At 51.7% G+C, this 461,373-nt stretch carries 411 protein-coding genes and 4 tRNA genes (1 of these 415 running past the window's edge); 219 read left to right on the top strand and 196 right to left on the bottom strand.

The window, feature by feature from the left end; genetic code table 11:
- Positions 1 to 228 precede the first annotated feature (228 nt).
- Positions 229 to 1,389 (bottom strand): IscS subfamily cysteine desulfurase, encoded by a 1,161-nt coding sequence (locus IEY39_RS21620; RefSeq protein WP_188935548.1) that lies wholly within the window; start codon positions 1,387 to 1,389, stop codon positions 229 to 231.
- Between the two features lie 27 nt (positions 1,390 to 1,416).
- Here IEY39_RS21620 and mce point away from each other — a divergent pair, with 27 nt between their 5' ends.
- From mce to IEY39_RS21600, 4 genes are all read left to right on the top strand, one after another.
- On the top strand, positions 1,417 to 1,818 hold the full coding sequence (mce, locus tag IEY39_RS21615; RefSeq protein ID WP_188935546.1) for a methylmalonyl-CoA epimerase: 402 nt from the start codon (positions 1,417 to 1,419) through the stop codon (positions 1,816 to 1,818).
- Positions 1,819 to 1,846: 28 nt separating this feature from the next.
- Positions 1,847 to 3,706, top strand: a complete 1,860-nt coding sequence (locus IEY39_RS21610) for a 7TM diverse intracellular signaling domain-containing protein (protein ID WP_188935544.1) — start codon at positions 1,847 to 1,849, stop codon at positions 3,704 to 3,706.
- 44 nt (positions 3,707 to 3,750) lie between these two features.
- Positions 3,751 to 4,380, top strand: a complete 630-nt coding sequence (locus IEY39_RS21605; protein WP_188935542.1) for a response regulator transcription factor — start codon at positions 3,751 to 3,753, stop codon at positions 4,378 to 4,380.
- A gap of 143 nt (positions 4,381 to 4,523) precedes the next feature.
- Positions 4,524 to 4,691, top strand: coding sequence for a hypothetical protein (locus IEY39_RS21600; RefSeq protein WP_188935540.1), 168 nt, complete (start codon positions 4,524 to 4,526; stop codon positions 4,689 to 4,691).
- A 100-nt stretch (positions 4,692 to 4,791) separates the two neighbouring features.
- Here the strand turns inward: IEY39_RS21600 and IEY39_RS21595 are convergent, their stop codons facing one another.
- The 6 genes from IEY39_RS21595 to IEY39_RS21570 all read right to left on the bottom strand — a co-directional run bounded on the left by IEY39_RS21595 (position 4,792) and on the right by IEY39_RS21570 (position 11,340).
- Positions 4,792 to 6,003, bottom strand: a complete 1,212-nt coding sequence (locus IEY39_RS21595; protein WP_188935538.1) for a T9SS type A sorting domain-containing protein — start codon at positions 6,001 to 6,003, stop codon at positions 4,792 to 4,794.
- Between the two features lie 128 nt (positions 6,004 to 6,131).
- On the bottom strand, positions 6,132 to 7,313 hold the full coding sequence (locus IEY39_RS21590) for a T9SS type A sorting domain-containing protein (protein WP_188935536.1): 1,182 nt from the start codon (positions 7,311 to 7,313) through the stop codon (positions 6,132 to 6,134).
- Positions 7,314 to 7,473: 160 nt separating this feature from the next.
- Positions 7,474 to 8,589, bottom strand: coding sequence for a T9SS type A sorting domain-containing protein (locus tag IEY39_RS21585; protein WP_188935534.1), 1,116 nt, complete (start codon positions 8,587 to 8,589; stop codon positions 7,474 to 7,476).
- 291 nt (positions 8,590 to 8,880) lie between these two features.
- A complete protein-coding gene (gene rnc, locus IEY39_RS21580; protein ID WP_229689019.1) occupies positions 8,881 to 9,621 on the bottom strand; it encodes a ribonuclease III in 741 nt (246 codons plus the stop codon).
- A gap of 96 nt (positions 9,622 to 9,717) precedes the next feature.
- Positions 9,718 to 10,971, bottom strand: a complete 1,254-nt coding sequence (gene fabF, locus IEY39_RS21575) for a beta-ketoacyl-ACP synthase II (RefSeq protein WP_188935532.1) — start codon at positions 10,969 to 10,971, stop codon at positions 9,718 to 9,720.
- A 132-nt stretch (positions 10,972 to 11,103) separates the two neighbouring features.
- Positions 11,104 to 11,340 carry an acyl carrier protein gene (locus tag IEY39_RS21570; RefSeq protein WP_038103191.1) on the bottom strand — a complete coding sequence of 79 codons (237 nt, stop codon included), beginning with the start codon at positions 11,338 to 11,340 and terminating at the stop codon, positions 11,104 to 11,106.
- Positions 11,341 to 11,597: 257 nt separating this feature from the next.
- On the opposite strand from IEY39_RS21570, the gene IEY39_RS21565 reads away from it, so the two are divergent.
- Entirely contained in the window at positions 11,598 to 12,026 is a 429-nt protein-coding gene (locus tag IEY39_RS21565) for a GNAT family N-acetyltransferase (protein WP_188935530.1), read from the top strand.
- A 5-nt stretch (positions 12,027 to 12,031) separates the two neighbouring features.
- Here the strand turns inward: IEY39_RS21565 and IEY39_RS21560 are convergent, their stop codons facing one another.
- From IEY39_RS21560 to IEY39_RS21550, 3 genes are all read right to left on the bottom strand, one after another.
- Positions 12,032 to 12,385, bottom strand: a complete 354-nt coding sequence (locus IEY39_RS21560; protein WP_188935528.1) for a DUF4870 domain-containing protein — start codon at positions 12,383 to 12,385, stop codon at positions 12,032 to 12,034.
- A 71-nt stretch (positions 12,386 to 12,456) separates the two neighbouring features.
- A complete protein-coding gene (gene mfd, locus IEY39_RS21555) occupies positions 12,457 to 15,891 on the bottom strand; it encodes a transcription-repair coupling factor (protein WP_188935526.1) in 3,435 nt (1,144 codons plus the stop codon).
- 85 nt (positions 15,892 to 15,976) lie between these two features.
- Positions 15,977 to 16,414, bottom strand: a complete 438-nt coding sequence (locus IEY39_RS21550) for a peptidase associated/transthyretin-like domain-containing protein (RefSeq protein WP_188935524.1) — start codon at positions 16,412 to 16,414, stop codon at positions 15,977 to 15,979.
- A 36-nt stretch (positions 16,415 to 16,450) separates the two neighbouring features.
- Between IEY39_RS21550 and IEY39_RS21545 the strand changes: the two genes are divergently transcribed.
- Together IEY39_RS21545 and IEY39_RS21540 are read left to right on the top strand one after the other, a co-directional pair.
- Positions 16,451 to 20,311: a S8 family serine peptidase gene (locus IEY39_RS21545; protein WP_188935522.1), complete on the top strand. Its 3,861-nt coding sequence runs from the start codon at positions 16,451 to 16,453 to the stop codon at positions 20,309 to 20,311.
- Positions 20,312 to 20,348: 37 nt separating this feature from the next.
- Positions 20,349 to 21,089, top strand: coding sequence for a ferredoxin--NADP reductase (locus IEY39_RS21540; protein ID WP_188935520.1), 741 nt, complete (start codon positions 20,349 to 20,351; stop codon positions 21,087 to 21,089).
- 2 nt (positions 21,090 to 21,091) lie between these two features.
- On the opposite strand, the gene IEY39_RS21535 is transcribed toward IEY39_RS21540, so the two are convergent.
- From IEY39_RS21535 to IEY39_RS21525, 3 genes are all read right to left on the bottom strand, one after another.
- A complete protein-coding gene (locus tag IEY39_RS21535; protein ID WP_188935518.1) occupies positions 21,092 to 21,388 on the bottom strand; it encodes a hypothetical protein in 297 nt (98 codons plus the stop codon).
- A gap of 86 nt (positions 21,389 to 21,474) precedes the next feature.
- Complete coding sequence (locus tag IEY39_RS21530; protein ID WP_188935516.1) at positions 21,475 to 22,917, bottom strand: glycine--tRNA ligase; 1,443 nt, start codon at positions 22,915 to 22,917, stop codon at positions 21,475 to 21,477.
- A gap of 14 nt (positions 22,918 to 22,931) precedes the next feature.
- Entirely contained in the window at positions 22,932 to 23,294 is a 363-nt protein-coding gene (locus IEY39_RS21525) for a nucleotide pyrophosphohydrolase (RefSeq protein WP_229689018.1), read from the bottom strand.
- A gap of 64 nt (positions 23,295 to 23,358) precedes the next feature.
- Between IEY39_RS21525 and IEY39_RS21520 the strand changes: the two genes are divergently transcribed.
- Both IEY39_RS21520 and IEY39_RS21515 read left to right on the top strand, forming a co-directional pair.
- Positions 23,359 to 23,781, top strand: a complete 423-nt coding sequence (locus IEY39_RS21520; RefSeq protein ID WP_188935513.1) for a DUF5684 domain-containing protein — start codon at positions 23,359 to 23,361, stop codon at positions 23,779 to 23,781.
- A 71-nt stretch (positions 23,782 to 23,852) separates the two neighbouring features.
- On the top strand, positions 23,853 to 24,530 hold the full coding sequence (locus tag IEY39_RS21515) for a response regulator transcription factor (protein WP_188935511.1): 678 nt from the start codon (positions 23,853 to 23,855) through the stop codon (positions 24,528 to 24,530).
- A gap of 36 nt (positions 24,531 to 24,566) precedes the next feature.
- Here the strand turns inward: IEY39_RS21515 and dtd are convergent, their stop codons facing one another.
- Positions 24,567 to 25,028: a D-aminoacyl-tRNA deacylase gene (gene dtd / locus IEY39_RS21510; RefSeq protein WP_188935509.1), complete on the bottom strand. Its 462-nt coding sequence runs from the start codon at positions 25,026 to 25,028 to the stop codon at positions 24,567 to 24,569.
- On the bottom strand, positions 24,974 to 27,544 hold the full coding sequence (locus tag IEY39_RS21505) for a glycosyltransferase family protein (RefSeq protein WP_188935507.1): 2,571 nt from the start codon (positions 27,542 to 27,544) through the stop codon (positions 24,974 to 24,976). The genes dtd and IEY39_RS21505 overlap by 55 nt, the downstream gene beginning before the upstream one ends.
- Before the next feature lie 99 nt (positions 27,545 to 27,643).
- Here IEY39_RS21505 and arfB point away from each other — a divergent pair, with 99 nt between their 5' ends.
- The 6 genes from arfB (at position 27,644) to IEY39_RS21475 (ending at position 32,593) form a co-directional block, all read left to right on the top strand.
- On the top strand, positions 27,644 to 28,045 hold the full coding sequence (gene arfB, locus IEY39_RS21500; protein WP_188935505.1) for an alternative ribosome rescue aminoacyl-tRNA hydrolase ArfB: 402 nt from the start codon (positions 27,644 to 27,646) through the stop codon (positions 28,043 to 28,045).
- Positions 28,046 to 28,377: 332 nt separating this feature from the next.
- Positions 28,378 to 28,938 (top strand): hypothetical protein, encoded by a 561-nt coding sequence (locus tag IEY39_RS21495; protein WP_188935503.1) that lies wholly within the window; start codon positions 28,378 to 28,380, stop codon positions 28,936 to 28,938.
- A gap of 6 nt (positions 28,939 to 28,944) precedes the next feature.
- The gene (locus tag IEY39_RS21490; protein WP_188935501.1) at positions 28,945 to 29,601 is read left to right on the top strand and encodes a hypothetical protein; all 657 of its coding nucleotides are present in this window, start codon (positions 28,945 to 28,947) and stop codon (positions 29,599 to 29,601) included.
- A gap of 28 nt (positions 29,602 to 29,629) precedes the next feature.
- Complete coding sequence (locus IEY39_RS21485) at positions 29,630 to 30,370, top strand: sensor histidine kinase (RefSeq protein ID WP_188935498.1); 741 nt, start codon at positions 29,630 to 29,632, stop codon at positions 30,368 to 30,370.
- Positions 30,371 to 30,404: 34 nt separating this feature from the next.
- Positions 30,405 to 31,073 carry a response regulator transcription factor gene (locus IEY39_RS21480; RefSeq protein ID WP_188935497.1) on the top strand — a complete coding sequence of 223 codons (669 nt, stop codon included), beginning with the start codon at positions 30,405 to 30,407 and terminating at the stop codon, positions 31,071 to 31,073.
- Positions 31,070 to 32,593, top strand: coding sequence for a lipopolysaccharide biosynthesis protein (locus IEY39_RS21475; RefSeq protein ID WP_188935494.1), 1,524 nt, complete (start codon positions 31,070 to 31,072; stop codon positions 32,591 to 32,593). The genes IEY39_RS21480 and IEY39_RS21475 overlap by 4 nt, the downstream gene beginning before the upstream one ends.
- On the opposite strand, the gene IEY39_RS21470 is transcribed toward IEY39_RS21475, so the two are convergent.
- Entirely contained in the window at positions 32,590 to 33,237 is a 648-nt protein-coding gene (locus IEY39_RS21470; RefSeq protein ID WP_188935492.1) for an MBL fold metallo-hydrolase, read from the bottom strand. The two genes, IEY39_RS21475 and IEY39_RS21470, sit on opposite strands and share 4 nt — an antisense overlap.
- 106 nt (positions 33,238 to 33,343) lie before the next feature.
- On the opposite strand from IEY39_RS21470, the gene IEY39_RS21465 reads away from it, so the two are divergent.
- Positions 33,344 to 36,877, top strand: a complete 3,534-nt coding sequence (locus IEY39_RS21465) for a hypothetical protein (RefSeq protein WP_188935490.1) — start codon at positions 33,344 to 33,346, stop codon at positions 36,875 to 36,877.
- Here IEY39_RS21465 and creD read toward each other — a convergent pair.
- From creD to IEY39_RS21430, 7 genes are all read right to left on the bottom strand, one after another.
- A complete protein-coding gene (creD, locus tag IEY39_RS21460) occupies positions 36,849 to 38,177 on the bottom strand; it encodes a cell envelope integrity protein CreD (RefSeq protein WP_188935488.1) in 1,329 nt (442 codons plus the stop codon). The genes IEY39_RS21465 and creD overlap by 29 nt on opposite strands.
- 32 nt (positions 38,178 to 38,209) lie before the next feature.
- Complete coding sequence (locus IEY39_RS21455) at positions 38,210 to 38,899, bottom strand: DUF1361 domain-containing protein (protein ID WP_188935486.1); 690 nt, start codon at positions 38,897 to 38,899, stop codon at positions 38,210 to 38,212.
- Positions 38,896 to 39,267, bottom strand: a complete 372-nt coding sequence (locus tag IEY39_RS21450) for a diacylglycerol kinase family protein (protein ID WP_188935485.1) — start codon at positions 39,265 to 39,267, stop codon at positions 38,896 to 38,898. Before IEY39_RS21450 ends, IEY39_RS21455 begins: the two co-directional genes overlap by 4 nt.
- A 10-nt stretch (positions 39,268 to 39,277) precedes the next feature.
- Positions 39,278 to 39,667 (bottom strand): hypothetical protein, encoded by a 390-nt coding sequence (locus IEY39_RS21445; protein ID WP_188935482.1) that lies wholly within the window; start codon positions 39,665 to 39,667, stop codon positions 39,278 to 39,280.
- Between the two features lie 51 nt (positions 39,668 to 39,718).
- Positions 39,719 to 40,024 (bottom strand): winged helix-turn-helix domain-containing protein, encoded by a 306-nt coding sequence (locus tag IEY39_RS21440; RefSeq protein WP_188935480.1) that lies wholly within the window; start codon positions 40,022 to 40,024, stop codon positions 39,719 to 39,721.
- Positions 40,021 to 40,680, bottom strand: a complete 660-nt coding sequence (locus tag IEY39_RS21435; RefSeq protein WP_188935478.1) for a hypothetical protein — start codon at positions 40,678 to 40,680, stop codon at positions 40,021 to 40,023. Before IEY39_RS21435 ends, IEY39_RS21440 begins: the two co-directional genes overlap by 4 nt.
- Before the next feature lie 163 nt (positions 40,681 to 40,843).
- Positions 40,844 to 41,788 carry a bifunctional helix-turn-helix transcriptional regulator/GNAT family N-acetyltransferase gene (locus tag IEY39_RS21430; protein WP_188935476.1) on the bottom strand — a complete coding sequence of 315 codons (945 nt, stop codon included), beginning with the start codon at positions 41,786 to 41,788 and terminating at the stop codon, positions 40,844 to 40,846.
- A 168-nt stretch (positions 41,789 to 41,956) separates the two neighbouring features.
- Here IEY39_RS21430 and glpK point away from each other — a divergent pair, with 168 nt between their 5' ends.
- From glpK to IEY39_RS21415, 3 genes are read left to right on the top strand one after another with little or no spacing between them, the layout of a single operon-like run.
- A complete protein-coding gene (gene glpK, locus IEY39_RS21425) occupies positions 41,957 to 43,474 on the top strand; it encodes a glycerol kinase GlpK (protein ID WP_188935474.1) in 1,518 nt (505 codons plus the stop codon).
- Between the two features lie 28 nt (positions 43,475 to 43,502).
- Positions 43,503 to 45,098, top strand: a complete 1,596-nt coding sequence (locus IEY39_RS21420; protein ID WP_188935472.1) for a glycerol-3-phosphate dehydrogenase/oxidase — start codon at positions 43,503 to 43,505, stop codon at positions 45,096 to 45,098.
- Between the two features lie 18 nt (positions 45,099 to 45,116).
- Positions 45,117 to 45,824: an MIP/aquaporin family protein gene (locus IEY39_RS21415; protein ID WP_188935470.1), complete on the top strand. Its 708-nt coding sequence runs from the start codon at positions 45,117 to 45,119 to the stop codon at positions 45,822 to 45,824.
- 125 nt (positions 45,825 to 45,949) lie between these two features.
- Here IEY39_RS21415 and IEY39_RS21410 read toward each other — a convergent pair whose 3' ends face one another.
- Positions 45,950 to 46,267, bottom strand: a complete 318-nt coding sequence (locus tag IEY39_RS21410) for a hypothetical protein (protein ID WP_188935468.1) — start codon at positions 46,265 to 46,267, stop codon at positions 45,950 to 45,952.
- Between the two features lie 120 nt (positions 46,268 to 46,387).
- Positions 46,388 to 47,584: an aspartate aminotransferase family protein gene (locus IEY39_RS21405; protein ID WP_188935466.1), complete on the bottom strand. Its 1,197-nt coding sequence runs from the start codon at positions 47,582 to 47,584 to the stop codon at positions 46,388 to 46,390.
- Between the two features lie 39 nt (positions 47,585 to 47,623).
- Here IEY39_RS21405 and IEY39_RS21400 point away from each other — a divergent pair, with 39 nt between their 5' ends.
- The 4 genes from IEY39_RS21400 (at position 47,624) to IEY39_RS21390 (ending at position 50,082) form a co-directional block, all read left to right on the top strand.
- Positions 47,624 to 48,178 carry a gamma carbonic anhydrase family protein gene (locus tag IEY39_RS21400; protein WP_188935463.1) on the top strand — a complete coding sequence of 185 codons (555 nt, stop codon included), beginning with the start codon at positions 47,624 to 47,626 and terminating at the stop codon, positions 48,176 to 48,178.
- Positions 48,179 to 48,282: 104 nt separating this feature from the next.
- A complete protein-coding gene (locus tag IEY39_RS29890; protein WP_229689017.1) occupies positions 48,283 to 48,459 on the top strand; it encodes a hypothetical protein in 177 nt (58 codons plus the stop codon).
- A gap of 55 nt (positions 48,460 to 48,514) precedes the next feature.
- A complete protein-coding gene (locus IEY39_RS21395; RefSeq protein ID WP_188935461.1) occupies positions 48,515 to 48,850 on the top strand; it encodes a DUF3630 family protein in 336 nt (111 codons plus the stop codon).
- A 110-nt stretch (positions 48,851 to 48,960) separates the two neighbouring features.
- Positions 48,961 to 50,082, top strand: a complete 1,122-nt coding sequence (locus IEY39_RS21390; protein WP_188935459.1) for an AI-2E family transporter — start codon at positions 48,961 to 48,963, stop codon at positions 50,080 to 50,082.
- 1 nt (position 50,083) lies between these two features.
- On the opposite strand, the gene rsgA is transcribed toward IEY39_RS21390, so the two are convergent.
- The 5 genes from rsgA to IEY39_RS21365 are packed head-to-tail and all read right to left on the bottom strand — an operon-like array spanning position 50,084 to position 54,989.
- Positions 50,084 to 51,010 (bottom strand): ribosome small subunit-dependent GTPase A, encoded by a 927-nt coding sequence (rsgA, locus tag IEY39_RS21385; protein WP_188935457.1) that lies wholly within the window; start codon positions 51,008 to 51,010, stop codon positions 50,084 to 50,086.
- Positions 51,011 to 51,019: 9 nt separating this feature from the next.
- Positions 51,020 to 52,024, bottom strand: coding sequence for a vWA domain-containing protein (locus tag IEY39_RS21380; protein WP_229689016.1), 1,005 nt, complete (start codon positions 52,022 to 52,024; stop codon positions 51,020 to 51,022).
- 10 nt (positions 52,025 to 52,034) lie between these two features.
- The gene (locus tag IEY39_RS21375) at positions 52,035 to 53,042 is read right to left on the bottom strand and encodes a hypothetical protein (protein ID WP_188935452.1); all 1,008 of its coding nucleotides are present in this window, start codon (positions 53,040 to 53,042) and stop codon (positions 52,035 to 52,037) included.
- Positions 53,043 to 53,045: 3 nt separating this feature from the next.
- Complete coding sequence (locus tag IEY39_RS21370; protein ID WP_188935450.1) at positions 53,046 to 53,981, bottom strand: DUF58 domain-containing protein; 936 nt, start codon at positions 53,979 to 53,981, stop codon at positions 53,046 to 53,048.
- A gap of 6 nt (positions 53,982 to 53,987) precedes the next feature.
- On the bottom strand, positions 53,988 to 54,989 hold the full coding sequence (locus IEY39_RS21365) for an AAA family ATPase (protein WP_188935448.1): 1,002 nt from the start codon (positions 54,987 to 54,989) through the stop codon (positions 53,988 to 53,990).
- Positions 54,990 to 55,151: 162 nt separating this feature from the next.
- Between IEY39_RS21365 and IEY39_RS21360 the strand changes: the two genes are divergently transcribed.
- Complete coding sequence (locus IEY39_RS21360; protein WP_188935446.1) at positions 55,152 to 55,577, top strand: hypothetical protein; 426 nt, start codon at positions 55,152 to 55,154, stop codon at positions 55,575 to 55,577.
- An 87-nt stretch (positions 55,578 to 55,664) separates the two neighbouring features.
- A complete protein-coding gene (locus IEY39_RS21355; protein WP_188935444.1) occupies positions 55,665 to 56,165 on the top strand; it encodes a lipocalin-like domain-containing protein in 501 nt (166 codons plus the stop codon).
- A 13-nt stretch (positions 56,166 to 56,178) separates the two neighbouring features.
- On the opposite strand, the gene IEY39_RS21350 is transcribed toward IEY39_RS21355, so the two are convergent.
- Positions 56,179 to 57,966, bottom strand: a complete 1,788-nt coding sequence (locus IEY39_RS21350; RefSeq protein ID WP_188935442.1) for an NAD+ synthase — start codon at positions 57,964 to 57,966, stop codon at positions 56,179 to 56,181.
- 84 nt (positions 57,967 to 58,050) lie between these two features.
- Here IEY39_RS21350 and IEY39_RS21345 point away from each other — a divergent pair, with 84 nt between their 5' ends.
- The gene (locus tag IEY39_RS21345) at positions 58,051 to 58,404 is read left to right on the top strand and encodes a TfoX/Sxy family protein (protein ID WP_188935440.1); all 354 of its coding nucleotides are present in this window, start codon (positions 58,051 to 58,053) and stop codon (positions 58,402 to 58,404) included.
- On the top strand, positions 58,401 to 59,423 hold the full coding sequence (gene gldB, locus IEY39_RS21340; protein ID WP_188935438.1) for a gliding motility lipoprotein GldB: 1,023 nt from the start codon (positions 58,401 to 58,403) through the stop codon (positions 59,421 to 59,423). Before IEY39_RS21345 ends, gldB begins: the two co-directional genes overlap by 4 nt.
- A 100-nt stretch (positions 59,424 to 59,523) precedes the next feature.
- Here gldB and IEY39_RS21335 read toward each other — a convergent pair whose 3' ends face one another.
- The 3 genes from IEY39_RS21335 to IEY39_RS21325 all read right to left on the bottom strand — a co-directional run bounded on the left by IEY39_RS21335 (position 59,524) and on the right by IEY39_RS21325 (position 64,431).
- A complete protein-coding gene (locus tag IEY39_RS21335) occupies positions 59,524 to 60,000 on the bottom strand; it encodes a YcxB family protein (protein ID WP_188935436.1) in 477 nt (158 codons plus the stop codon).
- A gap of 564 nt (positions 60,001 to 60,564) precedes the next feature.
- Positions 60,565 to 63,981, bottom strand: a complete 3,417-nt coding sequence (locus tag IEY39_RS21330; protein WP_188935434.1) for a vitamin B12-dependent ribonucleotide reductase — start codon at positions 63,979 to 63,981, stop codon at positions 60,565 to 60,567.
- Positions 63,982 to 64,143: 162 nt separating this feature from the next.
- Positions 64,144 to 64,431: a GNAT family N-acetyltransferase gene (locus IEY39_RS21325; RefSeq protein ID WP_188935433.1), complete on the bottom strand. Its 288-nt coding sequence runs from the start codon at positions 64,429 to 64,431 to the stop codon at positions 64,144 to 64,146.
- A 164-nt stretch (positions 64,432 to 64,595) separates the two neighbouring features.
- Between IEY39_RS21325 and IEY39_RS21320 the strand changes: the two genes are divergently transcribed.
- The 13 genes from IEY39_RS21320 (at position 64,596) to IEY39_RS21260 (ending at position 78,117) form a co-directional block, all read left to right on the top strand.
- Positions 64,596 to 65,354: a phosphoglycerol geranylgeranyltransferase gene (locus IEY39_RS21320; RefSeq protein WP_188935431.1), complete on the top strand. Its 759-nt coding sequence runs from the start codon at positions 64,596 to 64,598 to the stop codon at positions 65,352 to 65,354.
- A gap of 444 nt (positions 65,355 to 65,798) precedes the next feature.
- Positions 65,799 to 66,545: a GNAT family N-acetyltransferase gene (locus IEY39_RS21315; protein ID WP_188935429.1), complete on the top strand. Its 747-nt coding sequence runs from the start codon at positions 65,799 to 65,801 to the stop codon at positions 66,543 to 66,545.
- 18 nt (positions 66,546 to 66,563) lie between these two features.
- A complete protein-coding gene (locus IEY39_RS21310) occupies positions 66,564 to 67,760 on the top strand; it encodes an argininosuccinate synthase (protein ID WP_188935427.1) in 1,197 nt (398 codons plus the stop codon).
- Positions 67,757 to 68,104: a cupin domain-containing protein gene (locus IEY39_RS21305; protein ID WP_188935425.1), complete on the top strand. Its 348-nt coding sequence runs from the start codon at positions 67,757 to 67,759 to the stop codon at positions 68,102 to 68,104. The genes IEY39_RS21310 and IEY39_RS21305 overlap by 4 nt, the downstream gene beginning before the upstream one ends.
- Positions 68,101 to 69,066 carry an N-acetyl-gamma-glutamyl-phosphate reductase gene (argC, locus tag IEY39_RS21300; RefSeq protein WP_188935423.1) on the top strand — a complete coding sequence of 322 codons (966 nt, stop codon included), beginning with the start codon at positions 68,101 to 68,103 and terminating at the stop codon, positions 69,064 to 69,066. Before IEY39_RS21305 ends, argC begins: the two co-directional genes overlap by 4 nt.
- A gap of 43 nt (positions 69,067 to 69,109) precedes the next feature.
- The gene (locus IEY39_RS21295) at positions 69,110 to 70,264 is read left to right on the top strand and encodes an aspartate aminotransferase family protein (RefSeq protein WP_188935422.1); all 1,155 of its coding nucleotides are present in this window, start codon (positions 69,110 to 69,112) and stop codon (positions 70,262 to 70,264) included.
- 7 nt (positions 70,265 to 70,271) lie between these two features.
- The gene (locus IEY39_RS21290; protein WP_188935420.1) at positions 70,272 to 71,231 is read left to right on the top strand and encodes an N-acetylornithine carbamoyltransferase; all 960 of its coding nucleotides are present in this window, start codon (positions 70,272 to 70,274) and stop codon (positions 71,229 to 71,231) included.
- Positions 71,232 to 71,235: 4 nt separating this feature from the next.
- Positions 71,236 to 72,018, top strand: coding sequence for an acetylglutamate kinase (gene argB / locus IEY39_RS21285; protein ID WP_188935418.1), 783 nt, complete (start codon positions 71,236 to 71,238; stop codon positions 72,016 to 72,018).
- Positions 72,011 to 73,087 carry a M20 family metallo-hydrolase gene (locus tag IEY39_RS21280; RefSeq protein WP_188935417.1) on the top strand — a complete coding sequence of 359 codons (1,077 nt, stop codon included), beginning with the start codon at positions 72,011 to 72,013 and terminating at the stop codon, positions 73,085 to 73,087. The genes argB and IEY39_RS21280 overlap by 8 nt, the downstream gene beginning before the upstream one ends.
- Positions 73,084 to 74,394 (top strand): argininosuccinate lyase, encoded by a 1,311-nt coding sequence (argH, locus tag IEY39_RS21275; protein WP_188935415.1) that lies wholly within the window; start codon positions 73,084 to 73,086, stop codon positions 74,392 to 74,394. Before IEY39_RS21280 ends, argH begins: the two co-directional genes overlap by 4 nt.
- Before the next feature lie 55 nt (positions 74,395 to 74,449).
- Positions 74,450 to 75,946, top strand: coding sequence for a hypothetical protein (locus tag IEY39_RS21270; protein WP_188935413.1), 1,497 nt, complete (start codon positions 74,450 to 74,452; stop codon positions 75,944 to 75,946).
- Positions 75,947 to 75,989: 43 nt separating this feature from the next.
- Positions 75,990 to 77,423, top strand: a complete 1,434-nt coding sequence (locus IEY39_RS21265; protein WP_188935411.1) for an amidohydrolase — start codon at positions 75,990 to 75,992, stop codon at positions 77,421 to 77,423.
- 16 nt (positions 77,424 to 77,439) lie between these two features.
- The gene (locus tag IEY39_RS21260) at positions 77,440 to 78,117 is read left to right on the top strand and encodes a TMEM175 family protein (RefSeq protein ID WP_188935405.1); all 678 of its coding nucleotides are present in this window, start codon (positions 77,440 to 77,442) and stop codon (positions 78,115 to 78,117) included.
- A 14-nt stretch (positions 78,118 to 78,131) separates the two neighbouring features.
- Here IEY39_RS21260 and IEY39_RS21255 read toward each other — a convergent pair whose 3' ends face one another.
- From IEY39_RS21255 to IEY39_RS21240, 4 genes are read right to left on the bottom strand one after another with little or no spacing between them, the layout of a single operon-like run.
- Positions 78,132 to 79,406 carry a hypothetical protein gene (locus IEY39_RS21255; RefSeq protein ID WP_188935403.1) on the bottom strand — a complete coding sequence of 425 codons (1,275 nt, stop codon included), beginning with the start codon at positions 79,404 to 79,406 and terminating at the stop codon, positions 78,132 to 78,134.
- 20 nt (positions 79,407 to 79,426) lie between these two features.
- Positions 79,427 to 80,716 (bottom strand): M28 family metallopeptidase, encoded by a 1,290-nt coding sequence (locus IEY39_RS21250; protein WP_188935401.1) that lies wholly within the window; start codon positions 80,714 to 80,716, stop codon positions 79,427 to 79,429.
- Between the two features lie 9 nt (positions 80,717 to 80,725).
- Positions 80,726 to 81,460, bottom strand: coding sequence for a LytR/AlgR family response regulator transcription factor (locus tag IEY39_RS21245; RefSeq protein WP_188935399.1), 735 nt, complete (start codon positions 81,458 to 81,460; stop codon positions 80,726 to 80,728).
- A gap of 33 nt (positions 81,461 to 81,493) precedes the next feature.
- Complete coding sequence (locus IEY39_RS21240; RefSeq protein ID WP_188935396.1) at positions 81,494 to 82,543, bottom strand: sensor histidine kinase; 1,050 nt, start codon at positions 82,541 to 82,543, stop codon at positions 81,494 to 81,496.
- A 213-nt stretch (positions 82,544 to 82,756) separates the two neighbouring features.
- Here IEY39_RS21240 and dxs point away from each other — a divergent pair, with 213 nt between their 5' ends.
- Positions 82,757 to 84,703, top strand: a complete 1,947-nt coding sequence (gene dxs, locus IEY39_RS21235) for a 1-deoxy-D-xylulose-5-phosphate synthase (RefSeq protein ID WP_188935394.1) — start codon at positions 82,757 to 82,759, stop codon at positions 84,701 to 84,703.
- Here dxs and IEY39_RS21230 read toward each other — a convergent pair.
- Positions 84,670 to 85,149, bottom strand: coding sequence for a CAP domain-containing protein (locus tag IEY39_RS21230; RefSeq protein WP_188935392.1), 480 nt, complete (start codon positions 85,147 to 85,149; stop codon positions 84,670 to 84,672). The two genes, dxs and IEY39_RS21230, sit on opposite strands and share 34 nt — an antisense overlap.
- A gap of 140 nt (positions 85,150 to 85,289) precedes the next feature.
- On the opposite strand from IEY39_RS21230, the gene IEY39_RS21225 reads away from it, so the two are divergent.
- A complete protein-coding gene (locus IEY39_RS21225; RefSeq protein ID WP_188935390.1) occupies positions 85,290 to 86,027 on the top strand; it encodes a GH12 family glycosyl hydrolase domain-containing protein in 738 nt (245 codons plus the stop codon).
- Between the two features lies 1 nt (position 86,028).
- On the opposite strand, the gene IEY39_RS21220 is transcribed toward IEY39_RS21225, so the two are convergent.
- Positions 86,029 to 88,335 (bottom strand): T9SS type A sorting domain-containing protein, encoded by a 2,307-nt coding sequence (locus IEY39_RS21220; RefSeq protein WP_188935388.1) that lies wholly within the window; start codon positions 88,333 to 88,335, stop codon positions 86,029 to 86,031.
- Between the two features lie 160 nt (positions 88,336 to 88,495).
- Between IEY39_RS21220 and IEY39_RS21215 the strand changes: the two genes are divergently transcribed.
- Positions 88,496 to 89,218, top strand: coding sequence for a hypothetical protein (locus IEY39_RS21215; RefSeq protein ID WP_188935386.1), 723 nt, complete (start codon positions 88,496 to 88,498; stop codon positions 89,216 to 89,218).
- 108 nt (positions 89,219 to 89,326) lie between these two features.
- Positions 89,327 to 89,920 (top strand): murein L,D-transpeptidase catalytic domain-containing protein, encoded by a 594-nt coding sequence (locus tag IEY39_RS21210; RefSeq protein ID WP_188935384.1) that lies wholly within the window; start codon positions 89,327 to 89,329, stop codon positions 89,918 to 89,920.
- Positions 89,921 to 89,951: 31 nt separating this feature from the next.
- Here IEY39_RS21210 and IEY39_RS21205 read toward each other — a convergent pair whose 3' ends face one another.
- The 6 genes from IEY39_RS21205 to IEY39_RS21180 all read right to left on the bottom strand — a co-directional run bounded on the left by IEY39_RS21205 (position 89,952) and on the right by IEY39_RS21180 (position 94,984).
- A complete protein-coding gene (locus IEY39_RS21205) occupies positions 89,952 to 90,686 on the bottom strand; it encodes a pirin family protein (RefSeq protein WP_188935382.1) in 735 nt (244 codons plus the stop codon).
- 5 nt (positions 90,687 to 90,691) lie between these two features.
- Complete coding sequence (locus IEY39_RS21200; protein ID WP_188935380.1) at positions 90,692 to 91,579, bottom strand: segregation and condensation protein A; 888 nt, start codon at positions 91,577 to 91,579, stop codon at positions 90,692 to 90,694.
- Positions 91,580 to 91,713: 134 nt separating this feature from the next.
- Positions 91,714 to 92,733, bottom strand: coding sequence for a DUF3078 domain-containing protein (locus IEY39_RS21195; RefSeq protein ID WP_229689015.1), 1,020 nt, complete (start codon positions 92,731 to 92,733; stop codon positions 91,714 to 91,716).
- 14 nt (positions 92,734 to 92,747) lie between these two features.
- Positions 92,748 to 93,128, bottom strand: coding sequence for a large conductance mechanosensitive channel protein MscL (gene mscL / locus IEY39_RS21190; protein ID WP_188935375.1), 381 nt, complete (start codon positions 93,126 to 93,128; stop codon positions 92,748 to 92,750).
- A gap of 115 nt (positions 93,129 to 93,243) precedes the next feature.
- Entirely contained in the window at positions 93,244 to 93,807 is a 564-nt protein-coding gene (gene frr / locus IEY39_RS21185; RefSeq protein ID WP_188935373.1) for a ribosome recycling factor, read from the bottom strand.
- A 40-nt stretch (positions 93,808 to 93,847) separates the two neighbouring features.
- On the bottom strand, positions 93,848 to 94,984 hold the full coding sequence (locus IEY39_RS21180) for an MraY family glycosyltransferase (RefSeq protein WP_188935371.1): 1,137 nt from the start codon (positions 94,982 to 94,984) through the stop codon (positions 93,848 to 93,850).
- A gap of 235 nt (positions 94,985 to 95,219) precedes the next feature.
- Here IEY39_RS21180 and IEY39_RS21175 point away from each other — a divergent pair, with 235 nt between their 5' ends.
- Complete coding sequence (locus IEY39_RS21175) at positions 95,220 to 96,053, top strand: transketolase (protein WP_188935369.1); 834 nt, start codon at positions 95,220 to 95,222, stop codon at positions 96,051 to 96,053.
- 36 nt (positions 96,054 to 96,089) lie between these two features.
- On the opposite strand, the gene IEY39_RS21170 is transcribed toward IEY39_RS21175, so the two are convergent.
- On the bottom strand, positions 96,090 to 97,301 hold the full coding sequence (locus tag IEY39_RS21170; protein ID WP_188935367.1) for an FtsX-like permease family protein: 1,212 nt from the start codon (positions 97,299 to 97,301) through the stop codon (positions 96,090 to 96,092).
- Entirely contained in the window at positions 97,298 to 97,660 is a 363-nt protein-coding gene (rbfA, locus tag IEY39_RS21165) for a 30S ribosome-binding factor RbfA (RefSeq protein WP_188935364.1), read from the bottom strand. The genes IEY39_RS21170 and rbfA overlap by 4 nt, the downstream gene beginning before the upstream one ends.
- A 160-nt stretch (positions 97,661 to 97,820) precedes the next feature.
- Between rbfA and IEY39_RS21160 the strand changes: the two genes are divergently transcribed.
- Positions 97,821 to 99,635, top strand: a complete 1,815-nt coding sequence (locus tag IEY39_RS21160) for an ABC transporter ATP-binding protein (RefSeq protein WP_188935362.1) — start codon at positions 97,821 to 97,823, stop codon at positions 99,633 to 99,635.
- A gap of 10 nt (positions 99,636 to 99,645) precedes the next feature.
- Positions 99,646 to 100,209 carry a YolD-like family protein gene (locus tag IEY39_RS21155; RefSeq protein ID WP_188935361.1) on the top strand — a complete coding sequence of 188 codons (564 nt, stop codon included), beginning with the start codon at positions 99,646 to 99,648 and terminating at the stop codon, positions 100,207 to 100,209.
- On the opposite strand, the gene IEY39_RS21150 is transcribed toward IEY39_RS21155, so the two are convergent.
- A complete protein-coding gene (locus IEY39_RS21150) occupies positions 100,206 to 102,749 on the bottom strand; it encodes a S9 family peptidase (RefSeq protein ID WP_188935360.1) in 2,544 nt (847 codons plus the stop codon). The genes IEY39_RS21155 and IEY39_RS21150 overlap by 4 nt on opposite strands.
- Before the next feature lie 132 nt (positions 102,750 to 102,881).
- Between IEY39_RS21150 and IEY39_RS21145 the strand changes: the two genes are divergently transcribed.
- Positions 102,882 to 103,652, top strand: coding sequence for a PLDc N-terminal domain-containing protein (locus IEY39_RS21145; protein WP_229689014.1), 771 nt, complete (start codon positions 102,882 to 102,884; stop codon positions 103,650 to 103,652).
- 2 nt (positions 103,653 to 103,654) lie between these two features.
- Here the strand turns inward: IEY39_RS21145 and IEY39_RS21140 are convergent, their stop codons facing one another.
- The 5 genes from IEY39_RS21140 to hemH form a co-directional block, all read right to left on the bottom strand.
- Positions 103,655 to 104,572 (bottom strand): TraR/DksA family transcriptional regulator, encoded by a 918-nt coding sequence (locus IEY39_RS21140; RefSeq protein ID WP_188935359.1) that lies wholly within the window; start codon positions 104,570 to 104,572, stop codon positions 103,655 to 103,657.
- 4 nt (positions 104,573 to 104,576) lie between these two features.
- Complete coding sequence (gene ileS / locus IEY39_RS21135) at positions 104,577 to 108,050, bottom strand: isoleucine--tRNA ligase (protein ID WP_188935357.1); 3,474 nt, start codon at positions 108,048 to 108,050, stop codon at positions 104,577 to 104,579.
- A 734-nt stretch (positions 108,051 to 108,784) separates the two neighbouring features.
- A complete protein-coding gene (locus IEY39_RS21130) occupies positions 108,785 to 110,419 on the bottom strand; it encodes a hypothetical protein (RefSeq protein ID WP_188935355.1) in 1,635 nt (544 codons plus the stop codon).
- A 32-nt stretch (positions 110,420 to 110,451) separates the two neighbouring features.
- Positions 110,452 to 110,979: a CopD family protein gene (locus IEY39_RS21125; RefSeq protein WP_188935353.1), complete on the bottom strand. Its 528-nt coding sequence runs from the start codon at positions 110,977 to 110,979 to the stop codon at positions 110,452 to 110,454.
- Positions 110,980 to 110,991: 12 nt separating this feature from the next.
- Positions 110,992 to 112,017: a ferrochelatase gene (gene hemH / locus IEY39_RS21120; protein WP_188935351.1), complete on the bottom strand. Its 1,026-nt coding sequence runs from the start codon at positions 112,015 to 112,017 to the stop codon at positions 110,992 to 110,994.
- Positions 112,018 to 112,166: 149 nt separating this feature from the next.
- Here hemH and hemA point away from each other — a divergent pair, with 149 nt between their 5' ends.
- Genes hemA through hemL form a run of 7 tightly spaced genes read left to right on the top strand, consistent with a single transcriptional unit; the run spans position 112,167 to position 119,287 of the window.
- The gene (gene hemA, locus IEY39_RS21115; protein ID WP_188935349.1) at positions 112,167 to 113,393 is read left to right on the top strand and encodes a glutamyl-tRNA reductase; all 1,227 of its coding nucleotides are present in this window, start codon (positions 112,167 to 112,169) and stop codon (positions 113,391 to 113,393) included.
- 4 nt (positions 113,394 to 113,397) lie between these two features.
- Entirely contained in the window at positions 113,398 to 114,336 is a 939-nt protein-coding gene (hemC, locus tag IEY39_RS21110; RefSeq protein WP_188935347.1) for a hydroxymethylbilane synthase, read from the top strand.
- A gap of 2 nt (positions 114,337 to 114,338) precedes the next feature.
- The gene (locus IEY39_RS21105; protein WP_188935345.1) at positions 114,339 to 115,019 is read left to right on the top strand and encodes a uroporphyrinogen-III synthase; all 681 of its coding nucleotides are present in this window, start codon (positions 114,339 to 114,341) and stop codon (positions 115,017 to 115,019) included.
- Entirely contained in the window at positions 115,016 to 116,062 is a 1,047-nt protein-coding gene (hemE, locus tag IEY39_RS21100) for a uroporphyrinogen decarboxylase (protein ID WP_188935343.1), read from the top strand. The genes IEY39_RS21105 and hemE overlap by 4 nt, the downstream gene beginning before the upstream one ends.
- Entirely contained in the window at positions 116,049 to 117,005 is a 957-nt protein-coding gene (gene hemF, locus IEY39_RS21095; RefSeq protein WP_188935341.1) for an oxygen-dependent coproporphyrinogen oxidase, read from the top strand. Before hemE ends, hemF begins: the two co-directional genes overlap by 14 nt.
- 13 nt (positions 117,006 to 117,018) lie before the next feature.
- Positions 117,019 to 117,996: a porphobilinogen synthase gene (hemB, locus tag IEY39_RS21090; protein WP_188935339.1), complete on the top strand. Its 978-nt coding sequence runs from the start codon at positions 117,019 to 117,021 to the stop codon at positions 117,994 to 117,996.
- Position 117,997: 1 nt separating this feature from the next.
- Complete coding sequence (gene hemL / locus IEY39_RS21085; RefSeq protein ID WP_188935337.1) at positions 117,998 to 119,287, top strand: glutamate-1-semialdehyde 2,1-aminomutase; 1,290 nt, start codon at positions 117,998 to 118,000, stop codon at positions 119,285 to 119,287.
- Positions 119,288 to 119,290: 3 nt separating this feature from the next.
- On the opposite strand, the gene IEY39_RS21080 is transcribed toward hemL, so the two are convergent.
- The gene (locus IEY39_RS21080; RefSeq protein WP_188935335.1) at positions 119,291 to 120,247 is read right to left on the bottom strand and encodes a helix-turn-helix domain-containing protein; all 957 of its coding nucleotides are present in this window, start codon (positions 120,245 to 120,247) and stop codon (positions 119,291 to 119,293) included.
- 227 nt (positions 120,248 to 120,474) lie between these two features.
- Here IEY39_RS21080 and gyrB point away from each other — a divergent pair, with 227 nt between their 5' ends.
- Both gyrB and IEY39_RS21070 read left to right on the top strand, forming a co-directional pair.
- Entirely contained in the window at positions 120,475 to 122,454 is a 1,980-nt protein-coding gene (gene gyrB / locus IEY39_RS21075; RefSeq protein WP_188935332.1) for a DNA topoisomerase (ATP-hydrolyzing) subunit B, read from the top strand.
- A 69-nt stretch (positions 122,455 to 122,523) separates the two neighbouring features.
- Positions 122,524 to 122,727: a hypothetical protein gene (locus IEY39_RS21070; protein ID WP_188935330.1), complete on the top strand. Its 204-nt coding sequence runs from the start codon at positions 122,524 to 122,526 to the stop codon at positions 122,725 to 122,727.
- A 129-nt stretch (positions 122,728 to 122,856) separates the two neighbouring features.
- On the opposite strand, the gene IEY39_RS21065 is transcribed toward IEY39_RS21070, so the two are convergent.
- Complete coding sequence (locus IEY39_RS21065) at positions 122,857 to 123,525, bottom strand: hypothetical protein (RefSeq protein ID WP_188935328.1); 669 nt, start codon at positions 123,523 to 123,525, stop codon at positions 122,857 to 122,859.
- A 155-nt stretch (positions 123,526 to 123,680) separates the two neighbouring features.
- Entirely contained in the window at positions 123,681 to 124,952 is a 1,272-nt protein-coding gene (gene serS / locus IEY39_RS21060) for a serine--tRNA ligase (RefSeq protein WP_188935326.1), read from the bottom strand.
- A gap of 60 nt (positions 124,953 to 125,012) precedes the next feature.
- Here serS and IEY39_RS21055 point away from each other — a divergent pair, with 60 nt between their 5' ends.
- The 6 genes from IEY39_RS21055 (at position 125,013) to IEY39_RS21030 (ending at position 128,231) form a co-directional block, all read left to right on the top strand.
- On the top strand, positions 125,013 to 125,345 hold the full coding sequence (locus IEY39_RS21055; RefSeq protein WP_188935324.1) for a YbjQ family protein: 333 nt from the start codon (positions 125,013 to 125,015) through the stop codon (positions 125,343 to 125,345).
- A gap of 14 nt (positions 125,346 to 125,359) precedes the next feature.
- On the top strand, positions 125,360 to 125,728 hold the full coding sequence (locus IEY39_RS21050) for a hypothetical protein (protein WP_188935322.1): 369 nt from the start codon (positions 125,360 to 125,362) through the stop codon (positions 125,726 to 125,728).
- 102 nt (positions 125,729 to 125,830) lie between these two features.
- On the top strand, positions 125,831 to 126,211 hold the full coding sequence (gene gcvH / locus IEY39_RS21045; RefSeq protein ID WP_188935320.1) for a glycine cleavage system protein GcvH: 381 nt from the start codon (positions 125,831 to 125,833) through the stop codon (positions 126,209 to 126,211).
- A gap of 89 nt (positions 126,212 to 126,300) precedes the next feature.
- Complete coding sequence (locus tag IEY39_RS21040) at positions 126,301 to 126,849, top strand: RNA polymerase sigma factor (RefSeq protein WP_188935318.1); 549 nt, start codon at positions 126,301 to 126,303, stop codon at positions 126,847 to 126,849.
- Positions 126,850 to 126,893: 44 nt separating this feature from the next.
- Positions 126,894 to 127,670: an anti-sigma factor gene (locus IEY39_RS21035; RefSeq protein WP_229689025.1), complete on the top strand. Its 777-nt coding sequence runs from the start codon at positions 126,894 to 126,896 to the stop codon at positions 127,668 to 127,670.
- Positions 127,671 to 127,814: 144 nt separating this feature from the next.
- Entirely contained in the window at positions 127,815 to 128,231 is a 417-nt protein-coding gene (locus IEY39_RS21030; protein ID WP_188935314.1) for a VanZ family protein, read from the top strand.
- Positions 128,232 to 128,771: 540 nt separating this feature from the next.
- On the opposite strand, the gene prfA is transcribed toward IEY39_RS21030, so the two are convergent.
- Positions 128,772 to 129,836: a peptide chain release factor 1 gene (prfA, locus tag IEY39_RS21025; protein ID WP_188935312.1), complete on the bottom strand. Its 1,065-nt coding sequence runs from the start codon at positions 129,834 to 129,836 to the stop codon at positions 128,772 to 128,774.
- A 32-nt stretch (positions 129,837 to 129,868) separates the two neighbouring features.
- On the opposite strand from prfA, the gene IEY39_RS21020 reads away from it, so the two are divergent.
- Positions 129,869 to 131,020, top strand: coding sequence for an amidohydrolase family protein (locus IEY39_RS21020; protein WP_188935310.1), 1,152 nt, complete (start codon positions 129,869 to 129,871; stop codon positions 131,018 to 131,020).
- Here IEY39_RS21020 and recO read toward each other — a convergent pair.
- On the bottom strand, positions 131,017 to 131,757 hold the full coding sequence (gene recO / locus IEY39_RS21015) for a DNA repair protein RecO (protein ID WP_188935307.1): 741 nt from the start codon (positions 131,755 to 131,757) through the stop codon (positions 131,017 to 131,019). The two genes, IEY39_RS21020 and recO, sit on opposite strands and share 4 nt — an antisense overlap.
- Before the next feature lie 40 nt (positions 131,758 to 131,797).
- Between recO and IEY39_RS21010 the strand changes: the two genes are divergently transcribed.
- Complete coding sequence (locus tag IEY39_RS21010) at positions 131,798 to 134,245, top strand: efflux RND transporter permease subunit (protein ID WP_188935306.1); 2,448 nt, start codon at positions 131,798 to 131,800, stop codon at positions 134,243 to 134,245.
- Here the strand turns inward: IEY39_RS21010 and IEY39_RS21005 are convergent.
- The 4 genes from IEY39_RS21005 to IEY39_RS20990 all read right to left on the bottom strand — a co-directional run bounded on the left by IEY39_RS21005 (position 134,180) and on the right by IEY39_RS20990 (position 136,836).
- Positions 134,180 to 134,839 (bottom strand): response regulator transcription factor, encoded by a 660-nt coding sequence (locus tag IEY39_RS21005; RefSeq protein ID WP_188935305.1) that lies wholly within the window; start codon positions 134,837 to 134,839, stop codon positions 134,180 to 134,182. The genes IEY39_RS21010 and IEY39_RS21005 overlap by 66 nt on opposite strands.
- 12 nt (positions 134,840 to 134,851) lie before the next feature.
- Complete coding sequence (locus IEY39_RS21000) at positions 134,852 to 135,664, bottom strand: sensor histidine kinase (protein ID WP_188935304.1); 813 nt, start codon at positions 135,662 to 135,664, stop codon at positions 134,852 to 134,854.
- Positions 135,631 to 136,278: a hypothetical protein gene (locus tag IEY39_RS20995; protein ID WP_188935303.1), complete on the bottom strand. Its 648-nt coding sequence runs from the start codon at positions 136,276 to 136,278 to the stop codon at positions 135,631 to 135,633. Before IEY39_RS20995 ends, IEY39_RS21000 begins: the two co-directional genes overlap by 34 nt.
- 96 nt (positions 136,279 to 136,374) lie before the next feature.
- Entirely contained in the window at positions 136,375 to 136,836 is a 462-nt protein-coding gene (locus tag IEY39_RS20990) for a hypothetical protein (protein ID WP_188935301.1), read from the bottom strand.
- Between the two features lie 700 nt (positions 136,837 to 137,536).
- Here IEY39_RS20990 and purH point away from each other — a divergent pair.
- Positions 137,537 to 139,057, top strand: a complete 1,521-nt coding sequence (gene purH / locus IEY39_RS20985; RefSeq protein WP_188935299.1) for a bifunctional phosphoribosylaminoimidazolecarboxamide formyltransferase/IMP cyclohydrolase — start codon at positions 137,537 to 137,539, stop codon at positions 139,055 to 139,057.
- 15 nt (positions 139,058 to 139,072) lie between these two features.
- Here the strand turns inward: purH and IEY39_RS20980 are convergent, their stop codons facing one another.
- The 7 genes from IEY39_RS20980 to mutY all read right to left on the bottom strand — a co-directional run bounded on the left by IEY39_RS20980 (position 139,073) and on the right by mutY (position 146,002).
- Positions 139,073 to 140,380, bottom strand: coding sequence for a DUF7033 domain-containing protein (locus IEY39_RS20980; RefSeq protein WP_188935297.1), 1,308 nt, complete (start codon positions 140,378 to 140,380; stop codon positions 139,073 to 139,075).
- Positions 140,381 to 140,382: 2 nt separating this feature from the next.
- On the bottom strand, positions 140,383 to 141,762 hold the full coding sequence (locus IEY39_RS20975; RefSeq protein ID WP_188935295.1) for a LutB/LldF family L-lactate oxidation iron-sulfur protein: 1,380 nt from the start codon (positions 141,760 to 141,762) through the stop codon (positions 140,383 to 140,385).
- Positions 141,759 to 142,352, bottom strand: a complete 594-nt coding sequence (locus tag IEY39_RS20970) for a DUF3109 family protein (RefSeq protein WP_188935293.1) — start codon at positions 142,350 to 142,352, stop codon at positions 141,759 to 141,761. Before IEY39_RS20970 ends, IEY39_RS20975 begins: the two co-directional genes overlap by 4 nt.
- A gap of 39 nt (positions 142,353 to 142,391) precedes the next feature.
- Positions 142,392 to 142,991 (bottom strand): gliding motility lipoprotein GldD, encoded by a 600-nt coding sequence (gldD, locus tag IEY39_RS20965; protein WP_188935291.1) that lies wholly within the window; start codon positions 142,989 to 142,991, stop codon positions 142,392 to 142,394.
- On the bottom strand, positions 142,992 to 144,281 hold the full coding sequence (gldE, locus tag IEY39_RS20960; protein WP_229689013.1) for a gliding motility-associated protein GldE: 1,290 nt from the start codon (positions 144,279 to 144,281) through the stop codon (positions 142,992 to 142,994).
- Between the two features lie 37 nt (positions 144,282 to 144,318).
- Positions 144,319 to 144,756 (bottom strand): single-stranded DNA-binding protein, encoded by a 438-nt coding sequence (locus tag IEY39_RS20955; protein WP_188935289.1) that lies wholly within the window; start codon positions 144,754 to 144,756, stop codon positions 144,319 to 144,321.
- Between the two features lie 154 nt (positions 144,757 to 144,910).
- On the bottom strand, positions 144,911 to 146,002 hold the full coding sequence (gene mutY, locus IEY39_RS20950) for an A/G-specific adenine glycosylase (RefSeq protein ID WP_188935287.1): 1,092 nt from the start codon (positions 146,000 to 146,002) through the stop codon (positions 144,911 to 144,913).
- Between the two features lie 161 nt (positions 146,003 to 146,163).
- On the opposite strand from mutY, the gene IEY39_RS20945 reads away from it, so the two are divergent.
- The 3 genes from IEY39_RS20945 (at position 146,164) to IEY39_RS20935 (ending at position 149,185) form a co-directional block, all read left to right on the top strand.
- On the top strand, positions 146,164 to 146,484 hold the full coding sequence (locus tag IEY39_RS20945; RefSeq protein WP_188935285.1) for an HU family DNA-binding protein: 321 nt from the start codon (positions 146,164 to 146,166) through the stop codon (positions 146,482 to 146,484).
- Positions 146,485 to 146,506: 22 nt separating this feature from the next.
- Positions 146,507 to 147,373 carry a tetratricopeptide repeat protein gene (locus tag IEY39_RS20940; protein ID WP_188935283.1) on the top strand — a complete coding sequence of 289 codons (867 nt, stop codon included), beginning with the start codon at positions 146,507 to 146,509 and terminating at the stop codon, positions 147,371 to 147,373.
- A gap of 252 nt (positions 147,374 to 147,625) precedes the next feature.
- Positions 147,626 to 149,185, top strand: a complete 1,560-nt coding sequence (locus IEY39_RS20935; protein WP_188935281.1) for an Rne/Rng family ribonuclease — start codon at positions 147,626 to 147,628, stop codon at positions 149,183 to 149,185.
- Between the two features lie 35 nt (positions 149,186 to 149,220).
- Here the strand turns inward: IEY39_RS20935 and IEY39_RS20930 are convergent, their stop codons facing one another.
- The 5 genes from IEY39_RS20930 to IEY39_RS20910 all read right to left on the bottom strand — a co-directional run bounded on the left by IEY39_RS20930 (position 149,221) and on the right by IEY39_RS20910 (position 160,192).
- Positions 149,221 to 150,102, bottom strand: a complete 882-nt coding sequence (locus IEY39_RS20930; RefSeq protein ID WP_188935279.1) for a hypothetical protein — start codon at positions 150,100 to 150,102, stop codon at positions 149,221 to 149,223.
- A gap of 11 nt (positions 150,103 to 150,113) precedes the next feature.
- Positions 150,114 to 151,799, bottom strand: coding sequence for a SusD/RagB family nutrient-binding outer membrane lipoprotein (locus IEY39_RS20925; RefSeq protein WP_188935277.1), 1,686 nt, complete (start codon positions 151,797 to 151,799; stop codon positions 150,114 to 150,116).
- A 17-nt stretch (positions 151,800 to 151,816) separates the two neighbouring features.
- The gene (locus tag IEY39_RS20920) at positions 151,817 to 155,008 is read right to left on the bottom strand and encodes a SusC/RagA family TonB-linked outer membrane protein (RefSeq protein ID WP_188935275.1); all 3,192 of its coding nucleotides are present in this window, start codon (positions 155,006 to 155,008) and stop codon (positions 151,817 to 151,819) included.
- A gap of 214 nt (positions 155,009 to 155,222) precedes the next feature.
- Positions 155,223 to 156,899 carry a RagB/SusD family nutrient uptake outer membrane protein gene (locus IEY39_RS20915; protein ID WP_188935270.1) on the bottom strand — a complete coding sequence of 559 codons (1,677 nt, stop codon included), beginning with the start codon at positions 156,897 to 156,899 and terminating at the stop codon, positions 155,223 to 155,225.
- A gap of 26 nt (positions 156,900 to 156,925) precedes the next feature.
- A complete protein-coding gene (locus IEY39_RS20910; protein ID WP_188935262.1) occupies positions 156,926 to 160,192 on the bottom strand; it encodes a SusC/RagA family TonB-linked outer membrane protein in 3,267 nt (1,088 codons plus the stop codon).
- A gap of 823 nt (positions 160,193 to 161,015) precedes the next feature.
- Here IEY39_RS20910 and radA point away from each other — a divergent pair.
- From radA to IEY39_RS20880, 6 genes are all read left to right on the top strand, one after another.
- Positions 161,016 to 162,389 carry a DNA repair protein RadA gene (gene radA / locus IEY39_RS20905; protein WP_188935254.1) on the top strand — a complete coding sequence of 458 codons (1,374 nt, stop codon included), beginning with the start codon at positions 161,016 to 161,018 and terminating at the stop codon, positions 162,387 to 162,389.
- 11 nt (positions 162,390 to 162,400) lie between these two features.
- A complete protein-coding gene (locus IEY39_RS20900) occupies positions 162,401 to 163,798 on the top strand; it encodes a choice-of-anchor Q domain-containing protein (protein ID WP_188935252.1) in 1,398 nt (465 codons plus the stop codon).
- A gap of 172 nt (positions 163,799 to 163,970) precedes the next feature.
- Positions 163,971 to 164,492 carry a glutathione peroxidase gene (locus IEY39_RS20895; protein WP_188935250.1) on the top strand — a complete coding sequence of 174 codons (522 nt, stop codon included), beginning with the start codon at positions 163,971 to 163,973 and terminating at the stop codon, positions 164,490 to 164,492.
- A 73-nt stretch (positions 164,493 to 164,565) separates the two neighbouring features.
- A complete protein-coding gene (locus tag IEY39_RS20890) occupies positions 164,566 to 165,699 on the top strand; it encodes a DNA polymerase III subunit (protein WP_188935248.1) in 1,134 nt (377 codons plus the stop codon).
- A 287-nt stretch (positions 165,700 to 165,986) separates the two neighbouring features.
- Positions 165,987 to 167,315, top strand: a complete 1,329-nt coding sequence (locus tag IEY39_RS20885; protein WP_188935246.1) for a PSP1 domain-containing protein — start codon at positions 165,987 to 165,989, stop codon at positions 167,313 to 167,315.
- Between the two features lie 139 nt (positions 167,316 to 167,454).
- Positions 167,455 to 168,228: a Bax inhibitor-1/YccA family protein gene (locus IEY39_RS20880; RefSeq protein ID WP_188935244.1), complete on the top strand. Its 774-nt coding sequence runs from the start codon at positions 167,455 to 167,457 to the stop codon at positions 168,226 to 168,228.
- 66 nt (positions 168,229 to 168,294) lie between these two features.
- Here the strand turns inward: IEY39_RS20880 and IEY39_RS20875 are convergent, their stop codons facing one another.
- From IEY39_RS20875 to IEY39_RS20860, 4 genes are all read right to left on the bottom strand, one after another.
- The gene (locus tag IEY39_RS20875) at positions 168,295 to 171,873 is read right to left on the bottom strand and encodes an efflux RND transporter permease subunit (protein WP_188935242.1); all 3,579 of its coding nucleotides are present in this window, start codon (positions 171,871 to 171,873) and stop codon (positions 168,295 to 168,297) included.
- A gap of 75 nt (positions 171,874 to 171,948) precedes the next feature.
- The gene (locus IEY39_RS20870; RefSeq protein WP_188935240.1) at positions 171,949 to 173,100 is read right to left on the bottom strand and encodes an efflux RND transporter periplasmic adaptor subunit; all 1,152 of its coding nucleotides are present in this window, start codon (positions 173,098 to 173,100) and stop codon (positions 171,949 to 171,951) included.
- 33 nt (positions 173,101 to 173,133) lie between these two features.
- On the bottom strand, positions 173,134 to 174,507 hold the full coding sequence (locus IEY39_RS20865) for a TolC family protein (protein ID WP_188935237.1): 1,374 nt from the start codon (positions 174,505 to 174,507) through the stop codon (positions 173,134 to 173,136).
- Positions 174,491 to 175,138, bottom strand: coding sequence for a TetR/AcrR family transcriptional regulator (locus IEY39_RS20860; RefSeq protein WP_188935235.1), 648 nt, complete (start codon positions 175,136 to 175,138; stop codon positions 174,491 to 174,493). The genes IEY39_RS20865 and IEY39_RS20860 overlap by 17 nt, the downstream gene beginning before the upstream one ends.
- A 185-nt stretch (positions 175,139 to 175,323) precedes the next feature.
- Here IEY39_RS20860 and IEY39_RS20855 point away from each other — a divergent pair, with 185 nt between their 5' ends.
- The 6 genes from IEY39_RS20855 to IEY39_RS20830 all read left to right on the top strand — a co-directional run bounded on the left by IEY39_RS20855 (position 175,324) and on the right by IEY39_RS20830 (position 182,259).
- Positions 175,324 to 175,947, top strand: a complete 624-nt coding sequence (locus IEY39_RS20855; protein ID WP_188935232.1) for a DUF502 domain-containing protein — start codon at positions 175,324 to 175,326, stop codon at positions 175,945 to 175,947.
- A gap of 7 nt (positions 175,948 to 175,954) precedes the next feature.
- The gene (gene serC / locus IEY39_RS20850; RefSeq protein WP_229689011.1) at positions 175,955 to 177,046 is read left to right on the top strand and encodes a 3-phosphoserine/phosphohydroxythreonine transaminase; all 1,092 of its coding nucleotides are present in this window, start codon (positions 175,955 to 175,957) and stop codon (positions 177,044 to 177,046) included.
- 15 nt (positions 177,047 to 177,061) lie between these two features.
- Complete coding sequence (locus IEY39_RS20845; protein ID WP_188935230.1) at positions 177,062 to 178,288, top strand: DUF1015 domain-containing protein; 1,227 nt, start codon at positions 177,062 to 177,064, stop codon at positions 178,286 to 178,288.
- A 19-nt stretch (positions 178,289 to 178,307) separates the two neighbouring features.
- Positions 178,308 to 179,327, top strand: a complete 1,020-nt coding sequence (locus IEY39_RS20840) for a tetratricopeptide repeat protein (protein ID WP_188935228.1) — start codon at positions 178,308 to 178,310, stop codon at positions 179,325 to 179,327.
- Positions 179,328 to 179,392: 65 nt separating this feature from the next.
- Positions 179,393 to 181,174: an AMP-dependent synthetase/ligase gene (locus tag IEY39_RS20835; RefSeq protein WP_188935226.1), complete on the top strand. Its 1,782-nt coding sequence runs from the start codon at positions 179,393 to 179,395 to the stop codon at positions 181,172 to 181,174.
- Positions 181,171 to 182,259 (top strand): tetratricopeptide repeat protein, encoded by a 1,089-nt coding sequence (locus tag IEY39_RS20830; RefSeq protein WP_188935224.1) that lies wholly within the window; start codon positions 181,171 to 181,173, stop codon positions 182,257 to 182,259. The genes IEY39_RS20835 and IEY39_RS20830 overlap by 4 nt, the downstream gene beginning before the upstream one ends.
- Here IEY39_RS20830 and IEY39_RS20825 read toward each other — a convergent pair.
- Together IEY39_RS20825 and IEY39_RS20820 are read right to left on the bottom strand one after the other, a co-directional pair.
- Positions 182,252 to 182,695, bottom strand: coding sequence for a DoxX family membrane protein (locus tag IEY39_RS20825; RefSeq protein ID WP_188935222.1), 444 nt, complete (start codon positions 182,693 to 182,695; stop codon positions 182,252 to 182,254). The genes IEY39_RS20830 and IEY39_RS20825 overlap by 8 nt on opposite strands.
- Before the next feature lie 89 nt (positions 182,696 to 182,784).
- Positions 182,785 to 184,227 carry an aminotransferase-like domain-containing protein gene (locus IEY39_RS20820; protein ID WP_188935220.1) on the bottom strand — a complete coding sequence of 481 codons (1,443 nt, stop codon included), beginning with the start codon at positions 184,225 to 184,227 and terminating at the stop codon, positions 182,785 to 182,787.
- 87 nt (positions 184,228 to 184,314) lie between these two features.
- Between IEY39_RS20820 and IEY39_RS20815 the strand changes: the two genes are divergently transcribed.
- The 3 genes from IEY39_RS20815 to IEY39_RS20805 are packed head-to-tail and all read left to right on the top strand — an operon-like array spanning position 184,315 to position 188,898.
- A complete protein-coding gene (locus IEY39_RS20815; RefSeq protein WP_229689010.1) occupies positions 184,315 to 185,403 on the top strand; it encodes a branched-chain amino acid aminotransferase in 1,089 nt (362 codons plus the stop codon).
- 39 nt (positions 185,404 to 185,442) lie between these two features.
- Complete coding sequence (locus tag IEY39_RS20810; protein WP_188935218.1) at positions 185,443 to 186,252, top strand: SDR family oxidoreductase; 810 nt, start codon at positions 185,443 to 185,445, stop codon at positions 186,250 to 186,252.
- A gap of 6 nt (positions 186,253 to 186,258) precedes the next feature.
- Positions 186,259 to 188,898: an MGH1-like glycoside hydrolase domain-containing protein gene (locus IEY39_RS20805; protein WP_188935216.1), complete on the top strand. Its 2,640-nt coding sequence runs from the start codon at positions 186,259 to 186,261 to the stop codon at positions 188,896 to 188,898.
- Here the strand turns inward: IEY39_RS20805 and IEY39_RS20800 are convergent.
- The 5 genes from IEY39_RS20800 to IEY39_RS20780 are packed head-to-tail and all read right to left on the bottom strand — an operon-like array spanning position 188,848 to position 194,674.
- A complete protein-coding gene (locus IEY39_RS20800; protein ID WP_188935215.1) occupies positions 188,848 to 189,960 on the bottom strand; it encodes a glycerate kinase in 1,113 nt (370 codons plus the stop codon). The genes IEY39_RS20805 and IEY39_RS20800 overlap by 51 nt on opposite strands.
- Before the next feature lie 16 nt (positions 189,961 to 189,976).
- Positions 189,977 to 190,936, bottom strand: a complete 960-nt coding sequence (locus tag IEY39_RS20795; protein ID WP_188935213.1) for a D-2-hydroxyacid dehydrogenase — start codon at positions 190,934 to 190,936, stop codon at positions 189,977 to 189,979.
- A complete protein-coding gene (locus tag IEY39_RS20790) occupies positions 190,933 to 192,558 on the bottom strand; it encodes an L-lactate permease (protein WP_188935211.1) in 1,626 nt (541 codons plus the stop codon). Before IEY39_RS20790 ends, IEY39_RS20795 begins: the two co-directional genes overlap by 4 nt.
- A gap of 24 nt (positions 192,559 to 192,582) precedes the next feature.
- Complete coding sequence (locus IEY39_RS20785; protein ID WP_188935209.1) at positions 192,583 to 193,947, bottom strand: HAMP domain-containing sensor histidine kinase; 1,365 nt, start codon at positions 193,945 to 193,947, stop codon at positions 192,583 to 192,585.
- 34 nt (positions 193,948 to 193,981) lie between these two features.
- On the bottom strand, positions 193,982 to 194,674 hold the full coding sequence (locus IEY39_RS20780; protein ID WP_188935207.1) for a response regulator transcription factor: 693 nt from the start codon (positions 194,672 to 194,674) through the stop codon (positions 193,982 to 193,984).
- 249 nt (positions 194,675 to 194,923) lie between these two features.
- On the opposite strand from IEY39_RS20780, the gene IEY39_RS20775 reads away from it, so the two are divergent.
- Positions 194,924 to 195,229: an early set domain-containing protein gene (locus tag IEY39_RS20775; protein WP_188935205.1), complete on the top strand. Its 306-nt coding sequence runs from the start codon at positions 194,924 to 194,926 to the stop codon at positions 195,227 to 195,229.
- Positions 195,230 to 195,262: 33 nt separating this feature from the next.
- Here the strand turns inward: IEY39_RS20775 and IEY39_RS20770 are convergent, their stop codons facing one another.
- From IEY39_RS20770 to IEY39_RS20750, 5 genes are read right to left on the bottom strand one after another with little or no spacing between them, the layout of a single operon-like run.
- Positions 195,263 to 195,955 carry an SDR family NAD(P)-dependent oxidoreductase gene (locus tag IEY39_RS20770; protein WP_188935203.1) on the bottom strand — a complete coding sequence of 231 codons (693 nt, stop codon included), beginning with the start codon at positions 195,953 to 195,955 and terminating at the stop codon, positions 195,263 to 195,265.
- Positions 195,956 to 195,984: 29 nt separating this feature from the next.
- Positions 195,985 to 196,665: an SGNH/GDSL hydrolase family protein gene (locus IEY39_RS20765; RefSeq protein ID WP_188935198.1), complete on the bottom strand. Its 681-nt coding sequence runs from the start codon at positions 196,663 to 196,665 to the stop codon at positions 195,985 to 195,987.
- A 26-nt stretch (positions 196,666 to 196,691) separates the two neighbouring features.
- Positions 196,692 to 197,882, bottom strand: coding sequence for an AGE family epimerase/isomerase (locus IEY39_RS20760; protein WP_188935196.1), 1,191 nt, complete (start codon positions 197,880 to 197,882; stop codon positions 196,692 to 196,694).
- The gene (locus tag IEY39_RS20755) at positions 197,879 to 199,057 is read right to left on the bottom strand and encodes a glycoside hydrolase family 130 protein (protein ID WP_308423245.1); all 1,179 of its coding nucleotides are present in this window, start codon (positions 199,055 to 199,057) and stop codon (positions 197,879 to 197,881) included. Before IEY39_RS20755 ends, IEY39_RS20760 begins: the two co-directional genes overlap by 4 nt.
- A 19-nt stretch (positions 199,058 to 199,076) precedes the next feature.
- A complete protein-coding gene (locus IEY39_RS20750; protein WP_188935194.1) occupies positions 199,077 to 200,930 on the bottom strand; it encodes a sodium:solute symporter family protein in 1,854 nt (617 codons plus the stop codon).
- A gap of 129 nt (positions 200,931 to 201,059) precedes the next feature.
- Here IEY39_RS20750 and IEY39_RS20745 point away from each other — a divergent pair, with 129 nt between their 5' ends.
- Positions 201,060 to 201,938, top strand: coding sequence for a helix-turn-helix domain-containing protein (locus tag IEY39_RS20745; protein WP_188935192.1), 879 nt, complete (start codon positions 201,060 to 201,062; stop codon positions 201,936 to 201,938).
- Between the two features lie 16 nt (positions 201,939 to 201,954).
- Here the strand turns inward: IEY39_RS20745 and IEY39_RS20740 are convergent, their stop codons facing one another.
- Complete coding sequence (locus IEY39_RS20740) at positions 201,955 to 203,025, bottom strand: fatty acid desaturase (RefSeq protein ID WP_188935190.1); 1,071 nt, start codon at positions 203,023 to 203,025, stop codon at positions 201,955 to 201,957.
- Between the two features lie 123 nt (positions 203,026 to 203,148).
- Between IEY39_RS20740 and IEY39_RS20735 the strand changes: the two genes are divergently transcribed.
- On the top strand, positions 203,149 to 203,664 hold the full coding sequence (locus IEY39_RS20735) for a hypothetical protein (RefSeq protein WP_188935188.1): 516 nt from the start codon (positions 203,149 to 203,151) through the stop codon (positions 203,662 to 203,664).
- Between the two features lie 207 nt (positions 203,665 to 203,871).
- Here IEY39_RS20735 and IEY39_RS20730 read toward each other — a convergent pair whose 3' ends face one another.
- Positions 203,872 to 204,720: an alpha/beta hydrolase gene (locus IEY39_RS20730; protein WP_188935186.1), complete on the bottom strand. Its 849-nt coding sequence runs from the start codon at positions 204,718 to 204,720 to the stop codon at positions 203,872 to 203,874.
- Positions 204,721 to 205,121: 401 nt separating this feature from the next.
- Here IEY39_RS20730 and IEY39_RS20725 point away from each other — a divergent pair, with 401 nt between their 5' ends.
- From IEY39_RS20725 to IEY39_RS20700, 6 genes are all read left to right on the top strand, one after another.
- Complete coding sequence (locus tag IEY39_RS20725) at positions 205,122 to 205,283, top strand: hypothetical protein (protein WP_188935174.1); 162 nt, start codon at positions 205,122 to 205,124, stop codon at positions 205,281 to 205,283.
- A gap of 130 nt (positions 205,284 to 205,413) precedes the next feature.
- Complete coding sequence (locus IEY39_RS20720) at positions 205,414 to 206,043, top strand: hypothetical protein (protein WP_188935172.1); 630 nt, start codon at positions 205,414 to 205,416, stop codon at positions 206,041 to 206,043.
- 18 nt (positions 206,044 to 206,061) lie between these two features.
- Positions 206,062 to 207,054 carry a hypothetical protein gene (locus IEY39_RS20715; protein ID WP_188935170.1) on the top strand — a complete coding sequence of 331 codons (993 nt, stop codon included), beginning with the start codon at positions 206,062 to 206,064 and terminating at the stop codon, positions 207,052 to 207,054.
- 20 nt (positions 207,055 to 207,074) lie between these two features.
- A complete protein-coding gene (locus tag IEY39_RS20710) occupies positions 207,075 to 208,841 on the top strand; it encodes an OmpA family protein (protein ID WP_188935168.1) in 1,767 nt (588 codons plus the stop codon).
- A 42-nt stretch (positions 208,842 to 208,883) separates the two neighbouring features.
- Complete coding sequence (locus IEY39_RS20705; protein ID WP_188935166.1) at positions 208,884 to 209,639, top strand: ABC transporter permease; 756 nt, start codon at positions 208,884 to 208,886, stop codon at positions 209,637 to 209,639.
- Positions 209,640 to 209,652: 13 nt separating this feature from the next.
- Entirely contained in the window at positions 209,653 to 210,492 is an 840-nt protein-coding gene (locus IEY39_RS20700; protein WP_188935164.1) for an ATP-binding cassette domain-containing protein, read from the top strand.
- Here IEY39_RS20700 and IEY39_RS20695 read toward each other — a convergent pair.
- Positions 210,487 to 211,146, bottom strand: a complete 660-nt coding sequence (locus IEY39_RS20695; protein WP_188935163.1) for a MarC family protein — start codon at positions 211,144 to 211,146, stop codon at positions 210,487 to 210,489. The genes IEY39_RS20700 and IEY39_RS20695 overlap by 6 nt on opposite strands.
- Before the next feature lie 30 nt (positions 211,147 to 211,176).
- Between IEY39_RS20695 and IEY39_RS20690 the strand changes: the two genes are divergently transcribed.
- From IEY39_RS20690 to IEY39_RS20675, 4 genes are all read left to right on the top strand, one after another.
- Positions 211,177 to 211,758, top strand: a complete 582-nt coding sequence (locus tag IEY39_RS20690) for a peptidylprolyl isomerase (protein ID WP_188935162.1) — start codon at positions 211,177 to 211,179, stop codon at positions 211,756 to 211,758.
- An 83-nt stretch (positions 211,759 to 211,841) separates the two neighbouring features.
- The gene (locus IEY39_RS20685) at positions 211,842 to 212,186 is read left to right on the top strand and encodes a YciI family protein (RefSeq protein ID WP_188935159.1); all 345 of its coding nucleotides are present in this window, start codon (positions 211,842 to 211,844) and stop codon (positions 212,184 to 212,186) included.
- A gap of 2 nt (positions 212,187 to 212,188) precedes the next feature.
- Positions 212,189 to 213,460 (top strand): RNA polymerase sigma factor, encoded by a 1,272-nt coding sequence (locus IEY39_RS20680; protein ID WP_188935157.1) that lies wholly within the window; start codon positions 212,189 to 212,191, stop codon positions 213,458 to 213,460.
- 45 nt (positions 213,461 to 213,505) lie between these two features.
- Complete coding sequence (locus IEY39_RS20675) at positions 213,506 to 214,429, top strand: alpha/beta fold hydrolase (protein WP_188935156.1); 924 nt, start codon at positions 213,506 to 213,508, stop codon at positions 214,427 to 214,429.
- Here the strand turns inward: IEY39_RS20675 and IEY39_RS20670 are convergent.
- Positions 214,426 to 215,826: an RtcB family protein gene (locus tag IEY39_RS20670; protein ID WP_188935154.1), complete on the bottom strand. Its 1,401-nt coding sequence runs from the start codon at positions 215,824 to 215,826 to the stop codon at positions 214,426 to 214,428. The genes IEY39_RS20675 and IEY39_RS20670 overlap by 4 nt on opposite strands.
- Positions 215,827 to 215,835: 9 nt before the next feature.
- Positions 215,836 to 216,936, bottom strand: coding sequence for a slipin family protein (locus IEY39_RS20665; protein WP_188935152.1), 1,101 nt, complete (start codon positions 216,934 to 216,936; stop codon positions 215,836 to 215,838).
- Positions 216,937 to 217,504: 568 nt separating this feature from the next.
- Between IEY39_RS20665 and IEY39_RS20660 the strand changes: the two genes are divergently transcribed.
- Entirely contained in the window at positions 217,505 to 218,527 is a 1,023-nt protein-coding gene (locus IEY39_RS20660; RefSeq protein WP_188935150.1) for a helix-turn-helix transcriptional regulator, read from the top strand.
- Here IEY39_RS20660 and IEY39_RS20655 read toward each other — a convergent pair.
- On the bottom strand, positions 218,487 to 219,575 hold the full coding sequence (locus IEY39_RS20655) for an AAA family ATPase (RefSeq protein ID WP_188935148.1): 1,089 nt from the start codon (positions 219,573 to 219,575) through the stop codon (positions 218,487 to 218,489). The two genes, IEY39_RS20660 and IEY39_RS20655, sit on opposite strands and share 41 nt — an antisense overlap.
- A 5-nt stretch (positions 219,576 to 219,580) precedes the next feature.
- The gene (locus IEY39_RS20650; protein WP_188935146.1) at positions 219,581 to 219,766 is read right to left on the bottom strand and encodes a hypothetical protein; all 186 of its coding nucleotides are present in this window, start codon (positions 219,764 to 219,766) and stop codon (positions 219,581 to 219,583) included.
- Between the two features lie 390 nt (positions 219,767 to 220,156).
- Between IEY39_RS20650 and IEY39_RS20645 the strand changes: the two genes are divergently transcribed.
- Together IEY39_RS20645 and IEY39_RS20640 are read left to right on the top strand one after the other, a co-directional pair.
- Complete coding sequence (locus tag IEY39_RS20645) at positions 220,157 to 220,621, top strand: hypothetical protein (RefSeq protein WP_188935144.1); 465 nt, start codon at positions 220,157 to 220,159, stop codon at positions 220,619 to 220,621.
- A 56-nt stretch (positions 220,622 to 220,677) separates the two neighbouring features.
- Positions 220,678 to 221,076: a helix-turn-helix domain-containing protein gene (locus tag IEY39_RS20640; protein WP_188935142.1), complete on the top strand. Its 399-nt coding sequence runs from the start codon at positions 220,678 to 220,680 to the stop codon at positions 221,074 to 221,076.
- On the opposite strand, the gene IEY39_RS20635 is transcribed toward IEY39_RS20640, so the two are convergent.
- The 5 genes from IEY39_RS20635 to IEY39_RS20615 all read right to left on the bottom strand — a co-directional run bounded on the left by IEY39_RS20635 (position 221,030) and on the right by IEY39_RS20615 (position 225,404).
- Positions 221,030 to 222,391: a cytochrome P450 gene (locus IEY39_RS20635; RefSeq protein WP_188935140.1), complete on the bottom strand. Its 1,362-nt coding sequence runs from the start codon at positions 222,389 to 222,391 to the stop codon at positions 221,030 to 221,032. The two genes, IEY39_RS20640 and IEY39_RS20635, sit on opposite strands and share 47 nt — an antisense overlap.
- 39 nt (positions 222,392 to 222,430) lie before the next feature.
- On the bottom strand, positions 222,431 to 223,285 hold the full coding sequence (locus IEY39_RS20630) for a hypothetical protein (RefSeq protein WP_188935138.1): 855 nt from the start codon (positions 223,283 to 223,285) through the stop codon (positions 222,431 to 222,433).
- A 70-nt stretch (positions 223,286 to 223,355) separates the two neighbouring features.
- On the bottom strand, positions 223,356 to 223,889 hold the full coding sequence (locus IEY39_RS20625; RefSeq protein WP_188935136.1) for a hypothetical protein: 534 nt from the start codon (positions 223,887 to 223,889) through the stop codon (positions 223,356 to 223,358).
- 216 nt (positions 223,890 to 224,105) lie between these two features.
- On the bottom strand, positions 224,106 to 224,843 hold the full coding sequence (locus IEY39_RS20620; protein WP_188935134.1) for an anti-sigma factor: 738 nt from the start codon (positions 224,841 to 224,843) through the stop codon (positions 224,106 to 224,108).
- A 3-nt stretch (positions 224,844 to 224,846) separates the two neighbouring features.
- Positions 224,847 to 225,404, bottom strand: coding sequence for an RNA polymerase sigma factor (locus IEY39_RS20615; protein ID WP_188935132.1), 558 nt, complete (start codon positions 225,402 to 225,404; stop codon positions 224,847 to 224,849).
- Between the two features lie 110 nt (positions 225,405 to 225,514).
- Between IEY39_RS20615 and IEY39_RS20610 the strand changes: the two genes are divergently transcribed.
- Both IEY39_RS20610 and IEY39_RS20605 read left to right on the top strand, forming a co-directional pair.
- Positions 225,515 to 227,545 (top strand): DUF7849 domain-containing protein, encoded by a 2,031-nt coding sequence (locus IEY39_RS20610; RefSeq protein WP_188935130.1) that lies wholly within the window; start codon positions 225,515 to 225,517, stop codon positions 227,543 to 227,545.
- Positions 227,546 to 227,563: 18 nt separating this feature from the next.
- The gene (locus IEY39_RS20605) at positions 227,564 to 230,359 is read left to right on the top strand and encodes a CHAT domain-containing protein (protein WP_188935128.1); all 2,796 of its coding nucleotides are present in this window, start codon (positions 227,564 to 227,566) and stop codon (positions 230,357 to 230,359) included.
- Here IEY39_RS20605 and IEY39_RS20600 read toward each other — a convergent pair.
- Complete coding sequence (locus tag IEY39_RS20600; protein ID WP_262892871.1) at positions 230,310 to 231,050, bottom strand: outer membrane beta-barrel protein; 741 nt, start codon at positions 231,048 to 231,050, stop codon at positions 230,310 to 230,312. The two genes, IEY39_RS20605 and IEY39_RS20600, sit on opposite strands and share 50 nt — an antisense overlap.
- A 203-nt stretch (positions 231,051 to 231,253) precedes the next feature.
- Between IEY39_RS20600 and IEY39_RS20595 the strand changes: the two genes are divergently transcribed.
- Together IEY39_RS20595 and IEY39_RS20590 are read left to right on the top strand one after the other, a co-directional pair.
- Positions 231,254 to 232,105 (top strand): glutaminyl-peptide cyclotransferase, encoded by an 852-nt coding sequence (locus tag IEY39_RS20595; RefSeq protein ID WP_188935124.1) that lies wholly within the window; start codon positions 231,254 to 231,256, stop codon positions 232,103 to 232,105.
- 27 nt (positions 232,106 to 232,132) lie between these two features.
- On the top strand, positions 232,133 to 232,630 hold the full coding sequence (locus IEY39_RS20590; protein WP_188935122.1) for a hypothetical protein: 498 nt from the start codon (positions 232,133 to 232,135) through the stop codon (positions 232,628 to 232,630).
- A 51-nt stretch (positions 232,631 to 232,681) separates the two neighbouring features.
- On the opposite strand, the gene IEY39_RS20585 is transcribed toward IEY39_RS20590, so the two are convergent.
- The gene (locus IEY39_RS20585; RefSeq protein WP_188935120.1) at positions 232,682 to 233,455 is read right to left on the bottom strand and encodes a helix-turn-helix domain-containing protein; all 774 of its coding nucleotides are present in this window, start codon (positions 233,453 to 233,455) and stop codon (positions 232,682 to 232,684) included.
- Positions 233,456 to 233,534: 79 nt separating this feature from the next.
- Between IEY39_RS20585 and IEY39_RS20580 the strand changes: the two genes are divergently transcribed.
- Positions 233,535 to 234,716: an aminotransferase class V-fold PLP-dependent enzyme gene (locus IEY39_RS20580; protein WP_188935118.1), complete on the top strand. Its 1,182-nt coding sequence runs from the start codon at positions 233,535 to 233,537 to the stop codon at positions 234,714 to 234,716.
- On the top strand, positions 234,686 to 235,714 hold the full coding sequence (locus tag IEY39_RS20575) for an SMP-30/gluconolactonase/LRE family protein (protein WP_188935115.1): 1,029 nt from the start codon (positions 234,686 to 234,688) through the stop codon (positions 235,712 to 235,714). The genes IEY39_RS20580 and IEY39_RS20575 overlap by 31 nt, the downstream gene beginning before the upstream one ends.
- A gap of 9 nt (positions 235,715 to 235,723) precedes the next feature.
- On the opposite strand, the gene IEY39_RS20570 is transcribed toward IEY39_RS20575, so the two are convergent.
- Positions 235,724 to 236,458, bottom strand: a complete 735-nt coding sequence (locus IEY39_RS20570; RefSeq protein ID WP_188935113.1) for an ankyrin repeat domain-containing protein — start codon at positions 236,456 to 236,458, stop codon at positions 235,724 to 235,726.
- Between the two features lie 78 nt (positions 236,459 to 236,536).
- Between IEY39_RS20570 and fusA2 the strand changes: the two genes are divergently transcribed.
- From fusA2 to IEY39_RS20535, 7 genes are all read left to right on the top strand, one after another.
- A complete protein-coding gene (gene fusA2, locus IEY39_RS20565) occupies positions 236,537 to 238,675 on the top strand; it encodes an elongation factor G2 (RefSeq protein ID WP_188935111.1) in 2,139 nt (712 codons plus the stop codon).
- Between the two features lie 93 nt (positions 238,676 to 238,768).
- Positions 238,769 to 239,338 (top strand): hypothetical protein, encoded by a 570-nt coding sequence (locus tag IEY39_RS20560; protein ID WP_188935109.1) that lies wholly within the window; start codon positions 238,769 to 238,771, stop codon positions 239,336 to 239,338.
- Positions 239,339 to 239,351: 13 nt separating this feature from the next.
- Positions 239,352 to 239,636 (top strand): winged helix-turn-helix domain-containing protein, encoded by a 285-nt coding sequence (locus IEY39_RS20555; protein WP_188935107.1) that lies wholly within the window; start codon positions 239,352 to 239,354, stop codon positions 239,634 to 239,636.
- A 74-nt stretch (positions 239,637 to 239,710) separates the two neighbouring features.
- Entirely contained in the window at positions 239,711 to 241,813 is a 2,103-nt protein-coding gene (locus IEY39_RS20550) for a TonB-dependent receptor (RefSeq protein ID WP_188935105.1), read from the top strand.
- Between the two features lie 18 nt (positions 241,814 to 241,831).
- The gene (locus IEY39_RS20545; protein ID WP_188935103.1) at positions 241,832 to 242,476 is read left to right on the top strand and encodes a hypothetical protein; all 645 of its coding nucleotides are present in this window, start codon (positions 241,832 to 241,834) and stop codon (positions 242,474 to 242,476) included.
- Positions 242,477 to 242,478: 2 nt separating this feature from the next.
- A complete protein-coding gene (locus IEY39_RS20540; protein ID WP_188935101.1) occupies positions 242,479 to 243,087 on the top strand; it encodes a hypothetical protein in 609 nt (202 codons plus the stop codon).
- An 83-nt stretch (positions 243,088 to 243,170) separates the two neighbouring features.
- Positions 243,171 to 243,998, top strand: coding sequence for a DoxX-related protein (locus IEY39_RS20535; RefSeq protein WP_188935099.1), 828 nt, complete (start codon positions 243,171 to 243,173; stop codon positions 243,996 to 243,998).
- Here the strand turns inward: IEY39_RS20535 and IEY39_RS20530 are convergent.
- Positions 243,995 to 244,471, bottom strand: a complete 477-nt coding sequence (locus IEY39_RS20530; RefSeq protein WP_188935097.1) for a hypothetical protein — start codon at positions 244,469 to 244,471, stop codon at positions 243,995 to 243,997. The two genes, IEY39_RS20535 and IEY39_RS20530, sit on opposite strands and share 4 nt — an antisense overlap.
- A 342-nt stretch (positions 244,472 to 244,813) precedes the next feature.
- On the opposite strand from IEY39_RS20530, the gene IEY39_RS20525 reads away from it, so the two are divergent.
- From IEY39_RS20525 to IEY39_RS20500, 6 genes are all read left to right on the top strand, one after another.
- The gene (locus tag IEY39_RS20525) at positions 244,814 to 245,137 is read left to right on the top strand and encodes an ArsR/SmtB family transcription factor (protein WP_188935095.1); all 324 of its coding nucleotides are present in this window, start codon (positions 244,814 to 244,816) and stop codon (positions 245,135 to 245,137) included.
- Between the two features lie 6 nt (positions 245,138 to 245,143).
- Positions 245,144 to 245,611, top strand: a complete 468-nt coding sequence (locus tag IEY39_RS20520) for an SRPBCC family protein (protein WP_188935093.1) — start codon at positions 245,144 to 245,146, stop codon at positions 245,609 to 245,611.
- A 6-nt stretch (positions 245,612 to 245,617) separates the two neighbouring features.
- Entirely contained in the window at positions 245,618 to 246,001 is a 384-nt protein-coding gene (locus tag IEY39_RS20515; protein WP_188935091.1) for a DoxX family protein, read from the top strand.
- 9 nt (positions 246,002 to 246,010) lie between these two features.
- On the top strand, positions 246,011 to 246,601 hold the full coding sequence (locus IEY39_RS20510) for a YdeI/OmpD-associated family protein (RefSeq protein ID WP_188935089.1): 591 nt from the start codon (positions 246,011 to 246,013) through the stop codon (positions 246,599 to 246,601).
- A gap of 424 nt (positions 246,602 to 247,025) precedes the next feature.
- Entirely contained in the window at positions 247,026 to 247,964 is a 939-nt protein-coding gene (locus IEY39_RS20505; RefSeq protein WP_188935087.1) for a helix-turn-helix transcriptional regulator, read from the top strand.
- 75 nt (positions 247,965 to 248,039) lie between these two features.
- A complete protein-coding gene (locus tag IEY39_RS20500; RefSeq protein WP_188935085.1) occupies positions 248,040 to 248,492 on the top strand; it encodes a DUF1569 domain-containing protein in 453 nt (150 codons plus the stop codon).
- A 6-nt stretch (positions 248,493 to 248,498) separates the two neighbouring features.
- Here the strand turns inward: IEY39_RS20500 and IEY39_RS20495 are convergent, their stop codons facing one another.
- On the bottom strand, positions 248,499 to 249,080 hold the full coding sequence (locus IEY39_RS20495; RefSeq protein ID WP_188935083.1) for a TetR/AcrR family transcriptional regulator: 582 nt from the start codon (positions 249,078 to 249,080) through the stop codon (positions 248,499 to 248,501).
- 39 nt (positions 249,081 to 249,119) lie between these two features.
- Positions 249,120 to 249,866 (bottom strand): SDR family oxidoreductase, encoded by a 747-nt coding sequence (locus tag IEY39_RS20490; RefSeq protein ID WP_188935081.1) that lies wholly within the window; start codon positions 249,864 to 249,866, stop codon positions 249,120 to 249,122.
- A gap of 153 nt (positions 249,867 to 250,019) precedes the next feature.
- On the opposite strand from IEY39_RS20490, the gene IEY39_RS20485 reads away from it, so the two are divergent.
- Genes IEY39_RS20485 through IEY39_RS20475 form a run of 3 tightly spaced genes read left to right on the top strand, consistent with a single transcriptional unit; the run spans position 250,020 to position 253,610 of the window.
- Complete coding sequence (locus IEY39_RS20485) at positions 250,020 to 251,243, top strand: enolase C-terminal domain-like protein (protein WP_188935079.1); 1,224 nt, start codon at positions 250,020 to 250,022, stop codon at positions 251,241 to 251,243.
- A complete protein-coding gene (locus tag IEY39_RS20480; protein ID WP_188935077.1) occupies positions 251,240 to 252,886 on the top strand; it encodes a sodium:solute symporter in 1,647 nt (548 codons plus the stop codon). Before IEY39_RS20485 ends, IEY39_RS20480 begins: the two co-directional genes overlap by 4 nt.
- Positions 252,873 to 253,610, top strand: a complete 738-nt coding sequence (locus IEY39_RS20475; protein ID WP_188935075.1) for an SDR family NAD(P)-dependent oxidoreductase — start codon at positions 252,873 to 252,875, stop codon at positions 253,608 to 253,610. The genes IEY39_RS20480 and IEY39_RS20475 overlap by 14 nt, the downstream gene beginning before the upstream one ends.
- Here the strand turns inward: IEY39_RS20475 and IEY39_RS20470 are convergent.
- From IEY39_RS20470 to IEY39_RS20450, 5 genes are read right to left on the bottom strand one after another with little or no spacing between them, the layout of a single operon-like run.
- Positions 253,607 to 254,536, bottom strand: a complete 930-nt coding sequence (locus tag IEY39_RS20470) for a DUF5777 family beta-barrel protein (protein WP_229689008.1) — start codon at positions 254,534 to 254,536, stop codon at positions 253,607 to 253,609. The two genes, IEY39_RS20475 and IEY39_RS20470, sit on opposite strands and share 4 nt — an antisense overlap.
- Complete coding sequence (locus tag IEY39_RS20465; RefSeq protein ID WP_188935073.1) at positions 254,533 to 255,072, bottom strand: YceI family protein; 540 nt, start codon at positions 255,070 to 255,072, stop codon at positions 254,533 to 254,535. Before IEY39_RS20465 ends, IEY39_RS20470 begins: the two co-directional genes overlap by 4 nt.
- Positions 255,073 to 255,076: 4 nt before the next feature.
- Positions 255,077 to 255,466, bottom strand: a complete 390-nt coding sequence (locus IEY39_RS20460) for a c-type cytochrome (protein WP_188935072.1) — start codon at positions 255,464 to 255,466, stop codon at positions 255,077 to 255,079.
- A 22-nt stretch (positions 255,467 to 255,488) separates the two neighbouring features.
- Positions 255,489 to 255,905, bottom strand: coding sequence for an OB-fold protein (locus tag IEY39_RS20455; RefSeq protein ID WP_188935070.1), 417 nt, complete (start codon positions 255,903 to 255,905; stop codon positions 255,489 to 255,491).
- 7 nt (positions 255,906 to 255,912) lie between these two features.
- On the bottom strand, positions 255,913 to 256,854 hold the full coding sequence (locus tag IEY39_RS20450; RefSeq protein ID WP_188935068.1) for a hypothetical protein: 942 nt from the start codon (positions 256,852 to 256,854) through the stop codon (positions 255,913 to 255,915).
- A gap of 143 nt (positions 256,855 to 256,997) precedes the next feature.
- Between IEY39_RS20450 and IEY39_RS20445 the strand changes: the two genes are divergently transcribed.
- From IEY39_RS20445 to IEY39_RS20390, 12 genes are all read left to right on the top strand, one after another.
- On the top strand, positions 256,998 to 257,699 hold the full coding sequence (locus tag IEY39_RS20445) for a response regulator transcription factor (RefSeq protein ID WP_188935066.1): 702 nt from the start codon (positions 256,998 to 257,000) through the stop codon (positions 257,697 to 257,699).
- A gap of 11 nt (positions 257,700 to 257,710) precedes the next feature.
- Positions 257,711 to 259,186: a sensor histidine kinase gene (locus tag IEY39_RS20440; protein ID WP_188935065.1), complete on the top strand. Its 1,476-nt coding sequence runs from the start codon at positions 257,711 to 257,713 to the stop codon at positions 259,184 to 259,186.
- Positions 259,187 to 259,289: 103 nt separating this feature from the next.
- Positions 259,290 to 259,757: a YHS domain-containing (seleno)protein gene (locus IEY39_RS20435; RefSeq protein ID WP_188935063.1), complete on the top strand. Its 468-nt coding sequence runs from the start codon at positions 259,290 to 259,292 to the stop codon at positions 259,755 to 259,757.
- Positions 259,758 to 259,771: 14 nt separating this feature from the next.
- Positions 259,772 to 260,215, top strand: a complete 444-nt coding sequence (locus IEY39_RS20430) for a YHS domain-containing (seleno)protein (RefSeq protein ID WP_188935061.1) — start codon at positions 259,772 to 259,774, stop codon at positions 260,213 to 260,215.
- A gap of 12 nt (positions 260,216 to 260,227) precedes the next feature.
- Complete coding sequence (locus IEY39_RS20425; RefSeq protein WP_188935059.1) at positions 260,228 to 260,638, top strand: DoxX family protein; 411 nt, start codon at positions 260,228 to 260,230, stop codon at positions 260,636 to 260,638.
- A complete protein-coding gene (locus IEY39_RS20420; RefSeq protein WP_188935057.1) occupies positions 260,635 to 261,141 on the top strand; it encodes a DinB family protein in 507 nt (168 codons plus the stop codon). The genes IEY39_RS20425 and IEY39_RS20420 overlap by 4 nt, the downstream gene beginning before the upstream one ends.
- Positions 261,129 to 262,910 (top strand): NRDE family protein, encoded by a 1,782-nt coding sequence (locus IEY39_RS20415; protein WP_188935055.1) that lies wholly within the window; start codon positions 261,129 to 261,131, stop codon positions 262,908 to 262,910. The genes IEY39_RS20420 and IEY39_RS20415 overlap by 13 nt, the downstream gene beginning before the upstream one ends.
- Positions 262,907 to 263,575 carry a LysE family transporter gene (locus IEY39_RS20410; protein WP_188935053.1) on the top strand — a complete coding sequence of 223 codons (669 nt, stop codon included), beginning with the start codon at positions 262,907 to 262,909 and terminating at the stop codon, positions 263,573 to 263,575. Before IEY39_RS20415 ends, IEY39_RS20410 begins: the two co-directional genes overlap by 4 nt.
- Positions 263,565 to 264,257 carry a hypothetical protein gene (locus IEY39_RS20405; RefSeq protein ID WP_188935052.1) on the top strand — a complete coding sequence of 231 codons (693 nt, stop codon included), beginning with the start codon at positions 263,565 to 263,567 and terminating at the stop codon, positions 264,255 to 264,257. The genes IEY39_RS20410 and IEY39_RS20405 overlap by 11 nt, the downstream gene beginning before the upstream one ends.
- A 108-nt stretch (positions 264,258 to 264,365) precedes the next feature.
- Positions 264,366 to 264,836: a hypothetical protein gene (locus IEY39_RS20400; protein ID WP_188935050.1), complete on the top strand. Its 471-nt coding sequence runs from the start codon at positions 264,366 to 264,368 to the stop codon at positions 264,834 to 264,836.
- A 60-nt stretch (positions 264,837 to 264,896) separates the two neighbouring features.
- A complete protein-coding gene (locus IEY39_RS20395) occupies positions 264,897 to 266,711 on the top strand; it encodes a DUF4091 domain-containing protein (RefSeq protein ID WP_188935048.1) in 1,815 nt (604 codons plus the stop codon).
- A gap of 3 nt (positions 266,712 to 266,714) precedes the next feature.
- Positions 266,715 to 268,511 (top strand): DUF5107 domain-containing protein, encoded by a 1,797-nt coding sequence (locus tag IEY39_RS20390; protein ID WP_188935046.1) that lies wholly within the window; start codon positions 266,715 to 266,717, stop codon positions 268,509 to 268,511.
- Between the two features lie 4 nt (positions 268,512 to 268,515).
- Here IEY39_RS20390 and IEY39_RS20385 read toward each other — a convergent pair whose 3' ends face one another.
- Positions 268,516 to 268,842: a YdhR family protein gene (locus IEY39_RS20385; RefSeq protein ID WP_188935044.1), complete on the bottom strand. Its 327-nt coding sequence runs from the start codon at positions 268,840 to 268,842 to the stop codon at positions 268,516 to 268,518.
- A 104-nt stretch (positions 268,843 to 268,946) separates the two neighbouring features.
- Entirely contained in the window at positions 268,947 to 269,666 is a 720-nt protein-coding gene (locus tag IEY39_RS20380) for a hypothetical protein (RefSeq protein ID WP_188935042.1), read from the bottom strand.
- 501 nt (positions 269,667 to 270,167) lie between these two features.
- Here IEY39_RS20380 and IEY39_RS20375 point away from each other — a divergent pair.
- Positions 270,168 to 270,701, top strand: a complete 534-nt coding sequence (locus IEY39_RS20375) for a DUF6036 family nucleotidyltransferase (protein ID WP_188935040.1) — start codon at positions 270,168 to 270,170, stop codon at positions 270,699 to 270,701.
- A 211-nt stretch (positions 270,702 to 270,912) separates the two neighbouring features.
- Here IEY39_RS20375 and IEY39_RS20370 read toward each other — a convergent pair whose 3' ends face one another.
- Positions 270,913 to 271,329 carry a DUF1493 family protein gene (locus IEY39_RS20370; RefSeq protein ID WP_188935038.1) on the bottom strand — a complete coding sequence of 139 codons (417 nt, stop codon included), beginning with the start codon at positions 271,327 to 271,329 and terminating at the stop codon, positions 270,913 to 270,915.
- A gap of 320 nt (positions 271,330 to 271,649) precedes the next feature.
- Positions 271,650 to 271,721 (bottom strand) — tRNA-Arg (locus IEY39_RS20365).
- Between the two features lie 154 nt (positions 271,722 to 271,875).
- Between IEY39_RS20365 and IEY39_RS20360 the strand changes: the two genes are divergently transcribed.
- The gene (locus IEY39_RS20360) at positions 271,876 to 272,415 is read left to right on the top strand and encodes a VOC family protein (RefSeq protein WP_229689007.1); all 540 of its coding nucleotides are present in this window, start codon (positions 271,876 to 271,878) and stop codon (positions 272,413 to 272,415) included.
- A 33-nt stretch (positions 272,416 to 272,448) separates the two neighbouring features.
- Positions 272,449 to 273,099: a tetratricopeptide repeat protein gene (locus IEY39_RS20355; protein ID WP_188935036.1), complete on the top strand. Its 651-nt coding sequence runs from the start codon at positions 272,449 to 272,451 to the stop codon at positions 273,097 to 273,099.
- Positions 273,100 to 273,250: 151 nt separating this feature from the next.
- Here the strand turns inward: IEY39_RS20355 and IEY39_RS20350 are convergent, their stop codons facing one another.
- The 3 genes from IEY39_RS20350 to IEY39_RS20340 all read right to left on the bottom strand — a co-directional run bounded on the left by IEY39_RS20350 (position 273,251) and on the right by IEY39_RS20340 (position 277,515).
- Positions 273,251 to 273,646, bottom strand: a complete 396-nt coding sequence (locus IEY39_RS20350; protein ID WP_188935034.1) for a response regulator — start codon at positions 273,644 to 273,646, stop codon at positions 273,251 to 273,253.
- 143 nt (positions 273,647 to 273,789) lie between these two features.
- Positions 273,790 to 276,147 carry a PAS domain S-box protein gene (locus IEY39_RS20345; protein ID WP_188935032.1) on the bottom strand — a complete coding sequence of 786 codons (2,358 nt, stop codon included), beginning with the start codon at positions 276,145 to 276,147 and terminating at the stop codon, positions 273,790 to 273,792.
- 6 nt (positions 276,148 to 276,153) lie between these two features.
- Complete coding sequence (locus IEY39_RS20340; protein WP_188935030.1) at positions 276,154 to 277,515, bottom strand: sigma-54-dependent transcriptional regulator; 1,362 nt, start codon at positions 277,513 to 277,515, stop codon at positions 276,154 to 276,156.
- Positions 277,516 to 277,656: 141 nt separating this feature from the next.
- On the opposite strand from IEY39_RS20340, the gene IEY39_RS20335 reads away from it, so the two are divergent.
- The 6 genes from IEY39_RS20335 (at position 277,657) to IEY39_RS20315 (ending at position 287,961) form a co-directional block, all read left to right on the top strand.
- Positions 277,657 to 280,857, top strand: coding sequence for an ATP-dependent helicase (locus IEY39_RS20335; RefSeq protein WP_229689006.1), 3,201 nt, complete (start codon positions 277,657 to 277,659; stop codon positions 280,855 to 280,857).
- Between the two features lie 42 nt (positions 280,858 to 280,899).
- Positions 280,900 to 282,348 carry an Ig-like domain-containing domain gene (locus tag IEY39_RS20330; protein ID WP_188935028.1) on the top strand — a complete coding sequence of 483 codons (1,449 nt, stop codon included), beginning with the start codon at positions 280,900 to 280,902 and terminating at the stop codon, positions 282,346 to 282,348.
- Positions 282,349 to 282,373: 25 nt separating this feature from the next.
- Positions 282,374 to 282,994 carry a recombination mediator RecR gene (recR, locus tag IEY39_RS20325; RefSeq protein ID WP_188935026.1) on the top strand — a complete coding sequence of 207 codons (621 nt, stop codon included), beginning with the start codon at positions 282,374 to 282,376 and terminating at the stop codon, positions 282,992 to 282,994.
- Between the two features lie 207 nt (positions 282,995 to 283,201).
- Positions 283,202 to 284,233: a homocysteine S-methyltransferase family protein gene (locus tag IEY39_RS29880; protein ID WP_229689005.1), complete on the top strand. Its 1,032-nt coding sequence runs from the start codon at positions 283,202 to 283,204 to the stop codon at positions 284,231 to 284,233.
- A gap of 18 nt (positions 284,234 to 284,251) precedes the next feature.
- Positions 284,252 to 287,011: a methionine synthase gene (gene metH / locus IEY39_RS20320; RefSeq protein WP_229689004.1), complete on the top strand. Its 2,760-nt coding sequence runs from the start codon at positions 284,252 to 284,254 to the stop codon at positions 287,009 to 287,011.
- A gap of 119 nt (positions 287,012 to 287,130) precedes the next feature.
- A complete protein-coding gene (locus IEY39_RS20315) occupies positions 287,131 to 287,961 on the top strand; it encodes a hypothetical protein (RefSeq protein ID WP_188935024.1) in 831 nt (276 codons plus the stop codon).
- 4 nt (positions 287,962 to 287,965) lie between these two features.
- Here IEY39_RS20315 and IEY39_RS20310 read toward each other — a convergent pair whose 3' ends face one another.
- The gene (locus tag IEY39_RS20310; protein ID WP_188935022.1) at positions 287,966 to 288,727 is read right to left on the bottom strand and encodes an LOG family protein; all 762 of its coding nucleotides are present in this window, start codon (positions 288,725 to 288,727) and stop codon (positions 287,966 to 287,968) included.
- A 135-nt stretch (positions 288,728 to 288,862) separates the two neighbouring features.
- Between IEY39_RS20310 and IEY39_RS20305 the strand changes: the two genes are divergently transcribed.
- The 6 genes from IEY39_RS20305 to IEY39_RS20280 all read left to right on the top strand — a co-directional run bounded on the left by IEY39_RS20305 (position 288,863) and on the right by IEY39_RS20280 (position 294,167).
- Positions 288,863 to 289,654 (top strand): exodeoxyribonuclease III, encoded by a 792-nt coding sequence (locus IEY39_RS20305; RefSeq protein WP_188935020.1) that lies wholly within the window; start codon positions 288,863 to 288,865, stop codon positions 289,652 to 289,654.
- Positions 289,655 to 289,742: 88 nt separating this feature from the next.
- Positions 289,743 to 292,169 carry a DUF2339 domain-containing protein gene (locus IEY39_RS20300; protein WP_188935018.1) on the top strand — a complete coding sequence of 809 codons (2,427 nt, stop codon included), beginning with the start codon at positions 289,743 to 289,745 and terminating at the stop codon, positions 292,167 to 292,169.
- Positions 292,147 to 293,067: a hypothetical protein gene (locus IEY39_RS20295; RefSeq protein WP_188935016.1), complete on the top strand. Its 921-nt coding sequence runs from the start codon at positions 292,147 to 292,149 to the stop codon at positions 293,065 to 293,067. The genes IEY39_RS20300 and IEY39_RS20295 overlap by 23 nt, the downstream gene beginning before the upstream one ends.
- Positions 293,054 to 293,356, top strand: coding sequence for a DUF4286 family protein (locus IEY39_RS20290; RefSeq protein ID WP_188935014.1), 303 nt, complete (start codon positions 293,054 to 293,056; stop codon positions 293,354 to 293,356). Before IEY39_RS20295 ends, IEY39_RS20290 begins: the two co-directional genes overlap by 14 nt.
- Positions 293,357 to 293,613: 257 nt before the next feature.
- The gene (locus IEY39_RS20285; protein WP_188935012.1) at positions 293,614 to 293,883 is read left to right on the top strand and encodes an HU family DNA-binding protein; all 270 of its coding nucleotides are present in this window, start codon (positions 293,614 to 293,616) and stop codon (positions 293,881 to 293,883) included.
- Between the two features lie 170 nt (positions 293,884 to 294,053).
- A complete protein-coding gene (locus IEY39_RS20280; RefSeq protein ID WP_188935010.1) occupies positions 294,054 to 294,167 on the top strand; it encodes a 30S ribosomal protein THX in 114 nt (37 codons plus the stop codon).
- 45 nt (positions 294,168 to 294,212) lie between these two features.
- Here IEY39_RS20280 and pdxH read toward each other — a convergent pair whose 3' ends face one another.
- From pdxH to rplM, 7 genes are all read right to left on the bottom strand, one after another.
- On the bottom strand, positions 294,213 to 294,857 hold the full coding sequence (gene pdxH, locus IEY39_RS20275) for a pyridoxamine 5'-phosphate oxidase (RefSeq protein WP_188935008.1): 645 nt from the start codon (positions 294,855 to 294,857) through the stop codon (positions 294,213 to 294,215).
- Positions 294,858 to 294,920: 63 nt separating this feature from the next.
- Positions 294,921 to 296,033 (bottom strand): coiled-coil domain-containing protein, encoded by a 1,113-nt coding sequence (locus IEY39_RS20270; protein ID WP_188935006.1) that lies wholly within the window; start codon positions 296,031 to 296,033, stop codon positions 294,921 to 294,923.
- 231 nt (positions 296,034 to 296,264) lie between these two features.
- Positions 296,265 to 296,978: a UMP kinase gene (gene pyrH, locus IEY39_RS20265; RefSeq protein WP_188935004.1), complete on the bottom strand. Its 714-nt coding sequence runs from the start codon at positions 296,976 to 296,978 to the stop codon at positions 296,265 to 296,267.
- A gap of 70 nt (positions 296,979 to 297,048) precedes the next feature.
- Positions 297,049 to 297,897: a translation elongation factor Ts gene (tsf, locus tag IEY39_RS20260; protein WP_188935002.1), complete on the bottom strand. Its 849-nt coding sequence runs from the start codon at positions 297,895 to 297,897 to the stop codon at positions 297,049 to 297,051.
- Positions 297,898 to 297,923: 26 nt separating this feature from the next.
- The gene (rpsB, locus tag IEY39_RS20255) at positions 297,924 to 298,811 is read right to left on the bottom strand and encodes a 30S ribosomal protein S2 (RefSeq protein ID WP_188935000.1); all 888 of its coding nucleotides are present in this window, start codon (positions 298,809 to 298,811) and stop codon (positions 297,924 to 297,926) included.
- A gap of 33 nt (positions 298,812 to 298,844) precedes the next feature.
- On the bottom strand, positions 298,845 to 299,234 hold the full coding sequence (gene rpsI, locus IEY39_RS20250) for a 30S ribosomal protein S9 (RefSeq protein WP_188934998.1): 390 nt from the start codon (positions 299,232 to 299,234) through the stop codon (positions 298,845 to 298,847).
- Between the two features lie 12 nt (positions 299,235 to 299,246).
- Positions 299,247 to 299,690: a 50S ribosomal protein L13 gene (gene rplM, locus IEY39_RS20245; protein WP_188934996.1), complete on the bottom strand. Its 444-nt coding sequence runs from the start codon at positions 299,688 to 299,690 to the stop codon at positions 299,247 to 299,249.
- A gap of 348 nt (positions 299,691 to 300,038) precedes the next feature.
- On the opposite strand from rplM, the gene IEY39_RS20240 reads away from it, so the two are divergent.
- Genes IEY39_RS20240 through IEY39_RS20230 form a run of 3 tightly spaced genes read left to right on the top strand, consistent with a single transcriptional unit; the run spans position 300,039 to position 301,351 of the window.
- On the top strand, positions 300,039 to 300,317 hold the full coding sequence (locus IEY39_RS20240; protein ID WP_229689003.1) for a type II toxin-antitoxin system HigB family toxin: 279 nt from the start codon (positions 300,039 to 300,041) through the stop codon (positions 300,315 to 300,317).
- Positions 300,318 to 300,343: 26 nt separating this feature from the next.
- Entirely contained in the window at positions 300,344 to 300,712 is a 369-nt protein-coding gene (locus IEY39_RS20235; RefSeq protein WP_188934991.1) for a helix-turn-helix domain-containing protein, read from the top strand.
- A gap of 27 nt (positions 300,713 to 300,739) precedes the next feature.
- Positions 300,740 to 301,351 carry an HD domain-containing protein gene (locus IEY39_RS20230; protein WP_188934989.1) on the top strand — a complete coding sequence of 204 codons (612 nt, stop codon included), beginning with the start codon at positions 300,740 to 300,742 and terminating at the stop codon, positions 301,349 to 301,351.
- 24 nt (positions 301,352 to 301,375) lie between these two features.
- Here the strand turns inward: IEY39_RS20230 and IEY39_RS20225 are convergent, their stop codons facing one another.
- Complete coding sequence (locus tag IEY39_RS20225) at positions 301,376 to 302,143, bottom strand: NUDIX hydrolase (protein WP_229689002.1); 768 nt, start codon at positions 302,141 to 302,143, stop codon at positions 301,376 to 301,378.
- A 151-nt stretch (positions 302,144 to 302,294) separates the two neighbouring features.
- Between IEY39_RS20225 and ligA the strand changes: the two genes are divergently transcribed.
- The 3 genes from ligA (at position 302,295) to IEY39_RS20210 (ending at position 305,751) form a co-directional block, all read left to right on the top strand.
- Positions 302,295 to 304,394 carry an NAD-dependent DNA ligase LigA gene (gene ligA / locus IEY39_RS20220; protein WP_188934987.1) on the top strand — a complete coding sequence of 700 codons (2,100 nt, stop codon included), beginning with the start codon at positions 302,295 to 302,297 and terminating at the stop codon, positions 304,392 to 304,394.
- Between the two features lie 65 nt (positions 304,395 to 304,459).
- Positions 304,460 to 305,023 carry an NUMOD4 domain-containing protein gene (locus tag IEY39_RS20215; protein WP_188934985.1) on the top strand — a complete coding sequence of 188 codons (564 nt, stop codon included), beginning with the start codon at positions 304,460 to 304,462 and terminating at the stop codon, positions 305,021 to 305,023.
- Positions 305,024 to 305,088: 65 nt separating this feature from the next.
- A complete protein-coding gene (locus IEY39_RS20210; RefSeq protein ID WP_188934983.1) occupies positions 305,089 to 305,751 on the top strand; it encodes a DUF2461 domain-containing protein in 663 nt (220 codons plus the stop codon).
- 87 nt (positions 305,752 to 305,838) lie between these two features.
- Here IEY39_RS20210 and IEY39_RS20205 read toward each other — a convergent pair whose 3' ends face one another.
- A complete protein-coding gene (locus IEY39_RS20205) occupies positions 305,839 to 306,828 on the bottom strand; it encodes an aspartate-semialdehyde dehydrogenase (RefSeq protein ID WP_188934981.1) in 990 nt (329 codons plus the stop codon).
- 182 nt (positions 306,829 to 307,010) lie between these two features.
- Positions 307,011 to 307,934 (bottom strand): PfkB family carbohydrate kinase, encoded by a 924-nt coding sequence (locus IEY39_RS20200; RefSeq protein ID WP_188934979.1) that lies wholly within the window; start codon positions 307,932 to 307,934, stop codon positions 307,011 to 307,013.
- Positions 307,935 to 308,121: 187 nt separating this feature from the next.
- Here IEY39_RS20200 and IEY39_RS20195 point away from each other — a divergent pair, with 187 nt between their 5' ends.
- Positions 308,122 to 308,331: a hypothetical protein gene (locus tag IEY39_RS20195; RefSeq protein WP_188934977.1), complete on the top strand. Its 210-nt coding sequence runs from the start codon at positions 308,122 to 308,124 to the stop codon at positions 308,329 to 308,331.
- Between the two features lie 1,214 nt (positions 308,332 to 309,545).
- On the opposite strand, the gene IEY39_RS20190 is transcribed toward IEY39_RS20195, so the two are convergent.
- Complete coding sequence (locus tag IEY39_RS20190) at positions 309,546 to 310,508, bottom strand: IS1595 family transposase (protein WP_188934975.1); 963 nt, start codon at positions 310,506 to 310,508, stop codon at positions 309,546 to 309,548.
- Positions 310,509 to 310,612: 104 nt separating this feature from the next.
- Here IEY39_RS20190 and IEY39_RS20185 point away from each other — a divergent pair, with 104 nt between their 5' ends.
- The 3 genes from IEY39_RS20185 (at position 310,613) to paaE (ending at position 313,225) form a co-directional block, all read left to right on the top strand.
- A complete protein-coding gene (locus tag IEY39_RS20185) occupies positions 310,613 to 311,458 on the top strand; it encodes a hypothetical protein (RefSeq protein WP_188934973.1) in 846 nt (281 codons plus the stop codon).
- Between the two features lie 85 nt (positions 311,459 to 311,543).
- On the top strand, positions 311,544 to 312,134 hold the full coding sequence (locus IEY39_RS20180; protein ID WP_188934971.1) for a TetR/AcrR family transcriptional regulator: 591 nt from the start codon (positions 311,544 to 311,546) through the stop codon (positions 312,132 to 312,134).
- Positions 312,131 to 313,225 carry a 1,2-phenylacetyl-CoA epoxidase subunit PaaE gene (paaE, locus tag IEY39_RS20175; protein WP_188934969.1) on the top strand — a complete coding sequence of 365 codons (1,095 nt, stop codon included), beginning with the start codon at positions 312,131 to 312,133 and terminating at the stop codon, positions 313,223 to 313,225. Before IEY39_RS20180 ends, paaE begins: the two co-directional genes overlap by 4 nt.
- Here the strand turns inward: paaE and IEY39_RS20170 are convergent.
- From IEY39_RS20170 to IEY39_RS20150, 5 genes are all read right to left on the bottom strand, one after another.
- A complete protein-coding gene (locus tag IEY39_RS20170) occupies positions 313,203 to 313,802 on the bottom strand; it encodes a Yip1 family protein (protein WP_188934967.1) in 600 nt (199 codons plus the stop codon). The two genes, paaE and IEY39_RS20170, sit on opposite strands and share 23 nt — an antisense overlap.
- 85 nt (positions 313,803 to 313,887) lie before the next feature.
- Positions 313,888 to 315,351 (bottom strand): RagB/SusD family nutrient uptake outer membrane protein, encoded by a 1,464-nt coding sequence (locus IEY39_RS20165; RefSeq protein ID WP_188934964.1) that lies wholly within the window; start codon positions 315,349 to 315,351, stop codon positions 313,888 to 313,890.
- Between the two features lie 17 nt (positions 315,352 to 315,368).
- Positions 315,369 to 318,602, bottom strand: a complete 3,234-nt coding sequence (locus IEY39_RS20160) for a TonB-dependent receptor (RefSeq protein WP_188934962.1) — start codon at positions 318,600 to 318,602, stop codon at positions 315,369 to 315,371.
- Between the two features lie 214 nt (positions 318,603 to 318,816).
- Entirely contained in the window at positions 318,817 to 319,914 is a 1,098-nt protein-coding gene (locus IEY39_RS20155) for a FecR family protein (protein ID WP_188934960.1), read from the bottom strand.
- Between the two features lie 86 nt (positions 319,915 to 320,000).
- Entirely contained in the window at positions 320,001 to 320,588 is a 588-nt protein-coding gene (locus tag IEY39_RS20150; protein WP_188934958.1) for an RNA polymerase sigma factor, read from the bottom strand.
- A gap of 142 nt (positions 320,589 to 320,730) precedes the next feature.
- Between IEY39_RS20150 and paaA the strand changes: the two genes are divergently transcribed.
- From paaA to IEY39_RS20105, 9 genes are all read left to right on the top strand, one after another.
- A complete protein-coding gene (gene paaA / locus IEY39_RS20145; protein ID WP_188934956.1) occupies positions 320,731 to 321,672 on the top strand; it encodes a 1,2-phenylacetyl-CoA epoxidase subunit PaaA in 942 nt (313 codons plus the stop codon).
- A complete protein-coding gene (gene paaB / locus IEY39_RS20140) occupies positions 321,656 to 321,946 on the top strand; it encodes a 1,2-phenylacetyl-CoA epoxidase subunit PaaB (RefSeq protein ID WP_188934954.1) in 291 nt (96 codons plus the stop codon). Before paaA ends, paaB begins: the two co-directional genes overlap by 17 nt.
- Entirely contained in the window at positions 321,947 to 322,711 is a 765-nt protein-coding gene (paaC, locus tag IEY39_RS20135) for a 1,2-phenylacetyl-CoA epoxidase subunit PaaC (protein ID WP_188934952.1), read from the top strand.
- The gene (gene paaD, locus IEY39_RS20130; RefSeq protein ID WP_229689001.1) at positions 322,712 to 323,203 is read left to right on the top strand and encodes a 1,2-phenylacetyl-CoA epoxidase subunit PaaD; all 492 of its coding nucleotides are present in this window, start codon (positions 322,712 to 322,714) and stop codon (positions 323,201 to 323,203) included.
- Positions 323,204 to 323,207: 4 nt separating this feature from the next.
- On the top strand, positions 323,208 to 323,984 hold the full coding sequence (locus IEY39_RS20125) for an enoyl-CoA hydratase-related protein (RefSeq protein ID WP_188934950.1): 777 nt from the start codon (positions 323,208 to 323,210) through the stop codon (positions 323,982 to 323,984).
- Between the two features lie 62 nt (positions 323,985 to 324,046).
- Positions 324,047 to 325,270 (top strand): Uma2 family endonuclease, encoded by a 1,224-nt coding sequence (locus IEY39_RS20120; protein WP_188934948.1) that lies wholly within the window; start codon positions 324,047 to 324,049, stop codon positions 325,268 to 325,270.
- A 37-nt stretch (positions 325,271 to 325,307) separates the two neighbouring features.
- Positions 325,308 to 326,321, top strand: a complete 1,014-nt coding sequence (gene obgE, locus IEY39_RS20115) for a GTPase ObgE (RefSeq protein ID WP_188934946.1) — start codon at positions 325,308 to 325,310, stop codon at positions 326,319 to 326,321.
- A 273-nt stretch (positions 326,322 to 326,594) separates the two neighbouring features.
- Positions 326,595 to 327,008: a hypothetical protein gene (locus tag IEY39_RS20110; protein WP_188934944.1), complete on the top strand. Its 414-nt coding sequence runs from the start codon at positions 326,595 to 326,597 to the stop codon at positions 327,006 to 327,008.
- A gap of 42 nt (positions 327,009 to 327,050) precedes the next feature.
- Positions 327,051 to 327,443, top strand: a complete 393-nt coding sequence (locus IEY39_RS20105; protein ID WP_188934942.1) for a hypothetical protein — start codon at positions 327,051 to 327,053, stop codon at positions 327,441 to 327,443.
- A 57-nt stretch (positions 327,444 to 327,500) separates the two neighbouring features.
- On the opposite strand, the gene IEY39_RS20100 is transcribed toward IEY39_RS20105, so the two are convergent.
- Together IEY39_RS20100 and IEY39_RS20095 are read right to left on the bottom strand one after the other, a co-directional pair.
- The gene (locus tag IEY39_RS20100) at positions 327,501 to 328,010 is read right to left on the bottom strand and encodes a hypothetical protein (RefSeq protein WP_188934940.1); all 510 of its coding nucleotides are present in this window, start codon (positions 328,008 to 328,010) and stop codon (positions 327,501 to 327,503) included.
- Between the two features lie 128 nt (positions 328,011 to 328,138).
- On the bottom strand, positions 328,139 to 328,762 hold the full coding sequence (locus IEY39_RS20095; RefSeq protein ID WP_188934938.1) for a DNA-3-methyladenine glycosylase family protein: 624 nt from the start codon (positions 328,760 to 328,762) through the stop codon (positions 328,139 to 328,141).
- Positions 328,763 to 328,801: 39 nt separating this feature from the next.
- Between IEY39_RS20095 and mnmC2 the strand changes: the two genes are divergently transcribed.
- Entirely contained in the window at positions 328,802 to 329,452 is a 651-nt protein-coding gene (gene mnmC2 / locus IEY39_RS20090; protein WP_188934936.1) for a tRNA (5-methylaminomethyl-2-thiouridine)(34)-methyltransferase MnmC2, read from the top strand.
- Here mnmC2 and cysS read toward each other — a convergent pair.
- The 5 genes from cysS to rlmD all read right to left on the bottom strand — a co-directional run bounded on the left by cysS (position 329,449) and on the right by rlmD (position 335,334).
- Positions 329,449 to 330,960 carry a cysteine--tRNA ligase gene (gene cysS, locus IEY39_RS20085; RefSeq protein ID WP_188934934.1) on the bottom strand — a complete coding sequence of 504 codons (1,512 nt, stop codon included), beginning with the start codon at positions 330,958 to 330,960 and terminating at the stop codon, positions 329,449 to 329,451. The genes mnmC2 and cysS overlap by 4 nt on opposite strands.
- Before the next feature lie 62 nt (positions 330,961 to 331,022).
- Entirely contained in the window at positions 331,023 to 332,159 is a 1,137-nt protein-coding gene (locus IEY39_RS20080) for an endonuclease/exonuclease/phosphatase family protein (protein ID WP_188934932.1), read from the bottom strand.
- A 13-nt stretch (positions 332,160 to 332,172) separates the two neighbouring features.
- Positions 332,173 to 333,099: a rhomboid family intramembrane serine protease gene (locus IEY39_RS20075; protein WP_188934930.1), complete on the bottom strand. Its 927-nt coding sequence runs from the start codon at positions 333,097 to 333,099 to the stop codon at positions 332,173 to 332,175.
- A gap of 68 nt (positions 333,100 to 333,167) precedes the next feature.
- On the bottom strand, positions 333,168 to 333,797 hold the full coding sequence (locus IEY39_RS20070; RefSeq protein WP_229689000.1) for a rhomboid family intramembrane serine protease: 630 nt from the start codon (positions 333,795 to 333,797) through the stop codon (positions 333,168 to 333,170).
- A gap of 127 nt (positions 333,798 to 333,924) precedes the next feature.
- The gene (rlmD, locus tag IEY39_RS20065; protein WP_188934926.1) at positions 333,925 to 335,334 is read right to left on the bottom strand and encodes a 23S rRNA (uracil(1939)-C(5))-methyltransferase RlmD; all 1,410 of its coding nucleotides are present in this window, start codon (positions 335,332 to 335,334) and stop codon (positions 333,925 to 333,927) included.
- 31 nt (positions 335,335 to 335,365) lie between these two features.
- On the opposite strand from rlmD, the gene IEY39_RS20060 reads away from it, so the two are divergent.
- Together IEY39_RS20060 and IEY39_RS20055 are read left to right on the top strand one after the other, a co-directional pair.
- Positions 335,366 to 336,811 (top strand): TlpA family protein disulfide reductase, encoded by a 1,446-nt coding sequence (locus tag IEY39_RS20060; protein WP_188934925.1) that lies wholly within the window; start codon positions 335,366 to 335,368, stop codon positions 336,809 to 336,811.
- A 4-nt stretch (positions 336,812 to 336,815) separates the two neighbouring features.
- On the top strand, positions 336,816 to 338,762 hold the full coding sequence (locus tag IEY39_RS20055; protein ID WP_188934923.1) for a peptidylprolyl isomerase: 1,947 nt from the start codon (positions 336,816 to 336,818) through the stop codon (positions 338,760 to 338,762).
- On the opposite strand, the gene IEY39_RS20050 is transcribed toward IEY39_RS20055, so the two are convergent.
- Positions 338,746 to 339,699: a methylenetetrahydrofolate reductase gene (locus IEY39_RS20050; RefSeq protein ID WP_188934921.1), complete on the bottom strand. Its 954-nt coding sequence runs from the start codon at positions 339,697 to 339,699 to the stop codon at positions 338,746 to 338,748. The two genes, IEY39_RS20055 and IEY39_RS20050, sit on opposite strands and share 17 nt — an antisense overlap.
- Positions 339,700 to 339,825: 126 nt before the next feature.
- Between IEY39_RS20050 and lptB the strand changes: the two genes are divergently transcribed.
- Both lptB and IEY39_RS20040 read left to right on the top strand, forming a co-directional pair.
- Positions 339,826 to 340,608, top strand: coding sequence for an LPS export ABC transporter ATP-binding protein (gene lptB / locus IEY39_RS20045; RefSeq protein WP_188934919.1), 783 nt, complete (start codon positions 339,826 to 339,828; stop codon positions 340,606 to 340,608).
- Positions 340,609 to 340,651: 43 nt separating this feature from the next.
- Complete coding sequence (locus IEY39_RS20040; RefSeq protein ID WP_188934917.1) at positions 340,652 to 342,184, top strand: GH3 auxin-responsive promoter family protein; 1,533 nt, start codon at positions 340,652 to 340,654, stop codon at positions 342,182 to 342,184.
- On the opposite strand, the gene IEY39_RS20035 is transcribed toward IEY39_RS20040, so the two are convergent.
- A complete protein-coding gene (locus IEY39_RS20035; RefSeq protein WP_188934915.1) occupies positions 342,147 to 343,391 on the bottom strand; it encodes a hypothetical protein in 1,245 nt (414 codons plus the stop codon). The genes IEY39_RS20040 and IEY39_RS20035 overlap by 38 nt on opposite strands.
- Before the next feature lie 26 nt (positions 343,392 to 343,417).
- Here IEY39_RS20035 and fabG point away from each other — a divergent pair, with 26 nt between their 5' ends.
- Entirely contained in the window at positions 343,418 to 344,167 is a 750-nt protein-coding gene (fabG, locus tag IEY39_RS20030; RefSeq protein WP_188934913.1) for a 3-oxoacyl-[acyl-carrier-protein] reductase, read from the top strand.
- Positions 344,168 to 344,180: 13 nt separating this feature from the next.
- A complete protein-coding gene (gene can / locus IEY39_RS20025) occupies positions 344,181 to 344,816 on the top strand; it encodes a carbonate dehydratase (protein WP_188934911.1) in 636 nt (211 codons plus the stop codon).
- A 49-nt stretch (positions 344,817 to 344,865) separates the two neighbouring features.
- Here the strand turns inward: can and IEY39_RS20020 are convergent, their stop codons facing one another.
- Together IEY39_RS20020 and paaZ are read right to left on the bottom strand one after the other, a co-directional pair.
- Positions 344,866 to 345,636, bottom strand: a complete 771-nt coding sequence (locus IEY39_RS20020; RefSeq protein ID WP_188934909.1) for an enoyl-CoA hydratase/isomerase family protein — start codon at positions 345,634 to 345,636, stop codon at positions 344,866 to 344,868.
- A 49-nt stretch (positions 345,637 to 345,685) separates the two neighbouring features.
- Positions 345,686 to 347,728, bottom strand: coding sequence for a phenylacetic acid degradation bifunctional protein PaaZ (gene paaZ / locus IEY39_RS20015; protein WP_188934907.1), 2,043 nt, complete (start codon positions 347,726 to 347,728; stop codon positions 345,686 to 345,688).
- A 107-nt stretch (positions 347,729 to 347,835) separates the two neighbouring features.
- Between paaZ and IEY39_RS20010 the strand changes: the two genes are divergently transcribed.
- Positions 347,836 to 348,840, top strand: coding sequence for a S1C family serine protease (locus IEY39_RS20010; protein ID WP_188934905.1), 1,005 nt, complete (start codon positions 347,836 to 347,838; stop codon positions 348,838 to 348,840).
- 11 nt (positions 348,841 to 348,851) lie between these two features.
- Here the strand turns inward: IEY39_RS20010 and IEY39_RS20005 are convergent, their stop codons facing one another.
- A complete protein-coding gene (locus tag IEY39_RS20005; protein ID WP_188934903.1) occupies positions 348,852 to 349,433 on the bottom strand; it encodes an adenylate kinase in 582 nt (193 codons plus the stop codon).
- A gap of 145 nt (positions 349,434 to 349,578) precedes the next feature.
- Between IEY39_RS20005 and msrB the strand changes: the two genes are divergently transcribed.
- From msrB to IEY39_RS19990, 3 genes are all read left to right on the top strand, one after another.
- A complete protein-coding gene (gene msrB / locus IEY39_RS20000; protein WP_188934901.1) occupies positions 349,579 to 350,064 on the top strand; it encodes a peptide-methionine (R)-S-oxide reductase MsrB in 486 nt (161 codons plus the stop codon).
- A 62-nt stretch (positions 350,065 to 350,126) separates the two neighbouring features.
- Positions 350,127 to 350,199 (top strand) — tRNA-Thr (locus IEY39_RS19995).
- 4 nt (positions 350,200 to 350,203) lie between these two features.
- Positions 350,204 to 351,460 (top strand): pyridoxal phosphate-dependent aminotransferase, encoded by a 1,257-nt coding sequence (locus IEY39_RS19990; protein WP_188934899.1) that lies wholly within the window; start codon positions 350,204 to 350,206, stop codon positions 351,458 to 351,460.
- Here the strand turns inward: IEY39_RS19990 and IEY39_RS19985 are convergent.
- Complete coding sequence (locus IEY39_RS19985) at positions 351,457 to 351,705, bottom strand: hypothetical protein (protein WP_188934897.1); 249 nt, start codon at positions 351,703 to 351,705, stop codon at positions 351,457 to 351,459. The genes IEY39_RS19990 and IEY39_RS19985 overlap by 4 nt on opposite strands.
- A 395-nt stretch (positions 351,706 to 352,100) precedes the next feature.
- On the opposite strand from IEY39_RS19985, the gene IEY39_RS19980 reads away from it, so the two are divergent.
- Entirely contained in the window at positions 352,101 to 353,054 is a 954-nt protein-coding gene (locus IEY39_RS19980; protein WP_188934895.1) for a glycosyltransferase, read from the top strand.
- Here the strand turns inward: IEY39_RS19980 and IEY39_RS19975 are convergent.
- From IEY39_RS19975 to rimP, 9 genes are all read right to left on the bottom strand, one after another.
- Positions 353,051 to 353,554 (bottom strand): SixA phosphatase family protein, encoded by a 504-nt coding sequence (locus tag IEY39_RS19975; protein ID WP_188934893.1) that lies wholly within the window; start codon positions 353,552 to 353,554, stop codon positions 353,051 to 353,053. The two genes, IEY39_RS19980 and IEY39_RS19975, sit on opposite strands and share 4 nt — an antisense overlap.
- A gap of 24 nt (positions 353,555 to 353,578) precedes the next feature.
- Positions 353,579 to 354,220 carry a response regulator gene (locus tag IEY39_RS19970; RefSeq protein ID WP_188934890.1) on the bottom strand — a complete coding sequence of 214 codons (642 nt, stop codon included), beginning with the start codon at positions 354,218 to 354,220 and terminating at the stop codon, positions 353,579 to 353,581.
- A gap of 170 nt (positions 354,221 to 354,390) precedes the next feature.
- Positions 354,391 to 356,238: an amidophosphoribosyltransferase gene (locus IEY39_RS19965; RefSeq protein WP_188934888.1), complete on the bottom strand. Its 1,848-nt coding sequence runs from the start codon at positions 356,236 to 356,238 to the stop codon at positions 354,391 to 354,393.
- 300 nt (positions 356,239 to 356,538) lie between these two features.
- Positions 356,539 to 357,180 carry a response regulator gene (locus tag IEY39_RS19960; RefSeq protein WP_188934886.1) on the bottom strand — a complete coding sequence of 214 codons (642 nt, stop codon included), beginning with the start codon at positions 357,178 to 357,180 and terminating at the stop codon, positions 356,539 to 356,541.
- A 116-nt stretch (positions 357,181 to 357,296) separates the two neighbouring features.
- Positions 357,297 to 359,555 (bottom strand): sensor histidine kinase, encoded by a 2,259-nt coding sequence (locus IEY39_RS19955; protein ID WP_188934884.1) that lies wholly within the window; start codon positions 359,553 to 359,555, stop codon positions 357,297 to 357,299.
- 157 nt (positions 359,556 to 359,712) lie between these two features.
- Positions 359,713 to 361,092, bottom strand: coding sequence for a peptidylprolyl isomerase (locus IEY39_RS19950; protein WP_188934882.1), 1,380 nt, complete (start codon positions 361,090 to 361,092; stop codon positions 359,713 to 359,715).
- 61 nt (positions 361,093 to 361,153) lie between these two features.
- Positions 361,154 to 364,201, bottom strand: coding sequence for a translation initiation factor IF-2 (gene infB / locus IEY39_RS19945; RefSeq protein ID WP_188934880.1), 3,048 nt, complete (start codon positions 364,199 to 364,201; stop codon positions 361,154 to 361,156).
- Between the two features lie 37 nt (positions 364,202 to 364,238).
- Positions 364,239 to 365,486 (bottom strand): transcription termination factor NusA, encoded by a 1,248-nt coding sequence (gene nusA / locus IEY39_RS19940; RefSeq protein ID WP_188934877.1) that lies wholly within the window; start codon positions 365,484 to 365,486, stop codon positions 364,239 to 364,241.
- A gap of 18 nt (positions 365,487 to 365,504) precedes the next feature.
- A complete protein-coding gene (gene rimP / locus IEY39_RS19935) occupies positions 365,505 to 365,972 on the bottom strand; it encodes a ribosome assembly cofactor RimP (protein WP_188934875.1) in 468 nt (155 codons plus the stop codon).
- Between the two features lie 123 nt (positions 365,973 to 366,095).
- Between rimP and IEY39_RS19930 the strand changes: the two genes are divergently transcribed.
- Complete coding sequence (locus tag IEY39_RS19930) at positions 366,096 to 366,470, top strand: hypothetical protein (RefSeq protein WP_188934873.1); 375 nt, start codon at positions 366,096 to 366,098, stop codon at positions 366,468 to 366,470.
- Positions 366,454 to 366,771 (top strand): hypothetical protein, encoded by a 318-nt coding sequence (locus IEY39_RS19925; RefSeq protein ID WP_188934871.1) that lies wholly within the window; start codon positions 366,454 to 366,456, stop codon positions 366,769 to 366,771. Before IEY39_RS19930 ends, IEY39_RS19925 begins: the two co-directional genes overlap by 17 nt.
- Before the next feature lie 5 nt (positions 366,772 to 366,776).
- On the opposite strand, the gene IEY39_RS19920 is transcribed toward IEY39_RS19925, so the two are convergent.
- Complete coding sequence (locus tag IEY39_RS19920; protein WP_188934869.1) at positions 366,777 to 368,090, bottom strand: BamA/TamA family outer membrane protein; 1,314 nt, start codon at positions 368,088 to 368,090, stop codon at positions 366,777 to 366,779.
- Between the two features lie 128 nt (positions 368,091 to 368,218).
- On the opposite strand from IEY39_RS19920, the gene IEY39_RS19915 reads away from it, so the two are divergent.
- Complete coding sequence (locus IEY39_RS19915) at positions 368,219 to 368,440, top strand: hypothetical protein (RefSeq protein ID WP_188934867.1); 222 nt, start codon at positions 368,219 to 368,221, stop codon at positions 368,438 to 368,440.
- Between the two features lie 8 nt (positions 368,441 to 368,448).
- Here the strand turns inward: IEY39_RS19915 and IEY39_RS19910 are convergent, their stop codons facing one another.
- From IEY39_RS19910 to IEY39_RS19840, 15 genes are all read right to left on the bottom strand, one after another.
- Positions 368,449 to 369,063 (bottom strand): HAD family hydrolase, encoded by a 615-nt coding sequence (locus IEY39_RS19910; RefSeq protein WP_188934865.1) that lies wholly within the window; start codon positions 369,061 to 369,063, stop codon positions 368,449 to 368,451.
- Between the two features lie 15 nt (positions 369,064 to 369,078).
- Complete coding sequence (locus tag IEY39_RS19905; RefSeq protein ID WP_188934863.1) at positions 369,079 to 371,313, bottom strand: glycoside hydrolase family 3 N-terminal domain-containing protein; 2,235 nt, start codon at positions 371,311 to 371,313, stop codon at positions 369,079 to 369,081.
- A gap of 6 nt (positions 371,314 to 371,319) precedes the next feature.
- Positions 371,320 to 373,605: a beta-glucosidase BglX gene (gene bglX / locus IEY39_RS19900; RefSeq protein WP_188934860.1), complete on the bottom strand. Its 2,286-nt coding sequence runs from the start codon at positions 373,603 to 373,605 to the stop codon at positions 371,320 to 371,322.
- A gap of 132 nt (positions 373,606 to 373,737) precedes the next feature.
- Positions 373,738 to 375,462 (bottom strand): family 43 glycosylhydrolase, encoded by a 1,725-nt coding sequence (locus IEY39_RS19895; RefSeq protein ID WP_188934858.1) that lies wholly within the window; start codon positions 375,460 to 375,462, stop codon positions 373,738 to 373,740.
- Positions 375,463 to 375,468: 6 nt separating this feature from the next.
- Complete coding sequence (locus IEY39_RS19890; protein ID WP_188934856.1) at positions 375,469 to 376,296, bottom strand: phytanoyl-CoA dioxygenase family protein; 828 nt, start codon at positions 376,294 to 376,296, stop codon at positions 375,469 to 375,471.
- A 4-nt stretch (positions 376,297 to 376,300) separates the two neighbouring features.
- Complete coding sequence (locus IEY39_RS19885) at positions 376,301 to 377,692, bottom strand: glucoamylase family protein (RefSeq protein ID WP_188934854.1); 1,392 nt, start codon at positions 377,690 to 377,692, stop codon at positions 376,301 to 376,303.
- 5 nt (positions 377,693 to 377,697) lie between these two features.
- On the bottom strand, positions 377,698 to 379,008 hold the full coding sequence (locus IEY39_RS19880) for a glucoamylase family protein (RefSeq protein WP_188934852.1): 1,311 nt from the start codon (positions 379,006 to 379,008) through the stop codon (positions 377,698 to 377,700).
- A 2-nt stretch (positions 379,009 to 379,010) separates the two neighbouring features.
- Positions 379,011 to 380,681 carry a glucoamylase family protein gene (locus IEY39_RS19875; protein ID WP_188934850.1) on the bottom strand — a complete coding sequence of 557 codons (1,671 nt, stop codon included), beginning with the start codon at positions 380,679 to 380,681 and terminating at the stop codon, positions 379,011 to 379,013.
- A gap of 6 nt (positions 380,682 to 380,687) precedes the next feature.
- Positions 380,688 to 383,999, bottom strand: coding sequence for a VCBS repeat-containing protein (locus tag IEY39_RS19870; protein ID WP_262892869.1), 3,312 nt, complete (start codon positions 383,997 to 383,999; stop codon positions 380,688 to 380,690).
- A 7-nt stretch (positions 384,000 to 384,006) separates the two neighbouring features.
- A complete protein-coding gene (locus tag IEY39_RS19865) occupies positions 384,007 to 385,224 on the bottom strand; it encodes a multiheme c-type cytochrome (protein WP_188934846.1) in 1,218 nt (405 codons plus the stop codon).
- 58 nt (positions 385,225 to 385,282) lie between these two features.
- Positions 385,283 to 386,125, bottom strand: coding sequence for a LamG domain-containing protein (locus tag IEY39_RS19860; RefSeq protein ID WP_188934844.1), 843 nt, complete (start codon positions 386,123 to 386,125; stop codon positions 385,283 to 385,285).
- Between the two features lie 18 nt (positions 386,126 to 386,143).
- The gene (locus IEY39_RS19855; protein ID WP_188934842.1) at positions 386,144 to 387,718 is read right to left on the bottom strand and encodes a RagB/SusD family nutrient uptake outer membrane protein; all 1,575 of its coding nucleotides are present in this window, start codon (positions 387,716 to 387,718) and stop codon (positions 386,144 to 386,146) included.
- A gap of 20 nt (positions 387,719 to 387,738) precedes the next feature.
- The gene (locus IEY39_RS19850; protein ID WP_188934840.1) at positions 387,739 to 391,200 is read right to left on the bottom strand and encodes a SusC/RagA family TonB-linked outer membrane protein; all 3,462 of its coding nucleotides are present in this window, start codon (positions 391,198 to 391,200) and stop codon (positions 387,739 to 387,741) included.
- Between the two features lie 233 nt (positions 391,201 to 391,433).
- Positions 391,434 to 392,543 carry a FecR family protein gene (locus tag IEY39_RS19845; protein WP_188934838.1) on the bottom strand — a complete coding sequence of 370 codons (1,110 nt, stop codon included), beginning with the start codon at positions 392,541 to 392,543 and terminating at the stop codon, positions 391,434 to 391,436.
- 124 nt (positions 392,544 to 392,667) lie between these two features.
- The gene (locus tag IEY39_RS19840; protein WP_188934836.1) at positions 392,668 to 393,255 is read right to left on the bottom strand and encodes an RNA polymerase sigma factor; all 588 of its coding nucleotides are present in this window, start codon (positions 393,253 to 393,255) and stop codon (positions 392,668 to 392,670) included.
- 441 nt (positions 393,256 to 393,696) lie between these two features.
- Here IEY39_RS19840 and IEY39_RS19835 point away from each other — a divergent pair, with 441 nt between their 5' ends.
- The 13 genes from IEY39_RS19835 to IEY39_RS19775 all read left to right on the top strand — a co-directional run bounded on the left by IEY39_RS19835 (position 393,697) and on the right by IEY39_RS19775 (position 405,505).
- Positions 393,697 to 393,903, top strand: a complete 207-nt coding sequence (locus IEY39_RS19835) for an HTH domain-containing protein (protein ID WP_188934834.1) — start codon at positions 393,697 to 393,699, stop codon at positions 393,901 to 393,903.
- Positions 393,904 to 394,008: 105 nt separating this feature from the next.
- Positions 394,009 to 395,637: a vitamin K epoxide reductase family protein gene (locus IEY39_RS19830; RefSeq protein WP_188934832.1), complete on the top strand. Its 1,629-nt coding sequence runs from the start codon at positions 394,009 to 394,011 to the stop codon at positions 395,635 to 395,637.
- 28 nt (positions 395,638 to 395,665) lie between these two features.
- Complete coding sequence (locus IEY39_RS19825; RefSeq protein WP_188934830.1) at positions 395,666 to 395,833, top strand: hypothetical protein; 168 nt, start codon at positions 395,666 to 395,668, stop codon at positions 395,831 to 395,833.
- A 91-nt stretch (positions 395,834 to 395,924) separates the two neighbouring features.
- Positions 395,925 to 397,052, top strand: coding sequence for a TlpA family protein disulfide reductase (locus IEY39_RS19820; RefSeq protein ID WP_188934828.1), 1,128 nt, complete (start codon positions 395,925 to 395,927; stop codon positions 397,050 to 397,052).
- Positions 397,053 to 397,054: 2 nt separating this feature from the next.
- Complete coding sequence (locus tag IEY39_RS19815; protein ID WP_188934826.1) at positions 397,055 to 397,885, top strand: DUF6625 family protein; 831 nt, start codon at positions 397,055 to 397,057, stop codon at positions 397,883 to 397,885.
- A gap of 10 nt (positions 397,886 to 397,895) precedes the next feature.
- Complete coding sequence (locus IEY39_RS19810) at positions 397,896 to 398,738, top strand: DUF6625 family protein (protein WP_188934824.1); 843 nt, start codon at positions 397,896 to 397,898, stop codon at positions 398,736 to 398,738.
- Between the two features lie 10 nt (positions 398,739 to 398,748).
- The gene (locus IEY39_RS19805) at positions 398,749 to 399,606 is read left to right on the top strand and encodes a DUF6625 family protein (protein ID WP_188934822.1); all 858 of its coding nucleotides are present in this window, start codon (positions 398,749 to 398,751) and stop codon (positions 399,604 to 399,606) included.
- 3 nt (positions 399,607 to 399,609) lie between these two features.
- On the top strand, positions 399,610 to 400,446 hold the full coding sequence (locus tag IEY39_RS19800) for a DUF6625 family protein (RefSeq protein ID WP_188934820.1): 837 nt from the start codon (positions 399,610 to 399,612) through the stop codon (positions 400,444 to 400,446).
- Between the two features lie 5 nt (positions 400,447 to 400,451).
- A complete protein-coding gene (locus IEY39_RS19795) occupies positions 400,452 to 402,659 on the top strand; it encodes a peptidase domain-containing ABC transporter (protein ID WP_229688999.1) in 2,208 nt (735 codons plus the stop codon).
- Entirely contained in the window at positions 402,649 to 403,983 is a 1,335-nt protein-coding gene (locus IEY39_RS19790) for an HlyD family secretion protein (RefSeq protein WP_188934816.1), read from the top strand. Before IEY39_RS19795 ends, IEY39_RS19790 begins: the two co-directional genes overlap by 11 nt.
- A gap of 81 nt (positions 403,984 to 404,064) precedes the next feature.
- A tRNA-Ile gene (locus tag IEY39_RS19785) sits at positions 404,065 to 404,138 on the top strand.
- Between the two features lie 62 nt (positions 404,139 to 404,200).
- The gene (locus IEY39_RS19780; RefSeq protein ID WP_188934814.1) at positions 404,201 to 404,836 is read left to right on the top strand and encodes an endonuclease III domain-containing protein; all 636 of its coding nucleotides are present in this window, start codon (positions 404,201 to 404,203) and stop codon (positions 404,834 to 404,836) included.
- Positions 404,837 to 404,875: 39 nt separating this feature from the next.
- On the top strand, positions 404,876 to 405,505 hold the full coding sequence (locus IEY39_RS19775; protein ID WP_188934812.1) for a Crp/Fnr family transcriptional regulator: 630 nt from the start codon (positions 404,876 to 404,878) through the stop codon (positions 405,503 to 405,505).
- 18 nt (positions 405,506 to 405,523) lie between these two features.
- On the opposite strand, the gene IEY39_RS19770 is transcribed toward IEY39_RS19775, so the two are convergent.
- From IEY39_RS19770 to IEY39_RS19760, 3 genes are read right to left on the bottom strand one after another with little or no spacing between them, the layout of a single operon-like run.
- Positions 405,524 to 406,873, bottom strand: coding sequence for an FAD-binding oxidoreductase (locus IEY39_RS19770; protein WP_188934810.1), 1,350 nt, complete (start codon positions 406,871 to 406,873; stop codon positions 405,524 to 405,526).
- 49 nt (positions 406,874 to 406,922) lie between these two features.
- Positions 406,923 to 408,458, bottom strand: a complete 1,536-nt coding sequence (locus tag IEY39_RS19765) for a RagB/SusD family nutrient uptake outer membrane protein (protein ID WP_188934808.1) — start codon at positions 408,456 to 408,458, stop codon at positions 406,923 to 406,925.
- A 19-nt stretch (positions 408,459 to 408,477) separates the two neighbouring features.
- Positions 408,478 to 411,582 (bottom strand): SusC/RagA family TonB-linked outer membrane protein, encoded by a 3,105-nt coding sequence (locus tag IEY39_RS19760; protein WP_188934806.1) that lies wholly within the window; start codon positions 411,580 to 411,582, stop codon positions 408,478 to 408,480.
- Between the two features lie 175 nt (positions 411,583 to 411,757).
- Here IEY39_RS19760 and IEY39_RS19755 point away from each other — a divergent pair, with 175 nt between their 5' ends.
- The 5 genes from IEY39_RS19755 (at position 411,758) to IEY39_RS19735 (ending at position 415,935) form a co-directional block, all read left to right on the top strand.
- Positions 411,758 to 413,188, top strand: coding sequence for a hypothetical protein (locus IEY39_RS19755; protein ID WP_188934804.1), 1,431 nt, complete (start codon positions 411,758 to 411,760; stop codon positions 413,186 to 413,188).
- A 117-nt stretch (positions 413,189 to 413,305) separates the two neighbouring features.
- Positions 413,306 to 414,124: an outer membrane beta-barrel protein gene (locus IEY39_RS19750; RefSeq protein WP_188934803.1), complete on the top strand. Its 819-nt coding sequence runs from the start codon at positions 413,306 to 413,308 to the stop codon at positions 414,122 to 414,124.
- A gap of 63 nt (positions 414,125 to 414,187) precedes the next feature.
- Entirely contained in the window at positions 414,188 to 415,378 is a 1,191-nt protein-coding gene (gene hflX, locus IEY39_RS19745; RefSeq protein WP_188934800.1) for a GTPase HflX, read from the top strand.
- Positions 415,378 to 415,734, top strand: coding sequence for a Rieske (2Fe-2S) protein (locus tag IEY39_RS19740; RefSeq protein WP_188934798.1), 357 nt, complete (start codon positions 415,378 to 415,380; stop codon positions 415,732 to 415,734). The genes hflX and IEY39_RS19740 overlap by 1 nt, the downstream gene beginning before the upstream one ends.
- A 127-nt stretch (positions 415,735 to 415,861) precedes the next feature.
- Positions 415,862 to 415,935 (top strand) — tRNA-Asn (locus IEY39_RS19735).
- Between the two features lie 65 nt (positions 415,936 to 416,000).
- On the opposite strand, the gene IEY39_RS19730 is transcribed toward IEY39_RS19735, so the two are convergent.
- The gene (locus tag IEY39_RS19730) at positions 416,001 to 417,056 is read right to left on the bottom strand and encodes a WD40/YVTN/BNR-like repeat-containing protein (protein WP_188934796.1); all 1,056 of its coding nucleotides are present in this window, start codon (positions 417,054 to 417,056) and stop codon (positions 416,001 to 416,003) included.
- Positions 417,057 to 417,239: 183 nt separating this feature from the next.
- Here IEY39_RS19730 and IEY39_RS19725 point away from each other — a divergent pair, with 183 nt between their 5' ends.
- Complete coding sequence (locus IEY39_RS19725) at positions 417,240 to 418,136, top strand: winged helix-turn-helix domain-containing protein (RefSeq protein WP_188934794.1); 897 nt, start codon at positions 417,240 to 417,242, stop codon at positions 418,134 to 418,136.
- A gap of 32 nt (positions 418,137 to 418,168) precedes the next feature.
- Here the strand turns inward: IEY39_RS19725 and IEY39_RS19720 are convergent, their stop codons facing one another.
- Positions 418,169 to 420,547: an ABC transporter permease gene (locus IEY39_RS19720; RefSeq protein WP_188934792.1), complete on the bottom strand. Its 2,379-nt coding sequence runs from the start codon at positions 420,545 to 420,547 to the stop codon at positions 418,169 to 418,171.
- Positions 420,548 to 420,735: 188 nt separating this feature from the next.
- Here IEY39_RS19720 and IEY39_RS19715 point away from each other — a divergent pair, with 188 nt between their 5' ends.
- From IEY39_RS19715 to IEY39_RS19665, 11 genes are all read left to right on the top strand, one after another.
- Positions 420,736 to 421,578: an SDR family NAD(P)-dependent oxidoreductase gene (locus IEY39_RS19715; protein ID WP_229688998.1), complete on the top strand. Its 843-nt coding sequence runs from the start codon at positions 420,736 to 420,738 to the stop codon at positions 421,576 to 421,578.
- Between the two features lie 53 nt (positions 421,579 to 421,631).
- The gene (locus IEY39_RS19710) at positions 421,632 to 421,985 is read left to right on the top strand and encodes a YciI family protein (protein WP_188934790.1); all 354 of its coding nucleotides are present in this window, start codon (positions 421,632 to 421,634) and stop codon (positions 421,983 to 421,985) included.
- Entirely contained in the window at positions 421,975 to 423,225 is a 1,251-nt protein-coding gene (locus IEY39_RS19705; protein ID WP_188934788.1) for an RNA polymerase sigma factor, read from the top strand. The genes IEY39_RS19710 and IEY39_RS19705 overlap by 11 nt, the downstream gene beginning before the upstream one ends.
- A gap of 495 nt (positions 423,226 to 423,720) precedes the next feature.
- Positions 423,721 to 424,044 carry an RNA-binding regulator gene (gene rbp, locus IEY39_RS19700; protein ID WP_188934786.1) on the top strand — a complete coding sequence of 108 codons (324 nt, stop codon included), beginning with the start codon at positions 423,721 to 423,723 and terminating at the stop codon, positions 424,042 to 424,044.
- Positions 424,045 to 424,083: 39 nt separating this feature from the next.
- Complete coding sequence (locus tag IEY39_RS19695) at positions 424,084 to 424,530, top strand: cold-shock protein (protein ID WP_188934784.1); 447 nt, start codon at positions 424,084 to 424,086, stop codon at positions 424,528 to 424,530.
- A gap of 47 nt (positions 424,531 to 424,577) precedes the next feature.
- Positions 424,578 to 425,672, top strand: coding sequence for a fatty acid desaturase (locus IEY39_RS19690; RefSeq protein WP_188934782.1), 1,095 nt, complete (start codon positions 424,578 to 424,580; stop codon positions 425,670 to 425,672).
- 242 nt (positions 425,673 to 425,914) lie between these two features.
- Entirely contained in the window at positions 425,915 to 426,907 is a 993-nt protein-coding gene (locus tag IEY39_RS19685; protein WP_188934779.1) for a G8 domain-containing protein, read from the top strand.
- 92 nt (positions 426,908 to 426,999) lie between these two features.
- Positions 427,000 to 427,509, top strand: a complete 510-nt coding sequence (locus IEY39_RS19680; RefSeq protein ID WP_188934777.1) for an RNA polymerase sigma factor — start codon at positions 427,000 to 427,002, stop codon at positions 427,507 to 427,509.
- The gene (locus IEY39_RS19675) at positions 427,499 to 427,756 is read left to right on the top strand and encodes a hypothetical protein (protein WP_188934775.1); all 258 of its coding nucleotides are present in this window, start codon (positions 427,499 to 427,501) and stop codon (positions 427,754 to 427,756) included. The genes IEY39_RS19680 and IEY39_RS19675 overlap by 11 nt, the downstream gene beginning before the upstream one ends.
- Position 427,757: 1 nt before the next feature.
- Positions 427,758 to 428,423 carry a ClpP family protease gene (locus IEY39_RS19670; RefSeq protein WP_188934774.1) on the top strand — a complete coding sequence of 222 codons (666 nt, stop codon included), beginning with the start codon at positions 427,758 to 427,760 and terminating at the stop codon, positions 428,421 to 428,423.
- A gap of 41 nt (positions 428,424 to 428,464) precedes the next feature.
- Positions 428,465 to 429,280, top strand: coding sequence for a DUF695 domain-containing protein (locus IEY39_RS19665; RefSeq protein WP_188934771.1), 816 nt, complete (start codon positions 428,465 to 428,467; stop codon positions 429,278 to 429,280).
- A 34-nt stretch (positions 429,281 to 429,314) separates the two neighbouring features.
- Here IEY39_RS19665 and IEY39_RS19660 read toward each other — a convergent pair whose 3' ends face one another.
- From IEY39_RS19660 to IEY39_RS19630, 7 genes are all read right to left on the bottom strand, one after another.
- On the bottom strand, positions 429,315 to 431,774 hold the full coding sequence (locus IEY39_RS19660) for an ABC transporter permease (protein WP_188934769.1): 2,460 nt from the start codon (positions 431,772 to 431,774) through the stop codon (positions 429,315 to 429,317).
- A 69-nt stretch (positions 431,775 to 431,843) separates the two neighbouring features.
- Positions 431,844 to 432,719 carry a hypothetical protein gene (locus IEY39_RS19655; RefSeq protein WP_188934767.1) on the bottom strand — a complete coding sequence of 292 codons (876 nt, stop codon included), beginning with the start codon at positions 432,717 to 432,719 and terminating at the stop codon, positions 431,844 to 431,846.
- Positions 432,720 to 432,830: 111 nt separating this feature from the next.
- On the bottom strand, positions 432,831 to 434,663 hold the full coding sequence (locus tag IEY39_RS19650) for a RagB/SusD family nutrient uptake outer membrane protein (protein ID WP_188934765.1): 1,833 nt from the start codon (positions 434,661 to 434,663) through the stop codon (positions 432,831 to 432,833).
- A 25-nt stretch (positions 434,664 to 434,688) separates the two neighbouring features.
- Positions 434,689 to 437,970 (bottom strand): SusC/RagA family TonB-linked outer membrane protein, encoded by a 3,282-nt coding sequence (locus IEY39_RS19645; RefSeq protein ID WP_188934763.1) that lies wholly within the window; start codon positions 437,968 to 437,970, stop codon positions 434,689 to 434,691.
- A 123-nt stretch (positions 437,971 to 438,093) separates the two neighbouring features.
- The gene (locus IEY39_RS19640) at positions 438,094 to 439,257 is read right to left on the bottom strand and encodes a TolB family protein (protein WP_188934761.1); all 1,164 of its coding nucleotides are present in this window, start codon (positions 439,255 to 439,257) and stop codon (positions 438,094 to 438,096) included.
- A gap of 4 nt (positions 439,258 to 439,261) precedes the next feature.
- The gene (locus tag IEY39_RS19635; protein ID WP_188934759.1) at positions 439,262 to 442,063 is read right to left on the bottom strand and encodes a glycoside hydrolase family 2 protein; all 2,802 of its coding nucleotides are present in this window, start codon (positions 442,061 to 442,063) and stop codon (positions 439,262 to 439,264) included.
- Between the two features lie 102 nt (positions 442,064 to 442,165).
- The gene (locus tag IEY39_RS19630) at positions 442,166 to 443,710 is read right to left on the bottom strand and encodes a TolB family protein (RefSeq protein ID WP_188934757.1); all 1,545 of its coding nucleotides are present in this window, start codon (positions 443,708 to 443,710) and stop codon (positions 442,166 to 442,168) included.
- Positions 443,711 to 443,923: 213 nt separating this feature from the next.
- On the opposite strand from IEY39_RS19630, the gene IEY39_RS19625 reads away from it, so the two are divergent.
- Positions 443,924 to 446,827, top strand: a complete 2,904-nt coding sequence (locus tag IEY39_RS19625; protein WP_188934755.1) for a ligand-binding sensor domain-containing protein — start codon at positions 443,924 to 443,926, stop codon at positions 446,825 to 446,827.
- Between the two features lie 29 nt (positions 446,828 to 446,856).
- Here the strand turns inward: IEY39_RS19625 and IEY39_RS19620 are convergent, their stop codons facing one another.
- Positions 446,857 to 447,765: a sugar phosphate isomerase/epimerase family protein gene (locus IEY39_RS19620; protein ID WP_188934753.1), complete on the bottom strand. Its 909-nt coding sequence runs from the start codon at positions 447,763 to 447,765 to the stop codon at positions 446,857 to 446,859.
- A 146-nt stretch (positions 447,766 to 447,911) separates the two neighbouring features.
- On the opposite strand from IEY39_RS19620, the gene IEY39_RS19615 reads away from it, so the two are divergent.
- From IEY39_RS19615 to IEY39_RS19605, 3 genes are all read left to right on the top strand, one after another.
- Positions 447,912 to 449,051, top strand: coding sequence for a redoxin family protein (locus IEY39_RS19615; protein WP_188934751.1), 1,140 nt, complete (start codon positions 447,912 to 447,914; stop codon positions 449,049 to 449,051).
- 54 nt (positions 449,052 to 449,105) lie between these two features.
- Complete coding sequence (locus tag IEY39_RS19610) at positions 449,106 to 450,509, top strand: MATE family efflux transporter (RefSeq protein ID WP_188934749.1); 1,404 nt, start codon at positions 449,106 to 449,108, stop codon at positions 450,507 to 450,509.
- A 229-nt stretch (positions 450,510 to 450,738) separates the two neighbouring features.
- Positions 450,739 to 451,464 (top strand): murein L,D-transpeptidase catalytic domain family protein, encoded by a 726-nt coding sequence (locus IEY39_RS19605; RefSeq protein WP_188934748.1) that lies wholly within the window; start codon positions 450,739 to 450,741, stop codon positions 451,462 to 451,464.
- A gap of 120 nt (positions 451,465 to 451,584) precedes the next feature.
- On the opposite strand, the gene IEY39_RS19600 is transcribed toward IEY39_RS19605, so the two are convergent.
- Both IEY39_RS19600 and rpoN read right to left on the bottom strand, forming a co-directional pair.
- Positions 451,585 to 452,256, bottom strand: coding sequence for a hypothetical protein (locus IEY39_RS19600; RefSeq protein ID WP_188934746.1), 672 nt, complete (start codon positions 452,254 to 452,256; stop codon positions 451,585 to 451,587).
- Positions 452,253 to 453,737 carry an RNA polymerase factor sigma-54 gene (gene rpoN, locus IEY39_RS19595; RefSeq protein WP_188934744.1) on the bottom strand — a complete coding sequence of 495 codons (1,485 nt, stop codon included), beginning with the start codon at positions 453,735 to 453,737 and terminating at the stop codon, positions 452,253 to 452,255. Before rpoN ends, IEY39_RS19600 begins: the two co-directional genes overlap by 4 nt.
- Before the next feature lie 223 nt (positions 453,738 to 453,960).
- Between rpoN and IEY39_RS19590 the strand changes: the two genes are divergently transcribed.
- Positions 453,961 to 454,173 (top strand): hypothetical protein, encoded by a 213-nt coding sequence (locus IEY39_RS19590; protein ID WP_188934742.1) that lies wholly within the window; start codon positions 453,961 to 453,963, stop codon positions 454,171 to 454,173.
- A 19-nt stretch (positions 454,174 to 454,192) separates the two neighbouring features.
- Here the strand turns inward: IEY39_RS19590 and IEY39_RS19585 are convergent, their stop codons facing one another.
- The 5 genes from IEY39_RS19585 to IEY39_RS19565 form a co-directional block, all read right to left on the bottom strand.
- Complete coding sequence (locus IEY39_RS19585; protein ID WP_188934740.1) at positions 454,193 to 455,473, bottom strand: sulfatase-like hydrolase/transferase; 1,281 nt, start codon at positions 455,471 to 455,473, stop codon at positions 454,193 to 454,195.
- A gap of 242 nt (positions 455,474 to 455,715) precedes the next feature.
- Complete coding sequence (locus IEY39_RS19580) at positions 455,716 to 456,936, bottom strand: DegT/DnrJ/EryC1/StrS family aminotransferase (protein ID WP_188934738.1); 1,221 nt, start codon at positions 456,934 to 456,936, stop codon at positions 455,716 to 455,718.
- A gap of 12 nt (positions 456,937 to 456,948) precedes the next feature.
- The gene (locus IEY39_RS19575) at positions 456,949 to 458,979 is read right to left on the bottom strand and encodes a family 10 glycosylhydrolase (RefSeq protein ID WP_188934736.1); all 2,031 of its coding nucleotides are present in this window, start codon (positions 458,977 to 458,979) and stop codon (positions 456,949 to 456,951) included.
- Positions 458,980 to 459,000: 21 nt separating this feature from the next.
- Positions 459,001 to 459,483, bottom strand: a complete 483-nt coding sequence (locus IEY39_RS19570; RefSeq protein WP_188934734.1) for a DinB family protein — start codon at positions 459,481 to 459,483, stop codon at positions 459,001 to 459,003.
- Between the two features lie 105 nt (positions 459,484 to 459,588).
- The gene (locus IEY39_RS19565) at positions 459,589 to 460,620 is read right to left on the bottom strand and encodes a radical SAM/SPASM domain-containing protein (protein ID WP_188934732.1); all 1,032 of its coding nucleotides are present in this window, start codon (positions 460,618 to 460,620) and stop codon (positions 459,589 to 459,591) included.
- Between the two features lie 134 nt (positions 460,621 to 460,754).
- Between IEY39_RS19565 and IEY39_RS19560 the strand changes: the two genes are divergently transcribed.
- Positions 460,755 to 461,373 carry the 5' portion of a glycoside hydrolase family 25 protein gene (locus IEY39_RS19560; protein ID WP_229688996.1) on the top strand. 83 nt of this gene lie beyond the right edge of the window, so the window shows 619 of its 702 coding nt (coding positions 1-619); its start codon is at positions 460,755 to 460,757; its stop codon lies off the right edge, out of view.

The raw sequence follows: 461,373 nt of genomic DNA, 5'->3' as shown, positions 1-461,373 counted from the left end.
AACTGCATGAAAAAATCCGCCCTTAATCAGGCGGGTTTTTTGTTTCAGCCCATTTTCACTTTGCTTTTTTCACCGCATTTTTTTTCAATTTCACCGCGTCTTGAAAAGGATAAATGGATAGTATCCAAGGTTGCCGTCGATTGTCGGGGGATAGGCTTATTAGCCTGCATAATATATTATGAATAATTACAATTATTTCATTATAATATATTCATATGTGTTTTTGGGTCATTGCAGGGCCCTTTCCCGCAGTTTTTCTACCGTTTCTCTTATCCGGCCAATGGCATAATCCACTTCTTCGGCTGTCGTAAACCGGCCCAGCCCCAGTCGCAAAGAGCTATGCGCCAGGTCGTCGGCTACGCCTAATGCCTTCAGTACATAGCTGGGTTCCATCGAAGCCGAAGTACAGGCCGAACCCGAAGACAAGGCAACGTCCTTTCCCAGTCCCGCCAAAAGTGCTTCGCCATCCACGCCGGGAAAGGAGATATTGGTCACCTGGGGCAGCCGGTGTTCGCGGCTTCCGTTGACCCTTGCCCCTTCGATCGCGAGCAGACCTGTTTCCAGCCGGTCGCGAAGTGCCGCTACTTTTGGCGCTTCTGCGGCCATCTCCATTTGGCAGAGTTCGGAGGCTTTCCCCAGGCCAACAATGGCCGGGACGTTGAGGGTGCCGCTGCGCATCCCCCGTTCGTGACCGCCTCCATCCATCTGCGCTGCGAGGCGCACCCGGGGATTGCGCCGTCTGACATAGAGGGCGCCGATGCCTTTGGGACCATATATCTTATGCGCGCTCATCGTCAGCAGATCGATGCCGTCGGCATTGACGTCGACCGGAACCTTACCCACTGCCTGTGTGGCGTCGGTGAAGAACAGGATGCCATGGCGCCGGGCGATGGCGCTTATCGCGCGGATGGGCTGTATCACCCCGATCTCGTTATTGGCATACATGACGGCGACGAGCACCGTCGAAGGCCGGATGGCCGCTTCGAGTCCGGCAAGATCGATCAATCCCTCTGCATCCACGGGCAGGAAGGTGACTTCGCCGCCAAGCCGTTGGATATGATGGCAGCTGTCGAGTACTGCCTTGTGTTCGGTGACGACGGTGATGATATGGTTGCCTTTTGCTGCATAGGATTCAAAGACTCCTTTGAGGGCCAGGTTGTCTCCTTCCGTCGCTCCCGAGGTAAAGACGATCTCCTTTGGCTCCGCGCCGATGAAGCGGGCCACCTGTTCGCGCGCGATCTCCACCGCCTCTTCCCCTTCCCAGCCAAAGGCGTGGCTTCGACTGGCCGCATTGCCAAACTTCTGCGTAAAATAAGGCAGCATGGCCGCCAACACCCGCGGATCGACAGGTGTGGTGGAATTATAGTCGAGGTAGATGGGTAGGTTCATTTGACAAATTTAGGATTATCTTTAAGCATGATGAAAGTCGAGCATATCGGCATCGCCGTAAAGGACCTGGCCGTCAGCATTCCGCTGTTCGAGACCCTCTTACAAAGCCCTTGTTATAAGACTGAACAGGTGGACAGCGAAAAGGTTAACACCGCCTTCTTCCGGCAGGGGGACACGAAGATCGAACTGGTGCAGGGTCTGACGTCTGACAGCGTCATCAACCGCTATATTGAAAAACGCGGTGAAGGCATGCACCACATCGCTTTTGAGGTCGCCGACATTCATGCCGAGATGCGCCGCCTGACGGCGGCGGGCTTTACCCTGCTCAACAGCGAACCAAAGGAAGGCGCCGATGACAAACTGGTGTGCTTTCTGCATCCAAAGGATACCAATGGGGTGCTTATCGAGCTGTGTATGAGCCGGGAGTGACCAATATGAAACGTGAAATGACCCTGATGTGAAACCTGCGTTATTGTTATTACTTGCCTGGCTATCCCTGGCCTCCGCCCGGGGGCAGAAGGCTGTTAATAATCTTGCCGCTGCCGATGGGCTGTCGCTGGACACGTCGATCTGTATGGTCGACTCCGCAATCGTTGCTTTTCCGGATTTGCTCGCGCAACTAGACCGCGCCCCCCGCGCCCATAATTTTTGGATACGTACCCTCCTGCGGAATACCAGCGACTCCACGCTTGTCCTTTCGCTGGGTTATGGCGGGGTGGACTATATAGACATCTGGGTGGATAGCATCCATCTCGCCGGCGGCAATATGCGCCGTACCCCGGCAGGAAGCACTTACCTACAGCGTCAGGCCGGGGTCCTGCCCCTGCGGCTGTCGCCTCATAGCAGTAATACGCTTACGGTCCGCATTCGCCAGCGCACCGACGAATACAACTTCGACGGGCTCACTCTATATGATGGCGCCAGCCTCAATGCTGCTTTTGTGCACAATCTTCCGGCAGACAACTCCTTTGTCATCATCCAGATGCTTTTCCAGGGCTTCATGATCTGCCAGCTGATCTATATGTTCTTGCAATGGCTCATCGTGCGCCGGAAGGAATATCTGTATTATTTTCTCTACATGGTTGTCCTCGCCCTTTACTTCCTCAGCAAACAGGAGCAGCTTTTTGGCGTGGACATCCTTTTCACCCGCTGGCCGCCGCTTAAGGTGTATCTGAGCAAGACGCTTCTGCTGCTGGCGAATTTTCTCTACTTCCGGTTTATCCGGGCCTTTCTCGAAATTCCCCGGGATTATCCCCGGCTCAATCGGTGGATGATCGGCATCGAGCAATTCCTGCTTGTCTATGCGGTGGTCGATCTCATCTTTATCGTGTCTACCTTCAACCGTCCCGTGCAGACGCAACTATATTCTGTTATCTCCGGTATCCTCTTCCTCTTTTCCATCGGATTCATGATCTATATGTACCGGCGTCAGAAAACGCTTGTATTTTATATCATCTCCGGCAGCCTCTTTGTCGCCACCGGTCATATCCTCGGGCTTGTCTTCAGCTACCTCGAGGTGAACCGGCACATCGATCTTGGAGTACCCGACATCTTTGTCTTTCCGCAGGCCGGCATCGTCCTCGAAGTGCTTTTTTTCACGGCGGGGCTTAGCTATAAGAGCCGGTTGACGGAGCAGGAAAAGCTCAGCAGCCAGCAGCGGCTCATCGAACAATTAAAGGCCAACGAGCTGTTGCAGCTCCGCATGCAGCATATCCGCAATAAAATTGCGCAAGACCTTCATGATGACATTGGTTCTACGCTGAGCAGCATCTCCATCCTCAGCGAGCTTGCCTTGCGGGAGAAGAGCAGCAGCCAGACCATGGAGACCATGAATGAGATAAAGGACAGCTCTCTTATGCTCATGGATCGGATGGATGACATCGTCTGGAGCATCAGTCCCCGCAACGATTCGCTGGAGAACCTGCTGATACGAATCCGCCATTTTGCCACCACCCTTTTCGAGGCCAAGGGCATCGACTATACTATCGACATCCAGAAGAACATCCACGAAGTGCAGCTGCCGATGGATCATCGCCAGCATATCTATCTCATCCTGAAGGAGGCCATCAACAATCTCGTGAAGTATTCCGATGCCACGCAGGCGCTTCTGGAGGTGCGGTTCGACCGGGAGCATCTTACGCTTTGTGTCCGGGACAATGGCCGTGGGTTCGATGCCGGCGCCTCTTTCACCGGTAATGGTATCTCCGGGATGCGGCGGCGTGCCGAAGGGATGAATGCAAGGGTAGCCATCGCCTCCGTTCCCGGCCAGGGGACGACCATCCGGCTCGAGGTAGATATCGGCGCAAAAATCCGCTAAACATCCGATTGGAATCTTCCAAAATAGGTTGCATATTTGGGGCGATGATCAAGATCGCCATCGTAGAAGACAACAATACGTTGCGCAGCAGCCTGGAAAGCCTTTTCAACCGCACGGAAGGCATGCGGTGTGTGGCCTCCCTCAACAACCTCCTGAATGTCGTCAGCGAGGTGGGGACGGCCCTCCCCGATATTATCCTCATGGATATCGGGCTACCCAACATCTCCGGCATCGAGGGGGTGCGAACGGTGAAGACCCATTTTCCTACGATCCAGGTGCTGATGTTCACCGTCTTCGACGACGACGAAAATATTTTCGACGCCATTCGCGCCGGCGCCAGTGGCTACATCCTCAAAAAAACGCCGCCCGACGAGATCGTCCAGGCCGTTCAGGACCTCTACCATGGCGGCGCTCCCATGACCGCGAGCATCGCCCGCCGGGTCCTCCAGTCCTTCCAGGGCGCGCCCGCCACCCTTGTCGAAGATTATCGCCTGACCGCCCGCGAGAGCGAGATCCTGTATTCCCTTGTCGATGGGCTCAGCTATAAGAAGATCGCCGACAAATACTGTGTCAGCATCAGCACCATCCGCACGCATATCTGCAACATTTACAACAAACTGCACGTCAATTCCAAGGCTGAAGCCGTCGCCCGCGTGCTGGGGCAAAAGCGCTGACCGGGCCGGACCCACCGACGAAGTTCGGCTGCTGCCCCATCGATATTCGACCGCTGGCCCTATGACCCCGCCCCCCAAAAATCATATCTTTATCCGATTGACCGGTGTCGGCATTTGTTGTCTATTTGTTCAAACAGACAGCTATGAAAAAATGCCTCGCCATCTGCTTTCTGCTCCTGTTGCTATGCGTCAAATCCGCCTTTGTCCGGGCGTCAGCAACTCCTGGCTCACCTCAAAGGGCTTTGGCGACCCAAAAACCCCTCGCAGACAGAACATTCCCCGAAGGCGGGGACAATTATCGCTGTTTGTAGGTTGTGAAAATGTTGAAGAAGATGCGTCATGTACCGCCGCATCCGGAGACAGGCCCGGAGCGGCGGTTTTTTATTCGCGTTCGGCGCCACCGTCGGCCAGTCACCGGATCACAAACGACCCTGTATATTGCTCGCCTGTTGCCGGATTCACCGCCCGCACAAAATAGGCGCCGCCGGAAAGACTCCGCCCGAAGCCGACGTGCAACGCATTCGTCCCATTCACCATCGTGCGCTGCACCAGGCTGCCATCCGCGGCGAGGATGTCTACCTGCCAGGGTTGCGGGTTATTCCCGGGGATGTTGAGTTCTATATGGTCAGTGGGCGGATTGGGATAGATGTAAAATCTATTTCCTGCCGGAGATGCTTTGTCGAGATCGATGATGCGGACGATGGAATAATGATCTGGCCCCAGCTGATCGATGATGCGCAGCCGGAAATACAATTTTCCCCTGGCCGCTGGTTCGATCGGATAGGCGTAGGAATAACTTTCGCTGGTGTTCACCGGGTCGGAGGCGACGGCTGTGTAGCCGGAAAAGCTGGTACCATCGGTGCTCACCTCGATGTCGTATCGCCTGCCGGCGTGTTCATTGGCCGTGCTCCAGCCAAGCAGCACGGTGCCGTTATCCTGCTTCACCGCGGTGAAGGAAAGGAGGTCGGTCGCCAACACCCCGGGATTGCAATAGTAATAAGTGACACTGAAATGCATCTGATCGGCAAAGCTGCTGGCCGATGTATCCACCGTCGACGTACTGGGAACAAGCAACAAGTCACTGCTGGCGGTGTAGGTAAAGCTGATCTTCCCTGAACCCGAATAATTCGATGGAAGAAACGATCCGTCACCGGTGTAGACGGAGTCGACGATAATGGAATTGTTATGGATGACATTCGCTGGCGTAAAGGTCTTCGATGCCCCCGCGGCAAGGCCGTTGGCGATGAATTTGGTGGAAAGGACGGAGTTATTGAAATCTCCTGACGGGGTGCTATTGATATCATCGGTGCGGTACCACTGGGCGCTGGCATTCTCCGAACTGGAATAGATATTTGTCAGGGTCATGCCTGAGTTGACCGTCACTATCGAGCGGATGGTAACTGCATATAATGTAAGGGAATTGACGGGAAATTTCGGAACGCTGTAGTTGAAGCTCGTATTGCCGTTGTTGCTGGTGAACACCGTATCATAGGTTGTCGAGGCCAGCGTGCCCGTACAGCCTTGGGCCGGAAGGTAGCAAGGTACCAATGTTGACACACCCGAGATCAGTACTATCCACAGGGCTACGGTGACCCCGGATAGTTGGATTCTGCACAGTCTCATAGGGAACACATTTCTTTAGGGTTCCTAATATAACTGCCGGCTTAGTAAAATTATTACACCAGACATGGCAATCCTACGATGCATTCGTCGAAAAAAAACGACGTTCGTCGTAAAAGTCCTATAATCATTTAATTGCCGCCCCTGACGACAAAAGACAATGTCCGGGTCGTCTGCCCATGGAGGTCCGTCAACCGGAGAAAATAAGTGCCGGCGGCCAACCGGGTTGAAAAAGGCACATGGAGCGTGCTGGCCTGCAGGAAGCTACCGCGTTGCACCAGGGCTCCGCTGGCGGATATGATATCCACCTGCCAGTCGCTGTTGGCGCCACCGGTGGCGATGTTGATGTAGTCTGTTGCGGGATTGGGGTAGATGTGCAGGCCCTGTTCTGAAGCGGCGATGTTTAATTCGCGCACCTGGCTATAAGAAGTCTTCCCCTGGTCGTGCATCTGCAGCCGGTAGTACAGGTTGCCGATTGTGCCGTCAGGCAGATGGTCGATATAGCTGTAGTCGGCTGCGCCGCCATTGGCTATGGCGCCGTTTGTTGTGGCCGGCAGCGTTGCTATTGTTGTAAAATTGCGCCCATCGCTGCTGCGCTGGATATCATATTCCCGTACGGCCGTCTCGTTCACAGCAGACCAGTCAAGCTGTACCGTGAGCGGCGCGGAGAGCCGGGCAGACCAACGGGTAAGGTTAGCCGCTAATGTTCCCGGGTTCCGCTTAAATAGATATTGAATGGAAAAAACCGCCGAGGTATTCACCGTATTTCCATAGTAATAAGAGGCATTGTTGTAGGCGATGAGATTGGTATAGGTGAAGGACATGTAGTTGATGTGCACACTTCCGTTGCCCATAAATGGCGTCACATTATTCGTGATGCTGTCGCTCGAAACATGATTGGAAAGAAAAACAAAGGGTGGAGTGACCTGCGATTGCCCCGGCGTCAGGTTATAAGTCCCGACGTTTTGGGGGGTCAGGTTCATATAGGGGACGCCATAGGAGCCGCTGATCTGGTCTTCCTGGCCGATGCTCAGCTGGTAGGTAGCGGCCGAGGAATTGACATTGGTCAGCGTGAACCCATAATTAGCCGAGACGCTGGTGGATATCTTGACGGAAACGAGCACGCCCGAGTCGGGGTTAAATTTCGGGAAACTGAGGTTGTACATGGCAAACCCGTTGTTGTTCAAAGCGGTATCAAACATTTGGGTCGCCGTGTCGGTGTTGTTTTGGGCGAAGCACATGCCATGGAAGATCATTCCTGTGCACAGGCTAAGGGTTAGTTTTTTCCATAAGGAGAGAACATACCGGTTCATGGGGCGTGGATATTGGATTTCCCTTCAATAACTCCGAATACACATTATTTATTTTGCCTACCCTGCTGCGGACTACAACATTTAATGGTTTCCCCCAAAACAAAGCCGCCTTCCTGTGGAAGGCGGCTTTTGCGTTATATTGTTATAAGAGTGTAGGTTACTACTTGGAGATCAATAGTTTCGACGCTTGTTTGGACCCATCTGCACTGGTGACTTCGATGAGATAGTTGCCCTGCGGATAGCCGCTCACCGAGAGGGCTACTGTTGTTCCACCGCCATTGACAACGCTTCTTTCCTGCAACAGCTGGCCGGTCTGGTTGAAGAGGCGAACTACCAGGGTCTCGGTCGCGCTGCCTGCGAGGGTTACGTTGACATAGTTCTGTGCGGGGTTGGGGAACACGCGGGCTGCACCAACAAGGAGGCGTACCGTCCTGACGGGCGAATAGGTGAACTTACCATCCTTATCCACCATCTTCAAGCGGTATTCGTCGGTTCCGGGTGCGGGTTTGGTGTCGGTGAAGGTATAATTCGTCGGGGTGTGAGAGGTTCCTTGTGCGGTTACAGTCCCGATGGTGCGCCAGTGGGAGCCGGCGTCTGCGCTGGACTCGATGGCGATGTGATCGGAATTCTCTTCGAGGGAGGTCTGCCAGGCCAGATCGACAGAGCCGTCATTCAGCGTCGCAGTGAAAGAAGCCAGGATGATGGGCAGGCTGCCGAAGCCGGAGAGCGACCCGGGGCCGGAGAAGGTAGTTCCAAAAGCGGCGCCGTTGCCCTGGGTGATGACCGTATTATTGTCAAATACCAGGGGAGCTATCCCGAATGCTTTTGTCAGCGTAAAATCCGTAGGGCTGTTCTCGAAAGAGGTGAGGACGCCGTCATAAGGACCGGCATTCGCCGCATTGAGGACTGCCCCCTGGCCAAAGTTGATAAAGTTGTTCAGCTGGTTGGTCAGGAAGATGTCATACGCACCCGTGAAAGAATTGGTTGCGCCGGAGTTGTTGATCTGGAGGGTAACGCCGGGGGCGATCACCAGATTAGAGCCGCCGGTGAAGGAGATCTGGGCATTCAACGTTATGACCGAACCGCTCGGTGCATTCAGTTGTACAAGGCAGTTGTTACAAAGCTGTGGGGGTTCCGCTCCAGACCAGATGGGAGTAGGTGCGTTGTTATGCCAAGCGCCGGCCATCACCGCCGTATAGGTGCCACCGGTATATTGGGCTTGGGAAGAGAGACAGAAAAGAATAACGGCACAGATAAGAGTGTAGATCTTTTTCATTTTCACTAGTGGTTAAGTAATTAATTGAATGTGGTTGATACGCACGAGGTAAACCATAGTCAATAGTGGATTTCTCTCCCATAGTAAATAATGGATTAAATGCTATCGCAGGGTCGCGAAATCGTGGTCTTTAAATGGCGGAGGATGATTGGGTACTACGCGTTTAGGAATTGCGTGTATCTTTTGTGGAAAGTAGGTAAGTGGAGCTAAAAGTAGAACAAAATCCAGGACCGTGCAAGCAAAATGTGCGAAAAATTTTCAGGAGAAGCGGACCTAACGGCCGAAGTTCGCTTAGGCAGCGTCGTCGCCGGTATCTAACTTGCTGAGGCCCAGTTTATCGAGCGCTAACTGGGCAGCTATCTGACTGGCATCCTTTTTATTGTAGGCCTTTCCCTGGGAGAGTAGTTCCCCATCGACCACGGCGCCAACGGTGAAGAGTCTGCGACCGCCTTCCACCCGCTCGTCCAGGGTCTCGAACTCAAGATTCTTCCCGTTCTTATTCGCCCAACCATAGAGTTTGTTCTTGTGGTTGATCTCGAGATTCTCCAGATCGTCGAGGAAGAGGTAGGGTTGTATAACGCGTTCAACCACCCATTGCCGGGTCTTCAGGAATCCTTTGTCGAGGTAGATGGCCCCTACGATGGCTTCCAGGGTGTTGCCGAAGATCTGGCTCATCTTCAGGCTGCTGTCGAACTTATTATAATTGCTTATTTTCTTGAGCCCCATCTTGATGGCAATCTCGTTGAGCTGATTGCGGTTGACCATCTTACTGCGCATTTCCGTCAAAAAACCTTCTTCTTTATACGGGTATTTTTTAAAAAGGAAATCCGCGATGATGGCGCTGAGGATGGCGTCGCCGAGATATTCCAGCCGTTCGTTGTTTTCGTCGGCGCCGTCCTTTACACTCCGGTGGGTGAGGGCTGTTCTATAAAGGACTGCCTTGCCCGGGGTGAACCCGAGCACATTTCGAAGCTGCCTTTTGAACGAAGCGACGGTAGCGTCGCCCTTTATGATACGGTCGAGAATTCCCACTATAACAAGCTACAATTTTTTCGCCCAATAAAAAATTATTTGTGCTACCCTTGGTCCGATAGGGCAACACGTTGACAATCTTTGAGTATTCAAAGATTAAGCCTCGTACTTTTTAACGACGACGCAAGCGTTATGGCCGCCAAAACCGAACGTGTTGCTAAGGGCAGCCCGCACCTTTTTCTGTTGTGGTTTCCCGAAAGTGAAGTTAAGCCGGGGATCGAGTTCCGGGTCATCGGTAAAGTGGTTGATCGTCGGTGGAATCTGGTCGTGCACGACACTCTGAATGCAGGCGATGGCTTCTATCACCCCGGCGGCGCCGAGGCAGTGTCCGGTCATCGACTTGGTACTGCTGATATTGACATCGAAGGCCCGGTCGCCAAACACATGTATGATGGCTTTAACCTCGGCGATGTCCCCCAGGGGGGTAGACGTACCGTGAGTATTGATATAATCGATATCCGCCGGGGCCATTTGCGCGTCGCGCAGGGCCGCCAGCATGACATTTTTTGCACCCAGCCCTTCGGGATGCGGTGCGGTTATATGATAGGCATCGGCGGTGGCGCCACAACCAGCAATTTCACAATAGATGTGAGCACCGCGGGCTTTGGCGTGTTCAAGCTCTTCTAGCACCAACACTCCGGCCCCTTCTCCCATTACAAATCCTTCCCGGTCTTTGTCATAGGGCCGGCTGGCTGTTGCGGGGTCGTCATTCCGCTCGCTCAGCGCTTTCATCGCGTTGAAACCGCCTACCCCGGCCTCGCTGATCACAGCCTCCGAGCCGCCGCTGATGAGGATGTCGGCCATCCCCAGCCGAATGAGGTTAAAGGCTTCCATGACGGCATTGGTGGAAGACGCGCAGGCGCTTGTCACGGCGAAGTTGGGTCCGCGGAAGCCATGGCGCATAGAAATATGGCCTGCCGCGATGTCCAATATCATTTTCGGGATAAAGAACGGGTTGAAGCGGGGAGTCCCGTCTCCCTTGGCAAAGTTGACCACTTCTTCCTGGAAAGTGATCAGCCCCCCGATGCCGCTGGCGAAGACGACGCCGATGCGGTCGGGATTCATATTCTCCTTGTCGATGCGGGCGTCAGCTACCGCCTCATCGCTTGCCGCCAGTGCAAGCTGTGTATAGCGGTCGACCTTGCGGGCCTCTTTTTTCTCGAGGTATTGCAGGGGGTCGAAGCCTTTCAGTTCGCAAGCAAAGCGGGTCTTGAATTTGGATGCATCGAATAGGGTGATAGCATCAGCACCGGAAACGCCATTTAGCAATCCCTTCCAGTAATCTTGTGTATTGTTACCTAGTGGTGTGAGGGCACCAATGCCCGTTACAACAACTCTTTTCAATTGCATAGTGGACTTTTCCCAGGATTTTTGTGCTTTAGTCTAAGGATAAAATCCGCCTTCTAAGCCGAAATGCTTGAAAAGGCGGATCAAACGAGTTTATTGGCGGTGAAACCCAGAACAACGTATTGCAGCCAATGCTTATTTTGCGTGCTCTTCCAGGTAAGCGATGGCCTGCCCGACAGTAGTGATCGTCTCGGCCTGTTCGTCCGGGATAGAGATGTTAAACTCTTTCTCGAATTCCATTATCAATTCGACGGTGTCCAGAGAGTCTGCACCCAGATCATTGGTGAAGGAAGCTTCATTAGTAACCTCAGCTTCTTCAACTCCGAGCTTATCGACGATAATCTTCTTAACCCTTGTAGCGATGTCTGACATGATTTCTTGATTTTTTAGTTATACGGATGCAAAAGTATTATTTTCCGACTAACAGAACAAAAACCCCATTTTTAATTTTAAACATAATCCGGACCATGGGGGACGCATGGCGGAGGCGCCTATTCCCCCGAAATACGCCAAATTCCCCTATTTAGCGAGATTTGCAGCCCGGTATTAGTAAATATTAATAACTTCGGCCTCCCCGGACCGGGGCCCGGACCGTCGATGGGCGAAGGTAGTGAAAATACAACAACAGCATGGCGCTTAGGATGATAGATCATGGGACGAAGGAGTATCAGCAGATGGTAAATCTGCGTAATGAAATATTGCGCAAGCCTCTTGGGTTGGACTTTAGTGCGGAGGAGCTGGAGCTGGAAAAAGACGATATTCTCATGGGGGCATTCGAAGACGACAAGCTGTTGGGCTGTTGTATGCTTACCCGGATGGATGCCGCCACTGTCCGCCTCCGGCAGATGGCCGTCCCCAGGAATATGCAGGGGAAGGGTATCGGGCGCGCCCTGATGATCTTTGCCGAGAATGTCGCCCGGGATCACGGTTACAAGAAGCTCTGCATGCACGCGCGCGACACTGCCGTCGGGTTCTATCAGAAACTCGGTTATGGCATTACGGGGGAGCCCTTCGTCGAGGTGACGATTCCACATTATATAATGGAAAAGGCCTTATAGCGCCCTTATTTTATCAGCCGTAGATTGAAAGGATAGCGATAGATCTTGTTCTCGCCGGTCTTTATCGTGGCGATGATCACCAGGACCAGGTTGACGATGCTCAGGCTAGCCAGGATCACGATGCCGATTAAAACTGCGATGAGAATAAATCCGATGATCCAGCCTATGATGATCGTAAGCTGAAAGTTGAGGGACTCTTTTGCATTCTCCGCCACAAACTGCGATTCATCCTTTTTTATCAGCCAGATGACGAGGGGACCAAAAATGTTTATTCCCGGCACGATCGCCAGGATATGGGACAGCATGCCCAGCGTCCTTTCATCGCTTGTGGGGGTGGAAATGGGGTATTCTTCCGGCATGGTAGTATTAATTTTGATGATATAAATATACTGCCCTTTTCGTGACTTTGCCGTCTCTTAGGGGCAAACATTTATCCCATAAGGGCCCGGGGGGCAAGGACGAATTTGCTCATCCGCTGCAAAAAGGCGAGTAGATCGGCCATTGTCCGGATGTCATCCACCGTCAGCAGGAAGTGTTTACCGGCCTGCTTGAGCTTCGCTTTGTTGGTATGTTTTTGCAGGTATTCGAGGATGAGCTGGAAGGTCTCGGATTCGAAATAGGGGGAGTCGGGCCGGTTTATAAAATAGCATCGCATCGTATCTTCTTTCAAGATCAGCTTCTCGAAGCCCAGGCTTACGGCCAGTTTGCGGATACGTACCGTATCGAAGAGGTCTTCCACCTGGGGCGGTACGGGGCCGAACCGGTCGATCAATTCTTCATGGAATTGTTGGAGCTCTTCCTCGCTGTCGCAATTGTCCAGGCGGGTGTAGAGGGTCAGTCTCTCCGTAATACTTTCCACATAGCTGTCGGGGATAAGGATCTCCAGATCGGTGTCGATGGTGCAGTCCTGGACATAATCTTCCTGTTTGGAGATCTCTTCTTTGAACAACTCCCTGAATTCGGTACGCTTCAATTCCTTTATCGCCTCGTCGAGAATCTTTTGATAGGTTTCGAATCCGATGTCGACCATGAAGCCGCTTTGTTCACCACCGAGCATGTTACCGGCGCCGCGGATGTCCAGGTCGCGCATGGCTATCTGGAAGCCGCTGCCCAGGTCGGCAAATTGTTCGAGCGTTTGAAGGCGTTTGCGGGAGTCCGCGGGCAAGGTGGCGAGGGAGGGCGCTAACAGGTAGCAGAAGGCTTTTTTGTTGCCACGGCCGACGCGGCCGCGAAGCTGGTGAAGGTCACTAAGGCCGAAATGATGGGCGTTGTTGACGATGATGGTATTGACGTTGGGGATGTCCACGCCGCTCTCCACGATATTGGTGCACACGAGGACATCATATTTTTTATCGATGAAGCTCAGGATCCGGTCTTCGAGATCGTTGCCTTCCATCTGTCCATGGGCGTAACCGATGCTGAGATCGGGGCAGAGGCCCTGGATGATAGCGGACATTTCGGCCAGTCCCTGTACGCGGTTGTAAATAAAGAACACCTGCCCGCCGCGTTCTGTTTCGTAGTAGATGGCGTCCCGGATAAAATCCTCATTGTATCCATGTAGTTCGGTCTGGATTGGCTGACGGTTTGGCGGCGGGGTGTTGATGATGCTGAGGTCGCGGGCGCCCATCAGGCTGAACTGGAGGGTTCTAGGGATAGGCGTGGCCGTAAGGGTAAGGCAATCTACATGGGTGCGCAGGGTCTTGATCTTTTCTTTGTGCCCCACGCCGAATTTCTGTTCTTCGTCGACGACGAGCAGGCCAAGGTCCTTGAACAGTACCTCTTTTCCGAGCAAGGCGTGGGTGCCGATGATGATGTCCACCTTTCCTTCCGACAATTCCTTCAGGGTCGCCTTCTTTTCTTTCGAAGACTTGAACCGGTTGACATAATCGACCTTGACGGGGAAGTCCTTCAACCGATCGCTAAACGTTTTATAATGCTGGAAGGCCAGGATGGTCGTCGGGACGAGGATGGCGGCCTGTTTGCCATCAAGGCAGGTTTTGAAGGCTGCTCTTATGGCCACTTCGGTCTTTCCAAAGCCGACATCGCCACAGACGAGGCGGTCCATGGGAGAGGGCTGCTCCATATCTTTTTTAACATCGGCAGTGGCCTTGCTTTGATCGGGCGTATCCTCATAGATGAAAGAGGCTTCCAGCTCAGTCTGCATGTAATTGTCAGGAGAATGGGTGAAGCCTTTTTCCGCTTTGCGCTGGGCGTAGAGTTTTATGAGATCGAAGGCGATCTCCTTGACCTTTGTCTTTGTCTTCTCTTTTAGTTTCTGCCAGGCGTCGCTGCCCAGCTTGTTCACCTTTGGCACCGTCCCTTCCTTGCCGGTGTATTTCGAGATCTTGTGCAAGGAGTTGATGTTGACATAGAGGATGTCGCTGTCCTTATAGATGATGCGTACGGCCTCCTGCAGGCGGCCATTGGCCTCTATCTTTTGGAGGCCGCTGTAGATGCCTACCCCGTGATCGATGTGGGTGACGTAGTCTCCCGGTTGCAGCTCGCGCAGCGTGCGAAGGGTGATGGCCTTATTCTTATTATAGGCCTGTTTGACCTTGTATTTGTGATAGCGCTGGAAGATCTGGTGGTCGGTGAAACAGGCTATTTTCAGATCGTCGTCGATGAATCCTTCGTGGATGGAATGGGCGATGGGGGTGAAGGGGATCTCGGTTTTGAGGTCTTCGAAGATGGTATGCAGCCGCTCGAGCTGCCGGGGGTTCTCGGCGAAGAGGAAGAGCGTATACTTTTTTGCTTCGAGGCTTTTCAGATCGCGGATAAGCAGATCGAATTGCCGGTTGAAGGAAGGTTGTGGACGGGTGTGGAATTCGATGACAAAGGGCGAAGCCAGTGGCGAGGCTGCCGACGGGCCGAATTCGACCAGGTGAAAGCGCCGGAGTTCGGTCTCTACTTCGGCGGCGGTGACGAAGTCGGCAGCGGTGATGTCGGTTTTTTCCATTTTGTCCTCTTCCTCGATGCTCTTTGCGCCCGGTTGGGGGCGGGGAAGCTGAAGGAAAAGATCGAGCTCTTCTTCCTGGATGGAGAGGCGGTCGCGGGTGAAGGTCCAGTCCTGCATCCAGATGACCGTATTCTCCGGGAGGAATTCGAGCAGGGAGATCTTCTCGCCGGCGTCGGGCCGGTGTTCGACGTTGGGGATGATCGTTACCTGCAGTAATCTCCGTTCGGACAGCTGGGTCTCGGGGTCGAAGATGCGGATGGAGTCGATGTCATTTCCAAACAGTTCGACGCGATAGGGTTTCTCATTGCCAAAGGAATAGATGTCCAGGATACCGCCGCGCAGGGCAAATTGCCCGGGTTCGTATACAAAATCCGTCCTTTCGAATCCCTTGTCGACCAGCTTTTCCAGCAGCCCGTTGAGGTCGAGGGTGTCGCCGGCTTTCAGGGCGATGATATTTCCGGACAGCGCCTGGGGCAGCACCACTTTTTCGAACAGGGCTTCGGGATAGGTGACAATCAGTTTTTTAGCCGCGTCACGGGATGGATTGGAGATGGCGGCCGACAGGCGGGTAAGCGCTTCCGTGCGGAGCATCACGTGGCTGCTGTTGAGGAGGCGGTAGTTCTTCTTATTCTTAAAAGAAGAGGGAAAATAAAAGAGATCGAGGGCGTTGGTGAGGCTTTCGAGGGTATTATGGAGGTAGGCGGCCGATTCCGAGTCCTCGCAGACGATGAGGTGGTTGAGACTGGCGGTATGCTGGTGTTGAAAAACGGCGCTGACCAAAAAAGCCGGGGAGCTGCCCTGGAGGTTCTTGCAGGCTATGCGTTGTGGGCTGGACAATAGGAGCTTATCCGCCAATTGAAAAAGGCGGGGGGAATGTAAAAATGATTCCAGAAGCACCTCATTGTTCATCCGGCCGCAAATTTACGATTTTACGAGAGATGCGCAAAGACACGGGGCAACCGAAGAGGAAGAAATACCGTAAATCTTATATTAATTAATAAACGGCGGTATTATGATCGGACTCTACACTGCATTCCACCCGGGTCATCTTCCCGGGTAGTACTTCTACAGGCGCGATGTTGTTCTTTTCGTCCCTACGGGTGGCGTAGAACAGATTGCCTTTCCTGGTGAAAACAGAGTAGGTTCCCGGCGGCAGGAGGATGCGAAAGCGACCTGAGTCGTCGGTATCCGTCTGCCGGATGAGGCGGGTTTGAATGGAGCGGTATAACCCGACCGCGCCGGCCTTTATTACCTGGGTGTCATTTGTCAGTCCAAAGACGCAGATGGTGGCTTTGACCCCCGCCGGAAGGCCGGGGTGATAGCGGGGGGAGGGCATATGGTTACCGGCGGGCCGGCGGGCGACGCCTTCGATGCCCTGGGTTTGAACACCTACTAGCAGACATAGAGCGACAATAACCGCTTGAAAGTCCATAAAAACTGTAATTTTAGAAAGATTTAAAAAACTTTTATGAATAAAAGCAGGATCCCGTCCTTATTCTTATCCGCCCTCCTACTCCTATTCGTATTATCCGGACTAACTACCGATGCTCAGGTGACGACCAACAAAACAGAGTTGCAAAAAGCCAGCCAACGGCTTGCTGCCGAGCATCTTGCAATGGAAAAAATTCTCACACAGACGGCCCTGCAAAAAGGCTGGCCGCTGACCCTGCGGAACAAGAAAGGCCGTCTGGCCTATCTACGGGGGATCGACAGCCGGGGTTTCCCTTATTACGTAACCACCGCCGACAATATTATATCAGCCGCTACCATTCGCACCAACACCCTTTGGCCGGGGGGGAGCACCGGGCTTGCCCTCAATGGCAGCAGCTCGGTAATGAAGGGCAAGATCGCCGTTTGGGATGAAGGCCTGGTGCGGCCGACGCATGTCGAGCTTACCGGACGGGTGACCCAGGTGGATGGCGCTACTACGCTTAGCGATCACTCAACGCACGTCTCGGGGACGATGATCGCCGCCGGGGTCAATCCCCTTGCCAAAGGCATGTCGTTTGGCGCGCAATTGCTGCAGTGTTATGACTTTAATAATGATGCATCCGAGATGGCAGCCGCGGCGGGCAAGGGGTTGCTGGTGTCCAACCACTCCTATGCGGACATTGCCGGCTGGTATTATGATGATTCGCAAAGCCGCTGGGAATTCTGGGGCAACCCGGGTGACACGGTGGATATCAAATTCGGGCTATATGACCAGGATGCACAGATATGGGATTCCATTGCTTATAATGCGCCTTATTACCTCATCGCCAAGGCGGGTGGTAACAATCCCGGGGAGACCGGGCCGGCAGTGGGGCAGCCTTACTGGCGGATGAATGCCAGCGGCACATTTATCAATGCCGGCAACCGGCCAACGGGGATCAGCGATAATTCCGGTTATAATACTATTGCTACCTATGGCTGTTCGAAGAATATCCTTACTCTCGGGGCTGTCAATCCTATCCCGGGCGGCTATTCCCGGTCTTCCGATGTGGTGATAGCGAGTTTCAGCAGCCTGGGGCCTACCGGTGACGGCCGTATCAAGCCCGACGTGGTTGCCGACGGCGTGAATGTGCTTTCTTCCATCAGCACGGCGGACAACGCATATGATATTTTTAGCGGCACGTCGATGGCGACTCCAGCCACGGCGGGTTCTTCCTTCCTGTTGCAGGAGTATTACCAAAAGCTGCATGGCGGGGTTTTTATGCGGAGCTCCACGCTCAAGGGGCTGCTGATCCATACCGCGGATGAGGCGGGCAATGCACCTGGTCCGGACTATATCTTTGGCTGGGGGCTTGTCAACCTGCAGCGGGCGGCTGGTGTCATTACTTCGGACAATACCGATCAGAGTCAGCGGGTCATCGAAAGCCAGCTTAACGGCACCACTGCTTCGCAGACCTATACCGTGACTGCTTCCGGCAAGACGCCGGTGACGGCTACGCTCTGCTGGACGGATCCTCCAGGGGCGCCGGTGACTATCCCGTCCGGAATCCACAACTTCAAAGATACGGGGATCAAACTTGTCAATGACCTCGACCTCCGCATCACGGACAATACCACCGGGAAGGTGTATATGCCCTGGATACTGAATCCATCCAACCCCGGCGCTGCTGCGACAAAAGGCGACAACATCCGGGACAATGTGGAGAAAGTGGAGCTGAGCGACAGCCTGATACCGGGCAGGGCCTACACCGTCGCTGTCACGCATAAGGGAACTTTGCAACGGGGCGTACAGGTGTATTCGCTGCTTCTCAGCGGCGGCGGCGGTACGGCGCCCTGTACTTCGGCGGCAAGCGCCGGCGGGGCAAGCGTCAGTTCGGTTACTGTCAACGGGGTTAAGGTGACCAATACCTCCACCACCTGTCCTGCCAACATCGATAGCAGCAGTGCTACCGCCTTTCCGTTGCCGGCCGGCGAATCGCTGCCTATGAGCATTGTCAACGCCAGCTGCAATGGTACTACCAATAACAGGGTGATTGCGGTGTATATCGACTTTAACAACAACGGCAGCTTTACCGATGCGGGTGAGCAGGTGGCATTGAGCGGAGTTCTCACGCCGGGAACGTACACTCCAACGATAGCTATTCCCACTACGGTGACGGTGGGTACTTATGCGCGGATGCGAGTCGTTGTCGATGAAACGGCCACGCCATCTTCTGTCGCCCCCTGTGGAACCTATGCGGCGGGTGGAACGATGGATTTCCGGGTTGTCTTTACCAATCCAGCCAACGATGTCGGGGTCCAATCACTGGAATATCCGACGCTTACCACCTGCGCAAATGATTCGCAATTGGTGTCTATCCGTATCCACAACTATGGCACGGTGTCCCAGGCCAGCGGGATCCCGGTGTCGACGGTTATCACCAGTGGCGGCAACACTGTAGCTACGCTTACTGCAACCTGTATGGATAGTATCCCGGCGGGCGGGGAAGTGGTCTTTACCTACAATACGCCTTTTGCTTCGGTAGCGGGCAGCAGCTATACTTTCGCGAGCAAGACGGCCCTGGCCAGTGATGTGAACCCGGCCAATGATGCGAATACGACCACTGTCACGATAAATGCGGCGGCTTCCGGCACCACCGGTGCAGCTACTCTTTGCGGCAACAATGCGACTTCGGTCGTCCTTCATGCTGCGACTACCGGGGATGACATTGCCTTCTGGTATGACAGTCCGACTTCCAATACGCCGATAGCGGCCGGCAACAATACTACCACGACCGACATCACGAGCAATAAGACCTATTACCTGGGGCTTAATGAACTCAAGCTCAAGGCTGGAGTACCCAACAAAATGCAGTTTGCCAGCACCAGCAGCACGTTAGGCGGGGCTTATTTCCGGTTTGGCGGGAATTTCGTGATGTTTACCACCGGGGTGCCGCTGACCATCGAAAGCGCAAAGATGTATATCGGGCATTCGGGTAAGATGACCTTTACACTGGCGACGCTGGCCAGCCTTAACAACAGCACGGGTGAATATTCGTATTTCCCCGTATACACTACTACCATCGATGTGTATGCTACTATACAGCATCCCGACACTGCGCAGCAGATAAATGTAGCGCCCGGTGACAATACGGATACGGGAGCGACCTATCTGTTGAATATTCCCGTGCCGAACCCGGGTAATTATATCATTATCATCGACTGCTCCAACTATGCGTCGGCCTTCCTGAACGCGAATATCAAGACGGACCCCTATCCGGTGACGCTGCCGGGGGTATTCAGCATTACGGGTAATGATTTCCGCGACTATGGCAAGGCTGACAGCGTGAGCCTTTCGCATAAATTCTATTATCCGTTCTATAATATCGGTATCCGGCTGCCGGGATGTCCCGGACCAAGGACGGCAGTGGTGGCGACAACCGAGCCATCGCCCACGATATCGCTTTCGGGTAATATCTTTACCAGCAGCGCCACTTCAGGTAATCAATGGTACCTGGATGATTCGTTGCTTGTGGGCAGAACCAGTGATACGCTTTTGGCTAAATTCCCGGGTGTATACTATTCGGTTGTGTCGGATGCAGTAACGGGTTGTAACCTTACTTCCAATAAGCTGCCGTTTACACCAACCGGTGACCCCAATACCACTATCGGGTTGACCATCGCACCAAATCCCAATCCGGGAGTCTTCCAATTGGAGTTTGGTTTCACGACTGCAGCAGATACGTACGTTACCCTGACCAATACGCTTGGACAGCAAGTGTATCAGGCGGCCTTCCCGGGTTTCTCGGGCATATTCAACCAACAGGTGAATGTGGGTTACCTGGCATCGGGCATATATGCATTAAGGATCTATCATGGCAGCAGCACATATACTACTTCGATTATGGTTCATCACTAGAAAAATGATATATTAGGGGTGCCATAAATGTATTAGTATGCTGCAACCCTGGCAAACAGGCAAGGTTATCCGCATTGAGCAGGAAGCGTCACAGACCAGGAGGTTCTGGATACAGTTGCCGGCTTTGGAGTCGTTCGATTTCAAGCCGGGACAATTCGTGACGCTCGATCTGCCCATTCATGAGAAGCTTAATAAGCGGGTGCGCAGCTATTCCATTGCCTCCTGGCCTGACGGCACCAATGTGATCGAGCTTGTCATCGTGTTGCTGGAAGGAGGTGCGGGTACCACTTATCTATTCAACGAGGTGAAGGTTGGGAGTGAGTTGACCTTACGCGGGCCGCAGGGGATCTTTACGCTGCCTGAGACGATTGAAAAAGATCTTTTCTTTATCTGCACCGGTACGGGTGTTGCGCCTTTCCGGAGCATGAGTCATCATATTCTCAACTGTAATATCGCACACCGGAACATCTATCTCATCTTTGGATGCAGGACCTTCGACGATGCTCTCTACCGGCAGGAGCTGACCGATCTGGCGGCGAAGATCCCCTGTTTCCACTATATTCCTACCTTTTCACGGGAGAAGCCAGACCCGGATAATCCGTTGTTGAGGACGGGGTATGTACATCCTATTTATGAAGAGTTGTGCCGGACGGGGGAAACGCTGAGGCCTGCTAATTTCTTTCTTTGCGGATGGAAGAACATGATCGATGAAGCCAAACAGCGGATACAGGCGCTTGGTTATGACAGGAAGTCGATACACCAGGAGTTGTATGGGTGATCTTATAGATCTTTCAACTTGGAGGTCTTGTCTTTGGGGGTGTTTTCTTTTGTGGGATTAAGCTTCATCGGGATGACAGGGATAGACTGGTCATTCAGGCGCGATTCCAGGGCTACCAAGGCTTTTTGTGCTTCCAATGTTTCCTGATTGCTGTGGAACAGGTCGGACTCCAGTCGATGGATCGTTGATCTTGTTTTTGCCAATTTTCCCCTTCCGATGATAAAACCCGCTAAAGCACCGCCACTGATTCCCAATAAGAGGATGATAGGGTTAATGATTGGATCGAAGGTGAGTTGCATTGTGCTTATAAAATTTTGGTTTCAAGGTAGGACGGACAAATATAATAATAAAATAATCTATTCATACCTAAAAATTTCGCATTTTTTTATCCTTCGAGCTGCCGGTTGACGATGGCTGCCACCTCGCTGATGGGGATGCGCTCTTGTTGCATATTATCCCGATAACGGATGGTCACCGTCGCGTCTTCTTTGGATTGGTGGTCTACCGTTACGCAGAAAGGGGTGCCGATGGCGTCCATTCGCCGGTAGCGTTTTCCAATAGCGTCCTTCTCTTCATAAAAGCATCTGAACTTCGGCTTACAGGCTTCCATGATCTCCCGGGCTAATTCGGGCAGACCATCTTTTTTTGTAAGCGGCAGGATCGCCAGTTTGATGGGGGCCAGCCGGGGCGGGAATCGGAGGACCACGCGGCTATCCGCTTTTTCGGGAGTGCTCAGGTCTTCTTCCACATAGGCTTCGCTAAGCACCATCAGCACTGTCCGGTCGAGACCGATGGAGGTTTCGATGACGTAGGGGATATAGTTCTGGTTGATCTCGGGGTCGAAGTACTGCATCTTCTTTTTGCTGTATTCCTGGTGATTCTTCAAGTCGAAATCGCCCCGGGAGTGAATGCCTTCCACTTCCTTGAAGCCGATGGGAAATTCGTATTCGATGTCGCAAGCCGCTTTTGCATAATGCGCGAGCTTGACGTGATCGTGAAACCGGTATTTTTCGGCGGGGATGCCCAGGCCGAGATGCCATTTCATGCGGGCTTCTTTCCAATAGTTGTACCATTCGTTCTCTGTGCCGGGGCGGATGAAGAATTGCATTTCCATCTGTTCGAACTCCCGCATGCGGAAGATGAATTGCCGGGCGACGATCTCGTTGCGGAAGGCCTTGCCGATCTGCGCGATGCCAAAGGGGACCTTCATCCTGCCCGTCTTCTGGACATTGAGGAAGTTGACGAAGATGCCCTGGGCGGTCTCGGGGCGGAGGTAGATCTCGCTGGCGTCTTCGGAGACGCTACCCAATTGGGTAGAGAACATAAGATTGAAATCGCGGACATCCGTCCAATTGGATGTGCCGCTGACGCCACATTTTATTTTTTGCGTTTCGATGAGCGTTTTCAGCCCGGGGAGGTCGCTGGCGGCAAGGAGCCGGTCCATCTCGGCCTGGAGCGCATCGGCTTCGGGCTTCTTGCCCTCCTTCTCCAATTCGTCGATGCGGGCTTCGATGAGATGGTCGACGCGATAGCGTTTCTTGCTGTCCTTATTGTCGATCATCGGGTCGCTGAAACTATCTACGTGGCCGCTGGCTTTCCAGGTGGTGGGGTGCATGAAAATGGCTGCGTCGATACCTACGATGTTCTCGTTGAGCTGTGTCATGCTTTTCCACCAGTGGTCTTTTATGTTCTTTTTCAGTTCGCTGCCCCACTGACCGTAGTCATATACGGCGCTGAGCCCGTCATAGATCTCGCTGGATGGGAAGATAAAGCCATATTCCTTACAATGTGAAATGATCGCCTGAAACCTGTTCGTATCGTTTGCCATTCGGCAAATATATATTATTTCAGCTTTTCGTTTTCCTTGTGTCTCTGCCCGTCGCGGATGTTCTTTTTGAGGAAGTTATTGTGCAGTGCGGCGGTGAGGTCGACCCCGGTCTGATTGGCGATGCAGCAAAGGACCCAGAGGACGTCGGCGAGCTCGTCGCCTAATTGTTTGTCCTTATCCGAGGGCTTGAAGGACTGATCGCCGTATAGGCGGCTCATCAGCCGAGCTACTTCACCTACTTCTTCGGTGAGGATAGCCATGTTCGTCAGTTCGCTGAAATAACGGACGCCGGTCGTTTTGATCCAGTCGTCTATCAGGGTCTGAGCCTGGCGGATCGATATTTCTCCATCAGGAGCGGGGGTGGTTGGGTATACCATATATGGGTATTGCATATGTTGAAATTCAAAGTTATCTTGGTGACACCAAAAAAACATATAGCCTATGTCTTCTTACTCTTATTCGTTCCTGGGTATTTTTCTCGTTTTTGGGCTGGCCATCGCGATCATTCAAATCGTCGGCATGTGGAAAGTTTTTGAAAAAGCCAAACAGCCGGGTTGGGCTGCCATTATTCCTTTCTACAATTTCTACATTATGCTCAAGATCGTCGGCAAGCCCGGGTGGTGGCTTGTGCTGTGCCTGATCCCTTATGTGAATATGATCTGGATCATCTGGACATATAACATGCTTTCCAAAAGCTTTGGCAAAGATGAGGGTTTTACCGTTGGCCTGGTGCTTCTGGGTATCGTCTTCTTTCCGATCCTCGGTTTTGGGGATGCAAGGTACATAGGACCCTATGGCGACCCGGTGGCTTTCAAGGCAGCGCAGAATCCGGATTTTGATTTTGATAAGCCTGCTACGGCATAAATTGCTGGTCGATACTGGAGTCAAATCTGCGACTCCAGTATCTCTACAGAATGTAGTCCTTATTTTTGCGGATGAAAATCCTGATCGTCGAGGACGAGATTGATCTTGCCCAGAGCATGGCAAGCTATCTGAAGGGGGAGAACTATCTTTGCGAGCTGGCTCCCGACTGTCGTACGGCCCTGGAAAAGATAGAGTTATTCGATTACGACTGTATTTTGTTGGATATTTCCCTGCCGGATGGCAATGGGTTGAAGGTGCTGAAAGAGCTGAAGGCCAATAACAAGACGGATGGGGTCATTATTTTGTCGGCGAGGAACTCCATCGATGACAAGATAGACGGGTTGAATCTTGGCGCCGACGACTATCTCAGTAAGCCTTTTCATCTGCCTGAGCTGAACGCGCGCATTGCGGCGGTGATCAGGCGGCGGCGGTTCGAGGGCAATAAGACACTGGTTTTAAACGAGTTAACAATAGACCTCGTGGGTAAGACGGTGGTGGTAAACCAGGAGCCGGTCGATCTCACGCGCAAGGAATACGATCTCTTGCTATACCTGGCTTCCAACAAGAATCGCGTTATTTCCAAGAATGCCATTGCTGAACATCTCTCCGGTGAGCAGGCAATGAGCTATGATAATCTCGACTTCATCTATTCCCATATGAAGAACCTGAAGCGGAAGCTGCATCAGGCGGGGTGTGGGGATTATATCCGGAGCCTCTACGGAATGGGCTACAAGTTCGAAGTTCGCTGAGCCGCCATCCCGGGAGTGGGCTGCGGCCGCCCGGAGTCACTCCTTGTTCTTCGTGTCGATGAGGATCGTTACCGGTCCGTCGTTTAGCAATTCCACTTTCATATCGGCGCCGAATTCGCCAGTCCCGATCGGTTTACCCAAATGGGCGGTGAGCGTTTTGATGGTCTGTTCGTACAGGGGGATTGCGATGTCCGGTTTGCTGGCACGGATATAGGAGGGGCGGTTGCCTTTTTTCGTGGAGGCATGCAGCGTGAACTGGCTTACCAGGAGTATCTCGCCGCCGGTGTCTTTGACCGAAAGATTCATTATCCCTTCGCTGTCGTTGAAAATACGAAGATTGACGATCTTTTGGCAAAGCCATTCGATGTCCCCGGCGGTGTCTGCATCTTCGATGCCGACGAGCACCAGCAGTCCATTACCGATGGCCGATCTGACTAATCCTGCTAATCTTTCAATGGTGACGGAAGCGTGGGATACGCGCTGGATGACGGCTCGCATTTTTCGGATGAAGATACGTTGCGAAGCGCAAACGGGCTCTCCCGCATGCCGACGATGGTGGCGCCTACTACCATCAGGAGGAAGATGATGGAGGCCATCCATTGGATCTGGCGGCCCAGATAGTAGGACAACGGGCGGAAGAAAAAGCGGATGACATGGCGGCCGGGTGGAATGGAAAGGCCCCGTAACACGTAATTGGTGCGGATGATCGGCGCTTCCTTGTCGTCTATCCAGGCTCCCCAGCCACGACTGTAATAGACTTCGCTGAAGACGGCAAATTGCCGGTGATGGGATTGGGAAAGATAGGTTATCTCATCGTTGTCATTCTTTACGAGGATGATCTTCGCAGTATCGTGTGCGTCTGCTGTGGTATCGGGCGGGGAAACCCTGGCACTATCTGCGGTGAATAGGATTGCCTTCCCATGGGGATCGAATTGGGTGAGGGCGTTCATCACGTCTTTTGCCGTGGGTTCGAACTGTACCCCGTGGACGAACCATACCGGGCCGAGGGATGCTTTGTTTTGCACAATCGAGTCACCGCCGGCTGTAGCGCGCCGGATGATATACTTTGTGTTGAGCATATCGATGACAGGAGTGCAGTGGGGGAAGTTGAACAACTGGCGGCTGATGAGGTCTTCGTATATCTTCAGCCTGGCGGCGTGATAGCCGCCGATGGACTGATGGAAGTAGGCTGTCATCGCGCCATAGGTGAGGGTGTTGGACATGCTGTCCCGGAGATCGAAGACGCGGAAATAGTCTTTGTCCGCCATGATCGTGCTGTCGGCGTTGGTCGCGGCGAAATTCTGCTGGTAATCATCCCGTGCTTTATAGTTGTCGTCGTTGAGGTAGTTGAGGTCGATGGTGATGACGTCGGCAAAGGCCAGGCAGCCGATGATGGCCAGTAAAAGACCGGGCCGGATGATCCTGCGGATATAAAGGGTGATGACGAGAGCTGCGCCCAGGACAAGTCCCAGCGAACGGAGGATCGATTGGGCGAAGAGCTGCTGGCGGTCGCCGCGCAGGGCTGTGACGAAAGTCTGGATCATCTGCACCGCGCCATCGCCCAGGGTAGCGGCTTTCTTTAGCAGCCCGGCGTCGTATTCACTGGCGTAGTCAAAACGAAAATAGAGCCCGGCCAGCAATATAAAGATGCCTGCTATGAACAACAACCCCCGGACATAGCGACGCCAGAGCGCCGGCCTGTTCTCCGCCTGTACGATCTCCTGCAGGGTGAGGACGGCCATCATACAGAAGAGGAAGGTAGGGACGACGAGGATCATGCTTGGCGCCCGGAATTTGTTGTACATGGGGAGATAGCGCAGCAGGAAGCGGTTGAATGCCGGGAAATAGCCCCCCCAGCTCATGACAATGGTGGCGATGCAAACCGCCAGGATCCACCATTTATGTTTGTTGTCGAGGATAAAGAAACCAGCCAGCGCCAGCAGGATGATGATAGCGCCGACATAGGGCGGGCCTGAGAACAATTCCCCTACCCCACCCCAATAATAGCGGGGACCGCTTTCACCTATTTGCGCAGCCAGCCGGGGTGGTAATTTTTGAAGGACCCGGGCGGCCCGTGACCGGTCGGGCGGGAGCTGGAGGTCGGTGCTGCCGCCATAGATATCGGGGATGAACATGACAAAGGGCTCCAGCTTATACATGCTAAAGTCAAAGGCGGCTTGTTCGCCGAGTCCGTCGTGGGTGTAGTTGCCCTTGCCATCGGCCAGCTCGCTGCCGCCACGGATCGTTTCCTGGGAGGAATCGAAGGTGGTGAAGAGGTTGACCGCGTTGGAAAGGATGCCGATGAGGGTGGCGCCCATCACCAGGGCCAGCGTGCGGACCAGGCGGCGGTATTCCCTATGGCGAATCCAGGAGATGGCATAGCCCAGGAAGAGTCCCCCGGCGATGATCATCGTGTAATAGACGATCTGCATGTGATTGAAGGAGACCATCAGGGCGGTGAAGAGACTGGTCAGGACGATGCCGAGCCAATATTTCCGCTCGCAGATGAGGATCAACGACCCGATGATGCCCGGCAACAGGGCGATGGACTGCATTTTTGTATCATGGCCGACGGCTACGATGACGGCATTGTAGGTGGCATAGGCGTAAGCAAGTCCGCCGATGATGCCGATGGAAGGATGCACCCGCAACACCCCGCACAGGAAGTAGAAGCAGATGCAGGCCAGGAAGAAGAAGCTTGCGGGCTTTTTCAGATACAGGGTAAGGAGGCTGTAAAAGAGATTGGGGATGCTCACCGACTGAGAGTCCATGGCGATCTGGTAGGCGGGCATGCCGCTGAACATGCCGTTGCTCCATAAGGGGAAATGGCCATGTGTTTCCTTGTATTTAAAGGAGTTGTGGGCCATACCCTGCCACTGTAGCACATCTTCCTGTTCGAGAACCTTGTTCTCATAAGCAGGCCTGCAATAGACCACTGCCACCACCACGAACACAACGATGGCGATGAGGTGCGGGAGGCTGCTCCTGAACAAGTCCTTACTTAATTTTTTCATGCTAATTTATGAAAAATGACGGCTGATGTGACAAACAATGTAGTGCAATTCATGGACCATGATGGTCTTGCCGCGGCCGAATTTAAACTATCTTTAACTATGATCGAACTTACAAAAGAAATTATTTTCCGGACGGCCCGCAGCGGGGGAAAAGGCGGGCAGAATGTGAATAAAGTGGAGACTATGGTGGAGGGGTATTTCTCTATCCGGGATTCGGCGCTGCTCACGGATGATGAAAAGGGGCTGCTGGAGACGAAACTGGCTTCACGGATCAATGCTGATGGCTTTTTGCAGGTGCGGTCGCAGGTGCACCGTACGCAGCTGGGTAATAAGGCGGAGGTGATCAGGAAAATGCATGCGCTGATCGAATCGGGACTAAAGAAACAGAAGCGGCGGATTGCCACGAAGCCTTCGGCGGCATCGAAGGAGCGGCGGATGGGGCAGAAAAAGCGGCAAAGCGAGGTGAAGGCTGGCCGGCGGCGGGTCCGTGGAGATGATTGATCGTAATATGGCCCGGGGTCCGGGCCACTACCAGAACAGCAAATCCCGACCTGTCGACGGGATTGCTGCTGGTAACCTCACGAATGTTTAATGGTCTGAAGGTATTTGATCAGGGTAGAGGGGGGTTTGGGGGTTTGCAAATTATTTCCAACATTCTGATCAAACAGGGTCAAGGCAAATGTCCAACCTCCCGGCGAGCTCACCTAGCGCAGACCTACGTAAAATCATGCGTATTTCTACCTATTTTATTCAGGGGGTAATACCTGATTCGCCTTATTGGCATTAATAGTATATTGGGCCTCAATAATTACACTAACCATAAAACATCTCTTATGTACAAGATCCCTACGCCCAAATGGCTGCTATCGAGAGCGCTTATCGTTGCCGTCGTTTGTTTATTTCTTTCAGGAGTATCCGGCTGTGGCCCCGGTGAAGGGGACAAGGGAAAGCCGCAGATAAACGAAGATACGCTACGCAACCACGTCATTCCCATCGGGCTCGCTATCAAATACACCAAAGCTTTTCGAGCGACCCTGGACAGTACTACTAATCGTCTTCGGCCCAAGGCCATCGACTCGATCACCTTCAGCCATGCGGAGGAATTCCCTTCCGATGTGTTCTATTCCCTCCTGGCCCAGAGCAACGAGAAGCAGGGAAATGCGAAGGGCATCCGCATCTATTTAGGCCGGGATACCAGTGGTCAGCTGAAGCTGGTATTGGTGCCTGTCGACAGTCTTGGCAATGATATCATCAATCACCTCGTGAATCAGCAAGGGAAGCCAGTCCCCGGTACGGCCCATATAGAAGCTGCAACGTCCGGCGGTCAGGGATATGAAGCGGGACAGGTTTGTCCGACGGTGTGCAGCAGTGCGGCCAGTGGACTTAACCAGTAAAACCCTATGAAGGAAATCTATTTATTCTTACTCAGCGAAATCATTCTCCTTCCGCTTATCATCGGGCTGGTACGTCTGCCTCGTATAAAAAGGAGCAGCTACCAGCCCTTTTTTATCTATATTATCCTGGGTGCATTTTGGGAGGTGCTCAATTTTTTTCTTATCACAGTGCTGCATGCTCAAAATGTTGCAGCCCTCAATATCTTTTTTCTTTTGGAATGGCTGCTGATCGCCTGGCAATTCCACAACTGGGGCTTACTTCGGGGCCGGAAAACCGTTTTTTATATAGTAGTAGCCATTCCGTGTCTTGTCTGGATATCAGAATACCTGATCTTTGGTCAGCTGTATCATCTGGCGCCCTATTATCATGTTTTGTATTGTTTTCTTATCGTGCTCTTCAGTGTCAACACGATCAATTTCATGATCACCCATGACTATCGTAACCTGTTTAAGAATCCCACCTTTTTGATCTGCATTGCATTCATAATTTACTTTATATATAGGATTATTTTTAACTGGGCGTACCAGACCAGCCTGAAAGGCGCTACCGAGACTACCAGTTTTATAATAATGCTGATCGGTTACATTAATGCTCTTACAAATATTATTTTTGCAGTTGCGTTGCTAAGGATACCCCCTCCCCAGAAATTTACCCTCGAGTAAACCGCCCGGCCCTGATAATTCATTCATAATGGAAGCTAAGATCTTGAATATTACTCTATACGTGGCTCTGATCATTACGATCATCATCGTATACTTCTTTGTTTCCATCATCCGCTATCACCGCCGGTATATGAAGCTGCAAAGAGAGAAGATCTTTGCGGAGATAACTATCCGGGAAAACGAGCGCAAGCGGATCGCGGGCGATCTGCATGACAGCCTGGGGCCGCTTTTGTCCGCGGTGAAGCTCAATATCAGCAGCGTGGAGGTGGAGAATGCCGCAGACCGGGAGGTGCTTGAAAAGACGGGGGGATACCTGGATGAAATTATCGGCAGTATGCGGCGCATCAGCCATGACCTGTTGCCCAGCACGCTTGAAAGGAGGGGCTTGCTGGAAGCCATCCGGGAATTCCTGCAACAGGTGAAGAACAAGCAATCCGTGAATATCCAATTGTATGTGGTGAAGGAGATATCCGTTCCGAAGGAAAAGGAGATCCACATTTTCCGGATGATCCAGGAGATAGTCCATAATACGATAAAGCATGCCCAGGCCCGCAATCTGCAGATCGGCCTCAGCGAGGAAGGTGGGCACCTGTTGGTTCTTACCAAGGATGACGGACAGGGTTTTGACAAGGAGAAGGTGTTATCCGGTTCGCTCGGGCTGGGTCTCCGTAGCCTGGAAAGCCGTTGTGAGATCTTGAACGGGGTGTTGACGTTAGACTCTGTGCCTGGCGGCGGCACCAACTATTTTATTAAGATACCGGTGACCTAGGCAGACCCGTCGAAAAAAGCCTAATTTTATCGGGATGAAAAATAGAATCAGCCTGGTAATCGCAGACGACCATGAGATATTTCGGGATGGTCTGGCACTTATGTTGTCCAAACAGGAAGCCGTTGCCCTTGTGGGGCAGGCCGGGGATGGCCAGGAATTGCTCCGGCTGGTAGACGAGACCAGGCCTGACATGGTGCTGACCGATATCAAAATGCCAAAGCTGGATGGCATTGCCGCGGCCAAAATTATCCTGGAACGGTATCCGCTGACAAAGATCATTGCGCTTTCCATGTTCGAAGAAGAGGACCTCATCGTAGAAATGCTCGAGGCGGGGGCCAAGGGCTACCTGCTGAAGAATGCGGATAAACGGGAGATACTGGATGCCATTTTTACCGTTAATGAGGGTAATATCTTTTATTGCAAGCATACGACTGCCCATCTGGCTTCGTTGATAGTGAAGAGCAAGTTCGATTCGCATAGGAAACCGGCGGGTCCCTTGTTTACCGACCGGGAGAGGGAGATCATCCGCCTTATTTGCCGGCAGCATACTGCCCAGGAGATAGGCGAACTGCTGTTCCTAAGCAAGCGGACGGTGGAGGGGTATCGGACGCGGATACTGGAGAAAATGGATGTGAAAAATACGGCAGGGGTGGTTATCTTCGCACTGAAACACAGCATTATAAAAGAAGAGGAGATACTTTGAGCAGTATTAAGAAATTAGCCGGGGAGACCGTTTGGTATGGCATAAGTTCTATAGCAGCCAAGTTCATCGTTCAGTTGCTGACCCCTTACCTCACCGCCAAGTTCAGGGGGACACCCGAATTCGGGCATATGAGCGTGGTCTATGCCGCCATCTCCTTTATCAATATCGGGGTGTTGTTCGGGCTCGATTATGCCTATTTCCGGTATATCAACAAGAAAGATATACAGACCACCGGCCTGTATCCTACGCTGCTGATCTCCCTGGTATCCAGTACCACGCTGATCACTACCCTCATCATTCTTTTCCGGGGCCCGATAGCCGGCGTTCTGGATATTGCCAATCATCCCGGGTATATCACGCTGAGCGCATTGCTGATCGCTTTCGATGCCCTGTCGGCGCTGCCTTTCGCCCGGCTGCGGCATGAAGGAAGACCGCGGAAATATGCTTTCATCCGCCTCTCGGGCATCGTATTTTATGTCGCGCTGATCTTCTTCTTCCTGTCGGTGTGTCCGCGGCTGTTGAAATCCCATCCCAACAGCATCATCGGGTTCATCTACCAGCCAAAATTCGGCTATGTGGGCTATGTGCTGCTGGCCAATGTCTTGCAGAATGCTTTCCAGCTGGTGCTGTTGTCCCCCTTGCTGAAGGGCGTCCATTGGACCTTCAATGTTCCGCTGTGGCGGCACATAATGGTTTATTCCCTACCGCTGACGGTTGCCGGTTTCGGAGGTATGATCAACGAGACCTTCGACCGGATCATGCTGGAGTGGCGGTTGCCGCATGCCAACAGCTATTCCACCTACCAGGCGGGTATCTATAGCGGCTGTTATAAGCTGTCACTGCTGATCACCGTTTTCGTCCAGGCCTTCCGGATGGCCGCGGAGCCCTTTTTCTTCCGGCAGAGCGTGGAGGAGTCGGCGCAGCGTACCTATGCCCGGGTAATGAAGTTCTTCGTGATCCTGGTGAGCGGGATGTTCCTGTTCGTGATGATGTATATCGACATCTGGAAGCTGTTTATCCAGGACCCGTCGATGTATGTGGGGCTCAAGGTGGTGCCGATCCTGCTTTTCGCCAATATGTTCCTGGGCATCTATTACAATCTTTCCATCTGGTATAAGCTTTTGACCCGAACCCAGGCGGGGGCGTATATCACCCTTATCGGGGCTGCGATAACGCTGGTGGTGAACTACGTATTCATCCCGCGGTATGGCTATATGGCTTCGGCCTGGGCCACTTTCCTCTGTTATGGGAGCATGATGGTGATCTCTTATGTATGGGGGCAGAAGGTATACCCGGTTCCATATGCGTGGAGGAAGCTGACAGCCTATATGGTGATCGTGGCGGTGATCTATTTTGCTTATTTGGGTCTTACCAGTCTTTGGAGCAGCCGGGCGTTCGCTTATACGCTGGGCACGATGCTGCTGGGCGCCTATGTCCTTTTCATCCTGCGGGTCGAGCGGAAGGAGTTTAGCCGGCTGCCGGTGATCGGGAAGTACCTGGGTGGGGCGGCCGCCGCTTAGGGGCGTCCATTCAGGAAGGGGTTGTGTTTCTTTTCCCATCCGATGGTCGTTGGTTCGCCATGACCGGGATAGACAACCGTCTCGTCGGGCAGGGGCCACAGTTGGGTGCGGATGCTGTTTAGCAGGGTGGCATGGTCGCCGCCGGGGAGGTCGGTGCGGCCGATGCTTCCGCGGAAGAGGACGTCGCCGCCGATGAGGAAACCCTGTTTGGCGGAGTAGAAGCCGACGCTGCCGGGAGAATGGCCCGGCAGGAAGAGGATGGATAGCTGGTGCTCGCCTATCGTCACGGACTGGCCGGGGGTGAGGAAGATCAGTTCGCCCCGGTAGTTTTCGAAAGGCATACCCCACATAAGGCCTCTCTCCGGAGCATTGGCCAGGACGGGCGCCTCTTTTTCGTGGAGATGAAGGGTTAGGTCCCAGGTTTCGTGGACGAACTTATTCCCGAATACATGATCGAGGTGGCAATGGGTGTTGAGCAGGATCTTTGGGCTTAGCCCCTGCTGTTCAATATATTCCTTTAAAGCAGTACGTTCGTTGCCGAAATAACAACCCGGATCGATGATGCAGCAGGCATCCTTTTGATCAGATAGAACGTATGTGTTTTCTTGCACAGGATTGAACACGAAGGCCTTTACGCTTAGCATAATCACAGATTTAATTATGGGCCGAAAATCCGGCCTGATGCTTGAAAATCAATTTCACCGGTAGTTCGGATTGTTATAACTTTAAAACCTTTAAAGGAAAGCAGGTATGCAATTTCATCAGTTTCGGTTGAAGTCACACTATTTTCTTTGGATTTTCTCAAGCCTTCTCTTTTTCTCCGGACCCCTTAAGGCCCAGGTGAATACGGTGGAATTCGGCAAAAACCGCCTGCAATTCAAGAAGTTTAAATGGCAATACTACCAGACGACCAATTTCAACACCTATTTTAGTCAGGGAGGCCAGGACCTCGCCAAATTTGTCCTGCAACTGGCAGAAAAAGAGCTCCCCGGCATCGAGAAGTTTGTGGAATATGGGCTGCAGCGCCGCGCCAATATCGTCATCTACAACACGTACAATGACCTGGAGCAGTCCAACATCGGCCTCAGCCTCGACTGGCAAACTACGGGAGGGATCACCAAATTAGTGAACAATAAGATGGTCGTCTATTTCAACGGCGACCACAATAATCTGCGCATCCAGGTGAGACAGGGGATTGCCCGGATCCTGGTCGAAAACATCCTTTTTGGGGACGACCTGGGGGAGTTTGCGGCCAACCAGGCCCTGCTTGATCTGCCGCAATGGCTAACGGACGGGTATATCGAATATGCGGCGGAGAACTGGAACACGGTGCTGGACGATCAGCTGAAATCGGCAATGCTTTCGGGGCGGTATACCAACTTTTACCAGTTGGCTTTTGAGCGCCCTAATCTTGCCGGGCATGCTTTCTGGTACTACCTTTCCGACAAGTACAAAAAGGAGAACGTCACTTATTTTCTCTATCTGGCCCGGGTGTACCGTAACCTGAACAATGCTTCCCTGCGTATCTGCAAGAAAAAATTCAAGGAAGTCCTCAAGGATTTCATGGCGGAAGAGGAGGCTAAGTATGAAAAGGACCTGCGCGGACGGCGGAATTTCCCCAAGGGAACGGTTTCCGTAACCGAAGATATCAATGACCACAAGGATTTCTTTCATTTCTCCCCCAACCCATTACCCAAAAGTCAGACCTATGCGGTGGTGGAGTACAACCGGGGGAAGTATAAAGTCACGTTGGAAGAGAATTATATCAACACAAAGATCTTGTTGAAAAATGGGGTCCGGTCGCTGCAGGAGCAGATCAATCCGCATTATCCTTTGTTGGCGTGGGATAATAAGGGGACGCGGCTTGCCTGCATTTATTGGGAGCGGGGAAAGACAAAGCTTTTTGTCTATGACGTCGTCCGGAAGTATAAGCCGGTGGTCCAGGACCTGCCGGACTTCCAGCAGGTGCAGGACTTCAAATACATGTTGAATGACCATACGCTGATACTTAGCGCGGTGCGCAACGGGCAGTCGGACATTTATGTCTACGACATCGACAAACAGACTTACAGGCAGATAACCAATGATATATACGATGACCTGGACGCGCAGTTTATCGCCTTTCCCGGCAAGACGGGGATCATCTATTCCTCCAACCGGCCGTCGGCCCATGCCGTCAGCAAGGACACCGTGTTGCCTTCGAATAATCACTACAATATCTTCCTCGTCGACAACTGGAACGACAACGAAGAGAAGCAGATCTCGCAGCTCACCTATCTGAAATATGGCAATGCCCGTTATCCGATGCAGTACAATTCCAATCACTTTACGTTTGTCAGTGACGAGAATGGTATCGCCAACCGGTATGCCGGGTTCTTTCATACGCAGCGGGCCGGTCTTGACACCGTCTATAAAGTTGGGGATGAGCTGTTGCACAATCCCGAGCCACAAGACCTGGATTCGACGCTGAAAGCCTATAATAAGCAACAGCCCGATACTTCCTATGTGGTTGCCCTTTCGAACGACTCGGCTTATGTCTTCCCGATCACCAACTATCAAAGTAGTCTTGTCGAGACGAAGAGCGCCGGGGACAATGGACAGGTGAGCGAAGTGCGCCAGGAGGGGGATCTCAAATTCCTTTACAAGCTGAAAGTAGATGACGCGGCGCTTAAAAAACGGAATATCACCGCCAGGATGACCGACTACCGGAAGAAGACGGTGGCCGAGGCCCAGCTATCGGGCGCCAATATCTTACGGCCTGTCACTCCGCCCAAGTCGGATACGCTGCATCGTCAACCCTCGGACTTTTTCCAAAGCGAGTTCGACAAGTCAAAGGATACGGGTGCGAACAGGAGACCGAACAATCCCAACCCGTTTGCGATCCATCCAACAACGCAGGTTCCGAGGGAGGAGCCGGTGTTGAGGAAGGCAAAGCTTTTCGATTACAAGCTGAAGTTCTCGGTGGACAATTTCACCGCGGGTTTTAACAACGACGTGCTGGTCAGCAAGTATCAGCCGTATACGGGGGCGCTGCCGATCAACCTGAGCGGCCAGGATGCCTTTAGCGGTTTACTCAAGGCCTCTATCTTCGATCTTTTTGAAGACATCCGGTTCACCGGAGCTATCCGGCTGCCTTTCTTCGGCAGCGGTTCGACCGGATCACCCATCGTCAATACAGGTAACCAGGTCTCCTTTATCCCCGGCAATTCCTCTTTCTTTGACGGCAGCGGGGAATACTTCCTGCGCGTGGACTACCTGAAGCATCTGCTCGACTATTCGCTGATCTATTACCGGGAGACACAAACAGGCAATTACCTGGACCCTAACCTCGGGTCTTCCAACTATCCGTATGATGCAAAGGCTTATACGAACCTGTGGCAGGGTGTCATCAAATATCCTTTCGACAAGGTGCGCAGTCTCCGGCTGTCGCTTGGCTACCGGATGGATAAGGTCGTGATCCGGCCGGATATCACGGGTTTCCCGCCGTTGAATTACACCGATTCCCTCGGGCTGGTGACACCGCCACAGAGCAAACAGAATTACGGGCTGGTACACCTGGAATATGTGTATGATAATACCCTGCTGAAGGCCACCGATATCTGGAATGGCCTGCGGTATAAGGTATACATGGACTGGAATACTTCGCTCAGTGGCGGCGCCGGCACGGGTGCGGGCAGGTATACCTACAATTTCGGGTTCGACGCGCGGCATTATCTGCCCATCTACCGCAACTTTATCTGGGCGCTGCGTGCGGCCGGCGACTTCTCCTGGGGGAATAAGAAGATCGTGTACTACCTTGGCGGGACGGATGGCTGGTTATTCCCCAAAGCCAACAACAGCCCGCAGCCTGCGGACCCGACCTATGCCTTCCAGTCCCTGGCCGTCAACCTGCGGGGCTTCAATCAAAATCTTACCAATGGCAACAATGCTGTTGTGATCAACAGCGAATTCCGGCTGCCGGTGTTTTCTACACTTTTCAACAAACCGATAAACAACGCCTTTCTGCGTAATTTCCAGGTGGTGCAGTTCTTCGATCTAGGTACGGCCTGGAATGGCAAGTATAACGGGCTCAAGCGGCCCGAGCAAAGCTTTCAGAGCGACCAGTACTCCGGGCTTACCGTGCTGGTCAAGGCGGGGGGTATAGGACCCTTTGCCGGCGGCTATGGTTTTGGCGTACGGAGTACGCTGCTTGGTTACTTCCTTCGATTCGACTCCGGCTGGGAAATGAATAATTTCTTTTCGCATAAGCCGGTGCTTAATGTGTCGATGGGTGTAGATTTTTAATCTTCCGCGAGAAATACATGACGATGGCGAGGGTGATAAACAGCCCGATGCTACCCATCAGCAGCGCATAGTCCTGTAGCTGGATAAGCGTGAAGACGAAGCCATATTGCACGACGAGCAGGAAGGTGACGAACAGCGACATCCGGGACGAGCGCAGCAGGCTGCCGACATACCAGGCGATGAGCCCGATGGTGGCGATAGCGGCGATGGTGTAGGCCCCGTTGAAGCCAAGGTATTCAGAGAAGGAGAGCAGCAGGGTATAAAAAATACAGAGGGCTAACCCTACCAGCGTGTATTGCAGGGCATGAATGTTCCGATCGTAGACCCATTCGATCAGCAGGAAGGCCGTAAATGTAAGCAGGATGATGAGGATGGCATATTTTACGCTGCGGGTAGTCTGCTGGTAGGCATCCACGGGGATGATGAGATTGACGCCGAAGGCGGCGTCACCCAGCTCGTAAACCCCTTGTTTCCATTGCTGGGGGAATTTGCGGTTGAGGGCCAGTATCTTCCAGTCGGCGACGAAACCGCTGTCCTTTACGGTACGGAGATCGGGCAGGGCGCTGCCGGTGAAGCTGGGGTCGGGCCAGGAAGAGGCGGCTTCTACTTTTGTTTCCCGGCCGGCGGGGATGAAGGAAAGGTTGCCCGAGCCTTTTAGTTTGATGCTGGCGGAAAATTCGATGTTGCTTCCTGCTGCTGCCTGGAGCCAGTCGGGCAGCGAGGCGGCGAGCGCTGTTTTGAACTGTTCGGTCGAGCGGCGCGCGGGGGTCAGATCGAGACCGGCGGACTCAGCGTGTGTGGTCAGATGGAGGATCATGTCTTCTTTCAGACCCTGGACATCGGAGATGTCGAAGAAGACGGTTGCTTCTTTCCATAGCATATTGTCCGGGGAGAGATTCAGCTCGTCGAGATGGAGGCTGTCGAAGCTACCCTGCAAATCGAGTTCGGTTGTATAGACCACTACCTGGTAGATGCCGCGATATCGCTTCTCGGGGACGAGGCGGCTGCGGATATTGAGTTTTCCCGGCAGGAAGTATGCCCAGCGCTTTATTTCCTGCCTGTTGCCGTTGTCGGTGACGACATCGATATAGGGGATGCCGATGACGGGTCCGCAAATAGTTTGTGGTGCGGCCCATCGGCTACGGATCTCTGCGACGGCTTCCTGTTGGCGTTGTTGCCGTTCTGCTACGAGGTTTTGGATGAGCGAAGTTGGGATCAGCAGGAGCAGGATGAGCGCGCCGATGATGGCGCTTTTAAAGAGAATACGGTAGCTGCTCCAAAAATTGGATTTATTTTCCATGGTTGGTTTGGTTTTATATGGTGGGGTGATGTTTAGCTGAGTGCGTGGCCGATCTTTTTCATCATGCTATAGATGAACAGGAGGAGGATGGTATAGCAGGCGATCATGTCCCAGGCGTATTGATTTCTCAGCGGGTGGATGATCATGCGGGCGATGTCGGTGATCAATTGAAAGGGGTTGCTGAGGATGTCCCAGCTATTGTACCGGAGGTAGCGGCCGGTGTAAATGCCGAGGGCGTTCAGCGCCATCAGCGGAATGAGGAACAGCCAATTGGTGCGGGTATCCGGCCAGAGAAGCTTTTCCATGTGGCGCAGAGAGAGCACACCGAGCAGCAGACCATTCCAGGCGCAGGAGAAGATGAGCGCCAGATCGAGCCATTCGGGAGCGAGGGGATGACGGCTATCATGCAGATGATAGAGATCGGTGAGGATATAGAACGTGTTGGGGAGGAAGAGCAGCCAGACGATTCCCATCAGGAGGCTGAAAGCACGACTCAGCCCTTTGCCCTGGCGGTTTGTCAGCCATGTGGAGATGGCATAGGGTATATAGGCCAGGAATAAATTCCATAGCAGCCATAGAAACAGGGTGGTGCCGGTGTGCAGCATACGAATGGCGATGAGGGCGCTGCTGAAGAGGATGCTGGCGGTTAGCAGCCTGTCTATTTCGGTGCGCAGGAAAAAGTATTTCCTGAAATGGGTGCTGCTGAATGAAAGGGTTGTCATATGAATTTGGGAATAAAGATGAACAGAGCTGCGACGACGGCGATAGCGGCGGCTGTGAGTACGGCGCCTGCGGCGAGGTCTTTTATAATTTTTATTTCGGGACGCCGCTCTCTTGTGATCAGATCGGCGAGTCTTTCGATGCAGGTGTTGATGATCTCGGCTACCCAGACCAGGCCTGTCACGGCGGCGAGGGCGGCCGCTTCCAGCCGGGTGACCTGGAACAGCCAGCCTGCTGTGATAACCCCGATGGTGGCCACGAGGTGAATGCGGGCGTTGTGTTCGTGCAATATGAATTGCCGGATGCCGGCGATGGCATGGGAAAAGCTTTTGATACGGCTGAGGACGGAGAATTTTTCTTGTTGCATCATAGTAATAGCTTTAATAGCGGATATGTTGGATAAAGGTATAAACTATGAGCACCAGTAGCAGCAGGACGCTTTGGAGGGCGATGGCGGTGTTTAGCCAATACCGCCTGTAGGCTACACCTACTTCCAGGCCTTCAGGGCCTTTGTGCAGGCGTAGCTTTATTATGGCGGCCACATTAAAGAGTACAGCCAGCAACAGACATCCAATGATGAGCTGGGCTTTATGTAGGGCAAAGAGGTCGAAGGGGGATTGGAGGAAAGACGGTGAGAAATAGTAGTACATGGTCTTTGCTCCAAAGCAGATGCGGGCCAGGAGGGTTAGCAGGAAATAACAGGCGGGCAGCATGAAGGTGATGCCGAGGATGCCGGATGCAAGGGGACGAAGGAAGGGTGAACGTGTCATATTTGTATTTTTGAAAGTACTTTGTATTTCAAAGTTATTGGGTAAAAAAATTTAGCTTTTATTGACGCCACGGATCATACTTTCCAGGGCTTCGAGATGTTCCTTGAAGGCTTTTTCGCCTGCTTTTGTAATAGAATAGGTGGTGTTCGTCTTCCGCCCGATGAAGCCTTTGTGCACTTTTATAAAGCCGTTCTCTTCGAGGTTGATGAGGTGGGAGGCGAGGTTACCGTCGGTGAGTTCGAGCAGCTGCTTGAGATCGTTGAAGCTGACCTCTTCATTCATCAGCAGGATGCTCATCACTCCCATCCGGATGCGACTATCGAATACTTTATTTAGGTTTCCGATGGGATTCTTCATGATCTTTCGTATTTCCACCACATGATCAGCCCGTAAATGATGTGCAGGATGCCAAAGCCTGCGGTCCAGAAGTACAATCCTTCGTGGGGATAGTACATATTGATGCATCCGAGCGCTATTTCCAGGAGTCCAAGATATCGAATATCCGTCAGAGTATATTTACTGGCGTTGACGAGTGCGAGGCCGTAGAATATGAGGCAGGATGGAGCGACATATTCCCAGCCTTTATGGGTTAGCAATCCCACTACGAAGAAGCCACCCGCAGCGAGGGGGATGATCATGTTGATGGCGAGTCTTTTTGAAGCGTGGTCCCAGATGGGGAGGCTGCTTTTTCGCGCCTTTCGCCAGGTGAACCAGGTTGAGGTGGCGAGGGCGGCCACGAGGACGGCGAGGGCGAGAAGGACGAGCTTTATTTCAAAGCTGCTCCACGATCCGGTGCGGAAACCGCCGGCTGCACCTTTGTAGGTCTCGACGGGGGCCTCGGAGAGATAAGATTCTATCCAGCCGTGAGCGATCCAGGCGCCGATGAGGGCGCAAACGCCGGCGCTGACCCCGCTTAATCCGCTGAGGGATATGAAGCGGGAGCTGCGTTCCATCATTCGTTTGATGTCCTGCAGGGTTTCGAGGGATTGCTCGGTGTGGCTTTGATCGGTCATAAAAGCACTTTGAGATGCAAAGTAAAGGGGAATTTTGTTCTTGTGCAAGATTTTTCTTGAAAATTTTAGGGGGGCGGCGGGCAGCGGCTTTGGGGGCCGGGTCGGGTGGCGGCGCTTGGGGCCGGTTGTGGCGTGCGGGGCTGGGGGCGGAGTGGCGGGGCCGTTAGAAGACGAGTTCCATCTGGATATTGCAGCGTTCGTAGGGTGATGGAGGGCCGGCGGCTTTGCGGAAGCCGAGTTTGTAGTAAAGGTTGATGGCGGGTTTAAGGGTGGTATTGCTTTCGAGGTAGACACGGGGGGCGCCGAGAGCACGGGCTTTTTCGATGCAGGCCTTACCGACGAGGTAGCCAATGCCCAGGCCCTGGGCACGTGGTGACACGGCCATCTTTGCGAGTTCGAACCCGCCATCGTCCATCGGGATAATAGCGCATGTGCCGAGGGGTTCCCCTTTATACAAAGCCATATAGATATGACCGCCCTTGTCTATGATGTATTCCTGGGGATGGTCTAACGCCTTATAATCGCTTTCTTCCATCCGGAAATACTTCGTGATCCATTCCTCGTTGAGCTGGCGAAAAACGGGTTGATACTCCGGGGTATAATCAATGATCTGTACCTCCTGACTTTCCCTCACCTTCTTTTCTTCCTGGACGCGGCGTAAGAGGCTTTTTTGTTCGAGCAGGAACTCCCATTCGGCGATGGCTTTCCAGAGATCGTGGTGGGTCTCTTTCATCGCTTTTTCTATCACCGATGTGACGTCGTCCAGCTGGGCCTGCATTTTTTCCCGTACCTGTTCGCCGGCGGGGGACAACAGGACAAAGTTTTTCCTGCCATCCATTTCGCCTTTCTTTTCTACGATATAGCCTTTTGCCGACATTTCCCGGACGATCTGGCTGACGGAGGGGTGGGTATGGCCGATCTCCCTGGCGATGTCGGTTATCGATTTTTCTTCCGATGGTGAGAGGGAATAAAAGACGGGGAACCATTTTGGGTGCAGGTCGACCTGGTAAAGGTCGTATATGGCGGCGGCCTGTTCGGTCATTTGTTCACTGAGGCGGCGGAGGCGGCTGCCGAGAGCCATTTTGCCTGTGCGATCGTAGAAGTCCATGAGATTGATGTTAATTACGTAAGTGCTTACGTAAATTTATGGAGAAATTTGTTTTCTGCCAAAATTTAGGGGGATTTTTTGGGGGGCTTGAGCGCGGAGGGCGAAAAAAGAGGGGATACGGGGGAGCATTTTTTCCTACATTTAGCATTATAACCTACGATTGATTACATGCCAGCATCTTACATTCTCTCCTTAGATCAGGGAACCACGAGTTCGAGGGCCATCCTTTTCGATCACAACGGCCAGATCAGGCAATTGGCACAGAAAGAGTTTACCCAGTTTTATCCGGAGCCGGGGTGGGTGGAGCATGATGCCGACGAGATCTGGTCATCACAGTATGGGGTGCTGGCCGAGGTGCTGGCCAAGAGCAATCTTACCACCCAGGATATCGCGGCCATCGGGATCACCAACCAGCGTGAGACGGTGGTGGTTTGGGAAAGGGCCAGCGGGCGGCCTATCCATCGGGCCATCGTCTGGCAGGATCGCCGGACAGCCGCGTATTGCGACGAGCTTAAGGCGCAGGGGATGGGCCCGCTGATCGGGGAGCGTACCGGGCTGGTGATCGACGCTTATTTTTCCGCTACGAAACTCAAATGGATCCTCGATACGATCCCGGGAGCAAGAGCCAGGGCCGCCAAGGGAGAATTGGCCTTTGGCACCATCGACAGCTGGCTTGTCTGGAAGCTGACGGGCGGGAAATTGCATATCACCGACACTACCAACGCTTCACGCACGCTCCTTTTCAACATCCACAGCGGACAGTGGGACCCGGAACTGCTACGGCTTTTCGATATTCCCGAGGCAATATTACCCGAAGTGAAGTCTTCGAGCGAGGTGTATGGGCACACGGGCAGCAACATCATCGCACCAGGATCGACCGGGATGCCTATCGCGGGTATTGCCGGTGACCAGCAGGCGGCCTTGTTCGGGCAGTTGTGCACCCAGCCGGGAATGGTAAAGAACACTTATGGAACGGGCTGCTTTCTGCTGATGAACACCGGCGAGAAAGCGGTAGTGTCGAGGAATCAACTGATCACTACCATCGCCTGGACTCGTGATGGCAGGACAGAATACGCCCTGGAAGGAAGCATCTTTATCGCGGGCGCCGTTGTGCAATGGCTGCGTGACGGTTTGCATTTCATCCGGCATTCGCAAGAGGTGGAGGCCATGGCTGCCGGTGTGGGGGATACGGGTGGCGTGTATTGCGTTCCTGCTTTCGCGGGCTTGGGTGCGCCGCATTGGAATCAGTATGCAAGGGGCAGCTTGTTCGGCATGACGAGGGGTACGACACAGGCGCATATCGCGAGAGCTGCCCTGGAGAGCATCGCTTACCAGACCTATGATGTATTGAAGGCGATGGAGGCCGATAGCGGCATCGTCCTTAAAGAGTTGCGGGTGGATGGCGGGGCCACGGCCAATAATCTGCTGATGCAGTTCCAGTCCGATATCCTCCGGGTTCCGGTTGTCCGCCCGGTGGTGACGGAGACGACGGCATTGGGAGCCGCGTATCTCGCGGGACTGGCGACGGGTTACTGGTCGTCGGAAGAAGATATCCGGCAGCAGTGGACGGTTGACCGGCGTTTCGAGCCGGGGATGGACCAGCATCAGGCACAACAATTATTGAATGGCTGGCAGCGTGCCGTAAAGGCGGCGATCGCGTGGGCTGACGGACCTACGGCCCGCTAATGCGCGGCCCGCTTATAAAGGAATTATTATGAAAAGGCAGGAAATGATAGCGGCCCTGGATGCCAGCAGCGCGCAACAATGGGATGTATGTATCATCGGCGGCGGGGCCACGGGGCTTGGCGTGGCTGTGGATGCAGCATCCCGCGGATTCAGCACGTTGTTGCTGGAGGAATATGATTTCGCAAAGGGAACCTCATCGCGGGCGACGAAGCTGGTGCATGGCGGGGTGCGCTATTTACAGCAGGGCAATGTCAAGCTTGTCACGGAGGCGCTGTACGAACGGGGCGTGCTGCGGCGCAATGCGCCGCACCTGGTGAAGAACCAGTCATTCATCGTGCCCAACTACAAATGGTGGGAAGGGCCTTACTATGGCATAGGACTGAAAGTTTATGACTGGATGGCGGGCAGCCTGGGACTAGGCAAGTCGCGCTTGCTGTCCCGGGAGGAAACACTACAGATGGCCCCTACCCTGGACGCCGATGGACTGAGAGGAAGTGTGCTTTATCATGACGGTCAATTCGATGACGCACGGCTTGCCATCCATCTTGCACAGACGGCTGTCCGGCATGGAGCGGTGGTGTTGAATTATTGCCGGGTGAAGGGGTTGTTGAAGACGCGTGGGGCCGGGGTTGCGGGAGGAGCTTCGGGCAGCGCCGGGGAGGTCTGCGGCGTGGAGGCGGTGGATACGATCGGCGGAAAGGAGTATGTGATACAAGCCAAGGTGGTGATCAATGCGACGGGTGTCTTTACCGATACCGTGTTGCGGATGGATGATGCGGCGAGCGAACCGATCATCGCCCCGAGTCAGGGTGTACACCTGATGCTGGACAAGGAATTTCTGCCGGGCGAGGCGGCGATACTCGTGCCGCATACGGATGATGGGCGCGTGCTCTTTGCCGTGCCCTGGCATAACAAGATCATTATCGGAACGACTGATACGCCGGTGACGCGGGTGGATATCGAGCCCCGCGCCTTACCGGAAGAGGTGGATTTTATCCTGCAGCAGATTGGCCGGTACTTACAGAAGGTTCCGGGTTATGGCGATATCCGCAGCATCTTCGCGGGTCTGCGGCCGTTAGTGAAGAGCAGCAGCCGTAAGACGGCCGAACTGGCGCGTGACCACCTGATCGTGGTGTCGGATTCGGGGCTTGTCACGATCACGGGCGGGAAGTGGACGACCTACCGGCGAATGGCGGAGGATACGGTGAATACGGCGATTGCGCGCGGGCGGTTACCCGAGCGGCCCTGTGTCACGGCTACCTTACCTATCTATGGGGCGATGGCAGTGAACTTCGATGAGCCGATGCATTTTCACGGTACGGATGCGGCGGCGATAAGGGAGCTGGGGTCGGGGGATTCGCGATGGGCCATGAAGCTGCACCCACGGTTGCCTTATACCTGGGCGGAGATCGTTTGGGCGGCGAGAGAAGAAGGTTGTATGACGGTGGAAGATGCGCTTAGCCGGCGAACCCGTAGTCTTTTGCTGGATGCGCAGGCAGCTATCGAATGTGCGGGACCGGTAGCGGCGCTACTCGCAGCGGAACTGGGACGGGACCAGGAGTGGCAGCGGCAGCAGGTGGAGGAGTTCGGCAAAATAGCCGGCGGGTATCTTGCGGCACGCTAACGATTAAACTACTATATCATGACCCCTTTTCTTGGTGAATTTATCGGGACGGGTATGCTTATCCTCCTTGGTCAGACCGTGGTGAGCAATGTGGTGCTACAGCAATCGAAGGGCCACAACAGCGGATGGATCGTCATCAGCTTTGGCTGGGCGATGGCGGTGTTTGTCGGTGTATATTGCGCGACCCCGTCGAGTAAGGCGCATCTGAATCCTGCCATTACGCTCTCTTTTGCCATGATCGGGAAGATACCCTGGAGCATCGTGCCCGCGTATATTGCTGCCCAGTTTCTGGGCGCCATGGCCGGATCGCTGGTGGCCTGGCTATGCTTCCGGCCGCATTTTGCCCCAACGGCAGATGCGAATCTAAAGCTCGCTGTTTTTTGCACGATCCCGGCTATCCGCAGTCCGTTCGACAATCTTATGACGGAATTGATCGCGACGTTCGTCCTTGTCTTTGGCGCCTTGTTCATCGCCTCGCCGGGGAGTAGTCTTGGGGCGCTGGATGCCCTGCCGGTGAGTCTGCTGGTGCTGGGCATAGGGCTTGGGCCCGGCGGGCCAACAGGGTACGCGATCAACCCGGCGCGGGATCTTGGTCCGAGGATCATGCATGCCCTTCTGCCCGTTGCGGGTAAGCGGGATAGTGATTGGGCTTATGCGTGGATACCGGTGGCGGGTCCGGTGCTGGGAGGGCTGATAGCTGCTTTCCTTTACAAGATGCTGGGATAAGAGATGTTGGGGTAAGAAAAATCCCTGCTGGAAAGCAGGGACATACTAATCAAATTCCTAGCCAAATTATTCTTCTCATTCGGTTGTATATACGAAAAAACAACGGATTTAGTTTTCCCGGGGCATCATTTTTCCGCTTTGGGTTCTGATACGGGTGAAGCCGGGGTCTTTTTGGGCCTTTTTAACAACAGGGTACAAGCTTCGAGCAGCCGTTCGAAGTCTTTCTGACGGTGTAGCAGATTCGCTCTTTCTTCGGGGCTATCGAATTGGTCATTTTCCGTGGTGATGCAGGTCTTTACCATGACCCATAGATTATGACGGCATTCGTGCAGCCGATAGTCGCTGAAAAAACGTTCGAACACGCCAACGGGATTCTGAATCTCTTCTTCAGTTAACAGCAATATCCCGTCGAACAATTCTTTTTTTTCTAAGAATAGGGACATAAAATTGATTTTAAGGTTAACACTTGGCTGCATCTCTGGCGGACGCTCCACTTATCCGCGTGATCGTTAACCTTAAAGATGTGAGGGATGGTGCAGGAGTGTAAAGATAAGGAGAAGGAATTATAAATGAGCGGGGATCGAGGATAAAATAATGGAGCAGGCTTTTTCTATCTGTTCTTCGGTGATGGATAGCGGTGGTGCGATGCGCAGGCATTGGGGTGCGAACAGGTACCAATCGGTGAGCAATCCACCGGCGATGCAGGCGTCGATGATGCGTTTGTTCTGTTCGAAATCATCGAATTCGACGGCGATGAGGAGGCCGCTGCTGCGCACGCTCTTTATTGCCGGATGTACAAGCAAGCGCCGGAACAGCGCTTCCTTTCGGGCGACAGCTTCTATCCAGCCGGATTCGAGCAACACCTGCATGGAGGCCAGGCCCGCTGCACAGCAAAGCGGATGACCACCGAACGTCGTAATATGTCCCAGCACAGGATCACCAGTCAGGCTCCACATGCGTTGCCGGTGAGCAATGAATGCACCCATGGGTAAGCCGCCGCCGAGCGCTTTTCCGAGCAGGAGAATATCGGGCAGAACGTTATACCGCTGAAAGCCCCATAGGGTACCTGTCCGGCCGAAACCGGTTTGGATCTCATCGAGAACGAGCAGGGCGCCGGTTGCATCGCAACGTTGTCTCAATTGCCGCAACCAGGCTTCGTTGGGTGCAACGACCCCTCTTTCCGCCTGCACCGTCTCGGCGATGACACAGGCTGTCTCCGGGGTGATGGCAGCAAGCGCGCCGGGGCTGTTGTATTCTACATGCCGGATGCCGGGCAGCAGCGGGCGGAAGGCATTTCGCCAGTATTCGTCGCCCATCACGCTGAGCGCCCCCTGCGTCGAGCCGTGATATGACTTGTTGAAAGCAACGATCTCCGTGCGGCCGGTGACGCGTTTGGCCAGCTTCATCGCGCCTTCCGTGGCCTCGGCGCCGCTGTTGGTAAAATAAACGGAATCAAGGGAAGCGGGCAGATGGGCGGCCAGCAGTGCGGCGTATTCCACCTGAGGTGACTGGACCAGCTCGCCATATACCAGCAGGTGCAGGTAGCGGTCTGCCTGATCTTTTATTGCCCGGATCACCCGGGGATGACGATGACCGGTATTACAGACGCTGATGCCGCCGATGAGATCAAGATATTCCTTGCCTGATCTGTCATAGAGATATAGCCCTTCGGCTTTTACGATCTCCAGTCCCAGTGGGTTGGGGGATGTTTGTGCAACATGCCGGAGGAACATCCGATGATTATCGTTACTATGGCTCATGGAAGCGCAAAGTTCGTTAAATTTGATAAAAACATAGTCATGGCTACGATACTACCGGTAGAGGGTAAATCTCCACGCTTTGGAAATAATTGTTTTGTTGCACCCAACGCCACCATTGTGGGGGATGTAACGATCGGAGACAATTGCAGCATTTGGTTCAATGCGGTCGTAAGGGGTGATGTGAACAGCATTACGATCGGTTCGAAGGTGAATATCCAGGATGGGGTGATCATCCATGGAACATACCAGAAAACCAGCGTTCATATCGGGGGTTGTGTTTCCATAGGTCATAATGCGATCGTGCATGGCTGCATCATCCACGATCACGTGCTTGTCGGGATGGGCGCCATCATTATGGATAATGCGGAGATCGGCAGGAACTCCATTATTGCAGCCGGAGCAGTCGTCCGGGAAGGCACAAAGGTGGAATCGGGGACGATCTACGGGGGTATCCCGGCGCGGAAAATCAAGGATATTCCGCCCGATTTGATCAGCGGGCAGATCGATCGCATTGCGAATCATTATCTTATTTACGCCGGATGGTTCGAGGACGCCAACGAGGCACCCAACGTGGCATCTACCCAAATACCTTAGGGGCCGGGATAGGATGTTGACCCGGAGGTTAAATTAAAGCGCTCGCCTTGCAAATACAGGATAATATTTGTAGGTTTAGGTACGTTTATACCCGTAGATATCCCATGAAACGACCCAAGACTATATTTCTCTTCCTGTTAGCCGCGTTTTTGATTACGACCTTTCCTTCCTGTAGTCTTTTCGGACCGAAATATGGATGTCCCAGTGATGGCAAGAATGTCGGAGCCGAACGAATACTAAGCGGAGAGAAGGTGCCCCGGTCGCCCAAGTTCAAGGCCTGACGCACGAAACGCAGAAAAAACGATACCCTAATATAAAACTTAAAATCCCTACACTATGAGCCCTCTAACTCTACGCACCGATTTCGGCTGTACAGAAGCCGTGATCGACGACGACTGTGGATTGAAGCGTTTCTATGAAGTCGCGAACATCCTTTCTGACGATCTGGACATTAAATTCACCCAAAAAACTGATGATTTCGATTCGCTGATGTGGGATTTCCTTTATAAAGGACACATCCTGACCCTTCATTACAACATCTACACCGGCATTTCGATCTATCCCCGCAAGTTCCGGGAGGCACCCCGGAGGGAGAATGATGCTGTTGTAGAAGTGGCAAAATTCCTTGAAAGCAAATTATTGATCAATACCGCCCGCCGGTACATGTCCTAAAGACCAGCGGCTCCTGCCTGAGAGGGGAGTGTATAGCTGACGATTGTTTGCTGAATGTTGTAGCCGGGCCCTCCTGTGTGGGCCCGGCTTTTTTTTGTTATATTCGAGGCATGACATCTACCAGACAAAGTCCCTTTTATATCAAGCTGGCCATGGTGCTGATCAGTCTGATCGCGCTTTTCTATATCGCTGTACTGGGTAAGTCCATCCTCGTGCCGCTGGTGTTTGGCCTGTTGTTCTCCGTCGTGTTATTACCGCTGGCGCATTTCATGGAGCGAAAGCTTCATTTTCCACGAAGCCTGGCATCCATATTGTCGGTAGTGATCCTGGTCTTGTCGCTGGCCGCGCTTTTATATCTCGTCGGGATGCAGATCACCAATCTGGCCGATGACTGGCCGCAGTTCAAACAGCAGGTGACGAGCAGCGTGAACAGTCTGCAACAATGGATCTCGTCGAAATTCCATATCCGCATCAAGCAGCAGAATAACTATATCAACAATGCCACGTCCAAGCTACTGGAGACCGGCTCTTCCGTCATTGGTGATATCGTGTTGTCCTTCTCATCTACGATGCTGACGCTTGTTTTTATCCTTATCGACACCTTCTTCTTACTATTCTACCGGCGGCTGATCATCCGGTTTCTTGTAGCCGTCTTTAAAGAAGAGAATTCCGTTATCGTTTTCGATATTCTGACGCATATCCAGACCCGCATCCGGCAATATATCATGGGTCTGCTGATCGAAATGGTGATCGTGTCGGTGGCGACTGCTCTTGCCCTTTGGATCCTTGGGGTCAAATATGCCATCCTGCTTGGGCTGATCACCGGGTTGTTCAATATCATCCCCTATATCGGTATTTTCACGGCCACGCTGCTTAGCACGATCGTCACCTTCGCCACGGCCGGAGCCACCAAACTCCTGCTGGTGATCGCCACCATCCTGGGGATACATCTGATAGATTCCAATGTGCTGCTGCCGGTGGTCGTCGGCTCGAAGGTGAGGATCAATGCCTTTATCACCGTGATCGGAGTCATCATCGGCAATGCCGTCTGGGGGATTGCCGGCACCTTCCTCGCCATACCTATTATCGCTATCGCCAAGATCATTTTCGACCGGATAGAGCCGCTGAAACCCTGGGGTTATCTTTTTGGCGATGGAAAGGAGGACAAGGACCTTCCGCCCAAGGATGCAAAGGAGCGGGCGATCTTAAAAGAAGAGCTGAAGGAGGTGTGAGTCAGCTGTGAGGGGAGGTGATGCTGTCGAGGATGGTACAATAGCTTATGTAGCGATGCTGGGCGATGCTACCCTCTTCTACGGCTTTTTTTACGGCGCAGCCCGGCTCGCCGAGGTGGAGGCAATTGTTGAATTGGCATTGTCCTGCAAGGGCGCGCATTTCGGGGAAATAGCCGGAGAGCTCTTGTTTTGTGATGTCCACCAGGCCGAATTCGCGCATTCCGGGTGTATCGATGACCTGGCCGCTGCCGGGGAGGTCGAACATTTCCGCGAAGGTGGTGGTATGGATGCCCTTGCCGCTCCAGCCGCTGACGCTTTGGGTCTTTAGCTGCCAGTCGGGAAACAGGGCGTTGAGAAAAGAGGACTTCCCTACCCCGGAATGACCGCTGAGCAGACTTATTTTTCCCTGCAGGAGACTCTTTACTTCGTCCAGGCCTTCACCCGTGTGTACGCTCATGCGGATGAGCCGGTAGCCCACGGCTTCATACATGGCTTTCCACTCTTCGAATCGCTGTTCTTCCTTGTGCCGATAGAGATCGGATTTGTTGAACAGCAGGATGGCAGGCACATGGTAGGCTTCACAGGTGACGAGCCAGCGATCGATAAAGCCCTGCGAGGTGCGTGGTTCCTTCAGGGTGACGACGAGCAGCGACTGGTCGATATTGGCCGCCACGATATGATGCTGCATCCGGTGGGAAGGAGACTGGCGGTTGATATAGTTGTGGCGGGCATGGATGGCTGAGATGATGGCCGTTTGTTCTTCTTCGCTCTCGGGTTCGAGTTCTACCTCATCGCCGACGGCCAGGGGGTTGGTGGACGTAATGCCATCGAGCTTGAAAAGGCCTTTGAGGCGGGCATTCCAAGCGACGCCGTCCGGGGTTTTGACGACATACCAGCTGCCTGTGGATTTATAGACTTTGCCATCCATGGGTTGAAGTTAAGGGAACTTTCGCAGGACTGTCCATCGCAGCAGCAATTCCAACAACAGTAAGATGCCGGCCGCCAGGGCAAAGGGGAAGAATTCTTCGGTGTAGCGGCGGATGCTCGACACTTCGATCTTCGATTTTTCCAGCCGGTCTATTTCCTGGTAGATGTTTTTCAGGCTTTCGTTGTCTTTTGCCCGATAGTATTGTCCGCCGGTTTCGGCGGCGATCTGTTTGAGGAGTTTCTCGTCGATGTTGACTTTTTCCCGTTGCATGACCACGCCGGCGGCTGTCTGCACCGGTACGGGCGCAAATCCTTCCGTTCCCATCCCGACGGTATAGACCCGGACGCCGACGGATTTGGCGATCTCCTTTGCGGTGTTGGGGTCTATCAGTCCACCGTTGTTCTCACCGTCCGTCAGCAGGATGATGACCTTGCTTTTCGAGGGAGAGTTGCGAAGGCGATCGACGCCGGTGGCGAGACCCGAGCCGATGGCGGTACCATCCTCGAGCAAACCGCTTTGGACGCTGTACAGTTGTGATTTCAGCACATTGCGGTCGGTGGTGAGCGGACACATGGTAAAGCTTTCCCCCGAGAAAATGACCAGGCCGATGCGATCGGTGGGGCGGTTGTCGATGAACTCCGATGCCACGTTCTTAGCCGCTTCCATCCGATTGGGTTGGAAATCCTGGGCGAGCATGCTGCCGCTGATGTCCAGGCAGAGCACGATATCTATGCCTTCGCCATTGACCAGCTGTTCGTCGTTGCGGGTCTGTGGGCGGGCGAGGGCAATGATGAGGCAGGAGAGCGCCAGCAGGCGTAAAGTGAACGCAACGGGGCGGAGGAAATTCTTCCACGATCGGGTACCGCCGAATGGGCGGACGGAGGATACCACGACTGTCGCCTGGTTACGGCCGGTGCGCATTGCTTCCCACCAGATGAGCAGGGGCACGAGGAGGAAGAGCCCGAAGAAGGCCGGCTGACTAAAATAAATATGTTGATACCAATCGTACAGCACTTGTTGCTTATTAATTATTTTGTTGGTTTGGGGCAGCCGTGACGGCCGTGGCCACCTTGCCTGCCGCCATTGCCTGGTGATGTTCTTCCTCTTGTCTGAGCTTGTCGAGGGATTCGATGGAAGCCCTGATCACCCGGTAGTGTTGGTCGCTATCGGCTATCCCAGGCTGATATTTGGCAAACTTTACAAAGTCGCTCATCCGCAGGGTTTCGGCCAGGGAGTCGAACTGGTCCCGTGGCAGCAACGATCCGCGCAGCTGGCCGATGAGCTCTTCGCTTGTCTCAGCGAAGCTGGAGATGCCAATGCGCCGGAGCAGATAGGCCCGGAAGATCTCACCCAGGCGGCTGTAGTATATTTTTACCGATCCGTTGGCCGGCAACTCTTGTTTTTGCAGTTCGTCGAGCTGCCGTATGGCGTCTTCCAAAGGAGAAAGCTTTGGAGCCGGCTTGATGGGGACGGCCGCCAGGCGCAACTTTCTTTTACGCACCAGCCAGAAGACGAGGACCAGCGAGATCACGGTGACGGCGGCTACGATCCAGGGTATCCAAACGGCCAATGGATTGGGGACGTCGATGATCTCCTTTATGTCGTGATAGTCCTTCGACGGGTCGATCTTCGAATAACCGACGTCGATGCGAATGCTATCGGTGAGATAACTTTTTTTGCCGACTACGAATGCGATTCGGGGGATAGCCCAGACGCCGGAGTCGTAGCTGGTGATCGTGAGGTATTGGCGGTAGTACCGCTGGCCGGGGCGGACGACGGTGTCTACGTTATGTTTCTCCACCCAATCGAAGTGGAGCAGCGAGTCGGGCAAGGGCCAGGACCAATGAATGGTGAGCGTATCCGGCACCGTGGCTTCGAGCATCAGCTGTATGTGCTGGCCGATGAGAATATTCTGCTTATCGACGGTTGCTTTTACGGTGGCCAGTGGAGCGGTGGATTTTTTCTGGGCGTGGAGAAGCGTAACCGGCAGGCATAGAAGCGTAGCAATGATATATGATCGTAGTGGTCTCATGTGTTATCCGGGCCGGTGACGGCCGACGAAGAATCGCTGGAGGATCTTTACATAGTCTTCGTCGGTGCGCAGGTGGAGGAGATCGCACCCGGCCTTTTGGAAGATGCTTTTACACTGCTCGGTGTGGTTAAAAAAATATTGTTGGTAATTGGTCCGTACTAAATAGTCGTTTGTGTCTACCCAATAACGACTGCCGGTTTCGGAGTCTTCGGCTTCCACCATGCCAATCGCCGGCAGCTGCATGTCCATTTTATCGTAGACTTTTATGCCGATCATGTCGTGCTTTTTGCCGGCGACTTTCAGGGCGTCCTCGAAGCCGGGTTCGGAGCGGGGGGCCGAGGCGGGGCGGGGGGCTCTCTGCCTTTGATCGCCATTGCCGTCGAGGAAATCGCTCAGGAGGAATACGATGCCTTTTTGCCGGGCGGCGCCATTGAGGAAGCGGATCGCTTCGTTGAGGTTGGTGCCTTTGCGCTTTGGCTCGATGGTCAGTAATTGTCGAACGATGTAGAGGACGTGTTCTTTTCCCTTTTTGGGGGGGATATAGCTCTCCACCTTATCGCTGAAGAAGATGCAGCCTACCTTATCGTTGTTGTTGACGGCGGAGAAGGCCAGAACGGCGCAGACTTCGGTGATGAGGTCCTTTTTACGGGCGTGTACTGTGCCGAACAGGGAGCTTGCGCTGACATCCACCATCAGCATGACCGTCAGCTCACGCTCTTCTTCGAAGAGTTTACTAAAGGGGTGGTTGAAGCGGGCCGATACATTCCAGTCGATGAAGCGAATGTCGTCGCCCGCTGCATATTCGCGCACCTCCCGGAAACTCATCCCACGGCCTTTGAAGGCGCTGTGGTATTCTCCGGTGAACAGGTGGCGGGTGAGCCTTTTACTTTTTATTTCAAGCTCCTTCACCTTTTTTAGTATTTCGACGGTTGTGAGCATGGGTCCTTATGGTATCGGTATAACTTTCAATATTTCGTCAATAAGATTTTCGACGTTGATGCTTTCTGCTTCGGCTTCGTAAGTGAGGCCGATGCGGTGGCGCAGTACGTCCTTAGAGATGGAGCGCACGTCTTCGGGGATGACATAGCCCCGCTTGTTGAGAAAGGCGTTCGCCTTGGCGGCCAGGGCCAGATTGATGCTTGCGCGCGGGCTTCCGCCGTAAGCGATGAGGGGCTTGAGCTTTTCCAACTTGTATTTTTCGGGGGTGCGGGTCGCAAACACGATGTCGAGGATATAGTGCTCTACTTTCTCGTCCATATAGATCTGGCGGGCGAGCTCCTTTGCCTGCGTGATCTCCTGCATAGACACTACCTGTTCGACCTGTTGCGCCTGGGCGCCCTGGACGTTCTGACGGATGATCAGCTGTTCTTCCTGTTTCGTAGGGTAGTCGACGATGACTTTCATGATGAACCGGTCTTGCTGGGCTTCGGGAAGAGGGTATGTTCCTTCCTGTTCGAGGGGATTTTGCGTTGCCAGCACCAGGAAGGGTTCTTCCAGCTTATAGCTTGTCTCTCCCAGGGTGACCTGTTTTTCCTGCATGGCCTCCAGGAGCGCACTTTGCACTTTGGCGGGGGCGCGGTTGATCTCATCGGCCAGGATGAAGTTGGCGAAGATGGGTCCTTTACGAACAACAAATTCATGCTTCTGCTGGTTGTAGATCATGGTCCCGATGACGTCGGCCGGCAGCAGATCGGGCGTGAATTGGATGCGGCTGAATTTGGCGTGGATGGCCTGCGACAAGGATTTAATCGCCAAAGTTTTAGCAAGACCGGGAACACCTTCCAGCAGGACGTGCCCGTTGCTGAGCAGACCGATGAGAAGGCGATCGAGCATCTGGTGCTGACCGATGATGACACGGCCTACTTCATCACGCAGCCGATCGATAAAAGCTGCCTGATATTGGATTTTATTATTCAACTGTCTGATATCCTCTGCTGTGTAAAGCATATGATTAAATTACTTATGGGGCCCGAAAATACGAAAATTCAATATGTCTGACCTGTGGATAATTAATAAGAAAATTGTAATATATGTTAACAATAACTCGGCCACTTTCGAGTTTTAAACTTAAGTGATTCCGTACCTTCTAACCGAAAATTGATGCGCCGGATGCTTACGAAATGGACCATATTCACTTTAGCCGCAGGATTCTTTATCACCGGTTGCTCCAGCCGGGTTTCTTCAGAAAAAGACCTGAAAGTATTAACCGGAAGTCCCTGGAAATATGAGAAAGCAGGTTTTGATGACGATGATGGGACATTCGATGCGCTGGCCCCCCAAATTGCTGGTAATGAGCGCGAAAATACGATCATTTTTTGTAAGGACGGGACGGGTTATTCAGAGTTTGCACATCGCAGCAAGACTGGCAACCCCGATAGTCTGCCCTTTATCTGGGCCTTTCAGAACGACAGCACCATTTACTTCCAGGACCAATATTACAAGGTGCGGGTGCTGACCCCTCAGCGGCTCGAGCTTTATGCGGATCAGAAATTCGGCGGTACGAGCACCCGTTATACGATCATTCTTACCAGATAACTTATACGCACCGTAAATCTACTATGGTCTTTTACCAGAATATGCATTATCTTGGTCTGACCTTTGCATAACCTGTTAACTAAAACCATGAAAAGTTTGATCCGCCCACTCCACTACCTACCGGCAGCATTGCTGGTCATTTGCATTGCCATCTCGTGTTCAAAGAACAATGGCAACGGGAATAACAATAATAATGCCGACTCCGCACTGATCAAGACTAACCTTATTGTTCTTTCTGCCTGGAAGTATGATACTTCGGGTCTCGACACCAACAACAGCTTCACGATCACCCAGGGAGGTGATACTACCGTCGTCCCGCCGTGTGAACGGGATGACAGTTGGACTTTTGCCTCGAATAATACCGGTACTGTCAATACGGGCACCAAACATTGTACGGTGGGTGAAGCCCAGACGTCATCCTTTACCTGGTCGTTGAGCACGGATACTAAGACCTTGAAAGCATCGTTCAATCCCGTATTGCAATCAGGGGTGACGATCCTCAAGCTCGATTCGACGCACTTCTGGGTATACAGGGATTCTACCTACCTGGGTGTCAACTACCGGTATATCGTAGAGCTGAAACACTAGGTTCTCTCCTGGTTTAAGACAGATATTTCCCCACTATGGGCACGCGTCTGCCCACCCCGAATGCTTTGCAGCTGACCCTGATGATGGGGCAGAACTGGTTGCGTTTGTATTCGCTTGTATTCACCAACCGGAGGATGCGGCTGACGACGGCTTTGTCGATACCCATGGCGGCGATGGCTGCGGGTCCCTGCCGCCGTTCGATATACTGGTACAGTACTTTATCCAGGGTGTCGTAATCGGGCAGGCTGTCGCTGTCTTTCTGGCCGGGCCGGAGCTCGGCGGAGGGGGCTTTGTGGAGGATGTTCACCGGGATGATCTCCCCATCACGGTTGATGTCGTGGGCGAGGGCATACACCTGTCCCTTATATACATCACCGAGTACGCTAAGACCGCCGGCCATGTCGCCGTACAGGGTGCCATAACCCGTCGCCAGTTCGCTTTTATTGGAGGTGTTGAGCATGATATAACCAAACTTGTTGGCGAGGCCCATCACGAGGTTGCCGCGCGTGCGGCTTTGGAGATTTTCTTCGGCGAGCCCGAAGGGAGTGTCTTTGAAAACCGGTGCGAGGGTATGGATGAGGGCATCATATACTTCGCGGATGGGAATGATGTCATAGGGGTTGCCGAGGTTGCGTGACAGTTGTTCGGCGTCGCTGACCGAGTGCGAGGTGGAGTAAGCAGAGGGAAGAAGGATGGCGCGAACATTATCTTTCCCCAAGGCTTCGCAGGCCAGGGCCAGGGTAACGGCGCTGTCGATGCCGCCGCTGCTGGCGATGATGGCCTTGCCAAAGCCCATTTTCGAAAAATAATCGCGGATGCCCATGAGCAGCGCCTTCCTGATCTGGCTGATATTGCGATCATCAGTTAGATATTCGAGGACGCGCTGAGGATCGTATTGTTTTGACACCTGCAGATCTTTATCGAAGACGGCAGGGGCGATGGCCGCGCCAGGCGTGGCCGCGCCGGAATGCGAGGTTGTGTCGTCTTCCGAACCGGTGCGCACGGAGAGTCCGGGCAGCAGCTCTTCGTACAGCGGCGGCACCCGGTGTGGCAGGCTGACAACCGCAAAGTCTTCTTCGAAGGATCTCAATTCGTGGATGAGGTTGCCTTTTGCATCGTAGACGAGGCTGCTGCCGTCGAAGACGATCTCTGTCTGTGAGCCTACTGCATTGCAGTAGTACATGGGGAGATGGTATTTCAGGACGTTCTGGCGTACGACTTCCTTGCGATCTTCGTCGCGATCGTAATTGAAGGGCGATGCGGAAATATTGATCATCACATCGGGATGCTGACGGATCAGGTGATCCATCGGGCAGACCCGGTAGAGGGGGTTGTCGCCCAGATTCCAAACGTCTTCGCAGATGGTGAGGGCGATCTTTTTGCCTTTGAAGGGGATGACCTTCCATTCGAATGCGGGTTCGAAATAACGGTATTCGTCGAATACGTCATAATTGGGCAGGCAGGTTTTGTGAGCGACGCCCTTGATCTCTTTTTCGTAGAGAAGCCAGGCCGCATTGAATAGATCTTTCCCTTCCCGTGCGGGGTTGCGCGCCGGTGCGCCCACGATGACGCCGATGGTGTCGGCTTCCTGGCGGATGCGATCGATCGCTTCATAGGACTGCGTGATGAAATCATCGAACTCCAGAAAATCACGGGGTGGGTAACCGCAGACAGATAATTCGGTGAAGACTACGAGGTCGGCGCCGGCGGCTTTGGCCTGGTGGATGCCCGCGATTATTTTCCGGGTGTTCGCCTCAAAATTCCCGATATGATAATTTTGTTGAGCGAGTGCGATTTTCATGGTGCAAATTTACGCAAATTTCCCCGTGTGTCCGGTGCACCGTCTGACAGCCCTGCGGTTAGGTTAGAATTGTTATATTTGGCTATGGCTTTCAATGAACGGTTGGCCCACCGGATAAGAGAGGCCCTCGCTCATCTTCCGGATGTGGAAGAAAAGAAGATGTTCCATGGCATCTGTTTTATGGTGAATGGCAAGATGTGTCTCTGCGTCCGGCTGGATGAGATGCTTTGCCGCATCGGGCCGGACAAATATGCCGAAGCGCTGGAGATGAATCATTGCAGGCCGATGATCCACAACGGCCGAACGATGACGGGTTTTGTCTTCGTCAGTGAGGAAGGCATCAAGAAGAAAAAGGATTTTGAATATTGGGTGAATCTCGCACTTGCGTTTAATAAGGAAGCAAAAGCTTCGAAAAAAGTTGTTAAAAAAAAGAAATGAGAATTATCGGGTTTTTTCTTGTTGCCTGTGTTGGTCTTGTATCCTGTGGTTCCGCTGATAAGCCGGATGTTTCGGGGATCGATGTCGGGAAGGTGCATATCGAACGTTTTGATACCGCTTTTTTTAGTCTCGATTCGAATAATATTCCGCGGGGGCTTTTTCAGCTGAGCCGGCGGTATCCGTATTTCACGCCGGATTTTGTGGCGAATATCCTTGGATCAGACGAGCAGTTATCCGACACGAGCAGGCTTGCCTTTGCCGCGGCGAGGGAATTCCTGGTAACCTATCATGGCGTCGAGGATTCGCTGAAGCAAAAATACAAGCAGCTGGATTGGCTGGAACCGGAGCTGCAGCAAGGTTTCCGGTATGTGAAATATTATTTTCCGCAGTATAAGCTGCCGCCCAAGGTGGTTGCTTTCACCGGTCCGTTCGATGGCCCGGGCGTGGCCATCACTTCTTATACGCTGGCGATAGGGTTGCAATCCTATGCTGGCGCCAATTTCTCCTTTTATCTTACGAGCAAGGGCCAGGACATGTATCCCCTGTATGTCTCACGGCGGTTCAAACCGGAATATATCACCGCCAATTGCCTCAATGCCATTGCGCAGGATATCTTTCCCGACAGCAGTGATAACCGGCCGCTGATAGAGCAGATGGTCATCAAGGGGAGGTATTTCTGGCTTGCGGGCAAACTTGATCCGGATGCGCCGGATAGTATCCGGACGGATTATACGCAGGCCCAGCTGAACTGGTGCGCAGGCAATGAGGCGTCCATCTGGAATTTTTTTCTGCAGGCTACCGATCTGTATACGCTGGACCCGGATATTATCAAGAATTATATCGGGGAAGGGCCTAAAACCCTTGGCATGCCCGATGCTTCTCCCGGCAATATCGGCGCATGGGTGGGATGGCAGATAGTGAAGAAGTATGTGGCGGAGCATGGGAAGCTGACGCCGGCGCAGGTGATGGCGACGCCTGCGCGCACCATTTTTGAGGAGGCGAAGTACAAGCCGAAGTAGGCACGGATCGCGGGTTTGGCGGGGGGCCGGCGGCGGGCCGGGGCTGCGGTGGAGGCGCGGGCGCACGAGGGGCCGGGGCGCGGGTTACGGGGTACGGGGGTTATTTCCCGATGCGCTCTTTTAGCAGTTTGCGGGCGGCCTGGATCTCGGTGATGTCTTTAAAGGAGTCTTTGGGGATCATGAAGAACGAGCGCGGGCTGAAATAGACATGGAAGAAATAGATGGTCTCTTTGAATGCAGTAAAGTCTTCCCATTCCCAGAGTTGCTGGCCTTTTTTTGTTATCAGCAGGATGCCGCGGTCTTCCAGGCTTAGGGTAAAGGTGTCCTGGAAGGTGGCTGAGCGCTTGTAGATGCTGAGGGGGAGAAGCCGGCGAATGGATATCCAGAGGCAGAACCAGAGGACAGAGAAGATGAGGAAGGGAAGGGCCTGTATCTTCTTGAAAGCGAACAGGATAGCCGATAGGATGGCGAATACGTTGATCATAATGACCATCGTTCGGATCTCTGGTCTGCTGAAAAAGTGGCCGCGTAACCCATCTAAAACCTGCTTTTTATTGTATCCGAATTGAATAGTCATCCTCCGATGCTTTTTATGTGCGTTTATGTGCGGGTAAAAATAATGAAAATGAGGGCGCTTCGGGCAAAAAAAAGCCCCCGCCGGTTGGCGGAGGCCTAAAAGTCAAGTTTGCCCATACCTAATCTCTTTAGTGCCTAGCGCATATCCCTACAGTGGCTGTAGTGATTGCTGGCTGCCTGATCAGGTGTCACGCTACGGCTACAGGAAAACAATGAGATGCTTGAAAGGATGACGATTGCAACAAGAAAACGCTTCATGTTTTTCATTTTAGGGTTTACAGGATTATTAAAAACGACCGAAAGCTGATATTAGTATTTTCCGTAAGTGTTAAGATGTAATAAAATATCTATGCTTCCCTTGAAAAGATACGATGGCACCAGCGGAAAAAATAACCATTTTTACGAAGAGGCCCCGGGAGGAAGACATTCATGATCTGAAAAGAAAATTCCCCCATGGAAATGAGGGAATGTGTTTATGGTTTAAGTACCGTCCTAAGACATTGTTGTGGGCCTTTGGGGCCAAGTCGCGGTGGTCCCGGGCCGCAGCGTGGGCGTTGCGGGCCAATTAGCTGCAGCCCATGCTATTGCCGCAGTTGAGGCATTTATAGCAGGTTCCGCTGCGGATGGTGATATGACCGCAGGTGTTGCAGGCCGGGGCATCGCTTTGCATGCTCCTGGCGGCCTGGTTGATGGCATCCAGGCCATTGTCGGCGCGGCCAACGGAAGCGGTGACCCTGGGTGCTTTTGCCGGCTGGGCGCCACCGGCGGGGGCATTACCGCTGGTGGGGGTATTACCGCCGGCTTTTGCTACGATGCGTACGTCGCTGAGTTCGGGTTTGTTACCGGCATCGGAGTTGCCGGGCAGGTCCCAGTCGTCGGCGCCGCTGTTGGCAACTTCCGGCCGGTCGATGACGTGTACGAGATCGGTGCGGTGCAGGTATTCGTAGGCCAGCGACCGGAAAATGAAGTCGACAATCGAGGTAGTGCTCTTGATATTGGGGTGGTCGACCATCCCGGATGGTTCGAACCGGGTGAATACAAATTTCTCTACAAATTCTTCCAGCGGTACGCCGTATTGGAGGCCGATGGAGATGGCAATGGCGAAGCAGTTGAGCATGCTGCGCATGGTAGCACCTTCCTTGGCCATGTCTATGAAGATCTCACCGACAGTGCCGTCGCTGTATTCGCCCGTCCGCAGGAAGATAGCCTGGCCGTTGATCTTTGCCTTCTGGGTAAAGCCACGGCGTTTGGCGGGCAGGGTGCGACGTTCGACGATGGTGGCCAGGGCCCTTTTCAGCTTTGTGTCGGGGGAGGCCTGGACCCTGCGCTGTACCTCTTCGAGGAGTTCTTGAACGGTGAGCTTGCCGAGGTCGACGATGGTGGATTCGGCGACAGGCTGGGGCGCCGCGGCCGCTTCCTGTGTAGCGGCTGTTCCCTTGTCGGCTTCGGTTTCCTTCTTTTTCCTGTCAGATTTTGTGCTAAGCGGCTGTGACAATTTGGAGCCGTCGCGATAGAGCGCGCAGGCTTTTAGCGCCAGTTTCCAGCTCAGCAGATAGGCGTCTGCGATCTCTTCTACCGTCGCCTCGTGGGGGAGGTTTATCGTTTTGGAGATAGCGCCACTGATGAAGGGTTGGGCGGCGGCCATCATGCGGATATGACCGTGGGCGTGGATATAACGCTGGCCTTTCTTACCGCATTTGTTGGCGCAGTCGAATACGGCCAAGTGCTCGTCTTTGAGGAAGGGGGCGCCTTCGACGGTCATTGTGCCACAGACATAGTTGTTGGCGGCTTCGATCTCTTCTTCGGAGAAACCGAGGGCTTCCAGCAGGCTCCATTCGAAGTTGTAGTATTGTGCGGGTTTAAAGCCGAGGCGCTGGAGACATTCTTCGCCAAGCGTATAGACGTTGAATACGAAGCCGATCTCGAAGGCGGAGCCGACGGCGGCGTCCAGCTTTTTTATCTCTTCGGCGATGAAGCCTTTTTCGCTGAGTGATTGGTGGTTGATGGCAGGGGCGCCGGCGAACGTTCCCGAACCGACGGCATATTTTACGATGGCGTCGATCTGTTTGTCGGTGTAATGGAGGTTCTTCAGGGCCGTCGGTACGGACTGGTTAATGATCTTGAAATAGCCGCCGCCGGAGAGTTTTTTAAACTTCACCAGGGCGAAGTCGGGTTCCACGCCGGTGGTGTCGCAGTCCATTACCAGGCCAATAGTACCGGTGGGCGCGATGACGGTGGACTGCGCATTGCGATAGCCATATTTCTCACCCAATTGTACGGCTTCGTCCCAGGCCTTTGTAGCGGCCTTCAGGAGATAGTCCGGGCAGTATTTTGCTTTCAGGCCCTGGGGTTTTGTCGCCAGGCCTTCGTATTCGTCGGCATCATACGCCGCGAGCCGGTGGTTGCGCATCACGCGAAGCATGCTTTCCCTGTTCTCTTCGTAGCGGGGGAAGGCGCCGAGCACTCCGGCCATTTCCGCCGATGTCTTGTAGGCGATGCCCGTCATGATCGCGGTGATGGCGCCGGCAATGCCGCGGGCCTCTTCGCTGTCATAAGGAATGCCCATTATCATCAGCATCGATCCCAGGTTGGCATAGCCGAGGCCCAGGGTGCGGTAGTCGTAAGACAACTGCGCTACTTCTTTCGATGGAAATTGCGCCATGAGCACGGATATCTCCAGGACGGTGGTCCAGAGGCGCGTTGAATATTCAAAGTCTTCTACATCGAAGGTATTCGTCTTTTCGTTGTAGAAGCGGCGGAGGTTGAAGGAGGCCAGGTTACAGGCGGTGTTGTCGAGGAACATGTACTCACTGCAAGGATTAGATGCCCGGATGGGGCCGCCTGCAGGGCAGGTGTGCCATTCGTTGATGGTCGTATCGTATTGTGTCCCCGGGTCTGCGCAGCGCCATGCGGCATAGGAGATCTGGTTCCAGACCTCGCGGGCGGGGATGCGTTTCATCACCCTCTTGTCGCTGCGGGCCGTCAGTTCCCAGTCCTCATCGTGCTCCAGTTTTTCGAAGAAGGAGTTGGGGATGCGGATGGAGTTGTTGGAATTCTGACCGGAAACAGTGCGGTAGGCTTCCCCTTCATAGTCGCTGGGATAGCCGGCGGCGATGAGGGCAGCCACTTTCTTTTCTTCTTCTACTTTCCAATTGATGAACTCCATCACTTCCGGGTGGTCGAGATCGAGGCAGACCATTTTTGCGGCCCTGCGGGTAGTGCCGCCAGACTTGATAGCACCTGCGGCGCGGTCGCCTATTTTCAGGAAGCTCATGAGTCCGCTGGAGGTTCCGCCGCCGGAAAGCTTTTCGCCTTCGCCACGGATGTAGGAGAAGTTGGTGCCTACGCCGGAACCATATTTAAAGATACGGGCTTCACGGACCCAGAGGTCCATGAGTCCGCCTTCGTTGACGAGATCGTCTTCCACGCTGAGGATGAAACAGGCGTGGGGTTGAGGTCTTTCATAGGCCGAGGTGGACCGTTTCAATTGGTCGTCGGCGGGGTCGACAAAGTAATGGCCCTGGGGTTTACCCGTGATGCCATAGCTTTCGTGGAGACCCGTGTTGAACCATTGGGGCGAGTTGGGGACGCAGGCCTGGTCGAGGATGCTGTACACCAGTTCTTCGTAGAATATCTGTGCATCTTTTTCGGATGCAAAATAGCCATACCGTTGGCCCCATACGCGCCAGCAGTTGGCCATGCGGTGTGCCACCTGTTTGACCGATGTCTCACGGCCGAGGGAGCCGTCCGGTTGCGGGACGCCTGCCTTGCGAAAATATTTCTGTGCGAGGATGTCGGTTGCAATCTGGGACCACTGGGCCGGTACCTCTACATTGTTCATCTCAAACACCACTTCCCCGGTGGGATTGCGAATGACCGAAGTCCGATAATCGTAGGTAAACTGATCGAAAACATTGGTATCTTCTCTGGTGAAGCGGCGGGAGAATTGCAAGCCCTTTACAGATTGCTTTTTTGTTGCCATGATCAGTCCTTTTTTTGCTGAAAAGATTTTATTAGGTAATTAGTTTTCGTAGCGGGTTCGGGAGTTAACGAAAGTAATTTTCCATTTCCATATTTCCACATTGTAATTTTCCACCTATGTGTAAAACAAATGTGTATATTTTTTTGTTCGCGCCAGGCGGGGCTATGACGGCTTGATGACCATGTCGTTGAGTTCGGGGTGCCGCTTCACATAAGAAAGAACGAAGGGGCAGTAGACCTTTACTTTCAGGTGGTGAGTACGGGCGTAATCAAAGGCGGCAACGACCAGGGCAGATGCGATGCCGCGGCCACCCAACTGGTCGGGGACCTCGGTGTGCATGAGCACGAGGATGCCGTCGTGAAAGCGATATTCGAGAAAGGCCAGTTCTCCGTCGATGTGTAGTTGAAATTGCTGTTGTTGTTCGTTGTTGATGATGTTAAAGGATTCCATTCGGATAACTTGCTTTTGAGATGCCAAATATGTGTTATTTTCGTTGAATAATCAGGGTTTTTACGAATGAATACATCCGTAATGATCCCTATGCAATTTCGTCGAATAGCCCCTTAAAAGCCAGAAACTTTTTGCATTTTTGTACCACCAACGGCACTAAGCGAATGAAACAACATATCTATGAATCTTTGTTGGCTAAGAAAAGAAAGGGGCAACGATCTTTTGCCGTGCTGATCGATCCCGACAAGGTGGATGCCCAGAAAATTGATGAATTGACGGGTCTGGCGGTCAGTGCCGGGGTAGATTATTTGTTTGTCGGGGGTAGTCTGGTCATTTCCAACCATCTCGATGAGGTGGTACAGCATATCCGCAGAAATTGTTCCATCCCTGTCATCCTTTTTCCCGGTACGCCGTCGCAGGTATCCCGGTATGCGGACGGCCTTCTTTATTTATCCCTGATCTCGGGTCGTAACCCAGAACTGCTTATAGGGCAACATGTTATTTCCGCGCCGGCGGTCCGCAAGAGCGGATTGGAGATTATTTCCACCGGCTATATGGTGATCGATGGCGGGGCGCCGACGACCGTCTCCTACATCAGCAATGCGACGCCTATTCCGGCGGACAAGAATGAGATTGCGCTTTGTACCGCCATGGCCGGGGAGATGCTCGGGATGAAGCAGATCTACATGGACGCGGGCAGCGGCGCGCGGCATCCCATCCGGGAGGAGATGATCGCCTGTGTCGCCTCGAATATCGAGATCCCCCTTGTTGTCGGCGGCGGGATCCGCGATGCGGAGAAGGCCTATCGCAACTGCAAGGCTGGGGCCGATGTCATCGTTGTCGGAAATGCCATCGAGAAGGATGTTTCCCTCATAAAAGAGATAGCGGCGGCTATCCATAGTGTTCCCGTTCGCCAGGGCTGAGGGGCCTGCCGGGGGGTGTCGGGGCCAAACCGGGGCTGCTAAAGGGCCGGATGGGGTCGCTGCAAGGGCCGGAGACCCCTAAAATTTACATAAATTTTACTAGTAAATCCGCTTTTACTTTGTAAATTTGCCATCTTTATCATTGGAAAAAGATTAAACAACAATCTCATCTTCATTGAAATGAAAAAAAACTCACCCATATCACGCATCCTTGTGATATTGCACGCCTTCAATAAGCGTGGGTTTTTTGCTGCGCCGTTGTGCACAGTTTTTTCCATTCGCCCGATTTCCGGGGCTTATTACGGGCGTCCCACGCCCATAGGGGTACGACGTTGATACTATCTACCACCACCCTGCCGACATCCGTCGTAACGACGATATTTTTCCGTCCAGTCGTTTTACCTTTTCAATTTTTGTATTTGGGGAGTTTTCATCCTTACAAACATGGAACAACAACAATTTAAGATAATAATAGCCGACCAATCCCACCAGGATTTTGCGCGGATCATTTGTGACGAAATGGAGTCTTCTGCGAAGGCCCGGGGCACCGGTATTGCCAAACGCAGCCCGGAGTACATCCAGGAGAAGATGCGAGAGGGCAAGGCCGTTATCGCCTTTACCGAAGATGGGATATGGGCGGGTTTCTGTTATATCGAGACCTGGAGCCATGGGGAATATGTCGCCAATTCGGGGCTTATCGTTTCCCCGCCGTTCAGGAAGAGCGGGCTGGCCAAGATGATAAAGAAAAAGATCTTCGGACTGAGCCGGACGATGTATCCCGAGGCCAAGATATTCGGGCTGACGACCGGGCTGGCGGTGATGAAGATCAATTCCGAACTGGGGTATGAGCCGGTGACCTATTCCGAGCTGACCCAGGACGAAAATTTCTGGGCCGGCTGCAAGAGCTGTGTCAACTACGAGATCCTGATGAGCAAGGAGCGTAAGAACTGTATGTGCACGGCGATGCTTTATGACCCCAAGGATCACTACGAGCCTGAGGAGACCACGCAGGATTTCAAGAAGCATTCCAAGTTATACGAGCGATTCATGCGCATCAAGCAGTGGAAACTGCTGGCGCCCTTCCTGAAGCATCATGTCGAGGACAATGGCGTCCCTGTGAGCAAGGAGGGCAATGGCGGCGGGCAGCGCAAATCCCTGTTCCACCGGTTTCATATGTTCTTTAATTTCTAAAAATTCTATTTATCAGCCATGAGCAATAAAGTCGTCTTAGCCTATAGCGGCGGATTGGACACAACCTATTGTGCCGTTTACCTAAGCAAGGTGAAGCATCTCGAAATACATGCCCTTACCGTCAATACCGGTGGGTTTAGCAAGGAGGAGATCGACCAGATAGCCGCGCGGGCGAAAAGTCTTGGAGTAGCTTCTTTTGAGTGCGTGGATGTCACCAAAGAATATTACGAGAGCTGTATCAAATATTTAATTTTCGGGAACGTGCTGAAAAATGCTACGTATCCGCTTAGCGTCAGTGCAGAAAGGATGGTACAGGCAATAGCGGTGGCTAATCATGTGAAGAAAACAGGCGCCTCCTTTGTGGCGCATGGCAGTACGGGTGCGGGTAATGACCAGGTGCGATTTGACATGGTGTTCCAGAGCATGCTTCCGGGTGTTGAGATTCTCACCCCTATCCGGGATATGCGGCTCAGCCGGGAGGAAGAGATCGCTTTTCTGGCAGAGTACGGAGTGAAGATAAATGCGGAGAAGGCAAAATACAGCATCAATAAGGGGTTGTGGGGAACTTCGGTCGGTGGAAAGGAGACCCTGACGTCTAAGGATTATCTGCCGGAAGATGCCTGGCCGACGCCGATGACCGAGACGGGTGTCCGTCAATTAGTGCTGGAATTCGAGAAAGGGGAATTGAGGGCTGTGGATGGGAAGCGTTTCGCCAACCCGGTGGAGGCTATCCAGCATCTGCAGGCCATCGCCCAGCCTTTTGGCGTAGGCCGGGACATCCATGTCGGCGATACGATCATTGGGATAAAAGGGAGGGTCGGTTTCGAAGCCGCCGCCCCGGTGATCATCATCAAGGCCCATCATTTGCTGGAGAAACATACGCTGACCAAGTGGCAATTATACTGGAAAGATCAGCTTAGCAGCTGGTATGGCAACTGGCTTCATGAGGGTCAGATGCTGGACCCGACGATGCGGAACATCGAGAAATTCCTGGAAGATTCGCAGGAGACGGTCAGTGGAAAGGTTTTTGTTACTCTTCAACCCTACCGGTATACGATCACGGGTATCGAGAGCGCCCATGATCTTATGAGTAGCAAATTCGGGAGTTACGGGGAGATGAACAAGGGTTGGAGCGGGGATGATGTGAAGGGGTTTGCCAAGATCTTCGGTAACCAGACCTCTATTTTTCACAAGGTGAACGAGCCTGCTAAATGAGCCCGGTAGTCTCCGCCTTGCAGCCGCTGAAGCACTATGTGTGGGGGGCGGGTTGTGATGGGTGGAATCTGGTGGACCGGCCCGAGCTGTCGGTGAAGCAGGAGCGGATGCCACCGCATACTGCGGAGACGGAGCACTATCATCGGCATGCGCGGCAATTCTTTTTCATTTTACAGGGTATGGCTGTCTTTGAAACTTCCGAGGGGCGCGTCGAGGTTGGACCGCAGCAGGGTTTTGAGATCGCCCCGGGGTTGACACACCGGATCAAGAACGAGTCGGAGGCTGACCTGGTGTTTGTTTTGTGTTCGCAGCCTTCGACGATAAACGATAGAATAGAAATATGAGACGAGTAAGAGCAGGCATAATTGGCGGCGCCGGGTACACCGGTGGGGAGATGATCAGGTTGCTGATCAATCATCCGGCCGTGGACATATCGTTTATTCACAGCAAGAGCAATGCGGGCAAGCCCGTTACTGTCGTCCATGAGGACCTTGCCGGAGATACGGAGCTGACCTTCAACGATGAATGGCATAGTGAGGTGGATGTGGTCTTTCTTTGTGTCGGTCATGGCGAGGCGAAGAAGTTTATGGAGGAGCATGGGGGCAGCTTTGACGGGGTGCTGGTCATCGATCTATCGCAGGATTTCCGATTGGGTGCACCGGGTTGGGTCTATGGGCTGCCCGAGCTGAACCGGGAGGAGATCCGATCGGCACAGGCCGTTGCGAACCCGGGTTGTTTTGCCACCGCCATCCAGCTGGGTTTGTTGCCGCTGGCGAAGGCCGGGCTTTTGGGCGATGTATATTCCACGGGCATCACCGGCAGCACCGGGGCAGGACAGAGTTTGTCGACGACGAGTCATTTTTCGTGGCGGGCCAACAATATCCAGGCGTACAAGACGCTGAGCCATCAACATCTGAAGGAGATAGGTCAGTCGCTGCGGCAATTGCAGGCTTCCGGTGAGCCGGCCGTGCATTTTACGCCATGGCGGGGGGACTTTACCCGCGGCATTTTTATCAGCAGCCAGCTGCGGGTGGATCGTTCGCCGGAAGAAGTGCTTGGGCTTTTTGAGAATTTTTACAAGGGTCATCCTTTTACAATAGTCAGCCGTAACCCTATTTCGCTGAAACAAGTCGTCAACACCAACAAATGCCTGATCCAGCTGGAGCAGGTAGGTTCGCAACTGGTGGTGCATTCGGCGCTTGATAACCTGCTGAAAGGCGCCTCCGGGCAGGCGGTTCAGAATATGAACCTGCTGTTCGGGCTGGATGAGACGGCGGGGCTGCGGCTGAAAGCAAATGCATTTTAACCCGACCCGAGCGCCCTGGCGCCCGGGTCTTAACAAAAAGTATATGAAGTTATTCGACGTTTACCCTATCAATGACATTACCATCGTAAAGGCGAAGGGTTCTTACGTTTGGGACCAGGAAGGGCAGCAATACCTCGATCTATATGGCGGCCATGCCGTTATTTCGATAGGGCATACGCATCCGCACTATGTACAACGCATAACAGAGCAACTGAATAAAGTAGGATTCTACTCCAATTCGATACGCATTCCGCTGCAGGAGCAACTGGCGGATAAGCTGGGGAAGGTGTCCGGCAGGCCCGACTATCAGCTTTTCCTCTGTAATTCCGGGGCGGAAGCCAATGAGAATGCGTTGAAGCTGGCTTCTTTCCACACCGGCAGGAAAAAGGTGGTGGCCTTCCGCAAATCCTTTCATGGCCGTACTTCGCTGGCCGTTGCCGTAACGGATAACCCTGCCATCGTTGCGCCGGTGAATCAAACGGAGAATGTGATCTTTTTGCCTTTTAACGACGATGCTGCATTGGAGGAGTGCTTTGCGAAACAAGGGAACGAGATCGCAGCGGTGATCATCGAGGGCATCCAGGGCGTCGGCGGGATCAATGTAGCAGAGGCCGGTTTTCTGCAGGCGATCAGCCGGCTTTGTAAACAATACGGATCGGTGTTTGTCGCCGACAGTGTACAATGCGGCTATGGCCGGAGCGGAAAGTTCTTTTCGCATGACTTTGCCGGGGTAGATGCCGATATCTATAGCATGGCCAAGGGGATGGGAAATGGCTTCCCGGTGGCGGGGATCATCATCGCGCCGGAATTGCACGCCAAACACGGGATGCTGGGCACTACGTTTGGTGGCAACCATCTTGCCTGCGCTGCTGCGCTTGCCGTACTGGAAGTCATCGAGCAGGAGAATCTTATCGCCAATGCCGCGGAAACGGGTAAATACCTCATGGATGAGCTGAAGAAGATCCCGCAGTTGCAGCGGGTGAGGGGCAAGGGATTGATGATCGGTTTCGATGTGCCCGAGGAATTGAAAGATCTGCGGAAGAACCTGCTCTGGAACCAGCGGGTCTTTACCGGAGAGGCGAAACCCAATACCATCCGACTGCTGCCTTCACTGGCCCTTCGGAAGAAGGATGCCGATGAATTCCTGGAGGCTATCCGGGAGGAGATTCACACCATGGCAAGCGTTGTTGTAAAATAAAACTATCATGAAAAATTTTGTTTCCGCCGCCGATGTCGCTGACATTGACAGCCTGGTACAGTCGGCCCTGGCCTATAAGGCAGACCCGTTGAAAGACAAGTTACTTGGCGCCAACAAGCGTGTCGGGATGCTCTTTCTGAACCCCAGTATGCGGACCAGACTGTCGACGCAGATCGCGGCGCAGAACCTCGGGGCGGAAGCCATTGTTTTCAACGTCGACAAAGAAGGCTGGGCGCTGGAATTCGAGGAAGAGGCTATCATGAGCGGCAATACCGTGGAGCACGTAAAGGATGCGGCTCCTATCATGGGAAAATATTTCGATATCCTGTGTATCCGCACTTTCCCTTCGCTGCAGAATAAGGAGGATGATTACAGTGAGCTTTATATCAATCAGTTTATTAAATACTCCGGTATTCCGGTGGTGAGCCTGGAGAGCGCTACGCTGCATCCCCTGCAAAGTCTGACGGACATCATCACTATGACGGAGGTTCTTGGGAAGACCGCCCGGAAGCCAAAGGTCGTGCTGTCCTGGGCGCCGCATGTAAAGGCATTGCCGCAGTGTGTGGCGAACAGTTTTTCGCAGTGGGTGAATGCCTGGGGCAAGGCCGACTTTGTTATAACGCATCCTGAGGATTACGAATTGGATACAAAGTTTACGCGGGGTGCGACGATTACGCATACCCAGGATGAGGCGTTGAAGGATGCAGATTTTGTCTATGTCAAGAACTGGAGCACGTACACGGATTACGGCAAGATCTATAACAATGACCCGGAGTGGATGCTCACCAATGAGAAGATGAAGGCGACGAACAATGCGAAGGTGATGCACTGTCTTCCCGTGCGGCGGAATGTGGAGCTGAGCGACGAGATACTGGACGGGGCGTCGAGCATCGTCACGCAGGAGGCGTCGAACCGGGTGTGGGCCGCGCAGGCTGTGCTGGCTGATCTGCTGCGGGGGAAAAAATAAGGACATGGAGTTATCGATCATAAAGATAGGCGGGAATATCATCGACGACGAGGCGAAGCTGTCTGCTTTCCTCGATGCGTTTGCCGCCGTACCCGATAAGAAAATACTGGTACATGGCGGCGGCAAGCTGGCCACCAAGGTGGCCGAGGGGCTTGGCATCCGGCAACAGCTGGTAGATGGCCGCCGGATCACCGATGCAGAGACCTTACGGGTGGTGACCATGGTCTACGCCGGGACGATCAATAAGAACATCGTGGCGCAATTGCAGGCGAGGGGATGCTCCGCTGTAGGGCTCACGGGCGCCGACGGGAATGCTATTTTGTCGCACCGCCGGGTACATGCCAGCATCGACTATGGTTTTGTCGGGGATGTCGACCAGGTGAATACTCCTTTTCTTACCAGCCTGTTGCAGCAGGACAATACGCTTGTCTTTGCCCCCATCACACATGACGGGAAGGGGCAGTTGCTGAATACCAATGCGGACACCATCGCCCAGGAACTTGCCAGGGCGCTGAGCACGAGCTTTGAAGTGAATCTTGTCTATTCGTTTGAGAAAAGCGGCGTCCTGCTCGACGCCGAAGATGACCGATCAGTGATTGGCCTCCTGCGGCCTTCGGAATATGAGGACCTGAAGGCCAGGAAGGTGATCTTTGCCGGGATGATCCCGAAATTAGATAATGCCTTTGCGGCACTTCGCAGTGGGGTAAGCAGGGTGATCATCGGCCGCGCGGAAGAGCTACCTTTATTGCTTGCCGGGAAGGCGGGAACAACCATCCAACATGAGTAAATCATCTATCCATAGCCTGGAAGCCGAAGCCATCGAATTGTTGAAGCGGCTTATCGCCGTACCTTCTTTTAGTAAAGAGGAGGACCGGACGGCTGAACTGATCGTCGATTTTCTCGAGTCGAAGGGAGTTGCAGCCAGCCGGTTACAAAACAACATCTGGGCGAAGAACAAGCATTTTGACGCCTCGAAGCCCACTATCCTGCTGAACTCCCATCATGACACGGTGAAGCCGAATAAGGCGTATACGCTTGATCCTTTTACACCGCTGATCCAGGCCGGGAAGCTATATGGGCTTGGGAGCAATGATGCTGGTGGCTGCCTTGTCTCGCTGATCGCGACCTTTCTTTATTTCTACGAGGAGAAGGGATTGGCTTATAATTTAATATTAGCGGCTTCCGCCGAAGAGGAGATATCGGGGCACAACGGTATCGAGCTGCTGCTGCCTTCGCTTGGACCCATCGAATGGGGAATCGTTGGGGAGCCGACGCAGCTGCAGCTGGCCGTCGCGGAGAAAGGTTTGCTGGTGCTGGACTGTGTAAGTCATGGTAAGGCAGGGCATGCGGCCAGGGAGGAAGGCGACAATGCTATCTATAAGGCCCTGAAGGACATCGAATGGTTTCGCAGCTTCCGGGCGCCAAAGGTATCCGATCTGTTGGGGCCAGTGAAGATGAGCGTCACCGTCATCGACACGGACAACAAGGCGCATAATGTCGTCCCCTCCCAGTGTCATTTTGTGGTAGATGTGCGCGTCAATGAATGCTACACCTTCGAAGAGCTGCTTGGCATTATCCGCGAGAACGTGGCCTGTGAAGTAACCCCCCGAAGCCTGCGGATGCGGTCGTCGGGTATCCCGCTGCAACATCCTATAGTACAGTCGGGACTGCGACTGGGGCGAACCTGTTATGGGAGCCCCACTACTTCGGATAAGGCGTTGATGCCTTTTCCCGCCTTGAAGACGGGACCGGGGGATTCGGCGCGCAGTCATACGGCGGATGAGTATATTTACATCGCGGAGATAGGTGAGGGGATCAATGGATATATCGAGTTGTTAAAACCAGTGATACTATGAGCGGAAACAAACTTTGGAGTAAGGCGAATACCAGCACCTCGCAATTGATCGAGGCCTTTACCGTTGGCCGGGACAAGGATTTCGATGTCCTGCTGGCGGAATATGATGTATTGGGCTCGCTGGCCCATACGGAGATGCTGGCGGCGGTGGGTTTGCTTTCGCGCGAAGATCTGGTGCTTGTACAAGAAGGGTTGAAGACAATTCTCGACGAGATTCGGGCAGGGGCCTTTAGCATAGACAAAGATGTCGAAGATGTGCACTCACAAATAGAACTGCTACTTACCAAGCGCATCGGGGAAGCGGGCAAGAAGATACACAGCGGCCGGAGCAGGAATGACCAGGTAGCCGTAGATATAAAACTGTATTTACGGGCGCAGGTGCTGGCGTTGAAAGAGGAGGTTTCTCAGCTGTTCGACCTGCTCATCGACCTGAGTGACAGGTTTCGCGATAAATTGCTGCCCGGGTATACGCATTTGCAGATAGCCATGCCTTCTTCCTTCGGCCTCTGGTTTGGCGCTTATGCGGAGAGTCTTGTCGACGACCTGGAGGTGTTGGCAGCCGCTTACCAGGTGGCGAACAAGAACCCGCTTGGCAGCGGGGCAGGTTATGGCTCTTCTTTTCCACTGGACCGGGAGATGACGACGAAGCTGCTGCATTTCGGGGGGATGAATGTCAACTCCGTTTATGCGCAGATGAGCCGGGGGAAGACGGAGAAGATCGTGGCGATGGGGCTGGCTTCGGTGGCTGCGACGCTTAGCAAGCTGGCGATGGACTGTTGTCTGTATATCAACCAGAACTTCGGGTTTATTTCGTTTCCACCCGAGCTGACCACTGGCAGCAGCATCATGCCGCATAAGAAGAACCCGGATGTGTTCGAGCTGATCCGTGGCAAGTGCAACCGGATACAATCCACGCCCAATGAGCTGACCCTGCTGATCAATAACCTGCCTTCGGGTTATCACCGGGACCTGCAGCTGACCAAGGAGATATTATTCCCGGCCATTGAAGAGGGAAAGGCCTGTCTGCAGATGACCCGGCTGATGCTGTCGCATATCGAGATAAAGGACGGTATCCTGGAAGATGAGAAATATAAATATCTCTTCAGTGTGGAAGCAGTGAATGAGCTGGTGAACCAGGGAATTCCTTTCCGGGAAGCGTATAAGCAGGTGGGTAACCAGATAGATGCCGGTACCTTTTCTTTCGATTATAAGAAGGGGCTGCACCACACACATACCGGAAGCATCGGCAATTTGGGGAATGAACAGATTGTTAAGGAAATGAGTATTGTTCTGACCAAATTTGCATAATTGCCGGTTATTTCGCACCTTTCGCGGGTCTCCTAAATCTGACGACTCAACCGACATGAAAAAACTGCTTGTGAGCGCGGCGCTGGCCGTCCTCGCCTTTACAGCCGTACCAGCCCAAAAGAAGGTGCTGGGCTATCCCTTCCAATTCGAAAAGAGTTTTCTTGCCAAGGGCAATTACAGTACTTATTTCCTCAACAATCCCGATGATTCAGCCTTTGCTTTGATATTGAAGGACAATAAGAAGGTGGAATATGTGTGGCTGAGCAAGTCCTTTAAAGTTCTGGGTAAGGTTCCCAGCCCGATAGAGAAGACGATACTCGATCAGGGGACGCATCATTATATCGGAGGCACGGTCAAGGGGAGCGAGTACCATTTTATTTACCAGGTAAAATCGGGGTATAGCATAGAGACGGTGGACTTCAACAGCGGGTCGGTGAGCAATAAGAAGCTGCTCGATCTGCCTGATGGGGAGAAGCTGCTTATCGCCTTTTGCGATCACAACACCTATTATGCTGTGGCGGCGGATGACAAAGCGGGTGCGGTGGTGCTGCATATCGTCAACACTGCGGGGGTATTGAGCCAGCAGAGCTTTCCTTTTACCATTCCCGAAAATGCGCACAAGCATAAGGTCAGTGAGTACCTGGCGGGTATGAAGGTGATCAAGAGCGAGGAAGACCCCGAACTTTCGGTAGCGATCCATTCCGTAAAGATCTTTAGCCGGCCAGGTGATTTGAGCATTGTTGTCAACAACGGCGACAACCCGACGCGCATTTTCTCGATCGATCCTGCAAGTTTCGCGGTGAAGGACCGGACCATCGATTATAGTTCGCTTGTCTCCAGCGACGACCGGGGTAAGCTATATATCAGCAGCTTCCTGAAGGACGATCATTTGTTCTCGCTGATGCTGAATAAGAAAAACATCCGCATCACGATACATGATGTGAACAATGGTAAGCTGTTGAACAAATATGAGTTTACGGATGATGCGGGTTTGGACCTGTTGCCCGAGCTGCCGATCACAGAAAAAAGGATGGGCAAGCAGGTGCAGGCAAAGGATGTGGACGATCTGAAGAAAGTGATCCGGGCCTTTACCAAGGGCTCGGAGGGAATCATGGTTGCGCAAGCGGAGCCCGGGTCTAAGCTGGTGGTTACTGCTGGTACCTATGATCCGATAGCTGTCCCCTCCGGCGGGGCTACTGCCGGCCATTTTTACACTCCGGGTTATTCCAGCCCGAACCCCGATCATAATAATGCTTTGGAGTGGCAGTCTTATTACGTCACATTTTATGTGCCGGGAACTCCATCCTATACCAAGATACCGGCGCGGTATTATACAACAACATACTTCCGGATGCTGCTGGACCCCACCACGCTGAAGGTCACGAGGGGACAGGTGCGCAGGCCGGTAGCCGACCAGATAAAGGACTATATGGAAGACACGGACAAGCGGGGGAAGGCAACGAATCAGTTTGCTATCGGCAAGAACCAGTATTATGGGTTCTATGATCGGGATGAGCAGCAATATGTGATCGAGCAGATCAGGATATTTTAAACAAATTGTTTAAATTGGTCGTAAGTACCAAAACTTACGACACATGAGAATTTTCTTTCTTTTGTTGGCTGCCTGTCTTTCTGTGACCAGCCTTTTTGCCCAGGATACCACGTTGAAGACGCGGGCCATGGGGGACATCCAATCCCGTTATGATGATTACAAGAAGATCGCCCTGCAGATATGGGATTATGCTGAAGTAGGGTATAAGGAGGTGAAGAGCAGCGCGCTGTTGCAGAAGACGCTGACGGATAATGGCTTTAATGTGCAGGCAGGTGTCGCAGATATCCCGACGGCTTTTGTGGCCAGTTATGGTTCGGGTAGTCCCGTTATCGGCATCCTGGCGGAATTCGATGCCCTGCCGGGACTTGCTCAGCAGGCTGTCCCCGAGAAGACGCCGATCGAGGGCAAGGCTGCCGGTCATGGGTGCGGGCATCACCTGTTTGGCACGGCTTCCGTGGCGGCGGGTATCGAAATAAAGAAGCTTATCGCCGAAAAGAAGCTCACTGGCACCATCCGCGTATACGGCTGTCCGGCAGAGGAAGGCGGGTCGGGTAAGGTGTATATGGTGAGGGCCGGGCTCTTTAACGATGTAGACGTCGTCATCCACTGGCATCCCGGCGCAGAGAATGCCGTGACGCTTACGAGCGCACTTGCTAATAAGTCCGCCAAATTCCGGTTTCATGGGTTGTCCGCGCATGCAGCAGCCGCCCCCGACAAGGGCCGGAGTGCACTGGATGGCGTAGAAGCCATGGATTACATGGTAAACATGATGCGGGAGCATATTCCACAGGAGACGAGGATCCATTATGTTATCACCAACGGCGGAAAGGCGCCCAATGTCGTCCCCGACTTTGCCGAAGTATATTACTATGTCCGGCATCCCAAAAAGGAAGAAGTGATGCGCATCTTCGACTGGGTGGTACAAGCTGCGGAAGGGGCCGCGATGGGTACCCAGACCAAGGTAGATTACGAGGTGATTGGTGGAACTCATGATCTTTTGCTCAACCGGACGCTTGCAGAGACCATGCAGCAAAACCTTCTCCGGGTGGGCGGGGTAAGCTATACCCCGGCGGAAATAGAGTTTGCCCGGAAGATACAGACATCATTCACCTATAAAGTAAAGGCGATCGAATCGGTCGGGGCGGTAGAACCATTGAAGGAAAGCCAGGATGCGGGTGGCGGTTCTACTGATGTAGGGGATGTGAGCTATACCGTTCCGACAGTTGGGCTGGTAGCGGCAACCTGGGTTGCGGGGACGCCGGCGCACAGCTGGCAGGCTGTTGCCTGTGGCGGAACGGAGATCGGCACCAAGGGCATGATGGTGGCTGCCAAGACCATGACGCTGACGGCTATCGACTGCTTTACCAATCCGACGTTGGTGACGGCGGCTAAGGAGGAATTTAAAAAGGATAAAGGGGATTACCAGTATAAGGCGCTGTTGGGTGACCGGAAGCCGGCCTTAAATTACAGGGATTAATGTATCTTAGGAATATATGGAAAAACACCGGGAATCCATTGTAGAAAAAGAGTTCGAGCTCGAGCGGGTGAGCCTGTTCAGCGACGCGGTCTTTGCGATTGCCATTACCTTGCTGGTGATCGACATCAAGTGGCCAGATATACCCGACCGCCTGGAAGGTGTCCTATGGGACCGGGTCATCGGACCGGTAATATTAAGTTTTGTCGGCTTTGTGCTTAGCTTTTTCTTTATCGGCCGTTTCTGGACGGTACACCTTCGGCTTTTCCGGCTGGTGCGAAAGTACGACCAGGGTCTTATCAATCGTAACCTGTTGTTCCTGTTCTTTATCGTCACGTTTCCCTTCACCGCCTCGGGACTGTTTGGGCATTTGCGTAACGATTTTGTGCTACCCTTATACTTTTACCTGGGTAACCTGGTGCTGGTGTCTGCCGCCAATTTCAATCTCTGCCGGTATATCTTTTATGTCAAGCCCTATCTCAGCGTGGATGGCGAGAACGCGTATAAGAAATATTTCTATATCCGAAGCAAGTATACTATCCTGGCAATGATAGGAATGATTGTCGTAGTGATCATCGTGGCGCTGATCTTTCCCAATCGGATGGATTTTATCGGGCCTAGTTGTGCTTTCGGCGGCATCTTCCTGCGGATAGCCAATAGAAAAGCGGCTAAGTTCAAGCCGGCGGGACTTTCCTAAGGGGCGGCGGAGATTTAGGGTTGCTTGAGGAGGTCTTGTGGGACGCCGCCGCCTTGGAGGGTGGCTTCTTTTATTTCGCCCGTGCCTTCGAAGCCGATGCGAATTCCTACGATGTCCCCTATCGATCTATTTCCCGGCTTTGTGTAGATGAGCCGGCCGTTGAGCCACATGTCCAGCGTCTGATCCTTTTGCGCACAGACGATCTGTTGCCACTGGCTGAAATCACAGCCAAAGGCGCTGAGATCGTGGTCCTTTCCGCTGACGCCGGTGAAGCCTGTATAGAGGCCGATATCGGATATGCAGCCTCTATCGGTGAGCGGAAAAATGATGGCGCTGAGCTTTCCCATCACAGTGATGCTTACATTCCGGCAAAGGCACTGCTCGACGGTGGAGGTATTGCGGACGGTTGTTCGCAGCAGGAAATGGTCGCCGCTGATGCCGGCAAATTGGTGAACATCGAAAAAGCCGGTCCACTTGCTATTGAAGACGGGGGAGCCGGTTTTTGCCTGCAGGGTAGCAGCGTTGATGCTCAGCCGGCCGGAGTCGAGGGTCGTCTCTGCCGCCGAGAGATAGATGGGCAGCGGGTCGCCGATGATGATGGCTTTCCAGCCTTTTGTTGGAATAAAGACGTCAGACTGCATTTTCAGCTCGCCGTCGACGATGAGTTTTGAGCGGAAATAGCCGGGGTAATAATAGATCGACGTATGCTGTTTGCCATAAGGGTCGACCTTTTCCCTTCTTTTCGGGTCCCAGGCCTGCTGTATCATAACCGTCTTTGGGTGCATTGGCGTAGCGTCGTAGTCGAAGACGACGGAATTGGGCAGTTCGTCCGAAGTTGCGCGGTGATCAAACCTTAGTGGGAGGTTTGCGGCCGGCGGATGGATGATGCGGGCGCTGATAAAAGAGATAAGGACGGCAAAGGTGATGGTGATAATAATAAGGGGGGTTATGAAGCGGCGGGTGGGCGATTTTTGCGGTGCGGGTGGGGCTTCATGGGCGGGCGAGGGTTTAGCGGGGGGTTGGGTCGTCGCCATGAAATCGCGCCAGCCTTCGAAGCCGGCATAACGCGCGAGGGCGTTGAGGGTTGCCGTTGTCGGGGAGGAATCGTAGCGCACTTTTCCCCAGATGCGCTTCAACGTCGAGATGCTGAGCCGTACCGATGTTTTTTCGAAGATGCGATCGCTAAGCGTGTCGAAGTCTTCATTTGTCCAGGTTGCAGCATCCCCCCACCCCAGGGAGGTCTCGATGAGGCGTTTGCATTGTTCGAGATCGGCGCCGTTGTTCATCATACAGACGCATTTTGTAATACTTATCGTAATTGGTTCGTATCCACCCGTGTAGGGATATCCTTGCCTTCGACGATGGAGGTGGAGCTAAGGGCAATCGCTTTGATGATACGGGTCATATTGTCAATATCGATGGTGCCGATCTCGTCGCTTCGCTGGTGATAGTATTTATCCTTGTCAATCTGGGTGGTAGAAATAGTATGCGCCGGTACCCCTTGTCGTGCCAGGCTGGCGTTGTCACTCCGATAGAAAAGGTTTTGCTCCGTGTAGGGGTCGGGATAGAATGTGAACGCACTACCGGTGAGATTGCGTTGTAATATCTTGCCCATGTCCGAGCGTTCGTAACCTGTGATGAAGGCAGAATTTCCACCCCATTTACTTTCGGAGCCGATCATTTCGATGTTGAACATGGCGACTACCGTGGTGGGGTCGAACTGGCTGGAGAAGTACTGGGAGCCGTATTCCCCGATCTCTTCGGCAGTGAAGGCGGCAAAGACGAGCGTTCTTGTGCGGTGCTTTTGTTTTGCGAAGTAATCGGCCAGCATGATCATCGCGGTGGTGCCGCTGGCATCGTCGTTGGCGCCGTTGTAAATAGAGTCACCCTTTGCATCGGGTTTGCCAACGCCCAGATGATCGTAGTGTCCGGAGAAGATGACGATCTCCTTTGCCTTACTCTTACCCGGAAGGATGCCTACTACGTTGGACAGCTTACCCTCTTCCTTTACGTCCTGTTGGATGTGGATGGAATAATGCGCGGGATCCTGGACGGTGACGAGGAAGATGACCGAATAGTCGGATTTGAAGTGATGCCGGGAAAAGCGGGTGAGCCGGGCAAATTGAGCGCCATAGGAGGTATCCAGGAGTACGATAGTATTTTTTGTTGGATGGGTATACTTCATGACTTCCACCAGGAAGCTCCCGCCTGCCTTGATCCTGGTTATGGAATAGCCGCTTTTCTCATCGACAGTGAGGTCTTTCACCGAGGAGACAGCGACGACGTGGCCGGTGGGCTGAAGCTGACCATCGAGGGTAGCGGTAGTGGAGATGAGGGTCGTCTGCACCATCGAGAAGGGCTGGCGATAGCTGTGGCTGCCGTTCCAGGTTTTTAGTCCGGCGGCTTTGAAGCGGGATTCGATGTAGTCGGCAGCTCTTTCGATATCGGGGGTAAAGGAGCCGCGGCCGCGCATGTCGTCGGAGGCGAGGGTGCTTTCTACTTGCTTGACTGTGGCAGGATTGATGATCTTGTCGATGTCTTGTGCAGTCAGGCGACAGGTGATGCTTATAAGGATAAGTGTCGTAATGGTTACTTTCATATGAGGGGGTTATAAGCTCATCATTTCTTTGAATTTCACCGTCTGGCGGCGGCTTACTTCTATCTTCTCCCCGCCTTTCATTTCCAGCAGGAGGCCACCATTGAAATAGGGTTCAATTTTTTCGATGAGGCGGAGATTGACGATATGTTTGCGGTTGGCTCGGAAGAAGACCTTTTCGTCAAGCCGTTCTTCCAGGGCGTTGAGGGATTTCAGTATCAACGGTTTGTTGGGGCCGAAGTAGACTTTTGCATAGTTGCCGACGCTTTCGAAGAGGCGGATGTCGGACAGTTTTACAAACCAGCAACGTTCGCCGTCCTTTACAAACACCTGGTCGTGTTCGTTGAGGATGCTGCGGTTGACGGAGATGGCATGGTCGGAGAGGGGTTCTTTATCTTCCTCTATCTGTAATTTCTGGAGGGCGTCGGCGAGGCGTTTGGGTTCGACGGGTTTGAGCAAATAGTCCAGGGCGTTGACCTCGAAGGCCTTCAGGGCATATTCGTCATAGGCGGTGGTAAAGATGACGTTGGGAGCGCGTTCCAGCTCGGCGAGCATGTCAAAGCCGGTTTTGCCGGGCATTTGAATATCGAGGAAGATGAGGTCAGGATTGAGGCTGTCGATCTTTTCTACTCCTTCGGCAGCGTTGGCAGCTTCGGCGATGACTTCGATCTCGGGGAAATCCAGGAGTAGTTTTTTGAGTTCGTTCCTGGCAAGGCGTTCGTCGTCGATGATGATGGCTCTGATCATGGGTGTTGTGGTTGGGCCCGAAGGCTATTTTTGTTATTTACTCATGTGAACGGGGATCAATACCCTGGCTTCCACGGTATTGTTGCCGGCTTCCCGGATGTTAAAGTTCGCCTTTTGCCCAAAAAGCAGCTGGAGCCGGTTTTTTGTGCTGGCCAGGCCGAATCCGTCAGTGTTACGGCTGCCATTCAGGACGCCGGTGTTGAGGATGACCAGCCGGTGATAATCTTCCTTGAAATCGGAAACGATCGTGACCTTGCCGCCATCCACCTGGCGGCTGATACCGTGTTTTATAGCGTTTTCCACCAGGGTCTGTAGCATCATTGGCGGGATGGGCTGGTCCAGGGTGTCTTCGTCGATATCATATTCCACCTGCAGCCGGTCTTCAAACCGGATATGCTCGAGGGCGAGATAGTCCTTTACAATGTTAAGTTCTTTTTCGAAGGTGACGGTCTCCAGTTTTTCGGCCTGCATGCTGCTGCGGAGGATGTTACTGAGTTCGGTGATGGCGGTGCGGGCACGGGCGGGGTTTTCGTCGATAAGCGCCCGGATGCTGTTGAGCGCGTTGAAGATGAAATGCGGGTTGATATGGGATTTTATGGTCTTTAGTTCGAGTTCTTTTACCAAGGCCTCCAGTTTGAGCGTATCGAGTTCGTGCCGGGCGCTGATCTGGGTGTAGTGGTAAAAATAATAAATGAGGGTCCAGGGGATGATCATGAGCCCGGTGTCGACCGTGACGGTGAGCAGGCGGGGCATGAATTCGGTGTTGTGGTGCGAGGCCAGGTTCAGCACATCGACAATTGCCATGCGGATGAGGCCGATGGTGATACAGGTGAGGGTGACGCCGATGAGGAATTTGGGGAGGGCCTTGTCGACGGTGAGAAGGGCCCAGCCAGAGCGCCGGATCACTTCCCGGAAGATGTGGGTGACCAGGATGCCCGTCAGAACGGTTATGGTCATGATCTCGACCTCCTTGGTCGTGATCTTCTGTTCGAGGGTGGAAGAGTTCAGTACCATAACTAAGGCCAGGGAGCCCCACCCACCGATCTGGCACCACCAATAATATTTGCTTCCGTTGCTGGTCATACTCTTTTTGTCCGGCCTCCAACCGGTCTTGGGCCAAATCTAGGGTTTTCCCTCACCTCCGGGCCCTTATTTTGTACTAATGGCTAAATTATCCCGGTCATCGGTCCGGCTGGATAGACGAGCAGGGGTTTCGGGCCTGCAAAGGCTGACGGACTTGCAAACCATCCGCTAAAATCGTAATTTTGACCTTACATCGGTCAATTTTTGCAGATTATGGACATCACTCCCGGCGCCTTGTTACAAACCATCGATTCGCCCGACGATCTCAAGCGACTGAGCAGAGAGCAGTTATACCAACTCTGTGACGAGCTGCGGCAATATATCATCGACATCGTCAGTGTGCATGGAGGCCATTTTGCTGCCAGCCTGGGAGTAGTAGAGCTGACCGTGGCGCTACATTACATCTTCAACACCCCTTATGACCAGTTGGTGTGGGACGTCGGTCATCAGGCATACGGGCACAAGATCCTCACCGGGCGGCGGGATCAGTTCGCCACGAACCGCAAATACAATGGGATCAGCGGATTTCCCAAGCGTGGCGAGAGTCCTTATGATGCTTTTGGCGTCGGGCATTCCTCCACATCCATCAGCGCTGCCCTTGGGATGGCGATGGCCGCCAAATACAAAGGAGAGACCGATCGCAAGGTGGTGGCTGTCATTGGTGACGGCGCCATGACGGCAGGACTCGCCTTTGAAGGCATGAACCATGCCGGGGTTGCGGATACCGACCTCCTTATCATCCTCAACGACAACTGTATGAGCATCGACCCCAATGTCGGTGCACTGAAGGAATATCTCACCGATATCACCACTTCCAAGACCTACAACCGGTTGAAGGATGATATCTGGAAGGCGCTTGGCAAGTTGCCGGGCAGCACGTTCAGCCGGGACATGGCCAGCAAGATCGAGCACAGTATCAAGAGCTTTGTCAGCCGGAGCAGTAACCTCTTCGAGTCGCTGAACCTGCGCTATTTTGGGCCTATCGACGGACACAATATCACCAAACTGGTGGATACCCTGGCCGATCTGCGGCAGATTCCCGGGCCGAAATTATTGCACATCATGACGGTGAAGGGGAAGGGTTATGCTCTCGCCGAGAAGGAACAGACCAAGTGGCACGCGCCCGGGCTTTTCGATAAGATAACCGGTGAGATCTACAAGAAGCACTACCCCACCCCACAGCCGCCCAAATACCAGGATGTGTTTGGTCATACGCTGATAGAGCTGGCCGAGCAGAACCCGAATATTATTGGCATTACACCGGCGATGCCCAGCGGGTCGTCGCTGAAATTCATGATGGAGAAGATGCCGGACAGGGCTTTTGATGTAGGTATTTGTGAACAGCATGCGGTGACGCTGTCCGCCGGGATGGCTACACAGGGGATGCGGGTCTTCTGTAACATCTATTCTTCTTTTATGCAACGCGCCTACGATCAGGTGATCCACGATGTGGCCATCCAGCATCTGCCGGTGGTGTTTTGCCTTGACCGGGCGGGGCTTGTAGGTGAAGATGGCCCTACCCACCATGGCGCTTACGATATTCCCTATATGCGCTGCGTGCCCAATATGATCGTCAGCTCCCCGATGAATGAGAGCGAGCTGCGTAATTTGCTCTATACGGCGCAGTTGGAAAGCAATCAGCATCCTTTTGTCATCCGCTATCCCCGTGGGGAAGGCGTTATGCCGGAGTGGCGGACACCCTTCCAGGAGATACCCGTCGGCAAGGGCCGGAAGATCAAGGACGGGGAAGGCGTCGCTATCCTCACCCTGGGGCATCCCGGAAATTTTGCGACGGCGGCTATCCGGGAGTTACGGGCAACGGGTCTGGACCCGGCGCATTACGACATGCGGTTTGTAAAGCCGCTGGATGAGGACCTGCTGCACGAGGTTTTTGGGAAATACGACCGGATATTGACGGTGGAGGATGGTACGGTTGTAGGCGGATTCGGGTCTGCCGTGCTGGAGTTCCAGGCGGCGCATGGTTATAATGCCACGGTGCGTATCCTGGGTATCCCCGACCGGATCGTCGAGCACGGGTCGCCGAAAGAGCTGCAGCATGAGTGTGGGTATGATGCGCCGGCTATCGCGAGTGCGGTGAGAGAGATGATGAAGGATAAGGTGAGTGTTCAATCTTTGCGACCGAATTCCTGGTCCCAGTAGTCGTTAAGCCGGGCCGCGCCCATTTCCTTATAAAGCGTATCCATCATTGCCTGGCAGTGATCCGGGCTATTCTCCAAGGCATTCATAACATCGCTTACATTTTGATACCCGCGGGCTATATTTTCCCCTACATAGTCGCCGGTATACCCCAGCGCCTGCGCTCTTTGCACCGGGGCACTTCCATCCGGCGCAATATGCCCGAAATACCCATTATTATACATATCCAGTAAATGGCTGGCAGCAGCTTTCTCCAGCGTATCGTTCCACCGGAGGTCAGGAGCCGGAGGCATATATACCGTCCCGCATTGACAACCCGTCCTCCGCAGCGCATTGACTGCATCCAGCATCACGAGGTGCAGGTCCTGCGGGACAGGCTTACTGTTTTTTGAACAGCCTATGGGAAGGAGGACGCCGGCCAGCAGGATGCCGGCAATATTCTTGTTCATAGAACACCAAATTAAGCAGTAACAGCTAACAACGCTCTCCCGTAAACATTTCAATACCCATATATACCATTTTCATACCCCCCGGGGACCAACAAACGCTGTAGTTTTATTTTATTCACTTCATTAAACAGCATCTCCACATGAAAAAACGATTCTTGCCTGTGCTCGCTGTCATAGCATTGACAGCCTGCAGTAAAAACGCCGTCGCACCCGCCTCCTCCACCCAGCAGGTCGAGGCCATCTGGTCCACTACCGCCCAATATGGCTCCTATTCCACCAACGGCTACAATTTCAATAACGATATCTGGGGCAGTGGCGCAGGCCCGCAGACGCTCTGGGTGAATTCCTACAGCAATTGGGGTGTCTGGTCCAACCAGCCCAACACCGGCGGCATTAAATCCTATCCGCATATTGCCCGGTATATTGGGGTGGCGCTTGGCTCCATCAAGAGCTGTACCAGCAGTTTCAACGTCACCATACCCGGCAGTGGGTCCTATGAGGCCGCCTATGATATCTGGGATAGCAACAATGCCAACGAGATCATGCTTTGGATGAGCTATACCGGTGCCGTAGGGCCGATCTCCTACACCTACAATTCCAGCGGGCAGGCGGTGCCCGTGGCATCCAATGTTTCCGTCGGCGGTCATACCTGGAATGTCTATAGGGGCAGCAACGGCTCCAACGCGGTCTATTCCTTCCTTCGAACCAGCAATGCCACTTCCGGGACGGTGGATGTAAAAGCCATCCTCAACTGGATCAGGAGCCAGGGCTGGATTGGGAATATCACCCTGGGCAACGTTGAGTTCGGGTACGAGATAACTTCCTCCAGCGGGGGGCTGAATTTCGATACCAATAGCTTTTCCGTTTCCTCGAAGTAATTCACTTTCCTTGCCCGCCGGTGAGCTTTATCACCTGCCGTGTGATCTCTTTATTTTGATATTGCACCTGCAAGGCATATACGCCGGCGGGCAAATTTCCAAGACCGGATAGACCCATATTGTTGATGCCCCGGGCCACAGACAGGTTCTCCTGCCTTACACGATTGCCATACATATCCAGCAGCCGGACGGTCGTCCTTCCGCTTTGGGGTACCGTAAGTACAAAGGGCAGCGAGGTGCTGAAGGGGTTGGACAATTGCTTTATCTCAAAGCCGATGCCGGCATTGCCGAGGAGTATCTCCTGGCTGTATTTGCGGTAGTGATCGCGGGCAACACCTACCCGGTAGTACGTCAGGTTACCGAGGGGTCTGGTGTCGGTGAGTGCGTACGTGGCTTCCGTACCATCCGCCGATTTTGCATGGAGGCTCCCCACCGGCATAAATGTTACATCATCATCACTGCGCTCGACCGTGTAGGTTTCATATCCCGTCTCATCGACCGCTGTCCAATGCAGCTGCGCATAGCCGCTGTCTGCCACCCCCGTAAAGGAAAGGAACTCCACCGGCAGCACGACGAGGCATGACGGGGTACGGACTATCTTCACGGCCTGACCAGTAAAGGAACAGCTGCTGCCCGACAGGTAGCTGGTATCGGACGCAAGGATGATCCTGTACTGTATGGATGTATCCGTTAGATTCAGGCCATAATTACGGGATATGGTATACGCATATTGGCTGGAGACAGGATCGAATACCAGGGTCGCCGTTCCGTGATCGGCCAGGCCGCTGCTGTCATTGCCCGGAGATGCCCAGGTGAGTCCGCCATCGGTGCTTTTTTGCATTTGCCAGGCGTTGTACACGTGAAAGGTAGAGCTGATGCTAAAGCCGACGGTGTCCATGGTGCCGCTGCATACGGTTTCCACTGAATTGGGGACCAGGCTGGCATTGGGCGAGCAGGTTGCAACGCTGATATCGTCGATGGCCCAGTCATTGCCTCCCCCGCCGGGTGCATTGTTGCGGATGGTGATGATCATTGACGTCTGGCCGGCACGCGTGTGATAGACCAGGCCTTTTTGTACCCATAGACCCGAATAGGGTATCCCCCCCGTGGTATAATAGTCCAGTCCGTCGACCGCAAAGGTCAGGTTGGGATGAACGCCGGTGCTGTCACCCGGCGCTTGTGGATGATAACCGGGACTGCTCCATGACGTTCCGTTGGAATCACATCCGCATTTGACACACATGTTCCGGAACCAGGCAGAATAAGAATATTCCGTCAGCGGGCACAGGTTCTTGACGGTATCCACGAAAGTGATATCCGTTCGGTAGCTGGAGTTGATCACTGCCATATAACCGCCGCTCTGGCCCGACAGGTCGTCCGTAGGAGGGTTGCCGGCAGCAGTAGGGGCGCCGGTATGGTCGCCTATGATATCCCATGAATTGAAGATGCGGTGCGAGGGGCTTGAATTGTCCGGGAACGGCCAGGCATCACTGGTAGTATAGCCCGTTGCTACCGTAGTCCCGCCGCTGGTATTGTTGGATATACCGTAATAATAGTCATTGGGCATCCCGGCGCTGCTGCTGAAGGGCACAAAGGTATAGGTAGCAGGTATGGTGACGGAGGCCGATCGGTCTTTGGTATTCCCCGACCCGAAGGTGCCCCCGAATTCGGACTGCACTACATTGGCGCCTACCACATTACTGCAAATTCCGTAGTTGGGATGGATGATCGCGGAGTCGGCGGGGAATGTGATAGGAATAACCGTGCCCCCGGAGTTGGTATAGCTCAGAATACCTCCTCCCAGGAATAGCCGTGTCCCGTAGGCAATCGCATTGATCACGACACGATAGGCTGCCACCATGATACAGGCATTGCCGTAAAAGGACGGCTTTCCTGTTCTTGCCACACTGCCGCCTGTGCCGGCATTGGCGCCGGTACCCATATTGATGGTGACCACCCCGCCCGCTATCGTGCCCGCATCACCATCGGCGGCATCGGTGAATTGCTGGTAGATGACGCCCTCGTTGGTGAGTATCCTCAGTGTGCCCGGCAGATAAGTGGTGTTGGTCGGAACATTGTCGGTGAAGGAGCAGAATTTGGCTGTCCCGGAGGTAACGACAAAGGTTGCCCTGATCTCAAGGGTGTCGCCTGGTTCGATCGTTCCGCCATTGACACCTTTCGTGATGTTGACATAGCTCTTTCCGTAATCTACGGATTGCGCAAGACAGTTATAGGTGCAGAATAAAATGATGAAAAAAGTAATACAGCGTTTGGGCAGAGCTGCACGTCGGGAAAGGAAGTTCTTCATGGGATACGGATTCGTTGGTGCGAATGTAGTTTCGCATTTTGGGCTATGCAATCAAATAAATTGTATATGTTTATTCGCCTATGTGTAATGCCTGAGCGCAGCTTGCCTTAAGTGTTATTGTGTGGAAAAACAATTTTATCTTTAATTTCCTGCTAAATCCATGATCTTTTTGCGACGACTTCTCATCTTCTTTTTTCTGACCTTGATTACTCAGGTGGGAGGGGTTATTTATATTCTGGTCTTACCGTTGCGAAAACTCCTTTACCAACGATTATCCGCGAAGTGGCAACGGATCGTGGCCCATAGCCTGCTTTTTATTGTCGTTTATCTGAGCACAACGGTGCTGCTGGTCCCGCTATTGGCCCGGCCTTTCGGGAGGGTGCCATTGGTGATAAGCCGTCAGCATCACCTTGGTCCGCAAAATGTCCTAACCTGTCTGCTCAATCGCAATTATGTCCGTCCCAGGCTTAAAGAGATAGCTGAACAGACAGCGATCGAGATGAACCGGGAGTTCCCGGGAACTGAGATCAATTACCTTGATGCCAGCTTTCCTTTTATCGATAAGTTCCCTTTATTTCCGCATCTAAGCCATAATGATGGAAAAAAGCTGGACCTTTCGTTTTGTTATCTCGACAGCAAGACCGGTTTGTCCACCAACAACACGCCTTCTTTTTGTGGTTATGGCATCTGCGAGGAGCCCAGGCCCGGGGAAAGGGATCAGCCTTGTCTCTGTGGTCAGCAGGGTTATTGGGAATATAGCCTGATGCGAAGAATAGTGCCGCAGCATCTAAAAGCCAGATTGGGGTTGAATTACGATAAGATCCGGTATCATGGGTGCCATGCCGTGCGTCATGATGATCATATCCACGTGCAGTTGCAGTGAGCATATCACACCGAAATGCGAATTTAGAAATCTTTAACAGTAGCGTCGCCCTTGTTCATATGGAATTGGAGTTTAGGTTCATCTCCTGAGAAACCTAAACTCCATGCTATGCGGGTGCTGCCGCTTTTTCTTTCACTTGCATTTATTGGGCATTGTAATGATAGTTATCCTTCGCGGCGGTCGAGCGCAGATGAGGAATGGCGGCGACTAAGGGAGAAGGTGGCGAGCCAGCAGGTGTTTTTGGCCAGGCATGGTTTAAATACGGACGTTTGTTTTCTTGTCGATATGCGGTTACCCTCGGGGAAGAACCGCTTTTTTGTTTATGACCTGCGGCGGGACAGTGTTTTGATGGCTGGGCTGGTGGCGCATGGAAGCGGCGGCAGTAATTTCAGCGCCGAGCCGGTATTTTCGAATGTGGATGGCAGCGGCTGTTCGTCGCTGGGGAGGTATCGGGTGGGGTATAAATACCAGGGGCGGTTTGGGCCGGCGTATAAGTTGTACGGGCTGGATTCGACAAATAGCCGGGCCTTTGCGCGGAATGTGGTACTGCATTCATATGCGGCGGTGCCGGAGCGGGAGACCTATCCCAACCCCATCTGCAACAGCCTGGGGTGTCCGATGGTGTCGCCGGGGTTTCTGCGGATGCTGCAGCCGGTGATCGAAGGGGCGGGGAAGCCAATTTGTTTGTGGGTGTTTGATTAGAACGCAATTGGTGCGAAGGCTCCGCGCCAATTCAGGCGAACATCGGGACTTCGATAGCGAGGACTTCGGAGTCGGCGAGGGCGGTGAGGGTGACCAGGTCGATGCCGGAGATGCCGAGGCCGTCGCGTTTTTCCAGGGTACGGCCTTCGGTGGTGATGGCGCCTTCTTCGGTGGTGATGGACCCTTCCAGTACAAAGAGATAGATGCCATTGCCCTCGAAGGCGGGTTGAAAGGTGAGGGTTTTGCCGGCGCTGAGGCGGGCGAGGGCGAGGCGGGCGTCCTGGTTGATCCAGAGGGCGTGGTCTTCGGCGCGGGGGCTTACGACGACCTGCCATTTGTCTTTGCGGTCGTCGGGGTGGAAGGAGCGTTGGTCGTGACGCGGCCGGATGCCGGGTTGTTTTGGAAAGATCCAGATCTGGAGGAAGTTGGCGTTATCGTAGTGTGAGGCGTTGTATTCGGAGTGGCTGATGCCGCTGCCGGCGCTCATGATCTGGACGTCGCCGGTGTAGATGATGCCCTCGGTTCCGGTGCTGTCCTTGTGCGCCAGCGCGCCTTTTAACGGGATGGAAACGATCTCCATATTCTCGTGCGGGTGGGTATCGAAGCCCTTTCCGCCTTTCACCGTATCGTCGTTCAATACCCGCAGCGCACCGAAATGTACTTTCTCCCGATCATGCCAGTTGCCAAAGCTGAAGGAATGATGGCTGTCGAGCCAGCCGAAATTTACGTGGCCGCGTTGGGCCGAGGGGTGGTATATCGTTTCCATAAGACCTAGTTTGCCGATGCGTCGAGGAAGCCGGGGAAGAGACCGCCCAGGCCATTGTCGCTGTCAAAACCATTGCCGTTCGACGGGCCGTCGTCGTCGGGTTGGGGGTCCGTGTCACCGGTGAGGGCCGCGTCCTCGAGGGGATCGTCCGGCCGTTCGGGGTTGAACTCCACGATAAAATTATTCCGGCCTTCGCCGACGAGGATGTTCATATAGTTGAGTTGCACGAGTTCGAGCATGGAAAGGAAGAGGAAGATGGCGTGCAGCCTGTCGCTGCAGACGTCGAAGAGCCGTTCGAAGGACATGGTACGCTCTTGCCGGATGGTGGTGAGGATATGCTTGCGGCTGCCTTCCATCGTATAGTTGTATTGTACGACGGTGTGCACGGGTTTGTTCTGGCGTTGCTGGATCTTTTGCATCAGCCTTTCGAAGCTCTTCATCAATTTGAAGAGGGTGATGGCCTGGATCTCGGTGCCTTCGCCGGATTCTTCGCCGATCGAGGAAAGCTCTTTCTGGAGGTTGCCACGACGTACCATGAGGTGACGGATGGCTTCCATTTCGGCGAGGGTGGCTGCGGCTTCCTTGTAGCGTTTGTATTCCAGGAGCTTGTCAATCAATTCCTGGCGGGGATCGATCTCATTCCCCTCGGCATCCAGCTCTTTGCGGGGCAGGAGCATCTTGGCCTTGATGCGCATCAGGGTGGAGACGAAGAGGATGAATTCGCTGGACAGTTCGATATTCAGGGCTTCCGGACCGTGGATGTATTCGAGGAAATCCTGAATTATCTTATGGATAGGTATGTTATAAATATCCAATTCGTCTCTTTCGATGAAGAAGAGGAGGAGGTCGAAGGGACCTTCGAATTGAGGTAATTTGATCTGATAGCTGGTCATGATCCAACGAAAATAACTTTTTCCATGCGAACAGGGGGCCGGGTTTTCCCCAAGTTGTCTACCTGGGGGCGGCAGGAGGCGGGGGCGGCGGAAGCGGCGGGGGCGGGGCGGCGGGTGGCTCGCCGGGGGCCACGCTACTTCGGGGGAGCGGCGGGCGGTGGCGGAGTGGGCGGCGCGGCGGGCTTGCGGACCTTTTTTGCAAATTTATAGGCCAGACCGATGCCCAATACTTCCTGCAACTGGAGAGCGGGTCCACCAGGGGTACCGTCGGCTTTCACCGACCTGATCTTATCATCGTAAATAAGGGTGAGGGCAAGGTTCATGCTGATCGAGGAATTCACCTTGACGTTGAGGACGTTGGTCATGTACAGGGCGATATTCTGCGGGTTCTTGGTATAATCGGAGAAGAGATCGAGCCGGCCTACATAGGTAGCGGTCTTGCTCAGGTTGGAAGTGTAGTTGACGGAGGCATACGCGCCGAATTCGAAGCGGGACTTTTTGCCGGAGTCTACGCCGAAGGCGCCAACCGCCGCCAGGGAATCATTATTGACGATCAGCTCCCGGGCCGTGGCGGGGGAAAGGAAGACGTCGAAGTTGCTGGTAGGTTTGTAATCCATACCAATGGACAGAAGGACGTAAGCCGGAGCGAGCCAGTCCGATGTGAACACGCGGGGCTTACCCGTGGGATAATTATAGCCGGGTGCGAACTGACTCCGGAAGTCCAGGAGGCCGGACAGATACCATTTCTTGCCCAGGTCGTAGCCATATTTCGAGGTGAGATTGATGCGGTCGTCCGTCTTGCGGGTGCCGAGGCTGGTCGTATTCGCTATACCATATGCCAGAGTGAGGAAATTGTCCCACGACCGACGGCCGTCCACGTAAAAGGCATAGAGGTTGAGCAAGGTATTGAGAGACAGCGCGGAATTGTCGCCGCCTGCCGCCCAGTTGCTCAACGCCGCCTGATTGAAGGTGAGATTATAGAGCCCGCCGGTTTTCCAGGTCATTTTTGTAGTATCGTTCGGGTCTTTTGTGATACCTGCGCCACTCACCTCTTTTTGCAAGGCTTGCGAATTGTTTTGGGCGTGTAAGCAGGGGATAAGGCCAATAGTAAGGAGGAACAGGATAAGTGATTTCCTGGAGCCATTCTTCATCATAGTTCGTCAGTTTTTTAGCGTTTCTTCAATTCGTCGCGGATCTCGGTCAGCAGTTTTTCGGTTGCGGTAGGTTCAGCGGGTGCGGGTGACGCTTCAGCCTTCTTCCTTTCAAGGGATTGGAAGAATTTCACGACAAGGAAAAGGACGAAGGCGATGACAACAAATTTGATGACGGCCGCCAGGAAGTTACCATACTTCACCGCACCCCAGGCTAATTTGTCGATGTCCTCCAGGTGTGCTGCTTTCAGGGCGGGGGCCAATAACAGAGGGGTAATGACATCTCCGACCAAAGACGAAACGATCGCGCTAAAGGCAGCTCCGATAACCACTGCTACGGCAAGATCGAGTACATTGCCGCGCATAACGAAGGCCCTGAACTCTTTTAGCATTCCCATGATAGTTGTTTTTAGTTATTGAATGAAAGTGTTACAACACGAATGTCATCGAGTTCTGCGAGTATGCGCTAGGGGGGGAGTTTATAGGGGAGGGACCAGGGAGGGAGAAAGATCATTATACCGACATGATCTCTTTTTCCTTTGCCGCCAGGTGCTTTTCCACCATGCTGATATGCTTGTCGGTTATATCCTGAATTTCTTTTTCTGCGTCTTTTGCTTCGTCTTCACTAAGACCGTCCTTTTGTAATTTCTTTATTTGTTCGATAGCGTCTCGGCGGATGTTGCGGATGGCGACTCTCGATTGTTCGCCTTCATTGCCGGCCCGTTTTACAAATTCCTTTCTTCTCTCTTCCGTCAGCGGGGGCATGAATAGCCGGATGATATTGCCGTCATTTTGGGGGGTAACGCCCAGGTTGGCGTTGATGATCGCTCTTTCAATAGGTTGGAGCATATTCTTTTCCCAGGGCTGGATGGTCAGCGTGCGGGCATCCATGACGGAGATGTTACCCACCTGGTTGAGGACAGTCGGGCTGCCGTAATAATCGACCGTGAGACCTTCGAGCATCTGTGGGTTAGCCTTTCCGGCTCTTATCTTAACCAGTTCAGTTTCAAGGTGATTGAGCGCCTTTTTCATACTTTCCCGGGTATCTTCCAGGATAAGTTCCAGATCGTCTGACATAAATATTTGATTGACAATGCTGCAAACCTACGTCAAAAGATCAATTGTTTTGCTCGAGAATGGAGTCTTTTTTCAGGGTTACCAAGTGTGACGCTTTTGTCAGCTGAGCATTCTCTTCCTTGGCCGTCTTGGCAACAAATAGCCGGGGACCGGGCAGCAGATAGTAGATTGCCGCGATAAGGGAAAAGAAAAGCAGGAATACGCCCACAATGAGGTAGGTGCAATTCAGCGACCGGCCCAGGAAAGCAGCAACAATGACCAGGAAGTTTACCGCAACCAGGGTCAGGGTGATGGCCCGGTGCGAGAATCCCCGGTCGAGCAGGAGATGGTGGATATGATTCCTGTCGGGGCTGAAAGGCGAACGGCGGTGAAGGATGCGGATACCGAACACCCGCAAGGTATCCAGCAGGGGGATCATCAGGATGATGAAGCCTACCGCAGGGGAAGCAGGAATGGGGAAATTTACATCGGGGGTGTTCGCAACGTTGATGAATTTTATCACCAGAATGGAGTTGATGGTTCCCACCAACAGGGAGCCGGTGTCCCCCATAAAGATCTTTGCCGGTTGAAAATTAAAGATGAGAAAGGCCAGGAGGCTGCCGGCAAGGGCAAAGGCAAGAACGGCATAGGACGACATCCCGACATAAAGGAAGTAAACACCAAAGATGGTAGTGGATAAAAGTCCGAGGCTGCCGGCAAGACCGTCAACGCCATCTATGAGGTTGAAAGAGTTGATAACCACAATAACGGCGAAGTAGGTGAGCAGCAGACTAAACATCTCGGGTAGTTGATATACTCCGAAGAAACCATGCATACTGCGGATCTGGATATTGCCGTAATAAATGATAATAAACGCTGCCAATACCTGGCCGATGAATTTCTTTACGGGGGAAATGACGAGGATATCGTCTTTGAGACCCAGGAAGAAAATGACAAAGGCTGCGGCTATAAAATATTGAAGATCAGCGTATTGATTAAAATGAAGCGTAAGCAGACTACCAAAAATGAAACCGGCAAAGATGCCAATACCGCCAAGTGGGGTGATGGGGATGTGATGGACTTTCCGGGCATCGGGCATATCGAACAGCTTTTTCATTTCCGCCACATTGATAACGGCTGGGATGGCTAGGAAGGTTACAGTAAATGAAATAGCTATCGAAAGTAGGACATCAAACATCAGTCTGATTTTGATTCGTGAACAAAAATAGGAATTCTTTTTTTATAAAGTATCTAGACTAGAAACGACAAACTCTTATAGCAAAGATCAGGCCTTGTGTTCCTGCGGGGGTTGTCGGGTCTTGCAAATAGTTGTTTGTTCAGGGAGAAATGAGACCGAAAGATAATACAAAAGTTTAAGGGCTCCAAGCAAAAATCCTTTAGATTTGTCGAAAGGAATCAATAAATCAACTAATATGTCAGACTTAAAAGCGATCGCTTCACAGATCAGAAGGGATATTGTCAGAATGGTGCATGGCGCTGCAAGCGGCCACCCGGGCGGTTCTCTCGGTTGTACCGAATATTTCACCGCATTGTATTTCAAAGTAATGAAACACGACCCCAACTTTCATATGGATGGCAAGAATGAAGATATTTTCTTTTTGTCCAACGGTCATATTTCCCCCGTATTCTATTCGGCCCTGGCCAGGGCCGGATATTTCGATATCAAAGAACTGGCCACCTTTCGCAAGATCAATTCCCGGCTCCAGGGTCATCCTACCACCCATGAACATCTGCCCGGCATAAGAGTAGCCAGCGGATCACTGGGTCAGGGAATGAGTGTTGCCATCGGTGCGGCACTAAGCAAAAAACTCAATAACGATAAAAATATTGTGTATTCCCTACATGGGGATGGAGAACTTGATGAAGGTCAGAACTGGGAAGCTATCATGTTTGCAGCTGCGAAAAAAGTTGACAATCTTATATCTACGGTTGACTGGAATGGCCAGCAGATCGACGGGACGACCAAGTCGGTGATGGATCTGATGAATATCCACGCCAAGTTCGATGCGTTTGGCTGGACCACGCTGGAGATGAACGGCAACGATATGGACGAGGTGATCGCCACTCTTGACAAGGCAAAGGGTCTCACGGGGCAGGGTAAGCCTATTGCGATCATGATGCATACGATTATGGGTAAGGGTGTTGATTTTATGGAGAATGACCACCATTGGCATGGTGTCGCGCCCAATGACGAGCAGCTGAAAAAAGCGTTGGCGCAGTTGCCTGAGACGCTTGGAGACTACTGATAAAACAAACGTAAAGGGGCCTCATCCGGGGCCCTTTTACGTTTTAAGAGCTATCGGTTGGTTGGCGGCCTTTCGCGCAGGCAGCCAGGAGGCCAGCAAGGCAACCACGCCGATGGTGCAGAATACCATTAGGAAATCCGTTGCTACCAGTTTTACGGGATAGTAATCGATGAGGAAGGAGCCTCCCTGTAAGGGGATGAGCTTGTATTTTATCTGCAGGATACAGATGATGGCAGCCAGCAACATCCCTCCTCCCCCACCCATCAGGGCCAGCAGGAGCCCTTCGGTGAGGAAGATACGCTGGATTAAACTATTATTGGCCCCCAACGCCTTGAGTACATTGATATCTTTTTGTTTTTCCCATACCAGCATAGTCAGGGCGCCCACCATATTGAAGGCGGCCACGATGAGAATGAGGGTCAGCACGATATATATGACCCATTTTTCTGTCCCCATTACATTATAAAGGCTTTGGTTCTGCTCGTACCGGGTCTGGACGCGATAGGCGTTGCCGAGTGACTGAGTGATCACCTGTTTGACGGCAAGCACCCGGGTAGGGTCGGTGACCGCGAGTTCGGCGCTGCTATATTCATTTGGTCCCAGGCCGATCATCTGCTTGACAAAACCCATATTCGTGATGGCGTAATGGTCGTCGAAATCCTGCTGGATGCGGAATACCCCGGAGGCAACCATCGCCTGATGGTTCATGGATGCCATGGGGTCGGCGCTGCCCCGGCGAAAAAGGTAGACGCCCAAGGGCAATATATCCTTGTTTGCTTCCACCCCCAAGGTATATTCGATGCCTGAGCCGAGAATGGCGCGGGGTGTGTCTGGCGTCCCAACGTCGAATATTCCTTTTTCCAGTGTATTCCCTACCCCGGATACAATCGTAAAATTACTATCGACGCCCTTGAGATAGGCCGGAACGCGGATGTCGCCGTTCTCCAGGATGCCTTTATCTTCGGCCACCAGCGACACGGCACGGACCCCGCTGATGGTTGTCAGCTGATGGAGCTGTTGCGGGGTAAGGGTCAGGGTCTTTCCGCTGGCGGGAGTGATCTTTATATCCGGGTAGAAACTGCTGTAAAGTGATTTGACGAGATCTTCAAAGCCATTGAACACACTGAGAACGAGAATCAGAGAGGCTGCGCCGACCACAATGGCCGACATGCTCACCCAGGCGATGATATTGATCGCGTTGGTTGACTTTTTTGCCCGAAAATATCGCCAGGCGAATAGAAAATTCATTGCGGGCCATCTTTTTTTATCTTCCTAAAGAGCTCTTCCATCTTGTCGGCATGATCCAGCGTATCGTCATGGAAGTAGCTCAGGGTAGGTATACGGCGCAACTGATGTTTCACCCGGGCGGCCAGTTCCCGCTTGATCTCCCAGGCTCTTTCTTCTATCTTTTTCATGGTGCCGGGGATATCCTTCGCCTGGAAGAGGCTGAGGTATACGCGTGCTTCCAGCAGATCGGGCGTGACCTTTACGGCGGTGAGGGATATGAGGCCGCCATCGATCATGCTCAGACCGAGGCGTTGGAAGATGCCGCTCAGCTCTTCCATCAGGAGCGCGCCCACTTGTTTCTGTCTTTTTCCTTCTTGCATATCATTAACTATCTAAATCCGTGACAAGGCGGACCACGGGTCCGCCGGCCGAAGGCCAGTTTTTTATGGTTTCGCGCCGAGGATTTACATTAAACCGTTAAATCCGAGGCGCGGAAGCGGGAATACTGCTAAATTTGCCCCCAAATTTACGGATTTCAGCATGAAGAAATTCTCGGTGATCTTGAAGTACCTGTCCAGGTACAGGGGAAAGATAGTGGTTTACCTGATCTTTAATATCCTATCCATCCTCTTTGGGCTGATCTCCCTCGGTATGCTTAGCCCCTTTCTAACCCTCCTTCTCCAGGGCGAAGGGCAGACAGGGCAGGCAATGACCCTCAATACCAATGCCATCGGCGGGCTGAAAGACCTGCTGATCCAGGTGATGAGGCATTCCGACAAATCCACTACCTTACTGGTGATCTGTCTCCTGATCATTATCACCACGATACTTAAGAACCTGTTTTATTATTGGTCGTCCTATATTTCTTCTCCTATCCGAAGCGCGACGATAACTTTTTTACGCAATGACCTGTACGATAAGATCCTGGCGCTGCCGATCGGCTATTTTACCGAGCAGCGGAAGGGGGATCTTATTTCCCGGATGACCAATGATATCTACGAGATCGAGTCATCGGTCGTCAGTACGCTGGAGGGGATGATCAAAGACCCGCTGACCATTATTGGCTACCTGGCCTATATGGTCTATCTCAGTCCATGGCTTTCGCTCTTCCTGCTGATCCTCCTTCCGTTGACAGGATTTCTTATCGGCCGGATCAGCCGGACGCTAAAGCGGCAGTCCAAGGATGCTGCCATCCGGCTGGGGGAGAGTCTTTCGGTGCTCGATGAAACACTGGGGGGAATCCGGGTGATCAAGGGTTTTGGAGCGGAATCGGTTTTACGCCGGAAATTCATCCAACTGAACGATAGTCTTTTTCATACCCGCAATAAGATGAATGCGCGGCGGGACCTGGCTTCGCCGCTGACGGAGACCCTGGGAATAATCATCCTGACGATTATCCTGTACTATGGCGGGATGCTGATCTTCCGGACGCATGGAAAGGGATTTTCGGGTGGTGACCTGATGACCTATATCGCCGTTTTCGGATTGCTGATCAACCCGGCGAAAAACCTGTCTACCTCCCTGTTCAATATCCAGCGTGGTGCGGCGGCGATCGAACGGGTAGAAGACTTGTTAAAAGCGCCGGTGACGATTCAGGATGATCCGCATGCAAAGAAGCTGGAGGTTTTTCGCGACCGGATCGAGTTTCGTGGGGTGAATTTTTCGTATGAGGATGCGAGTATCCTGCAGGACATTAATCTCGTGATCGAGAAAGGTAAGACCATCGCCCTGGTGGGCAGCAGCGGTGCGGGTAAGTCGACCCTGGCCGACCTGGTTCCCCGGTTTCATGATGTCACGAGTGGGGAATTGCTAATCGATGGTATCAACATAAAAGCGTATTCGTTGAAGTCGGTGCGCGAGCAGATGAGTATCGTTACCCAGGAGCCCATCCTCTTCAATGATACCATCGCTGCCAATATCGCGCTTGGCAAACAGGATGCCACGCAGGAGGAGATCGAACAGGCGGCGAAGATCGCGAATGCGCATAATTTTATCATCCACAAAGAAGAGGGTTATCAAACCAATATCGGCGACAGGGGCAGCAAGCTCAGCGGAGGTGAACGCCAGCGGCTGACCATCGCGCGGGCGCTTTTGAAGAACCCGCCTATTCTCATTCTCGATGAAGCCACTTCTTCGCTCGATACCGAGAGCGAGCGGCTGGTGCAGGATGCCATCAATAAGATGATGGAGCACCGGACAAGTATCGTGATCGCGCACCGGCTGAGCACGATCAGGCATGCCGATGAGATTATCGTGCTGCAGAAGGGACAGATCGTGGAGCGCGGGACGCACGATGAACTGATCGCCCGCGGCGGGTTTTATAAGAAGCTGGTAGAGATGCAGGAAGTAAAATAGACTGCCCCATATGAATCGTATCGAATTGACTTATCCCAGGGTGGGTTTTCAGCGCCCCCTGATCTACTTAGGCGTGGCGGTCGCCTGCCTCGCCGCCAACCTGCTTTTTGGCAAACACCAGGATGAATACGTCAGTGGACAACACCTGACGGGACCGTCGCTGTTTCAGCTGGTGACGGGGGTTGCCGCATTCTTTTGTTTTATATTCACCATTTGGGATGCCGGTTTTGTGCTGAGGGTCAGGGATTTCCTACATAGAATAACCTTTGACGAGCAGGCCCTGTATATCGACAAGAAGGGCATCGAGCAGTCGATACCTTTGAAGAACATCCTGTCCCTGCGATTGACGGGCATGGGCGGCAATGGGATAAGAGGCACGGCGCAGGTTTATGAGGTACGATTTCAATCCAATGGGCTTGAAGACAGCCTGCTGATTGCCATTTATAACAGGAACATGGGCGCACTTGGCGTATTCGAAAAAACACTGGAAAAAGAAAACCCGGCCGCTGAGATAAAAAATTCCTGGACTTCGCTGGATGGTTTATTCCGGTTATTTCGCAGACCTAAGGATTAGTATCCCCCATCATCTTCATCCTCTTCGTCGGGCGCCATACCAAGAGGCTCCCGGTTGCTGCCGGCCTTTTCGCCGGTGAGGGGGATCTCGCGATCCATCTCTTCTATGTCTATGGGTCGTGCCGATTCATCGCCGATGAGGTAACGCGAGAAATAGTCGGCCATTCGCCAGAAGAAGTATTCCTGCATGTCGCCATAGCCGTGGCGCTGGCCCGGCAAAAGGACGAGGTCGAAGCGTTTGTTGGCCTTTATCAGGGCGTTGATCACGCGGATGGTATTGCCCGGGTGAACATTGTTGTCGATGTCGCCGGTGGTGAGCATCAGATGGCCCTTCAGATTCTTTGCCAGATCGGGGTTTTTCTCGATGGAATACTGGAAGCTGGTATCGCCTTTGTCGCCGACGATCTCCTTTACGCCATGATGTTTTTCACTCCACCAGCGATTGTAGATGGCGTTGTCATGATTGCCGGAGGAAGACACGGCCACCTTAAAAAAGTCGGGGTATACCAGCATTGCCGCGGTGCTCATAAAGCCACCGCCGCTGTGGCCGTAGATACCTACGCGATCGATGTCGATAAACGGATAGCGGTCGGCCAGTTGTTCCGCAGCCGTTTTTTTATCCGCCAGACCATAGTCACGCAGGTTGCCATAGCCATAGTTGTGATACCATTTGCTACGCGAGGGGCTGCCACCGCGGTTGCCAACGGTGATGACGATGATGCCTAATTGCGCCAACCGGTCGATCCGATCCATCGAACGGCCGAACGAGGCATTGACGGCTTCCGTTTGCGGACCGGGATAGACATATTCCATCAACGGATATTTTTTTGTGCTGTCGAAGTTGAACGGCTTGTACATCACGCCATAGAGATCGGTGATGCCGTCATCGGCCTTTAGGGTGAATGGCTGTGGAAATTTATAGCCGGCTGCGAAGAGGGAGCTGAGGTCGGCCGTCTCGAGGTCCATGATCTTGTGACCGCTGCTGTTATAAAGGACTGACTTGGGAATGGTGTTGACGCGGGAGAAGTTGTCGACAAAGAACTGCTGTTCATCGTCCATGCTGGCGCCGTGATCGAAGTCGCCACCATCCAGCAGGGTGAGTCCGCTGCCGTCGAGGTTCACCTTATATAGATGTAAGTAGTAGGGGTTCTCACCCGGCTCTCTGCCGCTTGCGGTGAAATAGAGGATGCGCTTTTTGTCGTCGATGTCAACGATGTCCTCGCAGTGGAAGGCGCCGCTGGTGATCTGGTTCTTTAGCTTGCCGCTGCCGTCATAGAGATAGAAATGGGCCCAGCCATCGCTTTCGCTCCATTCGATGAGTTCGTGACCTTCGCCGACGAGTCCCAGGCGGCGGATCTCCACATACGTGTTGAGGCTTTCTTGTATCAGCGAATGCGTTAAGGTGTCGCCGATGTTGATCGAGCAGACGTCGATACGATGGAGATCGCGGCTGGTTCGAGTGAAATAGAATTTTCCGGATGTTCCCAGCCAGAGTTGTGTACGGTAATCGTCATCGCGGGAGCTTTCTTTCGTGGGGGCCGACCAGATGGCGAGATCCTGGTCTTTGAATTCGCCGACGTTGATCGCCTGGTGGGTATGCGAAGCCAGATCGAAGACGAGTAACTGCTGGATGGGTGCCTCTTTTTCACCGGGCATCATGTATTTGTAGGTCTCGAGTGTGGGACGCGGGTCGGCGATCGAGTTGATGACCCAGAGGTCCCTGACCTTGCGCACATCAGCGCGCGACATGGCGAAATGTTTGGAGTCAGGGCTCCAGAAGAGCTGAGCCGGTTTGCGCTTATTCTTATTCTTCTCCTTTTCAACGTTGTTCTCACCACCACCACCCAGGACACCGCTGCCATGGTAGCTGTAATCTTCCATCCCATCTGTCGTCAGAGCATGTTCGACGATGGTGCTGTCATCCTCGTTCTGTAACGCTTTTTCGTAATTGGCCCTGTCCATCCAGTACAGGTTGAAGTGGCGGCCAAAGACGATGGTGTTGCTGTCGGGTGAGATGCTGGCCCAATTGGGTTTGTGTTTTGGTTTCTTATAGCCTGTGAGCTCGTTGAGCGTGCCATCGAGCAGGTTGTATTCGAAATAGATTATTCTTTTTGCGGTAGAATCTTTTGTAGAGTTCTTTTTACGCAGGGATTCAGAGCTTTTTACTTCGAACTGGATCCAATTCTCGTCTTTGATGAAGCGCAGGCTGTCGAGGCCGAGGTGTTTTGCATCGAAGGGATCCTTTATGATACGAGAGATGGCTGCGGCTAATTTATCGTTGTCGAACATTGCCTTTTTCTCTGCTTTCGCGGGATCGACGATGTACCACTTCTTGCCCTCTGTCGTCTCGTACATATACCAGAAGCGGGTGCTTTTCTTTAGCCAATGGGCGTCTACCTGGGTGGTGAAGATCATTTTTTCCAGCTTTTTTGGCGAGAAGCGGGCGGCTGCCTGGAAGTTGGCCCTGGTTGCGGGTATCGATTGGGTGTAGCCGATGAAGGCGGCCGCAAGCAGGTGCAGTAGTATGATGAGGCGGGGCATAAGCAGTTATTCTTTTAATTATGCTATATAATATTTTCTTTTCCAGTCATTTCGGTCATATTTACCCGCGGCAGCATTATAGGATAAGCGGGTGGAAAAACTTTTATTATTTTAGCCGCAAACTCCTTCCCGATGTTTCGAATGTTCCCGTTCATTCCTGGTTACTTCTATTATATTTCCATAGCGTTGCAGATTATTTGCGTACTGCATTGCATTCGCAGGGGAACGCAGCAAAGGTGGATCTGGTTGATCGTATTCGTTCCGTTGATAGGTAGTATTGCGTATTTCTTCACCGAGATAGTGCCCGAGCTGAACAGGGGGAACTGGCAGGGAGGGCTTAGCTCTTTGCTGGTGAGTCCTGCGGCTCGGACTCGACGGCTGGAGGAAAATCTGCGGTTTGCCGATACGTTCAACAACCGGGTGCTGTTGGCCAATGCGTATATGTTGTCAGGCAGGACGGAAGAAGCTATAGAGTTGTATTCGTCGAGCCTGACGGGGGCTTTCTCAGAAAATGAATATGTTATCAACCGGTTGATAGCGGCTTACTTTAAGACAGAGCGGTATCCCGAACTGATCCTGCTGGCGAAAAAGATCTATAATACGCCGCCTTTTGCCCGCAGCGAGGCGCATCTTTATTATGCGCGGGCGTTGGAGATCACAGGGGACAAAGAGGGTGCGGAAAAGGAGTTCAGGAAAATGAAGGGGCGGTTTGCCGATTTCGAGGCCAGGTATCAGTATAGTCTTTTTTTGCAGCGCGCGGGGCGTGACAGTGAAGCCCAGGGCATCCTGGAGGATATAGTAAAGGAGAGCCCTCATCTTAGCTCCAGGGAAAGGAGGGCCAATTACACCTGGATACAGAAGTCGAGGGAGGAACTGCGGGGTAGCCTCATCAAGAAGGGCTAACCTTATTTATTCATCATTTGCTTGGCCTCGATGCTCAAGGTAGCGTGGGGAACGGCTCTGAGCCTGGCTTTATCGATGAGTTTTCCTGTGACCCGGCAAATACCATACGTCTTATTCTCAATCCTCATCAGGGCTTTCTCCAGGTGATCGATAAAGGTGATCTGGCGGCTGGCCATCTGGCTCAGCTGCTCTCTTTCCATGCTCATGCTTCCGTCTTCCATGGTCATGTAGCGGGCGTCATCATTGTCGCCCCCCATTTCGTCCTTGCGCGTGATCAATCCCTGCAGGTAAGCCAATTCCTTCTTAGCTGCGTCCAATTTGCGATTGATCAATTCCCTGAATTCTCCAAGTTCTGCGTCGCTGTATCTCATAGTGGGTCCAGTTTGTTCTTCTTGTGGGGTGTCTAATACTGATTTTGTGAATTCGGGTTCGTATTTGCGAACCGTTTTTGTTTTTATTTCCGGGATGACCACTTTCACCGGTTTGGCGGGGACAGCCGGTTTTTTTGCTTCCGGCCGCGGCGTTATGGGTGGCGGTGGTGCAGGTACAGAGGCTACTGGTTTGGCAGCAACGGGTGCCGCGGTGGGTTTTAAGGGTGTCTGAGGTTGCGCTTTTGCAGCCGGGTGGGTTGCTTTCGATACGGGAGCAGCTACCGGCTGATGTTTGGGTGCCGGCTTAGAAGTATGGGTAGATACAGCGGGTTTTTTTGCTGATACGGGTGCGGATTTTTTTGCAGCAGCTGTCGGTGCAACCTTTTTAGCGGCCGGTTTGGCAATACTCTTAGCGGCCGGTGATTTTTTTGCGGTTTTGCTACCACCTGACGAGTGGGCAGATTTTGGAGCCGCTTTTTTAGCCGGTGCTATTTTCTTGACATTTACGGTCTTTTTAGCGGGCTTTGCCGCTTTCTTCTTGGTTGCCATACAGTTAGGCTTTTTTAGTGACGAACACTTTTAAAAGAATATCATTCACTTCAATTTCAGTGCCATTAGTCGGTTCCTTAACCAATTCGATAGAATCTGCCAAAATTTCCGCGCAAATATAATCATTAAATTGTGTCAAGGAATCAGTAAGAGAGGGTACGTCCGCTACTTTAACCAATATTCTGTCGGTGAGCTCATAACCATTGTCTTTCCGGATCTTCTGGATGCGATTGACGAACTCGCGGGCATTACCTTCCTGGGCCAGTTCGGGGGTAACGGTTACATCGAGTGCAACGGTGAGTGCATTCTTGTTTGCCACTACCCATCCGGGGATATCCTCGCTGGTGATATCTACTTCTTGAATAGACAATATTATGGGTTCTTTATCAATAAATAAAGTAATATCACCTTCTTTTTCCAATTTTGCTATGTTCTCCTGCGAAAATTCGGCAAGTGCAGCGCTGACGGCCTTCATTTTAGCGCCCAGTTTTTTCCCGAGCGCGATGAAGTTTGGCTTTATCTTCTTCTTTATAAAGCTGTTATCACCGTTGAGATATTCGATCCCCTTTACATTCACCTCGGCCTTGATGAGGTCTTCCACCTTTTCCAGCTGGTGTTTCATGTCCGGGTTGAGGACGGGGATGAGCACCTTCTGCAGGGGTTGACGCACCTTGATATTCACCTTTTTACGAAGGGAAAGGATCAGTGAGGAGGCGTCCTGTGCCAGTTGCATCCGTTCTTCCAGCGGGAGGTCGATAAAGTCTGCATCGGCCGTCGGGAAGTCGGTATGGTGCACGGAAGCGGCTTTTATTCTGCCGGTGACCTCGTTGAGGTTGACAAACAGCCAGTCCGCGAAGAAGGGCGAGATCGGCGCCATCAGCCGGCTGAGGGTTTCGAGACATTCGTAAAGCGTTTGGTAAGCGCAGATCTTGTCTTGCGAGTAGTCCCCTTTCCAAAAGCGGCGGCGGCAGAGCCGGACGTACCAATTGCTGAGGTGTTCGTCCAGGAAATCCTCCATAAGCCGGCCGGCCAGGGTAGGTTCGTAGTCGTCCAGAGCCGCGTTCACCTTGGTAACCAAACTGTTGAGGGAGGAAAGTATCCAGCGGTCGATCTCCGGCCTTTCTGCGGGCGGGACATAGGCTTCTGCAAAGGTGAAGCCGTCCACGTTGGCGTAGAGGGCGAAGAATTGGTAGGTATTATATAGCGTTCCAAAGAATTTGCGCTGCACTTCCTTGATGCCGTCGAGGTCGAATTTCATGCTTTCCCAGGGAGACGCATTGGTAATCAGATACCAGCGGGTGGCGTCGGCGCCGAATTTTCCGATGGTGTCGAAGGGGTCGACGACGTTGCCGAGGCGTTTGGACATTTTATTGCCGTTCTTGTCCAGCACGAGGCCGTTGGAAACGACGGTTTTATACGCGAGGCCAGGGTATTTTTTGTCGAGGTCGGCGGCGGTGACGGGTCCGCGGGAACCAGGTTGCAGGATGGCGGGGGGAAGTTTCTGCAGCTCTTCGTGGACGGATTCCTTCAACAGCGCAGCGATAGCATGGAGGGTATAGAACCAGCCACGGGTCTGGTCGACGCCTTCCGCGATGAAGTCGGCGGGATAGTTCTGAGCGAAGGTCTCCTGGTTCTCGAAGGGGAAATGCCATTGGGCATAGGGCATTGCGCCGCTGTCGAACCAGACGTCGATGAGGTCGGCGACGCGTTTCATCGGCCGGCCTGTTTTGCTGACGAGGACGATATCGTCCACGTAGGGTTTATGCAGGTCAGCGGTGAGCTTTTCGACATACCCTTGTTCGGTGAGGCCGGTTGTGGGTTTCATGAAGCCTGCTTTGATGGAGGCTTTGAGGGCGGCCTGGAGTTCGGCGATGCTGCCGATGCACAGCTCTTCGCGGGCGCTGAGGTCTGCTTCGGTTGGGGTCTCGGGCACTTCGGTGCGCCATACGGGAAGCGGTGTACCCCAGTACCGGCTGCGGCTGAGGTTCCAGTCGACCATGTTCTCAAGCCAGTTGCCGAAGCGGCCTTCGCCGGTGGATTTTGGTTTCCAGTTGATTGTCTTGTTCAATTCGACCATCCTGTCCTTCAGGGCGGTGGTGCGGATGAACCAGGCATCGAGGGGATAATAAAGGACCGGTTTATCGGTGCGCCAGCAATGCGGGTAGGTGTGTTCGTATTTTTCGATGCGGAAGGCCTGGTTGTCCTTCTTTAACCGCACGCAGATGTCAACATTGACGTCCACATAGTTAGGATCATCCTTATAGTTCTTGACATACCGGTTGCTGAACTCACCCAGGCCGTCAACGAATTTCCCCTGCTTGTCGACCATGATGAGGATACCTATATTATACTTCTGTCCTACCCGGTAGTCATCGGCGCCGAAGGCGGTTGCCGTGTGGACGATGCCGGTGCCATCCTCGGTGGTGACGAAATCGCCCAGGAGCACCCGGAAGGGATCGCCGCCGGCCTTTTCGGGGCTATTGGCTTCGAAGGGGAGCAGCTGTTCGTACCGCAGCTCTTCGAGGTTGCTGCCTTTGAATTCTCCCAGGATCTTCCAGGGGAGGATCTTGGATTCCGGGGTGAAGGCGGCGAAGTCAGCGGATTCTCCTTCTGGTTTGAAGTATTTGCCGATCAATGCTTTAGCAAGGATGACGTTGACAGGCAGATGGGTGTAGGGATTGAATGTTTTTACAAGGGCATAGTCGATGCGCGGACCGACGGTGAGACCCAGGTTGGACGGAAGGGTCCAGGGGGTCGTCGTCCAGGCCATGAAATAGATGTCGTTGCTTTCGGCCAGCCGGAAGAGGAATTCGCTTTTTGCGTTGCGGACGGCTTTGAACATGGCAACGACCGTAGTATCCTTTACATCCTTATAGCAACCGGGCTGGTTCAGCTCGTGGGAGCTGAGGCCGGTACCGGCAGCAGGGGAATAGGGCTGGATGCTGATGCTTTCGTAGAGCAGGCCCTTCTTATATAATTGCGCGAGAATCCACCAAAGGGTTTCGATGTAGTTGTTCTCGAACGTGATATAGGGGTTCTTCAGGTCGACCCAATAGCCCATCCGGCGGGTGAGTTCGTCCCATTTATCCTTGTATTTCAACACTTCACGACGGCAGGTCTCGTTGTATTCCGCGATGGAGATCTTTTTGCCGATGTCTTCCTTTGTAATACCCAGCATTTTTTCGACCTGCAGTTCTACGGGCAGGCCATGGGTATCCCAGCCGCCTTTGCGTTTCACCTGGAAGCCTTTCATGGTCTTATAGCGGCAGACCAGGTCTTTCAGGGTGCGGCTGATAACGTGGTGGATGCCGGGGAGGCCGTTGGCGCTTGGGGGGCCTTCGTAGAATACGAATGGGGAAGCTCCTTCCCGAAATTCCACACTTTTCTCAAAGGCCCGTTCAGCTTCCCACTTTGCCAGAATGTCCTGGCTTATGGCTGGTAAATTGAGTTGTTGATATTCCTTGTACTTCGTGGCCATGTATAATGCGTTAATTTTAACTGGGTTCGGGGGTTGAAGCGGCCTGTGGGCCGGCTGTTGGGGACGCGAATTTACAAAAAAACGGCCAATAATGGGCTTTCGGGCCGGTAGTGGCGAGCTGTCCTGGCATGGGTAGGGGCGCCTGCTGGCGTGGGTTGGCATGGTGTATTGTGGGTGCAGGGAGGTAATGGACGAACCTGGCAGGGTAATTGCCGAACATTGTTAAAGGATTGCCAAATGCCCGCTAAATCGATTTAAAAAAGGTCTTATTTCGTCGTAGTTATCCACATTAACGGGTTTTGGCATAATTTCTGGATACTGTATTTGCAGAAAAGCGATACAAATAGGGTGACCATCACCCGACAATATACAAGCTATTCTAACTATTTCTACGGTTTAGGGTTTAGGGGTTAAAAAGGGGGGTATTCCTACTCCCCTTCCTTTTAAATATACCTATCCCACCGTAGTTCCCCACTTCCACCTAACACCGTGTACTGTATTTACCTTATTCGATGACTGCATTCGCCTTATCTGATGACGGATCCGTAGCCATCCCGTTTTTAATCTCTGATATTACCTTCGAAAAAACCCGTTCGACAAGCGCCAGGCTCTAAGATCTCAATTCCTGAATCACCGAGTACGAATTTTCAGTTTCCGGAAAACCTACCTTTTTACCCCGGAGTATTGGCCCAGGGGGGGTCTATAAAAATGTACCTCCCCGGGCCAATTTTAGTTTATGGGGTGACCTGTTCGCCGGGGTCAGTAAATTCAAGCAGATGGCGGCTATGGAGAAAGGCATATTGCGCCCTGGTCAGATAGACCGTCGTTATTCCATCTGTAGGATAGATGTCGTAAAACCGCCCCTTGGTATCATTTTCCCGTTCAGCCTTCACGATGAGCTCCCAAAACGCGGGATCAAGATATTTGCCCGGCTGGTGCAGCGTCACCAGATAAGGTCTTTTGCCTAATGTAAACCCATAGGCGAAGTCCGTTCTCTTCCAGTTATATCCGTCGACAATCTTTTGCGGCCGGAAACCGCCTCTTGAGATGAGCGCCAGATCCATCGTGAACTGTCTATACATTCCGGTGTCGACGCCGTATTTCATATCGATGTCGAAGACCACGTTTTTGAAGCATTTCAGGATATCGCTGTAATGATTGATCTCCTTGCCGTCGAGCTCCGTCATGCCGCTGTCCTTTTCAGCCCGGGTCAGATGAGAAAACAAGCCGATCGAATCGTATGCCCGTAGCGCTGCCGTAATGTTTTCCTGGGTGATGTTGTTAGCGTCACCTTCGTAACTTACCATCATATATGAACCGAGGGCCCCATCATGCATCCAGTTGAAATTTTTGAACTGACGTTTTGTCAACGCGATGATCGCGAAATGGCTACTGTCATCGGTGGCTTGATGCAGGCGGTAAGGAGAATCCATATCCGCCAGCATCTTATTAAAGATGATATAATATCGCTCGGGCAGGCGGGCACGCCCCAACATTCTATTTCCAGAGGAAGCATAGTAAAAGGCCGAATACGAGAAGGCTTTTCCTTTTTTCCAGATGGTCGTATTCAGGTTGTAGGAATCAAAATCAGGGAATGACTCCTTTGTGTCCTTGGCCACCTTATACTTTATGGAATCATATTGCAATCCGGGAAAAGTTCTTGCCGTACGGGCATAAAGAGAATCGAGGAATGGGATGCTGTCGGCGGGAAGCGCTCGGAGATCAATGTTGGTACAAAAATCCAGGTAGGCGGGGATCTCCGTATAGCGATGCAGATCGCCCCTGGCGCTTCGCTCCATCAGCAAGTGGTAGTTTGCGTCAGTGATGACGTTAAATTCATGGAGCGAATCGGCAAACGGCTTCAGCCATTCCGGCCGGAGGAAATATTCTTCATTGGCAGTGTGGTAGGCCCAGGATGCAGCGGTAATTTCCCAATCGAATCTGCCCTGTCCATTCAGGGTCAGCAATTCGTCCTTTCCCCACCCGGACAATAGTCCTACCGCATCCATTTTGCGGATGAAGGTGTCGATCCAGGCCTTGATCGCGGGAGTTACCGCCCTTGGCAAGGGGCTAAAGTGGAAAATGCTGGAAGTGCCGGGAGTAGAGAACGTTTTTGCCTGCGTCAACAGCCCAAGCAAGGTCTCGTTGCGGGAATAATCGATTTTCGTGTGGAGGATGGAAGTATCCTTCAAGCGCTGTTGTAGCTGATCGTATTGCCTTTGCACCATTCCCTTTTCGTAGGCAGTGATCAAATGGCTGGTTTCCAGCCGATCGAGGGCGGCGGGTAGGCTGGTCTGAGCCAGGCCCGGGGCATAGCCCAGGAAGATCGCCAGACTGAAGCCGATGAGTCTCGGGATGATGGGGTTCATGATAGCAGTTTGGAGTTAACGGGATGGAACTGTCACGATCGGGTGCGGATGATCTTGTATATTTTTATTGCACTCATCAATAAGATGACGAAGAGCACGAGGCCAAGAAGGCCCCAGGCCCAGCTCATGTTTTGTTTGACGACGGCAAGCATCACGATCGCGACGAGGAAGATGGTGGCTACCTCGTTCCAGATGCGCAGCTGCTGCGAAGAATAGCGAAAGATGCCTTTCATCTGCTGCCGGTAGATGGCCTGCAACGAAAAATGATAGGCATAGAGTCCGATGACGAAGCCTAGTTTGATGGCCAGCCAGGTGGGGAAGCTGCCAAGCATGCCCATTACCCAGGGACCGAAGATCAACGTCAGGATCGCGGAGGGCCAGGTGATGCCCAGCCACAGGCGGCGGATCATTACCCGGAACTGCTGCATGAGGATAGTTCGCTCCGGTTCGGGCTTTGCATTGGCTTCGGTATGGTAGACGAAGAGCCGTACCATATAAAAGAGCCCGCTAAACCAGGTGACGATGAAAACGATGTGGAGGGCCTTGATGTAGTTATACATAGGAAAAAATTTCTATGCCTCTTTGATCCATCCTGCCAGCGCGGCTGCCCACTGCGAGTCCGCATTGAGACAGGGGATCATCGTATACTCTTCGCCGCCAGCTGCGAGGAAGGCTTCTTTGCCTCTTATAGCTATCTCTTCCAGGGTCTCCAGACAGTCGCTTACAAACGCAGGACAGAGGATCAGCAGCCTTTTTATCCCTTCTTTTGGCATCTCTTCCAGCCGGATGTCGGTGAACGGTTCGAGCCAGCCCTTGCCCAGTCGCGACTGGAAAGAGTTGCTGTATTTCCCTTCGGGGATGCCCAGTTGCCGCACTACTTCGCGGGTAGTGGCAAAACATTGATGACGATAGCAGGTAGCATGAGCCGGGGAAGCCGTATCGCAACAGGTTGCCGAGCTCAGGCAATGGTGACCCGTAGGATCGGATTTACGAATATGGCGCGCCGGCACGCCGTGATAACTAAAAAGGATATGATCGTACTGCTTTTGCAGATAGGGCCGGATATGTTCGCTCAACGCCTTTAAATAAGACGGATCATTGTAGAAGGGCTTTATGAAGGTTAGCCGGAAGGTATACTTGTTCTTTCGATGTATCTCTCGTGCATATTCTACAGCCGTCTCATATGACGCCATCGCATAATGAGGATAGAGCGGGATGGCAATTACCTCTTCCAGCTGTGGCACCTGCTTTAGCAAGGAACGATAGGCGTCGTCCATGGAGGGATTGCCATAGCGCATAGCGATCCCGACGGGCTCGTCGACCAGCGGTTGGAGGGCTTGCTGCAACTCCCGGGTCAGCACGATGAGCGGAGACCCCTCTTTTGTCCAGATGGTCTTGTAGGCTTCCGCCGACTTTGCGGCCCTGAAAGGGACGATGAGCCCGCCGACCAGTATCTTCCGAAACAGCCAGGGATAATCGATAACCCTTTTGTCCATCAGGAATTCCATCAAATAAGTACGAACGTCCCGGGTGGTGGTGGAATCCGGTGAGCCTAGATTCATGAGAAGGATGGCTCGCTTGCCTGTTGGTGCTATCATAAATGACTGCAAAAATAGCTGGTTGCGGGCCCAAAAGTTGCCCCAGGGGGGTGGTTTTTGGGAAATGACAGTCTAATGACAGAGGAAAACCAATTATAGCCACCGCAGCAAGTACTTTTGCTTTCGTACTAGTATCAATAACTGTAGAAATGGGTACAAGGACCACTGATATCTCAGGATTTTACGTAGTAGGGATCAATTACAAGAAAACCGACGCCGCGATCCGCAGTCAATTCGCCATCAGCAACGAACAGTATTCCCATCTCCTTTCGCTCGCTCCCGCGCATCATTTATCCGAATTATTTGTCCTGTCCACCTGTAACCGGACCGAGATCTATGGTTTTGCCGATAATGTCCGGCAATTAGCCGGTCTGTTGTGTTCGGCTACGACGGGCGATACTTCGACGTTTATGGAGATAGCCTATAGCAAGCGGGGCGCCGAGGCAATAGAGCATCTTTTCCTGGTATCCGCGGGCATCGACTCACAGATCCTTGGCGATTACGAGATTGTCGGACAGATAAAACAAGCCGTAAAATTTGCCAGGGAAAACCGGTTTGTCGGCGCCTTCCTGGACAGGCTGGTCAATTGTGTACTCCAGGCTTCCAAGTCGGTGAAGAACCAGACCGAACTCAGCGGCGGCACCGTATCGGTATCCTTTGCCGCCATTCAATATATCCGCAGCACATTCGCCGATCTGACGGGAAAACATATCCTGCTGATCGGCGTCGGAAAGATAGGACGCAACACCTGCCGGAATATGGTCGATTATCTCGGGATGAGGGATATCACCCTGATCAACCGGACGGAGGCAAGTGCCGCCGAGCTGGCTGCCGAAACCGGAGTAGGCTATGCGTCGCTCGATCAGCTATCCACTTACGTCAATAAGGCGGACATCATCCTTGTCGCTACCAATGCCGAAGAGCCTACCCTGATGGCTTCTCATCTCGAAGGACAAGGAGAAAAACTGGTGATCGACCTCTCTATTCCCTTTAATGTGGAGAAGTCGGCGGCCCTCCTGCCGGGGGTCACGCTGGTAAACGTGGACGAGCTGTCGAAGATAAAGGACGAGACGTTGCAACGGCGCGAGGCAGAAGTTCCGAAGGCAAAGGCCATCATCGTGGAGCATATCACAGAATTCATGGACTGGTATGCGATGCGCAAACATGTCCCGGTGTTGAAGGCCGTCAAGACCAAATTAAAAGAATTACATACGAGTCCGTTGTACGGCCAGCTTGCGGGGGAAACGATGTCCGCCACCGACGATGCCGATCAACAGATACAGCGGGTGCTCAATGGCATGGCGACCAGGATGCGCCAGCATAACCAGGGAGGCTGTCACTATATCCAGGCGATAAACGAGTATATCGGAGGCTAGGCTAATGCATTTACCCATCCGCATAGGCACAAGAGAAAGCGCCCTTGCTCTCTGGCAGGCGACACAGGTGAAAGACCTGTTGGAAAGAGAAGGCTTTGCCACTACACTAGTGCCCATAAAAAGCGAAGGAGATATCGATCTGAAGACGCCCTTATATGAGATGGGGGTGCAGGGAGTCTTTACCCGCAGCCTGGATATCGCTCTCCTGAATAATAAGATAGACATTGCGGTGCACTCCATGAAGGATGTTCCTACTCAATTACCGGAAGGCATCGAGCAAGCTGCCGTGTTGAAACGGGGACCCGTACACGATCTGCTCGTGTACAAACAGGATACCGAATTCCTCCTTCATCGGGATGGCGTAGCAACCATCGCCACCAGCAGCATCCGCCGCAAGGCCCAGTGGCTGCATAAATATCCGAATCACCGGATCGAAAACCTCCGAGGAAACGTCAATACCCGACTGAGGAAGCTTGGCGAAGAGAACTGGGATGCGGCCATCTTTGCGCAAGCCGGGCTCGAACGCATCCATCTCCGCCCGGAGAAAAGCCTTGTCCTGGACTGGATGCTACCTGCCCCTGCACAGGGCGCCATCCTTGTCGTCAGCCGGGGCGAGGATGAAATTTTAAGCGCCTGCGAGCCGCTGAACGATGCGAATACGGCGCTTTGCACCCGGATAGAACGGGATTTCCTGCGTACCTTGCTCGGCGGCTGCTCCACACCCATTAGTGCATTGGCCGAAATAGAGGATGGAGATATTTATTTCAGCGGTCAGATCTTGTCGCATGACGGAAAGCAAAAAGCCGAAATTGAAAAGATATTGCCTCTCGACAGGGCTAACGATACCGGAAAAGCTGCGGCGGAGGAATTGCTGGAAAGGGGTGGCCGGACTATTGTCGAAAGCATCCGTGCTGCGGAGCAGGCGGCGCCCGTGAAAGAGTGAAAATGTCTATTCCGAGACGATATATTTTGTCCACCGCAGATGTGCCGGCGCCCCTGATCATCGAAGCGGCGACAAAGGGCATCCAGCTGGACATAGTGCCTTTTATCCGGACGGAGGCTGTCGAGCGTGCCGGCGAGATGCCGGAGAGGGCGCGGAATGTGGTGTTTACCAGCCAGCATGCTGTGGAGGCGTTGACGGGCAGCGGGGGGACGGATGGCTGGAAGATCTTTTGTACCAGTGGGGTCACGCGGCGGCTGGCGGTGGAGTATTTTGGCGAAGCAGCCATCGCGGGTACGGCGGATTCGGCGGCAGCCCTGGCGACCGTGATCATCGGGGCCGGAGTAGAGAAAGAGGTGTGGTTCTTTTGTGGCGATCAGCGCCGGGAAGAGTTGCCGACTCTTTTACGAGAGGCGGGATTCCGCGTGCATGAGGTGATCGTTTACCGGACGGCCCTCACGCCGCTCAAGCTGGAACGGACCTATGATGGGATCGCTTTCTTTAGCCCAAGCGGGGTCGAAAGCTTCTTTTCGGTGAATAGCGTTGAGACAGCAGCCGCGCTGTTTGCTATCGGCCGGACTACCGCAACGGCCATTCTTGCGCGAACGGGCAGAGCCGCGATAGTCAGCAGCAAGCCGGATAAAGAACTATTGATCCATCAGATGATAGCTCATTTTACATTATGAATACACTCCAGAATGATTTGTTATTGCGCACCCTGAGAGGAGAGAAGACCGAACGGACACCGGTGTGGATGATGCGACAGGCGGGACGTTATCTTCCGGACTACCGAATCCTAAGGGAGAAATATTCCTTTTTCGAGCGTTGTCAGACGCCTGAACTGGCGGCGGAAATAACCATCCAACCAGTGGAACAGATTGGGGTGGACGCGGCGATAATATTTTCCGACATTCTGGTCGTACCGCAAGCCATGGGAATGGAGGTGCAGATGGTGGAGTCAAAGGGACCGCTGTTGCCTGACCCCATAAAAAAGGCCGCCGACCTGGATAGGCTGATCAGGCCGGATGTCGAAGAACGGCTTGGTTATGTATTCGACGCCCTGCGGCTCACCAAGAAGACGCTGGCCGGGCGGGTTCCGCTGATCGGATTTGCCGGCGCGCCCTGGACGCTGCTTTGTTATATGGTGCAGGGGAAAGGCTCCAAGACTTTTGACGAGGCGAAGGTTTTTTGTTATACCCAGCCGGAGACGGCCCATCGGCTTCTACAAATGATAACGGACACGACGATCGACTATCTCAAGGGTCAGGCAGCTGCAGGCGCCGATGTTGTGCAGATCTTCGACAGCTGGGGTGGGTTGTTGGGTCCCGAAGATTTTGAGAACCTGTCCCTGCGGTATATCCGGCAGATCGTCCATGCACTGAAAGACGAAGTATTGACCATCATCTTTGCAAAGGGAGCCTGGCACAGCCTGGAAGGCATGGCGGCGACGGGTGCGCATGGATTGGGCATCGACTGGTGTATCCGCCCGCAAATGGCGCGGCAGTTAGCCGGGAATAGGGTTGCATTGCAAGGCAACTTCGATCCCGCGAAGTTATTATCGCCAATACCAGTTATTGAAAAAGAAGTGAGAGCGATGCTTGATGCCTTCAAGGAGGGATCGGGTGCTTATGTCGCTAACCTCGGCCACGGCATCCTACCCGATGTACCCGTAGACCATGCGCGAGCCTTTGTTGAAACCGTGAAAAACTATCAATATGAACCAGCCTGATGGTGCATTGTACAAGACCGAGACCTGGGCTTTCCGCGAACACTGGATCGACTATATCCTGGGGCTGCAGGACCGCATCTGTATCGCGTTGGCAGACCTGGACGGAAAATCATCTTTTGTCACCGACGAATGGGAACGGGAACAAGGCGGCGGCGGCAAGACGAGGATAATCACGAATGGCCGCATCTTTGAGAAAGGAGGCGTCAACACTTCCGTCGTTTGGGGGAAGGTGACCGATGTGATGCGCACGCAGCTGAAGATCGAAGGCAAGAATTGGTTTGCCTGCGGACTTTCGCTGGTGATCCATCCCGTGAATCCCTATGTACCGACCACGCATGCCAACTGGCGGTATTTCGAACTCTACAATGAGGCGGGACATGTCACCGACCGGTGGTTTGGCGGCGGCGCCGATCTGACGCCTTATTATCTTTTCCGGGAGGACGCCCGGCATTTCCACCGGAGCTTCAAAATGGCCATGGACCCCTTCGACCCGACCTGGTACCCGAAATATAAGAAATGGTGTGACGAGTATTTTGTCAACAAACACCGTGATAATGAGATGCGGGGCATCGGCGGGGTCTTTTATGACCATCTCCGGCCGGCCGATGCCGCGGATGCCGACCGGCTTTTTGCTTTTCAGCAGGCCAACGGGAATGCCTTTGTCCCCGCCTATCTGCCTATCGCGGAGAAACGGGCGGCTATGCCTTATGGTGAGCGGGAGCTGGAATGGCAGGAGATCCGCCGGGGGCGGTACGTGGAATTCAACCTTATCCATGACAGGGGTACGTTATTCGGGCTTAAGACGAATGGCCGAACGGAAAGCATTTTGATGAGCCTGCCGCCAAGGGCGCGGTGGGGTTATAATTATCAACCTGAAGAAGGGAGCCCGGAGGCCGATCTGCTGGATGCCTGTCTGCATCCGAGAGATTGGGCAAAGGAATAAAATCATTTTCAATATGTATCTGCAAAGACGCAATCGCATTTTACGCCAGACGCCGGCCATCCGGGCGATGGTGGCCGAGACGGTGTTGACGCCGAACGATTTTATTGTACCCTTATTTATCGACGAAGGCAAGGGAGTAGAAACGGAGATCGCTTCGATGCCCGGCTATTTTCGCCGGAGCCTGGATGGAACGGTCAAAGAAGTAAAAGAGCTGTGGAGCCTGGGGATCAAGTGTGTCCTGCTTTTTGTCAAGAGTAAAGACGAGTTGAAAGACAATACGGGGAAAGAGGCCTGGAACCCGGACGGCCTGATGCAACGCAGCATCAAAGCCATCAAGGATGCCGTGCCGGATATGGTAGTCATGACGGATGTCGCGCTTGACCCCTACTCTTCTTATGGACATGACGGCATTGTGGAGAATGGAGAGATCGTCAACGACGCCACTGTTGAAGCTTTGATAAAGATGAGCCTTAGTCATGCCGAAGCGGGCGCCGACTGGGTTGCGCCGAGCGACATGATGGATGGGCGCATCGGAGCGATTCGCCAGGCGCTGGAAGAACACCGGTTTACCAAGACGGGGATCATGGCCTATAGCGCCAAATATGCTTCCTGTTTCTATGGTCCATTCCGGGATGCGCTTGATTCGGCGCCGGGCTTTGGGGATAAAAAGACCTACCAGATGGACCCGGCCAACCGGCTGGAGGCGGTGAAAGAAGCGCTGATGGATGTAGAAGAAGGGGCGGATATCGTCATGGTAAAGCCTGCCCTACCCTACCTGGATATTATCCGCGAGGTGAAGAACAATGTCCATGTGCCGGTGAGCGCCTATAATATCAGCGGGGAATACGCCTTGATAAAAGCCGCGGCGAAAATGGGCTGGATCAATGAAGAAAAGGCGATGATGGAAACGTTGACCTCTATCAAGCGGGCGGGAGCCGACCTCATCGCCACGTATTTTGCGAAAGACGCAGCCAAATTATTGAATAAATAAGATGTATACTAAGAGCAAAGAACTTTTTGAAAGAGCACAGCAGAGTATTCCGGGTGGCGTAAATTCTCCGGTCCGCGCGTTTCGCAGTGTTGGCGGCACGCCGGTGTTTATGAAGCGGGCGCAGGGCGCCTATCTCTTTGATGTGGATGGCAACCGATATATCGATTATATCGCTTCCTGGGGACCGATGATCCTCGGGCATGCGTGGGAGCCTGTCGTAAAAGCCATCCAGGAATATGCGGTCTTCTCTACTTCCTATGGCGCCCCGACAGAATTGGAGGTAGAAATGGCGGAACTTATTCGCAGCATGGCGCCCAACCTCGACCTGGTGCGGATGGTCAGCAGCGGCACCGAAGCCTGTATGAGCGCTATCCGCCTGGCAAGGGGGTTTACGGGCAGGAACAAGATCATCAAATTCGAAGGTCATTATCACGGTCATGCAGACCCGTTTCTGGTGAAAGCCGGTAGTGGGGTAGCAACATTCAATATCCAAACGGTGCCCGGGGTCACTCCCGGAGTGGCGCAGGACACGCTGACCGCAGCCTATAACGATCTGGCGGGGGTGGAGCAGCTTGTGGCAGCCTATCCCGGGGCCATCGCGGCCATCATCGTCGAACCGGTGGCGGGGAATATGGGTTGTATCCTTCCCGAGCCCGGTTTCCTCGAGGGGCTGAGGGCTATCTGCGACCGGGAGGGGATCGTGTTTATCCTGGATGAGGTGATGACGGGTTTCCGGCTGGCGCCCGGCGGAGCGCAGCAACGGCTGGGTATCCGGGCCGATCTGCTCACCTATGGTAAGGTGATCGGCGGCGGCATGCCGGTTGGCGCTTTTGGCGGAAGAAAAGACATTATGCAACATATCTCTCCGCTGGGGAATGTATACCAGGCCGGAACGCTTAGCGGCAACCCGATCGCGATGATCGCGGGGTATACGGTGCTTTCGGCGTTGAAGGCGAATCCAGGTATCTACACCGAATTGGAGGAGAAGACAATTTATTTAAGGGACGAATTGGATCGCGTGTTTCGCGCCTGGGGTGAGCCCTACCGCATCAACCAAATCGGGTCGATGATCAGCGTGCATTTCAGCGATCACCCCGTGCGGGATTTTAGCTCGGCTTCCGGCGCTAATAATGAGCTGTTCAAACTTTTCTTTCATTCGATGCTGCGGCGCGGTGTTTATCTGCCACCTTCTGCTTTTGAGAGCTGGTTTCTCAATAATGCGTTGACGCGGACCGATCTGGACGCGACGGTGCGGGCCGCGGAGGAAAGCCTGGCGGAGTTGAATGGCTAACGCTTAGTGCAGCAGGAGTTCACACGGCTTCAGACCCGTGTGTTTCTTGAAGGCGGTGGAGAAATGAGAAATGGAGGAATAGCCCAGCATCACCGAGACTTCGGTTACACTGAGGCCTTTTTCGTAGAGCAGGTAGCGGGCGTGTTCCATGCGCTGCCCCTGGTAGAAATCGAAGATGGTCGTTCCGAACATTTCCTTGAACCCCTTTTTCAGATAACACTCGTTGATGGCCACCTTGCGGCTCAACTCTTTTATGGTGAGCGGTTCGCCGATATGCTTTAGCAGGAGTTCGCGGGCAAAGACGATCTTTTCCCTATCGGCCTCATTTGCCAGGAATTTACATTGGAAACCTTCCACTTCTTTTTCACCTACCATACATTCGAGGCTATAGAGCAGGAGCATCTGGCTCTGGGCGTTGATATAAATGTTCTCCAGGCTGCCCGTATAGGTGTGGTTGAGCACGGTTTCCAGCACCAGGCGGGTTCTCCCGCAGAGGGAAAGGGTCTTTGAAAAGGAGCCGGGATGCCGGAATTCGAGCAGGTTGTCGCTTACAGTGCTTTCGGGTTTCCGGGATCTTGCAAACTGGGTGAGATGGACGGGGTGAAAGCGGAAACTGAGGACATCCACGGTGTCGACGCGTTCGGTACAGCCGGGTGTGGCGTTGAACTTGCAGGCGTCACAGGGCGCTTCCTTGGCGCGGCAGTAGACGTTGCCGGCAATGCAAAACCGTAATTCGAGATAGTTACGGGCGGGTTCTTCCTTCTTGTAGTGATAGACCATCATCCCCATGTCTTCCAGGGCCCATTGGGGATGTTTCCGGTAGCGCCGGATGGTATATTGAACGGAGCCGGGTATCTGCTGTTCTTTTTCCTGAAAAGGGATCAGCTGATCCTGCATGACGGGTTGTTTATACGCCATGGTGAGGATATCCGGTTCCTGGTACGCCGCCTGTGAGATCATTCTGCAAATTTAAGTCTGAAACGGAGAATATCTACAAGCCGTAGACCGGATGGTTCAAAATGGGTGTTTTTTGACAAAACTGTGACGCCGGGAGGCCGCCGGCCGGTGGCCGGCGGCGAGGGGGAATTGGGGATATTAATACCCTGGAAATGCCCGGAAACCCCTTATTTTTCGTACATTTGTGATCCCTATTAATTTATTGTTAACTACACTATTCCAGTCAAAATATGAGTGAAACAACACAGGAAGTCCTCGCCTCAGCCGGCAACGGATATGGGGCAGACAGTATCCAGGTACTCGAAGGTTTGGAGGCCGTCCGCAAGCGTCCTGCCATGTATATCGGTGACATCGGCGTAAAAGGCCTGCATCACCTGGTATATGAGGTCGTGGACAACTCCATCGACGAGGCCCTGGCGGGATATTGTAAGAACATTTTGGTTACTATTTTCGAAGATAACTCCGTCCAGGTGGACGATGATGGCCGTGGTATCCCTACCGGGATCAACACAAAGGAGAAGAAGAGCGCCCTGGAAATGGTGATGACCATTCTGCATGCCGGGGGCAAATTCGATAAGAACACGTATAAAGTCTCCGGCGGTCTCCACGGGGTGGGCGTCAGTTGCGTGAATGCGCTGAGTTCGGACCTGCATGCAACGGTCTACCGGGAAGGGAAGATCTTCGAGCAGGAATACAAGATCGGGGTGCCGCAGTATGAAGTACGGGAGATCGGCACGAGTGATAAAACGGGCACTACTATTCGTTTCTGGCCCGATGCGACGATCTTCATCACGACAGAATACAACAAGGATATCCTGGAAGGCCGTCTCCGGGAGCTGGCTTTTCTTAACCGGGGGGTTCGGATCACGCTGAACGACCTGCGGGAAAAAGAGGAAGATGGCAGCACTTACACCAAGACCTTTTACAGCGAAGGCGGCATCGTCGAATTCGTAGATATGCTGGATAAAAATGCGGGCCGGCAGCCGCTGATCCCCAAGGTCATCTATGTGGAAGGCCGGGACGAAGCGACCAATGTGGCGGTGGAGATCGCGCTGACGTACAATGACAGCTATAGCGAGCATATCTATTCCTACGTCAACAACATCAACACCATCGAAGGCGGCACCCACGTGGCCGGCTTCCGCCGGGCCCTCACCCGGGTCTTTAAGTCGTATGGCGACAAGCAAGGCTTTTTCGAAAAGGCGAAGGTCGAGATCGAAGGGGATGATTTCCGGGAGGGGCTGAGCACCATCGTATCGGTGAAGGTGCCGGAACCGCAGTTTGAAGGGCAGACAAAGACGAAACTTGGGAATAACGAGGTCAGCGGCGTGGTTGATTCCACTGTCAGCAAGGTGCTCGAGGCTTACCTGGAGGAAAATCCCCGGGAAGCAAAGAATATCATCCAAAAAGTGATCCTGGCGGCCCAGGCGAGAGCGGCGGCGAAGAAGGCCCGGGAATTGGTGCAACGTAAGAGTGTGCTCAGCGGCGGTGGGCTGCCGGGTAAATTGGCCGACTGTTCTGACCGGAACCCCGATCGCTGTGAGCTGTTCCTGGTCGAAGGTGACTCGGCAGGTGGTACGGCCAAGCAGGGCCGCGACCGCAGTTTCCAGGCCATCCTGCCGTTGCGGGGTAAGATCCTCAACGTAGAGAAGGCAATGGAGCATAAGATCTACGAGAACGAAGAAATTCGCAACATGTATACTGCACTGGGGGTAACCGTCGGTACGCCCGAGGACCCCAAGGCGCTTAATCTCGCCAAGCTGCGGTATCACAAGCTGATCATCATGACCGATGCCGATGTGGACGGAAGCCATATCGCCACGCTGATATTGACTTTTATCTACCGCTATATGAAGGAGATGGTGGAACAAGGTTACGTGTATCTTGCTCAACCGCCGTTATATCTCGTGAAGAAAGGAAAAGAGCAGTCTTATGCGTGGAACGAAGAGCAAAGACGCGGTTGGGTCGAGAGATTGGGAGGCGGCAAGGAAGACAGCGTCACCGTGCAACGTTATAAAGGGCTGGGAGAAATGAACTCCGATCAGCTGTGGGACACGACGATGAACCCTGAGACCCGGACCCTGAAACAGGTGACTATCGAAAGTGCGGCCGAGGCCGATCGCATCTTTAGCATGCTGATGGGGGATGAGGTTGCCCCACGGCGGGATTTTATCGAGTCCCATGCAAAATATGCGAAATTGGACGTATAGCCAGAAATCGGTAATATTACAGTATTTCCTACTAACCGCCCTGCTTAGCAGGCATTAAATCAATGAGTTATGTCAGATGTAACACTTACGGCTTACAATGTCAAGACGAAAGAGAAGAATGTGCCCATCCAGGATGCCGTCATCACGAAGACCGCGAAGGGTGCTTATATGGCGCAGGGACATGATGGAAAGGGTAACAAGCTGACGACCCTGCTGGGTGAGGAAAAGGCCCTGGCGGCGATAAAGGCAGGTCTCGCCAAACAAGGCTGGTAGTGGCTTTCCCACCAATTGGAAAACCGTAGCTATTCTTTTAGATTTAGACTTTTCCCCAATTCCCCCATAACAAATCAAGGTTAACGGCTGCAGGACCTTCTAAGCCCTGCAGCCGTATTGCCGTGTGCATCAACTGCCGATGAAGTACCGGAGCCCGATGGTGTACGTATTGTTTCCGGTGAGGGAGCTTGCTGCACCAAAGGTGGAGCCGGAGTAATGGTAGTCCGGTTGGTTCGTATAGGTCAGGTTCTGCTTTGTATGCGTATAGTTGACGGCGAAAAAGTTCGTCAGCGCGAGTTCCAATTGCCATTTTTGGTTTATCGCATAGGCGATGCCCGGGAAGAACTGTAAGTTAAAGCCATAAGAATCGGTGACATTCGAGGTAATCACGTTGTTGTTCGCGGGTTCATCTTGCGCGCTGTGCAGATAGTTGCCACTGAGCCGGGTCTGACCGAAGAGGTAGAACCCGTTTCCTATTGACCGGTATTTCCGTAGAAAGATGCCGGCTGCAAAGCCGTTGCCATTGGTTTTATCTCCCTGGCCATCGTTCGAATTGTCGTAGGTGTAGGCGACGTCGAAGCCGAGCACCAGGTTGTCCTTTACCACCTTACCGAAGGAGGGGGCGATGGTGATGCTCTGGTACTTTGTGGAGTAGGGACTGCCATTGCCAGAGGAAATGGTCTGCGTCTGGTTGCTGTAATACAGGTTTCCGCCGAGGACGATATCGCCCTTTTTTATTTGCGCCTGGGCGAGCGTACAGATGAGGACAGTAAAAGTCAGTAAAGAGAATTGCTTCATAAAATAAAATTTTGTTGCGGCGAAGATGAGGAGAAGAAAAGGGATATGCAATGCCGTTAGCTTACTTTAATAAAAGTTTAAGCAAAGGATTAAAAGCGGTTTAATTAACTCCGCTTTAACCAGCACAGCATGGGGGTAGCGCTGCGATGCCCTTCTTAACGGATAGCATCCGCGCCGAAGTAGGAATGTAGCGCAGGGGGCAGCGCGATGAAACCGTCTTTTTGGTGATTCTCCAGCATACAGGCCACGATGCGGGGAAGCGCCAGCGAGCTTCCGTTGAGGGAGTGCACCAGGTTGGTCTTGCCGGCACCGTCCTTGTAACGGATCTTCATGCGATTGGTCTGAAAGGCTTCGAAATTACTGACCGAACTGACTTCCAACCATTTTTCCTGGGCGGCGCTGAAGACCTCGAAATCATAGGTCATGGCTGAAGTGAACCCCATATCGCCGCCGCATAAGCGAAGGATGCGATAGGGCAGGTCGAGCGACTGCAATAATTTTTCAACATGCAGCACCATCTCTTCGAGCACGTCGTAGCTTTTGGCGGGGTCTACGAGCTGTACGATCTCGACCTTGTCGAACTGATGCAGGCGGTTGAGACCACGGACGTCCTTGCCATAACTGCCGGCTTCGCGACGGAAACAGGGGGTATAGGCCGTCATTCTTAGCGGCAATTGCGTCTCTTTGAGGATCTCATCGCGGAAGATGTTCGTCACCGGAACCTCGGCGGTGGGTATCAGGTAGAGGTTGTCTTCCCCTACATAATACATCTGGCCTTCTTTATCCGGCAATTGCCCGGTGCCGCGGGCGGAAGCTTCGTTGACCATAATGGGCGGCTGGTATTCCGTATAGCCGGCGGCGGTGTTATAGTCTAGAAAATATTGGATCAGAGCGCGTTGTAGTTTTGCGCCTTTGTTGATATAGACGGGGAAGCCGCTGCCCGTGATCTTATTTCCCAGTTCGAAGTCGATGAGATCGTATTTTTTTGCAAGATCCCAATGCGGGAGGGCGCCTGCGGGCAGCGTGGGTTTGGCGCCGCCTTCGCGGATGGTGACGTTGTCTTCGGGTGTCTTTCCGGGGGGCACAGCCGCTGCGGGGAGGTTGGGCAGGCGGAGGAGACTCGCATTGAGCTGTTCTTCGACCGCGGCCAATTGATCGGCGATGGGAGCCAGGGCGGCCTTTAATGTTGCTACCTCACCCTTCTTTTGTTCGGCTTCCTGTTTCTGGCCTTTTGCCATCAGGGCGCCGATCTCTTTGGAATGGGCATTTATCCTGGACTGTGTGGTGTCGGATTCGAGCTGTAGTTTTCTGCGTTGGTCGTCGAGGGCTACGATGGTGTCGACCAAGCCGGTGTCGGGAAAATTTCGGATGCTTAATCTTTCCTTTACAAACTCCACATTCTGGCGGATAAATGCCACTTGTAACATTTTCTGATTTTTGCGGTAAAGATAAGACGCTAATGGTGTAATTTGTGCAAAACCTTCTATATGGTAGACCCTACAATGATCACCACAAGCACTGAACTGGATGGACACCGCATCGTCCGTAACCTGGGTGTTGTCCGGGGTATTACTGTGCGGTCGCGCAGCGTACTCGGTAATATTGCCGGTGGATTGCAAACCCTGTTTGGCGGGCAGATCTCCATTTATGTGGACCTCTGCGAAAAGACAAGGGAAGAGGCTTTCCAGTATATGATGCAACATGCTGCCGAGCGTGGAGCGAATGCTGTTATCTGTATGCGGTATGACGCCAATGAAGTGATGAATGGGGTCACCGAAGTCCTGGCTTATGGGACGGCAGTAGTGGTCGAGAAGGAATGATGTACCTTTGCGGGATGCAACCATTACAAGATGATCTGCAAGTCCGTTGGTGGAACCTGGAAGCGCGCCTTGTCGAACGGTTTGGCAAGAAGCCTGACATGGAGACTATTTTGTTCCTCATCGGAGTGCAGGAGTTTGGAGACCTCCGCAAGAAATTCTCCAAAGAAGAGAAACAAGACCTCATGCATATCGCGGTCTGCACGCTTTTCGGGCAGAGTGGTTATTACCGGCTCGACCGGGTGGACGAGCAGGGGTGGCCGCATTTTGTCCAGCTAAAGGCCCTCCCGGAAATGGGGCTGGTGGAGCAGGAAAACTTCCTGAAGGACCACATCCTCTTATATTTCGACAATGCAGAGATAGGGGAAGAACCGGATATCATATAGGGCTCATCCGCCGCAGACAGGGCTATGTCAAATAATTAATCCAGGGGTGATTCAATTTCCAAGCCTTTTTATAATATTTGCAGCATAAAAAATTTACTTACCATGAATTTCCCTGATAAACTGCGCTACACGAAGGACCATGAATGGATTCGGCTGGAAAAAGACAATGTTGCCGTCATCGGCATTACGGATTTTGCACAAAAGGAATTGGGTGATATCGTTTATGTGGAGGTGGAAACGGTAGGAAAGGCGCTGGCTGCGGAGACCGTCTTTGGTACTGTTGAAGCCGTAAAGACGGTGTCGGACCTCTACCTGCCGGTTGCGGGAACGATCCTGGAAGTAAACCCCGAATTGGGGGCCGCTCCCGATCTTGTCAATTCCGATCCTTATGGGAAAGGCTGGATGATCAAGATGACCGTAGACAATCCGGCAGACGTGGATAAGCTGATGGATGCCACTGCTTATGGCAACATTGTGCACTGAGCCCAAAAGGACTGAAGATGCGCTAATTTTCCGGTGGCGCATCTCCTGGCATATTTTCTTTATATTTAGTGTACTTATTTACATAAACCTTGGGAGTACCTACCACCTATACCGAGCAGGAATTAGTGCTGGCGTTGAAAGAGAGGAATGACCAGGCTTTCGGATTCCTCTATGATAATTATGCTGGGGCACTTTATAGCATTATCAAACAAATTATTACAGATAATTCCGAATTAGCCAGCGACGTATTGCAGGAGGTATTCATCAACATCTGGCGGAAGATAGAAACGTACGACCAGACCAAGGGACGTCTCTTTACCTGGATGCTTAATATAGCCAGGAATGCTTCCATTGATACCCTCCGATCGAAGAGTTATCAGAACTCCCAGAAAAACCAGGAGCTACCTGACAACGTATATAAGGGGGTGGCCAACCAGACCACGCAACAGAACGTAGATAATATCGGCTTAAAGAAGGTGTTGGAAACGCTGAAGCCTGAACATAGAATCCTGGTAGAACTGGCTTACTTCAAGGGTTTTACGCACGAGGAGATAGCGGACATGATGGCTATTCCCCTTGGTACCGTAAAAACCAGGATAAGGAATGCGTTACTTCAATTAAGAGATTACTTACGGTGAACGTACAAGAATACATAGAAAGCGGCATCATTGAAAGCTATGTGATGGATCTGGCCAGCGAGTCGGAAAGGGCTGAATTTGAGCGATATTGTGCGCAGTATCCTGAGCTGGTGGCAGCACGCAGGAAATTCGAAGAAAAGCTTGAAGCATACGCATCGCAGAATGCGGTGCCTCCCCCTCCAGAGGTTAAGGTGAAAGTTTTAGAAGCCGTCGGGAAAGAATCCCGGCCGGTTTCTTCTTCAATTCCACCAAAATTAATCAACATGGAAAATGCAAAGACTTCGCCGCCCGCCCGGTCTTCGGGCCTACTGAAATTCGTTGCTGCCGCTGCTGTCTTGTTGCTCATCGGAATGGCGTATCTCTACTACCAGACCCGGCAGGAGAACAAAGATCTGACCAGCAGTAACGACCGGCTCAGGGAATCCCTGGACACCACCAAGAACATCCTGAACAAGATCGTCGAAGAACAAAAGCAGGTGGTTGGCGACCCGAACACGCTTGTGGTCAACATGGTCGGAACCACGGTAGCGCCGAAATCTTCGGCTAATGTTTACTGGGATTCGGCGTCCTCGAGTGTCTACCTGGTTGTCAAGAACATGCCGAAGCTGCCTTCGGACCAGCAATACCAGTTGTGGGCGCTGATCGACAATCAGAAAAAAGACCTGGGGGTATTCGACGCTACCAATGACAAGGTCATTCTGAAGATGAAGAATACCAAGAAGGCGCAGGCATTTGCCATCACCATCGAGAAAAGAGGTGGCAGTGAGTCCCCTACGCTGGAAAAGCTGCAGTCCATGGGTAAGACGCTGCAAAGCCAATAGGAAAGATATTCTACAGCTATAGAAAAAAAGTCCCCGCCTGTCGGGGACTTCCCCCGACAAGCGAAGCTTGCCGGACATTATTGAAAAAAAAGCCGTCTACTTTTTTAATTTAAGACGGCCTTTTTTTTTTAATTTCCGCCCCGCATGATCCTACGTTTTATCCATAAATACCTGTCGGCACTCTATGTTCCTATCGTCTGGACCCTGCTTGTCGTTATCGCGATGTGTATCCCGGGTTCGTATATTCCCAATGAGAAGCTGTTTTACGTGCCCGATTTCGACAAACTTGTTCATATAACCCTGTTTGGGGGATTTGTGTTCCTTTGGAGCCTCTATCTGACGAAGCGTGGGCTTTCCTTTACACGACTGCTGGTGGGTTTCTTTTGCTTCTATATGCTTTCCAATTTGTTTGGCATCGCGATGGAGTTTGTCCAGAAGTACTGGATACCGGGGCGGGATTATGACCTGGGGGATATCATTGCGGATATGTTCGGAGCGGGGTTCGGGTATGGAGCCAGCAGTATTTTTCTCCTGCCCGGTAAACAAGATAACGCCCGGTGAACAGCATAACGGTTAGTCATTACTGTTAGCTGGAGGATTGGAGGGTATATAAAAGAATAAACCCCTGTAGAAACAGGGGTCGTAACCAAAACTAACTGCTTATGAGAAAATTGACTGCTTTATGTGAGTCAAATAGAAAAGACTGATTTTACCATACATAACGCAAAACAGGTGCCAATGTTGTGTTGCGTTGCTTTTAATGGACTTTGCTACTACAAAACTACGGTGGAAATCGTTGTTTCCTTTCCCTAATTGGGAGTAATAACATTTATTTAGCATTACCCCTTATTAAGTTATACAATTTCTTACTTTGTAGCAAGTTTTAGCGCCATTTTTTTAAAGAACTAGTGCAATCGACCGCACATATATAAAGACGCAAAATTGAGCAAAAGGTTTACTCGCCATCCGTTAAAATAACGTGAAAGGCCCAGGTTTCTGTAACAATCCCCCAGGCTTTAATTCGGTTTTAATGTTGGTATACCCACTTTGTGGTATATCGGGCCCCTCTTATGGTAAACGGGGGTCCTCGCCGGGGTAATTTTAGTTCTGACGGGCCATCTTTTCGGCGTTTTCTGCGAATTGCAGGGCGTCGATGAATTCCTGGATATTTCCATTGAGGACGTCGTCCAGATTATAGACGGTGAGGCCGATGCGGTGATCGGTGACGCGGCCCTGTGGGAAGTTGTATGTTCTGATCTTGGCGCTGCGATCGCCGGTGCTGACCAGGCTTTTGCGGTGGCGGGCGATCTCTTCTTCCTGTTTACGCACCTGGTCCTCATAAAGCTTTGTACGCAGCATCTGCATGGCTTTTTCGCGGTTGCCCAATTGGCTGCGTTCGGTCTGGCATACTACCACAACCCCGGTAGGGATATGGGTTAGGAAAACCTTTGTTTCCACCTTGTTGACGTTTTGCCCGCCTGCGCCACCGCTTCGGGCCGTCTCCATCTTTACATCGCTTTCCTTTAATTCGAAGTCTACTTCTTCGGCTTCGGGCATGACGGCGACGGTGGCGGCGCTGGTATGGACCCGGCCGCTTTGTTCGGTGTCGGGCACCCGTTGTACCCGGTGGACCCCACTTTCGAACTTAAGGGTGCCATAGACGTCGTCGCCCACCACTTCCACCTGTACTTCCTTATAACCACCGACGGTGCCTTCGCTTTCGCTGAGGATGGCTGTTTTCCAGCCCCGGCGTTCGCAGTATTTTATGTACATCCGCAGGAGGTCGCCGGCAAAGAGGCTGGCTTCGTCGCCTCCTGTACCCGCCCTGATCTCGAGGATGGCGTTTTTCTCGTCCTGTGGATCTTTGGGTATCAGCAGCTGACGGATATGGGCTTCCATCTCGATCTTGCTTTCTTCCAATGCCGGTGCTTCCGCCTTAGCCAGTTCCCGCAGTTCTGCGTCGTCGCCATTGAGGGCTTCCTTATTGAATTCGATGGTATCCAACAGGTTCTTATATTCGTCATGGGCCCGGACGATCTTTTCGATGCTGCGGTATTCCTTGCTCATGGCGCTGAATTTCCGGTTATCGCTGACGATCTCCGGGTTACTCAGGGCAACTCCCAGGTCTTCGAAACGGGCTTTTATGGCTTCCAGTTTATCTAGCATATATTTGAGCGGCAAAGATAACTTGTTTACGAATGACTTATCGAAAATTCAAAGCCGATTTCTTATTTACGGGAGAGGGGTTTGCCAGGGAAGATAGCGTGTTGGTTACCACGGATGACGGCAGGGTGCAGGATGTTATCCCGGCCGCAGCGGCGGGGGAAGATGTGGCCTATTATCCGGGCGTGCTGAGCCCCGGTTTTGTCAATTGTCATTGCCATCTGGAGCTGTCGCATATGCGGGGAGTAGTGCCCGAGGCGACGGGGTTGGTGGAGTTTCTCAGCACGGTGATCCGGGGAAGGGGTGTGGAGAATCCGGAGGCGATCGCTGGGGCGATCGCGGCTGGAGAGGAGGAGATGCTGGTGGGCGGCATCGTGGCTGTGGGGGATATCTGTAATACGGCCGACACGCTGGAACAGAAGCGAAAGGGGCGGCTTCATTATTACAATTTCATCGAAACCATCGGGTTTATCGAGGGTGGGGCGCAGCTGCGGTTCGACCACAGCAGGAGGGTGCTGGCGGACTTTGGCGACGGGGTCATCGTGCCGCATGCGCCTTATTCGGTTTCCCCTGCCTTATTCCGGATGATCGCGGAACAGGCGGGCGGACGGGTGCTGACGATCCATAACCAGGAAAGCGAGGCGGAGAATGCCTTCCTTCTGGTGGGGAAGGGGGAGTTTTTGCGTCTGTATGCCGCACTTGGGCTGGATGTTTCCTTTTTCGAGGGGACGGGAGTCAGAAGCCTGGAGAGCTGGCTGGCTTATTTTGATCCGGCCCAGCCGGTGATCGCCGTGCACAATGTGGCGACGCGGGAAGAAGACCTGCGCATGGCCCGAGGGTATAACCTAAGGTATTGTTTGTGTCCAAATGCCAATCTTTATATTGGCAGACAGCTGCCGGATGTGGAGTTGCTGGTGCGGTCGGGATGTTTTATTGTCGTCGGTACGGATAGTCTGGCTTCGAACCATGGGCTGAGCATTCTGGAAGAGCTGAAGACGTTGCAGCTGGCATTTCCGGGTTTGGAGACCTCCATTCTGCTGCAATGGGCTACGCTAAACGGGGCGCTTGCGTTGGGGATGGAGCAGCAGTTGGGAAGCTTTGCACCGGGGAAGCGGCCGGGGGTGGTGTTGATAGAGGGTGTGGAAGGCGGGCGGCTTGGTGGGGCTTCGGTGAAGCGATTGATTTAGGACAGGACGGTTTGCAGCACGTTGAGGGTACGCATCTCGCCGAAGTCGGGGACATGCAGCGCATAGAAAGTTCTGTAAGCCTGGAGCAGGATGCGCCGGGTGTCCTGGTTGAGGGGAAGCCCTTGTAGTTCGAGCGGCTGTTGGACGCGCAGCAGTTGGGCCGTGATAAAACTAAACGGGTCTTCGAGAAGGAGGTGATGTTCGGGATGTTCGGCCACGAACTGGCCTTCCTTCAGATCGAGGTAGGGTGTGCTTTCGCTATAACTGTCTTCGATCTTAAAGCCGAAAAAGCCGGCCAGGTGGAGGATGAAGAATAGCGGGAAGTTGGCGAGGACGCGGCCTTCGGCCGCGTCGAGATGCAGGAAAGCGTCTTCGATGAAATAAAACAGTTCGGGGTTAGGCTCCGGCTGTTTGATGCATTTCTGCAGCAACTCGACCATGAACAGGGCGACGGCATTCTTTATGACGTCGAAGAAGATGTGCTGGTAGAGGACGCCCCATTTGAACTCACGGAGCCGTTGCAGATTTTTCAGCTCGTTGTGATAGACCACGAGATCGAGGATGGCCGCAGGCTGGAAGAGATTGGCTTTTCCCATTCCCTTGCGGGAGCTTGTCCTGACGCCGTTGACGAGATAGGATTGGATGCCGAAAAGCTCGGTGTAGAGGGTGACGATGAGGCTGGTTTCGCCGTATTTTACCCCCTTCAGGACGATTCCTTTGGTCTTGTGTAATTGCACTTGTAAAAATACGTTTATTTGCAAAGTAAATTATTCATACATGTGGGAATCCATCGCCCGTCTTGTCCTCAAATTCCGGTTAGTTTGGCTCGTTGTATTGTTATCTGTCACTGGTTATATGGCCTTCCGGGCGAGCCGGGTGAAACTGAGCTATGATTTCAACAGCGCGATCCCCACGGATAATCCCAAGTATAAGGAATACCAGGAATTCCGAAAGACGTTTGGCGAGGATGGCAACCTGTTGGTCGTCGGTGTACAGACGGACAAGCTCTTTCAATTGCCTGTATTCACCGATTATATCGGGCTGACGGAAGCGTTGAAGCGGGTTGCGGGAGTAGACGATGTTCTTGGGGTGTCCTCTGCCGTAAACCTGGTAAAGGATACCGTGGCGGAGAAGTTGAAGGCTGTGCCCATTTTCCCGGCACATCCTACCTCCCAGGCGCAGATCGACAGCGGCAAGGCGGTGTTGCTCGACCTGCCTTTTTACCAGGGCCTTTTGTACAATAAACAGACCAGTACCTGGCTAACGGCGGTGCACGTCAATAAGGATGTAATGAACTCTTCGCGGCGGGTCGCAACGATAAATGCCATCACCGGGCTGGTGGACAGCTTTGGAATTCGCAACGGACTGGACATGCACTATAGTGGTCTTCCCCTTCTCCGCACCAGGATGGCTGCCAAGGTGAAAACTGAAACGTCCTGGTTCCTGTTGGGGTCGTTGGTCATGATGTCGTTGATCCTTTTTCTATTCTTCCGCAGCGTCAGCACGATGTTACTATCCCTGGCAGTGGTGGGTATCGGGGTCGTCTTCAGCTTTGGAACGCTGGACCTGCTGGGCTATAAGATCACCCTGCTGAATGCCCTCACCCCCACCCTTGTCGTGGTGATCGGGATACCCAACTGCATCTACTTCATGAACAAATTCCATACGGCTTACCGGGATACGGGTGACAAACAAAAGGCCCTGATCCTGATGATCGGCCGGATGGGTGTCGTTACATTTTTCTGTAACCTGACCGCGGCCATCGGCTTTGGCGTTTTTGCGCTGACGCGCAGCTCGATATTGAATGAGTTTGGGGTGGTAGCGGGGATCAATATCATGCTGTTGTTCTTTATCTCCATTATCCTGATCCCCGCGGTGTTGAGCTACCTGCCGGCGCCGAAGCCGAAGCATATGCTCTACCTGCAGAACCGCTGGCTGGCGGCCGTGCTAAAGCGGCTGGAGATATGGACCCTGCATCACCGGAGAATTATCTATGCCGTAACGGTGCTCATCGTGGCGGTGTCGGTAGCGGGGATGTTCAGGCTGAGATCGGAAGGATTTATCGTGGATGATCTGCCGCAGAAGGACAAGCTATATACCGACCTGAAGTTCTTCGAAAAGAACTTCAAGGGGGTGATGCCGTTGGAGATTGTGATCGATACCAAACGAAGGAAGGGTTTGAGGGCCGGCATGGCGAAGACCCTGGACAGCATCGATCAGCTGTCTGCCTATATTGGCGCACAGCCCGAGATGGCCCGGCCGCTGTCGCTGGTGGAGGGGCTGAAGTTTGTGCGGCAGGCCTATTATGGGGCGGATAGTTCGGGCTACCTCGTTCCCAACCAGATGGACCTGAGCTTTATTGTTTCCTATCTGGGTCTTGGTGAGAAGGCATCTGCCGCGGGCGGTTCGGGCAGCGTCGGCAACGGCGGGAGCCACGAGGTGCGAAGCGGGGCAAATACAAACAGCCTGACGAAACTATTATGGAGCTTTGTGGATAGTAACCAGCAGAAACTTCGGGTGAGCGTTCAAATGGCGGATATCGGCAGCAAGCGGCTTCCGGCAGTGCTTGGCGACCTGGAGAAGCGGGCGCATACCCTGTTCGATACGGCGAGATACCGGGTCACGTTTACGGGGACGAGTGTCACCTACCTGGAAGGAAGCAGTTTTATCATCAGGGGGCTGAAGGATAGTATCCAGTGGGCCTTTGTGCTCATCGCCGCCTGTATGCTTTTCCTGTTCAGGAGCCTGCGTATCCTGCTCTGCAGCCTGGTGCCGAATGTGATCCCGCTGCTGATAACGGCGGGGATCATGGGCTGGGCCGGCGTGCGGCTCCGGCCTTCGACGGTGATCGTCTTTAGCATAGCCCTGGGTATCGCCATCGATATCACCATCCGGTTTCTGGTGAATTACAAACAGGATTCGATGGGTAAAAAACCGGAGGATGCCGTGATCGATACCATCAATACGACGGGGATCAGCATCCTTTATACCTCGCTGGTGCTGACGGCGGGTTTTGTCATCTTTTGCTTTAGTGATTTCGGGGGCATCCTGGCGCTTGGCTGGCTGACCTCGCTGACGCTGGTGATTGCTACCGTCACCAATCTTGTGTTCTTACCGGTGTTGTTGCTGGGATTGATAAAGGGTCGCGCGAAGCCTGCCTTAGATATCGACAAGGCCGTTCTTGATGGCAAACATGACCAGACCGACGCGGGTGCGCACCTTTAGCTTTTCAAATAAGGTATTCCGGTAATTGTCGACGGTGCGGGGGCTGATGAACATCTTGTCGGCGATGTCCTTGTAAGACAATTCGGAGCATACCAGCCGGAGAAATTCTTTCTCCTTATCGCTGAGTACGATGGGGTCTTCGGGGTTACCCAGGTCTTTATGGAGGCCACTGATGATCTTCCCGGAGATGTATTCCGAAAGATAAAAATCCTTCTTCATGATGGAGTCGAGGGCCAGCTTCAGCTCTTCGGGTTCGATGTTCTTCAGGATATAGCCCTTGGCGCCGAGGCGGAGCATGCGGATGATGGTATTCTCATCGCTGAACATCGAGAGTGCGAGCACTTTTACCTGGGGATAGTTCTTGTGCAGCCATCTCACTGTCTCATAGCCGTCCATGTCGGGCATATTCACGTCCAGGATGACGATATCCGGAATGATGTTTTGGGTGATCTTTGTTTTGATATCTTTTCCGTTGTCGCCTTCGAACAATACCGCATAGGTCTCAAAGGAACCGATAAGCTTTGCCAGGGCTTTTCGTAAGAGACTGTGATCATCCACAATACCGACCTGTATTTTCTTTGTTGCTGCTCCCATAATCTAATCAAATTATAATATTCCCTTTTCCAGGGGCAATTCCACCTTGATGGAAGTCCCTTTGCCTGGCTGACTTTGAACTGTGATTTGAGCGCCGATCAGGGAGGCACGGTTTGTCATACTTTTCAGGCCAATGCCGCTTGATGAGGATGCCTGAGTCCGCTTTTTTTCAACATCAAAACCAACCCCGTTATCCTCTACTTTCAGAACAAATTTATTATCAATTGAGTAATTAACCGCAATATTTACGTGGGTGGCTTTAGAATGCTTCAAAATGTTGTTGATCATCTCCTGGAACATCCGGAATACGAATATAGATCGTTGATCTTCAAGTCGATATTCCTCCCCGACGACGTCGAAGTCCACTTTTAGCAGCCCGGTGCGCTGGATACTGTCGAGGTCGAAACGGATGGCTTCGACCAGGCCGATCTGGGCTATGCGGTCGGTATGCATGCTTTTTGTGAGATTGCCCATGTCGAAGATGACCTTGTTGAGCATCTGCCGGCTGGCCTGGACGCTTTCGTAGGCGACGTGGTCTTTTTCGAGCGGGAGGATGGAAAGGGACAGTTTGACTACGGATAGTACCTGCCCGATGTTGTCGTGCAATTCCTGGGCGATGGTCTTGAAGGTTGTCTCCTGGATCTCCAACTGCGAGCGCAGCAGCTCTTGCTGGTATTGGTCTTTCATCCGGGCCAGCTGCTGTATCTGGCGGTGCTGGCGGCGTTGATAAAGGAAGAGCATGGTGACAATGAAGCCGACCAGGAGCAGGGCCAGAGCGATCCCCATTAATATTATAATGACGACTTCCTGATTTTCAGCCGGCATAGGAAAGCGATGACTAAAGAAGTGTATAACAGGATATCCAATACGTTGAATATGGAATTGAGGTTCACGATGATAAACCGGGGCATTTTGCCCAGGTTATTGGCCATCCCATATAAAGGGAAACTGCAGGAGAAATAGAACAAGAGGCCCGAACAGATCCAAAAATCCGGGTTTCGGGTGAGGTTGACCGATTGGGGCCGTTGGAATAATTCAAAGAAATAGAATATACAAAGGGCGACCACCAGCAAACCGCCGAGGGAATAAGTGATCGTGTGAAAGGTGTTGATCTTTTGATATAGGAGAATATTCAGTCCTGCTATCAGCGGATATATCCAGATGAGGTGAAAGGCTATTTTTCTTACGACAGGCTGACGGATGATGCGGTATAGCAGAAAAAAATAAAAACAATACTGAAAGATGGTCAGGGGATTAAAGAGCGGCATGTTATTGATGATCCGTGCGGCGAGGTAGCTGCATATTCCCAGGACAACGGTGACGATGGAAAGGAAGGGTGGAAAAAGGCGGAGATAAATGTCGGAAGGGCCCTGACGATAGAGAGTGAAACTGGCCAGCAAGGCAATAACTACTACGAAGAAACTGACAAACTGCGACATTTGCCAGCAAAATAATTCTTATTTCTCACTTCTGCTACTAAAAAGCTGCCCGGGTCATGATTTCCGGGCAGCTATTTTTTTTATCAAGACCAGGGGTTAGGCAACGACCATCCCTTTGTCGCCACGATCGATGAGGACGGCGCCCTTTTTGAAAAAGCCGCTGCCACAGAAAGGAGGGCAAAGAGGCATGTCGCCATATGCTAGAATGCGGGCCTCCTTTCCTTCGGACATATAGATCTCTTTGTTGGCGCCTTCGTTGTTCTTGCGCGTGCCGATGAGCACGACCGTCTGACGACCAGCAAACTCAGGCACGGGTGTATAATCTTCCGGGTAGGAAGCAAAATGGAAACGCACTCCGTCACCGCCATGCAGTTTGATGCGCTCGATGAGCGTTTCCAGTTCTTCGATGGAGACAGAAGCCGTGAGGGAATCTTCCTTTCCAATTTTTTCGGAATTGTCTACCCACCGATCCTGCTTGTAGGTGGTGAGTAAAGAGGAAACCTGGTCGTTGGAGAGGAATTTGCCCGCATTTACGGATTTTTTGGCAATAGTGTTCATAGCTGACTGTTTTTGAATGTTGAAGAATAATTTGCTACGGTAAATGTATCCCCAACTCCCGCACAGGTCTAGCCGACAGGGGTCTCTAAATCAATTAATTACAAATTAATATTATCCGTAAAATAAAGGGGATCAGACGATCAGGAGCTAAATATGACAAAAAAAGGGTTTTTTAGTCATATAAAAAACAGTAAAACATCCAAGGATTGGCACGTGAAATACGCAGTCAGAATTTGCGTGTTTTACGCAAAAAAATTACGGGTCATTTTTCGGGCGGCATTTTTAGCGGTTTGACTTTTTTATTGGACATTTATTAGAGAGGTTGCCGAATGTCCCGTTTTTAATATTTGATATCCTTAAAAGAACGCTACCTGTTGAACCTGTGCTCATGCTGTGACTGTCTGACTGACGATGATCAGTCTTATTAATCGACCTGAAAATGTTTAGTTAGCAACAGCATACATAACCATTAACACCTTATCCTGTTATTTTCATGAGTGTGTGTGGGTATGTATGCTGATGCTACTGAGCCAAGATATAAACGAAAGTGCGCACCTAATTAGTACGCACGAGAATTGATCAAGGCTTACCTCCTGTTACCATTCAAAACACCGGCTTATTGCCGGTTTTTTGTTTCTATTCGTATTCCCACGCCTTTCGGGCCGATTTTCGTATTTTCGCGCCTTATTACTGCCTCATTATGAATAAGAAGATAAAATCGGCGTTGATCTCGGTCTTTTACAAAGAGGGTCTTGCGCCTATAGTAAAAAAACTACACCAATTAGGAGTGAATCTGCACTCTACCGGTGGCACCCAACAGTTCATCGAGTCGCTTGGACTCCCCTGTACACCTGTGGAAAACCTGACCTCTTACCCCTCCATTCTGGGGGGGCGCGTAAAGACCCTGCATCCGTCCGTTTTTGGAGGAATTCTGGGGCGGAGAGACAATCCCACCGACGTGGAAGAGATGGTGCGCTATCATATCCCGGAGATCGACCTGGTGATCGTCGACCTCTACCCTTTCGAGGAGACGGTAGCCAGCACGACGGATGACAAAGCTATCATTGAAAAGATAGATGTGGGTGGGCCTTCCATGATCCGCGGGGCTGCCAAGAATCATAAAGATGTCGTCGTAATCGCCTCAAGGTCACAATATGCCTGGCTGGAGAACGTGCTTACCCAACAGATGGGAGAAACGACACTGGAGCAGCGGCGGATGCTGGCGGCGCAGGCTTTTGAGGTGTGCGCGCACTATGACGTAGCCATCTCCAAATACTTCACCCCGTCGGGTGGTGATTATTTCCTCGAGTCGGTGCCTTCACCCAAATCCCTTCGCTATGGTGAGAATCCGCATCAGTCGGCCCGGTTCTATGGAAAATTGGAGGACTTCTTCGACCAGGTGAATGGGAAAGAGCTCTCTTATAACAATCTGGTAGATGTAGACGCTGCCGTGCAGCTGATACAGGAATTCAGCGGCGACAGCCGGCCGGTGTTTGCCATCATCAAGCACACGAATGTCTGTGGTATAGCCATCCGGCCTGCATTGAAGGAGGCCTGGGACGCGGCTTTAGCAGGTGACCCCGAGAGTGCCTTTGGCGGGGTATTGGCCTGTAATAAGCCCGTAGACAAGGCTACGGCTGAAGCCATCAACGAGATCTTCTTTGAAGTGCTGATCGCGCCAGCTTTCGACGCCGATGCTCTCAGTATTTTAAAATCGAAGAAGAACCGTATCCTGCTGGTGCAGCAAAAACGCGTATCGGCGGCGCAACAATATCGCAGCCTGCTCAACGGCGTGCTGCAACAGCAGACCGATGAAGGCAATTATGCCGAGTGGAAGGAAGCAGGCGGCCGGCCCGCCACGGCTGCGGAGAAAGATGACCTGAACTTTGCCAACATCGTTTGCAAGCATCTCAAGTCGAATGCCATTGCCCTGATCAAGAACCTGCAGCTGGTGGGCAAAGGTTGCGGTCAGACCAGCCGCGTGGATTCCGTGCGGCAGGCGATCGCCAAGGCGGGACAATTCAATTTCGACCTGCATGGCGCTGTACTGGCGAGCGATGCTTTCTTTCCGTTTAATGATTCGGTGCAGCTGGCGCATGCGGCCGGTGTGACTTCGTTTATCCAGCCGGGTGGTTCTATCCGGGATAAAGATTCCATCGACTATTGTGTGGAGCATAATTTAGTGATGGTGATAACGGGGATGCGGCATTTTAAGCACTAAGCTGCAGGACCAGGATCAGGACGTCCAGAAGATCTCTTCCTTTAGAAATACTTCATATACTTCGCGCCAGCCGGCGAATCCGGGGTCGGTGCCGAGGAAATTATTATGCCAGATGGTGACCATCAGGCCGTTGACCTTGCGGATGTGGCGGTAGTAATGCATCAGCTCTTGCATGGCCCCGGCGGCGTTGAGTCCCTGTTCGTAGAAAGCGTTTGCATCCATGAAGCAAAAGGGAAAGACGCGCAGTTTTGTCGTTTCCTCTTTCTCCAGGTCGTACCAGAAAAATGACGAGGCTACCGAGGCCCGGAAGCCGTTGATACTTCCATAGCCCATGGAGAATTCCTGTTCGATGCGCAGGTTTAGCAGGCGGCGATAGGTATGTGGAAGGGAGAAGCGGATATAATGCTGCCGGCTGCGGCAGATGGGCTGTCCGGCGATATATTCCAGCCATTCGATCTCCTCTTTCAGGAGACTATCATCATCCCCGCTTTGCCAGGAAGGGTGAACACCCACGCGGTAGCCGGCGCCGTGATATTGTACAAGCTGTTGAAATCCGGTCGAAGAAGGGAGAATATTTTTATCGACGCCTTTATTCCGGGCTGCCACGAGAAAGAAATAGTAGGGTTTCAACCGGCAGTACAGGTGCAGGGAGTCGAGCCATTCATAGGCGTCGAAGGGGTCGGGGCGTCTGCCTGCCAGGACATCGAGCCGTAGCCGAAGCTGCTGCCACCGGCCGGTGACGAGCGCTTTCAGGGCCCCCGAGGTATTTCGCCGCCAGCCCTTGAACAGAAAGGACCACGCGATATCGATATCGTAGGTAGGTACGAACTTAAACATGGGATAGCGAAAGACGAGTGCGGGAAATTTCCGGGCAAGCGCGTCTCTAAAGTCGCGGAGCCAGTAGTTTACCAGGGGGATGTCGAGAAAATGTTCGCGCCAGGCGAGGGAATCGGTATGGGCATAGCGGCCATAGGTGTCTTTTTCATGCGGCAGATATTCCTCGTAGCGGGTGAGCAGGTAGAAGGCGGCTGAAAAGATGTCGAAGGGCAAGTCGCCTTCCGTGGCGAAGAACGCTTTGCGGCCATCGTATTCGAAGCAGGTGATGGACTGGGGGACGATGCCGGTTTCGAAGAGGAGACCGGCAGGCTGGAGATGAAAAGCGCCGGGGATGGGGGTAGACGAGTAGTTGATCCGGGGGCCCGTGGCGGCGACGAATTCGCTGAGATCGGTAGTGATATGAAAGGGACTGTCGAATAGCTCTTTTGAGCAGAAATCGACGATGTATTTCAGCCTTGGGGTGCTATGGGTACAGAACAAGATCATGTTTAGACCTTGGCTCGTTCGGCCTTCCAACGTTGGTTAAAAGTTTGAGAAGCAAATTCCAGTTCGTCGCGATGGGCTGTCCAGGCTTTGAATGCTTTGTTCACCATCCAGTTCTTGATCTTCGGGCCACCCATATTCATCATGCTGCGGCTGAGGCTGGCTCTTTTCCAGACCTTCCACGCCAGCCGTTCGGACCAGGTGGCGTAGCCGTCTTTGACGGCTTCATAGCGGTTGTCGAGCAACAGCTCGTGGAGATTGATCTTTACCGAGCAAACCTCTGTACAGTTGCCGCAAAGGGAGGAAGCATAGCTCAGATGTTTCCATTCGCCCATGTCCTTCAAATGGGGAGTGATGACTGAGCCGATGGGTCCGCTATAGGTTGTTCCGTAGCTGTGGCCGCCGATGTTTTTATAGATAGGACAGGCGTTGAGACAGGCGCCGCAGCGGATGCAGTAGAGGCTTTCCCGGGCTTTTGCGTTGGCCAGGATGTTGGTGCGGCCATTGTCCAGCAGGATAAGGATCATTTCGTCGGGGCCATCGGATTCGCCCGTCTGGCGGGGACCGGTGATGATGGTGTTGTATACCGTCACGCGCTGACCGGTGCCGTAGGTGGCCAGTAAGGGCCAGAAGAGGCCGAGGTCGGTCATGGAAGGGATCACCTTTTCGATTCCGGCGATGACGATATGCGTTTTGGGGAAGGAAGCGCTGAGGCGTGCATTGCCTTCATTTTCCGTGACGGCGACGCCGCCGATGTCGGAGATGATGAAGTTGGCGCCTGTGATGCCGATCTCTGCCTGGACATATTTCTTCCGCAGCTTTTCCCTTGCTACGAGGGTAAGCTGTTCGGGGGTGAGGCCGGGGCGGGTATTCAGCTTCTCATAGAATAATTTGGCGACGTCCTCCTTGCTTTTGTGCATGGCGGGTGTCACGATATGATAAGGGGGTTCGCCGTCGAGTTGCTGGATGTACTCGCCAAGGTCGGTCTCCACGCTCTCGATGCCCTTCTCTTCGAGGAAGTGATTCAGCTTTATTTCCTCGGTGACCATGCTTTTGCTCTTGACGATGGTGCGGCAATTCTTTTCCTTACAGATGGTGTAGATCTCTGCGAGGGCCTGTGCGGCAGTCTCCGCCCAGATGACCCGGCCGCCCCTTCTGGTGAAGTGGGATTCGAATTCTTCGAGTTGCTGGTCAAGGGTTTCGATGGCCCGCCATTTGATATTCTTCGCCCGTTCGCGCGCGAGATTCAGCTCGGAGAACTGTTGTTTACCCTGCGGTACGACGGCGTTGTAGCGACCAATATTAAAGTTGATCTTGTTCCGGTGTTCAAGGTCTTCCGCCTTGATGGTGCTCCGGGCGATGAAATCGGCGGCCGTCTCTGTCATTTGTTTTGTTTTTCGGCTTTAGCGAAGTAGGACCCGGCAACCTGTTCGAGTACTCCATAGAAGTCTTCGCCATATTTTCGAATGAGGGCTTCCTTCAGGAAAACATAAACCGGAACCTTCAGTTTCTTTCCCTGGATGCAGCCTGGCCGGCACATCGTCTCGCGGGGTTCGTAGTTGACCACTTCCCCTTCCTTTGTCATACTGATCTTTATAGGATAAAGATGGCAGCTGATGGGCTTTTTCCAGGAGGTCTTTCCGTCGTAATATGCCTGTTCGATGCCACACTTTATGACGCCTTTCTCGTCCCGATACCCATACGCACACATTTTCCCTTCGATTGTCGGAGTCACCCAACCAAACTCGCGATCGTACTGGTAGCGACCGCGGGTTTCGATCTCTTTGATCCCTGCGGGTGTGAGATAGGGTTTTACGATGTCATAGATCGCATTTATCTCGTCGAGCTCCCCTTTTTCCAGGGGGGCGCCGGCGTCGCCGTCCTCACAGCAGCCGCCTTTGCATTTTGCCAGATCGCAGACGAACTGTTCGCGGACCACGTCGTCACTTACCAGGATATTGTCGATTGCTATCATGATGGGTAGATGGGCCTATGCCCGTTTTGCAAATATACTCTATTTGGATGCTTTGGGGGTCGGGTTCTTCCACCGGAAACTATTGATCAGGTGGTCCATGTCCTTTTCGAGGAATTGGTTTACGATGCCAAGGGAGTCCTCATTGGGGGTCGTGTCGAAATAGAGAGCGCCGCGCAAAAAATGATGGGTTGTGTCGGTGACATAGAACTGGTTGGCGGTGGCCGCGTTACCCCCTACTTTAAAGAAGACACCCGCTACCCCGTTGTGGGTAACAAAGGGTGAGTCATCGATGGAGCTTGCCTTATAGGTGTGTTTGAAGGTCATCTTAAATGCGTCATCGCGCAGTTTGTCGAATTTGTTCTTACCTATCTCTTTGTAGCTGACATAGATGCGCGCGCCGAAGCGGGGGAAGTCCACGTTGATCCAATAGGGGTTCTCGGGTACGGTGTCGAAATAGGTGCTATCCTTGATGACATTCGCGTATACGGGGTATTCGAAGGAATAGGGGAACCCGGGCTGGTCGAAGGTCTGGTATTGATGGGATGGGAAATCGATCTTGAAATATCCCCGCCGTTTTGGGGTATAGTCACTGTTGCAGGAAAGGAGGAAGAGGGCCAGGAGGCAAATAAGTGTCCGCATTTAGGATTGCATTCGGATGGTGACTTTTACTTTTTTTATCCTGCTGCTGTCGGCATCCAGGATGGTGAATTCGAAGTCGCCGCAAGGGATGACGTCGTTCACCTTTGGGATATCGCCCGAAAGTTCGAGGATGAGCCCGGCGAGGCTGTCGCTATCCCCTTTTACTTTATCGAAAGTGTCGATGGCAAGGTTCATGGTCTTGCAAACATCATGAAGCATGGTCCTGCCCTCGAAGATATAGCTGCCGTCATCCATATGACGGGATTCGGGCTCTTCTTCGTCAAATTCGTCACGAATCTCACCGATGACTTCTTCCAGGATGTCTTCCAGGGTGACGATGCCACTGGTGCCGCCGAATTCATCGACGACAGCGGCAAAATGGATCTTTTTCTGCTGGAATTCCTGCAGGAGGTCTTCGATGAGCTTGTGTTCGTGGACAAAATAGATGGGCCGGATATAGGGATGCCAGTCGAAGTTGTCAGGTTCACCCAGGCAGGCGATGAGGTCTCTGCTTTGGATGGTGCCGGCCAGCTCATCCAGGCTGCTTTTGAAGACCGGCAGCCGGGAATAGTGGAGCTCTTCGAACTTTTGTTTTAGTTGGCCAAAGGAGAGGTCGTAGCTGACGCCGCTGACATCCATGCGGGCGCGCATCACCTGCCTCACCGATATACTACCGAATTTAACGATGCCTTTCAGGATGTTGCGTTCTTCTTCGGAGGCTTCGTTCTTTGACTGGTCGATCTGGTAGCCCAGCTGCTCGATGATGAGCCCCGGTTTCTTCCGGCCGAAGAAACGTTCGAGGGACTCGGACTGGTTGACGGCCCAGCTGCTCATGCGACGGAACAGCAAGTGAACCAATTCGATAATGCCGGAGGTATAGTAGGCAAACTGCAGGTTGTTCTGTGTAGCCCAGATCTTTGGCATGACTTCCCCGAAGAGGATCATGACAAAGCCGATGAGTATCACCTTTATAAGGAATTCGAAGAACCAGAAGCTTTGTTTTAGCAGCACCATTTCATCGATGAGGAAGTTGGAGAGGATGATGATGGCGATGTTGATGATGCTGTTGGCAATGAGCAGAGAGGCCAACAGGGTTTTGGGGTCTTCGAGAAGAGAGACGATGCGGCGCCAGGAGAGGTCTTGTTTTGTCTTCAGGATGTTGATATCCTTGTAAGTAAGTGTGAAAAAAGCTACTTCCGACCCGGAGAGGACAAAGGAAAGCAGGAGGAGAAAAAGGATGACGATGGCCAGGATGGTTGTTGCCTGGGGATTTATAAGGAGCAATTCCAAAATAAACGGGTTTCGTTAAGAATGTGCTTACAACGCGCTAAAAGGGAAGGTCTTCTGAAGGTTCACCGAGGGGGGCGGCATCGGTGCCACCGGGGCCCTCCATTCCTTCGTGGTGATGGAGGGGAGGATGAGCCGGTCCATCGGTACGCTTATCGAGCATAATGAGATTATCACCTACTACTTCGGTTGCGAATTTCTTATTGCCTTCTTTATCTTCCCAGCTGCGGGTTCTCAGCCGGCCTTCGATATAGACAAGGCTTCCCTTGTGAAGGTACTTCTGCGCAAGTTCGGCCAGGCCCCGCCATAGGACCACCGTATGCCATTCCGTCTGAGAGATGAGCTTACCAGCCCTATCTTTGAACGTCTCCGTTGTCGCCAGCGAGAATTTAGCAACCGCAATATTTCCTTCCAGATATTGTACGTCAGGATCCTTTCCTAAATTACCAATTAGCATCACCCTGTTTACGCCTCTCATACATCGAATTTTGAAATGTTTACAAATCGTCTTGTGGAATCCAGCGCCGATTAAAATTAGCTTTTTTCAGCCAAAAAGATAAATTTTTCCATTGGAAGTCATGGGTTTTGGAGGCTGCGGGCAAAATGGAGCATGCAGCGCAAAATTTGTTGACTTAAAACAAGCTTTGTGCCGGGGTCGGGTCGAGGAGCCATGCGTTGATAAATCTGGGAAAAGCATACTCGCCGAGCTGATCCCGGTGGATAAGGAGGTAATCCTTCAGGGAAGGAAGCGGTTTTTTCAGCCTTACCGTTAGGAATTGTCCCTGGATGGTCTGGTGGCTTAGCTCCTGACGGTAGACCCTTGAGATATACCTGACTGTGAGTGCCTGCCCGTCAAAGAGTTGCCCCAGGAAATCCGATGGCGGCAGGTGGTTGTCATTAAAATAGACCGGTTCATCCGTTTCCCAGAGAATGAATTCGAAAAGCCCTTCCCAGATATCTTTTTTTGTGCGTTGACGGATATATACTTTGTCGTCCGGCACTTCGACTATAAAATAATAGAACCAGCGTTGTTTTTTCTGAATGCTCTTTTCCTTTACGGGCAGCTGTGTCGTCCAACCCTTTTGCCAGGCCTGGCAGCCGGTTTGCTGCATACAGTCGTCACACAGGGGATTGCGCGGCAGGCAGATGGTGGCGCCGAAATCCATAATGGCCTGGTTATAGCTGTCGGGTTGTTCTTTATCGAGCAGTGAGTCAGCGAGTTCAGTATATAATTTCTTCCCGGCGGTGGTGTCGATAGGTGTCGGGTTGCCGAAGTAGCGAGATAGGACGCGGGTGACATTGCCATCTACTACGGCGTGTGGAAGACCAAAGGCGAATGAAGCAATGGCAGCAGCGGTGTAGGGGCCGATGCCTTTGAGCGAAAGAATTTCCTCGTAGGTATTGGGAAATTGTCCATTGTACTCTGCATCAATCCTTTTAGCTGTTGCGATGAGATTGCGACAACGATTATAATAACCAAGACCTTCCCAAAGCTTGAATACTTTTTGTTCGGCAGCGATAGCAAGATGGTGAACGGTAGGAAAAGCTTCGAGGAATTTTTCGTAGTAGGCCCACCCTTGCTCAACACGGGTTTGTTGAAGGATGATCTCGCTTAACCATATCTTATAAGGGTCTTTTTCCCCCTTCCAGGGCATTTTACGATGATTTTTACCCTTATTCCAATTTAACAAATTCTGGGTAAAATCGGCTTTTTTTTCGCTCATTTATTGCAAATAAAATTCATAATCAATAATTTAGAGAATTCTTGCAGAAATAAACCAAATCCATTATTTTGATACTCCAAAAGGAATTTAAGAGATAATGAGTTGTGAATTAATAATTTTGTTATATATTTAAAATCAGAAACTTATAAAACTAAATCCCCATGAGAAAGGCAGACCTTGTTAACCAAATATCGGAAAAAACAGGTATACCTAAAGTTGACGTCTTGGTGACGTTGGAAACCATGTTCAAAGAAGTGAAAGAAACTCTGTCCCAGGGAGAGAATATTTATATCCGTGGGTTTGGGAGTTTTATAACGAAAAAGAGGGCTGCCAAGATAGGGCGGAACATAAAGAAGAATGTGGCCGTTCATATTCCTGAACACTTTATTCCTGCTTTCAAGCCGGCGAAAGAATTCGTTGCAGAAGTAAAAAAGTTGCAGGCAGTGAAGGAAGATCAGCCAAACCCGGACGAAGAGATGTAATTTTGCGTCTCTAATCATTAGCATGAAGAGACAGCAATATCTTGTAGCCGGCACGGGAGTGCTCTTATTACTCGCTCTGTATTTTTTTGGTCAAACTGTTCCTTCCCATCCAAAAAAGGACGCTGCTGCAGGTGGCGATCCTGGGACGTCACTTGTAAAATCCATTGGTTTACAGGAAATTCTACAAGCGGCCGAAGCTCGTTTAAGTCCTGCTCAACTATCTTATGTAAACAGGTTACAGAACTCCGTCGTACGGGGAGATGTCCAGTCGCAGCAATTAAATGCTGACCGGCAATTGGCTTCTTTCTGGAAAGATTCGGTGAGTGATGGGTTTTTGTTATATGCTTATTACACTGGAGAAGCAGCTAAATTGGAAAAGTCTGAAAAAAGTCTCACCTTTGCTGCCCAATTATTTTTGCAAGGCTTGAGGGGGCAAGACGACCCGGCGTTGAAGGGTTGGATGGCCACCGATGCCAAACAGTTGTTTGAAAAGGCGTTAGAACTGAATCCCAATAATGATTCATCCAAGGTGGGGCTGGGAGCGAGCTATATATTTGGTAGTTCGGCCGGCAGCCCGATGGAGGTGATGCAGGGGATCCAGCGGATTTTGGAAGTAGCCCGAAGGGATTCCACCAATATGTATGCTCAGCTGATGTTGGGTTGGGGGGGTCTGGTGTCGGGGCAATTTGATAAAGCTATTGAACGTTTGACAACCGTTGTTCAACATCAACCTGCCAATATCGAAGCGATCCTCCTACTGGCCGAAGTCCACCAACAGAGAGGTAACAAAACGGATGCCATCCGTTGGTATGAAGCTGCAAAAAAACAATTAGGCGGCCAGAATGAAATGGTGAAGGAGATAGATGCGCGCATCAAATCTCTGCGTTAGTCAAAAGCCTCTCCGGGGCTTCGTCCGAAAAAACAGACATAAGGTTGAAATTCTATTTATTAACTAAAAAAAAGCATTGAGTATGCCCTGTGGTAAAAAGCGTAAGCGTCATAAAATTGCGACGCACAAGCGTAAGAAGAGACTGAGAAAGAATCGTCATAAGAAGAAGAACAAGTAGTTGCTTCGATGGATGATGGATGTTTGTTTGGTTGAGGTATGAAAAATGGCTGATGATGGAAAAGTCCGATACGCTTGAATAAGGAACTAATCATAAACGCAACTCCGCAGGGTGTCGAAATAGCTCTTCTGGAAGACAAGAAGCTGGTGGAGCTACACCACGAAAAGGCTGATGCCAGCTTTGCGGTAGGAGATTTATACCTGGGAAAAGTGAAAAAGCTGATCCCGGGATTGAATGCAGCATTTGTGGATGTAGGTTTTGAAAAAGACGCTTTTCTCCATTATACCGATCTTAGCCCGTATGCGCGGAGCCTGTTGAAATTTACGCAGCAGGCGATGAACGACACGACTCCGAATGGTTTTGACTTTGGCACCTTCCAGGTGGAGCCGGAAATCGTTAAGACGGGGAAGATCAATGAGGTTCTCAACGGGAAACCGCATATTCTTGTCCAGATATTGAAGGAACCGATAGCGGCAAAGGGTCCGCGTCTTAGTTGCGAGATCTCGCTTCCGGGCCGTTTTGTTGTTATCACGCCTTTCAACGATATTGTAGCGGTATCCCGCAAGATCCATTCCTCCGATGAGCGTAAACGGCTGCAAAAGATAGTGGAGGCCATCAAACCAAAGAATTTCGGGGTTATCGTGCGTACGGCTGCGGAGGGAAAGAACACGGCCGAGCTTCATGAGGACCTGACCGAACTGGTAGCCACCTGGCAAACCATCAAGCATAACCTGAAGGGTGCTGTAGCCCCGGCGAAAATACTCAGCGAGCAGACGAAGACCACCAGCATGCTCCGCGATCTGTTGAATGAGGATTTTAATAAGATAGTCATCAACGACCGCAATATCTTCAACGATACCAAGAGTTATATTCAGCGGATTGCGCCGGATAAGATCGACATTGTCTCTTATTATCACAATGGCAGTCCGATATTCGACCAGTTTTCCGTGACCAAACAGGTAAAGGCCGCTTTTGGCAAGACGGTGAACCTGCCGAGTGGCGCCTATCTTATCATCGAGCATACGGAGGCCCTGCATGTCATCGATGTGAACAGCGGATATAAGAGTGTCAGCAACAACCAGGAGCAGAATGCCCTGGAGACGAACCTGGAGGCCGCAGAGGAAATAGCGCGGCAATTGCGGCTTCGCGATCTTGGCGGCATCATCGTAGTGGATTTCATCGACATGAAGCTTCCCGATAACAAGCGGAAGCTGATCGAGGCGATGGAGAATTTCATGCGTACGGACAGGGCCAAGCATGCGGTGCTGCCTATTTCGAAGTTCGGGCTGATGCAGATCACGCGTCAGCGGATGAAGCCCGAAGTGACGATCAATACCCAGGAGGTTTGTCCGACTTGTAACGGCACGGGTAAGATCTCTTCCGCCCTTATCCTCGAGGACGAGATCGAAAAGAATCTTAGCTATCTCATCAACCATCAGCATAAGGACCTCATCCTAGCCGTGCATCCCATCATGCATGCCTATCTTACCAAGGGCGGATTTATGGGAATTGGCAGCCGCCAATGGAACTGGCGGTGGAAGTATAAGCAGAAGGTGCGAATACGCGCCAATACGAATTACCATCTCACTGAATTTCATTTTTTCGATAACCAGGAAGACGAGATAAAATTATAAGAGAGAGGGCGGCCGATGGCCGCCCTCTCTTCTTGTTATGGGTTTTTCTGAAGGAGCATTTCCTGGTTGGCGTAGATCGACCCGCCGTAGTTGAATGTTATTGTAAGATCGATGACGCCGACACAGTCGAATACGAAACCGGTGCCGGTGACGATAGTCTCCGATGACGCGCTTCCATAGTTGCCGATGTCGGATTTTTCGATCGTAGCCGAGCCGGTAGCCGGATTCACGTCGACGATCATCGGGGCCGTCTCTACGCCGCCTGCCGGTGCACCGGGATAGACCCAGATGGAGATCTGGTTGGCGCCCGGGCCATCTACCACGGCTTTGGGGACCAGCACCGGGTTAGAGGGAGTCGCCCCATAATCATTCCAGACATCTTTTGTCAGGTAGTAATCTCCCGCCATATGGCCCGTAAAGGAACAGACGGCCGTCGCATACCAGGTGAGGCCCATGTGGTAGGCGGGGAAGCTGTTATAGGTGTCGGGTGTATTGTAGGTCGAAAATTTCCGGCCGTCGGTGGTAACGACCTGGTTTTGGAGTATGTACTTATTACCCGGGGCTGGATTGGCGCCGAGGGCCTTGGCCAGCTCGGCAGTAGAGACGCTCAACACTTCTCCATTGGAATAGGCCACCGATTTTATGAATTTCCACCCGGTGGTGTCTTCTGAATTCTTGCCGGTGGCGACATAAATATTGATCGTAGCCACCGGATTGCCCACGTATTTCCCTATCATGATGGAAACTGTGCTGGCCGAGTTGCCGACATCCAGGATGCCGTTGATCGTGGAATCCAGCGTAACATAAGAGCCTAGCACCAGGTTGCCGGCATCCCCGGAAATGTTCTTCTTGGCACAGGCATGAAACAGCAGGATCACACTGCTGATCATGACTAATGATATGATGAATCTTTTCATGTTCGATTGTTTTAATAGACAAAATTATCCGCGTTGTTATCCCAGAATACCTTGACATTGGTTGTCGTCTTTTGGACGGCGTTCTTGTTATAGTCGGCGTATACAGATGCATAGAAGAACGACCGGATAAAAAGGCCCGGATTCGGATCAAGCGTGGGCTGTAGATTGTTGGGGCAGCCAGTCCTTCTGTAGTTGTTGTAGGTCTCCAGGCCGTTGCCCCAGGCTGCCAGATAGTATTCCGTCTCGATGACGTTGAGCTTTGCGGCGGTGGTGGCAGCGTTCTGGTACTGGCTGGCTACCGCGGCCTCATACTTCTGCTGGTTGCTGGCTGTGATGAGCATCGTAGTGTCCGAAGTGGGGATCTTATAGCCGATGGCACCGGCAAATCCGGCCACTTTGTTGAACGAGGCATCGACGCCTGCGATGGTCAATGCTTTGGGGTCACCCGGAGTGCCCAGTATCAGGGCGGCTTCGGCCTCGAGGAAATTGGTATAGGAAGATAGCCAGATGGGGTTGATCCCATTGCCGCCTGCGCCGGTTTCGCGGCTGGTGCTTTGGCCGGTGGCCGTATTCTGGTTATAGTCGAATGCGCCACCGGCAGGATAGAGGCCCCAGGTGGTGCGCAGGGAATTATCCGGTGGGATGCCTTCGTTGTCGCCATGATCCCTACCCCAGTAACCGGTATCCACGAGGCAGTAAGGAACGCCGGGTGCGTAGGGGTCCGTCCGATAGAGACAGGGAATGGCGAATTGCCGGGTCGTCTGGCTGGCCGTACGCGAATCGGTGAAGACATTGTCGATCTGCCGGTAGAGATAGTACCGCCCCCTGGGGTCAGCGAATCCCTTGGCATCGGCCAGCTGCCACATGAACCATGTGCCGATGTAATCGCCGGCGCCATTGTCTGTCCCGTAGTTGGTGATGTAGTGGGAGGCGCGGGCGTCCGGCGCCTGGCTATGCGTGGAATAGGAGAATACGAAATCCTGCGAAGGGGATTTGATGAGATTGTTCTCATTCACCAGGGCTGTGATCTTTGCCGCGACGGTGTTATCCACGAGGCGTGTCTGCACATAGGCCTTCAGCAGCAGGGTCTTTGCCAGGGCCGTCCAGTTGGCGGCGTTGCCACCATAAAACAGGTCGTTGGCCGGCTTTACCGACGGTTTGATGGCGAAATTCGCGATGGCGGCTGTCAGCAGCGCCTCGGCCGAGTCATAGATAGCGGCCCCTTTATCTACCGCGGGGTTTGGAATGGTCACTCCCTGGTCTGCCTGGGAATAAGGAACATCGCCGAAAAGGTCGACCATGGTGATCATGGTATAGGCCTTCAATACCTGAGCGATGCCTACGTGGATAGTTTCATTCTTGCTTTGCGCGATCGGGATCATGGTGTTGGCTGTGAGCAGCACGCTCTCATAGGCCGTTGACCAGATGCCGTCGAAGCTTGTCGGCGCGAAGGCATTGTAATATGTCGGTCCATACATGATCTCCTGCCGCGTAAGCCCATCGGTGAGATCGGTTGCGCTTTGAAAAAAACCTTTGAAGCTGAGTTGCAGGTTATTGAGATACAGGTCGGGGCTGGCCGCGGTAGGTGTAGGTACGCTTGGGTTGTTGAGTAAGGGGCTTAATTGCTTGTTACAGGCGGAGAGAAGGAGGCCCCCCAGGGAGACGAACGCTATTATTATGAATTGCTTTAATCGCATGGTAATTCATTTTAAGATTAGAAGGATAGTCTCAGGCTGGCTCCGAAGCGGCGGGAGCTGGGTCCGGCGAAGAAGTCCAGGCCCTTGGCATTGGTAATGCCCAGGCTATTGACTTCCGGGTCGAAGCGCGTGTGCTTCGGGAAATTGGGCGCCAGATACCAGAGGTTGGTACCGGAAATGTTTAGTGAAGCCGCCCCGAATGGCGTGCCTTTCAGCATCCTGGCGGGCATGGAAAAAGCAAGGGAAGCTTCCCGCAGGCGGATGAGTGTTGCGTCCCATACCGACTCCCCGGCGGGACCGAAACCATAGGAGTTGAAGTAGATGTTGTCTACGCTCTGCTGGATATCGTTGGGGGTCCCGTCCTGTTTGACGGTGTTGGGGATGGTGTATGGCAGGGTCCTGTCGAAGTCCGTGTCTTTGGTAACGCCTCTTGCCAGCATCGTGCGTGTGGTGTTGGACCACATTTTGCCGCCGCGGGTATAATCAACCTGGACGCGGAAGGAGAGGTATCGCCAGGTGAGTACGGAAATTCCTGTCAGTTTATATGCCGGCGTCGGGTCACCGATGACGGCGATGTCGGAGGAGCCTAGATAGTAGCCGTTGTTGTCGACGATCTTTTTGCCGCTTTTGGCATCGCGTTGTGTATAGCTGCCTTGCAGGACGCCGAGGGGTTTGCCATTGATAGCGAAACCACCGAGATTGGTGTAACCGCCGCCGGCCAGTTCGATCTGCTTGATATCGGCTGGAAGGTCGTGTACTTTGCTGCGGTTGAGGAAGAAATTACCTGTCAGATCCCAAGTCCAGTTCTTGTTGCGGATGACGGTATAAGTAAGCGAAGCTTCTATCCCTTTATTGTCTACCGAACCTGCGTTGATCGTCGTGTAGCTATACCCGGTAGAAGCGTCCAGCTGCCGGTTGAGTATCTGGTTGTGTGCCGTCCGGAAATAGCCTGTCAGGTCGACAGTGATGCGGCTGTCGAAGAATTTGCCTTCGATGCCGGCCTCCGTTTCCTTCAACAATTCCGGCTGAAGGTTAGGGTTGGGCACCTGGTTGGGGATGGATGCGACATTGATGACATTCCCATTCTTATCGACGAAGGAATTTGTCGACAGGTTGATATAAGGCCGGGTATTATATGGCGTCGGGAAGTGCGCGCTGGTGGCGTAGCTGAGGCGCAGCTTCAGGTAGTTGACTGTCTTGCTCTTCTGCAGGAAAGCCAGCACGGAGGTGGGGATGAAGGAAGCGCTGACGCCGGGATAGAACTGCTCGCGGTGGGCCGGCTCCAGCGTGGAGACCCAGTCGTTACGGGCGCTCCCGGTGAGGTAGAGAAACTCTTTATATGCGACGGTAGCCTGGCCGAAGGCGCCTTCCCTGATCTCTTCGCTTTTATAGTCCAGGTCGCCACCGCCTTCATCGTTGATATCGTGGCTGATGAAGTTGCTGTGGTCGAAGAGTCCGAATACGATCTGCTGGGTGCTCTTTAGGCCGTTCTGGCTGTAATTGTCATGGCGCAAGTCATATCCTGCCTCCGCGTCCAGCGTGAAATTCTCGCCGAGGGGAGTGGAATAGTTGATGAAGACCGAATTGTTGAGCACGGAGTTCTGGATATTGGTCGTCCGGTAGAGGCCGTTGACATAGCCTACCCCACCCTGTTTACCGCCTTTATTGACCTCCAGGGTCTGGTACTCCTGGTAGAGGTCGAGACCGAAGCGATAGTTGATAGAAAGGCCCTTTATCACATCATACTTCAGGCCGAAGGTGCCGAATGTTCTATAGACCTTATCGCCGGAGATATCGTTGTTGGCTGTCCAGCGCGGATTTTCGATGTCATTGCCGTTGCGGTAGTAAATGCTCGATCCGTCTACAGGATTCTGGAAAGGAAGTCCCATGAGGTTGACGCTGCGGGGAGTAAAGATGAGATCGCCGAATACGGATGCGACATCGGCGCTACCTCCCCCGCCGTTGGCCCCGACGGTGGGAGTCCGCATATCGGTGATCGCGAAGTTGAGGACGGCGTTTGCAGAGAAGTTATTGGCCAGTTTAGCCGTGCCGCCCAGTCCGAAGTTATTCTTCCAGACCCGGTTGTTGGGAGTGAAGCCATTATCGGCAGTGTACGTATAATTCGCATTGAAGGTCGTGGTGGGACCGGAGGCGCCGACGTTGACGGAAGTCGTGCTGATGAGGCCTGTGCGGAAGAAATCCTTGACGTTGTTGGTGTAGCTCTTGAAGTCCTGGGTCTTGCCGGCATACAAACTGGGAAAGGCCGCAACAAGGGAAGGTGAATAGGCTACCTGGAGCGGAGGGTTGGTAAAGGCGGGGCCCCAGTTGCTGAAGGCAGCGGAAGGCGCCAGGTCGAAACCACCGCCATATTTAGTGGTGTAGTCGGGGAGATTGGCCACCTGGTTGGCGAACAGGGACTGGGAGGCGGTGATCTCCATCTTCCTGTTGGTTCTTCTTCCTGAGCCGCCCTTGGTGGTGACGAGGATGACGCCGTTGCGGCCTGCTTCACCATAAAGAGTTGCTGCGGCCAGGCCTTTCAGGACGCTCACGCTCTCGATGTCATTGGGATCGAGGTCGAGAAACCGGCTTGAGGCGGAAATGCCTCCGCCATATTGGAAACTGTTGTTCACATTGCTGCTGGCATCGAAGGGGACTCCATCCACGATGAAAAGGGGTGTCGAGGCGCCGCCGGTGATCGTGCTGATACCACGGATGCTGATGTTCGTGCCGCTGCCCGAGATGCCGCTGGTCGCCAGGATATCGACACCGGGGGCCTTGCCTTGCAGGATGCGGGTGACGTCTTCTTCCGGTCGTAATTCGACGTCCTGTTTTCCAACCGTGGTGACGGAATAACCCAGGATCTTTTTTTCGCGTTTTACTCCTAATGCGGTGACGACCACTTCGCTGAGGGAGAGATTGGCAGAGCGCAGTGAGAAGGTGAGCGATGTCCGGTGATCGACGGCGATCTCGGTCTGTTCGAAGCCGACAGCCGAGATGACGAGCGTCGCGTTGCCTGCGGCCCTTATCTTGAAGGACCCGTTGGCGTCGGCGCTGGTGCCGCCTTTAACACCTTTGACCCGGATGGTTGCGTTGGGGATTGGTGAGCCGGTTGCATCTGTCACCCTTCCGGTGACGTCGGAAGTTTGGGCGAATAGCCCGTTGCTCATGAGCAATAGCATGCCCATGAGCCAACAGTGTAGCTTTCTCATGTGTAGTTGGTGGTTATGAAGTAAATCTAATTGACAATACTCCGGTTGTGCAACCCCGGGTGAACAGTGAAGGAGTATGAATATAGGAAAACTTTTAAGATTTCGTAAAAAATTAACACGACTGCAAAATAATTTCTGATCACCGGGTGAAAAAGAAATAGGCCCCGGTAGAAACCAGGGCCGTCTTTCACTGTCAACATTGAGTCACACAATCTTAATAATTCGGGTTCAGGATGGGGGAGCTCCCTGCTGCCGGAGGATTGAGTTGTGTCTCATCGGCGGGGATATCCCAGTAATCCATGAAATTATAATTTACGGTCACGTTTGTGAACCATGTTCCGTTAGCGTTGTACAGCTGCTGACCATACTGGCCGCCGCCGTTGCTGATATCGTATATCCAGCCCCAGCGCCGCGCGTCGTAGAAGCTGAGACCGCGGAAAACGAGGGACACCCTTCTTTCACTGACCAATTCCTGCAGGGCTTTGGCAAGGGTCAGTCCGGTGCCCGACACTGCGGCTACACCCGCACCCTGGTAAGTCCTGACGGCATCCACAAAAGAAAGGCCCTGATCGATGTTGCCCAACCGGATATTGGCTTCCGCCAGCATCAGGGCATTCTCTTCATAGCTGCCGGCGATGAAGGCCTCGTATTGGCCCGGCAGCTTGTTACCGAGAACATATATGCCGGTGTTGCTCATCTGGAGGCTATCCTTGATGCTATAAGGTGTCCCATAAAAAGGGTTGTTATAAATGCTGCCATACCGGATATTTTGAGTGAGGCGTTTGTCTGTCGGTTTATAATTGGCGACGAAACGAACGCTGATCTTAAAGGCAGAGGAAATATTCCCGCCCGTTGTCATGGAGGCCACGGTGCCGCCGGTGGCGGACATGATGGTATTCGTAGCTGCCGAACGCGCGGTGAATACATAGTCGCCTTTTTGGATGCCGTTGGTGGCGAGGGTGAGGACATTGTTCCAGTCTGTTGCCGTCATATTACCCGTGGAGGACTTGGTGATGGATGCACCGGGATTGCCGTTGACAAAGGGCGCCAGCTTGTTCATCAGGATATTCCTTGCCAGCAGGGTATTGATATTATGCAGCCACATCGACGTCGTGAGCACGCCGCCATTCCCTACCTGACAGGCCTTGGGGATCAGTTGAGTCAGGACGGTGGTGTAGTCACCGGTATTGGTGATGCCGGACAGGATGCTTGCGGCCTGGTTGAGGTAGTAGCTGCTTCGGGCGAGAATGGAGTCCTTGGGAAGGTAGTGGTTATTGGTGACGTTGCTGGGATCGTCCTGCTCCAGTCCGGAATAGTACATGGTACCGATCTGCGAGTAGGCATATCCCTTCCACCAGTAGCACCAGGCCATGATGGTATTCAGCCGGGTTGTCGCGTCGCCGCCGAGCGTGATCTTCGGTGCAATGGCCAGTATCTGGTTACAGGCGGCATTCAGCGCATACATGTTCTGCCATTGAAAGTACACCGGGTTGTTACCGCTGCCGCCAAGGACATTATAACCGCGAATGATCTTTACCGACGGGGAGCCGTTGGGGTGCTTTAAGCCATCATCCGTGATGTAGTAAGTGGGGAAGCCGACGGTGGTGATCTGGTTGTTGGAAGCGTCCGCGCCGACGTTGTCCGCCATCAGCTCCATATAGCCGTAGGGCAAAGAGAAATAGCTGTCACCCAGCCAGCCGTCACCGTTGGCAAAACCATTCATGTAAACCCCACCTTCTGCGAAGGCTATCAGGCCGCTTTCATTGTTGACATTGGCTACGAGGGTCGGATCGTTGGGGTCACCTACCTGCAATTGTTTTTTACAGGAACTGTTCGCTATTGCGACCATCCCCAGGAAAAGCACGATATAAGACAATTTATTTTGAGTCATGATCTTCTGTTTAATAGTTCGACAAATTAGAAACCGATGTTTACCCCCACCTGATAAGATTTGAGGTTGGGGATCGAGCTGTTGTCCACGCCTCTCTTGTAAGCGGAGTTGGGGGTAAGCGAGCTGACCTCGGGATCCATGCCGGGATACTTGGTTTTTGTCCAGATGTTACGACCGGAGAAGACAAGCTGCAGCTTCTTCACGTACTTGATCCTGTAGAGCCGGGCGAAATCCAGGCCGGCGGAGACGTTGCGCAAACGCAGGAAGCTGGCGGAATAAAGGAAGTAATCCTTGGGAGCTTCATTACCCGCGCCATGCAGGCTGCCCCATAGCGCATAATAGGCGCTGGCGCGATAGGCGGTGAAGGCTCCGGTCTGACCGTTGATCGTAACCTTTTTGGTGAAGTCCTGGTCGATGCCGTCGCGGTACATCCATTCTTTTGTCTCGTCATACATATGTGCACCGTAGATCCAGTCGAACTGGAAGGAGAAGACCAGGAAATCCTTATAGGTGAATTCGTTGATAAAGGAGGCGTTGAATTTCGGGTCGGTATTGCCGAGCGCATATTTCTCCGCCGTGAACTGGATGGCCTTGGAAGCGGTGTCCACTACATAGCCTTCCACCATCTGGTATTTCCCGCTGTTGCCGCCGGGGAAATAGGGTGTCTTGCCATCCTGGTAGGTCTGGTTGAAGCTGTGAATCGCCTTATAGCCATACAATTGACCGATGCGGTAGCCGGGAGCAAGATAGACATAGAGGCTGTTGCCGTCTACGGGTCCAACGGGAATGGGCTGGTTTCCTTCCACTTTGTCGATGATGGAATACTGGTGTCCCCAGTTGGTGGTAAAATTCCAGGAGAAGGTGCGGGTGTTGACGACGGGGAGGTTCACCTGGAACTGGTAGCCGTTGGAGTGCAGGTCGAAGGCATTATCCAGGAAACCGGTGCCGCCCGTGGAAAGCGGTTCGTTGATCGTATAGATCACGTTCTGGCTTTTCTTATGCCAGTAAGTGAAGGAAGCGTTGATGGCGCTGAACCAGGAGCCGCCCCTGTTTGTGGGGATCGAGATGTCGGTACCGGCTTCGACCTCTTTTGACACTTCCACCTGCAGATTGGGGTTCCGTTTAGTAGAAGTGATGCTGTAGACCAATTGTGGCCCCAGGTTGTTCTGAGCCAGCGTCGGATAGCGGTCGGAGTAATTCGGCTGGATACCGGCCTCGCCATAGGCAGCTCTTAACTTGAACAGGGAAAGAATATTCGAGAGCTTGCTGTTGTTCCAGAAGCTGAAAGAGGACGGAAGGAGATACCCATTGATATGGGGAAAGGTAAATGCTTTGGAACCTTCGCCGAATGCCGAAGAATAGTCACTGCGGAAACCACCGGCGATGCCGCCCCAGTTGCCGACATCGATGGTCTGGTTAACGAGGTAGCCATAGGTGATGAAGGGTTCCTTGAAGTCGCCTACTATCGCCTGGCTCTGCGTGGAAGCGATGTTGAGGGGTGGAGCGACGGATAAGCCCTCACCGTAGGTATCATATTCGTTGTATACGTTCTTGCGGTAGTCGAAGGCCACCTGTGTCGACGTGGTGATCGGCAAATTGAGCTTGAAGTCGTTCTGGAAGTCGGTGCGGATGAACATGCTGCCGATGAAGTTCTGGAAGGTAGTGCTATACTGGAAGTTGTCTATTTCCCCGACGCCTGACGGTCCGTAGTAGCGGGCGGAAGAGCCATGCTTCTGGAAGTTGAGGTTGTTCAACTGGTTGAGAAAGGTCCAGCGGGCATTTTCGGTCCGGTAGTTGATGCCATATTTGGCGTCCAGTTCTACAAAGCGGTTGACCTTGTAGTTGGCGTTGAAGTTCTGGATGACATCGATCTTGTTGTCGAGCCCCGAGGCGTATTCCTGTTGATAGAAGGGGTTAAAGGCATTGATGCTGACAAAATCGGCCACCTGGTAGGAAGGGTGAGTGCCATCCGCCAATTGGTATTTGAGGTCGAAGAAGGGTGAAGTATTGAGGAAGTTGTAGATGACCCCGTTGTAGCCGTTCTGGTTGCCGCGGCCATAGCCATAGCCACCCGGGCTGCCGAGGCCGGGGGTGATGGTGTTGCGGGAATAGATCAATTGGGTGATAGAGCGGAGCCTGAACCCTTTGAATAATTCCACGCCCAGGTTGGCGGTGAGGTTGCTTCTGTCGAGGTAGCCGGCCTTCATCACGGGAGTGATGGTGTGGTTGTTGGCGGCGGAGAGACTAAAGTCGCTCTTATCCGTGGCGCTGGAAATGTTGATCACATTGTTGTAGGTGCTGCCCGTCTGAAAAACTTCTTTGAAGTGATCGTAGTATTTGAGATTGGCGTTGTAGGGCTTATTATCGACATTCTGCGTATTGAGGATGGCATACCGGGTGGGGCCGCCATAGGTGTAGGAGATGCCCACGATGTCGCCGTATTTGTCATAGGTGAGCGGTGTGCCGGCAGTGTTGACGATATTGTTATTGGCATCGGTGAGCCAGGGATGAAGGGTTGCCTTCTTTACATGACCGCTGTTGATGTAGGAGTTGGAGGAGAAGCTGCTGGAGACATTGATGGCCAGCGTTCCGCGTTTTCCTTTCCTGGTAAAGATCTGAATGACGCCGTTGGCGCCCTGTGCGCCGTAAAGGGAGGCGGAGGCGGCGCCTTGTACTACTTCCACCCGTTCGACATTGCTAAGATCGAGAGAGTTGATATCCGTGGCGGATACCTGGACACCATCCACCATTATGAGGGGTTTGGTGCCGTTTTGGAGGGTGTTGATGCCGCGTAGCATGATGTTGACCGGGTCGCCGGGGTTTCCGCTGGTGGAAGAGATCTGCGCGCCGGGGATCTTACCGACCAGGGCCTGGTCGATGGACGCTGTGGGTGCGGGTGGGAGCTTGTCCGAGGTAACAGATTCTACGGCGATGCCCAGTTTCTTTTTCGAAGTGGCGACGCCTACCCCGGTGACCACCACTTCCGAGAGGGATTTGGAATCCGTGTTGAGAACTACGGTCAGGGTGCTTCCCGTCGCCTGTATTTCTTTGGTTTCAAAGCCGATGGCGCTGATTATCAGATCGGAATTAGGTTTTACTTTAATAGTAAAGGCGCCCTGGGCATCGGCACTGGTGCCGGCGGCGCCTTTTGAGTTCTTGATGCGAATTGAAGCATTAGGAATAGGGGCACCGGTTAGGTCGGTGATCTTCCCTGAGACCTCGGTCGTTTGTGCAAGTAGTCCATCGCCGATGAGCAGCAGGAAGCCCACCAGCAAGCAGTGAAGTTTTCTCATGTGTAGTTATTAATAGTGAACAATTCTTTCACTATGGCCGCGCAAACGGGACCTAACTTAACGTTATTCGTATCAAATTGAAAATAAAGGCCTTATAGTACCTGCCTTTCTTCAATCCGACGTTAGCTTTGGTAATTTAAATTAGTGTTTTTTTAATTAGAATTTAATTGAACTTAACATTTTTTTCAGAAATTAATTATTAGCAAGTTTTAGCATATTCTAATATAATAACTATCAGATAATTGTGCTTTATATAGGAACCGGAGGCGGAGATTAGTTCAATATGTTGCTACTACCTCGCTTGACCGGCCGGAACAGCGGATTAATTCAATTTTTTCACAATATAAGGGGTAACTAGGCGGAAACTAAAAATAGTAAGATTTTGTAAGATATTACCAATATAGAAGAAAAAATAAATCTGATTTTTAGTCCCTTTTAGTAAAAAATTTCTTTTAAAAATTTTTGGGGATTTCGTGCGGTTAATATTCAATCCTTTAAAAAAATCCCTGCTTTGGAGGTCGAGTCGGGAGTGTCTGTAATATATTGATTATCACTTTTTTGTGAAGGTTTTGAAGCTTGCTTACTCTTGTCCTGAAGGGGGTTGTAAGTTATTCACACCGCTAAAAATTTATTTTGCAATGTGGCGCTAATTTGTAATTTAGTGCAAGAATTTAATGGGTTAGTAAGTAAGGGGCTGGCGATTTAGCTGGCCCTTTTACTTTTTTATCGGCATCACATCTTCTTACTCATTTTTACATCGCATTTTCCAAATTAGGGAATCCAACGACTCATCAGACAGTGATCAACTACCTATCTTTACGACATGAGTAAGATAAAGACGGCATTTTTTTGTAGCAATTGTGGTTATGAGAGTGCAAAATGGCTTGGCAAGTGTCCTTCTTGTGAACAATGGAACACTTTTGTAGAAGAAGTGATCACGAAAGATAACAGACTTGCCGAGTCAGAATGGAAGAAACTCACTCCCGATAGAAAAGAAAGCAGGATCATATCCCTGCATGAGGTGATCAGTACCGGTGAGGAAAGGATCAATAGTGCAGATGCCGAGCTCAACAGGGTGCTTGGTGGTGGTATTGTCACGGGCAGCATCGTACTCGTCGCAGGCGAACCGGGCATTGGCAAGAGCACGCTCTTCCTGCAGGAAGGACTACGACTGCAACATATCCGGACGCTGTACATCAGCGGAGAAGAAAGCGAACAGCAGATAAAGATGCGGGCCGATCGCCTGAATATAAACAACGATAATTTTTACCTGCTGACAGAAACCTCTACCCAGGCGATCTTCCAGGAGATAAAAAAGCTGCGGCCGCAGCTGGTGATAGTGGATTCCATCCAGACCCTGCAGTCTCCTTACATTGAATCTTCTGCCGGCAGCGTTTCACAGATCAGGGAGTGCACGGCCGAATTCCAGCGATTTGCAAAGGAGACCAACACGCCGGTATTCCTAATCGGCCATATTACCAAGGATGGAAGCATTGCGGGGCCGAAGGTATTAGAGCACATGGTGGACACCGTTTTACAGTTCGAGGGCGATCGTCATTATGCCTATCGTATTCTCCGGACGCTGAAGAATCGTTTTGGCAGTACTGCAGAATTGGGCATCTATGAAATGACCGCGGAGGGGATGCGTGCCGTCAGCAATCCAAGTGAACTGCTCATCACCCAGAAGGAGGAGCAGCTGAGCGGCATCGCCATCGCGGCTACCGTCGAAGGGTTACGGCCGTTGCTCATCGAAGTGCAGGCGTTGGTGACCCAATCGGTGTATGGCACACCTCAACGGACGGTGAGCGGGTTTGACCTCCGCAGGTTGCAGCTGTTGCTTGCGGTGCTGGAGAAAAGAGGGGGTTTTCACTTTGGGGTAAAAGATGTCTTTCTCAATATTGCGGGCGGGTTAAAGGTGGAAGATCCGTCCATCGATCTTGCCGTGCTTTGCGCCCTGCTCAGTTCGTATGAAGATGTACCGCTGTCTGCGCGCACCTGTTTTGCCGGTGAGGTCGGGCTTAGCGGTGAGATCAGGGCCGTCAACCGCATTGAACAACGAATAGCCGAAGCCGAGAAACTGGGCTTTGAGCGCATCTTTGTTTCCAAATACAATCAAAAAGGGGTTGGTACGCAGAAATTCGATATCGAGATCGTACCCGTAGGCCGTGTAGAAGAAGTTTATACGCAATTGTTTTAATTTTGGCTAGCATGAAGAAACTTCCGTTCCTGTTATTATTGCCGCTGGTTTTGTTGACATTCGCCTGCCGGAAGGATTCTTTTATAACGTCGTCAAATGCGATCGTTCAGCTGTCCGCGGATACCTTATACTTTGACACTGTCTTTGTCTCCACCGGCTCCATTACGGAGGCTGTCAAGATTATCAATGGCAACAACCAGAAACTGCGGCTTTCGACGATCCGGCTGATGGGTGGGAGCCAATCCTATTTTCATCTCAATATCGACGGAGTGGCGGCAACGGAGCAGGATAATATCGATCTCGACGCGGGTGACAGTCTTTATGTCTTTGTCGCGGTGCAGATAAATCCCCAAACGGCCAATCTACCTTTTATCGTGCAGGACAGTATCGAGGTCGCTTTCAACGGCAACAAGCAATTTATCCAATTGGAAGCGTATGGCCAGAACGCGCATTTCCTCCGAAACCAGGTGGTGACGGGCACTACTATATGGGATAACCGGTTGCCTTATGTTATTCTTGGCAGTCTGCAGGTGGACACCGGGGCCTCGCTGTTCATCCCTCCCGGCTGCAAGATCTATTCTCATGCCGACGCGCCGCTGCTGGTGGATGGAACGCTTACCGTCATTGGCGCCAAGGGTGACAGCAACAGGGTCTATTTCCAGGGGGACAGGCTCGACCCGCCCTACAACACCTATCCGGGTAGTTTCCCGGGTATCTATTTCCGTCAGACGAGTGTGGGCAGCCAGCTGCAATATGCCGTGATCCGCAATGCCTATCAGGCAGTGGTCGTGGAGGCGCCGCCCGCGGGCAACACACCGAAGGTGTTGCTACAACAATGTATCATCGACAACAGCTATGACGCCGGTATACTGGGAATAGACGGCAGCCTGGTGGCAAACAATTGCCTTTTTAGCAACTGTGGGAAGAATATCGAAGTCGGTGGCGGCGGCAATTACCAATTTGTCCAATGTACGGCGGCATCCTATTCCAACAATTATCTCACCCATACCCAGCCTGTTCTGGCTGTTGCCGATATAGTGCAGGAGGGCAGCGGTGTGGCGACGGGCGCGATGCAGGCAACGTTTACCAATTGTATCTTTTGGGGTGACAATGGCAGCGTGGACAACGAGGTGGTTGTCAGCCGGCTTGGCAACAACACCTTTAACGTCAATTTTAACAATTGCCTCTGGAAAGTGAAGGCGGCGCCAACGGGTGTGACAGCAACGGGGATGATTGCCAACCATGACCCGCTTTTTGACAGTGTCAACAATGTACGGATGTATTATGATTTCCATTTGAAGGCGGGGAGTCCTGCCTTGAAGGCGGGAACGTCCTCAGGGTTGCTGATCGATCTGGATGGGAATCCGCGGCCTGCTTCGTCACCGGATATAGGATGCTATCAGCGCTAAGGATTTAATGAGTGACTTTTTTGAGTGATAAGTGTAGTAACTTTGGTAACCATCGGCCGACGGAGAAGGCCGGTCCGAAGGACAGACATTAGCGGTTTGCCGGAAATGTCCTATTTTTTACGAAAGGGCATTTCTGGCACATTTTATATACCTTCAACCAAAATTCACAATCATGGTACGCGTACTTCTTCTTTCGTTGTTTTTGCTTGCCGGCGCACCCACCAGCATATATGATTTCAAAGTGACCGGCCTCGATGGCAAACCGCTCGATATCGCCAAATATAAAGGCAAGAAGATCCTGATCGTCAACACCGCCAGCAAATGCGGTTTTACTCCACAATACGCCGACCTGGAGAAATTGTATGAGCAATACAAGGATAAACTTGTAGTGATCGGTTTTCCCGCCAACAATTTTGGTCAGCAGGAGCCCGGTACTGCAGCGGAGATCACAGAATTCTGTACCAAGAACTATGGTGTTACCTTCCCTATGGCGGAAAAAGGAGATGTCATCGGGGATAATATCCAGCCGTTGTTCAAGTATCTGACGGATGAAGCGCACAAATTAGGGGTTGCCGACCCGGTAGTCAAGTGGAATTTTACCAAATTCCTCATCGATGAGAATGGGAAGCTGGTTGCGGTGTTTCCCAGTAAGGTGAAGCCGATGGATGCCGAGATTACAAAGTATTTGAATTAAGCCTCCGATACACGATACATAGGCCGGTGCGAATTTAGATTGTCGCGCCGGCCTATTTTTTTATTTTTGTCAAATGTTTAAAGATGTTATCGGGCAGACGCCGGTGAAGCAGCATCTGGTGGAACTGGTCCACAGCAACCGCCTGAGTCATGCCCTGCTTTTTCTTGGGCCGGAAGGGAGCGGCGCTTTACCGATGGCGCTTGCATTTTCGCAGTATGTTGTTTGTGAAAACCGCAGGGAGGCGGATGCCTGCGGGGTCTGCCCATCTTGTGTCAAGGCGCAGCAATTGATGCATCCGGATATCCATTATTCGTACCCGGTGATACCCAAAAAAGCCGGAGATAAACCCGTGAGTACGGATTATGGCGCTGAATGGCGGGAATTTATCGGGCAATATCCTTATGGAAATGCTTATGACTGGCTGCAATTCATCGGAGCGGAGAATAAGCAGGGGAATATCACGGCCCAGGAGTGTAACGATATTATCCGGAAGTTGAATCTGAAGAGTTTTGAGAGCGGCTATAAGATCCTGGTCATGTGGATGCCGGAATACCTGGGAAACGAGGGCAACAAGCTTTTAAAATTGATCGAGGAGCCGCCGGCGGACACACTTTTCCTTTTGGTTGCCGAGAACGAGTCCCTCATCCTTCCCACCATTCTTTCCCGGACGCAGCTGGTGAAGATACCGCTGCCGGAGACTGTGGATATCGAACGGGCTTTGGCGGAAAGGGCCGGTCTGGGGGCAGAACAGGCCCGCCAGATAGCCGTGCTCTGCGAGGGCAATTATCATGAAGCGCTGCAGCTTATCCGGCATGCAGAGGATGACTGGCAGGGGGTGTTGCGGGAATGGTTGAACGCCATCCTGAAGAACGGGCCTATTGCCCAGGTGAAATGGATCGAGGAGATCAGCAAGTCGGGACGGGAGCGGCAGAAGCAGTTTCTGCGCTATTTCAATCATTTGCTTGAACAGGCTATCCGGCTGCGGTATATCGATGGCGGGGGTTTGCCTATCCCCGAGGGAGAGCGGGATATTGCTTTGAGACTGAATAAGATAGCCGATATAGGCCAGCAGCGCGCCATTATCGAAGAGCTGGACAACGCGGCCTATTACATTGAAAGAAACGCGCATGCGAAGATGCTTTTTCATGCTTTGACGATAAAAGTGTACCATATCCTGGCGGACAGGAAAATTGCTGTAATCAGTTAGCGATTGCGAGGGTGCGGTGGTAAGCCAGGGGTGAATTAGGCGGAATGCTTGTTTCGGTGTATATTTGGCCATGGCCCTTGTAGGCCAGGTGAAAGAAGGGTAATCCGGGGATGGTCCGGCCGTGAGGAGTGAATATGTGACGAGTGCCGGGATCATTGGAAAACTGTTATTTTGTATTCAGCATATTCTCTCTAGTGTACGTCTACAAGTAGCGTGTTCCTGCCTGTACGGGTTCTCCTTTCTCGTCACATATATTTATTTTTTTACTTCTTAATTCATTTTAAGATATGGGATGTAGTAATTGCGGGACATCCAAAGGCGGCAAGCCTGCGGGATGCAAGAGCAATGGAGGGTGTAGTACGGGCGGATGCAACCGGTTGAATGTACATGATTGGCTTGTCAATATTCCCTTTAGCGACCCTGATAGTGATTGCCGGATCATCGAAGTGAGTTTTAACCGGGGAAGCCGGAAAGAGTTTTACCGCAATGCCACCACACACCTTTTTGAAAAGGGGGATTGTGTCAGCGTCGAAGGGGTCAGCGGGTTTGATGTGGGAGAAGTGACGATGACGGGTGAGTTGGTTCGTTTGCAATTGAAAAAGAAAGGTGTAGAAGAAAAGAACCCGGATCTTAAAAAAGTCTTGCGGCGGGCCAGTGAGCGCGATCTGGAGATGATGCAGCAAAACAAGGCCAGGGAAAGGGAAGCATTGATAAAGAGCAGGGCGATCGCCAGGAAGCTCAAGCTGGAGATGAAGATGAGTGAAGTAGAGATCCAGGCTGATGGAAGAAAGGCTACGTTCTTTTATATTGCTGACGACCGGGTAGATTTCCGTGAGCTCATCAAGCTTTATGCCGGAGAGTTTCGCCTGAAGGTGGAAATGCGCCAGATCGGCGCCCGCCAGGAAGCGGCAAAAGTTGGAGGTATCGGCAGTTGTGGCAGGGAATTATGCTGTAGCACGTGGCTCAGCGATTTCAAATCCGTCAATACGACGGCGGCCCGGTATCAGAATCTGTCTATTAATCAAAGTAAACTGAGCGGGCAGTGCGGCCGGCTTAAGTGCTGTCTTAACTACGAGTTGGATACCTATCTGGATGCCTTGCAAAATTTCCCGGACAATGCGGAGACCCTGCAGGTGGCGAAGGGAACAGCAAGTCTAATCAAGAAAGATATATTTAAAAACCTGATGTGGTATGTCCTGCCGGACAGCAACAAGCAATATCCGCTGACGATCGAGCGGGTTCGGAAGATCCGGCAGATGAATCTTCAGAATAATATCCCCGAGGGCCTGGACCCCGTCGAAGTCAGTACAGGAAAGCCAAAAGAAGAGGTGGAAAGCGGCTTTGTCGACCTGGTCGGACAGATCAGCCTGAAGACCCTGGAAAAGGCGGACCGCAAGAAAAAACACGGCCATCACAAGCATCACTCCCAGCACGGTCGTGGCGGAAACGCAGACAATGCCGGTGGCGGCCGCGGCAAGGAAGGCCAGCCTGAGAATGCCGGTGGCAACCGGGGAGGCCGGGGAGCTAATCCGGGCAATGCGAACCCACCGCGGGAGCCAAAAAAGAGCGGCGCCCCGCCGAGCGCTCCACCGCCTGACAAGGGTAAAAGGCGTTAGTATTTCCCCTTAAAGTACGAGAATGAGCCAGCGGCTCCAGATATTGTTAAAGTTGTACTGCCAGTTTAGCAGACTGGGGGGTTGCTTGTTATTTTTGTATGCAATTTGTACATTGATTCTTACTTAAAACTCTAATACTATGGCACTTTTTGAATCCAGTAATCCGACCCTATCAGAAAAGATCTTTAGAAAATCGATAGATCAATCGTACGGTGGCGATGTAATGACCGTTCGTGGGTCGGTGCAGAAGTTTGGCTTTCTGATGTTGTTGGTACTGGCCGGAGCCGCCTATACCTGGAAGCTGTATTATTCCTTCAAGGTTCCGACGATGTTGGGCTTCTTGTTCTTTGGCCTCATTGGCGGTTTGGTTTGCGTGTTCGCCATCAGCTTTAAACCCAATTGGGCTAAATATCTTTCCCCGGTTTATGCCTTGCTTGAAGGTTTTGTGCTGGGCGGACTATCTGCCTTTATCAACGACCAGATGAAGGTGAAGTATCCGAACATCATCATAGAAGCCGTCGGGCTGACGTTCGGGGTTGCTTTTGCGGTGTTCCTCCTGTATAATGCAAGGATCATCCGGGCGACAGCGAAGTTCAGGGCCGTTATCCTTTCTTCCATGGTGGGTATCATGATCTTTTATGTCATTAATATGCTACTGGGGTTCTTTGGCGTGCATATCCCCTTCATGCAATGGGGTGATAACAGCCTGATCGGAATTGCTGTCAACCTGTTCGTCGTGGTGATAGCCGCATTGAGCCTGGTCTTGAATTTTGATCAGATTGAAACGGGCGAAAAAATGGGAGCTCCGAAATATATGGAATGGTATGGCGCTTTTGGGCTGCTGGTAACCATTGTATGGTTGTACCTCGAGATATTGAAGCTACTCAGCCGGTTCTCTAACAACAGAAGCTAATTCATTACCACTAAATAAAAAAAGGGGCCGTCACTAATGAATTGAGTGGGCCCCTTTTTTTATAGCTTAAAACCAGCTTCGTATCCAGGTTTCGCTGGCTCCACGCCGGCCTTGCAGTCTCCGCCGCCGCCCGGCGACTTCGATCGAATGCAGGAATATGGTGACAAACACCAGGAGCAGGAACAGGATGGTGAAGGGCGGTATCCCGAGGAAGGAGATCCATTTTCCACCAAAGTGGCGCCGCATGGGTCTTTTCAGTCTTTCCGCCAGGAGGTACATGCTCGGCACCATGAACAGGGTCATGAAGAAGGCGAAGGCGAGACCGAAGATGATGGTCCAGGAGAGCGGCTTCCAGAAGACCGCGTTGTCGCCGCCGAAGTAGATGTGCGGGTTCAGATCGGAGAACAGGGTCACGAAATTGATATTGAACCCGACGGCCAGCGGTATCAGCGCGAGGATGGCGGCCATGGCCGTGAGCAGTACCGGGATGATACGGGTCTTACCCGCCTGGATCACCGCTTCTCTTGTCTTCAGACCACGGGATCGCAGCTCGTCAGCAAATTCTATCACCAGGATACCGTTCTTGACGACAATTCCCGCGAGACCGACGATACCAAGACCGGTCATGATAACGGATACTTCCATTTTTGTGATGGCGAAGCCGAGGATTACCCCGATGACGCTGAAGAGGATCTCGTTGATGATGATCACCGACTTGCTGATGGAATTGAATTGCAGGACAAGGATGCCGATGATGGTGGCGAGGGCGATGACCAGGGCCTTGCCGAGGAAGGCGCCTGTTTCGGCCTGTTGCTGACCTTCACCGGTCTGCGTGATGGTGACACCATCGGGCTTCTTTTTGAAGTCGGCGATCTGCTTGCCTAGCGTCTGGTTGACGGCGGTGGGGGTAAAGCCGCTGAGAACATTGGATTTCAGCGTGATCACCCGCTTCTGGTTCTTGCGTTTGACACTTCCGAGGGTGCTGGTGTAATCAACATGGACGAGGGAGCTGATGGGTACGTTCTTGATGGCTCCGCCGCCTGCGATGTCGCGGAAAGTGACGTTCATGTTGAGCAGGTCGATGAGGTTCTTGCGCTGAACGGCCAGGTTACGGATCTGAATCTTATATTCTTCTTTTCCTTCTTTGATCTTCGATGATTCCAGTCCGAACAATGCCGTCCGTAACTGCTGGCCGATCTGCGCAGAACTTACGCCTTCGGTCATTGCCCGACGGCGGTCTACTGTTAAGGTGATCTCGGGGTTGGTAAGGTCAACGTCCATTTTCAACTCTTCCACACCGGGGGTCTGGAGGGAGTCGAGGTAGTTCTTGAGGTTTACAGCGCACTTAATGAGGTTGTCAAAGTCATCACTCGACACTTCGATATTGACCGGGGGATCGGTGGGCGGGCCGTTCTGTTCCTGGTCGACGGAGATCTCCGCGCCGGGGATGCCTTTGATCACGTGGCGGATAGAGTCGAGGTATGCCGAGGTGGACACGCCATTACGTTTGGCGAACTCCACGAAGGAGACCTGGATGCGGCCCAGTTCGGGGTGAGTGCTCTGGTCACCGCTGGTCGGGTCGTTGGCGCCGATGGCGACGTTGGCGATGACGCTTTCCACGACGGGGTTAGGTTTGCCATCCTCCATGCCCAATACTTTATACACCTTGGTTTCAAGCGTTCGGGTAACCGAGTCTGTATAATCCACTGCTGTTCCCACCGGCAGTTTCAGGTAGACATAGATCTGGTTGGGGTCGCCTTTCGGGAAGAATACGACTTGTACATTCCGGACGGCGAAGAGGATGAAAGAGAAGATGAGCAGCCCGAAGGTGCCGACGAGCAGCCAGACTGGCCGCCAGCCTTTCAGCGCCCAGCGGAGTGCGTTCTCATAATGGCCCATGATCCAGGGCAGGACCCTGTTCTGGAAACCATGGATGAGGCCATCGAACACGAATTTGTTGAGAATGGCGAGTATCACAAGTAAGAGCAGCAGGTTGCCGAGAAAGGTGATATGGAGCAGGTCGAACAGAATGCCGAAGGTGACGGCAATCCAAAAGCCCGGCTTCCTGAACATAGCGGATTTCGGCTGCGGCTCTTCGGCAGGATGGTTCATGAAGTCGACGGCGAACACCGGGTTCATGATAAACGCAACGACAAGGGATGATGCCAGGGTAAAGATGAGCATGGCGGGGAGATAGACCATGAATTTCCCGATGATGCCCGGCCAGAAAAGCAGCGGGAAGAAGGGCGCCAGGGTCGTCAGGGTACCCGCCAGGACGGGGATGAACACTTCACCCGCGGCCATCATCGCCGAGGTGGGTGCGGAGATGCGGCCTTTGCCCTGCGTGAAGATGCGGTGGGTGTTCTCGATGACCACGATGGCGTCGTCCACGATGATACCCAGGCCGAAGAGCAGGGCGAAGAGGACGATGAAGTTGAGGGTAACATCTGTCCCGATGATGAAATTCGCCGCCGGGAGGAAGACGAATGCCAGGAACATACTCAATGGGACGGAGAGGGCTACGAAGAAGGCATTGACCACGCCCATGAAGAACATGAGGATGATAAGCACCAGGATGAAGCCGATGATAATGGAGTTGACCAGGTCGTTGAAAGAGGTGCGGGTCTGGTTGCTCTGATCGCCGGTGACTACTACCTTCAGGTCTCTCGGCAGGTTGGTCTTCATATCTTCGACCGTCTGCTTTACGTCATCGGAGGTCTTGATAAGGTTTTCGCCGCTGCGTTTGATGATGTTGAGCGTTACGACATTCTTACCGCCGAGACGGGCATAGCTTTCACGGTCCTTTATTGTATCCTTTATCGTGGCAATGTCCTTCAGGTATACTGCCGTACCGTTGTCCGGGCTGCGGACGATGATCTGCTGGATATCCTCGGCAGTATGGAACTGTCCTTTCAGCTGCAGATTGCGTTTCATGTTGCCGACATCGAGCTGACCGCCGGAGATGTCGAGGTTCTCGCCCTTGACGGCATTGTTGATGTCGTCGAAGGTGAGGTTGTTGGCGCGCATCTTGTAGTTGTCGACATTGATCTGGAATTCGCGTTCGGGAGCGCCGACGATGTCTACGCGATTGAGCTCGGGAAGGTCTTCCAGTCTGTCCTTCATGTCGTCGGCGAATTTCTTCAACCGTTGCTGGTCGTAGTCGCCGCTGATGTTGACATACATGATGGGCTGGTCGGAGAAGCTTACTTCGAGGGCCGTGGGCTCCTGGGTGAGATCGGTTGGCAGATCTTGTTTGGACTTATCGATGGCATCCTTTACTTTTTGCAGGGCGACATCGGTCTGGACGTCGGTTTCGAATTCGACCACGATGGCGGAATAGTCCTGCTGGGAAGTGCTGGTGAACTTATTGATCTTTGCCCCGGTGATGGCCTTGATCTGCTTTTCGATGGGCCGGGTTACCAGGTTTTCCATGTCCTTCGGGGAAGTTCCGGTATAGATAGTGGATACGTAGATGGTGGGGATCACGATATCCGGGAACTGCTCCTTTGGCAAGGTCACGAATTGGAATATCCCCCAGCCGCTGACAATGAGCATGAACAGGTAGATGGAGGTCTTGTTCTTTATACTCCAGGTGGTGGGCTTGAATTGTTTGAACTTATCGGTAATATTTTCTAAGGCGCTCATAAGTAATTTTTCATGTGATGAAGAATCGGCTGCCGCCGGCTCCGGCCGTCACCGGGGCGTGCGGAAGGGTCGTGACTATTGGGTCGTGATCAGCTGACCTTCATAGAGGCCCTGGAAACCGTCGGTGATGAGCTGGTCGCCTGTCTCCAGGCCGCCGGTGACCTCTACCTTGTCGGCGTAGGTCTGGCCGATGGTGATCGATCTCTTATGTGCGACGCTCTTGCCGCCTTCGTTGGCCACGACCATTACGTATTTGCCTTTTTCATCCGTCTGAAGCGTGTTGATGGGGATGGTCAGGACATTTTTGGCCGTATAATCCTCGAGCTTGACGATGGCGACCTGGTTGGCGCGGATCTCGTTGCTGCCGGCGATGTGAATATCTACTTCAAAGGCACGGTTGCCGGTGTTGATCACCTTTCCGACGATGCGCACGGTGCCGATGATCTCCTTATTCCCCAATCCCGGGAAGGCTATCTTGACGGGAGTGCCTACGTGGATGCGTTCCTGGTAGATCTCGGGTACCTGTACGACCACTTTCAGGTTGTCGGTGCTGAGGATCTGAAGCTGGGTGGTTAACCCAGCGCCACCGAAGAATTCACCGACTTTGACGGTAAAGATGTTCAACGTACCCGGGATGTCGGCATACACATTTGTCCAATCCAATTGCTCCTGGTAGATCTTTACCTGGGTTTCGGCCTGGTCGACCTGGTTCTTGGCATTGATGAGGTCTACTTCGGCGCCGATCTTCTGGTCCCAGAGGTTCTTCCGACGGTTGTAGATATCTTTTGCATAGGCTAATTGTGTCTGGGCATTGGCTAGCTGCTGCTTTTGTACGGCGTCATCCAATTTGAGGAGCAACTGGCCTTTATTGACGTGATCGCCTTGTTTGACATATACTTCGCGGACTACACCGCCGTTGCCTTTGGGTGCGATGTTGGAATAACTTTCGGCCTCTACATCACCCTGCAGATCGATATAGTGGATGAAGGAGGTGGGGGTCATGGCTGTCAGCGCCACCAATTTGGCTTTTTGCTGGGTGGAGGAGTCAGACTTCCCAAGCTCGGCTTCGAGGTCGGCAATCTGTTTGGACAGTTTTTCCTGTTGTGCTTTCAACTCGGAAAGCTGGGCCTTTTTCCCTGCGAGGGAGTCGTCCTTCTTGATGGAGCTGCTGCCGCAGGCGGCCAGCAACAGGGAAGAGGCGAATACAACAGTCAGTGTCTTATGCATATCGATCGATTTAATTTTTGCTTACAAAAGGGGTTATAGTTTTCCAATGGCATTGAGATAATCTACCCGGGCCGCGATAGCGTTGTACAGGGCGTTGAAGTAATTGGCCTGCGCTGTTCTTTCGTCGGCAAAGGCCTGCGTTACTTCCAGGTTGGAGCCAAGCCCCTGTTCGTATTTCTTCCGGGTCTGGGCGTATACTTTTTCCGAGAGATCGAGATTCTTTTTCTGGAAATCGAGGGTAGCCAGTGCCGCGGAGAAGCGTAGCTGCGTTTCCTTCACGTCGTTGTCGATGCGGTTCTTCAGCGAGTCCATGTTGTTCTGCGTTTGTTCGAGCCGCAGCCTGGCCTGTTGAATATTCGCGGCTTTATAAAAACCATCGAAAATGGGCACCGAAATATTGAGTCCAAGGTAAGAGGAGGGGAACCAGCTATTTTTTTGCCCGATGTCGAATTTGTTAACATATTGGTTCTGCGAATAATTGCCTGTCAGCGACACCGTGGGAATATACATTTTTCTATATCGCTTGATATCAAATTCATTCAATTGCCGGTTGAGCTGCAGTAACTGGAAATCCCGGCGATCGCTATACTTGTAATTGTCTCCCAACGTAGCATCCCTGACCATCGCGTAAGTAAGCGTATCCGTCAATCTTAAAGAATCCCTGACAGGCATTCCCATCAAAACTTTTAAGCCGAGGTAGCCGTTGGCAATATTGTAATCCACCTGGACCCTTTCGGATTCGAGGTTAGTAAGTTGGACGGTGGCCTTGTCCACGTCCAGCTGTTCGGCAAAGCCATTCTTGAACATCTCCGTGGAATTATGCAACAGGGTCTGCTGGTTGGCGATGTTGGCGTCGATCTGATCGATCTGCCATTTGCCGATGAGCAGCTGGTAATAGATCTTATAGATATTGGCCCGGACCAATTGTTCGGTAACCTCCTGTTTCTTTCGATAGAAGTCGAGGGAGGTCTGGCGCGCCTGTAAGCCAACAAATACCTGCCCGTCGAACAATATCTGCTTTAATGTTATCCCCGCAGTGGAATTGTATTGGGTTCCAAACTTGACGGGAACCTCGCCCTGTTGGGGAGGGTTGCCAAAAGTACCCGGCACCAGGATGGTAGCGATCTGAAGATTATCGGTAATTCCCAGGCTGCCGGTTACCTGCGGCAGGGCCTGGGAGGTGGTGGCACGGTTGCTTTGCTCCTGGATCTGGTAGTCGAGGAGGGCGTTCTTTACCAACACGCTGTTCTTTGAGGCGTAGTCGATCGCCTGGGCAATGGAGAATTCGTGCACCATCGGGGACTGGCCTGCGGGTGAGGCTGTAGTCGCCGCGGGTTGCTGGGCACGGATGTTCGAAGCCAGCACGATCAGGATAAGTGATAAGAGACGGCTAAGCGTTTGATTCATGTGATAGTTTTTTGGTGCGTTCTTCGGTGTATAGTTCAATCAGCTTTCTTCCTTTTTCCGTGACGACGCTGTGCAGGTAGAGCATCGCCAGTTCGAAGTTTACTTCCGACATGCTATACCGGCTGTGCGGGAAGATGTGGGGATCGAATATCAGGAAACACGACTCGATACGGTTCTTCGCCACTATTTCCCGGTTGAGGTCACTTCGATAAATCCCGTTCTCGATGCCTTTCCGGAGATTTTCCAGGAAAGACTCATAGAGAAACTGGTATTTGTATTCCCTGATCTTCTGAAAGGCCCGCGGGTGATATTTTTCCAGGTCGTAGAGCATCATGGGGTTGGTATACCGGAGAATCTCTTCGAAATCCTCCACCGCCAGGAATATCTCATGCACGGCGTCCTTTGAAGTAGTCTGAAACTGGCGGCATTCGGCCTCATTCTTGTGCGTTTCCTGTTCTATTACTGCCGATACCAAATCATCCTTATCTGTAAAGAATTGATAAATAGTCTTTTTTGAAATACCCAGCTGCGCCGCGATCTCATCCATGGTTATGGAGCGGATGCCATAGCGCATAAAGAGCTCGGCGGCTTTTGCGAGTATTCGCTCTTTTACATCTGTCTTTACTTCCATTCCTGTAGGCTCCTGCTTTTGGCGCCAAAACTAGAGAAACTTTTATCGTAACCAAAGTTTCCATGGACGAATTGTGGATTTTATATCGGTGAATGGCTGATTTTGTCGGTGAACGGCGGGCCTGCCGTGCTGTCAGGGAAGGGGTTAGGGGAGAATAAGTATTTTTATGTCCTAAAACGCTGCACATGCATCCTCGCCAAATTCCCCGCAACCTATTCCGGCTCTTTCTGCAGGGACTTCTCATTCTGGCTCCCATTTCGATTACCATCTGGATCCTCGTCTCCGTCTTTCAATGGATCGATAGCATCCTCCCCAATCTTGTCCATACCTTTTTCCCCAAATTTGGGGTCGACGCCTCCGGTCAACCGAGGCAAATACCAGGTCTTGGCTTCATCGTCTTTATCGGGATTGCGCTTATCGTGGGTTATATCTCGCCTTCCTGGATCGTGAGCCGGGTGGTGGAATTTGCGGAGCGGGTTCTGGAGAAAACGCCGGGCATAAAATTCATTTATTCCACCGTAAAAGATTTCTTCGAAGCCTTTGCCGGCAACAAGCGGAAATTCACCAAAGCCGTACTGGTGAGTGTTGCGGCTCCCGATGTATGGCAGGTAGGATTTATTACCCAGGAAGATCTGCAACAGTTCGACCTACAGGAATACGTGGCTGTGTATCTGCCGCAGTCCTATGCATTTGCCGGACATTTGTACTTTGTCAAGCGTGACAGGGTGCGGGTGATAACGGATATCAGTTCGGCTGATGCGATGAAGTTTGCCATCTCGGGCGGGGTCGCCGAAGTTGACGAGCAATAGCTTATCTTTGCCGTTCTTAAACTATAGCATCGTGGTTCATAATTTCAATGCGGGTCCCAGTATTTTACCAAAAGAAGTATTTGAACAAGCCAGTCAGGCCATTTTAGATTATAATGGTACGGGACTGTCTATCCTGGAGATCGGCCACCGCACCCCTTTGTTCCAGGAAGTAGTAGACGAAGCGATTTCGACGACAAAAGAGCTGATGAAGCTGGACAGTGATCACGAAGTGCTTTTCCTGCACGGCGGCGCCTCCACTCAATTCTTCCAGATACCGATGAACCTGCTGAATGAGCAGGAGACGGCTGCCTATCTCGACGGTGGCGTCTGGGGTAAGAAGGCCATCAAGGAAGCCAAGCTGTATGGAAAGGTTGAGGTCGTCGCGAGCTCGAAAGACAAGAATTACACCTATATTCCAAAGGGATATGCCATCCCGGCAGACGCCGCTTATTTCCATTACACGACGAACAATACCATCGAAGGCACGCAGATGCATGCCATCCCCGAGACCAATGTTCCGCTGGTAGCCGATATGTCCAGTGACATCCTGAGCACGGTGATGGATTTCAACCGGTTTGGGCTTATCTATGCCGGGGCCCAGAAGAATATCGGCGCCGCGGGGGTGAATATGGTGGTTGTGCGGAAGGACATGTTAGGCCGAGTAACCCGGCCCTTGCCGACTATGATGGATTATAGGGAACACATTGCGGCAGGTTCGTTGCTCAATACGCCACCCGTGTTCGCCATATATGTCTGTATGCTCACCTTACGCTGGTTGAAACAGCTGGGTGGGGTTGCCGCTATCGAGGCGATCAACAACCGGAAAGCCGGGCTATTATATGATACTTTGGACAAGTTACCTATATTCCGACCCACAGTGGCAAAAGAAGATCGTAGTAAGATGAACGTGGTTTTTGTGATGGATGATGAGGCGCTCGAGAAGGAGTTCCTCGCGGAATGTAAGGCCAACGGAATGGTTGGTGTGAAAGGACATCGCAGTGTAGGCGGGTTCCGCATATCCCTGTACAATGCCCTGCCTTTGGAAAGCGTCCGGGTGCTGACGGAGCTGATGAACGAATTCGCATTAAAAAAAGCATAATCTCATTCAAACAGTATGTCTACGATCGCTCCGTTCCAGGCGCTACGGCCTGATCCGCAATTTGCCAGCCAGATAGCTTCGAAGCCTTACGATGTGCTCAACAGCCATGAGGCAAGGGAAGAGGCCGCAGATAATCCCTATTCTTTTCTTCATGTCACCAAGTCCGAGATCGATCTGCCGCCGAATATAGATATCCATTCCCAGGAAGTATATAATAAGGCGAAAGAGAACCTACAATCTTTTATAGAGAAGGGGCTGCTGCTCGAAGAGGACAACCCCTGTTATTATATTTACCGGCTGGTGATGAATGGGCGAAGCCAGACGGGCCTGGTCTGTTGCAGCAGCGTCGACGACTATGAGAAAGGGATCATCAAGAAGCATGAGCTGACGCGGCCCGACAAAGAAGCCGACCGGATCCATCACATGCAGACCATCCGCGCGCAGACGGGGAATGTCTTTCTTGCCTACAACAGCGTAGGCGCCATCGACGATGTTATCGAGGGCTGGAAACGGGATCATGCGCCCGTTTATGACTTCGTTGCCGGGGATGGCATAGGTCATACAGTCTGGGTCGTGGATGATAAAGGCACGATAGCCGCCATCACATCACTTTTCGCAACGGAAGTTCCGTTTACCTATATCGCCGACGGTCATCACCGGGCCGCATCTGCGGCCAAAGTGAGAAAGGCGCTAGGGAAGGAAGCCTCCGGCGCAGCGGATTATTTTCTGACGACGCTGTTTCCTTCGGATCAATTGCAGATAATGGATTACAACCGGCTTGTGCATGATCTCAACGGGTCGAGCGTGGAAGAGTTTACCGATCTGCTGCAAAAGGAATTCTTTGTCGGGAAGGTGGAAAAGGCCTTCCAGCCGCAACGGTTGCATGAATTCGGACTTTATGTCGATGGCGGCTGGTACAAACTGGTGGCAAAGGAAGGTACTTTCAGTACAGATCCCATAGGTATCCTGGACGTAACCATTCTACAAAAGAACATCCTCGACAAACTTTTAGCTATAAAAGACCCCCGGACGGACAAGCGTATCGACTTTGTCGGCGGCATCCGCGGGTTACAGGAGCTGGAGAGAAGGGTTGACAGTGGTGAAATGAAGGCCGCTTTTAGTCTTTATCCCGTAAGTATCCAGCAATTGTTCGACATTGCGGACAGCGGGGAGGTGATGCCGCCTAAGAGCACCTGGTTCGAGCCCAAGCTACGGGACGGGTTGCTGACGCATCTTATTTGAACCTACAAAAACAAAATGCATGAAGAGAATGGTTGTTTTCCTGATGGTGTTTTCCCTCACGCGGGTGGCTGTACTTGCGCAGGCCACAGACGAAAAATCGCCGCAGGAGATCGCCCGCGGATATACCCGACAAGGAGATTATAGTAATGCTATTTTGGTGCTGAATAATGCCCTTCAAAAGGACCCGCAAAATCTCGAATTATCAAAAGACCTCTCTTTCAACTATTATCTGAACCGGGATTATGCCAAGGGGCTCAATGTCGCCAAGCCCCTCATCGACCGGCCGGATGCCGATGTACAGACCTACCAGATCGTCGCGTTGTTGTACAAGGGCATCGATGAATTGAAAGAGTGCGATAAGCTTTACAAGGCCGGGCTAAAGCGATTCCCGAAGAGCGGTCCGCTCCATAGCGAATATGGCGAAATGCTCTGGTCGAAGAATGACTTTGGATGCATCAAAGAATGGGAAAAAGGGATCGAGGACGACCCCAACTATTCTTCCAACTATTATTATGCGGCCAAGTATTATTATTTCGCAAACGACCGGGTGTGGACCCTTATCTATGGCGAAATGTTCATCAACCTGGAAAGCTATACGAAGCGGACAGCAGAAATAAAGGAGGTATTGCTGGAAAGTTATAAGAAACTATTTGCCGAGAGTAATATGCAAAATAACCAGGATGTGAAGAATCCTTTTGTCCGCGCCTGGCTGAACGTTGTGACTCCCCTGAACTTCATTGTCAAGGACGGGATCACGGCGGAATCGCTCACCGTGCTGCGTACCAAATTCATTATTAACTGGTTCAATACCTATCCCACCAATTATCCCTTCCGGCTCTTCGAATATCAGCGCCAATTGCTAAAAGAAGGGATGTTCGATGCGTATAATGAGTGGATCTTTGGGGCTGCGGGTAATTTGCCGGCATTCCAGACCTGGAGCAATGCGCATGGTGACGATTACAAACGGTTTATCGATTTTCAGCACGGAAGGGTATTTAAGGTGCCTGAGGGGCAATATTACCAGGTGACGGCGAAGTAGGGCCCTGGTGCCGGGTGGTTGGCCGTTCGTGCTTTTTTCGCTAATTTGTCCTCAAACAGTTAGTTATGACCGAACCCACTCGATTGTTTGATTGTCTTACCCTGAATTTGGAAAGAGACCCCTTACCGGATATGCTGGCAGGAAAGGAGGGAGGGGTCTACAGGACCTATAGCACAAAGGAAGTTGCCGACACTATTGAAAAATTGAGCACCGGTCTTCTCCGCCTGGGGGTTTTCAGCGCAGACCGGACGCCGGAAGGGATAGAAAAGGTCGCCATCATTTGTAAAAATCGGCCGGAATGGATCATGCTTGACATGGCCGTGCAGCGTACCGGCGCCGTACTCGCGCCCATTTACCCGACCATATCGGTGACAGAACTGGAGTTTATCCTGCAGGAAGCCCAGGTGAGGTTTGTCTTTGTCAACGACCACGAATTATATCTTAAAGTAATGAGTGTCCGCGACCGGGTGCCAAGCCTGCGGGAGATATTTGCTATCGAACCTGTCGACGGTGCGCGCAGCTGGAAGGAGCTGCTGGTTTCGCCTACGGCGGAAGAGGCGGCGCGGCTGAAGCAGATAGAGGATTCCATCGACGAGAAGGACCTTGCGACTGTCATCTATACTTCCGGGACTACAGGCACGCCAAAAGGTGTGATGCTTTCGCATCGAAACATCGTCAGCAATGTCCATTCCTGTATCCCCTGTCTGCCCCAGGGCAAGATCAGGGCGCTCAGCTTTCTGCCGCTGAACCATATCTACGAGCGGATGCTCACCTACGTATATCTCTTCAACAACAGCTCGATCTATTATGCCGAGAGTATGGACACCATCGGGGACAACCTGAAGGAGGTGAAGCCGCAGATGTTTGTCACCGTTCCCCGGCTGTTGGAGAAGGTCTACGACCGGATCATGCACAAAGGGGCTGAGCTCACCGGTATAAAGAAAAAACTATTCTTCTGGGCGCATGGCCTTGCCACCCGTTATGAGATCAATAAATCGATGGGGGCTTGGTATAATTTCCAGCTTTCTCTGGCCAATAAGCTCATCTTTAGTAAATGGCGGGAGGCGCTGGGAAATAATATCCAGTGCATCGCCAGCGGGGGTGCGGCCTGCCAGGTGCGGCTGATCCGCATTTTCACTGCTGCGCGGGTTGCTATCCTCGAAGGATACGGGCTTACGGAGACCTCACCAGTGATCAGTGTCAACAGGTTGCAGGTGGAAGAGCGGCGCTTTGGCACCGTTGGCCCGGTGATACCCGGTATCGAGGTGAAGATCGCCGAGGACGGCGAGATTCTTTGCAAGGGTCCCAATGTGATGATGGGCTACTACAAACGACCCGACCTCACCGCCGAAGCCATAACGGATGGCTGGTTCCATACGGGGGATATCGGGGAGTTTGTAGACAATAAATACCTGAAGATCACCGATCGGAAGAAAGAGATGTTCAAGACCAGCGGCGGAAAGTATGTAGCGCCCCTGGCTATCGAGAGCAAACTCAAGGAATCCCGTTTTGTAGAGCAGATCATGGTTGTTGGACCAGAGAGGAAGTTTGTTGGCGCCCTTATCGTGCCGGCGTTTCAAAATCTGGAGGAATGGAGCCGGCAAAACGGCATTACGGTGACCAATCACGAACAGTTGATCAGGGAGCCTAAAGTTCTGGCCATGTACAGGGATGTGGTGGAGCATTACAATGTCAACTTCGGCCATGTCGAACAGATAAAACGTTTTGAGCTGTTGCCGGCGGAATGGACTGTAGAGACGGGTGAAATGACCCCCAAGCTGAGCTTACGGCGGAAGGTGGTGACGGAAAAATTCCATTCGGCCATCGAAAAGATATACCACGAATGAGAACAGCACTACTACTGACAGGATTGGTCCTCGCGACAGGATTGGTCCTTGCGGCAGGGACAGCGACGGCACAGCGGGCTATCAGCAGCGAAGAGGCATTGGCGACTGCACATCGGATCGAAGCCGCAACCAACAGCGGTGATGGGAGTGTGCTCGATCATTTTTTCGATATCGACAGTCTTATACAAAACATCCGGAGAAAAAGCGTGGCCCTGAAGGACCCTGTTTTCCTGAAAGGTTTTTCTGAATCCTTTAACAAGGGGTTTATCAATTTTGGCGACCGTATTGTGATGGCGATTAATCTGGGGAATTACCGGCTTTTAAAAGAGTTTGAAAGAAAGGGCGTCCGTCATCTGCTTTTCCGGATGTACGGCACCGGTGGGTTGAATTATCATGACTATACGCTTGTCCGGTCGAAGGATTCGATAAAGGCTTCCGATGTCTATGTGTACCAGGTCGACGAGTCGTTGAGCAACACCCTCGCTAACCTGGCGGACATGATGAACCAGAGCCTGGAGAATGTTCCGGAGGATGTCAGCATCATTATGAAGCTGACCGAGGAGAACACTAAGAAGAACTACAGCGCGGTGAAGGAGCAGTACGAGCACCTGACCGAGAAATACAAGAATACCAAATCCATCCAGCTGATCTATATCACAGCCTGTCATCATCTCGATCTTTCGCTTTATGAGACCGCGCTCGAGCATTTTTCTACCAGCTTCCCGGATGCCACGAGCTGCTACATAATGATGATCGACCTTTACTATCTGCGGAAGGAATACGACAAGGGTTTTGTGGCCCTTGACAAGTTGGATAAGCTGCTGGGGGGTGATGCCGTCCTCGATCATATCAGGGGTAATTTCTACAAGGAGCAGGGCAAGAAGGCAGAAAGTCTCGCCTGTTATGAAAAGGTGTATCATTTCGAGCCTACACTTGCGGCCAACAACCGCTCCCTGATAACAGCGTATGAGGATGGAGGGGATAAAGCAAAAGCCTACGCCCTTGTAACGGACATGAAAAAGACCGCTGCTTTCCACGAAAGTGACTACAGCGATCTTTTTTCAAAGTACCCCGACCTTAAATAGTATCGCCTCTTTCCCCCGGCCGGAATTTCAATAATTGTATGTGTCCGTTGCCAACGATGAGGAAGAGGATCAGCAACAGGAGTGTGAGTATAGCAACGGCCATCTCGGAAAAAGGCCGGTAGAGGGAATTATTCATGAAAAATATGGCCCCGATGAGGATGGGTATCTGCAGTATACAGGCGAAGCGGGTCAGCACGCCCAGGATGAGCAGGATACCGCCAAGAATGTGAGCAAAAGCGATGTAGTTGCCCATCATCATCGAGGTGAAAGAGCCAAAGGACATTTTGTTGGTGATAAGATCGAGCATGGTGCCCATGTTCATCAGGAAGTCAACACCTTTGTAGCAAAGGAAGACCCCGAAGAGGATGCGAATTATATCGAGCCATTGGGGATGGTGGGTATTGCCCCAGTGTTCTACACGTTGTACCAGATTCATATAGCATCGTTTTAGATGAGAAATAAAAAGAGCTACCTATAAGGTACGATTTTTTTGTGTGATGATCAAGGGGGTGCTTTGCGATTGGCCTATTTCGACATTTTCCTGATCAGTGACCCCAGGATGCGCAGGGCTTCTTCTACTTCGGCGTCCCAGGGACGGGCATAGCTGAGCCGCAGGCAATTGCCGAATTGCCCCTTTGCGGAGAAAACCTGGCCTGGCGCCACGGAGACGTTGTGTTTCAATGCTTCCCGATAGAGCCGGTAGGCATTCAATTGCCGGTCGAGCTGGACCCAAAGGACAAAACCGCCTTGGGGCCGGGATACTTTCGTATCCGGCGGGAAGTATTGCAGGATGCCTTGCTGATAGCGCAGGCATTGGGTATGCAGGGCCTTCCGCAATTTCTTCAAATGGTATTCATAGCGGCCGATGCTGAGGAAATGGGCGATAGCCTCCTGGGTCAGCGTGGTGCCCGACACGGTATGCATCATCTTCAGCTGTATCACCCGTTTGGTAAACCGGCCGGGGATTATCCAGCCGATGCGATAGCCCGGGGCCAGGGACTTGGACAGGGAGCTGCAATACAAGACCCATCCTTCGGTATCGAAGGATTTGCAGGTACGGGGACGGTGGCGGCCGAAATACATTTCGCCATAGATATCGTCCTCGATGAGGGGGATCTGGTGGCGGGTGATCAGTTGAACCAGCGCTTTCTTTTTTTCATCGGGCATACAGGACCCCATCGGGTTGCTGAAGGTGGGGACGAACACGCAGGCTTTTATGGGAAATTTCTGTAGCAAGGTTTCCAGCTGTTGGGGATCGATACCCGTCAGCGGATCGACGGCGATCTCCAGCGCCTTTAGTCCGAGGCTTTCTATCACCTGATAGATGCCGAAATACGTGGGATTTTCGATCGCCACCGTGTCGCCGGGCTGGGTGGTGGCTTTGAGGCACATCACTAACGCTTCCATACAACCGGCGGTGACGACGACATCTTCCGCCGCATATTTCCCACCCCAGTGAAAGGCAAGAAGAGCGAGTTGGCGGCGCAGTCCGGGGTTGCCCTGGCTGTGTTCATACTGGAGACCATGGTTGCGGGAGGCCCTCAAGGCGTGCACCAGCGACTTATTCAGTTTGGCGGCCGGCAGCAGGCTGATTGGTGGTGCGGCGACGGAAAAGTTGACAAAGTCTTCCCGGGAGGTGCGTTGGAAAACATTGGTGATCATCTCCGCGACGCTGACCTCGGTAGCGACCGGTTCGGGTTCCACCGCTTTATGTGGCAGGCCCGGAAGGCGGCGCAGGTTGAAGCGCACATAGTAACCCGACTTGGGCCGGGATTCTATCAGTCCTTTGCCTTCCAGGTGATAATAAGCTTGAAAGGCCGTGCCCATGCTGATGCCGTATTCTTCGCTCAGCATCCTGACAGAGGGCAGCTTGTCACCAATTTTTAGGGTCTCATCTCCTATCATCTTTTCGAGGCCTTCGGCTACCTGGAGATAGATTGGGTCGTCGCCGGGTTTTTTCTTTTTCATTGCGAATCTGATCTAGTCAAAATTAATAATTCTGCATCTGTTTTTTTACTTTTTTTCTTGCGAATTTTAGGGAATAATTGAACAGTTATGGATACGATGATGACACCTTACATTCCGGTGAGCCGGGCATACCGGAGCCGGCTTTCCGAAGTAGATTGGGATAACCTCCAGCCGGGCGCCGTAGCCACGGACCATATGCTGATTTGTGATTATGCCGGCGGGCGCTGGAAGGATGCGGAGATCGTTCCGTTCGGGCCTTTCTCGTTGTCGCCAACCTCCCTTGTCTTTCATTATGGCCAGACCATTTTCGAGGGGATGAAGGCTTTCCGGACAGAAGACGACCGGGTCCATATCTTCCGTCCGGGGAAGCATTATCAACGGCTGGTGAAGACGGCGCAGCGGCTTTGTATGCCGGTGGTGGCGCCGGAGATATTTCGCGAAGGACTGCGACGGCTGGTGGAGCTGGAAAAGGACTGGGTGCCCGCACAGCCGGGTGGCGCCTTATACCTGCGGCCATTCCAGATAGCAACGGACACCCGGCTTAGCGTGCGGGTTTCGGACAGCTATCGGTTTGCCATTGTCTGCGCGCCCTGGGGAGCTTATTTCCCGGGACCGGTGAAGGTGAAGGTAGAGCGTGAGTTTACCAGGGCGGCAAAAGGCGGTACGGGCTTCGCCAAATGCGGCGGCAACTATGGAGGAGCGTTATATCCAACAGAGCAGGCCATGGCCGAAGGTTATGACCAGGTGTTGTGGACAGACGGTATACATCATAAGTATGTTGAAGAGTCGGGGATGATGAATGTCTTTTTTGTCTTCGGCGACAAACTTGTTACCCCGCCGTTGACGGATACCATCCTGGATGGGGTGACGCGGGATTGTCTGCTGACCCTTGCCGCCGATGCGGGTATATCCGTGGAAGTGCGGCCGGTGAGCGTAGAAGAGCTGCAACATGGGTTGGAGACAGGTGTGGTCAAGGAGGCTTTTGGAGCCGGAACGGCCGCTGTGGTGTCGCCGATAGGAACGATCGGCATCGATGGAAAGGACTATTATCTGCCGGTTGAGGACGGGGAAGGCCATGGTCTGAGCCAGCTGTTGAAGAACGCTTTGGATGATATTCGTTATGGCCGCCGGCCCGATGTTCATGGCTGGAATTATTTTGTGGACACAGCTATTTAATGGCTACCTTGAAGGTGTAAACCAACCTTCGGGTAGACTATGGAAAAAAAATTAGCCGGCCAGATCGCCATCGTTACGGGGGCATCTTCGGGCATCGGGGCCGGAGTTTCGAAATCGCTGGCAGCAGCAGGCGCCACCGTCGTCGTCAATCACCCGGTGGACGCCACCGCGCAGGCAGCGGAGGAAGTATTGGCAGAGATAACAGCAGCGGGCGGCGCCGGCATCACCTACCGGTGCGATGTCAGCAAAGAAGCCGAAGTACAAAAAATGTTCGCGGATGTGGTCGCGAAATACGGGACGGTGGATATCCTGCTGAACAATGCGGGGCTGCAACGCGATTCGCCCTTCCAGGACATGACGCTTGACCAATGGAATTTTGTCATCGGCGTCAACCTTACGGGGCAATTCCTTTGCGCCCGTGAAGCCATCCGGGAATTTCTGAGAAGGGGTATCGTTCCCGAGCGGTCGCGTGCTGCCGGGAAGATCATCTGTATGAGCAGCGTGCATGAGGTGATCCCCTGGGGAGGTCATGCGAACTATGCCGCCAGCAAGGGCGGGATCATGCAATTAATGAAGAGTATCGCGCAGGAATTTGCGCCATACAAGATAAGAGTCAACAGCATCGGGCCAGGCGCCATCAAGACGCCGATAAACCACCAGGCCTGGGATACACCTGCCGCTGAAAAAAAACTACTCGAACTAATTCCTTACAATCGTGTTGGTGTTGTGGAAGATATCGGAGCCGCCGCCGTCTGGCTGGCGAGCGATGATTCCGACTATATCACCGGCACCACTTTATTTGTGGATGGAGGAATGACATTATATCCTGGTTTTAGTACAAATGGTTAATTACTCATGGAGAAAGAACGTTTAAAAACTCCCGACTGGAAGAAATGGGGCCCTTACCTTTCCGATCGGCAATGGGGGACAGTTCGCGAAGACTATAGTCCCGATGGGCAGGCATGGACGTATACCACGCATGAAATGGCCTACAGCAAGGCCTGGCGCTGGGGCGAGGAAGGCATCGGGGGCTTTGCCGACAAACGGCAGCATCTTTGTTTTGCCCTCAGCTTTTGGAATAAGAAAGACCCGATATTGAAAGAGCGGCTTTTCGGGCTCAACAACTATGAGGGCAACCATGGAGAGGATGTGAAGGAGCTGTATTATTACCTCGACTCCTCCCCTACCCACTCCTACATGAAGATGTTGTACAAATATCCGCATGCCGCCTTTCCCTACGAGCAGCTGAGAGCGGAGAACAAGAAGCGCGGCAGGCTGGAGCCGGAGTTCGAGCTGCTGGATACGGGTATTTTTGACAAGGATGAGTACTTCGACATCTTTATCGAATATGCCAAGTCGGACATGGAGGACATCTTTGTACGGATAACGGCGTACAACCGGGGGCCGCATGCCGCCCCGTTGCATATCATTCCTACGGCCTGGTTTCGTAATACGTGGAGCTGGGGTACCGATGAATATAAGCCGCTGATGATGTCGTCGAATGAAGGTCATATCATTATTCAGCACCGGGACCTTGGCGGGGATTGGGGATTATATGGGGATGAGACGGATATGCATCTTTATTGTGACAACGAAACCAATGTCCGCCGGTTTTATGGTATTGAAAAGCCGGGCTATTATAAGGACGGCGTTCAGGAATTTATCGTGAATGGCAATGCCCAGGCCATCAATTACCAGCAGGGGACCAAGGTGGCCTTGAACTACGAGCGGATGGTCCCCGGCGGCGGCTCCACGACCGTCCGGCTTCGGCTGTCGCGGACGTGTACCGGTTCGCCTTTCAGGGACTATGACCAGGTGTTCGAGGACAGGATCAGGGAGACGGACGAATTCTATGACGAACTGCAAAAGGATATCACGGACGCGGATCAGCGGCTGGTGCAGCGGCAGGGTTTTGCCGGAATGCTCTGGAACAAGCAGCTCTATATCTACAACGTCGAGGACTGGTTGAAAGGCGACCCGGGGCAGCCAGCTCCGCCCCCGCAACGGCTGAAGGGCAGAAACCATGAATGGTTTCACCTGAAGAACAGCAACATCATCTCCATGCCCGACAAATGGGAGTACCCCTGGTATGCCGCATGGGATCTCGCCTTTCACTGTATCATTTTTGCCCTCATCGATGTGGATTTTGCCAAGCATCAGCTACTCTTGTTGACACATGACTGGTATATGCACCCCAACGGGCAGTTGCCGGCCTATGAATGGGTATTCAGTGATGCCAACCCGCCGGTGCATGCATGGGCGGCCTACCGGGTATATGAGATCGAAAAGGCAATGAACGGCGGGAAGGGTGATCATGCCTTCCTGGAGACCGTTTTTCATAAACTGCTGCTGAATTTCACCTGGTGGGTCAACCGGAAAGATGCCGAGGGCAATAATATCTTCGAAGGCGGTTTCCTGGGCATGGATAATATCGGGGTCTTCGACCGCAACACCCAGCTCCCCGATGGCGGTCGGCTCGAACAGGCGGATGGCACCAGCTGGATGGCCATGTATTCGCTGAACCTCATGCGCATAGCCCTGGAGCTTTCGATTACGAACCCGGTGTACCAGGATATGGCCAATAAGTTCTTCGAGCACTTTTTGCATATTGCCGCGGCCATGGCCAATATGGGCACCGGCACGGACGGGCTTTGGGACAACGAAGATGAATTTTTTTACGACACGGTGCGCATGCCCGGGGATTACAGCGTCCGGATGAGGATGCGGTCGATGGTAGGACTGATCCCCTTGTTTGCCGTCGAGGTCATCGACGACGAGTGCCTGCAAGCGCTGCCGGAGTTCGCCAAGCGGCTGAAGTGGCTGCTTGACAACCGGCCCGATCTTGCCGCGCTGGTTTCCCGCTGGCATGAGATGGGGTCGGATCAAAAGCACCTGTTGTCGTTGTTGCGGGGACACCGGGTGAAACGTATCCTCTACCGGATGCTGGACGAAACCGAATTCCTGAGCGATCATGGGATCCGATCGCTATCCAAAGTATATGAGCAGCATCCTTTCCAGTTTCAGGTGGACGGGCAGCTGTTGTCCGTAAAATATACGCCGGGCGAGTCCCCGGTTCCTTTATTTGGCGGCAATTCCAACTGGCGGGGGCCGATCTGGATGCCGATGAATTTCCTCATCATCGAGGCGTTGCAGCGGTTCCATCATTATTATGGGGACGATTTCAAGATCGAATACCCGACTCATTCCGGTAAGCTGCGGACGCTGAGTGAGATCGGCGACGAGCTGTCGATGCGATTGGCAAAGCTTTTCCTGCGGGACGAGAAGGGTCGGCGGGCGGTGTTTGGCAATAATGACAAAATGCAGCATGACCCGCATTTCAGGGATTATGTGTTGTTCTTCGAATATTTCGATGGGGATAGCGGGAAGGGGCTTGGCGCTTCGCACCAGACGGGGTGGACGGGGTTAGTGAGTAAGTTAATATTCCTACAGAAGTGGTCCGCGCTGATCAAGGCGCACAAGACCCAGGGCCAATAAGTTGCCGAGGGCGCGGCTCGTGGCGGTAAGGTTGGCGGCGGTATGTTTTATTGCTTCGGCCGGAGGTACGAGGCGCCGGCTGATGGACAGGAGAACATCGAAGTAGTCATCCAGTCTGGTGGTGTTTTGCGGGAGCTTGCCTGCCAGGCCGATGACGGGGATGCCTGCATGCTTTGCGTGGAGGGCTACGCCGAAGGGCGCCTTACCCCGGAGGGTCTGTTCGTCGATGCTGCCTTCGCCGGTGATGACGAGGTCGCTGTGCTGCAATGCATCATCGAAGCCGGTGAGTTGCAGAAAATATTCGATCCCGTTGACAAGGCTGGCGTTGAGCACGCCATATAAGCCGGCGGCGGCGCCACCGGCAGTACCACCCGATGGAATGGTGGTAATATCTTTCCCTGTTGTTTTATAGATGTTGTCGGCCAGTCGCTGCAGATTGGCTTCGAGCTGTTGGACGGCATGTGGTGAAGCGCCCTTCTGAGGACCGAAGACGGCAGCAGCGCCGCGCGGGCCAAGCAGGGGATTATCTACGTCACAAAGGATGGTGAGTTCTGTGGCGGCGAGACGTGGATCAAGGCCGGAGGTGTCTATGGCTTCATCCGTAAAGCGGACACCCAATGCCGTCAGGATACCTGCTCCGCCGTCGACGGTTGCGGAACCGCCCATGCCGATGATAATATGCCGGGCATTTTGATCCAGGGCCGCCCGGATGAGATCGCCCGTGCCGGTGGATAACGCACGTAGCGGATCGAGTTCGGTCTTCTTTAGCAGGCGGATGCCGGAGGCGTTTGCCATTTCGATGATGGCGGTTTCGCTCGCTGGGATGAAGCCGAAGGTGGCTTGTCGCTCCCTGCCAAATGGATCGCGGACCGGTGCTTCGAGGACGACGCCACCGAGCTTTTTTATAAGCAGGTCGCCTGTGCCGTCGCCACCATCGCCGACAGGAAAGCATTCACCGGTGAAGTGGAGGCGGCTTTGCTGTAGTCCCAACAGGATGGCTGTAGCCGCGCCATCCGCCGGGAGGCTATTCTTAAAAGCGTTGGGGGCGATGAGGATGTTCATGCCGGTGGCGGAAGATTTACAGGACGTTTATAGGATTACCCGATCTCCAGGCGGTGAAATTGGCCAGCGTAGCCGTCATCAGTCGCGTCCGGGCCTCTTTTGTCGCCCAGGAGATATGTGGGGTGATGATACAGTTCTTTGCTTTGAAAAGCGGGTTATCAGCAGGTGGCGGTTCTACAGACAGCACGTCCAGGCCTGCGCCTGCGATGCGACCGGTGTTTAGGGCGTCGGCCAGATCGTGCTCTACGATGATGGGTCCCCGGGAGGTATTCAGCAAGAAGGCTGACGGTTTCATCATGGCCAGGGTCTCTTTATTGATGAGTCCCTGTGTCTCGGGAAAGAGCGGGGCATGGATGCTAACCACATCAGATTGCGCGAGCAGCTCGGGGATGGTCGCCCAGGAAAAATTGGGGCGATGGGACTGGTCGGTTTGTGTACGGCTGTTGCCAAGAATGGTCATGCCGAAAGCCGTTGCGATGTCTGCCACCTTACTGCCGATGTGGCCCATGCCGATGATGCCCATGGTCTTGCTGGCCAATTCGACCAAAGGATACTCCCAAAAGCTGAAATCGGGCGAGCGGGACCATTTGCCTTCCATCACCGCATCGCTGTGCCGCTGGACGCGAAGCGTCAGCTCCAACAAGAGGGCAAAGGTCATCTGCACTACCGAGGCAGTGCCATAACCCGGCACATTGGTCACTATGATGCCTTGCCGTTTTGCGGCAGCAAGGTCGACCATATTATACCCGGTGGCGGTGACCCCGATATATTTTAATGCGGGGAGTTGCGCCAGCGTAGCCGCAGAAAACGGGGTTTTGTTGGTGAGCACCGCTTCGGCGCCTGCACAACGTTCGACGATGGCAGTGGTTTCGTAAGGGGTACGGTCATGGACGGTGAGATCGCCGTATTGGCGCCAGGGATCCCAGGATAGGTCTCCAGGGTTGAGCGTGTAGCCGTCGATAGCGATTATCTTCATGAGTGTGTATAGATTGGGATCATCCACTTGAACAGATAGGCCTGCGCCAGAACGATGCAGCAGATGATGCACAACAAAATAAAACTGTGGCGGACGGTGAACCGGAAGAGATCGGATTCTTTTCCGACCAATTGCCCTGCGGCCGCCGCCACGGCAATCGATTGAGGCGAGATCATTTTGCCGATGACACCGCCCGAAGCGTTAGCGCCCACGGTGACGAGCGGGTCGACGCCGATGGATGTCGCCGTAGACGCCTGCAATTTACCAAAAAGCGCATTGGAAGAAGTATCCGATCCGGTGATAAAGACGCCCAGCCAGCCGAGCAGGGGTGAAAAAAATGGAAAGAGGATACCGGTGCCCGCCAGTACGCCGGCAATGGTTTGAGTAATGCCTGAGTCGTTCATCAGGTAGGCAAAGGCCAGCACCACTGCGATGGTGAGGATGGGAAAACGCAGTTGCCGGAGTGTGGCGGCGAAGACCTGTGCCCCTTGTTTTAGTGTCATTCCGGAAAGGGGCAGGGCGAAGAGGGCTGCGAGGAGGACAGCTGTGCCGGCCGCCGACCCATAATTGAGCACAAAGATGTGGGGCCGCAGGCTGCCATTGTGTTCACGGATAACATTGTGCAAACCCGGGATGGCAAATTGAAGGGTACCCCTGGCCGTGAGCCAGTTCTTTACCGGCGGCAGTCCCCAAATGATGATCATGATAGTGAGCAGGATGAAGGGGGTCATCGCCCATAATAATCGGTTATAAGGAAGCGACCCCGTCTCCTGTACCGCCGCCGGTTCTTCGGGAAAATGCCAGATGGTGCGAGGCCGCCACCATCGTAGCAGGACCAGCAAGCTGATGATGGAGCCGATGCCAGCCAGCACATCGGGGAGAGCCGGCCCCAGGTAGTTGGCCGTAAGAAATTGAATGATGGCAAAAGAGAGGCCAGAGACCAATGCTGCCGGCGCTACCTCGCGGGCCTGCCGGAAGCCCGCCATCAGCGTCACCAGGTAGAACGGCAGGAGGGCGGACAGGAAGGGAAGGGTACGACCGATGATAGCGGAAAGGGCCTGTTCGGGGAGCCCGGTCACCTGGTGGGCGACGGTGATGGGGATGCCGATGGAACCAAAGGCCACGGGGGCGGTGTTGGCGATGAGACAGAGACCAGCGGCGTAGAGGGGATTAAAGCCCAATCCGGTGAGCATGGCTGCCGTAATTGCCACAGGGGCGCCAAAGCCTGCTGTACCTTCCAGGAAGGAGCCAAAGGAAAAGGCGATGAGCAGGGCCTGTATCCTTCTGTCGGGGGTGATGGAGGCCATGAATTGGCGGATGATGCCGAATTGCCCGCTATGGACGGCGCAATTGAACAGGAAGACGGCGGGGAGGATGATCCAGCAAATGGGAAATAGCCCGTAGAGGGCTCCGTTGCCTATCGAAAGCAGGGCCAGGCCCACCGGCATCCGATAGACGAGGATGGCGATGATGAGGGCTGCGACAATAGCGAGCAGGCTGGCCTGGTAGCCCTTCATTTTGCGGAGGACGAGGGCCCAGAAGATGACCAGGACAGGGATGACAGCAACGCCTGCGGATGCCAGCAGGTTGTGAAATGGATCTATAACCTGATTCCATACCATCCTTGAATATCGTGAAAAAAATGCTTAGTTGAAGATCTTTATCGCGGGAAGCTCGATAGTAAAGTTAGTGCCACTGGCCTCGTCGGAAGTGACATGGATGGTCCCTTTGTGCAGGGCGATGATGCGTTCGGCCATGGCCAGGCCCAGACCAAAGCCACGGGTTGCGGCTGTTGCGGCTCCGCGGTAGAAAGGCTGAAAGATCTGGGTCAACTCTTCGGCGGGGATAACGGCGCCCTGGTTGAGAACCCGGACGAAGATCTTGTGATGGGCGAAGCTGAGGTCTACTTCCGACCGTTTGTCGGGCGAATACTTGCAGCCGTTCTCTACCACATTCTTTACTGCGATGTAAAGCAGCTCGCTGTTGCCAAAGACCACGAAATCTTTTTCATCTTCCGGGAATTCACCAAAATCGAGCTCTACGCTATAGTCGGCGCTCCCTTTCTTTACTTCCCCCACCACTTTCATGAGCACTTCATCGACACGCACCTCGTTGAGCTCGATACCGCCCTGGGAGCCGGTTTTGGCGATCTCCAGCAGGCTTTTTGTCAGTAGCCGCATCTGTTGAACATCCTCCCGGACAGAGGACAGCACCTGTTTGTATTCATCGGCGGAGCGGTCTTTTTGGAGGATCACCTCCACCTGGCTGGAGACGGAGGTCAGCGGGGTGGACAGTTCGTGTGAAGCATTGGAGATGAAGCGGCGCTGGATGGCAAAGGCTTCCTGTAGCCTGCTCAGGAGATCGTTGAAGGTATTACCCAATTGGCTCATCTCGTCCTGGCCGGTGCCGGCGCGGACCCGCTGCGAGAGGTCGAAGGAAGATATCTCCTTTACTTCCCGGATGATCTGGGTGATGGGGCGGAGTAATTGCCGGGCAAAGAGGAAACTGACGATGGCTGTAAGGCATACCGCGAGGATAAGGCTGATGAGCAGGATCTTGTTCAGCGTCTCCACTCTTTCGATGCCGTCGTCATCATGGCCTGCTACGACGACGATGAAATCCCTTTTCCCGGCATTCCGGTGGATGGCCACCGCCTCGCGGTTGTCCATGGTAAAGTAAGTCTCTCCGTTGACTCTTGCTTCTTCGAGCAGCTGAGGGGTGATCCTGAGGGGGGCGGTGCCGGGCATTTCGAACTTATACAGCACTTTTCCCTGGTCGGTGTACATGCCGATGCTGCGGCTCACCGAGGCCCCGATGAGGGAGACGGAATCGATGCGGCGTAAAAGGCTGAGCCCGCTGTCCCCCGCGATGGAGTAGAGATTGGTATTGTAGGTTGCCCGGGCTTTCAGGCGCTTCTCGAACACCTCTTTGCGTTCGAACCGGATAAAATAGTACACCGAGGCCGTCAGCAGGGAGATGATCGCCGTGACCAGCAGCGTAAAAAGCAACATTATTTTGTAGCGGATCTTCACGAGGGGCTTTGGCTTATGGGGTTTCTTTCAACACATAGCCCATTCCTACCTGCGTATAAATGAGCTTGGAAGAAAAGTCTTTTTCTATTTTTTTCCGGAGGAAGTTGACATACACGTCGATGACATTTGTTTTGGTGTCGAAATCGATGTCCCAAACATTGAGAGCGATGTCGATACGGGAGACGACCTTGTTTTTGTTACGGATAAAATATTCGAGGAGCTGGAATTCTTTTGCCGTCAGGGGAATATTCCTGCCTTCGCGGGAAACCTCCTTACTATCGAGGTTCATGATCAGATCGCCCACTTTGAGGATGTTACCGCCCGTGGCGGGCTGGTGGTGGAGGCGTTTCAGGAGGGCCCGGATGCGCACCAGCAGCTCCAGGAAGTCGAAGGGTTTTACGATATAGTCGTCGGCTCCGGCTTCGAAGCCCTCGATCTTGTCTTCCGTTGTATTCATGGCGGTGAGCATGATGACGAGGATGTCCTCGTTGAAGCTGCGGATATGGCGGGCCAATTCATAGCCGTTCATGAGGGGAAGGTTGATATCGAGGATGGCGAGATCGTAGGTATTGGTATCGAAAAGTTTCCTGCCGCTGACGCCGTCGTAGGCTACATCGACCTCATAATGCTGTTCAGTAAGCCCCTTGCGGAGGGACTCTGCTATCTTTTTTTCGTCCTCAACCAATAAGATCTTTGTTTCCGCCATAATACGTTTTCTGTTGTCTGCTAGAGCGCTAATTTATCTTTTTCCTGTGGTTCCTATCCCTCTGAACGATTAAAAAGAAATTAAACCGATTTAGCAAAATAAACGTCCCAACATCTTGCAATATGTCGGAAAAAAGTGTAAATTTTGTGAACTCTTCCCTATTTACCCTTCCGTAGAATTCCCGATTGCTGTTATTTTGAATGTATCCTAGCGAAAGCAATTTTAAAATCTATAAAAAAGGGGGTTGCTATGAAAGTTCGCGAGTCGCCGTATATCAACCGGCGGAAGAAAACGATCGAGTTCTACGTTCATCATCTCAACGCAACATCCGCAGCCCACATTGCCCTAGCCGGTTCCTTCAATCATTGGGCGCCTGATGAGTTACAGATGCATCCGGCCAAAGATGGTTCCTGGCAAGTTTCGATTCCTATGCTTCCGAAGGGCAAGTACTATTACAAGTTCTGTATTGACGACAAGATGTGGATGGAAGACATTGAAAACCGGTTACGTGAGCCAGATGGCGCGACGGGGTGGAACAGCGTACTAACTGTTTGAAATAAAAAGCGGTCCTCACGGACCGCTTTTTATTTAGGCATTGTTGTATATTTTATAGATCGGTTCGCGAAGCGCTTTTGATTCATCGCTGCAGATGAATTCCAGCAGGGTGGCGATGTCGGCGGGGTCTACCCAGGCGGAGAAGTCCGCGTTCGGCATGTCCTTCCGGTTCAACGGGGTGTCGATGGTGGAAGGGGCCACGACGGAAGCCACCACATTCTTACCTTTTGCGGTAGCATTCAGCAATTCAGCCAGGCGGAAAAGAAGTGATTTTGTCAGGGCATAGGCCAATGCCCCTTTTCCCTGTTCGGGATGAAGCGCGGTGCGCGCGCCCATGAAAACGAGGCGGCCCTTTCCTTGCTCCAGCATGTGCTGAAAGAGGGGGCGGGCGAAAAAATAGGCGGTCTCGAAGTTGAGGGAGTACATTTTTCGCAGGGCTTCGCCATCGGCAGCCTTTATATCGCCCATGGCAAAGCCGCCCACCAGCAGCAAGGCCCCATCGATGGTGTCGTACAATTCAATGATCTCTTCGACAAACGTGCTCACTGCCGCCTCGTTGGTCGCATCGACGGTTTTGTGTTCGAAATTTTTGTGACCGGCGGCAAAGCCAAGATGCGTACCCGACTCGTCGACGGCAATTACCTTATGGCCTTTTTCGAGGAATGTCTTTACGGTGACCGAGCCAAGTCCGCCGTTGGCGCCGGTGATAAGAATGGTCTTTGGCATATGAAAGATTTATAAAGGCAAAGGTCCGGCTATTTTGCCAAAAGCGCTTCCAACATTTTATCCGCTACCAATTGATTGCCGTTATCATTGAGATGCACTCTGTCATGCGTGAGAACGCTGGAATCCTTATTGCCGGGATTATTCCTCAACTCATATGTATGAAAGGTCTCACGGAGATCGACAAGACCGCAATGAAATTTCTGCGCAAGATTGCGTATCACCTGGGAGTAGGCATTGAGGTCGCCATCCTGCTGGTTGGTGAAATCCGTCTTTTCGCCAATGACGGCGGGCGTGCAAAGGATGACGCGAATATGCCTGTCCAATAATTTATTTATGATCGCCGTATAGAATTTCTCGAATTTGTCGATGTCGGTGCCTGTGCCAAACATGGCCTTGTGCCAGACATCGTTGACGCCGATGTAGATGAAAACGACATCCGGATTCTGAGCCAGCACATCGTCATCCATACGCAGATAGAGATCGGTAACCTTATTGCCGCCGATGCCGGCGCCGATGAGTTCGTAGTCGTTGGCAAGACCTTTTTGGACCAGCGCATCTTTCATTCGCGTGATGTAGCCTCCGGGTCTTGCGCCCTGAGCCGTGATGGAGTCGCCGAAGAAGATGACCCTTTGCGGTCTGCGGGTAAATGCCATAATGGTCGTGGCCGTGAAAAGGATCATGATGATTGCCGTACGGGGGAGCAGTCGCATTGTTTTTGTTTTTTCTAAGGCCAAACCTACGGGATTTTTTCAAGAGTTCTTATAACCTCGAGACAGGCACGACTGTTGTGATAGGGACATTTCCAGAAGCCGGCCTTTTCATGTCCCGGCATGGGAGTATGATCGGCCCTTACGCCCCAATACCATTCCTTTCCATTGGACTCGCGGATATAGTGTTTGACGAAGGACCACACTGTTTTAGATTTTTCCCACCAGCGGGATTCGCCGCTGATGGTCCAGGCGCGCAGAAAGCCGACCATTGCTTCGGCCTGTGGCCACCAGTGTTTCTCGCGGACAAGTCCATCTTCTTCTTTTTCGTGCCAGAGTCCGCCGTCTTCTTCGTCCAGTCCTTCAAGGGTTACATCCGCCAATTTCAGGCATAATCCAGCTGTGATGCGGATCCATTCTTCGTCTTCGATGACAAGTGCGGCCTCATGCAGCAGCCAGGCGGCTTCGATGTCATGCCCGTAAGAGATGAGCTGCGACATCGGCTGCCAGTCCGCGCTAAAGAACAGGCCGAGGTGACCGGTAGCCGGATCGAGGATGTGGTTGGTAAATACTGCGAGCAACTGACGGATCTTCCCGCGAAGGCCAGTATCCGGCCATACGGCGTAGAGGGTAGTATACGCCTCCAGCACATGCAGGTGGGTGTTCGTAGTCTTTTGCTCATTGGCGTCCTTTTCGCTGAGGCGAAGGTCTTCAAGGGGTTGCCAGTCGCGGCTAAAGGCTTCGAAGTAGCCGTTGTATACCTGGTCGAAACTACGCTCTTCGATAGTCTGGTAGAGCCGGATGGCCTCGCCCAGGACGGCCTGGTCGCCGGTGGCGCGGTAGTATTCGCTGAGGCCATAAAGGGCAAAGGCCTGGCCATAGATCTGTTTGCGGGTGTTGAGTGGCCGGCCGGCGGCGTCGAGGCTCCAGAAGGCGCCACCTGACTCCCGGTCGAGGAAATGCGCAATGAGATAATCATAGGCACGGGTAGCGACGGGGCGATAGATCCACTGGCCGGTATAGCGCCAGGCGGCGCTGAATGACCAGAGGATGCGGCTGTTGAGCACAAGTCCTTTCGGCGCTTCGGGATGGGGTCTGTCGTCTTCGTCTATGCGCCCGATGAACCCGCCCTGCTTTTCGTCGGGTGTATTCAGCATCCAATACTGCAGGATAGACTGCAATTCCCTGCTCATCTCTTCCTGGTAGGTGATGCTGTTCATAGAAAAGCCTTATTCTTATCGATGATATGCTGGAGGGTATCGACAGAGCCGGCGGATGTCCCTTTATCTTCGGGTGTATTGACGACGTAGTCCAGCAACTGTTCGATGGTGGTGGTGGCTACGTGCATCCGCGTATCCGAAGATGCATAATAGATGAAGACCCGGCCATCCTCGTCGGCAATCCAGCCGTTGCAGAAGAGAACATTGGAGACGTCTCCGACCCTCTCCTCCCCTCTTGGGGCAAGCAGGTAGCCGCCGGGTTTATAGAGAACGCGGGTAAGGTCGTGCAGGTCGGTCATGAACAGATAGAGGGTATAACGGAGGCCGGCAGCGGTGTTGCGAACGCCATGGGCGAGATGAAGCCACCCGAGACGGGTCTTTATCGGCTGGGGGCCAAGGCCATTCTTTGATTCATTGATCGTATGATAACGGCGGGCATCGATGATGATTTCTTTTTCGACGACGGCATGGGTAATGGAATCGGCGAGTCCGAAGCCTACCCCGCCGCCGGTGCCGGCATCGATAAAACTATCCTGGGGCCGGGTATAGAAAGCATATTTTCCGGTGACAAATTCCGGGTGGAGGACAACGTTGCGTTGCTGGGGGCTCGTGGTTTCGAGATCGGCCAGCCGTTGCCAGGTCACCAGGTCGAGGGTACGGGCGATGCCGCATTGGGCCACAGCCGCCGACTGGTCGGACACCGGCGCTTCGGGGTCTCGCTTTTCGGTGCAGAACAGTCCATAGATGAATCCGTCCTCATGGCGGGTAAGCCGGATGTCATAAATATTTGTCTCGGGGTTGTCTGTGCCGGGCATGTGAACCGGGGAATCCCAGAACCGGAAGTTGTCGATGCCGTTGGGGCTGTCGGCGATGGCGAAAAAAGATTTCCTGTCCCGGCCTTCGACCCTGACCATGATGGCATATCGGTTGTTCCATTTGATGGCGCCGGCGTTGAATACCCCATTGACGCCAAACCGCTCCATGAGGAAGGGGTTGGCTTCTTCGTCGAGATCGTAACGCCAGAAAAGCGGAATATGGGCAGCCGTGAGAATCGGGTGCTTATACCTAAGGAAGATGCCATTACCCGGCAATTGCGGTTCGTTAGCCCGCAGAGTTAGTTCGGTATAGAGTTCTTTCAACTGGGCAAGCCTTTCGTTAAACAAAGTCTTCATCATGTGTGGTTTTTATATTTAATCAGTACTCTTTGAGTCTGTTCCACCAGGTTTTTTTGAGGATGAGAATGATCGCCAGCAACAGGGCCGAATTGATCAGCAGCGGCATTTTCAACCCCAACACGACATACATCGGCAGCAGGGTCAGGCAAAGCTGAGCGATGATGCCCAGGGCGATGTTGAACATGTTGCGGCGGAAGTTGCTGTTGGCAACAAAAGAAGGGTCGTCCTTAAGCACTTGTTGATGGACGGGTTTCCACAGCCCCCAGGGTCTTACCGTTCGGTAAAAGGTTTTCAACGTATCCATATCTGTTGGCGGGGCGCTATAGGAGCCGATGACGGAGCCGGCTATGGACAGCAGGAAAAGCACCGGCCAGTAGTAGAGGTCGAGGCCCTGTAGCACATTCTGGTATTTCAGGACGGCGAGAGCGATGGCGGGGAGGATGCCGGCTAGCATGCCCCAGAAGAAGCCTCTTGCGTTGAAGCGCCACCAGTGCCATTTCAGGAGATTGGGGGCTATATAGCCACCGTAGAGCCCCGATACTATCCATTGCAGGACGGTGTTGACGTCGCGTACAAACAGCCCCAGGACGATGCCGGTGATGACGACGATGATCCCGGCCAGGTAATTCATGGAGATGGTGCGGCGGTTGGACGCTGCCGGGTTGACATATTTGAGATAGATGTCATTGACGAGATAGGCCTGTGCGGCATTGAGCGTGCCTGAGAAGGTGCCCATGAAGGCGCCCAACAACCCCGTCAGGACAACGCCCATCAGCCCTACGGGGAGAAAACTATTGATCGTGGCCGGTAATATCTTTTCAAAATCCGTCCCATCCGGTGTCTGCAAGTCGCTGCTGATGGTGTTGTAATACAGGAGGGCCAGCACGGTGAGACCAATGATCATGGAATAGCGAACGGGTAAGAGGATGATAGATACAAAGCCGCTCATCTTACTGGCTTCTTCCGGGCTGCGGGTGCTGAGCACTTTCTGCATGTCGTAATTGGGTGCGGGGCCGGCCAGGCTTGCAAAAATGCCTTTGAACGACATCATCATAAAGAAAATGCCAAAGAGGGAGAAGCCGTCGGCGGCAATCTTTTTGTTGGCGTCGTCGACAATTCCCTTCCAATCGAGGTGGAGACGCCAGCCAAAGAAAGGGTTGAACCAGGAGTGAGGAACCGCGAGGGGGTGTCCCTGTTGGTGTAGCCGGAGCATGGCGATAACACCGATGCTGATACAGGCAATGGTCATGAGCACGTATTTGATGACATCGCCGAGAACGATGCTGTGCATGCCTCCGAGGATAGAATAGAACATTGCGAAGAGAGTAAAGACGATGCCATAAAAATGGGGGACATATGACGGCAGAACGCTGAAAGGGATATAGGGGCGCACCGATTCCCAGGGGATGAAGATCTGCATGAATTTACCCAATCCTACGAAGCCATAGGCCATAAATCCCAGGCAGCTGAGCAGGGCGAAGGCCACTACGATGTTGTGCGAAGCGCGCACGCCGGGTCCGGAGCGGCCAAAACGTGTGGCCAGCCATTCCGCGCCGGTAGTCGCATTCGACCGCCGAAGCCAGCGGGAGAGATAGACCATCAGGAAGACCTGGTTAAAGACGGGCCAGAGCCAGGGGATCCAGATGCTTTTCATCCCATATACAAAGCAGAGACTGACCATCCACATCGTTCCGGAGATGTCGAACATATCGGAAGCATCGCTGAGGCCAAGCATATACCAGGGAAGGGATTTTCCGCCCAGCAGGTAGTTCACCTTGTTCTGCCTGGCTTTTTTGCGTAGCACCCACCCGATGATTACCATGGTGATCAGGTAGGCTATTAAGATGGCAAGGTCAGGTAGTCGCAGCTTCATATCGTAAAATAGCAGGACGAGCAGCAAATTGGCAAAAAGAAGTGTCTCATGGAGGTAAGATATCCTATTTTCGCCGGGCCGGGTACTACTTTCTTATCTATCTTTAGCTAACTTAAGACCGACTGCCATATGAGTACGAACATCATCCGGGAGATTACCCCACTCACGCAAAACGACTGTTTTACGATCTTCTCCCGGGTTAAAAAAGAATTCACTTTCCCCTTACATTATCACGAGGAACTGGAATTAAACCTGATAATCAATGCGAAAGGAGCTAGACGCATTGTCGGAGACCATATCGATACCATCGACGACCTCGAATTGGTGCTGGTGGGCCCCAACCTATATCACGCCTGGTTCACACATCAATGCAAAAGCGAAGAGATAAGGGAAGTAACGATACAGTGGCACAAAGACCTTTTTGAAGAGAAGCTGCTCCAGCGCAATCAATTGAGCTTTATCCGCGGGATGATCGACAAGAGCCAGAAGGGCATTCTTTTTTCCCGTGAGACGGCTGAAGCGTTGGCGCCGCGGATACTTTCCCTCAACCAGAGGAATGGGTTCGGTTCGGTGCTCGAGCTTTTGGCGATATTGAACGATCTGTCTGTTTCGCGTGATATGCGGACCCTGTCGGACGCTTCGTTCAGCGAGCAGCATTTCAGATATAACAGCAGGCGAATAGAAAAGGCTTTCGAGTATATGAACAGCAACTATGACAAGCCGATAACGCTTGGCGAGGTAGCGAGGCTGGTGAGCATGACGGAGGTATCCTTTAGCCGGTTTATAAAAAAAAGGACGGGGAACACTTTTATCGATAGTCTCAACGAGATCAGGCTAGGACATGCGTCCCGGATGCTCATCGATACGACGCATTCCATATCAGAGATATCCTACCACTGCGGGTTTAACAACATCTCCAATTTCAACCGCATCTTCAAGAAGAAAAAGACCTGTACCCCGAAGGAGTTCAGGGAGAGTTTCAATTCCGGAACGAGAGTATTTATTTAAGCCTGCGCAGCTGCGGCTACAGTGCTGGCGCTGTCGTAGCAGCGGCGATGCCTGCGGGGCTTTGCTGCGGATTATGCGCCTGCGCTTGTCCAGCAAGCAGGTCCATGTCGGGCCTGGACTCGTCGGTGAGCGCTACCTTCCCTCTTTCCTTGCGCACGATGCGGGAATAGAGCGATATCTCCTTGTCAAACAGGAACCGGAAGAAGAGTACTGTCCAGGACTTATGAGACGCGAGGGTGTCATAATAGTCCGGGGCGGACTTTTTTATCAGGGGTAATTTATTCCAGGGGATGGAAGGAAAGTCATGGTGTTCGTTGTGGTAGCCAACGTTGAAGGCTACAGCATTGAGCACGCCGTAATAGCTGAAGGTTTCCTGCTGATCGTCATGCGTGAGATAATGCTCCTGTATCCACCGGGCGCCCAGGGGGTGGAGACCCACGGAGAAGAAGAAACTGGCCAGGAGGTAGACGATGGCCTTGGGGCCGAAGAAATACCATATGGCGGCAATGAAGACGGCACAGGCGACCCAATTGAGTGCTACCCATTTATCGAAAGGCTTTATCTCCCGGAGACGCGAGATGCGGAAGGTCTGGAAGAGGGGGTAGAACAGCAGCCAGATGACCTTGCCGATGAAGTAGTTATTGATCAGTTTGGCCTCCCAGCGGTTGGGCAGGTCGGCATCGAGTTCGTGCACTCCCTGGAAAGAATGATGTTTTATATGGTAGCGTTCGAAAGAGATAGAGCTGGGGAACAGTTGGGGGAGATTGGCAAGGATGCCGGTGAGCCGGTTGGCAGCGCGGTTTTTGAACAGGAGGTGGTGGGCGCATTCATGGATCATCACAAAAAGGGAATGATCGGCGAAGGCGCCGACGAGGTAGGCGACGCCGGCCACGATCCACCAGGAGCGATCCTTTACCACCCAGGCCAGGGCCACCTGGAGCAGGACGAGTCCGAGGACCGCGAAAAACGTATATTTATTTTTTCCGATAAGCTTTCTTACTTCCGGATGTTGCTGCAAAATCTGTTTGGTACGAAGCCGATGGGGTTCCTGCTTGGCGGAATAAACAAAATCAGTTCTTTGTGACATAAGTGATTGCAAATATCGCGGTTTTTCCGGACGTGGATCAAGGTACTAAAAAAACGGCTTTTTCGGAGCCCCCCCTTGTCTTAATTACCGGAATTTTATATATTGGCCTCTAAATCAATACCCATGAAAGTCCTGAACTTCTTGACCGGAGCCTTATTCCTTTTGCCCACTCTTACCAGCCAGGCCCAGCCGGATACGGCCAAGATCTCCCGGAACGCTTTACATTTTGCTGATAGTCTTGTCAAGACGGATACGTATGGCCAATGGTCAGCGTATGCCGATCTGGCGCCCCTCAGCGTCATAAAATATTATGGCGGTAAAGAGGGTTATCTTGGTCATGTCCAGATGATGCGGGCTTATACGACCAGCAATATCGAAGAGGCAGCGCCGGAGCTGAAGATGGAGACACTGGTGACCCTAAAAGACCAATGGCAGTGTGTCGTCGAGCTTTCCCGCTATTTTCACCGGGACGATAAGAAATATCACTTAGTCTCCCACCTGATAGGCCAGTCTAAAGACGAGGGGGCGACCTGGAGGTTTTTCGACGTGAATTATAATAAGGTGAGTGATATGATGAATATTTTTCCGGATATTCTCGATATGCCGATCAAGGAGACATCGATGCTGGCTGATAAATAAGTGATTTACCTAGGAATTCTTAAAGTTGGTTCCTAATGCATTAATAACCATGGGCCGAATCCGCGCGATTGCCATGATACGGATGTATTTTTGGTTTTTCATAGGATAAGGTTTAATGGTTAAAACACTTTGATTAGTAAGCCCCTGGTATTCTTACCGGGGGCTATTGTTTTGGGGCCGGGGTTCGAGCCCGGTCGGAGCCTCCGTCTATTTATGAAGCAGGCCCATGTCGGCGAGCCAGTTGGCCATCAGTTGCGGCCAGGATTTCACGGCGGCCAGGTTCGACCGGTAACCCATATTAAATCCATGCTTCCCACCGGAAAGAATATGTGCTTCTACGGGAACATGGGCGGCCCGGTATCTCTCCAGGATGGTAACGACGGGTGTGGAGCAGCAGGGATCGTCATTGGCCGCGATGAGGAAGGCCGGTGGCGCGTCGGCAGGCACGGTCGCGGGTACACCAAGCGGTCCGGGATAGACGAGCAATTGAAAATCGGGCTTGCCGTCGAGGCGATCGATGGGGTCCGGCGCAGCGGGGTCGCCTTTCCCCGGGGCATAAGCGATGATATTCGCCACTTCTCCGCCGGCGGAAAAGCTGAGCGTGCCCACCCGGTGAGGATCGATGTTCCACTCCGCAGCCTTACTGCGAACCAGCCGCATTGCCCGATAGGCATCCTGTTTTACTTCTCTATCGAGACTATATAGCGTTGAATCTTCCCTGAACAACCGGTATTTTACAATAAAGGCGGCGATGCCAAGGCTGTTGAGGAAACGAGCGGGGTCTCGCCCTTCGGCATTAAATACCAGCAGCCGGTGTCCACCGCCCGGGAAGATGACGACGGCTGCGCCGGTAGCCTTTTCTTTTGGCGGGAGATAAACGGTGATGCTTGGGTTATGGATATTCTTTACCCAGTAGTCCTTTGCCTCTTCGGGTTCGTTGCGTTTGTTCTCGAAGCCCGGTGCGCCATTTGGCCAGAGCGGGATCTGGCGTGCCGTGTCCTGGGCGTTGGCGGCAAAGCAGCAGGTGAAGAGAATGAACAGCGGCAGGCGATTCATGACGTTAGAATTTTGATAAGGGAAGGTACGCAGGATAAATTGCAACGACGTAACAAGCTAACGGTGATAGGTCGAAAGCGATTGCCGCTGGTATAGGCCGGCAACCGCTCGTCAGTCAAAAAATACCGCTCAGACCCGATATTTGACATTCAACCACCTATTTTGCCGTTCATCACAGGAGGCGGACCGTCATTAAACAAAAGCAACCGCTGCTCCCGGTTATGCTATCGGGGATGGGCAAGCTACTAGTATCTTTACTCCATCAAAACAAACGGAGGCTTGCCTCCTACAATTATGAAACACTCTCCACGGGGTTGACGTCTTGTCAACGTCTTACAAGGAAGCCTTCCTTCCGCTTTTCGCCAGATTCACAAAACCTTAATTGTCCTAACTAACCAAACATGAAAAAGCTTATTGGGCTGATCATCGTTTTGCTCACCCTTATCTTATCCGTCATTTACCGGCAGTTGTCACACCGGCCGTTAAAGGAAAAACCGGCACAGGCTTATGTACCTGAGCCCGTGCGGGAGGACATGCTCTTGACCTGCCTGCTTCTCCAATGACATAACGCGCTGGCACCGTCGCTATGACTTGCAATAGTCCTAGATGGGAGTGCTATGCCCGAAAATAGCTATCACCGGCAGCTGCTTCCAGCGGCTCGACCGAATCTTTTAACCATTTAAAACAACAACTATGGCCAGATTAGGCAAGAAGATCCTTTCCGCTTTTATAGATGTCGGAGAGGACAAAAAAGAAGACAACGAGCCGGCCGTGTCGCCGAAAGTAGAACGGACGGTTGTCGCGCCTGCAGCGCAGCGGTCGACGGGTACGCCCGCAGACCCGCGGTTTGCCGACTATTTCGACAAGCTGTTTAGCGACGCAAACATTCCGGGTCCGGACTACTACGAATTCGTCCGAATGACGGGCGCTATGCTGGCGATCGCCGATGAGCGGTCGAGGTATAGTGCGGCTTTTGCCGGCTTGCAGGTGCAGGGGCTCGATAAGGAAAAGCTCTTATCGACAGCCAATGAATACCTGCGGGTGCTGACGACGGATGCGGATCATTTCCAGAAGACGGTAGAAGCCGCCTTACAGGAAAAAGTTAACAGCCGCAGCGCCGAGGCCGAGGAAAAAAGCCGCCGCATCCAGGCGCTCTCACAGGAGATTCTCGAACTGCAACAGCAGATAAGCGCTATGCAGAGCGAGATCGCCGAAAGCAAGGAAAAGCTGACGGCCAGCAGCAGCGGTTACACAGCCGAATGCGAAAGGCGGAAGCAGCAGATACAGTACGATATCGAGAAGATAAAACTTTATATACAATAACCTCAAATCTAAATGACCATGAACACACTAATGCAAAAAACAAAAACCCCGGGATGGTGGAGCGAGCCGAAGAATATCGCGACGGCTGTCGTCGGGCTCTCCTTGTTTGCGGGGCTGGCCTATGGGTTTCTCACGTATGTGTTGCCCTGGCTGGTTTCGGTGACCTGGAATCTCGTCAACCTGGTGATCGGGGGTGTCATCTGCGGTTTTCTGCTGATGACCGTCTCCAACCGGAAGTTCTGGCGGGCGCTGAAATACCTTTCAGAGTTTGTCGCCAATTACTCCATCGGGCTGGCTATCGAGCTGAACCCCTTTAACATCCTGCAGGCGAAGATCGACCAGGGTTATAAGGACAGGGACACTTTGTACAAGCAGTCGGGAAGACTGAAGGGTAAACAAAGCGAACTGATGGACAAGCTCTCCGAGAAGGAGAAAGAGCTTCAGCTGAACATCCAGAAAGTAAAGATCCTGCAAGCCGAGAACGGGAGCACCCGCCAGGTGAACCTGTACACCAACAACGTTATGCGTTGCCGGGAGTACATCGACAACGTAACGCCTATCGTGGGCGATCTGAACAAACTGATCCAGTTTGCCGATGCGGCCTATGAGGAAAGCGGGATCATGCTCGAGGATGCCAAGCTGGACCTTGAAGCAAAGAAAGACCTGTATTACTCCGTTACGACCGGGCTCTCTGCTGTCACCAGCGCCATGAAGGCCTTTAAGGGTGACGATGACCTGAACAGGGATGCTGAGAAGGCCCTGGCCTTGTTGAAGGTGAGAATCGGGGAAAAGATCGGGCATATCAAGTCGGCTATCGATGTCACCTCCCGCTTTATGGATGACCAGGTGTTGGAGGATAAGGCTAAGTCAGCCCAGGCGTTAGAGCTGATCAACCGGTTCGACCTCGGTAAGGACTTCCATTACGCGGGATCGGCCTTAAAGGATGGCGCCGACAAGGGTCACCTTAAGGACGTGAATGTTACGGATCGCTATAAAGATTTATTGAATTAAAAATTTTAAAACTTAATTATATGGCACTCAAATTAAAACCCGCCGGTAAATTATTGATCATTGCTGTTGTCGTTACTGCCGGTATTCTCAGTGTAAAATGGTATCAGGCAAGGCCTAAAGAGGCCGGTAAGGCAGTCGAAGTCGGTAAGGTCGTATTACCCGATGCCCCTGAAGCATCCCTGAATGCAAACGCCGTATTGCTGGCGCTGCCTTCCACAACAGAAGCCGTCAACGGCGGTACCCCGATGACGTGGGAGCGGATGGCCTGGAATGCCCAGTTCTCCGGAATGTACGCCAATGGTGGAGTAAGGACCACGAAGGGCTCCTTGTTCGACAAGGCCCATCTCGATATCACCTACCTGCGCCAGGACGATTGTAACAAGCAGATGGCCGACCTTGTCAAGTTTGCCTCGGAGTACAAGACCAACCCGAATACACCGGGGGTATTGATCTCCTTTATGGGTGACGGGATGCCCGCCTTTATGACCTCGCTTTCGAAAAGCCTGGAGGCACTGGGTCCCGAATATCAACCCATCATTCTGCCTATCGCTCACGGTAAGTCTTTTGGGGAAGACCAGGTGATGGGTCCCGCTTCCTGGAAACAGGATCCCCATAACGCCATCGGTAAATGCGTGGCCGGGGTGCTGCGCGACGGTGACGTCAATATCCTGCTGAAATGGGCCGGTGACAACGGTATCAAGGTGAACCCCGATGAGACCACCTATGATGCCGAAGCCATCAACCTCATCGCCGCCAATGACTTCCTGGATGCGCCGAATAAGTACATCACCGGTTATACCGAGAGCAGGAAGGTGATCGAGAACGGTAAGACCACGGGCCGGGATACGACGGTTGGCGTGGATGCGGTAGCCACCTGGACGCCGGGTGACGTAAATGTCGCCACGAAGAAGGGTGGACTGGTAACCATCGCCAGTACGCACCAGTATGCTTCGCAAATGCCTGTCGAGACAATTGCGATAAAGAAATGGGCCTATGATCATCGTACCGATATCGAGGACATGATCATCGCGCTGGCCGAGGCCGGCGACCAGGTGAGGTCGTTTACCGAAGCGCGGAAATTCGCTTCTGAAGTAAGCGCAGCGGTTTACCAGGAACAGAATGCCGCCTACTGGTTGAAATATTATAATGGCGTCGAAGAACAGGACGTACAGGGGTTGAAGGTACACCTTGGTGGTTCTGCCGTCTTTAACCTTGCCGATATGGCCAACAGCTATGGGCTTGGTGCAGACAAGGTGGACAGGTACAAGGCGGTATATAACACCTTCGGTAATCTGATGGTGAAGATGTATCCTAAGATCATGCCCAATTTTGTTCCTTATGAAAAAGCCGTGGACAAATCCTTCCTGCTGAGTGTGATCTCCAATCACCCCGAATTGCTGGAAGGAAAGGCCATCGAGACAAAGTACGCGAGCGAGATCACGGAGGCTGTCTCTTCCCGGTCGTACCACATCGAGTTTGAGACGGGTTCGGCTGTCATCCGGCCTGACTCCTATAAGATGCTGGACGAGATATTCCAGTCGGCTGTAGTCGCCGAAGGTCTGAAGATCGGGGTATTCGGTCACACCGACAACAACGGCTCCGATGAGGTGAATATGCCTCTGTCGGAGAAAAGAGCTGCGGCCGTGAAGGAATACCTGGTTCGGAGGGGCTTGAAAGAAGCTCGTATCGAGACCAAGGGTTTTGGTTCGACGAAGCCCGTAGCCGACAACAGCACGGAAGCGGGCAGGAGCCGTAACCGTCGCGTGGAAATAGTATTAGGTGAATAATCAATGGGGGGCCTTGCGGCCCCCCACTTTAAATCTTCAAATATGTTTAAGCCTTTTGAGACCATTAGCCGGAGTTCTTTATTAATCATGGTGGCGTTGCAGGTATTGTTTTTCCTGGTACTCTGGCAGCTGAGCCCCGGTGGGCTGATCCCTGGTCCGATACAGATACTGGATGGGCTTGGACAGCTGCTGGCGACGAGGCTTCTGTTCGATAATCTGCTGGCGAGCCTGGTGCTCACCCTCAAGGCCCTTGTCTATTCCATAGTGCTTACGCTGCTGTTCAGCTATTTGTCGGTGCTGCCTTTTTTCCAGCCGATGGCACAGTTCCTCGTAAAATGCCGGTATCTGACGCTGACGGGGTTGATCTTCATCTTCACCCTGTTGACCAAGGACGGCGGCGCCTTGAAACTGTCCCTGCTGGTGTTTGGCATCGTGCCTTTTTTTATGACGTCCTTTCTGTCGGTGATCGTCCGGACGCCTGCGCAGGAGTTCGAGCTTTGTCAGACCCTGGGCTATAGCCGGTGGCAGACCCTTTATGAAGTGATCATCGTAGGCAAGGCCGACCAGGTGTTCGAGATCGTGCGGCAGAATTTCGCTATCGCCTGGATGATGATCACGATGGTAGAAGGGCTGAACATGAGCGAAGGCGGCATCGGAACCCTGCTGATCAAATACAATAAGTATAATGACTTGCCTCATGTACTGGCGTTACAAGGGGTAGTCTTCGGGCTTGGGCTTTGTTTCGACTATCTACTCGGATTGTTGCGCCACTGGTTATTTTCTTATACGAATCTTTAAAATTAATGAGGCTATGACTGCGTATACCAAAAATGATGTGCTCTTACAGGCAAAGGATATTTCCTTATACTATGATGATAAATGCATCCTTCGCAACATCGACTTTACTGTCCGGGATATAGTCCGGCCGGGGTTGCAACAGGGACAGGTGGTCTCGCTTATCGGGCGGAGTGGCATTGGCAAGACGCAATTGTTCCGTGTCCTTTCGGGGTTGCAGAAGCCAAGCGGGGGGACGATCACTGTTCGTGAGCGGAAGCCCGTGGAGTCCGGTAACGGATCGATAGAAGTGTGGCGCGAAAGGCCTGTCCGGGCGGGGGATATGGGGGTTATCTTCCAGAATTATTATCAGTTCGGGTGGCGGACGGTGCGGCAGTCGCTGTTGCTGGCGGCCCGGAAGAACCCCGCATTGGCGGGCAAAGAGGAAGACGCCATCCGTGAGTATGCGGGAAGGTTCGACATTACCGATGTGCTGCAACGCTATCCGGCCCAGCTGTCCGGCGGACAGCAGCAACGGGTAAGTATCATCCAGCAGCTGCTGAAAGGAAGTAATTTCTTATTGCTGGATGAGCCCTTTTCCGGACTGGATATCTGTGTGCTCGACAAGGTGACCGAACTGTTGTTACAGGTATCCCTCTCCGATGAGCTGAAGACGCTGATTATCGTGTCGCATGATATTGCGACGACGGTGGAGATCTCGGATACGGTTTTTATCCTGGGGAAGGAGTCGGGCAAAGAGGGTTCGACGATTATTCGCGAGATCGACCTTATTGAAAGAGGTCTTGCCTGGAGGCACGATCTGCGGCAGGATAAGGTGTTTGTGGATACCCTGGCGGAGATAAAAGGTTGCTTATAGCTTAAACAGGGCCCGGATGCCTGACCAGGCGATCTGCATGCCGATGCAGAAGACGAGAAAGGCGCTGAGGCGGTTGACGATCTGCTCCCCTCTCGGGCCCAGCCGGTGGATGAGTAGGGCGGTGTTGGCGTAACAGATATAGATGAGTACGCAGATGAGCACGATGGCGATGAAGAGAGCGCCCAGGTTGAGGAAATGCGTGAGGATACCGGTCTCGTTCTCATGGGCGGACAGCGTCAGAATAACGGAGATGGTACCGGCCCCCGTCGACATCGGGAAAGCAATAGGATAAAAGAGGAGGTTGTCGATGTCCCCGGGACGGCGGACGGGTTGGGCCGTCTCCTTTTCCCCCTTCACCGTGTCGGTATTGAGCAGTTGCCAGCCCATGCGGCAGATGAGGACCCCACCCGCCAGCTGCACGATGGGAATGGAGATGCCAAAAAGCTTCATGATCCAGCTGCCGATGAGGGCCGATACGGTGCAGATGACCAAACAATAGAAAGCCACCCTTTTTGCTGCCCGTTTTCTTTCCGGATAGCTGAGGTCGCCCAGGAGGGGGTCGACGATAAAAGCCGATCCGACCGGGTTTACCGCAGGGAAAAGAGAAAGGAATCCGATAAAGATGTTATTCAGGAAAGGAAGGTCAAAATGCATAAACAATATTACGCTAAATTGTGACTATCTATGAAAAGGTACCTGCTATTGATCGCGCTACTGGCTGCTTGTCATTCTAACAGCAACCCGGATACCCCGCATGTGCTGATCCAGACATCGGCCGGGGACATCGAGGTCGAACTGTATCGCCGGCAGGCACCAAAAACGGCGGGTGCCTTTTTGTCCTACGTAGACTCCGGGTTTTATAAGAATGGTTCCTTTTACCGGGTGCTGAACGAGGATAACCAGGTGACAGGGGCGCCAATCTCTCAACTGATACAGGGTGGCATCTGGAAGACCAACCACAGCAAAGCCATCAGCCTGCCCGGTGTCCCGCACGAGGCGACCCGGGAGACGCATATCCTTCATAAGGACGGGGTCATCTCTCTTGCCCGGGACAAGCCGGGGACGGGTACAACGGAGTTTTTTATCTGTGTGGGTGACCAGCCGGGGTTTGATTTTGGTGGTGAGAATAACCCCGACGGCCAGGGTTATGCAGCTTTTGGCAAGGTGGTGAAGGGAATGGATGTGGTGCGGACCCTGTATGCCCGGCCCGAAAGCAACCAGGCTTTTACGCAGCAGATACGCATTTACAACATTGTCAGGGAGTAAAAATTTTTTTATTTTTTGTCCGACCGGCTTTTCGTTATCCGTCATTATCACGAATACATCTTTAACTTTTAAAAAAGATCACCATGAAAGAGTTTATGTTCGTGTTCCGCGGTCCTTACTACGAAGACCTGAATTTCACGCCCGAACAATCGCAGGCGGCAATGCAGAAGTGGATGGACTGGATAGGCCAGCTCGCCGCCAAGGGCCGTTATGTCGGCGGAGCACCCCTGGTACGGGATGGAAAGATGGTTCAGGGTAAGAAACCTCTTATCACCGATGGCCCCTTCGCCGAAGGCAAGGAATCGGTAGGTGGTTACCTGATCATCAAGGCGGAGACGCTGCAGGAAGCATCGGAAATGGCTTTTGGCTTCCCCGACTTTGGCTACCAGGGTTCGGTTGAAGTGCGCGAGATCATTCCAATGGGCTAGTAATGAAAGCGACACCCGGCAATTCGCCGCAGCAACTGGTCGATCATCTTTTCCGTCACGAAGCGGGGAAGATGATCGCCGTTTTGACACGCATCTTCGGTATCCAGAACCTGGAGCTTGTAGAAGATACGGTGCAGGAGACTTTTTTGAAAGCGTTGCAGGTTTGGAAATTCGGGGCGCTGCCGGACAATCCTTCGGCCTGGCTGATGCGGGTGGCCCGCAACCGGACGATCGATCTGATCAGGCGACAACAGAAACTGGCGAATATCTCCGCCGAACTATCGAAGCGGCTACAGTCGGATACCGAAATTGCCATCGAGCAATTCTTTCTCGATACAGAAATTGCGGACAGCCAGTTGCGGATGATCTTCACCTGTTGTCATCCCGGTCTGAACCAGGAAGACCAGGTGGCGCTTACGCTTAAATCGGTGTCCGGCTTTGGAGTGCAGGAAATAGCCAAGGCGCTTGTCTCCACTGAATCGGCGATTCAGAAGAGGTTGTACCGCGCGAAGGAATCTATCAGCAAGCATGATATCCAGTTTGAGATCCCGACGGGACTGGCGCTGAATCACCGATTGGAGACAGTATATACAGTGCTGTACCTGTTGTTCAATGAGGGCTATAATTCTTCAAAAGCCGATGAGCTCATCCGGTATGACCTGTGTGCGGAGGCAATGCGGCTTTGCAAGCTGTTGACCGAGCATAAGATGACGGCCCAGCCTGCGGGCTTTGCGTTGATGTCGCTGATGTGTTTCCAGGCGTCCAGATTTGGCAGCAGGCTTGGCGAGGACAATACAATCATTTTGTTGCAGCAGCAAGACCGGCGAAAATGGGATCAGCAGCTGATAAAGATGGGGTATCATTTTCTCATTTCGTCCTCTACCGGGGATGTGCTTTCGGTTTATCATATCGAGTCGGCCATTGCCGCCGAGCATTGTCTTGCGCCGGATTTCGAGTCGACCAATTGGGAGCTGATGTTACGTTTGTATGATCTTTTGCTGGAGCAGAAGCCGATACCGATCGTCAAATTGAACCGGGCGATCATCCTTGCGCAGACGGCCGGGGTAGCGGCGGCAGTAGATGCCATCCTGGATATTCCGGGTATCGCGGGTCTGTTGGAGCAGCATTATATCTATGCAGCCGTTCTTGGCGACTTGTACGGGCGGGCGGGAAATCTTCCGGAAGCCCGGCGGTTGTTGGAGAAGGCCTGGCTGCTGACTCCTTCATTGGCGGAGAAGAAGTTATTGCAGGAGAAGATGGCGATTTTTGCCTAATTTTAGTGTTAGTATCGGATAGGATATAACCGTTATTTCTAATCTATGATTGCAAGAATCGGCCGGATCTTACTCCGCACCGTTGTCGGGTTGCTTATTTTCCTTATCATCCTTCTCCTTGTGTTTGACAGGCTGGTACAGTTCAGGATGGATGACAAGGAATTGGTCTCCTGGTTCCATGGCTTTCATGTCAACCCGCATCTCGGCTATTATGAGGCAAAAGGCCGGAAGGTGCGTTATATCACCGTCGGGAACAACCCGGATGCATCCATCCTGTTCATCCATGGCGCTCCCAGCTCCCTCAGTTACTGGAAAAATTACCTGGCAGACAGTTCCCTGTTGAGCAGGGCGACCATGTATGCTGTAGACAGGCCGGGATATGGTTATAGCGGACTGGCCGAGGCCCTGCCGGATATCAGCGCCCAGGCTGGTATTATCAGGCCGATGCTGGATAGCCTGCAGCAGGCGCATCATCCTATCATCGTCGTGGGTGTGTCGTATGGCGGTCCCATCGCCTGTCGCCTGGCTATGGACTACCCGGAGCTGGTCGATGGGCTGGTGCTGGTGGCTCCGCCGCTTGGACCGGGTCAGGAGAAGATATTCTGGTTTACCTATCCCGTTGAAAATCCGCTGATCCATTGGGTTGTCCCGCGGATGCTACAGACGGCCAACCAGGAGAAGATCCATCATAAGGAGGAGTTGACAAAGATGCTGCCTTTATGGCAGCGTATTCATGTCCCCGTTATTTACGTGCAAGGTGAGAAGGATGGGCTGGTGGATACCACCAATGCCAGCTTTGCCCGGGAGCATTTAGTAAATGCCCCCTCACTGGATATTCGGATGATACCAGGAAGAGGGCATTTGATCGCTTTCGCGGAAAAGGAGAAGATTGAAAAAGCGATTATCGATTTGTTAGATACGACGGAGAAGCGGCGTAGTGCGGCGCCTGCGGTGATAGGGCAGCATTAGCCATCCATCCGGACGATCTTTGGAGTAAAGAGGCCCACGATATCGACCAGCTCTTGTTGGTTGCGCATCACTTCCCCGATGTCCTTATACGCCTGGGGCGCTTCGTCGAGGCCGCCACCCAGGAGTTTTACTCCATGTTTTTCGAGCGTTTCCTTCATCAGGTGATGCGTGATGGAGTTCATTGCTGCGGTGCGGCTCATCTTCCGGCCGGCGCCATGCGCGGCGGAGGATAGTGACGCCGTCTCGCCCCGGCCTTTTACGATATAGCCAGGCGCCGTCATCGAGCCGGGGATGATACCCAGGACATCTTTTCCGGCAGGTGTAGCGCCTTTCCGATGGACGATGCATTCACGACCTTCGACGATCTCTTTCCATGCGAAGTTGTGGTGGTTCTCCACCCGGCCGATGGGCTCGCGGCCCAGCTGGGCTGCGATCTTCTCATGGATGATATGATGGCAGGCGGATGCATAATCACCGGCGAGGTTCATCGCCAGCCAGTATTCGATGCCTTCCTGTTCGTCCAAACTCAGCCATGCCAGGTTACCGACCTCCCCGGGCAGTCGCCGTTTTTCCTTGGCGATGCGCGTATAATGGTTGGCGATGGATGCGCCAAGGGCCCGCGAACCGGAGTGAGACAACAGCCCCAGATAATTTCCGGGAGCGAGTCCAAGCATGGGGTCGGCTGCTCCGATCTCTACGATGCCAAACTCCACGAAGTGGTTGCCCGATCCGGAAGAACCCAGTTGCCGGGCAGCCCGGCCCTGCAAGCCCTTCAGCACCGCTATCTCGTCGAATTCGGGCCGGTCGAGCACTTCATGCGAAGCGATCTGATCGAATTGCCGGCCACCGCCAAACAGCGTCGCTTCCTTCAACTCCCGCGTAAAATACTGTTCCTTTTGGATCAGCTCTTTCGGGTCGATGTCGAATACCGAAAGACACATCCGGCAACCGATGTCCACGCCTACCCCATAAGGGATGACGGCATTCTCCGTTGCCAGCACGCCGCCGATGGGCAGCCCGTAACCCGAATGGGCGTCGGGCATCAGGGCCCCGTCCACAGCAACAGGCAGTTTCGCCGCCTGGTACATCTGGTTCATCGCGCCTTGTTCTATATTCTCGCCGCCGAAGACGTTGAAAGCAATACCTGTCTTGTTGAGAGAGACATTCATCCCTTCGGGGTCCTCTTTTGGGATCAGCTGTTGGGCGATGAGGCCCAGCACTGCATCATTTGCATATTCTACAGGAGCTGCCAATATCTTCCGCAGCAAATCCATAACTACTTCCTCCTTCTCGAATTTGTATTCCTTTTCCATGATATTCATCGCGATGCTGATCACCGGTGCTTCCGGGTAGCCAAGCGCGCGAAGATCCTTTCCTCTTAATTTTAACTTTGCCATTGGTTTGTTTTATTTTTCGCCGCTAAAGATCTGCCGCAGCTGATCGATCAATACGCCATTGCCATTCACGCTGATCGTGCTGACCTTTTCGGCGATCTTTTCGACGTATTCCAGTTCCTTCAATTTATACAACATCGGGTTATCTTCCAGCAATTTTGCCGTATTCAGCAGGCTACGCGTGCTGGCGGTTTCTTCCCGACGCAGGATAATATTGGCCTGGGCCTTTTTCTCGGCGACCAGCACCTGGTTCATGATCTCCTTTACATCACCCGGCAGGATGATATCCCGGATGCCAAAACCTGCGACTTTTACCCCAAGGGTTTCTGCCTCCTGAGCGACTTTTTCCAGGATGTAAGGTACGATGGCATCTTTCTTTTCGAGCAACTCGTCGAAGTTGAGCCCGGTGATGTATTCCCGAAGCGCCAACTGAAAGGCTACATACAGCTGCCGTTCGAACTCCTTGTTCTGCAAGAGCGCCTTTTCGATATCCACCACCTGGTAACGCGCCCAGGCGTTGATACGCAAGGAAGCCTTATCCCGCGTCAGAATCTCCTGGCCGTTGAGCTCCGCCTGCTGCAACCGCATATCTACCTTCCCTACATAGATGATGATGTTGTTCTTCCACCAGCAGTAGAAGCCGCTTTCCAGGGTGCGATCATATTTACCGTCGACGAACAGCACCGCCTTTTCATAGGCTTCCACATTGGCGGTGCGCACATAGCCGGCGAGCAGTCGCCCGGTGAGGGTTGCCCGGTCGATGTTCTCCGTGATCCCGATCTTGCTGGTATCTGCAGTTACGAAATCATAGTTGACGATACCCTTCCAGTATGCATAGCGACCGGCAGTCAATACCTGGTTCAGCAAACCGTTGACATACTGCAGGACGATGTCGTTGTCCTTTACTTCCACGAGGTGGAGGGCGTCCTTCAACTGTTCGTCCTTCAACAGGAGGTTCAGTTCGAGGGCCGGGGTAAAGGGTTTGGTCCGATCGTAAATTTCGACCTTCTCGGTGAAGCTAAGCCAGTATTTCCCTTCCCGAAGGAGGCGCTGGTAAACTCCATTCTTAAATACAAGGCCCATTTGATAGGCGTTAATAGTTACCCGTTTCATATTCTTTGTTTTATCAGTCTTTTAAATAAGCCGTTTGCACCTGCCCTTCGCTGGATGCGGAACCGGAGTTCGGGTTTTTCGCCTGTTCTTGTCCCGCGAGGTGACACCGTTTTCACGGGGTCAGCTTTTTGTTCTCAAGAAAAGGAGAATGTCCTTTCCGTTGCCGGCTGCTAAGCAGCCATCGAAGTGCTTCGGATGCCGCCCGCCGCAGTTGGCGGTGGCGGCGTCCTTGGCCGGCCGGTGCTCCCGGCTTGTTTGAGAGGGCCATTTTTATGGAAGAGGCCTACTTCCTTAACCTCTACGTTAACAGCGTAGTGCTCTATCCAATTGAGCTACCGAGCTTGAATCGGATGGGATTCGAACCCACAACACCTGGCGGAATATGCCCGCGTGGACAGCATACAGTAAGTTACAACCCTGCACTGCCGAGCTTTTTGAGGCTCTGCGCGAACGATACACCTAGTTGTCCCCGAAGGGAATTTCTTTTGATAGTACAAACTTCCGACCCATGTGTGCAACCTACTTGCACAGTTGGAAAATTTTTTCTTTTTTTACAAAAAATTGCTTCATGCCTGTCAACCGCAATGCCCTTATCCGTTATCGTACCATCGACCGCTGTCTGCAAAACCGGCGGCGGAAATGGACGATCGAAGACCTGATCGACGCCTGTAACGAGGCCCTTTATGAATATGAAGGCCGCAGGCAGAGTGTCAGCCTGCGAACCATCCGCCTCGATCTCAGCGCCATGCGCAGCGACAAGCTGGGGTACAATGCGCCCATCATCGTCAAGGACAAGAAGTACTACAGTTATGAAGACCCGGAGTACTCCATCACCAATATTCCGCTTACCGATCGCGACCTGGGTATCCTGCAGGAAGTATCCGGATTGCTCCGGCAGTTTAAAGGCTTTAGCCATTTCACCGGGATGAGCGAACTCATCCACCGGCTGGATGACAAGATCCATAGCGAGCAATCTCATTCGCCCACCGTCATCGACTTCGAAAAGAACGAGCTGCTCGCGGGTATCGAATGGCTTGACCCCTTGTACCGAGCCATTATCGCCAGGACCACTTTAAAGATCACCTACCAGTCTTTCAAGGCCCGCAGCGGCAGCGAGGTCACCTTTTATCCCTATCTTTTAAAGGAATACCGCAATCGCTGGTTTGTCCTTGGGATGAAGAAACAGGGTAAGGAGATACTCACCTTTGCGCTCGACCGCATCCAGGACGTCGGTCTTTTGCCGGACGAGCCTTTTCGCGAGCAGCAGGATTTCAATCCGCATTCCTATTTCTCTTCCATCGTCGGTGTCACGCACAATTCGGGTCAGGGTTTGATGGAGATCGAGTTCCTTGCAAACCGGGAACACGCGCCTTATATCCGGACCAAACCGATCCATTCTTCACAGCGGGTGATCGAAGAGACTGCCACAGGCACCCGATTCGCCATCACCGTTATCCCCAACTTCGAGCTCGAACGGGAGCTCATCGGATTTGGAGAGGGGCTCAAAGTACTCTCACCCCTCTCTTTTGTCCGGCGGATAAGGCACAGGATCAGGCTAATGAATGAGTTGTATCAGTCAGATGCCTCCTGAACCCGATGACTTCCATGCGTGGCGCGGCTTGCTGCTTCTCATGCTGGTTGGCGATCTCCGCGATGGTCATGGGCCTTGTGATCACCTTCTCGAAACCGAGGTGGTCGCTCAACCGTTGGGACTGGTCCATCGTCAGCTTCCCGAACTCGTACTTTGCAATAAGCCTTCCCTTTCTCATCAACGCTTCGTCGATGAGGGTCAGCGAATTGTTGAACGTACATACCAGCTGGATATTCAGGAAGTCCGCCAACAGGCCATCCGAGATATTCAACAGGTTGGACACAGAAGAGCCAGGGCTATGCTTCCTGTCCATGATGATGTTCTCCGCGTCCTCGATGATCACCACAGTGTCGGGGTTGTTGATCAGCAATTGAATGAAGTCGGGGTTCATCAGGTTGTCCGCGACGGATGGCGAGAGGAAGAGCACCCGCTTCTTGATCTTGCCGATCAGGTAGCGGAGATAGGTCGTCTTGCCGGTGCCGGGCAGGCCGTGCAGCAGGACGATGCCCTTGTCTTTCTTCTTGCCCAGTCTCTGGCGGATGAGGGCGTCGACTTCTTTGAAATCCTTGTTGTAAAAGAGGTCGAGGTCGAGCTTTGTCCGCTTGATCTCCATAGGCTTTAATTCGAGGTTGTTCCTGTTGGAGACGATCAGGTTGATCTCGAGCGGCTGGCGTCTGCTTCTTTGCTTGAATTTATAGACCGTCGTTGTCACTTCGTCGATGAATTCCTGATGCTTCCCATTATGCCAGATCTCGCAATAACCGTCGTCAAATTCGATGAGGCACTCATTGTCCATCACCACCAGGGTTATATCGAACTGGTATTGCTTTTTCTTATGCTTATACCAACGGTATTGATGGATGCGAACGATGCGGCTTGCAAACTTCTCTTTGAAAGCGACATACGCTTTCTCCCCATCGATCCAATTGATATAGTTCACGCTTGGCAGCTGGTTAAAGCAATACAGGTAGAGGGTTTTCGCGTCCAGGAACTGGTCACCGAACAAGTTATTTGCATTGATCACCCGTTGATTGTATAAGTTGTCCATTGTCTTTACTTTTTATTGAACCATTTTATTTGCGCAACTAGAGAGCCCTTCACCTGGCTATCGGTGCCGATGCAGACCTTGAGGCTATTGCCCATTTTCTTTTCCCTTACCAGGACGGTACGGATCTCGTCCTCGATGGGGACTGCAATCCGGGTGCCGTCCGGCTTCTGCCAGTGTTGCTTTTGTTCCATGGCTGTTGATTTTTATTATCGTTCGGACATACCTCACCCATGCAGAAAATCCACTCGAATTTTCCGCGGGTCAATACATAAAAAAACCCCGCAATCTCTCGCGGGGCTTATGTTTTATAAAGATGTTGGTAAACTTTATCCTATAGCATAAAATGCCCCGCGAACGGTATATTCCCCTATGGGACTAAACCGTTTCCATGATTCAATATGTGTGAGCATGTAGCGCATTTTGTAATTTTTTTGCCCTGCAAAGATGGTAATAATTCTCCGATCGCACCAAATTTTCCGGAAAGTATTTTTTTATTTCGTAATTTCAGAATGCCTGGAAGCCCTTTGGCTTAAGGCCCGGCATGGGAAAGCTTTCATTTCTCCACCTTTAAACCAGTGAGTATGAAAATCTTTTTCTTTCTGTCGCTATTCCTGCCGGGACTATTCTTTTCTGAAACCAGCAAGACCTTTATCGATCCCACGGGAACGTACATCCTCAAAGGCGAAGTTCATGATAACAAGGTGGTCAGCCATTCCGGTGAAATAAGGGTCAAACTCTTGCGACCCGAACAACTGACGCTTTGCTTTTACCTCGACAAAGGCTATCCGCGTTATGAATCCGGTTCACTTTTAGACACCCTGCGTTATGATGACAACCAGGCCGTCTATGTTTCGAAGGACTCCGACTGCATGCTGCGTTTTTATTTCAAGCCGAACGGAGTAGAGCTCATCCATGTATTCTCCCAGGCCGGAAGCGACTGCGGCTTCCCGCCCGGCGTGCTCATTGGGGCATTCTTTAGAAAGACCTCGTCGGGTATCCCGGTGATCCAGGACCTCTCCGGCCACAAGGTCGCGGTGGGCTATTGATTTGGGGAGTGAACAATTCAGGCATAAATTTGGTTAAACCAATAAAACCCAGGATCATGTTACTCAAGCGCAGCGCCGAAATATTCAATAATTACCTGGCCGTTATCGACGAGCACCTGGAGGATATATTGACGGGTAATGCGGACGAGATGTTCGAGTTGAGGGATATTGCCAAAAGACTCTTCATCCACCCTACCCATCTCAGCAACGTCATCAAAGAATATACGGGGAAGCATCCCTGCTATTTCTACGAACAGAAGATTCTCGCCGTCGCCAAACGGCTGTTGGCTGACTCCAGCCAATCCATTGCAGCGGTGGCACGCAGGCTTACTTATGATCCCTCCAATTTTACCAAATGGTTCCGCACTTATGCGGGCGTCAGCCCATCCGAATACCGGCGGATGCCGCTCACTGACGCCGGATATGCAGCAGCACCTTATCAGGCCGCAGGGTAAGCAGCGGCTTTAACTCGGGAACCTGATCCGTGGCAGCGATCGTAAACCTGGTGAAGAAGGCCTGCAAGAAAAGACACATCTCGGCCATCGCGAAATTATTCCCAATGCACATCCGGGGGCCGGCCCCAAAAGGATAAAAAGCATTCATTTTCCTTATCTTCCCACTCTCATCGAGAAATCTCCCGGGATGAAACTCTTCAGCAACCTCCCAATAGTCTGAGCTGCGGTGAAGTCCGTAGAAAAAAGTCATGATCACGGTGCCGGCGGGATAGGAGAAATGGCCGTATTCATCATCCGTAAGCGCTTCACGGTCGGCTATCCAGGCGGGTGGATATAGCCGCATGGCTTCGTCAATGACAGCATGAAAATAGTCGTTGCGAATACAGGATTGGGAGTCTGTCGCCGCTTTTGCGATGCCGATGAGCTGTTGCCGCACCTCTTCATCGTTCGCTACCAGATATAACAACCACGCCAGGGTGTTGGCCGTTGTATCATGACCCGCCAGCATAAGGACCAGCACCTCGTCGATGAGCTGATCTTCCGTCATGCCCTCCCCGCTGTCTTCATAGCGTGCAGTAAGCAGCATATTCAGCAAATCGTCATACGATGCCGTATCGGCCTTCCGCCGGCGGATGATACCGCGGATCATTTCTTTCATCGCAGCCGACCTTTCCAGGGCCTGCTTCTTCTCGCCGTTGAAAGGATACAACAGCCGCCGGAACGGTTGCCGGATATCGTCGACAAGAAAGTTCTGTACATCTGTGAAGGCCTGACTAAGTTCTGTCATGGTCTCCGCTGAAAGGGGAATATCGAACAGCGACCGGATAGCAACCCTGAACGACAGCCTGTACATCAGCGGATAGATGTCGATGTTGTCGCCCACAGGAAAAGAAGCCAGGGATTCATCGACGGTGCGGCTGATGATCTCGTACAATCCCTGTAATCGTTTGGCGTGGAAGCCGGGCTGGATCAGTCGCCGTTGCTGCAACCAGTAATCGCCGTTGGAGAAGACCAGGCCATTGCCAAAGAGCTGCGCTCCTCTCCCGGCTGACATTTCAGACTTCTGATAATTAGTGTGCCGCTCTCGCAGCACATGGTTGATAAAGCCGGGATCCTGGGTCAGGATCAGCTGCAGGTTGCCGGGAAAGAGGGCGGAATAGGTGTCGCCGAATTTCTTCATGTTACCACAGACTTCGGTGATGGGCGAACGGGAGAAGCGAAATGCCCGCAGCATCACCTGTAAGGAGGAATATCCTTTGGGGATATGGTAGACAGGTTCGTGGACGGTCATAGTAAAGGTAGTTAGGAAGTTCATCCTAAAGTTACTTTACACCGGTGGAATTATCTTTAACTTTTACAAGGTAAATTTTACCGCCGCCGTCAGATAGAACAAATTAGCTCCATTCTCGGAAAGGGAGGGTTGATTGGGCACGACAAGCAGGTTCTGCGGCAGTACATAAGCCGGGGTGAGAATGAAATTGAACTTTTTATATCCATACACCATCGGGAAGCTGAATTCATAGGCCAGGATGTTGAACTGCTGGCTATTGGTGGTTACCTGCTGTTCGGAAACAGGGAAAATGAGAAAGTTGTGTTGCTGATAATAGGTCTGGGTAAAATTCTGCGTGCCGGCATAGACATTGGCGGTAGGGTCCAGGACGATGACGTCGTTGCCAAAGATGTGGGGGATACGGATAATATGATCCAGGCCGGCCTGGACGCCGATGTCGGTCTGGTCACTCCATTTGACATTGGCGCCAAGAGTGATATTGATCACCTTATTGAGTTGGGTAATACTGGCGGAAGCGGCCTCTCTCACAGCCGACTGGATCAGGTTGATATCCTGCTGATAAAAGAACCGGGAGACCGAGAGGTTGCCGGCCCAGTTGCCTTTATGATTTTTGAAGTTGTACCCGCCTTCGAGAAGGGTTGCCGCATATTGCGACTGCAAACTGTTTTGAATGAAAACGAAATTGGCATTTACATACAGCCCGTTCTTCAGTGCGAGGCCGACGAAAGGATCGATGGCTTTGCTATGCAGGCTGTCCACCCGACCGTAATAATTGAGCCCGGAATTATACAGTACCCCGGCGATGAAGTGTGTCTTTTCCTGTGTGCTTGTAGTGTCTTTTACAGCGAGGGAGTCTTTTGCCTGGGCAAATGCACCCTGAGCGAACAAGAGAAGAAAGATGATAGTATATAAACGCATGATCGTGGATTAAAAGGATTAAAAGAAAAAGACTGCAGCCGCCTTTCGGCAGCCACAGTCGCATAGGGATTTAGTGGTTGCTCGTGCCGGCTGCTGCTTTTACCTTGACATTCGCATCGGCATGGATCTTATCGGGACCCACGGCGGCGTTGTTCGAGGAAGAGGCAGAAGCGTTGACCCTGGCGTTATCTTTTACCTGGCTGGAGTTGCCTGACGTATGGGAGCCGCCAGACATACCTGCGCTACCGGAAGTAGATGCTGACGTAGATGATGCGGCATGCTGGGAGGCGTCAACCGTTGTAGCTGTCGCGGCTTTTGCGGTCGAAGCATCGGACTTTACCTCGGCCTTTGCCTCGGAACCTACCTTCGAAGCTTCGGCCTTGGCAGTAGAAGCGGTTGCCTTGGCAGCGGAAGTCGTAGCCTTTGCTGCATTAGCGGAAGTGGTTGCGGTGGCGTGCAGGGCGTTGTTTACACCCGGCGAAGAAACACTTGCAGCAGAGGTGAGCCTTGTCGAGCTGGCAACTCCCAGTCTCAGCTGCGCAGAAGAATGATTAGAGATAGCGAGGAATCCAAGAATGATCGAAGCAATTGCAAAACGTTTCATAATTCGTGATTTAGATTGTTATTAAATATCAGGCGTTGTTCTTGTGCCCTTTACTTTATATCAACCTATCCGAAATCTTGTTACCCCCCCTTTTGCGAAATTTTTTGAAAACGCTAATGTCTGGAGGCCTTCGTCGGACCTGCTTCGCCACGGTCCTCCTCGGTCGGAACCTTCGCTTCGCTCGGTTCTGGCCGACGAGCCTCCGGTCCGTCTAGGTTACTTTAGATTGGTTTCCAACTCTTTAGCGCGATCGGAAACGGGTGTTCCTGCGGGTATTTTGTGGAGCCATTCAAGGGCAGCGGCAGTGTTTTTCTCAGCGGCATAGCTGAGGGCAAGATAAAATGCCGCTTCATAACGGAGCAGGGAATGCCCCACATATACTTTTTCTAAGTCGTTACGCGCAGCCGTGACCGCACCGGTATGCCAGCCGGCGACTCCCCGATAGAAGAGTGCCAATTGGTTGGTGGTATCTGCTTTTACCGCTTGATCGAGCAGCGGCAGGGCCTTTGCAAATTCCTGCCGGTTGAAATAGACGGCTGCTTCCTGCATAAGCGTATCTGTATTTCCGCCACGCTCTGTCACTCCGACCATTTGGGTATTGGCAAGCCGCTGGTACAGGTCTTTATTATCGGAAGGCCAAAGCAACACCGTAGCGATGATAACCGAAGCCGCCGCTGCCATCCCGGCCACCCAACGCGTAAGCAGTATGCGCTTTGCGCCGGTATCCTTTTTAAAGTATTCCTTGTTGAATGCCGAAAGGGTATCCTGCAAAGCTGTGGTCCCGGCATCCGGTGCGAGCCGTTGCCGAAGGGTGGCTTTTAATTCCCGGTATAGCGCGACCTCGGCGCCAAGGGCGGGGTCATTTTGGAGATCGGCTTCGAACTGTTGCCTTTCGCCGTCATCCATTTCGTCGTCTACATACCGGATGATATATTCTTTATCATAAGTGGGCATAGTTTAGAGTTTTTGTGCTTCTATATAGGATAACAGGGTAGCCATGCATTCGGATTTCTTCTTGCGCAAATAGCCATAGGTGACACCTAATGCGGCGGCCACCTCTTCCTGCTTTTCACCTGTAAGGATCAGCCTTAGTATTTCCTGGCATTTCTCTCCCAGCCGCTGAAACTGCAGGAGAAAAAGGCGAGCCCTGTCTTCGTCGAGGGCCAGCTTTTCCGCCGCGGCGAATACATCTTCCCCCAAATCATATACATCATCTGTCGATTTTGTTACCGGGCTATGCCCTCTTTTCTTTAATTCGTTAAGCCATTTCCTTTTACAGATGAGCAAGAGAAAGGGCTCGAAGGGGCAAGTCAATTGGAGGGCCTTGTATTTGGCCTGATTATAGATATCTATCAGGGATTCCTGGAAAATGTCGGCGGCGTCATCGGCGGAGCCGCGGTTCTTGAGGATATGGGTCCGGATCGATGGGGCAAAACGCCGGTAGATCTCTTCTACTACAGACTTGTCATTTCGTAAAAGACCATCGACAAAACGCTGATCGGGGTGTATCGCCATTCCCACCGGTTTTTGGCGAATATCCAAAAAAAACGCTGAAAGGGGGTAACAAATCATTGCCACCGTTGATGAAACTAAAGAGACCTGTTTTTTCGTTAATTTCCTTTATCATGATGCGAATGAAGGTTATCTATCTATTCATGCTATTGACGACAGGGTACTCCTGTTTTGCGCAGGATTCGACACAGCCTGTGATCCGGGTCGAGGAAAGAGGCGACAGTCTGCATTTTTCTTCGAGCTTGCGGCCTTTGCGCCAGATAGTCGGCGCCCCGCCCTGCTATTATTCCTACTTCTGGGAGCTGGGTGATGGCCGGTTTAGCTTTGATCGCGAGCCGAACCATGCCTATCGCGACACGGGTGTCTACCAGGTAAGATTGTATGCTACCAATAATTATGACGATGGCAAGGCCCCGCCGACGAGGCCGCACCCTATAAAAGTGCGCAAGCGATCACTAAGCAGGGAAGCCCTGGCCTCGCATTTCTTTCACGGCGGTGGCGACATCGAGATGAAGATCAACCGCTATCCCCGGCCGGGCGAGAATTTTGTCACCGTCATTGGTTATCGCAACCAGGGCAGCGACAGCCTGGGCGGGTCGATCGTCCTATTCTATAATGAAAGGCAATTTGACCAGCAAGGATTCGCACTGGCGGATAGGCGGTTTTACAACCGGGAACAAGGCGGGTCGCTGGAGTCCCTGATGGCGGGTTTGGATGCCACCGAAAACAGGGCATCGCTTGCCGCCGGTGCGGGGCATACAGATAAGGTGGGTGGCGCCGGCTGGGGCACCGCAGCTGGCGAGAGGGGATCGGCAGAGGTCGCTTCGGTGGATGAAGACGCCGCAGCCAATGCAGCTGCTGCCCGATCGATGTTACAATCGCTGGAAAATACCTATTCCCAACATACGGTGCTGCATTTTCCCGCCATTAGCCGAGGCGAAGAGAAATTTGTTTTCCTCGAGATGAATACCCTTCCCACTATGCTACAGGATACCAATGCCACCGTGGGATTCAGCGCGATGCTGGTACCGGACAATCCTTCGGCACCGCCCGAAGTATATCAGATGGACATGGTCGTAGTGGCGTCACATGACCCGAACCGTTTCCTTTTCAGGAGCCGCCGGATCAACTATCGCTTTATGAGTAAGAAAAAGGAGCTGTCCTACCGGGTACAGTTCCAGAATACCGGGAACGGCCCCACCCGGCGGATCGCCATCGGCTTCAGGGTCCCGCCGCAGCTTGATCCGGGGAGCTTTACGCTAAAGGCCGTCAGCCCGGCATGCCCCTTCTGCCTTTCCGGGGACAGGAGCCGCAGCTGTATCGACACGGTCTTCCGTAATGACAGCGTCTATATCATATTCAACAACATCTACCTGCCGGGACTACAACAGGAAGAGGTCCACGACAAAGACTCTACGGAAGGGTTTGTCGACTATACCATCCGGTTTCGAAAGAAGCCAAAGAAAATCCCTTTCAGCACACAGGCATCCATTGTCTTCGACAGGCATCAGCCGGTGGTGACGAACAAGGCAACGGCCCGGTTTATCAAGGGGCTTTCACCCGGATTTATGGCGGGGTACAGCGTGTTACCGGGGAATGGAGGTTATAGTGCGACGGGCCCATTGCAGTTTGGTTATGTCCTGGCGCCCTATGCCCCTTCCAGGCCCTACTTCCAGGTGGAGGCCTTTGTAGGGTTTCTGCAACAGGATGCATTTACGAGTGTGGTGGTAAAACAACAGACGGATACGTTGGTAGCCGGGGTGCCCCTCGTGATCACCGGGCGGCAAAGCAAAACGACGACACAACGCAACAGTTTTGAGATAACACCCCTGCATTACCGTTATAATATCGGCAAGTGGATCGGTATCGGCGCCGGAGCTATGGCCCAGATCAATATCTCCGAGCAGACTACGGTGGAGAACAGGACCTTCTTCAATATCCCTGTCCCCCTGCTGAATAGTACGACCGCCGTGAGCACTCAAAAATCTGCCGTCACTTACCTGGGCAGCTGGAATGCGGCGCCTTTTGTCGACCTGCAGCTTGGGATGGTAAAGGTGGGACCGGTGATAGGCGTCCGCTATATGCGGCTGTTGAAGGGCGATGTCACTGACCGTTTCTTTCTCTATGCCGGCTTCAAGTTATAATGTTTGTTATCTTGAGGCATGAATTGTCTTCACCGGAGACCCGGCGGGGTGCTGTTGCTCCTGCTGATTTGCCTTTTGTGCCGGGCGCAGCCGCCAATGGCCGGTGCTGCAGTGCCCCCACCCCTTGCATCGACTCTTCGGCAATTGCAGACCAGGGATGATCTTTCCGGGTGGATCTATCAGCAGATACAATATGTGGCGAAGGCGCCGGCGAGCCGGTCGGCCCTGCTTGTACATGCAGTCGATGAAGCCTGGCGTCATCCCCGGACGGCGGAAGAGGTGCAGGCCTGGCAGGACCTGCTTATCAATGAAGGGTATGCCTTGTTACTCAGCGGCGCTATCGTTCCATCCACGGATGCATATACTGCCGCCTATGACTGGGCAAGCCGGCACCCCGAAGGGACGGATTCCGTTTCGATGGTGGAATATATCCTCAAACCCCTGGGTAATAATTATACCCGGCTGGGTGACTATGAACAGGCCTTGTTCATCCATCAGAAAGCGCTTTCCCTTGCCGGTTCCGGCAAGGATAACGAGGCCCTGGCAGGGACATATAGTAATCTCGCCAACACCTGCAGCAATATGGGCCGCCCGCAGCAATCCCTGGAATACTGCCGGAAGGGGTTGGCCGTTGCGAATACCTCTTCGGCGCTGTTCGGGCTATTGCTGTCCGAGCAGGCGGATGCCTGTCAGCAGTTGGAACGATGGGATGAGGCAAGGTCGAGCATCGATAAAAGTATTGCTGTTCTGGAGCGATCGCTTCACCGGGACAGAAATTCTGCCGCGGGGTACTGGCTGTTGATGGCCTACCAGCAGGCAGGTGATATTTATCTCGCACAACCTGCAAAGGCATTGTCCTATTATCAACGGGCACTTGCCTTACAAGACCAGTTATCCCAACAACAGGGAGAGATGCGGCAACGTGAACAGGCAAAGCTTTTCCAGCGACTTAGTGTCCTTTACACCCGGCTTCACCAGAATGCCCGCGCCATCTATTGGTCAGACCGCTGTTTGTCGGTGCTGGTACCCGGAAAGAAGATCGGTGAGCTACAGGAAGCCGATCTCTATGCCGAGAACACCCTGGCCGATGTGTTGTATACCCGGGCGGGATTGGCAAAAGGTCTGGGATCGATGGATGAGGCCCTACGGCTGTTTTCCCGCTGCTTTTCCGTAGGAAAAAAGTTGCGGCAGGAATTGATCACCGGATCGTCGCGTGAGCTGGCCGTCGCCGACACCCGAAAGCAATATGAAGAAGCCATCGGTACCGCCTGGGATGCCTGGAAGCGTACGGAAAATAAAAAGTATACGCAGGCGATGTTGTATTTTATGGAAAGCAGCAAGGCGCAGCTTTTGCTGGAGGAAGTGATCAGGCAACAACCAACCGGCGGCCGTTATCCGGGTGACAGTCTTGAAAGCCGGGTCCGGCTCCTGGAAAGAGCTCGCATTTATTATGAGAAAGAAGCTCTCCAATCCCCGCAAAACGATAGTATCGCCGCAGTGCACGCCGCACAGGAAAAACAGGTCACCTGGGAGTTGGCCCAGGTCCGAAAAAAGGTGGCGGTCCCCACTGAGGCCCGGCGGGAATATTTGTCTAAGGGCTATGTATATGATGCCGGTTTCTCTATCGACTCGTTACACGTGCTGCTCGACGACAACCAGCTGGGAAGGCTGTTTTTCCAGGGGTCGTCGGCGCTATATGTCGTCGAATGCTCGGCCGCGGGCATCAACTTTGTCGAAAAGCTTCCCTTCGCTGCACAATGGGAGGATAGCGTGAGGGGATTTATCCGAACCTGGTTTCAACAGGGGGCTAATGCGATGATCGATGATCCCCTTCGCTACTACCAGGAGGCTTACGGAATTTACCGGATGTTGTTTGGGACGCACCCCCTTCAGCCGGGGCAAGAATATATCCTGTTTCCCGACGGGCCGCTGAGCCTGTTGCCGGTGGAAGCGCTGGTAACCGGGAGCAACTGTCCGCCATCACCTGCCGACTGGCCTTTTGTGATAAAACAAGCGGCTATCTCTTATGGGTGGTCGCTAGAGACTTTATTGAAGCAACGGACCAATGCTGCCACGGAAAGCGGGTTCTCTGGCTTTTTTCTCTCCGGCAACCAGGGTTCGTCTCCTTTACTGGAGGCTGTCGGTGGAGAGGAAGAGGGGATAAAACGCGCCATAAAGTCCGGAAGCTGGTATACCGATAGCCAGGCGACTGCAGCACGTTTCTACCAGGCGTTGGGCGCCTCTGCCGTGGTGCATGTCAGCTCCCATGCCTTTACGCAGAAAGGTGGGCTCGATGTTCCGCATATCGAATTCTATGATGAACCTTTTTATCTTTTCGAACTGCAGGGCCTAACCCATCATCCGGCCCTTGTAGTGCTGAGCGCCTGCCGTACCGCCGACGGAAGAATGGTCACCGGGGAAGGGGTGCAAAGCCTGGCGCGCGCATTTACAGCCGGTGGCGCCAAGGCCGTGGTGGCGGGCTGGTGGAATCTGAATGATGAAACGGCTGCGCAGTTGATGGAGCGGTACTATGCTGCGCTGACAGAGGATACGTCGACCGGCGATCGGGTGAATGCTGCTGATGCCCTGCGAAGGGTAAAACTGGCATGGTTAAGCGATGCTACAGTACCATATTTACACAAGCTGCCTTATTTCTGGGCGGGCCTTGGCTACCTGGGTGACCCGACTCCGGTGAGCAAGGGTTCTTTCGGAGAAAAAAAAGGGCCACGTTGGTGGCCCTTGCTGGTAGCTATTTGCGCAATGATTATAATCTTGGTTTACGCTCGTGGCCGAAGAGGACATAACCCAGCGTGAAATTCCAGCTCTGGTTGCCCAGGTTGACATAACTGGTTTTATATTGTGTGACGAAACCACGCATCCAGCCGACCGAAAACTGCAGTTTTTTGTACTGCAATCCGAGCAGGATATTCATGCCTGCGTCGATGGATGCCACATTACTCTGGCCTATGGTAGCGTAAGAGCCATCGCTTGAGAGTTTGATATTGTTCTTGATGGGGCCACCGCCCGGGGTGTAATTGTTGGTCGAGTTATCGTAACCTATATACCATCCTTTTTCAGTACCGTTGAGGTTTTTTTGGATATAGGGCCCCAGGCCGCCAAAGACCTTCCATTTGGAATTTACGCGATAGCTATAGAGTAAATTCACCGGGAGGCGCAGGGAATAGATCCTCAAATGCGTATCGGAATAACCGATTACGAAATTCCCTTCACCGGGGAAGCCCTTGGATTGACCGAGATGAGAGCCCGATTCGACATACATCAGGGCAGGCTGAATTTCGAAGCCGGAATAACCCAGGTCATATTCGCCAAAGACACCTGCTTGAAAGCCATTTATTGCCCAGGTGAACTCCCCTGCATCGAGGCCGGTGTAGCCATCTGTCTGCCACATATTAAGAGAACTGAAAGAACCTTGAACACCAAGACGAAACTGAGAAAAACCTTTAATGGATATCAGACATAAAATACAGATCAAAAATTTCTTCATACGTATCTGTTGGTTAATTGAGTTAAATGGGGGCCACCCTTCCAATGGACCGGCAAACTAATTCTTTTGCTGCAATGAGAATATACTTTAACAAACTGATAACCAGATAATTTGCTGATTATCAGCAACAAACCATCACACCATCTTGATAGATGGGTCAACGCGGGGCCGAAGGTATGGCAAAATTGTTAAATTGCTTCTATATGACTGTACGCTCCTTCGACCTTAAAATGTTGTTTCTCCTGGTAATTTTCCCCCTTTTGCTTGTTCTTGCTCTTGCCGGCTGCAGCGATCACCCTGACAAGACAACGACTAACAGTACAGCGGTGTCTCCCACCGTCGCTAATCTCAACTTTAGCGTCGGGAAAGTTTACAAGCACGATACGACATCTTATACGGAAGGGTTGCTCTTCCACGATCATCAATTGTTCGAAAGCAGCGGGGCCACATCGGAGGACCCGGAGACCAGGAGCATCGCGGGTGTTGTGAATATGAATACCGGGAAGATCGACAAGAAGGTCGAGTTGGACAAGAACCGGTATTTTGGGGAGGGCATCGTTTTTTTCAAGGACAAGCTCTATCAGCTGACCTATAAGAACCAGACCGGATTTATCTACGATGCGGCGACGTATAAACGTATCGACAGTTTCCGCTACCAAAATGCGGAAGGATGGGCGTTGACGACGGATTCCAATTTGCTGATCATGAGCGACGGCACCAGTTCGCTCACCTATCTGGATCCCGCCAGTCTGAAACCGGTGAAAACCCTGGCAGTGACGGAGGATGGGGTTGCGCTGGATAGTCTCAACGAGCTGGAATATATAAAAGGATATATCTATGCCAACCGGTATTTGAAGAATTATATTGTCAAGATCGATCCGGCTACGGGGAATGTGGTTGCCAAAATTGATCTGAGCTCGCTGGTGGAGGCAGACCATGTCAAAAATCCCAATGGGGATGTCCTCAACGGTATCGCCTATGATCGCGATAATGATAAGATATATGTAACAGGAAAGTTGTGGGCGTCAATATACCAGGTGAATTTTGCGCATTAACTTTACAGTGGTTTAATCTATGGAATTATGATGGCTTCTTTTCTGACATTCCAAAAATTCAATGACCCTGGTCTTGCATCGGCCATTGCCGACAAGTTGAAGGCGCGGCGCATCGAATGTCTGGTGGAGAAGGTGCAGCCGTTGTTGGAGCCCAGCTTCTTTCGTAACACCGTGGAACAGACCATTCATCTCAAGGTGCGCGCAACGGATTTCGACAAAGCGACTAAGGCGCTGGAAGAACATTACGAACGGCAACTACAGGATGTCGATCCGGGTTATTACCTGTATTCCTTCACCGACATCGAATTATTGGATATCGTGGCAAAGCCCGACGAATGGGGGCAGTTCGACTATGTCCTTGCCCGTGAGCTGTTGGCGGAGAGAGGTCTGCCTATCCCGGACGAAACGATCGAACAGATGAAGCAACAACGTCTCCGGCAACTGGCTCAACAGGCCCGGGCAGAGAGTTTCAGAGAGCGGCTGGGACGGTTTTTCCGCATGGGGGCGGCCGGTAAAAAGCGTTAATCTCCGATCTTTTTGTAGATGCCCCGATCGATCGTGAAAAAAATCAGTGATTTACCAGAAGCGGGAGGATTGGAAGAATTCTTTTGGGGTGCGGCCGGTGAAGAGCCGGAAGTCCTTTATAAAATGGGATTGATCGAAATAGCCGGCGTCATAGCAGGCTTCGGTCAGCGAAGAATAAGAGGGATACTTTTGGATCAGGCCTCTTAGCCGGATGATGGATGCATATTGTTTTGGCGTGGAACCGACGAGGGCCCTGAACCGCTTTTCGAACGGGTCCTGGCTGAGATGTAAGGAGGTGGCCAGATCGTTGATCCGGATGATCCCGTTGTGTTGCCGGATCAATTGGACGGCGTTGCCGATGAGCAGATCGTGTCTTGTGCTTGCGAGGTGATGGAGCAGGAAAGATTCTACGAGGTCTACCCTGGCCTTATTGTTACCGGCTTCGGCCAGCCGCTCGAGCAATTCATTGAGCTCACCAGAACGAAAGAGGTTGTCGGCAGAAACGCTTTGGTCGAACAATTCGTTTGCGGGCATCCGGGAAAAGGCGGAGATGCCACCTTCTTTGAACAGGATCATGAAGTTGGCGGTCTTTCCGGCATAAATAAAATGCCTGACCGATTTGCGAAGACCGGAGACGGCAATATCCGGCAAGGCTTCCACCGCTTCCGTTTCCATTTTCTTCACAGCTCCCTTATAGCGAAGGGAAAAAACCAGAGAGGTATCGGGGATCACCATACTGTCGATGGCTTCCTCCGTCTCGATAAGGACGAATTCCCTCACGTAAGGCTGTAAGGCAATACCGGGATGGAATCGTTGCAGGTTCATCTGATATAGTGAAAATACGCAATTCTGCCTCTGTTTTGCTAAACACAGAAGTATTTACTTTGTTCTCAAATAATAAGCAATGGAAGCAAATGAAATACAAGCGTTGAGGGCTGCGACAAGTGGGACGGCCGAACGGATCCATTTTAACAATGCGGGGTCTTCATTGCCACCGGATGTGGTACTCGAGACGGTGATCGGTTACCTAAAAGAAGAGGCATTGCTGGGGGGATATGAGATCGAAGCCGCCTATAAGTCGCCCCTGGAAAATGTTTATGCTTCTATTGGCAGGCTGATCAATGCTTCCGTGGAAGAAGTCGCCATCGTCGAGAATGCGAGCATGGCCTGGCATCTGGCCTTTAATGCGATTGATTTTCAAAGGGATGATGAGGTGATCACTTCGGAAATGGAGTATGTCACCAATTTAATAGGGTTTCTTAACTTGCAAAACCACCAAGGTATAGCTGTCAAGGTGATACCAAACGATGCGCGGGGCAACTTTTCTTTATCCGCCCTGGAAGAGGCTATCACACCGCGAACCAGGCTTATCGCTATCACGCAGATCCCTTCCACTGCGGGGAACGTGCTGCCTGTTGCCGCGATCGGGGCCATCGCCCGCAGGCATGGAATCTTATACCTGGTGGATGCCTGCCAGTCCGCTGGTCAGATCCCCCTGGACGTAAAGGAGATGGGGTGTGATATGTTGTCGGTGACGGGGCGTAAATATCTCCGGGCGCCAAGGGGGACGGGTTTCCTGTATGTGAGAAAGGAGGTGCAGGACAAGCTGAAATTGTTATTCATGGATGGCCATTCGACTAAGGCTGTTACCGAAGAAGGTTTTACCTTGAGGGACGATGCGCGCCGTTTTGAGCTCTATGAAAAGAATCGCGCGCTTGTGCTTGGGCTTGGCAAAGCCATCGATTATGCGCTTGCTATCGGGGTGGACAGGATCTGGCAGCGCATCCAATATTTAGCGGGGTTGATGAGGGAGAAGCTGGCGGCCCTTCCGGGGATCACCGTTCATGACAGCGGGGACCAGCAGTGCGGCATCGTCACCTTCTCGGTGGCTGGGGTGGAGAGTACAGATGTGAAGGCCCGGCTGGCGGCGAAGAAAATAAACGTGTCCGTGGGGAAGGCCAGCTCGACGCTTGTCTATATGAACAAACACCATCTTACTTCGATCGTAAGAGCTTCGGTGCATTATTATAATACCGAGGAAGAGATCGATGAGTTATGTGCAAATATTATGGCCATATTATCGTAGTGATCGGCTGCCTGGTGATAGGCAGCGGTTGTAGCAACGGAAGTGAGCCGGTGAAAGACGCTGTTGCCGGCAAGGTGGAATTGTATGACCCCAGCGCTGCGGGTATCATTGACAGCAATGCGGTGATCGAGGTCATCGGCAGGCATTATAAATGGTCGGAGGGGCCGGTGTGGGTGCCTGCAAAACAATGGCTGCTTTTTTCCGCGGTGCTGGAGAACAAGATATACCGATGGGATGGCAAAGACACGCCCGTTGTGTATCTGACTCCTTCGGGCTATACTGATACTGCTCGCCGGAATGGTGAGAACGGGTCCAACGGGCTTACACTGGATAAGGAGGGGCGATTGTTGCTTTGCCAGTCGGGTAACCGGCAGGTGGTTCGTATGAATGCCTCTCTCGATGCGCCCATGCCCGAGTTTACCGTATTGGCAGCGAATTACCGGGGGAAAAAATTCAATAGCCCCAATGATCTTGTTGCCGACAGCAGGGACAACGTCTACTTCACGGACCCCATCTATGGCCTGCCGAAAAGAGAGAACGACCCCACGAGAGAGCTGAATTTTGAAGGCGTTTACCGGATAGGCAATGATGGCAGCCTTACGTTGCTGATAGACAGTATCTCCCGGCCGAACGGCATCGCGCTGTCTCTGGATGAAAAGATCTTGTATGTTGGCAGCAGCGATGACAAACACACCCGATGGTATGCGTATCGTCTCGACAGCGCTGGTGGTATCCAAAGCGGCGGAATATTGCTGGAAGGGGCCCCGCTAAAAGAAAAGGCGAGGGTTAAGCAAGGCGCCGACGGCTTTAAGATCGATCGGGCCGGCAATATCTTCGCTACCGGTCCGGATGGTGTCAACATCATCTCCCCTGCCGGAAAATTGCTGGGGCTGATAAGAGTATACAACCGGCCGGCCTCCAATTGCGCTTTTAACGAGACGAAGGATGTACTCTATATCACCGCCAGCGACGAGGTGTTGAGAGTAAAGATAAGATGAGGCCTGGAACTACTTTTGATGGTCTTTTAATAGTGCCACGATCTTTGGCTGCCCGGACAATTTCGCGAGGTCTTCCGCAGACTGACCTTCGCTATTTTTAAGCGAGACATCGGCGCCTTTGGCCAGTAGGTATTGCACCACCTCGATATGGCCTCCCCTGGCGGCCTCGTTGAGAGGGGTATCCTTATCTTTATCCTGGTGATTTACGTTCGCTCGCGCCTCTACAAGCATTTGCACGATCTCGAAATGTCCTTTGCCTGCCGCGGCTTCCAACGGAGTCGCCCGATCATCCGCTTCTTCATCTATTTCGGCGCCTTTTCCAATGAGATATTTCACAATATCCACATGGCCATTCCTTGAGGCGATCCGCAGAGCCGATGCCCCGTGGAATCTTTTCTCATTTACACTCGCCCCATGTTCGACCATCATAATCACGATAGCCGTAGAGCCATTCTGACAGGCTATTTCGAGGCAATCGGAGGAAACTCCCTTATTTACCATTTTTTGATTGATGTCAGCGCCATTATCGATCAGGAGCCGTACCATGGCCGAGTCATCGTTCCATACGGCCAGCCAGAGAGGGAAATTGCCTTTCTTATCCTGAAAATTGACCTTGGCGCCAGATTTCAGGAGCTTTTCTACCTGTTGGTAATCCTTTGCATCTACGGCTTTGAGGATATCCTGGGCAGTAAGGGAGGTGACGGAAAGAAAAAGGGTCAGGGAAAAAATTAGGAGTTTTTTCATACGTCTATAGGTAGTTTGGGGCGTCAAGATAATGATAAATTCAGCTTTTTCCGTAACTTAATAGCAAATACGATTGCCATGACTAGCTTTGACACCTCTCACGTCAAGAATGTAGTCTTGCTCGGTCATGCCGGTTCTGGCAAGACCACCCTATCGGAATGTATGCTTTATGAAGCAGGACTCACTACCCGCCGCGGTACTATCGAAGAAAGAAATACCGTCAGTGACTTTTATGAGTTGGAACAACAGCGGGGTAATTCCATTTTTTCCAAATTACTATACACCGAGTGGCGGGGTTATAAGATCAATATCCTGGATACGCCGGGTTATGATGACTTCGCGGGCGATGTGCTGTCGGCGTTGCGGGTGGCGGATACCGGCATCCTGCTGCTTAATGCCAATTTCGGGGTAGAAGTAGGCGCTGATCTCATCTGGGAATATACCGAACGCTTCCGAACGCCCATCATTCTGGCTGTCAACAAATTAGACCAGGATAAGGCAGACTTCGACAATACCGTGGCAGAGGCAAGGGAGCATTTCGGCAATAATGTCGTCGTAGTTCAGTATCCGCTGAACCAGGGGCTTGGCTTCAATGCGATAATAGATGTGCTGCGGATGGTGATGTACCGGTTCCCTACGGAAGGGGGCCGGCCGGAAAAACTACCCATTCCCGACACGGAAAGGGAGAAAGCCGACCGGCTCCACAAAGAACTTATTGAAGCCATTGCGGGTAATGACGAAACCCTGATGGAAAAATATTTCGACAAAGGCGAACTCGACGAAGAGGAAATGAGGTTCGGGTTGAAAAAAGCCATGATCAACCACGATCTATTCCCGCTTTTTTGCGTATCCGCCAAAAAGAATATGGGCAGCGGGCGGATCATGAGCTTTATCGACACGGTCTGCCCAAGCGCTGCTGAAATGCCGATGCAGCAAACGCTTTCCGGGGCCCCTCTTCCTTGCGATCCAGAGGGGCCTCCTTGTATTTTCGTCTACAAGACCCTTTCGGAGGCCCACATCGGTGACATGTCCTTCTTTAAAGTATATTCAGGCACCATCCGATCGGGGATGGAACTGGTAAACGAGTCCACCGGGGTGATCGAAAAACTCAATCAGCTTTTTGTGGTAGAAGGCGGCAAGCGCATCCCTGTCAATGAACTGTCGGCAGGGGATATCGGAGCTACTATTAAACTGAAACATACACACGTCAACAATACGCTTCACGCCCAGGGCGCCAACTTTGAACTCACTCCTATCGAGTTCCCCTCGCCGCTGATGAGCATTGCGATAGAATCTGCGCTGAAGGGCGAAGAAGAAAAATTGGCCGGGGCCATCCACCAGGTTCGCGAGGAAGACCCGACCGTGTTGCTGGAAACGTCGCAAGAGCTGAAGCAAACGATCATCCACTGCCAGGGTGAGCTGCACCTGTCCGTCATCAAATGGAAGCTGGAGCATTTTTCAAAGAACCTGCGCGCCAGTTTTAGCAAGCCGCGTATCCCCTACCGGGAAACGATACGCAAACCCGTCCAATCCAGCTATCGCCATAAAAAGCAATCCGGGGGAGCCGGGCAATTCGCAGAAGTGTTTATGCAGGTGGAACCCTGGTTCGAAGGCATGCCCGATCCCAAGGGCTTCTCCGTTCGTGGTCGTGAGGAGATGAAGCTGGACTGGGGTGGAAAACTAGTCTTTCTCAATTGCGTCGTGGGTGGCGCCATCGACTTGCGATTCCTACCCTCTATCCTCAAGGGTGTCATGGAAAAAATGGCGGAAGGTCCGCTCACGGGCTCCCATGTGCGGGACGTACGGGTGGTCGTGTATGATGGCAAGATGCATCCTGTCGATTCCAACGATATATCCTTTAAGATCGCCGGGATGATGGCTTTTAAGCAGGCCTTCCAGGAAGCGGACCCGCAGATTCTCGAACCTATCTATTCCGTCACCGTGTCGTGCCAGGATGACCAGACCGGCAGTATCATCAGCGATCTGCAAACGCGTCGGGCTATCCTCGAAGGCATGAGTACGGAGGGTCATTTCAATAAGATCACGGCCAGGGTGCCGTTGGCGGAAATGCATGATTATTATTCATCGCTTCGATCGATGACCCAGGGTCGGGCGAAATTCCGGATGAAATTCCACGAGTATGCCGCTGTTCCGGCGGAAATCCAGCGAAGACTGATCGACGAATACCATAAGGTGTCTGCGCACCAGGAGGTGTGAGGCATGGTATTTCAAAGAGTTAGGCGCATGTGAAAAATAAATTTGGTTTGTAATGCAAACTACATTTATCTTTACATAAAATAACCTACAATTATGGAAGCACTAGAACATGAACTGACTCCGGCGGAAAGCCTGAAAATGATCTCGGAGGTGATTGGCAAAACCAAAGAAAATTTGCGGGTGCATAGTTACCCCTATTTGCTATGGGGATGGATTATCGCCATTGCGAGCATCCTCTTTTTCTATTTACAAAATTATACCAGCTTTAAGCTGTACTTCCTACCGTTTCCCGTGCTGGTGATCCCCGCCATCATCGCTACGATCGTTCACTATACGCGAAAACTGGAAGCCAATGAAACCTATCTCGGCTATTATCTGAAAAGGCTTTGGGTGGTTTTGGGCCTGAGTTTTGTCCTGGTGGTATTTATCAATGTTGCGCAAGGAAATCAGCCTTTCACGTATACGCTATTAATAGGGGGCATCGGGACGCTGGTGTCCGGCCTCGTATTACGGTTCAGGCCGCTCGTGCTGGGGGGACTCCTATTCCTTGTGCTTACCGTTGTGAGTGCATTTATCACAGATAGTTATTCACCGCTCTTACAGGGTATCGCTGTAATTGGCGGCTATCTGATCCCGGGTTATTTGCTTAAATACTCAAAATAATAATCCGCGACCGATGTATAATGAATTGGATCCTGTTCTGAGTACGCCCGTCCGGCTGGCCGTGGTCTCGGCTTTGATAAAAATGAAACAGGCGGACTTTAGTTACCTGATGGAGATAACAAAGACTACCCAGGGTAATCTAAGCCACCAATTGAAGAAATTGAACGAAGCAGAATATATAGAAGTCATCAAAACATTTAAAGGGAATTATCCGCATACCATTTGTAAACTGACCGCGAAAGGCAGGAAGGCCTTTGAAAAATATGTTGAAGACATCAAAAAATACCTGCATTTATGAAAAAGTCAGTTGATTGGCGCCGATTTTTTTTGCGTATTTGGTTTGCGTTGCAAACTATATTTGTCAATACATGCTTGGGCCAGACAACCATCGTGGGAAAGGTCCTCAGCGAGTCCAATGCCCCCGTTGCCTACGCCTCTGTCTACCTGAAAAATTCTACCGACGCGTCGACTGCGGACTCCATGGGGGTCTTCGCCCTTACGACATCATTAAAAGGCGAACAGCTGTTGATCGTAACGGCCATAGGTTTTAAAGAGCTTGATCATCCGCTGGTGATCGGGGAAGTAAAAGACACGCTGCAGCTAAAGCTAAAGTCGGAGGCGCGTCAGCTGGGGGAAGTGGTCATTACCGCCGGGACGATAGAAGCCACCGACGACCGGGTCCTGACGCTCGTCAGACCTACGGATGTCCTGTCCAATGCGAGCTCGACGGGTGATATCGTAGGAGCCTTTCAAAATTTTCCCGGTGTGCAACGAAATGGCGGCGACCAATCGGGTTTATTCGTCCGTGGCGGCGATGCGACGGAAACCATGATGGTGCTGGATGGAACCACTGTTCAGAATCCCTTTTTCAGCAGCGTTCCAGGTATAGGTCAGCGAAGCCGTTTTAATCCGTTCCAGATAAAAGGAATGGCCTTTAGCACCGGTGGCTACTCAGCGAGATATGGGCAGGCGCTTTCTTCCGTCCTCGATCTGAAAACAACCGATCTGCCCGAAAAGACGACCTTTTCCGTTGGAGCCAATGTCGCGGGGCTGTTTCTTGCCGGGTCGCAAAAAATGGACAATAACAGCCTGGAATATACGGGAAGCTATACTGATTTCGGTCCTTATTATTCTCTATCCAAAACCAACTATGATTTTTATTCAAAACCCCGATCGACAAATTTATCAGCAAGATGGGTCTCCAAGACCAGTGATGACGGACTTTTCAAAACGACGGTAAACTATAATCTGAGCAGCAGCGGAACCCGGGTGCCCGATCCGAATGACCCCGCGTCCCTCATCCGATACGATCTGCATAATAACTATTTTCTACTCAACACCTCCTATAAAAAGCCGTTGACGAAGAGCCTCCAGCTCTATACCGCGATGAGCTATAGCGACAACCAGGACAATATCCTGTGGGGGGACACCATATTCAATAGAAGCGACAACCGGGTACAGGCCCGGGCCGAACTGACCTGGCACCCGGCGAGCCGTTTCAGGCTTACGACGGGTGGTGAAGTGCAGCACTATTCCTATATGCAGCAGTTCGATACGTTGCACAATGCCTTTACAGAGACGCTGACCGCGGGTTACGGCGAAGTCGAATACAAGCCTGCCGGCTGGTTTGCTATAAAACCAGGGGTGCGGGCAGAGTATAGCGATATACTTGGGAGAGGCAATATTGTCCCCAGGCTGGCGCTTGCGATCCGGACAGGGCAGTACAGCCAGATAGGTCTGGCAAGCGGCGTATTTTATCAGACGGCGCCAACCCAATACCTATTGCTGGGTTACCGGCCTTCTTTTCAGCAGGCGGTTCATTACCTGGCCAACTTTGAATGGATAAAAGCCAACCGGTCGTTCAGGCTGGAAGGATATTATAAGAACTATAGTCAGCTGGTGAGAGACAACGGGGTGACCTATATTCCCAACCCCTATAGTTACAACCTCGGGATGGTGAATAATTCCGGCCATGGTTACGCCAAGGGTTTTGATCTGTTCTGGCGGGACAAGGCCTCCATCCCGAATATCGACTATTGGATCACCTACAGCTATATAGACACGAAGAGACTTTATCAGAATTATCTCGCCGAGGCCCAGCCGGATTTTGTTTCAACGCACAATTTGAATGTCATCGTAAAGTATCTCTCCGAGCCTTTGCACACGTTTATGTCCGCGGCCTGGAATTATTCCAGCGGGAGACCCTATTACAATCCCCAAGCCAAGTCATTCCTGGTCGACAGGGCGCCGGGTTATCAGAATCTTTCCTTTAAGGTGAGCTATCTGACCAACATCAAAAAGATGTTCACGGCTATTTATGTCAACTTCGACAACCTCACCAATTATAAAAATATCCTGGGGTACCGCTATTCGAATGACGGCCAGTTAAGAAGCCCCGTGCTACCGCCACAATACTTTTCCGTGTTCTTTGGCGTATACCTCTCGTTTACACCGTTCAAAAAAGATGATCTATAAACAATTAAAAACAATGTTATGAACAACATGATCAAAACGGTTCTTCCGGTTGTGGCTCTTGCGATGACGACAGTTTATTCAAAGGCCCAGGACCTCAATACTATGCTGAACGACGCGTACAAGTCGCTCGAAACGGCCACCAACATGGGTAGCCTGATGAAGGCAAACAATAGTTTCAACCTCATCGCTGCGAAGTGGGGCAACGACTGGGCCGCGAACTATTATGCCGCCTATTCGGCGATCTATATTTCGCTTCAGGAGACGAATCCGCAGCGAAAGGATCAACTGCTCGATCAGGCCGACAGGTTTGTGGATAAAGTGAACAGTATCCAGCCGGCCAATGACGAAAGCATGGTTTTGACGGCGTATGCAGCGTACGCCCGGTTTTTGGTGGACCCGCGAAACCGCTGGAAAAAGTACCTCGATCTGATGAATAGCAATCTTGACAAAGCCAAAAAAGCAAATCCGGACAATCCGCGCATTTATTACCTGGAAGGTATTCCGGTATTCAACAGACCCGTATTATATGGCGGTGGTAAGAGCAAGGCAAAGCCTTATTTCCAAAAAGCAAAAGCGCTATTTGCAAAGCAGCCGCCGGCGTCCATTACCAAGCCCTATTGGGGTGAAAAAGACAATCAAGATTACTTAACCAAATGTGATTAATCATGAAAAAGCATCATGGTCCCCATCCGGGGATAGTAGCTATCGTGTATAGTCTGTTATTGGCGTTGACAGTCATTTCGTATAATATCCCTGGCGCTACAAGGATTAATGCCTTGTTCCAGTTTGGGGCCGCTATTCCGGTTGGAATTTTCACCGCGGCAGTCACCAGCAGACTACATTTTCTCGGGGTCAATGTCACCGGGGTAAGCATTGCGCTTTATGGCGGGATTGCCGCATCCGTCCTGTTGATCCTTTCAGGTCTTTCGACCTGGGCGTCGACCCAGCCGGATATCGCGAACGATACGCCGGTGGTACACGCCTTGCAGCACCTCGGATTTGGCTGTGGCGGGTACGCCTTTATCGTTATGCTAGGGTTAATGATGGCCGGCATTTCGGTGCCGAGTCTGTTTGGGCACTATAACCCCCGCTGGCTTGTATGGCTGGGGCTTGTCCTGGCCGGTTTTGCCGAGCTATCCACGCTTGGTTTGATCGTTCCGCAGCTGGTCTGGCTTCTTCCGGTGGTGCGGATCCCATCCGTTATATGGATGATAGGGACGGGATTTACGTTGCGGAAGACAAGGGAAGGTGGCGGCGTATCCGCAGCGGCTTGAACCAACTTGTTCTGCTATGAACCAACGTGTACGGGCGACTCCGACTGGGTTTCTGTAGATTAGATGCCGCCAAACACCCGCGAATGAGAAACCTTGTAAAAATCGGACGATTGTTCTATGCCATTTTTCTTATTGGCATTGCCGGCCAGTCTTTTTATTATGCCGAATTTCGGCCTTCGATGATGCCACCCTGGCCCTCGCCCATTCCAGGGCAGGTAGTCCTGGTCTATCTTTGCAGCCTCTTCATGGTCGCTGCCGCCGTTGCCCTCGTGTTGGAACGACAGGCCCGGACGATGATGCTGTTGCTGGGTGGCCTCTTCCTTGCCCTGGTGCTTTTTTGCCATGTACCCTATAAGCTTTTTGTCAGCCCCGGGGACATCGGCAGCTGGACAAAGGCCCTCAAAGAGCTGGCCTATTCCGGATCTGCTTTCGTCATGGCGGGCTCCTTCCCCGGAGGCGAGGCTACTGGTAAGAAAGAGCCCGCCTTGATCCGGCTGCTGGAGAAATTCATCCCTTTTGGCGGAGTTTTCTTTTCGATCACCTTGATCGCCTTCGGCATCGACCATTTTCTGTACGCCCCTTATGTGGCGCCGCTGGTGCCCGACTGGATCCCCGGTCATCTTTTCTGGACGTATTTTGCCGGGGTTGCCCTCATCGGCGGCGGTGCAGGTATTATCCTGGAGATCAGGAAGAAAACGATCGCGATGCTCGTAGGGATCATGATCTTTACCTGGTTTTTGGTCCTGCATATCCCCCGGGCCGTTGTGGCACCCGTGTCAGACAAAGGCAATGAGTTGACAAGTGTCTTCGAGTCGCTGGGGTTCAGCGGGGTTGCCTTTGTCATCGCCGCCAACACCTCATTGTTTTACAAATCTTTTATACAGCGTTTCCTGGGCGTTTTGTACCACTAGAATGTAAATGCCTTGGGAACCAGGGAAATGACATCTTCTCCATTAACGATCTTTACGGCTACAATCTTACTATAGGTATAAGACCCGTCCATATCCACCATTTGCAGGCGGTAGAAACCGGTGCCTTGCAAAGGCCGGTGGTCGATAAACGAATATTCCTTTTCCTGCGAAGAATTCCCTGCAGCCTGTACCTTTCCTACCTGATCGAAATTTTGACCATCCAAACCGCGCTGGACGGCGAAGTAATTCGTATTCTGCTCGTCGGCCGTTACCCAGTTCAAGGTAACGAAATGGCCGTTGCCTATGCCCGTGAAGGAAATCAGGCGTAGGGGCAGGGCCGTAGCCGCAGTGCAGGCGCTGAATTCGCTCGTATTGCCGAGGAGGGTATCGGTAGCAGTGGACGTGATGGCAGCCCTTCGAAAGGGGAGAAAGGATATCTGCAAAGCGAATAGCGCAATAAACAATTGTTTCATTGCCTTTACCCTTAATAATGAACAATACAGATTCCTGGAAGGATAGGAATGGTTCTTTATGGGAAAGAATAATAGAAGTTCTGAACAGGGTGGATGTGCTGTATTTACTCGAACTTCCGATGGGGAAATAGGGGCACTGTAAAGGTATGAAAAGCCAGTGACTTAGGTTGACTGTTTATAGACCGTAACGGCAACCTCGTGGCCTTTTTGTACCAGCTCTTTTGTGAGTGGTTTGCTGATATTTCCCAGAGAACCTGTGTGGGCGCTGGCGGAAAAAATTTTTGAAAAAAAATTTGCGTAGTCAAATAACTACACATATATTTGTAGCCAAATAGCTACACAATGAATTTAAGACGAGATGTATTCCAGGCCATAGCAGACCCGACAAGAAGGGCTATCCTTCTGCTGCTTGCAACTCAATCTCTTACCGCAGGCGCCATAGCCTCGAATTTTGACACCGCCCGACCGACGGTTTCAAAACACCTGCAGATACTTACCGAGTGCGAATTGCTTGAACAAGAGCAAAATGGAAGGGAAATTTACTATCACATCAACGCGCAGGGAATGAAGGAAGTAGCTGACTTTCTTGAACCGTTCCGCAAGATGTGGGACGACCGGTTTAAAAAAATTGAAGCCATCATGAAAAATTACAAACCAAAAAAATAGCATACTATGGAACGACAAACAAAGGTGACTGCCGAAGACGGCAAACAAGATATAATAATTACAAGGGAATTTGATCTGCCATTGGAATTACTTTTTAAAGCGTACGAAGAGCCCGAGATTGTCGAGCAATGGATGGGAACGAAAGTGCTGAAAATGGAAAATAAGAAGCACGGCAGTTACCAATTCGAAACAACTGATGCCAAGGGAAATGTGGTATTTCAGGCCAATGGAGCAATCCATGAGTTTAGCCCGAACCGGAAGATCACCCGGACATTTGAAATGGGAAACACCCCTTTTGGCGTTCAGCTCGAGGTCTATGAATTTGAAAAACTTACAGACGACACCAGCAAACTCAAAATGCACGTCATCTATGAATCGATTGCACAACGAGACCAGGTGCTGAAAATGCCGTTTGTCCAGGGCATAAACTGGGCACATAACCGCCTGCAGGAAATTGTCAGCAAATTAAAATAACATACTATGACAAAGACACGTAAAATCATCTATTGGATCGCTACTATCTGGCTTTCCTTGGGAATGCTATCAACCGGAATAGTACAAGTGCTCAGGGTGAAAACGGAAGCAGATTTTATATCCCATTTGGGTTATCCTGCTTATTTTATGACTATCTTAGGAATTTGGAAGATCTTGGGAGTTATAGCGGTGCTTATCCCTAAATTTCCGATACTAAAAGAATGGGCTTATATAGGCTTTTTCTTTGCCATGTCGGGAGCATTATTTTCGCACATCGCATCGGGCAGTCCCGTGAAGGATATGTTTCCCTCGTTGTGGTTGCTGATCCTGACGGTGGTATCCTGGTATTTCAGGCCCGCGGATAGAAAGATCAATTTAGTCACCCAATAAACGAATGCCATGAATCCCAGGGTTGATTTCTTTTTTGACAAGGCCAAACAGTGGCAGGAAGAATTCGAGCGATTGAGAACGATCATCCTTGACTGTGGGCTGATCGAAGAATTGAAGTGGGGTCAGGCCTGTTATACCTTTGAACAAAAAAACATAGTTTTAATCCATGGATTCAAAGAATATTGCGCGCTTTTGTTCTTCAAAGGCGCTTTATTAAATGACCCCAACGGCATCCTGATACAACAAACGAAGAATGTCCAGGGGCCACGCCAGATCCGATTTACCAGTGTCCGGGAAATAGTCAAGCTGGAAAGCATCCTGAAGGCTTATATTTACGAAGCCATTGAATTGGAGGAGGTCGGCCTGGAAGTGAAATTAAAAAAGACTTCAGAATTCGCCGTTGCTGAAGAATTTCAAAAAAAATTAGATAAGATGCCTACCTTGAAAATGGCGTTTGAAGCATTGACGCCGGGTCGGCAAAGGGGATACCTTCTTTATTTTTCTGCACCCAAACTTGCTAAGACCCGGGAGGCAAGGGTTAAAAAATGCATACCGCAAATTCTCAAAGGAATAGGATTAAATGATCTGAACATGCGGTGAGAAAGGGGCTATTCTATAATGCGCCGGAGATAGTTTACCTGCCCAAGATGATAATCTAAATGCGCCAACAACGATACCAAGACGTAACTGGTAGAATTCTTTGCATTGTCGAAAGTTAGCGGGAATTCAGCGTCCATTTGCTCCCGGGTGAGAGCATTCAATGTTTTGTTGATCATCGGGATAAGCGCTTCCAGCCATTCACAAGATCATTTCTTGACACGCCTTTTTCAGAAAATTCCCGATCGCGGGTGCGAACATATCCGCTGTGGGCAAGCGTAGCGCCGATGAAATGATTCAGGCCGCCGATGATATGTAATAATACCAGATTGCCGCCTGGCACGGTCAGTCCAGGCGCAATGACTGCTATTACATAGGGTCGATAACCGTTAAGATGGTAAATTTGCAGTAAGAGTACTTATCTAAAATGAATAAATTCGATCGCATCACCGCCATATTGATCCACCTCCAATCCAAGCGACTGGTAACCGCACAGGAATTATCGGACAGGTTCGAGGTAAGCTTAAGGACTATTTACAGGGATATAGAATCGCTCAACAATGCGGGCGTACCCATATTGGGAGAGCTTGGCGTAGGATATTCCATGATGGAAGGATACCGTCTTCCTCCTGTTATGTTTACCCAGGAGGAAGCCATCGCATTCCTCATGGCGGAAAAGATCATCGACAAATATGCGGATACCGATAACAACAGGCATTTTCAGTCAGCCCTCTTTAAAGTAAAATCAGTTCTAAGGAGTGGTGAAAAAAATACTGTAGAAGAGATCGGGAACCGCATCAGTGTAATCAAAAGTTCGGAGAAAAGCATCGTAGTGGACAAGACACTGCCGCTGGTATTGAGAAGTGTTACTGATAAAGAGATCTTGCAGATGACCTATACCGTACTCGACTCGTCCAATTCAAGAACCATCCTTATAGAGCCCATCGGCATTTATAATGAGAACGGGGTTTGGAGCACCATTGCTTTTAATCATGATACCGGAAGCTATCGACATTTTCGAATAGACAGGACCTCTCAGATCAGACTTACTGGCAAGCCCTTTTCAAAAGAACACTTCAGCCTGAAGGAATATTTTGAAAGCCTGAAAAAGAAAGAAACGATCTATAGACCTGTCATCAGCATCAATAAAGAGGTGGCTCATTACATTGAAGAGCAGAAATACAAATACGGATTTATAAATCAGCAGGAAAAAGGGAATGAGATTGAAATGACCTTTGAAACCACCTGTCTTCAGACTTTCGCAAGATGGTTCATCACCATAGCGGACAACGCCAAAATATTGGAAACGAACGACTTAAAGGCTCTGTTAAAGGATATCGTGGCTGGTATTTCAAAAAATCTGTAGTTCTTCAAGACCCAATTGACATACAGCTGTCAGTTGCCTCGATCCATTTTTGTATTGTAATTAAAACAATACAAAATGAGATCATTATTCAACGAGAACGAATTCCGGGAAATCCGCCAGCGGGTAGCATCACTCCACAGTAATAATGTTCGGAAATGGGGCAAAATGCAGATTGCCCAAATGATGGCACATTGCTCCATTGGCTTTGAGAAAGCCACCGGCAAATTGCCATTTGAAGACAAGAGCAATCTCCTTATGAGAACCCTTGTGAAGAAGATTGTCCTCAATGCGGTGAAAAAAGGGGACCTTGGCCAAAATCAGAAAACCTTCCCCGACTATCAAATAGCAGATGAAAGGGATTTTGACACCGAGAAGAAAAGGTTGCTTGAAAACCTGGATGCATTTTACCAGATGAGAGCGGGAACCGGGCCCGGGAGGCACCCCTATTTTGGAAAATTCAGTAAAGAAGATTGGGGGGCATTGCAATACCTGCATACGGATCATCATCTAAAACAGTTTTCCGCGTAATACAGGTCAGTCCAGAACAGACAGGGCAGCTTTGGCAATATCTTCCAGGATGGCCCTATTTGCTCCAGCCTTTCCTGTAACTCTCAAACCATATATGGTATTCTGCAGATGGCGGGCCAGTGTCCTGGCAGAATGCGACTTATTGATCTCGCCCGCAGCCTGTCCCTGCCTGACCCATTGGAAAAGGGCTTCTTCGGATCTTGCCATTTCCTCGCTGGCCATGGCAGTAACCTGCTTATCCAGGCAGGATAATTCAGTGATAATATTGACGATGAAGCAGCCCTTATTGTCCTTATCTTCCAGGATATCTCCAATCATCCCTTTGAACAGAAGGTGGATCTTTTTTTTTGGCGAGAAATCATTTTGCATGATTTTGGCGAGGGCCTCCCGTTCCTCCTGCCCATAGAGCTGAATGGAGCGGACGAATAGCCCATGCTTGTCCCCGAAAGTATCATAGATACTGGAACGGCTCAGACCGGTCGCCCGCACCAATTCATCCATGGAAGTGCCGTTATACCCTTTCACCCAGAATACATTCCTTGCTTTTCTCAGCACTTCCGTTTCATCAAACTGTTTTGTTTTTGGCATGGAGGGTGTTTGGAACTTTCGTTCCAAAATTACTAAAAATCACAACGTCGCCATTCCCCCGTCGGCTATCAATTCTGCTCCCAATACAAAGGACGAATCGTCGGAACCGAAGAACACGGCTACCTTGGCTATTTCTTCAGGGTTGCCGAACCGGCCCAGGGGAACCTTTGCAATGATACCTTCCCGTAGCTGCGAAACCTGCTCCTGGGGTACTATTTTCCCCAGAATTGGCGTCGTGACGGGACCAGGACTGATAACATTGACCCGGATCCTCCTGTCCAGCAGCTCTGCAGACAGGGTCCTGGCCATCGTAATCAGGGCGCCTTTGGTTGCTGAATAGACAGAACTGCCTGCCATGCCGATATGTGCGTTGATGGACGCATTCAGGATGATGGACCCACTGTCATTGAAGAGGGGCAATAATTGCTGGATAGTGAAATAAGCACCTTTCACATTGATATTGAATAGTTCATCATAGTGCGCTTCATCCACCTGATCGATGGGTGCGAATTTGCCGATGCCGGCATTGACAAAAAGAATATCGATCTTCGGTGCAAGAGACTCGATCTTGCCTTTCAGCTGCCCGATATCTTTCATATTTCCTGTATCGCTGAGAACGGTCAGCACTTTTCCCTGAAGGGCTTCTTTGGCTTCATCCAGCGCCTGCTGCTTGCGCCCCGTGATGATCACTTTTGCACCTTCTGCGAGGTATTCTTTGGCGGTTGCGAAACCAATGCCGCTATTGCCGCCGGTAATGACTGCTATTTTTCCCTGAAGTCTGCTCATAAAAATGTGTTGAAGTGTTAAAAGATATGGAACGATCGTTCCGCAACAAAGGTAAAGTTATTGGAACGAATGTTCCAAATAAATATTCTTGGAAATAAGAAACTAAACAATATCTTTGGAGTGGTATAGTATAGAATAGTACAGTACTCGGATATGATAAAACATTGCAGTGTCATAGACAAACGATTTCCCTTGCATGACGGCGCCGGCAGCGACGCCATTCATAAAAACCCTGTATATTCCTATACTGTCACGCAGCTGACGGATGAAAACGGGCTAACCGGTACCGGCCTTGCCTTTACCCTGGGAGAAGGGAACGACCTCGTATGCCGGGCGGCATCGTTTTATGCGCAACAGCTGAAAGGGAAAGACATCGAGGAGGTGATGCATGATTTCGGCTCCCTTTTTCGTGAACTATCGAATGAACAGCAATTTCGCTGGCTCGGCCCGCACAAGGGCGTTGTACATCTAGGCCTTGCCTCTGTTACCAATGCCTGCTTCGATCTATGGGCAAAACGCCGTGGAGTGCCTCTGTGGAGACTGCTGACCGATCTCTCGCCGGAAGCAATCGTTAATACGCTCGATCTGTCTTATCTCGAGGACGAACTAACCCGTGAAGACGCCATCGCGCTGCTTCGGCTGAACAAAGAAGGGATGTCGGAGAGGACGAGGATCATTGAAAAAGGTTATCCCGGTTACGATACATCCATTGGCTGGTTCAATTACAGCGATCAGCAAGTACAGGAAAACGTAAAGCGGGCGGTAGCCGCCGGTTTCTCTGCATTAAAATTAAAAGTAGGTTCTCCGGACGCGGAAAGGGATATCCGCCGCGCGAATCTTGTCCGGGAGGCAGCTGGTGATGCCGTTAAGGTAATGCTCGACGCCAACCAACAATGGAATCTGCCCCAGGCTATAGCAGTTTGCCACAAGTTGCAGGGCATCCGTCCGTACTGGATAGAGGAACCGACACATCCCGATGATATCCTGGGCCATAAAATACTTGCCAATGCCATCGCTCCTACAAAGCTGGCGTTGGGTGAACATGTCCCTAATCGGATCATCTTTAAAAATTACCTGCAAAGCAACTGTGTGGGATTTATCCAGGTGGATGCCGTGAGGGTTGGCGGAGTGAGTGAATTCATTACCGTAAGCCTGCTTTGCCGGAAATTTGGGATCCCGGTCGTGCCACATGTGGGCGATATGGGCCAGCTGCACCAGCATTTGGTTTTATTTAATCATATTTCTATGGGGCATAGAGTGGTGTTCCTGGAACATATCCCACACCTCTCATCCTACTTTGTGCATCCCGCCAAAATTCGGGATGGAGTATACCTGACTCCGCAGGAACCCGGTAGCAGCTGCGACCTGAAATTATGATCGCGCTACCCGATATCATCATTAGCGTTGTTTATATCCTTGGGATCGTTGCCCTGGGGCTTTGGGCCGGTATAAGGCAACAACGGGCCAGCAAAAGCGGGGACGCCAGCCAGTATTTTCTGGCAGGCAAATCATTACGATGGCCTTCCATCGGCCTGGCTTTATTTGCAACCAATATCTCTACGGTGCACCTGGTAAGCCTTGCCCAGAGTGGCTTTGACACGGGCCTTCTCAACGGGGATTTTGAATGGATGGCGGCCTTTACACTGATCCTGCTGGCCTTATTTTTTGCGCCGTTCTATATAAGATCGGGTGTCGCCACATTGCCGGATTTCCTGGAGAAAAGATATGACCGGGCAAGCCGCGACTGGCTGACGGGAATCTCGGTGGTCTCGGCAATTATTATCCATATCGCCTTTTCCATGCTGGCGGGGGGCATCGTCTTAAACACGCTGTTCGGTTTTAATATGTATGTGAGTGTCAGCATCATTTCCGTTATTACGGCAGTTTATACCATCGTCGGTGGCCTGAAAGCTGTTGTGATAACAGAGTCCATTCAGACCGTAGTTTTGATCATCGGGGCGGTGATCATCAGCGTGTCTGCCTATCATCGGATGAATGGTTGGCATCCGATGGTGCAGGTATTGCAGACAACACATAATCTGGACAAATTGTCCATGATGCGGCCGTCAGGCGATGGTAGCGGTATGCCATGGTATGCGGTATTCTTAGGTTATCCGGTATTAGGCATCTGGTATTGGTGTGCAGACCAAACCATCGTACAGCGGGTATTGGGGGCCAGGGACCAGAACCATGCAAGAGTTGGGCCCTTGTTTTGCGGCTTCATAAAAATACTTCCGGTATTCATTTTTGTCATGCCGGGGCTGTTTGCCTTTGCACTCGCACACTCGGGCAAGCTCGATCTCAGCGCTATTACCAGGCTCGATCCGTCGGGTCACCCGGTGGTCAACAGTAAAGGAATCTATACACTAATGATCACGCAGCTGCTGCCCACAGGCCTTATCGGTATTTTGGTAGCCGCGCTTCTATCGGGTCTCATGAGCCAGGTATCGGGCGCCCTGAATTCCATTTCCACCATGGTGAGCTATGACATTTATAAGCGCTACCGGCCTCAGACCAGCGACGTCCGGCTTATCAGCATAGGTAAAATATCGGCAGGAATTGCGTTGATCTTTTCCTTATGCCTGTTGCCTTTGCTCAACAGGTATGAAAGCATATTCAACGGACTCAATGAGATCATCGCGCACATAGCACCACCTATTACCTGCGTTTTTGTAGTGGGCGTTTTCTGGAGAAAAGCTTCTGCGGCTTCCGCCAGGCTCACGCTTTGGATCGGTTCCTGCCTGGGTGCGATGGTATTTGCTATCAATAAATTATATCCCGGTACTTTTCTGGGCAGGATACCCTTTATGATGATGGCATTTTACCTATTTTGCATTTGCCTGCTGATGCAGGTGGTTTTCTCTTATGCTTATCCAGGTGTGTCAACCGGTACCCGTTTGTATTGGAATTCGTTAAAGGAGCCTTTGCAAAGCAAGGGCTGGAAAGGGATCGGCAATTACAAGGTTTTGTCGCTGGTATTGCTGTTGCTAATGATCATTCTATTTTATGCATTTAGATAATAAAATAATTTATCTCACGGGAGGTACGAAGGGCATCGGCCTTGAATGCGCCAGGGCCTATGCCGCTCAGGGCGCGACCGTAGTCACCGTTTCAAATGATGCTGCCTCCAATACAGAAGATGTGTTGTTTGCGGATGTATCAAAGGAAGAGGATGTGAGGCGCACAATACAGTATACACTGGACAAATATGGCCGGATAGATGCCGTTCACAATAATGCCGGCATTGCCCACCCCGCAAAGCCTTTGCACGAAACAACCGGGCAGCAATGGGACGATCTGTTCTCCATAAATGTGAAAAGCATATTATACACGACTAAATATGCGTTTGCCGCGCTTCGCGAGTCGAAGGGCTGTATTCTCAATACCAGTAGCCTGGTGGGTGAGATCGGTCAGGAAAATCACGCCGCCTACAGTGGGACCAAGGGCGCCATGAATGCTCTTACCAAATCGATGGCCCTCGACTATGCCCCCTTTCACATCCGGGTGAATGCCGTTGCGCCTGCCGGTGTTTGGACACCCATGTTACGGGAATGGAATGCCGCCCAGGAAAACGCGCAAGACATGGAACGCTACCTGAATGAAATTCATCCCTTGGGTTATTGCCCCGAAGGAGATGTGATTGCCGATGTGTGCGTTTTTTTGTTGTCCGAAAAAGCCCGGTTTGTAACCGGGCTTATCATGCCTGTCAGTGGAGGCGCCGAGCTCGGTTACCGGCGGATTTAATAAACGGATTTCCGCACGGTACGCTTTACAAGGTTGAAATTCCGGGAAATATTAAAGCCGAAATAGATGCCGCCATCTCCCCAGTTGCCCATGGTGCGGCCGAGATACTGGGACTCGATGAGGCCTTGCGAATTCGTGACGATAAGCTGAAAAACATGTCCGCCCGTTTCGATATCCCACCCCGCTGAAAAAGAATTATATACTTTTTCCGACTGAACCTGATTCGGCAGAAGGTAGTTATACTCGACATTCAGGCTCATTCTGTGGGTAATCTTTATCCTTCCACCTGCACTCACGGCAAACTCGTCGTTTTTATCGACTGCCGACGGCACCAGGTTGTAGTGGAGATAACTGGGCACTATCTCGGCCGAAAAGATCCGGTTGAATTTGCGGGCGATGAGCAATTGCCCCACGTAGGCCGTCCGGTAGGTGGCATCGAGATAAGTCTTGTCCGGGGATCGTATCGTGTAATAACTGACGCTGCCGAACCCTGCAACCGTCACCGGCATCCGCTCCGATCCGTCTGTCTGCCGCAGTAGCTTGTATTTTACATTACCATCGAAGGTCTTATCCACCGTGCTTCTGCCGACACCAATGGCAAGCCGGTCGGACAACCCATAATCCAGCCCTAGCCGCAAGGTCGCATTGTCCAGGCCAAAGAAGTTGTAAGAGCCGCTGTTCAGCTGACCAAACCGGTGCTGGATCGTAAAATTAAGGTCTCCCCTGGCCGGAGCTTCCACGGTTTGCAGGTTCACGATGCGGGTAGCCTTAAAAGTACCCGTAACGTGGCTGTGGCCGGCGCCCGTTTTCAGCGAGTCGTCCAGAACTTTAAGCAAATTATCTTGCGCTGGCAGCCTTGTCACCAGGATAAGCAGACCAAGACCGATGATCACTCTTCTTTTTAGTTGCACACTCAGGATCTTCATTTGGGACTACAATTTGCGTTAACATTGATCGAAACCTCTCTGGCTATCTTGTTCCTCACCACGGAAGGAATGTTTATCTGAAAATCCTCCGGTTTTACCATCAAGTGGGCCGTGGCCATGATCATTCCCCCCTTTACTTCCAACATTGCGGGCAGCTCAACCATTTTAACCACATTGTGAAGCGTAAGCTCTCCTTTCACTTGCACCGGGTAACTGCCGTCTTTTTTCACATCGACAGACCCGGTAAAGTTGCCGGTAAACGTCGCCTTGGGAAATTTGTCACTCTCCACATAATTCTCATTGAAGTGTTCCTGCATAAGCTCCTTTGGAAAAATGAATCCCTTTAGCAGGGAGCTGAAAGCCAGCTCCCGTTTGCCGATATCGATCAACACATAAACTTGGTTGTTCTCCGCTTTGATGTCTTCCAACGGCGTGCTCGCGTAAAAACCGATGGATCCTGTGCGTGAATAATACAACTGACCGTAAGAAGAGCCAGCGCAGAAGATCAGCGCTATGAAAATGATATACTTGTTCATTTGGTTAATTATTTTTTGCTCCCTGATCGATCCATGCCCTTATTTTAGATATTTCGCAGTCGGGCAGTTGCGGCCGCAGGTAAGGCATTCCCACATAACCCGGAGCATGAGTAATCGTCCCGAGGAGATATCCATTGGCGGCCCAACTTTGTAGATGGGCATACCCGTCCAGAACGATGCCGCCGCTTCCCGAATTGGTTGTACTTCCATGACATTCGTAACAGTTAGCCTGCAGTATCGGCACGATGTCCGCCGCATATTGCACACTGGTAGTGTCACAGCCTGCTGCTCCAGCTTTTTTGGACAAGGCGTCCTCGTTTTGTTTGGAGCAACCGGCTATGCCTGCCAGAAGTACCATAAGGCCAAGGATACCGGATATAATGATCTTTTTCATTCGTTGATTCTGATTTAGTCTGTTACTCTACTACACAATCCACAAGGTTCACATCCTCCAGGAACCCCGTGCATCTTCCCTTTATGACGACAGCCGAGCCTTTTGAAGGGAGATCGGGTTTTGTACCCTTTCCCACCAGGAAATCGCAACTCACTGCCCCATCGGTTCCCGCCGCACCCAGCCGGACATTGGCCGTGCTGTCGGTCAGTTGTACAGTGATGATCGTTCCTTTCACCTCGATCACCTTGCCCACAAATTTTCTATCAGCGCCAGTTTCGTCCTGCTTGTACGCTGCATATAACCCGGCAGCGTCGATCTCGGCCACGGCCCGTACACCGGCTACGTTGCGATGGGGCTTATTGTAGAGGTAGAAAGCCCATCCGGCGACAGCGGAAAGAAGCACCCCAAGAAGGGCGACCATGATATATTTCTTTCGCATACCATCCCTATTGTTGGATGTTGACTACCGGGCAGTTGACATTGCCCGCAAAAGGTACAAGCACAGGCGCGGCAGTAGCACTGGGAAGGTCTTTCACGGATCCAAAGCTATTGTTGTCATATACCGTCACTGCCCAAAGTGGGGAATAGCCGGCATCCGAAGGCAACGAGGCGATCACATTATGGGTCTGTGTCGATCCGGGCTCCGTCTTAAATCCGGAAGCGGGGCCGCCATTGGGCTGACCGGGATTGATGTTGAAGGAGACATAAATAGGGGCCGTCGGCACCTGCCCACTGGCATTAACCGAAAGCGCCTTTTCCCCAAAAGTGAAATAATAGACAGCCGTATCCTTATACCATCCCGTGATCAGTCCAGCGCCGCTGCCCGCGGGATATCGCATGGTAGCTGTAGACCCCTTAGGAACTACCGGGCAATTCACAATCGCGCTGGTTGGTGTGACAGAATATCCTTTTGCGACAATTTCCTGGTAGCTCGTAATGGTGTTTGCAACATAGTCTGCGGGCACGGTTACGTTATATATCTGCCAGAAGTCGTTGTATCCGGCTTCACCCGGAATTACATCGATAATATTCAGCTGCCCGGTTACAGGTGTGGTCTGCCCGGACTTGATCAACACGTATATCGGAGCCGGTGCCGTTGGCTGCACATCAAAGTTGTAATAGTCAACAACTTTCCCCGCAGGAGAAAACCCCCGGGTAATAAACGGACCCTGATCGAAATTGACAGGCGCATTAGCCGCGGGAAGACCATTGGTCGCAGTCCTTACCTGCAAATGGCCTGCAGCAGAACTAAACCGGTCGATCCACGCTTGCGGGGCCGTATTCGGATCTTTCGCCGACGGAGCACTACTATTGTTGTTTTTCTTACAGGATGCTAACGAAGCTACCAGCGCTACTACCACCGGCATTGCTAAAAGGATTCTTTTCATTTTCATCATTTTTTGTGGCACAAAACTAGAAACCCCATATCCCATGATTATCGCCGAAGTATAACAATTGTATCACAACCGGTTTCGGGTGGTTTCGGATGCTATTTTTTACCCAATTTTGAGCTCTTCGAATAATCGAACCGATGAAGAATGTACTGATCATAGAAGACGATAGCCAGATCATTGAGCTGCTGACGATACATCTCACCGACCTGGCATGCAAGGTGACAAGTGTGCGCAACGGCCGGGATGGCCTGGATATGGCGTTAAAAGGAGGCTTCGACCTCCTCATCCTCGACCTGATGTTACCCGGCATCAATGGCATGGAAATATGCCGGCGCCTGCGCCATTCCGGCAACCCTACCCCTATCCTCATCCTGTCAGCAAAATCGGAAGAGATCGACAAGGTGCTGGGACTCGAGACGGGTGCTGACGACTATTTGACAAAGCCTTTCAGCGTCAGGGAATTCATCGCCAGGGTAAGAGTCATCTTTCGACGTGGGGACGACGCCAAAGAGCAACATCCAGGATATGTCAAACCACAAATGCAATATGGCGCCCTGCTGATCGACATCGATATGCGGAAGGTGACGCTCAATAGCGCAAGGATCGACCTGTCACCAAAGGAATTCGATCTCCTGACCCTTCTGGCTTCCAGCCCTGGAAAGAGTTATAGCAGAAAGCAATTGCTGAATCTCATCTGGGGCTACGATTTCGATGGGTATGAACATACGGTCAATTCGCATATCAATCGCCTCAGAGGCAAAATAGAGGCCGATATCTCCCACCCTCAATATATCCTCACCACCTGGGGTGTTGGGTACCGCTTCAACGAAGAATTATAAAATACACACAGATGCCGCTCAGCTCGATCAAAAACAACATGTTATTCTGGAAGATCACAACCGTCTTTACTTCCCTGTTGATCGTCCTGGGCATTACCTATGTAGTTATCGCCTCCTGGATGTCCAAGAGAAATTTCAACGCCATCAATGAGCAGCTCTACGGCGATGTCGCCGCCCATCTTACCCGGATGACGAAACCACTCAAGGACGGGAAGCCCGATACCGCCGTGACACACGACATCATCCATTCCATCATGGTGATCAACCCCAGTGTCGAGGTCTATCTGCTCGACACCACCGGGAAGATCATCGATTTCGTCGTACCGGACAAGTCGGTAAAGACTTCCCGGGTTGATCTCGCACCGATAGAACAATACCTTAAAGACGGCGCCTACACCTATGTCACGGGTGACAACCCGAAGAACCCCGGTGAAAAGACCATTTTCTCTGCAGCGCCGATCTTCGACCAAGGCCGGCTCGAAGGCTATGTTTACGCCATCCTCGCAAGCGAAAAACAAGCCAGCATATCCGCGGCGCTCAACCGGCATTTCCTCCACAGCCTGGGTACGGTTCTTTTTTACGCAACCCTCCTCGTGGCCTTCCTCGTCGGTACCATCACCTTCTTCCTCATCACCGACAGTATCTGCAAGATATCAGCCATCGTAATGCGCTTCAAGGACGGTGATCATAAAGCCAGGATCCAGGGATACGCAAAGGGGAATTTGGGAGTACTGACGTCTACTTTCAACGAAATGGCGGACACCATCGTCAGCAACATGAACAAGCTCACGGAGATGGACAGATTGAGGCAAGAACTCATCGCCAATGTCTCGCACGATCTCCGGAGTCCACTCGCCATCACCCAGGGATATGTCGAGACCCTGGTTATAAAAGGAGACACGCTCTCCAATGAGGAAAGAAAGCGCTATCTCTCGATCGTAATGAGCAGCCTGAAAAAACTGTCCCATCTTGTCGAACAGCTGTTCGAATATTCCAAACTGGAGGCCAACCAGGTACAGCCCATGAAAGAGGCCTTCCTGCTCACTGAACTCGTCTCGGATATCCTGATGAAATATGATATCCTGGCAAAAAAGAAAGGCATCAGTTTTTCCGCTGAGGCCCGGGAAGATCTTCCGCCGGTGTTCGCCGACATCGCCCTGGTGGAAAGGGCTATTCAAAACCTTATCGACAACGCCTTGAAATTTACTCCGGAAGGTGGAAAGATCACGATCACGCTGCAAGACCGCGGCTCTGCTCTGGAGATTGCCATTGCCGACACGGGCATAGGCATACCGCTGAACGACCAACTATACATCTTCGACAGATACAAGAAATTCCCGGCCCATGAGATGAGGAATGCGGAAGGCTCCGGACTGGGCCTTGCCATCGTCAAAAAAATCATCGAACTCCACCACGCTACCATCAATGTAAAGAGTGCTCCCGGTATGGGAACGACCTTCTGGTTCCAATTGCCGATAAACGCCTGAAGCCCGGATTCCACGGCAATGCGCAACGTCGTGTGAGACATTTGTTATACATCTGTTATACTTCCGCGACGACAAGGGGATAAAGTAAGACGACCTTTACGGCATGAAACAACTTCTTACCACACTTCTTGTGTCCATAACCTTTCTGGCCGGCGTATCCGCCCAGTCTGCAGATGCCCGAAAAAAACAATTCAATCTCGACAAATCAGGGCTGGCCATCGAGGGATACGACCCCGTGGCCTATTTCACCAACGGCAAACCCGTCGAGGGGAGAAAAGACATTACCCTCGAATACCAGGGCGTGATGTATCGCTTTGCTTCTCCCGGCAACAGAGATGCCTTTAAAGCAAATCCCGGCAGATATGAACCTCAATATGGCGGCTGGTGTGCCTACGCGATGGGGGCCAGCGGGGACAAAGTTAGTGTTGATCCTGAAACCTTCAAGATCATCGACGGAAAGCTGTACCTCTTCTATAATAAATTCTTCAACAACACCTTGAAGTCCTGGAATAAGGACGAAGCTCACCTGAAAGCCAACGCCGATAAGAACTGGATGAAATTCTCGCAATAATAAAAACTTCAAAAATGAAAAAAGCACTATTTGCCCTCGCCTTTACTTTTGCCTCCTTTGTAAGCGTCAAAGCTCAAAAACAAGAGGTCTTTGCGCCTAACGGAAAAGCCCTCAACGGTTATGATGCTGTTGCCTTCTTCAAACAAGCCAAACCCGTCATGGGCGCCGACAACCTTTCCTATACCTATAAGGATGTCAAATGGTTGTTTTCCACGCGTACGAATTTAGACGCCTTCAAGGCAGACCCGGAACATTACTGTCCTCAATACGGCGGTTACTGTGCATATGGGATGGCCGAAGGACATAAAGCGCCCACCCAGCCCGAAACATGGACCGTCATCAACGATAAGCTCTACTTCAATTACAATTTGAAAGTAAAATCAATGTGGAAAAAGGATCAGCCAGCCAATATCGTAAAGGCGGACAAGAACTGGCCTGAATTAAAGGATAAACAATAATTCCCCATCAAAATGACACCTCAGCAAACAGCTATCGGGCTTTGGATCCTAAGGGGGCTCGCCGCCGTGATCATGCTCCAGACCCTGTTCTTCAAATTCACCGCGGCGCCGGAGTCCGTCTATATCTTTTCTACTCTCGGAATGGAACCCTGGGGCCGTATTGGCATCGGCATCGGAGAACTCATCGCGTCGATATTGATCCTCATCCCGGCTACCACCGCATTCGGCGCTTTAATCGGTGTAGGGTTGATGAGCGGCGCCATCTTCTTCCACCTGACAAAATTAGGCATCGTGGTGCAAGATGATTCCGGTCAGTTGTTCATCTACGCGGTGCTGGTTTTCATCAGTTGCAGCATCCTCGCCTGGTCTCGCAGATACCAGGTTTTCCATCTGTTTCAAAAGAACAAAACCCACTTTTTATGAATCCACGTCTGACCGAGTCCGTACAGGAATTATTGCTCCAACTGGAAGACATGCTGGATGGACTCACCGACGACGAATATACAGCCAGGTTAGCAGTACTCTCCAATGCCTCGCTCGGCCAGCATACCCGGCATATTATAGAATTCTTCGTCGAACTGTTCCTTGGCTATGAAACCGGTGTCGTCAACTACGACCAGCGGAAGCGTGATCTCCGCATTGAGACGAGCCGGAGCTATGCCCGGATCCTTCTCGAGGGGATTGCCACCATGCTGGACTATGAAGACAAGCCCTTGACGCTTTCAGTATCCTTTGGGTCGTCGGAGACCGCTCCGGATAATGTGCCTACCAATTTCCACAGGGAGCTGGTCTATAATCTCGAACATACCGTACATCATATGGCCTTGTTGCGGATTGGGATTGACAAAGTTTCCCAACTGTCGCTGTCGCCAGCCTTTGGCGTGGCCATGTCTACGATCAAATACAGGAAAGCATGTGCACGGTAACCTTCATCCCGGCCGCGGGCGGCTTCTACCTTACTTCCAACCGGGACGAAAGCAGATCCCGCTCGGTGGCTATTGAACCACAGATCTATTCCGCCGGAGGGGACGAACTAATCTATCCCAAAGATCCTGACGCCGGCGGCAGCTGGATCGTGCTCAAGGACAAAGGCGTCGCGGGGGTGTTGCTCAACGGAGCATTTGTAAGACATCTCCGTATCCTACCCTACCGGGCAAGCAGAGGCGTCATCTTATTGGAGATCATGCGGGCGCCGGACCCGTTACAGCAGTTCAGGCAAATGGACCTCAAGGGTATCGAGCCGTTTACCCTGGTGTTGTATTCCACCGGGAAGCTGTGGGACTGCCGATGGGATGGTTCCCGAAAACACTCCATGGCTTTGAACACGGCCAAACCCCATATCTGGTCTTCCGCCACGCTTTATGACGACCGTACCGCGAAGGCCAGAGAACAGTGGTTCGAGGGCTGGCTACGCACAACCGATCGGATCGCGCCCGACGATGTTCTCGGCTTCCACCGGACGGCCGGTAACGGCGATGTCCGGAACAGCCTTGTCATGAACAGGGACGGCCGCACATTCACCGTAAGCGTCACTTCCATTGTTATGACGGACGAAGACTCCCGGATGATCCATAGCGATCTCCGTAGCGGCCAGGATTCCGTCGCGACATTCGGCCGTAGTTGCGATCGCCTGCGTCCGCCAAAACGAACTGGCTGGTCCTTTAGCCGGTTCTGGACACGATTGACACATTGGGAATACTGGCCGACTCATGTCGTATACGGTCCGATCTACCCCTATTGGTTCTGGCTTAGCCTCAAGGCCAGATCGTTCTTCTTCTTTAATGCCGCTAATCCCCGTATTGAATATGCCGGCTTCACCCATGAAAGAAAAAGCGAGATCTACAACCAGATACCCGGCAAATATTACCCCCGCACCCAGCTGTGCCTGAGAGGCACCGACTGGGCTATTCTGAAAAAGCAATTGGAAAGCAGGAGTTTCACCTTTCCGCTGATCGCCAAACCCGATATAGGCGAACGCGGAACCCAGGTAAGTCTCGTAAAGACAACCGACGAGCTGGAAGCCTACTGCCGTTCGAGTCCGGTCGACTTCCTGGTGCAGGAATATATTCCTTATGATAATGAAGTAGGCATCTTTTACGCAAGGATACCGGGCGAGCCGAAAGGTTTTATCACCAGCATCGTCGGAAAAGAGTTGCTTGCGGTCACCGGCGATGGCCGTTCTACCATCCGTACATTGCTCAGACAGACACCCCGCTTCCATTTACAACTCCCGGTGCTGGCCCAACACTATGGTGATCTTCTCGAAACAGTTCTTCCCAAAGGCATTTCGCATACCCTCGTTCCTTACGGAAACCACTGTCGCGGGGCAAAGTTCTTCGACTGGACAGATCGGATCACACCTGAACTAACGGACATGATCGACAGCGTGTGCCGGCAGATCCCGGATTTCTATTATGGTCGGCTGGATATCAGATTCGCCGATTGGGGTAGTCTTCTACAGGGAAGGAAGTTCTCCATCATCGAGCTCAATGGCGCCGGGAGCGAACCGACACATATCTATGATCCCGATCATTCCCTGTTCTTTGCATGGAAAGAGATCATCCGTCACTGGCGCCTGCTCTATACCATCAGCCTGATAAATGCAAGGCGGAACAAGATCTCCCTGATGAAGACCTCAGCGGGATTGAAGATGTTAAAGGATCACGCCCGTTATATGAAATTGTTAAACCGATGATGAAAGAAAAGATTATGTTGTTTTGCTGGGCCATGGCGATCAGTTTCGTCGGCACCTTGCCCTTGGGCACTTTGAATCTAAGTGTAGCCAATTATGCATTCAGACATGACGCATCAGGCGCTATCGGTTTTTCGGTGGCAGCCATATCCGTGGAGATGCTGCTGGTTCGAGTGGCGCTGGTAGCTATCAAGCGGCTGGAAAGACTGACCAATTTCTTTCGCGTTTTCGGTATCCTCACCAGTATTATCCTGTTAATCCTGGCTTTCAACAGTCTTGTCGCCGCCTGGCAAATGCAGACCTTTCGCGCCGGCCTCCCCTTCACGCTGCTCAACCCGATGATCTCAGGATTCCTGCTTAGTCTGACCAATCCGTTACACCTCCCCTTCTGGCTGGGGTGGACCGCATTTTTGCGATCGAAAAAGATCCTGACTGACCGGTCCGGATCGTACAACCTTTATATAATCGCTATCGGCGCCGGGACAAGCGCTGCTTTTTGCATCTATGGGCTGGCCGGCGGCTATCTTATCCAACTATTGGGTAGCAAGCAGGTGCTGCTCAATTGGATCGTTGGCATTGCTCTGCTGATCACGGCAGTCGGCCAGATGCGCAACACCTTCTTTAAAAAATGGAAGCCTGCTGTCGCCTATGATTCCAATGACCAATAACCGTCTCTTGGTGATCCTGATGCTGATGCTTTCCGCATCGGGTCTGCATGCGCAGTGTGAATGTATCCCGCGCCAGAAGACGCCACCGGCGGATAGCACCATCGTCCTCTACGGCACCCACAAAGTGATACCTGACATATACAAAGCCCCCATACTTTTGGCCTTAAGCCATTTCCCCGAGCTGCGGGATACCCGCATTCGGTTTCGGGTTCGTCATGCACAAAGCCCGCTCACCACCAATCGGGACTGGAGATATTATTTCGCTCATTTCGGCCTCGGGCGCCGGGCTTTTGTGGTTACCATCAGCGACAGCACCACCACGAAGCTCTCGCCTATCCTGTTTGGCCGGCTCCCCTTCGATGCCAAAGTGGGCGTAGCCGGACATGAATTGAGTCATGTCAGCGACTTCCGGCATAAGAACCTGTTTGGATGGTTGCGGCTTGGGGCCGGGCATTTGTCGAGCCGTTATGTCGACAGGCTGGAATTTGCAACGGATAGTCTCTGCATCGCGCATGGGCTAGGATATTCCCTGTTAGCCTGGAGTTGCTTCGTCCGGAGTGCTTTTGGGCTCCAGCCATCGGCGCAAGCGGGCAATAGTAAATTGCTCTTCAAAGGAAGGGAAAGGTATATGAATCCGTCTACTATATTGTTGCGGCTCAAAAACGGAAACACGCCGAACTGAGGGGAAGATCCGCTCGTTAGGCAGCGATTTTCGTGTACTTGCCGGCAAAACGGTTACGCTAACCGAAAAGCCCTCGCGACCTGCTGCGTAGGTTGTTAATTTAGCGACATGATAACTATAATCGCAGCCGTTTTGCTTTTACTGACCGTGACGCTAGGTATGGGCGGTGGCCTTTACGAAATACTGGTTATATACCCTGGCTGGGAACATAATGTAGATCCGCTTACCTTGCGGGCCAAGCTGCAATCATCCGGGCAAATCCTTGCCGCCAAACGTTTTTGGCCGATTGCTTCGCCGGCACAAGTTTTACTGTCAGTTATCAATATCCCCCTAGCCTGGAATCATACTGGCGGGGCGCACGTTTACTTGCTGGCAGGGGCAGTGGCTGTTTTTATCAACCGGGTGATCACCTTTAGCTATTTTATCCCGGTTATGATCCGTAAGATCATGCAGCCCGAAACCATCGAAGCGGCACGCCTGCAAGGCATTGTAAAAAAATGGACTGCCTTAAGCCCGCTCCGTTTGGTTTTCGAACTTTTCGCCTGGATCATGCTTGTTGTGGCGCTGATGCATATCTAGCAGAAGGGTTTATAAGAAAAGGGACTAACTTTATCCCTTTGAACTAACACCTGCTGCAATATGAAGAAAATCCTTGCTGCCATTATAATTTACAGTCTGTTTCCTACACTTACCAATGCACAAATTGAAAAAGCTGCCATAGACTTAAACAATCTTCAGGCGCCTCAACCCCATTACCTCCCGGAATATATATTCGATAGCACTACAGATGCAACCCGCTGGCTGGATGAAAAACATGGCCTGAAGGTTTCCTTTGCATCCACTGACCGGCATTATTTCAGGACGGAGGTTCCTGACGTAAAGGAGACAACCACCTGGCAGGCAGTAGGATGGAAAGGAGAACGTTTAAACGCACTCGTCCTGGTCTGGTCGCCGGATACCCTGGAACAGGTGCGGTTTATCATCCATGACCTGGTCAACTCAAGAGGCCCGGTGATGGATAAAAAAAATATTCAAATGAATATGGTACGATATGTAGTGTCAAACTATCCCTATAATACACCCAATGCTACCTGCGATGTTTCTCCCTATAAAAAAGCTTACCTGATGCCTGATCGATTCGAGGCATTTGAGCAATTTGCCGTACCCGGGCGTACTGTCCGGCCGGTATGGATCTCCATTGACATCCCTTCCGCTATCGTACCGGGTGTTTATAATGGGAACCTCGAAGTACGATGCAAAAACTACAATGCCCTTTTACATATAAGTGTAAAAGTGCAGCAAGAGCAACTACCCGCACCACATGAATGGAAGTACAGGCTCGACCTTTGGCAAAATCCGTGGGTAGTTGCCTGGTACAATCATGTGCGGCCCTGGTCGGAGGAGCATAAAATGCTGCTGAAAAAACATCTGGCATTGTATGCAGGGGCTGGTGGAAAATATATCACCACGTATGCTGTTCATTCCCCATGGGCCGATAATTCTTATATGATCGAAGAGACCATGATCCAATGGATTAGAAAGAAGGACAGTTCATGGAAATTCGACTACCATATTTTTGATGAGTATGTCCGACTGGCAATGGAAGCTGGTATAGATAAAGCCATTACTATTTATACGCCGGTTCCCTGGGGCAACCGTTTCCGCTACCTTGATGAAACGACAGGTGACTATATGTATGAAGAATGGGCGCCCGGGTCCGAAGCCTTCAAAAAGGCCTGGAATGCATTTCTAAGTCATCTGCAAATACACCTGCAAAAGCAGGGGTGGTTGGATAAAACATATCTCGGCATAAATGAGAATACGATGGAACAAACACTTGCAGCCATCCGGGTCATCAGGGCGCACTCAAAAAAGTGGAAGATAACCTATGCAGGGGACTGGCATCCGGAATTGGATACTTTGCTGAATGATTATTGCTTTCTCTATGGCAAGGAGCCGGATGTAAATGCAGTGAAAGGAAGAGCCGCAAGAGGTTTCACTTCGACATATTACATCTGTTGCAATCCTCCAAAACCAAACGATTTTGTTTTCTCTCCACCGGTAGAAGGCAGGTGGCTGAGCTGGTATGCCGCGGCTCATGGGTATAACGGATTTTTGCGCTGGGCCTATGACGCATGGCCGGCAGACCCTTCCCGTGATGCGCGACATGCAATATGGCCGGCTGGTGACTGCTTCCTGGTTTATCCCGGCGGCAACAGCTGCATCCGCTTTGAAAAATTAAGAGAAGGGATCGTTGATTATGAGAAGATCAGGATATTAAAAGAGAAGGCATCTGCATCGCCGGATAAAAAGATCAAAAACCTGATAAAAGAATTGAACGACCATTTGCAAACATTCCTCCTTGAACATGATTTCAATACGGAAAAAATAATAGCTGATATGGATAAGAGTAAAAAAATAATGGAGGAACTCAGCGATGAGCTGGCGAGGTAAATTATGAAAAGTAAGTCTTCAATAACAATATTCGTCTGCATCCTGATATTGAATACCGTTAAGGCCAGCACCGGCTTGTTCTGCACGGAATACGACGACTATATTTTGACACATCAATTAACTCCCTTTGGCCCCATTCCTACTGCCCTTGATCCGAATGGAGTATATCCTTATCTTAGTTTTTGCGAGACTTCGAACAGGCCGGTATTGAAAAAATATCATTTTATTGTATTGGAAAACGACCTGGTTAAGATTACTATCTGCCCTGACCTGGGCGGAAAAGTATTTTCACTGATCCATAAACCTTCGGGGCGGGAAGTTTTATATGTGCCCGGAATTATCCGGTATACCAGGATTTTACCAAGGTTTTATTTTGTGGCAGGTGGTATTGAAGTGAGCTTCCCTATTTCACATTCACCTTCTCAGAACGAAAAGGTCCTTTATCAGATCGACCGAACCCCTCAGCGGATCTATGTCACCTGTGGCGAAAGGGAGTTGAGGTTTGGTATGCAATGGTCAGTAGAATATTCCCTGGGCAAGGAAGATTCTTTTTTATCCCAACGCGTAGTCTTTTATAACCCCGGTAGTTCATCCTACCCATGGATGTCCTGGTCCAATGCTGCCCTGCCTTCTGCTGCGGATACGAAGTTTGATTTTCCAAAAGGCAACGTTTTATCCCATGCTTCGTCTGTGGATACGATAGATTGGGAAAGGAAGGGACCTAAGACTGAATCAGATATAAAAGAAATGACGGGCTATTTCTGGAAAACAAAGGATGTGAACGCATTCGGGGCCTTTACTCCTTCTATAGGAACGGGTTTATACCATATTGCGGATTCAACTATCGCGGGCGGCATCAAATTATGGAGCTATGGGGTCGGAGATGACAGTGCCTGGGCTGTTTTGAGTACAGCACGACATCAAACTTATTTGGAGATACAGGGTGGACCATTGAGTGACCAGTCGGTCAAGGCGGAGCTGCGACCCGGCGAAACAAAATGGCACCTGGAATACTGGATTCCGTCTGACAAACCGTTGGACATTTATTCTTTGAAAATTCCGGTTGTTCATTTAAGGCCGCTCAGAGCAGTTCCGCTTTTTCAATGGGCAAGGGCTGCAGAAATAAGGATTTGGAAAGATCTCTCAAACGCCTATAGGTTGAAAACCAAATTGCCGGAGCCTCCGGCTATTGACCAAAATTGTTGGGCCCCTTCCGGCATGGAAAACCTCGATTCGGCATTTCTGTGGGCCATGCATAATAGTAAACCTGAAAATAATGAACTATGGCGTTTTTACTATGGAACCTGGCTGGCGGGTCGTAATGCAGCGGATGATGCTATAAAAGTTCTTTCAAAAAGCAATCTGGGTATTGCTAAGGTAATGCTGGCGAGACTATTCCGGTTGAAAGGGAATAACACGGCAGCAGTGGGGGCGATTGAATCTGTCAGGGAGCCGTGGCTGCAAGAACATCCCCAGGTAGTAGTCGAAAGGGATAAGTTGCTTCGCAGTCTGGGTCCACAGACCCTCTCTCAGCGGGAACAATGGTTGTCGGCGGTAGATGCCTTGAAAGACGAGTGGATCATCGAAAGGAAGGTTCAGCTTCTCATCGATAAGGGCGAAGCTCAGCAGGCGAAAGATCTGCTCTTATCCGTGCCCTTCCAGAAAGTGCATCAAACGTATACTCGTACAGGGCTTTGGCAGCAAATAACAGATAAATTGCATATTCCCTTCCTTCCCATTCCCACATCACTGGGTGAAGACAGGCTGGCTCATTTCGGAGCGTACAGAGAGTATGAATAAATTTCTAAGCCATAGCAGGAACCGGAACCGGAGCTCTCGTGATTATACCGGGCTCGCTGACCATATCTGTTTCGCGGAGATCAAAATTACTTAATGCCGGATGCGACAGCACTGATTGAACGAGGGGACTTGCCTTAAATGTGTTCAGCGCTTCGTCGCTGTCAAAAAGATATACAGCACCGGCTTCTTTTTTTTCTTCATCTATCAGCCATATTTTCCATTGGCAGCCCGGCACGGCAGCAAAATCGCCTGCAACGGCAAGTAGCAATTGCCTGAACTCAGCGTGGGATAAGCTGTAACTGTATTTCGTGATTAAAATTTTCTGTTTCATCGTTATCGTTTTTGTGAGTAATCAATGAAGGGTTAGCAAAAGCATTATTCGGCAAGCCGGCGATGGCTCGCCTTGTGCGGCATTGGCCTGCCTCCCTGCGCATCTTATTTCGAACTCAGGTCGGGTCTGAAGAATAGTATTTCGGACCATCCATGATCGGTATATTTGCTTATGCCCTCCATAAACTCTCCATACGAACCCTTTCCGTTTGCCGTCTCATACCTGTCCTTAAATGGCGCCCGGAATCCTTTCTCTCTTTCCTTTAACCCTTGTTTGTATCTGTAGACTAATAGATATTGCACAGGCCCGGATGCGCTGGTGGAATAGACCGCGACTGTCTGGTTGCCGGCGGCCCATGCCTTTTTGGCCATTTTTAACTGGTTCTCTACCTGATCGCCCATGCCTGGTTTTGGGAAAACATGCGTGATAGCGATCTTATCAGCATAATCCGTCAGTTGGACCGTACTCAATTCTTCTTCGAACACGCCATACTGGGCCGAAAACCTGTCGGTAAGATACACCGAAACATTTTTGTTCCAGTCTTCCATATGCTCAGTACCCAGATCGCCCCTCTTGTCGATCTGCTCCCAACTGTTAGGACCTTCGGTGATCATGAATCCGCCGGCATCAGGCCCGGATTGGATTTGCCAGACCCGCCATTTCCAGTCGCCTGTATGATATTTCTGGGCATGGGCGGTAAGGGCCTTTTCGAACTCTCCGATCTTATCCATTTTCGGGAAAACCCTTTCGGACCTAACGACATTTTTAACCTGGCCGAATCCTGCAAAAGGAATGAAGAGCCATAAAGCAAAAAGCTTTCTCATGGTTTTAAGTTTTTAAAAAATGAAGAAAAAAATGCAGTTTGGATAAGATCGGTATCTTCGATACCCTGCTACGTTAGAAGGATCTCTGGCAGAGGGAAGCAGTAAAGGTATGGAGAGGCAGGTTTTACACTAATGAGATGCAAAGTAAGGGTTATTTTAAAATTATACAAATATTTAATATGATTAGCCCCGTGCCGCGATTTTGATCAAGTTGCCATGAGGAGAAAGATGAAACGTCGATCAACAGGATGTGAGTTATGAGCGACATTCGGATAATATTGCGAAAACTAAGAACCGCTGGAGGTCAGCGGGTTGAAGAGAGTGTAGCGCTAACGCGGCAATTATCTAACCGTTTACTACCCGATTTCCTGATTTTTAGTAGTTTACCTGAATTGTCTTGATTCTCGCAGCTGCCAATTTTTCATTGATTATCATTCTAATATGCATAAATTCGAAGCCAAGTTTGACAGGTAGGCTCAGTTAAAGTAAATTGACTTCGGAATGGAAGGATTTTTTCAAAAAATTATTGATGTTCTGAATAGTTGCGAGATTCCCTATATGTTGTCGGGGAGTGTTGCCATGAGTCTATATATTGTTCCCCGAGCTACACAGGATTTTGATTTCGTCGTCCATTTGAGGCCGCAGGATATCGATCGTTTTGTGGAAAATTTCAAAGAGGGATATTATTGTGATAAAGATGCCATTGAAGATGCAGTGCAAAACAGAAGAATGTTTAACATTATTGACCACGCCACTGGCTTTAAAGCAGATTTTGTTGTCTTGAAAAATGAACCATTCCGACAAAACGAATTCACTCGAAGAATTCCAATGGAATTCTTTGGAAAAACAATTTATGTTGTTTCCCCGGAAGATCTTATTATCTCCAAATTGATTTGGATCCAAGAACTGCAGTCAGCGATTCAAATGGCGGACATTAGAAATCTTGTTGCATCTGACAATCTTGACTGGGAATATATCAATTTATGGATGGGAATACTGAAATTAAATACGTTTGATCTTTTAAATCATGAATGACACTCCACAAAATATAAAAGACCTCCAGTTAAAAATTTGGCTTTCGAAACCTCCAATGGAGAGGCTCAGGCAAATGATGGAAAACAATGCTATGCTACATCAATTCTGGTCTAAGGCACAAAGACATAATAGCCACGATAAAAGACCTTCTGCTCAAACTCCTGATAAGTCTTAATTAACTCGCATGGGGTATTTTAAGCATTGTACCCTTTTATTTTGAAGCACATTTATAAATAAGCAAAATAATAAAGGCAGCAATCAATATTTGATTTATGATGAGATCATATCTTCTCGTTGGGAGTAGATGATCCGGATATTGTATACCCCACTTTCCTGAGTTCGCAAATTCAAGTAACATTCCTGGCGTCACCGGAATACGTTTAACTCTTTCATTTGGTGGCCTAAAAATTGATCCGCCAATATTGTTCCCTTCTTCAGAGTGATGAAAGTACCAACGATAAGCCGAGATGTCGACATCATAATCTTTAGAAAATTTGCCTATTAAATCCACGAAATCATCTCCATCACATCCTAAATCATTAACTATATCACTGCTTTCAAGCACCTCATCTTCACTGCAACCAGTTTGAGTCTCTACAAATTTTAATATTTCAGCGAGTTGATACATAAAAGAGGTTGGTTATCGGGTTGCTCCCTTCTGCTTTTCAAATCGCTTCTTCCAAGATTCAAGATCAAGAGCTGTTTCCTCGCTTTCATCGTCGAAGATGATCCAACAACCACATTGTTCAGATAACACCTTCAATTGCTGAAGTTCTTCTTGCGTAACCATGTGCCTGTAATAGTGACTTTTAACGCCATTTAAAATTTCCCATAGCTCATATTCCAACCCATCCATCCAGCCAGCTTTGAATTAGAGTAACTTATAAAACTGAAAGGATTCACCAAAAAAACAAAACCCACTGTTGTTCAGCGGGTTGAAGTGAAGTGTAGTCCCGACAGGAATCGAACCTGTATCAAAAGTTTAGGAAACTTCTATTCTATCCATTGAACTACGGGACCGGCTTGCTTTCGGAGGCCGCGGCGGGCGCTGCATCGGGGGAGAGCGGCGCGGCGGGGCGGACCACCGAGGGAGTGGCAAGGGTCGCAAAAATAAGGCATTTTTTTTTAGCTAGCGGGAAATCCTTACTTTGACGAACCTAATATGAGATGTAATATGAACCGATTGATCCTGCCAGACTTATGCCGGCGACTGTTGGGGCGTGCCGGGTTGCGATTGCTGGGGCGTGCCGGGCTGCGGCTGCCTGTACTTGTGGGGCTGCGGCTGATGGTGCTTGCTGCACCGCTGCTGCTGGCGATGGGCGCCCGCTCGCAGGGACCGCATTTCAGCCACCAGACCATCTTCGTGACGGATCTGGACCGGAGCGCGAATTTTTATGAGAAAGTGATGGAACTGAAGCGCATCCCCGAGCCCTTCCACGATGGCAAGCATGTGTGGTTCAGGCTCTCCGAACACGGCCAGCTGCATGTCGTCTCCGGCGCAACCGCCGACGTCCCCCACGATATCAATATTCACTTAGCCTTTAGCGTCCCTTCAGTAGAGGCATTTGCCAAACACCTCGACGCAGCTAACGTGAAATATGGCAACTGGGCACAGAACAGCACGACACCCCAGGTGCGCCCCGACAAAGTAAAACAGATCTATCTGCAAGACCCCGACGGGTACTGGATCGAAGTGAATGACGATAAATTTTGATGGCCGGGTTGCATAGTCCTATCTTTGCGGACTATGAAGTTTTATAATCTTGTCATCAAATATCGCCTCCCGATTGCCCTCGCTTTCCTGATAATCGGCATCGCCGCCAACGTCTATGCCGGTTTCTGGCCAGCCTTCCTCCCCTATCTCATCGCCCTGATCCTGCTGTTTGGATATTTCTTTTTCGGTCCGCTACGGCTGATCCAGGAACACATGGAATCCGGCGACATGGAAGCAGCCGAGAAAGTCCTCGACTCCGTCAGATTCCCCAACCTTCTCTATAAACCCATCCGCTCGGTCTACTATACCCTGAAAGGCAATATCGCCATGATGAAACAGGACTTTGCCGGCGCCGAGAAGAACATGAAGAAGGGACTCGATCTGGGCATGCCCATGAAAGAGGCGGAAGGCGCCAGCCTGCTGCAGATGGGGATGCTCGCCATGCAAAAGAACGATCTCAAACAGGGTGAAAGCTATATCCGCCAGGCCATCCGCAAAGGTCTCCCCGACAAGGAAAACCAGGCCGCAGCGTTCCTGCAGCTTTGCTCCATCTATATGACCAAGCGGGAGTTCCGCGCCGCCAAGGATTTCTTCCGCAGAGCAAAGGCGCTGAAGCCTACCACCCCGCAGATCGTGGATCAGATCAAACAGATCGAAAAGTATATCTCCCGCATCCCGGGGTAAGGATGGCGAGTCCGCATTCCTGGTTAAGGGTGGCAAATGGGGTGAGTCCCGCATCCTGCCGTAGGAGCCGGGGGTAAGAAGCAATCGAGGTAGGGGGAAGAGGGTTTAGGGGCGTGGCCGGAAGGGAAGGGGTTGGGAAACCCGGCCTTACTTAATTCTTTACTGTCTTGCTGCCGGTGGTCACACAATCCACCATATGCCGTAGCGTGCGAAGAGAGAGGCTGTTCTTCTCCAGGAAATCAAAACTGCCGTATTGCAGAAATATCTCCTTAGTATTCAGCCCTTTCTGGCTGGAGAACAAAATTACGTACACATTCGGATCGATGTCCCGAACCCGCTGTAGGGTGTCGAGGCCATTCATTTGCCCGTCCAGGTTATAATCCAGAACGATGACGGAAGGATGCTTATCCAACTCGGAAATACAGGATTCCCCATTGGTGTAAAAATGAATGTTGGAGCTAAGCGTTTCCAGTTCCTTAGCGATAAGGTTTTGATAAATGACGTTATCTTCAACCACGAAGATGACAGGTTGCTGATTAAATTCCATGATTAGTTTGCTGTAGTGCAGCATTTATCATGGAAAATGGTGCCAGAAAAAACCACCACGCATCTATTTGATTATCAACACCTAAATCGGTTGAGGAACCGAATTGTCTTCTCATTTTGGGAAAACCGAGGTGCGGATGGGAATCATTTTATCACCTCCAGCTGCAGCTGTCCAATGCATTCCTGGATCACGGAATCGATGGTCGCCACCAGGGATGGTACCTGGTCGAGAGACTCTTTCTGCCGGGCATTGGTCTCCACCGCACGGATCTCCTGCCGGATGGATTTGATACCCATCGAATCGATGGTAGATTTCAGCTTGTGAGCCGTCTTACCCACCTGCTCCCAATTTTCTTCCTCCAGCGCCCTTTTAAGGTCCTGCAAATTCTGCGGCACCGTCTCAATAAAAAGAGCGACCATTTTCCTTATAAAACCTTCGTCACCACCCGACACGGATTGCACCATCGAGAGGTCGTATAATCTCGCATTCCCAGCTGTCATATTACTACTATTACTATTGTTGTTATTATGGGCAAAAGCGGCAGCAATCGTTGAAGCAGACCCGACAGGGTTCTGAAGACGGGTCAAATTTCGGGAAATCACCCGAAACAGCCTCGCCTCATCAAAAGGCTTGGCCAGATAATCAGTCATCCCCGCGGCGAGGTATTTCTCACTATCCCCTTTCAGGGCATTAGCGGTCAAGGCGATGATGGGGATGTTCGATAAGACGGGGTCGGGTAGTTTCCGAATGCGCTGCGTAGCTTCTATCCCATCCATCTCCGGCATCTGTACATCCATCAGGATGCAGTCGAAGGAGCTCTTGTCCAACGCCTCCAGTGCCTCCCGGCCATTGTTGACGATCTCCACCTCAAAATCCCATGATTCAAGGATGTGCCGGGCCAGATATTGATTCAACTCCACATCTTCCGCGACCAGTACTTTTCGAGGTCCAAGGCTCTTGTAATCTATTTCCTGACTTGCTTCATTTTCCTGCATAGCTTCAATGCTTATAAGATAGGGGACGCGTATTGTAAAGGCCGATCCCTTGCCCTCTTCACTTTGCACCAGCAGTTCGCCATTCTGCATTTCGATCATGTTCTTGCAGATGGTCAACCCAAGACCAGTGCCGCCATATTTACGGGAGATGGTAGCATCCGCCTGTTCAAAAGGCTCGAATATAGTTCTTAGTTGTTCTTTCCCTATTCCTATCCCGGTATCCTGAACGGTGATCTCGACGATGACTTCCTCTTCATTGTGTTCCCTGATGAGGGTGTAAATAGTGATATGCCCCTCATTCGTGAACTTCAGCGCATTGCTCAGGATATTGTTAAGCACCTGGCTTAGCCGGTAGGGGTCACCTTCCACCACCAGGTCTGCAGGGATCGAATTCTGAAAGATGAGGCCCAGCTCTTTTTCTTCTGCCCGGTAGATGAATGACTGGATCGTCGTTGCTATCTTATCCACAATCTTGAAGGGGATGCGTTCGAGCTGTAATTTTCCCGCCACTATCTTCTCCAGATCGAGGATATCATTGACGATGACAAGCAGGTTGTTTGCCGATTCCTGGATCAACTGAAGATAGTTGCGCTGCTGTGGATCGAGCCGGGTCTTGTTCAACAGGCTGGCAATCCCGAGGATACCGTTCATAGGCGTCCTGATCTCATGGCTCATATGAGCCAAAAACGATTCTTTCGCCTTGGCAATCTCGTCGGTGAGCTGCTTGGTAAGCCGCAGTTCGCGCTCCATCTTGATCCTATCCGTAATATCCTGGGAGAAACCAATGACGTACGGCTCTGACCCGGGCTCTTCCTTTCTATAGTTCTTATATAGCAGGTAGATCTCCTCACCCGTCTTGCTCAACACACAGAATTCTCCGCTAACGGCATTCACCGACTCGCGGATCGCTTTCAGGTATTCGGCTTCAAACTTGGGACGATGTTTCTCCGGGACAAATTCGGCAATACTGCGGCCCAGCATTTCGGATGATTCATACCCCAATACCTTGCAGGTGGCCGGATTGACGGTTAGCAACTTTCCACCCATATCATGGGTACAGATAAGCGCCTGGCTATGGTTGAACAGATCACGGTATCTTTTTTCGCTGACCCTTACCTTTTCCTCGAATTCCTTTGTTTCCGTAATGCGCACCGCATAGATGATCACCTGCTGCAACTGGCCAGATTCATCAAAGACGGGATATACCCGGTGCATGAAATGCTGTACCACGCCTTCGGCATCCATGGCCGACTCCGCCCATTCAACCACCCTGCGGGTGCGCCTTGCTTTTTCGAAGACCATCCGTCTTGCCCTTGCCTGGGCGGCGGGACGGCCAGAGTACTGGCAAAACTCCTCGTTGGTCTTCCCGATCATCCATTCACGGAGATGCTGATCCGGTACGGCGCTTGGATTGGCGTACAGATACCGGTATTCCGCATCCGCTACAATGATCTCGGCGGGAACCAGACTGAGGATATCCTCAAAAAAGTGGCCTTGTAATGCCATAGCCGTTTATTTCATCTTCAGATCGCCGTTCTGGATCATTCGATAAAGGGTAGACTTACCGACATCCAGCTTTTTAGCCACAAGCAGCACATCCTTTTCATATTTATCCAGATAATGCTGCAGGATCTGTATCTCAAACTCCTTAAGAGTCATTTCCTTATTCAATAGATCGGCGATGCTTGCCGAAGTGTTTAGGGTGATGTGTTCGGCCTGGATCATCTCTTCATCCGCCATGACGACAGCCAGTTCGACAACGGACTTCAATTCCCGCACATTGCCCGGAAAAGGATATTGCAACAGTTTCTGCTGCGCTTCCGGGGAAAGGGTCCGCTTATCCAGCTTGTTCTCCTTGCAGAACCCGTCGATAAAATGCTTGGAAAGGATAAGGATGTCGTTCCCCCTTTCCCGTAAAGGCGGCAGGGAGATTGGCAGACCGATCAACCGGTAGTATAGGTCTTCACGGAAATTCTTGTTTTTTACCTCTTCCAACAGGTTTTTATGGGTAGCCACGATGATCCGGGCATCGATCTTGGTCACGCCATTACTCCCGATGCGAGTGATCTCCTTCTCCTGGAGCACGCGCAGCAGCTTTGCCTGCAGGTTGATGTCCAACTCCCCGATCTCGTCAAGGAAGAGAGTGCCCTTGTCCGCCTCTTCGAATTTTCCGATCCGCCGGGTGACCGCTCCCGTAAAGGCTCCTTTTTCATGACCGAAAAGCTCGCTCTCGATCAGATCTCTGGGAATGGCGGCCACGTTGACGGCCACAAAGGGCATCTTATGGCGTTCGGAATTATAGTGTATCGCCTTGGCAATCATTTCCTTACCCGATCCGGTCTCGCCGGTGATGGAAACGGTGATATTCGTTTTGGAAGCCTTTTCGATCATGGAGAAGACCTTCTGGATCTGATCGCTCTTCCCCAGGATCATCTGCGAGAAATCATATTTCCGGCCCACCTGGCTTTTCAGCGTTTCTACTTCCTGCTTCAGGCTGCTGATCTCCCGGAGGTGCAGAATGCTGTTCCAGAGGCGGTCTTTTGTGTCATCATCCTTTACAATGTAATCGAAGGCTCCGTTTTTCAACAAATTGATAGCAGTGGCCACATCTTCCTGCCCTGAAATGACAATGACCCGAATATCCGGGTTGTGCTCCTTTATCTTCTTCAACACCTCGGCACCATCACAGTCCGGCAGCGAATAGTCGAGAGTCACCACTTCGGGGTTCTCGTGCAGCGCGGCAAAAAAATCGCGGGGGGATTCGAATCGTTTGACCTCATATTCGGGATTGAGGGAGAGATAATGCTGAAGCATAGAGCCATACCAGACATCATCTTCAACGATAAAGACCTTAAAGGAATGATGGTTTTTCATAACTGCGTTTGTCTTAGGATAAGAATCTAAACGTGAAAACGACGAATTTATTCCCATATTAAGACATTTTCCAATTTATTCTTATTCTTTTCGACGAATAAAGACTATTTGATACGGTGTTAAGTGCAAATACTTAGTCCTATGAACCATCCCTGCGGGATTGGAAACATCGTTACCTTTGAAAATATGTCGCTAAACCGGGAAAGACTCCGCCATCATTTCGAGGAGGAATACCAGAAATTAAATGAGCAACAACGGATGGCTGTGGACACCACGGAAGGCCCCGTTATGGTCATTGCCGGACCCGGAACGGGCAAAACGCAGATCCTGGCGGCGCGCATCGGCAAGATCCTGCTGGAAACAGATGCAACCCCCAGCAATATTCTCTGTCTTACCTATACGGATGCCGGCACCATTGCCATGCGCCGGAGGCTGCTGTCCTTTATCGGGGCGGATGCCTATAAGGTGAACATTCATACCTTTCACTCTTTTTGCAACGATATCATCCAGGATAACCTCCCCCTGTTTGAAAAAACGGCGCTGGATGCCATTTCCGACCTCGAACGGATACAGCTTTTCAAGACGCTGATCGATGGATTCCCAAAGAATCACCCCTTAAAGCGCTATCGTGGGGATGTCTATTACGAGATGGGCAACCTGCAAAGCCTCTTCTCCACGATGAAAAGAGAAGGCTGGACCCCCGCTTTTATCAACGGGAAGATAGAGGAGTACCTGGCCGATCTGCCCAACCGCGAAGAATATATCGCCAAAAGGGCCACCAAAGAATTTAAAAAGGGTGATGTCCGCACCGACAAGATCGAAGAGGAAAAAGAACGGATGAACAAGCTGAGAGCCGCCGTGAACGAATTTGACAATTTCCAGGAGCTGATGCGGCGGCATAACCGCTATGACTTCGACGATATGATCAATTGGGTGATCAAGGCTTTTGAGGGGAACAAGGCCTTGCTTTTGACCTACCAGGAACGCTATCAGTATATCCTGGTGGACGAATACCAGGATACCAGCGGGACGCAGAACCGGCTCGTGAGTCTCCTGATCACCTATTGGGAGCAGCCCAATGTTTTTGTGGTCGGTGACGACGATCAAAGCATCTACCGCTTCCAGGGAGCCAACGTCGAGAATATGCTGGACTTCGCCCACCAGTATCAAAAAGACCTGCTCACCGTCGTCCTGACCAATAACTACCGGAGCACCCAGCCCATCCTGGATATCTCCCGGGCGTTGATAGAGAAGAACGAAGAACGCCTTGTCCGGCAGCTGCCCGGCCTTTCGAAACAGCTGATAGCCAGCCATCCCCGCACGGGCAAGCTGCAACATCCGGCAAGGCTGCTTGAATACCTGAGTCCCCGGCAGGAGATGACGGGTATTACGCTGCAGGTGGAAAATCTCATCGCCAATGGAGTTGCACCCGGCCACATCGCCGTCATCTATAAGGAGAACAAGTACGGGGAGGAGTTGGCGCGCTTCTTTCAACTGAAGAATATCCCGGTCTATAGTAAACGTAATATCGATCTGCTGACTGTTCCGCTGGCACAGCAGATACTGCTGATGCTCCGGTATCTCGCGGCCGAGCATGATACCCCATATGGGGGTGATGAGATGCTGTTCGAGATGCTACATTTTCAATTCTGGGGTGTCGCCCCGATGGAGATCGCCAAACTATCCATTGAAGTGGCCGACCGGCAATTTGGCGATCAGCGGACTTCTATCCGGCGGTTGCTGTATGAAAAGGCCAACCGGCCCGCCCGCGATCTCTTTGATGCAGGGCTGCCTGAAGGGCTTACAAAAGCAAGCCGGGTCATCGAAAAACTGGTGGCTGATGTGGCGAATGTTACCCTTCAGACGCTGTTCGAGAACTGCATCCGCGAAACCGGCATCCTGAAGGCTGTCCTTTCCTCACCGGATAAGGTAGGCCAGATGCAGGTGCTAACGGCGCTGTTCGATTTTGTCAAGGAAGAGACCCGGCGGAATCCGGATCTTACCCTGGAGCAGCTGATCCAGGTGATCGATCTGATGAAGGACAATGATCTTACCCTCCCCCTGGTGAAAGTCTCCGGTAGCGAGCAGGCCGTCAACCTGCTCACCGCCCATGGCTCCAAGGGGCTGGAATTCGAATATGTATTCTTTGCCGGCGCCAACGCCTCCACCTGGGAAAAGAAACGGCGGCCGGGTACCGGCTATAAATACCCGGACACGCTGTTTACTACTATGACGGGGGGTGGGGCCAACGGAGATGAGGAACTGCGGCGTCTTTTTTATGTGGCCCTGACAAGGGTGGAGCAGCATCTGACTATTTCCTATTCCCGTTACCGGGACGATGGCAAAGAACTGGAGCCCTCCGTTTTCCTTGCCGAGATTATGGACAGCCAAACCCTGGCCTTTGAAAAGGTGATCATTCCGGCCGATGAGCAGGCGGATTTCGACGCCTTACCCTTTAGCGATGCCATCGCTCCGCAGATAGAAGCGGGAGAGGATGATCTGATCAGCAGGTTATTGGAAAAGTTTGTCATGAATGTGACGGCGCTAAACAATTATCTGAATTGCCCGCTGGAATTCTATTATCGCAACCTCATCCGCATCCCTTCCCCCAAGAATGAGGCCACGGAGTTTGGCAGCGCCGTGCACTTTGCCCTGCAGCGGCTCTTCGAGAAGATGAAACAGCATGTCGCGGAGCAATTCCCCTCCAAACTGGAGATGCTGACAGATTTTGAATGGTATATGCGCCGTCACCGGGAGATCTTTACAAAAGAAGCGTTTGCCCGGCGGATGGAATATGGGCTCGAGGTGCTGGCCAATTATTATGATAAATACCTCCATTCGTGGAATAAGGTCGTTTCGGTGGAGAGGAATATCCGCAACGTCATTGTCAGGGGAGTGCCGCTAAAGGGCAAGCTGGACAAACTGGAATTCCAGGGTAAGGAGGTGAACGTTGTCGACTATAAGACGGGGGACGTGGATAAGGCCACAGACAAGTTGAAACCGCCCAGCGCCAAGGACCCTAACGGAGGGGATTACTGGCGGCAAGGCGTCTTTTATAAGATACTGGTCGATAGCTATGAGCAAAAAGACTGGAAGGTGGCCAGTACAGAGTTCGATTTTGTGGAGCCCGACAAGAAAAAGGAATACCGGAAAGTGAAGATCGTCATCACCCCGGAGGATATCACCACCGTCACGCAACAGATTATGCAGACCTGGGAGAAGATTCAGCGCCGTGAGTTCTACACGGGTTGCGGCAAGCCCGACTGCCACTGGTGCAATTTTGTGAAGACCAATAATTTAGCTGTCGCTTTACATGAGATCGGGGAGGAAGAAGAGGATTAATAATAACGTTTTGTTACAAGGTAAACCCACTATGTTTGCAGAATGAAGATCAAGAACGGTCTGTTTTCCCTTATACTGTTTTCCCTGCTTCTTATCGGTTCGATCGCCCCTTCCGGCTGCGCCAATATCGTACCTCCCACCGGCGGCCCCAAGGACACGATCCCGCCGCGCCTGGTCTCCGCCGTCCCGAAGGATTCCGCCAAAAATTTCACCGGAACAAAGATCATCTTCAATTTTGACGAATACATCGATGGCAAGGATATCCGCAACGAATTACTGGTTTCGCCGGTGCCAAAGATCGATCCCATCGTAGATACAAAGCTGCGCACCGTGACGGTGAGGATTAAGGACACTTTGCAGGATAACACCACGTACGCCCTGTTCTTTGGAAAGGGTATCAAAGACGTGAATGAAGGGAATATCCTCCGCAACTTCACGTATGTCTTTTCTACGGGAGCTGCCATCGACAGGGGAGATTTTACAGGGAATGTAGTGGTGGCCAATACGGGCAAGGCGGACAGTACGCTTATTGCGGTGCTTCAGGACAGTCTATACGATTCGGCTGTTGTCAAGAACCGGCCCCGGTATATCGCCAAATGCGACAGCGCAGGCAGGTTTCATTTCCGGTATGTCAAGCCCGGAACATATGCGCTGTACGCTATGAAGGACGAAGGCGGGTCGCATAAATATCTTTCAAAGGCCCAGCTGTTTGCTTTTGCCGACGCCCCCGTCAGCATCGGTATGAGCACGCCGTCCGAGACGCTTTATGCTTATGTGGAGGGCTTCGACACAACGAAGAAGGCCACCACGGCGGGCGGCGGGACCGGGGCAAAACCAGCGCCACCCAAAAGACTCAACAAGGAGAGCGACAGGCGGCTTCAGGTAAACATCAATGCGAGCGGCAACGTATTCGACGTGCTCGATACCTTCCGGATCACCTTTTCTTCGGGGCTGAAAGTATTCGATTCCACCCAGGTAAGGTTTACGGATGAGAATTTCCACGATATCGATGCCCGGCAATACCGCTATGTCCGTGACAGCACCAACAAGACGTTCGCTCTTTATTATGCCTGGCCTACGGACACCAAATACCATCTTATCTTTCCCAGGACATTCGGTCAGGATTCCATCGGTAGAAAGCTTCTAAAGGACGATACGGTCAGTTTCAAGACAAAGAAGGATATCGACTATGGGGAGATTCGGATCAGAGTGCTGAATCTGGACATGTCACTGCATCCCGTCCTTCTGTTTGTCCAGGGGGATAAGATCAAGTATACTATACCTTTTAATACCCGGCGGGAGGTGAGGCGGATACTGTTCCCCCCGGGCGAGTATGAGCTGCGGATCCTTTATGATACCAATCGCAACATGATCTGGGACCATGGGGTATTCTTTGGCAAGAACAAAAGGCAGCCGGAAAAAGTGACCACTATCCGGAAAAAATTGAATGTCAAGGCCAACTGGGATAATGATCAGGATATAACGTTGTGACGTTGATTCCTTGTACCTTTACAGGATGCAATTTTCTTCGTCCTTACTGGAACAGGCGGTGAATGAATTCGCCAAATTGCCGGGCATCGGGAAAAAGACGGCCCTACGGCTGGTGCTGCATTTACTCAAGGCAGAAAACAGCGCCGTGCAGGGGTTTGGGGAGACGATGATCCGGATGCGCAACGAGATCAAGTTCTGCCAGCGCTGCCACAATGTTGCCGATGCCGACATCTGCTCCATCTGTGCAAATTCGATGCGGAAACACGAGCTGATCTGTGTCGTAGAAAGCCTGCGGGAGGTGATTGCCATCGAAAGCACGCAACAATATAGTGGGGTTTACCATGTACTCGGGGGGATCATCTCCCCGCTGGATGGAATAGGTCCCGATCAGTTGAATATCGAGACGCTTGTCTCGCGGGTGCGTAAAGAGCATACCCAGGAGCTGATCTTTGCCTTAAACCCCAACATCCAGGGGGATACTACCATCTATTATATTCAGAAGAAGCTGCAGGATGCCAATGTCCGTATCACGACCATTGCCCGGGGTATCGCCTTTGGCGGAGAGCTGGAATATGCCGATGAGATGACACTGGCGCGAAGCATCACCAACCGGATGCCGGTGGAGAGTTACCGGACGGGGGGATAGGGCTTCGTCGCGGGGCGGGATAGCCGGGGCACGGCGAGAGAGTCGGGTGGATGACATTGTGAATACAAATATTTTACATAAATTTGCTTTCTACAGGCGGATTTGTTTATTGTTCGGCCTGTTTAAAAACTGAACTAATAAACGGCTGAAATATCCCACCTTTTATGGCTATTTCCTTCGTTTATGGTTCTATCGGAGGAAAAACACATGGAGACTACAACACGCAAAAAGCTGGAGGAAGCGCTGAAAGAACGCATCCTCATCATCGACGGGGCCATGGGCACCATGATCCAACGCCACAAATTAGAAGAGAAAGACTATCGCGGCGAGCGGTTTAAGGACTGGCCTTCCGATGTGAAAGGTAATAACGATCTGTTATGCCTGACCCAACCAGCTATCATCGAAGGCATCCACCGGCAATACCTGGAAGCAGGCGCCGATATCATCGAGACCAATACGTTCAACTCCCAGGCGATAAGCATGGCCGACTACCATATGGAAGAGCTGGCCTACGAGATCAACGTGGCGGCTGCCCGTATCGCCAGGAAGGCGGCGGCGGACTATACGGCAAAAGATCCTGCCAAGCCCCGGTTTGTGGCCGGCGCCATCGGTCCCATGAGCAAGACACTCTCCCTTTCCCCCGATGTCAACAACCCCGGGTTCAGGGCGGTGACCTTTGACGAGGTGGCGGCAGCCTATTACGAGCAGGTAAAAGGACTGGTGGAAGGGGGTGTCGATCTTCTGCTGATCGAGACCATCTTCGACACGCTGAACGCCAAGGCAGCCATCTTCGCTATTAAAAAATATTTCCGCGACACTCATCAGCCCGAACTCCCGATATCCATCAGCGGGACGATCACGGACGCCAGTGGACGTACGCTAAGCGGGCAGACCCTTGAAGCTTTTTATGTTTCCGTCATGCATGCGCGACCGTTGAGTATCGGTCTTAATTGCGCTCTGGGCGCGCAGGAGATGCGGAGCCATGTAGAAGAGCTGAGCCAGATAGCGGCCTGCTTCACCTCGGCCTATCCCAACGCCGGCCTGCCCAACGCAATGGGTGAATATGATGAACAGCCCGAGCAGACGGCACATTTTATCGAGGAATGGGCCGAGAAGGGATTTGTCAATATCGTTGGCGGCTGTTGCGGAACGACACCGGATCATATCCGGCATATTGCGCAGCACGTGGCGACGATTAAACCCCGGCGGTTGCCGGTTGTAGAAAAAGAATTGGTTTAAAAGCATTTAAATAAAAAGATGTCCACCGCTACTATAAAACCCTTTTTACGACTTTCCGGTCTTGAACCTCTTGTCTTACGTCCCCTGACGAACTTCGTCAATATTGGCGAACGCACCAATGTCACCGGCAGTAAGAAGTTTGCCCGACTTGTCAGGGACAACCAGTATGAAGAAGCGCTTAGCGTCGCCCGGCAACAGGTAGAGAACGGAGCCCAGATACTGGACGTAAACATGGACGATGCCCTGCTGGATGGAGAGAAGGCCATGCAGACCTTTCTCAATCTGCTGCAGGCTGAACCGGATATCGCCAAGATCCCGATAATGATCGACTCCTCGAAATTTTCGATCATCGAGGCGGGGCTGAAATGCGTACAGGGGAAATGTATCGTCAACTCCATCTCTTTGAAAGAAGGAGAAGAGAAATTCATCGAACAGGCCATCATCTGCCGGAGCTATGGCGCGGCGGTGATCGTCATGGCCTTTGATGAGAGTGGACAGGCCGACACGCTGCGAAAAAAGGTGGATATCAGCGCGCGGGCTTACAAGATACTGACCGAGCGGGTGGGCTTCGCGCCGGAGGACATTATTTTCGATCCGAACATCTTTGCTATTGCCACGGGCATCGAAGAACATAACAATTATGCGGTCGATTTCATCGAAGCAATTAAGGAAATAAAGCAAAAGATGCCGTTAACGCGGATTAGCGGCGGCGTCAGCAACATCTCTTTCTCCTTCCGTGGCAACGAGCCTGTGAGGGAAGCGATGCACAGCGTATTCCTGTACTACGCCATCAAGGCGGGCATGGACATGGGTATCGTCAATGCCGGACAGCTGGTGGTCTATGACGAGATTGAACCGCAGCTGCGTCAGCTGTGCGAGGATGTTATTCTCAACCGCCATCCGGATGCTACCGACAAGCTGCTGGCTTTTGCCGAGACCGTAAAGGCGAAAGGGAAGGAAGAGGTGAAAGACGAGGCCTGGCGCCGGGGTACGGTAGAAGAGCGGCTGAAACATGCGCTCGTCAACGGCATCACCGACTATATCGATGCCGACACGGAAGAAGCCCGGCAGAAATACCCGAAGCCGCTGGATGTGATAGAAGGTCCGTTGATGGCCGGCATGGACGTCGTTGGAGACTTATTCGGCAGCGGGAAGATGTTCCTGCCGCAGGTGGTGAAGAGCGCCCGGGTCATGAAGAAATCGGTGGCCGTGCTCACCCCCTATATCGAACTGGAAAAGGAAGAACGGAAGAAGGCGGGCGATACGAATGGATCGGAGCCCGCGGGCGCCGCCAAGATACTTCTTGCTACCGTCAAAGGGGATGTCCATGATATCGGCAAGAACATCGTCGGTGTTGTGTTGGGTTGTAATGGCTATGACGTCATCGATCTTGGAGTGATGGTGCCGGCGGATAAGATATTGGAGACGGCTAAAAAAGAAAAAGTGGACGTTATCGGACTTAGCGGTCTGATCACTCCATCCCTCGATGAAATGGTGCATGTGGCCCGGGAGATGAAGCGGCAGGAGTTCGGGATCCCCCTGCTTATCGGCGGGGCGACGACCTCACGGATGCATACCGCAGTAAAGATCGCCCCGGAATTCGACCGGGGGGTAGTACATGTACTGGATGCTTCCCGCAGTGTCACGGTGGTCGGCTCGCTGCTCAACGCCGAACAGAAACCGGAGTTTCTGCAAACGATCTCTTCCGAATACAAGAAGCTGAAAGAGGACTTTAGCAACAAGAGAAGTGTCAAGCAATACCTGTCCTTTGGCCAGGCGCAGGAGAACAAGGTCGCCATCGACTGGAACGCTTTCCAGCCGGTGACCCCCAAGTTTATCGGAACCAAGGTTTTCGACGGTTATGACCTTGCCGAGATAGTGGAGTATATCGATTGGGGTCCCTTCTTCATCGCCTGGGAACTGCATGGGAAGTTCCCGCAGATACTCACCGACGCGACCGTTGGCGCAGAGGCTACCAGGCTTTATAACGATGCGCAACAGCTGCTGGGGCAAATTGTTCGCGAGAAATGGCTGAAGCCACGAGCCGTCATCGGGTTCTGGCCGGCCAATTCGAACGGGAAGGATACGATAGTGGTGCAGACGGGGGCCGCAGCGGATGGCGGTGGGGCGTCGACCGAGGGAGCAGGCTTGCCGGCGGATGGCGTGGTGCATCTCGAAAGCCTGCGGCAGCAGATCAAAAAGGCCCCGGGTCAGCCGAATATCTCCCTAGCCGACTTTATCGCTCCGGCCACGACCGGCAAGACAGATCATATCGGCGCCTTTGTCGTCAGCATCGAAGGCATCGAGCCGCATATCCAGCGCTTTCAGGCTGCATTCGACGACTATAACAAGATCACGCTGCAGGCGCTGGCGGACAGGCTTGCGGAAGCGTTTACCGAGCTGCTGCATGAAAAGGTGCGGAAAGAATACTGGGGTTATGCGTGCGAAGAGCATCTCAGCAACGATGAGCTCATCCAGGAAAAATACCTCGGTATCCGGCCCGCACCGGGTTATCCTGCCTGTCCCGATCATACGGAGAAAAGAAAGCTGTTCGCCATGCTGGATGCTACCAAACAGACCGGCACAGTGCTGACGGAATCCCTGGCGATGTATCCTGCTTCTTCGGTGAGCGGCTGGTATTTTGCGCATCCCGAAAGCAAATACTTTGGGGTGGGAAAGATTGAAAAAGACCAGGTTGTGGATTATGCGGCCCGCAAAGGGATGCCGCTTGCAGAAGTGGAAAGATGGCTGCGGCCGTCGTTAGAATATGACATATAACTAATGTATATATGACAGCTGTTGTAACGGGTTGTTAAGATCGAAGCGGATGGCAAATATTCCCTAAATTTGCACCGGCTTTAAACAAAATCTTAGTACAAAGAAACAACAGCAAGTTTATGATGTCGAATGGCAGGCGTTGTCACGCTACTACCCTACTTCTGCTTACACTAATCCTTCCTTTTTTCACTTTCGCACAGCAACAACCGGAAAAGAAAAAGAAGAAATTCATCAAGGAAGTTTACTTTTCCTGGGGATACAATAAAGAGTGGTATACCCATAGCACTATACACGTGTCACAGCCGGGGCTGGGAAATAATTATGACTTTGTTCATGTCAGGGCGCATGACCATCCGGGCTGGGATGAAGGCCTGTTCAGCAAGGCACTATCCATTCCCCAGTATAATTATCGGCTGGGCTTCCTTCTTGACGAAGAACGGGGATGGGGTTTTGAGATCAACTTCGACCATACCAAGTATATTTTCGCCGATCAGAATGTACGCATCAAGGGCATTTTGTATAATCACCCGGTGGATTCGACCATTGCTTTCAACCAGGCCAACGGCTTCTATTACTACCTCAACAACGGGGCAAACTTCCTTCTTTTCAATGTGACAAAAAGATGGCATTTGCTGCACACCTACAACGAGAAGGTGAAGGTCGATCTGTTGGGGAAATTCGGGGTAGGTCCCGTTATCCCGCACACGCAGAATAGCCTGTTCGGCCAGAAAAATCATGAGGGCTTTCAATTGGGCGGCTGGAACACGGGTACGGAAGCTTCCTTACGCGCCACTTTCTTCCGCTATGTCTACCTGGAATACTCCAATAAGCTCGACTATGCCCGCTATTCCGGGTTGAATCTCTATGAAGGAAAGGCGCACCAGGCTTTTGGAACATATGAGATGATCCTGAGTCTTGGTATTGTCATCCCGACTACTTCGAAGAAATAATAGGCTACGCCCGAGCTTCCCCCAGCGGCTTTTGCGGCCGCTTCTCGAATAGCCACCATTTCCGCTTGCGAACTTTGTGGGCGTAATTCTTTTTTATAAAGGTGTCGATATGCTGGATGGCCTCCGCTATGCTGTCGGTGAGCAGGACGAGGGAGAGGTCTTCTTTTGAAATGGTCCCTTCCCGGGCCATGGATTCCATGTAATCAAAAAGCGGTTGATAATATTCTTTTCCGAAGAGCACCAGCGGGAAGCGGACAAGGATCTTTGTCTGTACGAGGGTAAGTGTTTCGAAGAATTCATCCATCGTCCCGAAGCCGCCGGGCATGATCACGAAGGCATAGGAGTATTTCACCAGCATCACCTTCCGGACGAAGAAGTGTTCAAAAGTGATCGAAGTCTGTACATAGGGATTGGGCTTTTGTTCGAAGGGCAGCTTGATATTACAGCCGACGGACATCCCACCTTGTTCGAAGGCGCCGCGGTTGGCGGCCTCCATTGTCCCGGGTCCGCCACCGGTCATCGTCGTCATACCCATGGCGGCTATCTGGCGGCCCATCTCCCGGGCCGACTGGTAATGCGGGTGATCTTCTTTAAACCGGGCCGAGCCAAAAACGGTGATACAGGGGCCTACGAAATGAAGGGTGCGAAATCCTTTGATAAACTCCCAGAAGACTTTCCAGGCAAAGCTGAATTCGTATGTCCGACTTTTAGGGCCATCGAGAAATTGTACGTCTTTTGCGGGTATGATCCTTTTCAATTGTTCCATGCTGATACAGTAAATTGCGCGCGAATAGGGCTGCCAAACAAATTAGCCCTATTCGCGCACAATGGCTAATGTCTGACCTTCGGTCGAGCCGCTTCCAGCGGCTCCCGGGCGACACTAAAATAACGCAAACATTTCATGTCTTCATTACGTATCGTCAGCTATAATGTTAACGGCATCCGGGCAGCCATGAACAAGGGATTGATCGATTGGCTGAAGACCGATCCCGCCGATATCATCTGCGTACAGGAGACTAAGGCCCATCGGGATAATGTTGCGTATGGCGCATTCACTGATCTAGGTTTTTATGACTATTGGTTCCCGGCCCAAAAGAAAGGCTATAGCGGGGTTGCCGTTTTTACAAAGGTGAAGCCCGACAATGTCATCTATGGTACGGGGCATGCCGTCAGTGATGAGGAAGGCCGGGTGATACAACTGGACCTCGGCGATCTGCGGCTGATAAATGCCTATTTTCCGTCGGGGACGAGTGGGGAAGAGAGACAGGGATATAAATATCAATGGCTGGACGAGCTATATGATTATCTCGGGGAATTGAAGAAGGAATATCCGCGATTGGTGCTTTGCGGCGATTATAATATCGCGCACAAGGATATCGATATTCATGATCCGAAGGGTAACAAGAATAACTCCGGCTTTCTGCCGGAAGAAAAGGCCTGGATGGACAAATTCATGGCCAGTGGGTGGGTGGATACGTTCAGGCATTTCTGCTCTGATGCCCACCGCTATACCTGGTGGAGTCAGCGTTTCCCCTCCGTCCGGCTACAGAACAAGGGCTGGCGCCTGGACTACATTTACGTTACGGCGCCATTGCAGCAGCGGCTATTGAGCGCAGATATCTTTTCTACCGTCAATCAAAGCGACCATTGCCCGGTATACCTCGAGTTGGCGGCCGAGGCAGCGACAAAATAGCGAACCGGCGGCAAAATAGCGGACCGGTGGCTTTTGGATACCAATTTTGGCGATTATCTTTATTGGTGAACCCTACTAACTGCCAAACATGGAAGCCGTCATTATACTTCTTCTTTTCATTCTGGTCATTCTTGTTCTGACGATGCGTATTAGCCTGCACGACCGTCTCGGCAGGATAGAGCACGAAATGCAAAAGATAAAGGAAGACCTAAAAGCTACCCCGCCATCCCGTGTGCCAGAGCCCCCGCCTACGCCGGTGTCCACGCCACCACCCCCCGCTGCTCCCCGGGAAACAGAGCCCTACCGGGCCGTGGAACGGCCTCGTCCATGGGCTGCCACGCCGCCACCCGCCCTGGCGAGCGAACCTGCAGCACCCAAGCCGGTGGAGCCGCCGCATTTCCAGCGGATGGATCCGGTGGAGCCGCCAGCCGCAACGCAACGCGCATCAGCATCGACGCCGCCGGTAACACCCCCGCCCCCCGCAAAGCCCGGATTTTTTGAACAGCATCCCGATCTGGAAAAATTTATTGGCGAAAACCTCATCAGTAAGATCGGTATTGCCATCCTCGTCCTGGCCATCGGTTTCTTTGTAAAATACGCTATCGATAATAACTGGATCGGCGCAGTTGGCCGTGTAGGCATCGGGTTGCTATGCGGCGGGATCCTTATCGGCATCGCCCATCGCCTGCGCAATCAATATAAGGCCTTTAGCTCTGTCCTGGTTGGTGGAGGACTTGCCGCCCTTTATTTTACCATCGCCCTCGCTTATCACGAATACCATTTGTTCAACCAGGCCACCACTTTTGTGATCATGCTTGTAGTGACGGCCTTCTCCGTCCTGCTTTCTCTCTTATACGACCGCCAGGAGCTGGCCATCATCGCGCTGGTAGGCGGCTTTGTCACGCCTTTCCTGGTGAGCAACGGGCGAGGTGATTATGTCGTCCTGTTCAGTTATCTGCTTATCCTCAACAGCGGGCTGCTGGTAATCGCCTATTACAAAGTCTGGCGTTGGTTGAACATCCTTTCCTTTGGATTTACGGCCCTGCTGTTTGCCTCCTGGCTGCTCTCGCTGCCTTACGACGCCTCTCCGGCAACCTATAGGGGTGGGTGGGGTTTTGCCACGGCTTTCTACTTGCTCTTCTTTATCATCAACATCGCTTATACGGTGCGCAAGAACAAGCCTTTTGTTGCGTCGGATTTCGGCATTCTGCTGGCGAATACCTGCCTCTATTTCGCGGCAGGGCTCTACCTGATCGCGCAGCTCGGGCTCGACCGGTATAAGGGGTTGTATTGTGCGGTGATGGGGATATTCCACCTCGGGGCTACCTGGTTCCTGTTCAGGCGTAGCACGGTGGATAAGAATATCCTCTATCTTTTGGTGGGTCTTACCCTGTCGTTTGTTTCCCTGACGGCGCCCATTCAGTTACATGGGCATTATATCACGCTTTTCTGGGCTTCGGAAACGGTGTTGTTGTATTGGCTGTATAAGCGGAGCGGGATCAGGCTGATCAAAGTGGCCGCTTATCTCATTTGGGGTGCGATGCTGGTGAGCCTGACGATGGATTGGGGGAATATCTATGGACAGGGTGTACAAGTGGTATTTAGCGGCCTGCAATCGTCCTGGCGGACCGTGGGCTTGCCTATCGTATTCAACAAGGGTCTTATGACTGGCCTATATGCCGCCCTCAGCTGCTGGGCGCTATTCTACCTGAGTCAGGGAACTCCCCTGGCAAAGACGGCCTTGCTGATAGCCGGCGGGATCCTTTTTATCGCCGGTATGCTGGAGATCTTCCACCAGTTCTGGTTCTATTATCCCGCTTTGGACCTGTGGCGGTTGTATGTACTCCTCTATACCTACCTGTTCATCTATGTTTTCGCCTGGGGTAGCGGCCGGTTGAAGAAGACCAATTTTAGGCGGATAACTGCCGGGCTGCTGGCGTTGAGCATCCTGGTTTACCTGGGCTCGCTTTTTTCCGTGTTCAATATCCAGCAATACATGTTGGAGACGGGCCTGCAGCGGGGGCATTTTGCTGCCCATTGGGGCGGTGACCTGGTGTTCGCATTGATCCTGGCGCGGCTTGTCGCCAGGGGACAGACAGAGTCATTCGCGGTAGAACCGGTACTGTTCACCTGGCTCATCTGTACCGTGACTGTTATCTTTCTCAGTGCCGAAGGTCAGCTGCTTATCAATACCTTGTTCTTTACGCGTGAGAATGGGCTCGACAACCTGCAACGGGTGTATGACAAGACGGGGCTGCCGATTCTCTGGGGGTTGTGCTCTTTCGCCTTTATGTGGCTGGGTATGCGGCATAAATTCAAACCCCTGCGCATCGTTTCGCTGGTGTTGTTCACCCTTACGCTGCTGAAGCTGTTCCTCTTTGACATCCGGGACATCCCCATTGCGGGTAAGATCGCCGCCTTCTTCTGCCTGGGTGTGTTGCTTCTCGTCGTGTCTTTTATGTATCAGCGACTGAAAAAAATCATTATCGAGGATGAAGAAAAGAAGCCGATATAAATGGCCGCTGGCTGTTTGCATGATCTTTGTCTTTAGCGGAGCCGGCGCCCAGGGGATATTTACCTGCCGGGCGGCATTGGACACCATAAGAAAAGACGGGTTTTACCGGATAGTACTGACGCCGCAGGTGGTGGCCAAATCCAGGGTAGATCTTGCCGATGTGCGAATCCAAAGTCTCACCGACAAACGGTTCGTCTCCTATGAATTAATAGACCGGTGGACGACGCCTGATTCGCAAGAGCAGTGGCTGGAGCTACCCCGCGCGGAAATAACACAAAAGGACAGTAGCAACAAACATTCCTATATCACGCTTCAGTATGCCGAAGCCTACGAGGTCGACCGCCTTGCCTTTCTCATCCAAAGCCCGGTATTTTATAAGCGGGAGGCGCACGTGGCTTTAGAAGGGGGGACGCCCGGCGAATGGGCGCCGTTTGTCGATATTACCCTGGCGCCAGGGAAGAAGACCTTTGACATACCGGTCGTCAAACGCCGGCGGCTGCGAATTGATATTGCCAATGCGGACAATTCCCCGCTGGTGATACGGGAGATCACCGGCTTCCAGGCGGCCCACTACCTGGTCGCTTATCTGCAAGCCGGGCTTGCATATCAACTGCTGACCGGCAATGCTGAGGCTGTCACCCCTAACTATGACCTTAAATCTTTTACCGACAGTCTGACCGCGGCGCCGCCAATGATCCTGCCCGGACGTGTTGAGAAAACGGCTGTTGCGGCCAGCCAACCGATTGCACCGGCCGCCAAGGCTGGCGATCAACCATCCGGCAACCGCCAAGGTCTTCTGCTCTGGGGGATTTTATTTGCTATATTGATCTTATTGGTTTACTTCAGTGTTCGAATGGTAAAGGCAATTACACAAAAAGAACGGCATGATCGTGTATAATATCACCTGCAAGGTGCGGTGGGAGATAATGGAGGGCTGGCTTACCTGGCAGTTAGAAGAGCAGATCCCCGCTACACTGAAGACAGGATTATTCGACAATTACCAACTCTATCGTTTGCTTGAGCAAGATGAAGAAGAGGGTCCCACCTTTGTGATCCAGTTTTTTACCAGTGATGTGGAACGCTATCAACAGTTCGTCATCGGGTTCGCACCGGCGTTGCAAAAAGCGGGATGGGAGAAATGGGGCGATGGCTTTATTGCTTTTCGAACCTTGATGGAGCTCTTGTAACGACGGTCTTTCCATTTATTGCGGCAGCTGCCGCGGCTGTGCACTAATTGTGGAAAAGCCACAGAACCCGCTACCACACCGCATTTCAGCTTCAAATGAAAATGAGACATCGGAATTATACTAACGGTAATTTCCGCTAAATCCTTGTCAGGCGCGGTTTGGCGAGGGTTGCACACACTGGAGAAATTGTAAAAAAATTTTGTTGGATTCAAAAAGCGGGTATATTTGTTGCTGCTAATTAAACAAAATATTACACTATGAACAAAGCTGAATTAATCGCAAAGATTGCCGATGACGCTGGCATTACAAAAACTCAGGCTAACGCTTCCCTGGATTCTTTTGTTGAAGCAGTTACCAAGACGCTGAAAGGTAACGGCAAGGTTACCCTGGTTGGTTTCGGTACTTTTTCTGTTTCTAAGAGAGCTGCCCGTAACGGTCGCAACCCCCAGACTGGCGCTGTAATCAAGATCAAGGCGAAGAAAGTAGCTAAGTTCAAAGCAGGGAAAGAACTGTCTGCAAAATTATAATGCTACCCCGGCCCGATCTGTTCGATCTTTTGGGCACAGCAAAGCTCCGCTACCCTTGGTACCGGAGCTTTTATTACTTTTGTACCGATAAAATTTATTCCGAGGCCGCGGGTGTGCGGTCGCAAAAATCATACGAAGCCGCGGGTGAGCGGCTCTAAAAAATTATAACGATGGGAAGAGGAGATAAAAAAACTAAAAAAGGAAAGATATTCAAAGGCTCGTTTGGCAAGAGCCGTCCGGCCAAACCTGCGAAGAAATCAGCACCTCCCGCCAAAGGAAAATAAAGATCATTTGGAATGCGGAGGGTGCTTTCTCCGCATTCTTGTTTATTATGGGGCCAGTCTTTCGATCGTCCAGCTCCCGGTATTTTGCAGGCTATACAAAAACCTGTCGTGGAGCCTGCTTGGCCTTCCCTGCCAGAATTCCATTCTCACCGGCTTTACCACATAGCCGCCCCAGTGTTCGGGCCTCGGTATCGTTTTGCCTGTGAATTCCTGCCTGATCTTTTCCTCATTCGCTTCCAGCCATTCCCGGCTTTCGATGGGTTCGCTTTGCGGCGAAGCCCAGGCGCCTATGCGGCTGCCTTCCGGCCGGCTGTTAAAATAGTCGTCGCTCATCTTGTCGGGCGTCAGCGACACCAGCCCACTGATGCGGATCTGTCTTTCCAGCTCTTTCCAGAAAAAGACAAGGGTCGCCCTTGGGTTCTCCAGCAGCTGCTGGCCTTTTGCACTATTGTAATTGGTATAAAAGGCAAAACCTTTCTCGCTGACACCTTTTAACAGGACGATGCGGGCATCGGGCATTCCGTCGGCGGATGCGGTAGCGAGGGTCATCGCATTGACCTCATCGATACCAGCGTTGATGGCTTCCTGCCACCACTTGTTAAACTGTGCGAAAGGGTCTTGCAGAACGTCTTTTTCCGAGAGGGTTTGCAGCTTGTATTCTTTACGAATGTCGGCAATTGTTGTTGACACGGATGCAACTGGTTTTTGAACCACGAATTTACGCGAATTGCTGCAAACGACAGGTAACAGGGATCATTCCATCCGCTGAGGGATATCATTGATGGGGCCGCCGCCGGTGATCTTTGCCAGGAGGTTCTCCATATCGGTGACCCTGCGGAGCTGGCTTTCTATCTTCTTGTTGTGTTCGGAGATCTCCTGCAGATCGTGGTTCAATTCTTCCAGGAAGGCCGAGCGCTTCTGGTATTGCAGGCGCTGGAAGTTTGCATCTTTCAGTTTCTCCTCGGTATCGCCGAGAATGCGGGTGAGCCGCTGGTTCTCTTCGCGGATGGAGATGTATTTCAGTTTCATCTCGTCGTGTTCCTTGCCGAGTTTGAAATACGCTTCTTTCAGCCCGTCGTAGTCGGTGCCGCGGTTATATGGCTGGGTGAGATAGGCCTGGAGCTTTTGTAATTTATCCTGAAGAGTGTTATATTCTTCGTACACCTTATTCAGGCGTTCGGTCATCTCATCGGAAAGTTTTTGCTGATGGCGCAGGTTGCTGATCTCCGTCTCTTTTTCGACGAGCAGCTGGCTGTTATTATGAAGCTGTTCGCCGAGCCCTTCGTTCAGTCGCAGCAATTCCTGGTTGCGCCGCTCGGATTCTTCCAGCAGGCGGGTCTGTTCGAGCAGGCGGTAGATGTTGTTATTATGTTCGATTAGTTTCTCCTGGGTCGCTTTGAGCTGATAGAGGTAGTCGTGCGCATAGTCGGGTTCCACTTCCTCGGGGATAATAACGCCTTCTTCGGCAGGAACACTGGCCGGCGCCAGTTTGAGCTCTACTTCTTCGAGCTGTGCGCGGACGATATCCAGTTCGTGCCTGACATCCTCCAGCTCCTTACGCGTCTCTTCGAGTTCGATAGTGAGTATCTGTTCGGTCTCCTGCGACTGGGAAAGGCGTTCACGCAACTGTTGCTGGGACCTTTCCTGCATGTCCATGTCGTTATAGTACTTCAGCTTCCAGTTATCATTTTCGCTGATGCCGGTGGCCTGATTAGGCTCGGTGATACGAAGACTTTTTTTCGAATTCCAGAAAAAATGGATGGTAAACCCGAGAATGAGAGCGCCTAGTTCGCAGATGATTATTTCGGGCAAGCCCATTGTCAATTGAAGTCCCAATATAATGCTCAAGGTGTTTAAGGTGATCATAATGGTTCGGGTTCGGAAAAATATTTACCAATCAGACTACGTTGTGAAATACATTATTGCTTTCCGGGAATACAACGATAAACAACCAAGACGCTTTTCATGGAATATTGAGGGGAGGAAGCAAGCAGAACTACTATGGCGACAGTAGCCGGTGGTGAATATAAAGGCTGAAATTACTACGGTTTGCCCAGATATACAAATCGACGCGAACCTTTTTTAATACGATAGTTATCAGTCTTTTACGAGTGTGCCAACCTTCTCGCCACGAACGACACGCATCAGATTGCCGGGTTTGTTCATGTCGAATACGATTATTGGCAGCTGGTTTTCCATACAGAGGGTGAAAGCAGTCATGTCCATTACCTTCAGATTCCGGGTGATACACTCCTGGAAGGTGATGGTATCGAATTTTTCGGCTGAAGCATCTTTTTCGGGGTCTGCGGTATAGATGCCATCGACGCGGGTGCCTTTGAGGATCACTTCGGCATTGATCTCGATGGCGCGAAGGGAGCCAGCCGTGTCGGTAGTAAAATAGGGATTTCCGGTGCCGGCGCCGAAGATGACCACGCGTCCCTTTTCCACGTGCCGGATGGCCCGGCGGCGGATATAGGGTTCGGCTATTTGTTCCATTTTGATGGCGCTTTGCAGGCGGGTGTAGACGCCGATCTTTTCCAGGCCGGCCTGCATGGCCATGCCGTTGATAACGGTGGCCAGCATTCCCATGTAGTCGCCATGTGCCCGTTCGATGCCGGTTTCGGCTTCGTTCATCCCGCGGTAGATGTTGCCGCCGCCGATGACGATGGCCACCTGAACGCCTAATTCCACGATGCTTTTGATGTCTTTTGCGTATTGTGCGATGACGCCGGTGTCAAATCCAAAACTCTTATCTCCCATCAGGGCTTCTCCGGATAACTTGAGCAGAATACGCTTGTACTTTGGCACCATGGTCGGATGATTCTTAATTTGTGGACGAAGGTAAAAAAAAGACCGTCTTTCGACGGTCTTTTTTATTTTTTTATCCGAGTTGAACTCTTTTGAACTGGGTCACTTTCGCTGAAGCGTCTATTCCTTTGAGATAATCGCCTACCGTCTTCGAGGCGTCCTTTACGAAGGCCTGGGCGGTGAGGGTATTCTCTTTAAAGAAGGCGTTCAGTTTTCCGTCGGCGATCTTGTCGATCATTGCGTCGGGCTTGCCGGCCATCTTGGGATCGTTTTTGATCTGTTCGGTAACGATAGCCTTTTCACGGGCGACGACGTCGGCGGGGACGGAGTCCGGATCAACGGCCACAGGATTCATGGCAGCGATCTGCATGGCGATGTCTTTACCTGCTTCGAGCACAGCGGGGCTGTTCTTCGACAGTCCGACCAGTACGCCCATGCGATAGGCGCCGTGGATATAGGCGGAAACGCCTTCGGCATCGATACGTTCGAAACGGGTCAGCTGGATCTTCTCACCGATGCGGGCCACCTGGTCGTTGATCTTGTCGGCGATTGTAACACCATCCAGTTGGGCGGCCAGCAGTTCTTCCAGGGTCTTGATATTGCCTTTGACGGCTACGGCTACGATGCTCTGGGCAAAGCTGACGAAATCCGCATTTTTTGCTACGAAATCGGTTTCGCAGGCGAGCGTTACGATGAACCCGGTCTTGTTGTCCGAAGTGGTAGTTGCAATGATGACACCTTCCTTAGCTTCACGGTCGTTGCGCAGGGCAGCTACTTTCTGGCCTTTCTTACGCAGGTAGTCGATGGCCTTTTCAAAATCACCGTCGCTTTCCACCAATGCTTTACGACAATCCATCATTCCGGCGCCAGTCGTCTGGCGCAGTTTGTTGATATCTGCTGCTGTGATAGTTGCAGTTGACATATAGTTATTTTTAAGAGATTGAACAATTAACGGCCACCCCCACCGCCGCCGGGACCACGACGGGGTCCGGAATTCGGAATCCGGCGCTTGGGCTGGGTAGTACCTCTTACCTTTTCGCCACGACCGCGGGCTGCTTCGCTTTCGGCTTCGGCCTGGAGGCGGGCTGCCTTCCTTTCGTTCTCGTCAGAGCCGGATTCTTCTACATCCTCTTCTTTTGCGGCTTGTCTTTCGGCAAGGCCTTCGGCGATGGCTGCGGTGACGTAATTTACGATGATGGCGATAGATTTTGTTGCGTCGTCGTTGGACGGGATGGCAAAGTCTACCTTATTGGGATCACAGTTGGTGTCGACCATGCCGAAGGTAGTGATACCCAGGCGTTTGGCCTCTGCCAGCGCGATGTGCTCATGACCGATGTCGACGATGAAGAGAGCGGCGGGAACGCGGCCCAGCTGGGCGATGCCACCCAATACCTTTTCCTTCTTGTCCTTTTCACGGGAAAGGGTGAGCCTTTCTTTCTTGGTGATGCTGTCGAACGTTCCGTCGTTGAGCATTTTCTCGATGCTCTGCATTTGCTTTACGCTCTTGCGGACGGTATTGAAGTTGGTGAGCATACCACCCAGCCAGCGTTCGGTGACGAAGGGCATGTTGACCTTCCGGGCGCATTCGGTGACGATCTCTTTCGCCTGCTTCTTAGTGCCGACAAACATGACCTTCTTACCGCTTTTTGCGATCTGCTTCAGGGCCGCAGCGGCTTCCTGAAGACTCTCGGTGGTCTTGTTGAGATCGATGATATGGATACCTTTCTTTTCAGCAAAGATGTAAGGCAGCATTTTGGGGTTCCACTTCTTACGCAGGTGACCGAAGTGGACACCGGCTTCGAGGAGTTGTTGTTGTAATGAAGTGTTATTTTCCATTGTATGATTTTATAATAATAGTTGTGATAGAGATTAACGTTTGCTGAACTGGTAGCTCCTTCTGGCTTTCTTGCGGCCGGGTTTCTTTCTTTCAACGGCGCGGGGATCGCGGCGGAGGAGGCCTGCGGCCTTCAGCGCGGGGCGGAACTCGGCGTTTACTTCGAGCAGGGCACGGGCAATACCGAGTTTGGCGGCTTCGGCCTGTCCTTTCATCCCACCACCGGCAGCGTTGATCTTTACATCATACTTATCGAGACCTTCTACCGTTTTCAGGGGAAGCTCGACCTGGTTCTGCAGGTATACCAGTGAAAAATACTGTTTGTAGTCCTTGTCATTGATCGTGATCTTGCCTTCACCCCTGCTGAGGAACACCCGGGTTACAGCCTCTTTACGGCGACCAACTGCATTTTTTTGCTTTTCCATTTATCTGAAAAATTAGAAGGTTAATGTTTTGGGTTGCTGCGCGGTGTGCGGATGCTGAGCACCGGCATACACGAATAATTTCTTATACATCTTACGACCCAGGCGATTCTTGGGGAGCATCCCTTTTACGGCTCTTTCGATAACGGCATCGGGACGGCGTTTGAGGAGGTCTTTGGCGATCTCTTCCTTCTTACCACCAGGATAACCGGAGAAGTTGATGTAGATCTTGTCTTCCAGCTTATTACCCGAGAAAACAACCTTGTCAGCATTGATTACGATGACAAAATCGCCGCAGTCGACGTGGGGAGTGTAATAGGCTTTGTTCTTGCCACGCAGTATAGCGGCAATCTTGGAACACATGCGGCCTACGGTTTGATTAGTACCGTCCACAACGTACCAGTCGCGTTTAACGGTAGCCTCGTTCGCATGTTTGGTGGTGAAATGCAATTTGCTCATTTTCTGATTGTTTTACGTGATGCCGCTGCTATCCCAGCGGCGCTTAATTTGTTTGCCTTTCGGCCGGCGGGTTTTGACCCGCTTTTGAAAGGAGTGCAAAGGTAATTTTAATCTATTCGATGTTCCAAGAAAAAAGGGGTTAATTTTTTATGACGCTTTTGTAATGGGTTGATTTACAATAAAAATTTTGACTGCCTAAAATATTCTTTCGCTCAACGTTAAAAAAGTTCTTGCGAAAGTTGGTAATTTACCAACTTCTTAATAGCTTTGCATTACACCCAAACTTAAGTCCCATGTTCCTTGCTCTCCCTTTAAACTCATTAAATCGCAATTATGCTAATTGTTTATTTGAAGAAATTGAACGACTTCGGGAAAAACCACGCAAACGCCCGGAAAAGCTTGGCCGTTTGGAAACTAGTAGTTGAACAAGCCGATTGGAAAAACAAACAGGATGTTCTCAGGGACTTTCCAAGAGCAAAAATGATCCAGAATAACCGCGCCCGATTTGAGATTGCACATAACACGTTTCGCTTGATTGCCCATATTCACTATGACGACAAAATAGTTGAGATCCGATTCATCGGTACACATACCGATTATGACAGGATCGATCCGGCGACCATATAATATAAAATATAAAAGACAACCATATCATGCAAACCTGGTATTTAATAGAAAATGAAGCCGACTATCAAAAGGCTACAACCCGGTATGAAGAGATACGTGAAACAGTGCAAGGGACGGTCGAGAATAAGGAAAAACAATTACTGGCTTTTCTCATCAACAAATATGAAGAACAATTATGGGAAATGCCGGAAGTAGACCCGGTCGAATTAATCAAGATCCGAATGGAAGAATTTGGTTATAAGGCGGCAGACCTGGCAAAAGAATACGGCGACAAGGGCACAGTGAGCAAGGTACTGAATTATAAACAATCGTTGTCGCTTACAATGATCCGCAAGTTCAGCAAGCTTCTGCGCATTCCCATCGAGGCGCTTACAAAAGAGTACGCATTGCAATAAGCCTTATCTTCATACAAAAGAATCAGCATGTCCTCCACTCCTATCCTTGCGCTTGGGCGCAGTACTTTCGGCGACGCAGCCAATAAAGACAATCTTTTACCTATCGAAGAGGCGCATGCCCTGCTGAATGAATGGGTGCCCAACGAACGGCTGCGGCTGCACATGAAACAGGTGGCGGCCGTGATGAAGGCCTGGGCGCTGGAAAGGGAAGGCGCCGATGAACGCACGGCCCAGAAATGGGAGCTGGCGGGACTGTTGCACGATGCCGACTGGGAGAAACATCCCGACGCACACTGCCGCATCATCATCGAAAAGCTGGAGGAGCTGAATGTTGATCCGGAAGTGATCCATTGCATCGCCTCACATGGCCCGAAATATTTTGGCGTAGAGCCCGAGACCAGGATGGACAAGATGATCTATGTATTCGACGAGCTTTCGGGTTTTATCCACGCCGCTGCCCTCATCCGCCCCACTAGATATGAAGGGATGGATGTAAAAAGCATCCTGAAAAAATTAAAGACTCCCTCGTTTGCAGCACAGGTGAACCGGGACGATATCAACGACGCGCTTAGCCGCATCGACACTCCGCTGGAGGAGATCATCCAATTCATCATCGATCATCAGAGAGATGTTCAGTAGGCGAGGGCGAGAGAAGGGTGTTGCTTAGAAATCGATCCCAAACCACTTCTTCCGCTCTTTCTTCTGGTACTTTTCGTAGTTGAACCTATACAGCTTCCCCGGCCGGTGAGGGACATCGGTTTCGAGTTCACCGGTATCTTCCAGCAGACCCATGGAAAAGAATTTCTTCCGGAAGTTGCGCCGGTCAAGCTTTACATCCAGTATCGCCTCGTAGAGGTTCTGCAGTTCGCGCAGGGAAAACTTCTTTGGCAAGAGGCTAAAGCCCAGCGGATGCTCCTGGATCCTTTTCTGCAACCACGCATAGCAGGCATCCAGCAGCGCGCGGTGGTCGAAGGCCATATCGGACAGGGTGGTCACACGGTGCCAGTGCAGCTCGTTGTCCAGGATCTTCAACTGGTGATGTTCGATATTGATAAGGGAGCAATAAGCAATGGTGACTACGCGGGCTGCGGGGTGCCGGTTCACCTCCCCAAAGGCTTTTACCTGTTCGAGATAGACGTCGTCCATGCCTGTACGTTCGCGCAGGATGCGATAGGCTGCTTCGTCGAGGTCTTCGTGGTTGTTGACAAGATCGCCCAACAAGGACCATTTATTCTCATATTTTTCAAAATCCGATTTTATCAAGAGGACCTTGAGCTCGTTGTCATCGAAACCGAAGATGACACAGTCAACGGAAATACCAATGATCCCGTCGCTTTCCAGCTGTTTCAGGATCATTTTGATGTTCTTCTGACCGGCGGCAGCAGTGTCCGTGGAAGACGGACCATCGTTAGGTATAATTTCAGGGTTCATTCAATTACTAAGTTAGGCATTTAAATGTGCAGGAAATGCGCTTCCCCAAAAAATACGCATTTCCTGCAGAACGGCTAATGTCTGTCCTTCGGACAAGATGCCTCCGGCATCTTAGCCCGATTCGCTTAACTTTATGCCATAAAATTGATTTATGTATTCCGCCGACCAAACGCAGCGCCTGCAAAAGGAGACCGCATCCTTCTTATCCATCGTCAAAGAACACCCACCCAAAAAAGGCCAGCTGGAACAGCTGAGAGACGTGTTGCGCTTCCATGAATATCGTTATGCCATCCTCAACGACCCCCTTATCTCGGATTTCGAGTACGATATTTTATACAAGGCATTGGAAAAAGCAGAGGCGGAGCATCCCGATTGGGTCACCCCCGACTCACCCACACAGCGGGTGGCCAGCGGGCTGACGGAGGAATTCCCCAAGGTTGAGCACCTCGTTCCGATGTTGTCCCTCGACAACTCCTACAACGAGGAAGACCTGGTGGACTGGGATCGGAGAGCCCGGGAACTGGCCGGCCTGGACGAACTGGAATATTGCGTCGAGCCTAAATTCGACGGGGCCAGCATTTCCCTTACCTACGAGAATGACCGGCTGCTGCGAGGCGTTACCCGGGGCGACGGTGTCACGGGCGACGAGATCACCACCAATATCCGGCAGATACGATCGGTGCCGCTTTCTGCAGCCTTTTCCCGTTATGGCATCCAATTGATAGAGATTCGCGGGGAGGTGCTGATGAATAAGAGCAATTTCCAAAAATACAATGATCAGTTGGCCGAAGAGGGTACCCCCCCGCTTGCCAACCCCCGGAATGCCGCAGCGGGGTCACTGCGGATAAAGGACCCGAAAGAGGTGAGGCGCCGCAACCTGGAAGCCTTTCTTTACCATGTAAGCTATTTTATCACCCTGGAGGGGAAGGAGCTGGACCATTCCTTACATACTCACAGCGGCAACCTGAAGATGCTCTGGGATCTTGGGTTCCGCAGCCCGCAAAAGGAAAAACGCATCGTCAAGGGGATACAGGCGGTGATCGACTATTGCAGGGAGTTCGAACAGCAGCGGGACGACCTCCCCTATGAGATAGACGGGATGGTCATCAAAGTGAACGAGATCGCCCTGCAAGACAAGATGGGGATGACCACCCATCATCCTCGCTGGGCTATCGCCTTTAAGTTTCCGGCGCGGCAGGCTACCAGTACCTTGAGAAAGGTGGAGTTCCAGGTGGGCCGTACCGGGAGCATAACCCCCGTAGCTAAGATCGACCCCGTGCCGCTAAGCGGAGTCACCGTGAGCTCTGTCTCCCTATTCAACGAAGACGTTGTCCGGGAAAAAGACCTGAAGATCGGCGACCAGGTGCTGGTCGAACGGAAGGGGGACGTCATCCCTTATATCGTAAAGCCCCTGGTCGATGTCCGGACAGGAAAAGAAACCCCTATTGTTTTTCCAACCCGTTGCCCGGTATGTGATCACGAGCTGGTAAAACCGGAGGGCGAGGCGGTGTGGCGTTGTGTCAACATCAATTGTCCGGCCCAGGTGGTCGAGCGGATCATCCATTTTGCCAGCAAAGATGCTATGGATATCCGCAGTTTTGGGGAAGCCAATGTCCAGAAATTTTATGATCTGGGGTTTTTGAAAGATATCCCGGGCATCTACCGGCTACCCTATGACAAGATCAGGGCGCTGGAAGGCTTCGGGGAAAAAAGCGTAAGCAATCTACAGGCGGCCATCGAGGCTTCCAAGCATCAGCCCTTGCACCGGCTTATCTTCGGATTGGGTATCCGTTATGTTGGGGAGACTACAGCCAAGACGCTGGCCGCAACCGTCGGCCATTTGTCGGAGTATTACGACTATTCCCTGGAAGACCTTCAAAATCTGGAAGATGTGGGGCCAAAGGTGGCTGGCAGCGTCTTCGAGTTCTTTCACAATACCGATAACAAGCACCTGCTGAAGGAGCTCGAGACCCTTGGCCTTAACCTGAAAAGCCAAAAAGGCAAGGCGAGCCAGGGGGGCAACCTGGATGGGCAAACGTTCTTATTCACCGGCACCCTCAGCCGGTTGAAGCGATCGGATGCGGAAGCGGCGGTAGAGAGCAATGGCGGGAAGCTACTGAGCGGAGTCAGCAGTAAATTGAACTACCTCATAGTGGGAGAAGATGCGGGCAGCAAGCTGGAAAAGGCAAAAAAGATACCCTCTATCCAAATACTCACAGAGGACGAGTTTATTAAGCTCTTAAACATATAATATTATTTTCTTACGTTACTGGTAAATCGAAATTCTTTTTCGTAACTTTAAGAAAATTGACAGGCATGATTAGAAAACTCACCGGCGAAGTGTGGAAACCTTTACAGTTTCCCGGCTGGAAACAACTCCGAAAAAAATACGCACTGTCTTCCATGGGTCGCGTTGCGAGCTACTCGGAAGATGTGCTGGCCGACGGCAAATTGCTGAACGGCAGCCTGACGACCGGTTACAAGACCCTTAATCTTCACCGGCCCGGCAACAACGGTACTCTCTACATCCATCGAGAGATCGCCCGCCTTTTCCTACCCAAACCATCTCCCAAAAACAGGTATGTGATCCATGTGAATCACAACAAGCTGGACAATGCTTCCAAAAACCTGAAATGGGCAACACTTGAGGAGATGATCGAACACCAGCAGAAGAGCCCTGCGAAGATCGCCTACAAAAAAGTTCAGGCGAATCGCACCGTCGGGCTTAAGCTGACCGCCGCCCAGGTGAAGACCATCAAGAAAACCTTATCCAGCAAAAATCGACAGCTTACCATCAAGAAACTGGCTGAAAAGTACCAGGTCAGTGAAATGACCATGTACAGGATCAAAAGTGGGGAGAACTGGGGCAGGATCAAATAAACCGACGCCAACGGATACCGGACCATCAGACAGGAGAAAGAATACAGGATCAAGAAACCGAAACTATGCTGCAAGCTTCTACGCTCAAATTCCTCAAGGATCTAAAGAAGAACAACAACAAGCCCTGGTTTGAAAAAAACAAGTCTGTTTACCTGGAAGCAAAAGAGGACATGGACCATTTTGTAGAGCAGGTGATCGAAGGGTTCGGAAAAACAGACCCCGAAATTGCAAACCTACACCCCAAGGATTGTACTTACCGAATCTACAGGGACGTCCGCTTTTCCCAGGACAAAACACCTTACAAGGCTCACATGGGAGCTTACCTCAACAAAGGTGGCAAAAAGGTGCCGACGGCTGGTTATTACGTACATCTCGAGCCGGGCCGGAACATGGCCGGCGGCGGACTGTGGATGCCACAGGCTCCGGAATTGAATAAAGTCCGGCAGGAGATAGACTATAATTTTGCCGAATGGTCGAAGATCCTCAGTGACCGCAATTTCAAGAAGACCTTTATTGAAGGTCTTGAAAAAGAGGATATGCTCACCCGGCCACCCAAAGGGTATGACGAAGAAAATCCCGCCATCGAATACCTCAAATTGAAAAGCTTTATCGTTACCCGGGAGTTTACGGACGCTGAAGTCCAATCAAAAACCTATCTGAAAGAAATAATAAAGACGTTTACGTCGATGAAAGGCTTTGTTTATTTTTTAAACCGCGGGCTCGAATAAACCCGCGCCCCGGTAAGCTTGCTTACCGGACATTATGGAAAAAGAGGACGTCTATTTTTTGGCTTCAGACGTCCTCTTTTTTTCCCATTACAACATCTTATTGGTCAGGAGATATTCAGCGATCTGTACCGCATTGGTGGCGGCGCCTTTCCGGAGATTGTCGCTTACCACCCACATATTGAGGGTCCTGGCCTGGGTCTCGTCCCTTCTCAGTCTTCCCACGAAGACCTCATCCCGTTCGTGGGCATCCTTGGGCATAGGATACTGCTGGGTGGCGGGATCATCCACCACTACTACGCCCGGAGCTTTGACGAGAAGCGCCCTTACCTCGGCCAGATCGAATTCATTCTCGAACTCCACATTCACCGCTTCACTATGTCCGCCCATTACGGGGATGCGTACGGTGGTCGCAGTCACGCGGATGCTGTCGTCGCGCATGATCTTCCTGGTCTCGTTGACCATCTTCATTTCCTCTTTTGTATAGCCGTTGTCCAGGAATACATCTATCTGCGGGATGGCATTGAGATCGATGGGATATTTATACGCCATTTCGCCGCTGATGCCTTTACGCTCATTCTCCAGCTGCTTTACGGCTTTTACACCCGTTCCGGTGACGCTCTGATAAGTAGAAACGACGATCCTTTTCACTTTGTATTTCTTATGCAGGGGATTCAATGCCACCACCATCTGGATGGTGGAGCAGTTGGGATTGGCGATGATCTTGTCTTCGGGTGTAAGCGCATCTGCATTGAGTTCGGGCACGACCAGCTTCTTGGTGGGGTCCATACGCCAGGCGCTGGAGTTGTCCACTACCGTAATGCCTGCAGCCGCAAATTTCGGCGCCCATTCGAGGGAGGTGCTGCCGCCGGCGGAGAAAAGGGCCAATGCCGGCTTTGCTGCAATCGCATCATTGGCGCTGACGACGGCATATTTCTTTCCCTTAAACTCGACTTGCTTGCCGATGGATTTTTCGGATGCTACGGGGAGCAATTCGGTAACGGGAAAATTCCTTTCTGCCAGGACTTGTAACATTTTGGTGCCCACCAGGCCGGTGGCGCCGACGACTGCAACTTTCATTGACGGTTATATTTGATTTTAAATTAAAAAGCCCTCCCGGTTGCGGGAAGGCTCTTGATATCTTGGCATACAAAAAGATCAGATCCTGTCCCGCTGTGGGAGGCACTTCTTAATCTGCTTTGTATGTTTCATTATTTTCATTGCGGGGCAAATATAGCTTTCAATTATAAATAAAACAAATTTTACACCAATTCGATATCAAAGTTGACCAGATCGACGAATTGTCTGATGCGGGCATCGATATCCGTACGGGTGATCTCTTTGAGCCTTGTGGGACCGAACTTCTCCACGCAGAAAGAGGCCATGGCCGAGCCGACGATGATGGCTGTCTTCATGTTCTCGAAGGAGATGTCGCGGGTGCTGGCAAGCCAACCCATGAATCCACCGGCAAAGGTGTCGCCGGCGCCCGTGGGGTCGAATACTTCTTCCAACGGCAGCGCGGGTGCAACGAAGACCTGGTCGCCATGGAAAAGCAGAGCGCCGTGTTCACCTTTCTTTATGATCAGGAACCGGGGACCCATTTTCATGATGGCACGGGCTGCCTTTACCAGGGAAAATTCCCCGCTTAACTGGCGGGCTTCGCTATCGTTTACCATCAGTACGTCGACCATCGTCAACAGTTTTTTGAGGTCGTCGAGGGCGTTGTCCATCCAGAAGTTCATTGTATCCATGGCAATGAGCTTGGGGCGCTTCTTCAGCTGCTGGACGACATTCATCTGGAGGCCGGGGGTGATATTACCGAGCATGACGAACTCGCTGCCCTGGAAGCTTTCCGGGATCACCGGGTTAAAGTCCAAAAATGCATTCAGTTCGGTGACCAGGGTGTCCCGGGTATTCATGTCCATGTGGTATCTGCCGCTCCAGAAGAAGGATTTTTTGTCTTTTTTGATCTCCACGCCTCCCAGGTCGACCCCGCGCTTCTGTAATTCGTCCAATTCTTCGCTGGCAAAGTCATTGCCTACGATGGAAACCTGGTTGATGGGTTTTATGAAATTGCTGGCTGCATAGGCGATATAGGTGGCTGCTCCGCCTACTATCCGGTCTGTCTTTCCAAAGGGAGTTTCGATGGCGTCATAGGCCATGGAACCGACTACAATTAATGACATTTAATTCGGTTTTGCTTTTGTTTCGGGCTGCAACCTACAACATTATGGCAACTATCACTATTTAGGGACAAGAAAAATTAAAAAACTTGTACCTTAATGGGAAAAGATTGCCATTATGACTATATATGAATTTCATACTAAATATGCCACTGAGTGGGTGGATCAGTACGGGACTAAGATTACCTTTATGCCGTTAAGCATGGGAAAAAAGACAGGGGCAATGTTCACCGCTCCCAAAGATCAACCCCAACTAGGAGGAGAATATAGCATGAGGGAAGAACATGGTAGGTTGTATTTAGGATGGTATAGTCGAGAATATTTCTTCTCTCCGATGGCGGATGGCTTCGAACTGCTCGAAGGAAATACCGTAGCATATAGTTTTACCAGACCCGTCTAAAAACTCGTCTTCTCTAATTGGCTCTAAATGGTCCACGGGGATTTCGCCAGTTTGGATGTAGTGTTGTACTGGATCAATGGGGCAATTTTCTTTTACTCTGAAGTATTGAGGAATAGTTTCCATTTTGAGATATTTTTTGTATTTTTAATTATCTCAATTGGAACTAAGGAATAACCTATTTTAAACCCGGCTGGCACCGGGTTTCGTCGTTTGATAAAGGTACTTATTCCCCGTCATTTTACCCATAAAAAATGGCCCCTCTTCCAGGAATAGAAGAGGGGCTTTTCAGTTCTTGTGTTTTAACTGTTTAAACTGCCTTCGCTACCAACCAGGAGCCGAATAACCAGTTAAACCTTCACGCCGTATAGACATACGGCGTTCTTCCTATGAAAAAAATTCGATCAATCGGGAGTATATCAAAAAAAAATGGCGCGGGTCTCTACTTACCCGTCTTGGAGGCCGTCGAAAGCCCTGAGAACAGATAAGAGAGAACCCACGCCAAAGGCATGGGCTCATCACTTCTCATTCTGTTCTCATTTAGAAATTTCGACGTTTCCAAGACAGAACTCAAAGCGAATCGCTTAATATTTTAACGAATCGCAAATATCGTAAAAGCAGGCGGCATTCAACTACCGCCCGGCGCTAATCAGGTAGCCGTAGCCATTTAAAACTCATCCTATGAGAATTAAAGATAAATATAGCATTTGAATAATCAAAATAAGCAATATAACAATTTAAAATTCTTACAACAACTACTTTTAAGCCTTATTTGGCTTATTATTAGTAAGTGTTGAACAAATCCGCTTAATATTTGCGGATGGCGAAGATGTCCAAGAATTCCATTGCAAAAAAGCTAATTCTCTCCGGTGAGATAAAGACCTTACCGGAACTGCTCAGCGTAGTGGACGAAACGCCATTTTCTAGGGATATAGGAACAACACCAGAACGATTTTCGCGTCTTCTTGACAATCCTACGCTATTCAGATTTGCAGATGTTTATAACATGGCGAGTACCCTAGGGGTAGATTCCAAGATAATCTTAGAAATGATCCACGAATACAATTTGCAGAAGCAGAAGAGACGGAGGTAGTGTCTATTTCTTCTTTTTGGGAGAAACTACCTTTGGTTGTGGAGGGGTGGTATTTTCGGTCTTAGGGAATAGCACAGTCATAACCTCATCAAAAGAGGCATCTACGTGTACTTTCTCTTCGTATTTATTCTTCCGGGGTTTCTTCGATTTCTTTGCCGATGCCATGGTCTTTCTGTTTTGCTATCAGGGTCTTATATGGCATATGCCCTTCCAGCCTACATAAAGTTAACCCAAATCTCTCACTTTCTCCTATTTTCCGGCTGTTAAACCTAAAGCTGAACTCGTCGCAATAGCGCTGTAAATGCTTGCGGGATACTTGGTGATAGATGCCATAAATTCCGCGCTTGAGGATAGACCAATAGTTTTCTAATCCATTGATATGGTATCCATTCTGGACGTATTCCCCTTCGGTGTGATTAACTACGACATGATTGTATTTCTTGCCTACCTTTCGATATACAGATGCTGCGTCCGTTACCAGGGTGGAAGGTTTCTCGACATGATCCAAGATCATATTGGTAACAACTGTCTTGGTTACCCATTGGGTAGCTTTGGTCACTATCTTGCCGCCAGTTTCCTGCAAACCCACTACCGCTGTCTTTAATTCAGCAGCTTCCTCTTTTCCTACCCGCTTGCTGGCATGTTTATTTAGCTCCAAACCGCCGATATAGGTTTCATCAGCTTGCACCTCCTTGGTCAGCAGTAGCGTTCCCTTTTCCCGTAAGGCTTCACGTATGCGATGCAACAGGAACCAAGCTGTCTTTTGTGGGATGCCCAAATCCTTTCCCAGTTGGATGGAGCTAATTCCCTTCTTATGAGAGGTAATAATATAGATAGCGGCAAACCACGTTGACAGGGGGATATTGCTATCCTCAGCCACCGTACCAACGGTTACACTATACTTTTTGTGGCATTCCTTATTACCACATTTGAATCGCTTGCCGTTCTCTATCCGGTAGGACTTATCTGACCCACAATAAGGGCATATAGGTTTGCCGCCCCAACGATGTTGGACTAAGTAATCCCGACAACCCTGTTCGTCCTGGAATTTGACCATTAAGTCCTTGAGATTCTTGAAGGTGGGCATAACTAGCTGAGGTTTAGGGTATAAATTTACGATTTGTCCCTAATATATCCTAATTTTAAATGTTAAATATTTTCCATAAGTTTATACACCCCAAACAGTCCCGCATGACCGACCAAAAACCACAAGAAGGAGATAAGAAAACTCCGCCAATTAATCCCCCGCCAGTCCCCGTTCATCAAGGGGATGCCGAAGGACAGCAACATCCTGTCGAACCAAAGGTAGAAGCCCCCACCAGCGATAGCAGCACACAAAAAAATCAAGCTGACGGACGCGAATCCAGGAAGAACATAGAGCAATGGAACAGAAACCACCGACAAACGATGTATGGGATAGTGATTAATAGTATTCTTGTCGGGATCACTGGAATTTCTATATGGTTTGGTTACCGATCGCTTAAAATTACGCAAGACGCGCTTCTCGTAAGTCAAAAACAATTTGAAAGTGCGAATCAGCCTTATTTGCAAATTGCCAGTGTGCGGGACAGTCTTCGTCCCAACAGACCGCCCCTTGTTAATTATACAATCGACAATCTTGTTAGCCAGCCCGCTAAAATTGTGATGGGGAAAATCGGAATTGAGATTATGCAGCCGGATAGTGCCCATCTCAGTCCTTGGATGCTCTATAAATCGCAGAAGAAAATAGAAAACTACCCGCGCATAGAGCAATATGCTATAAAAGAAAGTCCATATTCGGATACTTGGACGGCTGATAATTATATTACAGAAAATGAGTTTCATTTTATTGAATCTGGCGTTTACCATGTCTTTTTTTATGGAGATATTCTTTACGTAAGCCTTGTTACTAGGCATGAACTCAGGTATCATTTCAGAGTAGAATTATTAGCGGGACAAAGAAAACAGTTTCAGATTTGGGAGAACGATAACCAAAAAATCAGCGATACCGTGCGGAACTTAGGGGAACTATTGGGTGACTTCTCGCCAAAGCCATAATTTTTTTTGTCCCTAAATAGTGATAGTTGCCAACATTATTGGCTAACAGTCGTTAGCTCTTTTTATTATATTTGTGGTAATTTTTATGGCTAAAATTCAAAGTCGCAGGAACAGCACCAAAAAGGAGGTGATCATCGAAAAGGCCTCCCGGCTGTTCAGGGAAAAGGGGTTTGGCGCCGCATCCATGCGGGACCTGGCCGAACATGTAGGGGTGGAAGCCGCCAGCCTGTATAACCATATCCAGTCGAAATCGGAGATCCTCCAGACCATCTGTTTCAAGGTTGCCAACGAATTCATCAGCAACCTGGAAGTAGTAGAAGCCAGCCTGCAGCCCACCCTGAAAAAGATGGAGACGATCATCCGGCTGCATATCCGGATGATGCTGGATCAGTATGAATATGTATACATCGCCGACCACGAATGGCGTCACCTGCCGGAGCCCTATCTCTCCAACTTCCTCAACCAGCGGCGCAATTACCGCAAGCGCCTGAGTGACATCATCGAAACCGGCATCGCCAAGGGGGAGATGAAGGCTATCGACCCTTATACGGCCGTCCTGGTGATCCTTTCGGCCATCAGTGGTATCGACAGCTGGCAACGGAGCCGAAAAAGCACCAATGCCGAGACCCTTGAATCGAATATGGTCAAATACCTTATAGAAGGATTGAAGAAATGAGCTTTTTCCAAAAACTGATAGTCGAAGATATCCGCCGGGAAACGGCCGATTGCGTATCGGTCGCTTTTACAATCCCGCCGCACCTGCGGGAAGCATTCCGTTATCACCAGGGACAGAATATCACCGTCCGGATGTGGATGGCGGGGACAGAAGTACGGCGGAGCTATTCCATCTGCAGCAGCCCGCTGGATGATGAGCTGCGCATCGCGGTCAAACAGGTTGCGGGCGGGGTCTTTTCCACGTTCGCTAATGAACAATTACAAACAGGCCAGGAGCTCGAAGTGCTGCCACCGACGGGAAAATTCTACACCGAATTGCGGGCGGAAAACCAGAAGCACTACCTGGCCTTTGCCGCGGGCAGCGGTATTACCCCGGTGATCTCGCTGGTAAAGACGACCCTGGCAGTAGAGCCGCAAAGTCACTTTACGCTGGTATACGGCAACCGCAATCGCTCTTCCATCATTTTCAGGGAGGAGCTGGAGGCCCTGAAAGACCGCAATATGCAGCGGCTGGCGCTGCATCACATCCTGAGCCGCGAACAGATGGATGTTCCACTGAACCAGGGCCGGATCAACGTGTCGAAATGCGCGGAACTATGCCCCAGGCTCATCGACCTTTCCATGATGGATGAGGTATTTCTCTGCGGCCCACAGGAAATGATCTTCACCGTAAGAGACTGGCTGCAACAACAGGGCGTCGACAATAGGAAGATCCATTTTGAGCTCTTTCATTCCGTGGACAGCGATGCTAAAGGCGCCAGCGGCCCCAAAGGGCAGAGCAAGCCCGAAGCCTGGGAGTCTACAGCTGCCGTCAGCCAGGTAACCGTCCGGCTGGATGGCGTCAGTCATTCATTTCCCCTATCTTATGACGGCGACTCGGTGCTGAATGCAGCCCTGATGGAGGGAGTCGATCTGCCTTTTGCCTGTAAAGGCGGGGTCTGTTGCACCTGCCGGGCTAAATTGATCGAAGGAGAGGTGGAGATGGATGTAAACTATGCATTGGAAGCCGATGAATTGCAGGCAGGATATGTCCTCACCTGCCAGTCCCACCCCCGGACTTCAACCGTGGTCATTGACTTTGACTCCAAATAAACCGCTCCGCAGCAAGGGAGTAGATGAGATCGGAAAGAAGCAGCCCCACCAGGAAGCGGATGATGATAAGCAGGATGGCGCTGACGATCGTATAGGCGACGCGCTGGTCCTCGGGTGTCTTCTTCAGCTGGGGAACACCGGTATAAAACAGGTATACGCTATAAAGCCCCAATGCCACACCCGCTTGCAATCCCGGCAGCGCATAAAAGATACCGGCCAGCCAGGCCGGGGTATACGAATAAGCCACTAATTGCGCCGACCGGCCGAGATCCCTTGGCGCACCAAAGGCGGGTGCGATGATGTCTACCAGCAGGGTTCCGAGAAGATAAACGACCAAAGAGGTGATAAAGCTATTTGTCGCCATGGAGATTCCCCAATAAACCCCGCTTATCCGGAAAAGGATGCCGTTGGCGCCGACAAGGCCATAACCGATAAAACTTGCAACGGCAGGGATCAGCGCCATGGGGATCACATAACGCCCCAGCAAGCGCTTCATCGTCCTTTTTTCTTTCGCGATGACCTGCCATTCAGCCACCGGCGAGAAGATGATATTCCTGACCCTGGCAAGAAAGGGCATAGCGAATGGAATTAAATTCTTACAAGGTACTAATAAAAAGCCCCGGCTATTCACCAGGGCCTGATCAGTTGCACTATAAATAAGATTAGTAGCCGGGGTTCTGTCCCAGGTTGGCGTCAAGATCACGCTCAGCCTGCGGCACCGGCCACAGGAGCTTGTTTGTCGTCAGCCCATAGTTGAGGGGTTTGCCGCTGGGATCGACCCGGCTGTTCATCAGGTTGATGGTATACTGTACTCCGGCGCGAAGCAGGTCGGTCCAACGCCAGCCTTCCAGGGCCAGCTCGAGCCTTCTTTCCTTCAGGATGGCGGTGGCTACATCCGTCTGGCTGACGGCGGTGGTATTGGGCAGACCAACGCGGGCCCTGATCTGGTTGATCAGCGGAATTGCCTGCGCCGTTTGACCGGTCTGGTTCAGGGCTTCGGCCTTCAACAGGATGATGTCCGCCAGGCGGAGGACAATCTCATTATCCGGGCTGTTAAAGCCACCGGGATCTTTCCATTTATAGGCGTATGGCACCGGCAATTTGGTATAAGGAGGCGGGATGGCGCCGCTGCTATCCCCGGGCTTGCTCCAGTATACAGAGGCGTTTAGCCGGACCATGTCGTTCTCCGCCTGGTAGGCCTGGATGAGATCGTTGGTCGGTTCATTGAACTTCGCCCAGGTGTCACCGGTGAGTGAATAGGGTAACAGCAGTTCAGGACCATAGTTGGTTGTGCCGCTGACCGTACCATGCTGGATCTCGAAAATGGATTCGACCGTATTCTTGTGATTGCCGTCGAAGAGCTGCGCATAGCCTGGCAACAGGGAATAGTAGCTATTAGCCATTACCTTGTTGCACCAGACCAGGGAGGAGTCGTACTTGCCCTGTTGCGCATAGGCCTTGGCGAGCAGTGCGTCGGCCGCACCCTGAGTAGCCCGGCCGTTATTGGGATTGCTGCCGGAAGCAGGGAGCAGGGAAGAATCTGCGGAGATGAGGTCGTGTTCTATCTGTTCCCAGACAGCGGCAGCCGGTGTACGGGCCGGATACAGGCCTGCGCCAGAGGTAACATTCTCCACCACGAGCGGGACATCACCCCAGGTGGTAACCAGGTAGAAATAATGCAGCGCCCGGAGAAATTTTGCCTCGCCAATGATCTGCTGCTTGCGGGTATTGCCCTGCCAGGCAACGTCGTTGATGGCAGGCACGTTCTGGATCACGGCATTCGCGTTGGCGACTCCTTCATACAGACCCTGCCAGTCGCGCGTGACATTACCGTTGAGGGCGTTCAGGGTAAAGTTGTCGATCGCGAAATTATCGGGGTTGTTGCCGCCGGCATAACAGTTATCGGCCTGCACGTCGCCATTGGTCATATAATCCCAGATATAGAACTGCTGGTAGAGGCTGTTATACGCCCCCGTGAGCCCTGATTCAGCATCTGTTGCCGTCTTCCAGTAATTCGAAGTGGTAAGGCTGGAGATCGGGGTCTTATCGATGGTCTTTTGACAGGCTGTCCCCAAAAGCCCTGCTATAGTGATGATAAATACAAACGATTTATTGTTGTGTCGCATGATGATCCGTTTTTTTGTTAGAGTTCCAGGTTTACGCCGACAGTATAGATCCTCGACTGGGGATAAGTACCGTAGTCGATGCCCAATGCCGTAGAGCTGGTGCCCGCCTGATTGACCTCGGGATTATATCCTTTGTAGCCAGTGATCGTAAAGAGATTCTGACCCGTCACATAGAAGCGCATTCCATAGATACCGGCATGTTTCAGCCCTTCGGTGCTGAGGTGGTAGCTGAGCGTAGCAGATTTCAGCCGGAAGAAGGCCCCGTTCTGGATAAACCGGGAAGAGATGCGGGAATTGGCTGCCGAGTCACCGAATTGGGCGAGGGGAACATCAGTGATATCACCGGGTTTCCTCCAGCGGCGCAACACTTCGGTAGTAGCGTTGTTGGGGCTGGACATACCCTGGGTTTCGATGGCGGAGGCGTCGAAGATCTTATTGCCGCCAACTCCGTCGAAGAGGAGATCGAGTCCGAAGTTCTTATACGTGAGGTTATTGACAAAACTGTAGATGAAGGTCGGCAGGCCGCTGCCCAGATAGGTACGGTCGTGATTAGGATCGATGACACCGTCGTGGTTGAGATCGGCAAATTTCTCATAGCCGGTGGCCGGGTCTACGCCAAGGGCCTTGTAGCCATAGAAGGCGCCCAGGGGCAGGCCATTCTTTACGACGGAGACATACTGATTCGTTCCGCCGCCGCCGAATTCGATACCGCCATAATAGAAAGTGGAGGCGGAGTCAAGCCCATAGATGCGATTCTTGTTGAAGGAAGTGTTCACGGTGGCCGTCCAGTCAAAGTCATGGGTCTTAACGATGACGCCTGTCAGCGAAAATTCAAAACCCCTGTTCTGATCATACCCGGGAAGGTTGATCAGCTGCTGACCGTCGTCATTCCCATTGGTCGCGGGCAGGGTCTCGGTGAAGATGAGGTTTTTTGTTTTCTTGTTATAATAATCGGCGGAAAGACTTACCCGGCCCTTCAACACGGCGAGGTCGAAGCCTATATTCAATTGCTGACCGGCTTCCCATTTCAGGCCGGAGTTGCCGATGGGATTGGCAAGGATGACACCCGGGGTAGGATTGCCGCCAAAGATGTACGGCGCGCCCGGGTTGAGAGAAGTATAAGAAGGATAGACGGTGACCCCCGCCGGTGGCAGGTTACCTGTCTCACCCCAACCCGCACGGACCTTCAGGTCTTCAATAAAGTGGATATTATCCATGAAGTCCTCTTTGGAGACCCGCCAGCCGCCGGAGAAGGCGGGGAAATAGCCATACTGATTGTTGATCCCCACCCGGGAAGACCCATCCGCGCGGAGAGAGCCGGTGAAGAGATATTTATCCTTGTAGGAATAGTTCACCCTCCCGAAGTAAGACAGCACCGCCCAGTCCGTCTGATAGCTGTATACGGATTGATTGGAGGAAGCGGCATTGAGGGTGGGAACGGCAGCCGTTGCAAATCCACGACCGGATTGACTGTTGTTGTAATATTTCTCATTGATGGTTTCCGTACCGACGACGACATTGAAGTTGTGGTCACCAAACGATCTGTTCCAGGTGAGGGTATTGTCAAGCGTGTAGCGGAGCACTTCCTGGCTGGTATTGGTCGCCAAACCCTGGATCGAAATGCCATAAGCATTGTTGAATGGGTTGAGGAAGTAGTTGTAGTTGTATTGTTCGAGGGACAGGCCGGCAGACGAACGATATTTAATGTTGAACGGCAGCTTGATCTCTACATGGACATCGCCCAGGAGGTTGTTTGCCGCCGTAGAATTGTTCTGATCGTAAATGTTGCCGACCGGGTTAGCAGTCCCGTCAAAATTGGAACCGTACACTCCCTTGGCGTCGATTACGGGGACAATGGGGGGTGTCGTCAATGCAGCAAGGATGGTACCACCGTGTTGGGCGCTTGTGCCATCGGGAATGGTAGTGGTATAGCTGCGGTTGTAGCTGATGTGCGAACCCACGCTCAACCAGTCGTTCATGTTCTGTTCGAGCTTGAAGTTGATGGAATAACGCTTGAAATTGGAAGTGTGAACGATCCCATCCTGGTTGAGATAGCCAAGACCCAGCAGCCAGGTGCCTTTTTGTGATCCACCGGAGAAAGTTGCATTGGCGCCGGTTTGCACTGCCGTGTGATAAATGAGGTCCTGCCAGTTGTTGTTTGCAGTGAAGTTGTTTGGCAGTGTCGGCACAGACTTATGGGCGTTGGTGTACTCATCCTGGAGGAGGGACAGGTATTGCTGGTTGTTGAGGACATCGAGCTTTTTTGTTATCTGCTGGATACCCGTATAGGCATTGATGTCAGTCCTGGTCTTCCCCTTGGACCCCTGTTTTGTCGTGATGAGCACGACGCCGTTGGTGCTGCCCGCTGCGCCATAGATGCCGGCTGCGGCTGCATCCTTCAATACGCTGATGGATTCGATGGTGTTGGGGTCGAGGCTCTTGGTATCCCCGGCTACTACTCCGTCGATGACATAGATCGGTTCGGCGCCATTTGGCGAGGCGATGCCGCGGATGCGGACGCTAAAGTCGGAACCCGGTGCGCCGGAAGGTTGGAAGACCTGGACGCCGGGAGCCTTACCGGCCAATACCTCAGACGTAGAGATTACCGGCCGGGAGCTGACATCCTTTACGCTGATGGTAGATACGGCGGAGGTGATATCGGCCTTGCGCTGGGAGCCATAGCCGATGACGACGACCTGATCGAGCGCTTTGCTGCTGGTGGTCAGCTGAGCGTTGACGACATTCTGGCCGCCAACGGCTACTTCTTTTGTCGTATAGCCGATGTAGGAGAAGATAAGCGTGGCGCTGTCTTCCACCGTAAGGGTATACTCCCCTTTATTATTGGTGGAAGTGCCGGCGGATGACCCTCTTATCTGGACGGATACCCCGGAAAGCGGCTCGTTGTTGTCCCCTGTGACGGTGCCTGTAATACGGATAGGCAGACGTTGCAGCTTGTTGGACAACACTACTATCAAATTGTTAGTCAGCACCTTGAAGGTGAGATCGGTGTTTTTGAAAAGGCGGCTCAGGGCCTCGTTGATGGGGGTATTCTGCCAGTCTACCGTGACTTTTGTCCGAAGAGAGGATAGGTCATAGTTATAGAGAAAGCGGAATTCACCTTTCTTTTCGATCTTGTTCAACACTTTAGCGATCTCGGTCTGCTGTGCGTTGAGGGTGATGGAACCCTGGGCATTGACATTCGCCTCTGCCTGGAGGAGTCCAAATAAGAGGAACAGCATCGTCAGCTTCATAATCACAACCATTTTAAAGAGCAATCGTAACCTACCCCTCCCTATGAGGGGTTGCGAATTTTTCATACTTTTATCATTAAGGATTATCAAATGGGAAACCCGGACCGCCCTCCCAGTTGGTCAAAGGTTTCCGTTTCAATCTTAAACGGGGAATGCGCTAACATTTCCCGTTTTTTTATTTATAGCGATGGGCTATCAGCCTGATCAGCCGGTATTACTGTTTTGCATATAGTTCTATCTCCTTTCCATTTATTTTATATGTGAAGTTGGCAGTGAGCTGCAGTTCTTTCAGGGCTTCCTCGATGCTCTCATTGGCGAAAACACCGCCAAAATGATATTGGTTGAGTCTGGCATCTTTTACCATGATATGTACATCGTACCACCGTTCCATTTTGTTTGCCAGCTCCCGGAAATTATCCCCGTCGAATACAAGCCGGTTATACATCCAGCTCGTTTCCACCTTCTCGCTGTCGGGAATATCCGGCCGGATGTGACTTATCGCCATGCCAGTGGCAGCTTTGCCGGCGGCGGCGACGGACGGGGCAGGGAGCTTGTTGAGTACCAGCTTTTCATTGGGCCGGAGGATGATACGAGCTGTGTTTGGGCTTCCTTTCCTGCTCACTTCAATGACCCCTTTCAACACGGCCGCCTCTACGGTCTCATCCTGCGGATACGATCTTACCGTGAAGGAAGTACCCAGGACTTTTATATCCAGGGTAGATGCGTGAACAATGAAAGGATGTTCCATATCCTTTGTCACGTCGAAACAGGCCTCCCCTTCGAGCCCCACTTCCCGGCTCCCGATATTAAAATCGCCGGTATATTTCAATTTGCTGTTGGAGTTGAGCCAGACCTGTGTGCCGTCGGGAAGCAATAGCCGGGTTCGGGCGCCTGGCCTGGCCTGCACTTCTTCATTGCCAACGGGCCTTATGGCGGGCAGAGCTATCTTATGTTCAGGGAGCAGACGGTAGATGCCCCAGCCCAGCACGATGAGGGCGGCCACAGATGCGGCATAACCGATGGCTCCTCGCGGGGAGAATCGGATGATCCGTTTTCGTTGTGCACGCTTATCGCCGTCAGGCATGTCGATGATGCGGCGAAATCTTGCTTCGAGATCGGGGTCTTCCTCTTCGATGGAGTCCGAAGCGCTGTCAGGCGGGGACGAAAAATAACCTTGGAGAACGTCGAATGAGTATCCTTTATCGGGAGATCGTTGGAGCAATTGTTGTAATTCCTCTTCCTCCTCAGGGGTGGATTCGCCGGAAAGGCGCCGGGACATCAATACCCATATGCGATTGTTATGTTGCTCCATACAGCAGGCCTGCCCTCTAAAGACAATAAAATGAAACCTATCTACTAAGCCGTTTTCAAAATAATTTTATCTTCCCCTGTAATAGATTAATTGTCACCTATTTGCCTGCTCGATCTTTTCAACGGGAAATCGAACTCGGCCGCGATGGCGAGGGATATCCTTTTGACGGCGATGGCCATTTGCACGTCGATGGTATTGGTGGAGATATTGAGGATCTCGGCAATTTCCCGGTATTTGAGCCCATCCTCCCGCACCAGCTTAAAGATCATTTTGCAGCGGGGCGGCAGCGCTTCTATCGCCGTTTGTATCTTCCGGTAAGTCTCGGCCGTGATGAGCAATTGTTCAGGAGTGCCGTTGCTTCCATTCAGGTCGATGGTAATGTGATCAAAGGGTTCCGTGATATTCTGCCGGGCTTTTCGGGACAGATAATTGAGCGCAGCATTCTTGGTGGCGGTATAGAGATAGACCCGGAGATTGCGGATGGAAGAGATCTCCTCGCGCCGCTGCCAGATGCGGACGAAGACGTCTTCCACGATCTCCTCTGCGGATTCGCGGGTCTTGATCATGGCAAAGGCGAACTGGTAAAGGCGCTTGAAGAAGTGGGCGTAAATTTGCCGGAATGCGGCTTGATCACCTGCGGCTACCTGCTCCAGCAATATCGGGTCGTTGTCCATGTGTAATAACGAAACGCAAAATTATCTAAACGGGTTGGAATAGGGGTATCTTATTTCTTTCGTAGTGGTTAACAACCGGATTGCTAACACTTGTTAGCTTTTGAAAAAAGCGGTATTTTTGTGGATAATCAACCGATGCTGTATGATGACCGACGCCAGTTCAACTATCTTCCAGGATAAGATCGACCAGGATATCCGGATCGAGCCAAAGGATTGGATGCCGGACGCTTACCGGAAGACCCTGATAAGGCAGATCTCACAACATGCCCACAGCGAGATCGTGGGGATGCTGCCAGAAGCCAACTGGATCACCAGGGCGCCCTCGCTCAGGCGCAAGGCTACACTTATTGCGAAGGTACAGGATGAAGCCGGTCATGGACTTTACCTGTATTCCGCCGCCGAAACGCTGGGAATTAGCCGCGAGGAGATGATTGACCAGCTGCACAGCGGAAAAGCGAAATATTCGTCCATCTTCAATTACCCCACGCTCACCTGGGCAGACATGGGCGCAATCGGCTGGCTGGTCGACGGCGCGGCCATCATGAACCAGGTTCCATTGTGCCGGGCTTCTTACGGGCCTTATGCCAGGGCGATGGTCCGCATCTGTAAGGAAGAAAGCTTCCACCAACGGCAAGGCTTCGAGATTCTGCTTACGTTGAGCCGGGGTAGTGAAGCGCAGCGGCGGATGTGCCAGGATGCGATCGATCGCTGGTGGTGGCCGTCGGTGATGATGTTCGGGCCCAATGACGATGCCTCACCGCATACGGCGCAAAGCATGCAATGGAAGATCAAGCGATTTACCAATGATGAACTGCGGCAGCGTTTTGTCGATATTTGCGCCGAACAGGTGAAGCTGCTGGGGATGACGATCCCAGACGACCAGCTCCGTTGGAATGAAGAACGGCAGCATTATGACTTTGGTCCCATCGATTGGGAAGAATTCCGGAATGTGATCAATGGCAACGGTCCCTGTAACAAGGAAAGGCTGGCGGCGCGGGTGCAGGCGCATGAGGACGGGGCCTGGGTTCGGGAAGCGGCCCTGGCGCATGCGGAGAAAAAAATACAATATGGAAAAACAGCATAACTGGCCACTTTGGGAGATATTCATCCGCAGCAGGCAGGGCCTGGATCACAAGCATGTGGGCAGCCTTCATGCTGCCGATTCGGCCATGGCTATCGAGAATGCCCGGGATGTTTATACCCGCCGGATGGAAGGCATCAGCATCTGGGTGGTGGAAAGCAAATATGTCCATGCTTCCAACCCCGATGAAGCATCCTCTTTTTATGATCCTGCAAACGATAAGGTCTACCGGCATCCGACCTTTTACGATTTGCCAGATGAATTAAAGCATATGTAAATGACCGTTCAGCACACCATCGACTATACCTTACACCTTGCCGACAACGCGCTTGTTCTTGGCCATCGCAACAGCGAATGGACCGGTCATGGACCAATCCTCGAACAGGATATTGCATTATCCAATATTGCGCTCGACCTGATCGGTCAGGCCCGGTATCTTTACCAGTATGCGGCGCGGTTGATGACTATGCAGGGCGGGCCGGAGGTGACGGAGGATGTCCTTGCCTATCTGCGGGACTCCTGGGATTACCGGAATTGTCTGCTGGTCGAACAGGCCAACGGCGATTGGGGCAAGACAGTGCTGCGGCAATTTTTCTTCAGCGCCTATCAATATTTCTTTTACCGGGAGCTGCAACATAGCAGGGATGCCGAGTTGTCCGCTATCGCGGAGAAGGCCCTCAAGGAAGTGACCTATCATCTCCGGTGGAGCAGCGAATGGGTGATACGGCTGGGTGACGGAACGGAAGAGAGCCATGCCCGGATGGAGAAGGCACTCGATCAGCTTTGGATGTATACAGGCGAACTTTTTCAGCCCGCCGGCTTTGAGCAGGCCCTGGCGCCGGGAGGCATTGCGGTCGATCTTGGAGAGATAAAGCCCCTGTGGGAACTGCGGGTAGGTGAGGTATTGAAGGAAGCGACCCTGACGACCCCTGGTTCGATGATGCAGCAGGGAGGCAAGCAGGGGAAACACACCGAGCATTTGGGTTACCTGCTGGCCGAAATGCAATTCCTTCAAAGGGCCTATCCGGGTAACGAATGGTAGATGATGGAAGAGACGAAGACGATATGGTCCCTGCTGGAAGCAGTGAATGACCCCGAGGTTCCGGTGTTGTCGGTGATCGACCTGGGCATCATCCGGAAGGTGCGGATGGAAGACGGCCGCCCGGAGATCGTGCTGACCCCAACTTATAGCGGATGCCCGGCCATGGATGTGATAAGGATGAATATCCGGATGGTCCTCGGCCAGCATGGGTATCCAGCCGTAAAGCTGACCACCGTCCTGTCGCCGGCCTGGACAACGGACTGGATGAGTGAGAAAGGGAAGGAGAAGCTGCGGGCTTATGGCATTGCGCCGCCGCTGCCTGTACAGACGGTTTGCCACCTCGACCTGTTCCAACGCGAAGAAGCGATAGCCTGCCCGCATTGTCATTCTTATCACACCACATTGATAAGCGAATTTGGCAGCACGGCCTGTAAGGCTTTGTATCGTTGCGAGGACTGTCATGAGCCCTTCGATTATTTTAAATGTCATTGAAAATATGTCTTCCATTCTATTCGAGATCAGGGACCAGGTTGCCTTTATAACCCTGAACAGGCCGGAGAAAATGAATGCTTTTACGCGTGAAATGGCACTTTTGCTGCAAAGCAGGCTGGACGAGTGCGCCAGTCTGCATGAAGTGAGGGCCGTCTGTCTCACCGGCGCGGGTAGGGCTTTTTCGGCGGGGCAAGACCTGTCGGAGGTAGTCGATCCGGAAGGGCCGGGGATGGAGAAGATACTCAGCGAACGTTATAATCCTATCATCACGCGTATCCGTAATTTGCCCAAGCCGGTGGTGGCGTCAGTGAATGGAGTGGCGGCCGGTGCGGGAGCCAACATCGCGCTTTGTTGTGATATCGTCGTCGCGGCCAGGTCGGCTTCCTTCATCCAGGCTTTTTCGAAGATCGGGCTGATCCCCGACAGCGGCGGAACATGGTGGCTGCCACGGCTTGTAGGCTGGCAAAAAGCCGCCGGTATCGCTTTGCTGGGCGACAAGATCGCGGCGGAAAATGCCGAAAAAATGGGCATGATTTATGCGGTCTATTCCGACCAGGATTTCCCGGAGGCTTCGAGGGCACTCGCCGCCACATTGGCGCAGATGCCGACCCGGGCATTGGCATTGACCAAACATGCGTTGAATTATTCCGCCACCAATACCCTGGAAGCCCAGTTGCTGTTGGAAGATGAGCTGCAACAGCAGGCGGCGCAGACAAAGGATTATGCTGAAGGAGTAGATGCCTTTCTGAACAAAAGAGCTCCACGATTTAAGGGGGAATGAGTTTCCGGGCAAACCGCGGGTTTGCCGACCGAGGCCAATGATTGGCTAATAAAACTTAATTTATGTTCTACGAATTTAATGGCCACCGGCCTGTGGTCCATCCTTCCTCCTTTGTACACCCCCAGGCCGCTGTCACCGGTAATGTCATTATCGGTAAAAATGTGTATGTGGGTCCCGGCGCGGCTATCCGCGGCGACTGGGGACAGATTATCATCGAAGACGGGTGTAATGTACAGGAGAGCTGTACGATCCATCTATTTCCCGGCGCCACCGTCCGGTTGCGGGAAGGGGCGCATATCGGTCATGGGGCTATCGTTCATGGCGCCACCATCGGCGTCAACTGCCTCATCGGGATGAATGCCGTCATCATGGACAACGCCGACATCGGCGATGGATGCATCGTGGGGGCCCTGAGTTTTGTAAAGGCAGGGGAAAAGATCCCGCCGCGGAGTGTGGTGGCGGGGAATCCGGCCAGGGTCATCAAGCAAGTGAGTGATGAGATGCTCCGCTGGAAGACCGAGGGGACGGCGATCTACCAGGGGTTGCCGGGGGAGATGCAGGCGGGGTGGATTCCGTGCGAGCCGTTGCGGCCGGAGGAGGCGGGGCCGACGGACGGGCCGGTGGAGGACGGGCGGCAGTACAAGCCCTGGAAGGAGACACAGGAAGAAGAACTGGGGCCGGGGAATCGGGTCGAAGAGCCGGCGGCGCCTTATGGAAAACGGGAATTTACTTTCGAAGAATATCTTCAACTCGAGGCGGACGCAACACAGAAACATGAATATTATGATGGTGAGATCTTCCTTATGTCGGGGGTCCTGCTTGATCATGTCAGAATAACAACAACATTGACGGCGTTGGCTAAGCAAAGGCTAAAGGGCAGCTCATGCGATGTGTTCACTGGTGATCTGCGGGTCTTTGTAGAAGCAAAGGGATTTTTTACCTATCCGGACCTCACCATTGTTTGCGGGAAACCCATTACCCGAGAGGACGATGAGTTTAATCTGATGAATCCGACCGTTATTATTGAAGTGCTTTCCAAATCCACGCAGAAGTATGACCGTGGTCCTAAATTCAAGCTCTATCAGGGTCTGCCTTCGTTGCAGGAATATATACTCATCGACTCGCGGTCTGTACTGGTAGAACAATTTATCAAGGATGCAAAGGGAGAATGGAACCCGAAGAAATATAGCAAGCTGAGCGACAGGTTTATGATCGAGGCGGTTGGCGTCGAGCTGTCGATGGAGGAAATATACGAAGGCACCGGATTCCCCAAGCTGACGCATTAGCGCATAGCCAGCGAAGAAGCAGTATCTTTGTCGCCCAATGGAGAAATCAAACTTTGTCGATCAGATCAGGGTCTTTTGCAGAAGCGGGCATGGCGGCGCCGGAAGCAAGCATTTTATGCGGACAAAATTCAATGCCATGGCCGGACCGGATGGCGGAGATGGCGGCCGCGGCGGCCATATCATTCTCCGGGGCAGCAAGCATCAATGGACGCTGTTGCATCTGCGCTATTATAAGAACGTATTGGCAGAGGATGGCGAGGCCGGCAGCGGGAACAACTGCACCGGAAGATATGGTAAGGATATCTTTATCGATGTTCCGCTGGGCACGGTAGCAAGGGATGAAGAGACGGGTAAGGTGGAAGCTGAGATCCTGGAAGATGGCCAGGAGATCATATGGTTAAAGGGTGGGCGTGGCGGCCTTGGCAATGCCAATTTTGCTACTCCAACCAACCAGGCGCCGGAACATGCGCAGCCGGGACTCCCCGGCGTGGAGGGGTGGAAGGTATTGGAATTAAAAGTATTGGCCGATGTCGGGCTCGTCGGTTTCCCCAATGCGGGTAAATCCACCCTTTTGTCCGTGATGACCGCAGCCAAACCCAAGATCGCCGACTATGCCTTCACCACCCTGACACCTCAACTGGGGATGGTGGAATACCGGGACGGCCGGTCGTTTTGTATGGCCGATCTCCCGGGCATTATCGAAGGCGCGGCAGAAGGAAAAGGCCTGGGACACCGCTTCCTGCGCCATATCGAGAGAAACCCCGTTCTGCTTTTCCTGATACCGGCCGACAGCCCCAACCACGCCGAAGAATTTCGCATCCTTGTCAACGAACTGGAAAAATATAATCCCGAACTCCTACACAAGCAATTTATCATCGCCATCAGCAAGAGCGATATGCTGGATGGGGAGCTAAAAGAAGCTATCAGCCACGAGCTGCCCCCCAATATCCCCCATATTTTTATTTCTTCCATGACCAATCAAGGCATTGTTGAGCTCAAAGACCTGCTCTGGAAGGTGTTGAATGAGGATATTACGGATAAAAATAAATAAAATGTATTCGTCTTAACATAATATTCATATAGAAGTATTGCAATTAATCAATTTTGGTTATATTTTTGCTACATACTATATGAGATCGTCCTGATCTCGACCGTTCGCAAACGTCCCCAGCCTGCCAGCCGATTGTTGCTGTGACGATTGATCTTCCCGCCATCGCTATCTATTGTTCGCCACTTCAAATTTTCTTGTCTTTCCGCTTGCCATCGGTTGATTGTTCATATGGGTGGTTGCTCCATATCCTAATCGTCACTAAAACCCATTTATATGAAGTCGCTTATCACCGCCCACTTTGGCAAGCTTATTCTGGCAACCACTTTCCTGCTGGTGCTGACCACGGCACATGCCCGGTCAACAATCGCCAACACCGGCTTTGCCGACACCGCCGCCACGGTAAAGTACCTGGGCACGCAGGACGATATGCTCGTCTTCAACGTGTCGTATGCCAACCCGGATGGCAGCAGGTTTTCGCTCACCGTAAAAGACCAGGATGGAACGCAACTGTACCAGGGTCTTTTTAACGAGAAGACCTTTTACAAACAGTTCAGGCTACCGAAATCCGACAAGGATCGGATCGTCTTCGTCTTCCGTGATTTCCGGGATGCGGACATCGTAAAGGCCTTTGACGTCAATGTAAACAGCCGGCTCATCCGTGAAGTAGCTGTAAAGCAGATCAACTAGGTTTTTGAACATTATTTCCCAACACCAATTAAATATTTTTTTATGAAGTCGATCGTTCTCGCCCTTCTTTTTGCCGGCGTCAGCCTGGCAAGCCTGGCCAATGGCCACAATCCCATCGGTGACCGTAGTGAAAAAGGCGCCGCGGAAGTAAAATACATCGCCGCAAACAATGGGGAGTTCTTTTTCAACGTGGTTTACAACAACACCACCGGCAGCAAATTTAGCGTAGCCATTCTCGATGAATCCGGCGACCAGATCTATCAGAATTTCTTTTCCGATAAGAAGTTTGACAAGAAATTCAAATTAGCCGATCCGGAAAGTTTTGGAAAGCTGACGTTCATCATCCGTAATTATGGTGACAATTCCGTTCAGCGCTTCGAGGTGAACTCCAGCAATCACCTGGTAGAAGACGTAGAAGTAAAGGAAGTAAAATAGTTCCCGATACAAAGAAAACCGGCCGCCCCGTAGGGGCGGCCGGAAGAGAGAGAGGAATTAATGTAAGGTATTACCCTGACCCGAAGACGCACCCTGCGTATTTATCGCTTTCTGGACATCCGTAAAACTCATGCGTTTCAACTGGTCCTGGCTGAAATTCTTAAATGTCGTGGTCAGCACATTCCCCGGGATCACCACATAACGGTAAAGCAGACCGGACTGGTCGGTGAGGTAGTACTGTAATTCGATGTTGCCGACATTTAATATTTGAGAGAAGCCATATTCCGATGCGGAGAGGGCAGTTGTATCTCCGGAGCTTGCCGAGCCCACATAGCCCAGCACGGCGCCCGAGCGGAGAACGGATGCCGTCACGGATTTGGCAGCAATGTCCTCATACCATAGGGAATCATGGTTGGTCCCGGTCATGCTAAGTGTCATCCAGCCGGAATAATAGACACTATCCTTTGTTTGATAGGTTGTGTTCTTAGTACAACCGCCAACAGATATCAGCGAGACAATGGATACGACAAGGGCAGCAGCGGAAAAAATAAATTTCAATTTTCGCACGTCTTTAGATTTTTAAGGTTAACGATTATTTGCTGGTCTATATAAGAATATAATACGTAATCAGGCAAGGCAGCGTCTAGGGGAAATCGGCCAATTGGAACATTTTACCGGCCATTAGTTTAAAGATACTACTTTTTTTTTGCCGCGATCACCGGCTTATTATCCTTCCAACGCCATAAGTGCATACAGGCATAAGTACGATAAGGGCTCCATTTTGCCGAAATGCGCAGGAGCTCTTCCCGGAAGGCCTTTTTATCCGTCCGGTCTAACTTGTAGATATTGATCATCGCATTCTGAATACCCCAGTCGTCGATGGTGAATACGTCCTCCCGTCCCAGGCTAAACATCAGCAGCATCTCCGCCGTCCACTGGCCGACCCCCTTTATCTGCGTGAGGTAGGCTATCACGGCTTCATTGTCCATCTTGTTCAGGGTCTTGGGGTCCAGCCCATGCTCAACCGCAAACTCCGCCACATTGTGAACATAGCGGGCTTTTGCATTGGACAGCCCGATGGAGCGAAGCGTTTCGAATGGGGTGGCTAACACCTCTTCGGGGGTAGGGATACGGTCCTTGTATAAGGCCAGGAACCGCTGCCGGATGGTGTTGACCACTTTCGTAGATAGCTGCTGGCTCATGATGGAAAGGATGAGATAAAAAAAGACGTCCTTTTGCCTGGTGACCCGCATGGGTTCGGAGCCGTCGATGAGTTTCTTTAGCTTTTTATCTTTTGACAGGTGGAGCAGGTAGTCCATGGAATTTGCGGTTTTCCCTTAAATGTAGAATTTTGTCCAATGTCTTTGAAGATAATTGTTACCAAAGACGGTTCTCATACCCTGGAAGGCGCAGGCGGGGTTACCTATCATTCCACCTTTGGCGCGGTGCAGGAGTCGCGGCATATCTTTATTGACGCCGGGCTCAAAGCGGCACAGGGCAGGCCCTTACGCGTTTTTGAGATGGGGTTTGGGACAGGACTGAATGCTTTGTTGACGCTGATGGAAGGCCGGCCTATACAATACGAGACGGTGGAAACGATTCCACTTCCGTTAACCATGGTGAAGGAATTGAACTATTGTGAAGTGCTCGGCCGGCCGGACTGCCAGTCCCTTTTCGAACGGCTGCACAGTACCCCATGGGAAGAGCCGATGGAAGTGCAGCCGGGGTTTCGCCTTCTTAAAAGCCGTGGAGATATCCGCGACTACGACCTTCGTGAACCAGCCGACCTGGTCTATTACGATGCTTTTGACCCGGTGGCGCAGCCCGAGCTGTGGACGGAGGAAGTATTTGGACGATTGTATGGGCAGCTTGCGCCGGGGGCCATAGTAGTCACGTATTGCTGTAAAGGCGCGGTGCGGCGAGCCTTGCGGGCGGTGGGATTCAAGACGGAGAAACTGCCGGGTCCGCCGGGGAAGCGCGAAATTCTAAGGGCAATCAAACCGCATTAAGCAAACGTATAACTCACTCCCCCATCCTTCTCATCCTTCAGCACAATGCCCAGCTGCAACAGCTGGTTGCGGATCTTATCAGAAGTCGAATAGTCCTTCTTCGAACGGGCATCGCGCCGGATGTCGATGAGCAGCTCCATCACCCCGCTGAGCTTTTGATCATCCCCCGTGGATTCCCCTTTCAGGCCCAAAATATTTTCAATATAATCGGTAAAATAACGCTTCATCAGCTGAAGGGTCGCGGGACTGAGCGCATCGCGGCGGATCTGACCACCTTTGAGGGAATTGATGACAGGCACGAGCTCGAACAGATTGGCCAGCACCTTGGCCGTGTTGAAATCATCTTTCATAAATTCGTCCATCTCCCGCAGCTGTTTGGTCACCTTGTCGTCGAGCGCCGGATCGGCCGTCGTTGCAGGGCTGCCATTGCCTTCGCCTTCGTCGGCCACCAGCTTCTTCAACAGATCGTATGCCTCCCACAGCCGCTTGAGCCCTTTCTCCGCGGCCTGCAGCGCTTCATTGCTAAAGTCAAGCGTACTGCGATAGTGCGTCTGGAGAATAAAAAAGCGGATCGTCATCGGTGAGTAGGCCTGTTGCAACAAGGGGTGTTTGCCGGTGAACATCTCCGACAGCCGGATCTGGTTCCCATAGGCTTTGCCCATTTTTTTCCCGTTGATGGTGATCATGTTGTTATGGATCCAATACCGGGCGGGCACCCGATGGTTGCAGATGGTGCTCTGCGCGATCTCGCTTTCATGATGCGGGAACATAAGGTCCATCCCACCGCCATGGATATCGAACTCGGTACCGAGATATTTTGTGCTCATCGCGGAGCACTCGATATGCCAGCCGGGGAAGCCTTCGCCCCAGGGGCTTTGCCAGCGCATGATATGTTCGGGCGGGGCGGCTTTCCAAAGGGCAAAATCCTGCCGGTTGCGTTTTTCCTCCTGGCCTTCGAGATCACGGGTCGTCTCCAGCAGATCGTCCAACACCCTGCCGCTGAGCTTTCCATAGGGATATTGCGCAGCATATTTTTTTACGTCGAAGTAGACGGAGCCGTTCACCACATAAGCATATCCTTCCCGGATGATCGTTTCTATCATCCCGATCTGTTCGACGATGTGACCGGTAGCGGTGGGTTCAATGCTGGGGTTCAGGTTGTTGAACTGGCGCATGGCCCAATGAAAGAGATTGGTGTATTTCTGCACCAGCTCCATCGGCTCCAATTTTTCGAGCACCGCTTTTTTGGAGATCTTATCTTCCGCCTCGCGCCCTTCTTCCTCGAAGTGACCGGCATCGGTGATATTGCGTACATACCTTACCTTATAGCCCAGGTGGAGCAGGTAGCGGTAAATAAAATCAAACGTGATGGTTGGACGGGCATGGCCGAGATGGCTTTCGCCGCTGACAGTAGGACCGCACACATACATGCCGACGTGGCCGGCCGTGAGGGGGGTAAAGACTTCTTTCTGCCGGGTATATGAATTATGAACTTTTAACTGACTCATACGGCCCGAAGATACGGTTTTCGCGCGAACAAGGCCACGAACAAGGGGCCCCTGGCGCCCCTCTAGGGAGTCAATTTCACATCCGCGACTACGGGGTTATGGTCCGACCAGGGAACCGAGAATTTCCTGCACTGGAGGATGTCGAACTGCGGGTCGGTGAGAATGTAGTCAATACGCAGCGTAGGGGAAATATGTACAAAGGTTCTGCCGATACCGAACCCTTTTTGCAGGAATGCATCTTTCCAGTCTCTGCGGATAGTGAAGTACGTATAGGAATTGGGGACATCATTAAAATCCCCGCAGATGATGCCGGGGTAAGGGCTCCTGTCCAGCCGGACGCGGACCTCTTCCGCCTGGTCACCCCGGTGCTTAAAGGCGTAGCCCAGTTTTTTTGCAATGGATTTGGAAGCCATCAGGATGCTGTCGTCGACATTCTTGATGATCTCGATGTCATGGTAGTCCTTACTGCGGAACAGGACGGACTGGAGGTGGGTGGTAAAAACCCTTAGCGTATCGTCACCGAGCTGGATATCCGCGGCAAGGAGGCTCTCGGTGGCAGGCACGCGATCGGGCTTTGAATAATGTATGGTCATCGAATCGACGATGGGATAACGCGAAAAAATGATCACCCCGGCCGCCCATTTCCCATCGTAACGGCCATAGTCGTGTGAAAAGACATGGTAAGGAAAGTGCAGCTGCTGTTCGATATAAGAAATATTGGGCGTGTCGTTGGGGTGGTAGGATTCGAAGAATTCCTGCAGGCAAAGTACATCAGGGTGCAGACTGTCGATAAAATTCATCATTTTGATGCGATGGCCCGAGGCTCCTCTCTTCGCGGTGATGAAGACGTCGAAGCTGCGCACGTTCCAGGTCATGATCCGCAGGGCGCCGGGCGGCTTTGCGAGGGTGAAGCCCTTTCCCGGGTGCATGGCGAAGAAACTGTGGATATTGGTCCAGCCAACCAGCAGGGCTCCCAGGGATAGCACCGACCAGGGCCGATAGTGGGAGATAAACAGCCCGATGATAAAAAACAAGACCAGCATCAGCAACAATAAGGGAAAAATAAGCCCCAGCAGGGAGAGCAGCCACCACTTACCGGGAGGCAGGAAGGAATTCGCACAGGCCAGCAGGAACAGAATAACTGTAATGATGTTCAAGGTGATGAACAACCGGCGGCTAAAGTTTCTTAGGCGGGCCATGAGTGGTCCTAAGTTACAACTCTTCTTCGTCCGCAGCCCTTTTCAGAATCTCTTTTTCCTCGTCCGTGAGGAAGCGATAGCCCTGCTGGTTGATCTTGTCGAGTATCTCGTCGATGCGTTGTTGGGTCACGTTAGGGATCTTTTTGAACGGCTGGGTACCGGAGACCTTGTAATAGAATTCATCCTTTGGCGAGCGCGTCCTTTTTTTCTTGTCCGGGTTGAAAAGATCGTTACACCAGTCAAAGAACCGGTTTATCCAGATGCTTCCGTCATGCCCTTTACGCAGCCGGTAGATGAATAGGAAACCTGCGCCTGCACCGGAAAGGTTGGCGATATAAGCGCCCGTGTCACTATGAGAGATGGTCGAGAAATTGATAAGCAGATACACCACAGTAAGTATCCAGAGGGGAATGCCCCCGTTGATCATGGGGAAGATGCGGTAATCCGGCGCTACCGTTGTAGTGGCGATGGCGATGGCGATGACGGAGGCGTTGGCCCCTGCCAGGTCGACAAGACCCGCCTGGGCGTGCAGCCGCGGGAAAACAGCATAGCAGATGAGGAAGAAGACGGCGCCGGCGATGCCGCCATAGAGGTAAATGGGGATCAATTTGCGGTTGCCGGTGAGGTCTTGTAAAATATAGCCAAATCCCCATAGCCAGACCATATTGCCGATAAACCGGAAGACATGCCCATCGGAGAACATAAAGGTCAATATGGTCCAGGGGCGGGTAGACAGCTTATCAAGGGAGCCGGGCACGAAAAACCAGGAGAGGACGTTGTTCTCATAGGCGGCATCGGAGAGGTTATTGACCATATAAACAACGTAGACCAGCTTCAGGATCGCAAACAGCACGGCATTGATGACCACTAATTGGACCAGTGCGTTGCCGTCCTGCCCCAACACCATTTTTTTGCGATAGTTGTCTTCCATTACACGCATACAGTTGTTTATTGTGCTCTTCTTCCTATGCAATTTACAAAACGCCTCTATAGGATGTTCGCGGGAAATTAGTAAAAATTCCGCCGGTTTGTCCTATTCATTATTATGACAATGATGATGCCAACAAGCGCCCCGCCAAGATGGGCAAAGTGCCCAATATTATCTCCCGTCTGCCGGCCGAATCCGCCGAAAAGATCAATGAGGACATATACCGGGATGACATATTTCGCCTTTACGGGTACAGGTATAAGGAAAATGAATAGCTCTGTATTGGGGAACAGATAGGCGAATGCCGCCATGACCCCCATGATGGCGCCCGAGGCCCCGATCATGGAATACTGCTCGGTGTACGCCTGGATCACCTGTGGCCAAGCCTCCGGGACATATGACGCGTGGGCGAAGCGGGCAGCTTCGTAAGGGATCATCAAGACTTGCACAACGGCGGCGCCGATGCCGCAGATGATATAAAAATTCAGGAATCGCTTGGTTCCCCAATAATTCTCCAGGATGCTGCCGAACATCCACAATGCGAACATATTGAAAAGGATATGACCAAAGTTTTGCGGATCATGCATGAACATATGGGTGATGATCTGGTGGGGTTTGAACAGAGGCGATGACCAATGATGAAGCGCACCCCATTCCGTCACATCCCACCCTGTCATGTCGGGAAGGAGCTTCTGTGCTAAATAGATCAAGCCATTGAGAATGAGTAATATCCTGATTCCGGGAGGAAAATTCGGTGATCCGGTTCTAAATCTAACCATATTGTTCTTATTCGATTTGTCTTATTCAGTATGCCTTCTCTCAGCGCACAATTTACGATTAACGCCTCAATTTCAATTGCACGATATTTTCAATATGATGGGTATGCGGGAACATGTCCACCGGCTGCACCCGGGTAACGGCATATTTTGCATCCAGCAGATGGAGGTCTCTTGCCTGGGTGGCCGGATTGCAGCTTACGTAAACCACCGTTGGCGCCTCTATCTCCAGGATCTTGTTCACCAGTCCCTCGTGCATGCCGGCGCGCGGCGGATCGGTAATGATCACATCGGGGCGGCCTTCGCGGGCAAAAAACTCCTCATTACAAATATCCACGACATCCCCGGCAAAGAATCGCGCCTGCGGAATATTGTTGAGCGCAGCATTTTCCCGTGCATCGGCGACGGCTTCCGGGACGACCTCCACTCCTACTATGCGCGCAGCCTGGCGGCTGACAAAGATGCCGATGCTGCCGGTGCCGCAATATAGATCATAGACGGTTTCCCTCCCCGTCAATTCAGCGTATTCACGCGTTACCCGGTAAAGCTGTTCGCCCTGGCGGGTATTGGTCTGAAAAAAGGATTTCGGCCCTATAATAAACCGAAAATCTTCCAATTGTTCGATCACGAATCCCTTTCCATGGACCACCCGGGGCTCCAGGTCCCAGATGCTATCGTTCCATTTGGTGTTGATCGTCACCAAAAGAGTCGTCAGTTCGGGAAATTGTTGCAGCAGCAGACCGGTCAATTCCCGGGTGTGTTTCTCGTCCTCATAGCCCAGCACGAGATTGGCCATGATCTCCCCGGTGGTGCAGATGCGGAGCTGCAGGTTACGCAGCCAGCCGCGATGTTCTTTGATATCATAGAAAGGCAGGTTGCGCGCAAGCCCAAAATCCCTCACCACCTTGCGCAGGCGGTTGGTCGGCTCTTCCTGCAGGTAACAGGTATCGATATCCACCACCTTGTCGAAAAGGCCCTTTGCATGAAACCCTGCTACGTCCTGGTGGGGGGAAGCGGCCGGGTCATGCAGTTCTTGCGGCAGCAGGAAGCGGCGGCTGGAGAAGGTGTATTCGATCTTATTCCGGTAGTGGATGGATTCCGGGGCGCCGAGGATGGGGGTCACAACAGGCAATTCGACCTTGCCTATCCGGCGCAGGACATCCTCCACCTGTTGCTGTTTGTATTGCAGCTGCAGGGGGTAGGGCAGCATCTGCCAGCGGCAGCCGCCACAAACACCAAAATGCGAACAGAACGGGGTTATCCGATTGGGGGAATACTGGCGAAAGCCCGTAACAAAGCCCTCGGCCCAGTCCTTTTTATTTTTACCCAGCCGCAGATCGACAACATCACCCGGGACAGCATTCTCGATAAAAATGACCTTTCCATCGACGCGCGCAATGGATTTGCCTTCTGCCGCATAGGCCTCTACCGGAATATTGGACAATTCGATTTTTTTGCTTCTTTTTCTCACGCTGCAAAAGTAGTGCTATTTTTACCGGCGTATGAACAAGTATAAGATCCTATTCCTGGCCACTTTATCGTGCCTGCTATTGAAAGCCTATCCACAGAGCGGTTATTCCATCCGCCTTCACCTGAAGCCCTACACCAGCGGAAAGGTCTACCTGGGTTATTATTATGGGAAGATTCGGGCCCTTGCGGATTCGGCGCAGCTTGACGCCGGCGGCGAGGGTGTTTTTAGCGGCAAAGAGCGATTGCCAGGCGGAGTTTACTTCGTGGTCTCTCCCAGCAGGGCCGTACTCTTCGAACTGCTGCTGGACAGCCTCCAGCATTTCTCGGTAGCCGCCGACACCACCGATCTGCCCGGGAGCGTTATTTTCACAGGGTCGCCGGATAACACCGTCTTCCAGACCTACACCCGCTATACGGCCACCAAAGGGAAGGAAATAACAGCCGGGCAAAAAGAGCTGGCCACCGTGCATACTAAGGCCGATTCCGCCCGGATCAAGGAAAAAATGAAGAAAGCCAACACCGAGATACAGGATTACAGACAGACGCTTGGCATCAAATATCCCAACTCCCTGTTGTCAACCCTTTTCCAACTGCTGAAAGAACCCGTCATTCCACCAGCCTCCAAACAGCCGGGCGGAAAATATGACAGTCTTTTCGCCTATCACTTCTTCAAGGATCACTATTGGGATGGGGTCTCTTTTTCCGACGAGCGGCTTAGCCGGACACCCGTCTTCGAACCCCGGCTGGATAAATATTTCCACGACCTGGTGCCCCCCGACCCGGATTCCATCGAACGCGAAACAGACATGATGCTGCTGGAGTCCCGGGTCAGCAAACCGATGTTTCAATATCTCCTTGTCTATTTTGTCCAGAAGTATGTGAACCCGGAATATATGGGCCAGGATGCTGTCTTTGTTCATCTCTTCGAAAAATATATCAATACCGGGCAGGCGGAGTTCTTTACAGAAAAGTACCGGAAGTTTTTGGACAACCGTGCTTATAGCTTGATGGCCAATCTTATAGGTGCCCCGGCCGCCAACCTGGAAATGGTGGATACCGCCGGCGCTCCCCGCAACCTTTACGACGTTCAGGCTCCCTATATCGTCATTTGCTTTTGGGACCCAACCTGCAGCCATTGCAAGGAGATTGTGCCAAACGTGGACTCCATCTTCCAGGCAAAATGGAAACAGGAGGGGGTAAAGCTGTATGGGGTGATGGTCGACGGTGGACGCGAAGCCTGGCTGCAATTCATTAAGGATCACAATTTAACCGATTGGATACACGTTTATGAGACCAAGGAGCACCTCGACGCAACCGAGAAGGCAGGGCAACCCAATTACCGGCAGTTGTACGATGTGTATCAAACCCCCATCCTCTATTTACTGGACAAAGACAAACGCATCATTGCTAAAAAGCTTACTTATCAGCAGCTGGATGAAGTTATTAATCTAAAAATGCGCAAACCAAAATCCAATTGATATTATGAGCATCCCGGTCAAAACGCGATTCCTTATCCCTACCCTTCTTCTCCTGTTCGTGTCCGGCATCTCAGCACAGACTCTTTTCACGGTCGACCATAGCACGGTCTCCAGGGAAGAGTTTCTGAAGGCGTACAGTAAGAATAATACCGGGCAAAAGGCTACCCCGACAACCTACCGGGATTACCTGGAGCTCTATATCCGTTATAAATTGAAAGTTCGGGCGGCCTATGATGCCCAATTGGATACCCTTGCCGGGCAGCGGACAGAACTACAGAACTTCCGCTCACAGGTAGCGGAGAGTTACCTGAAGGACGAAACGAGTCTCGACCGCCTGGTAAAGGAAGCTTTTCAAAGAGGACAAAAGGATATCCGGCTTTCGCATATCCTTATCCAACTCCCAAAAAACGCTACCCCTGCCGACACGGTAACGGCGTATGAAAAGGCGATGAGCGTTTATGCGGCGTTGAAAAAAGGTAAAAAATTTGGCGATGCGGCGCTACAATATTCGGACGATCCTTCGGTGAAGAGCAATGCCGGGAATCTTGGCTATATCACGGTCTTTACCCTCCCGTACACATTGGAGAGCGTGGCTTATTCCCTTGCTCCCGGCAAATTCTCCTTGCCCTGCCGCACGAAAGGCGGATACCATATCTTCCGCAACGACGGCGAACGGAAATCCCTGGGCCGGATAAAGATCGCCCAGATCCTTGTGGCCTACCCGCCTTCGGCAACGGGTGCGATGCAGATGGCGACACAGCATAAAGCTGACTCCATTTATGCCCTGCTGCAACAAGGAGGTGACTTTGCCGCATTGGCGCGCGCCAACAGCGCAGACAATCTCTCTTACCAGCAAGGGGGCGAACTACCCGAATTCGGTGTGGGGCGCTATGATTCAGCCTTTGAAGCAGCAGCTTTCTCCCTTGACAGGGATGGCGCCATCAGCAAACCCATCCCCAGCGCCTTTGGCTACCATATCCTCAAACGCATTGCCCGCAAACCTTTCCCTACCCAATGGGACGAGCCAACGGCTGCGGTGCTGAAGCAACAGGTATTGAACGACCCCCGCATAGAGGTATCACGCAAGGCCCTGCTTAGCCGTATCGAGCAACAGGCCGATTTTCGTCCCGCGAACATTTCTGAATCCGATCTATGGGCCTTTACCGACAGCTCGATGCGTAATATGGGCTTCTCGAGTTTCAGGGGTCTTGACTACAACACCACCCTGTTCTCTTTTTCACACCAGTCCTATACGCTAAAGGAATGGCTGGACTATGCAAGAGCATCGAGGGGACCGCGGTCCGGTGGGGCCGATGCGGATAAAGAACTGTATGACCGCTTTGTCGAACGGATGGCCCTGGGCTACTACCGCGATCATCTCGAAGATTATAATAAAGACTTTGCCTTTCAACTGACGGAATTCAGGGAAGGGAACCTGTTGTTCGAGATCATGCAACGGAAGATATGGGATAAGGCATCCACCGACAGTGCCGGGCTGCGGAAATACTATGACGCGCATAAGGACAAATATTGGTGGGAAGCCAGTGCGGATGCCCTGTTGTTCACGTGTAACAACACCCGGACGGCGGAAGACCTCAAGACCCGGCTACAGGCTCATCCCATCGCGGGCTGGCGGCAGATGTCGGATAGCGGCGCATTGGCCATCCAGGCGGATTCCGGTCGCTATGAGCTGACCCAGATCCCCAATCCGAACAAGACAGACCTCACCGCAGGCTTGTATACGCCTTTTTCAACGAATACGGCGGACAATTCGATATCTTTTGCCTACATCCTGAATATATATCACGAGCGGTCACCTCGCAATTTCCGGGACGCCAGGGGATTTGTGATCAATGACTATCAAACCTACCTGGAGGATGAGTGGATCGCCGAGCTGAAGAAGAAATATGCGGTAAAAGTGGATGACGCGGAATTTAAAAAGTTGCCTTGACAGTCGCTTCGATCACCTTGGGCTTACCCAGGGTATAATAGTGCAGCACGGGCACGCCGGCTTTCTTCAATTCCCTGCTTTGCTGGATCAGCCATTCCGTGCCTACCTGTTCAACGTCCGCGTCGGTCTTGCACTGTAGAATGGCTTTGGAAAGATCGGTGGGCAGGTCTACATGGAAGACCTTTGGTAACATGCTCATCTGTTTCTTCGTTGTTATCGGCTTCAGGCCCGGGATGATGGGAACAGTGATGCCCTGATCGCGGCAGATCTTTACAAAATCAAAATACTTTTGGTTATCGAAGAACATCTGAGTGGTAATGTATTCCGCTCCGGATTCGACCTTTGCCTTGAGGTACATCAGATCGGTTTCCAGGTTGGGGGCTTCGAAATGTTTTTCGGGATAGCCCGCGATACCGATGCAGAAATTGGTCTTGCCGCCGTTTTTGATATCTTCTTCCAGGTAGACGCCCTGGTTGAGGCACACAACCTGTTTCAGCAGATCGATGGCGTAGCGATGACCATCGGGTTCGGGTTCAAAAGAGCTTTCGTTCTTTGCAGCGTCGCCCCGCAGCACCAGCACATTGTCGATACCGAGGAAGTGAAGGTCGATGAGCGCGTCTTCCGTCTCCCGTTTTGCAAATCCACCGCAGATGAGGTGCGGGACGGCGTCTACCTTATAGTGGTTCATGATGGCGGCGCAAATGCCGACCGTACCGGGCCGTTTACGGACTTCCACTTTTTCAAATGTTCCGTCGGCCTTCTTTTTAAACATCGTCTCGCTGCGGTGATAAGTCACGTTGATGAAGGAGGGGTTGAAAGCCATCAGCGGGTCCAGATGTTCATAAATGGAGCTGATGGTCTTGCCTTTCAGGGGAGGGAGTATCTCAAAGGAAACAAGGGTGTCTTTTGCACTATTGATATGGTCTATAACCTTCATAACGAACGAATAATTCGAATTAATTTCGCAAACTTAGGCCATAAGTCTTAAAACACCTATAAATTTAAAGCGGGAAGCTTGTACCATGGCTTTCGGGGCTTATTTTTGCGGGCAAAATAGAAAAAGTTGAGTATCACCATTCATTCCCAAGACCTTGTAAAGACTTATCACAACCGGACGGTGGTGAATCACGTGTCGGTGAAGTTGGAGCAGGGGGAGATCGTCGGGCTGCTGGGTCCTAATGGGGCGGGCAAGACGACGACCTTTTACATGGTAGTCGGGCTGATCAAGCCGGATGAAGGGAATGTCTTTCTCAACGACGTGAATATCACTCGTCTGCCGATGTTCAAGCGTGCGCAGATGGGCATCGGCTATCTGCCGCAGGAAGCCTCCGTCTTTCGTAAGTTGAGCGTAGAGGATAATATCAAGGCCGTGCTGGAAATGACCAGGCTGAGCCGGGCCCAGCAGAAAGCGAAGCTGGAAGCCTTGCTGGATGAGTTTCACCTGCACCATGTACGCAAGAACAACGGGGATTCGCTCAGCGGCGGGGAAAGACGGCGCACCGAGATCGCCCGCGCCCTTGCTGTGGACCCCAAATTTATCCTGCTGGACGAACCCTTTGCCGGGGTCGACCCCATCGCGGTGGAAGACATCCAGTCCGTGGTGGCCCGGCTTAAATTCAGGAATATCGGTATCCTCATCACCGACCATAACGTAAACGAAACCCTCTCCATCTGCGACCGGGCCTACCTGCTTATCGACGGGAAGATCTTCAAACACGGCACCGCCGAAGAGCTGGCCGAGGACGAACAGGTGAGACGGCTTTACCTGGGTCGCAATTTCGAGCTGAAAAGAAAGGATTATCTCCACGAAGAGGCGCGTCAGCACGAAGAAAAAAATACCCTGTAAAGTCCCGGCGATTAGTTACTTTGCCATACATGGAGTGCATCGTATGAAGCTATTGAGTCCGGCTATATCGAGATTGGCGAGGTTGCGCCAGGAGCGCATCGAACAATGGGTGAAGCACCCCGTCGCTGTGCAACGGGAAGTATTGCAACATCTTGTCACCTCCGCGCAGTATACCGAGTTCGGGCGCAAATACAATTTCTCCAGGACCTTTTCGCTCCGCGACTTCAAACAGGCCGTTCCTATCCACGAATATGATGACCTGAAACCCTATATCCAGCGGATCATGAATGGGGAGCAGAATATCCTCTGGAACACGCCTATTTATTGGTTTGCCAAGAGCAGCGGCACCACCAGCGACAAGAGCAAATTTATTCCCGTCAGCGAAGAGAGCCTACAGGATTGCCATTATAAAGGCGCGAAGGACGTCCTGACGATGTATTATAATTTCAATCCCGAATCCGACCTGCTCACTGGCAAAGGATTGGTCATCGGCGGCAGCCACACGATCAATCAAATGAACGAAGACGTTCATTACGGCGACCTCAGCGCCGTGTTGCTTCAGAACGCACCCTTCTGGGGTAACTGGATCCGCACACCCGAATTAAGCATTGCTCTGCTGGACGAATGGGAAGACAAGATCGAAAGATTGGCCAGGAACACCATCATAGAAAACGTCACGTCTATCTCGGGAGTACCCACCTGGACACTAGTGTTGATCCGCCGCATCCTCGAGATCACGGGCAGGAGCACGTTGGCTGAAGTGTGGCCCTCCCTGGAGCTATATATCCATGGCGGTGTCGCATTTACCCCCTACCGGGAACAGTTTCGCAAACTTATCGGCAGGGATATTAACTATCTCGAAATGTATAATGCCAGCGAGGGTTTCTTCGCTGCGCAGGGAAATCCCCATGATGATGGGATGCTGCTCTTCCTCGACCATGGCATCTTTATGGAGTTTATGCCGGTAGAAGAATACGGCAAGGCCCAGCCGGAAACGATCGGGCTGGCCGATATCGAGGTGGGTCACCACTATGCGCTTGTCATCAATACCAACGGCGGGCTTTGGCGCTATCTGCTTGGCGACACCGTTCAGTTTACCTCCCGGGACCCATTCCGCATAAGGGTGAGCGGCCGGTTGAAGCATTTTATCAACGCCTTTGGCGAGGAGGTCATCGTCGACAATTCGGATAAAGCCATTGCCATCGCCAGTCAGAAGACAGGGGCAATCGTCAATGATTATACCGCAGCGCCGGTGTATTTCAGCGAAACGGGCAACGGGGCGCATGAATGGCTGGTGGAATTTGAGAAAAAGCCCGACAACCTGGACAGTTTTGTCAGCGAACTGGATAAAGCGCTTCAAAGCATCAACAGTGATTATGAGGCTAAGCGGCATAAGGATATCGCGCTGGGTTTGCCCCGGTTGCAGGTGTTGGAAAAAGGCGTCTTTACTGCATGGCTAAAGCGTAAGGGAAAGCTTGGCGGTCAGCACAAGGTTCCCCGCCTGTCGAATGACCGCAAGTATATCGAAGAGATCCAGGCTATGCTGGCTCATGAAGCACCAGCGTCAACGCAATAAGGCTGACAAACGATGAAGTATAGAACAGGTAGAGATAGGGAACATCGATAAAGCAATAAAAGATTACCAGCGCCAGCTTTAAAGATGCCAACGGCAGATTGTTACCATGCAACCGCCGGCCGATGAGCACGAACAGCGGCGGGATGATAAAGGAGAGGCTGACAAGCAGGCTATGCAGCAGCCCTACTCTATTCGGGCCAAAGAACGAGGCAAAGGCGGGCGCCGTAGCGAATACGTCAGGACTGTCTTTCCACACCCGGCAGGCAAAAGCCACATAGTCGCCGGGTAGCTTCGCCAGCCGGACAAAGGTGCTGAGACCGACAGGCAGCAAGAACAGCAATACAAAACACAGTATCCCCGTGAGCGTAATGATCGAGCATTCACGCCATTTTTTTTCCATCGCAAGATAAATAAGGTAGGCGGGTAGCCAGCCTACCAGTGCATAGCGGCTCAACATGCAAAGCGAGATGGCGATGCCTGTTAGCCAGGGCTTGCCGGAAACCAGCGCCAGCACCAGCAGCACATAATACCCGATGACCATTCCTTCTTCGGCCACGCTGACGATGCCCGCGGTGTTGTCCGCCACGACCCACCAATAAAGCAGAAAGGCCAGGGCGCCGAGGAAGAAGGGTTTGTAGTCGTGGGGGTGATTCGGTTGGTGATGCCTTGCGGGAGGGCGGTAGAGGAACAGAAAGGTGATGAAGGCAAAAAATAACCCGGCTACGGCGATCCAGCGCATGTCGAGGCCCAGGAAAATGGCGGGGACATAAGGCAGCCACATGGCCGGGAGATAGATGGGTTGTGTCCCGTGCCAGATGGAGGGAATAATATCATAGACATGGCTATGCTGACCGGCAATAAATCTTTCGCCCATCACTTTTATGATCGGCAGCATATCGGCGTTGGTGATGTCGATGGGCATCTCATCGAACCAATACTGGCACCATGACCAGGTGGCGAGGGCGAGACAGCCGGTGATGATGAGCCGGTAATGATTGATAGGCAGGGTCCAGGATTTTTTACCCCGCGAGGGAAGTTGTAGTGTAGGGCAGCGGGTAAGCAGATAGGCAATGCCCATGCCTGATGCACAATACAACAGGGAGAGAAAGGGCGCCCAGCCCGGGATCTTGAGGCACCAGGTGACGCTAAGGGTTTCTATAGCAAAGAAAAGCAGCAGCTGAGCCGGTAAATTTTTAGGACGATTCATCGATGCTAAAGATATATATTTGGCCCATGAAATTACTCGAAAACAAAGTTGCGATAGTCACGGGCGCCAGCCGTGGCATCGGCGAGGCCGTGGCCCTGAAACTAGCTGAACATGGAGCACATGTGGCGTTTACCTATCTCAGCAGCGAAGAAAAAGCAAAGGCGCTGGAGGGAAGACTAACTGCATTTGGTATCAGGGCCCGCGCCTATAAGAGCAATGCCGGCGTATATGCGGAATGTGAGGCGATGGTAAACGAAGTGGTGAAGGAGTTTGGCACGGTAGACATCTGTGTTAACAATGCCGGTATATCAAAAGACAATCTGCTGCTGCGGCTTACTCCCGAACAATGGCAGGAAGTGATCGATATCAACCTGGGGAGCGTATTCAACATGACCAAGCAGGTGATCAGGCCCATGATGAAGGCGAAAAAGGGGTCTATCATCAATATGAGCAGTATCGTCGGCATCAGCGGAAATGCAGGGCAGGCCAGCTATGCCGCATCCAAGGCCGGTATCCTTGGTTTTACCATGTCGGTAGCCAAAGAGTTGGGCAGCCGTAATATCCGTTGCAACGCCATCGCACCCGGATTCATCGAGACGGATATGACCCACTACCTGAAAGACGGGGATGCGTCGAAGAAATTCCTCGAGAGCATTCCGCTTGGCCGGTTTGGACAAGCCGAAGAAATAGCCAATACCGCGTTGTTCCTGGCCAGCGATCTGAGTTCGTATATCACCGGGCAGGTGATCAGCGCCTGCGGCGGCTTGAATATTTGAAAAATCCAAATTAATGACGCCGATAGAGAAATTACTATCAGAGAATAAAGCCTGGTCTTCGGGAATAAAGGCGGATGATCCGGAATATTTCGAGCGGCTTGCTCATCTGCAAAAACCGGAATTTCTTTGGATCGGCTGTAGCGACAGCCGGGTGCCGGCGGATAAGATCACCGGGACGCAGCCGGGCGAGATCTTTGTCCATCGCAATGTCGCCAATCTCGTCATCCATACGGATGTCAACCTGTTAAGCGTGCTCGACTATGCCGTCACCATCCTTAAGGTGAATCATGTAATCGTCTGCGGGCATTATGGCTGCGGCGGGATAACGGCCGCGATGACCAATCACGACTTCAAATATGTACTGAATATGTGGCTGCGCAATATCAAGGATGTCTACCGGCTGTATGCAAAGGAGCTGGATGCGATAGCCGATGAGGAAAAGCGGACAGACCGGCTGGTGGAGCTGAATGTAAAGGAGCAGGTGATGCATCTGGCAAAGACCTCCATCATCCAGCGGGCCTGGAAGCATGAACGGCGGCCGCAGCTGCATGGCTGGGTTTATGGACTTAAGGACGGACTGATCAAGCCGGTGTTCGATATGGATGCGGGGTCGGCCATCGACCCGATCTATCAATATGACGACTTATAATAAGAGAGGCGGCCTGCGGCCGCCCCATCTTTTTCTCATGTGAGCCCTCTTACTTTTTCTTAAATTTCTGAATAGCCGTTTTGGAGAAGGCGCTTAGGATGAGGCGTCCGCTCAACGCGGCTTTCTCGAACAACAATTGGTCCCAATGCTCGGTGCCTTTCCACATACTTTGTTTTAATAAGGTCATGGCTTCGGGGTTGGAATGGGCCAATTGATTGGCGAGCCGTGCGATGGATTCATCCATTCCCGTCACAGTGCCGTGGAGTTCGGCATAGAGGCCTCTTCTTCTCGCCCATTCCGCGTCGCGCCACATCGCGGCATCGATGGCCAGGCTGCTGAAAGCAGCGAGTCCGATCTTTCTTTCCACGGCGGGGCCTACTACAAAAGGACCGATGCCGATGGACAATTCGCTTAGTTTGACGTCTGCGCCTTCCACAGCAATGGCATAGTCGGCAGCCGCCGCTATCCCTACCCCACCGCCGACACATTTGCCCTGGATACGGACGATGATGAATTTGGGGCATTTCCGCATCTCATTGATAAGGAGTGCAAAACCGCCGAAGAATCGCAATCCCTGGTCTACCGTCTCGATGGCGAGCAGCTCGTCGAAGGATGCGCCGGCGCAAAAGGCCCGTTCACCGGCGGATTGCAGAATGACAACCTTTGTTTCGTGATCATTGCCGGCGCCATGGATCTCATGGGCGATGCCTTCCAACATTTCCGCGGGTAGGGAATTACTCTGGGGGTGGGAGAATTCAATGGTCATGACTCCATTGTGACGTTCGGCCTTGACATGTCCTTCCTTGATCTGTTTGAGCATAGCGATTATTGTTTTGTTTCAGGGTGTTTCAAGCGTCTTTAACAGTATTTCAGGGTTTTCGTTGCACCATCGTCAGGATAGTAGCTATGGCCACGCTCTCCCCCGTTTCATCATAGACATCCACATACCACTTAACGATGCCCCGGGGAATGTCATTTTCCTCTTTTTTCTCCTGCGCGATCTTCTCTTTACAGGTGAGCCTTACCCCGATGGTGCTGCCGGCATAGACGGGTTTCAGGAACCGGCATTCCTCCAGGCCGTAATTCAGCATGACGGGGCCTTTTCCGGCATCGACAAAGAGACCCGCAGCCGCGCTTAGGATGAAATAACCATGCGCAACCGGTTTTTCAAAGAGCGTGCCTTCAAGGGAAGTATGATCGGTATGAGCATAGAAATGGTCCCAGCTGACGTTGGCAAAGTTCACGATATCCGCCTCGGTGACGGTGCGTTTGTGCGTAATAACGGTGTCCCCTACCTGCAATTCATCGAAATATTTCCTAAAAGGATGTTTCTCGTCAAGCGTCTGTTTTGCATGCGGCTGATACTGATGGGTGAGATGGGTGATCATGGTAGGAGACCCTTGCACCGCTACCCGCTGCATATAATGCTTTACTCCGCGGATGCCGCCCATTTCCTCGCCGCCGCCTGCGCGGCCCGGTCCGCCGTGCACCAGTAATGGCAGCGGGCTCCCATGTCCGGTGCTTTCCTTTGCGCACTCGTTGTTGAGGATAAGAATGCGGCCGTGATGGGTCGCCGCACCCAGGGTATATATACGCGCGATATCTGGATCAGCTGTAACGATGGTGCTGCACAGCGACCCTTTTCCCTTCTTGGAGAGCTCGATGGCGGCGTCATTGTCTTTATAAGGCATCAGGGTGCTGACGGGGCCAAAGGCTTCGATGTTGTGCGGCTCTTCCGTGTTGAACGGTTTTTCATTGAGCAGCAACAGCGGACTCAGGAATGCGCCGCGGGCAGCATCGCCTTCGATGAGCTCGACGCTGTCGAGGGAACCATAGATCAGTTGGGAAGAGGCCAGAAGCTTTGTCACCTGTGCCCTTACCTCTTCGCGCTGCGACTGCCCTGCCAGCGGCCCCATCCTCACCTTTTCATTTTCCGGGTTGCCGATGGGTGTCTGGGCCAGGGCCTTTATAATGGCCTTGCGGGCTTCTTCAAGCTTATTTTCCGGCACGAAGATGCGCCGTACCGCCGTACATTTCTGGCCTGCTTTTACCGTCATTTCTTTCCGCAATTCTTTTACGAACAGGTCCCACTCCGGCATGCCCGGTTCGACGTCTTCACCGAGGACAAGGCAGTTGAGGGAATCGGCTTCCATATTGAAAGGCGTACTCTCCTGTAAAACGCGGGGATGGGCTTTCAGCTGAAGACCGGTGGATGCCGAGCCGGTGAAGGTGACGACATCCTGGGCGGTGACATGGTCCAGAAGACCGCTCGCATTGCCACACAACAGCTGCAGGGCCCCGGGGGGCAGGATATCCGAGGCGATGATCTCCCGGACGACGGCTTCGGTGAGAAAAGAGGTGACCGTGGCTGGTTTGACAACGGCCGGTACTCCCGCCAGAAGATTGACGGCTATCTTCTCCAGCATGCCCCATACGGGGAAGTTAAAGGCGTTGATATGGATGGCGGCGCCTTCTTTTGGCACCAGGATGTGTTGTCCCATAAAGGTTCCGCCTTTCCCCAGGGATAGTCCTTCGCCGTCAAGGCAAAAGGTTTCGTCGGGAAACTTGCGGCGTAGCGAGGCATAGGAGAAGAGATTGCCGATGCCGCCTTCCAGGTCTATCCAGCTATCGGCGCGGGTGGCGCCGGTGAGATAGCTTATACGGTAAAAGGCGTCCAGGTGTTCGCGTAAATGGAGAGCGAGGGCCCGGAGCATCAGGCCCCGTTGGGGGAAGGTCATCCGGCGGAGCGCCGGGTTGCCAGTCTTGCGGGCATAGTCGAGGATGGCAGCGAAATCCAGGCCTTTTGTGCTGGCGTGGGCGATGATGTCGCCTGTGGCTGCATTAAAAAGAGGCTGGCCGTCCCCGTCGCCGGTGATCCAGCTTCCCGTGACAAAGTTTCCAAGCTTCGGCATAGTATACAATCGTTTGTCTGCCTCAAAACTAACGCATTTTCCTCCACGGAAGTTGTGACAGCCTGACAGTCGATCGAGTTTGGTCGGTCTTTTGTCCCGGTAAGGGAATGGAAAACAATTATTCATTTATCGACTATGCTCCTCCACGCGATGCGGACCTGCTGGACAGTTATTCCCGGACGATTACGGGCGTGGTAGGGCAGGTGGCGGAAGCCGTCGTACATATACAGGTACAAAAGCCTGCCGAACAACGGCGGGGCCGGGGCAGGCAGCCCGAACAAGGGCTAATGCCGGCGTCGGGTTCGGGGTTCATCATTTCAACGGATGGTTTTGTAGTGACGAACAACCATGTCATCGAACAGGCACAAGAGATCAGGGTATCGCTGGCGGATGGCCGGACGGTCAGTGCAGAGCTGAAGGGAGCCGATCCCTCGACGGATATCGCGGTATTGAAGATCGATGTCACCGGCTTAAGGGCCCTTTCTTTTGCCGACTCGGAATCGCTGCAGCCGGGACAGATCGCTATCGCCATCGGTAACCCGCTGGGACTGCAGCATACCGTCACGGCGGGGGTCGTAAGTGCGCTTGGACGTACACTTCGGGCCAGCAATGGTCGGCTGATAGACGATATAATCCAGACCGATGCGTCGCTCAACCCAGGCAACTCTGGCGGCCCGCTGGTAAACTCGCTTGGACAAGTTATTGGTGTCAATACGGCCACGATTGCCTCCGCACAGGGCCTTTGTTTCGCGGTCTCTTCCAACCTGGCTGCATTTGTGGCAGGAAAACTGATCATGGAAGGCCGGGTTAAAAGGGCTTATCTGGGTATTGCGGGACAATTAGTCAATCTCACGGGACGGATGGTGGCCGCCAACCGGCTGGATAAGTCCACGGGGGTATATGTATACGAGGTGGTGCCGGATCAGCCGGCTTATAATAATGAGATCAGGACGGGAGATATTATTGTGTCGTTCAATGGGCATGCCGTGGGTACGGTGGATGAGCTGCATAAGCAATTACATGCGGATGTCATCGGGCGCACCGTAGAGATCGACGTGCTGCGGAATGGCCGGAAGGTTACGCTGACGGTCAGGCCGGGAGAGATGAGGTAGGCTCTTCGGGCTTATGCCCGGTCGCGCAGATCGATCTCCCTGCTGAGGGATACGAAGATCTCGTCGACATCGCCTTCGCCGTGGATATACACTACCTTGTCGTACTTCTTGTAGTGATCTGCCACGGCTGCGGTCTTTTTCTCGTATTCGGCGATGCGGTTACGGATGATCTCTTCGTTGACATCGTCGGCACGACCAGAGGTGAGTCCGCGATTGAGCAGTCTTTTGATCAGCTCTCTCTCGCTCACCTGGAGGGCCAGGACGACGACGATGGAAGTACCTTTCTGGTTGAGCAGCTTGTCGAGCGCTTCGGCCTGGGCTGTTGTTCGGGGAAACCCATCGAAGAGAAAGCCATGTGCCTGGGGGTTGTTGTCGAGCGCGGAACTGATCATTTCAATGACCACTTCGTCGGGGACAAGCTGCCCTTTGTCCATAAAGCTTTTGGCTGCCAATCCCAGCGGCGTTTGGCCGGCGATTTCACTGCGAAGCAGATCACCGGTGCTGAGATGCTTCAGGCCATATTTGGAAATCAATCGTTCAGACTGTGTGCCCTTTCCGCTGCCGGGCGGGCCAAATAAAATTAAATTGAACATAATACGTACTACTTACCCTTGTCAGTTGACAAATATAGTATTCAGGCTTTAAAAATCCTTTAACATTTTCGGCCTGGCCTTAAAAAATGAACGGAAAGGTCGGATTTGTGGTTATTTTATCAAGAGACTGTAAAAATCAAGCAATATGGACACAAAAGACCCCGCTCAAAGGGAAAACAATCCGGTCTATTCCCATACCGACAACTCGGAAGTGAACCTGACCGATGACCAGTGGAAGAAGATCCTTCCCCGGAACGTGTTTGACATCGCCCGGAACAAGGGCACCGAACGGCCCTGGACCAGCCCTTTTGAAAGCAGTAACGAAATCGGGACCTACTATTGCGCGGTCTGCGGCAATCCGCTTTTCCGCAGCGACACCAAATTCGAGAGCGGCTGCGGCTGGCCCAGCTTCTACGAGCCAATCAGCAAGGGAAGCATCATTTATGCTGCTGACCATTCATATGGGATGGATCGGACGGAAGTGATGTGCGGACGCTGCAAGTCGCATCTGGGTCATGTCTTTAATGATGGACCGGCGCCTACCGGACTGCGGTATTGCATCAATGGGGTTGTTCTCGACTTCGAGAAGGCCCAGGAGGCAGAGAAAAAATACAATGAGGGCAAGAAGTAAGATTTTACTATTTTTGCACCCCGATGGAGCTGTCCGGACAGGTAAACCGGGTGGCCCAGCGCGCCAACTTAGCTCAGCTGGTAGAGCATTTCATTCGTAATGAAAGGGTCGTCGGTTCGATTCCGATAGTTGGCTCCCGATGAAATTATCTCACCTTGCCGAAACCCTTATCGGATCGGAGATCGTCAAACTTGGTGGCGAGATCCGCGAAAAGATCCGGAAGGGAGAAAAGATCTACAACTTCACCGTTGGTGATTTCGATCCGGCTATCTTTCCCATCCCCCGGGAGCTGGAAGATCTGATAATCGACGCTTATCGCAAGCATTTCACCAATTATCCCGCTGCCGAAGGCAATCTCGATCTCCGCGAGTCGATCTCCGCATTCCTGGAAGACAGGGAGTCGCTAAAATATGGCACGAACGAGATCCTTGTGGCCAGTGGCGGCCGGCCGTTGATCTATTCCCTCTTTCGAACGCTTATCGATAAGGGGGACAAGGTGATCTACGCCGTTCCGTCGTGGAACAACAACCATTACACTCACCTGAACCAGGGTGTGCACGTCGTCATCGAAGCAACGGCGGAGAATAATTTCATGCCGACGGCAGCGGCGCTGCAGCCCCATGTCCGGGAGGCCACGCTGATCTGTCTGTGCAGTCCGCAGAATCCCACCGGCACGACTATTTCCAGGAAAGACCTTTCCGCCATCTGCGAATTGGTGCTGGAAGAGAATAAGCGGCGGGGTGAGGGAGAAAAGAAATTATTCGTGCTGTATGACCAGATGTACTGGCAGCTTACGTATGGTACGATCACGCACTACAATCCGGTGACGCTGAATCCGGCGATGAGGGAGTATACCATTTTTGTCGACGCCATCAGCAAGGCCTTTGCCGCAACGGGCGTGCGGGTAGGCTGGGCCTTTGGTCCGGCGGAGATCATCAGCAGGATGAATGCGATCATGAGCCACATTGGATCATGGGCGCCAATGGCCGAGCAAAAAGCGACTGCTGTCTACCTCACTAAGCGCGAGGCGATCGATGCCTATCTTAAGACCTTTCGCGCAGCGGTTTCCGATCGCCTGCATCAGATACATGCCGGGTTTGCCGCTTTGAAGCAGGAGGGATTTAATGTGGATGTCCTGGCCCCCGAAGCAGCCATTTACCTGACGATAAAGATCGATCTGAAGGGTAAGAAGACAAAGGAGGGTGTTGTGTTGGACGACCAGCCGGCTGTCACTTCCTATCTCCTGAATGCCGCGGGGCTTGCGGTGGTGCCGTTCTCCGCGTTTGGAGCGGCAAAAAGTTCTCCGTGGTACCGGCTCAGTGTCGGAACGTGCAAACTGGAGGATATTCCTGAAATGATCGGGAAACTAAGAGAGGCGATGCGGCAACTTAGCTAGTTCTTATTGCAGATGAAGAAGAAGGGCTTTAGCTCTTTTTGGCGGACGATGCGTTGAATGCTGGTGAGACGCTGCAGGGTCTTATGCCTGTTGATATCGAAGATCTCGTGGGCAGTACAAAAAGTTTCGATGGTTTCGAAATGGAACAACAGGTCATTTAATTGTTCCAACTCGCGCTCCATTGATTTTTCATTCATGTGTTCATCTTTCACCAGAACAAGCAAATCCCTGTTACAAGTTTTCATTCTATTAGATTTTAATAACCAGACATACCTTTGTTCAATCCGCAGCCACATTTCTTGCTGCTGCCCCCAATTCCCCGGCCCGAACTGCAGCCGAGGACTACAATGCTACTAAATAATAACAACAGAATCAATATCTGTTTTGTGGTTTTCATGATCTTAATCCTACTAATTTAACTATTTTGGACGGAAAATAGTATCTCTACTTGCCAGGTCCCGTAAAAATTAACAATCCTACTTACGAATCCCTAAAGGTTCTAATTGCTCCGCTGGATTGGGGACTAGGGCACGCAACCAGATGTATCCCAATAATTAAGGAATTACTAAATCAAAGATGTGAGGTAATTATCGCTGCTTCCGGCGCGCAGCGCGCGCTATTGCAGGGGGAATTTGCGTCTTTGACCTTCGTAGAATTACCAGGGTATAGCCTCAAATACGACAAAAATCGTGCCCTTACTATTTTGCGGATCATCGGCGCTATCCCGAAAATATTGATCCGCGTCAAGCAGGAAAAGGTCTGGCTGAAGCGGTTTGCGGGCCTGGAGCAGCCCGATCTTATTATTTCAGACAACCGTTATGGGTTGGTGATCCCGGGCGTTTTTTGCGTATTTATGACACATCAGCTGCTGATCCGGACTCCTTTCGGTGCTGTTACCGACCGCCTGTTGCAGCAGTTGAACTACCGGTTTATCCGGCGATTCTCCCGGTGTTGGGTACCGGATATCGCGGGTGAAGAAGCGCTGGCGGGGCAGCTGTCGAATCCTGCGCGGATGCCGGCTATCTCTGTCCGTTATATTGGCTGGTTGTCGCGGATGAGCGGGCAGGCCGGTGCGCAGGAAAGCACCGATCTTCTGGTGCTGTTATCAGGCCCCGAACCACAGCGGACGATATTGGAAAGGCGTATCCTGCGGCAGGCCGCGGGCTATTCCGGCCGGATCGTGCTGGTACGCGGACTGCCCGGGGGCGCGCCCGCTTTGAGGGATGTCCCGGCCGGGGTAGTGGTTCACGATCACCTGGCGGCTGCGGAACTCGAAAAGGAGATGGCCCAGACCCGGCTGGTCATTGCCCGGAGTGGATACAGTACGATCATGGACCTGGTAAGGATGGGGAAACGCGCCCTGCTGATCCCTACCCCCGGGCAGACGGAGCAGGAATATCTCGGCCTGTATCTGGCATCAAAAGGCTGGGCGGCCTGTGTGGAGCAGGACGAATTTTCCCTGGCAAAGGCGCTGATGATGGCAGACAGTGTATCGGGCTGGCCAGTGGAGGAAGCGGCGGGAGAGGCGTTACGCAGGGAGGTGGTGTCGGTGCTGACGCAAGCGAGAGCCGCCCGGTCGGGGCCAATGGCTTAGCCCTTTCCTTCCGCCTTAGGATAATCAAAAAACCAGAATTGCGGGCCGGCAGCCGACCGGAAATCCTTCCAGTGTCTGGCATCGCTTTTTACGGCAAAAACGGCGCAGGTAGGCATGTTGTCGACCCGGACGGTCGTCAGGGTGTTGACAAATTCGGTTACGCCCGGATTGTGCGAGAAGATCGCGACGGTATCATATTCGTCGTCGAGCTCCTCGATCACCTCGTCAAAGATGGGATGTGTGGCGTGGTATAATTCGGGAACGAAGTGGATGTGCTTGTCTTTCTTTCCAAACGCATGTGCAAATAGTTCGGCCGTCTGGCGGGCCCTTTTGGCAGGACTGGATACAAACCGGTCGATAGTGATGCCGGCTTTTATGAGCCTTTCGGCCATCACCGGAGCATCCCGTTTTCCCCTGTCGTTGAGGGGGCGGTCGATATCGCTTTTAGCAGCATCGTCCCAACTGCTCTTGGCGTGTCGGATGATCAAGAGGGTCTTCATTCGGCGCTAAATCTAGCAATAATCCTAGATATCGAATGCCTGAGAATTGATAAAATTGATGAGCGAGACGGTATTTTTCAGCTTCAGCTTCTTGAGAATATTGTGACGGTGAACCTCCACCGTCTTGAGGGAAATATTGAGGTCGGAAGCTATCTCCTTGGAGGAAAGTCCTTCTTTCAGCGCCCTGACGATCTGCATTTCACGGTCGGAAAGATTATTGATGTCGGGATTCACCTGATCCTGGTTGAGCAGCTGGTCTGAAAGGATATTCTTTACTTCCTGGCAGATGTAGATGTGATTGTTGCTGACCTCCGCAATGGCTTCGAGCATTTCCTGGCGGGGGGAGTTCTTGGTGACATATCCTTTGGCGCCGAGCCGGAGCATTTTCTTGGCATAAGCGGGCTGGGAGTGCATAGACACCCCGATGATCTTGGAGCCGGGGGAATATTTGCGGATCATCTTTAAGACGTCGAAACCGCTCATAGGGGCCATATTGATATCGAGCAACACAACATCGGGACGCTTGTCCCGGGCAAGTTCAATAGCTCTTTCGCCATCGCCGCATTCCGCTACGACATCAAAATTCTCATTTTTTCCCAGCAAAAAACTCCATGTTTCCCGGATTAGGGTATGATCGTCGACGATCATTATAGAAACTTTCTTCATAACGCTTGTATTTTCTAAAAGAGAAAGAATCAAACATTACTAACGCAGAACGTTAACCAAGCCAAACAGAAGTTACTTTAAGGGGATGGGTACTAATAACTATATAATATTAAGGATTTTCTCTGATAACTTCAATTAAGGAGGGCATTTTTTTGACGGATGGGGGCCTTTTAATAGCCTCTGACGTTCTTCCCTTCCATATAGTTCATAAATGCCTTGTTCACCACCTTATTGCCACCGGGCGTCGGATAGTTGCCGGTGAAATACCAGTCACCCGTATTGGTAGGACAGGCCCTGTGAAGGGATTCTATCGTCTGGAAGATGACCTGCACCGGGGTGCTGATCTCGGGGGGCGTGATCAGCTGAGCGATTTTGTCGGCGATCTCTTCCGATGTAAAGGGCTTATAGACACCCTGAACGACGTTTTCCGTGTGCAGCTGGCCGGTGCGGGCAAGCTCTTTGCAACGATCGTACAGCTCTTGCAGACAGGCTTCTTTCCCACGATCTTTCATCAATTCCACTGCCGCACGGAAGGCGATGAAGTCGCCCAGCTTGCTCATGTCGATGCCATAGCAGTCCGGGTAGCGTATCTGTGGGGCGGAGGATACAACGATGATCTTCTTTGGCGAAAGGCGGGCCAGCATCCGGATGATGCTCTCCTTGAGGGTCGTGCCCCTGACGATGGAGTCATCGATTACGACCAGGGTATCGGTGTCTTTCCGCACCGTGCCATAGGTGATGTCATAGACGTGCTGGACCATCTCGTTACGGCTGGTGTCCTCCGTTATGAACGTCCGCATCTTTACATCCTTTATAGCGACCTTTTCCACGCGGATCTTGCGGCTGAGCATTTCCCTCAATTTCTCTTCGGAAAAATCTTTTCCCCAGGAGAGGATACGCTGAACCTTCACCCTTTCCAGGTAGTCGTCCATCCCTTTCCAAAGCCCGTAAAAGGCGACTTCCGCGGTGTTGGGTATAAAGGAGAAAATGCTATTCTTCAGGTCGTGGTTGATGGCGTTGAGTATCTGTTCGCTGAGGTTGTAGCCAAGGGCGATGCGTTCGCGGTAGATCTTCTCGTCGCTGCCGCGGGAGAAATAGATGCGTTCGAAGCTGCAAGCCCTTCTTTCCTTTGGCTCGAGGATCGTTTCCACGGTGACTTCGCCACCGGCTTTTACGATGAGGCCCTTGCCGGGCATCAGCTCCATCACCTCGTTCTCACCCACATTGAAGACGGTGCGGATGGCCGCTCTTTCCGAGGCGGCTACGACCACGTCATCGCTGATATAATAATATGCCGGGCGAATGCCATGGGCGTCGCGAAAGACAAAGCTGTCGCCGTTGCCGATGAGCCCGCCGACGGTGAATCCACCGTCGAAGAGGGGAACCGCCTTTTTCAGCAGTCCTGCCACGTCGAGGCTGCCAGGGGATGCTTCATCGGCCCGCACCAGGAAATGGTGGATCACTTCCATCATGGCGGCCAGGTCGCTTTGCTTCTGGAAATCCCCCGGATCGATGCCGATGAGGTCAAAAAGCTCGTCGGTATTCACCAGATTAAAATTCCCCGCCAGGGCCAGGTTGCGGGCGGGGATCGTATTTCGTTTTATAAAAGGGTGGCAGAATTCCACTAGATTCTTCCCCTGGGTTCCATAGCGGAGATGTCCGAGAAGGAGTTCGCCCAGGTGGGAGATATGGCCCTTCATCAGGCCGGGATGCTGGGTAATATCGGGTTGATACTGTTCGAGGTCTTTTACCTCACCCATTATCTTCGAGAAAATGTCGGCGATGGGTTGGTGATTAGCGCTGCGGATACGATGCAGGAAGGGATGGCCGGGTTCGATGTTCAGCTTGACGGAGGCGACTCCTGCCCCATCCTGTCCCCGGTTGTGCTGCTTTTCCATCAGGAGATACAGCTTGTTCAAGCCGTATAGTACGGTGCCGTATTTCTGGAGGTAATAGGAGAACGGCTTGCGTAACCGAATGAATGCCAATCCGCATTCATGTTTTATTGCATCGCTCATCGTGTAAAATGAACCGCAAAGTTACCAACTTATTCTGTTAAAGAAAAAGAAAAGCAGAAGGTGGGATAGAGGACTGTGGGCAGGAGGCAAAAAAACCCCCAGTCTTCACAGGATTGGGGGCGGTGTACAACAGGAAATTTGAACACTCTTTTTTCAGGAACCGTAATCCCTGGCCATTCATAGGATGTGGTTTCGCTGTAAAAATGCGTTAAAGTCCCGGATAGTGGAAGAAAAAGTGGACTGATTTACCCACAATAAGAGAAAAATCAATGGGTTATAAGGGTTTTCGGCTACGAAATTCTAGATATATGTAGCGTTGGTGTTGATAAAATTGACCAGCGAAGCCGAATTCTTCAATTTCAGCTTCTTCAGGATATTGTGCCGGTGCACTTCCACGGTCTTTAAGGAAATGTTGAGGCTGGTAGCGATCTCTTTCGAAGAAAGTCCTTCCTTGATGAAGTTGATAATCTGCATTTCTCTCTCCGTCAATGCATTGATATTCGGGGAATCTTCCTTTTCATCCAACAGTTGTTCGGAGATGATATTCTTTATCTCATCACAGATGTACTTATTGCCATGGTTCACCTCGAGAATGGCTTTTATCATTTCTTCCTTGGAAGAGTTCTTGGTAACATAGCCGCGGGCGCCCATCTGGAGCATTTTCTTTGCATAGGCAGGCTGAGAGTGCATGGATACGCCGATGACTTTAGAGCCGGGAGAGATCTTCCGGATACGCTGGGTTGCTTCGAGACCGGAAAAGGGAGTCATATTGATATCCATAAGGACGACGTGTGGTCTTTTGGTCTTTGCCAACTCCACTGCCTCCTGTGCGTCTCCACACTCCGCTATAACCTGGAATCGTGCATCGCTGTTGAGGATGTAACTCCAGGTCTCCCTGATCAGCTTGTGGTCATCGGCAATTAAGATATTGATCTTACTCATATAGGATTGTTTTAAGATTGTTTTATATTAAGCACCGGGTATGGTTTGTCTCCGAAAATAACCCATCCCCGGTGCACGGCTAATGATGGGCCTTCGGCCAGCGGACCCGTGGTCCGCTAGGCAGGTACTTGCACTCTTAATTTACAGCCACGGCCCGGTGCGGACTGGATGGTGACTGTACCTCCGAAAAGGTCTGCCCGGCTCATGATATTGGATAACCCCAGGCCCTTTTTCCCGGCCTTCCCGGGGTCGAATCCTTTTCCATCGTCGGTGATGCTTAGCTCTATCCGGTTTTCTGCGTCCTCCAGCATCAATTCGATGATAAGATTGCGTGCCCCGGAATGCTTCAGCACATTGTTCACCTGCTCTTGGATGATGCGAAACAGCATCAGCTTGGCCTTATCATTTATCCGCTCGTCGAAATTCCCGGCAGGATAAAACTCGACGTGGATGGCTTTTGTGGTACGAATACTCTCTACTAAGTCGGCAACGGAATCCTGGAGACCGAGGTCACCGATACTGGCCGGAACCAGCGACCGGGAGATATTCCTGATCTCGTGGATGGCGTTGTGAATATTACCGGCACTACGATTGATAAGACTCATCCGCTCTTTATTATCATTTTTGGCCAGTTCGAGATAGAGCTTTGTCGTAGAAAGTATCTGGTTGATGTTGTCGTGCAATTCCTTTCCGATCTCTGCTCTTTCCTTTTCCTGCGCGTCTACTATGGCCTGGGCGATGAGTTTTTGCTTGTTGAGTTCTTGCTTCAGCAGCTTTTCTTCCATCTCTTCCGCCTTCCAGCTCTCTATGATGATGGCGACGAGGTTGGCGATCCGCTCGAAGGTATCCATTTCGGCCTCGGTTGGGGATTTCACCGTGGTGTAGTAAACGGCAAAAGCCGCCAGCACCTCATCCCGGCCATTGATGACGGGGATGGACCAGCAGGCACGCAGGCCGAACTGCAGCGTCAGATCGCGATGCTCTTCCCACAGCGGATCGGTGGCGATGTCCGGTACGATGACGGATTCTTTCCGGTACATGGCGGTGCCCGAGCTGCCGGCTTTTGGTCCGATGGGCAGACCATCGATGGCGTGGGCGTAAACCGCGGGCAGGCCCGGGGCGGAGAGCAGCCTTACGCTCAGGTTGTCTTCATCGAGTGTAAGCACACAGCAGTACATGCCGGGGAATATCTTCTGGATACCTTTCAGGAAATAATTCAGCAGGGCGCGAAGGTTCATCCGCTTGGCCGTATTCAGTTCGAGCACTTTCTTCTCGAGGGCCAGCAGCGCCTCCTGCTTTTTGCGCAGCGTCACTTCTTTGAAATAAGCAAACACTCCCTGGTCGGAAGGATAGAGGCTCATTTCGAGCCACCGGTCTGTACGCTCATAGTATTGTTCGAATGTGACCGTCATCTTCTTTTTGAAAGCCTTGTGAAAGGACTGCCAGGTGTCAGTACCGATTAATTCGGGGAGCTTATCCCAGATGGATTCCCCGAGGATCTCTGCGGCGGAAAGCCGGGTTATTCTTTCTGCTTCACGATTCCATAGCGTCACCCGGAAATGTTGATCCAATACAAAAAAGCCATCCGTTATACTTTCCAGGATGCCGGCAATCTGTTCCGAGTAATGCCGCAGCTGCATTTCGGCACGTTGCTGGTCCTGCTGTACCAATTTTACTTCCGTGATGTCTCTGTTGAGAGCCATAATACCCGTAATCCTGCGGTTGCTGTCCCGAACATAACGAATAGAGCAAATAAGATACGATTTTTTTCCGGCACTGGAAACATATGATGCCTCTCCTTCCCAGATTCCTTTTTCCCGGAGCGTCTTATAGGCCTCGTCTTCCGTCGTATCTAAATAATCGTAATGTACGAGTTGCCGGAGGGATTGGCCTATAGCCATATGAGAAGGGATGTTGTAGAACTTCTCGGCCGCATTATTCCAGTAAATTATCCGGTCTTCGAGGTCTGTCGTTACGATGATGTCGGAAACCTGTTTGATGAGGTTGGCGGCGGATTCCGGCAGGGAAGGCTCCATTTCCGGAAAAGTGTGGCGGCGATCGGTGGATTCGGAGAATGCCTTGGCTAAGATCTTCAAGCCCGTCAACTGCCAGCCGCCGGCAGCAGGGGTATACCGGGGAGTGGGTATCCAGCGGATGATAAAGCATTTTGAGCCCGGTCCCTGCACGCGAAGATCGATTGTGCCGGGAAGGCCTTGTCTGAACAGGCCGGGTGTAAGGGGGGTGTCCGTTTTTCCCAGGCGGGGAAAAACATCTAACAGGCTTGTCCCTAAAAAATTATGAATATTTCTTTTCTTTAGTAGTGCGGCAAAGCGGGCGCAGGTGGATAAAACGACCCCATCGGGAGCTATATCCATAAAATAAGGTTGTCTAAACTGCTTTGTCGTAGGCACGGACTTTTGGGCACTACTTAGCATACAAAAGAAAAGAATTGAGCTATCAAATTACTAAAGAAGCCCGTATGGCCTACGAAATAAAGTGTTATTTCGACACCACTAAGTGTAAATATATAAATTAATTACCTGCAGTGGCTGGACCGATCTCCCACTTAGCGAGGTTAGGGCAACTGCGGTATTCACCGTCGATCATGATGTAAAAGGTGGGGATTTTCGACAGGAACCATTTTTCGAGCGCAGCCGAACGCTTCTGTTCCAGCGCCCTGGCGGCAATGCGGTCGTAATCGTCCCGTAAGTTCTCCCGGTGGGGCTCTGATTTGGAGAGCATTTTTACGATGCGGACACCTTTCTTATTGCGGTCGTCGCTAAAGACATGAGGTTTGGAAACTTCGCCGGGTTTGAGGTTGGCGTCTTTCAACAGAAGAACCATGTCCTTGTCCATATCGGAGATAGTCAGGAAGGTGCTGCCTGTCCTGGGGTTCATCACCTGCCCCGCAGTGGATTTCTGAGATTCGTCGCCATATAGGGCTATAGCCTGGCCAAACTGGATCTGGCCATTGACGAGGGCAGTGCGGATGGTATCCAGCTGCTTGGTCGTCTCGTCTATCTCCGCCTGGGTGATCTGCGGGATCCGCAGGATATGTCTTACCACAGCGTCATCGCCGTTGCGGCTTACCATCTGGATGATGTGATAGCCGAATTTGCTTTTTACGACGGGGGACACCTGGCCTTCTTTGAGCCGGAAGGCGGTGGAGAAGAAGACGGGGTCGAAGGTTTTGTTGTCCGAGCGGCTTAGTTCGATGGTGCCACCTTTTTCCTTTGTTCCGGGATCATCCGAATACAGGCGGGCAAGCGACTCGAATGTCCGCTGGCCGGACTCTATCTGTTTCTTGTATTCGTTGAGGTCGGCAATAGCCAGTTGTTCGATGTCGCGGCTTGCCTTTGGATAGATGATGACCTGATCCAGCTGCATTTCGGATTCGTAGAAGATACGTTTGTCTGCGGGTATCTTGTCGAAATATTCTTTTACTTCAGTAGGCGTAACCGTAACATCCTGGACGACCTTTCTGCGCATAGCTTCCGCGAGCCGCTGTTCGCGGATAGGTTGCATGAAATCCATCTTGGCCTGGTATACGGTACGCTGCGCGATCTGTTCAAAAGCATCCTTACCACCATAGAGCTGGATAAAATACCTGATCTTCTGATCTACCTCGGCCTCTACTTCTTCGTCGGTGACGGGCAGGGAGTCTTTCTCCGCCTGTAACACCAGCGCTTTCTGTATCAGCATATTATCCAGGATGGTACACTCGTCTACCCCTTTGACCTCCTGTCCTCCGTTGTTGCGGATCATGTCGGCGATAGCCGTAGCCAGCTCGGATTTCAGGATGATCTTGTCGCCGACGATGCCGGCGATCTTATCCGCTACTACTTTTTCCTGGGCGAAGCCGGCCGATGCCATGAAAAGAAATAGGGCGGGTATGGCGAGTTTCTTCAACATGAGTCAAATTTATGATCAATAGAATGTTAAATACCCCTGGAAGGGGGCATTTAACAAAATATTACAGCGTGCGTTTTACTTCTTCTTCTTCGTATGCTTCTACGATGTCGCCGACGCGAATGTCGTTGTAGTTCTTGATCGTGAGACCGCATTCCATACTGGAAGGAACTTCCTTCACATCGTCCTTGAAGCGTTTGAGGGAAGCCAGTTCGGCAGTGGCGCCTTCCCCTACGGGATAGATGACGATACCATCGCGAACCAGGCGGATCTTGGAGTTGCGATAGATCTTCCCATCGAGCACATAACAACCGGCAACGGTTGCCTTGTCGAATTTGAAGACGTTGCGCACTTCCACATTGGCCACGATCTTTTCCACGACCTTGGGTTCCAGCAGGCCTTCCATGGCGCTCTTGACCTCTTCGATGGCGTTATAGATGATGGAGTAGGTCTTGAGTTCGACGCCTTCGTTCTCCGCGAGGCGGGAAGCCTGGGAGGAAGGCCGGACGTTGAAGCCCACGATGACGGCGTCGGAGGCGGTAGCCAGCAGGACGTCACTTTCGGTGATGGCGCCCACGGCCTTGTGTACGACGCGAACCGCGATCTCTTCCGTGGATAATTTCTGCAGCGAGTCGCTGAGAGCTTCCACCGAACCATCCACGTCACCTTTGATGATGAGGTTAAGCTCTTTGAAGTTGCCCAGGGCAAGACGACGGCCGATCTCATCCAGGGTGATATGCTTCTTGGTGCGGATACCCTGTTCGCGGAGGATCTGGGCGCGCTTGTTGGCTACTTCCTTGGCTTCGCTTTCATCTTCGTATACCCGGAACTTTTCACCGGCCTGCGGGGCTCCGTTGAGACCCAGGAGCAATACGGGTGAAGAGGGCGGAGCGTCGTCGATGCGTTTGTTGCGTTCGTTGAACATGGCTTTCACCCGACCGAAGTACTGTCCTGAAACGACGAGGTCGCCGTTCCGCAGGGTGCCGCTCTGTACGAGGACTGTCGCTACATAGCCGCGGCCCTTGTCCAGGGAAGCTTCGATGACGCTGCCGGAGGCTTCGCGATCGGGGTTGGCTTTCAGGTCGAGCAATTCGGCTTCCAGCCCTATCTTTTCGAGCAATAGGTCTACATTCAATCCTTTCTTCGCCGATATCTCCTGGGACTGGAATTTTCCGCCCCAGTCTTCCACGAGGATATTCATGCCGGCCAGTTGTTCCTTTATCTTTTCGGGATTGGCTCCGTCCTTATCGATCTTGTTGATGGCGAATACCATGGGCAGACCGGCGGCCTGGGCGTGGGAGATCGCTTCTTTTGTCTGGGGCATCACGGCGTCATCCGCGGCCACCACGATAACGGCGACGTCTGCCGCTTTTGCACCACGGGCGCGCATGGCCGTAAAGGCTTCGTGACCCGGTGTATCGAGGAAGGTGATCTTCTTGCCGGTTGCAGTGGTAACCTGGTAGGCCCCGATGTGCTGGGTGATGCCACCGGCCTCACCGGCCACGACGTTGGCGCTGCGGATATAATCCAGCAGCGAGGTCTTACCGTGGTCGACGTGGCCCATGATGGTCACGACGGGAGAACGGGGCAGCATATCTTCGGGATCGTCGATCTCTTCTTCTTCCTCCATTTCGGCGGCGTCATCAATGCCGATGAACTCGACGGTATACCCGAATTCTCCGGCCACCAGTTCGATGACATCGGCTTCCAGGCGCTGGTTGATGGACACCATCATGCCGAGGCTCATACATTTGCCGATGACTTCCGCGTAGCTGACGTCCATCAGGTTGGCGAGTTCGCTGACGCTGATGAATTCCGTCACTTGCAGGCGGCTGTCCATCAAATCGTCACCACCGGCCTGTTCGGCCATTTCTTCGCGTTTGGCGCGGCGATATTTTGCTTTCAGGCTCTTTCCACGACCACCGGCGCCGGCAAGCTTGGCCTGCGTCTGCCTGATCTTCTCCTGAATTTCTTTTTTATCGATCTCTTTGGCTTCACGGGGTGCGTGACGGGGATCCGGCCGGCGATTTCCGCCGCCGTGACCACCATGACCACCATGCCCGCCATGACCCTGGCCTTGACCCTGACCGCCGCCGGTACCGCGCCGGTCGTTGCGTTGAATCGGGATACGGCCTTGTCCCGGGGGACGATGGTTGCCACCGCCCTGGTTGCCGCCATGCTGACCGCCGCCGGTGCCGGGTCCTCCCGGTCTTCCACCGCCGCCCTGGTCTTTCTTCTCGATGGGGATCCTTTTCCGTTTGCGTTTTTCTTCCGCAGGCTGTTTGGGCCGGGTATCCTGGTTGACCGGCAGCTCGATCTTTCCGAGGATCTTCGGGCCTTCCAGTTTTTCCGCCTTTATATTCTCGACGACGGGCGGGGCTGCCGGTTCATCCGTACCGGCCGTTGCTTCTTCGTGTACCTCGGGTACGCTTTCTTCGGCCATCGTCTCAGCTACGGGCTCTTCATGTACCGCTTCTTTTGCAGCAACGACGGTTTCTGCGACGGGCGGCTGAGGCTGTTCTACGACCGCCTGTGGTTCGTCGGCAACTTCATCCTGTATGTTTTCAGCCGGCTGTTTTTCTTCCGTTTCTTTCTCGGCTTGTTTCTTTGCGCCTTTCTTTGGCCGCGTGGACGAGTCGATGGCCGAAAGATCGATCTTGCCCGTGATCTTCGGACCTTCCAGTTCGGGCGCTTCAATCTTCACCACTTCCGGCTCTTCGACGCTGGCGGCAGGCTGTTGTTCTACCACCGGAGGCGCCGTCACCACAGGAGCTTCCTCCACCACAGGTGGCGGGGTCTCTTCTTTCGCCGGTTTCTTTACAACCGTGGGCTTGTCCTTGAACGGCGACGACGGTGTGCTCTCCTCTTCTTTTTTCTTTTTTGCCTCCAGGCTGCCTTTGGGCAGGTCGATCTGGTCGCTCTTTATTTTGGCGACTTTGTCTCCCTGGAATTCCTGCTGCAGCGAACGATACATCTCGTCCGTCAGCTTGGCATTCCCCTTCAGCTCATCCGAGCTGAATCCTTTGCCCACCAGGAAGTCAACCAGGGTATCTTTCCCGATGTTGAACTCCTTGGCCGCAGCCATTAAGCGTAATGTTGTTGTTTCTGCCATATTTGCCTCAAAAATAGGACTATTGTCCCTTTAACTGTTATCCTTTGTCAAACTCTTCTTTCAGCACCCTTCTTAGCTCATCGATCGTTTCCTTTTCGAGATCTGTTCTTCTTTCCAGCTCATCCGAAGTGAGGTCGAGGACGCTGCGGGCCGTGTCGCAACCAATGCGTTTGAGTTCATCGATGACCCAGCCTTCTATTTCATCACTGAATTCTTCCAGATCGATATCGAATTCTTCGGGTTCGCCCTCGTTGTCGCGGAATACGTCGATGGTATACCCGGTCAATTCCTGGGCCAATTTGATATTTACCCCTTTTCTGCCGATGGCCAGGGACACCTGGTCGGGCTTCAGATAGACATTTGCGTGCAGCTTTTCGCCGTCCAGCTCCATATTGGTGATCTTGGACGGGGTCAGGGAGCGCTGGATCAGCAGCTGGACGTTGTTGGTCCAGTTGATGACATCGATGTTCTCATTCTTCAGTTCACGGACGATGCCATGGATGCGGCTTCCCTTCATCCCGACGCAGGCCCCTACGGGGTCTATCCGGTCGTCATAGGATTCCACGGCCACTTTTGCCCTTTCGCCCGGCTCGCGGACGATCTTCTTGATCACGATGAGGCCGTCGAATATCTCGGGTACTTCTATTTCCAGCAGCTTAGACAGGAACAGGGGGCTGGTCCTGGAAAGGATGATCACCGGGGAATTGTTCTTCAGTTCGACCTTCTTCACAACGGCCCTGATGTTCTCGCCTTTCTTGAAGTAATCCTGGGGTATCTGTTCCGACTTAGGCAGGATCAGTTCGCTGCCTTCCTCGTCCAGGAGAAGGATCTCTTTTTTCCACACCTGGTAGACTTCGGCGCTGACGATCTCGCCAATCCTTTCATTGTATTTTTTTACAAGGACGTTCTTTTTGAGATCGCCGATGCGGCTGGCCAGGGTTTGTTTGGCAGCCAGGATGGCGCGGCGACCGAAATCGAGGATCTCTACTTCCTCATATAGCTCTTCACCTACTTCGTAGTCGGGTTCAACTTTTTTCGCATCGGTATAGGCAATTTCCGCCAGGGGGTCGTTAACGTTCCCGTCTTCAACGATGGTCCGGCGCCGCATGATCTCCAGGTCGCCCTTTTCCGCATTCACAATTACGTCAAAATTTTCGTCGCTTCCGTATTTCTTCCGCAACAAAGTTTTGAACACGTCCTCTACTACTTTCATCATAGTAGGGCGGTCGATATTTTCGGCTTCCTTGAAGTCCTGGAAGGCTTCTATCAAATTGATGCTTGCCATAACACTGAATTTAAAGCTCTAGAAAACTACTTGAATTTTTGTTGTTTTTATGTTATCGAATAGAAAAGTATGGTTGATCACCTCTTTTTTCTTGTTCTTCCCTTTAACTTCTTCCACTATAATGCCGTCTTCACTCACTTCCAGCAGGCGGCCTTCCTTTTTTGACCCGTCCTGCAATACCAGTTCAACCTGGCGGCCGATGTTTTTTCTGTACTGACGAAGCAGTTTTAACGGCTCGTCCAGACCGGGGGAAGAGACCTCCAGGGAAAAGTCCCCCGTCGGAAAAAGCCCCGATTCTTCCAGCCGCTTGTACAGCGCCCTGTTGATCTGTACGCATTTCTCGATGGAAATGCCCTGATCTCCATCGATATAGACCTTCACGTTGTTCGTAGGCTTTATCCGGATATCCACCAGGAAATACCCCTGGTCTCCGGCCAGGAGAGTTTGTACTAAACTTTCTACAGCCTTGATTGTTTCGTTGACCATGATTCCTCCGGGAAAAAGAGAAGGGAACGAGCCCGTTCCCTTCTTTTGTTTCTTTAATCAGGGCAAAAGTACGATAATTCCCATATCCACCAAAACTATAGTACTTTTAAGAAAATAAAGCGCATGCCTCAGCCTGATAATTTAGGGTCCTTTTTCGCTGATAATAAGAATCTGCTGAAAGAATACCTGGAAACAAGAATGGAAATTTACCGGCTGCAAAGTCTTCGCCTTTTTGCCAGATCGGCCGGATATTTTGTCTGGATCCTTTTATCACTGTTCCTGGCTTTGCTCTTCCTGCTTTTCGGGGGTTTGATGACCGCCTTCTGGTTTTCCGAACTCTTCCACAGTAATTTCAAAGGTTTTGGGCTGGTGACCCTGCTTATCGTGCTGGTCTTTGTGCTGCTGGCCATCTTTCGCAAGGCCCTTTTCGTAAACCCTGTCATTCACGCTGTTATCCAAAAATCCAAGGAGGAGGAAGAGCATGCCCAAACCAACTAAGGCCGAACGCAGCATGGATGCCCTCGATGAGGAGATCAGGCGGCTGCGGGCAAAAGCAAAAGTCCTGGAAGAAAAGATCGATGAGAATTTCAACTATTTCCAGCAGCATTCCGGCAGCATGTTTGTCCGATCGCTGCTGCCCCGGAAGATCGATGGCGAAGAGCTGACCGGGCTCCGCCTCGTGGATACGATGCTGCAGAACGAGCGGCTGCAACAAATCATGCTTAAACTTGCGGATATCCTCGCCGAGAAATTGGGTGATGGACTCAACTGGCTGACTACCAAGGTATTCAAGAAATAATCCTCTTAGAACACCTCGCCAAGGTTGACAAACAACCCACGCGAACCGTTTTGTCCGAATCCATAGTCGAGACACAGGTTGGTATCCGAATATTTGTTCAGCTTGATCCTGATGCCGCCTCCATAACCGGGAAATATGCGGGCGTATTGCTGCGAGAGATCGCTCGAGAAGTTTTGAATGTTGATAAACCCTACTCCACCAATGAGCCCGTTGCGGGAGATGCGAAAGCGGTATTCGCTTTCAAAATAGAGCATGTTCTTCCCCCTGAAGCGCCCCTGGATATATCCCCTGCCCGTATTGTACTGATCATCCCATCCCGTGCTGGGCAAGAGCAGATAAGGGGGTACCCCGTTGGTGGTCATCCAGTCCAGCATCCAGAAGGCAAGGACGTTGCGCGATCTTTTCGGAAACTCTACATACGATCTGGCGTCTATCGTCAGGGAATTCCAGGTACTGTCGCTGCCCCAGGCTTTATCACTGCTGCGGTAGGTGATGTTATAGTAGGTACCCTGCTTCGGATTTATCTGGTTAAGCCTTGAGTCGTAGGAAAAACGCATTGCCAATCCCGATGCCACCTCCTGTTTGCCCAGCTCCTTTTTCATCTGAGCGGTAGTCTGGCGCGAAACCTTGTCTAACCCCTTGATATCCCAGAATTTATCATAAAAATACCCTACCCCGACATACATATCCTCGGACAGGGATTTCATGATAGTCTGGTGGAACTTGAGGTTTGAAAAGTTGATGGTATACCCTTTGTTCGGATCTGTCCGGCCACCCAAACCATAAATGGAAGAGGGATATTTGATATACCTGATGTCGGTGATGATATTGAACTTGTTTCCCTTCGTCCAGATGTTTGACGTAAACGGAACGATCCACTGTTGATATTGCGAATAGGTAACACTGCTGCTGATATTGGACATCTTACCATTGGGTGACCTGTCGGTATAGAAGGCTGCATTGCCGCTGATGATGGCCGCAGTACCCGTTTGCAGCGTATAACCGCCAGCCGGTAAAAGGGTCAAGTGCACCCGGGTATCCCTTACTTCGGTGTTGCCGCCTTCGATGGGGGAATGGGGTCTGAAGATACTGTGCCAGACATTTCCCATGTCTTTTTCGGGAACGGGAGTCATCTTCCAGATAACTTCCTTTACCGTATCCACTTTTTTCACCGTATCTACGATGGGGATAGAATCTTTCACGTTAGGGATGGAATCTTTCACGGCGGATGCGGAATCCCGTACTGGCTGCTGAGCCTGGCTTTGGTAAAAGAATAAAAGGAAAAGGGGAAGACAAAATAGGGGTATTCTGCTTTTCAAGGGTTATTGGTTTTAGGGGTTTTCGCGGGGCTCTTGTAAGAGTGTAAAGAACGTATGAGGAAAAGTTAAATTGTATTGCAGGCTGTAAAAGCCGCAAACCTTTCCCTACCTTCGTCTGTATTTTTGTTATGGCATTATCAGAAATTTTCTTTCTGGCGATCGTTTTTTACCTGTTGTACAGGTTCGTCTTCCATTTCCTGGTGCCCGTCGCCAAAACGACACGTATTGTCCGGCAGCAGTTCAGGAATATGCAGCAGCAGGCCACTCAACGGGAACAACCCAAGGAGCCTGAGCAGCCGGCTAAAAACCAGTCGGTGGGTGAGTATATTGATTTCGAGGAAGTTAAATAATCCCGACACTACCACTGAAAGTCCAGCAGGCTTATTCCCGGACGCAAGTAGAGCCCTTTCAATCCCGCCTGCTCGGCCCCTTCCACATTGATGATCGCGTCGTCGACAAACAGCGTCTCCGGCGCATTGAGCTCATTTTCCCGCAGAATATATTCATAAGATGCCCGATCGGGTTTTCGCATCCCCAGGAGATGGGAATAGTAGGTCTTTTCAAAAAGGTCTTCCAGTGAGCCCGACCCGAAAGTTCGTGTATAGATGCCTCGCAGCGCGGCCAGGTGGAGGGCATTGGTATTACTGAAAAGAAAGATGCGATAGTTTTTCCCCAGTTGTCGCAACAACTCGATCCTTTCCGGCGGGAAATCCAGCAGCAGCGCATTCCACCCGTCGACAATGGCCTGGTCGTCTGCATCCAGCGCGGTGGCCTCCCTGACGGCGTTGATGAATTGCCGGTCGGTGATCTTTCCCACCTCGTAGTCCTTGAAGAAGGAGTCCGCATGACCAAGCCCGAAAAGCTCCTTGACATTTTTCAGGCCAAGCGCGACGAAGGCATCCGTAGTACGTTTGCTATCAATATTCAGGATCACACCGCCGAGATCGAAAATGATGTTTTTTATCCCCCGCATAGGTTTCAAATATAGTTATTTCAGCGTGAACCCTATCTCCTTCGTGTCCCGGGAATTGCCACCGACGAAGAGTCGGAATTCGCCGGGCTCATAGATATGTTGCAGCTTGTCGTTGTAAAAGCGGAGCTTGTCCACGTCCACCGTCAACGTCACCTTTTTTGATTCCCCTGCCTTGAGATCAACCTGCTCAAATCCTTTTAGCTCTTTTACCGGCCGGACAACGCTGCCTACGAGGTCGCGAATATACCATTGCACCGTCTCGCGGCCGTCGAAACTTCCGGCATTCGTCACCGTTACAGTGGCCGTCAGCGTGCCGCCGGGCTGGAAGGAAGGAGCGCTGAGGGTAATGTCGCTATAGACAAAACGGGTATAGCTGAGCCCATAGCCGAAGGGATAGCGGGGGTCATTCGGCAGATCGATATAGGCCGAGACATAGTTGACGTCCGAGTCATTCCTTGCCGGGCGGCCGGTAGAGAAATGGTTGTAGTAGATGGGTATCTGACCTTCCGTGCGGGGGAAGCTGATCGGCAGTTTGCCCGAAGGGTTGTAGCCACCAAAAAGCACATTGGCAATGGCATTGCCTGCCTCCGTCCCCAGCCACCAGGTATAAAGAATGGCGTCGGCATGGTCGGCGGTATAATTAAACACCAGCGGCCGGCCGGCACTGATGAGGACGATCAGCGGCTTGCCGGTTTCTCTGATGGCGCGGACGAGGTCTTCCTGTATCCCGGGCAAATGGATATTACTGCGACTCTTGGCCTCGCCCGTAAAGTCCGGGGCTTCACCGACGTTCATGATGACGACATCCGCCTGTCTCGCGGCTTCGATGGCTTCGGCAAACCCGGCGCGCGATGTATCGGTGATGCCACAGCCCTTTGCATACAGGAGTCGCGTTGTGCTGCCCGCCTTTTTTTGAATACCAGCCCAGGGCGAAACGATACGCTCGGAATCGTCGGGCCATTGGTATGACCAGAAACCGAGGTTCTCCCTTCCCGATTTGATCAGCGGGCCGATGAGGGCGATGGTCTTTGTTTGGCCGGACAACGGTAGCAGCTGATTATCGTTCTTTAGCAGGACGATGCTTTTTTCCGCCATCTCCTGCGCTGTCTTTAGGTTTTCCGTGTTGTTCCACTGCTCTGCGGCCCGCTGGGAGTTGCAAAAACGGTAAGGATCGTCAAACAACCCCAGCTCGAATTTCTTTGTCAGGATGCGCCGGACGGCATCATCGATGAGCTCGATCTTTATCTTTCCTTCGCGGACGAGCGTGGCCAGGTTGTTGATATAGCTCCGGCTTTCCATATCCATGTCACAGCCGGCGGTGGCCGCTTCGAGCGCCGCTTGCTTATTGTCTTTGGCGTATCCGTGGTTTATCATTTCCCCTACGGCGCCCCAGTCGCTGACGACAAAGCCGTTGAACTTCCATTGTCCTTTAAGGATGTCGCGCAGCAGGTAAGCATTACCGGTGGCTGGGATGCCGTTGAGATCGTTGAAGGAGCTCATAAACGTCGCGGCGCCGGCTTCCGCGGCGGCCCTGAACGGCGGCAGATATACTTCCCACAACGTTCGCAGGCTCATGTCTACGGAATTATAGTCCCTGCCACCGATGGCAGCGCCATAACCCGCGTAGTGTTTGGCGCAGGCCATCACCGCATCGATATCGCCCAATTGTCTTCCTTGGAAACCCTGCACCCGGGCCCTGGCGATGCAGGACCCCAGGTAGGGGTCTTCGCCCGCGCCTTCCATCACCCTACCCCACCGTGGGTCACGTGCGATGTCGACCATCGGGGCAAAGGTCCAGTGTACTCCTGCCGCCGCAACTTCACGCGCCGCTACCCGGGAAGCGCCCCGGATGGCTTCGAGATCCCAGGACGCTGCTTCTCCAAGGGGTATGGGGAAGGTAGTCCGGTAGCCATGAATGATGTCCTGCCCGAAGAGGAGAGGGATCTTTAGCCTGGAACTCATAGCAATTCCCTGCAACTGCCGGGTATGCTCTACTCCCGTCACGTTGAGCATGGAGCCCAGCCTGCCGCGGCGTATCTGGTCTTGCTTGTCTCCTTCCTTCGTGATGGGACCCGTTGCTTCCCAGTCGCCATTGTACTGGTTCATCTGGCCGATCTTTTCTTCCAGGGTCATCAGCTGCATTACAGAATCGACCCGCTGCCGGATGGTCTTATGTGGGATTTGGGCCATGCCGGTGAGGCTCCACAGAAGGGCTGCGGTGAAAAGGCCGCGCGCGAACATACGTTTCATACTCTTTTATTTAACCCAGTTGACCTTCGCGGATTGCACATCGCGGGAATTCCCACCGATCATGATGACAAAATCGCCCGGCTCCCAGTCGTATTTGAGATCGGTGTTGTAGAATTTCAGGTCTTTGGGCGTGATGGCAAAGGATACCTTCCGGGATTCGCCGGCCTTCAGATCGATCTTTTGAAACCCTTTTAATTCCTTCACCGGCCGGGTGATGCTCCCCACAACGTCGCGGATATACAACTGCACCACTTCCTTTCCTTCTACCGGTCCGTCGTTGGTCACCGTCACCGTGGCCGTCAGGGTCTGGTCGCCTTTCGGGTTAGCACTGCTAAGACTCAGGTCGCTGTAGGTGAAGTGCGTATAGCTAAGCCCGTAGCCAAAGGGATAGACGGGATCGTTGGAGACGTCGAGGTAGTTGCTGCGGAATTTCTGGAACCATTTGCCTTCCAGGGGACGCCCCGTATTCATATGATTGTAATAGAGGGGAACCTGCCCGACATTCTGCGGCCATGTGGTCGTCAGCTTCCCGGAAGGGTTCACCGCGCCGAACAATACGTCGGCAATGGCGTGACCGGCTTCCGAACCGCCAAACCAGACGTTGAGGATGGCCGGAACGGCGTCGTTCTCCCATTTTATCGTCAGGGGCCGGCCGGTGAAGAGGACCAGGACGACGGGCTTACCGGTAGCAAGAAGGGCTTTGAGCAGGTCTTCCTGTGCACCGGGGATGCCGATGATGCTACGGCTGCTGCATTCGCCGCTCATCTCGGCCGATTCACCAAGGGCTGCTACGATGACATCCGCCTGGCTTGCGACGGCGAGGGCGTCGTTGATGATATCGGTGGCCGGGCGGGAGTCGTGATGCAGCGATTTACCAAAGACCTCCGCCCGCATTTCGAAGAGGCTGTCGGCGTCGAGATTGGAGCCCTGACTGTAGATGATCTTTGTCCCATCGCCGGCCACGTCTTTCAGGCCTTGAAGGAGGGAAATGCTCTTGGAGAAATTGGCGGCTACACTCCAGGTTCCCGGCATATTTTCCTTGGTATCTCCCAGCGGGCCTATAACCGCGATGGTGCCGCCTTTCTTCAGGGGCAGCACATTACCCTGGTTCTTCAACAATACGAAGCAGTCGGCAGCGATCTGTCTCGCCGTCGCGCGGTTGGCGTCGGTGAATATCTCTGTGGCGGCTCTTTTCTCGTCGCAGTATTTATACGGATCGTTGAAGAGTCCCAATTTATATTTTGCTTCCAGGATGAGCCGGCAGGCCTGGTCGATCTCCGCCTGGGTGACCTTCCCTTCCGCAAGGGATTTTTTCAAGGTTGTAAGGAAGCCTTCGCCAACCATATCCATGTCTATCCCCGCCTTGAGGGCGAGGGCGGAGACGGTCTTGAGATCGCCGAGGCCGTGGGCCGTCAGTTCGTTGATGCCTGTATAGTCAGTGACCACAAAACCATTGAACCCCCAGCGATGACGGAGGATATCGGTCATCAACCACTTGTTGGCCGTCGCGGGAACATCGTTGACATCGTTGAAAGATGCCATTACGCTGCCGGCACCGGCGTCTACGGCTGCCTGGTAGGGTGGCAGGTATTCATTGAACATCCGCACCGGGCTCATATCCGTGGTATTGTAATCGCGGCCGGCTTCCGCAGCGCCATAGAGGGCGTAGTGTTTGACACAGGCCATGATGTCCGTCTTGCCGGAAAGATCGCCCTGGTAACCTTTTACCATGGCTTTGGCTATCTGCGAGCCCAGATAGGGGTCTTCGCCGTTGCCTTCCGCGATGCGGCCCCAGCGGGGGTCCCGCGCGATGTCCACCATGGGGGAGAAGGTCCAGCAGATGCCGTCGGCGCTTGCTTCCGTCGCGGCGACCCGGGCGCTCTTTTCAATTTCCGCCATGTCCCAGCTGCAGCTAAGGCCCAGGGGGATGGGGAATGCCGTTTCATAACCGTGGATGACATCCATGCCGAAGATGAGGGGGATCTTCAGCCGGCTTTTCTCAATGGCAACACGTTGTACGTCCTTTATCTTGGCGACGGATTTAATATTGAAGAGTCCGCCCACAAGCCCGGCTTCGATCTTTTTTGCGATGTTGGAATTGCCGGCTTGGCCCGTCGTTATATCCCCGGCGCCGGGGAGGTTGAGCTGACCGATCTTTTCATCGAGGGTCATTTTGCTCATCAGGTTGCTGACAAAGGCTTTCATTTTGGCATCTCCACCGGCGGCAGGTTGCTGGGCCTGTACAGCCGAAAATACAAAGAGCAGGAGAACAAGCGTTGTTGTTGTTTTCATGTTTGAATAATCGTTTATCGTGAGTGTCGTGTTTCCAATAATGTGCGCGAACTGGCCTACCCCTAAAATTTGGCCAGTTCCCGCACATCGCTTATGTCTGACCTTCGGTCGAGCCTCCTCTGTCGGCTCCGGTTACTCGACCCTGATGACGGCCGTCCCTGGTGAGACACCGTTTTCGCTGAAGGATACTATAGAAAAATAATATATTTTTTTGTTGTCCATCACCTTGAACCAATAGTCGTTGGCGTCATAAACCATAATGCTGTTGTAGAGCTTGTTTGGGTCGGTGCCGAAATAAATGTTGTAGCCACAGGCGTTGTCCACCGGCTGCCACTTGATCCAGGCGCTTCGCTTGTCTTTTTCAGTGCGCAGCACGATGAGCTGCTTCACGGAATCAGGCCGTTCTCCGCCGCCGTTGCCAAAGACGCGCAGTCCGCTGATGGCGAATTTTCCCGTAGGCATATGCAGATTTTCCAGCCGGATAAAGCGGGTCTTCACCGGGACGGGGAGCTCGACATAGTCGTGGGGAACATCGGTTTGATTATGGCTCTTGTCGATGAGGGTGGTCCACTTTTTTCCGTCGGATGATGCGAGCAGGCGGTACTGGTGATAGATGCCGGTCTGCTTTCCGAGGAAGGCAGCATCCTGGTCGGCGTAGTTGATCTGGATCGCGTTGACCGTAGAAATGTTGCCGAGATCGGATTGTATCCATTCGCCGGGATTGCCGGTAGCCGCGCTCCAGTAGGTCTTGATATCCTCATCCACCGCATCGTTGGCAGGGTGGCCGGAGCCCAGCGTGGAGGACACTGTTACAGGTTTCTTATAGTTCAGCAACATCCAGCCGGTGAAGGCGCCGCCAGAAAGTTCATGCGGGTAGTCGCCAAAGGCCGCATCCATATACATCACCCCGTCCTTATCGAAACCTGCCGGCCAGATGCCCAGGCGTCGTTCGAAGCTGTTTTTTACGCCGATAGCGATGGTGGAGATATGCCAATAGTTGCCGGCGTTGTCCATAAAAGTGCTGCCGTGTCCTGCTCCTCTTGCGAAGCCGCCGGGATGGAAGGAGAAGGGGTCCGACTGGGGCTTATCGAAGGGACCAAGTGGCCCGTCGCCCACCACTACCCCATCCGCATAACCGCTGAACTCGGTGCCCGGCGCGCCGTATTGCAGATAGTATTTCCCGCCGTGTTTTGTCATCCACGACCCTTCGATGAAGGGGTCTAAAAAGGTGTTGTCCAGATATTCCCCAAACCGCTGCCAGCCAAACCGCCAGGGCTGCAGAAGGTATGTCTCCTTTCGGGTGCCGATGGGGCGGAGGGTGGCGCGATCGAGCTCGATGCCATACAGCGGATAGGCATTGCTGCTGCCGTTGTACATATACAGCTTTCCGTCATCATCGGTAAAGAAGGCCGGGTCCCAGCCGCCGATGTCAAAGGAATCGACCAGGGGCTTCCACCGATCACCCTTCGGGTCGGTGCTCATCCAGACCGTAAATTTGCGGGTATAGGTAGACCCAAAGACGATCATCGTGTCGCCGAGAATACCCACGGCCGGGGCACAGAGTTCATCATAGCCTGAGTTCCAGGGCCGCAGGAATCTTCGGGATATAAAATGCCAGTCGGCCCGATCGTGACTCCACCAGTAGCCCCATTGATTGGTGCTGAAAAGATAGTAATCCCCTTTATAGTTGACGATCACCGGATCGGCCGTCGCCCGGTGGCGGCCCCATTGACTGAAGTCGGGTATCGGGGTATAGCCGTAGTCGATATTGATAGGGTTGCAATAGGTTTTTTGCTGGGCCCGGGCGTTAGCGGCCAGCAGCAGCGCAGCAAGGAGCCAATAAAAGGGTCTTCTCATCGGGGATTATTTCAATGCTTCGTCCTTGTCTTTATTCAGGAATCCGGCACTCTCCGTTACGCCGGTGGCAGCCCATTTCATCAGGGCATCGTCCGGCACGATACGAACGGGAACGGTATGGGAGCCATTAGGTTCATTGTACCCGATATTCCGCTGCCGGTTGTAGACGGAGATGAGAGACCATCTCGCCGTGTCGGAAAGATTGGCTTCCGACCTGTGCAGCAGGTTGCTATGGAAGAAGAGGGCGTCGCCCGGCTCCAGCTCCACATATACTATCGGCAGGGTCTTGAGCGCCAGATCGACATAGTGCTGGGAGGCGCCGACCTGTTCTCCTGCAAATCCATGCTCGATGCGCCCCATCTTATGCGAGCCCTTTATCACTTGCAGACAGCCGTTCTCCCTGGTAGCCTTCGTGATAGCCACCATGACGGAAACCATCTCATCCGGAAACAGGAACTCGTTCTTATACCAGTACCCGAAATCCTGGTGCCATTCCCAGGCTCCGCCTACCTTCGGTTCCTTCTGCATCAGCTTACTGTGAAAATGACATATGGGAGTGTCGCCGTCCATCAGCATTTCTACCGATTCCACCATCCGCCTGCTGCGGGTGAGCAATCCATAGGCGTCGTCCCCCGGATTGTACCAGAGTGTAAGCTTCGTCTTCTTGCCGGACTGGTCGTTGAGATCGAAAGCATGTTTTTGCAGGAGATCGTCACCGATGGCTATTGCATATAACTTTTCGACTTCGGCGCCTGACAGAAAGTTCTTCACGATGACGTAGCCGTCCCGAAGGAAATTGCCTAATTCTTGGGATGATATACGAAAGTCGATCATACTATTAGTTTTTTAAATGAAGTGAGGTGAAGCCTAAGTTATGCAATCCCCGCTGTACATCCGGGATTTGCATGAACAAATTCCAGATAAGGCCGCTCCGGTAATTTTCTATCATGACGACGACGGGTCCTTCGTCGATGGCCAGATGGGTCTTGGCGTACCAGTTGCGGGTCTCGCTGAACCCGTCTGCGAAGCCATAGGGGCCCCATAGCTTATCCCCCAGGTCGTAATAAAAATGCTTCAGGGCCTGCATACTGAATTCCGGGGTATAGGGGAAGCTGGACAGGGCGGCAGTCGGCTGGATGACGCTCCGATCGTCCTGGGGGCAATGCGCGACATAGCCAATGTAGCTGTCCCCGGCCGTGAGTCCCCAGCAGTTGGCGCCGTAGCCCTTGAACTTCTTCGGGTTGTCGATGCAGTACGCCCGGTTGATCAGGGTATGCGCCTTTGTTTGTTCTGCATAATCGATGCCTTGGTCATCCTTTAGCCCGTTGGGATCGATCCCCATAAAGGTATACTGCTCGAAGAACAGCGGTCCGCCATAGTCAAAGTTACCTAATGGCAGGGTAATGCCGTAGTAGCTTTTTCCATTGCGCCAGGAAGCGCTGTGGACCCAGGAATTTTCATACAGCTCTTTGGAGATCGGGTGGGTAGAAGATGCGGCGGATAGAATATAGGTGATGAGGGCTTCGTTCCATCCATAGATGGGGAAGTTCATATCGAAATCGTTGGCAGGGCTCCAATGCCAGTAGAGGTGCTTGTTGTCACCCTTGCTATGCCAGTTCCAGTCGGCGTATTGCCACATGGCCGTCACGCGGTTGCGGAAATAGATTTCGAGAGGGGGATTGCCGGCGAAATACTCCCTGGCGCAAAGTAATCCCATCATCAGGTAAGAGGTCTCGACGATGTCGGCTCCGTCGTCAAGGCGGCCGAATGGGATGGTCTTGCCGGTGGCGCCATTCATAAAATGCGGGTAGATGCCATGATAGCAATCGGCCTTTGTCAGGAAATCGACGATCTTTACGAGTCTCCGCAGGGCGGTGTCCCGGCCGATCCAGTGGCGCTGGACAGCGACGATGGTGGAAAGAATTCCAAAGCCGGTGCCGCCGATGGCGCAGGCTTCAGGACCAAACGTGTGCCTGCTGAAATTGGGGTCGCCATCTGCTTCGTTGATATAATCCCAATAATATTCTGCCTTGACGGTGTTATCCCTTTCCCGGGCAAGACCGCTCACCGGGTGGGCAAAGTCCCAGAAATAGCGGAAGGTTTGCCGCTGCACCACATCGAGCAGGGCGGAGTCGGAGAGCCCTTTGATCACCCCCACGGGCGCGATGGTAGTTTGTGACCGGGCAACCAGGGTGGCGCCGCAAAGCACGACGATAAGCGTTTTTCTCATAATTGTTATTTGATCCACGGGCTTTGGAAACCCAGTTTTGTTAATCCACCTTGTACTTCAGGGCAGCTCATAAACAGCCGCCAGAGCAGACCGCTACGATAATTCTCGATCATCGCTACGATGGGGCCTTCGTCGATAGCGAGGTAGGACGATGCGTACCAGTCTTTCGTTTCGTTGAAAGCGTCGGTAAACCCATACTGTCCCCATATCTTGCCGCCGAGGTCATCATAAAAATGGCGCAGCGCTTTCATGGATTTATCGGGAGCATAGGGGAAGGCCGACAAGGCGGCGGTCGGTGTGATAGTCCCCCGATCATTTGTTGGAGATTGCGCGTTGTAGCCGTCATAGGTGTCGCTGGCCGTCAATCCCCAGCAATTTTCTCCATAGCCTTTGAATTTTTTGGGGTTGTCGACACAATAGGCATAGTTGATAAGCGTGTGATGCTGGTTTTGTTCCCAGTAATCAGCATATCGATCTTTTAGTCCATGTGGATCGAGGCCGAGAAATGAATATTGAGAGAAGAACAGCGGCCCACCATAGTCAAAGCCTAGCGGCAGAGTGTAGCCATAGAAGGTCCTGCCGTTCTTAAAGAAATCGCTTTGCACCCAGCCCCGATGGTAGACGGCTGCGGACACGGGATAGTGTTGTCCCGAGGCGGCCAGTATATATAAGATCAGGCATTCGTTGAAACCACGGACGGGGAAGTTCATGGCCCAGCCATTATTCGGACTCCAATGCCAGTAGAGCACTTCCTGGCCGTCGCGGGTGAACCAGTTCCATTCGATGTCGTTCCAAAGCGAATTGATGCGATTACGGAGGCTGTGTTCGACCGGGTTGTCGCCGTTGAAATATTGGCGGGCGCAAAGGAGGCCCTGAAAAAGATAGGATGTCTCGACGAGATCGGCGCCGTCGTCTTTCCGGCTGAAGGGGATAGTCTTACCTGTCGCTCCATCCATCCAGTGGGGGAAGACGCCGTGGTAGGAGTTGGCCTTTGACAGGAAGTTGACCATCTTCAGGAGGAATTTTGCGGCGGTGTCGCGGCCGATATACTTCCTGTCCGTTGCGGCGATGATGGCCATGACGCCAAAGCCCGTACCGCCGGTGGTAACGACTTCGTCGCCATAGTCAAAGGCCTCATTGCTCCGTTCCCGCGCCATGCCACTGACGGGGTGGGCAAAGTCCCAGAAATAGCGGAAAGTCTGCTTTTCGGTGAGATCGAGCAGGGCGCTGTCGCTGAGGTTTTTCGGGCGGGTCTGCGCCTGCGATGGGATGAAGGCGAAAAGGGTGATCAATGCAATGAACAGTGTTCTCATCATTATTAGAAATGCGGACTCGTAAAGCCCAGGTTTTTCATTCCTTGTTGTACTTCGGGACAGCTCATGAACAGATTCCAGAGTAAGCCGCTGCGATAGTTCTCGATCATGACGATCTCCGGGCCCTGGTCGATGGCCAGCCGGTCGTTGTCGAACCAGAGTTTGCTTAGGCTGAAAGCGTCGGTGAATCCATATTGCCCCCAGCATTTGTCGCCAAGGGTGTAATAAAAGAACCGAAGGGCATTCATCGACTCCGTGGGGGTATAGGGAAGAGAAGCTATCGCCGCGGTTGGTGTAATGACCCCGTCATCATTGTCGGGAGCATGCGCACTATAGCCGCCGGGTTCGTCGCTGGCCGTAAGTCCCCAGCAGAGCGTGCTGTAGCCATAAAAACTCTTGGGGTTGCTAACACAATAAAGGTAATTGATCCGGGCATGCGCCGTATCCTGGGTGTAATAATTGGCATAAGCATCCTGCAGACCGCGTGGGTCCATACCAAGAAAGGAATAATGGGCGAAGAAAAGCGGACCGCCCTCGTCTGGGCCCAGAGGAAGGGTTATCCCGTAAAAAGTCTTGCCGTTGACCATGGCGGCATTTCGCGCCCAGCCGTTGTCGTACACAACCTTCGGAATGGGGTTCGTTGGAGCGCTGGCCGCCAGCACATAGGTGATGAGGGCCTCATTCCAGCCGCTGACAGGAAAATTAATAGCCCAGCCATAGTCGGGGCTCCAGTTCCAGTACAGCACATTCTGGCCGGCTTGCCGGTACCAGTTGTAGTCGACAGCGGTGTAGAGAGTGTTTATTGCCGTACGCAGTTTGATCTCGCCTGAGTCGGTGGTACTATTGAAATATTGCCGGGCGCAGAGGAGGCCCTGCATGAGATAGGAGGTTTCGACGATGTCTCCGCCGTCGTCATGGGTGCTAAAGGGGACAGTGGCGCCGGTGGCCCCATTGATCCAGTGGGAAAAGGCGCCATGATAGCGGGTACAATTGTTCGTCAGGAAGGAGACGATGGTACTGATCCTGGCGAAGCCCTGGGCGCGGGTGATAAAGCCTCGCTGGATACCTGCCAGCATGGCCATGATGCCAAAGCCGCTGCCACCGGTGGTGACGATGTCGCCGCTGCTGGTCCGCTCGCGCGCGAGACCGGAAACGGGATGGCCGAAATCCCAGAAATAGGCCAGCGTCTGTTTTTGTACAAGATCGAGCAGGGCGCTGTCGGAGATGCGCGGGAATTTATCGGTGGAGTCGATAGCCGTGATCAGCTGGTAATCGGACTCCGTCGGAAGGAATATCTTTTGCTGGGATTGAAGGCTCGTAGTCAACCCGAAGCCATATTGTGTAAGGGGTTTCAAGGCTGCTCCGGGCTGAATGACCACAACGCTGTCATTATTCGTATAGGTGATCGAAAAAGTAACGGCAGCCCCGGAATTGTCCTTCAAAAAAATGCCGTTCACCACGGAATTATGGTCTACGGGGGAAGTGAACGAACATCGGATGACGGGAGAAAAGCTAACGCCGAAAGAGGATGACCCCAGGGGGCTTCCGTTCAAGGTGGCGGTTACGAGTTTAAACGCAGTCGGCACGGTAGTGACGGTATTGGAAGAGGACGAGCCCTTCGAGCACCCCGCGGCCAGCGCCGCTAAAACTGCCACAAACCCAAATAAACGGTTCATATGCCTCTATTTATTGTATTGAAAAAACAACAGGCTATCATTATTCCGGGCCGCTACGAGAATATCCCCGTATTTAGCCGTATGCAACCATTTCAAATCCCGTACCTCCCCGTGTACATCGGGGAGTATGTCGCGTTGGCTGAACCGGGCGCTATTCTTGTCAAATGAAAATAAAGTGGGGCATAAAGCATCATACCGTCCTTCGTAGGGCCTGGTGCCATAAAAGTTTCCGCCTGCCAGGTAGTTTATAAAATTGTTATTGCCGGGTAATTGCGCAAAAGAGAATACAGGGGCCTGCTGCAAGTCATTTGGTAAATCTGTTCTTGTAAAATTTCCTTTCCCATCGTTTATAAAACAGGATGAGGTGAGGGTTTCTGCTTTGAGCTCGATATAATTCTTGAACAGATCATAAAATACATACTGTACATCTTTTCCCGCCACTTCGCTGTAGGTGAGATAATATTTTTTCAACACCGGGATCTCGTGTTCCAATTCATCTTTAGCCAGGAATGTATATTCTTTGCCATCGATGGTATAGCACATCAATTGTTCAACTGTCCCGTTTCCATCAAAATCTTTGACATATAATTTCAACGGCCCGTTTTTCCCTGCCCATAGTTTGGAATTGTGCCCCCAATTGCCAGCTAACAGATCGGGCTTACCATCGCCATTTACATCCGTTGCAAATACGGTTTGCCAAAGGCCTGTCGAATTCGGTATATCGTGCTCGGAAAATTTTCCATGATCATTAATAAAGACCTTGATGGGCATCCACTCACCTGTCACGATCAGATCGGGCCACCCATCATTATTCACATCCGCAAACTGAGCGCTGGTAACGGTTCCTAGTTGGGTGAGCGGGATGATGCTATTGGAGGTTATATCAAATTTCCCATGCCCATCATTCAATAGTAAATAAGAGTTCATAGGCGTGCCAAAAGCAGTTCCCTCTGTTTTTGCGAGCGTACCGATAAAAACGTCCATATCCCCATCGTGGTCAACGTCGGCAACCGCAACACATGATTTATTGTACAGCTGCTGCACCATGAAATCAGGTTTAAGGGTAAAGTGACCATGGCCATCGTTTATAAACAAACGGTCCTGCAAAAACAAAGGTGAATTGACAGAAGGTTCGTTGCCTCCACTGATAACAAGCAAATCCTGAAAGCCGTCGCCATTGGCATCAAAAAAGACGGCGTCCACATCTTCGCAAAAACGGAACTTGGAAAATTCAGCCGTATCCATCGATTCAAAATTTCCATCCCGCTTTTGCACCATCAATGCACCAGTATGGCCACGGGCGCCGCAAACATAAAAATCGCTTAAGCCGTCGTTGTTGATATCGCCAACGGCAACCTTTGGTCCCCGGGTGCTCTCCATGTGCGGCAAGAGGTATTGGATGTTGAAATCATTGAAATTGTTCTCGATATGCTTCCAATCGCATTTCACCTGGGCTGTTACATTCTGAAGTTCCGGACGTTGCTTCGGCGGAAAAAAATCGGTGTATTTGAAATTCCCGCCTGCATCATTTTGATTGCAAATAAGAGTTTTGTTGATCGTCGGGTTTCTAATGACCTGGTATTTCTGGTCGGGCCAGACGATCAGCAAACTATCCGCAGTCAGAGAATCCAAACCGAAATGTAGCTTCGTATCGGAAGATGACTGAAAACCGCGAGTCAGCATGAGTTCCTCATACTGATTCACTTCATTTTTAGCATTATGGGCGAACAACCAGGCTTTGGAACCAATTCCAAACTTGTTCATGCCAGACCCCTTAAAAGAAATATCAAGATGATCTTTCGGGGCCGATGTATTTTTCAATACCACGGCGGGCTGATCTATGCAGTTGATCACCAGGTCTACATTACCGTCATTATCCAAATCGGCATACGCGGCGCCATTAAAATAGCCCTTCATCTGTCCTGTTCCCCAATCCGTGCTTACGTCTCTAAACCCTGCATCCAGATTGCCCTTGAAGAGAAACGGATGAGAAGAGCCATCGGGCATTTTGGCAATGGTCTCGTCATCAAATTCATCGGACGCATTGCGGTTAACGTGCGATGCCAGGTCGGAAATAAACCGGACATAATCCAGATCGGTCGGGCGCTTCACGATGCCGCTTGAAATGAATAGATCCTTTTTCCCATCGTTATCGAAATCGGCAAATAAAGGGCACCAGCTCCAATCTGTTGCGCTTACGCCATTCATCAGGGCAACATCGCAGAAGCTTTGGCCGCTGCCATTGTTTTTTTGCAGACAATTTCGCGAAACCTGGTCCTGGAAGCCATGGGCCTTGATCTTAAAATTATAGACTTCTGCGTTTTCTTCGCTGCCGTAGGTTTTTACCGTTTTTTCATCGGGAGGCAGCATATCTACCGTTATGATATCCGGCTGACCATCGTTGTTGTAATCGGCAATATCGTTTCCCATGCTGAATCGCGAATAATGCCCAAAATGCTTTGCGCCGCTTTCGGTAAAAGTTCCGTCGCCGTTGTTTATATAATAATAATCGTTTTCGTGGAAATCATTCCCGATATAGATATCGTCAAAGCCGTCATTATTTAGATCCGCCACCGAAATGCCCAAACCATAACCAAGGTCACTTTGATAAATGCCTGCCTGTGCCGTTACATCGGTAAATTTTCCGGTAGTGCTAAGATCATTTCTATACAACCGATTGCCGGCATTACGATCAAATGTTCTGCGCCTGCTGGTATCGGTCAGATTTTCATTTGGATGGTGCGATTGATTCAAAATAAAACAATCCAGATCGCCATCGTGATCATAATCAAAGAAAACGGCTTGTGAAGAAAAGGCGGCCAGATCCAGTCCGTATTTCCTGGAACTTTCGGTAAACGTTCCGTCCCCGTTGTTAATAAATAGTTCATTATGGCCTTTTAAATTATGTTCGCCCTGCACTGCGCAAACATAAATATCCAGTAATCCATCGCCGTTGACATCCACCATCGTAGAGCCCGTACACCAATCACTGGTTCCCGCCACGCCGGCTTTTTCAGTGATGTCTTCAAATTCAAAATTGCCCTTATTTAAATATAATTTGTTGCCCCCTTTACGATTAGCTGTAAAAAACACATCGGGCAAACCATCATTATTAATATCACCGATGGATACTCCGCCGCCATTGTAGTAGTACAGGAAATATAAGATCCCGAAAGCCGTGTGCTTTTCCAGCGTGTTGGTAAAATGTATATTGGAATGCGAAGCCGAAACGGTTTCAAACAAGGTGTTCTTTTGCTTACAGGAATCAAAAACGAAGACTGACAATAAAGCAACTGAAAAAAGACAAACCTTCTTCATGACCCTGTTATTTTTTTACGCTTAAAATTTGATTAGAAATATCCTTATATACCGCTATATAGTGCGAAAGCATGTGCGCCGATGTCGGAATCGACTCGTCTTTACGAATTACCATGATTGCTTTTGACGCTTCTTCCGGCATATGACAGTTTATACAATTAGTTTTTAAGAAGTCCTGACTAACCGTTGATGTCAATTTACAGGTGTTGTGTGAGGCGCTTTTATGGCAGGTTTCGCATTTGACATAAAATTGCGCCGCCTGCATGCTTTCGTTCTTATGCCCATCATGGCAACTGAGGCAGGTCATTTCACTATTCTTAAAACATTTGCTGGCGGCAAGCATGCCGTATTGATTGCCGTGTACATCTATTTCCGACACAGGTTTTGCCGTATCCTGCTGAAAGAAGTCGAACAGCTTATCACCTGGCTGAAAGCTAAAGGAAGGCCTGGACTTTGAAAGTGCACCGCCATGGCAAAGCCTGCATAGATCAAGACTTTGCCGGCGCGATCCTTTTGCCGGATTAAAAATGGCGTGACCGCTTTTCCCGCCAGGATTCTTCTCGTGGAATGCAATGTGTTCCAATCCAGGGCCATGACATTTTTCGCATTCGACGCCTAAAATGAAATTTGTCTTGGAAAATTCATCGGCTTTGGAATCTTTATTGGTTGTTTCCTGGAAATAAGTAGAATGGCATTCCAGGCAGCGCGAAGTGATACTGCGGTTAAAGTCTACTTTTCTCGAATACCCCGGGCTGATCGTCCATTCATTGGTCTCGGTGAAATACGTCAGCGGCAATTGAAACAAATAATTCTGAAACCAGTATATGCTTGTTTGGCCGCGTTTTCCCGATCCCACCACAATATTGAACGGCCTCGAGAGTTTTGGGACGCCGTATGAATAGGCTGTCTGATAGAAGCTATCCTGCTTTTTCTCTGCGGCAACTAAAAGATGGTCGTTAAAATAAAATTTATTTGCGCTGTCGAAATCGCCTTTTAGCGTTTGTCTATTTGCCGGAGCAGACGTCAGATGATGAAAAGACTGCAAATGTTGCTCATAAATATCCCTATGGCATCGGACGCAATTTTGTGAACCCGCAAATAGTTTTTGGTCAGATGCATTCGCAGGCGCTTTTTCCCCTTGAAAACAATTTTCAAGTGACAGCAAACTGCAAATGGCTATTATTATAAGCCCGGCAGCTAAATGATATTTCCGGAAAGTGATCATTTTCAAATAAAAAAAGAGCACTACACGTCGTGCTCTTTTTTTGAATGATTTTTAAACGCTATTGCTTGTTGGTAAACAAAGTTTTAACTTGGTCGGCTGTTAAAGCCGTGCCATATAATCTAAACTGGTCGAGCATATTACCGGTTTCCCAGTTTTGACCCCAGCCCATATTGGGGATATTACTGTTTCCGGCAACATCAAATTCGGTGATCTTGCTGTTATCCATATTGGCAGCGCCATGTGATCCCCATTTTTGGGTATTGGGATTGGCAGTACCATCAACATATAATGTCATAGTTGATGAGCTTGCATCGTAAACGAAGGCAAGATGGTGCCATTGGTTATCCATTATACCATGGAGGGCCGTAGAGCCAGCCCATTGAAACCAATTATCGGAGACCTTGGCATCGACGGCATCGATTTTTATTACCGCCGAGTCATTGTTTGATCCCCAGTCAAATAAGCCGAACATGGAGGCGCCGGCCCAGTAACCGTTGGATGAAGCAAAACAGAAAAAGAAAGCCGAGTTCCCTTTTGGTATCCCGTTCCGTTTTTCCCACAATGAGATCGTAAAACTACTTGCTGATGAGATAAAATCATTAGCACCGGCATACTTTATAAAATCGGTACCATCGCCTATGATGCACTTTCCTGAAATGCCTGTTCCGGATTGCAGCGGGTTATTGGTTGGAAAATTCGCCCGGATACTGTCAACCGCATTTAATAAGGAATTGGCAGAGGTGCCGTCAAATGCTGCGTAAAATTTCAATGGGCCGCCAGGCGGATTGCTATCCTTGGGATAATTGCCAAACGAAGGGCGATCTATTTTCTGGCAACTCGCAACCAAAATAACTAAAGCCAAGAAGGTAAATAGCTGGCTATATTTATTAATGTGTTTCATATTCTTAATTTTTTTAAATTATGGATACTGCGGGTTTTGAGTCAACTTCCCCAGGAATTGGTCAATGATAGGTTGAGGGATCGGGTATAATGCATTCTTTGACTGATAGCCTAAACTGCCCAATACCGCCGGAGCGTCGCCCCAACGTACCAGATCGTAGAAACGGTAGCCTTCCATCGCGAATTCCCAACGGCGTTCGTTCTTAATTGCCTGACGCATCTGAGCCTGGTTTGCGAATGGAATGTAGGGAACATATTTACGGGTAATACCGGAATCGCCATCTGCGCGGCTCCTGATGAGCTCCAGGTTTGCGGCAGCCGTAGCGCCATCGCCTGTTTCATTGGCTGCCTCGGCAAGCATTAAGATCACATCCGCATAACGTAAAATTCTATGGTCGATCCAGTCTGCCCCGCCATTACTACCGATCTGCCCGGTAAATTGTCTCATTTGCGGGTCTGAATATGCTTTTTTGTTCCAATAAGGTTGGTCGAGCATAACACCGGGATTATAGGCAGGAAGCGTATTTCCATAACCACCTGTCGCAGCACCACCATCGTATTGACCGGAGAACAGGATCGTCATATTCCTTCTGGGATCGGTAGAATCCCAGGCGTTTACTAAGACTTGAGTAGGAACATTCCAACCCCAACCAAGGTTCCAATCAGTGCTTGCACCTCCCTGCCGGACATTTTGGGAAGTACCCCATTGTGTAGCGATCCAGGGCGACTGGTTTGGCCCAACATAATTCACCAATTCCCAAATCGATTCGGGGCCGCATTTACCGGCGCCATTCAATCCATCTTTGAATATATCTGTAAAGCTGGGGTCAAGATGATATTGACTCGAATTGATCACCGTGTTACAAAGCCCTATGACCCTTGCCCAATTGCTACGGAATAGATAGGTTTGTGCCCACAAGGTATTTGCAGCGCCTGAAGTTAACCTGCCAAGAGTTGAATTGCCGGTTGCAGTAGCCCATGTCACGGGTAAATAAGACGAGGCTACAGTCAGGTCGGAATCAATTAAAGCCCAGATCTGTCCGGTCTTGGCATTTGGCACGATCTGCTGATTGGGCTGTGTGTAATAAAAATTCTCAAACGGCAGGAAGGTTTCTCCATATGCTTTAACCATCTCAAAGTAGGCGTAAGCTCTAAAAAAACAAGCCTCCCCGACATTTCTTAAAGACCCCTGATCCTTTGGCTTAAGGGAATCCGCATCATGAATGATCTCGTTCGCCAATTGGATCATATTGAAGTGATCGCCCCAATACGTATTGGTAGCCCAGTCATTCTTGGTGTATTGAAAGTGTTCAAACTCCGCGTTGATCTCGGCGCCATCTGAAACGCTGCTTCCTTTTTGCGCATCATCATCTCGTATCGAATGAAAGTCCAGCCAGGGCAAGGTGCTAAAGCCGGCAGAATTCCGCAATGCCGAATACAATCCGAGGGCTTTCACATCAAAACTTCCGCCTGCCAAATCGTTCTGAGTCGCGGATAAAGGTTTCCTGTCTAAAAATTTATTACAGCCGTTCAGTAGCATCGCAATTCCTGCGAATGCCAGCGTGGCCATTAATATTTTTATTTTATTTTTCATAATGGACAATTTTCAAATTATTAGAATGTTACATTCAGCCCACCGGAAATTATCCTCGGTATCGCTCCGCCGCCTTGATCGATGCCGAATTGCAACGGGTTGGGAGGGAAGGAGACCGCAGCTCCGCCAAGGGTATTGGAAGATTGCAAAGAGCTGTATTGCGTGAACCCGCCATATTCCGGCGTATAACCTGAATTGTTCTTCCACGTGATCAGGTTTTGGGCGTTTATGTACACCCGCAACGCCTTTATTGCAGATGACTTTGAAAAAACGCGTGCCGGAACGGTATACCCTATCTGGATATTGCGGAGGCGAACGTAAGAGCCATTCTCAATGCTGTAGGTCGATCCGACATAGTTGGCGCGATCTCCCGAGCTAAGAAGAGGCGTCCAGTTCGACGTTCCGGGTCCATGCCATGCATCCAGCTGGAATCCGGCATAATTTACCCGCTGATAGGGTGCTTCCAGGGAGCCCCAGGCGCGGAAGATCTTATTCCCCCATGCGCCACCGATGTCGACACCGAGATTGAAGGCCTTGTAGTTGACAGTAAGCGAACTGCCATAGGTAAACTTGGGCGAAGGATTACCGATATATGTCCTGTCTTTGGAATCGACGACGCCATCGGGGCCTCCACCCTTCCCCCCAGCGATGTCAGCGTAGATCAGATCGCCGGGTCTGATCTGCCCCAGAGAGGATTGGACGGGTGACCCCAGTATCTGCGCATAGCTTTGGAAAACACCTTTTACTATATAGCCATAAAATTCGCCGATCGGTTGACCGGCAATCGTACGACTATCCTGTTCGCCGTTGTTCTGGCTGGTGGCATCAACGTAGGTAAAGGAAGGATCATCGAAGCCCAGGACTTTGTTTTGAATGAAGGTGATATTGCCGGAAAGGTTTACACTCAGATCTTTGGTGATGGGCTGATACCAGGAAGCAGTAAACTCCTGTCCGTTATTCTGAATATTAACCAGGTTCTCCAATTGTTGGGTTTGGTTGGTAATTTGATAGAGGCCCATTGCCCCATCCGTCCTGCGATGAAAATACGTCGCTTCAAAATGTAGCCGGCGTTGAAATGCTTCCAATTCGACCCCAACTTCATATTGGTGAACTGTTTCCCAGTGTAAGTTGGGGTTTGCGATATAGGCTTTCCCATAGGATGAGCTCGTAATAAAACCAGCACCGCCATAACCCTGAGCATTAGGTTCGGGCCAAACGGTCTGTCCATTTGAAACTACTCCGGGATAAGAGGGATAATACACCCCTGTAGGTACAGACTGGTCGCCCAGGGTACCGACAGAGCCTTTGAGCTTTAGGAAGTCGAAGGCTTTCTGACCCGCCATAAAATTCTCCTTGGTCAATTCCCAGGCTGCACCAAGCGTCCAATAGTTGCCCCAGCGGTGTGACGACAAGAAGGAAGAAGAGCCATCCCGACGGACGGAAGCGTTCAGATAATACTTCTGATCATAGTTGTACAAGGCTCTTCCAAAGAAACCGACGGTCCAGTTCGGTTGATATTGATAGGAATACGTTTTATTGGGGTCATTGGTTACCTCGCTGTTCGGCCATGCGCTGGGATACCAAAACCTTTTGTCATTCGGGATAGGCGTAGAAGGATCAGTGGGTACAACCCATTCCTGATTAATAGTGATGTCATGAGAATAGGTCGTGGCCCCGGCTATCAGGGTCAGATTATGGTTCTTGAAGCTATTCTTATAGGTTAAGATATTATCGGTTTGTGCATTCTTGGTATCCGTCAGATCCTGCACCACTTTTGTCTGCGTACCTACTAAAGTCGGCGCGTCAAGTCCCGGGTCGTATCCATAGTATAAGGGAGAATACTGACGATGGCTTTCATTGGAGAAATCTCCATATACTGCAGAGCGGAAGGTTAAGTGCTTCATCAGGTTGATCTCGGCATACACACTTCCGACATATCGATATAATATATCGATATTGCTGTTATACTTACTATAAATATCCAATAAAGGATTTTGCACACCGGAATTCTGTAATGCAGGTAATGTGGTAGAATACAGGTTTTCAGTAAGGGTATCGCTTCCATACGGATTCTGCACCCTGAATGCTTTCGTCTTTGCAGAGACCTGGGGCATAACCTGACGCGCTAAGTTTAATTCATTTGTCGCATCATAAGGCAGATCTTCGCGCATTACCGTAAAGTTGACGCCAATCTTCAACCACCGGTTAATTTTAGCTTCATCATTAAGTGTCGCTGTAACCCTTTGCAATTGCTCATGTAGAACAATTCCCTGGTCTAACGTATACCCAATGCTGAAATTGAATTTATTGTTGTCCGTTGCACTGGCAATGGAAAGATTATTGGCACTCTGAACACCCGTTCGGGTCACAGCATTTATCCAATCTGTATTATTTTGCATATCCGGCAGGGTGAGATAGCCGGTATTGGTTACTCCGTTATTTGCATTTTCTTCAGCAAAAAGAGTATTAAACTGACTGGCATTTGCCAGTTTGATCTTATCCACCAGTTGCTTTACACCGGTGCTTGTAGAAAAAGTAAAGATCGATTGCCCGGCTTTCGCTCTTTTCGTTGTAATGATAATGACCCCATTTGCACCCTGATTACCAAAGATCGCCAAAGAGGAAGGGTCTTTCAATACTTCCATCGATTCGATGTCATTCGGATTTACAAAGCTGATATCATAAGTAAACACCCCATCTACTACATAAAGAGGAGCAATGCTGCCGATACTTCCTGTACCCCGGATGCGGATATCAGGAGCTTGCCCGGGAGTGCCGTTGTTGACAATATAGACACCGGCAACTTTACTCTGCAAACTGGCAACAGGGTTGGTATTTGGTTTATCGGATATTTCCTTGCCATCGATCTTGACGATGGAGCCGGTGAGGTCGCGTTTGGTTGCCTGGCCATAACCGATGACCACTACCTGGTCCATTGATTTGTTGGCAGTAACCAATTTTACATTGATCACCGATTGCTTGTTGATCGCCACGTCCTGGGTCTCATACCCTATATAAGAGATGATCAGCCGGCCGTTCTCCGGGACGGTAATGGTAAAATTACCGTTGTTGTCGGTGGAGGTGCCGTTAACGGTGCCTTTGACGGTGATGGAGACGCCGGAGAGTGGTTCACCGTTGTCGCCGGTGATCTTTCCGGTAATCTTTATATCCTGGGCTTCCGGGGAATTGGAGACCACAACGATCAGATTGTTATCCAGTTGTCTAAAGGTAAGGTCAGTCCCGTTGAACATATTCTTCAGCAAGTCGGCTACCGGCATATCCTTTACATCGACAGTGACCTTTTTCCGGATAGTGGCCAACCGGCTGTTGTACAAGAAACGGTAGGTACCTAGCTTTTCAATAGAGTTGAGCACTCTGGAGATCTCTACCTGTTTCAGATTGAGCGAGACCCTTTCCTGCCCCCTGACATTTGCCGATACCTGCAGTGCCGCTACAAACACCAGTAGAAAGGTAAGTTTCATAACCAAAAGAGCTTTTTTTACGGCATGAGGGCTGAGGCCCCCAATCGTTAGCATTTTTTTCATACTTTTAAACTTGTGGGTTTTTAATATGCGAACCGGTTTTGCGTCTTTCCTGACCACCGGTTCTCCGTTTTTAACCTCGCGGGGAATGCGCCAACATTTCCCGCTTTTTATTTAATGTTTAGCTGCTGTTATTCATTCCCGGATTTTTAGGGTTGGCAATTTTAGTCATATCAGTTTTGAATGGTTATTTGTGTTCCTTCGATGGTGTAGTCGAAGTGTGCCGTCAGCTTCAGCGCTTCCAGGGCCTGACGGATGGTCTCTTTTTCAAAAATGCCGGTGAACCGGAGCTCCTCGCCCCGCAGGTTGTCGAACCGGATGGAGACGCCATACCAGCGTTCCATCTGTTTTGCCAGATCGCTGAATTCCTCATCCTGGAAGATGAGCTTGTTGTCCACCCAGGAGGTCTCGACGATGGCGTCGTAACGTTGATTGTAAGTGGGTTTGCTGATAACGACGAGGGATTCAGGGCGGGGCTCTTTCCGCTTGGGGGCCGGCTTGAGCAGCAGGCTGTCGTCGTTGTTGACCACCAGCTTTTCGTTTGGTTTGAGGATGATCTTATCGCTGGGCCGGCTGCGGATAGAGATCTCTATACTGCCCTTGATAAGGGTGGCTTCAGTAGTTTTATCGGTGGGATAGGATTTGAGATCAAAGCTGGTGCCCAGCACCCGGACATCCACCTTCCGGGCGTGGATGACAAAGGGCCGGGCGGCGTCGGGGGCCACGTCGAAGAAGGCTTCTCCCGTCAGGCTTACTTCGCGGTTGTCGATCCCAAAATTCTTTTCGTATTGGATGTTGCTGCCTGCGTTCAACCATACTTTGGTGTTGTCCGGCAGGGTGAGCTGGGTCCTCGAGCCGGTTTGCGTAGTGACCTCCCGGGCTGCCGGGGTAGGCTGTTGGGCCACCACCGGTGCAGGTTGTGGTTTGGGCCGGTTCACCAGGATGATGATCCCGGCGAGGAGGAGAAGGGCGGGCGCCAGGAGGAGGGCTTTGCGCCTGCGGCGAAGTGCCGGTTTCTGCCCGGGCTCATCGGTGGGCGCAGGGATATACTCAATATTAAGCCGGCCGATGCGGTCGAGATGGCGGTCGAAGGCTTCCTCTGCCTGTTTTTGGTCGGCAGGGCTGGCGTGTTGCCAGAGGTCGGCAATGGTCTGCACGGGGTAGTGCAGCTCAGGGTTGTTGCGCAGGAGGTCTTCCAACTCTTTTAACTCTGTGGAGGTGGCTTCTCCGGCCAGTTTCTTTGCGATGAGATTCCAGGTATGTTCTTTATGCTCTTTTCCCATTGGCAGCTTCGTTGTCCCTAGGACAGGAAAAAGCGGAAAAACCCCCAAAGAGGTTTACAATTTTTTTAACATTTGCGAGGGACAGCCCCGTATGATGTTGATCATTAAACAGTTGGATGAATTTCTACGAATGGTTTTTTACCGAGAAAGGGATGGTCTTGTCGACATCGAAGCTGACGGTATTGCCAATCTTTTGGAGGGCGATGGCCACCTGGTTTTCGACAGTCTTGACGGAAAGGTTGAGTATCTCGGCTACTTCCCGGTATTTGAGTCCGTCTTCCTTCACCAGCTTGAAGATGATCTTGCATTTCGGGGGGAGCTGGTCGATGGCCTTTTTAATGAAGGCGAGCATGTCGGCCGTTATCAGCAGTTGTTCGGGGTCGAAGTAGATGCTGGTAAATTCCGCGTGGAATTCTTCGAGTGGGTTGGTGCCGGTGCGTTTCTGCTGGCTGAGGTGGTTAAGGGCAGCGTTGCGGACGGAGACGTAAAGGTATACTTTGAGGTTTTCTATCTTTTCCAGCTGCCGGCGCCGCTCCCAGATGCGGATAAACACATCGGAAACGATCTCTTCTGCGGACTCTTTGGATTTGATCATGGATTTGGCAAAGAGGAACAAGGGAGAGTAGAAGGTAGTGAACAACTCCTTATATGCCGTTTGATCATCAAAGCGGGCAATCCTTGATTGTAAATATGTTAGACTCTCAGCAGTCATTAGAATTGGCAAGCAGGGCTACATAATAAGCAATTATTAGCAAGTTAAGAAGATTTTAAGAACCCAAATCGGATTTTATTTGATCAAAAAATCGGGCTCTCAAAAAAAGGCTGGGATTAACCATTATAAATCAGACACTTACCGGCCTACTTACTTTACCGGCAACTGCTCATCCTCAAACCTATCACCTCCAGGCAACATAAAACCCCCCGACAACATCATAAATGTTAATTCGTGTCATGATAAATGTTAATCAGTATACAACGATAAAAAAAACATGAAAAAAAGAATTTTGATCAACACGCTTATCCCCGAAAATGATACATGGCACGCCTTTGGGTTAACACGCTCACAAATTCTAACTCCTTTATCACGTTACACCGGCAAAAGAGATTACATCTTTTTTTTACGTTTGTATACACTAAAGACCTATCCAATTTTATGGACTACGCTACCTACTGCAAAAAGCTTACGACATTACGCCTATACATTGAAAAGAGCTGGGCCAACACTCCGAAACAACTTTCACAAAAACTCGACGTCTCCGAAAGAACGATCCTGAGAATGGTGAACAATCTGAGAGAACAGAATTGCATTGTCAAATATTGCAAGAAGGATAAGATCTACAAGATCGAAGAAGATAATTAATTTTCGAACTGCCTATTTTTGGCAGTCCCTCATGGTAATTTTATGGCATATTGATCACGCTGGTATACATCGATAAATACCGGCACAACTTCCAATTTCCAGAGCATGAATATATTCAATAACTATGACCCTCCAGTAAAAGCGGCCATTGTCTTCCTCAAGCTTCTCAATGTAAAAGTCAACAAAACAACTGTAAATAATACGCTGCAGAACCATCCGGACTGGCCCAGCCTGCTATGTTTATCTGATTCCTTTACCAAGTGGCAGATCCCAAATGGAGCAGGCAAAGTGGAGCCAGCCGGGATAGACTCGTTGCCTCTGCCGTTCATTGCGTATACTAAGGACGACATAGAATCCCCATTCACGGTTATAACACAGGTCACCGACTCGACGATCAGCTATTACGCGAAGGATTACTCGCGGCTTAAGACAGAAGATAAAAAGACGTTCCTGCGAAAATGGACGGGAGTCTACCTCATCGCAGAGGTGAATGAGTACTCCGGTGAAGCAGGATACAACGCGGTGAAATGGAAACAATTTGGCAAGTCGCTGATACCTTTATTTTTGTTGATCCTGGTTTTGTCGCTTTCGACACTGGCCTTGCAGAGTTCTATCTCCAGTTCGGGGTGGAATTCAAGTAATTGGGGAATCTATTTACAATACCTGGTCTCCCTGGCCGGGGTAACGGTCACGTCCCTCCTGCTTTGGTATGAGGTCGATCAGGGCAATCGGGTGTTGGCAAAAGTTTGCTCCGGAATCACCAGAGGAAATTGTAATGCCATCCTTTCCAGCCCGCAGGCCAAATTATTCAAATGGCTCAGTTGGAGCGAGGTCGGTTTCTTTTATTTCACGGGAGGGTTCCTTTCGCTCTTATTTGCCGGTCCCTATCTCCCGAATGTCCTGGGTATAGTATCCTGGCTGAACATCCTGGCCTTGCCCTATGTGGTGTTTTCGATCTACTTCCAGGGATTCGTTGCCAGGCTGTGGTGTGTCCTCTGTCTTTGTATCCAGGCGCTGCTCGTATTAGGCGCGATCGTCAGCCTGTCTAATCACTCCCTCATTCCTTTTAGTTCCCTTGCGGGTGTTTTCCTGGTGAAGACGGCCCTGCTCTATATCCTGCCGCCCTTGTGCTGGTATTCGGCGAAGCCCTTCCTGTTACGACTTCAGGAGGCAAAGCATATAAAAAGGCAGTATTTGCGGATAAAGTTCAACACGGAGATCTTTGAGACTCTTCTCAAAAAGCAGAAGTTGATAAACGAAGGTGTTGCCGGCCTGGGTATAAAGCTGGGCAATCCTGCCGCTCGCAACACCCTGTTAAAAGTCTGTAACCCTTATTGTGGTCCATGTGGAAAGGCTCACCCTACATTAGAATCTTTACTGGAGAAGAATTCGAATCTCAGGGCCCAGATAATATTTACGACACCTAACCGGCCGGACGACCGCGCCTACAAACCGGTGAGTCATCTGTTGGCCATCCAGGAGACGGCGAAAAGCGAAGAAACGATCAAGAAGGCCCTTGACGATTGGTATCTGAGTCCGAAAAAAGATTATGACACTTTCGCATCAAAATATCCTCTCAACGGAGAACTGGCAAAGCAGGGGAGCAAGATCGAATCCATGGATACCTGGTGCAAACAAATGAAGGTCGTATTCACCCCAACCTTCTTTCTAAATGGATATCAACTACCGGAAGCATACTCCGTAGATGATCTGCAATACTTCCTCCAGGAGTAGTCGTTTTTTTCACTTTTAAATAAACACAATGAAAACAGTCAAACTGAGCCTGGCAAACATCCAGGGCAAGCTCACCAGAGAAGAGATGAAGAACATCATGGCAGGCAGCGGAGCCAACTGCAGAACAAGCGGGCAGTATTGTTATTGCTCCAACGGTATCGGTACCTGCGGCAGCGGTTGCAGCGGAGCCTGCTAATTGGCAAGCCAATTGTCATACGGTTCGTAATTCAGATTACGGGCCGTATGTTCTTTATTCACCGGACAACAATACGTAAATTGCATACGCTATGAAGATCGTGCCTTCTATATTGATGCTGCTGCTATTCTCAACCGGCTTTGCGCAGGGAAGATTCAGCGTCTCCGTGATCCTCCCCCGGGAAATGATACACCATCAATTGAGCGTGCGCTACGATAACGGAAAACAGGAGGTAGAAAAGCGCTATGCAATATCCGGTAAGCCGGTCAACATGGCCGATCGGTACTTCTCCCGGTATGCAGTTATCACGATAGAGCCCGACACGCTGTTGCCGGGTCTGGCCGGCCACAACACATTTTTTATATCGGGGGAGCCCGCAACCATCGATCTCTCATCAAAAGACAGGAGCAGGCAATGCTTACCCCGCCTGTCACACGCATATAGCGAGGACGTTATGGGCGCGGCCCTGCTAAGGGAATATACAAAACCTGTAGAAAAAGAACTGGCCGATCTGAATAACGAGCCCAACATAAAAGATGATACGCTCTGGGATGAAAAAAATCTTGCATTGAGAAGACGACTTCTGGACAAAGAGCTGGAATTCATCAAGGCAAACACGTCCCGCTATTTTTCTTTCTGGCTTTTCAGGAAAGAAATAGCTCCTAACATGTTTGCGGAACCGGTCGAAACCAAGCGTTTTTATACTTCGGTCTTCTCCCAACAGCAGAGATCATCCGAAGAAGGAAGGGTGATAGAAGACATTCTCCAATCGAGGGTGATCTCGGTATCAGAGAACGTACCTGCACCAAATTTCAAAACCGTTACCGTGGATGGTACGCCGATAGATTTTAAGGGCCGTTCGGAGAATTATTTGCTGATAAATTTCTGGGCCACCTGGTGCGTGCCCTGTGTTGCAGAGCTACCGGCAATTCAAACGATACATAATAAATACCGGGGCAAAGTAAGAGTGATCTCGGTTTCCCTCGATGCCGACAGTATAAAATTCAGGAATTTCATCCGTGATTATCCGATGAATTGGGACAATATCTACCATGACAACGGCCTATCTGCGAAATTCGGGGTTAGATCGGCACTGCCTATGCTTTTTCTGATAGACCCCGCCGGAATGATCATCTATAACAGGCAATCCGGGAAGGAGACTGATTTCTCCCATCTCTCCAGGCTCAATCAGATCTTGGATAACCGTCTGAATAATTGACAATGAGCGCAAGCATCGGAATATTGACGTGCTACCTTGGGCAATGGCCTTGGTATTTTCCTTATTTCCTCCACTCCTGCAGGTTCAATCCCACTATCGATTTTATTCTGATCACGGATAACCAAAGCGCCGGCTACGCCATTCCGGATAACGTACACATTGTTTTTAGTAACCTGGAAGCAATAAGGGCAAATGCCCGGAAAAAGCTCGGCTTTTCCGTAGCGATCGAGGATGCCTACAAGCTCTGTGACTTCAAGCCGGCTTTTGGTCTGCTCTTCTCCGAAGAGCTGCACCACTACGACTTTTGGGGCCATGGGGACATAGACATGATATATGGCGATATCCGGAGTTTTGTTACCGATGAGATCACTGACAATTACGACGTGATAGCCGTCCGAAATGAATATATAACCGGGTTCTTCAGCCTTTTTCGAAACAAGGCACTTTTCAATACCCTATTTCAAAACAGCCGGGATTATCCTGCTGTCCTGCAGACAACCGGCTATTTGGGTTTTGACGAATGCAGCCTGCTCGCCGGTGCATTATCGGCCGGCCATGTGCTTGAAGATCTGCCTGCGGAGATCGACAGCATGACACATATAGTCAAAAGGTTGCATAATGGGGGAGTCATCAGGGCCTATTTTGATCACCATGTAGTGGAAAGCATACCTGGTGATCTGTTATGGGATAACGGTCGTCTTCTTTTCAAGAACGAATACGAAGCGCTTCTCTATCACCTGAACAGCTTTAAGGTCCATTCCTTATTGCAAATCCCGGAATGGCCTGAAGTCCCCGATCGTTTTTTTATCAATGAATTCAGCTTTTCAAAATAGAACAGCAGCCATGTCTATTTCCAACAGATCGATTGCGATCATCACACCTTATTTTGGACAACTGCCATGGTATTTTGCCTATTTTTTGCATACGTGCCGATACAATCCGACCGTAGATTTCATCATCCTTACCGACGACAGCTCATATGATGGCCGGCTTCCCCATAACGTAAAGGTCCACCATACGACCTTCGAGGAAACGAAGGCGCTTATTGGCAAAAAGCTCGACCTGGAAGTAGTCATAGATAACACCTACAAGCTCTGTGACTTTAAGCCGGCTTTCGGGTTGATCTTCTCGGATCATTTGGCAGGGTATGATTTCTGGGGCATGGGAGACATAGACGTCGTGTATGGCAATATCAGGAGTTTCATAACAGACGAGATCCTTCAGGACTATGATGTTATCAGCGTAAGGCATGATTTTCTGGTTGGCTATTTTACCCTCTTCCGGAATTGCAACCAGGTAAATGAGCTGTTCAAGGAGAGCAGGGACTACGAAAAAGTGTTCACAACTGCCGAACATTACTGTTTTGACGAATGCAATTTTGCTTTCTGGAAAATGGATGTCGGTATCACTTTCGAAGACGTCGCCGACCAATGCGAAATAGATAGCATGACACATGTCGTAAAACGTCTTCAGCTACAAAAAAGGCTGAAGGTCTACTTCGATGCACATGCCATCGAAGGCGTTGCCGGAAGCCTGAAATGGGATAGAGGCACGCTGGTGTTCAAACGCCAGTTCGAAGTCATCCTGTATCACATGATCATCCTAAAAAAAATATACTCGAGATCCCCGCCCAGGTCCATACCATCTGCATTCACCATAAGTCCCAGCAGGATCTATCATCGTTAATCTACAGAACATGAGCGAGACCAAACCAGGAAAGATAATAGTATTGATAACTTACTTTGGAGAGTTCCCTTGGTATTTCCCTTATTTTTTGCATTCTTGTCAATTCAATTCCGATGTCGATTTCCTGATCTTCTCCGATGCAAAGACTTCGCTGAAACTTCCACCTAACGTAAGGCAAATAGATATGACGCTGGCGGACGTAAGGCAGCTGGCATGTGCAAAGCTTTCAATGGAGGTGCGGATCGACTATCCATACAAGCTCTGCGACTTCAAGCCGGCCTATGGCCTGATTTTCGAAAATTATACTACGGGGTATGGGTTTTGGGGTCAAAGCGATATCGATATCATCTACGGAAACCTCAGAAGCCTGATCACGGATAATATATTACGATCGCATGACTTTATAAGCGCAAGACACGATTATGCTACAGGATGCTTTACCATAAGCCGCAATAGTCCGTTGATGAACAACTTCTTCAAACGAAGCAAAGACTATGAATATGTGTTTACCTCATCCGAATATCTTGGCTTCGACGAGCTCAATTTCAAGCATTGTGAGCTAAATGAGGGGAAGGATCTGGAAGAGGTAGAGACCGATATCGAATGCTTCACCCACCTGGTAAGAAAGGGAAGCGAATGCGGTGAGATCCGGACGCAATTCGATTTTATAATGCTCGAAGGGATCCCCGGCAAAATAAAATTCGATAAGGGGAGACTCCTTTACAAAAATCAATTCGAGGCTGCATTGTATCATTTGCATTGGCTGAAGAAAACGTATATGCCCAAACCCAAACTTCACGGGATACCGGACACATACTACATAAGTCCGACCCGCATTTATACCAGGAACGATCAAATGCCCTCTTAAGACATGGAACCAAAGAACAAAATTGTCGTCCTCATTTGCTATTATGGTGAATTCCCATGGTACTTTTCTTACTTTCTGCATTCCTGCAAATATAATCCGTCGATAGACTTTCGGATATTTTCAGATATCGCCCATGACTTCGATCTCCCTCCCAACGTAGTCATTATAAAAAAGTCGATCGAAGAATTAAAGGCTTTAGCAAGTAAAAAACTGAATTTCACCGTCAATATCGACCATCCCTATAAACTATGCGATTTCAAGCCTGCCTATGGGCTCATCTTTGAGGACTACACCCACGGATATCAGTTCTGGTGCCAAAGCGATATCGATGTGATATACGGTGACGTCCGAAATTTTATGACGGATGAATTTCTCGATCAATATGACTTTATAAGTCTTCGCCACGACTATACAACGGGCTGTTTTGCACTATACCGGAATACACCCCGGATGAAGCGCCTTTTCATGAAAAGCAAGGACTATGAGACCGTTTTCTCGAGTGAGAAACACTATTGTTTCGACGAATGCAATTTTGTCTGGGATGAACTAACACACAGCGGGAAGACGATCTTCGAGGTCGAAACAGAGATCGAAAGCTTTACCCATATCGTCAAGGCGGCAGAAAGAGACAAGGAAATAAGGGCGCATTTCGACTTTATCCTGCTGGAAGGATTGATCGGCAGGATCCGATTCCACCAGGGTAAGCTGATCTATAAGAAGGTGTTCGAAGGCATCCTCTATCACCTTTATTGGCTTAAAAGAGTATATAACCCCAAAACAGCTCCAAAGTCGATTCCGGATACCTACCTGATCAGTCCCACAAGAATCTATGTAAAATAATGAGAGTGAGAAATTTTCCAATATACAAACAATTGGATGCGATGGATTGTGGCCCCACCTGTCTTCGGATGGTGGCAAAATACTATGGCCGGCCCGTGTCCGCGGATCGTTTAAGAAATACAGCCAATTACGGACGGCTTGGAACATCAATGCTAGGCCTGGCAGATGCTGCGGAAAGCATCGGCTTCAAGAGCGTCGGGGTAAAACTAAGCTTCGACCAATTGATAGATGAAGCCCAGCTGCCCGCCATCCTGCATTGGGACCAATACCACTTCGTCGTTTTGACCCCCGAATCTTCAAGAAGGAAGCTGACCATTGTCGATCCTGCAAAAGGAGTCATTAAATTATCCAAGCCGGAGTTCCTCGAGCATTGGGCCTCTACCAGGGATAGCGAAACGCCAAAAGGAACAGTCCTGTTGCTGGAGCAAGACCCCCTCTTCGTGCCCACGGAGCCGGACACCGGGCCTGCAGAGATGAAAAAAACCATCGGCTGGCAGCAATTACTTGCTTATATACATCAGCACAAATCCTACTTTTTCCAATTATCGCTGGGTTTGCTGCTTGGCAGCCTTCTTCAGCTGGTGTTTCCCTATCTCACTCAGAGTATTGTAGATACCGGCATAAATACACACGATCTCGGGTTTATCGAAATTGTCCTGGCTGCGCAGCTGATGCTATTGTTCTCGCAAACCTTTATCGAATTCATCCGTAACCGCATACTTCTGCATGTAAGCACACGAATAAATATGTCGTTATTGTCCAGTTTCTGGTCGAAGCTGTTACGCCTGCCCATGCAATTTTTCGACACCAGGCACCCCGGAGACATTATACAGCGGGTAGGCGACCACCAGCGCATTGAAAGTTTCCTTACCGGCACCGCGCTAAACACGACATTCTCGATCCTCAGCCTTGGCCTCTTTTCCTGTGTGCTGTTGAATTATAATATCTCCATCTTCCTTTTGTTCATGGGCGGAAGCGTTTTCTATCTGATCTGGATATATTTTTTCTTAAAATATCGCCGGAAGCTGGATTATCAGCGTTTTGCCATCTCCTCCCGTGAGAATAATGCCGTTATGCAAATGATATACGGCATGCAGGAAATAAAAATGAACAATGCGGAAAATACCTATCGATGGGCCTGGGAGGCCCTTCAGGCGGCAATTTTCAAGATCAACTTTAGAAGCCTGACCCTCACACAATACCAGCAAATAGGAGCATTCTTCATAAACCAGGGGAAAAATATCCTGATCACCTATTGTGTCGCAAGACTGGTCATAGATGGGTCACTGACCCTGGGTACGATGCTGGCCATACAATACATCCTGGGGCAGCTGAATGGTCCTGTCGAACAGCTCATCTCCTTCATTCAGCAGGCGCAGGACGCCAAATTGTCGATCGAACGGCTGAATGACATCCATGCCCAGGAAGATGAAGAACCTGCACATAAACATTTCAATCACGATATCCCCGGCGAACATTCTATTCAAATAAAAAACCTCTCCTTTGCTTACCCGGGACCGGACAATGAACCCGTGTTGAAGAGCGTCAGCCTGACCATCCCGCATAATAAAGTAACGGCGATAGTGGGAATGAGCGGTAGCGGAAAGACCACCCTCATAAAGCTGTTGCTTCGCTTCTATGATAGATACCAGGGTGAGATACATATAGGCGGAGCCAACTTCAAGACCATCAGCCCCCGGTACTGGCGCAGTATATGCGGCACCGTGCTTCAGGACAGCTATATATTCAATGACACGATCAGGAATAATATTGCCATCAGCAACGAACGGATCGATGAGCGCCGGTTAATCCGCAGCTGCAAAATAGCCAATATCCTTTCATTCATAGAATCTCTTCCTTTGGGTTTTTATACAAAATTGGGGGCCGAAGGGAGTTCGATGAGTGGTGGCCAAAAACAACGTGTCGCTATAGCAAGAGCGGTTTACAAAGACCCCCAATTCGTGTTCTTTGATGAAGCGACCAATTCATTGGATGCCAATAATGAAAGGGTGATACTCGAGAATCTGCAACAGTTTTTCCAAAACAAAACGGTGGTCGTTGTAGCTCATCGGCTAAGCACCGTTAAAAATGCGGATAAGATCATAGTGCTGGACAACGGCGGGGTCGCCGAAGAAGGAACGCACAATGAGCTCACTCGGCAAAAGGGGAAATATTACGAACTTGTAAAAAACCAATTAGAACTTGGAAACTGAATCCATATTAACCGGCCCGAATGGAGTCCATGCGAACAATACCGCTCCGAAGCTGATCTTTGCGGAACATACCTCCGATGTCGAAGAGATCGTTTCCGGCAAGCCTCCTCATATCGTTCGTTGGGGAACAGTATACTTCGCAATGCTGCTGGCTTTCGTAGTTGCCATTTGCTGGATCATCAGATATCCGGATATTGTGGTTACGTCGGCAAGACTTACGTCTATCAATGCACCAAAGGAGGTACTCACAAGAACATCGGGGAAACTGGTCCGGCTTTTTGCAAAAGAGAACGAATTTGCCAGACAGGGTGCAATCCTTGGTTTTCTGGAAAGCAATGCGAGTTACGATGAGGTAATTGCACTGTCGGCTACTATAGATAGCACACAATCGAGAATGATCCGAAACGATATGCCGCAAGCATTCGCTAATCTCAGCCACTCCTACAAGGGGCTGGGAGAGCTCCAGGAAGCCTATCAGGTATTTCAGCAGGCATATGCGAATTTTCGCAATTATGTTTCCGGCGGTCTCTATCTCCGAAAAAAGGCGATGCTTTTCAAAGACATGTCCCTGTTACTGGAATTACACAAGAACCTGTTGTTGCAGAAGGACCTTTTCCAACAGGATGCCGACCTATCACAAAAAACGCTGGAAGTGAATCAGTCACTGAAAAAAGATACCATCATATCTGAACAGGACTATCGGGTCGAAAAGAGCAAATACATCAATAAACAGCTCGCACTCCCGCAGGTGCTCTCGGGCATTATCAATAACGAAAGCCTGCAAAACGAAAAACAAAAGGAGATAGAAGAATTGGAAAATAGCATTTCTCAGCAGAAGAGCGTATTTATTCAGGCTTTAAATACCTTAAAAAGTCAGGTAGATGACTGGAAGCGAAAATATTTATTGATCTCTCCCATCTCAGGCAAGGTGGCTTTCGCAACCTTCCTGCAGGAGAACCAACAATTACAGATGAATCAGGTAGTCTGCTTTGTCAATCCCGGCAATGCCGAATATTATGCAGAAGTCTATATCCCGCAGGCCAACTTCGGAAAGGTGAGAACCGGGCAGGAAGTACTCTTGAAGTTTGCCTCTTATCCTTTCCCGGAGTATGGCAGCGTGAGAGGTAAGATCGATTTTATATCCAATATCTCCACAGACAGTGGCTATCTGGCAAAAGTAATCTTGCCCAACGGTTTGGTAACCAATTACAGGAGACAGGTTCAATTCAGGCAGGGCCTGCTGGCTCAGGGGGAGATCATCACCCATGATCTGCGGCTGTTAGAGAGATTTTATTACGGTATTGCAAAAGGTCTGAAAAAATGACCCTGGATTAGAATAAGATCCTAAATTTAAAATTTTACCGGACAGCGCCTATTTTGTAGTTTTGCACCGCCCCAAACGGCAGGGCCCTTAGCTCAGTTGGTTAGAGCATCTGACTCATAATCAGAGGGTCGCTGGATCGTGCCCAGCAGGGCCCACCTAAATCCCGGATACTTGGACAGTCCAATTTCCGGGATTTTTTTTAGACCTTTATAAGGCAATGCCTACCAAGAAAAAGATCGACTGGCCGGAAGCCATACGCCCCCTGCTTGGGCAGTACAAGAACAAAAAGCATCCGCTGGAATTCCAGAATGTCTACCAGCTGATCGTAATGGTGGTACTTTCCGCGCGGTCGACCGATGCTTTTGTCAACGGCATTGCGCCAAAGCTGTTCGCCGCCTTCCCGAATGTGGAGTCACTGGCCGCAGTGGAGCCGGAGGCGCTTTTCCCCTATATCGGCACCCTAACCAATTTTGCAAACAAGGCCAAATGGCTGACGGCTATTGCCAGGGAGATAAAGACCGATAAAGATATCCCCCTTTCCATGGAGAAGCTCATTAAACTGCCCGGTATCGGCAGAAAATCCGCCAACGTCGTTCTCCGGGGAGCCGGGGCCCCGCCCGAAGGTGTGATCGTAGATGTTCATGTCCTGCGGGTGGCGCCAAGACTGGGTATCACCAAAGCCACCGATGCGGAAAAGGTCGAAGAACACCTCATGAAAATCCTGCCGCGAGAAGAGTGGGACGCCGGAATGGCGATGTCCTTCCTTGGAAGAGAAGTCTGCACCCCCAAGCCAAAATGCGAATCCTGCCTCATGAACGCCGTATGCCTCTATTACTCCCGCCTTAAGAAATAGATTATATTTGTTTACTTAAACCCCCCAAGCCCCAAAATCATGAAGCAACCTGAACCACATGGATCGGGCAAGGAGCATGTGCCTACCCCAGACATTACCCCCTTACTTAATGTGCTGAGCTATTTTCATCCTTTGACCGCCGAGATGGAAGCCTACCTGAAGAAACATGTTACCGGCCTATCCGTCAGAAAACGGAAACTGCTGCTAAAAGAAGGGGCATTTTGCGAACACATTTATTTTATTGTAAAAGGTGCTGTGCGAGGTTTTACCCGTGAGGGAGCAAGAGATATCACTACCTGGATCGTCGTGGAGAACGAACTAGTCTCCTCGATCCTCAGCCTCGACAACCAGGAGCCTTCCGTCGAAAATATCCAGGTGCTGGAAAACAGCGAACTGCTTGTCATCGCCAATGACGACCTGGAAAAAATGTACCGCGAGCTGCCCGAGTTCAACATCGTGGCCCGGAAATTATTACAGCATTACTATGCCGACGCCGAAAGACGCGCGTTTATCGCCAGGCTGACAAAAGCCGAGAACAAATACCGGCATTTTCTTACGCATCATGAGCCCCTCGTCAATCGTATTCCACTGAAGTATATCGCCTCTTATCTTGGGATGACCCTGGAAACCCTGAGCAGGGTGAGAAAGAAATTCACTTCCAAGGTGTGACTTTCCTGCCGAAGCGGACTATGCGATGTCGAGTCCCAATCGCCGGGAGATGTTCGAGGTGAACCGATTGCCCGGATCGTACTTGCGTTTGATAGCCAGCCATTCTGTATACTGGGGATACATGGCTTTGAAGGTGTTCTCCTGCAACAACGCATCCTTCCCTAAATATAAACGGCCACCCGCCGACAATACCTTTGCATCCAGCTTCGGCGTGAAAGAAAGAAGATTCTTCGTTACCGGGAAATCGATCGCCAGCGTATATCCCTTGAAGGGAAAGGAGAGAATGCCCTGTCCATCGCCCATCCGTTTGAATACATTGAGAAAGGGCGTACAACCGCTGCCAGCGATCATCTCGAGTATCTCGGTAAGATTTTTCTTCCCATTCTCTTCGGGGATGACAAACTGGTATTGGATGAACCCGCGTTTGCCATATCCCTTGTTCCAGTTGTTGATGGCATCCAGCGGAAAGAAGAATTTTTCGTAATGGACAAACTCTTTAGGGGAATTCTGGACAAAGGCGATGACGCGGTTCAGCATCCGCACCGTCAGCCCGTTTAACGCAAAAGATGGGAAAAAGAAAGGCACGGAGAGTTTGCCTGTCGCATGTAGCTTTAAGGGATCGGCCTTTAGTTTCTCCGGGAGATCGTTCAATTTGGCAGCATTGCCCAGGGTAAGGACGCCGCTACCCAATTTGCTCCCCTTGGCAAGCGCATCGATCCAGGCCACGGAATAATTATATTCATGATCGTACCGATCCAGCGCCTCCAGCATGTGATCGAGTCCCTTTATCTTGAGCGATTTTTGCCGGAAATAGGTCGTTTCTATCCTGCGCAGCTTTAGCCGGGCCTTGAGGATCACGCCAAGAAGTCCGAGCCCGCCAAAGTTGGCCCAGAACAGATCGGCATTCTCCGTGCGGGAGGCTTCTACCGTCGTCCCATCGGCCAACAATATAGTAAAGGACAATATGCAGTTGACAAACGATCCGTCGATATGGTGGGCCTTGCCATGGATGTCGTTTGCGATGGCGCCGCCGATGGTCACGAATTTTGTACCGGGGCAGATCATCGGCAGCCATCCCTTTGGTCCAAAGACGGAGATGATCTCTTCCAGGCTTACCCCGGCCTCACATTCCAAAATCCCTTCTTTCTCATCCCAGTTTAAAAAATGGTTAAGCTTTGTGCAGATGGCGACATACTGATTCTCATTGACAGCCTGGTCGCCATAGCTTCTGCCCAGTCCGCGGGCGATGATCTTCCCTTTTTCCAGGTCGGATTTGGCATCTGCTTCACTGCGGGGGGTTAAGGTATATGATTCAGCTACAGGGTAATTGCCCCATCCTGCTAACTTCTCTTTCCGGGCGGACTGCATGCGAGATAATTTGAATTCGCCGTGAAATTAGCTATAGTTGACGAGTTTATCAATACCCGGGTGTTTGGGTAAATGCCGGATTGTTATACGTTTTTGCCAGATCTATCTCCGATTGCGGCACCGGCCACAACGTATCCCGCAGGGGAAAAGTGCGATAGGCGCCGCTTGGGTCTTTTATCGTGGGGATGATCATCCTGTCCAGCCGCCACCGTTTCAGATCGAAATAACGTTGTCCCTCCAACGCCAGCTCGATACGCCGTTCGTGCCGGATGCGCGTGCGCATGGAGTCCTGTGACAGTCCGGCGGGTAAGGGGGGCATGTTGACGCCTGGCCGGCCCCGTACGGTATTCACCGCGGTATAGACGCTGGCCACCGGTCCATTGACTTCGTTCTCCGCCTCCGCATACATCAACAGGACATCGGCATAACGCAGGTAGACCCAATCCTGGTCGCTCTGGGTACCGATGACCGTAGCCCGGGTAGAGTCGACTCCTTTCTTGTTGAGAAAGCCGGCCGAGGCGCCGATCTGTGCGGGGACGAACGGTATCCCTCCTTTGTATAGTACTCCCGGCGTCAGGATGGTAGCCAGCAGCCGGGGATCACGATTAACATACGGTGTGGCGGGCTTGTACAAGGGCGATTTGGTGATAGGTAGTCCGTCGGTACATTCATAGTCGTTGACCAGGTAACTCACCGGCTGAAAGCTGCTGCTATAGGTATAGAGATAGTCGGCGGGGCCGTAGGCATTGGGGATCTGGTAGCGGCCGGAGAACATGATCTCCGGGTTGTTGTTCTGACCCGGCTTCAGGAACAGCCCCCGGTAGCCACCGGTATACAAACTGAACTTCCCTTCAGTCATAATTGTTTGCGCCGTCGCCGCGGCATCCTGCCAGTCCTGCAACGTCAGGTATAGCCTGGTAAGATAACCTAAGACGGTGCCTCGTACCACATGACCCGAATAAGCGGTATTGGGCAGGTTGGCTGCTGCAACGTTCCAATCGCTGAAGATAGAATCGATGACGACGGCTTTTGGTGTCCTCGGCAGCTTGTAACTGGCCGAGTCCTTTCCAAGGGGGCGGAGGGACAGAACTACATCGCCATACAGCTGTTCGAGGAGAAAATAGTAATAGCCCCGGATAAACCGTACTTCCCCAATATACTGGTTCATGGTCGTCGCACTCATAGGTATCTTGCCTATATTGGCTAAAAAGACATTACAATCCTGTATCGCTTTATACGGTGTGTTGTAAGCGTCCGATTGTATTGTTCCGGTGGTGGGTTCGATGTCCCCTGTCGCCACCGTTCCGAAAGCCCCGCTGAAAGCATTGTCGGTGAGTGTCTCCCAGTAAGGGGTACCCGAGCCCCAGCCCTGGCCGGTATTGGTGCTGCTGGTATAGTTATAGCCCTGTATCAGGTAGCTGTAGATGGACGTAAGCGCCTGGTCGGCATCGGCCTGGGTCTTCCAGAAGTCGGCCGAAGAAAGCTGGTCGGTTGGATTCTTGTCAAGGAAGCTCTTGCTGCACGCACCGAACAGGAGTGCGGCTGCCAGTGAGAACAGGATGGGTTTTATAGATACTCGTTGCATGTGATCGATGTTTTACGATTTAAAAAACGGCTTTTACCCCAAAAGAGAACACCTGGTTTTGCGGGTGTACGACAAAGCGTACATTACCGTTGCCCTCCGCCCGTTCGGGATCGAGACCCGGGAATTTGGTGAAGGTGACGAGGTTGTCGGCCGCGAAATAGACGCGCAGACTGCTCATGGCGACATGTTTTGCCATAGCCGCCGGCAGGGTATACCCGAGCTGCACGTTCTTGATGCGGAGGAAAGAAGCGTCTTTTAAATAATAGGTGGATGGAGTGGTGATATTGGCGCTGGCATTTCCCTGACCGGTAATATAGATCAGTGGTGTCGTGGTGCTGTGATTGGTTGGGGTCCAGGAATTGAGATAGTTACCGGGAGGCGGCGAACCCTGGTCAAAGGGTTGTATTCCCCAACCGCCGACGTATTGTTTCTGGCCATACGAACCGTAAAGGAAGACGGTGAGATCGAGATTTTTCCACGAAGCGCCGGCGTTGAAGGCATATTCAAATTTCGGGAAGACCCCGGATACGATGACCCGGTCGTTGGCATTGATGGTGTCGTTGCCGTCGACATCCCTGAATTTCAAATACCCCGGTTGCGGACTATATGGCTGAACAGGCGACCGCGCTATCTCATCGTAGGACTGGAAAATGCCGATCCACTGGTACATATAGTAGCTGCCAAAAGGATAGCCTTCGATATTGATGGTGTTGTTAGCCGTAATTTGCGGCGCCCCGAATTTTACCAGGGTATTCTTGTTTGCCTGGAAGTTGCCGCCTACCGAATAGCGAACAGGGCCGATATGATCGGAGTATTGCGCCGTGACCTCGAATCCCGTATTCCGCATCCTGCCGTTGTTGATCGTCGGCGCGCCAAGCCCGATATATGCCGGGATCTGTGGTTTGTACAGGATGTCATACGTGAGCTTGTTATAATAGTCGATAGACAGGCTTAACTTATTGAATACGGTGATATCGGTACCGACGTCGACGATGCGGGTCGTCTCCCATTTGATCTTCGGGTCGGAAAGGGAATTCTGGGCCACACCCGAATTCAAATTGCTCCCCGAGAAAGAGTAGGCGTAGGAGGTATTGCCATTATAGGCATTGGCGCTGGTATAGAGGTCCTGGTAGGGATAGTTGGAGATGTTTTGATTACCGAGTCTTCCCCAGGAGCCCCGGAGTTTCAGGCTGGTGAGCCAGGAAACGGTTGACAGGAAGCCCTCTTTGGATAAGACCCAGCCTGCCGATACAGAGGGAAAGAGACCCCAGCGGTTGCCCGGCGGGAAGCGGGAAGAGGCGTCATATCGTGCATTGGCTTCCAGCAGGTATTTCTCCTGGTAGTCATAGTTGAGCCGTCCGTAATACGACCGCAGGGACCATTCCGCCGAAGTACCGGAAGCCAATTGGGAACCTACCGGACCCGCATTCAGCTCCTGTGTGATATTGTTGGAAAAAGGGGTGTTGCGGCTGCCGGCAAGGGATTGCGTTTTGTTGTACTCGGCCTGGGTACCGCCCAGCAATTTGAGATTATGTGAGCCAAAACTGCGGGTATATGTGAGTTGCGTATAGCCTACGGGGTAGACAGTGGTATTGTTTGTCTCGATGAGCCCCTGGCCATTGACATCCAGGGTGCGTTCGGGCGCATCGTTGGGACCGGCGAACCAGTTGTATTGATTGATCACCGGTTTGAAATCATAGATATTCTCGTATTCGAAGTTGAACCCGCCGCTGGTCTTCCATTCGAGCCCCTTGATGATCCTGACATTCAGGAAGAGACTGCCCTGGGCATAATAGTCTTTGTCGTTGACGAGCGCGTTCTGGGCGATGGCGATGGGGTTTTTGTTGGGTGTCTGTACGCTTGGGAATACGGAGTTGACATACCGGCCGCTGCCATCCGGGAGTATCGGGCCATACATGGGGGATTGGGAGAGATCGGAGAGAAACTGATCCTGGCTTCCTCGTGAAGCATAACGGCGTTGACTATAGTTGAGGGTGAGGCTGGAGCCGAAGGTGATATTATCGGTGATCTTCGTGTTGAGGTTCAACTGCAGGTTATATTTTTTAAACGAGAACCCCAGCATGATATCGGGCTGATCAACGTAACCAAGGCCAATGTTATAGGTCGTGCCATTACGTCCGCCGGTGAAGCCCAGGTGATGGTTCTGCACGATGACGGTGCGCATGATCTCATGAAGCCAGTTGTAATCGGGATAGAGATGTTTGTCCCTATTGGGGCTGCTGTACAGGTTGATCTGCGCCTGGGTAAACTGGTTGGGATAACCCGAATGGACGGCCGCCGAATCCCATAATACCATGTACTGTGCTGAGTTGTAGATCAGGTTGTCGGGCAGGGCCGTCGGCCGGGTGATGCCGATATTATAGTCATAGCTCAGCTGCAGTCGCCCGCCGGTGCCTTGTTTTGTCGTCACCAGGATGACGCCGTTGGCGGCGCGGGTGCCATAGATGGCTGCGGAGGCCGCATCCTTTAACATGGTCACCGATTCGATGTTCTGCGGGTCCAGGTTTGTCAGGCTGCCCGGTAGGCCATCTACGATGACAAGGGGGTTGCTGCCGGCCGAACTGTTGGTGCCCAGGCCTCTGATGCGCAATACCAGCCCTTCATTGCCGGCTTCACCGGACCCCTGCACGACCGAGAGACCGGGAAGCTTGCCTTGAAGCAGCTGAGTGGGGTCGGTAGCGATGCGCTTGTTCATCTCATTGCCGGTGACGGCGACGACGGCCCCGGTGAGGTCAGCCCGCTTTTGGGTACCGTATCCCACCACCACTACGTCATTTAGTTCGGCGGCTTTTTGAACGAGCACAATGACGAAGCTGGTACGGCCACCGATCTTTTCTTCCAAGCCAAGATAGCCAACGACCGAAATGGATAGGACACCCTCGGGTGGGGCCTGGATGGAGAAATCCCCTGCCTCATCTGTCACCGTACTGACGGTCGTACCTTTCAGGGTGACGGTCGCCCCGGCTAGTGCCTCGCCTTTCTCGTTGCGTATTTTGCCTTTTACGGTTATAGGCTGGGCGGATAGCGTAAGGCGGAGGAAAAGAAGAAGAAGGAGAATGCAACTATTTGGTGAAAGGGTATAGGCATGAAGGTTCTTTTTCATAATGCAGCAATTAGTACCGGCAAGTAAGTACTATTTTCAGCGGTGGGATTCCGCGGGATTGTCAAATTAGTATCTCCATTTGGCGTAATTGCTTATTTTTAATCAGCAGAAGCTGATCCCTCAGATGATTAAATCAACAGCGGTAAAAAAAACACTTACGGTTATCTTTTGGCTGGTGATTATTATCTGCCTGCTTCCCTTCCTCCTTCTTCCTTTCCTCAGCAACATGGCAGGGGATGATTTCAATTTTTATAATTTATACAGGGCTCATGGCTTTTGGGAGAGCCAGGGTTTTATCTATCGTCACTGGGCGGGCCGTTATACCACCACTTTTCTAAATGGCGCCTGTTTGAGCCTCGATCTGCTGCGGCATTACTACTGGTTGCCATGCCTGCTCCTTTTTGCATCCACCTGGTGGGCCATTTTCTTTTTGCTGTCGACTCTCCATGCCCTGGTGCCCGGCCGGCCTTTCTCGCGCAACCATCTTGTGGGTCTGAGTTTTCTTTTCTTTATCCTTTTCCTTTATGTGCAAGCGGATATCGCAACGGGTTTTTACTGGTTCAGCAGCGCTATCGTCTATCAGCCTTCCTTTATTCTTTCGTTGGTATTTGCAGGCTGCCTCGTAAGACGGTTGGAGGTCGCCGGGACCGCTCCCGGTCGCGATATCGTTCTTCTCCTGCTGATCGTGCTGATCATCGGGTGCAATGAAATGGCAGCCGTATTCCTGCTTTTTTTCCTTATTGCGCTTATCGGACTTTATTATTATAGTGGCCTGCCAGTGCCGGGTTATTGCTGGCTTTACCTTGGTGTGGCGATAGGCATGTGTGTGCTCATCGTATTTACCTCGGGGGTTATCCTTGAGCGTCGCCAAATGATGAACACCGGTTCTGGCGCTGTCGCCATCCTATCCGCCACCTTTTTTCAGCTGATATCCGTGCTTTTCGCCGTTTTCAAGGAGCCGCTCTTCTGGTTCGCCTGCGCCGCTGTCTTCCTTTTTGGGGTATATCTCTCGCCATTGGCTGGTTTGCGCCAGAAAAAAACATTTCTTTCGGGGCTGATCCTGCTCCTGTTGCTGGTCTTCCTTTCTTTGTTAACAGTACTCATCGGATCGCGCGGCTCCCTCCCACCCCGGGCGTTAAACAACCTCACCGGTTGGTTTACCGGCGGAGCGCTGCTATTGGTTTTTCTGGCAGGTCTCCGCAAAGAAGCCGGAGCATCGATCTTCGGCGCCTTAAGGCTGTCACCGGTGTTGTTGACGGGGATGCTGGCCGTTCTGTTGCTGGCCAGTGTCAACTATAGAGATGCCTGGAAAACAGTCCTTTCCGGCTATTTTTACCATGCCGTCCAGGTGGATCGCGACCGGCAGTTGACCCTTGCCGGCCATCGGCGGGCGGGCGTAGCCGTTGTTGCATCGTATGAAGACGCCGTGGAAGCCAGTGTCCGCCAGGTATTTCCCCATGGGGTATTTGAGACCGTCCACACCCTCCTGGTGCAAAAGCCACCCCTCCTCTATTACTATGATGGCGCCGCATCGCAGGACCATGCCTATCGCCTCTATTATGGTCTTGATTCCATCGCAATCGCGCCTCCGGGGAAAGTTCGATGAAAAGTAATATCTTGCGCCCTATTAAAAATCAGGTTGGAAGAGGGTTCTTTAACCTTTTATTAACCCCAAGGAGAATACATTTGTAACCATCCAAAAGACGTCACCTCAAGTGAAATTATGAAGAAGTATTTCGTAACTGCGTTGGTTCTTTTCGCCACCACTACTGCTATTTTCGCTCAAAAAAGGCATAAAACTCCCCCCAATCAGCCAATTGCCAAAGACTCCGCCGCCCTCGTCAATAAAGCCCTCCAGGCTTCCGGCGCAAACAACCCGGAACCTGCCAAGCCTAAAAAGATATGGGATCTGAGCAAGCGGTCGGCCGATCATTTTATGTTCGAGCTGGGTTATGACAACTGGGCCGGTACACCGGACAGTATCCACATTCAGGGGTTCAATCGCAGTGCGAATTTTTATGTTATGTTCGATTTCCCGTTTAAAACCGACCAGCGCCTGAGTATTGGCGTCGGGTTGGGCATCGGGAGCAGCAATATCTTCTTCCACCAGCAGGAGGTGCTGGTCGCGGCCTATTCGAATCAGTCCCTGGCTTTTCCTGACGAGTCCACCACCAACCACTACAAAAAATTCAAACTGGTCACCACCTACCTGGAAGCCCCGGTGGAGTTGCGTTTTGCTCTCGACCCCGAGCATATGGATCAGAGCTGGAAGTTTGCTATCGGGACCAAGATCGGGCTGATGCTGAGCGCTTATACCAAGGCGAAGGATCTGCTGAACCCTGCCGGTGGCACCATTGCCAACTATATTCAGAAGGAAAGCTCCACGCAGTTCTTCAATACCCCGAAACTGGCCGGAACGGTCCGGGTGAGCAAGGGGGTGATCGGTGTCTTTGGACAGTTTCAGGCCAATGCCCTGATCAAATCCAGCGCCGGGCCCTCGGTTTTTCCCTATTCCTTTGGTATCGTAGTGAGCGGGTTGTAATGCCGGATTTTTCTATGACCCTCACCGATCAAGTCTTACCTTTGCCGTCCTAATCGCTATAGTTTGATAGATAAGAAAAATAGTATCCAGAAAGCGGAAAGAGCGGTGTTGGTGGGGTTGGTTCACAAGACACAGACGGAAGAACAGGCCCGGGAATACCTGGACGAGCTGGCATTCCTGGCGGAGACGGCCGGGGCAGTCGCGCTCAAGCGTTTTACGCAGAAACTGCTCCATCCGGACAGCAAGACATTTGTTGGGAAGGGGAAATTGGAGGAGATCAAGACGTATATCACTCTCAAGGATATCCAGGTCGTGATCTTCGATGATGAGCTTTCGGGGTCGCAGATCTCCAACATTGAAAAAATATTGGATACGAAGACCATCGACCGCTCAGACCTTATCTTGGACATCTTTGCCAGCCGCGCCAAGACGGCGCAGGCCAAGCTACAGGTAGAACTCGCTCAATATCAATACATTTTGCCAAGGTTGCGTGGTATGTGGAAGCACCTTGAACGCCTTGGGGGCGGCATCGGCACCCGGGGCCCGGGGGAAACGGAAATCGAGACCGATCGCCGGATCGTAAAAGACAAAATTTCCTTGTTACGCCGCCGCCTGCAGGAGATAGATAAGCAGGCGTTTACCCAGCGTAAAGACCGGGGAGAGTTTATCCGGGTGGCGCTGGTGGGGTACACCAATGTCGGCAAGTCGACCCTGATGAACCTGCTGAGCAAGAGCGATGTCTTTGCCGAGAACAAGCTTTTCGCCACCCTTGACACCACGACCAGGAAGGTCGTCTTTGAGAATACCCCTTTTTTGCTGAGTGATACGGTCGGATTTATCCGCAAGCTGCCGCACCACCTGGTGGAGAGCTTTAAAAGCACACTTGATGAGGTGCGGGAGGCCGATATTCTTTTGCATGTCGTCGATGTCTCCCATTCGGGTTATGAAGAGCAGCTGGGGGTAGTCAACAAGACCCTGCAGGAGCTGAGCGCCTTTGACAAACCCATACTTGTCATTTTTAATAAGATAGACCGCTATGAGGCCAATACTTTCGACCCCTGGCTGGAAGAGGGGGTCAAGCAGGAGATCATGGGTGAGCTGAAAGAGCGGTGGGACCGCGAAACACACGGCAATTGCGTCTTTGTCTCCGCCACCGAGCGCAGGAATATCGACGAGCTGCGGCGGACGATACTGGACAAGGTGAAAGAGCTTTATAAGATACGCTATCCCTACAAAAGTGAACATTTCTATTGATGGGCCTTAAGAAATACAAATGGCATAAGATCGCCGGTGAGGCGGCCGATATCCAATGGACCAAAGGCGATGTCGCCGAAGTACAAGTCAATGGCAAGACCCTGTGTCTTGGGCGATTTAATGAGGAATGGTATGGTTTTGCGCTTCTCTGCCCCCATGCAGGTGCGCCGCTGACGATGGGGTATATCGATGGCGCCTGCCATGTCGTCTGCCCGGTACATTCTTTGAAGTTCAACCTTAAGACGGGTCGGGACACCAATGATGAAGGCTATAAGTTAAAGACCTATCCGGTGGAGGTGAGGGCGGATGGGGTTTATGTGGGGTTTGAGGAAGGTGGGTTATTTAAGTGGCTTTGATGCGGAGCCAGCGGCGCCGCCTCCTATAGTGGCAGCGTCGAGGAGCCAAAAAAGGCCGATAATTTTTTCTTTTTCAAATTTTTAAAAGCGGATTTTTCCCTATTTTTGCAACCCCTTTTAGGGTTATTCCTCCTTAGCTCAGTTGGTTAGAGCATCTGACTGTTAATCAGAGGGTCGCTGGTTCAAGTCCAGCAGGGGGAGCAAGCTTTAAAACCTGGCATTGCTGCCAGGTTTTTGTTTTATAGAATAAAGGTTAATCTGAGTTTTCAACATCCACCCTTGCTGCGTATGGCATAGATCACGTTGCCTGAAACAAATAAATTGAAGACCTTATTTTGTACAGAAGGAAGTGATAATTTCCATGTTTTTCCCTTGTCTGATGATCTGAAAAGGCCGTAAGGATAAGCACAAAAGAAGTTTTCACCAACCTGGATAATTGAAGCTATGAAGGCTTGTACACGAGGGCGATCATCCCAGGTCCGCCATATTGAATCAATAACAACTTTGTCCTGAAGGCTGGCTTCAATGGGCTGCCAGGTTTTACCGCCGTCGAAGGATGTCCTTAACCTGCCGGTATTCGGCGAAAGCCACTCTGTACTAGAAGTGATAGCAACGAATCCACCTCTGATCTGTTTTACATCGAAAGCCGCACCGCCCTCCCTGTCCACCACCGCCCAGTTTTCGCCATTATCGGCCGATCTTATTATACTTCTCGTGCTGATCGCCACCAGTACGCCATTCGACTCTGCCAAATTCCCTACCAAGCCTCCGGCATAGACCAGTTCCCAGGTTTTTCCATCGTTAGTAGTTTTAAAAAGGCCTCTGTCGGTGCCGATGAAAATTGCACCTCCGGCAGTCTCAAAAGCGCGCATTCGTGTCCCCTGAAAATTTCCGGATATCGTCGACCATACGCTCGTTCCGTCTCTTTTTCTCAAGTTTATACCCCAGTAATTATTGTAGACAAATATCCCGGACTTACCGGGGGCAATGCTGCTATGTTCGTCGGGGGAAATCTCTTTGGTCCAAAAAGGAGCTGTGGCATTTGGTGTACTGTGATAGAGTCCGTTTCCAACCCTTAAGAACAGCCCTTTATCATTTGCAAAGAAGCTCTTTCCCCGGATACTATCTTTCCGCAGATTTTCCGGGAGCCCATTGCCGATGTCCTGCCAGGTTTGGCCGCCATCTGTAGATTTAAAAACGGTGTTTACAAGCCCTGATTCATTTCTAATTCCTTTGGCCGCATCCTTTTTTTTTAGCACAAAAGCATTTAATAGAAATAATACCAGGAGGATAGCCGGGACAAACACAAATAATTTTTTCATTTTTTTAAATTTAAAGTAAAACACATTGATTAATAATTAGCGGAAAGTAGCAGGCAGGGCAGTACAACAAACCTATCCGTTATTCTGTCGGTACAGCATGAAAGAGTGTAAAAAAGCTGTAAAACAATGTAAATCCTGTTTAAAATCGATTTACATTGGTGGTCCATGCTTAATTTTATCCATATGAAGCAATATACCTTTCTCGTTGTCCTTTCAGTATTCATGGTAGTGGTTGCTATAGCTTTTGTAAAAAAGGATAATGAGCGCCCTGATAAACACCTGGAAATTGTGCTTCGTACTATCGGGCACCAGGTGTTGCTTCATTCCAACGATTCGACATCCCGGGTATTGCCGATTAAAACGATCAATGAAAACACCTTTCGCATTTCCTTTGAAAACAGTTTCGGATTCACTCCCGATACGTTAATGAGCATTGTGCATCAGCAACTTGCAAAAACGGACAGGCCGGGAGATTATACGGTGAGTGTAAATGAGTGCGATCAAAACCAGACCATTTTTGCCTATGAAGTAAATAGAACCCATGGCAATTTGAAACCCTGCCGGGGACGCGTACAGAAAAAAGGCTGCTATGTAATTGAGATTTCGTTCCTCGCAAAAAAAACATTCCCCTATGTCTGGCTTTTGCTCGCCTTTGTCCCGGTAGCCTTGGCAGCATTTTTTTTCGCTCGCAAACGCACTGGAATTTCAGCATCCCAGGAACTTATAGAGGAAAAGGTTGATGAGTCGCTATCAAGTGAATCCGAAACCGTTCCGACTATAGCTGATTATAAAAAGCTTGGGAATTTTACATTCTTCGAATCAAAAGGAATTCTTTGCCTTCATGACGAAACCATTGAGCTATCCGATAAAGAAGTGAAAGCACTGCGCCTACTTGCGTCAAACCAGAACCAGGTAGTTGAGAGGGACCTGCTGATGAAAGAAATCTGGGAGGATGACGGTGTTTTTGTGATCACCCGTAATGTGGACGTTTTGATATCCAAACTCCGGAAGAAATTAAGCGCTGATCCGTCTGTTAAGATTGTAAATGTGCATGGTAAAGGATACAAAATGATTGCGTAAGGCGGGTTTTTGTTAAAAAATGAAGGATTTCATCATTCCGATTTCAAACTTTTCGTCGGATTTTTCATAGCCGCTTTCAACGACTCATAGCTCACCGTCAGCCACGCCACCACCAGGGCTGCCAATGCCACCAGGGGGAGGATCCACCAGTTCACCCGGATATGATAGGCATACCCTTCTAAAAAGCGATTGATCGCCACTACCGCCAGCGGAATGGCAATCACTATACTCACCAGCACCAGCCGTGTGAAGCCGGTCGATAATAAATACACGATATTGAAGACGGACGCACCCAGTACCTTGCGCACCCCGATCTCGCGGGTCCGTTCCTGCGCCAGATAGGCAGACAACCCATACAATCCGAGACAGGAGATCAGCAACGCCAGCCCCGCAAACAAATTAAAAATGCCGCTCATCTGTCTTTCCCCTTTATACAGGTTGGCGAGGTCCTGGTCAAGGAAATTATACGTGAAAGGAAATGAAGGGTTTAACTTCCGGCTTATCGCCTCCATTGCCCCGATTGTCGCCTCTGTCCGACCCTCCGGCGCCCTCACGACTACATTTCCGCCATACCGGTTAATCTTCAGCACCAACGGCTCGATGGCCTGCTGAATGGGCTTGAAATTAAAATCCTGTACCACCCCGATGACCTTGCCATCCTGACCATTCCAGGAGAGCGGTTGTCCAACTACGTTATTCAACGTCATCCCCATCGTCCTCATCATTGTCTCGTTGACGATGAAATTATTGCTGTCGGTTTTGAAGGCAGTGGAAAAGCCCCTCCCGGCCAGGATCCTCATCCGGAAGACGTCGATGAAACTCTCCGACACGTTCATACCCGGGATCACGATCTGCGTGTTCGGGTCCTTCCCCGGCCATTTTCCATCTACATTGCCGGATATCAGGTTGACCGGCAGCTCACCGACGATGGTATAATTGCTCGTCAGGGGATTCCGGCTCAGCTCGTCGCGTAGCGCAACCTGTCTGCCCCAGATCTCACCTGTCATCGGCATGTATAACAAATTAGCTTTTGTGAAACCCGGGTTGCGGTGTTGGATAAACTTCAGCTGGTTGTAGACAACGACAGTCCCGGTGAGCAGGACAATCGATAGCACAAACTGCGTGATCACCAGCCCATTTCTAAAAGCGAGATTGCCGCCCATAGATTTTAGTCGCCCCTTTAACACCTTCACCGGCTGAAAACCGCTGAGGTACAGGGCAGGATAACTTCCCGCCAATAATCCCGTCAGCGCCGCAACCCCAATCAGGCTTAGCCAAAACTTCCCGTCTGAAAAATGCAGGTGCAGCTCTTTTTCGGCCAGGATATTAAAGGCCGGAAGGCTCAGGCTGACGATGACTATCGCCAGCACCAGCGCCAAAAAAGAGATCAGCAATGATTCGCCCAGGAACTGCCCGATGAGCTGTCCCCTCACCGCACCTACCACCTTGCGCAGCCCCACTTCTTTTGCCCGTCGTGCGCTTCGCGCCGTAGCAAGGTTCATAAAATTGATACAGGCGACGAGGAGGATAAAAACAGCCACGATAAAAAAGATGCTTACATATTGGCTATTCCCATGACCAGGCAAGTCTACCTGGAGACCGTCCGAATGCAAATGGATGCTTGTCAGCGGCTGCAAAAAGAAATCAGCTTTTAGCTTATCCCGGGGAATATGCCGCTGATAGATTTGTGTCATCTTCCGGTCAAAAGCGTCCAGGTTGGGCCTACCCGGAACGAAATTTTTGTCCAGCTGTACATAGCTATAGAAATTGAATTTATCCCAGACGCTATTTTTTAATTCATCAACCGTCCGGGCGACGGCCGACATCGGCAGGATATAGTCGAATTGCAGGCTGGAAGTGGCAGGAATATTGGCCAGTACCCCTGTAACTTTTACCAGTTCCCCATTATCTTTCTTCAACGTCTTGCCAAGCGCATTCGAATGGCCAAAATATCGACTGGCCATCTCTTCGGTGATCAGTATCCCATCCGGACGTTGCAGGGCTGTGCGCCGGTCGCCTTTTATCAGTGGAAATGAAAAAATATCCAACAGGGTACTATCGGCATAAAACCCTTTTTTCTCCACGAACTGTATGTCCCCCTTTTCAAACAGGGTTTCTACCGGATGGGACACGCGAACTGTATTGCGGATCTCCGGCATCGCAGCCTGTAATCCAGCCGGCATTCCCGCGGGATTTGTCGCTGCTTTGAACTGATCGCTGGCCACCACCGTGATCCGGTAGATCTGATCCGCATTGGCATTGAACCGGTCGTAGCTCAATTCGTTTTGGACCCATAACAGGATGAGAATGCTCGCCGCCATGCCGATGGCGAGACCCGATATGTTGAGAAAGGAATATGTCGGGTGACGGCTGAGATTCCTGATGGCAATTTTTAGATAGTTCTTTAGCATGATCGATAGTGCACCAAAAAAGTACCAACTTCTAAACGAACCAAAAAGCGCCAATTATATATTAAACAATAATACAACTGTCCGTTTACGATACGGCGTGTGTCTGGTTCCGACCTTCCGCCGGGTGGGCACGCGCCAAAATAATCCAAATAAAATGTCGGGAAACGTTAACCCCAAACGTCTTAGTTATGCTGCGTGAAGGATTCACATGTAATTTCTCAACATTAAAAAGTAAAACAATGGATGAATTGAAAGACAAAGTAGCAGTGATCTATGGAGCAGGCGGCGCGATCGGCGGCGCTGTCGCACGTGCCTTCGCACGCGAAGGGGCCACGCTTTTTCTCACCGGGCACCGCCTCGCGCCTGTGGAAGCGGTTGCCAGGGACGTCGTGTCTGCCGGCGGCGTTGCCGAGGCAGCGGAGGTTGATGCCCTTGATGAGCAGGCTATTGATAAGCATCTGCAGTCTGTAGTGGCTAAGGCAGGCCGTATCGATATTTCGTTCAATGCGATGGGGATCCCGCCAACCCCGGATCTGGAGGCATCGCTGGTCGACATGGATCTTAAACAGTTCTCCGTGCCGATCACGAGCTATACCACGTCATACTTTCTGACTGCGCGTTTAGCGGCAAGACGCATGCTCAAGAATAAATCCGGGGTGATCATGACCGTTACTGCGCCCCCCGCAAGATTAGGCACGCCAAACGGAGGTTATGGTCCGTCACAGGCTGCCAAGGAGGCGCTTACCCGATACCTGTCGAAGGAACTCGCGCCTCAGGGTATCCGCGTGGTCGGTCTGCAGCCGCACGGCATGCCGGAGACAGAGACAATAAGGGAAATATTTGAAAGTAGGGCCAAAGCAACGGGCGTAACCTGGGAACAGTTTTCAGGTTATCTTGCAGGCATGAACCATCCCACACGATTCATGACAGTCACAGAGTTGGCAAATGTGGCGGCCTTTGTGGCTTCCGATAAGGCAAGCGTGATGATGGGAACGACCGTCAATCTGACCATGGGAGCCCTGGACGACTAGCAGCTGCTGACAAAAACCTATATAATATAAACATCAACAAAAAGAGAACTACTATGACTGAATTTGTATACCTCTATCGCGGTTACGAACTACCTGCATCTCCTGAGGAAATGCAGAAGAAAACCGCCAAATGGATGACCTGGCTTAAGGATCTCAGTGACAAAGGCCATGTGAAATCACTCGGAGAGCCTTTGCAACCCGATGGCAAGGTAGTCAAAGGCGCAAAAAAGCAGGTCATTGACGGCCCCTTTGCTGAAGCAAAAGACGTGGTTGGAGGGTATAGTATCATTGTGGCCAGGGATATCCAACAGGCTGTGGAATTTTCCCTGGGATGCCCTATTTTCGAGGATGGTGGTTCTGTAGAGGTCCGTCAAATCGGACAGCTGGAATTAGGTGATGGATATTGAAGAACATTTTTTCCGGCATGAATCCGGAAGGATCGTTGCCGCTCTTACCCGGCTCTTCGGAGTCCGTAACGTTGCATTGGCAGAAGACGTCACTCAGGACGCCTTCTGCCGTGCGATGGAGACGTGGAAGTTTCGCGGTCTGCCGAAAAATCCTTCCGCATGGCTGATGACCACTGCCAAGAACCGTGCCTTGGATATCTTGCGCCGGGAGCGCACGGCTCGGGTGTCTGAGCCAGAACTAACGCGGTTTCTTGAATCGGAATGGACGCTGGTTCCGACGGTAGAGGAGGCATTTAGTGCATACGCTGTGAAAGATTCCCAGCTACGTATGATGTTTTCCTGCTGCCATCCCAGCCTCTCTGAAGAGGCTCAAATTGCACTTATATTGCACATATTATGCGGATTCAGTGTAAAGGAGATCGCACAGGCCTTCGTAAGCAGTCATGCCGCTATTGAAAAACGCATCACCCGGGCAAAGAAAATATTGGCGGAATCCACGAAGCTTTTTGATCTCGCCGATGCGGATTTTTCCACCAGGCTTTCCTCCGTTCTGCAAGCATTATATTTGCTTTTCAACGAAGGGTATCATGGATCCTCACCTGAGGCGGCAGTGCGCATGGACCTTTGTCAGGAAGCCATGCTGCTTATGAATTTACTCATCGAACAACCTGCTTTAGTAACCCCCCAATCATATGCGCTTGCTGCGTTGATGTATCTCAACGCGGCCCGTCTGCCAACTCGTTTAGATGGTTCGGGTAATCTTGTTTCGTTCTTTGAGCAGGATCGGTCTTTATGGAATCATAACCTCATAGCAGAAGGACAAGCGCTTCTTGACCTTTCTGCCTCTGGTACAGAACTGACAAAATATCATATTGAAGCGGCTATTGCTTCAATGCATATTAGTGCCGCTAGAAGTGAAAATACCGATTGGAAACAGATAGTATCGCTTTATGATATGCTTATGGCTATCCATCCTTCTCCGGTGATTGCACTTAACCGTGCGATTGCCATCGCACAGCTGGACGGCCCAGAACGAGGATTGCAGGAGATACGCCTCATCCATGACCTTCATCGCCTTTCTTCTTACCCGTTTTACCCCGCTACGCTTGGTGAACTTGAACTCCGTCGAGGAAATTACCCGATTGCGAAAGCGCACTTCTCCACAGCGCTTTCGTTGGCACGCAATCCTATGGAACGTAATTTCTTGCAACGGCGTATAGATACATGCAAAGAAAGCTAACCTCTGTCCGACCAAACTCATTGACAATTAGCCAATTATCGCCCTTACCAAGTTGAAAAGGTACGAATCTGCGAAAGAAAATAGCCTGAAAAGACTTAAATTGCCTTTGTTTAGCTATCGTTTTAAGCTTCCACCTCTCTTCGCCCCTCCCCAAATTATTACTGTTCCTCTACTGTCCAACCGCTGCCTATGGTAGCCTCTGTGTGGCGCCATAAAACCAAAGGTCGCCTCAATATTTTTGAGACGGCCTCTTTTCATTTTTGCCGTTATGTTTGGGGTCAAATTCCACCATCCATTCAATTGGTTGTCAATAGACTATAAATCATTGATTATTAAATAGTTAATCCAGCCCGGCTTCCTCATGATTTGGCCCAATTAAGCTCCAGACACGACCTTGGGGTGGTAGGATTTACCAAAATCTTATCTGATTAATCACTAGTAAAAGGTTACCTTCACTCCTTTCAGATCATGCTTTCGTTTTTAAATTATTAGTATATGAACATCTATGTTTCAAACTTAAGCTTCAATGTTCAGGATGAAGACCTTAAAGGTTTTTTTACACCCTACGGCGAAGTTACCTCAGCCAAAATTATCAACGACAAAACCACCGGCCAGTCGAGAGGATTCGGTTTTGTAGAAATGCCCGATAGCGCAGCAGCCAAAAAGGCGATTACAGAGCTCAATGACGCTACCGTTGACGGCCGTAACATTAAGGTAATGGAGGCCAGACCCAAAGAGGAAAGACCATCCCGCGGCAGTGGTGGTGGTGGATACAAAGGTGGAAACAGTGGTGGCGGATACAAAAAAAACCGGTGGTAGCGTTATAGTAACGCGAAGCCTTTGCCCAAACAAATAAATATGGCGAAACACAGAGACTCATTCAATAAGCGGGAAAAGGAAAAACAACGTCAAAAAGAAAAACAGGGGAAGAAGGAAAAAATGGAAGAGCGCAAAGCCAACCAGGTTAAAGGGAAATCTTTGGATGACATGATGGCTTACATTGACGAGAACGGGAATATTACCTCTACTCCACCGGATCCTCAAAAGAAGAAAGTTTTTAATGCGGCAGATATTGAGATAGGGGTACCGAAATTTCAAGAGAGCGAAATGTCGGTAAATGAAGGCAAAATTGAGTATTTCAATGAATCGAAGGGCTTTGGTTTTATTATGCAAAATAATGGTGCAAAAATTTTTTTTCATATAAGTCAAGCCAACTATCCTGTGCAGGAAGGCGATCTCGTGAACTTTACTGTCGAAAGAGGGCCGAAAGGCCTGAATGCCGCAGGTGTTACAAAAAAACTATAGCCGCTTGCGGCTTTCACTGACCCTATTCCAATATTCAAAAAAACCCAATGGTTAAGAGCTCGTTTATTGATGACCTTCTCTACGCTCCATCCTACGGATGGAAAGACAAGAACGCCGCACTTGTTGTTCCTACTACAAAACAACTTTGGTCGGAAGCCTTTTCCCGCATGAATATTTTCAAAGCCCGGAGCAACTGGATCTCTTTTGCCAGCTTCTTGATGCTTGCAGGAATGTTGCCTTTCTTTTTCCTTTTCCTGTTCAAGTATTTTTCCTGGTATTTAGTGATTGCCATAGTTGTTTACAGCATGCTGATCATGGGAACGCATGGAACGATTTGGTTTCATAGGTACTGTACGCATAAATCCTATGGCTTTAGTCATCCGCTGTGGCGTATTATTACGCAGAACCTCGTTATCAGAACGATACCCGAAGAAATCTATGTGGTCTCACATCACGTGCATCACTGCAAATCGGATGAGCCGGGCGATCCATATAATGCACAAGCGGGATTTTGGTATTGTATGTTGGCCGAATACAATCACCAGCGGGTTTCTCCTGATCTAAGTGAAGACGCCTATAAAAAAGCGGTGCACTTCATGAAACACACGGGAGTAAAGTTGAATTCTTATCAACAATATCAAAAATGGGGCTCCATCGCTTCCCCTATGTACACCATTGGGGTCTGGCTGCTTAACTGGAGTTTTTGGTATCTGGTATTTTATTTTATCGGCGGAACTGGTCTCGCTTGTGCCCTATTCACTGCTGCGATGCTTTGGTTTGCGCTCATCAGGGCTTTTAATTATACCGGGCATGGCGGCGGGAAAGAAAAGCACCGGGATGGAATTGATTTTGACCGGAGTAACCTTTCTATAAATCAAACAAGACCCGGATTGATTGCAGGTGAATGGCACAACAACCATCATTTATTTCCCGGGAGTGCCCGTGCGGGTTTTCTTCCCGGGCAATTAGATCTGGCCTGGGTATATATCTATGCACTGCGCAAGGTCGGCATGGTTTCCTGGTATAAAGATTCAAAAAAGGAGTTTTTGAAGAAATATATATCGAAAGGGCAGGTCTCCGACCTGATGCCGTTGACAGGGGACAATTACAATATGGGCCACCTTGATTATGAAGGCCTTTAACATATCTCTTCTCATTTGGTACAATCCTCCCAAAAAATTTCAGAATTCCCAAATTTGAACTTTTGTACACAAATGGGAAGTTTCCATTATGCGGCTGTACCGGTTTAGCACATTTGATCTGATTTTTTCTAGCCGCGCAAATTAGTGATTTACATGTTGTTGTGTTGATTTTCGCCGTGCTGGCACGGGGATTTGCCGCTTTGGTATGTCCCTTGAATTTACTATGGCATAATCACGCACTCATGAAAACGAAATTCTACCTTCTTATCATACTGGCCCTGACCACCACGAACTTTGTCAGCGCTCGCACCACTAATAAGGCCACTGCCACCAACGGCAACTGGTCTAGCACCTCCACCTGGGACCTTGGCCGCATCCCGCAGAACGGCGACTCGATCGTCATCCCTGCCGGTAATACAGTCGTGGTTGACATGTCGGCCAGCTTAAACGACGTGTATATCACTATCGGCGGCGCGCTCAATTTCAACCAGAATAAGAGTTTGGCGCTTGATAATGCGTCTGTTGTCTCCATCCTGAGCACCGGTATGCTGACAGCGACCCACCCCACCCCGAATCAGTTGCTCTCCATCGGTGGAGTTGTCAAATATGATGGCAAAAACGATGTTACCGTCGCCGGGCCTGCTGTGGCCAATAGCGCATCTGGCGTTTCGCCCACCGGCTTCTCCTCTGCTCCCCTGACCCTCCCCGTCACCTTTACCGAATTTACCGCTATCCGGTCGGACAACGGCATCGTCAATATCACCTGGAACACTGTAAACGAGATCAACAATAGCCATTTCGACCTCGAAAGAAGCACCGATGGTTCTGAATGGTCTACCATCACAACCATCGCCGCAGGCAACAATCTGCAGGCCAATAGCTACAACTATACCGACGAAGCCGCTCCTGCAGGCCAGATCTGGTACCGCATCCGCCAGGTAGATCTTGATGGCAACTATATGTACACCAAGATCGTTCTGGTTAGCGCTACCGCAAACGCACAGGCTACGATAATCACCTCCGGCAAAACGGTGACCATTTTCCCCGAAAAGATGTCCGGCAGCAGACTGGTAGTAAGGCTGATCTCGCTCGGCGGCCAGGTAATGCAGCAGCAGTCTTTCGAATCTGCATCCAGCCGCATCGACCTCTCGCTTTCCACTTCCCCCAACGGCATCTATCTCGTGCAGGTAACCGATGGCAACCAATTTTCGATGGTGAAAAAGGTTATGATGTAAGGACGCACTAGATATACTCAAACCAAAAAAAATTTCCATTTCTCCGGTGATCATCCTACCTTTTTAGAGACTAATAAGAAACAGCAGTTGCTATGGTCGGACAAAAAGAAGATCACCTGGTAAGCCTGTACAGGGAGAGTTTCCCGGATTTTGCGCGCATGGTCAGGAGGATGAGCGGAACCCTCGAACAGGCAAAGGACAGCTTTCACGACGCACTCCTGATCTTTATGGAAAAAGAAAAGGCGGGCAAGCTGCACCTTCATTCCTCGCCGAAGGCCTACCTCATCGGCATAGCGAAAATATGCTGGCTGCGTACGCTTAATAATGATCCCCACCTCCCCCTTCCCGAGGGGTTCGAAGCGCCTCAACCTGAGGAAGAAGCAGATAAAGAAGAAAGAGAAAAAAGCCTGCTGGAATCCCTTCAAAAGAGCGGAAAGAAATGCCTGGAGCTTTTAAAAGCTTTTTACTATGACCACTGCTCCATGCCGGATATCGCAACCCGCTTTGGATTTAAGGGCGGGAGATCGGCCACCGTTCAGAAGCATAAATGCCTGGAAAAAGTGCGGCAAACCATAAAAACATCCGAAGTCTATGCGCGATGAATTAAACGAGGTTTGCCTCATCGACAAATACCTGCTCGGGCAACTCAATGAAGCGGAAAACCGAACATTTGAAGCCAGCATGCTCCTGGACGAAGCGCTGGCGGAGAACGTAGAGGCGCAGCGTTCGGCCCATCGGATGATCCTTTTATATGCCCGAAAACAAGAGCGCAGCCGGCTTCAAGCCATTCATCTCCAATTACTGGGTGAACCAGCCTTTGCCCGCCAATTAACAACCATATTCGCCTGATATGCTTATTCCTACCGTCATCGATAGCTCCACAAGAGGGGCCTACGATATCTATAGCTTATTGCTAAAAGAACGCATCGTCTACCTGGGTACAGCCATAGAAGAAAATGTAGCAAACCTCATCGTTGCACAGCTGCTCTACCTGGATAGTGAAAGCCACAATCCTATCATGCTCTACATCAACAGCCCGGGTGGCATCGTTTATGGCGGCCTGGCTATCTATGATACCATGCGCAAGCTGAAATCACCCGTAGCCACCGTGGCGATGGGCTTTTGCGGCAGCATGAGCACGGTACTGCTCACAGCAGGCACCAAGGGACAGCGTTATGCTCTTCCTCATGCGACCATCCACATGCATCCCACCGGTGGGGGCGCCAAAGGATATACGGAAGATGTACGCATCGCCTACAAAGAGCAGGAGCGCCTGCAGAACCAGATCTTTTCCCTGATGGGCAAATACTCAGGCCACAGCCGCGAAGAAATAGAAGAGATGTTCCGCCGGGACCGCTACATGAACGCCGTAGAGGCCAGGCAATACGGGTTGATCGATGAGGTGCTGGGTGACACCGATGATCTTATTGCCCTGGACGATGTCCAAACCAAAGTTCATTTTCAATTGCCGGGAAAGCCCCGGGAAAGCATCGGGTTCAAGCAGCATCCGCTTTAATGGAGAGGGTAAAATACCTATCTTGTACCCAAACCTAAACCATGACCTTAGTAAAATGTATTCTCTTTTCGTGCTGCCTACTCCTATCCATCGCTGTTCTGGCCCAAAAAGACCATTGGGAGGCCTACATAGCCCAGTATGAAAAAGGCGCCGGGTCGACCCTGGTCAATATGTCACTGAAAGAAAAGGCTCCTGATAAACAATATCCCTTCTTACTGAAGGCAGGCGTCAGGTTGATCGATTGCACGGCCGAGGGGCTACCTGGAAAGGATGATTGGGATGCATTATATGCTATTTCCGACAAGATTAAGGCAGCAGTCAATTCATTAACCCCAAACATACAAGCAGGCACCTTCTCCTATCAATGCGACCGGATGGACTACTATTATGTGAAAGATACCGCCCATGCGCGAGCCATCCTTTCATCTGTCTTCAAGACTTCCTTCCCTAAATATGAATATAAAATAGAGATCCGCAGCGATCCGTCATGGGAAGCTTACCTGACTTTTTTATACCCGAATGAAGAGACCATGGAGTTTATGGAAAACGAAAAAGTGGTCATGAATCTAAAAAAGGAAGGCGACCATCTCAACAAACCCCGGCAGGTAGACCATTGGCTCTATTTTAATACGGCAGCAGAAAGGGATGCTTTTGTAACCTATGCCCTTCATGAGAAATTCAAGCTGGAGGGCAAAGAATATAAACAGAAGTCAAAGCTGCCCTTCCAATTGCACATTTCCCGCATCGATAAAGTAGACATGGACTCCATCACCGCGGTAACCCTTGCCCTGCGAACAAAGGCAAAAGAGTTGCACGGCGATTATGATGGCTGGGAGACGTTCGTAGTCAAAGATTGATCATTCCTCTCCAGGCCGCAGCCTGCCCCGCGGCTCACTCACTCCGCAATGCCTTCACCGGGCTCGCCATAGCTGCGCGGATGGCCTGGAAACTGATGGTCGCCAGCGCAATGGTGACGGCGAGGAGACCGGCGAAGCCGAAGACCCACCATTCGATATCGATTCGATAGGCGAAGTCCTGCAGCCACCGGTGCATGATCATCCAGGCAAGGGGCGACGCGATGACAAAGGCAACCATCACGAGGATAATGAAATCCCGCGACAGGAGCAGGACAATATTGCCGACCGATGCACCGAGCACTTTGCGCACCCCGATCTCCTTTGTACGCTGTGCGGTGGCGAAGAGCGAGAGACCGAGCAGTCCCAGACAGGCGATGAAGATGGCGAAGCCGGCAAAAATGCTGAAAGCCTTGCCGAAGAGCTGGTCATTGGCGTATTGCTCGTTATAGTGCGCGTCCAGGAAATAATAGTCGAAATAATTCCCGGCAAAGAAGGTGTCATAAGTCTTTTTTATAGCCTTGATGGTGGAAGGCATGTCGGTGGTGTTCACCTTTACGGAAATAGTACTGTACGTTCCATACGCGGGGAGGAGGAGAGTCGGCTCGACAGGATACCGCAGAGATTTCTGATGATAGTCGTTGATAACCCCGACGACGTCCCACTGGCGATTGCCACGCATAATGGCCTTGCCGATCGCTTCCTGTGGCGAGGTGAAACCCAGGAGCTTTATTGCGCTTTCGTTGAGGATAATGTTATGCAGCTTCCCGAAGTCGGGATTAAAATCGGTGTAAGTATAATCCCTGCCCGCCAGGACCTTGATCTTATACAACGGGAGAAAGCCGAAGCTGATTCCGTTTTGCCGCATGGTATAATGAACGGTATTGTCCTGGTCGACCCGGCGGATATCAAAATCCCGCCCCGTCTCGCCGCCCATCGGCTGCCAGGAGGTAGCGGCGCCAACGACACCGGGTATCTGCTTCAGCTCGTGGATCATGCTGTTCGTCCTGCTGATGAAAGTGGAATCCCATTGGGTGAGCGTAGGCGGTTTGACCATGAGCATCTGATCGATGTTCATGCCCAGCTCTTGCCGGTTCATGAACCTGATCTGCCGGTAGACCACCAGTGACCCGACGATGAGGATGACAGTAATAGCGAACTGCCCTATGACCAGGCCTTTGCGCAGGAGGATGCCGCCTTTCGAGCTGCTGAACTTCCCTTTCAGCACCAGGATGGGCCTGAAGGAAGAGAGGACAAACGCGGGATAAAAGCCGGACACAAAAACCCCGGCCAGCACGAGAACCAGGATGCCGACGGTAACGCTATACCCGCCGATGCTTCTTTGCAGCAGATAGGAAAAAGACAGTTTATGGCCGATCAGCGTGTTGAAGGCCGGTTGGAGGATGAACATCAAAGCCAGCCCCAATACTAATGCAAAGAGATTGATCAGGAACGATTCCGTCAGGAACTGCCGGATCAGTTGCCCCCTCTCTGCGCCTATGACCTTCCGCACCCCTACCTCCCTGGCCCTTTCGGTAGAACGTGCGGTGGAGAGGTTGATATAATTCACCCAGGCGATGACGATGATAAAGAGCGCAATGATGAGCAAGCCCCATACGACCGTGGCGCTGCCGGTCTTCCCGATCTCGTATTCGAAGTCCGAATAGAGATGCGTCCGGGCCAGCGGCTGCAAATAGAATTTTTCGACGCTGCCGGAGACCTTATTGCCTTGGAAATACCGATCGCTGAAAGCTCCGAATTTCGCCTGCAGGGCCTTATAGTCCGTGCCATGCTTCAGCTGGACATAGTGCCAGAAATCGGAATCCTTGAAATCATAGTCCGATTCCTTCCATGCTTTCTTCCCGGAATATAAGGTAATATAAGAGGCGATGAGCTCGAATTCCAAATGCGAATTCTCCGGGACATCCCGGAAGACGCCGGTGATCTTATAGGGTGTCGAGTCGTTGCCTACGATGATCGCCTTACCAAGGGCGGATGCGACATCATTGTCCTTGACCCCAAAATAGCGGTTGGCAGCACTCGCGGAAATAACGATGGTATGAGGGTCTGCCAGCGCCGTGCGGTTGTCCCCTGCCAACATGGGAAAGGAGAACATGCTCAGGAACGAATTATCCGCCGCGATCATCAGCTGGTCGCCGAACTGCCTCTTTTCAAAGGTGACGATCTCGTTCCCGAATGGCTCTACCCGTGCATGGGCGATCACTTCGGGATAATCGTTCTGCATGGCCTGACCGATGCCCGAATAGGTGATGGTGCCGTGCTGGATGAGCTTCCCATTCTGATAGCGGTCGTTGTAGACCCGGTAGAGATCGCCGATATTGGTATTAAACCGGTCGTAGCTGAGCTCAAAATTGACATACTGTAAGATCAGCAGGCAGGCGGCCATGCCGATGGACAGACCGATGACGTTGATGAACGAGAAGACCTTGTTCTTCCGGATGTTACGCCAGGCGGTGGTGAGATAGCTTTTGAACATAGTTTTGGGTATTGGCTTACCCAAAGACGGGGCAGCCGCCCAAATGTTGCATCAGCCGGGTCCGGAGCCTTAGCGCCCGGCGACGACCGTATAGTAGCAGTTTTTCTCCATCGTGCAAATTGTCCCATCCGGTTTAGAATATTCAATTTTGACGGGTATAAAATAGCGGCCAGGCTGCCTTTTAGCCTTTATGGTATCCCTGGCGACCGGCTCCCCTCCCAGCTTTACAGGCACACTATTGATCGTGATCTTTGGGTCCATCCGATAGCTAAACATGCTGATGCCTGCAAAAACTTCAATAGGCTCTCCAGGCCGGACTCGACTACTGCTTAAACTGACAATCGGCAGAAACCATTCCCCATCAAGGACTGTTTCGGTTGTATGTTTGTTACAATAGTCTATCAGCAGGTGTTCGGAAAGACGAATATCGCTTTGCAGCTTATCCAGAAGCAGCATTGTGATTGCCGCGTCTGTCGATTGTAGATCACTGACTGCCCCACCTTTTAGCAGGGGTAGGTAATTATATAGGCTTAGTATATCCAGGCTTACAAAACGCCATTCATTGCCCAGTAAGGTCGAGTCAAAAGCCGCTATCAAATCCCGCTTGTGTGCAGCAAGCCGGTCAACTAATGTTCGTTGTTTTTGCTGATCGAGATCCGCCTCTCCATTCAATTTCAGCGAATCAACATAAGCATTCATCCTGTTGCTGATCGCCCGTATTCTTTTCAGGACGGGTGAGTATAACTCCACCAGATGTCTATTCACCGCATCCGCTCGCTTCTGCTCGATGGCAGCATAAACCATATCATTTTCATTCTCAACAAACTTGTTCGATCGTTCGAAGCCTTTGCGAATTTCCAGCAACTGTTGTGGATCGTTATGCTGCCCGCAGGAAAGCAGGCTGATGGCGGCGATGAGCGCGCCGAAAATACGAAGGTTGAGCATTGACAGGGGATTATACTCCGTAACGAAGGGGCCGTCGATTTAGTATAGGAGTGGGCCACTGCCGACGCGGCAAAAAAAAGGCCGCCCCCGGGCGGGCGGCCCCGGGCCTGGTCAATTATATCCCGGATTTTGTTTCAGTACTACCTTCCCTTGTGCATTTTCGGCGTCCAGCTCCTTCTGCGGGATGGCAAAATATTCATTGACCCCCTTTGAAAAAGTCGCTGTGTTATTGACCCGGAAAAATCCACTCCTGTTCTTTTCAACGCTGACATAAGCATTCAAAATAGCCTGCATGGACCCCGTGCCATTATCCCATCTTGACAGGTCGAAGAAACGCTGGCCTTCCATGGCAAGCTCCAGCCTTCTTTCCATTTGGATGGCGTTTATGGCATAAGCCTGGCCCCTGACAGTGAACGCGCCTGCAGGATAGGGTTTTACCGAATATTTATCACCAGGGGTCGTTTGCGGGGAATAGGTGCTGGTATTAGCGTCATAAGCAGCGTTGAGATATACAAACCCGTTTGGATTGGCAGCCCTTTGACGAACCATATTCACATACGTCTCGGCCTTGTCAAGGCTGCCGATCTGCGCCTCGCATTCAGCAGCCCAAAGCAGAACGTCGGCATAACGGCAGAGATCCACATTATTCGCATCCACTTCCGCGGCGCCCCAGAATACGGTTTCGGTAGAAGAGAACTTCCCTTGCTGGCTTTGGGCATACCCATTCTTCTTGGGAACAAACAATCCATCATCGAGAACGTCGCGGATCCAGGTAGAATCGATGACGCCCCAATCAAAATAGGGCTCACCCGGCCGGCCGACGGCCCAGTCGAGACGGGGATCTACCGTACCGGTCCAGGGATTGGTGCGATCGCTCACCAAGGGTGCATTGTTATAGCTTCCATCCAGATAAGGAAGGCCATTCGCATCTGTCTTGTAGGCCTGTACCAGATTCCATGACGGGTTGTTGAACCCGCAGCAGCCGGGGCCATGGTTGTAGGGAAAATTCAGTTCATCCCCCGTATCGCCATTGCCGCCATTGGTCGAAATGGAGGACCCGTCGTTTACAGAGGCCTGGGTAGAAAAAACACTTTCCGGGCTATTCTTTTGGGCAGGGTTGAAGTTGTTTTCATAAATGGGGTCGAGGGAATAAGGCGTGCCACTGGAAGTCGTGCCACTGGTAATCACCTGGTTCAACAATAGCAGGGCGCTGTCGTACCTATGCTGGTACATATAGGCTTTCGCGAGGAAGGCCATGGCCGCCCATTTGTTTACGCGCCCGATATTCGGCTGCGTGCCCGGTAAATTATTTGTTGCGTAGGTAAGGTCCGCAACTATTTGCGGCCAGATATTGACATAACCCCCACCGGTGATATTCGGGACATCCAGATTCCCGGCCGTGTATGAAATGCTTTCATCCACGTAAGGGAAATTATTCCAGATCTTTTTGCCTTCAAAATGATAATATCCGCGCAGGAACCTGGCCTCAGCCGTATATTCCGTCGTATCTGCCGGCGAGATGCCTTTCGACAGGCGAAGGGTGCGGATCACATCGTTTGCCCTTTGGATACCCGTGAAAAGAACGACCCATTTTTCATCCAGGTAGATGCTGGTGCCGGCTTGTGCCAGGGACCATGTCATCAATGGTATCGCGTCGGGCTGATCGGAAGGAGTAGACCCCTTATAGGAATCGTCGGCACATTCGCTGCCATAAACATAGTTGGAGGCCCCGCTGCCATTCCCAAGGTTTTGGCCGGGCACATTCTCGCCGGATAAAAGCGCATACGCTCCGATGAGGAGTCCCTGAACCCCGGAATTATTGGTAACGTTCGAAGCAAGCAGCGACCCCTGGGGCTGCAGGTTCAATTTCGCGTTACATGCGTAAATGACGATCGCAGCCAGCACCGGGGTAACGATCGTTATCCACTTAAAAATTCTTGTCATATAAATTCGGTTTTATCAGAATAAATTAATGTACCGTAAGGCTTACCCCCACATTATAGGTCTTTTGATTATTCGGGTACACTCCCGAATCGATGCCAAACACAACATTGCTGCCCGGATTCAATTCCGGATCCAACCCGGAGTATTTGGTGATCGTAAACAGGTTGAGCGCCTGGACATAGACCCGCAACTTGTCAATATGAAGCTGCCTGATCGCGGGGGAAACGATATTGTACCCGATGGTCAGGTTCCTGCACCGGAGAAAGGAGCCCTTTTCCATGATATAGGAATTGAATGCGCCTGAATTGCTGAAATTGGCGCTCTGTTCAAGCAAGGGAACGTTTGTCCCGGGGTTGGCAACATGGGCCGTCGAATCGTGGATACTGGTCGGTGCGCCGCTGGCATTGATAAGTCTTGCCGAATTGAGGGCAACATTCTTACTGATCTGGTTACCGAAAGTTTGGGGGAAGTCGGTTGACGACTTGACGTTATTCAGGATATCGTTGCCCACCGAAGCATACAGGAATGTGTAGAAATCCCAATTTTTATAATTTACCGAGATATTAAGGCCTGCACTGAATTTTGGATTGGGGTTGCCAAAAAAAGTCCTGTCATTTGCATCGATCTTCCCGCTATGATCTACGTCGGCGTACTTGAACCGGCCGGGCGCGGCGTCCTGTTGGGTGGGAGACTTAGCCACGTCGGTCCAGTTCTGGAACAGACCGATCACCTGGTAACCAAAAAATGCGCCAAGGGGATGCCCGGGTTGGATCCTCGATGTCACCGTTTGTCCGCCGACGGGTTCATCGATATAATTTCTTCCCGGGGGAAGGCTGACGACCTTATTCTGATAAGAAGTGAAGGTGCCGGTTATATCAAATCTGAGGTCGTTGCGGATAGTTCCATGATAGGTAAGCGCCATGTCGATACCTGTATTCTGAATATTGCCTGAATTGAGAAAAGGATCTACAGCGCCGCCGTTCGTGCCCGGAACTGCGGGGATGAACAAGAGACCGCTGATCAGTTTCTTATACCACTCGAAACTAAAGTCGAATTTATTCCGGAGGACGCTTGCGTCAAATCCGATATTGGTCAGCTCATCTTTCTCCCAACTGGTATTAGGGTTGCCGTACTGGCTGACGTAAAGGCCCGCTACGGGGCTGCTGCTCGTTCCATTGATATCATAATAAGATTGGTTGATCTGCTGACCAAACAACGTAAATGCGTTGGTTGGGTTGATATTGCTGATGGAACCCAATTTGCCCCAGCCGCCGCGTATCTTGAGGTCGTTGAGCCAATCCAGGTCTTGCATAAATGACTCCTGCGAGATCCGCCATCCTGCCGTAACGGCAGGGAAATTACCATATCGCTGGGCCGGGACAAATACGGAAGAACCATCCCGCCTGATCGTAGCGCTAAAAAGGTATTTCCCGGCGTAGTTGTAATCCAATCTGCCGATGTATGAAAATATCGCTAGCTGATAGGGGGTCAGGATGCCGTTATCCCCGACAACGCCGGAATTGTTAGTCTGCGTGGAAGCCTGGCCGAAATTCAGTGTCCAGAGATTAGGACTGACCGTCAGGTTGGTGGAGTCCGTGATATAATAATTACCCCTGGTCGTCAGAACGGCCCTGCCGGTATTGTAGATATATTCGGTACCGCCCAGGATGCTGAAATCATGCTTGCCGATCTTATTGGCGTATTTCAGGGTATTGGTCCAGATGAGGCCGCTGTTCCAACCATAGGTCTCTTCATACAAATTGGCAGCCATGTTATTTTCTGCATTTTCATACGGCGTAGTGGCAAATCCATTGAAGTAATAGTGATCGACTGTTCCGCCTACGCTGGTATGGGCGGTGAAATGACCCAGAAAGTCTACATCTGCGAATAGGTTCCCGACGACCTGGTAGTCCTGGTTGGTATTGTTTGCCTGGCGCTGTTGGATGGCCACCGGGTTGGAGGAGTTGCCGGTACCCAGTGAAATGGTACCCGCATAATTGCCCACGATATCATATACCGGGATGATATTGGGAATTTGGTAAGCCGCATTGATGGAATTGGTGCTGTTTACTCCAGGCGCGTTGAGATAGCCCGGATTGGTCTTGTAGAATGCATAGATATTCTCGCCAATACGGACATGGTCATCTATCAGGCTAAAAGTCGAGTTGGCCCTGACGGAATAACGCTTCAACCGGGTATCGATCAAGGTACCCTGCTGATCCATATAGCCGAAGGCAATAAAAAATGACGACTTACCGGTGCCGCCGCTTACGGATATATTGTGGTCCTGGATGTGCGCCGGTTTAAATATGTCACTGAACCAATTATTGCCACCCTGGTCAGCCAGGGTAATATGGTTCTTATAGAGATCATAGTCTGCCGGGCTGGTTTTGGGTGCACCCTGAGCTGCACCGGCCGGCGTGATATAGTAGGGCACAACCGGCACCGGCCCATTGCCATATTGTGGGTCGTTGGCAGTAAGACCGTCATTAAAAGCCTGCGCCCATTTGGCCTGCCCTGTCTGGGTTGGTGTAGCCAGGTCCCAGCCTTTGCCTAATGGCCGCTGTGTTCCATAATAGGCGTCATAAGCAACTTTCATAGCCCCTGTACCTTTTCTTGTAGTAATGATGATCACACCGTTGGACCCGCGCACCCCGTATATGGATGCCGCGCCGGCGTCCTTCAGCACCTGAATGGATTGAATATCATTTGGATTGATATCGTGCATGCTTGCAGGCACGCCATCGATCAATACCAGTGGAGCAGAATTACCCGAGGAAGTGATCCCGCGTATCTGGACTACTGCGGCCCCGCCGGGCTGACCGGTAGAGAAAACGGTAACTCCCGAGGCCTGCCCTTGTAACAAGGCTTCCGTGCTTCCCGATGGCGTTTGTTTCATTTCGGCGACATTGACGACCGATACCGACCCGGTGATGTCCCCCTTACGTTGGGAAGTATAGCCTGTAACGACCACATCGTTCAAGGTAGTGGCAGCAGTCGTCAGGGCGATGTCCCCGGCCGGAGTACCGGCCGTGACGGGCACCTCGAGATTCCCGAAGCCGACGGCCGAAATCACCAGGGTCGCCTTTGATCCCGGAAGATTGATCGAGAAGGTGCCGTCGGAGCCAGACTGGGCAATGATCTTGGTGGATTTGACCTGGATGGTGGCTCCGGGTATGGGCGCATTGTCCGCCTTGTTGATTACCTTACCGGTAACCGTATTTTGGGCATAGATCGTAGTGGTAAAGAGCAGCAGGACCATCACCGTGCAACCGATCTTGGCCAGCCCTTTGGTTTTCTTTGGCATAAGCAATCGTTTTAGCAAAGCTAAATTTGAAGTTTTCCAACCACTAATCTTACACTACATCATCTCTACATCACTTCTACTCAAACGGGCTTATGCCAGGCTTTTCGCCACATCTTCACTACATCAGCGCGCCGGCTCCGAATTGCTGATAAGAGAAATCTGTTTACTGTCCGGCGACCAACAATGGACGTGGAGCGTACTCTCTCCACCATAGAGATAGGCGATGACCCTTGCAGCGCCGGGTGTAGTCAGCGGCATCAGCCTAAGCATTACTTCTTCGTAGAGGGGATGAGCATTGGGATCGATATCCATGGGGTAAGAAATAAATGCCAGCCATTTGCCATCCGGTGAAACATGCGGGAACCAGTTGTGGTATTCGTCAAAGGTGAGCTGCTCTTTTGCCGACCCGTCGGGGCGCATGCGCCAGATCTGCGTCGTGCCGTTGACATTGGCGCTGTAATAGTCGTATTTTTTGTCGGGGGAGTATTCCGGCTTATCACCGGGGGGTGGTGCGACAGGGCCGGGGAACCCGCCAAGTACCTTGCGGTGCCCATCGGCGATATCGATCGTCTCCACGCGACTGGCGAAAACGTCGTGTACAACGACAGGGGGTACATGGGGGTTGGAGGTGTAAGGATGGATCACGGGCTTATCGATGCGAACATTCCACACCCGGGCGCCCGCTACCTTGTCGGAATCATGCGCACAGATGAAGAGACCGGCCAGCACGTCCTTCTGAAGGTCGTCCACCATGCAGGAACCGACCAGCTGCAAGGGCTCGCCCGGATGGGCGATCTTCATCGTGATGACATTCCCGATGCGTTGCAACTGGATGGTCTGACCTCCTTTCTTTGGATAGAAGCGCTCTTCCTCGGGGTCGCGCATGAACATGCCGCGATAGGGCCGCCACTGGAGGACGACCAGCCCGTCGATATGCTTGCAGGCATTGGCGCTGGCCGCGCCCTCATCCGTGGACTGCCGGATCATCCAGCCTATCTTGCGATGACCAACGGCACCCGCTGTGTCACCCGTAAATTCAAAGTCGGCAGTGAGGATGAAATCCCCTTTTATCTTCTTATACACAAAGTGAAACTCATCCCGGTTGAACCAGATATTGGCGCCGCCGCCTTTTATCATATAGACCTGCGAGGCCGTGTCATAGGTGGCGTCCCCGGGCATCTTCGGGTTGCCGATGTCCAGGTGATCGTCGAAGATGCCTACCGGGTGTTGCCCGAAAGCTCCTGCCGTGGCGAGGAGACAGATGAGGAAGAGCGATATTTTAGTCATATAGCTATGGAATAAGTCGCAAGTCTTCCGACCGGATATTCCATCCTTCCAACCGCAGTTGCGGGGTCCCACCGGACAAAGCCGCCACCGGGCAGCTAACCTTCACCGTGACAGACTGCCCCGCCGGAATGGAGAAATAGTTATCCGACCAGTAACTCGGCAGTACTTCATCTCCACCCACTATCACTTGCGGGTTGAGGAAGAAGGCCAGCCGGGAAGAGGTATTGGTAAAGCGGATGGTCCAGTCGGTATAGCCGTCTTTTTTTGCCGTAGCCTGCACCGTGGCCTGCACATTAGCCGCAGGCATCGACCGCAGATCGGCGAAGTCATGTCCGGGAGACATCCAGTAGACGTTGTTCGAGAGGGGCTTGCCGCCGCCATCGGTAAGCCGAAGCAGAACAAAAGAGATGCCTTGGGCCTGGCTTAGCACCTCGCGGAGGGACAAGACTTTTTTTACGTCAGTGGTGTCGAGGCTAAGGCGACCTTCTTTTTTGAGCAGGGTGGCGCCCGTCATGCCGATCACCTGGGCTTCAAAGCGCAGATCAGGGCGCTTGATATAGGTTCTGTTGACGACGGCAACCGCCGAGTCGTCGAGGTTCAGCTGAATATGTACCGGCTCGCAGGCCCTTTGCATAAAATAGTAGCCGGCATTGGGCTCGAGGTACCAGTCATACACCTGCCAGATGACGCTGGGGAAAGCAGCATTCAGTTTCCAGAGCATGACTCCGCCCGTTTCATTTAGTTTATGTCCGGCCGCTTCGAAGATGCTGCGATAGCCGCCGGCATTCAACAACTGCATTTTGTCGCAGAAATCGCGGACGTTGGCGGGCGCGCCATAGCGGTCGACCATCGCCTTATAATACGTATCGTAATGCCCGTTTCCCGTACAGGCATCATGATAGCCCCATGTATTGTTCAAGGGAAACGGCAGGTTCTTGTCCGGCACCAGGTTGGGGATGATCCTGGAGAGTGTATTGTACGGCGGCTGGGAGGGAATGCCTGTCTCGTCTTTGAATACCCAATCCTTACCAGCATCTACAAGCCGGTAGTATTGCGCATCGTCCTGCCAGGAATAAGGTCCGCCGCTATAGACGCCGGCGGGCTGGTCATCGGGCCATGAGGCTTTCCATTCCTTTGGCGCTTTCGAGAAACCGGACGAACAGGGGATAAACGGCCGGGTGCCGTCGAGATTCGCTACATTGTCGCGCATGGCGTCGTATAGTTCTTTGCGGGCGTGGCCTTCATTCCCGCCCGTCCAGACCAGCAGGCTGGGATGGTTGCGGATGCGGTAGATGGTGTTGATGACATTGTCGACAAAGACAGCGCTCTGTAAGGGCCAGTCTGCCGAGCCCTTGAATCCGCCGTTGGTGTCGCCGGTGATCCAGAAGTCCTGCCAGACGAGAAGGCCATAGCGGTCGGCTAATTCATAGAATTCATCGGTCTCGCCAAGACCACCACCCCAGATGCGGACAAGGTTGATATTCGCATTGCGGCAGAGCCGCAGTTCATAATCATATCGCTGACGGTCGCGGTTGAGCATCATGTCGGGTACCCAGGCTCCGCCTGTCAGGTGTATCCTTTTGCCGTTGACAAAGAAGTCGCGGCGTACAAAGCCGTTGACCATCGTCGCAGTGGAGCCGGCAGTACGCACGCCAAAGACAAAGGAGGTATCGTCGGAGATCCCGCTGCCGTCAGCCCATTTCAGGCGGATGCGGTAAAGCCAGGGCTGACCATAACCGTTGGGCCACCAGAGACGGGGATGATGCATCAGTAGTGCGGGTATATCGGCAGCGGATAAATGGATGGTTTTTTCTCCACCCGGGTCGAGGGCTTCCTTTTTGGTAAAAGATATGGGTTCGCCCATAAAGTTCTCGGGGGTGATGGTGACCTCCACCGAACCTTGCCGGGACTGTGCGCTGTTATTGGCCAGTGTCATATCGAGCGAGAGTCTGGCAATCGACGTATCGGGCAGGTTTGGCAGTTCGGTAACGATACGAGGTTTGCTAATGACCACCTGTCCCGTTGTCCGCAGGTATACCGGCTGCCAGATACCCATGTTGCGGTCATGAACCTCCGGGATCCAATCCCAGCCAACGGAGCTGAGCATGGTCACATTCTTGCCGATGTCGCCGGTGGGTCCGCCGTTCTCGTAAAATTCGTCCAATGCTTCCAGTTGCGGGGTGGCCGGTTCGCCCGGGACATCCAGGGGATAGATCTTCACGGCAAGCGCATTCTCTTCTCCGGCGTGGATCGCAGCGCTTACGTCCAGGTCGAATACTGAGAACATCCCCACCATCTTTGCAGAGTCGGCGATGATCCGGCTATTGAGCCAGACCTCCGCCCTGTAATTGATGCCTTTGAAGATGAGCTGAAAATGACGGCCCTTGTCGGCAGCAGGAACGGGAAAAGTGGTCCGGTACCAGTAGGGCTTCTTCCAGGGGTTGGGTTCGCCGGGCAGATAGCTGTATTGTTCGAGGTTATATTTTCGGTTAAACGAGTCCGAAGCATCGGGGATGAGCATGTTGTTCATCCCGATATATGGGTCGGGATAGACCTTATTGGCCACGAGACCCGTCAGCACTGTCGAAGGGACCGTCACCGGGAACCAGTAATTAGGAGGTGTATAGTGAACAGAAGAAAGCGAGTCGCCACCGGCTTTGATCACGGCAGAGGACTGAAGCGTAAAATGGGAGAGTTGAACCTGACGTACAGGCTGGGCACGAAGTAAAACGGGCTGGGAGAGGATGGCACAAAGGAGAATGGCAGAAACAGCGGAAAGGCGCTTGCAAAATTTTAGCGGAGGCATTGGCAATCTTTTAGTTCGCAATGTTAGGACAAGTTACGAACTCCGGCAAGTGGCCATTCTCACTCGCCTGGAGCCGTAACAGCGGGAGGGCCGTTTTTGGTCCTACTTGTTATTAGTACCTCCCAAATCGGTATTGCTCATATCCGTGTTGCTTATAAAAGCAATTCTTTTCCCATCGGGCGACCAGGAAGGAGTGTTGATCGATCCCTGACCACCATAGACATAGGCCAGCACTTTTGGCGTGCCTTTTCCGTCAATAGGCAGCAGCCGGATATAGACGTGTTTATACGGCGGATGGATGCCGGCAGGCGTCTCGGTCGGAAGGAAAGAAAGATAGACGAACCATTTCCCATCCGGCGAGATATGCGCAAACCAGTTGTCGAAATCGTCGTTGGTCACCTGTTCCTGTCCGCTGCCATCGGGCTTCATCCGCCAGATCTGCATCAGACCACTACGCACGGAGTTGAAGTAGATGTATTGCCCGTCAGGTGTATATTCCGGGCCATCGTCCAGACCAGGAGATGTCGTCAGCCGAATCTCCTTTCCACCATTGGCAGCCACCTTATAGACATCGAATTCCCCGTTGCGTTCGCCACAGAAAACCAGGTCCTTTCCGTCAGGCGACCAGCCATGCAGATAAGATGGCCCTTTCGGGGTGATCTGCTTCGGGGTGCCGCCCGTTATCGGAACGGTATAGATGATAGACCCGCCGAGGTCTTTTACAAAATTGCTCAACCCGAGCATCCTGCCGTCAAAGGAAATGACATGGTCATTGTTATTATGAGTGACGGTTCCGGTGTTCACCGAAGTGGGAGTACGGGTGGCCAGGTCGAAATTGTATATCGTACCTTTTGCGTCGTTAAAGATGAGGCTTTTCCCATCGGGCGTCCAGTTGGGCGCCTGGATGGAGTAAGGAACAGAGAGGATAACTTCCCGATGGCCGGAAGCGATCTCCATCAGTTCGAGCCTGCTGCCCAGGGTCATCTGGGTCCGTTGATCGGATTCTCCATTATAAGGAACGGTGATATTGACATTGCTGAAAACCCCGGTTTCCAGTACATCCGAGTTGTGTGAACCTACAAAAAGCCCAACGTAGACCTCGTCACCCAGGTCGATGCCGGAGATGGTGTCGGTCTGGAAGGGTTCGCCATAAATGGCGGCCCGCATAATATATTGATTCCCTTTCCTTTCCAGCTGCAGGATATTGGCATGCGTGAGCTTGAACTTATGTTCTTCGGTCTGCGCGCCCTCAGTACGGCGGAATTGCAGCGAGGTGAGCCCGTCGCCATGTTCTACTGCGTTGACGTGGGGAGAATTGCCATCCAGGCTCTTGCGGACCATCCAGCCTACTTTCCGGTGGTAGTTGACCCAGCCGCCCAGAAATTCCGTCCGGGTATAGAGGATAAAATCCCCCTTCATCTTCTTCCAGACAAACTGGAATTCATCATGATCGGCCCAGACATTATAGCCTGCGCCGGTGATGACATATTGCCCTGTTGCAGGGATAAAAGTGGCCGAACCGGGTTTTACGTTGGTTCCCACATCCCCATGCCCATCAAACATGCCCACGGGTTGGGCGGCGATGGGTCTGGTCGAAAAGACCAGAAGCAGTATTGACAGCAATCCGTTAGATAGTATTGATTTCATGCAACAAATTTAGGCGGCGATTGCTCAGTTGTCTAGTTTCCTACTACATCTGTACTACATCATACTGGAAAATCTCCTTTAAATGAGGCTTTTCCACCACATCATCACCACATCAAAAAGTAAAAGGAGTCAAAACCGGTACTTCTTTCTACACGGTATACCTATCTTTATGGTGAAGGTCGGATTATGCCAACTGTCAGCAGGATAAAAACCTTGATCACGCTGCTCCTTGGGTGGACTGCGGGAGTCTGTCAGGCGCAGAATACCATCGGTATACCCGACATCGTCAATTACCCCAGGAATGTTTATAATGCCGGCACTCAAAACCGGGGTATCGTCCAGGATCGCTACGGGATCTTGTATTTCGCTAATTACCAGGGGTTGCTGAGCTTTGATGGCAATTATTGGAAGACCTACCCTCTACCGAACAAGACCATCGTCCGGTCGGTGGCCCTGGGAAAGGACAACCGCATCTATGCCGGCGGCCAGGACGATTTTGGCTATTTCTCACCCGACAAGAACGGAAGACTTGCCTTTACTTCCTTAAAAAACCTGCTTTCCGAGAAAAACTCCTCCTTTTCGGATATCTGGTTTATCGTTCCGTATGGCAACGATGTTTTCTTTATGTCCCGGGAGATGATCTTCCAACTGAACAATAAAACGATTACGGTCTATCCCGCGGCTTCGGAATGGCGGTTTCTTGGGGAAAGTAATCGTCAATTGGTGGCACAGGATGGTCGCAATGGCCTCCTGGAATTTCGCGATGGCTTGTGGACGCCCTTTGTAAAGGAAAGCGCGCTGCCGGCAAGCTGGGTGACCTGTCTGTTCCCGTTTGGCAAGGACAGCAGCTTCCTGGGCACCGTAAACACCGGCTTCTTCGTGCTGGCGAACAACAAGATCACCCCCTTTCGTTTTGCCCATGAGAACCCCTTTGTCAACGAGCGGGTGCTGACCGCCATCGCGGTCAATAAGGATTGGCTGGCCATCGGAACCAATCTCGATGGAATTTATATCGTCAATAAAAAAGGGGAGATCATCCAAAACCTCTCCCGGACGGAGGGTCTTCAAAACAACAATATCCTGATGCTTTTTCTCGACCGGAACAAGAATCTTTGGATGGGCCTCGACAATGGGATCGATTTTGTCGCCTTTAACAATGCGATCAAACATATCTACCCCGAGAAATTGAACGAAGGGCTTGGCTATACCTCCCTCATTTATAATAAAGAGCTGTTCGTCGGTACTTCCAACGGGCTTTATTCCCTGCCGGTGGACGACCGGGAAGACCTCAGCTTCCTTCGGGGGGAGTTCAGGAGTATCCCGGGGACAAAGGGTTCCACCTGGGGACTGACCGAGATCAACGGCACCCTGTTGCTCGGTCATCATGACGGCGCCTTCCAGGTGAGTAACGATCGCCTGGTTCCGATAGATACCAGCCGGGCCTACTGGACCTTTCTGCCGTACGCGAATGTCCTGCCTTCGGCGCTCGTACTGGGTGGCGACGGGGTCGGGATCAACCTGCTGCGGTATACCGGCAATCATTTTGTACAGGAAGGAAATCTGCCCGGATATGCGGCTTCATCCCAGTTTATGGCGATCGACAACAACAATACGGTGTGGGTCGCGCATCCCTATCGGGGAGTATATAAGATCGATCTGAACGATCTGGCCCACCCGAAGGTGAAACTGTATACCGAAAAGAACGGGCTGCCTTCCTATCTGAAGAACCACCTGTTCAAGGTGAAGAACCATATCGTCATCGCCACCGAGAAGGGGGTCTATGAATACAATGCAGGACGGGATGGCTTCGGGCTCTCGCCTTATTTTAAGGACTTTTTCGGAGAGCGCAATATCCGGGCATTAAAAGAGGATGCCGCGGGCAATATCTGGTTCATCGAGGACAACAGCCTTGGGGTTATCGATCTTTCGGGGAGTCAGCCGGAGACCATTTACTTCCCCGAGCTAAGCGGAAGAATGGTGGCCGACTATGAACATATCTATCCCTACAATAAATACAATGTCTTTGTCGGCGCCGAGAGGGGCTTTTATCATATCAACTACGAAGAATACAAAAAGAACCACTACCCGATACAGGTGCGGATCCGAAGTGTCCGGGCCTTTGGAAAAAAGGACAGCGTGTTGTTTGGCGGCTATTTCGGGGAGGTAGACGACAGCCTGGGCCAGCCCGCCGCCGCCGTATACAGTATTTCCAACAAATGGAACTCCGTTCATTTCGAATATTCCAGCCCGCTTTATGCCGTGCATAACAGTATTAGCTATAGCTACTACCTGAAGGGCTTCGATCGGGATTGGTCAGACTGGTCGAAGAAGACAGAAAAGGATTATACCAACCTGCCGGCCGGAACCTATTCCTTCCAGGTACGTTCGAAGTCTAACATGGGCAATGAATCCGCGATCAGCAGCTATACTTTTACGATACTGCCGCCATGGTACCAGACCGCCTGGGCCTATGCCGGCTATGTCCTGCTGCTGGCTGGTTTGCTCTACCTGGTGTTCTTCTGGCAACGCCGTATCTTCCGACAGCAGCAGAAAAAGCACGAGGAAGAGCAGGCGCGGTTGCAATACCTGCACCAGCTGGAGATGGACAAATCGGAAAAAGAGATCGTCAAACTACGGAATGAAAAGCTCGAGGCGGAGATAGCGCACAAGAATACGGAACTGGCTTCGGCGGCCATGCACCTGGTGCAGAAGGGCGAGCTGCTAGGCAATATCCGCGAAGAGCTTGTGCGGATGAAGAAGGGCGCCAACGGCGATGGGGCCGGGGCGGAGGAGTTTAAGAAAATGCTGCGCATCCTCGGGGATGACAACAAGATGGATAAGGACTGGGAGCAGTTTGCTATACACTTCGACCAGGTGCACAGTGATTTCCTGAAGACCATAAAGAGCGTTTATCCGGCGCTTAGCGCGCACGAACTGAAGCTCTGCGCCTATCTGCGGATGAACCTGAGCAGCAAGGAGATCGCCCAGCTGGAGAATATCTCCGTCCGGGGGGTGGAGATCAGCCGCTATCGCTTACGCAAAAAGCTGAAGATCCCCACGGAGACGAACCTGTTCGATTTTTTGATGGAAGTGCATGCGCGCCCCGCCCCTTCGTGAAGGGCCGGGCAAAAGACATTAGATTCGATTCAAACCAGATTCTGTTTGATATAGGCGATGCTCTTGGTAATGCTGTCGAACGGCGAGCCGGGACAACGATCCTGTTCGACAAAGAAGTACTTCATCCCCGACTTGGCCTTGTTGGCAAAGATCTTTTTGAAATCGATGGTCCCGTTCCCCACTTCAGTGAAGGAATGCTGGGGAGTTGCATCCATATCTTTTAAATGCCAGAGCGGGAAACGGCCGGGATGGGCGTCGAAAAGCTGCACCGGATCGTGACCGGCCTTGCTCACCCAGTAAAGGTCCATTTCCATCTTTACCAATTTGGGGTCGGTGTCTTCGAGCAGGACATCATAGGGGTATTTGCCACCCTGGGCGTCGAATTCGAAGTCGTGGTTGTGATAGCAGAACTGAATGCCTGCCTTTTGGCATTTTTCTCCCGCGACATTGAAGTCGTTCGCCATTTTTTTATAATGATCGAGTCCGAGCCGCTCTTTTGGTGAAAGCCAGGCACAGACCATGTAGTGAAGTCCGAGGGTGTGGGCATCTTCCACCGCCTTGTCCCAGTCGTGGAGGATGGTGCCGTTATATTCGCCGTTGGTGAGGGTTGCGCCCTGCGAGTCTTCGCCAAGACGATAGTGGCAGCTGCGCATGATCAGGCCATTGTTCTTTAATACCCCCGCAAAGGTGTTGGGGTCCATCCCATAAAATTTCTCGATCCCATTATTATAAGTAGCGCCTTCCAGGGAGTTATACCCGATCTGCGCCACTTTGGCCAGGGTCCCGTTAGGGTCGGCGGCCATTTGATCGCGCACCGTATATAATTGCAACCCGATGACCGGGCCGGCGGCAGTCAGAAAGGAAGGCAGGGCCGGTGCGGCCAGGATGCCAGCGGAATAAAGGGCGGATGTTTTGAGGAAGGATCTTCTCGTGTGCATGTTGTGGGAATTTTATATGGAACAATTCGTTACGCTGCTAAAGTTATACCTTCTATCCTATTTTTCACTACATCTTTACTACATCATGCCACTCAAAAAGGAATTAGCGGGCATAAAAATTGTAACTTTTAGAAAAAATTGGCCATATGAAGTTCCCCTTCTTCCTCGCCTGTATTTTTTGTTTTGCCGTGTCCTGTCATTCGGCCGATCACAGCGTCGAACAGGTTGCCGGCGACCACCCTACCCTCCCCATCGGCGCTTCCGCCCCGGACTTCTCGCTCCCCGGTGTCGATGGCAAGACCTATACCCTTTCTTCTTTTAAAGATGCCCGCATATTGGTGGTGGTATTTACTTGTAACCACTGTCCCACCGCACAAGCGTATGAAGACCGGGTTATCCGGTTGACAACAGATTATAAGGACAAAGGAGTTGCCGTTGTTGCGATCATGCCAAACAACCCGGAGTCTATACGTCTGGATGAGTTGGGGTTCACGGATATGGGGGATAGTTTCGAGGAAATGAAACGCCGGGCAGCGGATAAACACTTCAACTTTCCCTATCTCTATGACGGCGAGACGGAGGCTGTCTCCTTGAAATATGGCCCCATCGCCACCCCGCATGTATTTATCTTCGACAAGGACAGGAAGCTGCGGTATAGCGGCCGGGTGGACGACGTGGAGAAGCCGACCAGGACCCCGCATACGCTTGATGCCCGCAACGCCATCGAAGCCCTGCTGAATAATAAGGACGTTGAGGTGACGACAACAAAGGTGTTTGGCTGTTCGATAAAGTGGGCGGAGAAAAGCAACTGGATCGGGAAGGCCAGGCAGGAATGGGCAAAAGAGCCTGTAAAGCTGGATACCATCACGGCCGATGGGATCAAAGACCTTATTGGCAACAAGACGGAGAAGCTGCGGCTTATCAATGTCTGGGCCACCTGGTGCGGCCCCTGTGTAGCGGAGTTTCCCGACCTGGTGGATATAAACCGGATGTATCGTCGCCGGGATTTTGAATTTATCAGCATCAGCGCCGACGAACCGGCCAAAAGGGACAAGGCCTTACATTTCCTGCAACAATCACAGGCATCGGCAACCAATTATATCTTCAACATCGATGACAAGTACAAACTGATAGACGCCATCGACCCTAAATGGCAGGGCGCTTTACCTTATACGCTGGTGGTGGAGCCGGGAGGAAAGATCGTCTACGCCAAGGAGGGACCTATCGATGCGGTGGAATTGAAAAAAGTAATCGTGGACGACCCGGCGATCGGCAGATACTATTGAGTGGTATCTTCCGTTGACAAAATTCCTATCTTTCAGATTCATTAACCCGGTTTTATGTCAACAGAACCTAATCAAAAGGGGAATACCTTGTCCACTATCGCCCTTGTCCTTCGCCAGTCATTTTCGGGTCAGCACCAGGACTATACCACAGGCAGCATCCGGCGCGCCGTCGTAATGCTGTCGATACCCATGATCCTCGAGATGTGTATGGAGTCAGTGTTTGGCATCGTCGATATCTTTTTTGTAGGTCGCATCGGGCAGGATGCTGTGACCACCGTCGCACTCACCGAGTCGGCGATGTATGTGGTCTATTCCATCGCCGTCGGGCTTAGCATGGCCGCCACGGCCTTGGTCGCGCGGCGCGTCGGGGAGAAGAATCCCGAAGAGGCTTCGCACACCGCCGCCCAGTCTATTGTGATCTCGCTGGCCATCACCGTGGTGATCAGCCTGGTCGGCGCCTTTCTCGCACCGCATCTCCTCGGCATCATGGGGGCTTCGGCTACGACTGTGGCTATTGGTACGGGTTATACCCGGCTGGTCTTTGCAGGCTGTCTCGTCATCATGTTGCTCTACCTCATCAACGGTATCTTTCGGGGCGCGGGCAATGCCGCAATGGCGATGTGGTCACTTTGGATCGCCAATGGCTGCAATATCATTCTCTGCCCTATCCTTATCCATTATTATGGTCTGCCTGGTGCGGCCATAGCTACCATCGCCGGCAGGGGCATCGGGGTCTGCTACCAGCTGTTCTATCTTTTTCGGGGAAACGGGATCATCCGCATCGTCCGTAAACAGTTCAGGCCGGATGGCGCGATCATAAAGGGGCTCACCAAGGTCGCTTCGACCGGGACCGCACAGTTCCTGGTCGGTACGGCTTCCTGGATCGCTATGACCCGTATCATTATGAGTTTTAACGATACCGCCGCCACGGCGGGCTACCAGGTCTCCATCCGCATCCTGCTCTTTTTCCTGCTGCCTGCCTGGGGGATGAGCAATGCCGCGGCGACCCTTGTAGGCCAAAACCTGGGAGCGGGATCACCCGAACGGGCAGAGCGGTCCGTGCGGACAGCTTCCATATATAATGCAGTCTTCATGCTGCTGGTTTCGCTGCTGTTTGCCTTCGCCGCAGCACCCATCGTTGGCTTTGTAAACCGGGACCCGGCGGTGGTGGAAGTTGCCATCAATTCTTTACGCATTATCAGTATCGGCTATGTGTTTTACGGTGTGGGTATGGTCCTTACGAATGCCTTTAACGGTGCCGGAGATACGAGTACCCCCACCATCATCAACCTCTTTTGTTGCTGGCTTTTTCAGATCCCCCTGGCCTGGTCACTGGCCATTGCGCTCAAACTGGGCCCCAAGGGTGTTTTCCTGGCCATTCTCATCACAGAAACGACTATCGCTATTGTTAGTTTTATTGTGTTCAGGCGGGGTAAATGGAAGCGTGTGAAGGTATAAGTAGAAGTATATAGGATGTGGAAAAGTCCCTTAGCACACAATAAAATTTTTTCATAAAAGATTCTTGCACAAGTACAAAATAGATAATATTTTACATTCCCCTCCGTTAATAACTCCGTCCGTACGGACTAGCCCCCAGGGTTAGCCAAGTGGGATGGGGTTGTTAAAGACCCCGGAGGGAAGGCCTAAGATGGGTCTTTCGGTGGCATCTGATAAAAACCTTTGAAACATGCGTCGCAGTCGTTTATTACATCCCGGATTCTTGTGCGTTTTGGTCGCATTTGTTTTGCCGGTAAGTGCGCTAAAAGCCGGTGGTCCGGTAAAATCCAATCGTTCAGCAAAAGCCGCCGCCTTTGCGGCCGAAGTCACCACCCTATACCAGGAGTTCGATCTGCAGGAAGTGGGACTGACAAAAAAAGCTTTCGAATATGCTCTTAAAGGATATCATTATTTGTTGGATCATCACTGGCTGAACAAAACCAATATCATCTCTATTTGCGATCTGAGCCAGTCTTCCCGTAACAAACGGTTGTATGTTCTTGATCTCGACCAGAAGAAGGTGCTGGTGAATACCTATGTGGCGCATGGCCGCAATTCAGGGACGGAGTTCGCCAACTCTTTCTCCAACAGCCCCTCTTCGCATAAGAGCAGCCTTGGGTTTTATGTCACCCAGGGGACTTATATGGGAAACAATGGATTGTCCCTCAAGATCAGGGGAATGGAAAGAGGGTTCAACGACAGGGCAGGCAGCAGGAATGTCGTAGTACATGGCAGCCAGTATGTCGGACCGGACTTTTTGGAGATGAACCGGTTCTGTGGAAGGAGTTATGGTTGCCCGGCTGTACCCGCTGATGAGTCAGAAACAATTATCGATCTTATAAAAGAAGGTTCCCTTTTATTTATCTATCATCCAAGTAAAAAATACCTTACGCGCAGCAAGATACTTAACAGCTAGCATGGACGATTACTTCAGATGGTTTGAAGGTGAAAAAGCTCAATTTAGGTTCGTACCCTATGATTGGGCTTTTCTTTTTTCCCTAGGCGGACCACGGGTCCGCGCCGCGATAGTTGAAAGCTAAAATTGCCACCCGATATATTGTGTCAGCACGCCGATGAAGATCCCCGACCAGACCTCGAAGGGCGTATGCGCCGACAGAAGAAGACGCGAGGTACAAACCAGACCGGTGAACAACAGGGCTGCGGCGATATACAGCCCGGAGCCATAGGCATCATGAAAGGCAAATAAAATAAAGAACATCGTCATCCCACCCATGGCGATGCCATGCATGCTTATCTTGAAATAGATGTTGCAGACCCATCCGCCGCAAACAGCCAGGAAAGCGCCCAGCAGGAACTGCACCGCAAGCGGCGGAGTATCGGGAAGCCGTTTAAAAACGAGCCATGTCCACCAATAAAAGATCATCGCGATGAGATAGGGACCGATCCTTTCCTTTTCATTACGCAACATCGGAGACTTGATCAACTGCAGCCGCCAAAGCAGGAAGACGGCAAACAGCGGTAAAAAAGTATTACAAAGGATGACGCTTAGCAGCCGCATCACTTTTGTCCGGTGATCGAAGCCGGCAAAGGCATAGGGATGGACAAAAATGATAAAGGCCATCACATAGGCAGTGATGAACAGCGGGTGGAAGACAAAAGAAAATAGATGCGCCATTCCACGCAACAGGGGGTTGCCAGAGGTCTTACCCGCGCCGTCGCCGGCCGGTGCTATAATGGTGTTGGTCATAACTCTTTCCTGAGTCTTGCGACAGGAATGTTTAATTGTTCTCGGTATTTGGCTACGGTACGGCGGGCGATGTTATAGCCTTTGTCCTGCAGCAGCTCGGTCAGCTTTTCATCGCTGAGGGGTTTCTTCTTACTCTCGCCTTCGATGAGATCGCTGAGTATCTTCTTCACCTCCCTTGTCGACACCTCTTCCCCGCTGTCCGTGCTAAGAGATTCACTAAAGAAGAACTTCAACCGGTATGTTCCAAACTCCGTCTGCACGAATTTACTGTTGGCTACCCGGCTGACAGTAGAGATATCCAGGGCCGTCCGTTCGGCGATGTCCTTGAGGATCATCGGCCGCAGCGTCGTCTCGTCCCCCGTGAGGAAAAAGTCGTGCTGGTAGTCCATAATCGTATGCATCGTATTATACAAGGTCTGCTGCCGCTGTTTGATCGCATCGATAAACCATTTCGCCGCGTCTATCTTCTGTTTTATAAAAAGTACCGCTTCCTTCTGGCGTTTGTCTTTTTTGCTGCCCCGGTCGTATTCCTTCAGCATTTCCTTGTATCCTTCGCTGATGCGCAGGTCGGGTGCATTCTTGGAGTTGAGGGACAGCTCCAGTTTCCCGCCGGTGTTCGTGATGAAGAAGTCGGGGATCACATAGCTTTCCGCCTTGTTCACTTCGGTGACGTCGCCGCCGGGTTTTGGATTGAGCTTGATTATCTGGTTGATCACCTCCTTCAGCTGCTCGTCGTCGAGGTTGAGCCCGCGCTGGATCTTGTCGTAGTGCTTTTTGGTGAACTCGTCGAAATAATAGGTGAGCACATCGATGGCCATGTCCACGCTCTTGCTGCCATTCTTCTTCCGGCGCAGCTGGATCAGCAGGCACTCCTGGAGATCGCGGGCGGCGACGCCGGCGGGATCGAACTGCTGGATCTTTTTGATCAGCCCTTCTATCTCTTCTTCGCTGGTCTCGATGTTCTGCCGGAAAGCCAGGTCATCGGCTATGGAAGCCGTCTCCCGGCGCAGATAACCGTCATCGTCGATGCTGCCAACGATCTGTTCGGCGATCCTCCGGGTGCGGTCGTCTACAACCAGCATCCCTAATTGGTCAAGAAGCAGGTCGTGGAAGGAGTTTTCGACCCTATGGGGCATTACCCTGTCCTCATCGGCATCGGGGTAGTTGTCGTCGCGGAGCTTGTAATCCGCTATCTCATCGTCGCCATCGTTGACATACTCGCTGATGTCGATGTTATCGTATTCATCTTCACTGCCATCCGCTTCCTCATATTCTTCCTTGGAATCAAATTCATCTTTTGTTTCATCTCCTAATCCATCCTCGTGATCTTCAGTCACTTCCAGGGCCGGATTTTCTTCCAGCTCCTCCTTTATTCTTTCTTCCAGGTTAGCCGTCGGCACTTGCAGCAATTTCATTAACTGAATCTGCTGAGGAGACAGTTTTTGGAGTAATTTTTGCTGTAATGATTGACTTAAAGACATGTGTATCAGGGGTTTTGCTCTGCCCCTCTTTCCCAATACCGGAAAAAGGCGGGCGAACCACAAAAATCAGGCCGTAAATTTAAGGAAAAAGGAGGGACTCTTTGTGCAACGAAAAAAAACTTTTCTTGTTGTATGTGTTTCAATACTTACGAGCGTAGTGGCCGCCCAGCCCCTGCGCCCTTTCGCGGTGGATAAAATTGTTTTTACTCATTATTTTACCCCCATGACGCCGCTGGTTTTTAGCCGCATGCCTGACAGGGTCCCTCCCCGGCTATCGTTTACGGCTATGGCCGGCACTTCCCTGTCGCCCGACTACTATAGTTGCCACCTCGGATTCTTCTGTAAAGAAGAGCTCGTCATCGAAAAAGCAACGCGTCTTCCGCTGCGCTTCCGGCTGGGCTCGCTGGATTATGTAAATAAGATGGAAGGGAAGTAGGCGCCCTTGAAGACATGCCTTACTCTTCTTTAAGCGCGATGGCGCTGTCTTTCACAAGCGGATATTTAGTATCGAATAGCTGGTTAAAGACAATTCTGAATTGGTTTACAAATGAAACTTTATCATCCCATCTGCTGTAATCATGATCCGGGAAATAAACCGCATTCAGATTTTGAAATTGAAATCGGATGGGTTGTTTATTTGTCCAACCGCGATAACCATGGTCTCCACACAACAAAATAACAGCGTTGGAGTCATTTTGACGAATATGCAGCACTAATGCTGCAAGCCGCTTATTCGTGTATGGAAGGTAGTTGAGATACGATGTAGCCGGATTGGTGAACTTTTCCTCATAGATCTGCTGGTCGCTTCTCCGATTACCTGATGAGTCGAACAGGTAAGGAAAATGCGGCATCATAAAGTGTGCATATACAAACCTGGGCCGGCTGGTCTTCTGATCTGCTTCCGAAGCTACCGCTTTTAAAAATTCCTCATTGCCGGTGTAATATTTCATATACTCCCGAACCACGAAATATTTGACACCGAGATACCTGACCAATAAAGAAGTACTATGCCGGTTCAGTCTTTCCGCCAGCGTTCTTGCTGTAATGAGCCTGGTCTTTAAGGGGAGAAAAGATTGCCAGGCTTTTGTCGGTTGCCCCGCAAGGTCGAAAATGGAATAATTTTTCACTTCATAGCCTTCCCTGGAAAATAAACTGATCACTTTGCTATTCCGGATGAGATGATAGGTATTCGTGTAATCCTGGGACATTATCCGGCCAGGATCTTTTAATCCTTCAATATAGGACATGTTCAAAACAGAGGCGATGGAGAAAGGTGTAAGATTATAATTGGCGCGGCTCTGTTTGTTTATATGAAATCCTTGTTTTATCAGAAAGCTATCCAGGCAGGAATTGTCATAGTTGAATTGTTCCTTAAGAGAAAGACTACTGGCATACTCATCAAACAGCAGAAAATAGACATTGGGTTTTGCGCAGGTGGCACACGGGGTTGTAGTATCCCCTTTTTCCAATGAATACACGGAGAGCGGATTAACAGGAGGATATAGAAGCTTTCCGATGAGCCAACCTGCATCGACGAGGATATAGACAAGCAGGGTCGTATTTAAGAACAGGTAAAGTTGCGGAAATCTTCTTTTGGTTTTTTTAAGCCAGATGAATACTCCTATCAGCGCCAGCAGACCGGCGAGTAAGAGAAAGGAATTACCGGTAAAGAAGCGATGCGGGAAGTGCTTCGTCATCACCTGTATAAACGCTTCATAAAAAAAGAAAAAAGCCATAAAGGCAGCAGCGAGGATAGCTGCGCGGTGTTTATCCCGGAGTAATAACCAGGATATGCCCCCCAATAAAAGCGTCAACCCTATATAGGCACAAAGTAAGACCAAAGCATCTTGAAACGGGATAAATCCAAAATTTTCAAGTACGCCATGTAATACAAAGAAGATGGAAATCAAGGGGACAAAAAGAGGGACCCGTTTTAGTTTTTCCAACATATCTTATGGGTTTCGTCGAGCGGCTTTTGTCAGGCAGCAGGCGCTTTCTCCCGGGCCAACACTTTCCTGATGGCTGCGACGATCTTCTCGCCTTTCTCTTTTGTCTGTTCTTCCGTCCAGGTGAGACCGATGGCTGTGGAGACGCAACGGCTCAGGATGCGGTCGCTGGCCGGGAAGTCGTCCAATTTCAGGGAAACAAGGGTCTTCCGTTGCTCTTCGTTGAGATTGTTGAGGGTCGCCGCCTTGCGGAGATGATCCCATTTGCGGAAGTAGTGCCAATTATTATCGAACCAGTAGAAATTGCCGGCGAGGATATTTTGCTGCCGCAGTTCGGCGACCACGGCGCGGGTGATCTCTTCTGTTGGCAGGAACCAGCTGAGGAAGGTGCAGGTATCGCCATCGGCATCGGGGATGTGCCTGAAGCTGATCTCCGCGACATTAGCGAATATAGCCTTTAGCTGACTATGGTTCTTTTTCTGGATGCTCAGGAAGTGATCGAGCTTCTTTATCTGCGCCAGGCCGATGGCGGCATGCAGTTCGGAGATGCGATAGTTATAGCCGATGAAGGGATGGAGATCGGCGCCGCGGTCCGTGCCGGCATGGTCATGACCATGGTCGGTATAGCCATCGCATTTGATATAAAGGTCTTTATCATTGGTGATGACGGCGCCGCCTTCGCCACAGGTGATGGTCTTTACAAAGTCAAAAGAGAATGTCCCCGCATGGCCGATGGTGCCAAGCGCGCGACCCTTATACCGTGCGCCAAAGCTCTGGCAGGCGTCTTCGAGCAGGATGAGGTTATGTTCGCGGCAGATCTGTGCGAGGGCATCGAGGTCGGCCATGGCGCCGCACATGTGTACAGGCATCACGCATTTAGTGCGGGGGGTGATGGCGCGGCGGACGGCGTCAGGCGCCAGGGTCAGCGTCTCGTCGACGTCAACCAGGACGGGGATGGCGCCTACGCTAAGCACGGATTCGAAAGAAGCCACAAACGTAAAGGTCGGCATGATCACCTCGTCACCGACGCCGATGCCCAGGCAGGCCAGGGCGGTGGAGAGGGCCGATGTTCCACTCGAGGTAAGCTGGGCAAACTCGCAGCCAAGGGTGGAGCAGATGGCGGCTTCCAGCTCTTTCGATTTCCAGATACCCTTGCGGGGACCGTCAAAGCCATACCGCATCAGGATACCGGTATCCATCACATCATTGATCTCTTTACGTTCTTCAGGGCCGAATAATTCGAAACCAGGCATATAAATCTGTTTTTATGGGGCTAGCTGCCCCGTTGAAGTTGTAAAATTAGAAAAAATGAGCGGAACCGGCCGGCTTTCGACATTATTGCGGCTGATTGCCGTGACAAAGTAATAGTGCGTGGGCCCTTTTTCCTCCCCGGTGCTCCCATGGATGGTATAGCCGGCCACCGGGTCATAGGGGACAAAGTCAGAAATGTGTATGGAGTCGATGTTCACCGTCTCCAAGTCCGACTCATAGATGGCGAAACCCCGCAACGAATCATCCGGCGCCCCCTTGGAAAGCCAGGCCGTCCCGGTGCCATCTTTACGATTATATTCGATATGGCAAAGCGGCTCATGGGGTTTTGTCGAATCGATCCACGGCATCGGCGGGATAAGGGCGGGATAGCTGTAGTAATTATTTTGCAGGCTGTCACACCAGCCGAAAGGGTCTGTGTCAAAAGAGCTGCTGCTGAAATAGACGGCGCCCTGAACGGTGGGATAGGTACGCAGCGCCTGGATCTGCCGGGGCAGCTGGGTCGGATCATGCCAGGCCGCAATCCTTTCGAAGGCCTTATAGATGCCAAGCCCGATGTAGCATTGTTTGCCATAACTATGGTGCGCCCACCAATCCAGCAACGCGCCATAGGGAGCTCGCGGGTGGTCGAAGTCGAAATAGATCTGCGGAACAACATAGTCGATCCACCCCTGTTTCAACCACAGTTCAATATTGGCATAGAGATTATCATAATCTGTCACGCCACCCTGCGTATCGCTGCCATCGGGGTCCTGCGACCGGTTGCGCCAGATGGCAAAAGGGCTGATGCCGAATTTGCAATAGGGTTTCTCTTCCTTTATCGCCCTGCTGATCATCAGGATGACGGAGTCTACGTTGCTGCGGCGCCAGTCGCCCTTGGACATCCCGCCGCCATAAAGCGCATAGGTCTTATTATCGGGAAAATCCTTGCCTTTGCCGCCGCCCTCGACGATGTCATAGGGATAGAAATAGTCATCGAAGTGCAGGGCGTCGATATCATAGCGATGGACGATATCGCGGATCACCTTGGTGACGTATTGTTGCACTTCTTTATTTCCCGGGTCGAAATAAAGCGTATTCTCGAACCGGACAAACCAATCGGGGTGCTGGCGGGTAATATGATCCGCGGCCACCGACGACCTGCCGATCGATTTTACGGCCCGGTAAGGATTGCACCAGGCGTGAAACTCCATCCCCCGCCGGTGGGCCTCTTCGATCATAAAACTAAGGGGATCGTAATAGGGGGAGGGGGCGAGACCCTGGACACCCGTAAGCCATTCGCTCCAGGGTTCATAAGGCGAAGGAAAAAAGGCATCAGCGGCCGGTCTGATCTGTACCACCACCGCATTGAGCCCATCACGTTTGTGCATATCCAGCAGCCGCGTAAACTCTACTTTCTGGCTGTCGACGGGAAGGCCCTTTTTGGAAGGCCAGTCGATATTGTCCACGGAAGCCACCCAGGCGGCGCGGAACTCATATTTTGGACTTTGCGCAACAGCGCCTGCAGCAGCCGCCGTTTGAGCAACCGAAGGCATTGGGATGCATAAGGCGGTTGCTGCCACAAAAAGCACCAGGCATGCCGTATTCCTGAGCTTGTCGAGCAGCCCGTTGAGCGTCTTTGCTTCTTCTTCGGTGAGGTTGGTCATAATCTTATCTGAATTTTCCTCGAAGGGGTCGATCTTCTCCAATAGTTTCCTGCCTTTTGCCGTGATCACGATGTCGACGAGCCTGCGGTCTTCGCCATTGGGTGTTTTGCGGACGAGTCCTTTTCTCAGCAGGCGGTCGACGATGCGGCTGGTATCACTCATCTTATCAAGCATCCGCTGCCTTATCTGTAAGGTGGATAAGGGTTTTCCCTCTCCCCGCAAAATGCGCAGGATATTGAATTGCCGGGGCGTGATGTCCCAGTCCTCAAACATGGAGCTTATTTTTTCAGAGAGCCAGTTGTAAGTATAGATGATATTGATCCTGGCCTTTTGGTGTTCGCTGCGGAATTTACGCTGATTTATTTCGTTTTCCAGTCCCATGGGTATATAAAAGTACAGATTTTATTCAGCCAAATCCTTTTGCAATTCCTGTACCAGCATAAAAATTGTATAAAGATGATGGGCTTCGTGCAACAGGAAGAACTCCGTCCACCCGGGGATAGTAAGCAACCCATAACGGGCATGGCGGCCCTTCCGTTGCAGGGTCGCTTCGTCCATGCCTTCCAGTAGGGTGAGAATGGTTTGCCGGTGGCCGTCTATTCCGGCGAGCAGCCCGGACAGCGGCTGTTGGACATATCCGGGAAACGCCGGGTCGGTATCCGCAACATAGCTTTCGAAAGAGGGTGTATCTTCCCTTTGTATCCTTTCGATCCGATGCAGGAATAGCGGATGATAGCAGGCCAGATGAGCGATATTCTCAAAGGCGCTCCATTTGTCGGGGTTGATGCGTCGCTTTAGCTGTTGTTCCGTCAGGTGGCCGATGAGTTCCCGGATGGTCTGGTGTTGATAGCGCAGGCGTGCCCGGATGGAAGCGGATAAAAACATACGATATATTTTATTTAAGTCGCCGGAGGCGGCTTGTCCGAAGGACAGACATTAGCGGTTTGCCGGAAATGCCCTATTTTTCCCAAAGGGCATTTCTGGCACATATTAATCTCCCCACACTCTTGTTCCCTCGCTGCAGTTGGCGCAAATATCGATGTTCTTGCGGCTTTGGAGTATCTGGCGCCTGAACTCGACATAGCGGTCGTTATGCCAAACCTCCCTGAACGGCTTTCCTTTCAGGTCGCCAAGCGGGTGTTCGGCATCCTTATCAAAGCAACAAGGCACCACCAGCCCATCCCAGGTGATCACCGTGGCATGCCAGAGCCGCCAGCAATGATTGTCCAAGGAATTCTTAAAAACGGTGCTGCCATCCTTCTCTTTACGATAGCGGCTGTATCTTTCGTTGACGGGGATCAGACCGTTTGGGTCGTTGACATAGTCATACACCTGCGCCGTCTTGAAACGAACCTGGTCGACACCGATCTCTTTTGCCAGCCGGCGGATATCCTCCATCTGGTGTTCGTTTGGCCGGACAACGAGGAACTGGAAGAAAATGAAGGGGGTCTTGCTCTTTAATTCTTTTTTCCATTTGACGATGTTGCGTGCGCCTTCCAGCACTTTCTCCAACCGGCCGCCCACCCGGTATTGTTCGTAGACTTCCTGCGTGGTGCCGTCGATGGAAATGATCAGCCGGTCGAGGCCGCTTTCCACTGTCCGCTTCGCATTGCGATCGTTGAGATAGTGCGCGTTTGTCGAAGTGGCGGTATAGATACCTTTGCCGGAGGCATAGGCCACCATGTCGAGGAAGGAGGGGTTGAGGTAGGGTTCCCCCTGGAAATAGAAGATAAGATAGAGCAGGTCTTTGGACAGCTGGTCGATGGTCTGGCGAAAGAAGCCATCCTCCAGCATACCCGTGGGCCGGGTGAAGGCGCGCAGGCCGCTGGGGCATTCGGGGCAGCGGAGGTTGCAGGAGGTAGTCGGCTCGAACGAAAGGGAAACCGGGTATCCCCACTGGATAGCTTTTTTCGTCCATTTGCTGAGATAATAACTGCCAAGAACCTTCATCCCGTTGAAGATACGCCGAGCGGTGAGCTTTGACAGGAGATTGATGGTATCGTTTCGATTAAAATCGGGCATGGAAGTATAAAAATACTAAATTATGTTTGTACCCGTTTGGACCCCCGGAACGGTTAGAAATCATGGTAAAAAAGACTAGGAAAAATACAGGCTGGAAAATTTTAATATTCTCTGTCGTTGCAGCTGTGCTTGTTATGTTAGGTTTTACGGCTTATGAATGGTTGCTGGAAAGAAGAGCTCATTTTGTCCGGTATGCGGAATTCGGCATCGACGTCCCCGTCAATTATACCATCCATGGCATCGATGTCTCCAAATACCAGGAGATCATCGACTGGAACCTGGTGCGGGATATGAAGGTGGGTAACGTTCAGATGAGCTTTGCTTTTATAAAAGCGACGGAAGGATTGGGTAATGAAGACGCCTATTTCAAACGCAACTGGAAAAAAGTAAAAGATGCCGGTCTGGCCAGGGGTGCTTATCACTTTTTTCTGTCGACCAAGAGCGGCAAGGCCCAGGCGGAAAATTTTATCAATTCCGTCGAACTGCAGCCGGGTGATCTTCCGCCTGTGCTGGACATCGAGCAGACCTATGGCATCCCGGGGGATAAATTGCGCGACCGGGCCAAGGAGTGGTTACAAACTGTACAGGATTATTATCATGTGACGCCGATCATCTATACCAATGTAGATTTCTACAAACAATATCTCAAGGACGACTTCGACGGCTATCCGCTTTGGGTGGCGCACTATCTCCAAAAAGAGCGGCCCAGCATCTACCGGGCCTGGGACTTCTGGCAGCATAGCGAGTCCGGCC

Source organism: Puia dinghuensis (assembly GCF_014642875.1).
In the GTDB taxonomy this organism is placed as follows: Bacteria; Bacteroidota; Bacteroidia; order Chitinophagales; family Chitinophagaceae; genus Puia; species Puia dinghuensis.
Note: the sequence above shows the minus strand (reverse complement) of the source record. Positions and strands in the feature narration are given on the sequence as shown.

Bases quoted from the DNA above. Each gene is read 5' to 3' on its own strand.
- IEY39_RS20040 (WP_188934917.1), top strand. From the start codon at position 340,652: ATGAAGCTATTGAGTCCGGCTATATCGAGATTGGCGAGGTTGCGCCAG.
- IEY39_RS20680 (WP_188935157.1), top strand. From the start codon at position 212,189: ATGAAAGCGACACCCGGCAATTCGCCGCAGCAACTGGTCGATCATCTT.
- IEY39_RS20585 (WP_188935120.1), bottom strand. From the start codon at position 233,455: ATGAACCTGCAACGATTCCATCCCGGTATTGCCTTACAGCCTTACGTG.
- IEY39_RS20510 (WP_188935089.1), top strand. From the start codon at position 246,011: ATGAATCCCAGGGTTGATTTCTTTTTTGACAAGGCCAAACAGTGGCAG.
- IEY39_RS21495 (WP_188935503.1), top strand. From the start codon at position 28,378: ATGTACAAGATCCCTACGCCCAAATGGCTGCTATCGAGAGCGCTTATC.
- argH (WP_188935415.1), top strand. From the start codon at position 73,084: ATGAGCGGAAACAAACTTTGGAGTAAGGCGAATACCAGCACCTCGCAA.
- IEY39_RS20600 (WP_262892871.1), bottom strand. From the start codon at position 231,050: ATGAAGAAATTTTTGATCTGTATTTTATGTCTGATATCCATTAAAGGT.
- IEY39_RS20395 (WP_188935048.1), top strand. From the start codon at position 264,897: ATGAAGAAAATCCTTGCTGCCATTATAATTTACAGTCTGTTTCCTACA.
- IEY39_RS20685 (WP_188935159.1), top strand. From the start codon at position 211,842: ATGAAAGAGTTTATGTTCGTGTTCCGCGGTCCTTACTACGAAGACCTG.
- IEY39_RS20455 (WP_188935070.1), bottom strand. From the start codon at position 255,905: ATGCGAAAGAAATATATCATGGTCGCCCTTCTTGGGGTGCTTCTTTCC.
- IEY39_RS19575 (WP_188934736.1), bottom strand. From the start codon at position 458,979: ATGGGACTGGAAAACGAAATAAATCAGCGTAAATTCCGCAGCGAACAC.
- rbp (WP_188934786.1), top strand. From the start codon at position 423,721: ATGAACATCTATGTTTCAAACTTAAGCTTCAATGTTCAGGATGAAGAC.
- can (WP_188934911.1), top strand. From the start codon at position 344,181: ATGACGCCGATAGAGAAATTACTATCAGAGAATAAAGCCTGGTCTTCG.
- IEY39_RS21105 (WP_188935345.1), top strand. From the start codon at position 114,339: ATGTCTATTCCGAGACGATATATTTTGTCCACCGCAGATGTGCCGGCG.
- IEY39_RS19880 (WP_188934852.1), bottom strand. From the start codon at position 379,008: ATGATGAGAACACTGTTCATTGCATTGATCACCCTTTTCGCCTTCATC.
- hemF (WP_188935341.1), top strand. From the start codon at position 116,049: ATGAACCAGCCTGATGGTGCATTGTACAAGACCGAGACCTGGGCTTTC.
- recR (WP_188935026.1), top strand. From the start codon at position 282,374: ATGCAATTTTCTTCGTCCTTACTGGAACAGGCGGTGAATGAATTCGCC.
- IEY39_RS19580 (WP_188934738.1), bottom strand. From the start codon at position 456,936: ATGCCTGGTTTCGAATTATTCGGCCCTGAAGAACGTAAAGAGATCAAT.
- IEY39_RS19720 (WP_188934792.1), bottom strand. From the start codon at position 420,547: ATGCTAAAGAACTATCTAAAAATTGCCATCAGGAATCTCAGCCGTCAC.
- IEY39_RS21295 (WP_188935422.1), top strand. From the start codon at position 69,110: ATGAAGTTATTCGACGTTTACCCTATCAATGACATTACCATCGTAAAG.
- IEY39_RS19640 (WP_188934761.1), bottom strand. From the start codon at position 439,257: ATGACTAAAATATCGCTCTTCCTCATCTGTCTCCTCGCCACGGCAGGA.
- IEY39_RS21065 (WP_188935328.1), bottom strand. From the start codon at position 123,525: ATGAAGCAATTCTCTTTACTGACTTTTACTGTCCTCATCTGTACGCTC.
- IEY39_RS19860 (WP_188934844.1), bottom strand. From the start codon at position 386,125: ATGAAACACATTAATAAATATAGCCAGCTATTTACCTTCTTGGCTTTA.
- IEY39_RS19805 (WP_188934822.1), top strand. From the start codon at position 398,749: ATGAGCGAGACCAAACCAGGAAAGATAATAGTATTGATAACTTACTTT.
- IEY39_RS19885 (WP_188934854.1), bottom strand. From the start codon at position 377,692: ATGAGAAAAACGCTTATCGTCGTGCTTTGCGGCGCCACCCTGGTTGCC.
- IEY39_RS20035 (WP_188934915.1), bottom strand. From the start codon at position 343,391: ATGAATCGTCCTAAAAATTTACCGGCTCAGCTGCTGCTTTTCTTTGCT.
- IEY39_RS19865 (WP_188934846.1), bottom strand. From the start codon at position 385,224: ATGATCACTTTCCGGAAATATCATTTAGCTGCCGGGCTTATAATAATA.
- IEY39_RS21270 (WP_188935413.1), top strand. From the start codon at position 74,450: ATGAAAAAACTGCTTGTGAGCGCGGCGCTGGCCGTCCTCGCCTTTACA.
- IEY39_RS21180 (WP_188935371.1), bottom strand. From the start codon at position 94,984: ATGTTTGATGTCCTACTTTCGATAGCTATTTCATTTACTGTAACCTTC.
- IEY39_RS20440 (WP_188935065.1), top strand. From the start codon at position 257,711: ATGCCGCTCAGCTCGATCAAAAACAACATGTTATTCTGGAAGATCACA.
- IEY39_RS20390 (WP_188935046.1), top strand. From the start codon at position 266,715: ATGAAAAGTAAGTCTTCAATAACAATATTCGTCTGCATCCTGATATTG.
- IEY39_RS20520 (WP_188935093.1), top strand. From the start codon at position 245,144: ATGGAACGACAAACAAAGGTGACTGCCGAAGACGGCAAACAAGATATA.
- IEY39_RS19680 (WP_188934777.1), top strand. From the start codon at position 427,000: ATGGTCGGACAAAAAGAAGATCACCTGGTAAGCCTGTACAGGGAGAGT.
- IEY39_RS19725 (WP_188934794.1), top strand. From the start codon at position 417,240: ATGAAGCAATATACCTTTCTCGTTGTCCTTTCAGTATTCATGGTAGTG.
- IEY39_RS20940 (WP_188935283.1), top strand. From the start codon at position 146,507: ATGAAGAGACAGCAATATCTTGTAGCCGGCACGGGAGTGCTCTTATTA.
- IEY39_RS20350 (WP_188935034.1), bottom strand. From the start codon at position 273,646: ATGGAATTTAATCAGCAACCTGTCATCTTCGTGGTTGAAGATAACGTC.
- IEY39_RS20700 (WP_188935164.1), top strand. From the start codon at position 209,653: ATGACTGCGTATACCAAAAATGATGTGCTCTTACAGGCAAAGGATATT.
- rpsB (WP_188935000.1), bottom strand. From the start codon at position 298,811: ATGGAAAATAACACTTCATTACAACAACAACTCCTCGAAGCCGGTGTC.
- IEY39_RS20080 (WP_188934932.1), bottom strand. From the start codon at position 332,159: ATGGCCCGCCTAAGAAACTTTAGCCGCCGGTTGTTCATCACCTTGAAC.
- IEY39_RS20160 (WP_188934962.1), bottom strand. From the start codon at position 318,602: ATGAAGCTGACGATGCTGTTCCTCTTATTTGGACTCCTCCAGGCAGAG.
- IEY39_RS19600 (WP_188934746.1), bottom strand. From the start codon at position 452,256: ATGACCAACACCATTATAGCACCGGCCGGCGACGGCGCGGGTAAGACC.
- IEY39_RS19810 (WP_188934824.1), top strand. From the start codon at position 397,896: ATGTCTATTTCCAACAGATCGATTGCGATCATCACACCTTATTTTGGA.
- IEY39_RS21585 (WP_188935534.1), bottom strand. From the start codon at position 8,589: ATGAAAAAGATCTACACTCTTATCTGTGCCGTTATTCTTTTCTGTCTC.
- IEY39_RS20310 (WP_188935022.1), bottom strand. From the start codon at position 288,727: ATGGAACAATTGAAAAGGATCATACCCGCAAAAGACGTACAATTTCTC.
- IEY39_RS19675 (WP_188934775.1), top strand. From the start codon at position 427,499: ATGCGCGATGAATTAAACGAGGTTTGCCTCATCGACAAATACCTGCTC.
- IEY39_RS20720 (WP_188935172.1), top strand. From the start codon at position 205,414: ATGGCCAGATTAGGCAAGAAGATCCTTTCCGCTTTTATAGATGTCGGA.
- IEY39_RS21260 (WP_188935405.1), top strand. From the start codon at position 77,440: ATGGAAAAACACCGGGAATCCATTGTAGAAAAAGAGTTCGAGCTCGAG.
- IEY39_RS20500 (WP_188935085.1), top strand. From the start codon at position 248,040: ATGAGATCATTATTCAACGAGAACGAATTCCGGGAAATCCGCCAGCGG.
- creD (WP_188935488.1), bottom strand. From the start codon at position 38,177: ATGGAAAATAAATCCAATTTTTGGAGCAGCTACCGTATTCTCTTTAAA.
- IEY39_RS20810 (WP_188935218.1), top strand. From the start codon at position 185,443: ATGGAAAAAAAATTAGCCGGCCAGATCGCCATCGTTACGGGGGCATCT.
- IEY39_RS19855 (WP_188934842.1), bottom strand. From the start codon at position 387,718: ATGAAAAATAAAATAAAAATATTAATGGCCACGCTGGCATTCGCAGGA.
- IEY39_RS20795 (WP_188935213.1), bottom strand. From the start codon at position 190,936: ATGAAGATAATCGCTATCGACGGCTACACGCTCAACCCTGGAGACCTA.
- IEY39_RS20235 (WP_188934991.1), top strand. From the start codon at position 300,344: ATGCAAACCTGGTATTTAATAGAAAATGAAGCCGACTATCAAAAGGCT.
- IEY39_RS20860 (WP_188935235.1), bottom strand. From the start codon at position 175,138: ATGGAAGTAAAGACAGATGTAAAAGAGCGAATACTCGCAAAAGCCGCC.
- IEY39_RS19765 (WP_188934808.1), bottom strand. From the start codon at position 408,458: ATGCAACGAGTATCTATAAAACCCATCCTGTTCTCACTGGCAGCCGCA.
- IEY39_RS20665 (WP_188935152.1), bottom strand. From the start codon at position 216,936: ATGAAACGGGTAACTATTAACGCCTATCAAATGGGCCTTGTATTTAAG.
- IEY39_RS20355 (WP_188935036.1), top strand. From the start codon at position 272,449: ATGAAGTTTTATAATCTTGTCATCAAATATCGCCTCCCGATTGCCCTC.
- hemH (WP_188935351.1), bottom strand. From the start codon at position 112,017: ATGATAGCACCAACAGGCAAGCGAGCCATCCTTCTCATGAATCTAGGC.
- ileS (WP_188935357.1), bottom strand. From the start codon at position 108,050: ATGGCCACGAAGTACAAGGAATATCAACAACTCAATTTACCAGCCATA.
- IEY39_RS21200 (WP_188935380.1), bottom strand. From the start codon at position 91,579: ATGACCAGCTATCAGATCAAATTACCTCAATTCGAAGGTCCCTTCGAC.
- IEY39_RS20435 (WP_188935063.1), top strand. From the start codon at position 259,290: ATGAAACAACTTCTTACCACACTTCTTGTGTCCATAACCTTTCTGGCC.
- IEY39_RS20595 (WP_188935124.1), top strand. From the start codon at position 231,254: ATGACTGTACGCTCCTTCGACCTTAAAATGTTGTTTCTCCTGGTAATT.
- IEY39_RS20445 (WP_188935066.1), top strand. From the start codon at position 256,998: ATGAAGAATGTACTGATCATAGAAGACGATAGCCAGATCATTGAGCTG.
- IEY39_RS20930 (WP_188935279.1), bottom strand. From the start codon at position 150,102: ATGAAAAGATTCATCATATCATTAGTCATGATCAGCAGTGTGATCCTG.
- IEY39_RS20805 (WP_188935216.1), top strand. From the start codon at position 186,259: ATGGAGAAAGAACGTTTAAAAACTCCCGACTGGAAGAAATGGGGCCCT.
- IEY39_RS20995 (WP_188935303.1), bottom strand. From the start codon at position 136,278: ATGTCGCAGTTTGTCAGTTTCTTCGTAGTAGTTATTGCCTTGCTGGCC.
- IEY39_RS21035 (WP_229689025.1), top strand. From the start codon at position 126,894: ATGGATCTGGCCAGCGAGTCGGAAAGGGCTGAATTTGAGCGATATTGT.
- dtd (WP_188935509.1), bottom strand. From the start codon at position 25,028: ATGCGAGCCGTCATCCAGCGCGTATCCCACGCTTCCGTCACCATTGAA.
- paaE (WP_188934969.1), top strand. From the start codon at position 312,131: ATGAGCTTTTTCCAAAAACTGATAGTCGAAGATATCCGCCGGGAAACG.
- IEY39_RS21400 (WP_188935463.1), top strand. From the start codon at position 47,624: ATGGCTACGATACTACCGGTAGAGGGTAAATCTCCACGCTTTGGAAAT.
- IEY39_RS21445 (WP_188935482.1), bottom strand. From the start codon at position 39,667: ATGACACGTTCACCCTTCCTTCGTCCCCTTGCATCCGGCATCCTCGGC.
- IEY39_RS20655 (WP_188935148.1), bottom strand. From the start codon at position 219,575: ATGGACAACTTATACAATCAACGGGTGATCAATGCAAATAACTTGTTC.
- IEY39_RS20375 (WP_188935040.1), top strand. From the start codon at position 270,168: ATGGAAGGATTTTTTCAAAAAATTATTGATGTTCTGAATAGTTGCGAG.
- IEY39_RS21140 (WP_188935359.1), bottom strand. From the start codon at position 104,572: ATGGCAACCAAGAAGAAAGCGGCAAAGCCCGCTAAAAAGACCGTAAAT.
- IEY39_RS21225 (WP_188935390.1), top strand. From the start codon at position 85,290: ATGAAAAAACGATTCTTGCCTGTGCTCGCTGTCATAGCATTGACAGCC.
- IEY39_RS20925 (WP_188935277.1), bottom strand. From the start codon at position 151,799: ATGCGATTAAAGCAATTCATAATAATAGCGTTCGTCTCCCTGGGGGGC.
- IEY39_RS20055 (WP_188934923.1), top strand. From the start codon at position 336,816: ATGAGCATCCCGGTCAAAACGCGATTCCTTATCCCTACCCTTCTTCTC.
- IEY39_RS21030 (WP_188935314.1), top strand. From the start codon at position 127,815: ATGATCCTACGTTTTATCCATAAATACCTGTCGGCACTCTATGTTCCT.
- IEY39_RS21345 (WP_188935440.1), top strand. From the start codon at position 58,051: ATGGCTTTCAATGAACGGTTGGCCCACCGGATAAGAGAGGCCCTCGCT.
- IEY39_RS20290 (WP_188935014.1), top strand. From the start codon at position 293,054: ATGATCGTGTATAATATCACCTGCAAGGTGCGGTGGGAGATAATGGAG.
- IEY39_RS21010 (WP_188935306.1), top strand. From the start codon at position 131,798: ATGTGGGAATCCATCGCCCGTCTTGTCCTCAAATTCCGGTTAGTTTGG.
- IEY39_RS21130 (WP_188935355.1), bottom strand. From the start codon at position 110,419: ATGAACCCCATCATCCCGAGACTCATCGGCTTCAGTCTGGCGATCTTC.
- IEY39_RS20345 (WP_188935032.1), bottom strand. From the start codon at position 276,147: ATGGCATTACAAGGCCACTTTTTTGAGGATATCCTCAGTCTGGTTCCC.
- IEY39_RS21560 (WP_188935528.1), bottom strand. From the start codon at position 12,385: ATGCCGGAAGAATACCCCATTTCCACCCCCACAAGCGATGAAAGGACG.
- metH (WP_229689004.1), top strand. From the start codon at position 284,252: ATGTCCACCGCTACTATAAAACCCTTTTTACGACTTTCCGGTCTTGAA.
- IEY39_RS19950 (WP_188934882.1), bottom strand. From the start codon at position 361,092: ATGTTGAAGAAACTCGCCATACCCGCCCTATTTCTTTTCATGGCATCG.
- IEY39_RS20670 (WP_188935154.1), bottom strand. From the start codon at position 215,826: ATGGCAAAGTTAAAATTAAGAGGAAAGGATCTTCGCGCGCTTGGCTAC.
- IEY39_RS20295 (WP_188935016.1), top strand. From the start codon at position 292,147: ATGAAGAAAAGAAGCCGATATAAATGGCCGCTGGCTGTTTGCATGATC.
- IEY39_RS21170 (WP_188935367.1), bottom strand. From the start codon at position 97,301: ATGAATTTTCTATTCGCCTGGCGATATTTTCGGGCAAAAAAGTCAACC.
- IEY39_RS19650 (WP_188934765.1), bottom strand. From the start codon at position 434,663: ATGACAAGAATTTTTAAGTGGATAACGATCGTTACCCCGGTGCTGGCT.
- ligA (WP_188934987.1), top strand. From the start codon at position 302,295: ATGTATTCCGCCGACCAAACGCAGCGCCTGCAAAAGGAGACCGCATCC.
- IEY39_RS21175 (WP_188935369.1), top strand. From the start codon at position 95,220: ATGTCAGACTTAAAAGCGATCGCTTCACAGATCAGAAGGGATATTGTC.
- IEY39_RS21450 (WP_188935485.1), bottom strand. From the start codon at position 39,267: ATGATGCAACAAGAAAAATTCTCCGTCCTCAGCCGTATCAAAAGCTTT.
- IEY39_RS19740 (WP_188934798.1), top strand. From the start codon at position 415,378: ATGGGCCTTAAGAAATACAAATGGCATAAGATCGCCGGTGAGGCGGCC.
- IEY39_RS20710 (WP_188935168.1), top strand. From the start codon at position 207,075: ATGGCACTCAAATTAAAACCCGCCGGTAAATTATTGATCATTGCTGTT.
- IEY39_RS20110 (WP_188934944.1), top strand. From the start codon at position 326,595: ATGAAGTCGCTTATCACCGCCCACTTTGGCAAGCTTATTCTGGCAACC.
- IEY39_RS21420 (WP_188935472.1), top strand. From the start codon at position 43,503: ATGAAAAGGCAGGAAATGATAGCGGCCCTGGATGCCAGCAGCGCGCAA.
- IEY39_RS20855 (WP_188935232.1), top strand. From the start codon at position 175,324: ATGCATCCTCGCCAAATTCCCCGCAACCTATTCCGGCTCTTTCTGCAG.
- IEY39_RS19590 (WP_188934742.1), top strand. From the start codon at position 453,961: ATGACGCCGCTGGTTTTTAGCCGCATGCCTGACAGGGTCCCTCCCCGG.
- IEY39_RS21515 (WP_188935511.1), top strand. From the start codon at position 23,853: ATGAAAATCCTGATCGTCGAGGACGAGATTGATCTTGCCCAGAGCATG.
- IEY39_RS21080 (WP_188935335.1), bottom strand. From the start codon at position 120,247: ATGATCTCACAGGCGGCGTACCAGGAACCGGATATCCTCACCATGGCG.
- IEY39_RS21250 (WP_188935401.1), bottom strand. From the start codon at position 80,716: ATGAAAGTAACCATTACGACACTTATCCTTATAAGCATCACCTGTCGC.
- IEY39_RS19695 (WP_188934784.1), top strand. From the start codon at position 424,084: ATGGCGAAACACAGAGACTCATTCAATAAGCGGGAAAAGGAAAAACAA.
- IEY39_RS20555 (WP_188935107.1), top strand. From the start codon at position 239,352: ATGTATAATGAATTGGATCCTGTTCTGAGTACGCCCGTCCGGCTGGCC.
- IEY39_RS19895 (WP_188934858.1), bottom strand. From the start codon at position 375,462: ATGAGAAGACCCTTTTATTGGCTCCTTGCTGCGCTGCTGCTGGCCGCT.
- IEY39_RS21310 (WP_188935427.1), top strand. From the start codon at position 66,564: ATGAGCAATAAAGTCGTCTTAGCCTATAGCGGCGGATTGGACACAACC.
- IEY39_RS21600 (WP_188935540.1), top strand. From the start codon at position 4,524: ATGAAAAAATGCCTCGCCATCTGCTTTCTGCTCCTGTTGCTATGCGTC.
- IEY39_RS20475 (WP_188935075.1), top strand. From the start codon at position 252,873: ATGCATTTAGATAATAAAATAATTTATCTCACGGGAGGTACGAAGGGC.
- IEY39_RS19825 (WP_188934830.1), top strand. From the start codon at position 395,666: ATGAAAACAGTCAAACTGAGCCTGGCAAACATCCAGGGCAAGCTCACC.
- IEY39_RS19730 (WP_188934796.1), bottom strand. From the start codon at position 417,056: ATGAAAAAATTATTTGTGTTTGTCCCGGCTATCCTCCTGGTATTATTT.
- IEY39_RS19845 (WP_188934838.1), bottom strand. From the start codon at position 392,543: ATGGGAAAAGAGCATAAAGAACATACCTGGAATCTCATCGCAAAGAAA.
- IEY39_RS20775 (WP_188935205.1), top strand. From the start codon at position 194,924: ATGAAAGTTCGCGAGTCGCCGTATATCAACCGGCGGAAGAAAACGATC.
- IEY39_RS20745 (WP_188935192.1), top strand. From the start codon at position 201,060: ATGAGTACGAACATCATCCGGGAGATTACCCCACTCACGCAAAACGAC.
- IEY39_RS21520 (WP_188935513.1), top strand. From the start codon at position 23,359: ATGTCTTCTTACTCTTATTCGTTCCTGGGTATTTTTCTCGTTTTTGGG.
- IEY39_RS20075 (WP_188934930.1), bottom strand. From the start codon at position 333,099: ATGCGTGTAATGGAAGACAACTATCGCAAAAAAATGGTGTTGGGGCAG.
- IEY39_RS20735 (WP_188935188.1), top strand. From the start codon at position 203,149: ATGAAAGTCCTGAACTTCTTGACCGGAGCCTTATTCCTTTTGCCCACT.
- IEY39_RS19955 (WP_188934884.1), bottom strand. From the start codon at position 359,555: ATGGATATAGCTCCCGATGGGGTCGTTTTATCCACCTGCGCCCGCTTT.
- IEY39_RS19565 (WP_188934732.1), bottom strand. From the start codon at position 460,620: ATGCCCGATTTTAATCGAAACGATACCATCAATCTCCTGTCAAAGCTC.
- IEY39_RS21325 (WP_188935433.1), bottom strand. From the start codon at position 64,431: ATGGAATCCTTTAACATCATCAACAACGAACAACAACAGCAATTTCAA.
- IEY39_RS19965 (WP_188934888.1), bottom strand. From the start codon at position 356,238: ATGAGCGATGCAATAAAACATGAATGCGGATTGGCATTCATTCGGTTA.
- IEY39_RS21255 (WP_188935403.1), bottom strand. From the start codon at position 79,406: ATGATGAACAACGGCGCCGATCTCGAACAATGCAAACGCCTCATCGAG.
- IEY39_RS20425 (WP_188935059.1), top strand. From the start codon at position 260,228: ATGACACCTCAGCAAACAGCTATCGGGCTTTGGATCCTAAGGGGGCTC.
- IEY39_RS20165 (WP_188934964.1), bottom strand. From the start codon at position 315,351: ATGCGACACAACAATAAATCGTTTGTATTTATCATCACTATAGCAGGG.
- IEY39_RS19635 (WP_188934759.1), bottom strand. From the start codon at position 442,063: ATGCCTCCGCTAAAATTTTGCAAGCGCCTTTCCGCTGTTTCTGCCATT.
- IEY39_RS20005 (WP_188934903.1), bottom strand. From the start codon at position 349,433: ATGTTCAATTTAATTTTATTTGGCCCGCCCGGCAGCGGAAAGGGCACA.
- IEY39_RS20515 (WP_188935091.1), top strand. From the start codon at position 245,618: ATGACAAAGACACGTAAAATCATCTATTGGATCGCTACTATCTGGCTT.
- IEY39_RS21605 (WP_188935542.1), top strand. From the start codon at position 3,751: ATGATCAAGATCGCCATCGTAGAAGACAACAATACGTTGCGCAGCAGC.
- IEY39_RS20460 (WP_188935072.1), bottom strand. From the start codon at position 255,466: ATGAAAAAGATCATTATATCCGGTATCCTTGGCCTTATGGTACTTCTG.
- IEY39_RS20270 (WP_188935006.1), bottom strand. From the start codon at position 296,033: ATGATCACCTTAAACACCTTGAGCATTATATTGGGACTTCAATTGACA.
- IEY39_RS19985 (WP_188934897.1), bottom strand. From the start codon at position 351,705: ATGAAAACTTGTAACAGGGATTTGCTTGTTCTGGTGAAAGATGAACAC.
- IEY39_RS21320 (WP_188935431.1), top strand. From the start codon at position 64,596: ATGAAACAACATATCTATGAATCTTTGTTGGCTAAGAAAAGAAAGGGG.
- IEY39_RS20570 (WP_188935113.1), bottom strand. From the start codon at position 236,458: ATGAAAAAACTCCTAATTTTTTCCCTGACCCTTTTTCTTTCCGTCACC.
- IEY39_RS21375 (WP_188935452.1), bottom strand. From the start codon at position 53,042: ATGAGACCACTACGATCATATATCATTGCTACGCTTCTATGCCTGCCG.
- rpoN (WP_188934744.1), bottom strand. From the start codon at position 453,737: ATGTCTTTAAGTCAATCATTACAGCAAAAATTACTCCAAAAACTGTCT.
- IEY39_RS20485 (WP_188935079.1), top strand. From the start codon at position 250,020: ATGATAAAACATTGCAGTGTCATAGACAAACGATTTCCCTTGCATGAC.
- IEY39_RS20060 (WP_188934925.1), top strand. From the start codon at position 335,366: ATGAACAAGTATAAGATCCTATTCCTGGCCACTTTATCGTGCCTGCTA.
- IEY39_RS19990 (WP_188934899.1), top strand. From the start codon at position 350,204: ATGAAATTATCTCACCTTGCCGAAACCCTTATCGGATCGGAGATCGTC.
- gcvH (WP_188935320.1), top strand. From the start codon at position 125,831: ATGAATTTCCCTGATAAACTGCGCTACACGAAGGACCATGAATGGATT.
- IEY39_RS20870 (WP_188935240.1), bottom strand. From the start codon at position 173,100: ATGCATAAGACACTGACTGTTGTATTCGCCTCTTCCCTGTTGCTGGCC.
- hemA (WP_188935349.1), top strand. From the start codon at position 112,167: ATGGGTACAAGGACCACTGATATCTCAGGATTTTACGTAGTAGGGATC.
- IEY39_RS21265 (WP_188935411.1), top strand. From the start codon at position 75,990: ATGAGAATTTTCTTTCTTTTGTTGGCTGCCTGTCTTTCTGTGACCAGC.
- IEY39_RS21315 (WP_188935429.1), top strand. From the start codon at position 65,799: ATGGAACAACAACAATTTAAGATAATAATAGCCGACCAATCCCACCAG.
- IEY39_RS19925 (WP_188934871.1), top strand. From the start codon at position 366,454: ATGCCCAAACCAACTAAGGCCGAACGCAGCATGGATGCCCTCGATGAG.
- IEY39_RS20185 (WP_188934973.1), top strand. From the start codon at position 310,613: ATGACCGACCAAAAACCACAAGAAGGAGATAAGAAAACTCCGCCAATT.
- IEY39_RS20380 (WP_188935042.1), bottom strand. From the start codon at position 269,666: ATGAGAAAGCTTTTTGCTTTATGGCTCTTCATTCCTTTTGCAGGATTC.
- IEY39_RS19685 (WP_188934779.1), top strand. From the start codon at position 425,915: ATGAAAACGAAATTCTACCTTCTTATCATACTGGCCCTGACCACCACG.
- IEY39_RS21410 (WP_188935468.1), bottom strand. From the start codon at position 46,267: ATGTCCCTATTCTTAGAAAAAAAAGAATTGTTCGACGGGATATTGCTG.
- IEY39_RS21195 (WP_229689015.1), bottom strand. From the start codon at position 92,733: ATGATGAAGAATGGCTCCAGGAAATCACTTATCCTGTTCCTCCTTACT.
- IEY39_RS20430 (WP_188935061.1), top strand. From the start codon at position 259,772: ATGAAAAAAGCACTATTTGCCCTCGCCTTTACTTTTGCCTCCTTTGTA.
- hemC (WP_188935347.1), top strand. From the start codon at position 113,398: ATGCATTTACCCATCCGCATAGGCACAAGAGAAAGCGCCCTTGCTCTC.
- IEY39_RS20780 (WP_188935207.1), bottom strand. From the start codon at position 194,674: ATGGCGGAAACAAAGATCTTATTGGTTGAGGACGAAAAAAAGATAGCA.
- IEY39_RS19750 (WP_188934803.1), top strand. From the start codon at position 413,306: ATGAAGAAGTATTTCGTAACTGCGTTGGTTCTTTTCGCCACCACTACT.
- IEY39_RS19670 (WP_188934774.1), top strand. From the start codon at position 427,758: ATGCTTATTCCTACCGTCATCGATAGCTCCACAAGAGGGGCCTACGAT.
- IEY39_RS20840 (WP_188935228.1), top strand. From the start codon at position 178,308: ATGAAGAGAATGGTTGTTTTCCTGATGGTGTTTTCCCTCACGCGGGTG.
- IEY39_RS20675 (WP_188935156.1), top strand. From the start codon at position 213,506: ATGATTGCAAGAATCGGCCGGATCTTACTCCGCACCGTTGTCGGGTTG.
- IEY39_RS20230 (WP_188934989.1), top strand. From the start codon at position 300,740: ATGTCCTCCACTCCTATCCTTGCGCTTGGGCGCAGTACTTTCGGCGAC.
- IEY39_RS21550 (WP_188935524.1), bottom strand. From the start codon at position 16,414: ATGGACTTTCAAGCGGTTATTGTCGCTCTATGTCTGCTAGTAGGTGTT.
- IEY39_RS20835 (WP_188935226.1), top strand. From the start codon at position 179,393: ATGACCGAACCCACTCGATTGTTTGATTGTCTTACCCTGAATTTGGAA.
- IEY39_RS20210 (WP_188934983.1), top strand. From the start codon at position 305,089: ATGCTGCAAGCTTCTACGCTCAAATTCCTCAAGGATCTAAAGAAGAAC.
- IEY39_RS19815 (WP_188934826.1), top strand. From the start codon at position 397,055: ATGAGCGCAAGCATCGGAATATTGACGTGCTACCTTGGGCAATGGCCT.
- IEY39_RS21440 (WP_188935480.1), bottom strand. From the start codon at position 40,024: ATGAAGAATCCCATCGGAAACCTAAATAAAGTATTCGATAGTCGCATC.
- fusA2 (WP_188935111.1), top strand. From the start codon at position 236,537: ATGACTAGCTTTGACACCTCTCACGTCAAGAATGTAGTCTTGCTCGGT.
- rsgA (WP_188935457.1), bottom strand. From the start codon at position 51,010: ATGGATGGCAAAGTCTATAAATCCACAGGCAGCTGGTATGTCGTCAAA.
- IEY39_RS20105 (WP_188934942.1), top strand. From the start codon at position 327,051: ATGAAGTCGATCGTTCTCGCCCTTCTTTTTGCCGGCGTCAGCCTGGCA.
- IEY39_RS19665 (WP_188934771.1), top strand. From the start codon at position 428,465: ATGACCTTAGTAAAATGTATTCTCTTTTCGTGCTGCCTACTCCTATCC.
- paaC (WP_188934952.1), top strand. From the start codon at position 321,947: ATGACCGTTCAGCACACCATCGACTATACCTTACACCTTGCCGACAAC.
- IEY39_RS20770 (WP_188935203.1), bottom strand. From the start codon at position 195,955: ATGCCAAAGACCATTCTTATCACCGGCGCCAACGGCGGACTTGGCTCG.
- IEY39_RS21485 (WP_188935498.1), top strand. From the start codon at position 29,630: ATGGAAGCTAAGATCTTGAATATTACTCTATACGTGGCTCTGATCATT.
- IEY39_RS21125 (WP_188935353.1), bottom strand. From the start codon at position 110,979: ATGTATAACTACATCAAGGCCCTCCACATCGTTTTCATCGTCACCTGG.
- IEY39_RS20525 (WP_188935095.1), top strand. From the start codon at position 244,814: ATGAATTTAAGACGAGATGTATTCCAGGCCATAGCAGACCCGACAAGA.
- IEY39_RS20765 (WP_188935198.1), bottom strand. From the start codon at position 196,665: ATGCGACTGCTCCCCCGTACGGCAATCATCATGATCCTTTTCACGGCC.
- IEY39_RS20205 (WP_188934981.1), bottom strand. From the start codon at position 306,828: ATGAAAGTTGCAGTCGTCGGCGCCACCGGCCTGGTGGGCACCAAAATG.
- IEY39_RS20580 (WP_188935118.1), top strand. From the start codon at position 233,535: ATGGAAGCAAATGAAATACAAGCGTTGAGGGCTGCGACAAGTGGGACG.
- IEY39_RS29890 (WP_229689017.1), top strand. From the start codon at position 48,283: ATGAAACGACCCAAGACTATATTTCTCTTCCTGTTAGCCGCGTTTTTG.
- nusA (WP_188934877.1), bottom strand. From the start codon at position 365,486: ATGGCAAGCATCAATTTGATAGAAGCCTTCCAGGACTTCAAGGAAGCC.
- IEY39_RS21465 (WP_188935490.1), top strand. From the start codon at position 33,344: ATGCAATTTCATCAGTTTCGGTTGAAGTCACACTATTTTCTTTGGATT.
- paaB (WP_188934954.1), top strand. From the start codon at position 321,656: ATGGAAAAACAGCATAACTGGCCACTTTGGGAGATATTCATCCGCAGC.
- IEY39_RS20180 (WP_188934971.1), top strand. From the start codon at position 311,544: ATGGCTAAAATTCAAAGTCGCAGGAACAGCACCAAAAAGGAGGTGATC.
- mfd (WP_188935526.1), bottom strand. From the start codon at position 15,891: ATGAACAATGAGGTGCTTCTGGAATCATTTTTACATTCCCCCCGCCTT.
- IEY39_RS21490 (WP_188935501.1), top strand. From the start codon at position 28,945: ATGAAGGAAATCTATTTATTCTTACTCAGCGAAATCATTCTCCTTCCG.
- IEY39_RS21405 (WP_188935466.1), bottom strand. From the start codon at position 47,584: ATGAGCCATAGTAACGATAATCATCGGATGTTCCTCCGGCATGTTGCA.
- IEY39_RS21530 (WP_188935516.1), bottom strand. From the start codon at position 22,917: ATGGCAAACGATACGAACAGGTTTCAGGCGATCATTTCACATTGTAAG.
- IEY39_RS20690 (WP_188935162.1), top strand. From the start codon at position 211,177: ATGAAAAGGTACCTGCTATTGATCGCGCTACTGGCTGCTTGTCATTCT.
- purH (WP_188935299.1), top strand. From the start codon at position 137,537: ATGAATAAGAAGATAAAATCGGCGTTGATCTCGGTCTTTTACAAAGAG.
- IEY39_RS20970 (WP_188935293.1), bottom strand. From the start codon at position 142,352: ATGATAGCAATCGACAATATCCTGGTAAGTGACGACGTGGTCCGCGAA.
- IEY39_RS21595 (WP_188935538.1), bottom strand. From the start codon at position 6,003: ATGAGACTGTGCAGAATCCAACTATCCGGGGTCACCGTAGCCCTGTGG.
- IEY39_RS20285 (WP_188935012.1), top strand. From the start codon at position 293,614: ATGAACAAAGCTGAATTAATCGCAAAGATTGCCGATGACGCTGGCATT.
- IEY39_RS20880 (WP_188935244.1), top strand. From the start codon at position 167,455: ATGGCACTTTTTGAATCCAGTAATCCGACCCTATCAGAAAAGATCTTT.
- gldD (WP_188935291.1), bottom strand. From the start codon at position 142,991: ATGCGGACACTTATTTGCCTCCTGGCCCTCTTCCTCCTTTCCTGCAAC.
- IEY39_RS21155 (WP_188935361.1), top strand. From the start codon at position 99,646: ATGAATCGTATCGAATTGACTTATCCCAGGGTGGGTTTTCAGCGCCCC.
- IEY39_RS20150 (WP_188934958.1), bottom strand. From the start codon at position 320,588: ATGGACAACGACCCGATATTGCTGGAGCAGGTAGCCGCAGGTGATCAA.
- IEY39_RS20400 (WP_188935050.1), top strand. From the start codon at position 264,366: ATGATAACTATAATCGCAGCCGTTTTGCTTTTACTGACCGTGACGCTA.
- IEY39_RS21370 (WP_188935450.1), bottom strand. From the start codon at position 53,981: ATGCTCACAACCGTCGAAATACTAAAAAAGGTGAAGGAGCTTGAAATA.
- IEY39_RS20650 (WP_188935146.1), bottom strand. From the start codon at position 219,766: ATGGAACAAAAGCAACACTGGCAGAAGCCGGACGGCACCCGGATTGCA.
- IEY39_RS20215 (WP_188934985.1), top strand. From the start codon at position 304,460: ATGATTAGAAAACTCACCGGCGAAGTGTGGAAACCTTTACAGTTTCCC.
- IEY39_RS20300 (WP_188935018.1), top strand. From the start codon at position 289,743: ATGGAAGCCGTCATTATACTTCTTCTTTTCATTCTGGTCATTCTTGTT.
- IEY39_RS21590 (WP_188935536.1), bottom strand. From the start codon at position 7,313: ATGAACCGGTATGTTCTCTCCTTATGGAAAAAACTAACCCTTAGCCTG.
- IEY39_RS19770 (WP_188934810.1), bottom strand. From the start codon at position 406,873: ATGCAGTCCGCCCGGAAAGAGAAGTTAGCAGGATGGGGCAATTACCCT.
- IEY39_RS21455 (WP_188935486.1), bottom strand. From the start codon at position 38,899: ATGACAACCCTTTCATTCAGCAGCACCCATTTCAGGAAATACTTTTTC.
- IEY39_RS21535 (WP_188935518.1), bottom strand. From the start codon at position 21,388: ATGCAACTCACCTTCGATCCAATCATTAACCCTATCATCCTCTTATTG.
- IEY39_RS19960 (WP_188934886.1), bottom strand. From the start codon at position 357,180: ATGAGTAAGATCAATATCTTAATTGCCGATGACCACAAGCTGATCAGG.
- dxs (WP_188935394.1), top strand. From the start codon at position 82,757: ATGGACATCACTCCCGGCGCCTTGTTACAAACCATCGATTCGCCCGAC.
- IEY39_RS21230 (WP_188935392.1), bottom strand. From the start codon at position 85,149: ATGAACAAGAATATTGCCGGCATCCTGCTGGCCGGCGTCCTCCTTCCC.
- IEY39_RS19705 (WP_188934788.1), top strand. From the start codon at position 421,975: ATGGATATTGAAGAACATTTTTTCCGGCATGAATCCGGAAGGATCGTT.
- IEY39_RS21545 (WP_188935522.1), top strand. From the start codon at position 16,451: ATGAATAAAAGCAGGATCCCGTCCTTATTCTTATCCGCCCTCCTACTC.
- IEY39_RS20170 (WP_188934967.1), bottom strand. From the start codon at position 313,802: ATGCCCTTTCTTGCCAGGGTCAGGAATATCATCTTCTCGCCGGTGGCT.
- IEY39_RS20370 (WP_188935038.1), bottom strand. From the start codon at position 271,329: ATGTATCAACTCGCTGAAATATTAAAATTTGTAGAGACTCAAACTGGT.
- IEY39_RS19835 (WP_188934834.1), top strand. From the start codon at position 393,697: ATGGACTACGCTACCTACTGCAAAAAGCTTACGACATTACGCCTATAC.
- IEY39_RS21470 (WP_188935492.1), bottom strand. From the start codon at position 33,237: ATGCTAAGCGTAAAGGCCTTCGTGTTCAATCCTGTGCAAGAAAACACA.
- IEY39_RS20790 (WP_188935211.1), bottom strand. From the start codon at position 192,558: ATGGTATGGAATCAGGTTATAGATCCATTTCACAACCTGCTGGCATCC.
- prfA (WP_188935312.1), bottom strand. From the start codon at position 129,836: ATGCTAGATAAACTGGAAGCCATAAAAGCCCGTTTCGAAGACCTGGGA.
- IEY39_RS21430 (WP_188935476.1), bottom strand. From the start codon at position 41,788: ATGGACTTCTACGATCGCACAGGCAAAATGGCTCTCGGCAGCCGCCTC.
- frr (WP_188935373.1), bottom strand. From the start codon at position 93,807: ATGTCAGACGATCTGGAACTTATCCTGGAAGATACCCGGGAAAGTATG.
- rimP (WP_188934875.1), bottom strand. From the start codon at position 365,972: ATGGTCAACGAAACAATCAAGGCTGTAGAAAGTTTAGTACAAACTCTC.
- IEY39_RS20450 (WP_188935068.1), bottom strand. From the start codon at position 256,854: ATGAAAAGAATCCTTTTAGCAATGCCGGTGGTAGTAGCGCTGGTAGCT.
- hemL (WP_188935337.1), top strand. From the start codon at position 117,998: ATGTATACTAAGAGCAAAGAACTTTTTGAAAGAGCACAGCAGAGTATT.
- IEY39_RS20620 (WP_188935134.1), bottom strand. From the start codon at position 224,843: ATGCCCACTTATGATAAAGAATATATCATCCGGTATGTAGACGACGAA.
- IEY39_RS20705 (WP_188935166.1), top strand. From the start codon at position 208,884: ATGTTTAAGCCTTTTGAGACCATTAGCCGGAGTTCTTTATTAATCATG.
- IEY39_RS21210 (WP_188935384.1), top strand. From the start codon at position 89,327: ATGCGGGTGCTGCCGCTTTTTCTTTCACTTGCATTTATTGGGCATTGT.
- IEY39_RS19830 (WP_188934832.1), top strand. From the start codon at position 394,009: ATGAATATATTCAATAACTATGACCCTCCAGTAAAAGCGGCCATTGTC.
- IEY39_RS19710 (WP_188934790.1), top strand. From the start codon at position 421,632: ATGACTGAATTTGTATACCTCTATCGCGGTTACGAACTACCTGCATCT.
- IEY39_RS20415 (WP_188935055.1), top strand. From the start codon at position 261,129: ATGTGCACGGTAACCTTCATCCCGGCCGCGGGCGGCTTCTACCTTACT.
- IEY39_RS21205 (WP_188935382.1), bottom strand. From the start codon at position 90,686: ATGGAAACGATATACCACCCCTCGGCCCAACGCGGCCACGTAAATTTC.
- IEY39_RS19975 (WP_188934893.1), bottom strand. From the start codon at position 353,554: ATGAAGACCCTCTTGATCATCCGACACGCCAAGAGCAGTTGGGACGAT.
- IEY39_RS21280 (WP_188935417.1), top strand. From the start codon at position 72,011: ATGAGTAAATCATCTATCCATAGCCTGGAAGCCGAAGCCATCGAATTG.
- IEY39_RS20825 (WP_188935222.1), bottom strand. From the start codon at position 182,695: ATGAATCTGGTACAACGTGTAGAACACTGGGGCAATACCCACCATCCC.
- IEY39_RS21050 (WP_188935322.1), top strand. From the start codon at position 125,360: ATGCAACCATTACAAGATGATCTGCAAGTCCGTTGGTGGAACCTGGAA.
- IEY39_RS21415 (WP_188935470.1), top strand. From the start codon at position 45,117: ATGACCCCTTTTCTTGGTGAATTTATCGGGACGGGTATGCTTATCCTC.
- hemB (WP_188935339.1), top strand. From the start codon at position 117,019: ATGTATCTGCAAAGACGCAATCGCATTTTACGCCAGACGCCGGCCATC.
- IEY39_RS20635 (WP_188935140.1), bottom strand. From the start codon at position 222,391: ATGAACTTCCTAACTACCTTTACTATGACCGTCCACGAACCTGTCTAC.
- IEY39_RS20640 (WP_188935142.1), top strand. From the start codon at position 220,678: ATGTTACTCAAGCGCAGCGCCGAAATATTCAATAATTACCTGGCCGTT.
- IEY39_RS21160 (WP_188935362.1), top strand. From the start codon at position 97,821: ATGAAGAAATTCTCGGTGATCTTGAAGTACCTGTCCAGGTACAGGGGA.
- IEY39_RS20830 (WP_188935224.1), top strand. From the start codon at position 181,171: ATGAGAACAGCACTACTACTGACAGGATTGGTCCTCGCGACAGGATTG.
- IEY39_RS21055 (WP_188935324.1), top strand. From the start codon at position 125,013: ATGGTAGACCCTACAATGATCACCACAAGCACTGAACTGGATGGACAC.
- IEY39_RS19660 (WP_188934769.1), bottom strand. From the start codon at position 431,774: ATGTTCAAAAGCTATCTCACCACCGCCTGGCGTAACATCCGGAAGAAC.
- IEY39_RS20990 (WP_188935301.1), bottom strand. From the start codon at position 136,836: ATGAACACTATTGCCAAAAAATCCGTAAATGCGGGCAAATTCCTCTCC.
- argC (WP_188935423.1), top strand. From the start codon at position 68,101: ATGAGACGAGTAAGAGCAGGCATAATTGGCGGCGCCGGGTACACCGGT.
- IEY39_RS20615 (WP_188935132.1), bottom strand. From the start codon at position 225,404: ATGGCGATACACCCCGATCAGCGTTTTGTCGATGGTCTTTTACGAAAT.
- IEY39_RS21570 (WP_038103191.1), bottom strand. From the start codon at position 11,340: ATGTCAGACATCGCTACAAGGGTTAAGAAGATTATCGTCGATAAGCTC.
- IEY39_RS19585 (WP_188934740.1), bottom strand. From the start codon at position 455,473: ATGGCTTTTTTCTTTTTTTATGAAGCGTTTATACAGGTGATGACGAAG.
- mscL (WP_188935375.1), bottom strand. From the start codon at position 93,128: ATGGGAATGCTAAAAGAGTTCAGGGCCTTCGTTATGCGCGGCAATGTA.
- glpK (WP_188935474.1), top strand. From the start codon at position 41,957: ATGCCAGCATCTTACATTCTCTCCTTAGATCAGGGAACCACGAGTTCG.
- infB (WP_188934880.1), bottom strand. From the start codon at position 364,201: ATGGCAGAAACAACAACATTACGCTTAATGGCTGCGGCCAAGGAGTTC.
- arfB (WP_188935505.1), top strand. From the start codon at position 27,644: ATGATCGAACTTACAAAAGAAATTATTTTCCGGACGGCCCGCAGCGGG.
- fabG (WP_188934913.1), top strand. From the start codon at position 343,418: ATGAAATTACTCGAAAACAAAGTTGCGATAGTCACGGGCGCCAGCCGT.
- IEY39_RS20910 (WP_188935262.1), bottom strand. From the start codon at position 160,192: ATGAGAAAACTTCACTGCTTGCTGGTGGGCTTCCTGCTGCTCATCGGC.
- mnmC2 (WP_188934936.1), top strand. From the start codon at position 328,802: ATGTCTTTGAAGATAATTGTTACCAAAGACGGTTCTCATACCCTGGAA.
- IEY39_RS20470 (WP_229689008.1), bottom strand. From the start codon at position 254,536: ATGAAGATCCTGAGTGTGCAACTAAAAAGAAGAGTGATCATCGGTCTT.
- IEY39_RS19820 (WP_188934828.1), top strand. From the start codon at position 395,925: ATGAAGATCGTGCCTTCTATATTGATGCTGCTGCTATTCTCAACCGGC.
- mce (WP_188935546.1), top strand. From the start codon at position 1,417: ATGATGAAAGTCGAGCATATCGGCATCGCCGTAAAGGACCTGGCCGTC.
- IEY39_RS19605 (WP_188934748.1), top strand. From the start codon at position 450,739: ATGCGTCGCAGTCGTTTATTACATCCCGGATTCTTGTGCGTTTTGGTC.
- IEY39_RS20605 (WP_188935128.1), top strand. From the start codon at position 227,564: ATGAATTGTCTTCACCGGAGACCCGGCGGGGTGCTGTTGCTCCTGCTG.
- IEY39_RS20755 (WP_308423245.1), bottom strand. From the start codon at position 199,057: ATGATGAAGACTTTGTTTAACGAAAGGCTTGCCCAGTTGAAAGAACTC.
- IEY39_RS20975 (WP_188935295.1), bottom strand. From the start codon at position 141,762: ATGACAGAGACGGCCGCCGATTTCATCGCCCGGAGCACCATCAAGGCG.
- IEY39_RS21000 (WP_188935304.1), bottom strand. From the start codon at position 135,664: ATGCCGGCTGAAAATCAGGAAGTCGTCATTATAATATTAATGGGGATC.
- IEY39_RS19915 (WP_188934867.1), top strand. From the start codon at position 368,219: ATGGCATTATCAGAAATTTTCTTTCTGGCGATCGTTTTTTACCTGTTG.
- pyrH (WP_188935004.1), bottom strand. From the start codon at position 296,978: ATGGTGCCAAAGTACAAGCGTATTCTGCTCAAGTTATCCGGAGAAGCC.
- IEY39_RS21145 (WP_229689014.1), top strand. From the start codon at position 102,882: ATGTTTCGAATGTTCCCGTTCATTCCTGGTTACTTCTATTATATTTCC.
- IEY39_RS20385 (WP_188935044.1), bottom strand. From the start codon at position 268,842: ATGAAACAGAAAATTTTAATCACGAAATACAGTTACAGCTTATCCCAC.
- IEY39_RS20190 (WP_188934975.1), bottom strand. From the start codon at position 310,508: ATGCCCACCTTCAAGAATCTCAAGGACTTAATGGTCAAATTCCAGGAC.
- IEY39_RS21350 (WP_188935442.1), bottom strand. From the start codon at position 57,966: ATGAAAATCGCACTCGCTCAACAAAATTATCATATCGGGAATTTTGAG.
- IEY39_RS20095 (WP_188934938.1), bottom strand. From the start codon at position 328,762: ATGGACTACCTGCTCCACCTGTCAAAAGATAAAAAGCTAAAGAAACTC.
- IEY39_RS19690 (WP_188934782.1), top strand. From the start codon at position 424,578: ATGGTTAAGAGCTCGTTTATTGATGACCTTCTCTACGCTCCATCCTAC.
- IEY39_RS21360 (WP_188935446.1), top strand. From the start codon at position 55,152: ATGCTTACGAAATGGACCATATTCACTTTAGCCGCAGGATTCTTTATC.
- IEY39_RS21245 (WP_188935399.1), bottom strand. From the start codon at position 81,460: ATGATCAGAGCCATCATCATCGACGACGAACGCCTTGCCAGGAACGAA.
- IEY39_RS21505 (WP_188935507.1), bottom strand. From the start codon at position 27,544: ATGAAAAAATTAAGTAAGGACTTGTTCAGGAGCAGCCTCCCGCACCTC.
- IEY39_RS21220 (WP_188935388.1), bottom strand. From the start codon at position 88,335: ATGAAGAACTTCCTTTCCCGACGTGCAGCTCTGCCCAAACGCTGTATT.
- IEY39_RS20120 (WP_188934948.1), top strand. From the start codon at position 324,047: ATGTTCTACGAATTTAATGGCCACCGGCCTGTGGTCCATCCTTCCTCC.
- IEY39_RS19905 (WP_188934863.1), bottom strand. From the start codon at position 371,313: ATGAAACGTATGTTCGCGCGCGGCCTTTTCACCGCAGCCCTTCTGTGG.
- IEY39_RS19850 (WP_188934840.1), bottom strand. From the start codon at position 391,200: ATGAAACTTACCTTTCTACTGGTGTTTGTAGCGGCACTGCAGGTATCG.
- IEY39_RS20420 (WP_188935057.1), top strand. From the start codon at position 260,635: ATGAATCCACGTCTGACCGAGTCCGTACAGGAATTATTGCTCCAACTG.
- IEY39_RS21330 (WP_188935434.1), bottom strand. From the start codon at position 63,981: ATGGCAACAAAAAAGCAATCTGTAAAGGGCTTGCAATTCTCCCGCCGC.
- IEY39_RS20125 (WP_188934950.1), top strand. From the start codon at position 323,208: ATGTCTTCCATTCTATTCGAGATCAGGGACCAGGTTGCCTTTATAACC.
- IEY39_RS20645 (WP_188935144.1), top strand. From the start codon at position 220,157: ATGAAAATCTTTTTCTTTCTGTCGCTATTCCTGCCGGGACTATTCTTT.
- IEY39_RS20305 (WP_188935020.1), top strand. From the start codon at position 288,863: ATGTCTTCATTACGTATCGTCAGCTATAATGTTAACGGCATCCGGGCA.
- cysS (WP_188934934.1), bottom strand. From the start codon at position 330,960: ATGAGTCAGTTAAAAGTTCATAATTCATATACCCGGCAGAAAGAAGTC.
- IEY39_RS19840 (WP_188934836.1), bottom strand. From the start codon at position 393,255: ATGACTGCTGAGAGTCTAACATATTTACAATCAAGGATTGCCCGCTTT.
- IEY39_RS20660 (WP_188935150.1), top strand. From the start codon at position 217,505: ATGCCTGTCAACCGCAATGCCCTTATCCGTTATCGTACCATCGACCGC.
- IEY39_RS20545 (WP_188935103.1), top strand. From the start codon at position 241,832: ATGAACAACATGATCAAAACGGTTCTTCCGGTTGTGGCTCTTGCGATG.
- IEY39_RS21005 (WP_188935305.1), bottom strand. From the start codon at position 134,839: ATGGGAGCAGCAACAAAGAAAATACAGGTCGGTATTGTGGATGATCAC.
- IEY39_RS20465 (WP_188935073.1), bottom strand. From the start codon at position 255,072: ATGAACAAGTATATCATTTTCATAGCGCTGATCTTCTGCGCTGGCTCT.
- IEY39_RS21390 (WP_188935459.1), top strand. From the start codon at position 48,961: ATGACATCTACCAGACAAAGTCCCTTTTATATCAAGCTGGCCATGGTG.
- IEY39_RS20315 (WP_188935024.1), top strand. From the start codon at position 287,131: ATGATGTCGAATGGCAGGCGTTGTCACGCTACTACCCTACTTCTGCTT.
- IEY39_RS19870 (WP_262892869.1), bottom strand. From the start codon at position 383,999: ATGAAGAAGGTTTGTCTTTTTTCAGTTGCTTTATTGTCAGTCTTCGTT.
- rbfA (WP_188935364.1), bottom strand. From the start codon at position 97,660: ATGCAAGAAGGAAAAAGACAGAAACAAGTGGGCGCGCTCCTGATGGAA.
- paaZ (WP_188934907.1), bottom strand. From the start codon at position 347,728: ATGCCGAAGCTTGGAAACTTTGTCACGGGAAGCTGGATCACCGGCGAC.
- IEY39_RS20050 (WP_188934921.1), bottom strand. From the start codon at position 339,699: ATGAAGGTTATAGACCATATCAATAGTGCAAAAGACACCCTTGTTTCC.
- IEY39_RS20945 (WP_188935285.1), top strand. From the start codon at position 146,164: ATGAGAAAGGCAGACCTTGTTAACCAAATATCGGAAAAAACAGGTATA.
- rpsI (WP_188934998.1), bottom strand. From the start codon at position 299,234: ATGGAAAAGCAAAAAAATGCAGTTGGTCGCCGTAAAGAGGCTGTAACC.
- IEY39_RS19970 (WP_188934890.1), bottom strand. From the start codon at position 354,220: ATGAAGAAAGTTTCTATAATGATCGTCGACGATCATACCCTAATCCGG.
- IEY39_RS20630 (WP_188935138.1), bottom strand. From the start codon at position 223,285: ATGCGTTTATATACTATCATCTTTCTTCTCTTGTTCGCTCAGGGTGCA.
- fabF (WP_188935532.1), bottom strand. From the start codon at position 10,971: ATGCAATTGAAAAGAGTTGTTGTAACGGGCATTGGTGCCCTCACACCA.
- IEY39_RS21020 (WP_188935310.1), top strand. From the start codon at position 129,869: ATGACTTATCGAAAATTCAAAGCCGATTTCTTATTTACGGGAGAGGGG.
- IEY39_RS19775 (WP_188934812.1), top strand. From the start codon at position 404,876: ATGAAGCAACCTGAACCACATGGATCGGGCAAGGAGCATGTGCCTACC.
- IEY39_RS20480 (WP_188935077.1), top strand. From the start codon at position 251,240: ATGATCGCGCTACCCGATATCATCATTAGCGTTGTTTATATCCTTGGG.
- IEY39_RS19620 (WP_188934753.1), bottom strand. From the start codon at position 447,765: ATGCACACGAGAAGATCCTTCCTCAAAACATCCGCCCTTTATTCCGCT.
- IEY39_RS19715 (WP_229688998.1), top strand. From the start codon at position 420,736: ATGCTGCGTGAAGGATTCACATGTAATTTCTCAACATTAAAAAGTAAA.
- IEY39_RS20590 (WP_188935122.1), top strand. From the start codon at position 232,133: ATGATGGCTTCTTTTCTGACATTCCAAAAATTCAATGACCCTGGTCTT.
- IEY39_RS20535 (WP_188935099.1), top strand. From the start codon at position 243,171: ATGAGAAACCTTGTAAAAATCGGACGATTGTTCTATGCCATTTTTCTT.
- IEY39_RS20920 (WP_188935275.1), bottom strand. From the start codon at position 155,008: ATGAGAAAGCTACACTGTTGGCTCATGGGCATGCTATTGCTCATGAGC.
- bglX (WP_188934860.1), bottom strand. From the start codon at position 373,605: ATGAAAACAACAACAACGCTTGTTCTCCTGCTCTTTGTATTTTCGGCT.
- IEY39_RS19875 (WP_188934850.1), bottom strand. From the start codon at position 380,681: ATGAACCGTTTATTTGGGTTTGTGGCAGTTTTAGCGGCGCTGGCCGCG.
- IEY39_RS20725 (WP_188935174.1), top strand. From the start codon at position 205,122: ATGAAAAAGCTTATTGGGCTGATCATCGTTTTGCTCACCCTTATCTTA.
- IEY39_RS20760 (WP_188935196.1), bottom strand. From the start codon at position 197,882: ATGAACAGCATCACCTACCAGGAAGAGATGAGCAGGGAATTGCAGTCT.
- msrB (WP_188934901.1), top strand. From the start codon at position 349,579: ATGGACACAAAAGACCCCGCTCAAAGGGAAAACAATCCGGTCTATTCC.
- IEY39_RS19760 (WP_188934806.1), bottom strand. From the start codon at position 411,582: ATGAAAAAGAACCTTCATGCCTATACCCTTTCACCAAATAGTTGCATT.
- IEY39_RS20695 (WP_188935163.1), bottom strand. From the start codon at position 211,146: ATGCATTTTGACCTTCCTTTCCTGAATAACATCTTTATCGGATTCCTT.
- IEY39_RS20730 (WP_188935186.1), bottom strand. From the start codon at position 204,720: ATGAATCGCCTGCCGCTGTTCATTCTCTTCACCTGCTGCTTTGCCGCC.
- IEY39_RS20740 (WP_188935190.1), bottom strand. From the start codon at position 203,025: ATGTCACAAAGAACTGATTTTGTTTATTCCGCCAAGCAGGAACCCCAT.
- IEY39_RS21435 (WP_188935478.1), bottom strand. From the start codon at position 40,680: ATGACCGATCAAAGCCACACCGAGCAATCCCTCGAAACCCTGCAGGAC.
- IEY39_RS20890 (WP_188935248.1), top strand. From the start codon at position 164,566: ATGTTTAAAGATGTTATCGGGCAGACGCCGGTGAAGCAGCATCTGGTG.
- IEY39_RS20340 (WP_188935030.1), bottom strand. From the start codon at position 277,515: ATGAAAAACCATCATTCCTTTAAGGTCTTTATCGTTGAAGATGATGTC.
- IEY39_RS20530 (WP_188935097.1), bottom strand. From the start codon at position 244,471: ATGAAACAATTGTTTATTGCGCTATTCGCTTTGCAGATATCCTTTCTC.
- IEY39_RS20885 (WP_188935246.1), top strand. From the start codon at position 165,987: ATGGGATGTAGTAATTGCGGGACATCCAAAGGCGGCAAGCCTGCGGGA.
- IEY39_RS20495 (WP_188935083.1), bottom strand. From the start codon at position 249,080: ATGCCAAAAACAAAACAGTTTGATGAAACGGAAGTGCTGAGAAAAGCA.
- IEY39_RS21620 (WP_188935548.1), bottom strand. From the start codon at position 1,389: ATGAACCTACCCATCTACCTCGACTATAATTCCACCACACCTGTCGAT.
- IEY39_RS19610 (WP_188934749.1), top strand. From the start codon at position 449,106: ATGTCAACAGAACCTAATCAAAAGGGGAATACCTTGTCCACTATCGCC.
- IEY39_RS20625 (WP_188935136.1), bottom strand. From the start codon at position 223,889: ATGAAACGTTTTGCAATTGCTTCGATCATTCTTGGATTCCTCGCTATC.
- IEY39_RS19780 (WP_188934814.1), top strand. From the start codon at position 404,201: ATGCCTACCAAGAAAAAGATCGACTGGCCGGAAGCCATACGCCCCCTG.
- IEY39_RS19615 (WP_188934751.1), top strand. From the start codon at position 447,912: ATGAAGTTCCCCTTCTTCCTCGCCTGTATTTTTTGTTTTGCCGTGTCC.
- IEY39_RS20845 (WP_188935230.1), top strand. From the start codon at position 177,062: ATGTCTACGATCGCTCCGTTCCAGGCGCTACGGCCTGATCCGCAATTT.
- IEY39_RS20820 (WP_188935220.1), bottom strand. From the start codon at position 184,227: ATGAAAAAGAAAAAACCCGGCGACGACCCAATCTATCTCCAGGTAGCC.
- IEY39_RS20280 (WP_188935010.1), top strand. From the start codon at position 294,054: ATGGGAAGAGGAGATAAAAAAACTAAAAAAGGAAAGATATTCAAAGGC.
- IEY39_RS19890 (WP_188934856.1), bottom strand. From the start codon at position 376,296: ATGATCGACTTTCGTATATCATCCCAAGAATTAGGCAATTTCCTTCGG.
- IEY39_RS19630 (WP_188934757.1), bottom strand. From the start codon at position 443,710: ATGAAATCAATACTATCTAACGGATTGCTGTCAATACTGCTTCTGGTC.
- IEY39_RS20200 (WP_188934979.1), bottom strand. From the start codon at position 307,934: ATGTCATTAATTGTAGTCGGTTCCATGGCCTATGACGCCATCGAAACT.
- IEY39_RS21395 (WP_188935461.1), top strand. From the start codon at position 48,515: ATGAGCCCTCTAACTCTACGCACCGATTTCGGCTGTACAGAAGCCGTG.
- IEY39_RS20610 (WP_188935130.1), top strand. From the start codon at position 225,515: ATGATGCGAATGAAGGTTATCTATCTATTCATGCTATTGACGACAGGG.
- IEY39_RS20505 (WP_188935087.1), top strand. From the start codon at position 247,026: ATGAATAAATTCGATCGCATCACCGCCATATTGATCCACCTCCAATCC.
- IEY39_RS19930 (WP_188934873.1), top strand. From the start codon at position 366,096: ATGCCTCAGCCTGATAATTTAGGGTCCTTTTTCGCTGATAATAAGAAT.
- IEY39_RS20895 (WP_188935250.1), top strand. From the start codon at position 163,971: ATGGTACGCGTACTTCTTCTTTCGTTGTTTTTGCTTGCCGGCGCACCC.
- IEY39_RS21365 (WP_188935448.1), bottom strand. From the start codon at position 54,989: ATGCTTTACACAGCAGAGGATATCAGACAGTTGAATAATAAAATCCAA.
- IEY39_RS29880 (WP_229689005.1), top strand. From the start codon at position 283,202: ATGGAGACTACAACACGCAAAAAGCTGGAGGAAGCGCTGAAAGAACGC.
- IEY39_RS19800 (WP_188934820.1), top strand. From the start codon at position 399,610: ATGGAACCAAAGAACAAAATTGTCGTCCTCATTTGCTATTATGGTGAA.
- IEY39_RS20575 (WP_188935115.1), top strand. From the start codon at position 234,686: ATGTGCAAATATTATGGCCATATTATCGTAGTGATCGGCTGCCTGGTG.
- IEY39_RS20155 (WP_188934960.1), bottom strand. From the start codon at position 319,914: ATGGAGCAACATAACAATCGCATATGGGTATTGATGTCCCGGCGCCTT.
- IEY39_RS20335 (WP_229689006.1), top strand. From the start codon at position 277,657: ATGAACCATCCCTGCGGGATTGGAAACATCGTTACCTTTGAAAATATG.
- IEY39_RS21355 (WP_188935444.1), top strand. From the start codon at position 55,665: ATGAAAAGTTTGATCCGCCCACTCCACTACCTACCGGCAGCATTGCTG.
- gldB (WP_188935438.1), top strand. From the start codon at position 58,401: ATGAGAATTATCGGGTTTTTTCTTGTTGCCTGTGTTGGTCTTGTATCC.
- IEY39_RS20800 (WP_188935215.1), bottom strand. From the start codon at position 189,960: ATGAACATCCTCATCGCCCCCAACGCTTTTAAGAATAGCCTCCCGGCG.
- IEY39_RS20410 (WP_188935053.1), top strand. From the start codon at position 262,907: ATGATGAAAGAAAAGATTATGTTGTTTTGCTGGGCCATGGCGATCAGT.
- IEY39_RS19570 (WP_188934734.1), bottom strand. From the start codon at position 459,483: ATGTTTTTATCCGCTTCCATCCGGGCACGCCTGCGCTATCAACACCAG.
- IEY39_RS21070 (WP_188935330.1), top strand. From the start codon at position 122,524: ATGTCAGATGTAACACTTACGGCTTACAATGTCAAGACGAAAGAGAAG.
- IEY39_RS20540 (WP_188935101.1), top strand. From the start codon at position 242,479: ATGAAAAAGCATCATGGTCCCCATCCGGGGATAGTAGCTATCGTGTAT.
- IEY39_RS20560 (WP_188935109.1), top strand. From the start codon at position 238,769: ATGGAAGCACTAGAACATGAACTGACTCCGGCGGAAAGCCTGAAAATG.
- IEY39_RS20020 (WP_188934909.1), bottom strand. From the start codon at position 345,636: ATGCTCAAACAGATCAAGGAAGGACATGTCAAGGCCGAACGTCACAAT.
- IEY39_RS20750 (WP_188935194.1), bottom strand. From the start codon at position 200,930: ATGAAGCTGCGACTACCTGACCTTGCCATCTTAATAGCCTACCTGATC.
- IEY39_RS20490 (WP_188935081.1), bottom strand. From the start codon at position 249,866: ATGAGCAGACTTCAGGGAAAAATAGCAGTCATTACCGGCGGCAATAGC.
- IEY39_RS20010 (WP_188934905.1), top strand. From the start codon at position 347,836: ATGGAAAACAATTATTCATTTATCGACTATGCTCCTCCACGCGATGCG.
- IEY39_RS21150 (WP_188935360.1), bottom strand. From the start codon at position 102,749: ATGCCCCGCCTCATCATACTACTGCACCTGCTTGCGGCCGCCTTCATC.
- IEY39_RS20785 (WP_188935209.1), bottom strand. From the start codon at position 193,947: ATGTTGCTTTTTACGCTGCTGGTCACGGCGATCATCTCCCTGCTGACG.
- IEY39_RS21540 (WP_188935520.1), top strand. From the start codon at position 20,349: ATGCTGCAACCCTGGCAAACAGGCAAGGTTATCCGCATTGAGCAGGAA.
- serS (WP_188935326.1), bottom strand. From the start codon at position 124,952: ATGTTACAAGTGGCATTTATCCGCCAGAATGTGGAGTTTGTAAAGGAA.
- IEY39_RS20955 (WP_188935289.1), bottom strand. From the start codon at position 144,756: ATGAGAGGCGTAAACAGGGTGATGCTAATTGGTAATTTAGGAAAGGAT.
- paaD (WP_229689001.1), top strand. From the start codon at position 322,712: ATGATGGAAGAGACGAAGACGATATGGTCCCTGCTGGAAGCAGTGAAT.
- IEY39_RS19645 (WP_188934763.1), bottom strand. From the start codon at position 437,970: ATGCCAAAGAAAACCAAAGGGCTGGCCAAGATCGGTTGCACGGTGATG.
- IEY39_RS20715 (WP_188935170.1), top strand. From the start codon at position 206,062: ATGAACACACTAATGCAAAAAACAAAAACCCCGGGATGGTGGAGCGAG.
- IEY39_RS20330 (WP_188935028.1), top strand. From the start codon at position 280,900: ATGAAGATCAAGAACGGTCTGTTTTCCCTTATACTGTTTTCCCTGCTT.
- IEY39_RS21240 (WP_188935396.1), bottom strand. From the start codon at position 82,543: ATGACCAGCAACGGAAGCAAATATTATTGGTGGTGCCAGATCGGTGGG.
- argB (WP_188935418.1), top strand. From the start codon at position 71,236: ATGGAGTTATCGATCATAAAGATAGGCGGGAATATCATCGACGACGAG.
- hemE (WP_188935343.1), top strand. From the start codon at position 115,016: ATGAATACACTCCAGAATGATTTGTTATTGCGCACCCTGAGAGGAGAG.
- IEY39_RS20900 (WP_188935252.1), top strand. From the start codon at position 162,401: ATGAAGAAACTTCCGTTCCTGTTATTATTGCCGCTGGTTTTGTTGACA.
- rplM (WP_188934996.1), bottom strand. From the start codon at position 299,690: ATGAGCAAATTGCATTTCACCACCAAACATGCGAACGAGGCTACCGTT.
- IEY39_RS20405 (WP_188935052.1), top strand. From the start codon at position 263,565: ATGACCAATAACCGTCTCTTGGTGATCCTGATGCTGATGCTTTCCGCA.
- IEY39_RS19910 (WP_188934865.1), bottom strand. From the start codon at position 369,063: ATGCGGGGGATAAAAAACATCATTTTCGATCTCGGCGGTGTGATCCTG.
- IEY39_RS20980 (WP_188935297.1), bottom strand. From the start codon at position 140,380: ATGATCTTGTTCTGTACCCATAGCACCCCAAGGCTGAAATACATCGTC.
- radA (WP_188935254.1), top strand. From the start codon at position 161,016: ATGAGTAAGATAAAGACGGCATTTTTTTGTAGCAATTGTGGTTATGAG.
- IEY39_RS20225 (WP_229689002.1), bottom strand. From the start codon at position 302,143: ATGAACCCTGAAATTATACCTAACGATGGTCCGTCTTCCACGGACACT.
- IEY39_RS20875 (WP_188935242.1), bottom strand. From the start codon at position 171,873: ATGAGCGCCTTAGAAAATATTACCGATAAGTTCAAACAATTCAAGCCC.
- gyrB (WP_188935332.1), top strand. From the start codon at position 120,475: ATGAGTGAAACAACACAGGAAGTCCTCGCCTCAGCCGGCAACGGATAT.
- IEY39_RS21565 (WP_188935530.1), top strand. From the start codon at position 11,598: ATGGCGCTTAGGATGATAGATCATGGGACGAAGGAGTATCAGCAGATG.
- IEY39_RS20195 (WP_188934977.1), top strand. From the start codon at position 308,122: ATGCCGTTAAGCATGGGAAAAAAGACAGGGGCAATGTTCACCGCTCCC.
- IEY39_RS21290 (WP_188935420.1), top strand. From the start codon at position 70,272: ATGAAAAATTTTGTTTCCGCCGCCGATGTCGCTGACATTGACAGCCTG.
- IEY39_RS20915 (WP_188935270.1), bottom strand. From the start codon at position 156,899: ATGACTCAAAATAAATTGTCTTATATCGTGCTTTTCCTGGGGATGGTC.
- paaA (WP_188934956.1), top strand. From the start codon at position 320,731: ATGATGACCGACGCCAGTTCAACTATCTTCCAGGATAAGATCGACCAG.
- IEY39_RS20360 (WP_229689007.1), top strand. From the start codon at position 271,876: ATGAACCGATTGATCCTGCCAGACTTATGCCGGCGACTGTTGGGGCGT.
- obgE (WP_188934946.1), top strand. From the start codon at position 325,308: ATGGAGAAATCAAACTTTGTCGATCAGATCAGGGTCTTTTGCAGAAGC.
- IEY39_RS20865 (WP_188935237.1), bottom strand. From the start codon at position 174,507: ATGAATCAAACGCTTAGCCGTCTCTTATCACTTATCCTGATCGTGCTG.
- IEY39_RS21305 (WP_188935425.1), top strand. From the start codon at position 67,757: ATGAGCCCGGTAGTCTCCGCCTTGCAGCCGCTGAAGCACTATGTGTGG.
- IEY39_RS21525 (WP_229689018.1), bottom strand. From the start codon at position 23,294: ATGGTATACCCAACCACCCCCGCTCCTGATGGAGAAATATCGATCCGC.
- IEY39_RS19655 (WP_188934767.1), bottom strand. From the start codon at position 432,719: ATGCTCAACCTTCGTATTTTCGGCGCGCTCATCGCCGCCATCAGCCTG.
- tsf (WP_188935002.1), bottom strand. From the start codon at position 297,897: ATGTCAACTGCAACTATCACAGCAGCAGATATCAACAAACTGCGCCAG.
- mutY (WP_188935287.1), bottom strand. From the start codon at position 146,002: ATGAGCGAAAAAAAAGCCGATTTTACCCAGAATTTGTTAAATTGGAAT.
- IEY39_RS21215 (WP_188935386.1), top strand. From the start codon at position 88,496: ATGATCTTTTTGCGACGACTTCTCATCTTCTTTTTTCTGACCTTGATT.
- IEY39_RS21480 (WP_188935497.1), top strand. From the start codon at position 30,405: ATGAAAAATAGAATCAGCCTGGTAATCGCAGACGACCATGAGATATTT.
- IEY39_RS21335 (WP_188935436.1), bottom strand. From the start codon at position 60,000: ATGACTATTCAATTCGGATACAATAAAAAGCAGGTTTTAGATGGGTTA.
- IEY39_RS20815 (WP_229689010.1), top strand. From the start codon at position 184,315: ATGGATACGATGATGACACCTTACATTCCGGTGAGCCGGGCATACCGG.